At 69.8% G+C, this 439,561-nt stretch carries 376 protein-coding genes, 12 tRNA genes, 10 pseudogenes and 1 riboswitch; of the genes and pseudogenes, 161 read left to right on the plus strand and 237 right to left on the minus strand.

Features of this window, described 5'->3' with window-relative positions; genetic code table 11:
• Positions 1-166: 166 nt before the first annotated feature.
• The 3 genes from ACIP6N_RS18690 to ACIP6N_RS18700 form a co-directional block, all read right to left on the minus strand.
• Positions 167-421, minus strand: coding sequence for a DUF6243 family protein (locus tag ACIP6N_RS18690; RefSeq protein WP_401816903.1), 255 nt, complete (start codon positions 419-421; stop codon positions 167-169).
• Between the two features lie 176 nt (positions 422-597).
• Complete coding sequence (locus tag ACIP6N_RS18695) at positions 598-804, minus strand: hypothetical protein (RefSeq protein WP_401816904.1); 207 nt, start codon at positions 802-804, stop codon at positions 598-600.
• A gap of 95 nt (positions 805-899) precedes the next feature.
• Positions 900-2,282, minus strand: a complete 1,383-nt coding sequence (locus ACIP6N_RS18700; RefSeq protein ID WP_401816905.1) for a glycine--tRNA ligase — start codon at positions 2,280-2,282, stop codon at positions 900-902.
• A gap of 143 nt (positions 2,283-2,425) precedes the next feature.
• On the opposite strand from ACIP6N_RS18700, the gene ACIP6N_RS18705 reads away from it, so the two are divergent.
• The 4 genes from ACIP6N_RS18705 (at position 2,426) to ACIP6N_RS18720 (ending at position 5,855) form a co-directional block, all read left to right on the plus strand.
• Complete coding sequence (locus ACIP6N_RS18705; RefSeq protein WP_401816906.1) at positions 2,426-3,388, plus strand: metal ABC transporter substrate-binding protein; 963 nt, start codon at positions 2,426-2,428, stop codon at positions 3,386-3,388.
• 39 nt (positions 3,389-3,427) lie between these two features.
• Positions 3,428-4,369, plus strand: a complete 942-nt coding sequence (locus ACIP6N_RS18710; RefSeq protein WP_401816908.1) for a metal ABC transporter ATP-binding protein — start codon at positions 3,428-3,430, stop codon at positions 4,367-4,369.
• A gap of 2 nt (positions 4,370-4,371) precedes the next feature.
• A complete protein-coding gene (locus ACIP6N_RS18715) occupies positions 4,372-5,292 on the plus strand; it encodes a metal ABC transporter permease (protein ID WP_401816909.1) in 921 nt (306 codons plus the stop codon).
• A 113-nt stretch (positions 5,293-5,405) separates the two neighbouring features.
• The gene (locus ACIP6N_RS18720) at positions 5,406-5,855 is read left to right on the plus strand and encodes a Fur family transcriptional regulator (protein WP_401816911.1); all 450 of its coding nucleotides are present in this window, start codon (positions 5,406-5,408) and stop codon (positions 5,853-5,855) included.
• 58 nt (positions 5,856-5,913) lie between these two features.
• On the opposite strand, the gene ACIP6N_RS18725 is transcribed toward ACIP6N_RS18720, so the two are convergent.
• From ACIP6N_RS18725 to leuA, 4 genes are all read right to left on the minus strand, one after another.
• Positions 5,914-6,774, minus strand: a complete 861-nt coding sequence (locus tag ACIP6N_RS18725; RefSeq protein WP_401816912.1) for an isoprenyl transferase — start codon at positions 6,772-6,774, stop codon at positions 5,914-5,916.
• 32 nt (positions 6,775-6,806) lie between these two features.
• Positions 6,807-7,556, minus strand: coding sequence for a DNA repair protein RecO (recO, locus tag ACIP6N_RS18730; protein ID WP_401816913.1), 750 nt, complete (start codon positions 7,554-7,556; stop codon positions 6,807-6,809).
• Positions 7,557-7,693: 137 nt separating this feature from the next.
• Positions 7,694-8,341: a TerB family tellurite resistance protein gene (locus ACIP6N_RS18735; protein ID WP_401816914.1), complete on the minus strand. Its 648-nt coding sequence runs from the start codon at positions 8,339-8,341 to the stop codon at positions 7,694-7,696.
• Positions 8,342-8,566: 225 nt separating this feature from the next.
• Positions 8,567-10,327 carry a 2-isopropylmalate synthase gene (gene leuA / locus ACIP6N_RS18740; RefSeq protein WP_401816916.1) on the minus strand — a complete coding sequence of 587 codons (1,761 nt, stop codon included), beginning with the start codon at positions 10,325-10,327 and terminating at the stop codon, positions 8,567-8,569.
• Between the two features lie 298 nt (positions 10,328-10,625).
• On the opposite strand from leuA, the gene ACIP6N_RS18745 reads away from it, so the two are divergent.
• A complete protein-coding gene (locus ACIP6N_RS18745; RefSeq protein WP_401816918.1) occupies positions 10,626-11,714 on the plus strand; it encodes a M4 family metallopeptidase in 1,089 nt (362 codons plus the stop codon).
• Positions 11,715-11,764: 50 nt separating this feature from the next.
• On the plus strand, positions 11,765-12,040 hold the full coding sequence (locus ACIP6N_RS18750; RefSeq protein ID WP_401816919.1) for a protealysin inhibitor emfourin: 276 nt from the start codon (positions 11,765-11,767) through the stop codon (positions 12,038-12,040).
• A gap of 85 nt (positions 12,041-12,125) precedes the next feature.
• On the opposite strand, the gene era is transcribed toward ACIP6N_RS18750, so the two are convergent.
• The 13 genes from era to hrcA all read right to left on the minus strand — a co-directional run bounded on the left by era (position 12,126) and on the right by hrcA (position 24,001).
• Entirely contained in the window at positions 12,126-13,085 is a 960-nt protein-coding gene (gene era, locus ACIP6N_RS18755; protein ID WP_401816920.1) for a GTPase Era, read from the minus strand.
• A 121-nt stretch (positions 13,086-13,206) separates the two neighbouring features.
• Positions 13,207-13,575 carry a cytidine deaminase gene (locus ACIP6N_RS18760; RefSeq protein ID WP_401816921.1) on the minus strand — a complete coding sequence of 123 codons (369 nt, stop codon included), beginning with the start codon at positions 13,573-13,575 and terminating at the stop codon, positions 13,207-13,209.
• 155 nt (positions 13,576-13,730) lie between these two features.
• Entirely contained in the window at positions 13,731-14,090 is a 360-nt protein-coding gene (locus ACIP6N_RS18765) for an MmcQ/YjbR family DNA-binding protein (RefSeq protein WP_401816922.1), read from the minus strand.
• Complete coding sequence (locus ACIP6N_RS18770; protein WP_401816923.1) at positions 14,087-15,376, minus strand: hemolysin family protein; 1,290 nt, start codon at positions 15,374-15,376, stop codon at positions 14,087-14,089. Before ACIP6N_RS18770 ends, ACIP6N_RS18765 begins: the two co-directional genes overlap by 4 nt.
• On the minus strand, positions 15,373-15,870 hold the full coding sequence (gene ybeY / locus ACIP6N_RS18775) for an rRNA maturation RNase YbeY (RefSeq protein ID WP_401816924.1): 498 nt from the start codon (positions 15,868-15,870) through the stop codon (positions 15,373-15,375). The genes ACIP6N_RS18770 and ybeY overlap by 4 nt, the downstream gene beginning before the upstream one ends.
• A 60-nt stretch (positions 15,871-15,930) precedes the next feature.
• On the minus strand, positions 15,931-16,962 hold the full coding sequence (locus tag ACIP6N_RS18780) for a PhoH family protein (RefSeq protein ID WP_401816925.1): 1,032 nt from the start codon (positions 16,960-16,962) through the stop codon (positions 15,931-15,933).
• Between the two features lie 201 nt (positions 16,963-17,163).
• A complete protein-coding gene (locus tag ACIP6N_RS18785) occupies positions 17,164-18,276 on the minus strand; it encodes a carbohydrate kinase family protein (RefSeq protein WP_401816926.1) in 1,113 nt (370 codons plus the stop codon).
• A gap of 87 nt (positions 18,277-18,363) precedes the next feature.
• Entirely contained in the window at positions 18,364-19,275 is a 912-nt protein-coding gene (locus ACIP6N_RS18790) for a ribonuclease Z (RefSeq protein ID WP_401816927.1), read from the minus strand.
• Positions 19,276-19,280: 5 nt separating this feature from the next.
• Positions 19,281-19,640: a histidine triad nucleotide-binding protein gene (locus ACIP6N_RS18795; RefSeq protein ID WP_401816929.1), complete on the minus strand. Its 360-nt coding sequence runs from the start codon at positions 19,638-19,640 to the stop codon at positions 19,281-19,283.
• A 234-nt stretch (positions 19,641-19,874) separates the two neighbouring features.
• Positions 19,875-20,633: a 16S rRNA (uracil(1498)-N(3))-methyltransferase gene (locus tag ACIP6N_RS18800; protein ID WP_401816930.1), complete on the minus strand. Its 759-nt coding sequence runs from the start codon at positions 20,631-20,633 to the stop codon at positions 19,875-19,877.
• Positions 20,630-21,703, minus strand: coding sequence for a nitronate monooxygenase (locus ACIP6N_RS18805; protein WP_401816931.1), 1,074 nt, complete (start codon positions 21,701-21,703; stop codon positions 20,630-20,632). The genes ACIP6N_RS18800 and ACIP6N_RS18805 overlap by 4 nt, the downstream gene beginning before the upstream one ends.
• A gap of 141 nt (positions 21,704-21,844) precedes the next feature.
• Positions 21,845-22,984 carry a molecular chaperone DnaJ gene (gene dnaJ / locus ACIP6N_RS18810; RefSeq protein ID WP_401816933.1) on the minus strand — a complete coding sequence of 380 codons (1,140 nt, stop codon included), beginning with the start codon at positions 22,982-22,984 and terminating at the stop codon, positions 21,845-21,847.
• Positions 22,985-24,001 carry a heat-inducible transcriptional repressor HrcA gene (gene hrcA / locus ACIP6N_RS18815; RefSeq protein ID WP_401816934.1) on the minus strand — a complete coding sequence of 339 codons (1,017 nt, stop codon included), beginning with the start codon at positions 23,999-24,001 and terminating at the stop codon, positions 22,985-22,987. It abuts the gene before it with no gap.
• Between the two features lie 161 nt (positions 24,002-24,162).
• Between hrcA and ACIP6N_RS18820 the strand changes: the two genes are divergently transcribed.
• Both ACIP6N_RS18820 and ACIP6N_RS18825 read left to right on the plus strand, forming a co-directional pair.
• Entirely contained in the window at positions 24,163-24,882 is a 720-nt protein-coding gene (locus ACIP6N_RS18820; protein ID WP_401816935.1) for an MBL fold metallo-hydrolase, read from the plus strand.
• Positions 24,883-24,899: 17 nt separating this feature from the next.
• Entirely contained in the window at positions 24,900-25,718 is an 819-nt protein-coding gene (locus ACIP6N_RS18825; protein WP_401816936.1) for a DUF3097 domain-containing protein, read from the plus strand.
• A gap of 386 nt (positions 25,719-26,104) precedes the next feature.
• On the opposite strand, the gene hemW is transcribed toward ACIP6N_RS18825, so the two are convergent.
• The 4 genes from hemW to lepA form a co-directional block, all read right to left on the minus strand.
• Positions 26,105-27,337: a radical SAM family heme chaperone HemW gene (gene hemW, locus ACIP6N_RS18830; RefSeq protein WP_401816938.1), complete on the minus strand. Its 1,233-nt coding sequence runs from the start codon at positions 27,335-27,337 to the stop codon at positions 26,105-26,107.
• A gap of 98 nt (positions 27,338-27,435) precedes the next feature.
• A complete protein-coding gene (locus ACIP6N_RS18835) occupies positions 27,436-29,514 on the minus strand; it encodes a SpoIIE family protein phosphatase (RefSeq protein ID WP_401816940.1) in 2,079 nt (692 codons plus the stop codon).
• A gap of 239 nt (positions 29,515-29,753) precedes the next feature.
• Complete coding sequence (locus ACIP6N_RS18840; RefSeq protein WP_401816942.1) at positions 29,754-31,643, minus strand: AMP-dependent synthetase/ligase; 1,890 nt, start codon at positions 31,641-31,643, stop codon at positions 29,754-29,756.
• A gap of 296 nt (positions 31,644-31,939) precedes the next feature.
• Positions 31,940-33,808 carry a translation elongation factor 4 gene (lepA, locus tag ACIP6N_RS18845; RefSeq protein WP_401816943.1) on the minus strand — a complete coding sequence of 623 codons (1,869 nt, stop codon included), beginning with the start codon at positions 33,806-33,808 and terminating at the stop codon, positions 31,940-31,942.
• A gap of 282 nt (positions 33,809-34,090) precedes the next feature.
• Here lepA and rpsT point away from each other — a divergent pair, with 282 nt between their 5' ends.
• On the plus strand, positions 34,091-34,357 hold the full coding sequence (gene rpsT / locus ACIP6N_RS18850; protein ID WP_401816944.1) for a 30S ribosomal protein S20: 267 nt from the start codon (positions 34,091-34,093) through the stop codon (positions 34,355-34,357).
• A gap of 345 nt (positions 34,358-34,702) precedes the next feature.
• On the opposite strand, the gene holA is transcribed toward rpsT, so the two are convergent.
• From holA to ACIP6N_RS18935, 17 genes are all read right to left on the minus strand, one after another.
• On the minus strand, positions 34,703-35,692 hold the full coding sequence (gene holA / locus ACIP6N_RS18855) for a DNA polymerase III subunit delta (RefSeq protein WP_401816945.1): 990 nt from the start codon (positions 35,690-35,692) through the stop codon (positions 34,703-34,705).
• Between the two features lie 84 nt (positions 35,693-35,776).
• Positions 35,777-36,022, minus strand: a complete 246-nt coding sequence (locus ACIP6N_RS18860) for a hypothetical protein (protein WP_401816947.1) — start codon at positions 36,020-36,022, stop codon at positions 35,777-35,779.
• A gap of 20 nt (positions 36,023-36,042) precedes the next feature.
• Positions 36,043-36,936, minus strand: a complete 894-nt coding sequence (locus ACIP6N_RS18865; RefSeq protein ID WP_401816948.1) for a YceI family protein — start codon at positions 36,934-36,936, stop codon at positions 36,043-36,045.
• Between the two features lie 279 nt (positions 36,937-37,215).
• Entirely contained in the window at positions 37,216-39,822 is a 2,607-nt protein-coding gene (locus ACIP6N_RS18870) for a ComEC/Rec2 family competence protein (protein ID WP_401816950.1), read from the minus strand.
• Entirely contained in the window at positions 39,819-40,682 is an 864-nt protein-coding gene (locus ACIP6N_RS18875; RefSeq protein WP_401816952.1) for a helix-hairpin-helix domain-containing protein, read from the minus strand. The genes ACIP6N_RS18870 and ACIP6N_RS18875 overlap by 4 nt, the downstream gene beginning before the upstream one ends.
• 446 nt (positions 40,683-41,128) lie before the next feature.
• Positions 41,129-41,974, minus strand: a complete 846-nt coding sequence (locus ACIP6N_RS18880) for a DegV family protein (protein WP_401816953.1) — start codon at positions 41,972-41,974, stop codon at positions 41,129-41,131.
• Positions 41,975-42,061: 87 nt separating this feature from the next.
• A complete protein-coding gene (locus tag ACIP6N_RS18885) occupies positions 42,062-42,865 on the minus strand; it encodes a hypothetical protein (protein WP_401816955.1) in 804 nt (267 codons plus the stop codon).
• A gap of 171 nt (positions 42,866-43,036) precedes the next feature.
• Positions 43,037-45,913, minus strand: coding sequence for a leucine--tRNA ligase (gene leuS, locus ACIP6N_RS18890; RefSeq protein WP_401816956.1), 2,877 nt, complete (start codon positions 45,911-45,913; stop codon positions 43,037-43,039).
• A gap of 317 nt (positions 45,914-46,230) precedes the next feature.
• Positions 46,231-46,303: transfer RNA gene (locus ACIP6N_RS18895), tRNA-Ala, on the minus strand.
• Between the two features lie 255 nt (positions 46,304-46,558).
• A complete protein-coding gene (locus ACIP6N_RS18900; protein WP_401816957.1) occupies positions 46,559-46,792 on the minus strand; it encodes a hypothetical protein in 234 nt (77 codons plus the stop codon).
• 238 nt (positions 46,793-47,030) lie between these two features.
• Positions 47,031-47,103: transfer RNA gene (locus ACIP6N_RS18905), tRNA-Ala, on the minus strand.
• Between the two features lie 95 nt (positions 47,104-47,198).
• On the minus strand, positions 47,199-47,852 hold the full coding sequence (locus ACIP6N_RS18910) for a histidine phosphatase family protein (protein ID WP_401817371.1): 654 nt from the start codon (positions 47,850-47,852) through the stop codon (positions 47,199-47,201).
• Positions 47,849-48,289, minus strand: a complete 441-nt coding sequence (gene rsfS, locus ACIP6N_RS18915) for a ribosome silencing factor (protein ID WP_401816958.1) — start codon at positions 48,287-48,289, stop codon at positions 47,849-47,851. Before rsfS ends, ACIP6N_RS18910 begins: the two co-directional genes overlap by 4 nt.
• Positions 48,290-48,402: 113 nt before the next feature.
• The gene (locus ACIP6N_RS18920) at positions 48,403-50,220 is read right to left on the minus strand and encodes an LCP family protein (protein ID WP_401816959.1); all 1,818 of its coding nucleotides are present in this window, start codon (positions 50,218-50,220) and stop codon (positions 48,403-48,405) included.
• A 23-nt stretch (positions 50,221-50,243) separates the two neighbouring features.
• Positions 50,244-50,873 (minus strand): nicotinate-nucleotide adenylyltransferase, encoded by a 630-nt coding sequence (nadD, locus tag ACIP6N_RS18925; protein ID WP_401816960.1) that lies wholly within the window; start codon positions 50,871-50,873, stop codon positions 50,244-50,246.
• 52 nt (positions 50,874-50,925) lie between these two features.
• On the minus strand, positions 50,926-51,087 hold the full coding sequence (locus tag ACIP6N_RS18930; RefSeq protein WP_401816961.1) for a hypothetical protein: 162 nt from the start codon (positions 51,085-51,087) through the stop codon (positions 50,926-50,928).
• 185 nt (positions 51,088-51,272) lie between these two features.
• Entirely contained in the window at positions 51,273-51,428 is a 156-nt protein-coding gene (locus tag ACIP6N_RS18935; protein WP_401816963.1) for a hypothetical protein, read from the minus strand.
• 175 nt (positions 51,429-51,603) lie between these two features.
• On the opposite strand from ACIP6N_RS18935, the gene ACIP6N_RS18940 reads away from it, so the two are divergent.
• A complete protein-coding gene (locus ACIP6N_RS18940) occupies positions 51,604-52,764 on the plus strand; it encodes a M48 family metallopeptidase (RefSeq protein ID WP_401816965.1) in 1,161 nt (386 codons plus the stop codon).
• Positions 52,765-52,803: 39 nt separating this feature from the next.
• Here the strand turns inward: ACIP6N_RS18940 and ACIP6N_RS18945 are convergent, their stop codons facing one another.
• The 5 genes from ACIP6N_RS18945 to proB all read right to left on the minus strand — a co-directional run bounded on the left by ACIP6N_RS18945 (position 52,804) and on the right by proB (position 57,913).
• Positions 52,804-53,901: a hypothetical protein gene (locus ACIP6N_RS18945; RefSeq protein ID WP_401816966.1), complete on the minus strand. Its 1,098-nt coding sequence runs from the start codon at positions 53,899-53,901 to the stop codon at positions 52,804-52,806.
• Positions 53,902-54,020: 119 nt separating this feature from the next.
• Positions 54,021-54,608, minus strand: coding sequence for a hypothetical protein (locus tag ACIP6N_RS18950; RefSeq protein ID WP_401816968.1), 588 nt, complete (start codon positions 54,606-54,608; stop codon positions 54,021-54,023).
• A gap of 88 nt (positions 54,609-54,696) precedes the next feature.
• Positions 54,697-55,980, minus strand: a complete 1,284-nt coding sequence (locus ACIP6N_RS18955; RefSeq protein WP_401816969.1) for a glutamate-5-semialdehyde dehydrogenase — start codon at positions 55,978-55,980, stop codon at positions 54,697-54,699.
• 83 nt (positions 55,981-56,063) lie between these two features.
• Positions 56,064-56,663 carry a hypothetical protein gene (locus tag ACIP6N_RS18960; RefSeq protein WP_401816970.1) on the minus strand — a complete coding sequence of 200 codons (600 nt, stop codon included), beginning with the start codon at positions 56,661-56,663 and terminating at the stop codon, positions 56,064-56,066.
• Positions 56,664-56,806: 143 nt separating this feature from the next.
• Positions 56,807-57,913 (minus strand): glutamate 5-kinase, encoded by a 1,107-nt coding sequence (gene proB / locus ACIP6N_RS18965; RefSeq protein WP_401817373.1) that lies wholly within the window; start codon positions 57,911-57,913, stop codon positions 56,807-56,809.
• 484 nt (positions 57,914-58,397) lie between these two features.
• On the opposite strand from proB, the gene ACIP6N_RS18970 reads away from it, so the two are divergent.
• Positions 58,398-60,425 (plus strand): glycosyltransferase family 2 protein, encoded by a 2,028-nt coding sequence (locus ACIP6N_RS18970; protein WP_401816971.1) that lies wholly within the window; start codon positions 58,398-58,400, stop codon positions 60,423-60,425.
• A gap of 72 nt (positions 60,426-60,497) precedes the next feature.
• Positions 60,498-61,094 (plus strand): dTDP-4-dehydrorhamnose 3,5-epimerase, encoded by a 597-nt coding sequence (gene rfbC / locus ACIP6N_RS18975; protein WP_401816973.1) that lies wholly within the window; start codon positions 60,498-60,500, stop codon positions 61,092-61,094.
• 67 nt (positions 61,095-61,161) lie between these two features.
• Here rfbC and ACIP6N_RS18980 read toward each other — a convergent pair whose 3' ends face one another.
• From ACIP6N_RS18980 to ACIP6N_RS19075, 20 genes are all read right to left on the minus strand, one after another.
• On the minus strand, positions 61,162-61,956 hold the full coding sequence (locus ACIP6N_RS18980) for a class I SAM-dependent methyltransferase (RefSeq protein WP_401816974.1): 795 nt from the start codon (positions 61,954-61,956) through the stop codon (positions 61,162-61,164).
• A gap of 86 nt (positions 61,957-62,042) precedes the next feature.
• Positions 62,043-62,942: a dTDP-4-dehydrorhamnose reductase gene (gene rfbD / locus ACIP6N_RS18985; protein ID WP_401816975.1), complete on the minus strand. Its 900-nt coding sequence runs from the start codon at positions 62,940-62,942 to the stop codon at positions 62,043-62,045.
• Positions 62,939-63,940, minus strand: coding sequence for a dTDP-glucose 4,6-dehydratase (rfbB, locus tag ACIP6N_RS18990; protein WP_401816976.1), 1,002 nt, complete (start codon positions 63,938-63,940; stop codon positions 62,939-62,941). Before rfbB ends, rfbD begins: the two co-directional genes overlap by 4 nt.
• Entirely contained in the window at positions 63,937-65,004 is a 1,068-nt protein-coding gene (locus ACIP6N_RS18995; RefSeq protein ID WP_401816977.1) for a glucose-1-phosphate thymidylyltransferase, read from the minus strand. Before ACIP6N_RS18995 ends, rfbB begins: the two co-directional genes overlap by 4 nt.
• A gap of 150 nt (positions 65,005-65,154) precedes the next feature.
• On the minus strand, positions 65,155-66,399 hold the full coding sequence (locus ACIP6N_RS19000; RefSeq protein ID WP_401816979.1) for a glycosyltransferase family 2 protein: 1,245 nt from the start codon (positions 66,397-66,399) through the stop codon (positions 65,155-65,157).
• Positions 66,400-66,575: 176 nt separating this feature from the next.
• Positions 66,576-68,735 (minus strand): hypothetical protein, encoded by a 2,160-nt coding sequence (locus ACIP6N_RS19005; RefSeq protein ID WP_401816980.1) that lies wholly within the window; start codon positions 68,733-68,735, stop codon positions 66,576-66,578.
• A gap of 84 nt (positions 68,736-68,819) precedes the next feature.
• Positions 68,820-70,325 (minus strand): SDR family NAD(P)-dependent oxidoreductase, encoded by a 1,506-nt coding sequence (locus tag ACIP6N_RS19010; RefSeq protein WP_401816981.1) that lies wholly within the window; start codon positions 70,323-70,325, stop codon positions 68,820-68,822.
• 343 nt (positions 70,326-70,668) lie between these two features.
• Positions 70,669-72,108: a GTPase ObgE gene (gene obgE, locus ACIP6N_RS19015; protein ID WP_401816983.1), complete on the minus strand. Its 1,440-nt coding sequence runs from the start codon at positions 72,106-72,108 to the stop codon at positions 70,669-70,671.
• Between the two features lie 121 nt (positions 72,109-72,229).
• Positions 72,230-72,487: a 50S ribosomal protein L27 gene (rpmA, locus tag ACIP6N_RS19020; protein WP_401816984.1), complete on the minus strand. Its 258-nt coding sequence runs from the start codon at positions 72,485-72,487 to the stop codon at positions 72,230-72,232.
• A 14-nt stretch (positions 72,488-72,501) separates the two neighbouring features.
• Positions 72,502-72,822: a 50S ribosomal protein L21 gene (gene rplU / locus ACIP6N_RS19025; RefSeq protein ID WP_401816986.1), complete on the minus strand. Its 321-nt coding sequence runs from the start codon at positions 72,820-72,822 to the stop codon at positions 72,502-72,504.
• Between the two features lie 323 nt (positions 72,823-73,145).
• On the minus strand, positions 73,146-77,240 hold the full coding sequence (locus tag ACIP6N_RS19030; protein ID WP_401816988.1) for a ribonuclease E/G: 4,095 nt from the start codon (positions 77,238-77,240) through the stop codon (positions 73,146-73,148).
• A gap of 237 nt (positions 77,241-77,477) precedes the next feature.
• Entirely contained in the window at positions 77,478-78,260 is a 783-nt protein-coding gene (locus tag ACIP6N_RS19035) for a TIGR03936 family radical SAM-associated protein (RefSeq protein WP_401816989.1), read from the minus strand.
• Positions 78,261-78,378: 118 nt separating this feature from the next.
• On the minus strand, positions 78,379-80,037 hold the full coding sequence (locus tag ACIP6N_RS19040) for a hypothetical protein (RefSeq protein ID WP_401816990.1): 1,659 nt from the start codon (positions 80,035-80,037) through the stop codon (positions 78,379-78,381).
• Positions 80,038-80,052: 15 nt separating this feature from the next.
• The gene (locus ACIP6N_RS19045) at positions 80,053-80,586 is read right to left on the minus strand and encodes a GNAT family N-acetyltransferase (RefSeq protein WP_401816991.1); all 534 of its coding nucleotides are present in this window, start codon (positions 80,584-80,586) and stop codon (positions 80,053-80,055) included.
• Between the two features lie 208 nt (positions 80,587-80,794).
• Positions 80,795-81,052, minus strand: a complete 258-nt coding sequence (locus ACIP6N_RS19050; protein ID WP_401816992.1) for a hypothetical protein — start codon at positions 81,050-81,052, stop codon at positions 80,795-80,797.
• Positions 81,053-81,147: 95 nt separating this feature from the next.
• Positions 81,148-81,936 carry a hypothetical protein gene (locus ACIP6N_RS19055; protein WP_401816993.1) on the minus strand — a complete coding sequence of 263 codons (789 nt, stop codon included), beginning with the start codon at positions 81,934-81,936 and terminating at the stop codon, positions 81,148-81,150.
• 35 nt (positions 81,937-81,971) lie between these two features.
• Positions 81,972-82,430, minus strand: a complete 459-nt coding sequence (locus tag ACIP6N_RS19060; RefSeq protein ID WP_401817375.1) for an NUDIX domain-containing protein — start codon at positions 82,428-82,430, stop codon at positions 81,972-81,974.
• Between the two features lie 428 nt (positions 82,431-82,858).
• Positions 82,859-83,710: a helix-turn-helix domain-containing protein gene (locus tag ACIP6N_RS19065; RefSeq protein WP_401816994.1), complete on the minus strand. Its 852-nt coding sequence runs from the start codon at positions 83,708-83,710 to the stop codon at positions 82,859-82,861.
• Positions 83,686-84,210, minus strand: coding sequence for a DUF6879 family protein (locus tag ACIP6N_RS19070; RefSeq protein WP_401816995.1), 525 nt, complete (start codon positions 84,208-84,210; stop codon positions 83,686-83,688). The genes ACIP6N_RS19065 and ACIP6N_RS19070 overlap by 25 nt, the downstream gene beginning before the upstream one ends.
• Positions 84,194-84,385, minus strand: coding sequence for a hypothetical protein (locus tag ACIP6N_RS19075; protein ID WP_401816996.1), 192 nt, complete (start codon positions 84,383-84,385; stop codon positions 84,194-84,196). Before ACIP6N_RS19075 ends, ACIP6N_RS19070 begins: the two co-directional genes overlap by 17 nt.
• 423 nt (positions 84,386-84,808) lie before the next feature.
• Here ACIP6N_RS19075 and ACIP6N_RS19080 point away from each other — a divergent pair, with 423 nt between their 5' ends.
• On the plus strand, positions 84,809-86,383 hold the full coding sequence (locus ACIP6N_RS19080) for a recombinase family protein (protein WP_401816997.1): 1,575 nt from the start codon (positions 84,809-84,811) through the stop codon (positions 86,381-86,383).
• A 407-nt stretch (positions 86,384-86,790) separates the two neighbouring features.
• A complete protein-coding gene (locus ACIP6N_RS19085) occupies positions 86,791-87,150 on the plus strand; it encodes a hypothetical protein (protein WP_401816998.1) in 360 nt (119 codons plus the stop codon).
• 582 nt (positions 87,151-87,732) lie between these two features.
• On the opposite strand, the gene ACIP6N_RS19090 is transcribed toward ACIP6N_RS19085, so the two are convergent.
• Positions 87,733-88,323: a hypothetical protein gene (locus ACIP6N_RS19090; RefSeq protein ID WP_401816999.1), complete on the minus strand. Its 591-nt coding sequence runs from the start codon at positions 88,321-88,323 to the stop codon at positions 87,733-87,735.
• A gap of 162 nt (positions 88,324-88,485) precedes the next feature.
• Here ACIP6N_RS19090 and ACIP6N_RS19095 point away from each other — a divergent pair, with 162 nt between their 5' ends.
• Positions 88,486-89,319 (plus strand): recombinase family protein, encoded by an 834-nt coding sequence (locus ACIP6N_RS19095; RefSeq protein ID WP_401817001.1) that lies wholly within the window; start codon positions 88,486-88,488, stop codon positions 89,317-89,319.
• A 62-nt stretch (positions 89,320-89,381) separates the two neighbouring features.
• Here the strand turns inward: ACIP6N_RS19095 and ACIP6N_RS19100 are convergent, their stop codons facing one another.
• From ACIP6N_RS19100 to ACIP6N_RS19175, 16 genes are all read right to left on the minus strand, one after another.
• Positions 89,382-89,846, minus strand: coding sequence for a hypothetical protein (locus ACIP6N_RS19100; protein WP_136230792.1), 465 nt, complete (start codon positions 89,844-89,846; stop codon positions 89,382-89,384).
• Positions 89,847-89,926: 80 nt separating this feature from the next.
• Positions 89,927-90,151, minus strand: a complete 225-nt coding sequence (locus ACIP6N_RS19105; RefSeq protein ID WP_401817002.1) for a DUF397 domain-containing protein — start codon at positions 90,149-90,151, stop codon at positions 89,927-89,929.
• A 271-nt stretch (positions 90,152-90,422) separates the two neighbouring features.
• Positions 90,423-90,635 carry a hypothetical protein gene (locus ACIP6N_RS19110; protein WP_401817004.1) on the minus strand — a complete coding sequence of 71 codons (213 nt, stop codon included), beginning with the start codon at positions 90,633-90,635 and terminating at the stop codon, positions 90,423-90,425.
• 303 nt (positions 90,636-90,938) lie between these two features.
• The gene (locus ACIP6N_RS19115) at positions 90,939-91,787 is read right to left on the minus strand and encodes a helix-turn-helix transcriptional regulator (protein ID WP_362193979.1); all 849 of its coding nucleotides are present in this window, start codon (positions 91,785-91,787) and stop codon (positions 90,939-90,941) included.
• 18 nt (positions 91,788-91,805) lie between these two features.
• Positions 91,806-92,330 (minus strand): DUF6879 family protein, encoded by a 525-nt coding sequence (locus ACIP6N_RS19120; RefSeq protein WP_401817005.1) that lies wholly within the window; start codon positions 92,328-92,330, stop codon positions 91,806-91,808.
• 569 nt (positions 92,331-92,899) lie between these two features.
• Positions 92,900-94,825, minus strand: coding sequence for a TIGR03960 family B12-binding radical SAM protein (locus ACIP6N_RS19125; RefSeq protein WP_401817376.1), 1,926 nt, complete (start codon positions 94,823-94,825; stop codon positions 92,900-92,902).
• 112 nt (positions 94,826-94,937) lie between these two features.
• Positions 94,938-96,596 (minus strand): CHAD domain-containing protein, encoded by a 1,659-nt coding sequence (locus ACIP6N_RS19130; protein WP_401817006.1) that lies wholly within the window; start codon positions 96,594-96,596, stop codon positions 94,938-94,940.
• A 149-nt stretch (positions 96,597-96,745) separates the two neighbouring features.
• Positions 96,746-97,942 carry a rod shape-determining protein RodA gene (gene rodA / locus ACIP6N_RS19135; protein ID WP_401817007.1) on the minus strand — a complete coding sequence of 399 codons (1,197 nt, stop codon included), beginning with the start codon at positions 97,940-97,942 and terminating at the stop codon, positions 96,746-96,748.
• 3 nt (positions 97,943-97,945) lie between these two features.
• A complete protein-coding gene (gene mrdA / locus ACIP6N_RS19140; RefSeq protein ID WP_401817009.1) occupies positions 97,946-100,120 on the minus strand; it encodes a penicillin-binding protein 2 in 2,175 nt (724 codons plus the stop codon).
• 34 nt (positions 100,121-100,154) lie between these two features.
• On the minus strand, positions 100,155-100,829 hold the full coding sequence (gene mreD / locus ACIP6N_RS19145; RefSeq protein WP_401817011.1) for a rod shape-determining protein MreD: 675 nt from the start codon (positions 100,827-100,829) through the stop codon (positions 100,155-100,157).
• Positions 100,830-100,840: 11 nt separating this feature from the next.
• Positions 100,841-101,884, minus strand: a complete 1,044-nt coding sequence (gene mreC, locus ACIP6N_RS19150) for a rod shape-determining protein MreC (protein WP_401817013.1) — start codon at positions 101,882-101,884, stop codon at positions 100,841-100,843.
• A gap of 56 nt (positions 101,885-101,940) precedes the next feature.
• Positions 101,941-102,960: a rod shape-determining protein gene (locus ACIP6N_RS19155; RefSeq protein WP_401817377.1), complete on the minus strand. Its 1,020-nt coding sequence runs from the start codon at positions 102,958-102,960 to the stop codon at positions 101,941-101,943.
• Between the two features lie 249 nt (positions 102,961-103,209).
• The gene (gene ndk / locus ACIP6N_RS19160; RefSeq protein WP_401817014.1) at positions 103,210-103,623 is read right to left on the minus strand and encodes a nucleoside-diphosphate kinase; all 414 of its coding nucleotides are present in this window, start codon (positions 103,621-103,623) and stop codon (positions 103,210-103,212) included.
• A 63-nt stretch (positions 103,624-103,686) separates the two neighbouring features.
• The gene (locus ACIP6N_RS19165) at positions 103,687-104,058 is read right to left on the minus strand and encodes a DUF4233 domain-containing protein (protein ID WP_401817016.1); all 372 of its coding nucleotides are present in this window, start codon (positions 104,056-104,058) and stop codon (positions 103,687-103,689) included.
• A 5-nt stretch (positions 104,059-104,063) separates the two neighbouring features.
• Positions 104,064-105,581, minus strand: coding sequence for a bifunctional folylpolyglutamate synthase/dihydrofolate synthase (locus ACIP6N_RS19170; RefSeq protein ID WP_401817017.1), 1,518 nt, complete (start codon positions 105,579-105,581; stop codon positions 104,064-104,066).
• 119 nt (positions 105,582-105,700) lie between these two features.
• Positions 105,701-108,322: a valine--tRNA ligase gene (locus tag ACIP6N_RS19175; RefSeq protein ID WP_401817018.1), complete on the minus strand. Its 2,622-nt coding sequence runs from the start codon at positions 108,320-108,322 to the stop codon at positions 105,701-105,703.
• A gap of 137 nt (positions 108,323-108,459) precedes the next feature.
• On the opposite strand from ACIP6N_RS19175, the gene ACIP6N_RS19180 reads away from it, so the two are divergent.
• Entirely contained in the window at positions 108,460-109,509 is a 1,050-nt protein-coding gene (locus ACIP6N_RS19180; protein ID WP_401817019.1) for a hypothetical protein, read from the plus strand.
• 87 nt (positions 109,510-109,596) lie between these two features.
• On the opposite strand, the gene clpX is transcribed toward ACIP6N_RS19180, so the two are convergent.
• From clpX to ACIP6N_RS19205, 5 genes are all read right to left on the minus strand, one after another.
• Positions 109,597-110,889 (minus strand): ATP-dependent Clp protease ATP-binding subunit ClpX, encoded by a 1,293-nt coding sequence (gene clpX / locus ACIP6N_RS19185; RefSeq protein WP_401817021.1) that lies wholly within the window; start codon positions 110,887-110,889, stop codon positions 109,597-109,599.
• Positions 110,890-111,054: 165 nt separating this feature from the next.
• A complete protein-coding gene (locus ACIP6N_RS19190; protein WP_401817023.1) occupies positions 111,055-111,729 on the minus strand; it encodes an ATP-dependent Clp protease proteolytic subunit in 675 nt (224 codons plus the stop codon).
• Positions 111,730-111,782: 53 nt separating this feature from the next.
• A complete protein-coding gene (locus ACIP6N_RS19195) occupies positions 111,783-112,388 on the minus strand; it encodes an ATP-dependent Clp protease proteolytic subunit (RefSeq protein WP_401817379.1) in 606 nt (201 codons plus the stop codon).
• Between the two features lie 288 nt (positions 112,389-112,676).
• Complete coding sequence (gene tig, locus ACIP6N_RS19200) at positions 112,677-114,125, minus strand: trigger factor (protein WP_401817025.1); 1,449 nt, start codon at positions 114,123-114,125, stop codon at positions 112,677-112,679.
• Positions 114,126-114,427: 302 nt separating this feature from the next.
• A tRNA-Pro gene (locus ACIP6N_RS19205) sits at positions 114,428-114,504 on the minus strand.
• 151 nt (positions 114,505-114,655) lie between these two features.
• Here ACIP6N_RS19205 and ACIP6N_RS19210 point away from each other — a divergent pair.
• Positions 114,656-114,729: transfer RNA gene (locus tag ACIP6N_RS19210), tRNA-Gly, on the plus strand.
• A 148-nt stretch (positions 114,730-114,877) separates the two neighbouring features.
• Here the strand turns inward: ACIP6N_RS19210 and ACIP6N_RS19215 are convergent.
• Complete coding sequence (locus ACIP6N_RS19215) at positions 114,878-115,072, minus strand: hypothetical protein (RefSeq protein ID WP_401817027.1); 195 nt, start codon at positions 115,070-115,072, stop codon at positions 114,878-114,880.
• 460 nt (positions 115,073-115,532) lie between these two features.
• Between ACIP6N_RS19215 and ACIP6N_RS19220 the strand changes: the two genes are divergently transcribed.
• A complete protein-coding gene (locus ACIP6N_RS19220; RefSeq protein ID WP_401817029.1) occupies positions 115,533-116,720 on the plus strand; it encodes an acyltransferase family protein in 1,188 nt (395 codons plus the stop codon).
• Here the strand turns inward: ACIP6N_RS19220 and ACIP6N_RS19225 are convergent.
• Positions 116,717-117,160, minus strand: a complete 444-nt coding sequence (locus ACIP6N_RS19225) for an HD domain-containing protein (protein WP_401817030.1) — start codon at positions 117,158-117,160, stop codon at positions 116,717-116,719. The two genes, ACIP6N_RS19220 and ACIP6N_RS19225, sit on opposite strands and share 4 nt — an antisense overlap.
• A gap of 249 nt (positions 117,161-117,409) precedes the next feature.
• Here ACIP6N_RS19225 and ACIP6N_RS19230 point away from each other — a divergent pair, with 249 nt between their 5' ends.
• Entirely contained in the window at positions 117,410-118,654 is a 1,245-nt protein-coding gene (locus ACIP6N_RS19230) for a cation:proton antiporter (RefSeq protein WP_401817032.1), read from the plus strand.
• Positions 118,655-118,766: 112 nt separating this feature from the next.
• Here ACIP6N_RS19230 and ACIP6N_RS19235 read toward each other — a convergent pair whose 3' ends face one another.
• Together ACIP6N_RS19235 and ACIP6N_RS19240 are read right to left on the minus strand one after the other, a co-directional pair.
• On the minus strand, positions 118,767-119,456 hold the full coding sequence (locus ACIP6N_RS19235) for a M24 family metallopeptidase (RefSeq protein WP_401817034.1): 690 nt from the start codon (positions 119,454-119,456) through the stop codon (positions 118,767-118,769).
• Positions 119,457-119,665: 209 nt separating this feature from the next.
• Positions 119,666-120,808: a PP2C family protein-serine/threonine phosphatase gene (locus tag ACIP6N_RS19240; RefSeq protein ID WP_401817035.1), complete on the minus strand. Its 1,143-nt coding sequence runs from the start codon at positions 120,806-120,808 to the stop codon at positions 119,666-119,668.
• A gap of 106 nt (positions 120,809-120,914) precedes the next feature.
• Between ACIP6N_RS19240 and ACIP6N_RS19245 the strand changes: the two are divergent.
• Positions 120,915-122,160: pseudogene (locus ACIP6N_RS19245) on the plus strand (GNAT family N-acetyltransferase).
• A 30-nt stretch (positions 122,161-122,190) separates the two neighbouring features.
• Here ACIP6N_RS19245 and ACIP6N_RS19250 read toward each other — a convergent pair.
• The 3 genes from ACIP6N_RS19250 to ACIP6N_RS19260 form a co-directional block, all read right to left on the minus strand.
• A complete protein-coding gene (locus tag ACIP6N_RS19250) occupies positions 122,191-123,765 on the minus strand; it encodes an alkaline phosphatase D family protein (protein ID WP_401817036.1) in 1,575 nt (524 codons plus the stop codon).
• Between the two features lie 91 nt (positions 123,766-123,856).
• Positions 123,857-124,783, minus strand: coding sequence for an Fpg/Nei family DNA glycosylase (locus ACIP6N_RS19255; RefSeq protein ID WP_401817037.1), 927 nt, complete (start codon positions 124,781-124,783; stop codon positions 123,857-123,859).
• 273 nt (positions 124,784-125,056) lie between these two features.
• On the minus strand, positions 125,057-125,545 hold the full coding sequence (locus ACIP6N_RS19260; protein ID WP_401817038.1) for a ribose-5-phosphate isomerase: 489 nt from the start codon (positions 125,543-125,545) through the stop codon (positions 125,057-125,059).
• 105 nt (positions 125,546-125,650) lie between these two features.
• On the opposite strand from ACIP6N_RS19260, the gene ACIP6N_RS19265 reads away from it, so the two are divergent.
• Positions 125,651-127,132, plus strand: a complete 1,482-nt coding sequence (locus ACIP6N_RS19265) for an amino acid permease (RefSeq protein ID WP_401817040.1) — start codon at positions 125,651-125,653, stop codon at positions 127,130-127,132.
• Positions 127,133-127,216: 84 nt separating this feature from the next.
• On the opposite strand, the gene ACIP6N_RS19270 is transcribed toward ACIP6N_RS19265, so the two are convergent.
• A complete protein-coding gene (locus tag ACIP6N_RS19270) occupies positions 127,217-127,801 on the minus strand; it encodes a biotin transporter BioY (RefSeq protein ID WP_401817042.1) in 585 nt (194 codons plus the stop codon).
• A gap of 142 nt (positions 127,802-127,943) precedes the next feature.
• Here ACIP6N_RS19270 and ACIP6N_RS19275 point away from each other — a divergent pair, with 142 nt between their 5' ends.
• A complete protein-coding gene (locus ACIP6N_RS19275) occupies positions 127,944-128,585 on the plus strand; it encodes a superoxide dismutase (protein WP_401817381.1) in 642 nt (213 codons plus the stop codon).
• 135 nt (positions 128,586-128,720) lie between these two features.
• Here the strand turns inward: ACIP6N_RS19275 and ACIP6N_RS19280 are convergent, their stop codons facing one another.
• Positions 128,721-129,353: a DsbA family protein gene (locus tag ACIP6N_RS19280; protein ID WP_401817043.1), complete on the minus strand. Its 633-nt coding sequence runs from the start codon at positions 129,351-129,353 to the stop codon at positions 128,721-128,723.
• A gap of 183 nt (positions 129,354-129,536) precedes the next feature.
• On the opposite strand from ACIP6N_RS19280, the gene pepN (ACIP6N_RS19285) reads away from it, so the two are divergent.
• The 5 genes from pepN (ACIP6N_RS19285) (at position 129,537) to pepN (ACIP6N_RS19305) (ending at position 140,969) form a co-directional block, all read left to right on the plus strand.
• Entirely contained in the window at positions 129,537-132,134 is a 2,598-nt protein-coding gene (gene pepN, locus ACIP6N_RS19285; protein ID WP_401817044.1) for an aminopeptidase N, read from the plus strand.
• Between the two features lie 177 nt (positions 132,135-132,311).
• A complete protein-coding gene (locus ACIP6N_RS19290; RefSeq protein ID WP_401817046.1) occupies positions 132,312-133,373 on the plus strand; it encodes a hypothetical protein in 1,062 nt (353 codons plus the stop codon).
• A gap of 243 nt (positions 133,374-133,616) precedes the next feature.
• A complete protein-coding gene (locus ACIP6N_RS19295) occupies positions 133,617-136,955 on the plus strand; it encodes a S8 family serine peptidase (protein ID WP_401817047.1) in 3,339 nt (1,112 codons plus the stop codon).
• Positions 136,956-137,188: 233 nt separating this feature from the next.
• Positions 137,189-138,217, plus strand: coding sequence for an aspartate-semialdehyde dehydrogenase (locus ACIP6N_RS19300; RefSeq protein ID WP_401817048.1), 1,029 nt, complete (start codon positions 137,189-137,191; stop codon positions 138,215-138,217).
• A 178-nt stretch (positions 138,218-138,395) separates the two neighbouring features.
• Entirely contained in the window at positions 138,396-140,969 is a 2,574-nt protein-coding gene (pepN, locus tag ACIP6N_RS19305; RefSeq protein WP_401817049.1) for an aminopeptidase N, read from the plus strand.
• Between the two features lie 166 nt (positions 140,970-141,135).
• Here the strand turns inward: pepN (ACIP6N_RS19305) and ACIP6N_RS19310 are convergent, their stop codons facing one another.
• From ACIP6N_RS19310 to ACIP6N_RS19320, 3 genes are read right to left on the minus strand one after another with little or no spacing between them, the layout of a single operon-like run.
• Complete coding sequence (locus ACIP6N_RS19310) at positions 141,136-141,366, minus strand: hypothetical protein (RefSeq protein WP_401817050.1); 231 nt, start codon at positions 141,364-141,366, stop codon at positions 141,136-141,138.
• A gap of 20 nt (positions 141,367-141,386) precedes the next feature.
• Positions 141,387-143,483 (minus strand): 4-alpha-glucanotransferase, encoded by a 2,097-nt coding sequence (gene malQ, locus ACIP6N_RS19315; protein ID WP_401817051.1) that lies wholly within the window; start codon positions 143,481-143,483, stop codon positions 141,387-141,389.
• Between the two features lies 1 nt (position 143,484).
• Entirely contained in the window at positions 143,485-143,760 is a 276-nt protein-coding gene (locus ACIP6N_RS19320; RefSeq protein WP_401817052.1) for a hypothetical protein, read from the minus strand.
• A gap of 298 nt (positions 143,761-144,058) precedes the next feature.
• Between ACIP6N_RS19320 and ACIP6N_RS19325 the strand changes: the two genes are divergently transcribed.
• Positions 144,059-147,049: a beta-N-acetylglucosaminidase domain-containing protein gene (locus ACIP6N_RS19325; protein ID WP_401817382.1), complete on the plus strand. Its 2,991-nt coding sequence runs from the start codon at positions 144,059-144,061 to the stop codon at positions 147,047-147,049.
• A 94-nt stretch (positions 147,050-147,143) separates the two neighbouring features.
• Here ACIP6N_RS19325 and ACIP6N_RS19330 read toward each other — a convergent pair whose 3' ends face one another.
• The gene (locus tag ACIP6N_RS19330) at positions 147,144-147,680 is read right to left on the minus strand and encodes an HNH endonuclease (RefSeq protein ID WP_401817054.1); all 537 of its coding nucleotides are present in this window, start codon (positions 147,678-147,680) and stop codon (positions 147,144-147,146) included.
• A 236-nt stretch (positions 147,681-147,916) separates the two neighbouring features.
• On the opposite strand from ACIP6N_RS19330, the gene ACIP6N_RS19335 reads away from it, so the two are divergent.
• Entirely contained in the window at positions 147,917-148,978 is a 1,062-nt protein-coding gene (locus tag ACIP6N_RS19335; RefSeq protein WP_401817056.1) for a mechanosensitive ion channel family protein, read from the plus strand.
• Between the two features lie 13 nt (positions 148,979-148,991).
• On the opposite strand, the gene ACIP6N_RS19340 is transcribed toward ACIP6N_RS19335, so the two are convergent.
• Complete coding sequence (locus tag ACIP6N_RS19340) at positions 148,992-149,573, minus strand: Uma2 family endonuclease (protein WP_401817057.1); 582 nt, start codon at positions 149,571-149,573, stop codon at positions 148,992-148,994.
• A gap of 283 nt (positions 149,574-149,856) precedes the next feature.
• On the opposite strand from ACIP6N_RS19340, the gene ACIP6N_RS19345 reads away from it, so the two are divergent.
• From ACIP6N_RS19345 to ACIP6N_RS19415, 15 genes are all read left to right on the plus strand, one after another.
• Positions 149,857-150,975: an ROK family transcriptional regulator gene (locus tag ACIP6N_RS19345; RefSeq protein ID WP_401817384.1), complete on the plus strand. Its 1,119-nt coding sequence runs from the start codon at positions 149,857-149,859 to the stop codon at positions 150,973-150,975.
• Positions 150,976-151,217: 242 nt separating this feature from the next.
• Positions 151,218-152,561 (plus strand): ABC transporter substrate-binding protein, encoded by a 1,344-nt coding sequence (locus ACIP6N_RS19350; RefSeq protein WP_401817058.1) that lies wholly within the window; start codon positions 151,218-151,220, stop codon positions 152,559-152,561.
• Positions 152,562-152,572: 11 nt separating this feature from the next.
• Positions 152,573-153,535 (plus strand): carbohydrate ABC transporter permease, encoded by a 963-nt coding sequence (locus tag ACIP6N_RS19355; protein WP_401817060.1) that lies wholly within the window; start codon positions 152,573-152,575, stop codon positions 153,533-153,535.
• Between the two features lies 1 nt (position 153,536).
• A complete protein-coding gene (locus tag ACIP6N_RS19360; RefSeq protein WP_401817061.1) occupies positions 153,537-154,439 on the plus strand; it encodes a carbohydrate ABC transporter permease in 903 nt (300 codons plus the stop codon).
• Between the two features lie 5 nt (positions 154,440-154,444).
• Positions 154,445-155,710, plus strand: a complete 1,266-nt coding sequence (locus ACIP6N_RS19365) for a 6-phospho-beta-glucosidase (protein ID WP_401817062.1) — start codon at positions 154,445-154,447, stop codon at positions 155,708-155,710.
• On the plus strand, positions 155,701-156,711 hold the full coding sequence (locus ACIP6N_RS19370) for an N-acetylglucosamine kinase (protein WP_401817063.1): 1,011 nt from the start codon (positions 155,701-155,703) through the stop codon (positions 156,709-156,711). Before ACIP6N_RS19365 ends, ACIP6N_RS19370 begins: the two co-directional genes overlap by 10 nt.
• Positions 156,712-157,034: 323 nt before the next feature.
• Positions 157,035-158,414 (plus strand): hypothetical protein, encoded by a 1,380-nt coding sequence (locus ACIP6N_RS19375; protein WP_401817385.1) that lies wholly within the window; start codon positions 157,035-157,037, stop codon positions 158,412-158,414.
• Positions 158,415-158,572: 158 nt separating this feature from the next.
• Positions 158,573-159,550, plus strand: a complete 978-nt coding sequence (locus ACIP6N_RS19380; protein ID WP_401817064.1) for a glutamate ABC transporter substrate-binding protein — start codon at positions 158,573-158,575, stop codon at positions 159,548-159,550.
• Positions 159,551-159,629: 79 nt separating this feature from the next.
• Positions 159,630-160,919, plus strand: a complete 1,290-nt coding sequence (locus ACIP6N_RS19385) for a hypothetical protein (protein WP_401817065.1) — start codon at positions 159,630-159,632, stop codon at positions 160,917-160,919.
• 100 nt (positions 160,920-161,019) lie between these two features.
• Positions 161,020-163,662, plus strand: a complete 2,643-nt coding sequence (locus ACIP6N_RS19390; RefSeq protein ID WP_401817066.1) for a tetratricopeptide repeat protein — start codon at positions 161,020-161,022, stop codon at positions 163,660-163,662.
• Positions 163,663-163,665: 3 nt separating this feature from the next.
• Entirely contained in the window at positions 163,666-164,988 is a 1,323-nt protein-coding gene (locus ACIP6N_RS19395) for a PP2C family serine/threonine-protein phosphatase (protein ID WP_401817067.1), read from the plus strand.
• A gap of 9 nt (positions 164,989-164,997) precedes the next feature.
• Positions 164,998-165,126, plus strand: a complete 129-nt coding sequence (locus ACIP6N_RS19400) for a hypothetical protein (RefSeq protein ID WP_401817068.1) — start codon at positions 164,998-165,000, stop codon at positions 165,124-165,126.
• Between the two features lie 117 nt (positions 165,127-165,243).
• Complete coding sequence (locus tag ACIP6N_RS19405) at positions 165,244-166,380, plus strand: FHA domain-containing protein (RefSeq protein WP_401817069.1); 1,137 nt, start codon at positions 165,244-165,246, stop codon at positions 166,378-166,380.
• A 199-nt stretch (positions 166,381-166,579) separates the two neighbouring features.
• Positions 166,580-167,314: a cupin domain-containing protein gene (locus ACIP6N_RS19410; protein WP_401817070.1), complete on the plus strand. Its 735-nt coding sequence runs from the start codon at positions 166,580-166,582 to the stop codon at positions 167,312-167,314.
• Between the two features lie 159 nt (positions 167,315-167,473).
• Positions 167,474-168,571 carry a Gfo/Idh/MocA family protein gene (locus ACIP6N_RS19415; RefSeq protein WP_401817072.1) on the plus strand — a complete coding sequence of 366 codons (1,098 nt, stop codon included), beginning with the start codon at positions 167,474-167,476 and terminating at the stop codon, positions 168,569-168,571.
• A 42-nt stretch (positions 168,572-168,613) separates the two neighbouring features.
• Here ACIP6N_RS19415 and ACIP6N_RS19420 read toward each other — a convergent pair whose 3' ends face one another.
• Entirely contained in the window at positions 168,614-169,612 is a 999-nt protein-coding gene (locus tag ACIP6N_RS19420) for a methyltransferase domain-containing protein (protein WP_401817074.1), read from the minus strand.
• Between the two features lie 131 nt (positions 169,613-169,743).
• Here ACIP6N_RS19420 and ACIP6N_RS19425 point away from each other — a divergent pair, with 131 nt between their 5' ends.
• Positions 169,744-170,148, plus strand: a complete 405-nt coding sequence (locus ACIP6N_RS19425) for a globin (RefSeq protein WP_401817076.1) — start codon at positions 169,744-169,746, stop codon at positions 170,146-170,148.
• 83 nt (positions 170,149-170,231) lie between these two features.
• Here the strand turns inward: ACIP6N_RS19425 and ACIP6N_RS19430 are convergent, their stop codons facing one another.
• The 7 genes from ACIP6N_RS19430 to ACIP6N_RS19460 all read right to left on the minus strand — a co-directional run bounded on the left by ACIP6N_RS19430 (position 170,232) and on the right by ACIP6N_RS19460 (position 179,481).
• Positions 170,232-170,948, minus strand: coding sequence for a hypothetical protein (locus ACIP6N_RS19430; protein ID WP_401817077.1), 717 nt, complete (start codon positions 170,946-170,948; stop codon positions 170,232-170,234).
• Positions 170,949-170,961: 13 nt separating this feature from the next.
• Positions 170,962-171,390 carry an acyl-CoA thioesterase gene (locus ACIP6N_RS19435; protein WP_401817078.1) on the minus strand — a complete coding sequence of 143 codons (429 nt, stop codon included), beginning with the start codon at positions 171,388-171,390 and terminating at the stop codon, positions 170,962-170,964.
• A gap of 1 nt (position 171,391) precedes the next feature.
• Positions 171,392-173,056, minus strand: a complete 1,665-nt coding sequence (ettA, locus tag ACIP6N_RS19440) for an energy-dependent translational throttle protein EttA (protein WP_401817079.1) — start codon at positions 173,054-173,056, stop codon at positions 171,392-171,394.
• Between the two features lie 244 nt (positions 173,057-173,300).
• A complete protein-coding gene (locus ACIP6N_RS19445) occupies positions 173,301-174,728 on the minus strand; it encodes an LAETG motif-containing sortase-dependent surface protein (RefSeq protein ID WP_401817080.1) in 1,428 nt (475 codons plus the stop codon).
• Positions 174,729-174,951: 223 nt separating this feature from the next.
• Positions 174,952-175,524: a single-stranded DNA-binding protein gene (locus tag ACIP6N_RS19450; protein ID WP_401817082.1), complete on the minus strand. Its 573-nt coding sequence runs from the start codon at positions 175,522-175,524 to the stop codon at positions 174,952-174,954.
• Positions 175,525-175,792: 268 nt separating this feature from the next.
• Positions 175,793-177,883: a GTPase gene (locus ACIP6N_RS19455; RefSeq protein ID WP_401817084.1), complete on the minus strand. Its 2,091-nt coding sequence runs from the start codon at positions 177,881-177,883 to the stop codon at positions 175,793-175,795.
• 5 nt (positions 177,884-177,888) lie between these two features.
• Complete coding sequence (locus ACIP6N_RS19460; protein WP_401817387.1) at positions 177,889-179,481, minus strand: dynamin family protein; 1,593 nt, start codon at positions 179,479-179,481, stop codon at positions 177,889-177,891.
• A 314-nt stretch (positions 179,482-179,795) separates the two neighbouring features.
• On the opposite strand from ACIP6N_RS19460, the gene ACIP6N_RS19465 reads away from it, so the two are divergent.
• The 3 genes from ACIP6N_RS19465 (at position 179,796) to ACIP6N_RS19475 (ending at position 181,102) form a co-directional block, all read left to right on the plus strand.
• Positions 179,796-179,871, plus strand: a tRNA-Arg gene (locus ACIP6N_RS19465).
• A gap of 410 nt (positions 179,872-180,281) precedes the next feature.
• On the plus strand, positions 180,282-180,554 hold the full coding sequence (locus ACIP6N_RS19470; RefSeq protein WP_401817389.1) for an integrase core domain-containing protein: 273 nt from the start codon (positions 180,282-180,284) through the stop codon (positions 180,552-180,554).
• Positions 180,555-180,799: 245 nt separating this feature from the next.
• On the plus strand, positions 180,800-181,102 hold the full coding sequence (locus ACIP6N_RS19475; protein ID WP_401817085.1) for an anthrone oxygenase family protein: 303 nt from the start codon (positions 180,800-180,802) through the stop codon (positions 181,100-181,102).
• A gap of 39 nt (positions 181,103-181,141) precedes the next feature.
• On the opposite strand, the gene ACIP6N_RS19480 is transcribed toward ACIP6N_RS19475, so the two are convergent.
• Positions 181,142-181,738: a DUF6624 domain-containing protein gene (locus ACIP6N_RS19480; protein ID WP_401817086.1), complete on the minus strand. Its 597-nt coding sequence runs from the start codon at positions 181,736-181,738 to the stop codon at positions 181,142-181,144.
• 79 nt (positions 181,739-181,817) lie between these two features.
• Positions 181,818-182,405 (minus strand): ATP-binding protein, encoded by a 588-nt coding sequence (locus tag ACIP6N_RS19485; protein ID WP_401817087.1) that lies wholly within the window; start codon positions 182,403-182,405, stop codon positions 181,818-181,820.
• A gap of 137 nt (positions 182,406-182,542) precedes the next feature.
• Between ACIP6N_RS19485 and ACIP6N_RS19490 the strand changes: the two genes are divergently transcribed.
• The 3 genes from ACIP6N_RS19490 to ACIP6N_RS19500 are packed head-to-tail and all read left to right on the plus strand — an operon-like array spanning position 182,543 to position 184,515.
• Positions 182,543-183,403 (plus strand): helix-turn-helix domain-containing protein, encoded by an 861-nt coding sequence (locus tag ACIP6N_RS19490; RefSeq protein ID WP_401817088.1) that lies wholly within the window; start codon positions 182,543-182,545, stop codon positions 183,401-183,403.
• Positions 183,403-183,639 (plus strand): DUF397 domain-containing protein, encoded by a 237-nt coding sequence (locus ACIP6N_RS19495; protein ID WP_401817090.1) that lies wholly within the window; start codon positions 183,403-183,405, stop codon positions 183,637-183,639. The genes ACIP6N_RS19490 and ACIP6N_RS19495 overlap by 1 nt, the downstream gene beginning before the upstream one ends.
• A gap of 57 nt (positions 183,640-183,696) precedes the next feature.
• Complete coding sequence (locus tag ACIP6N_RS19500) at positions 183,697-184,515, plus strand: SAM-dependent methyltransferase (protein WP_401817091.1); 819 nt, start codon at positions 183,697-183,699, stop codon at positions 184,513-184,515.
• 124 nt (positions 184,516-184,639) lie between these two features.
• Here ACIP6N_RS19500 and ACIP6N_RS19505 read toward each other — a convergent pair whose 3' ends face one another.
• Positions 184,640-184,810, minus strand: a complete 171-nt coding sequence (locus ACIP6N_RS19505) for a hydrophobic protein (protein WP_401817093.1) — start codon at positions 184,808-184,810, stop codon at positions 184,640-184,642.
• Between the two features lie 166 nt (positions 184,811-184,976).
• The gene (locus tag ACIP6N_RS19510; protein WP_401817095.1) at positions 184,977-185,225 is read right to left on the minus strand and encodes a hypothetical protein; all 249 of its coding nucleotides are present in this window, start codon (positions 185,223-185,225) and stop codon (positions 184,977-184,979) included.
• 251 nt (positions 185,226-185,476) lie between these two features.
• On the opposite strand from ACIP6N_RS19510, the gene ACIP6N_RS19515 reads away from it, so the two are divergent.
• On the plus strand, positions 185,477-186,751 hold the full coding sequence (locus ACIP6N_RS19515; protein WP_401817390.1) for a hypothetical protein: 1,275 nt from the start codon (positions 185,477-185,479) through the stop codon (positions 186,749-186,751).
• A 68-nt stretch (positions 186,752-186,819) separates the two neighbouring features.
• On the opposite strand, the gene ACIP6N_RS19520 is transcribed toward ACIP6N_RS19515, so the two are convergent.
• Positions 186,820-186,893: transfer RNA gene (locus ACIP6N_RS19520), tRNA-Met, on the minus strand.
• A 487-nt stretch (positions 186,894-187,380) separates the two neighbouring features.
• Here ACIP6N_RS19520 and ACIP6N_RS19525 point away from each other — a divergent pair.
• Positions 187,381-188,793 (plus strand): hypothetical protein, encoded by a 1,413-nt coding sequence (locus ACIP6N_RS19525; protein WP_401817096.1) that lies wholly within the window; start codon positions 187,381-187,383, stop codon positions 188,791-188,793.
• Positions 188,794-188,963: 170 nt separating this feature from the next.
• Positions 188,964-189,995: a TauD/TfdA family dioxygenase gene (locus ACIP6N_RS19530; protein ID WP_401817098.1), complete on the plus strand. Its 1,032-nt coding sequence runs from the start codon at positions 188,964-188,966 to the stop codon at positions 189,993-189,995.
• A 589-nt stretch (positions 189,996-190,584) separates the two neighbouring features.
• Here the strand turns inward: ACIP6N_RS19530 and ACIP6N_RS19535 are convergent.
• Positions 190,585-191,127, minus strand: coding sequence for a transposase (locus ACIP6N_RS19535; protein WP_401817100.1), 543 nt, complete (start codon positions 191,125-191,127; stop codon positions 190,585-190,587).
• Between the two features lie 92 nt (positions 191,128-191,219).
• Between ACIP6N_RS19535 and ACIP6N_RS19540 the strand changes: the two genes are divergently transcribed.
• A complete protein-coding gene (locus ACIP6N_RS19540) occupies positions 191,220-192,353 on the plus strand; it encodes an IS630 family transposase (RefSeq protein ID WP_401817102.1) in 1,134 nt (377 codons plus the stop codon).
• A 6-nt stretch (positions 192,354-192,359) separates the two neighbouring features.
• Here the strand turns inward: ACIP6N_RS19540 and ACIP6N_RS19545 are convergent, their stop codons facing one another.
• The gene (locus tag ACIP6N_RS19545; RefSeq protein WP_401817104.1) at positions 192,360-192,872 is read right to left on the minus strand and encodes a DinB family protein; all 513 of its coding nucleotides are present in this window, start codon (positions 192,870-192,872) and stop codon (positions 192,360-192,362) included.
• A gap of 75 nt (positions 192,873-192,947) precedes the next feature.
• Positions 192,948-193,376 (minus strand): hypothetical protein, encoded by a 429-nt coding sequence (locus tag ACIP6N_RS19550; RefSeq protein WP_401817391.1) that lies wholly within the window; start codon positions 193,374-193,376, stop codon positions 192,948-192,950.
• Between ACIP6N_RS19550 and ACIP6N_RS19555 the strand changes: the two are divergent.
• Positions 193,375-194,232: pseudogene (locus ACIP6N_RS19555) on the plus strand (DUF234 domain-containing protein); the annotation flags it as partial. The gene ACIP6N_RS19550 and the pseudogene ACIP6N_RS19555 sit on opposite strands and share 2 nt — an antisense overlap.
• A 214-nt stretch (positions 194,233-194,446) precedes the next feature.
• On the opposite strand, the gene ACIP6N_RS19560 reads toward ACIP6N_RS19555, so the two are convergent.
• The 5 genes from ACIP6N_RS19560 to ACIP6N_RS19580 all read right to left on the minus strand — a co-directional run bounded on the left by ACIP6N_RS19560 (position 194,447) and on the right by ACIP6N_RS19580 (position 198,304).
• Positions 194,447-195,037: a hypothetical protein gene (locus ACIP6N_RS19560; RefSeq protein WP_401817105.1), complete on the minus strand. Its 591-nt coding sequence runs from the start codon at positions 195,035-195,037 to the stop codon at positions 194,447-194,449.
• 4 nt (positions 195,038-195,041) lie between these two features.
• Positions 195,042-196,358 carry a hypothetical protein gene (locus ACIP6N_RS19565; RefSeq protein WP_401817106.1) on the minus strand — a complete coding sequence of 439 codons (1,317 nt, stop codon included), beginning with the start codon at positions 196,356-196,358 and terminating at the stop codon, positions 195,042-195,044.
• The gene (locus ACIP6N_RS19570; protein WP_401817107.1) at positions 196,349-197,098 is read right to left on the minus strand and encodes an ABC transporter ATP-binding protein; all 750 of its coding nucleotides are present in this window, start codon (positions 197,096-197,098) and stop codon (positions 196,349-196,351) included. The genes ACIP6N_RS19565 and ACIP6N_RS19570 overlap by 10 nt, the downstream gene beginning before the upstream one ends.
• A gap of 69 nt (positions 197,099-197,167) precedes the next feature.
• Positions 197,168-197,599 (minus strand): hypothetical protein, encoded by a 432-nt coding sequence (locus ACIP6N_RS19575; RefSeq protein ID WP_401817108.1) that lies wholly within the window; start codon positions 197,597-197,599, stop codon positions 197,168-197,170.
• Positions 197,600-197,794: 195 nt separating this feature from the next.
• Positions 197,795-198,304: a hypothetical protein gene (locus ACIP6N_RS19580; RefSeq protein ID WP_401817109.1), complete on the minus strand. Its 510-nt coding sequence runs from the start codon at positions 198,302-198,304 to the stop codon at positions 197,795-197,797.
• On the opposite strand from ACIP6N_RS19580, the gene ACIP6N_RS19585 reads away from it, so the two are divergent.
• Positions 198,305-198,820: a DDE-type integrase/transposase/recombinase gene (locus tag ACIP6N_RS19585; RefSeq protein ID WP_401817110.1), complete on the plus strand. Its 516-nt coding sequence runs from the start codon at positions 198,305-198,307 to the stop codon at positions 198,818-198,820.
• Between the two features lie 26 nt (positions 198,821-198,846).
• Entirely contained in the window at positions 198,847-199,026 is a 180-nt protein-coding gene (locus tag ACIP6N_RS19590) for a helix-turn-helix domain-containing protein (RefSeq protein WP_401817393.1), read from the plus strand.
• Between the two features lie 571 nt (positions 199,027-199,597).
• Here ACIP6N_RS19590 and ACIP6N_RS19595 read toward each other — a convergent pair.
• Positions 199,598-199,981: a hypothetical protein gene (locus ACIP6N_RS19595; RefSeq protein WP_401817111.1), complete on the minus strand. Its 384-nt coding sequence runs from the start codon at positions 199,979-199,981 to the stop codon at positions 199,598-199,600.
• Positions 199,982-200,332: 351 nt separating this feature from the next.
• Positions 200,333-200,515: pseudogene (locus ACIP6N_RS19600) on the minus strand (DUF1772 domain-containing protein); the annotation flags it as partial.
• 304 nt (positions 200,516-200,819) lie between these two features.
• On the opposite strand from ACIP6N_RS19600, the gene ACIP6N_RS19605 reads away from it, so the two are divergent.
• Positions 200,820-201,434 carry a DNA-binding response regulator gene (locus ACIP6N_RS19605; protein WP_401817394.1) on the plus strand — a complete coding sequence of 205 codons (615 nt, stop codon included), beginning with the start codon at positions 200,820-200,822 and terminating at the stop codon, positions 201,432-201,434.
• Positions 201,435-201,533: 99 nt separating this feature from the next.
• Here the strand turns inward: ACIP6N_RS19605 and ACIP6N_RS19610 are convergent, their stop codons facing one another.
• The 7 genes from ACIP6N_RS19610 to iolC all read right to left on the minus strand — a co-directional run bounded on the left by ACIP6N_RS19610 (position 201,534) and on the right by iolC (position 211,923).
• On the minus strand, positions 201,534-202,388 hold the full coding sequence (locus tag ACIP6N_RS19610; RefSeq protein WP_401817113.1) for an ABC transporter permease: 855 nt from the start codon (positions 202,386-202,388) through the stop codon (positions 201,534-201,536).
• Positions 202,385-205,018, minus strand: coding sequence for an alpha/beta fold hydrolase (locus tag ACIP6N_RS19615; protein ID WP_401817114.1), 2,634 nt, complete (start codon positions 205,016-205,018; stop codon positions 202,385-202,387). The genes ACIP6N_RS19610 and ACIP6N_RS19615 overlap by 4 nt, the downstream gene beginning before the upstream one ends.
• A gap of 557 nt (positions 205,019-205,575) precedes the next feature.
• Positions 205,576-207,075, minus strand: a complete 1,500-nt coding sequence (locus ACIP6N_RS19620; protein WP_401817116.1) for a CoA-acylating methylmalonate-semialdehyde dehydrogenase — start codon at positions 207,073-207,075, stop codon at positions 205,576-205,578.
• 11 nt (positions 207,076-207,086) lie between these two features.
• Positions 207,087-208,991: a 3D-(3,5/4)-trihydroxycyclohexane-1,2-dione acylhydrolase (decyclizing) gene (gene iolD, locus ACIP6N_RS19625; protein WP_401817117.1), complete on the minus strand. Its 1,905-nt coding sequence runs from the start codon at positions 208,989-208,991 to the stop codon at positions 207,087-207,089.
• Positions 208,988-209,890 (minus strand): 5-deoxy-glucuronate isomerase, encoded by a 903-nt coding sequence (iolB, locus tag ACIP6N_RS19630; RefSeq protein ID WP_401817119.1) that lies wholly within the window; start codon positions 209,888-209,890, stop codon positions 208,988-208,990. The genes iolD and iolB overlap by 4 nt, the downstream gene beginning before the upstream one ends.
• A gap of 57 nt (positions 209,891-209,947) precedes the next feature.
• Positions 209,948-210,829, minus strand: coding sequence for a deoxyribose-phosphate aldolase (locus ACIP6N_RS19635; protein ID WP_401817120.1), 882 nt, complete (start codon positions 210,827-210,829; stop codon positions 209,948-209,950).
• Positions 210,826-211,923 (minus strand): 5-dehydro-2-deoxygluconokinase, encoded by a 1,098-nt coding sequence (gene iolC / locus ACIP6N_RS19640; RefSeq protein WP_401817122.1) that lies wholly within the window; start codon positions 211,921-211,923, stop codon positions 210,826-210,828. Before iolC ends, ACIP6N_RS19635 begins: the two co-directional genes overlap by 4 nt.
• A 131-nt stretch (positions 211,924-212,054) precedes the next feature.
• Here iolC and ACIP6N_RS19645 point away from each other — a divergent pair, with 131 nt between their 5' ends.
• The 4 genes from ACIP6N_RS19645 to ACIP6N_RS19660 all read left to right on the plus strand — a co-directional run bounded on the left by ACIP6N_RS19645 (position 212,055) and on the right by ACIP6N_RS19660 (position 216,534).
• A complete protein-coding gene (locus ACIP6N_RS19645; protein ID WP_401817124.1) occupies positions 212,055-212,966 on the plus strand; it encodes a sugar phosphate isomerase/epimerase family protein in 912 nt (303 codons plus the stop codon).
• A 406-nt stretch (positions 212,967-213,372) separates the two neighbouring features.
• On the plus strand, positions 213,373-213,570 hold the full coding sequence (locus ACIP6N_RS19650) for a helix-turn-helix transcriptional regulator (RefSeq protein WP_401817125.1): 198 nt from the start codon (positions 213,373-213,375) through the stop codon (positions 213,568-213,570).
• A gap of 182 nt (positions 213,571-213,752) precedes the next feature.
• Positions 213,753-214,004 carry a heavy-metal-associated domain-containing protein gene (locus tag ACIP6N_RS19655; protein ID WP_401817126.1) on the plus strand — a complete coding sequence of 84 codons (252 nt, stop codon included), beginning with the start codon at positions 213,753-213,755 and terminating at the stop codon, positions 214,002-214,004.
• A 73-nt stretch (positions 214,005-214,077) separates the two neighbouring features.
• Positions 214,078-216,534 (plus strand): heavy metal translocating P-type ATPase, encoded by a 2,457-nt coding sequence (locus ACIP6N_RS19660; RefSeq protein WP_401817127.1) that lies wholly within the window; start codon positions 214,078-214,080, stop codon positions 216,532-216,534.
• 416 nt (positions 216,535-216,950) lie between these two features.
• On the opposite strand, the gene ACIP6N_RS19665 is transcribed toward ACIP6N_RS19660, so the two are convergent.
• Positions 216,951-218,264, minus strand: coding sequence for a citrate synthase (locus ACIP6N_RS19665; protein ID WP_401817128.1), 1,314 nt, complete (start codon positions 218,262-218,264; stop codon positions 216,951-216,953).
• A 121-nt stretch (positions 218,265-218,385) separates the two neighbouring features.
• The gene (locus tag ACIP6N_RS19670) at positions 218,386-220,623 is read right to left on the minus strand and encodes an ATP-dependent RecD-like DNA helicase (RefSeq protein WP_401817130.1); all 2,238 of its coding nucleotides are present in this window, start codon (positions 220,621-220,623) and stop codon (positions 218,386-218,388) included.
• A gap of 245 nt (positions 220,624-220,868) precedes the next feature.
• Here ACIP6N_RS19670 and ACIP6N_RS19675 point away from each other — a divergent pair, with 245 nt between their 5' ends.
• A complete protein-coding gene (locus ACIP6N_RS19675) occupies positions 220,869-221,927 on the plus strand; it encodes a protein kinase family protein (protein ID WP_401817131.1) in 1,059 nt (352 codons plus the stop codon).
• 166 nt (positions 221,928-222,093) lie between these two features.
• On the opposite strand, the gene ACIP6N_RS19680 is transcribed toward ACIP6N_RS19675, so the two are convergent.
• On the minus strand, positions 222,094-223,446 hold the full coding sequence (locus ACIP6N_RS19680) for an MFS transporter (protein WP_401817132.1): 1,353 nt from the start codon (positions 223,444-223,446) through the stop codon (positions 222,094-222,096).
• 70 nt (positions 223,447-223,516) lie between these two features.
• Between ACIP6N_RS19680 and ACIP6N_RS19685 the strand changes: the two genes are divergently transcribed.
• Entirely contained in the window at positions 223,517-224,569 is a 1,053-nt protein-coding gene (locus tag ACIP6N_RS19685; RefSeq protein ID WP_401817133.1) for a GlxA family transcriptional regulator, read from the plus strand.
• Positions 224,570-224,651: 82 nt separating this feature from the next.
• Here ACIP6N_RS19685 and ACIP6N_RS19690 read toward each other — a convergent pair whose 3' ends face one another.
• From ACIP6N_RS19690 to ACIP6N_RS19700, 3 genes are read right to left on the minus strand one after another with little or no spacing between them, the layout of a single operon-like run.
• On the minus strand, positions 224,652-225,506 hold the full coding sequence (locus ACIP6N_RS19690) for a sugar phosphate isomerase/epimerase family protein (RefSeq protein ID WP_401817396.1): 855 nt from the start codon (positions 225,504-225,506) through the stop codon (positions 224,652-224,654).
• A gap of 14 nt (positions 225,507-225,520) precedes the next feature.
• Positions 225,521-226,681: a dihydrodipicolinate synthase family protein gene (locus ACIP6N_RS19695; protein ID WP_401817134.1), complete on the minus strand. Its 1,161-nt coding sequence runs from the start codon at positions 226,679-226,681 to the stop codon at positions 225,521-225,523.
• On the minus strand, positions 226,678-227,829 hold the full coding sequence (locus ACIP6N_RS19700) for a Gfo/Idh/MocA family protein (RefSeq protein WP_401817135.1): 1,152 nt from the start codon (positions 227,827-227,829) through the stop codon (positions 226,678-226,680). The genes ACIP6N_RS19695 and ACIP6N_RS19700 overlap by 4 nt, the downstream gene beginning before the upstream one ends.
• A gap of 160 nt (positions 227,830-227,989) precedes the next feature.
• Here ACIP6N_RS19700 and ACIP6N_RS19705 point away from each other — a divergent pair, with 160 nt between their 5' ends.
• The 3 genes from ACIP6N_RS19705 to ACIP6N_RS19715 all read left to right on the plus strand — a co-directional run bounded on the left by ACIP6N_RS19705 (position 227,990) and on the right by ACIP6N_RS19715 (position 230,498).
• Positions 227,990-229,066, plus strand: coding sequence for a LacI family DNA-binding transcriptional regulator (locus ACIP6N_RS19705; RefSeq protein WP_401817136.1), 1,077 nt, complete (start codon positions 227,990-227,992; stop codon positions 229,064-229,066).
• Positions 229,067-229,369: 303 nt separating this feature from the next.
• Positions 229,370-230,161 carry a sugar phosphate isomerase/epimerase family protein gene (locus ACIP6N_RS19710; RefSeq protein ID WP_401817137.1) on the plus strand — a complete coding sequence of 264 codons (792 nt, stop codon included), beginning with the start codon at positions 229,370-229,372 and terminating at the stop codon, positions 230,159-230,161.
• 97 nt (positions 230,162-230,258) lie between these two features.
• The gene (locus ACIP6N_RS19715; RefSeq protein WP_401817139.1) at positions 230,259-230,498 is read left to right on the plus strand and encodes a hypothetical protein; all 240 of its coding nucleotides are present in this window, start codon (positions 230,259-230,261) and stop codon (positions 230,496-230,498) included.
• A gap of 504 nt (positions 230,499-231,002) precedes the next feature.
• Here ACIP6N_RS19715 and ACIP6N_RS19720 read toward each other — a convergent pair.
• The 4 genes from ACIP6N_RS19720 to ACIP6N_RS19735 all read right to left on the minus strand — a co-directional run bounded on the left by ACIP6N_RS19720 (position 231,003) and on the right by ACIP6N_RS19735 (position 233,938).
• Positions 231,003-232,328: an MFS transporter gene (locus tag ACIP6N_RS19720; protein WP_401817140.1), complete on the minus strand. Its 1,326-nt coding sequence runs from the start codon at positions 232,326-232,328 to the stop codon at positions 231,003-231,005.
• 276 nt (positions 232,329-232,604) lie between these two features.
• Positions 232,605-232,808, minus strand: coding sequence for a DUF397 domain-containing protein (locus ACIP6N_RS19725; RefSeq protein ID WP_401817141.1), 204 nt, complete (start codon positions 232,806-232,808; stop codon positions 232,605-232,607).
• 93 nt (positions 232,809-232,901) lie between these two features.
• Positions 232,902-233,111 carry a DUF397 domain-containing protein gene (locus tag ACIP6N_RS19730; protein ID WP_401817142.1) on the minus strand — a complete coding sequence of 70 codons (210 nt, stop codon included), beginning with the start codon at positions 233,109-233,111 and terminating at the stop codon, positions 232,902-232,904.
• The gene (locus ACIP6N_RS19735; RefSeq protein WP_401817144.1) at positions 233,108-233,938 is read right to left on the minus strand and encodes a helix-turn-helix transcriptional regulator; all 831 of its coding nucleotides are present in this window, start codon (positions 233,936-233,938) and stop codon (positions 233,108-233,110) included. The genes ACIP6N_RS19730 and ACIP6N_RS19735 overlap by 4 nt, the downstream gene beginning before the upstream one ends.
• A gap of 303 nt (positions 233,939-234,241) precedes the next feature.
• Here ACIP6N_RS19735 and ACIP6N_RS19740 point away from each other — a divergent pair, with 303 nt between their 5' ends.
• Positions 234,242-234,562: a hypothetical protein gene (locus ACIP6N_RS19740; RefSeq protein WP_401817146.1), complete on the plus strand. Its 321-nt coding sequence runs from the start codon at positions 234,242-234,244 to the stop codon at positions 234,560-234,562.
• Entirely contained in the window at positions 234,559-234,912 is a 354-nt protein-coding gene (locus ACIP6N_RS19745) for a hypothetical protein (RefSeq protein WP_401817148.1), read from the plus strand. The genes ACIP6N_RS19740 and ACIP6N_RS19745 overlap by 4 nt, the downstream gene beginning before the upstream one ends.
• Here the strand turns inward: ACIP6N_RS19745 and ACIP6N_RS19750 are convergent.
• Both ACIP6N_RS19750 and ACIP6N_RS19755 read right to left on the minus strand, forming a co-directional pair.
• Positions 234,876-235,562: a pyridoxal 5'-phosphate synthase gene (locus ACIP6N_RS19750; RefSeq protein ID WP_401817150.1), complete on the minus strand. Its 687-nt coding sequence runs from the start codon at positions 235,560-235,562 to the stop codon at positions 234,876-234,878. The two genes, ACIP6N_RS19745 and ACIP6N_RS19750, sit on opposite strands and share 37 nt — an antisense overlap.
• Before the next feature lie 67 nt (positions 235,563-235,629).
• The gene (locus ACIP6N_RS19755) at positions 235,630-236,007 is read right to left on the minus strand and encodes a DUF1330 domain-containing protein (RefSeq protein WP_401817151.1); all 378 of its coding nucleotides are present in this window, start codon (positions 236,005-236,007) and stop codon (positions 235,630-235,632) included.
• A 394-nt stretch (positions 236,008-236,401) separates the two neighbouring features.
• Between ACIP6N_RS19755 and ACIP6N_RS19760 the strand changes: the two genes are divergently transcribed.
• A complete protein-coding gene (locus tag ACIP6N_RS19760; RefSeq protein WP_401817152.1) occupies positions 236,402-238,207 on the plus strand; it encodes a glycoside hydrolase family 3 protein in 1,806 nt (601 codons plus the stop codon).
• A gap of 89 nt (positions 238,208-238,296) precedes the next feature.
• Here the strand turns inward: ACIP6N_RS19760 and ACIP6N_RS19765 are convergent, their stop codons facing one another.
• From ACIP6N_RS19765 to ACIP6N_RS19775, 3 genes are all read right to left on the minus strand, one after another.
• A complete protein-coding gene (locus ACIP6N_RS19765) occupies positions 238,297-239,760 on the minus strand; it encodes an aminopeptidase (protein ID WP_401817153.1) in 1,464 nt (487 codons plus the stop codon).
• Positions 239,761-239,829: 69 nt separating this feature from the next.
• Positions 239,830-243,558 (minus strand): ABC transporter ATP-binding protein, encoded by a 3,729-nt coding sequence (locus ACIP6N_RS19770; RefSeq protein WP_401817397.1) that lies wholly within the window; start codon positions 243,556-243,558, stop codon positions 239,830-239,832.
• Between the two features lie 537 nt (positions 243,559-244,095).
• Complete coding sequence (locus ACIP6N_RS19775; protein ID WP_401817154.1) at positions 244,096-244,857, minus strand: GntR family transcriptional regulator; 762 nt, start codon at positions 244,855-244,857, stop codon at positions 244,096-244,098.
• Positions 244,858-245,056: 199 nt separating this feature from the next.
• On the opposite strand from ACIP6N_RS19775, the gene ACIP6N_RS19780 reads away from it, so the two are divergent.
• The 3 genes from ACIP6N_RS19780 to ACIP6N_RS19790 all read left to right on the plus strand — a co-directional run bounded on the left by ACIP6N_RS19780 (position 245,057) and on the right by ACIP6N_RS19790 (position 252,872).
• Entirely contained in the window at positions 245,057-245,524 is a 468-nt protein-coding gene (locus ACIP6N_RS19780) for an ATP-binding protein (RefSeq protein ID WP_401817155.1), read from the plus strand.
• 450 nt (positions 245,525-245,974) lie between these two features.
• Positions 245,975-252,271, plus strand: a complete 6,297-nt coding sequence (locus ACIP6N_RS19785) for a DNRLRE domain-containing protein (protein ID WP_401817157.1) — start codon at positions 245,975-245,977, stop codon at positions 252,269-252,271.
• 70 nt (positions 252,272-252,341) lie between these two features.
• Positions 252,342-252,872 (plus strand): hypothetical protein, encoded by a 531-nt coding sequence (locus ACIP6N_RS19790; RefSeq protein WP_401817158.1) that lies wholly within the window; start codon positions 252,342-252,344, stop codon positions 252,870-252,872.
• 364 nt (positions 252,873-253,236) lie between these two features.
• Here the strand turns inward: ACIP6N_RS19790 and ACIP6N_RS19795 are convergent, their stop codons facing one another.
• Together ACIP6N_RS19795 and ACIP6N_RS19800 are read right to left on the minus strand one after the other, a co-directional pair.
• The gene (locus tag ACIP6N_RS19795; RefSeq protein WP_401817160.1) at positions 253,237-253,599 is read right to left on the minus strand and encodes a hypothetical protein; all 363 of its coding nucleotides are present in this window, start codon (positions 253,597-253,599) and stop codon (positions 253,237-253,239) included.
• 2,004 nt (positions 253,600-255,603) lie between these two features.
• A pseudogene (locus ACIP6N_RS19800) lies at positions 255,604-256,014 on the minus strand (NPP1 family protein); the annotation flags it as partial.
• 217 nt (positions 256,015-256,231) lie between these two features.
• Here ACIP6N_RS19800 and ACIP6N_RS19805 point away from each other — a divergent pair.
• On the plus strand, positions 256,232-256,879 hold the full coding sequence (locus tag ACIP6N_RS19805; protein ID WP_401817162.1) for a hypothetical protein: 648 nt from the start codon (positions 256,232-256,234) through the stop codon (positions 256,877-256,879).
• 51 nt (positions 256,880-256,930) lie between these two features.
• Here the strand turns inward: ACIP6N_RS19805 and ACIP6N_RS19810 are convergent, their stop codons facing one another.
• The 3 genes from ACIP6N_RS19810 to ACIP6N_RS19820 form a co-directional block, all read right to left on the minus strand.
• Positions 256,931-258,604, minus strand: coding sequence for a thiamine pyrophosphate-binding protein (locus tag ACIP6N_RS19810; protein ID WP_401817163.1), 1,674 nt, complete (start codon positions 258,602-258,604; stop codon positions 256,931-256,933).
• The gene (gene speB, locus ACIP6N_RS19815) at positions 258,601-259,644 is read right to left on the minus strand and encodes an agmatinase (protein ID WP_401817164.1); all 1,044 of its coding nucleotides are present in this window, start codon (positions 259,642-259,644) and stop codon (positions 258,601-258,603) included. The genes ACIP6N_RS19810 and speB overlap by 4 nt, the downstream gene beginning before the upstream one ends.
• Before the next feature lie 167 nt (positions 259,645-259,811).
• Positions 259,812-261,284, minus strand: a complete 1,473-nt coding sequence (locus ACIP6N_RS19820) for a sodium:solute symporter (RefSeq protein ID WP_401817165.1) — start codon at positions 261,282-261,284, stop codon at positions 259,812-259,814.
• A gap of 140 nt (positions 261,285-261,424) precedes the next feature.
• Here ACIP6N_RS19820 and ACIP6N_RS19825 point away from each other — a divergent pair, with 140 nt between their 5' ends.
• The 3 genes from ACIP6N_RS19825 (at position 261,425) to tesB (ending at position 265,183) form a co-directional block, all read left to right on the plus strand.
• The gene (locus ACIP6N_RS19825; RefSeq protein WP_401817166.1) at positions 261,425-262,894 is read left to right on the plus strand and encodes a PucR family transcriptional regulator ligand-binding domain-containing protein; all 1,470 of its coding nucleotides are present in this window, start codon (positions 261,425-261,427) and stop codon (positions 262,892-262,894) included.
• Between the two features lie 181 nt (positions 262,895-263,075).
• Positions 263,076-264,233 carry an acyl-CoA dehydrogenase family protein gene (locus ACIP6N_RS19830; protein ID WP_401817167.1) on the plus strand — a complete coding sequence of 386 codons (1,158 nt, stop codon included), beginning with the start codon at positions 263,076-263,078 and terminating at the stop codon, positions 264,231-264,233.
• Positions 264,234-264,307: 74 nt separating this feature from the next.
• A complete protein-coding gene (gene tesB, locus ACIP6N_RS19835) occupies positions 264,308-265,183 on the plus strand; it encodes an acyl-CoA thioesterase II (protein WP_401817168.1) in 876 nt (291 codons plus the stop codon).
• A 158-nt stretch (positions 265,184-265,341) separates the two neighbouring features.
• On the opposite strand, the gene ACIP6N_RS19840 is transcribed toward tesB, so the two are convergent.
• Complete coding sequence (locus tag ACIP6N_RS19840) at positions 265,342-266,130, minus strand: phosphatase (RefSeq protein WP_401817170.1); 789 nt, start codon at positions 266,128-266,130, stop codon at positions 265,342-265,344.
• A 363-nt stretch (positions 266,131-266,493) separates the two neighbouring features.
• Here ACIP6N_RS19840 and ACIP6N_RS19845 point away from each other — a divergent pair, with 363 nt between their 5' ends.
• Positions 266,494-266,979 carry a peroxiredoxin gene (locus tag ACIP6N_RS19845; protein ID WP_401817172.1) on the plus strand — a complete coding sequence of 162 codons (486 nt, stop codon included), beginning with the start codon at positions 266,494-266,496 and terminating at the stop codon, positions 266,977-266,979.
• On the opposite strand, the gene ACIP6N_RS19850 is transcribed toward ACIP6N_RS19845, so the two are convergent.
• Positions 266,966-267,589, minus strand: coding sequence for a TetR/AcrR family transcriptional regulator (locus ACIP6N_RS19850; RefSeq protein ID WP_401817173.1), 624 nt, complete (start codon positions 267,587-267,589; stop codon positions 266,966-266,968). The genes ACIP6N_RS19845 and ACIP6N_RS19850 overlap by 14 nt on opposite strands.
• A 146-nt stretch (positions 267,590-267,735) precedes the next feature.
• On the opposite strand from ACIP6N_RS19850, the gene ACIP6N_RS19855 reads away from it, so the two are divergent.
• The 5 genes and pseudogenes from ACIP6N_RS19855 (at position 267,736) to ACIP6N_RS19875 (ending at position 274,603) form a co-directional block, all read left to right on the plus strand.
• Positions 267,736-269,352: a carboxyl transferase domain-containing protein gene (locus tag ACIP6N_RS19855; protein ID WP_401817174.1), complete on the plus strand. Its 1,617-nt coding sequence runs from the start codon at positions 267,736-267,738 to the stop codon at positions 269,350-269,352.
• Positions 269,353-269,360: 8 nt separating this feature from the next.
• Positions 269,361-271,517, plus strand: coding sequence for a biotin carboxylase N-terminal domain-containing protein (locus tag ACIP6N_RS19860; RefSeq protein WP_401817175.1), 2,157 nt, complete (start codon positions 269,361-269,363; stop codon positions 271,515-271,517).
• Positions 271,514-272,452 carry a hydroxymethylglutaryl-CoA lyase gene (locus tag ACIP6N_RS19865; protein WP_401817176.1) on the plus strand — a complete coding sequence of 313 codons (939 nt, stop codon included), beginning with the start codon at positions 271,514-271,516 and terminating at the stop codon, positions 272,450-272,452. Before ACIP6N_RS19860 ends, ACIP6N_RS19865 begins: the two co-directional genes overlap by 4 nt.
• 6 nt (positions 272,453-272,458) lie before the next feature.
• Complete coding sequence (locus ACIP6N_RS19870) at positions 272,459-273,619, plus strand: acyl-CoA dehydrogenase family protein (RefSeq protein WP_401817177.1); 1,161 nt, start codon at positions 272,459-272,461, stop codon at positions 273,617-273,619.
• A gap of 248 nt (positions 273,620-273,867) precedes the next feature.
• Positions 273,868-274,603: pseudogene (locus tag ACIP6N_RS19875) on the plus strand (class I SAM-dependent methyltransferase).
• Between the two features lie 11 nt (positions 274,604-274,614).
• Here ACIP6N_RS19875 and ACIP6N_RS19880 read toward each other — a convergent pair.
• The 3 genes from ACIP6N_RS19880 to ACIP6N_RS19890 form a co-directional block, all read right to left on the minus strand.
• Positions 274,615-274,824, minus strand: coding sequence for a hypothetical protein (locus tag ACIP6N_RS19880; RefSeq protein WP_401817179.1), 210 nt, complete (start codon positions 274,822-274,824; stop codon positions 274,615-274,617).
• Between the two features lie 35 nt (positions 274,825-274,859).
• Positions 274,860-275,117: a hypothetical protein gene (locus ACIP6N_RS19885; protein ID WP_401817181.1), complete on the minus strand. Its 258-nt coding sequence runs from the start codon at positions 275,115-275,117 to the stop codon at positions 274,860-274,862.
• A 221-nt stretch (positions 275,118-275,338) separates the two neighbouring features.
• The gene (locus ACIP6N_RS19890) at positions 275,339-276,118 is read right to left on the minus strand and encodes a GntR family transcriptional regulator (RefSeq protein WP_401817183.1); all 780 of its coding nucleotides are present in this window, start codon (positions 276,116-276,118) and stop codon (positions 275,339-275,341) included.
• A 17-nt stretch (positions 276,119-276,135) separates the two neighbouring features.
• On the opposite strand from ACIP6N_RS19890, the gene ACIP6N_RS19895 reads away from it, so the two are divergent.
• The 7 genes and pseudogenes from ACIP6N_RS19895 (at position 276,136) to glmS (ending at position 282,074) form a co-directional block, all read left to right on the plus strand.
• Positions 276,136-276,597 carry an NUDIX hydrolase gene (locus ACIP6N_RS19895; protein ID WP_401817185.1) on the plus strand — a complete coding sequence of 154 codons (462 nt, stop codon included), beginning with the start codon at positions 276,136-276,138 and terminating at the stop codon, positions 276,595-276,597.
• Positions 276,598-276,635: 38 nt separating this feature from the next.
• A pseudogene (locus ACIP6N_RS19900) lies at positions 276,636-277,656 on the plus strand (transcriptional regulator).
• Positions 277,657-277,670: 14 nt separating this feature from the next.
• Entirely contained in the window at positions 277,671-278,330 is a 660-nt protein-coding gene (locus tag ACIP6N_RS19905; protein ID WP_401817187.1) for a YdcF family protein, read from the plus strand.
• Complete coding sequence (locus tag ACIP6N_RS19910; protein WP_401817188.1) at positions 278,327-278,584, plus strand: hypothetical protein; 258 nt, start codon at positions 278,327-278,329, stop codon at positions 278,582-278,584. Before ACIP6N_RS19905 ends, ACIP6N_RS19910 begins: the two co-directional genes overlap by 4 nt.
• Before the next feature lie 96 nt (positions 278,585-278,680).
• Positions 278,681-279,712 (plus strand): ABC transporter substrate-binding protein, encoded by a 1,032-nt coding sequence (locus ACIP6N_RS19915; RefSeq protein WP_401817189.1) that lies wholly within the window; start codon positions 278,681-278,683, stop codon positions 279,710-279,712.
• 203 nt (positions 279,713-279,915) lie between these two features.
• Complete coding sequence (locus ACIP6N_RS19920) at positions 279,916-280,191, plus strand: hypothetical protein (protein ID WP_401817190.1); 276 nt, start codon at positions 279,916-279,918, stop codon at positions 280,189-280,191.
• Positions 280,192-280,244: 53 nt separating this feature from the next.
• Positions 280,245-282,074, plus strand: a complete 1,830-nt coding sequence (glmS, locus tag ACIP6N_RS19925; RefSeq protein WP_401817192.1) for a glutamine--fructose-6-phosphate transaminase (isomerizing) — start codon at positions 280,245-280,247, stop codon at positions 282,072-282,074.
• 229 nt (positions 282,075-282,303) lie between these two features.
• On the opposite strand, the gene ACIP6N_RS19930 is transcribed toward glmS, so the two are convergent.
• Both ACIP6N_RS19930 and ACIP6N_RS19935 read right to left on the minus strand, forming a co-directional pair.
• Positions 282,304-282,879: an acetate uptake transporter gene (locus ACIP6N_RS19930; protein ID WP_401817193.1), complete on the minus strand. Its 576-nt coding sequence runs from the start codon at positions 282,877-282,879 to the stop codon at positions 282,304-282,306.
• Positions 282,880-283,124: 245 nt separating this feature from the next.
• Entirely contained in the window at positions 283,125-283,646 is a 522-nt protein-coding gene (locus tag ACIP6N_RS19935; RefSeq protein ID WP_401817194.1) for a universal stress protein, read from the minus strand.
• 303 nt (positions 283,647-283,949) lie between these two features.
• Between ACIP6N_RS19935 and ACIP6N_RS19940 the strand changes: the two genes are divergently transcribed.
• The 5 genes from ACIP6N_RS19940 to ACIP6N_RS19960 all read left to right on the plus strand — a co-directional run bounded on the left by ACIP6N_RS19940 (position 283,950) and on the right by ACIP6N_RS19960 (position 288,856).
• Positions 283,950-284,549: a hypothetical protein gene (locus ACIP6N_RS19940; protein WP_401817195.1), complete on the plus strand. Its 600-nt coding sequence runs from the start codon at positions 283,950-283,952 to the stop codon at positions 284,547-284,549.
• A 386-nt stretch (positions 284,550-284,935) separates the two neighbouring features.
• Complete coding sequence (locus ACIP6N_RS19945; protein WP_401817197.1) at positions 284,936-286,147, plus strand: GlxA family transcriptional regulator; 1,212 nt, start codon at positions 284,936-284,938, stop codon at positions 286,145-286,147.
• 10 nt (positions 286,148-286,157) lie between these two features.
• A complete protein-coding gene (orn, locus tag ACIP6N_RS19950; protein WP_401817199.1) occupies positions 286,158-286,760 on the plus strand; it encodes an oligoribonuclease in 603 nt (200 codons plus the stop codon).
• 105 nt (positions 286,761-286,865) lie between these two features.
• Positions 286,866-286,938 (plus strand) — tRNA-His (locus ACIP6N_RS19955).
• 481 nt (positions 286,939-287,419) lie between these two features.
• Entirely contained in the window at positions 287,420-288,856 is a 1,437-nt protein-coding gene (locus ACIP6N_RS19960; RefSeq protein WP_401817200.1) for a GH1 family beta-glucosidase, read from the plus strand.
• Positions 288,857-289,114: 258 nt separating this feature from the next.
• Here the strand turns inward: ACIP6N_RS19960 and ACIP6N_RS19965 are convergent, their stop codons facing one another.
• From ACIP6N_RS19965 to ACIP6N_RS19975, 3 genes are all read right to left on the minus strand, one after another.
• A complete protein-coding gene (locus ACIP6N_RS19965) occupies positions 289,115-290,584 on the minus strand; it encodes a cellulose binding domain-containing protein (RefSeq protein ID WP_401817202.1) in 1,470 nt (489 codons plus the stop codon).
• Between the two features lie 147 nt (positions 290,585-290,731).
• Positions 290,732-292,135, minus strand: coding sequence for a sensor histidine kinase (locus tag ACIP6N_RS19970; protein ID WP_401817204.1), 1,404 nt, complete (start codon positions 292,133-292,135; stop codon positions 290,732-290,734).
• Positions 292,132-292,890, minus strand: a complete 759-nt coding sequence (locus ACIP6N_RS19975) for a response regulator transcription factor (RefSeq protein WP_401817205.1) — start codon at positions 292,888-292,890, stop codon at positions 292,132-292,134. Before ACIP6N_RS19975 ends, ACIP6N_RS19970 begins: the two co-directional genes overlap by 4 nt.
• A 122-nt stretch (positions 292,891-293,012) precedes the next feature.
• Here ACIP6N_RS19975 and ACIP6N_RS19980 point away from each other — a divergent pair, with 122 nt between their 5' ends.
• Positions 293,013-293,582, plus strand: coding sequence for a hypothetical protein (locus ACIP6N_RS19980; protein ID WP_401817206.1), 570 nt, complete (start codon positions 293,013-293,015; stop codon positions 293,580-293,582).
• A gap of 100 nt (positions 293,583-293,682) precedes the next feature.
• Positions 293,683-294,282 (plus strand): annotated as a pseudogene (locus ACIP6N_RS19985) (MFS transporter); the annotation flags it as partial.
• A gap of 77 nt (positions 294,283-294,359) precedes the next feature.
• Here ACIP6N_RS19985 and ACIP6N_RS19990 read toward each other — a convergent pair.
• Together ACIP6N_RS19990 and ACIP6N_RS19995 are read right to left on the minus strand one after the other, a co-directional pair.
• Positions 294,360-295,226, minus strand: a complete 867-nt coding sequence (locus tag ACIP6N_RS19990; RefSeq protein WP_401817207.1) for a spermidine synthase — start codon at positions 295,224-295,226, stop codon at positions 294,360-294,362.
• Positions 295,227-295,380: 154 nt separating this feature from the next.
• On the minus strand, positions 295,381-295,758 hold the full coding sequence (locus tag ACIP6N_RS19995) for a hypothetical protein (protein ID WP_401817399.1): 378 nt from the start codon (positions 295,756-295,758) through the stop codon (positions 295,381-295,383).
• 251 nt (positions 295,759-296,009) lie between these two features.
• Between ACIP6N_RS19995 and ACIP6N_RS20000 the strand changes: the two genes are divergently transcribed.
• Positions 296,010-297,479 carry a tetratricopeptide repeat protein gene (locus ACIP6N_RS20000; RefSeq protein WP_401817208.1) on the plus strand — a complete coding sequence of 490 codons (1,470 nt, stop codon included), beginning with the start codon at positions 296,010-296,012 and terminating at the stop codon, positions 297,477-297,479.
• Positions 297,480-297,644: 165 nt separating this feature from the next.
• Here ACIP6N_RS20000 and ACIP6N_RS20005 read toward each other — a convergent pair whose 3' ends face one another.
• The gene (locus tag ACIP6N_RS20005) at positions 297,645-298,241 is read right to left on the minus strand and encodes a histidine phosphatase family protein (protein ID WP_401817210.1); all 597 of its coding nucleotides are present in this window, start codon (positions 298,239-298,241) and stop codon (positions 297,645-297,647) included.
• A gap of 198 nt (positions 298,242-298,439) precedes the next feature.
• Between ACIP6N_RS20005 and ACIP6N_RS20010 the strand changes: the two genes are divergently transcribed.
• The 7 genes from ACIP6N_RS20010 (at position 298,440) to ACIP6N_RS20040 (ending at position 305,322) form a co-directional block, all read left to right on the plus strand.
• Complete coding sequence (locus ACIP6N_RS20010) at positions 298,440-299,390, plus strand: phosphatase PAP2 family protein (RefSeq protein WP_401817400.1); 951 nt, start codon at positions 298,440-298,442, stop codon at positions 299,388-299,390.
• Positions 299,308-300,483, plus strand: coding sequence for a hypothetical protein (locus ACIP6N_RS20015; protein ID WP_401817212.1), 1,176 nt, complete (start codon positions 299,308-299,310; stop codon positions 300,481-300,483). The genes ACIP6N_RS20010 and ACIP6N_RS20015 overlap by 83 nt, the downstream gene beginning before the upstream one ends.
• Positions 300,483-302,072: a hypothetical protein gene (locus ACIP6N_RS20020; protein WP_401817213.1), complete on the plus strand. Its 1,590-nt coding sequence runs from the start codon at positions 300,483-300,485 to the stop codon at positions 302,070-302,072. The genes ACIP6N_RS20015 and ACIP6N_RS20020 overlap by 1 nt, the downstream gene beginning before the upstream one ends.
• A 139-nt stretch (positions 302,073-302,211) precedes the next feature.
• Positions 302,212-303,585: an AAA domain-containing protein gene (locus ACIP6N_RS20025; RefSeq protein ID WP_401817214.1), complete on the plus strand. Its 1,374-nt coding sequence runs from the start codon at positions 302,212-302,214 to the stop codon at positions 303,583-303,585.
• Positions 303,586-303,783: 198 nt separating this feature from the next.
• Positions 303,784-304,131: a hypothetical protein gene (locus ACIP6N_RS20030; protein ID WP_401817215.1), complete on the plus strand. Its 348-nt coding sequence runs from the start codon at positions 303,784-303,786 to the stop codon at positions 304,129-304,131.
• Between the two features lie 192 nt (positions 304,132-304,323).
• The gene (locus ACIP6N_RS20035; RefSeq protein ID WP_401817216.1) at positions 304,324-305,133 is read left to right on the plus strand and encodes a hypothetical protein; all 810 of its coding nucleotides are present in this window, start codon (positions 304,324-304,326) and stop codon (positions 305,131-305,133) included.
• 115 nt (positions 305,134-305,248) lie between these two features.
• Positions 305,249-305,322, plus strand: a tRNA-Lys gene (locus ACIP6N_RS20040).
• 98 nt (positions 305,323-305,420) lie between these two features.
• Here the strand turns inward: ACIP6N_RS20040 and ACIP6N_RS20045 are convergent.
• A complete protein-coding gene (locus tag ACIP6N_RS20045) occupies positions 305,421-306,668 on the minus strand; it encodes a M6 family metalloprotease domain-containing protein (protein WP_401817217.1) in 1,248 nt (415 codons plus the stop codon).
• Positions 306,669-306,989: 321 nt separating this feature from the next.
• On the opposite strand from ACIP6N_RS20045, the gene ACIP6N_RS20050 reads away from it, so the two are divergent.
• Entirely contained in the window at positions 306,990-308,867 is a 1,878-nt protein-coding gene (locus ACIP6N_RS20050) for a putative bifunctional diguanylate cyclase/phosphodiesterase (protein WP_401817218.1), read from the plus strand.
• Here ACIP6N_RS20050 and ACIP6N_RS20055 read toward each other — a convergent pair.
• Positions 308,848-309,291 carry a LysR substrate-binding domain-containing protein gene (locus ACIP6N_RS20055; RefSeq protein ID WP_401817219.1) on the minus strand — a complete coding sequence of 148 codons (444 nt, stop codon included), beginning with the start codon at positions 309,289-309,291 and terminating at the stop codon, positions 308,848-308,850. The two genes, ACIP6N_RS20050 and ACIP6N_RS20055, sit on opposite strands and share 20 nt — an antisense overlap.
• Before the next feature lie 17 nt (positions 309,292-309,308).
• On the opposite strand from ACIP6N_RS20055, the gene ACIP6N_RS20060 reads away from it, so the two are divergent.
• Positions 309,309-310,130, plus strand: a complete 822-nt coding sequence (locus tag ACIP6N_RS20060; protein ID WP_401817402.1) for an FAD-dependent monooxygenase — start codon at positions 309,309-309,311, stop codon at positions 310,128-310,130.
• 1 nt (position 310,131) lies between these two features.
• On the opposite strand, the gene ACIP6N_RS20065 is transcribed toward ACIP6N_RS20060, so the two are convergent.
• Positions 310,132-311,046, minus strand: a complete 915-nt coding sequence (locus ACIP6N_RS20065) for an aminoglycoside phosphotransferase family protein (protein ID WP_401817220.1) — start codon at positions 311,044-311,046, stop codon at positions 310,132-310,134.
• A gap of 137 nt (positions 311,047-311,183) precedes the next feature.
• Here ACIP6N_RS20065 and ACIP6N_RS20070 point away from each other — a divergent pair, with 137 nt between their 5' ends.
• A complete protein-coding gene (locus ACIP6N_RS20070) occupies positions 311,184-312,140 on the plus strand; it encodes a phosphotransferase family protein (RefSeq protein ID WP_401817221.1) in 957 nt (318 codons plus the stop codon).
• Between the two features lie 4 nt (positions 312,141-312,144).
• Here the strand turns inward: ACIP6N_RS20070 and ACIP6N_RS20075 are convergent, their stop codons facing one another.
• Positions 312,145-312,426, minus strand: coding sequence for a Scr1 family TA system antitoxin-like transcriptional regulator (locus ACIP6N_RS20075; protein ID WP_401817222.1), 282 nt, complete (start codon positions 312,424-312,426; stop codon positions 312,145-312,147).
• On the opposite strand from ACIP6N_RS20075, the gene ACIP6N_RS20080 reads away from it, so the two are divergent.
• Positions 312,425-313,339, plus strand: a complete 915-nt coding sequence (locus tag ACIP6N_RS20080) for a methyltransferase (RefSeq protein WP_401817223.1) — start codon at positions 312,425-312,427, stop codon at positions 313,337-313,339. The genes ACIP6N_RS20075 and ACIP6N_RS20080 overlap by 2 nt on opposite strands.
• Here ACIP6N_RS20080 and ACIP6N_RS20085 read toward each other — a convergent pair.
• On the minus strand, positions 313,333-313,917 hold the full coding sequence (locus tag ACIP6N_RS20085; protein WP_401817224.1) for a hypothetical protein: 585 nt from the start codon (positions 313,915-313,917) through the stop codon (positions 313,333-313,335). The genes ACIP6N_RS20080 and ACIP6N_RS20085 overlap by 7 nt on opposite strands.
• A gap of 65 nt (positions 313,918-313,982) precedes the next feature.
• The gene (locus ACIP6N_RS20090; RefSeq protein ID WP_401817225.1) at positions 313,983-315,425 is read right to left on the minus strand and encodes a WGR domain-containing protein; all 1,443 of its coding nucleotides are present in this window, start codon (positions 315,423-315,425) and stop codon (positions 313,983-313,985) included.
• Positions 315,426-315,756: 331 nt separating this feature from the next.
• On the opposite strand from ACIP6N_RS20090, the gene ACIP6N_RS20095 reads away from it, so the two are divergent.
• From ACIP6N_RS20095 to ACIP6N_RS20105, 3 genes are all read left to right on the plus strand, one after another.
• The gene (locus ACIP6N_RS20095; RefSeq protein WP_401817226.1) at positions 315,757-316,620 is read left to right on the plus strand and encodes an oxaloacetate decarboxylase; all 864 of its coding nucleotides are present in this window, start codon (positions 315,757-315,759) and stop codon (positions 316,618-316,620) included.
• A 167-nt stretch (positions 316,621-316,787) separates the two neighbouring features.
• Positions 316,788-317,306 (plus strand): hypothetical protein, encoded by a 519-nt coding sequence (locus tag ACIP6N_RS20100; protein WP_401817227.1) that lies wholly within the window; start codon positions 316,788-316,790, stop codon positions 317,304-317,306.
• 49 nt (positions 317,307-317,355) lie between these two features.
• Positions 317,356-318,363 (plus strand): bile acid:sodium symporter family protein, encoded by a 1,008-nt coding sequence (locus tag ACIP6N_RS20105; RefSeq protein ID WP_401817228.1) that lies wholly within the window; start codon positions 317,356-317,358, stop codon positions 318,361-318,363.
• Between the two features lie 117 nt (positions 318,364-318,480).
• On the opposite strand, the gene ACIP6N_RS20110 is transcribed toward ACIP6N_RS20105, so the two are convergent.
• From ACIP6N_RS20110 to ACIP6N_RS20120, 3 genes are all read right to left on the minus strand, one after another.
• Positions 318,481-319,596 (minus strand): LLM class flavin-dependent oxidoreductase, encoded by a 1,116-nt coding sequence (locus tag ACIP6N_RS20110; protein ID WP_401817229.1) that lies wholly within the window; start codon positions 319,594-319,596, stop codon positions 318,481-318,483.
• A gap of 184 nt (positions 319,597-319,780) precedes the next feature.
• Positions 319,781-320,500, minus strand: coding sequence for a decarboxylase (locus tag ACIP6N_RS20115; protein WP_401817230.1), 720 nt, complete (start codon positions 320,498-320,500; stop codon positions 319,781-319,783).
• Complete coding sequence (locus ACIP6N_RS20120; protein WP_401817231.1) at positions 320,497-321,399, minus strand: decarboxylase; 903 nt, start codon at positions 321,397-321,399, stop codon at positions 320,497-320,499. Before ACIP6N_RS20120 ends, ACIP6N_RS20115 begins: the two co-directional genes overlap by 4 nt.
• 227 nt (positions 321,400-321,626) lie before the next feature.
• On the opposite strand from ACIP6N_RS20120, the gene ACIP6N_RS20125 reads away from it, so the two are divergent.
• Both ACIP6N_RS20125 and ACIP6N_RS20130 read left to right on the plus strand, forming a co-directional pair.
• The gene (locus tag ACIP6N_RS20125; RefSeq protein WP_401817232.1) at positions 321,627-322,577 is read left to right on the plus strand and encodes a D-2-hydroxyacid dehydrogenase; all 951 of its coding nucleotides are present in this window, start codon (positions 321,627-321,629) and stop codon (positions 322,575-322,577) included.
• A 34-nt stretch (positions 322,578-322,611) separates the two neighbouring features.
• Positions 322,612-324,039: an amidase gene (locus ACIP6N_RS20130; protein ID WP_401817233.1), complete on the plus strand. Its 1,428-nt coding sequence runs from the start codon at positions 322,612-322,614 to the stop codon at positions 324,037-324,039.
• Between the two features lie 52 nt (positions 324,040-324,091).
• Here ACIP6N_RS20130 and ACIP6N_RS20135 read toward each other — a convergent pair whose 3' ends face one another.
• A complete protein-coding gene (locus ACIP6N_RS20135) occupies positions 324,092-324,589 on the minus strand; it encodes a DUF3830 family protein (protein ID WP_401817234.1) in 498 nt (165 codons plus the stop codon).
• Positions 324,590-324,788: 199 nt separating this feature from the next.
• Between ACIP6N_RS20135 and ehuB the strand changes: the two genes are divergently transcribed.
• The 6 genes from ehuB (at position 324,789) to ACIP6N_RS20165 (ending at position 329,123) form a co-directional block, all read left to right on the plus strand.
• Positions 324,789-325,691, plus strand: a complete 903-nt coding sequence (gene ehuB / locus ACIP6N_RS20140; protein ID WP_401817235.1) for an ectoine/hydroxyectoine ABC transporter substrate-binding protein EhuB — start codon at positions 324,789-324,791, stop codon at positions 325,689-325,691.
• Between the two features lie 16 nt (positions 325,692-325,707).
• Positions 325,708-326,445, plus strand: coding sequence for an ectoine/hydroxyectoine ABC transporter permease subunit EhuC (gene ehuC, locus ACIP6N_RS20145; RefSeq protein WP_401817236.1), 738 nt, complete (start codon positions 325,708-325,710; stop codon positions 326,443-326,445).
• The gene (ehuD, locus tag ACIP6N_RS20150; RefSeq protein WP_401817237.1) at positions 326,442-327,083 is read left to right on the plus strand and encodes an ectoine/hydroxyectoine ABC transporter permease subunit EhuD; all 642 of its coding nucleotides are present in this window, start codon (positions 326,442-326,444) and stop codon (positions 327,081-327,083) included. The genes ehuC and ehuD overlap by 4 nt, the downstream gene beginning before the upstream one ends.
• On the plus strand, positions 327,073-327,900 hold the full coding sequence (gene ehuA / locus ACIP6N_RS20155) for an ectoine/hydroxyectoine ABC transporter ATP-binding protein EhuA (protein WP_401817238.1): 828 nt from the start codon (positions 327,073-327,075) through the stop codon (positions 327,898-327,900). The genes ehuD and ehuA overlap by 11 nt, the downstream gene beginning before the upstream one ends.
• Positions 327,901-328,124: 224 nt before the next feature.
• On the plus strand, positions 328,125-328,883 hold the full coding sequence (locus ACIP6N_RS20160; protein WP_401817239.1) for an IclR family transcriptional regulator: 759 nt from the start codon (positions 328,125-328,127) through the stop codon (positions 328,881-328,883).
• 166 nt (positions 328,884-329,049) lie between these two features.
• Positions 329,050-329,123, plus strand: a tRNA-Lys gene (locus ACIP6N_RS20165).
• 80 nt (positions 329,124-329,203) lie between these two features.
• On the opposite strand, the gene ACIP6N_RS20170 is transcribed toward ACIP6N_RS20165, so the two are convergent.
• The 4 genes from ACIP6N_RS20170 to ACIP6N_RS20185 form a co-directional block, all read right to left on the minus strand.
• Positions 329,204-329,686 carry a phospholipase gene (locus tag ACIP6N_RS20170; RefSeq protein ID WP_401817241.1) on the minus strand — a complete coding sequence of 161 codons (483 nt, stop codon included), beginning with the start codon at positions 329,684-329,686 and terminating at the stop codon, positions 329,204-329,206.
• A 385-nt stretch (positions 329,687-330,071) separates the two neighbouring features.
• The gene (locus tag ACIP6N_RS20175) at positions 330,072-330,662 is read right to left on the minus strand and encodes a lytic polysaccharide monooxygenase (protein ID WP_401817243.1); all 591 of its coding nucleotides are present in this window, start codon (positions 330,660-330,662) and stop codon (positions 330,072-330,074) included.
• A 348-nt stretch (positions 330,663-331,010) separates the two neighbouring features.
• The gene (locus tag ACIP6N_RS20180; protein WP_401817245.1) at positions 331,011-333,608 is read right to left on the minus strand and encodes an SPFH domain-containing protein; all 2,598 of its coding nucleotides are present in this window, start codon (positions 333,606-333,608) and stop codon (positions 331,011-331,013) included.
• An 11-nt stretch (positions 333,609-333,619) separates the two neighbouring features.
• Positions 333,620-335,059, minus strand: a complete 1,440-nt coding sequence (locus tag ACIP6N_RS20185; protein ID WP_401817246.1) for a peptidoglycan-binding protein — start codon at positions 335,057-335,059, stop codon at positions 333,620-333,622.
• A 182-nt stretch (positions 335,060-335,241) separates the two neighbouring features.
• Here ACIP6N_RS20185 and ACIP6N_RS20190 point away from each other — a divergent pair.
• A tRNA-Lys gene (locus ACIP6N_RS20190) sits at positions 335,242-335,315 on the plus strand.
• Positions 335,316-335,478: 163 nt separating this feature from the next.
• Here ACIP6N_RS20190 and ACIP6N_RS20195 read toward each other — a convergent pair.
• From ACIP6N_RS20195 to ACIP6N_RS20215, 5 genes are all read right to left on the minus strand, one after another.
• Positions 335,479-336,159: a class F sortase gene (locus ACIP6N_RS20195; RefSeq protein WP_401817247.1), complete on the minus strand. Its 681-nt coding sequence runs from the start codon at positions 336,157-336,159 to the stop codon at positions 335,479-335,481.
• Between the two features lies 1 nt (position 336,160).
• Positions 336,161-337,201 carry a hypothetical protein gene (locus tag ACIP6N_RS20200; protein ID WP_401817249.1) on the minus strand — a complete coding sequence of 347 codons (1,041 nt, stop codon included), beginning with the start codon at positions 337,199-337,201 and terminating at the stop codon, positions 336,161-336,163.
• Positions 337,202-337,291: 90 nt separating this feature from the next.
• A complete protein-coding gene (locus tag ACIP6N_RS20205; RefSeq protein WP_401817250.1) occupies positions 337,292-338,071 on the minus strand; it encodes an HAD-IIA family hydrolase in 780 nt (259 codons plus the stop codon).
• Between the two features lie 114 nt (positions 338,072-338,185).
• A complete protein-coding gene (locus ACIP6N_RS20210; protein ID WP_401817252.1) occupies positions 338,186-339,295 on the minus strand; it encodes a hypothetical protein in 1,110 nt (369 codons plus the stop codon).
• Between the two features lie 129 nt (positions 339,296-339,424).
• Positions 339,425-340,585: an ROK family protein gene (locus tag ACIP6N_RS20215; protein WP_401817253.1), complete on the minus strand. Its 1,161-nt coding sequence runs from the start codon at positions 340,583-340,585 to the stop codon at positions 339,425-339,427.
• A gap of 51 nt (positions 340,586-340,636) precedes the next feature.
• On the opposite strand from ACIP6N_RS20215, the gene ACIP6N_RS20220 reads away from it, so the two are divergent.
• Both ACIP6N_RS20220 and ACIP6N_RS20225 read left to right on the plus strand, forming a co-directional pair.
• A complete protein-coding gene (locus ACIP6N_RS20220; protein WP_401817404.1) occupies positions 340,637-341,794 on the plus strand; it encodes a Gfo/Idh/MocA family oxidoreductase in 1,158 nt (385 codons plus the stop codon).
• Positions 341,791-342,312: a heme-degrading domain-containing protein gene (locus ACIP6N_RS20225; RefSeq protein WP_401817255.1), complete on the plus strand. Its 522-nt coding sequence runs from the start codon at positions 341,791-341,793 to the stop codon at positions 342,310-342,312. Before ACIP6N_RS20220 ends, ACIP6N_RS20225 begins: the two co-directional genes overlap by 4 nt.
• 137 nt (positions 342,313-342,449) lie before the next feature.
• Here the strand turns inward: ACIP6N_RS20225 and ACIP6N_RS20230 are convergent, their stop codons facing one another.
• The 5 genes and pseudogenes from ACIP6N_RS20230 to ACIP6N_RS20250 form a co-directional block, all read right to left on the minus strand.
• Complete coding sequence (locus tag ACIP6N_RS20230) at positions 342,450-343,310, minus strand: fumarylacetoacetate hydrolase family protein (RefSeq protein WP_401817257.1); 861 nt, start codon at positions 343,308-343,310, stop codon at positions 342,450-342,452.
• A gap of 586 nt (positions 343,311-343,896) precedes the next feature.
• A pseudogene (locus tag ACIP6N_RS20235) lies at positions 343,897-344,661 on the minus strand (YidC/Oxa1 family membrane protein insertase); the annotation flags it as partial.
• 99 nt (positions 344,662-344,760) lie between these two features.
• The gene (locus ACIP6N_RS20240) at positions 344,761-345,087 is read right to left on the minus strand and encodes a DUF6412 domain-containing protein (protein WP_401817258.1); all 327 of its coding nucleotides are present in this window, start codon (positions 345,085-345,087) and stop codon (positions 344,761-344,763) included.
• A 229-nt stretch (positions 345,088-345,316) separates the two neighbouring features.
• Positions 345,317-346,831 (minus strand): sodium:solute symporter, encoded by a 1,515-nt coding sequence (locus tag ACIP6N_RS20245; protein ID WP_401817405.1) that lies wholly within the window; start codon positions 346,829-346,831, stop codon positions 345,317-345,319.
• Positions 346,832-346,875: 44 nt separating this feature from the next.
• The gene (locus ACIP6N_RS20250) at positions 346,876-347,118 is read right to left on the minus strand and encodes a DUF3311 domain-containing protein (protein WP_401817259.1); all 243 of its coding nucleotides are present in this window, start codon (positions 347,116-347,118) and stop codon (positions 346,876-346,878) included.
• Between the two features lie 344 nt (positions 347,119-347,462).
• Between ACIP6N_RS20250 and ACIP6N_RS20255 the strand changes: the two genes are divergently transcribed.
• Positions 347,463-348,461: an SEC-C metal-binding domain-containing protein gene (locus ACIP6N_RS20255; protein WP_401817260.1), complete on the plus strand. Its 999-nt coding sequence runs from the start codon at positions 347,463-347,465 to the stop codon at positions 348,459-348,461.
• Positions 348,462-348,551: 90 nt separating this feature from the next.
• The gene (locus ACIP6N_RS20260; RefSeq protein WP_401817261.1) at positions 348,552-351,695 is read left to right on the plus strand and encodes a DUF3427 domain-containing protein; all 3,144 of its coding nucleotides are present in this window, start codon (positions 348,552-348,554) and stop codon (positions 351,693-351,695) included.
• Between the two features lie 39 nt (positions 351,696-351,734).
• On the opposite strand, the gene ACIP6N_RS20265 is transcribed toward ACIP6N_RS20260, so the two are convergent.
• Entirely contained in the window at positions 351,735-352,670 is a 936-nt protein-coding gene (locus tag ACIP6N_RS20265; protein WP_401817263.1) for a YDG/SRA domain-containing protein, read from the minus strand.
• Between the two features lie 234 nt (positions 352,671-352,904).
• Here ACIP6N_RS20265 and ACIP6N_RS20270 point away from each other — a divergent pair, with 234 nt between their 5' ends.
• From ACIP6N_RS20270 to ACIP6N_RS20285, 4 genes are all read left to right on the plus strand, one after another.
• Positions 352,905-353,075 carry a hypothetical protein gene (locus ACIP6N_RS20270; RefSeq protein ID WP_401817265.1) on the plus strand — a complete coding sequence of 57 codons (171 nt, stop codon included), beginning with the start codon at positions 352,905-352,907 and terminating at the stop codon, positions 353,073-353,075.
• An 87-nt stretch (positions 353,076-353,162) separates the two neighbouring features.
• The gene (locus tag ACIP6N_RS20275; protein WP_401817267.1) at positions 353,163-353,765 is read left to right on the plus strand and encodes an SUKH-4 family immunity protein; all 603 of its coding nucleotides are present in this window, start codon (positions 353,163-353,165) and stop codon (positions 353,763-353,765) included.
• Between the two features lie 224 nt (positions 353,766-353,989).
• Entirely contained in the window at positions 353,990-354,511 is a 522-nt protein-coding gene (locus ACIP6N_RS20280; protein WP_401817268.1) for a DUF6083 domain-containing protein, read from the plus strand.
• Between the two features lie 154 nt (positions 354,512-354,665).
• Entirely contained in the window at positions 354,666-354,971 is a 306-nt protein-coding gene (locus ACIP6N_RS20285) for a hypothetical protein (RefSeq protein ID WP_401817270.1), read from the plus strand.
• A gap of 144 nt (positions 354,972-355,115) precedes the next feature.
• On the opposite strand, the gene ACIP6N_RS20290 is transcribed toward ACIP6N_RS20285, so the two are convergent.
• Positions 355,116-356,387, minus strand: coding sequence for a DUF445 domain-containing protein (locus tag ACIP6N_RS20290; RefSeq protein WP_401817406.1), 1,272 nt, complete (start codon positions 356,385-356,387; stop codon positions 355,116-355,118).
• A gap of 520 nt (positions 356,388-356,907) precedes the next feature.
• Here ACIP6N_RS20290 and ACIP6N_RS20295 point away from each other — a divergent pair.
• Entirely contained in the window at positions 356,908-358,266 is a 1,359-nt protein-coding gene (locus ACIP6N_RS20295) for an SGNH/GDSL hydrolase family protein (protein ID WP_401817272.1), read from the plus strand.
• A gap of 219 nt (positions 358,267-358,485) precedes the next feature.
• On the opposite strand, the gene ACIP6N_RS20300 is transcribed toward ACIP6N_RS20295, so the two are convergent.
• From ACIP6N_RS20300 to ACIP6N_RS20310, 3 genes are read right to left on the minus strand one after another with little or no spacing between them, the layout of a single operon-like run.
• Positions 358,486-359,547, minus strand: coding sequence for an ATP-binding cassette domain-containing protein (locus ACIP6N_RS20300; RefSeq protein WP_401817273.1), 1,062 nt, complete (start codon positions 359,545-359,547; stop codon positions 358,486-358,488).
• Positions 359,548-359,564: 17 nt separating this feature from the next.
• Positions 359,565-360,479, minus strand: coding sequence for an ABC transporter permease (locus ACIP6N_RS20305; protein ID WP_401817274.1), 915 nt, complete (start codon positions 360,477-360,479; stop codon positions 359,565-359,567).
• A complete protein-coding gene (locus tag ACIP6N_RS20310; protein ID WP_401817275.1) occupies positions 360,472-361,272 on the minus strand; it encodes an ABC transporter permease in 801 nt (266 codons plus the stop codon). The genes ACIP6N_RS20305 and ACIP6N_RS20310 overlap by 8 nt, the downstream gene beginning before the upstream one ends.
• Positions 361,273-361,488: 216 nt before the next feature.
• Here ACIP6N_RS20310 and ACIP6N_RS20315 point away from each other — a divergent pair, with 216 nt between their 5' ends.
• The gene (locus tag ACIP6N_RS20315) at positions 361,489-363,924 is read left to right on the plus strand and encodes a transglycosylase domain-containing protein (RefSeq protein ID WP_401817277.1); all 2,436 of its coding nucleotides are present in this window, start codon (positions 361,489-361,491) and stop codon (positions 363,922-363,924) included.
• Positions 363,925-364,088: 164 nt separating this feature from the next.
• Here the strand turns inward: ACIP6N_RS20315 and ACIP6N_RS20320 are convergent, their stop codons facing one another.
• Together ACIP6N_RS20320 and ACIP6N_RS20325 are read right to left on the minus strand one after the other, a co-directional pair.
• Positions 364,089-364,427, minus strand: a complete 339-nt coding sequence (locus ACIP6N_RS20320; protein ID WP_401817278.1) for a GroES family chaperonin — start codon at positions 364,425-364,427, stop codon at positions 364,089-364,091.
• Between the two features lie 74 nt (positions 364,428-364,501).
• Positions 364,502-364,822, minus strand: a complete 321-nt coding sequence (locus ACIP6N_RS20325) for a DUF3618 domain-containing protein (RefSeq protein WP_401817279.1) — start codon at positions 364,820-364,822, stop codon at positions 364,502-364,504.
• Between the two features lie 145 nt (positions 364,823-364,967).
• Here ACIP6N_RS20325 and bcp point away from each other — a divergent pair, with 145 nt between their 5' ends.
• The 5 genes from bcp to ACIP6N_RS20350 all read left to right on the plus strand — a co-directional run bounded on the left by bcp (position 364,968) and on the right by ACIP6N_RS20350 (position 368,738).
• Positions 364,968-365,435, plus strand: coding sequence for a thioredoxin-dependent thiol peroxidase (bcp, locus tag ACIP6N_RS20330; RefSeq protein WP_401817281.1), 468 nt, complete (start codon positions 364,968-364,970; stop codon positions 365,433-365,435).
• A gap of 124 nt (positions 365,436-365,559) precedes the next feature.
• Entirely contained in the window at positions 365,560-367,056 is a 1,497-nt protein-coding gene (proP, locus tag ACIP6N_RS20335; RefSeq protein WP_401817283.1) for a glycine betaine/L-proline transporter ProP, read from the plus strand.
• A 239-nt stretch (positions 367,057-367,295) separates the two neighbouring features.
• Entirely contained in the window at positions 367,296-367,913 is a 618-nt protein-coding gene (locus ACIP6N_RS20340; RefSeq protein ID WP_401817285.1) for an HNH endonuclease signature motif containing protein, read from the plus strand.
• Positions 367,914-367,925: 12 nt separating this feature from the next.
• Positions 367,926-368,621 (plus strand): HNH endonuclease signature motif containing protein, encoded by a 696-nt coding sequence (locus ACIP6N_RS20345; RefSeq protein ID WP_401817287.1) that lies wholly within the window; start codon positions 367,926-367,928, stop codon positions 368,619-368,621.
• A 33-nt stretch (positions 368,622-368,654) separates the two neighbouring features.
• Positions 368,655-368,738 (plus strand) — tRNA-Leu (locus ACIP6N_RS20350).
• A 90-nt stretch (positions 368,739-368,828) separates the two neighbouring features.
• On the opposite strand, the gene rdgB is transcribed toward ACIP6N_RS20350, so the two are convergent.
• The 3 genes from rdgB to ACIP6N_RS20365 form a co-directional block, all read right to left on the minus strand.
• Positions 368,829-369,431, minus strand: coding sequence for an RdgB/HAM1 family non-canonical purine NTP pyrophosphatase (gene rdgB / locus ACIP6N_RS20355; protein ID WP_401817288.1), 603 nt, complete (start codon positions 369,429-369,431; stop codon positions 368,829-368,831).
• Positions 369,432-369,725: 294 nt separating this feature from the next.
• Positions 369,726-370,457, minus strand: coding sequence for a ribonuclease PH (gene rph, locus ACIP6N_RS20360; RefSeq protein ID WP_401817290.1), 732 nt, complete (start codon positions 370,455-370,457; stop codon positions 369,726-369,728).
• A 129-nt stretch (positions 370,458-370,586) separates the two neighbouring features.
• Positions 370,587-370,820: a PTS glucose/sucrose transporter subunit IIB gene (locus ACIP6N_RS20365; RefSeq protein ID WP_326015591.1), complete on the minus strand. Its 234-nt coding sequence runs from the start codon at positions 370,818-370,820 to the stop codon at positions 370,587-370,589.
• A 248-nt stretch (positions 370,821-371,068) separates the two neighbouring features.
• On the opposite strand from ACIP6N_RS20365, the gene ACIP6N_RS20370 reads away from it, so the two are divergent.
• A complete protein-coding gene (locus ACIP6N_RS20370) occupies positions 371,069-372,397 on the plus strand; it encodes a PTS transporter subunit EIIC (protein WP_401817291.1) in 1,329 nt (442 codons plus the stop codon).
• Between the two features lie 265 nt (positions 372,398-372,662).
• Positions 372,663-373,913, plus strand: coding sequence for a PTS transporter subunit EIIC (locus ACIP6N_RS20375; RefSeq protein ID WP_401817292.1), 1,251 nt, complete (start codon positions 372,663-372,665; stop codon positions 373,911-373,913).
• A gap of 68 nt (positions 373,914-373,981) precedes the next feature.
• On the opposite strand, the gene ACIP6N_RS20380 is transcribed toward ACIP6N_RS20375, so the two are convergent.
• Entirely contained in the window at positions 373,982-374,734 is a 753-nt protein-coding gene (locus ACIP6N_RS20380) for an MBL fold metallo-hydrolase (RefSeq protein WP_401817293.1), read from the minus strand.
• Between the two features lie 178 nt (positions 374,735-374,912).
• Here ACIP6N_RS20380 and ACIP6N_RS20385 point away from each other — a divergent pair, with 178 nt between their 5' ends.
• The gene (locus ACIP6N_RS20385) at positions 374,913-375,338 is read left to right on the plus strand and encodes a type II toxin-antitoxin system PemK/MazF family toxin (RefSeq protein ID WP_401817295.1); all 426 of its coding nucleotides are present in this window, start codon (positions 374,913-374,915) and stop codon (positions 375,336-375,338) included.
• A gap of 697 nt (positions 375,339-376,035) precedes the next feature.
• On the opposite strand, the gene ACIP6N_RS20390 is transcribed toward ACIP6N_RS20385, so the two are convergent.
• The 11 genes from ACIP6N_RS20390 to clpS form a co-directional block, all read right to left on the minus strand.
• A complete protein-coding gene (locus tag ACIP6N_RS20390) occupies positions 376,036-376,986 on the minus strand; it encodes a PLP-dependent cysteine synthase family protein (protein WP_401817296.1) in 951 nt (316 codons plus the stop codon).
• The gene (locus ACIP6N_RS20395) at positions 376,986-377,288 is read right to left on the minus strand and encodes a MoaD/ThiS family protein (protein WP_401817297.1); all 303 of its coding nucleotides are present in this window, start codon (positions 377,286-377,288) and stop codon (positions 376,986-376,988) included. The genes ACIP6N_RS20390 and ACIP6N_RS20395 overlap by 1 nt, the downstream gene beginning before the upstream one ends.
• 99 nt (positions 377,289-377,387) lie before the next feature.
• Complete coding sequence (locus ACIP6N_RS20400; protein WP_401817298.1) at positions 377,388-377,501, minus strand: putative leader peptide; 114 nt, start codon at positions 377,499-377,501, stop codon at positions 377,388-377,390.
• Between the two features lie 89 nt (positions 377,502-377,590).
• On the minus strand, positions 377,591-378,358 hold the full coding sequence (locus tag ACIP6N_RS20405; RefSeq protein WP_401817300.1) for an ABC transporter ATP-binding protein: 768 nt from the start codon (positions 378,356-378,358) through the stop codon (positions 377,591-377,593).
• The gene (locus ACIP6N_RS20410) at positions 378,355-379,395 is read right to left on the minus strand and encodes a FecCD family ABC transporter permease (protein ID WP_401817302.1); all 1,041 of its coding nucleotides are present in this window, start codon (positions 379,393-379,395) and stop codon (positions 378,355-378,357) included. The genes ACIP6N_RS20405 and ACIP6N_RS20410 overlap by 4 nt, the downstream gene beginning before the upstream one ends.
• Before the next feature lie 7 nt (positions 379,396-379,402).
• Positions 379,403-380,422: an ABC transporter substrate-binding protein gene (locus ACIP6N_RS20415; RefSeq protein WP_401817304.1), complete on the minus strand. Its 1,020-nt coding sequence runs from the start codon at positions 380,420-380,422 to the stop codon at positions 379,403-379,405.
• 61 nt (positions 380,423-380,483) lie between these two features.
• Positions 380,484-380,554, minus strand: a riboswitch (cobalamin riboswitch).
• Positions 380,555-380,586: 32 nt separating this feature from the next.
• A complete protein-coding gene (locus ACIP6N_RS20420) occupies positions 380,587-381,000 on the minus strand; it encodes a Mov34/MPN/PAD-1 family protein (protein ID WP_401817305.1) in 414 nt (137 codons plus the stop codon).
• A 30-nt stretch (positions 381,001-381,030) separates the two neighbouring features.
• Entirely contained in the window at positions 381,031-381,456 is a 426-nt protein-coding gene (locus ACIP6N_RS20425) for a PPOX class F420-dependent oxidoreductase (RefSeq protein ID WP_401817307.1), read from the minus strand.
• Between the two features lie 621 nt (positions 381,457-382,077).
• Positions 382,078-383,538: an amino acid permease gene (locus ACIP6N_RS20430; RefSeq protein ID WP_401817309.1), complete on the minus strand. Its 1,461-nt coding sequence runs from the start codon at positions 383,536-383,538 to the stop codon at positions 382,078-382,080.
• Positions 383,539-383,853: 315 nt separating this feature from the next.
• Entirely contained in the window at positions 383,854-384,438 is a 585-nt protein-coding gene (locus ACIP6N_RS20435) for a DUF2017 domain-containing protein (RefSeq protein ID WP_401817311.1), read from the minus strand.
• The gene (clpS, locus tag ACIP6N_RS20440) at positions 384,438-384,743 is read right to left on the minus strand and encodes an ATP-dependent Clp protease adapter ClpS (RefSeq protein ID WP_401817312.1); all 306 of its coding nucleotides are present in this window, start codon (positions 384,741-384,743) and stop codon (positions 384,438-384,440) included. Before clpS ends, ACIP6N_RS20435 begins: the two co-directional genes overlap by 1 nt.
• A 155-nt stretch (positions 384,744-384,898) precedes the next feature.
• Here clpS and ACIP6N_RS20445 point away from each other — a divergent pair, with 155 nt between their 5' ends.
• Together ACIP6N_RS20445 and ACIP6N_RS20450 are read left to right on the plus strand one after the other, a co-directional pair.
• Positions 384,899-386,227, plus strand: a complete 1,329-nt coding sequence (locus ACIP6N_RS20445) for a nicotinate phosphoribosyltransferase (protein WP_401817314.1) — start codon at positions 384,899-384,901, stop codon at positions 386,225-386,227.
• A gap of 73 nt (positions 386,228-386,300) precedes the next feature.
• Complete coding sequence (locus tag ACIP6N_RS20450) at positions 386,301-386,906, plus strand: isochorismatase family protein (protein WP_401817407.1); 606 nt, start codon at positions 386,301-386,303, stop codon at positions 386,904-386,906.
• Positions 386,907-386,954: 48 nt separating this feature from the next.
• Here the strand turns inward: ACIP6N_RS20450 and ACIP6N_RS20455 are convergent, their stop codons facing one another.
• Both ACIP6N_RS20455 and ACIP6N_RS20460 read right to left on the minus strand, forming a co-directional pair.
• Positions 386,955-387,287: a hypothetical protein gene (locus ACIP6N_RS20455; RefSeq protein ID WP_401817316.1), complete on the minus strand. Its 333-nt coding sequence runs from the start codon at positions 387,285-387,287 to the stop codon at positions 386,955-386,957.
• Positions 387,288-387,412: 125 nt separating this feature from the next.
• Positions 387,413-389,821 carry an immune inhibitor A domain-containing protein gene (locus ACIP6N_RS20460; protein ID WP_401817317.1) on the minus strand — a complete coding sequence of 803 codons (2,409 nt, stop codon included), beginning with the start codon at positions 389,819-389,821 and terminating at the stop codon, positions 387,413-387,415.
• Positions 389,822-390,205: 384 nt separating this feature from the next.
• Here ACIP6N_RS20460 and ACIP6N_RS20465 point away from each other — a divergent pair, with 384 nt between their 5' ends.
• On the plus strand, positions 390,206-390,472 hold the full coding sequence (locus ACIP6N_RS20465) for a hypothetical protein (RefSeq protein WP_401817319.1): 267 nt from the start codon (positions 390,206-390,208) through the stop codon (positions 390,470-390,472).
• Here the strand turns inward: ACIP6N_RS20465 and ACIP6N_RS20470 are convergent.
• On the minus strand, positions 390,456-391,199 hold the full coding sequence (locus ACIP6N_RS20470) for an RDD family protein (protein WP_401817321.1): 744 nt from the start codon (positions 391,197-391,199) through the stop codon (positions 390,456-390,458). The two genes, ACIP6N_RS20465 and ACIP6N_RS20470, sit on opposite strands and share 17 nt — an antisense overlap.
• 129 nt (positions 391,200-391,328) lie before the next feature.
• Complete coding sequence (locus ACIP6N_RS20475; protein ID WP_401817323.1) at positions 391,329-392,960, minus strand: RDD family protein; 1,632 nt, start codon at positions 392,958-392,960, stop codon at positions 391,329-391,331.
• 449 nt (positions 392,961-393,409) lie between these two features.
• On the opposite strand from ACIP6N_RS20475, the gene ACIP6N_RS20480 reads away from it, so the two are divergent.
• The 3 genes from ACIP6N_RS20480 to ACIP6N_RS20490 all read left to right on the plus strand — a co-directional run bounded on the left by ACIP6N_RS20480 (position 393,410) and on the right by ACIP6N_RS20490 (position 395,991).
• Complete coding sequence (locus ACIP6N_RS20480; protein WP_401817324.1) at positions 393,410-394,396, plus strand: glycoside hydrolase family 16 protein; 987 nt, start codon at positions 393,410-393,412, stop codon at positions 394,394-394,396.
• A gap of 159 nt (positions 394,397-394,555) precedes the next feature.
• Positions 394,556-395,323: a CDP-alcohol phosphatidyltransferase family protein gene (locus ACIP6N_RS20485; RefSeq protein ID WP_401817326.1), complete on the plus strand. Its 768-nt coding sequence runs from the start codon at positions 394,556-394,558 to the stop codon at positions 395,321-395,323.
• A 158-nt stretch (positions 395,324-395,481) separates the two neighbouring features.
• Complete coding sequence (locus ACIP6N_RS20490) at positions 395,482-395,991, plus strand: SsgA family sporulation/cell division regulator (RefSeq protein ID WP_401817327.1); 510 nt, start codon at positions 395,482-395,484, stop codon at positions 395,989-395,991.
• Between the two features lie 36 nt (positions 395,992-396,027).
• On the opposite strand, the gene ACIP6N_RS20495 is transcribed toward ACIP6N_RS20490, so the two are convergent.
• Positions 396,028-397,395, minus strand: a complete 1,368-nt coding sequence (locus tag ACIP6N_RS20495) for an FAD-binding oxidoreductase (protein WP_401817329.1) — start codon at positions 397,393-397,395, stop codon at positions 396,028-396,030.
• A gap of 98 nt (positions 397,396-397,493) precedes the next feature.
• Between ACIP6N_RS20495 and ACIP6N_RS20500 the strand changes: the two genes are divergently transcribed.
• From ACIP6N_RS20500 to ACIP6N_RS20530, 7 genes are all read left to right on the plus strand, one after another.
• The gene (locus ACIP6N_RS20500) at positions 397,494-398,891 is read left to right on the plus strand and encodes a hypothetical protein (protein ID WP_401817330.1); all 1,398 of its coding nucleotides are present in this window, start codon (positions 397,494-397,496) and stop codon (positions 398,889-398,891) included.
• Positions 398,892-399,257: 366 nt separating this feature from the next.
• Positions 399,258-400,808 carry an ATP-binding protein gene (locus tag ACIP6N_RS20505; RefSeq protein ID WP_401817331.1) on the plus strand — a complete coding sequence of 517 codons (1,551 nt, stop codon included), beginning with the start codon at positions 399,258-399,260 and terminating at the stop codon, positions 400,806-400,808.
• A gap of 78 nt (positions 400,809-400,886) precedes the next feature.
• A complete protein-coding gene (locus ACIP6N_RS20510) occupies positions 400,887-401,297 on the plus strand; it encodes a roadblock/LC7 domain-containing protein (protein WP_401817333.1) in 411 nt (136 codons plus the stop codon).
• Positions 401,294-401,671, plus strand: a complete 378-nt coding sequence (locus ACIP6N_RS20515) for a DUF742 domain-containing protein (RefSeq protein ID WP_401817334.1) — start codon at positions 401,294-401,296, stop codon at positions 401,669-401,671. Before ACIP6N_RS20510 ends, ACIP6N_RS20515 begins: the two co-directional genes overlap by 4 nt.
• A complete protein-coding gene (locus tag ACIP6N_RS20520; RefSeq protein ID WP_401817335.1) occupies positions 401,649-402,257 on the plus strand; it encodes a GTP-binding protein in 609 nt (202 codons plus the stop codon). The genes ACIP6N_RS20515 and ACIP6N_RS20520 overlap by 23 nt, the downstream gene beginning before the upstream one ends.
• Positions 402,254-403,555 carry a cytochrome P450 gene (locus ACIP6N_RS20525; protein WP_401817336.1) on the plus strand — a complete coding sequence of 434 codons (1,302 nt, stop codon included), beginning with the start codon at positions 402,254-402,256 and terminating at the stop codon, positions 403,553-403,555. The genes ACIP6N_RS20520 and ACIP6N_RS20525 overlap by 4 nt, the downstream gene beginning before the upstream one ends.
• Positions 403,556-403,698: 143 nt before the next feature.
• Complete coding sequence (locus ACIP6N_RS20530) at positions 403,699-404,952, plus strand: cytochrome P450 (RefSeq protein WP_401817338.1); 1,254 nt, start codon at positions 403,699-403,701, stop codon at positions 404,950-404,952.
• Between the two features lie 121 nt (positions 404,953-405,073).
• On the opposite strand, the gene hppD is transcribed toward ACIP6N_RS20530, so the two are convergent.
• The gene (hppD, locus tag ACIP6N_RS20535) at positions 405,074-406,231 is read right to left on the minus strand and encodes a 4-hydroxyphenylpyruvate dioxygenase (RefSeq protein WP_401817340.1); all 1,158 of its coding nucleotides are present in this window, start codon (positions 406,229-406,231) and stop codon (positions 405,074-405,076) included.
• A 161-nt stretch (positions 406,232-406,392) separates the two neighbouring features.
• Here hppD and ACIP6N_RS20540 point away from each other — a divergent pair, with 161 nt between their 5' ends.
• From ACIP6N_RS20540 to ACIP6N_RS20560, 5 genes are read left to right on the plus strand one after another with little or no spacing between them, the layout of a single operon-like run.
• Positions 406,393-406,872 (plus strand): Lrp/AsnC family transcriptional regulator, encoded by a 480-nt coding sequence (locus ACIP6N_RS20540; protein ID WP_401817408.1) that lies wholly within the window; start codon positions 406,393-406,395, stop codon positions 406,870-406,872.
• A gap of 26 nt (positions 406,873-406,898) precedes the next feature.
• Positions 406,899-407,546, plus strand: a complete 648-nt coding sequence (locus tag ACIP6N_RS20545) for an ABC transporter permease (RefSeq protein ID WP_401817342.1) — start codon at positions 406,899-406,901, stop codon at positions 407,544-407,546.
• Between the two features lie 7 nt (positions 407,547-407,553).
• A complete protein-coding gene (locus ACIP6N_RS20550; RefSeq protein WP_401817410.1) occupies positions 407,554-408,834 on the plus strand; it encodes a betaine/proline/choline family ABC transporter ATP-binding protein in 1,281 nt (426 codons plus the stop codon).
• Entirely contained in the window at positions 408,831-409,643 is an 813-nt protein-coding gene (locus ACIP6N_RS20555; RefSeq protein WP_401817343.1) for an ABC transporter permease, read from the plus strand. The genes ACIP6N_RS20550 and ACIP6N_RS20555 overlap by 4 nt, the downstream gene beginning before the upstream one ends.
• A 41-nt stretch (positions 409,644-409,684) precedes the next feature.
• The gene (locus ACIP6N_RS20560) at positions 409,685-410,626 is read left to right on the plus strand and encodes a glycine betaine ABC transporter substrate-binding protein (RefSeq protein WP_401817411.1); all 942 of its coding nucleotides are present in this window, start codon (positions 409,685-409,687) and stop codon (positions 410,624-410,626) included.
• Between the two features lie 525 nt (positions 410,627-411,151).
• Here the strand turns inward: ACIP6N_RS20560 and ACIP6N_RS20565 are convergent.
• From ACIP6N_RS20565 to ACIP6N_RS20580, 4 genes are all read right to left on the minus strand, one after another.
• On the minus strand, positions 411,152-411,940 hold the full coding sequence (locus ACIP6N_RS20565; protein WP_401817344.1) for a S16 family serine protease: 789 nt from the start codon (positions 411,938-411,940) through the stop codon (positions 411,152-411,154).
• A 67-nt stretch (positions 411,941-412,007) separates the two neighbouring features.
• A complete protein-coding gene (locus tag ACIP6N_RS20570) occupies positions 412,008-412,649 on the minus strand; it encodes an IclR family transcriptional regulator (protein ID WP_401817345.1) in 642 nt (213 codons plus the stop codon).
• Between the two features lie 319 nt (positions 412,650-412,968).
• Positions 412,969-414,747, minus strand: coding sequence for a DEAD/DEAH box helicase (locus ACIP6N_RS20575; protein ID WP_401817347.1), 1,779 nt, complete (start codon positions 414,745-414,747; stop codon positions 412,969-412,971).
• 285 nt (positions 414,748-415,032) lie between these two features.
• Entirely contained in the window at positions 415,033-416,574 is a 1,542-nt protein-coding gene (locus tag ACIP6N_RS20580; protein WP_401817349.1) for an MFS transporter, read from the minus strand.
• Positions 416,575-416,799: 225 nt separating this feature from the next.
• Between ACIP6N_RS20580 and ACIP6N_RS20585 the strand changes: the two genes are divergently transcribed.
• A tRNA-Cys gene (locus tag ACIP6N_RS20585) sits at positions 416,800-416,874 on the plus strand.
• A gap of 136 nt (positions 416,875-417,010) precedes the next feature.
• Here ACIP6N_RS20585 and ACIP6N_RS20590 read toward each other — a convergent pair.
• From ACIP6N_RS20590 to ACIP6N_RS20640, 11 genes and pseudogenes are all read right to left on the minus strand, one after another.
• Positions 417,011-419,341: a xanthine dehydrogenase family protein molybdopterin-binding subunit gene (locus ACIP6N_RS20590; RefSeq protein WP_401817351.1), complete on the minus strand. Its 2,331-nt coding sequence runs from the start codon at positions 419,339-419,341 to the stop codon at positions 417,011-417,013.
• Positions 419,338-421,173, minus strand: coding sequence for a 2Fe-2S iron-sulfur cluster-binding protein (locus ACIP6N_RS20595; protein ID WP_401817352.1), 1,836 nt, complete (start codon positions 421,171-421,173; stop codon positions 419,338-419,340). Before ACIP6N_RS20595 ends, ACIP6N_RS20590 begins: the two co-directional genes overlap by 4 nt.
• Positions 421,170-422,066 (minus strand): FAD binding domain-containing protein, encoded by an 897-nt coding sequence (locus tag ACIP6N_RS20600; RefSeq protein WP_401817354.1) that lies wholly within the window; start codon positions 422,064-422,066, stop codon positions 421,170-421,172. The genes ACIP6N_RS20595 and ACIP6N_RS20600 overlap by 4 nt, the downstream gene beginning before the upstream one ends.
• Before the next feature lie 275 nt (positions 422,067-422,341).
• Positions 422,342-424,078, minus strand: coding sequence for a beta-N-acetylhexosaminidase (locus ACIP6N_RS20605; protein WP_401817355.1), 1,737 nt, complete (start codon positions 424,076-424,078; stop codon positions 422,342-422,344).
• A gap of 28 nt (positions 424,079-424,106) precedes the next feature.
• Positions 424,107-424,955, minus strand: coding sequence for a carbohydrate ABC transporter permease (locus tag ACIP6N_RS20610; protein WP_401817356.1), 849 nt, complete (start codon positions 424,953-424,955; stop codon positions 424,107-424,109).
• Positions 424,952-425,872 (minus strand): annotated as a pseudogene (locus tag ACIP6N_RS20615) (carbohydrate ABC transporter permease); the annotation flags it as partial. The pseudogene ACIP6N_RS20615 and the gene ACIP6N_RS20610, both read right to left, overlap by 4 nt.
• Before the next feature lie 24 nt (positions 425,873-425,896).
• A pseudogene (locus ACIP6N_RS20620) lies at positions 425,897-426,415 on the minus strand (extracellular solute-binding protein); the annotation flags it as partial.
• Positions 426,416-426,646: 231 nt separating this feature from the next.
• Positions 426,647-427,258 (minus strand): hypothetical protein, encoded by a 612-nt coding sequence (locus ACIP6N_RS20625; RefSeq protein ID WP_401817358.1) that lies wholly within the window; start codon positions 427,256-427,258, stop codon positions 426,647-426,649.
• Between the two features lie 64 nt (positions 427,259-427,322).
• Positions 427,323-428,438, minus strand: coding sequence for an extracellular solute-binding protein (locus tag ACIP6N_RS20630; protein WP_401817359.1), 1,116 nt, complete (start codon positions 428,436-428,438; stop codon positions 427,323-427,325).
• A gap of 242 nt (positions 428,439-428,680) precedes the next feature.
• Positions 428,681-428,974, minus strand: coding sequence for a DUF3039 domain-containing protein (locus ACIP6N_RS20635; RefSeq protein WP_401817361.1), 294 nt, complete (start codon positions 428,972-428,974; stop codon positions 428,681-428,683).
• 133 nt (positions 428,975-429,107) lie between these two features.
• Positions 429,108-429,668 (minus strand): YqgE/AlgH family protein, encoded by a 561-nt coding sequence (locus ACIP6N_RS20640; protein WP_401817362.1) that lies wholly within the window; start codon positions 429,666-429,668, stop codon positions 429,108-429,110.
• 285 nt (positions 429,669-429,953) lie between these two features.
• Here ACIP6N_RS20640 and murA point away from each other — a divergent pair, with 285 nt between their 5' ends.
• Positions 429,954-431,294, plus strand: coding sequence for a UDP-N-acetylglucosamine 1-carboxyvinyltransferase (gene murA, locus ACIP6N_RS20645; protein WP_401817364.1), 1,341 nt, complete (start codon positions 429,954-429,956; stop codon positions 431,292-431,294).
• Between the two features lie 384 nt (positions 431,295-431,678).
• Here murA and ACIP6N_RS20650 read toward each other — a convergent pair whose 3' ends face one another.
• The 5 genes from ACIP6N_RS20650 to ACIP6N_RS20670 form a co-directional block, all read right to left on the minus strand.
• Positions 431,679-431,960 carry an HU family DNA-binding protein gene (locus tag ACIP6N_RS20650; protein WP_003954777.1) on the minus strand — a complete coding sequence of 94 codons (282 nt, stop codon included), beginning with the start codon at positions 431,958-431,960 and terminating at the stop codon, positions 431,679-431,681.
• A 348-nt stretch (positions 431,961-432,308) separates the two neighbouring features.
• Positions 432,309-433,742, minus strand: coding sequence for an NAD-dependent malic enzyme (locus tag ACIP6N_RS20655; RefSeq protein ID WP_401817365.1), 1,434 nt, complete (start codon positions 433,740-433,742; stop codon positions 432,309-432,311).
• A 418-nt stretch (positions 433,743-434,160) separates the two neighbouring features.
• On the minus strand, positions 434,161-436,683 hold the full coding sequence (locus ACIP6N_RS20660; RefSeq protein ID WP_401817412.1) for a HelD family protein: 2,523 nt from the start codon (positions 436,681-436,683) through the stop codon (positions 434,161-434,163).
• 136 nt (positions 436,684-436,819) lie between these two features.
• Entirely contained in the window at positions 436,820-437,350 is a 531-nt protein-coding gene (locus tag ACIP6N_RS20665) for a GNAT family N-acetyltransferase (protein ID WP_401817367.1), read from the minus strand.
• A 58-nt stretch (positions 437,351-437,408) separates the two neighbouring features.
• Positions 437,409-438,587, minus strand: a complete 1,179-nt coding sequence (locus ACIP6N_RS20670; protein WP_401817368.1) for a uroporphyrinogen-III synthase — start codon at positions 438,585-438,587, stop codon at positions 437,409-437,411.
• Between the two features lie 386 nt (positions 438,588-438,973).
• On the opposite strand from ACIP6N_RS20670, the gene ACIP6N_RS20675 reads away from it, so the two are divergent.
• Positions 438,974-439,432, plus strand: a complete 459-nt coding sequence (locus ACIP6N_RS20675; RefSeq protein ID WP_401817370.1) for a hypothetical protein — start codon at positions 438,974-438,976, stop codon at positions 439,430-439,432.
• Positions 439,433-439,561 lie beyond the last annotated feature (129 nt).

Below are 439,561 nucleotides of genomic sequence, written 5' to 3' on the forward strand. Positions count from 1 at the left end.
GCCAGGTCATCGACTTCTACACCCAGACCGTCGGCCACACCGTCACCAACCACGGCAAGAAGTAACACCCCCGCCCCCGCCAGGGCGCAGGCACGCGAAAACGAGCGGGCTTCCTCGTCTCAGACGGGGAAGCCCGCTCGCGTCGTTACTCCATGCCCGCGCGTCGTTACTTCTTGCCGGACTTCTTTCCGGCCGATCCGCCGTCCGCCGCCGGGGCGTCCGGAGCGGAGGACGCCGGGGTCGCTTCGCCCTCGCTCCTGCCCGCCGCGCGCTCGCGCATCTTGCGCGCCAGTTCCTGCTTCTGGTCGGCTGCCGCCTTGCGGTCGGCGTTGCCTGCGGGGCCCTGGCCCTGCTGATCGCCGCGGGCCAGCTTTTTGCGCTGACCGCCCACGCCGAGAAGGTTGTTGCGGCTCTTTGCCACGGGGTTCTCCCGAAGTGATGAGAAGTGATCTGCGGATTTTTCGGTGGGGGGCGAGCTGTGGCCGCCGCGCGCTCACTCGTAGATCTGGAAGAACATGCCCGTGACGCTACCACCGGGCGGAGGCGGGCCGACACCGATTTCCCGGCGGCCGGGCCGCGCCTCCCTCCCGCACGCCGTCATTCCGCCGTCGGGTCCACCGTCGCCTGGTGTGCCTCGGCGAGGTGCTCCTCGGCCTTCAGCCACGGCAGGAACTGCGCGCTCTTGCGCCAGTCACAGGTGTCACATATCAGTGACCGCTGCATTCCGGCCTTCTGGACGCGTACGACATGCTCACGTCCGTGCTGATCCCATCTGCTGACTTTGCTCGTGGTCGGGGCCGGCATCCATGCCTCCTGTAGACGCACTCGATCTGTCTGCGGCGAAGCCCCCGGTCCGTATCGGCACCGGGGGCTTCGGATCACGACCGTATTCGACCGGGTCAGCAGCCGAGCAGGCGGCCACCCAGGTAGGCCTGGATCTGGTCGAGCGAGACGCGCTCCTGGCGCATGGTGTCGCGCTCGCGGACCGTCACGGCGTTGTCATCGAGGGTGTCGAAGTCGACCGTGACGCAGAACGGCGTGCCGATCTCGTCCTGGCGGCGGTAACGGCGGCCGATGGCGCCCGCGTCGTCGAACTCGATGTTCCAGTTGCGCCGCAGGTCCTCGGCGAGGCCCTTGGCCTTCGGCGAGAGCTGCGGGTTGCGGGAGAGCGGCAGGACGGCGACCTTGACCGGCGCGAGGCGCGGGTCGAGACGCATCACGGTGCGCTTCTCCAGCACGCCCTTCGCGTTGGGCGCCTCGTCCTCGTTGTACGCGTCCAGCATGAAGGCGAGCATCGCGCGGCCGACACCGGCGGCCGGCTCGATGACGTACGGGGTCCAGCGCTCGCCGGCCTCCTGGTCGAAGAACGTGAGGTCATGGCCGGACGCCTTCGCGTGCGCGCCGAGGTCGTAGTCCGTGCGGTTGGCCACACCCTCCAGCTCGCCCCACTCGCTGCCGCCGAACGAGAAGCGGTACTCGATGTCGGCGGTGCGCTTCGAGTAGTGGGAGAGCTTCTCCTTCGGGTGCTCGAACCAGCGCATGTTCTCCTCGCGCATGCCCAGGTCCCGGTACCAGTTCCAGCGCTGCTCCATCCAGTATTCCTGCCACTGCTCGTCCTCGCCCGGCTTGACGAAGAACTCCATCTCCATCTGCTCGAACTCGCGGGTCCGGAAGATGAAGTTGCCGGGCGTGATCTCGTTGCGGAAGGACTTGCCCATCTGGGCGATACCGAACGGGGGCTTCTTGCGCGAGGTCTGCTGGACCTGGGCGAAGTTGGTGAAGATGCCCTGCGCGGTCTCGGGACGCAGGTAGGCGACGGAGCCGCTGTCCTGGGTCGGGCCGAGGTGCGTGGAGAGGAGGCCCGAGAAGGACTTGGGCTCGGTGAAGGTGCCCTTGTTGCCACAGTTGGGGCAGTTGAGGTCGGCGAGCCCGTTCACGGGCGGCTTGCCGTGCTTCTCCTCGTACGCCTCTTCCAGGTGGTCGGCGCGGTAACGCTTGTGACAGGAGGTGCACTCGGTCAGCGGGTCGGTGAAGGTCGCGACGTGACCCGAGGCCTCCCAGGTCTCGGTGGCCAGGATCACCGACGAGTCGAGACCGACGACGTCCTCGCGCGAGGTGACCATATAGCGCCACCACTGACGCTTGAGGTTCTCCTTCAGCTCGACTCCGAGCGGCCCGTAGTCCCAGGCGGCCCGCTGGCCTCCGTAGATCTCACTGGACGGGTAGACGAAGCCACGGCGCTTGCTCAGGTTGACGATGGTGTCGATCTTGTCGGCGGCCACGGTGCTCTCTTCATTACGACGGCGACGAACGGCGAACGCCCAAGGTTAGCGGCGGCCACACCCTTTGAATCAAATCGGTGTGCGGTACTACGACAGACCGCCCTTGTTGACAATCGTTTCCAGTTTTGTTGAAAATGACTGTCATGAACGTACGACGCCTCATCACCAGCGCCGGTCTCGCCGGAGCGGTCTCGCTCAGCCTGGTCGCGCTCGCCGCGTGCTCCTCCTCCGACGAATCCGCCGGCGGGAAGAACGACGGCAAACTGGCGGTGACCGCGTCGTTCTACCCCATGCAGTACCTCGCGGAGCGAATAGGCGGCGACCACGTCTCCGTCACCACGCTCACCAAGCCCGGCGTCGAGCCGCACGACCTGGAGCTGAAGCCGCGCCAGGTGGCCTGGCTCGGGGAGTCCGACGTCGTCCTCTATCTCAAGGGCATCCAGCCGGCGGTCGACGAGGCCATCAGCCAGTCCGGCGTGAAGAACGTCGTCGACGCGGCCTCGCTCACCACGCTGGAGAAGCACGGCACCGAGGCGGGCGCGCACGAGCACGCCGAGCACTCCGAAGAGGCCGGCGGAGCAGGCGGGACCGACCCGCACATCTGGCTGGATCCGGTGCGTTACACCGAGATCGCCAAGGGCGTCGGCGCCTCCCTGGAGAAGGCGGACCCGGTCCACGCGGGCGCCTACCGCACGAACACCGCCGCCGTGGTCAAGGACCTGGCCGCCCTGGACACCTCGTACCGCCAGGGCCTCGCGCACACCGCCACCAGGACGTTCATCACCACCCACGCGGCCTTCGCCTACCTCGCCGAGCGCTACGGGCTCGAACAGGAGGCCATCAGCGGCGTCGACCCCGACTCGGAGCCGAGCCCCGCCCGGATCAAGGCGCTGGGGACCATCGCGAAGCGGGACAAGGTGACCACCGTATTCTTCGAAACGCTGGTCAGCGACAAGACCGCCAAGACCGTCGCCGGGGACGCGGGACTGAAGACCGACGTCCTCGATCCCCTTGAGGGAATTACGGACAAGTCCCGGGGCGATGACTACATCGGGGTCATGCGGTCCAACCTCGCCTCGCTGCGGAACGCACTCGGCGCGAAGTGAACGGTCACGGCTGACAGCAGCGAGGGAGAGGCGCCGGACATGGCGACAGCGAACACGGAACAGCCCGGGAAACCCGGACAGGCGAGGGACACAGTGCCGGACAGCACACGGGACACAGCGGAAGACGCGCAGGCGGGGCCGGTGGTCATATCCGTGCGCGCCGCCACGGCCGAGCTGGGCTCGCGTCCCGTGCTGCGGGGCCTCGACCTGACCGTGCGCCGGGGCGAGGTGGTCGCACTGCTCGGCGCCAACGGCTCGGGCAAGTCCACGGCCGTACGCTCCGTGATCGGCCAGGTGCCGTTGAGCGGTGGCGAGATCTCGCTCTTCTCGACCCCGCTGCGCCGCTTCCGCGACTGGGCGCGCGTCGGATACGTACCGCAGCGCACCACCGCGGCGAGCGGAGTGCCCGCGACGGTCCGCGAGGTCGTCTCGTCGGGCCGGCTGTCCCGCAGGAAGCTGCGCAGGCCCGGGAAGGCCGACCGGGAGGCCGTACAGCGGGCCATCGAGCTGGTCGGGCTCGCGGACCGGGCCAGGGACTCCGTGGGCGCGCTCTCCGGCGGCCAGCACCAGCGTGTGCTGATAGCCAGGGCCCTCGCGGCGGCTCCGGAGCTGCTGATCATGGACGAACCGATGGCGGGCGTCGACCTGGCCAGCCAGGAGATCCTCGCGGCGACCCTGCGCGACCAGGTCGCGGCCGGGACGACCGTCCTGCTGGTCCTGCACGAGCTGGGCCCGCTGGAGCCGCTGATCGACCGTACGGTCGTGCTGCGGGACGGCGGAGTCGTATACGACGGGCCGCCTGTCGCGCACGGCCACAGCGCCGCTCAGGGCGACGCACAGGGCCATGAGCACGGCTACGGCTACGCGCACGACGACGCCGGCATCGACCACGGCCCCGGCCGCTCGTGCGAACTCCCCACCGACCGCAGCTGCCACCCCCACGAGGCCGGCGAGCCCCTTCGTACAGGACTGCTGACCTGATCATGGAAATACTCCAGACCGCCTTCATGCAGCGGGCGCTGCTCGCCGCCGTGCTGGTCGGCATCACCGCGCCCGCCATCGGCATCTACCTCGTCCAGCGCCGCCAGGCCCTCATGGGCGACGGCATCGGCCATGTCGCGCTGACCGGGGTCGGCCTCGGCTTCCTGCTCTCCACGAGCCCCGTGTGGATGGCGACGCTGGTGTCGGTCCTGGGCGCCGTCACGATGGAGCTGATCAGGGCGTACGGCCGCACCCGCGGCGACATCGCGCTCGCCATGCTCTTCTACGGCGGTATGTCGGGCGGTGTGCTGCTGATCAATCTCGCGCCGAACGGCTCGAACGCCAACCTCAGTTCGTACCTCTTCGGCTCGCTGTCGACCGTCTCACCGACCGATGTGATCACCATCTCGGTGCTCGCCGCCTTCGTCGTGCTGGTCACGGTGGGGCTGCGCAGGCAGCTCTTCGCGATCAGCCAGGACGAGGAGTTCGCCCGGGTCACCGGGCTGCCCGTGCGCACCTTCAACCTGCTGATCGCGGTCACCGCGGCGGTGACGGTCACCGTGGCCATGCGGGTCGTGGGGCTGCTGCTGGTCAGCGCGCTGATGGTGGTACCGGTGGCGGCGGCGCAGCAGATCACCCGGTCCTTCGCGGTCACGTTCGTGCTGTCGGTCGCGATCGGTACGGCGGTGACGCTGGCCGGCACGATCACCTCGTACTACCAGGACGTACCGCCGGGCGCGACGATCGTGCTGCTGGCCATCGGCCTGTTCGTGGTGCTCACCGTCGCCGCCACGCCGCTGGCCCGGCGCCGGGCACGGGCGCTGAAATCGGCGGAGGCGGAAGCGGAGGTGGAAGCCCGGACCGCGGAAGCCGCTGTGCCCGCCGCGCGGCGGCTGGCGGACGACATCGCGGTCCGACACTGAACGGACCCACCGCGAACGGACCCACCGCGAACTGACCGCGAACTGGCAGAATGACGCGCGACGACGGATGCGCGCAACGCCCGGTGGGTACGGGCAGAAGCAAGGAGGCACCTGTGACGACTGCGCCCAGCAGTGGACCGAGTACGGCCACGGTGCGCGGCCGGTCGACCCGTCAGCGTGCCGCGGTGGCGGCCGCGCTGGACGAGGTGGACGAGTTCCGCAGCGCGCAGGAGCTTCACGACATGCTCAGACACCGCGGCGACTCGGTGGGACTGACCACCGTCTACCGCACTCTGCAGACCCTCGCCGACTCGGGCGAGGTCGATGTACTGCGGACGAACGACGGCGAGTCCGTGTACCGGCGCTGCTCGACCGGTGACCACCACCACCATCTGGTGTGCCGGATGTGCGGGAAGGCCGTGGAGGTGGAGGGTCCCGCCGTGGAGCAGTGGGCGGAGACGATCGCGGCGCAGCACGGCTATGTGAGCGTCGCGCACACGGTGGAGGTCTTCGGTACGTGCGCGGAGTGCGCCGACTGCGCGGAGGCACCGGCGGAGAACTGAGCCGGGCCCGCGCGGCGGTGGGCGGCGGCCGAGCCCGCCACCACCCACCGCGTGCGGCTCAGCTCTCCCGCTGCTCGCCCGGCTGCTCGTCCTGCTCCTGGATGTCCTGGGCTGCCTCCTCGTTGGGCAGGGCACCGCCGAAGCGGCGGTCCCTGGACGCGTACTCCAGGCAGGCCCGCCACAGGTCACGGCGGTCGAAGTCCGGCCACAGCACGTCCTGGAAGACCATCTCGGCGTAACTGCTCTGCCAGATGAGGTAGTTGGACGTACGCTGCTCACCGCTCGGGCGCAGGAAGACGTCCACGTCCGGCATGTCCGGGTAGTACAGGTACTTGGCGAAGGTCTTCTCGTTGACCTTGGACGGGTCGAGCTTCCCGGACGCCACGTCGACGGCGAGCGCGCGCGCCGCGTCCGCGATCTCCGCGCGGCCGCCGTAATTGACGCAGAAGTACAGCGTCATGGCGTCGTTGTCCACGGTCTGCTCCTGCGCGACCTGGAGCTCCTGGACGACCGACTTCCACATCTTGGGCATACGGCCGACCCAGCGGATCCGGATGCCCAGCTCGTTCATCTCGTCGCGGCGGCGGCGGATGACGTCACGGTTGAAGTTCATCAGGAACCGCACCTCGTCGGGGGTGCGCTTCCAGTTCTCGGTGGAGAAGGCGTAGAGGGAGAGGTTCTTGACGCCCATCTCCAGACAGCCCTTGAGTACGTCGAGGACGACGCCCTCGCCGACCTTGTGGCCCTCGGTACGCGGCAGCCCGCGCTCCTTGGCCCAGCGGCCGTTGCCGTCCATGACCACGGCCACGTGCTTCGGTACCAGCTCGCCGGGGATCTTCGGCGGCCGCGCCCCGGACGGGTGCGGCTCCGGCGTCTTGTACTCGCGGCGGGAAAGGCCCAGGATTCCGCGTCGTGCCATGCGCTCTTGTCTCCTCAATCCTTCTCTACGTATCAATTCTTCTCTACGTACCTGAGTGAGCGCAGACCGCGCTCCAGATGCCAGTGCAGGTAGGCGGAGACCAGCCCGCTGCCCTCCCTGACATGCCGCGCCTCACACGCGTCGGCCGTCTCCCAGTCACCGGTCAGCAGCGCGCTGAGCAGTCCGACGGCCTCCGCCGAGGGTACGACGCTGCCGGGCACCCGGCAGTCGCCGCATATGACTCCTCCCGCCGCGACCGAAAAGAAACGGTTCGGCCCGCCCAGGCCGCATTTGGCGCAGTCCACGAAGCTCGGCGCGTAGCCGTTCACCGCGAGCGAGCGCAGCAGGAACGCGTCGAGGATCAGATGGGGCGCGTGTTCTCCCCGGGCGAGCGTCCGCAGCCCGCCGACGAGCAGCAGATACTGCTGCACGGCGGGCTCGCCCTCGTGGTCGGTGAACCGCTCTGCGGTCTCCAGCATGGCCGTGCCCGCGGTGTAGCGCGCGTAGTCGGTGACGATGCCGCCGCCGTACGGAGCGATGATCTCGCCCTGGGTGCAGAGCGGCAGTCCGCGTCCGATCAGTTCGCTGCCGCGCGCGAAGAACTGCACGTCGACATGGGAGAACGGCTCCAGGCGCGCCCCGAACTTCGACTTGGTGCGCCGCACTCCCCGCGCGACGGCACGGACGCGGCCGTGGCCGCGGGTCAGAAGCGTGATGATGCGGTCGGCCTCACCGAGCTTCTGGGTGCGCAGCACGATGCCGTCGTCCCGGAACAGACTCATGGCCCCATTGTCCCGTACCCCCGCGCCTCACCTCCCGGCCGCCCGCCCCCGGCGTACGGGAGGGACGCCTCAGGCGCGGTGTGGCGGCCCGGGAGGCGTGCGAGTGCCCAGGAGAGTGCGCGGGAGCGCGCGAGGGCTCAGGAGGGCGTACGGGAGGCCGCCAGCAGGAGCCTGGCCGTGTCGTCCGCGCACAGGTGGAGCGCGCCGCCGACAGTGACCAGGACCTCGCGCTCCGCCGGGCTGTAGGGGCCGTCGGCCAGGGCGATCCTGGCCGCTTGGAGCACGATCGACTCGCGGCCCGCCGGGGCCAGATGCGGGGCCAGCGGTCCCAGCGATTCGTGCAGTTCGATGGCGAGCGCGGCGCCGCAGGGTCCGGGGCCGGCGAGGAACCGGCCGGTGTCGGCGGCCAGCGCCGCCACCAGGTCCGTCAGCTGGGTTTCGGTGCACTCCTCGAATCCGGCCGCCCTGACGGCGACGGCCGCGGTCTCCACGACCGTACGGGAGGACGTGCCGCCGGCCGCGAGGACGGCGAGCGCGACGGTCTGGACGGCGTCGCGCAGCATCGCCGAGAAGCGTGCGGTGGTGGGGTGGTCGAGGACGCCGGTCGAGAAGTGGCCGTGGCAGGCGGCGCATTCGATCACGGGGCCCGCGGATCCGCGCGGCAGCAGCGGCACCCCGAGAACGGTGAAACGGCGACGGCCCGTGCGGCGGCGGTAGTTGCGGTCGCCACCGCAGCCGGGGCAGAAGAACTCCCCGTCGCCTACGGTGTTCCACGACGTGCGCATGCCACAGATGCGCACTTTTCGGCCGCTTGGTTCGTGAGTGGGCAGCACGTCGCGCACCTCCGTAACGCTCCGGCAACATTGCCGCGTTGAGTGATGTTAGCCACATAGTCGGGGCGTCGTCAGTACCCTGGCGTGAGATCGCCATGACATGGCCGAACCCCGCCCACCGTTTCCGGTGGACGGGGTCCGTGAACGCTCAGGTCAGCGCGGCGGCCGGGGGCTCGTTCAGCGGGTCGCGCGGTTCACCGCGGAGATGACCGCTTTGAGTGACGCCCGGGTGGTGTTCGCGTCGATCCCGATGCCCCACAGCACCTTTCCGTCGATCGCGCACTCGATGTACGAGGCGGCCTGCGCCCGCGCGCCCTCGCTCATCGTGTGTTCCTGGTAGTCGAGCAGGCGGGCGTCGATGCCGACGGCGGCCAGCGCCTCGAAGAACGCGGAGATCGGGCCGTTGCCGGTACCGGTCAGCTCGGCCTCCACCCCGTCCACCACGGCCTCGATGGTCAGGGTGTCCTGACCGTCCTTGTCGGTCGTGGACTGGCCGCTGCGCAGCTGGATGCGGCCCCAGGCGTCGTCCGGGTTGGGCAGGTACTCGTCCTGGAAGACCGCCCAGATCTCGGCGGGGGTGATCTCGCCGCCGTCGGCGTCGGTCTTGGCCTGAATCGTGCGGGAGAACTCGATCTGCATCCGGCGGGGCAGGTCCAGCTGGTGGTCGTTCTTCAGGACGTACGCGATACCGCCCTTGCCGGACTGCGAGTTGACGCGGATGACCGCCTCGTACGAACGGCCCACGTCCTTGGGGTCGATCGGCAGGTACGGCACGGCCCACTCGATCTCGTCGACCGTCTTGCCCCGTGCGGTGGCGTCGGCGGCCATCGCGTCGAAGCCCTTCTTGATGGCGTCCTGGTGGGAGCCGGAGAAGGAGGTGTAGACGAGGTCGCCCGCGTAGGGGTGGCGCGGGTGGATCTCCATCTGGTTGCAGTACTCGCTCGTGCGGCGGATCTCGTCGATCTGCGAGAAGTCGATCTGCGGGTCGACGCCCTGCGAGAACAGGTTCATGCCCAGCGTCACCAGGTCGACGTTGCCGGTGCGCTCGCCCTGGCCGAACAGACAGCCCTCGATACGGTCGGCGCCCGCCATGATCGCCAGTTCGGCGGCGGCGACGGCCGTGCCGCGGTCGTTGTGCGGGTGGACGGACAGGCAGACGTGCTCACGGCGTGACAGGTTGCGCGACATCCACTCGAAGCGGTCCGCGTGCGTGGAGGGCGTCGAACGCTCCACGGTGGCGGGCAGGTTGAGGATGATCTCGCGTCCGGTCTCGGGCTGCCAGACGTCCATGACGGCCTCGCAGACCTCCAGCGCGAAGTCCAGCTCGGTGTCGGTGAAGATCTCCGGGCTGTACTGGTAGCCGAAGATGGTCTCCGGGCCCAGGATCTTCTCCGCGTACTCCATGACGAGCCGGGTGCCGTCCACGGCGATCTGCTTGACCTGGTCCTTCGTGCCGCGGAAGACGACGCGGCGGAAGGTGGGGGCGGTCGCGTTGTAGAGGTGGACGGTGGCGCGGTGGGCGCCGCGCAGCGATTCCACCGTGCGCTCGATCAGTTCTTCACGGGCCTGGGTCAGGACGGAGATCGTCACGTCCTCGGGGATCGCGCCCTCTTCGATGATCGAGCGCACGAAGGCGAAGTCCGTGTCGCCCGACGACGGGAAGCCGACCTCGATCTCCTTGTAGCCCATGCGTACCAGGAGATCGAACATCTCCCGCTTGCGCGCGGGGGACATCGGGTCGATCAGGGCCTGGTTGCCGTCGCGCAGGTCCGTCGAGAGCCAGCGGGGAGCGGTCGTGACGCGGTTCTCGGGCCAGGTGCGGTCGGGGATGTGGACGGCCTCGTAGCGGCCGTACTTGTGGATCGGCATCCCGGACGGCTTCTGGGTGTGGGTCGCGTTGGTGATGGGCGTGGGGCGACCGACAGACATGTCAGACATTGCGCAGGGCTCCTCGTGTGTCCACTGGGACGGCCGACGGGACGTGATCACCGCAACGCCAGACTCCGCGGGGAGGGGGTCGGCCTACGACTACAGACCCTCGCCGCGGCAGCTAAGGAGAAGCAGCCCGTAACGCATGATGCTCCACACCATAGCCGAGGGCATGCCGGTCCGTGAACGCGCGTATCAGTATGCGGGATCCACCGGATCTAACCGCCGAACAGCGGCGAATCACTCTATTTCATCAATTATGGTTGCAACTAGTGACAGCACGATCACGCAGTGCCACATTGCTTCCATGGACGTCACCGACACCTCGATCACCCACCCCGTCTTCTGCACCATCGTGCCGCCGCACGTGCTGGACAAGCTGGCGGGCTCCGACAACCCCGCGCTCTCTGGGCCCGCCCGCCGCACGCTGGACGCGGACGCCGCCCAGCGCACCCGCCGCCTGACCGCGGTCGCGGATCTCCGCGCGGCGACCGCGTCGCCGGCGGACGCGCCGGAGGAGCCGCCCGCCGACCACCCCGAGCGCACCATCCACGACTGCGGGCACCGCACGAAGCTGCCCGGCAAGAAGGTGCGCGCCGAGGGCGAGGAGCCCGGCAGCGATGCCACCGTCAACCGCGCGTACAACGGCCTCGGGGCGACCTTCGAGCTGTTCCTGAAGGCGTACGGACGGCATTCGCTCGACGGCGCCGGGCTGCCGCTCGTCGCCAGCGTGCACTACGACGAGGACTACAACAACGCCTTCTGGGACGGCAAGCAGATGGTCTTCGGTGACGGCGACGGGGAGGTCTTCCTCGACTTCACCCTCCCCGTCGACGTCATCGGACACGAACTGACCCACGGCATCACGCAGTACACCGCCAACCTCAACTACTTCGGCCAGCCCGGCGCGCTGAACGAGTCGATCTCCGACGTCTTCGGCTCGCTGGTCAAGCAGTACACGCTGGACCAGACCGCGGCCGACGCCGACTGGCTGATCGGCGCGGGCCTGCTGGGGCCGAACGTCAAGGGCGTCGCCCTGCGTTCGATGAAGGCGCCGGGCACGGCGTACGACGACAAGGTCCTCGGCAAGGACCCGCAGCCCGCCTCGATGGACGACTTCGTCCACACGAGCAGCGACGAGGGCGGGGTTCACATCAACTCCGGCATCCCCAACCACGCGTTCTACCTGCTCGCCGACCAACTCGGCGGCAAGGCCTGGGAGCGCGCGGGACAGGTCTGGTTCGACGTACTGACCGGCGGCAAGCTGACGGTCGACGCGAGCTTCGAGGACTTCGCGAAGCTCACCGTGGCGGCGGCGCAGACCCGCTTCGGCGACGGCGCGGAGCACGAGGCCGTCGTCAAGGCGTGGTCCGAGGTCGGGGTTCCCACCGCGTGAGCGGCGGACCACGGCTGTCGCGGCTGTCCGGCACGTACTAGACAGGGACCATGCGTATCCAGGTACGGCGTACGGGCGGCTTCGCGGGCATCGAGCGGCGGGCCGAGGTGGACACCTCGGCCCTGCCCGACGCGGCGGAAGCGGACGCCTGGCAGCGGCTCGCGGAACAGGCACTGGCCGACAGCGGGGACAGCCCGCCCAGCGGGGTGCCCGACGGCTTCCGCTACCGGATCACCGTCGACGGCCGCACGGTCCAGTGGGCGGACCCGCGGCTCTCCGACGCACAGCGCGCGCTGATCTCGCGGCTCCTGAAGGAGGGCGCGTAGACCGTGGCGCGGGGCGGTGCGGTCCCGTCGTGGTCAGCAGCCGGTCCGGTCGTGGCGGCCGGTCCGGTCGTGGCGAACGGTCCGGTCAGAAGCCGAGCTTGCGGAGCTGCTTGGGGTCGCGCTGCCAGTCCTTGGCGACCTTCACATGCAGGTCGAGGAAGACCGGCGTGCCGAGCAGCGCCTCGATGTGCTTGCGGGACTTCGTCCCGACCTCCTTGAGGCGCTGGCCCTTCGGGCCGATGATGATGCCCTTCTGGCTGGGGCGCTCGATGTAGACGTTCGCGTGGATGTCGAGCAGCGGCTTGTCGGCCGGGCGGTCCTCGCGCGGCAGCATCTCCTCGACCACGACCGCGATCGAGTGCGGCAGCTCGTCCCGTACGCCTTCCAGCGCGGCCTCGCGGATCAGCTCGGCGACCATGACCATCTCGGGCTCGTCGGTGAGGTCGCCCTCCGGGTAGAGCGGCGGGCTCTCCGGGAGGAGGGGCACCAGCAGGTCCGCCAGCAGGCCGACCTGCTGGTCGCCGACGGCGGAGACCGGGACGATCTCGGCCCACTCGAAGCCGAGTTCCTTGCCGAGCTGGTCGATCGCGATGAGCTGTTCCGCGAGGGTCTTGGAGTCGACCAGGTCCGTCTTCGTGACGACCGCGACCTTCGGGGTCTTCTTGATCCCGGCCAGCTCCTTGGCGATGAAGCGGTCTCCGGGGCCGAGCTTCTGGTCGGCGGGCAGGCAGAAGCCGATGACGTCGACCTCGGACCAGGTGGTGCGCACGACATCGTTCAGCCGCTCGCCGAGCAGCGTGCGCGGCTTGTGCAGGCCGGGGGTGTCCACGAGGATCAGCTGCGCCTCCGGCCGGTGCACGATGCCGCGGACGGTGTGACGCGTGGTCTGCGGCCGGTTCGAGGTGATGGCCACCTTCTGACCGACCAGAGCGTTCGTGAGGGTGGACTTGCCTGCGTTGGGACGGCCGACGAAGCAGGCGAAGCCGGCCCTGTGGGGTGCTTCTGCTGTCTCGGGGGAGGAGGTACGAGCGCTCATGGCGCCCATTCTCCCCGATCGTTTCGCCGCTGCCGACCAGATGTGCCCCGCGCCGGGTCCGGTACGGGGCCGGCTGCGGGACCGGACGCCGGATCGGGCAGGCGATACGGCGCGCGATCCGACGCCGCCGTCACCCCGCTGTGACGACCGCGCGCAGCGTTCCGTCGGGGCCCGCCACCAGGACCGGCGTCCCGGCGCCGCCCAGGTCCCGCACGGCCGCGCGGTCCTCGTCCGTCGCGGTTTCCGCCGCCGTGACGACCGCGGCCGCCTCCAGCGAGGTCGCGCCGCTGGCGACGGCCATCGCCACCGCCGTACGCAGCGCGCTCAGCTTGAGGGAGTCGAGGTCCACGGTGCCGGCGACGTAGGTGCGCCCCGTCTCGTCCCGTACCGCCGCGCCCTCGGGCACGCCGTTGCGGGCGCGGGCGCTGCGGGCCAGCGTGATGATCTTGCGGTCCTCTGGGTCGAGGTCGGTGGAACCGGAGTCGGCGCTCTGAGTCATGTGCCGAGCATAGGGAAAGTCCGAGGTGCGGTCTCGGGCCGGTAGGGACGCGGCCACGGCCCGTGGCACCGGCTCAGGGCCGGTAGGGACGCGGCCACGGCCCGTGGCACCGGCTCAGGGCCGGTCGGGACGCGCTCACAGCCCGTGGCACCGGCTCAGGACCGGTCGAGACGCAGCCGTTCCGCCTTGGGCAGGCCGGCCACCACCAGGTCGTACGAGTCCTCGATCAGCTCACGCACCATGCGCGCGGGCAGCGCGCCGACCGTCACGGTGTTCCAGTGCCGCTTGTTGAGGTGCCAGCCGGGGACGATCTCCGGGTGCGCCTCGCGGAGCCGGATCGCCTCCTCGGGATCGCATTTGAGCGAGACCTTCAGGGGCCGTTCGTCCAGCGCGCAGAACGCGAAGATCTTCCCGCCCACCTTGTAGACCGTGAGCCCGGGGTACCGCGAGAACGGGACGTCCTCGGACGCCCCGTTCAGCCCCAGGCAGTACGCCGTGAGCCCCCGCGGGTTCATACGGCGGAGGCCTCCTCGCGCACCGGCTCCGCGAGCACCGTGACGATCTTGTTGCGGCGGCCGGCCGGGGACTCGGCCGTCAGCTTCAGCGTGCGGCCGTCCGGCAGGGTGATCTCGGCGCTCGCGCCCGCGATCGGGACCCGGCCCAGCGCCTTGGCCAGCAGGCCGCCGACCGTCTCGACGTCCTCGTCGTCGTACTCGTCGAGCCCGAACAGCTCGCCGAGGTCGCCGATGTCCAGCCGCGCGGTGACCCGGTAGGAGCCGTCACCGATCTCCTCGACGGGCGGCAGCTCACGGTCGTACTCATCGGTGATCTCACCGACGATCTCCTCCAGGATGTCCTCGATCGTGACGATGCCGGCCGTGCCGCCGTACTCGTCGATGACGACCGCGACATGGCTGCGGTCCTGCTGCATCTCACGCAGCAGGTCCCCCGCGTTCTTCGTGTCGGGGACGAAGGCGGCGGGCCGCATCGCCGTGGAGACCGGATCGGACTCCGACTCACGGTTGATGTGCGTCTTCCTGACCAGGTCCTTGAGGTAGACGATGCCGACCACGTCGTCCTCGTTCTCCCCGGTCACCGGGATACGGGAGAAGCCGGAGCGCAGCGCCAGCGTCAGCGCCTGCCGGATCGTCTTGTACCGCTCGATGCAGACGAGGTCCGTGCGCGGGACCATGACCTCCCGTACGAGGGTGTCGCCCAGCTCGAAGACGCTGTGCACCATCCGGCGCTCGTCGTCCTCGATCAGCGACTCCTGCTCGGCGAGGTCGACCATCGCGCGCAGCTCCGCCTCGCTGGCGAACGGTCCCTTGCGGAAGCCCTTGCCCGGTGTCAGCGCGTTGCCCAGCAGGATCAGCAGCTGCGGAATGGGCCCCATGACGCGGGCCAGCGGCACCAGGACGTACGCCGAGGCCGTGGCCGTGTTCAGCGGGTGCTGGCGGCCGATGGTGCGCGGCGAGACACCCACCGCGACGTACGAGACGAGGACCATCACGCAGATCGCGACGAGCAGCGCCTCCCACGTCTCCTGGAAGCCCTCCAGGCAGACGTACGTGACGAGCACGCCCGCCGCCATCTCGCAGGCGACCCGGACCAGCAGCGCCACGTTCAGATAGCGCGTCGGGTCGGAGGCGATCCGCGCCAGCTTGTCCGCGCCCCTGCGGCCCGACCTGACGGCCTCGGCGGCCCGGAAGCTGGTGACGCGGGCGAGGCCCGCCTCGGCGGACGCCGCGAGCCAGGCCACGACGACCAGCGCGACCGCGCCGAAGATCAGCTGCCCGTTCACAAGACAGTGGGCGCCGGGGACGGACCCGTCAGGCCCTGCTCGGCCCGCCAGCCGTCCACGATCGCGGCCTGGAGACCGAACATCTCGGCCTTCTCGTCCGGCACTTCGTGGTCGTAGCCGAGGAGGTGCAGCACACCATGGACGGTCAGGAGCTGAAGCTCCTCGTCCATGGTGTGCCGCGTCGGCGCGTCCTCGCCCTGCTGCTTGGCGACCTCCGGGCAGAGCACGATGTCACCGAGGAGTCCCTGCGGGGGCTCGTCGTCGTCCTTGGCCGGCGGACGCAGTTCGTCCATCGGGAAGGACATGACATCGGTCGGACCCGGGAGGTCCATCCACTGGATGTGCAGCTGCTCCATGGCGGCGGCGTCCACCACGATCACCGACAGTTCGGAGAGCGGGTGGATGCGCATCCTGGCCAGTGCGTAGCGGGCGATGTCGAGGATCGCCTGCTCGCCGACCTCGGTGCCTGACTCGTTGTTGACGTCGATCGACATGGTGCGGTGTGACTCTCCCGTTCAATGCCGCGACGGTCCCGGCCGGCGCCGCCGTTCGTCTCAGCGGTGCTGTTCGTTGCCGTTGCGGCTGTCGTACTGCTCGTAGGCCTCGACGATACGGCCGACGAGCTTGTGCCGTACGACATCCTCCGAGGTGAGCCGGGAGAAGTGCACGTCGTCGACGCCTTCCAGAATGCTCTGGACCTGGCGCAGACCGCTCTTCGTGCCGCCGGGGAGGTCGACCTGCGTCACGTCGCCCGTGATGACGATCTTCGAGTCGAAGCCAAGCCTCGTCAGGAACATCTTCATCTGCTCGGGGCTGGTGTTCTGCGCCTCGTCGAGAATGATGAACGCGTCATTGAGCGTCCGGCCGCGCATGTACGCCAGCGGCGCGACCTCGATCGTGCCCGCGGCCATCAGGCGCGGGATGGACTCGGGGTCGAGCATGTCGTGCAGCGCGTCGTAGAGCGGGCGCAGATACGGGTCGATCTTCTCGTAGAGCGTGCCGGGCAGGAAGCCCAGGCGCTCGCCCGCCTCGACGGCGGGCCTGGTCAGGATGATGCGGGTGACCTGCTTGGACAGCAGGGCCTGCACGGCCTTGGCCATGGCGAGATAGGTCTTGCCGGTACCGGCGGGACCGATGCCGAAGATGATCGTGTTCTTGTCGATCGCGTCGACATAGCGCTTCTGGTTGAGCGTCTTGGGGCGGATGGTGCGGCCGCGGTTGGAGACGATGTTCTGCGTCAGCACCTCGGCGGGCGTCTCGGGACCGTCCGCGCCGCCGCTCTCGGTCGCTCTGAGCATGGCAATCGAACGTTCCACTGCGTCCTCCGTCATCGGCTGACCGGTGCGGAGCACCAGCATCATTTCATCGAACAGGCGCTGGATCATGGCGACGTCCGGCGCGCTGCCGGTCGCGCTGATCTCATTGCCGCGGACGTGGATGTCGGCGCCCTTGAAGGCTTTCTCGATCACCCGCAGAAGGGAATCCCCGGAACCCAGGACCGTCACCATCGGATGGGACGCCGGAACGGTGATCCGGGCACGCGCCTGCCCCGGAGCGGGGGTGTTGGCTGTAGGTGTCTGAGTCATGGGCCGGCACTGTGGCCTGCGCATACCTCCCGTTGCAGGGTTCTCGCCGCTCGACAACCTCTGGCTAACAGCCTACGACTCCACGCGGACATCGCCGTAGGACTTTTCCGCTGTTGTTCAGGGGGACCCCGGCCGTTCACCACGCCGTTCCCGCGGGACCCGCACGACCGGTGCCGGGGCCGCCGGCACCTCAGCCGCCGCTCAGCTCGCGCGGCCGAACCCGATCGTCGGCACGGCCCTGCGCAGCGGCCACGGCCTGTCCGGCGCGGGAAGCAGGCCGGTCAGGAATCCGTAGCGGCGCAGCGCCGCCGGGTCCTGGTCGGACTCCCGCTGGACGCGCTGCCACCAGGACGCGATCTCCGACCAGCCGGGTGCGGAGAGCGAACCGCCGAACTCCTGCACCGAGAGCGCCGCCGTGAGCCCGGCGAACGCCAGCCGGTCGGCGAGCGGCCAGCCCGCGAGCGTACTGGTCACGAACCCGGCGACGAAGACATCGCCGGCGCCCGTCGGGTCCAGGGCCTCCACCTCGATCGCCGGGACCTCGGCGCTCTCGCCGGTCGCGCCGTCCACGGCGTACGCGCCCTCGGCGCCCAGAGTGACGACGGCGAGCGGCACCAGCTCGGCGAGCCGGTGCGCGGCCGCCCTGGGGCTGTCGGTGCGGGTGTAGCGCATCGCCTCTTCGGCGTTGGGCAGGAACGCCTCGCAGTGCTCCAGATCGGGCAGCCCCTTCAGATCCCAGCGGCCGGTGTCGTCCCAGCCGACATCGGCGAAGATCCGTGCGCCATGGGCCGCCGCGCCCGCGATCCACTCCTCGCGGCGGCCGGGCGTGAGCGCGGCGACGGCGGCACGCGCGCGCGGCGGGCACTCGGGCAGGGCGCCTTCCGGCGGCGGGGCCTCATGGCCGTGCGAGACCATCGTGCGCTCGCCCTCGTACGCCATGGAGACGGTGACCGGTGAGTGCCAGCCGGGGACCGTACGGGACCGGGACAGGTCGATGCCCTCGCCCTGTTCCAGCGCGTCCCAGCAGTACTCGCCGTAGTGGTCGTCGCCGAAGGCTGCGGCGAGCGAGGTGCGCAGACCGAGGCGGGACAGCGCGGTCGCCATGTTGGCGATGCCGCCCGGGCTCGACCCCATCCCCCGCGCCCAGGACTCGGTGCCGCGCACCGGCGCGCTCGCCAGACCGGTGAAGATGATGTCGAGGAAGACCGTGCCGGTGAGGTACACGTCGCACGGCGGGTCGTCCGGGGCGCGCAGCGAGCCCAGCGGATCGACATCGGCGGTGTGGTCCTGCGGCTTTCCGTCTGAGGTGATCACGGTCGGGCTCCCGGATAGCGGTACGGACCCGTCAGTCTGCACGATCCGCCACGCCGGGGCCGGTACGCGACGGGATGCGGCGCCGTCTCAGCCGCTCCTCCTGGGCAGCGGGACACGGGTGAGATCGGCGGCGATGGTCAGTTCTCCCTCGAACCCGGCCGCGCGGGCCTGCCGCCGGAACTCCTCCGGGTCGCTGTAGCGCTGCGAGAAATGGGTCAGCACGAGATGCCGTACGCCCGCGTCCCGCGCGACCCGGGCGGCCTGTCCGGCGGTGAGATGGCCGTGGTCGGTGGCGAGTTGTTCGTCCGCGTCCAGGAAGGTCGACTCGATGACGAGCATGTCGCACCCTTGGGCCAGCGCGTACACGCCGTCGCAGAGCCGGGTGTCCATGACGAACGCGAACCGCTGTCCTGGCCGCGCCTCGCTGACCTGTTCGAGACTGACCCCGTTCAGCGTGCCCTCGCGCTGGAGGCGGCCCACGTCCGGGCCCGCGATGCCGTGCTCGGCGAGCAGCGCGGGCAGCATCCGGCGTCCGCCGGGCTCGGTGAGGCGGTAGCCGTACGACTCGACGGGGTGCGAGAGCCGGTGGGCGTCCAGGGTGTACGCGGGTGTCACGGCGAGCACGCCGCTCTCGCCGGCGACCGGCGCCGTGGCCAGCTGGACGGTCTCCCGGTAGGCGGTCGCGTACCGCAGCCGCTCGAAGAAGCGCTGTCCGCTCGCCGGGTAGTGCGCGGTGACGGGATGCGGCACCCGGTCGAGGTTGACACGCTGGATCACCCCGGCGAGACCGAGCGAGTGGTCGCCGTGGAAGTGCGTGACCAGGATGCGGTTGATGTCGTGCGCGGCGACGCCCGCGCGCAGCATCTGGCGCTGGGTGCCCTCGCCCGGGTCGAAGAGCAGCCCTTCGGCGTCCCAGCGCAGCAGGTAGCCGTTGTGGTTGCGGTGGCGGGTGGGCACCTGGCTCGCGGTGCCCAGCACCACCAGTTCTCGTACGGACAACGCGCCTACCCGGGAGGCCAGTTGAGACCACGGCCACCCAGGACGTGGGCGTGCGCGTGGAAGACCGTCTGACCCGCGCCCGCGCCGGTGTTGAAGACGACGCGGTAGCCGCTGTCGTCGGCCTTCTCCTGGGCCGCGATCTTCCCCGCCTCACGCAGCACGTCGGCGGCGATCAGCGGTTCGGCGCCGGCCAGCGCGGCGGCGTCCGGGTAGTGCACCCGGGGAATCACCAGGACGTGGGTGGGTGCCTGCGGGTGGATGTCCCGGAAGGCGACGGTGGTGTCCGTCTCCCGGACGACGGTGGCCGGCACCTCTCCCGCGACAATCTTGCAGAACAGGCAGTCGGCCTGCGGTTCTCCCGCCATGGTCCGGGCCTCCTCGAATCAGACGGTTCCTGCGGACGATCACGACACCCGCATGCTATCGGCCACGGGCGACCGGGTCGGGACCGGCGGCCGTGCGCGGCAGTGCCCCGGACCCGGCCGCCGTGACGCCGGGCGCCGCGAGGCGCAGGCCGGGACCGGCGGCCGTACATCACCGCGACCTGTGCGGCCGTACGCCAGGACCGGCGGCCGGTGCGCCCGGCCTGCGGCGAGGCGTCAGGACCAGCGGCCCGTGCGTCCCAGGAGCAGCGCCGTGGCGGCCGTACCGGCCGTGGAGGTGCGCAGCACGCTGGGGCCCAGCCGGTACGGCTGCGCGCCCGCCTGGGCGAACACCGCCAACTCCTCGGGCGACACGCCCCCTTCGGGCCCGACGACCAGCACGATCGTTCCCTGGTCCGGCAGTTCGGCCGTGGCGAGCGCGGCGCTGCCCGCGTCCCTGTCCTCGTGCAGTACGGCCGCGAAGTCCGCGGCGGCCAGCAGCGCGGCGACCTGCTTCGTGCTCATCGCATCCGCGATCTCGGGGAATCGCACCCGTCGCGACTGCTTGCCCGCCTCACGCGCCGTGGCCCGCCACTTCGCGAGCGCCTTGGCGCCGCGCTCGCCCTTCCACTGCGTGATGCAGCGCGCGGCGGCCCACGGGACGACGGCGTCGACGCCGGTCTCCGTCATGGTCTCGACGGCCAGTTCGCCCCGGTCGCCCTTGGGCAGTGCCTGGACGACGGTGATTCGCGGTGCCTGCGCGGCCTCTTCGGTCACCGGCCCGAGCCGGACCGTCAACCGGTCCTTGCCCTCGGCCGCGACCACCACACCGTCCGCCCACAGCCCGGCGCCGTCGGTCAGGACGACGTCCTCGCCGGACCGCAGCCGCTTCACGGAGACGGCGTGCCGCCCCTCGGGACCGTCCAGTACGAACGTCCCGCCCTGCTCTCCGGCCGTGGCGCCGAAACCGTCCACGACGAAGACGGGAGCGGTCACAGGGTGTTCCCGGCGGCCAACGAGGCGCGGGTCGCTTCGAGTTCGCTCGCGAGGACGCCGACCAGCTGCCCGGCGGGCAGATCACGCGCCATCCGGTGGCCCTGTCCCGCCCAGAGCGCCATGCCCTGCGCGTCGCCGATCTTCGCCGCGGCCTTGCGCAGTGCGGAGGTCAGGTGATGCACCTCCGGGTAGGCGGCGGGCGCGTACGGGCCGTGCTCGCGCATGAAGCGGTTGACGAGACCGCGGGCGGGCCGGCCCGAGAAGGCCCGGGTCAGTTCGGTCCTGGTGAACAGCGGGTTGGTCATGGCCTGTTTGTGATGCTGGTTGGCACCCGATTCCGGGCAGACGAGGAACGCCGTGCCGAGCTGCGCCGCGTCCGCGCCCGCCGCGAGCACCGCCGCGATCTGCGCGCCGCGCATGAGGCCGCCGGCCGCGACGATCGGCAGCTGGACGGTCTCCCTGATCTGGGTCACCAGCGAGAGCAGCCCGATCCCCGCGCCGTCGGTGGCCGGATCGTCGCGGTGCGTGCCCTGGTGTCCGCCGGCCTCGATGCCCTGGACACAGATGGCGTCGGCGCCCGCCCACTGCGCGGCCGTGGCCTCTTCCGGGGTGGTGACCGTGACGATGGTGAAGGTACCGGCGCGGGCGAAGGCGTCCAGGGTCGTACGGGTCGGGCAGCCGAAGGTGAAGGACACGACGGGCACCGGGTCGTCGAGCAGTATCGCCAGCTTGGCCTCGTACCCGTCGTCCCAGCCGGTCTCCGGGTCACCGAGGGGGGTGTCGTACCAGCTCGTCTCGCCGGCGAGCTGGTTGCGGTAGACGTCGACGGCCGCCCGGTCGGCGTGGTTCGGCTGCGGCATGAAGAGATTGATGCCGAAGGGCTGCCCAGTGAGCCCGCGCAGCTGTTTGACCTCTTCGTACATGCCGTCCGCGGTCTTGTAACCGGCGGCGAGGAACCCGAGGCCACCGGCCTCGGCGACGGCTGCGGCCAGTTGCGGGCAGGAGGCGCCGCCCGCCATGGGCGCCTGCACGATCGGATACCGGCAGAGATCGGTCAGTGCGGAGGACATGCAGGCATGGTGCCACGGTCGCCCGCACAGCTCCGAATCCGGGCCCGGCCCGGCCGGTGCGGGCACACAAGCCGATGCCCCGGGCCCGGCCGGAAGAATCCGACTATGCCCGGGGCATATGCCCGCACTTGCTGCTGTGGCCTATCGGCCGTTGAACGCGTCCTTGAGGCGCGAGAACAGCCCCTGCTGCCCCGGCTGGAACTGGCCCGTGGGCCGGTCCTCGCCGCGCAGCAGCGCCAGCTCGCGCAGCAGCCGTTCCTGTTCCTGGTCCAGCTTCGACGGGGTCATGACCTCGACGTGCACGATCAGATCGCCGCGCCCGCCGCCGCGCAGGTGCGTGACGCCGCGCCCGTGCAGCGGAATCGACTGCCCCGACTGCGTGCCGGGCCGTACGTCGATGTCCTCCATCCCGTCCAGCGTCTCCAGCGGGCACTTCGTGCCCAGCGCGGCCGCTGTCATGGGGACCGTGACCGTGCAGTGCAGATCGTCTCCGCGCCGCTGGAAGACCGCGTGCGGCAGCTCGTGGATCTCGACGTACAGGTCTCCGGCGGGGCCGCCGCCGGGGCCGACCTCACCCTCGCCCGCGAGCTGGATGCGGGTGCCGTTGTCGACACCTGCCGGGATCTTGACCGTGAGCGTGCGGCGCGAACGGATGCGTCCGTCGCCGGCGCACTCCGGGCACGGCGTCGGCACGACCGTGCCGAAGCCCTGGCACTGCGGGCACGGCCGCGAGGTCATGACCTGGCCCAGGAAGGACCGGGTGACCTGCGAGACCTCGCCACGGCCGCGGCACATGTCGCAGGTCTGCGCCGAGGTGCCGGGTGCGGCGCCTTCGCCGGAACACGTCGTACAGACGACGGCCGTGTCGACCTGGATGTCCTTGGTCGTGCCGAAGGCCGACTCGTTGAGGTTGATCTCCAGCCGGATCATCGCGTCCTGGCCGCGTCGCGTACGCGACCTCGGGCCACGCTGCGACGCCGTGCCGAAGAAGGCGTCCATGATGTCGGAGAAGTTGCCGAAGCCGCCGGCTCCGAAGCCGCCCGCGCCACCGCCTCCGCCATTGTTGGAGAGGGGGTCGCCGCCGAGGTCGTAGACCTGCTTCTTCTGCGGGTCCGACAACACCTCGTACGCGGCGTTGATCTCCTTGAAGCGCTCTTGCGTCTTGGGATCAGGATTGACGTCCGGGTGCAGCTCGCGCGCGAGCCTCCGGAACGCCTTCTTGATCTCGTCCTGCCCTGCGTCGCGGCGCACGCCGAGTACGGCGTAGTAGTCCGTGGCCACTTACGACTCCGCCAGGATCTGTCCGACGTAACGTGCCACTGCGCGTACCGCTCCCATCGTTCCGGGGTAGTCCATGCGGGTCGGTCCGACCACGCCGAGTTTTGCGACTGCCTCGTCGCCAGAACCGTAGCCGACCGCGACGACGGAGGTGGAGTTGAGGCCCTCGTGGGCATTCTCATGTCCGATACGTACGGTCATGCCCGAGTCCTTGGCCTCGCCCAGCAGCTTGAGCAGTACTACCTGCTCCTCAAGCGCTTCCAGCACCGGCCTGATGGTCAGGGGGAAATCACTTCCGAAGCGGGTGATGTTGGCGGTTCCGCCGATCATCAGCCGTTCTTCCGTCTCCTCGACCAGGGTTTCGAGCAGCGTCGCGAGCACCGTGGAAACAGTTCCGCGGTCCTCCTGCTCGAAGGATTCGGGAAGATCCTGCACCAGCTGCGGGACGTCCGCGAAGCGGCGCCCCACGACCCGGCTGTTCAGCCGGGCCCGCAGATCCGCGAGCGAGGTCTCGCTGAACGGCAGCGGGCAGTCGATCATGCGCTGTTCGACCCGTCCGGTGTCCGTGATCAGGACGAGCATCAGCCGGGCCGACGCCAGCGACAGCAGCTCCACATGCCGCACCGTGGAACGCGTCAGCGAGGGGTACTGGACCACCGCGACCTGCCGGGTCAGCTGCGCGAGCAGCCGCACCGTACGCCCCACGACATCGTCCAGATCGACCGCGCCCACCAGGAAGTTCTGAATCGCGCGGCGCTCGGGCGACGACAGGGGCTTGACGCCCGCGAGCTTGTCCACGAAGAGGCGGTAGCCCTTGTCCGTGGGGATACGCCCGGCGCTGGTGTGCGGCTGGGCGATGAAGCCCTCGTCCTCCAGCACCGCCATGTCGTTGCGGACGGTGGCCGGAGAGACACCCAGCTGGTGCCGCTCGGTCAGCGCCTTGGAGCCGACCGGCTCCTCGGTGCCGACATAGTCCTGGACGATGGCGCGCAGCACTTCGAGTCTGCGTTCACTGAGCATCGCGCACACCTCCAGATGTCGTCCGTCGGGCCGTTTGGCACTCCGTCCCCGCGAGTGCCAGCTTTCCCGAGCCAGTGTACGGCGGTGGGGTGCACCCGTAGCAAGGGCAGCCGACCACGGTACCCGGCGATTGTTCCGCCCGATGCCGGTAGCGTCCCGGTATGGACGTCCACTGGGAAGAATTCGGTTGGGAACGGCTGGCCCCGGGGGTGGGCCGGCGACGGCTGCCGGGCTGGGACGCGACGGTCGGCCTCGTGGCCGGTGAGGACGGCGTCCTGCTGTTCGACACGGGCTCCTCGGTACGTGAGGGCGCCCTGCTGCGGGCCGGGGTGGAGGCGCTGCTCGGCGGGCGCCGAGTGACACATGTCGCACTGAGCCACCCGCACTTCGACCATGTCCTGGGAACGGCCGCCTTCGCCGGCGCCGAGGTGTACGGCGCGGTCGGCCTGGCGGAGCTGCCCGGCATCGACCGGGCGCTGTACGAGGACGCCGTACGCGAAGGCCTCGACCCCGCGGAGGCGGCGGAGGCGGCAGACCTCCTGATGCTTCCCGCACACCCGGTCTCCGGTCAGCTGACCCTCGAACTGGGCGGACGGCAGGCGTTGTTGGCGAACATCGGCCCCGGTCACACCGCCCACGACCTCGCACTGCTGGTCCCCGGCTCGCCCGAGGTGGTGTTCTGCGGTGATCTGGTCGAGGAGTCGGGCGATCCACAGGCGGGCCCGGACGCGATCCCGGGCCGCTGGCCCGCCGCGCTCGACCGGCTGCTCACGCTGGGCGGCCCGGACGCCCTCTACGTACCGGGCCACGGAGCGGCTGTGGACGCGGCCTTCGTACGCGCACAACGCGCCACGCTGGCCGCCCGGTTCGACACGGCGTAGCCGATATCGTCGTGCGCATGCGCAGCTACAGCCCTGATCTGACACCGCCGTGGAAGAAGCCCACGCCCGCGCCGGAGGTCCCCGCGGAACCGGACCTGGTGGTCGAGGAGGTGTCGACGGGCTTCTGCGGGGCGGTGATCCGCTGCGAGAAGACCGCACAGGGCCCGACGGTCACCCTGGAGGACCGCTTCGGCAAGCACCGCGTGTTCCCGCTGGCGCCCCGGGGCTTCCTGCTGGAGGGCCGTGTCGTCACCCTGATCCGCCCCGCACAGGCCGCGCAGGGCCGCCCGGCCCGCACGGCCTCGGGCTCGATCGCGGTCCCCGGCGCACGCGCCCGGGTGGCCAGGGCGGGCCGCATCTACGTCGAGGGGCGGCACGACGCGGAACTGGTCGAAAAGGTGTGGGGAGACGACCTCCGCATCGAGGGCGTGGTGGTCGAATACCTGGGCGGCATCGACGATCTCCCGGCCATCATCGACGAGTTCGCCCCCGCGCCGGACGCCCGGCTGGGCGTCCTGGTCGACCACTTGGTGCCCGGTTCGAAGGAGTCCCGCATCGCCGCGCGGGTCACGGGCCCGGACGTCCTGGTGGTCGGCCACCCGTACATCGATGTATGGGAAGCGGTGAAACCGCGCTCGGTGGGCATCGACGCGTGGCCGTCGGTACCGCGAGGCGAGGACTGGAAAACGGGCGTGTGCCAAGCGCTGGGCTGGCCGGAGAACACAGGCAGGGCCTGGCAGCACATCCTGTCGCACGTCCACACGTACAAAGACCTGGAACCAACCCTGCTGGGCTCAGTGGAACACCTGATCGACTTCGTAACGGCCCCCGAATAAGCCCACCCGGACACGGACGCGAGGGGGACAAGGCCGCGACGCGACGCCATGGGGATGGCAGGCCTGCACGCGGACAACGCAAGGGGGCGCACACCCCAACCCGCAGCAGGAGAACGACGCGAGGGGGGCGGGGGCGGAGGAGACAGGTGTCCGGGACACTTGCGCGTGATTTGTGGCGCGTTCACCGGCCCGCGCCCGAAGAACAACCCGCACGCGCCGTAAATCATGCGTCCCGGATGCCTGCCTCCGGAGTCCTCGCACCCCGCCCCGCAACCCCGCACCGGCACGAGCCCGCACCCATGCGCCCCGCCCACGCCCACGCCCCGCCAACACTCACGCCCGCCCCCGCCCACACGCCCACGCCAAGCGCAGCGAAACGCGCCGACTCAATCCACCAGGTCCCGAACCACCGCGTCCGCCAGCAACCGCCCCCGCAACGTCAGCACCGCGAACCCCGCCTCGAACGCCTCCCCCTCCAGCAGCCCGTCCCCCACCGCGCGCCGCGCCGCCGCAAGACCCGCCGGAGCCAGCAGCGTCAGGTCGCAGCCCGAGGACAGCCGCAGCTCCAGTAGGATCCGTTCCACCCGCCGGTCCTCCGCCGCGAGGAGTTCGCGGCCCGCGCCCGGCGACCGGCCCTCCGCCAGGGCCGCCGCGTACGCGCCCGGGTGCTTCACGTTCCACCAGCGCACGCCGCCCACATGGCTGTGCGCGCCCGGCCCCGCGCCCCACCAGTCAGCGCCGCGCCAGTACAGCTCGTTGTGCAGGCAGCGCGCCGCTTCCGACGTCGCCCAGTTCGACACCTCGTACCAGGCGAAGCCGGCCTTCCCCAGCACCTCGTCCGCGATCAGGTACCGGTCCGCGTGTTCGTCGTCGTCCGTCATCGGGACCTCGCCGCGCCGGATCCGCCGCGCCAGCTGCGTACCCTCCTCGACGATCAGGGCATACGCCGACACGTGGTCGGGACCCGCTCCGACCGCCGCCGCCAGCGACTCACGCCAGTCGTTGTCCGTCTCGCCGGGGGTGCCGTAGATGAGGTCGAGGTTGACGTGCTCGAAACCGGCCGCGCGGGCCTCCGCGACGCATTCCTCGGGCCTGCCCGGGGTGTGCGTGCGGTCCAGGACCTTCAGCACGTGCTGCTTCGCGCTCTGCATCCCGAAGGAGACGCGGTTGAAGCCACCCTCCCGCAACGCCGCGAGATACGCCGGGTCCACCGATTCCGGATTCGCCTCGGTGGTGATCTCGGCGTCGTCCGCGAGCCCGAACTCGTCCCGGATCGCGCCGAGCATCCGTACGAGATCCCCGGCGGCCAGCAGCGTCGGAGTGCCGCCGCCGATGAAGACGGTACGGACGGGACGCGGGTCGTCGCCCAGGACCTTCCGCGCGAGCCGTACTTCGTCGATCAGGGTGTCCGCGTAGTTGTCACGGGAGGCGAGCACACCTCCGGAACCGCGCAGCTCGGTCGCCGTGTACGTGTTGAAGTCGCAGTAGCCGCAGCGCGTCGCGCAGTACGGAACGTGCAGGTAGAAGCCGAGCGGCCGGTCCGCCGCGCCCTCAAGGGCGTGCGGGGGCAGCGCGCCGGTCTCGGGCATGGGCTCACCGTCGGGCAGTGCGGAAGGCATGGACCCAGTGTCCCGCACGCCACCGACAACCCGACGACGGCCGGTCCCGTCCCCCGCTCACCGCCCCTGCCGGCCCACCGTCCGCCGGCCGCCGCCCCTCACTCCGCCTGGAACACCAGCAGCGCCAGATCGTCCCCCGGCGGCGTCCCGTCGAATTCGTGCACCGCACGCCGTATGCGCTCGGCGACACCTTCCGCCGTCAGCCCCGTGCACCCGGCCAGAAGCCGGGCCAGGCCGTCGCTGTCGTCCAGCATCTGCTTGCCCGAGCGCCGCTCGGTGATGCCGTCGGTGACGCACAGGAGGGTGTCGCCGGGCTCCAGGTCGAAGGTGCGGCTCTCGTACGCGACGTTCTCGACCAGCCCGAGCAGCAGCTGCGGTTCCGCCGCGGCCCGGACCGTCCCGTCCGGGCGCAGCAGCAACGGCAGCGGATGGCCCGCGCTGGCCAGCGTGCACCGTACGCCGCCCGGTCTTCCCGCGGTGCCCGGCAGCGGCATCAGCTCCCCGTACAGCAGCGAGAGGAACCGGGATCCGCCGCTCTCCGTACCGGGACCGCCCTCCGGCAGCCCCCGCGTACCACCGGGAAGCGCGGGAAGCCCGGGAACCGCGGGGCCGCCCGGCGCCGGGACCATCAGGGACGCGGACTCCGCCGCCTCGCTCGCGTCGTCGAGGAGCAGCCGGTTGAGGCGGTCGAGTACTTCGCCCACGCGGTATCCCTCGCGGGCCAGCAGCCGCAGCCAGGGTCTGGCCAGGCCGGTGACGACGGCCGCCTCCGGGCCGCTGCCCTGGACGTCGCCGAGCATGAAGCACCAGCGGCCGCCGGGCGGACACGGGAAGACATCGTAGAAGTCGCCGCCCGCAAGACCCTCCTCGCTGGGCTCGTACACCAGCGAACTCGCGACGCCGGGAATCCTCGCCACCTGGGTGGGGAGCAGTCCGCGCTGGAGGACCCGGCTGATGGTGGCCTGCCTGGCGTACCGGCGGGCGGCGCCGACCGCGAGCGCGACCCGGCGGGCGAAGTCCTCGATGAGAGTGGTCACGTCGCCGGGAACTTCGGACTGGCCGAGGCGGCCGAGGAGCAGCACCCCGACCGGACGGCCGTTCGCGATCAGCCGGCAGGCGACGGCGCTCCCCTCACCGGCGCCGGGAAAGACACCCGGCAACGCGTCCACGCCCCCGTCCGCGCCCCCGGTCCCGTCCCCATGAGCGCCCGGCCACGCCACCGGTACGACTCCCGGCCGCGCCACTTCCCCCAGCCACGGGGGCTCCTGCTCCAGCGCCGTACGCAACTGATCCGTAAGGGACTCGTCGGCGTGCCAGACCCGGGTCAGCCGGGGCGCGGCGCCCGCGCGGCCGCCCTTGCCGTCCAGCCAGACCGCACACCAGTCGGCCAGCCGCGGCACCAGCAGCTGGCAGGCGAGCGCGGCGACCAGTTCCTCATCGAGCTGTCCGGCGAGCAGATCGGACGCCTCGGCGAGGAACGACAGCGCGCCCCTGCCGGCCCAGTCCGGGTCGTCGCTCACCAGGCGCCGGGGCGTGGGCGCGAGGATTTCCGCCGCGCGCAGTCCGCGCCGGAGCGCGGGCTCCGTCGCCACCGGCGGACCTGCCTCGCGCCCGTCGAGCGGGAGGCGGGCCCAGACGGTCTTGAGACCGCTGCGGTACGTGATGCCCCAGCACGCGGCGAGCGAGGCGACGACCTGGAGGCCGCGGCCGTACTCGAAGGGGGCCGAGTCCGCCTCCGACGGGGTGTCGCTCCGCACGGCTCGCGCGGGGTGGTGGTCGGAGACTTCGAGGACCAGCGCCGCCGGTTCGTCGTCCGGCTCCGCGGGGTCTTCCAGCCGGCACAGCAGTTCGACGGTGGTACCGGCGTGCACCACGGCGTTGGTGACGAGTTCGTTGACTATCAGCACGGCGTCGTCGGCGAGCAGGTCGGTGCTGTGCCGGCCCGGCGGGCAGCCCGCGCCCCGGCAGAACGTACAGGTGGCGAGCAGCCCGAGGCCGGTCCAGTCGGCCAGCGCCGCGCGGGCGAACCTGCGGGCGGCGGCGGGGGCCAGCGGATTTCCGGGCAGGCTCGTGCGTGAGGTGGACCGCGCGTCTCTCCGTAGAGGCACCTGGCGCCGTAACGGCACCTGGGGCATGGGGTGGTGGACGGTCTCCCGCGGGATCGGAATGGTGCCCACTGCGGCTCCTGGTCGAGTTGTGTCGTTGCGCCGCTTACGTACGTTCCCGTCAGAGTGACATATCCGGCTCGTCCGTGTGCACCGAGTCGGCCAACCAGTCGCAGATATACGGAAGTCGCGGTGCTGGGACGGACCCCGGCCCCACCCTGACCCGAACAGGCTTGTGGGCGGGGCCAGTAGACCTGACCCCGCCCACCTCGCGGATCCGCGGCCCGCCGAAGGGCCGCCGCCGTCTCTGCTCAGGCCTCCCGGGAGCCCGCGTACATCTCCTCGATCAGACCCTTGTACTCCCGCTCCACGACCGGCCTCTTGAGCTTCAGACTCGGCGTCAACTCACCGTGCTCGATGTCCAGATCGCGCGGCAGCAGCCGGAACTTCTTGATGGTCTGCCAGCGTTGCAGGCCCTCGTTGAGCCGCTGGACGTATCCGTCGATGAGCCGCTGGGTCTGCGGGGACGCGACGACCTGGGCGTATGACTTCCCCGAAAGGCCGTGCTCGGCGGCCCAGTTGAGGATCGAAGGCTCGTCGAGCGAGATCAGGGCCGTGCAGAAGTTGCGGTCCGCGCCGTGCACCAGGATGTTGGAGACGAACGGACACACCGCCTTGAACTGGCCCTCGACCTCGGCCGGCGCGATGTACTTGCCGCCCGACGTCTTGATCAGGTCCTTCTTGCGGTCGGTGATCTTCAGATAGCCGTCCGGGGACAGCTCACCAATGTCACCCGTGTGGAACCAGCCGTCGGACTCCAGCACTTCGGCCGTCTTCTCCGGCAGCCCGTGATAGCCCGACATGATGCCGGGACCGCGCAGCATGATCTCGCCGTCGTCCGCGATCCGCACCTCGGTGCCGGGCAGCGGCTTGCCGACCGTGCCAGTGCGGTACGCGTCCCCCGGGTTGACGAAGCTCGCGGCGCTGGACTCGGTGAGACCGTAGCCCTCCAGGATGTTGATCCCGGCGCCGGAGAAGAAGTAGCCGATGTCGGGCGCGAGCGAGGCGGAACCGGAGACGGCGGCGCGCAGCCTCCCGCCGAAGGCCTCGCGGAGCTTCGTGTAGACGAGCGCGTCGGCGACCTTGTGCTGCGCGGCGAGGGCGAGCGGCAGGCTCGCCGTGCCCGTACGGCGGAAGTTGTCCTGCGAGACCCTGGCCGACTCGCGGGCGACCTGGGCCGCCCACTTGAAGATCCTGTACTGGGCCGCGCCACCGGCCCGCGCCTTGCCCGCGACGCCGTTGTAGACCTTCTCGAAGATGCGCGGCACGGCGGCCATGTACGTCGGCCTGACCACCGGCAGGTTCTCGATGATCTTGTCGACGCGGCCGTCCACGGCCGTGACGTGCCCGACCTCGATCTGCCCGGAGGTCAGCATCTTGCCGAAGACATGGGCGAGCGGCAGCCACAGGTACTGGACGTCGTCCTTGTCGATGAGGCCCGTCGCCACGGTGGCCTTGGCCATGTAGGCCCAGCTGTCGTGCGTGAGCCGTACGCCCTTGGGGCGGCCCGTGGTGCCCGAGGTGTAGATCAGGGTGGCGAGCTGGCCGGAGGTGATGGCCGTGACGCGCTCCTTGACCGCCTCCGGATGCTCCGTCAGGTACGCGGCTCCGCGCGCCTCCAGGTCGGCGAGGGAGAGCACCCAGCCCTCCGGGTCCAGCTCGTCGGGCTCCACGCCGGAGGTGTCGATCACCACGACGTGGCTGAGGCGGGGCAGTTCTTCCCGGCGTTCGCGCGCCTTGGCGAGCTGGGCGGCGTCCTCGGCGATCAGCACCCGGCTCTCCGAGTCGGCGAGGATGAACGCCGACTCGTCCACGTTGGTGGAGGGGTAGACCGTGGTGGTCGCGGCGCCCGCGCACATGACCCCGAGGTCGGCGAGGATCCACTCGATACGTGTGGAGCAGGCGAGCGCGACGCGCTCCTCCGGCTCGACACCCAGCTCGATCAGACCCGCGGCCACGGCGTACACCCGCTCACCGGCCTGACCCCAGGTCAGCGACCGCCAGTCGTCGGGGCCCCGGCCCGAGGCCGGGGGCACCGGATAGCGGTAGGCCTCCGCGTCCGGCGTGGCCGCCACGCGCTCAATGAAGAGGGGCGCCACGGAGGGCGGCCGGTTCTCGATCAAGTTCTGTGTGTCGTTCACGACATCCTCCGGGCCAGCGGCATGGCGCGTGACTGACCGATTGGCTGACTGAATGGATTACCACTAAGTAACTAACTGACGAGTAACTACCAGTAGCTGATCAGACTAGAGGCCGCCCGGCAACTCCGTAAGAGGCAGTGGCGCGCCGCTTCACGACAAAGAAGCGCCCCGTCCGGCACGGCGGGCCCCCACGCTGTCACATGGGGACCCGTCATGCCGGACGGGGCGCTTCCGCTTCGCCGTCTTCCGGTGTTTCCTCCGGTACGGTTTCGCGGTTTCTTCGGCCGCGAGCGCTGCTACTTCTTCGCCTTGCCGCCGGAATCGTCGCTCGACAGCACCGCGATGAAGGCCTCCTGCGGGACCTCCACGCTGCCGACCATCTTCATCCGCTTCTTGCCTTCCTTCTGCTTCTCCAGCAGCTTCCGCTTACGGGAGATGTCACCGCCGTAGCACTTGGCGAGGACGTCCTTGCGGATGGCGCGGATGGTCTCGCGGGCGATCACCCGGGAGCCGATCGCCGCCTGGATCGGCACCTCGAACGCCTGGCGCGGAATCAGCTCACGCAGCTTGGCGACGAGCCGCACCCCGTAGGCGTACGCCTGGTCCCGGTGGGTGATCGCGGAGAAGGCGTCGACCTTGTCGCCGTGCAGCAGGATGTCGACCTTGACGAGCTGCGCGGACTGCTCGCCGGTGGGCTCGTAGTCGAGCGACGCGTACCCGCGGGTCTTGGACTTCAGCTGGTCGAAGAAGTCGAAGACGATCTCCGCGAGCGGCAGCGTGTAGCGGATCTCCACCCGGTCGGCGGACAGGTAGTCCATGCCGAGCAGCGTGCCGCGGCGGGTCTGGCACAGCTCCATGATCGAGCCGATGAACTCGCTCGGCGCCAGGATGGTGGCCCGTACGACCGGCTCGTGCACCGCGTCGATCTTGCCCTCGGGGAACTCGCTCGGGTTGGTGACCGTGTGCTCGCTGCCGTCCTCCATGGACACGCGGTAGACCACGTTGGGGGCGGTGGCGATCAGTTCGAGGTTGAACTCGCGCTCCAGCCGCTCCCGGATCACATCGAGGTGCAGCAGTCCGAGGAAGCCCACGCGGAAGCCGAAGCCGAGCGCCGCGGAGGTCTCCGGCTCATAGACCAGCGCCGCGTCGTTGAGCTGGAGCTTGTCCAGCGCGTCGCGCAGCTCGGGGTAGTCGGAGCCGTCCAGCGGGTAGAGGCCGGAGAACACCATCGGCCTGGGGTCCTTGTACCCGCCGAGCGCCTCGGTCGCGCCCTTGTTGAGCGTGGTGATCGTGTCACCGACCTTGGACTGGCGAACGTCCTTCACGCCGGTGATGAGGTAGCCCACCTCGCCGACGCCGAGGCCGTCGGACGGCGTCATCTCGGGCGAGGAGACACCGATCTCCAGCAGCTCGTGGGTGGCGCCGGTGGACATCATCCGGATCCGCTCACGCTTGTTGAGGCTGCCGTCGATGACACGTACGTACGTCACGACACCCCGGTAGGAGTCGTAGACGGAGTCGAAGATCATCGCGCGGGCCGGCGCGTCCTTGACGCCGACCGGCGGCGGCACGTCCTTGACGACCCGGTCGAGCAGCGCCTCGACGCCCATACCGGTCTTCGCCGAGACCCTGAGGACGTCCTCCGGCTGGCAGCCGATGAGGTTCGCCAGCTCCTCGGAGAACTTCTCGGGCTGGGCGGCCGGAAGGTCGATCTTGTTGAGCACCGGGACGATGGTGAGGTCGTTCTCCATCGCCAGGTAGAGGTTGGCGAGGGTCTGCGCCTCGATGCCCTGGGCGGCGTCGACCAGCAGGATCGTGCCTTCGCAGGCCGCGAGCGAACGCGACACCTCATAGGTGAAGTCCACGTGGCCCGGGGTGTCGATCATGTTGAGGATGTGGGTCCTGCCCGTGTCCTCGCCCGTGTGGGGTGCCCAGGGCAGCCGGACCGCCTGGGACTTGATCGTGATGCCGCGCTCGCGCTCGATGTCCATCCGGTCGAGGTACTGAGCGCGCATCTGCCGCTGGTCGACCACTCCGGTCAGCTGGAGCATCCGGTCGGCAAGGGTCGACTTGCCGTGGTCGATGTGCGCGATGATGCAGAAGTTGCGGAGCAGCGCCGGGTCCGTACGGCTGGGCTCGGGCACGTTGACAGGGGTCGCGGGCACGCAGGGTCCTGATTCTTGAGACGCGCGGCGTCTCGTCTCGGGTCGACATCGGATCGATACGTAGCTTCCATCGTCCCACGGGCGCGGGACTGCGACCGGTTTGGGCCGGTCGGACGGCGGCTGGTAACCTGAACAGCTGTGTCTCTCGCCGTCCGGTACTCACCGTCCGGCGCCTGCCGTCCGGCTTTCATCGTCTGACTTTCACTGTCCGGCGTTCGCTGTCCGGCACAGAGGCACTTTCACTGAACACCCAGGATTCACCGAACCTGAAAAGGCTCTTTCGTGGCGAACATCAAGTCCCAGATCAAGCGGAACAAGACGAACGAGAAGGCGCGCCTGCGCAACAAGGCCGTCAAGTCGTCGCTCAAGACCGCGATCCGCAAGGCCCGTGAGGCGGCCGTCGAGGGTGACGTCGAGAAGGCCACCGTGGCCGCTCGTGAGGCGTCGCGCAAGCTCGACAAGGCTGCCTCGAAGGGTGTCATCCACAAGAACGCCGCCGCCAACAAGAAGTCGGCGCTGGCTTCCCAGGTTGCCTCCCTCCAGGGCTGAGCATCAATCTGCTCTCTCTTGATCTGACTGCCGGAACGGACTCAGCGGGCCCTCTCTACCGCTCCTGACCGGCGTCTCCCGGACTCGCGCACGACTGCGTTCGCCACGCGGGTGCGAGTCCAGCGCGATACATACCGAGGCCCCGGCCTCCGTCCTTCCCCAGGACGGAACCGGGGCCTTCGGCATGGTGGCGTGCGTACGGGTCCGGAGCGGGGGCGTGCGTTCGGGTCCGGCGACCGGTGCGTGCGCCGGCGTGCCGTGCAGTGATGCGGCGAGGGTACGCGCGTACTGTGCCGGCCGGCCGCGTACGGGGGTGGTTCCGTACGGGTCGGCGGGTGCGCGGTCTCAGCGGCCGCCGGAGCGGGCCGCCGCCGCGATGGCGACGACCGCCTTCTCCAGCGCGTACTCCGGGTCGTCCCCGCCGCCCTTGACGCCCGCGTCGGCCGCGGCCACCGCCCGCAGGGCCATCGCGACACCGTCCGGCGTCCAGCCGCGCATCTGCTGGCGCACGCGGTCGATCTTCCACGGCGGCATGCCCAGCTCACGCGCGAGATCCGCGGGCCGGCCACCGCGCGCCGAGGAGAGCTTGCCGATGGCCCGGACGCCCTGGGCGAGGGCGCTGGTGATCAGCACCGGCGCCACGCCCGTCGACAGCGACCAGCGCAGCGCCTCGAGCGCGTCCGCGGCCCGGCCCTCCACGGCACGGTCGGCGACGGTGAAGCTGGAGGCCTCGGCGCGGCCCGTGTAGTAGCGGCCGACGACGGCCTCGTCGATCGTGCCCTCGATGTCGGAGACGAGCTGCGAGACGGCACTCGCCAGCTCACGCAGATCGCTGCCGATCGCGTCGACCAGCGACTGGCACGCCTCGGCGGTGGCGGAACGCCCCAGCGCGCGGAATTCCGACCGTACGAAGCTGAGCCGCTCCGCCGGCTTGGTGGTCTTGGCGCAGGCGACCTCGCGGGCCCCCGCCTTGCGGGCCGCGTCCAGCAGCCCCTTCCCCTTGGCGCCGCCCGCGTGCAGGAGGACGAGGGTGATCTCCTCGGCGGGCGCGCTGAGATACGCCCTGATGTCCTTGATCGTGTCGGCGGCCAGATCCTGCGCGTTCCGCACGACGACGACCTTGCGCTCGGCGAAGAGCGACGGGCTCGTCAGCTCGGCGAGGGTGCCGGGCTGGAGCTGGTCGGAGGTGAGGTCCCGCACGTCCGTGTCGGCGTCGGAGGCACGGGCTGCCGCCACGACCTGCTGCACGGCGCGGTCGAGCAGCAGATCCTCCTGGCCCACGGCGAGCGTGAGAGGAGCGAGCGGATCGTCGGGGGAAGTCTTCCTGGTGGCCATCGCGCCCAGCATCCCACGGCCCACTGACAGCGAGCCGTACGGCCGGTCGTACCGGCTGATACGGCGGTGCCGCCGGAGCGGCCGCTACGGTGCTTCCCGCCAGCCTTCCCACTCGGCGACGAACGCGTCCAGCGCCCCGGCGTCCATCCGGGACCCGGGGTCCTCCACGATCACCAGCCACTGGGCGTCCTCGGCGTCGTCCTCGCCTGCCAGGGCGTCCCGTACCAGCTGTGGTTCCTCGGTCACGCCGAAGCGGTCACCGAGCGCCTGTGCCACCTCTTCCGCCGCGTCGCGGTCGGGCAGCACCAGCACGTGTCTCTGATCGTTCACGGAGGCATTCTTCCAAACGCTCAGCTGTTCGTGCCCGTGGGGACGATCTGGATGTCGAGGTCGATCCTGATGTTGGAGCCGACCACCGCGATGCCCCGGGCCAGCATCGACTGCCAGTTGACGGTGTAGTCCTCGCGGTGCAGCTCGGTGGTGGCGCGGATGGCCGCGCGGGTCTCGCCGTCCATGCCCTTGCCGAGGCCGAGGTACTGGCTGTCGAGAATGACCGTACGGGTCACGCCGTGCAGCGAGAGCGCCCCGGTGATCGCCCAGTTGTTGCCGCCCCGGTGGGCGAAGCGGTCGCTGTAGAACTCCAGCGTCGGGTAGTTCTCCACGTCCAGGAAGTCGGCGGAGCGCAGGTGGTCGTCGCGCATCCGCACGTTCGTGTCGATCGTCGCGGCGTCGATGACGACGTGCATCGCCGACTGCTCCATCGACTCACCGAGCCGGATCGCCCCGGCGAAGTTGTCGAAGCGGCCGTGGACCCGGGCCAGACCGATGTGCCGGGCGACGAAGCCGATCCTGGAGTGGGACGGCTCGATCTCCCACTCACCGGCGGGCGGCAGCGGGAACGACGGCGCCACCTGAAGCGTCACGTCCCCGAGGCCGCAGTGCTGGCCGCTGTCCGCCACGGACGCGCTGCCCCGGTACGAGGTGAAGCTGTCGGCGGAGATCGCGAGCCGGTACTCCCCGAGAGGGACCATCGCCGCCATCGTGCCGAACGGGTCGGTCTCGCCGCTCACGACCTTGCGGCCGTTGTGATCGCTCACCGTGAACTCGGCCTGCCCGACGGGCTGTCCGACAGGATCCAGCACACGGCAGGTGAGCAGTCCGGCGCCGGGCGGTACGGACAGTCCGGCGAAGGGGTTGTTTCTCTGCTTCGCGGCCGTCCGTCGGCCGAGCAGGCGGCTGATCATGGTCTGCGTACCCCAGTGCGATCGAATCTGCGGGCCGCGTGAGGACACGACATCGACGTCGGAGCGGCCGCCATTGACGAATAGGCATTCGATCACTCTCGTGCTGTTCGAGGCAAACGCACCGACAGGTAGCGAACTATGCGCTCTTCGGCCCCCGTCCGCGCAACCGGGCCCCCGCCCAGGCGACTCGGCCACCGCCCGTGCGACTCGGCCCGGCTCACGCCGGACGGCCCGGCTGACTCCACACGACCAGGCTGGCTCCGCACGGCTGAGTGCCTGTCATATTCGGGAACCGCTCCGCCCCCGCGCCACCGCCCGCAGGTCCGCTCCGGTCCCGGTCACGGCGATGGCACCGTCCCGGTCCGTACGCAGGACCACCGCGCCACCGGCCTCGAGGGCGTCGACCGTCCTGGCCGACGGATGCCCGTACGTGTTGTCCCGGCCACAGCTGATCAGCGCCAGCCGGGGCCGGACCGCGCGGAGCAGCCCGGGGTCCTGATACGCCGACCCGTGATGGGCGACCTTGAGGATGTCGGCGCGGGGCAGCCCGGGATGGTCACGCAACAGGGCCTGCTGGGCCGGTGGTTCGAGGTCGCCGGGCAACAGCAGGGTCGGCCCGCCCGCGATCCGCAGGAACAGGGTGACGCTGGAGTCGTTCGGCCCACCGGCACTCACCCGCGCCCCTGCCGGGGCCGCGCGCGGCCACAGCACCCGCCACGCGAGCGGCCCGACCCGGCGCAGCTCCCCCGCCCGCGCCGGAACGACGGGCACCCGCGCGTCGGCCGCCGTCCGCCGGACGAACGGCGCCTGCTCCCCGGAGTCCGGCAGACTCGTCGTCTCGATCGCACCGACCGATCTGCCGCGCAGCACACCGGGCAGCCCTATGACATGGTCGGCGTGGAAATGGGTGAGCACCAGGAGCGGGATACGGGTGATCCCGAGGTCCCGCAGACAGCGGTCGGCCGATTCGGGGTCGGGCCCCGCGTCCACGACCACCGCCGTACCGTCACCCGCCGCCAGCACCGCGGCATCGCCCTGACCGACGTCACACATCGCGAACCTCCAGCCGGGCGGCGGCCAGCCGCTGACGAGCCGGGTGTACGGCGGCGGCCGTACGACCACCAGAAGCAGAAGCACCGCACAGGACGCGGCGATCCAGGGATGCCGGGCCAGACGGCGCGCGCCGAGCAGGACCAGGGCCGTCAGGGCGGCGAGCAGCAGTCCGCCCGTCCAGCCGCCCGGCCAGTCGGCCTCCGCGCCGGGGAGTGCCGCGCCGGACCTGGCGACGGAGGCGATCCAGCCCGCGGGCCATCCCGCGCAGTGGGCCAGCGCTTTGGCCACGGGCATCGCGAACGGCGCCACGGCGAGCGTCGCGAACCCGAGGACGGTGGCCGGGGCGACGGCCGGCTCTGCGAACAGGTTGCACGGGACCGCCACGAGGCTGACCCTGGCCGCGAACACGGCCACCACGGGAGCGCACACCGCCTGCGCGGCCCCGGCCGCCGCCAGGGTCTCGGCGAGCCGGGGCGGCACCCCGCGCGCCCGCAGCGCCGCGCTCCACCCCGGGCCGATGGTGAGGAGCGCGCCGGTGGCCAGGACGGAGAGCAGGAAGCCGTAACTGCGGGCGAGCCAGGGGTCGTGGAGCACCAGCAGCAGTACGGACGCGGCCAGGGCCGGGATCAGCGTTCTGTGCCGTCCTGTGCCGATGGCAAGGAGCGTGATCAGCCCGCAGGCGGCGGCCCGCAGCACACTCGGATCCGGCCGGCAGACGACCACGAAGGCGAGCGTGAGCACCCCGCCGAGCAGCGCGGTCACCCGCAGCGGAAGCCCCAGGCGCGCGGCGAGCCCGCGCCGCTCGGCTTTGAGGGCCAGCCCCGGCGGCCCGATCAGCAGAGCGAGCACAAGGGTGAGGTTGCTTCCCGAGACGGCGAGCACATGCGTCAGGTCGGTCGCCTTGAAGGCGTCGTGCAGCTCGGGCGTGATCCGCGAGGTGTCCCCGACCACCAGCCCGGGCAGCAGGGCGCGGGCGTCGGGGTCGAGTCCGCCGGTCGCCTCGTGCAGCCCGGCGCGCAGGCCACCCGCTCTGCGCTGGAGGTCACTTGGCTGCCCGATGACCTGCGGTGGCCCGCCGCCCTCCGCTCTCAGGGCTGCCGCGTAACGGTCGTCCTCGTGCATCGGCGGCGCGAGCCCGCCCGTCAGCCGCAGCCGGGTGGAAGGCAGCAGCCGCTGCCACTCACCGGCGTGGCCGCCCGGCGACGCGATCACGAGGACGGGTGTCCTCACCCGGGTGGCGACCCCGCCGGGCGCCGTCACCCGGGTGACCTCCGCGTCGAGGACGAGCGCCCCGTCGGACAGTTGATTCCCCTTGACCCTCGGCCGGGTGGGCCTGGGGTCGGAGGTGACGGTCAATTCCGCCGTGACGCGCGCGTACCGCCCGGCGAGAGCCGGCACGGGCCCGCGCCGTGAGTCGGCACCATGCAGACCGGCGGCTGCCGCCCCCGCCGCCGCGCAGAGCAGCGCCCCGGCGACGGCCACCCGGCTGAGTCCCCGCCCGAGTCGCCGCGCCTCCCCTCGGCCCCGCCCACGCCCGAGCCGCCACGACTCCCCTTGACCCCGCGCACGCCCGCGCCCGAGCCCCGCGCCTGTTCCGCCGGGGCCGCCGCTCCCGGTACGCATCAGGAGCGATGCGAGAAGCAGTCCCGCGGCGACCAGGCACACCAGCACTCCGGTGACGGCCCAGCGACCCGGCGCACCGATCGTGAGGGCTGCCGCGGCCCAGGCCGCCAGTGCCGGAGGGACCAGCCGCAGGTCGGGCGGGGCCTGTTGCCGGGGATCGGCGGCTCCCAGGCGGTGACCGGACTCGGCGTGCACCGTGGCGCGCGTCATGGCCGCACCAGAGGCCGGAGGTCCGCGAACCGGCGGTCGCCGATCCCGCTCACCTCGCGCAGCTGGTCAACGGACCGGAAGCCGCCGTTCTCGGCGCGGTAATCCATGATGTGCCGCGCGAGTACCGGCCCGACTCCGGGAAGCGTCTCCAACTGCTCCGCCGTGGCGCTGTTGAGGCCCACCGGCCCCGGAGGCCCCGCACCGCCACCGCCACCACCGCCGTCCGCCACCCCGGCCGCGGCTCCGGCCGGGACCGGAACGCCCACCAGCACCTGTTCGCCGTCCGTCAGCACCCGCGCCCGGTTGAGCCCGGTGATGTCCGCGCCCGCGCTGACACCACCGGCGGCGCGCAGCGCGTCGGCGACCCTCGAACCGGCCGGCAGCCGCAGAACTCCGGGCCGCCCCACCTTGCCGCTCACGTCCACCACGATCCGGGCGCCGCCGACCACCCCCGGCAGTCCTTCCGGCGAAGGCAACACGCCGTCAGGCTCCGGCTCCGGCACCGACTTCGGAGAGTGACCGGGAACGACCGACCGGCCCAGGCCGACCGGCTCCTCCCGGACCGTCTCCGGCACGCCCACCGACTGCGGTCGCGCGGTCCAGAAATGCTGAGCGGCGAGGATCACCGCGACCACCAGGACCACGGCCAGCGCCCCCAGCGTCTTCGGCTCAAGGCCGTATCGGAGCTGGACCCACATCGGCAGCCGCTCCCGCAACGCCGTCAGCACCCGCTCGCGCCGGCCGCCCGGCGCGTCGTCGGCCACGTACGGCCCGACCAGCGCCCCCTGCTCATGCGACGCCTCAGGACCGACCGGATCGGCCGGCTCGATCCGCCCGGCCGGCCTCAAGCTCGGCGGCATCGGCTCCGTCGCACCCGTGACACCTAAGACACCTGAGACACCTGAGACACCGGCAAAAAGCACGTCAGCGCGGGAACGCGGAGAGACCGGCGCTGTCGCCGAACCCGATGGCGGCAACACAGCAGAGGGCGGAGCCGGCGGCGGGAGCCCCCGCGACGCCCTCACACGCGGGCGGCCTCGGGCGCGCCCATGGCGGGCGCGGACGCGGCGGTCGGATCCCGGGGCGCGACCCGGGCCGCTGGTTGCGGAACGTGTTCGGAGAGCCATGCCACGGGACGGTAGACAGGTCTGCCGGATCCCGCTGATCACGCTCAATTCCGGTGGAAAACCGCCCAGTTGTGGATAACTTCGCCACCCGTACGGGTGTCAGCAGCGCGCGAAACAGAGCAAGATCAGCCGGGATCCCAGCCAGAAGGCCGGCCGGGATCAGCCGGAACCACCCCGCCTCAGCGCGGCGAGATCACGGCCCCCAGCAGTCCCGGCCCGGTGTGCGCACCGATCACCGCGCCCACCTCGCTCACATGCAGCTCGACCAGACCGGGCACCCGCTCACGGAGCCGCTCCGCCAGCGCCGCCGCCCGCTCGGGAGCCGCCAGATGGTGCACGGCGATGTCCACCTCGCTCACCCCCGCGCGCTCGGCGACGATCTCCTCCAGGCGCGCGATCGCCTTCGACGCCGTACGCACCTTCTCCAGCAGTTCGATGCGCCCGCCGTCCAGTTGGAGCAGCGGTTTCACCGCGAGCGCGGAGCCCAGCAGCGCCTGCGCCGCCCCGATCCGGCCGCCCCTGCGCAGGTAGTCCAGCGTGTCGACGTAGAAATACGCGGAGGTCCCCGCCGCGCGTTTCTCCGCCGCCGCCACCGCCTCTTCCAGCGTGCCGTCCGCCTCCGCCGTCGTGGCCGCCGCCAGCGCGCAGAAGCCCAGCGCCATCGCCACCATGCCCGTGTCCACCACCCGGACCGGTACGGGCGCGTCCTTCGCGGCGAGCACGGCCGCGTCGTACGTCCCGGAGAACTCGGCCGACAGGTGCAGGGAGATGATCCCCGTCGCTCCCGCTTCCGCCGCCGCGCGGTACGCGGCCGCGAACATGTCGGGGCTCGGCCGCGACGTCGTCACCGAGCTGCGCTTCTGGAGCGCCAGGGCCAGCGAACGGGCCGAGATCTCGGTCCCCTCTTCCAGCGCGCGGTCACCGAGCACCACGGTCAGCGGCACCGCGGTGATGCCGTGCCGCTCCATCGCCTGCGGCGGCAAATAGGCCGTTGAATCAGTGACGACAGCGACATGGCAGGACATGAGCGGGAGATTACCCGCCGTCGCCCCGGATCGGACCTCCGGGCCCGGCTCAATGATCATTCGCGGCACGGCCCATGTCTCATCCCGTCAGTTCGTGGTTTCCGGACGTTTCCTGGATCCCGGACGGGTGGCCCCGGGGGACTTCTGCCAGGGATAACCGCCCTGCCGCCCGGAGTCCGGCGGCCCGATCGGCTGTGGTCCCTCCGCGGCTGTGCCCTCCGCCGACGGCCACTCCGCCTGCGTCGCCCCTGCCCGCGTTCCCTCGGCCGGTGAAGGCTCTGGCCACGTCGGAGCTGCCCCCGGCTGGTCCGCCCGGGGACCGGCCGCCGGTGCGTCCGCCGCTGACCAATGCCGCAGCGCGCCCGACTCCACGTCGATCTCCGCGCTCAGCGCCGACAGGTCGTCCTCTGCGAATTTGAGCGCGCGGTCGCGCGCCGCCCAGCGCAGCGAGTCGGCCGAATGCGTGATCTTCTCCGTACGCTCGCGCAGTTCCGTGAGGCGCCGGGCCACCCTCGCCCGGTCCGGCTCACGCTCCATCAGCTTCAACTCGTCGTCCAGCTCCCGGCCGTGCACGCTCAGCCGCTCGAAGAGGCCGACCGACTCCGACAGGGACGCGTCCTCGGCGGCGCCCGCGTGCAGCGCGTCCTGCGTGGCGCGCATCGACGTACGCAGTCGGACCCGCAACTGGGCCAGCTCCCCGGGGATGCCGGGCTGCCCGAGGCTCCTGGCTCGCAGCGTGGTGTCCTCGACATTGCGCCGCGCCTGCGTGATCCCGCGTTCGACGCTGAGTTTGGCCGACCTCGCCGCGCCGATCGTCTTGACGCCCACGTACACGCCCAGCGCCACGAAGGCGGCGAAGATCAGTACCAGGATCAGGATCACGACTTCCATCAACGGTCCTTCCGAGTCGGGGGCGCACGTTGTGTACCCCTCCACCGTAAACGCAAAGGGCGGGCCGGTGGTTCCGTCGGAACCACCGGCCCGCCCCGGGAAAAACCCCTGGCGGGAAGCCGCACGCGCGGAAACCGCACGCACGGAGGCCGCACGCCCCGCGCGCCGAAGCTACGCGGGAACGATGTTCACCAGCTTCGGCGCCCGCACGATCACCTTGCGGATACCGGCCCCGTCCAGCGCCGCGACAACCGCCGCGTCACCCAGTGCCAGCGCCTCCAGCTCCGCGTCCGAGATCGACGGCGGAACCTCCAGCCGCGCCTTGACCTTGCCCTTGATCTGCACCACGCAGGTCACGGAATCCTCGACGAGGTACGCGGGATCCGCGACCGGGAAGTCCTGGTGCACGACCGAGTCGGTGTGCCCCAGCTTGCGCCACAGCTCCTCCGAGATGTGCGGCGCCAGCGGCGCGACCAGCAGCACCAGCCGCTCGGCGACCGACCGCGTGAGGGGGCCGCCCGCCTTGGTCAGCTGGTTGTTCAGCTCGGTGATCTTGGCGATGGCGGTGTTGAAGCGCAGCCCGGCCATGTCCTGCGCGACCCCGTCGATCGCCTTGTGCAGCGCGCGCAGGGTGCTCTCGCCGGCGTCCCCGTCCACCACCGTGGCCTCGCCCGTCGCCTCGTCGACGACATTGCGCCACAGCCGCTGGAGCAGCCGGTACTGGCCGACCACGGCGCGCGTGTCCCAGGGACGCGAGACGTCCAGCGGGCCCATCGCCATCTCGTACAGCCGCAGCGTGTCCGCGCCGTACTCGGCGAAGATCTCGTCCGGCGTGACGGCGTTCTTCAGGGACTTGCCCATCTTGCCCAGTACGCGGCTGACCTGCTCGCCCTCGTACCAGTAGGCGCCGTCCCGCTCCTCGACCTCGGCGGCGGGCACCGCGATCCCGCGCGCGTCGCGGTAGACGAACGCCTGGATCATGCCCTGGTTGTACAGCTTGTGGAACGGCTCGACCGACGAGACGACTCCCAGGTCGAACAGGATCTTGGACCAGAAGCGCGCGTACAGCAGGTGCAGCACGGCGTGCTCGGCGCCGCCGACGTACAGGTCGACTCCGCCGTGCGGCCGGCCCTCGCCCGGGCCCATCCAGTACTGCTCGATGGCCGGGTCGACCAGCTTCTCGCTGTTGTGGGGATCCAGGTAGCGCATCTCGTACCAGCACGAACCGGCCCAGTTCGGCATGGTGTTGGTCTCGCGGCGGTAGCGCTTGACGCCCTCGCCCCGGCCGAGGTCCAGCTCGACGTCGACCCAGGCCTCGTTGCGCGACAGCGGCGTCTCGGGCTTGGTGTCCGCGTCGTCCGGATCAAACGTCCGTGGCGAGTAGTCGTCAACCTCCGGCAGTTCCAGCGGCAGCATCGACTCGGGCAGACTGTGGGCGATGCCGTCCTCGTCGTAGACGATCGGGAAGGGCTCGCCCCAGTAGCGCTGCCGGCTGAACAGCCAGTCGCGCAGCCGGAAGTTGACCGTGCCCTCGCCGATCCCGTGCGCGACCAGCCAGTCGGTGATCCGCGCCTTGGCGTCGGCCACGCCCAGACCGTCCAGCGTGATGCCCTCACCGGTCGAGTTGACGATCTTCGCGTCGTACGAGACGAACGCGTCGTCCCACTCCGCGGTGTTCGTCGACCGGCCGTCCGTCGGCTCGACCACACAGCGCACCGGCAGCTCGAAGGCGCGCGCGAACGCGAAGTCGCGGCTGTCGTGCGCCGGTACGGCCATGATCGCGCCGGTGCCGTACCCCATCAGGACGTAGTCCGCGATGAAGACGGGCACCTGCTCGCCGCTGACCGGGTTGGTGGCGTACGCGCCGGTGAAGACACCGGTCTTGTCCTTGGCCTCGGCCTGCCGCTCGACGTCGGACTTCGAGGCGGCCTGCTTGCGGTAGGCGTCGACGGCCTCGGCGGGTGTCGCGTGACCGCCCGTCCACACGTCGTGCGTGCTCTCGGGCCAGGCAGCCGGGACGATCTTCCCGACCAGCTCGTGCTCGGGCGCCAGCACCATGTACGTGGCGCCGAACAGGGTGTCCTGACGGGTGGTGAACACGGTGATGGCGCCCGCGTCCCCGACCTGGAAATCGACACGCGCGCCTTCACTGCGGCCGATCCAGTTGCGCTGCTGCTGCTTGATGGCCTCCGGCCAGTCCAGCTCGTCCAGATCGTTCAGCAGCCGGTCGGCGTACGCGGTGATGCGCATGTTCCACTGCCGCAGCTTCGACTTGAACACCGGGAAGTTGCCGCGCTCGGAACGGCCCTCGGCGGTGACCTCCTCGTTGGCCAGGACGGTGCCCAGACCCGGTGCCCAGTTGACGGGCGCGTCCGAGGCGTAGGCCAGCCGGTAGCCGCCCAGGATGTCGGCGCGCTCGCGGGCGGTCAGCTCACTCCACGCACGGCCGTCCGGCGTGGCACGCCGTCCGCTCTCGAACTGCGCCACCAGCTCGCTGATGGGACGGGCCTTGTCCGCCTCCTTGTCGTACCAGGAGTTGAAGATCTGGACGAAGATCCACTGGGTCCACTTGTAGAAGTCCGGGTCCATCGTGGCGACGGCCCTGCGCTTGTCGTGGCCCAGGCCCAGCCGGCGCAGCTGGGCCGTCATCGTCACCATGTTGGCCTCGGTGGACGTCCTGGGGTGCGTGCCCGTCTGCACGGCGTACTGCTCGGCCGGCAGGCCGAAGGCGTCGAAGCCCAGCGTGTGCAGGACGTTGTAGCCGCTCATGCGCTGGTGGCGGGCGAAGACGTCGGTGGCGATGTAGCCCAGCGGGTGACCGACGTGCAGACCGGCACCCGAGGGGTACGGGAACATGTCCATGACGTACTTCTTGGGCCTGGCGGTCAGCGCCGGGTCACCGGCCAGCTCCCCGGACGGGTTGGGCGCCTCGTACGTGCCCTCGGTGGCCCAGAAGTCCTGCCAGCGTGCCTCGATGTCAGCGGCCATGGCAGCCGTGTAGCGGTGGGGCGCGGCCGACTCTGCGGCAGCGGGGTTCGTCTCGCTCATGGTCCTCTGAAACTCCATCGATCGTCTCTGCCAGCGGATTCGGCTGCGTCTCGGCAAATGAAAAAGCCCCTCGCACAGGAGGGGGCCGCCGCGCTGATTCCGACCGGATCGTTCATCCGTCGGGACTGATCAGCGCGGCTCACTAAGCAGAAGGCGTACGGCACGCATGGCCTCAGGCTACCGCAGGGCCCGGACGGCACGCACGGCAGTTCGCTGCGCCCGCACGCCGCTCCGACGCCGCCCGGACGACGAACAAGAAGAAGCGGGCCACCCGATCCGGATGACCCGCTTCTTCCTGCTTACTTTTCGATCCACTGTGGAGCTAAGGAGAATTGAACTCCTGACCTCCTGCATGCCATGCAGGCGCTCTACCAACTGAGCTATAGCCCCGTGTTGTGTACCGCTCCGGGGTATCCCTTGCGGCATCGACAACATTAACGGCACCGGCGCCCACTGCCAAATCGCTTACCGCGCGGACGTGTGGGCGGCGGAACGAGACTCGCGAACGGGGGCCGGACGCGGCCCGGATCAGGCCTGTGGGCCAGGCTCGTTGACGAGACCTGTGGACCGAGCCCGTGGACCGAGCCCGTGGACCGAGCCCGTGGACCGAGCCCGTGGTTCAGACCGGTGGACCGAGCCCGTGGTTCAGGCGGTGGCGAACGAGTAGAAGCGCTTCAGCGTGCAGTGATCGTCCAGGAGACGGCCGTAGATCGGCTCGCCCTCGAGTTCGCGGTAGGTCTCGATGGGGTCGCCTTTTATGATCAGCGCCCGCGCGCACTCCTCGCACCAGTACTGGAAGTCGGGGTTGAGCGGATCCATGTCCCGGACGATGGGCGTACCGCTGCCGCACCAGTCGCATGTACGCCTGTGCGCACCCATCACTCAGCTCCAGCCGCGGCCGCAGGCCGCGCACACACAGGACACACAGGACATGCGGAACACCCGGGCACGCAGGTCATCAGCTCCTCGACGCCGCTGGCGGACATGGTGCTCTTCCTCCTGGTCCGGGCACTCGTCCCCTCCCGGCCGTCCGATTCTGCCATGAGCGGCCGCGCCGCCGGTACAGCCTCCGGTACAGAAAAATCCCGCCCCCTGCCGGGGACGGGATTCTTGATTGTGGAGCTAAGGAGAATTGAACTCCTGACCTCCTGCATGCCATGCAGGCGCTCTACCAACTGAGCTATAGCCCCGCGTGTTCTTCGCGCTCCGCGCTGCGAACAAGAAGAACTTTAGCCTGCGACCTGCCGGAAAGTGAAATCCGCCCGGTCCAGCCCGGGGAGAGCGTTCAGTCGTCGTCGCCGAGCACCGGCTCCGGGAGCGTTCCCGCGTTGTGCTCCAGCAGGCGCCAACCTCGCGCGCCTTCGCCGAGGACCGACCAGCAGCAGTTCGAGAGGCCGCCGAGGCCCTCCCAGTGGTGCGATTCGAGGCCCAGCATCCGGCCGATCGTGGTGCGGATCGCGCCGCCGTGGCTGACCACGACGAGTGTGCCGTCGTCGGGCAGCTTCTCGGCGTGCTCGATCACCACGGGGGCCGCGCGGTCCGCGACCTCCGTCTCCAGCTCGCCGCCACCGCGCCGTATGGGCTCGCCGCGCTTCCAGGCCGCGTACTCCTCGCCGTACCTGGCGATGATCTCGTCGTTGGTCAGGCCCTGCCAGACCCCCGCGTACGTCTCACGGAGTCCCGCGTCGTACGTGATGTCGAGGCCGGTGACGGCGGACAGCTCGGCGGCCGTGGCGGCGGCCCGCCGAAGGTCGGAGGCGATGATCGCGTCCGGCTTCAGCGAGGCCAGCAGCCGGGCAGCGCGGTGCGCCTGGGCGACGCCCTCGGAGGTCAGCTCGATGTCGGTGGAACCCTGGAAACGGTTCTCCAGATTCCAGGCCGTCTGGCCGTGCCGCCACAGGACGATGCGGCGGCCCCTGCCGCGTCTGCTGCCGTTCAGCTCTGCTCACCGTCCGCGTCACCGGCGGAACCGGTGAGTTCGGCGTGCTCCTGGGCCTTGCCGCGGGTCTTCACGGCGTCCTCGGGCAGGGGCAGCTCGGGGCAGTCCTTCCACAGGCGCTCGAGCGCGTAGAAGACACGCTCCTCGCTGTGCTGGACGTGCACGACGATGTCGACGTAGTCCAGGAGGATCCAGCGGGCGTCCCGGTCGCCTTCGCGGCGCACCGGCTTGACGCCCAGCTCCTTCTGAAGCCGCTCTTCGATCTCGTCGACGATCGACTTGACCTGGCGGTCGTTGGGCGCGGAGGCGAGCACGAAGGCGTCCGTGATGGACAGCACATCGCTGACGTCGTACGCGATGATGTCGTGTCCGAGCCGGTCGGCTGCCGCCTGGGCGGCGGTGTTGACCAGTTCGATGGAGCGATCAGTAGCGGTCACTGGCAGGCTTTCGTCGACGGTGGTGGAGTTACCCAGGATCTCACGGACCACCGACAGCCCGGACAAGAGCGGGCCGGGCCGGGGGCAGCACCCCGGCCCGGCCGGTCCCCGCCCTAGTCGGCCTTGTAGTCCCCGCCCAGGACCACGGAGACGTCGGCCTTCGCGTCGGCCTTGCCCGTCTTGACCGCGCTCGCCGGCAGACCCAGCGTCTTTGCGATCTCCTCCGCCTGCGCCTTGTTCTCCTGCGTGGCGTAGGTGACCTGCGAAGACGTCACCGCCGCCGCCGTTCCCGCGTCCACGAAGCTGTAGCCGGCGTTGACCAGCGAGATACGCGCGGACTCCGCCGCGTCCTTGTCGCCGCTGGCGTTCTTCACCCCGATACGGACGGCCGCGCCCTCCTCCGGAGCGCTGACCGAGCCGCCCAGGATGTCCTTCACCACACTCTCCGAAGCCTGCTCGCTGAGCGTGCCGTCCGGCTGGACGGGCAGGACGGCGGACTTGTAGTCGCCCTCCTTGGCGTGCTCGGCGAGCTTGGCGAGCGAGGCGCCGAGATCCGCCTCCGTCAGGGACGGGTCGAGGATCTGCGCCAGGGTCTCGACGGTGGTCGTCGCGGCCTTCGGGTCGTCCGACATCTTCCGCAGGACGGCCTGGAGGACCTGGCCGAAGCGCTGGAGCTGCCTGGCCTCGGGTTCGCCGGGGGCCAGGTAGGTCGCGTAGGCGACGGCCATGTTCCCGCTGAGCGTCTGGTTCTCGCCCTTCTTCACCAGCGGAGTCGCGCCCTTCTTGGCGTCGGGGACGTCGACGTCGGTGGTCACGTCGACATTGCCGACCAGCTCGACCAGGTTGTCGAGGTACGGGGTGTCGAGCCGCCAGGTGCCGGTGACCTTGGTACCGAGGAGGGTGCCGATGGCCTCGCGGGTGCCGTCGGAGCCGTCCTCGTCCACGGACTTGCCGAGCGTGGTGGTCGTGCCGTCGTCGTTGGCGACGGAGAGGGAGTTCGGCAGCAGGACGGTGGTGCCCTGGCCGGTCGTCTCGTTGTTGACCAGCAGCGCCGTGGACGTGCCCTTCTTCTTGGTGTTGTGCAGGTGGACCACGATCACATCGCGCTTCTGCGGTCCCGCCGCCGCGCTCCCCTTCGCGTCCGCCGCGCCGGTACCGGGCAGCTTGCCCGCGTACCAGAGGTAGCCGACGCCACCGACGAGCACCAGCGCCAGGACGACGACGAGCGCCACGACGCGGCTGCGGCCCCGACGCCTGGCTTCCTCACGGCGCTCCGAGCGGCTCTCGGTGAAGGCGAGCCAGTCGATGACGTCTTCGGACTCGGCGTCGGGCTCTTCTATGAACGCGAACTGTTCGGTCCGGTAGTCGCGGTCCTGCGGCGCGCGGTCCTGCGGGGCGCGGCGCTGCTCGGGCACGACGGGCTGCTCGGGCTCGTCCTGACGCTCTTCCTGCCGGTTGTCCTGACGCTCGTCGTAGCGTTCCTCGGCCCGGACGGAACCGGAACCGGGAGCGGGAGCGGGACCGGAAACTGACGAGGGGCCGGCCTGCTGGTGCGGGATGTTCCACTGCTGGGTGGTGTCGACGACCGCGGGCTGCTGACCGGTGTCGTACGCCGGCTGCTGACCGGTGTCGTAGGCCGGCTGCCGGCCTGTGTCGTAGCCGTAGTCGTTCTGGTAGCCGTAGCCCTGTTGCTGCTGGGGCTGGGCGTACGGGTCGTACTGCTGCGGCTGTTGCGGCTGGGCGTACGGGTCGTACCCCTGCGTCTGCCCCTGGCCCTGCGCCTGCCCCTGCTGCGGCTGCCCGTAGGCGTCGTACTGCTGCTGGGCCTGCTGCTGATACACCGGCTGCCCGTACTCGTCGTACCCGACGATCTGCGGCTGCTGCTGCGCGTAATACGGGTCGTAGGGATCGTACGGCTGCTGATCGTTCACCGGTGGGTGCCCCTCTCCGTGGCTCACTCGCCGCGGTACAACTGGCGCTTGTCGATGTAGCGCACCACACCGTCCGGCACCAGGTACCAGACCGGATCGCCCTTGGCGACCCGTCCCCGGCAGCCGGTCGACGAGATGGCCAGGGCGGGAACCTCCATCAGGGACACCCCGCCCTTGGGCAGTCCGTCGGCCGTCAGGTCGTGACCGGGACGGGTGACTCCGATGAAGTGGGCGAGCGAGAACAGCTCTTCGTGGTCGCGCCAGCTCAGAATCTGCGAGAGCGCGTCGGCGCCGGTGATGAAGAAGAGGTCGGCGTCGTCGTTGAGCGCGCGCAGATCCCGCAGGGTGTCGATCGTGTACGTCGGACCGCCGCGGTCGATGTCGATACGGCTGACCGAGAACTGCGGGTTGGACGCTGTCGCGATGACCGTCATCAGGTAACGGTCCTCGGCGAGAGAGACCGCCCGCTCGCTCTTCTGCCACGGCTGCCCGGTCGGTACGAACATCACCTCGTCGAGATGGAACAGGGCCGCCACTTCGCTGGCCGCCACGAGGTGTCCATGGTGGATCGGATCGAACGTCCCACCCATCACGCCGAGTCGGCGCTTGCCGCCACCGGAACCGGAGCCGGTAGGCACTTGCTGCTCTCCCATGCGTCCAGAGCCTACTGGCACAGACTTACGCCCCTGTCCCGGTGGTCCGGGCTCAGCGGTCCCGGTTGAAGCGCGTGGTGATCCACAGCAGCAGCAGGAGGATGAACAGCGCGCCGCCTCCGGTGAGGTAGGGGCTCAGGCTTTCGTGGTTGCCGCCGTGCTCGGCGCCCTCGGCGAGAGTGACCAGATGGGCGGCGGTGCCGTTGAGGCTCATCTTCAGCAGGACCTATTCGTCAAGGAGTCGGAAGAGTCAGAGGGTCGGAGGAGTCGGAACGAGAATTCCCGGGGAGCATTTTGCCGGAGTCGCTGGAGATCCCGGCGCGAGGACTCCGGGCGGCGACTCCGAGCCGGGACTTCGGGCACATCGTATGCGGGCACCCTCCGCCCGCTCACGCCGACTCAGTCGTTCTTGTCGTTGTCGCTGTATCCGCGCAGCAGGAACCAGGCGAGGAAGACGGCCCCGACCATCGAGACGATCAGGACGATCCGCAGCGTGGCACCGGGCCCCTGCTGATCGGACGCCGCTGCGGCGAGCCATGTGGCGGATTCCGGCATGTCAGGTGCGCTCCTCGGTTCAGTTCGGCCCTGCGCTCCGGAGGGCCGTTCCGGAACGTACGGGGAGTGTCCCCGGAGAAACCCGGCCGCGGTCCCCCGCCACACGGTAGACCCAGCACCTACGCTGATCCCTTCAGGGGGACGAGCCTTGGACTCGTACGAACAGGGGATTTCCATGAGCGAAGACAGTCGCGAAGCCGCCGGTGACAGAGACGTGCCAATGCGCAAGCGCAGGCGTTTCCCCGGCATCTCTTCACGGACGTACGAACATCCCGCGGACCGTTCCGCGCTGGTCGCGCTGCGCAGACTCAGCGGTTTCGACACGGTCTTCAAGGCCCTGAGCGGGCTGCTGCCCGAGCGCAGTCTGCGGTTGCTCTTCCTCTCCGACTCCGTCCGGGTGAGTGAGGCTCAGTTCGCCCATCTGCACGGGATACTCCGGGACGCCTGTTACATCCTGGACCTCCAGAAGATCCCGGTGATGTACGTCGCGCAGGATCCGCGGCCCAACGCCATGTGCGTCGGCCTGGACGAGCCGCTCATCGTGGTCACCACGGGCCTGGTGGAGCTGCTCGACGAGGAGGAGATGCGGGCGGTCGTGGGCCACGAGGTGGGTCACGCCCTCTCCGGTCACTCCGTCTACCGGACGATCCTGCTCTTCCTCACCGACCTCGCGCTGAAGGTCGCCTGGATCCCGCTCGGCAATGTCGCGATCATGGCGATCGTGACGGCGCTGCGCGAGTGGTTCCGCAAGTCGGAGCTGTCGGCGGACCGGGCCGGGCTGCTGGTCGGCCAGGACCTGCGGGCGTCGATGCGCGGTCTGATGAAGATCGCGGGCGGCAATCATCTGCACGAGATGAACGTGGACGCGTTCCTGGAGCAGGCCGAGGAGTACGAGTCGAGCGGCGACCTGCGCGATTCGGTGCTGAAGATCATGAACGTGCTGCCGCGCTCGCACCCGTTCGCCACGGTGCGCGCCGCCGAGCTGAAGAAGTGGGCGGAGAGCCGCGACTACCAGCGGATCATGGACGGCCACTACCCCCGGCGCGACGAGGACAAGGACGCCTCGGTCAGGGACTCGTTCCGTGAGTCGGCCGCCCACTACGCCGACACGGTGCGGGGCAGCAAGGATCCGCTGATGAAGCTGGTCGGCGACATCACGGGCGGGGCCGGCGACCTGGGCGGCAAGCTGCGCGACCGGTTCACGGGCGGCGGCGGTCCCGGTACCAAGCCGGGCGACGGAACCGCGCCGGGCGACAGCAACGCGGCGGGCGACGGAAACACGCCCGGCGACACGGACGGGCCGGGCTCCGGCGGCCCCGCCGCCGGGACCGAGTAGTCGGGACCGAGCAGGACGGGCGAGCCGAGGCCCGGCGTCTCAGCCGCCGGGCCTCGGCTCCGCCGCCGGGTCCAGAGCGCCGCAGAGCGCGGCTCCCGCCGTTCCCAGGGCGTACGGGTTGGTGTCGGCCGGTCCCGTGCTCGCGGCCCGCTGACCGGCCAGCAGTGGCCGCAGCGTGTCCGGCACGGTGGCCGTGCAGGCCTGCGGACCGGCCTTGACCTCGCTGCCGAGCACCTCCGTACGGTGCTGCTGCAGCGCGTCGGCGTCGAAGCGGAAGCGCACCTCGCGCCGGACGACGTAGAGCGAGGCGTCCCTGACGGGCAGCTTGTCCGACTTCGCGGGCCGCAGCGCGTAGACGAACGTGTGGTCGGCGACGACCTCCAGGGCTCCGGGGCCCCGGTCCAGGACGGTGAGCGTGCCGCGTACCCGTACCTGCGCGTCGGCGGGCGCCACCTGCGCCGGGTCGAAGCGCACCAGCCAGCCGGCCAGGGCGTGCCGGCCGCCCGGATCCCCCGCTGCCAGACTCCGGTCGAACTGGCTGAGCTGATCGGGGTCGATCAGCGTCCGTACGGGCTGGACCGTCCGGCCGGCGAGGACGTCGGGATCCAGCGAGGACGCCACGAGATAGTCCTTGACGGTGATCAGCGCCGCCACGACCTGGCTCTCCGTGAAGTTCTTCGTGTTCCGGACGGTGGGCAGCGTGATGCCGGAGGCGCCGGAGCGGAACCGCGCGGCCGGGCTGTGCGCGAACAGGTCGGCGGGTCTGCCGCCGGGCACGGGGCCGCGCGGAGCCAGCGGCATGACGGTCATCCGCGGCTGCTCGGCGCCCGGGTCGCCGCCCGGTGGGCGGTACGGGTGACGCACCCCGAGGTAGATCGCGGCGCCGAAGGCGAGCGTGACCACGAGGACGAGCATCAGCAGCTGCCTCGACGCGCTGCGCAGGCCCCTCTTCGACACCCGGGGAGGCATGGTCCGCACGGCGGGTGTGTGGTCGCCCATCCGCTCCCGCGCGGAGAACTCCTGGAGGCGGGCAGCACGAATGAACGATTCGTCGAAGACGACGGACCGGTACTCGTCATCACTGCCGCCGGGGAGCCCTTCGGACGGCCCCTGAGGTGGGTCTCCGCGCTCTGCCATACCTTCAGGGTAGGTCGGAATCGGACACCATAAACGCCCTGCCAGGGGGCAAGTTCGGACGAGACCGGACAGGACCGTTCGAGTGAAGTGTGAAGATCCTGCGGCGATCCGGGGGCGAATCAGGGTCTGTGGGGCACGACGGGAATGAACGGGGCGGGAAACGCCGCCGAGGCCGAGGGAAGGCTCATCCTCGGTACGTCGATCCCGGTGCTGGTGGGCTGCGGCACCGGGTCCCTGCGGTCGTCCGAGGAGCCGCGGTAGACCGCCGTGAAGGCGAGGGCGATCATGCCGACGCCCATCACCAGAGCGAGCAGCCACGCAACCGGACGGTGCCACCGGGCGCTGCCGCGATACGGGCGGAGTGCGCCGCCGTGCTGTCCGTAGGGGCCGGAGAGGATGTCGGGATCGTCGGAGTCGTATCCGTCGAAGGAACGCCCGTACTCGGCGGCGCCGCCCGGCCCGTACAGCTCGTCGAACAGGTCGTCGTCGCTCGGTCCACCGCCGGAGCGCGCGCGGGCCGCCTCCGCTTCGGCACGTGCCTGGGCGGCGGCCAGCAGCCGCTCGACGGCGGTGGGTTCGTGGATGGTCGCTGCCCTGATGAAGGACTCGTCGAACACCACGGCGGCGAAGTCCTCGCTCGCGCCTCCGCGGTCGTCGTCGGGCTCCCAGCCGTCCGGGAACGGCCTGCCCCCCACGTCGTCCGGCATCCTCTCAGGGTAGTCCGGGGTGCTCGTTCCGGGCAGGGAGAGGCCGAACTCTCCCCGCCTTATGCGCCACCCGTCCGGACCTCACTGCTCATCTCGTATGACCGTCACCGGTCACGATGTACTTGGTCGAGGTCAGCTCCGGCAGGCCCATCGGGCCCCGGGCGTGCAGCTTCTGGGTGGAGATCCCGATCTCCGCGCCGAAGCCGAACTGGCCGCCGTCCGTGAAGCGCGTGGACGCGTTCACAGCGACGGCCGCCGAGTCCACCAGCTGGGTGAAACGGCGGGCCGCGGCCTGCGAGGTGGTGACGATCGCCTCCGTGTGGCCCGAGGACCAGAGCCGGATGTGGGCCACGGCCGCGTCCAGCGAGTCCACCACGGCGGCGGCGATGTCGTACGAGAGGTACTCGGTCTCCCAGTCGTCGGCGGTGGCCGCCACGAGCGTGGCCTTGGTCCCGCCCTCGTACGCGAGCACCCGCTCGTCGGCGTGCACCGTGACCCCCGCGCCGGCCAGCGCGTCGAGCGCGCGCGGCAGGAACGCGTCGGCGATGTCCTGGTGGACGAGCAGGGTCTCCGCGGAGTTGCAGACACTGGGGCGCTGCGCCTTGGAGTTGATGAGGATGCCGACGGCCAGGTCGAGGTCGGCGTCGGCGTCCACGTACACATGGCAGTTGCCGGTGCCGGTCTCGATGACGGGGACGGTGGACTCCTCGACCACCGTCCTGATCAGGGAGGCGCCGCCGCGCGGGATCAGTACGTCGACCAGCCCGCGGGCGCGCATCAGCTCCCGTACGGCGTCCCGGCCCTCGCCGGGCACGAGCTGTACGGCGTCGGCGGGCAGACCCGCGCCGCCCACGGCGTCCCGCAGCACGCGTACGAGCGCGGTGTTCGAGGCGATCGCCGAGGACGAGCCGCGCAGCAGCACGGCGTTGCCCGACTTCAGGCAGAGCGCGGTGGCGTCCACGGTGACGTTCGGGCGGGCCTCGTAGATGATGCCGACGACACCGAGCGGCACCCGGACCTGGCGCAGGTCGATGCCGTTGGGCAGCGTCGAGCCGCGCACGATCTCGCCGACCGGGTCGGGCAGCGCGGCCACGTCCCGTACGTCGGCGGCGATGGCCCGTACCCGCTCGGGGGTGAGGGTCAGCCGGTCGATGACCGTCTCGCTGGTGCCCGCCTCCCTGGCACGCGCGACGTCCTCGGCGTTGGCCGTGACGATGTCGTGCGTGCGGACCTCCAGCGCGTCGGCGATCGCGAGCAGCGCGTCGTCCTTGACCGCGCGCGGCAGTGGCGCGATGTCGGCGGCGGCCGCCTTCGACCGGTAGGCCGCGCGGGCGACCGGAGAGAGATTGTCGTACGGAGAAAGCGAGGTCATGCCCGCAGGGTAGTGCGACTCCTGCGGGCATTCCGCTCGTATTCCGCACTCCGAGACAACCGCGACGCACGCGGGAGCGACGGTCAGAACGGGTGTACGCCGACCGGAGCCGCGGGCGGTGGTCCGTAGCCCTCGGCGACGCGCTGGTGGTACGTCTCGCGGTCGATGACCTCCAGGCCCACGATGTCCCAGGGCGGCAGCTTCGCGCTGGAGCGGTGCTCTCCCCACAGCCGCAGGGCGACGGCTGCCGCGTCGTGCAGGTCGCGGGCCTCCTCCCAGTAGCGGATCTCCGCGTGGTCGTTGGCGTACCGGCTGGTCAGCAGGAACGGGTGGTCGTGGGCGAGCTGTTCGAGGCCGCGTCTGACCTCGGCCAGGGGAGCTTCGGTGCCCGAGACGCTGAGCGTGATGTGCCACAGCTTGGACACCGGGCGCTTCTCCCCGGCGGTGTCCGGGGCCCCCGCTCGCGCCGGGCACTCCCCGGCGCCGGAGTCCGCGGAGCCGCCGAAGACGCCGGAGCCGCCCGGTCCTTCCGAACCGTTCAGGTTCTCGGGGCCGTCCCCCGCGCTCTCGAAGTCTTCCCCCGCTTCGACACTGGTCAGGGCCCGTTCCTCCCCCGCCGCCCGCCTGGCGTGGGCACTTCTGCCGGTACCTCGGGGCACCGCCCCCGGGCGCGCTCGTCTCACCAGCGGCCTCCTGTTGTTGCGTCGTGGTGCTGTCCCCCGCATGTACCCCTGCGACAAAGTTGACCAGCCTTGGGCGGGACGTGGGGCGGTTTTGGTGAAGGTCCCCGCCCGAAGGCGGGACTTTCAGCCGTTCAGGAGCGGAGTCAGGGGCGCAGGACGACCAAGTCGTCCCTGTGTACGACCTCGCGTTCGTACGCGGGTCCCAGCTCCCGCGCCAGTTCGCGGGTGGAACGGCCGAGCAGCTGGGGGATCTCCTTCGCGTCGAAGTTGACGAGCCCGCGCGCGACGGCGTGCCCCGCCGCGTCCCGCAGCTCGACCGGGTCACCGGCGCTGAACTCGCCCTCGACAGCGGCGATTCCGGCCGGCAGCAGCGAGGTGCGGCGCTCCACGACGGCCCGTACGGCGCCGTCGTCCAGGGTGAGCGAGCCCTGCGGGGTGGAGGCGTGGGCGAGCCAGAGCAGCCGGTCGGCGGAGCGGCGTCCCGTGCTGTGGAAGTACGTACCGGTGTCGCGGCCCGCGAGTGCGTCGGCGGCGCGGCTCGCCGAGGTCAGGACGACCGGGATGCCCGCGGCCGCCGCGATCCCGGCGGCCTCGACCTTGGTGACCATGCCTCCGGTGCCGACGCCCGCCTTGCCCGTACTGCCGATGGAGATCCCGGCCAGCTCGGCGGGGCCGCGCACCTCGGCGACCCGGGAGGTGCCGGGGCGTGCCGGATCACCGTCGTACAGACCGTCCACGTCGGAAAGGAGAAGCAGCAGGTCCGCACGTACGAGGTGGGCGACGAGCGCCGCGAGCCTGTCGTTGTCACCGAAGCGGATCTCGTCGGTCGCGACGGTGTCGTTCTCGTTGACGACGGGAAGGGCGCCCATGCTGATCAACTGGTCGAGCGTGCGGTAGGCGTTGCGGTAGTGGACGCGGCGGCTGGTGTCGACCGTGGTGAGGAGCACCTGTCCGACCCGTACGCCGTAGCGGGCGAAGGACGCGGTGTAGCGGGCGACGAGCAGCCCCTGTCCGACGCTGGCGGCGGCCTGCTGGCGGGCCAGGTCCCTGGGCCGGCGGGTGAGGCCGAGCGGGGCGAGTCCGGCGGCGATGGCGCCGCTGGAGACGAGGACGATCTCCTTCGCGCCGCCACCGCGGACCGCGGCGAGTACGTCGACCAGCGCGTCGACCCGGTCGGCGTCGAGCCCTCCCGAGGCGGTGGTGAGTGAGGAGGAGCCGACCTTGACGACGATTCTGCGGGCCGCGGTCACGACGTCCTGACGTGTGCCCGCTCCGGGTTCCTGTGCCGCTGCCACGTGCTCTGCCTCTGCTCTCGCTCGCCCCTCGGCCCACCGGGCTCACCGCCGGGCCGCCCGCCGGCTGAGCAGCGTACGCGAGCACGCGCGGGCGCGGCCGGGTCTTTCACTGGCCAAGACACCGGCGCTTCCGAGGTGATCCGAAGGCAAACGGACGCTCTCGACAATCTCCGCGTTGTACAAAGTTTCCTTCGTACGCGCGTTCCCTCTACGTACCATGAGCCGTCTGGCCCGGCGTCCACCGTGTTCGTCAAGCCTCCGCAACGTGCACAACCGGATGTCGATGACAACTGTCCGTCAGGTGTAACAACGGCTGGGAAACCTGTCGCTGCCCGAGGCAGAGCCCGGCCGGCCGCGGTGGCGCCTGTGCGCGCCGTCGCGGCGGCTCCCCCACGCGCGGAACCCTGGGCCAACACGAACGAGATGGACGATTTCAGCAATGCCAGCAAAAGTGAGCGTCGTCATTCCTGTGTACAACCCGGGTAAGTACATCGACCCCTGTGTCGATTCCCTGCTGGGCCAGACGCTCCCCGCCGAGGACTTCGAAGTTCTCTTCATCGACGACGGTTCGACGGATGACAGCCCCGCCCGCCTCGACAAACTGGCCGAGGAACACCCGCATTTCCGGGTGATTCACATTCCGAACTCCGGCTGGCCGGGCAAGCCGAGGAACATCGGCGTGTCGGAGGCCGAGGGCGAGTACGTCCAGTTCGTCGACCAGGACGACTACCTGGCGTCCGACGCCCTGCGTCGGCTGTACGAGATGGGCCACCGCAACGGGTCCGACATCGTCATCGGTAAGGTCGCGAGCAACTTCCGCGGTGTGCCGCACGGCGTCTTCCGGGCGAACCGTGAGAAATGCGACCTGTCCAACGCCCCCCTCTACGACAGCCTCACCCCGCACAAGATGTTCCGTACGGAATTCCTCCGCGACAACAAGATCGCCTACCCCGAGGGAAAGCGCCGCCTGGAGGACCAGCTGTACATGATGCAGGCGTATTTCCCCGCCAAAGTCGTTTCGATCCTGGGTAATTACACGTGTTATTACTACTCCAGGCGGGACGACGGACAGAACGCGGGATCGGCGCGGATCGTGCCGTCCGGCTACTACGGCAACCTCCGCGAAGTGCTGGATGTCGTCGTGGAGAACACCGAACCGGGTGAATTCCGGGACCGGCTGCTGCGCCGCTTCTACCGCGTGGAGATGCTGGGCCGGCTGAGCGAACCGAGCGTTCTCGGTTACACCCCCGAATACCTGGACGAGATGTGTGACGCCATCCGTCCACTGGCCCTGGACTTCATGCACGACGGCGTGCACGACGGGCTCGGCGGCCTCACCCGGCTGCGTTCCACGCTGCTGCGGCGCGACGACCGCCAGGGCCTGCTGCGGATCGCCCGGTTCGCCAAGTCGGTGAAGGCCACGGCCCGCCTGGAGGAGCTGGACTGGCAGTACGACGGCAGGATCGCGCTCACCGTCACCGGCCGTTTCACGCACGGCGAGGACCGGCAGCCGCTGCGTCTCGTCCACCGCGACGGGCGCTTCCTCCTTCATGAGGAGTACACGAAAGGGTTGTTGTCCGACGGCGAACTCCTCGACGTCACGGACGAGATGGACGGCTTCAAGGGCGAGCTGTCCCTGCGCAACCGGGAGACCGCGGTCGAATGGCCCTGTCCCGCCGAGTTCACCCACGAGGTCGTGGAACTGGCGGACGGCAGCTGCGAGGTCGTGCTGCGCGGTTCCGGCACGGTCACCAGCGAGGCGGTCAAGGGACGCGGCCGGGTCTCCCGGGGCTTCTGGGACATCTGGGTGCCGATGCGCGGGCTCGGACTCGTACGCAAAGCGCGGCTCGGCGCCGACCGCGCGCCGCAGGTCGACGCCAAGTGCCTGCCCGCGATGCTCGGTTCACCGGCCCGCCCGGTCATCCCGTACTTCACCGACCCGCACGGCAATCTGACCCTCGATGTCGCGGGCCGCGCCAAGAAGCTGGCCGTTTACCTCGCGGACCGTCCCGTGCTCCGGATGCCCAGCGGCAAGCCGGAGCTGCGCCTCGACCTGTACACCGCCACCACGACGAGCCCGAGGACCGTCGAGCTGACCCTGACATCGGCCGACGGACAGTGCAGGACCGCGCCGGCCACGCTGCGCCCCGATCACTCGCGCGCCCACCTCACGATCCCCGCGCAGGTGACAGGCGCGCCCGAGGGTACGGCGCAGCTCGCGGTGCTGCTCGACGGGCCGAAGAGTCCCGCGTTCCCGCTCTGCGACGTGAGCGTCGGCAGCGGCGGCCGGATCCGTCTGGAGCGGACCGGCCTCGCGGCGGTGGACCCCCTGCTCGTCAGGGTATTGACGGTTCAGCGGCGCCGGGCGGCAGCGCTGAACGTGCTGCGCTCGATCGGCGGGCCGCTCGTGCGCCGGCTGCCACCGAAGGCGCGCAAGAAGGTACGCCGGCTCGCGGCCCGGCTCTGAATGTCCCCGAACCCGCACTCACCACCGGTCGTACCGCAACCCCCCACATCTCCAACAGAAGGGCACGATCACATGCGACAGCTCTCCGTCGAAGGCTCCTGGGTACATGAGCCGACCGTCCTGGAGGACAGCCGTGGCAGCTTCCACGAGTGGTTCAGAGCCGAGGACTTCGCCAAGGCCGCCGGCCACCCGCTGTCGCTCGCGCAGACCAACTGCTCCGTCTCCCAGCGCGGGACGCTGCGCGGTATCCACTTCGCCGACGTACCGCCCAGCCAGGCCAAGTACGTGAAGTGCGTGCGGGGCGCGGTGCTCGACGTGGTCGTGGACATCCGGACCGGCTCCCCGACGTACCGGCAGTGGGAGGCCGTGCGGCTGGACGACGCGAACCACCGCTCCCTCTATGTCGCGGAGGGCCTGGGGCACGCCTTCATGGCGCTGACCGACGACGCGACCGTGGTCTATCTCTGCTCCGAGGGCTACGCCCCGGGGCGCGAGCACGGCATCAATCCGCTGGACCCGGCGCTCGGCATCGAATGGCCCGGGGACATCGCGCCCCTGCTGTCCGACAAGGACGCCGCGGCCCCGACCCTCGCCCAGGCCGAGGAGCAGGGCCTGCTTCCGTCGTACGAGAAGTGCCGTGCGTACTACGAGGAGTTGGCGCGCCCGTAGGACGCGGGCAGCGCATGGGCCCGCGCGATCCTCTCCGGGATCGCGCGGGCCTTGTCCGTGGCCCCCGTCAGCCGGTGATGTCCTCGATCCGCTTGCGGATGGGCATGAAGGCCGACCGGCCCCGGCGCAGGTTCCGCGCGCGGACCAGGGCGGGCCAGAAGCCGGCCCGCATCAGCGCCTCCGGCCGGACGGCGTTCTTGCGGACCAGCACCTCTTCCGGCACGTCCTGCGGGTCGGGTACGACGAACTCGTCGATGATCCTGTCGTACGCGTTCTTCAGCACCGTGGACTCGGGGTTGGCGCCGAAGACGGCGACCACACCGGTCGGAGCGGTGTCGACGTCGACCACGAGCAGATCGGGCCGGTAGCGCCGCAGCACGGTGGCGACCTTGTAGACGTCACCGGCCCAGAACCTGGTGTGCCGGCTGCGCGCCGCCTCGTCGACATCGCGCGGCAGCATGTCGTCGAGGACGATCACGCTGGACCAGCGTGAGTGCTTCTCGACGTTCATGAAGTCCCGCAACGCGAACTCAAACAGATGCAGCCCGTCAATGAACGAAAGTTCGAGTTTCGGGGCGCCGCCGAGCAGGTTGGCCGGATCCCGGCGAGCCAGCGCGCGGAACGGGTTCCGGCCGTTGCGCAGGTGGATCAGGGGATCCTTGCGGGCGAAGAAGTCGTCGCTGGTGGCCTTGACCAGATGGACATCGCAGCTGATGTCCGTGACGACCTTGAAGGCCGGGTCGATGGCGACCGACGGAACGCGGGACAGTGCCAGGCTGCGGCCGTCGTTGACCCCGATCTCCAGGTAGGTGCGGGGCTTGTACAAGCGGTGCAGCTGGCGCAGGAAGCCGTGGCGATCCACGTTTGTGGCCCTTCGCTGAGAATCAAACGGAACGAGGTCATTGATTCTCAGTGAATTTAGCCGGTTTCCGGCCAATGAGTACGCATTTACGCCCCGCTGGTCGCCACTCCCCGTTCGGCCTCCAGCAGGGCCGGGAAAGCTTCCGCGAGGGCTTCCCGCCAGTCACGGATCGGCTCCACCGGTGTCTCGTTCCAGCGGTCGTGACCGAGCACGCTGTACGCGGGCCGCGGGGCCGGACGTACGAAGGCCGCACTGGTCGTCGGACGGACCCGCTCCGGGTCCGCGCCGAGCAGCCGGAAAATCTCCCGGGTGAAGGCGAACCACGTCGTCCGACCGCCGCTGGTCCCGTGGTAGACGCCGGCCGGAGCGGTTCCCGCCAGAGCCGCCGTACCGAGCCGCACCAGCCGGTCGGCGAGATCACCCGTCCATGTGGGCTGTCCCTGCTGGTCGTTCACCACATCGAGGGTTTCCTTGACGGACTCCAGCTTGATCATCGTGCGGACGAAGTTGCCGCCGCCGGCGCCGTACAGCCACGCCGTACGGATCACGTAACCGGTGTCGGGCAGGGTGTCGAGCACCGCGCGCTCCCCGGCCAGCTTCGTACGGCCGTACGCGCTGCGCGGATCCGCGGGCGCGTCCTCGCCGTACGGCGCCTGCGCGTCGCCGGCGAAGACGTAGTCCGTGGAGACCTGGAGCAGGACGGCGCCCGCTTGCCGGCAGGCCTCCGCGAGGACGCGCGGCCCCGTGCCGTTGACGGCGAGCGCGTCGCTCTCCTTGGCCTCCGCGTCGTCAACGGCCGTCCAGGCGGCGCAGTTGACGACGACGGCGGGCGCGTGGGCGGCCAGGGCCGCGCGGACGGCGGCAGGGTCCGTGATGTCCAGCGCGGCTCTGCCGAGGCCCACGGCGCTCTCGTCCGCCGCGGCCAGGCGGGCCAGCAAGTCCTGGCCCAGCATGCCGCGCGCACCGGTGACGAGCCAGGTGCTCACAGCGCGGCCAGCTTCTTCAGCGGCTCCCACCACGAGCGGTTCTCGCGGTACCACGTCACCGTCTCGGCGAGCCCGGCGGCGAAGTCCTTGCGGGGCTCGTAGCCCAGCTCGGTGCGGATCTTGGCGCAGTCGACGGAGTACCGGCGGTCGTGGCCCTTGCGGTCCTCGACGTACTCGACGCTGGTGTCCCAGTCCGCTCCGCAGGCTTCCAGGAGCAGCCCGGTCAGTTCCTTGTTGGACAGCTCCGTGCCGCCGCCGATGTTGTAGACCTCGCCGGCGCGGCCGCGCGTGCGGACCAGCTCGATGCCCTGGACGTGGTCGTCGATGTGCAGCCAGTCGCGGACATTGCCCCCGTCGCCGTACAGCGGGACCTTCAGGCCGTCCAGCAGGTTCGTGATGAACAGCGGGATGACCTTCTCCGGGAAGTGGTGGTGCCCGTAGTTGTTGGAGCAGCGGGTCACCCGCACGTCGAGCCCGTGGGTGCGGTGGTAGGAGAGGGCGATCAGATCGCTGGACGCCTTCGCCGACGAGTAGGGCGAGTTGGGCTCCAGCGGATGCGTCTCGGGCCAGGAGCCCTCGTCGATCGAGCCGTAGACCTCGTCGGTGGAGATGTGCACGAACGTCTTGATGCCCGCGCGGTGGGCGGCGTCGATCAGCGTGTGGGTGCCGACCACGTTCGTACGGACGAACTCGGCGCCGCCGTCGATGGAGCGGTCCACGTGTGACTCCGCGGCGAAGTGCACCACCTGGTCGTGCTCGGCCATCAGCTTGGCGACCAGCTCCGGATCGCAGATGTCGCCCTGGACGAAGGCGAAGCCCGGGTGGTCACGGACCTCGTCGAGGTTGGCGGGGTTGCCCGCGTACGTGAGCTTGTCGAGGACCGTGATCTCGACCTGACCCGGACCCGTCGGGCCGAGCACCGTACGGACGTAGTGGGAGCCGATGAAGCCGGCACCCCCCGTCACCAGGATGCGGGTGGGACTCGTGGAAGTCGTCATGACGAGATCTGGACCTTGCTGTGGTCACCGAGGACGAGCCGGTGGGCGGACGGGTTACGGGGAGCGGGGGTGACTTCGACGTCACGGCCGATCAGTGACGCCTCGACCCGGCGTACACCGGCGAGGGAAGCGCCCCGCAGAACGATGGAGTACTCGACCTCGCAGTCCTGGATCCGGCATCCCTCGGACACCGAGGTCGAAGGACCGATGTAGGAGTCGCTGATCACCGTGGAGGCTCCGATGATCGCGGGGCCGACGATGCGGCTGCCGGTGATCTGCGCGCCCTTCTCGATCCTGACCCGCCCGATGATCTCCGTGTGCTCGTCGACCGTGCCCTCGCAGCACGCCTCGATCGTCTCCAGCACCGAGCGGTTGACCTCCAGCATGTCGGTGACGTTGCCGGTGTCCTTCCAGTAGCCGGAGATCGTCGTGGACCGCACGTCGTGGCTCTGGTCGATCAGCCACTGGATGGCGTGCGTGATCTCCAACTCGCCGCGCCAGGAAGGCGTGATGGAACGCACCGCTTCATGGATCGCGGCGGTGAAGAGGTAGACGCCGACCAGCGCGAGATCACTCTTCGGCTCGGCCGGCTTCTCCTCCAGGGCCACCACCATGCCGTTGACGTCGAGTTCGGCCACGCCGAAGGACGTCGGGTTCGGCACCTTCGTCAGCAGGATCTGCGCGTCGGGCCGGTCTTCGCGGAAACCGTCCACCAGCGTGGTGATACCGCCCACGATGAAGTTGTCACCGAGATACATCACGAAGTCGTCGTCGCCCAGGAACTCACGGGCGATCAGGACCGCGTGCGCGAGACCGAGCGGCGCGTCCTGGCGCAGGTAGGTGACGTCGAGCCCGAAGCGCGAGCCGTCGCCGACCGCTTCACGGATCTCCCCCTCGGTGTCACCGACGATGACCCCGACCTCGGTGATGCCCGCGTCCGCGATGGCCTCCAGGCCATAGAAGAGCACTGGCTTGTTCGCCACGGGAACGAGTTGCTTGGCCGATGTGTGTGTGATGGGGCGCAGGCGGGTACCAGCCCCGCCGGACAGAACAAGAGCCTTCACGGTCTTTAGTCCCAGCTTGAGAATCAGCACTGTCCGGGCGGCAGCCCGACAGGGGGGACCTTACCTACGATTTCTCCCGAAATTTACTAATCTCTGTTGCTACCCGGCGGTACGTTCCACTGACCGCCCCCGGCGCCGGGGGCGGTCTCCCTACCCGGCGGCGGCAGCTGCCTTGACCCGCGTCAGCGCCCGCACACGCGTACGCATCCTGCGGGCGACCCGGCGCGCCAGCGACCTGCGCCGCCTGACCACCTTCGGTGCCACTATCCGTTCCAGGCCCGGCTTGCCGAGCCAGTCCGGCACGGTGACTTCGTACATCGCGTCCGGGATGCCCGCCGCCTTGTCCCGGAAGTGCGGGAAGGCGAGATAAAGCGTACGGGCGCGGCCCCTGTGTACCACGTCCGGCTTAATACCGGACTTGACGAAGGCGAGGATGTCGGCGAGCAGATCGAGCCGCCCCATCGCCACGCAGTGCAGCCGCAGCCGCTCGGAGACCTTGATACGGCGGGCCACTCCCGGGTTCCAGTAACGCTCCATCAGCGGCGCCGCCAGCTCCAGCTTGTGCTGCCTGATCTGCTCCGGCTGCTTCAGGACACCGTGCGAGAACTGCTGGATCAGACCGATCGTGAAGGGTCTGACCATCAGCCGGTCGCGCTTGGGCCCCGCCGGCACCAGTTCGGTGATCAGCGCCATCAGGGCGGCCGCCGAATCGAACCTCAGTGTGTAGCTGCCGCTCTTGGTCACGTGCTTGCCGTCGTCGCGGCCGACCAGGTAGTAGCAGGTGTAGTCGGAGATCACCGAGACGCCGTTGCCCCGGAGATACGCCTCCATCGTGAAGAGCGCGTCCTCCCCGGTCTTCAGCCCCTCGTCGAACCGCAGACCGATCCTTTCCAGCAGGTCGCGCCGGAAGAGCTTCTGCGCGCTCAGCGTGAAAATCACCTGCGAGTCGTACACATCGACACGCTCCTGCGTCCGGGTCCACATGGAACGCGGAGCGCCTCGGTTCACCCCCTCCACCTTGCCGAGCACCACGTCCGTACCGGCACGGTCGGCCATGGCCACCATGCGTTCGAGCGCTTCTTCGGCGAAATAGTCATCAGCGTCCAGAAAGAACACGTACCGTCCCCTGGCCAGGCCGATCCCCGTATTGCGCGGGCCGCTCGGCCCGCCGGAGTTGGCCTGGCGTACCACCCTGGTCGGGATGGCGGTCGCGGCGGCGAACTTCTCCAGATACTCCCCCGTGCCATCGGTCGAGCCGTCGTCTATGGCGACGATCTCGATGCGGTCGGCGCCCAGCGTCTGCGCCTCCACAGATTCCAGGCAGCGGACCAGATAGGGCATGGCCTCATATGCCCCGACGATCACACTCACGTCAGGAATAGTCTTCTCGTTCATCAGAACTCAAGACAATTGACACCGATTGTTGGTTGCCCTGCGGACTGCGGCAGGGCGTGTGACGCCCGTCACGACATGGTTCCGGCGACCCGTCCCCCCGCTCGTTTCCGGGCATGAAAAAGCCCGGCAGGGCGCCCGAAGGCGCCCTGCCGGGCTCTGGATGACCGGTGCCGGAATCAGCCCCGAACGGGTGAATCCAGATCGTTGTTCTCCGGTTCACTCTCCGCGTCGCCCTCGGTCTCCAGACCTTCCTCCGCGAGGCTCCCCACAGGTGCGGAGTCGTCGGGCGCGGCGGCCTCCTCGGAAGCGGCGAGCCGCTGCTCCACCGTGGTGTTGCGCAGCTGCGCCTTCGCGGAGAGCGCGTTGACCGCGCCGTTGAACTGCTCGATCGACGACGGCTCGTCGGGCCCGAGCAGGTACTGCTTCAGCTCGCGCCGCCCCTCCGCCAGTCCATCGGACGACGGGTCGGTGACGGCGGCGAGCAACTGGGGGAGCTCCTCGGCGCTGTTGGACAGGATCACCGCGGCGCGCACCGCCGTGTTCTGCCGCTTGAACTCCTCCACGCCCAGCACCGCGGAGTCGGTCACCGCGTACGGCTTGCCGCTCGCGATGAAGTCCGAGACCACGCTGGAGATGTCGGAGACCATGGCGTCCGACTCGTTGAAGCAGTCGTAGAGCCGCGGCTGCGCGCCGCTGATCACCCGGTGCTCCCACCAGCCGAAGCTGCGCCAGTACGTGCTGTTCCAGTCGTCCCTGAGCTGCGCCAGCTCCGCCTGCCGCGCCGGGTCGGCCTGGGAGTCGCGCGACTCCTCGGCCTCGTCCTTGCGTACGGCCGACACTCCGGACAGCTCGGTGATCCGTGCCTCTATGCGGGTCAGCTCGGCCCGCGCCGCGCTCTGCTCCTGCCGCAGTTCCGCGTTCTCCTTGGCCCAGCGGGCGTCGGACGTACGGGAGTTCGCGGCGTTCTCCACCATCGCGACGATCCGCGCGTGGACCGCCTTCGCCTGCGCGCTGCGGGTGCCGGTGAAGGGGTGCGGCTTGTAGAGCAGCCGGACCGGCGGCTCGGCCTCCAGCAGACCGCGCACGATGTTCTCGCCCGCGAGCAGCAGGGAGGTGTTGCCGGGGTTGTCGTCCCAGCCCTCCCAGGTCGGGGCGTACAGCACGGTCGGGATGGGGTTCTTCGTACCGCCGGCCGACGGCAGGATCGGCGCCAGCTGCGGACGGCCCACCTCGACGATGTCGTCGTCGCGGACGCCGACCTCGGCCAGCGCGTAGCGGTCGCGGCCGGCCCGCCCGGCGGTCCACACCTCGTCGTACGCCTTGCTGTACGGGTTGACGCTGGCGAGCTTGTCGCTGTCGCCGTGTCCGATGAAGACGTGCTTCATCGTCGGGACACGCAGCATGTGGATGTTCTTGCCGACGTTGGCCGCGTACAGCGCGACCCGGACCGTGGACAGGTCCAGGTTCATCAGGTGCACACCGCCCGGCACGCACAGCACCGGCACGGCCGTCGGGCCAAGCTGGTTGGCGATGGCCCGCTCGCGCAGGATGATCAGCGGGCGCCCTTCCAGCTGCGCCATCGTCTCCAGCCACATGTTGGCCTGGTACGCCGACTCCTTGGAGCCGGAGAAGTACAGAATGACCGTCGGCTTGTAGTCGCCCAGCCAGACGTCCACGGCTTCAAGGACCTTCTGCGCCTTGGGCACGATGCGGCTCGGCCGCAGGTTCGGCACCAGCGCGAGGAGGTAGCCCACGGCGAGCAGCAGGGTGAGGCCGATGCCCAGGTACCCGTAGAGGTCGTCGCCGCTCTGCACCGCGACGAGCACGCCGGCGACGGCGAAGATGTCGAGGTGGAGCATCTTCTCGGCTGAACGGTTCAGCAGCAGACGCGGCGGGGCGTCGGGGATGCGGATCGACGCGAGGTCGATGTTGCGGGTCACCACGGGGAGCCTGCGGCGCAGCCGGAGCAGGGTGACGATCGCGCCGTGCGGTGCCTGGAGTGCGTAGAACACCAGCACGGCCACGACGGTCGTGTAGAAGAGCCGGTCCGCGCCGAGTCCCATCCGGGCGATGAGCAGCACGAGCAGCAGCTGCCTGATCAGGAAGCGGATCGAAAGACCTGCCCGCACCTTCGCGAGCCGGTTGACCAGGTAACTGCCGCGCTTGTGCAGATAGGTGTCCGCGAGGTACGTCACGGCTGCGGCAGCCGCGAAGAACCAGAGGTTGGGAATTATCGCGGCAACCATGACGCACGGGAAACTCAAGCCCAGAAGAAGTGCGGCTGCCAGCTCTGATCCGCTGCCCACCCGGGCGAGGCGAATGGCTGTCGAAATCACGAAGTACCTGCTCCAGACCGTGCCGGACCGTTGACTGTAGAAAGGACGTGTGAAGAGGAGGAAGAAGACGTCACCGGGAGCTGTTTACACATCTTCCTGGCGATCCAGCACGGACGCGAGGACCTGGTCGAAGCCCGACACCCCGGAGGTGCCGCGCGTCGGGTCCTGCTGCCGTACGTCGATGACATGGCCGGTCAGCTCGGACAGCAGCACGTCCAGCGAGGTCCTGGCGACGGCCTCGGAGGAGAGCAGCGATCCGGCGGGCTCGTCACCGAAAGCCTTGGTGCGCATGGGTGTGGCGGTGCGCTCGGGGTTCACGCAGTTCACCCGGATGCCTTCGCCCGCCCATTCGTCGGAGAGAGCCTGGGTGAGGTTCACCATGGCCGCCTTCGTCGACGAGTAGAGGCTGTACTCGGCGCGGCCGCGGGTGTAGCTGCTGGAGGTGTAGAGCAGCAGCTGACCCTTGGTCTCCACCAGGTACTTGTACGCGGCGCGCGCGATCTGCACCGGCGCCAGGTAGTTGACGTTCAGTGCTTCCTGGATGGTGGTGGTGTCCGTCTCGGCCAGCTTGCCGATCCGCAGCACACCCGCCGTGTTGATCACATAGTCGATGCGGCCGGTCTCGCTGTAGGCACGCGAGAGCGCGTCGTCGACATGCTCCGGATTCTCCACGTGGGTGCCCGTGGTGGAGCGGCCCAGCGCGTAGACCTTCGCGCCGAAGGACTCGGCGAGCGCCGAGATGTCCGCGCCGATGCCGTACGAGCCTCCGAAGACGACCATGGTCTTGTCGGTCAGCAGCTCGCGGTACGCGCTGTCGGACGCCTGCGCGGGAGCGGAGGAGGAGGCCAGCTGGAAGAGCTTGTCGGCGAGGAAGACGTCGACCGGCTGAGTGACCTTCATGTTGTACTCGTCGCCGGCGACCACGTAGATCGGCACGTCGGGCAGGTACTTCAGCACGACGGAACAGTCGTCGGTGGCCTGGAAGTTGGGGTCACCGGCGGCGACTTCGTACGCCCTGCGGATCGTGGAGAGCTTGAACGCCTGCGGGGTCTGGCCACGGCGCAGCCGGGACCTGTCCGGCACGTCGGTGATGAACTCGCCGTCCCCGCCGTGCGTGCGGGTCACGATGATCGTGTCGGCGGACGGAATCGCCACGTCCACCGCCTGGTAGCGGTCCAGCGCGTCCACGCAGTCCTGGATCACACGCTGCGACAGGAGCGGACGTACGGCGTCGTGGAAGAGGACGTTGCGGTCCTCGCCCTCGGCCAGGCCCTCGCCCAGCGCGGAAATGGCGCGCTCGGTGGTCTCGTTGCGCGTCGTGCCGCCTTCGATGACCTTCGTGACCTTGGTGAAGCCGGCCTTCGCGATGATCTTCTCGATGTCGGGCACATAGCCGGGGGCCATCAGCACGATCACGTCGTCGATGGAGTCGGCCTGCTGGAAGATCGACAGGGTGTGCTCGATCACCGCCTTGCCCGCGATCTTCAGCAGCTGCTTCGGGATCGACAGGCCCACACGCTGACCGGTGCCACCCGCCAGGACGACGGCGGTGGTGCGGGGCTTGGGAGTGGACGCGGAAGTTGCAGACACAGACTGACCTACCTTGCGGGCTCAGAGGATGTAGGGATGGTCCCACCCGTGGCAATCGTCTTGCAAGGTGGACCACGGCCGCTGGCCACCGGCCCGCAACCCCTGGTTCACCTGCGGAGTCTAGAGCACCGGTGGTTACCGCCCAGCCGTCGCGGGTGAAGGACACCACACAAGATCCACTCCGGAGCACCAGGGTTCCCGGATCAGAGCATACGGAGCGCGCCCGCCCCGCTACCGGCCGCCACAACGAGCCGGGCGGCCACGGGAAACCCGTGACCGCCCGGACCGGCGAAATGCCGTGTACCCCCATCGGCCCGCGTGATTCAGCGTTGCCGGGGGGAGCCTAGAAGGGGTTGAACTCGTCGTACTCCCGGTCCACGTCGTCCCGTTCGGCTTCGCGGTCCCTGCGGCGCTGCGACGCGGGGCGCGGGGCCTCCAGGCGGTGGTCCTCACCACGGCGGCCCAGCATCTCGGCGCCCGCCATCATCGTGGGCTCCCAGTCGAAGACGACCGCGTCCTCCTCGGGGCCGATCGCCACGCCGTCGCCCGCCCTGGCACCGGCCTTCATCAGCTTCTCCTCGACACCGAGGCGGCTGAGCCGGTCCGCGAGGTAGCCCACGGCCTCGTCGTTGCTGAAGTCGGTCTGGCGCACCCAGCGCTCCGGCTTCTCGCCGCGCACCCGGTAGATGCCGTCCTCTTCCAGCACGACGGTGAAGCCCGCGTCGTCGACGGCCTTCGGACGGATGACGACCCGGGTCGCCTCCTCCACCGGCTTGTCCGCGCGCGCCTTGGCGACGATCTCGGCGAGTGCGAACGAGACCTCTTTGAGGCCGAGATGAGCCACGGCCGAGACCTCGAAGACCCGGTATCCGCGCTTTTCCAGGTCCGGACGGATGATGTCGGCGAGATCCTGGCCGTCCGGGATGTCGACCTTGTTGAGGACGACGATCCGCGGCCGGTTCTCCAGACCGCCGCCGTACAGCTTCAGCTCCTCCTCGATGACATCGAGGTCGCTGAGCGGGTCGCGCTCGGACTCCAGCGTCGCCGTGTCCAGTACGTGCACGAGCACGGAACAGCGCTCGACGTGACGCAGGAACTCCAGGCCCAGGCCGCGGCCCTGGCTCGCGCCCGGGATGAGACCGGGTACGTCCGCGATGGTGTAGACCGTCGAACCGGCCGTGACGACACCCAGGTTGGGGACGAGCGTGGTGAACGGGTAGTCCGCGATCTTCGGACGCGCCGCGGACAGCACGGAGATCAGCGAGGACTTGCCGGCGCTCGGGTATCCGACGAGCGCGACATCGGCGACCGTCTTCAGCTCCAGGACGATGTCACCGCCGCCGCCGGGCACGCCGAGCAGCGCGAAGCCGGGCGCCTTGCGGCGCGCGGAGGACAGCGCGGCGTTACCGAGGCCGCCACGGCCGCCTTCGGCTGCCACGTAGGTGGTGCCCTGGCCCACCAGGTCGGCGAGGACGTTGCCCTGCTTGTCCTGGACGACCGTGCCGTCGGGGACCGGCAGGATCAGGTCCTGGCCGTCCTTGCCGGAGCGGTTGCCCCCCTCGCCCGGCTTGCCGCTGGTGGCCTTGCGGTGCGGCGAGTGGTGGTAGTCGAGCAGCGTGGTCACGTCCTGGTCGACGACCAGGATGACGTCGCCGCCACGGCCGCCGTTACCGCCGTCGGGCCCGCCCAGCGGCTTGAACTTCTCACGGTGTACGGAGGCGCAGCCGTGGCCTCCGCTACCCGCGGCGACATGCAGCTCGACGCGGTCCACGAAGGTGGTCATGGGGATTGCCTCCAGTACATACGGAATGTCTTACCTGCAACACGCGAAAGGCGGACCCGCTTCCCCTCCGGGGAAGTGAGGTCCGCCTCGCGAAGAAAACCGTTCTGCGACTGCCTGGTGATCAGGCGGCGACCGGAACGATGTTCACAACCCTGCGACCACGCGCGGTGCCGAACTCGACCTCGCCCGGGTTCAGCGCGAACAGCGTGTCGTCCTTGCCACGACCGACGCCGGCGCCGGGGTGGAAGTGGGTGCCACGCTGGCGGACGATGATCTCACCGGCGTTGACGAGCTGACCGCCGAAGCGCTTCACGCCGAGCCGCTGAGCATTGGAATCGCGCCCGTTCCGAGTGGACGATGCGCCCTTCTTATGTGCCATGTCTCCTCAGTCCCTTACTTCGCAACCGCGGGGATACCGGTGACCTTGATCGCCGTGTACTGCTGGCGGTGACCCTGGCGACGGCGGTAGCCGGTCTTGTTCTTGTAACGAAGGATGTCGATCTTCACACCCTTGTGGTGGTCCACGATTTCGGCCGTGACCTTGAGGCCGTCCAGCACCCACGGGTCGCTGGTGACGGTGTCGCCGTCGACCACGAGCAGGGCCGAGAGCTCGATGGTGTCGCCAACCTTGGCGGTGGGAATCTTGTCAACCTCAACGATGTCGTCGACAGCAACCTTGTGCTGGCGACCACCGCTGCGCACGATGGCGTACACGCAGATCTCACTCTCGTTCGGAACGGAACTCCTGATGCCAGCCGTTCGCACGGGCCGGGGCCCGTGACGGTCCTGAAGGACGAGCGGCCTCCCCCGACGATCCGGGAGGTGGGTGCTCAGGAGTGGGCGCGCATACAAACACGCCGAAGGTTTAGAGTACGGGCCCGCTGTACAAGGGGTCAAACCAGCCCGGGGCGGCACACCCGTACCGCGTGGGAGAGCGACGGACGTACGACGGCCGCCGGCCGGTTCCGGAGTCCCGGGACCGGCCGGCGGCCGCTGTCGTACACGTGCTGTCACGGGCCTCCGCGGAGGCCCGCCGGTCAGTCCTCCGTGGAGGCCGTGACCGTGGACGGGTCCTGCTGCTCCGCCGCGACGGTCTTCTTCGCCGACTTGACCGCCTTCTTGGCCGTCGTCTTCTTCGCCGCGGTCTTCTTGGCGGTGGTCGTCTTCTTCGCCGCGGCCTTCTTCGCCGGGGCCTTCTTGGCGACCTTGCGCACCGCCTTCTTGGCCGGTGCGGCGTCCGTCTCCACGTCGCTGCCCGCGTCGTCCCGGGCGGCCTCAGTGGCCTCCTGAGCCTTCGCCGCCGCGACCACGACGACCGCCGTGTCCTCGGTGCCCGAGGGCGAGCCCGCGGGCGCGGTGACCTTACGGGTCGCCCTGCGGCGCGCACGCGGCGGCGCCGCGACGGGTGCCTCCTCGGCCACCGGGGCCTCGGCCGGCTCGGGCACGGCCACCGGCTCCGCCGCCACGGGGACGACGACCTCGGCCGCCGCCTCCGTGTCGGCCGCCTTCGGCGAACCGGCGGGCGCCGTCGCCTTGCGCGTGGCCCGACGGCGGGTACGGCCCTTGGGGGCCGCCTCCTCGACGGGAGCCTCGACGGGCTCAGCCGCTGCGGGGGCCTCCGTCACCGGGGCCTCGGCCTGCGGCTCGGCGACGGGCGCCACCACCACGGCCTCCGCCTCGGCTGCCCCGGGCTCGACGGCCTTCGGCGTACCGGCCGGTGCCGACGCCTTGCGCGACGCCCTGCGGCGGCCACGGCCCCGTACGGACGCCTCGGCCTCCGCGACGCTGCTGTACAGCTCCTCGTCCGGCTCGAACTCCGGCTCGGCCAGCGCGACGGGCGCGGCCACCTCGGCGGCGAGTTCGTCCTCGGACTCGGACTCGGCCTCGGACTCCGTCACCTCGGTGTCGGCGTACTCGTGCTCGTGGTCATGCGTGTGGTCCGTGCCGGACGCGCCACGGCCGCGCTTCTTCGCGCGCTTGCCGTTGCCACCGCCACCGGATGCCGTGGGCATCTCCATGTGGACGATCACACCACGCCCGTTGCAGTGCACACAGGATTCGGAGAAGGACTCCAACAGCCCCTGCCCGACCCGCTTCCTGGTCATCTGGACCAGACCCAGCGACGTGACCTCGGCGACCTGGTGCTTCGTACGGTCGCGGCCCAGGCACTCCAGCAGACGCCGCAGCACCAGGTCCCGGTTGGACTCCAGCACCATGTCGATGAAGTCGATGACGACGATGCCGCCCAGGTCGCGCAGCCGCAGCTGACGCACGATCTCCTCGGCCGCCTCCAGGTTGTTCCTGGTGACGGTCTCTTCGAGGTTGCCGCCCTGGCCGGTGAACTTCCCGGTGTTGACGTCGACCACGATCATGGCCTCGGTCTTGTCGATGACCAGCGAACCGCCGCTCGGCAGCCAGACCTTGCGGTCGAGCGCCTTCATCAGCTGCTCGTCGATGCGGTACGTCGCGAAGACGTCCACCTCGCTGGTCCAGCGCGTCAGCCGGTCCTTGAGGTCGGGCGCGACGTTCGCGACGTAGCTGTGAATGGTCTCCCACGCCTCGTCGCCGCTGACGATGACCTTCGTGAAGTCCTCGTTGAAGATGTCGCGGACCACCCGGACCGTCATGTCGGGCTCACCGTAGAGAAGCGTCGGGGCGTTGCCGCCGCCCTTCGTCTTCTTCTTGATGTCCTCCCACTGACCCTGCAACCGCTCGACGTCGCGGCGCAGCTCGTCCTCGCTGGCGCCCTCCGCGGCGGTACGGACGATCACGCCCGCGTCCTCGGGGACGATCTTCTTGAGGATCGTCTTCAGCCGGGCACGCTCGGTGTCGGGCAGCTTGCGGCTGATGCCGGTCATCGAGCCCTCGGGCACGTAGACCAGGTAGCGGCCGGGCAGCGACACCTGACTGGTCAGGCGCGCGCCCTTGTGGCCGATCGGGTCCTTCGTGACCTGGACGAGCACCGACTGGCCGGACTTGAGCGCGGTCTCGATACGGCGGGGGCCGTTGGCCATGCCCAGCGCCTCGAAGTTGACCTCACCGGCGTACAGGACCGCGTTGCGGCCCTTGCCGATGTCGACGAACGCGGCCTCCATGGACGGCAGTACGTTCTGCACCTTGCCGAGGTAGACGTTGCCGACGTAGCTGGTGGCCTGTTCCTTGTTGACGTAGTGCTCGACGAGCACGTTGTCCTCGAGGACGCCGATCTGGGTGCGCTCGCCGTTCTGACGGACGATCATCACGCGCTCGACGGCCTCACGGCGGGCCAGGAACTCGGCCTCGGTGATGATCGGCACGCGGCGGCGGCCCTGCTCGCGGCCCTCACGGCGCCGCTGCTTCTTGGCCTCCAGGCGCGTCGAGCCCTTGATGGACTGCACCTCGTCGGAGCTGGTGCTCTGGTGCTCGCGCTCCGCGCGCACTTCCTTCTTGCGCGGCTCACGGACCTTGACGACCGTACGCTCCGGGTCGTCCCCGCCGTTCTCGGCCTCGGAACCGCCGTCACCACTGCGACGGCGACGGCGCCTGCGGCGGCGGCTGCTCGCGGAACCGGCGCCGGAGGAACTGTCGGCGTGGCCGTGCTCCTCGTCGTCGCCGTCCTCTTCGTCGGCCTGCTCCGCGTCCTCGGCGGCGCTGTCGGCCCGGTCCGACCGCTCGGACCGCTCGTCCGACTGCTCGTCCGTGGAGTCGTCCGACTCCGCGGACTCGCCACGGCGACGGCGGCGGCCGCCACGGCGGCGGCGGCGCGAAGGACGGTCCTCGTACTCGTCGGAGTCGTCGTCCCCGCTCTGCTCGGCCTCGGAGGCGGACTCGACCTCGGGCTCGTCGGCGGGTGTCTGCGGCACCGTCTCCGCCGGAGCGGCCACGGCCTCGGCCGGCTCGGCGGCCGGCTCACCGCGACGGCGGCGCCTGCTGCGGCGGCCGGTGGGCTCGGGGGCGGCGGCCGGCTCGGGCGCGGCCGCGCTCTCCTGCTCGTCCTCGGCGTCGACGTCGTCGTACGTGTCGTCCACGGGTCCGGCGGCGGCTGCCATCGCGGCGGCCGTCTCCGGGGTCTGGAACATCGGCTCGGTGAAGACCGGCGCCTGGAAGACGGCGACGGCGGGCCTGCCACCACGGCGGCGCGAGCGCTCGGGCGCCTCGGCGGCCTTGGCGGCGGCGGGCTCGGGAGCGGCCTTGGTGGCGGGCTCGGGAGCGGCCTTGGCGGCGGGCTCGGGAGCGGCCTTGGCGGCGGGCTCGGCCTTCGTCGTGCCGGCGGCGAATTCGGGGGAAGTCGCCCTGCGGCGGGTGCGACCGCGGGTGGCGGCCTTCTCGGCGGCCTCGACCTCGGGGGCGTCGGCCGCGATCTGCGCGACGGAGTCCTGCGGCAGGCTCTCACCGGCCGTGCTCACGCTGTCGGCCTGCGGCGCACCGGCGGGCGCGGTGGCCCTGCGGGTGGCGCGGCGACGCGGACGCGCGGCGGGCGCGGCCTCCTCGGCGACGGGGGCGGCGGCCTCGACCGGCGCGGCGGCCGGCTCCGCGACCGTCTCGGTGGCGGTCTCGGCGCCCGTCTCCGGCGCGGCGACGGGCTCGGGGGCTGCGGTCTTACGGGTCGCACGGCGCCGCGTACGCGGCGGCGCGGGCTCCTCGGACGCGGCTGCCCCGGGCGCCACGGCCTCGGGAACCACGGTCGCGGGCGCCTCCACGACGCTCCGCGCGATCTCCTCGGCCTCCGGCGCACCGGCGGGCGCGGTGGCCCTGCGGGTCGCACGGCGGCGCGGACGGGCGGCGGGCGCCGCTTCCTCGGCAGCCGGGGCCGCTGCGGCCTGGACCGGCTCGGCCACGGGCTCCACGACCGTCTCAGGAGCGGCGACGGGCTCGGGAGCCGCGGTCTTTCGGGTCGCACGGCGGCGCGCACGCGGCGGCGCGGGCTCTTCCGTCGCCGCTGTCGCCCCGATGCTCTCGGCCGGCGCGGCCTTGACGGTGCTCTGGGTGAGGCTCCCGGCGTCCGGGGCCTCGCCGCCCGTGGCCGCCACGGGCGGACCCGCGGGGCGGGACGCGGCGCGGCGCCTGCGGCGCGGCGGCAGCGTATCGCTGGGTGAGTTGTTGTCTTCGCTGTTCGTCTGCCCGGTCGTACCGGGTTCGTTGGGCTCGCTCATGCGGGCGGTTCTCCCGTCACGCTCCCGGGCGCCACGCCTGATTCCGGTCCGGTTGCGGCCGCGCGATGCGCGAATGCCGCCGTCCGGGGCGCGGGCGCCGCACGGGAGCTGTTATGTCTGGCTCGCCGGTTCCCTACGCGTTGTACGTACGGCCTGGCGAAAGTCTTGTGGAGTCGGTCAGCGCGCCGCCCGACCCAGGTGGCTCCCGCGTACCAGGGCTGCGCTGCGACGACCGTCCTACGCGGGACCTGCACCTTCCGGCGCCTTCGCGGCGGCGGGTCCTGCGGCCTTGGTCAGGCCGGCCTGGACTGCCTCGCGGTCGGGCGCGAGCGGGTCGGTCACACTGCCGGACTCTTCGTCGAAAAGCCCCTGCGCCAGCCTGGTCACCGCTGCGGGGACCGGCGGCGCCAGGTCGGCCACGGCTTGGAGACCGGACAGGACGTCGTCGGGTCGAACGGCGGGTGTTACGTGCCGCACAACCAATCGCAGTATCGCACAGGGCCCGTCTCCGGGCCTATCAGCCTGTGGATGAGACACCTGGAGGTCCGTGACCGCGGCGCGGGCGTCGAAACTCCGCATCCCGTTCTTGGTACGGCGCTGGACCTCCACGGTCTCCGCCGAGAGGAACGCCGACACCGCGTGTCGCGTTTCCTCGACCTCGACGCCCTCCAGCCGCAGCTCCCACACGGAAGCGGTCAGCCGGTCGGCGAGTCCTGACGTGTGCGCCTCGACGGCGTCGATGATGTCGAGGCCCGTGGGCAGCGACTCGTCGAGCAGCAGGCGCAGCTTGTCGGGGTCGCACACTTCCGCGAGGCCGATCTCCAGGAACTCGGCCTCACTGCCCGTGCCGGTGGGGGCGGCATTGGCGTACGACACCTTCGGATGCGGTGTGAAACCGGCCGAGTAGGCCATGGGCACCTCGGCTCGGCGCAGCGCCCGCTCGAAAGCGCGCTGGAAGTCGCGGTGACTGGTGAACCGGAGGCGGCCGCGCTTGGTGTAGCGCAGCCTGATGCGCTGCACCGTGGGTGCGGGCGGCGGGCCTTCGGGCTGTCGCTTGCCCAGTGGTTCTTCTCCTCCGTGCGGAGCGGTACGCGGTGACGCGCCGCCCTCGACGTTCTGGTGGGGCCCCGGGCCCGGTTCAGCCCTGCTTCCGCAGGGAGATCTCGGATGCGGAGACCGCATCGGGGACAGTCGTTGTACTACCCAGAGTACGCGCCAGGTCATCCTGAGGTTCCCGAGGCTCCGGAACGTGGGGTTCCCGGGGCTCCGGAATACGCGGAGCCCCGATCAGCGCGCGCCATGCCTCCTTGCGCGCCTGCCTGACCGTGGCCCGTGCGGCGCGCATCGCCTCGCGCGCCGCACGTCCGGCCTCGGCGGCGGCTTCCTTGACCGGCCTCCAGCCGCCGTCGCGCAGCACGTGCCCCATAGGCGTGAGAACGCTCAGATAAACCCGGCGAGCGGGACGGCCGATCAGATTCCGGCCGACCCGGCGGAGCGCACGTCCTACAGCTCGGCCGAACCGGGTGAACGCGCTTCCGACGGCACGGCCGAACCGGCTGAACGCGCGTCCGACGGCTCCGAGCACACGGCCGGCCGCACGGCGGAGCGCGCCCCACCCACGCCCCACACCACGGCCGAGCCGGCCCAGTCCGCGCCCCACAGCGCGGCCCACAGCTCCGAGCGCACGGCCGGCAGCCCGTGAGAGGTAGCCCGCGATACGCCAGCCGAAGCCGACCGCGGCGCCGATCTCGCGCCCGACCGGTACCAGAATCCGCCGCCACATCCAGCGGACCGGCACCACCAGCACAACGGTCACCAGCACGGCCACGGCGGCGAGAAGCGCGCGGACGGCAGCCGACACACCGCGCGCGACACCGGTCACCAGCCACGCGATGCCATGGCCCAGCGGTGTGAGGAGTGTTCGGTAGACCCACAGCAGTGGCATCACCAGCCCGTACCGCACCACGGGCACCACGACGTACCGCCACAACACCACCCACGGCCACACGAAAACAGCCGCTCCCAGCCACAGCAGAAGGCGTCCCACCGGCGTGAGCACCGTCGTGTACAGCCGGCCGAAAAGGTGCCCGACAGCCCTGCCGAGCCGGGCGGCGCAGCGACCGATCCAGGCAGCGCCGTGCCCGAGAGCGCGGCCGGCCCAGGCGAAAAAGCCGCCGACAGTGCGGCCGAACAAGAGAAAGCCGCGACCAATGACCCGGCCCAGCCACGCGATGCCGTGACCGACGGCCCGTGCGATCCACACGGAAAAACCACCGACAGCCCGGCCCAGCCACACGATGCCGTGACCCACGGGGGTGAACACACTGCGGTACACCCACACCACCGGCACCACGAGGCCGTACCGCACCACGGGCACCACCACGTACCGCCACAACGCCACCCACGGCCACACGAAAACAGCCGCTCCCAGCCACACCAGGGCATGACCGAGCGGAGTGAGCAGCGCCGCGTACGCCCAGACCAGCGGAATGACGAACAGCACCCGGCCGAGCCAGGTCAGCGCACGACCGAGCGGCCGCAGCGCCACTCTGTCGAGCGCCCTGGCGGCCGCGACGAGTACGTCCCACGCCATGCGCACGGGCAGCACAACAAGGACCACGACGATCCGCACCGGAATCCTGACGGCCGTGGTCAGACAACCGTCACCGGCTTCGTACCCCGAAGGCGCCTGATGATTCCCGTACGGACGATCCCCGTCCCACCGATCCCCGGCCCCTTGATACCCGTATGGCCGGGGCGGCTTCTCCTGCTCCTCTTCGAGGTTTTCGAGGTCCATGTCTGCCAGGACGCCTCAGACGTCCGTTCGGATCCAGAAACGGAGCTTGCCGCCCCGCTGATCCTCAAGTACCCCGCCGGCCGCCTCGATCACCTTCCGTGAAGGTGTGTTGGTGGTGTCACACGTAACGAGGACGGACTCGATCCCGAGCCCGCGCGCGACCGGCAGGGACGCGCCGAGCATGGCAGTCGCGTGGCCCTGCCTGCGGGCGGTGGGACGTACGGCGTAACCGATGTGACCGCCCAGCTCACGCAGGAACGGGGTGAGCCGGTGCCGGATCGTCAGGCGCCCGAGGAACGTGTCGTCTTCGACGTACCAGAGCGTGGTCCCCGGCACCCAGCCCTCCACCCGCGGCGTCTCCTCCAGGCTCTCGGCACGCAGCCTGGCCACGTACGCGGAGAAGACCTCGGGCTTGTGCCAGGTATCGGCGTACATCGCCATCTCATGGGCGAGCAGCGACCGGTTGTCCATGTCCTCGCCCACGAACTCCTCCATCGCGGCAAGAAAGGAGGGATGAACCCGGACGTCAGGGACGGTCAGTTGCGGCATCGCCCCATTGTGCCGCGCCCCACCGGCCCCAGCCACCGCAATCACACGTCGGCCCGGGGCTCTCTTTCCTTGCGCCTACGCCTTGAGCCGGGCCACTTCCCGCGTTGCCCGAGCGTAGGAAGCAACCAAAAGTGGCCACGAGAGGAACCGCGTGATGCCGTGCTCCCTCTTCGCAATGCCACCGCCTGACGCCGCCCTCATCGAGACCTCAACCCCTTGTGGCGTGTGCGGTGCAGAGCACCGATCGCTCGCAGTTGGCGCTTCTCGTATTCGGTCCCTGCCGGACGGACGCCCAACGGCTCTGCCAGGTGAGACCGGTGGGACGCGACAGACTGACGAGCGGCCCGACGAAGTTGTCCACGACCCCGACCATGTCGTACGTACGGTCGTAGACGACCATCCCCGCGCACAGCCCGCCCGGACCCGCCTGGGGTGCCCGGCGCCGGCCGCCTGCTGGGGAGTTCATCCTGCCGCCTTCGGGCGGTAGTCGGTCGCCCGTTTGTGCCGGCAGTTGCCGAGTCCGTACGAGCAGCCAGCACATGCCGCCGACTCCGGAGGCTGCTACGAGGTCGTTTCCTGCCGCCTTGGCGTCTTCGATGGCACCGCGCGCTGCCACGTGGGCAAGGTCGAACGCGTTGGCGCGCTCCTCACCGGAGTCGTAGTAGGCCACCGCGTCGTTCGCTGCCCGAATGAGGCGTACCCCTCAGGCCCCTCGGTGCAGTGCGTGCCGAGCAGTGTGGCGATGTGCCCAGTCAGGCGGCGAGCTTCACGGTCACAGGCACCCTCCATGACGACGCCCAGGTTCCGCGTTTCGGCGGTGTCCGGGCGGTCGGCGGATGAGTAGGTCCGGCCGGGACGGCGGTAGTTGATGCCGTACTGGCTGCGGTAGATCTGGCCGTCGCGCAGGGCGTATCTGCGGTACGAGCCGTAGTGCAGGCAGTCGTGAGCATAGGCGCGCAGGAGGTCGAGGAGCGCCAGATCGGGGGTGGTCGGCAGCGCTTCGGTCATGTCGCCGAACACGGTGATGACGGAGACCATCTGAAGGTGCCGGTAGCCCTGGTTGGGGTGATGGAAGCCGCCGAAGGCCCCCGGCCGCGCGGAGCGGGCGCCGATCAGAACGCGGTCCAGAGGGAGAAGACGGCGCAGGCCGAGGGCCGCGTACCGGGGCCGCAGAAGATCGAGGCCCCGGTGAAAGGCGGTGATGTCGATGCCGGCGGTGCACCAGCTCCCGAGGACCAGCGGCAGAGGCCGGAAGCAGTGCTCGGGGTGGTGCTCAGAAGTGACCGCGCCGGGTGCGGTGCGGAGTTCCACGAGGGCGTCGAGCAGCCGGTGGCCCCCGTCTCCTTCCACCAGCGTCTCATTGGGGGCGAGAAGCGTGGTGTCTGTCAGGCGGGTTCCTTGCCGTGGATCAAGAGCAGATGCGATTCCTGTACCCCTTGGGGTAGGGAGTCCGGGGAGAACCACTGTGCCTCCAGGATCTCGAACGTATCGATCTTGAGAGTGCCTCCGACGTGCGTGACCTCGTAGGCCACTTCCACCCGGAGTTTGTAGCCGCTCTTGAGGCCCACGAGCCGACCGGGTTCGACGTCCAGTCCCGTTTCCTCTTTGACTTCGCGGACGATGGTGAGCGGTAATTCTTCGCCCTTGACGGCATAGCCGGTGGGCAGTCCCCAGGGGCGGTCCTGGGGCCACATCCGGTGTCGGAGAAGCAGTACACGACCGTCGCCGTCTCTGACGACCCCGGTCACACCAACCATGAATTTGGCATGCGCGAACCACAGGACACGCCACTGCATCGGCCCGCGGATGACGCGCCAAAGGCAGGCGATGAGGCGATTGAGCATGGACATCCTGCTTTCTGATGGTGTGTCACGTGCGGTTCACAATGGCTCACCTTCCAGGCTTGCCCAAATGCGCCGTCAGCGCCGTCGGCGACATCCGCCCGTCACGCCAGGGTCCGGGTGCCGGTGATCCGGTGCTTCACGAACCGCATCACCGACCGTGTCACCTCGACCGCCGGGTCTTGTGCGGGTGGTTCCTGATCTCCACGTCGGCATCCGTCGCGGCCGAAAGATCGCCCCTGTCCCGTGCGGCCTGTCGCTGTATCGCCAGGGCATCGCAGACACCACATCCCACCGCCGGTTTCGGCGGCGGATGGGGAAGGGGCAGGTGTTCCGGTCCGGTCATGGCCGTCTGTTTTTCGCTCACGCCGAGCGCCTTCCCGTTCCGCTGTCTTCCGGAAGGCAATGGTGTCGCGTGGCGCTGGCGCGATCTAGCCGGTTTCCCGTTCGCGCAAGAATCCATCCCGGAGGTCCGTCAGCACCGATCGCATGCTGTCACCGGTAAGCGATGCGGACGCGAAGCGATCGAACTTGTCGATGTAGAGAGAAACGTCCCGGGAATCGGTAACGATTACCTCGGCGTGAGTTGTCTCAATGGTGACCATGCGATCGTCTCGAATAACAAAAGAGTGCCCGGGCACATCCTGCTGCGGACAACGCAGAGGAACAACACGAACATCAATGTTCGGCAGGCGAGAGACAGAAACGATCCGGTCCAACTGTCCAGCCATCATGAGGGGCGGAAGAATACGCCAGTGCAGTACCGGTTCCGTGATGACGAACCGCATGGTCTTGCTCATGTCATACAGGACCGCCTGACGCTCGATCCTCGCACCCGCAGTTCGCGACAGCTGATCCTCACTCAGCCCCTTTCTGCCCAGAATCGCACGCATGTACTCGGGAGTCTGCAAGAGGCCAGGGACCAGGGAAGGCTGGAAAAGCCGAAGGAGTTTCATCGATTCTTCAAGCGCCCGGATCTGTTCCTGTTTCCGATGAAGTCCCATGCGCCTGAACAGTCGCCAAGCAGTCGCTTCCGTGGCCTGCGCGCGGGCCGCAGCCATGTACTCAGCCTTGACCTCCGGCGACACCTCCAGGGCAGTCAGAATGTGTTCCACATCCACCACCGTCGGGGCCACACGGCCGTTCTCGATCTTCGACAGCTTGGGATTGGACATGACAGCACTACGGGCTATAGCCTTGGCCTCCTTGCCGGATGCCAACCGAAGCGCCCGCAGCGCCGCACCGAGTTCCGTCCTGTTCACCCGCCGTGCTTTGCCCACCATGCGGCGAACGGCTCGGCATGAGCCAGCGCCGTATCCCGATAGCGGACGAACTCCGAAGCCGTTTCGGTCGGCCGAAAATCAGGCCCGCGGAAAGTACCGTTCTCGTCATAGTCCATTACGACAGGCGCAGCCTCATCGAACAGCCAGAAGTCCGGCGCTTCACTCAACGGGTTGGGGCTCTCCGTGACATCGAGGATGAAAAACTCCTCCCCTCCGGCCATGTTCTTGGTGTACCCCCAACCAAGTTCATACCGGAGATAGTCCGTCAGTGGACGAGTCACGATGTGCACTCGGTACATGCGCTTCCCCGCCTGGGTAGCGGTGCGCACTGTCTCTACCCACCCGGCGTTGTAGTCCGCCGGCTGCGGCTCACCCGCCAGGAAAGCACGCAGGCTCTCGGCACTCGACGGGATGTTGTAATTGTCGAGGATCTCCAGCCGGAAAGCTTCCCTCTCGAAAGTCTTGAAGCGCTCTGCCAGGTTGCTAGATGAGCTGATCACGAATCGCCTTCCGCACAAGTTCCATAGGGATCTCGACCAGGGTTTCGTGTGCCGGAATATCCAGGCCGTGGTCGGCCGGCACGTCCCCCTGCACCAGGAACGTGCCCCTGTCCGTCGCATAAAGCGTCGGGCAGTCTCCGTGCTCACAGGTCGTGACCAGCTTTCGAACCTTCACGCCTTACCCCCTGGTCGCGGTCGTCAGGTGTTGCGCCCCCATGCTCCCGACCATCACGAGGGCAGGGCAAGGGGTTCGGTTTTCCAGAACAGGAAACCGCCCTGCGCTCTCAGACTGCCGTGCGTCGGAAACCTTCGCGGCCACCGAGCCATGCCAAGGGGCCCCGGGACTCGGACCGGACCGCATACCAACCGCAGTTGCGGGACACGCAGAAGGCGTCCGGGACCGGCCCGGACGCCTTCTTGCACTACACCCGCTCCACAAGCGTCTCTGCCGTCCGCCGGACGGCATCTCCGCTTGTCGCTGCGCCTACTTGACGACCGTCAGCGGCAGAAGCTTCTTTCCCGTCGGGCCGATCTGGATCTCCGTGTCCATCTGCGGGCAGATGGACACATGGGTATATCCACACATACGCTCCGGCCCATGAAGACGTATGCCGCCGAGACCGAGTGGACTGCCTCAGACCTGGCCCTCTTGGAGGAGCTGAAGAAGGCGGAGGCCCTTCTCCCTGCGGACGCTCCGCGCGCCCTGCTGTCCATCCGCCTGTCCGTTCTTACAGAGGACACCACGTCGCCGGTACGGCAGGAGCTTGACCTCCGCCTCCTGGCCAGAGAGAAGGGGTGCCGCGTGGTCGGCGTCGCCTCTGACCTCAACGTGTCGGCAACGAAGGTTCCGCCGTGGAAGCGGAAGGAGCTTGGCGAGTGGCTCAACAACCGAGCCCCGGAGTTCGATGTCCTTCTCTTCTGGAAGCTCGACCGGTTCATCCGCCGTATGTCGGACCTCTCGACCATGATCGAGTGGTGCGAGCGGTACGGGAAGAACCTCGTCTCGAAGAACGACAGCATCGACCTCGAATCGACGGTGGGCCGGATGATGGTCACTCTCATCGGAGGCATCGCCGAGATCGAGGCGGCGAATACGTCGACCCGGGTCGCGTCGCTGTGGGACTACACGCGGACTCAGGACGCGTGGTTCGTCGGCAAGCCTGCGTACGGCTTCGTCACCACGAAGAAGAACGGCAAGCCGTCCCTCGCCATCGAGCCGAACGCATACAAGGCGCTGCACTGGGCTCGCCGCATGGCCCTTCGCGGCGTATCCGCCCGGCGCATGGCTCTGTGCCTTGTCCGCTCCGGGCTCATGTCCCCAGGGCTCACTACCTCGACTCTCCTCCGGCGCCTTCGTAACCCGGCGCTCATGGGCTACCGGGTGGAGGAGAACAAGAACGGCGGCGTACGCCGCTCGAAGCTGATACTCGGGCACGACGGCAAGCCGATCAGGGTGGCCGAACCCATCTTCACCAAGGAGGAGTACGACGAACTCCAGGAGGCCATCGACCGGCGCGGCAAGTACCAACCCCAGCGCCAGACGCACGGCGCGACGCAGTTCCTGGGAGTCCTCACCTGTGTCGACTGCACGTCGAACATGACCGTGCATGTCACGACCAACAAGTTCGGCCAGTACCAGTACCTCCGGTGCCAGAAGTGCAAGAGCGGAGGGTTCGGCGCACCCGATCCACAGGGTGTGTACGACGTGCTCGTGAACGACGTGCTCAGAGTCCTCGGCGACTTCCCCGTACAGGTTCGGGAGTACGCGCAGGGGGCGGAGGCTCGGGCCGAGGTGAAGCGGCTCGAAGAGGCCATCGCCTACTACATGACGGGCCTTGAACCGGGAGGTCGGTACACGAAGACGCGGTTCACTCAGGAGCAGGCGGAGAAGACGCTCGACAAGCTGACCGACGAGCTGAGCACGATCGACCCCGAGACCACGCAGGACCGTTGGACGCTCGTCCACAACGGGAAGACGTTCCGCGAAGTGTGGGAGTCCGGCGGCATGGAAGCCATGGCCGAGGATCTGCGCCGCGTGGGCGTCACATGCGAGGTGACTCGGACCAGGGTCAAGGGCATGCGCGCTCCGTCCGTGCACCTGAGGCTGAAGATCCCTCGTGACGTGCAAGAGCGTCTCGTCATCAAGAGCGACGAGTTCGCCGCCAAGCTCTGACGCAGTCATGCCCCCGCCCTGACTCCCCTACTGGGACGCGAGGGGCGGGGGCTCTGCCGGCACGGTTGACGACCGAGCCACCGGCCGTGTAAGAAGATCCTCCCGTTCCTTCGAGGAGCGGACACCGTAGCTCCCGTCGTGTGACGCCGGTAGAGCTGGCCACTCCGTGAGGGGCCGCCATCCCAAGGGGCTGGCAGGGGAAGCCGAGGGCGCCCCGAAGCGCAGGACGGTACTGCGCGACTTCCACTCACCCGCCGAGGTACAGCTACGCGCTGCCCTCGGCCGCCGCCGGGAGGTCGCCACCCCTTGAACATCACGATCGAAATCGTCTGGACCTGTGAGGCGTGCGAATCGCCTCTCGCTGACGGAGAGACTCACGACTGTGGCGGCACGGAGGTTCCGAGCCGATGAGCACGAGCACCATCAACTTCGGCCCCGGCCGCCCGTGGGGCGGGGTCTCTCAGCGCGAGTACCAGCGCATGGCCCAAGACCCCCGACACCAACTCGCCTACCGCATCCACTTCGCGGCCCTCGGTTGGGCCGACCGCCACGGACACGCAAGCTTCGGCCCCGGCAAGCTCGCCGCACTGCTGGGCAAGGAGGGCAAGCCCCTGTCCGACCAAAGTACGAACAACGCCCTGACCCGCGCCAGGGAGCTGGAGCTTGTCTCGCCCCGATCGGGGGCCGCATGTCTTGTCCTCCCCTCTCACATCTTCCAGAAGAGGAAGGGCGCACCCGTGCCGTGCCGCGTGCACCTCGATCGGTGAATACATCCCTCGCGTGTAGCCAGCACACGCCCCGCGTGTACCGAGACGGCATCTCACCTGCGAAAACGTTCGCGCCTTCTCTTGTCTTTTTGGCCTCACAGCTTTTGGCCTCACAGCGCGGCCCCGTAGGGGCCGACAGAAGGAAGCCACGTACGTCAGCGGCAAGGAGAAGTAGGGCGCGCAGCGCCCCCAGTCACAAGGGCAGCGGCGAAGAGAACCAAGCGACAGGCGCGGCCTCCGGCCGCACAACCGGAAGGCACTTCGCAGAGCGGCCCCGAAGGGACCGACATCAGGAAGACCAGGGAGCTGGCCACGTGGGGGCGCTACCGCGCCCCACTCCCAAGGCCCAAGGCAAGGCGCTCGGCAAGGGCCGCTACGCGGCCACAACGGGAAGCAACAAACGGCAAGCCCCGAAAAAGCCTCACTCTTGTGCAGTCCCTGAGCGCCGGCTAAGCCGGGCGCAGCCCTCCTACCTGCGACTTCTTCGCCGTTGCCTCACTCCGCCACTGCCTGACGGGGTCTGAAACCGTGGCGCGATCTTGGCCGCCAAGACATGGCGGTCCGGACTTGCCCGCCAAGGGGTCATACCCCACCCCCGTTCGCCTCCTCGGGGGGCTCGGTTGCCTGCTCTCTCCTCAGTTGCACAAGAAGAGAGCGGCAGATCCAGTCGAAGACTCCGGAGCCTGCCCGATTCAACTCGTAGGCCAAGGTTTCCGCTTCTTCGTAGGAGATCTCGATGGAGGCCGCGGCCGTGCGCCTCTTGCTGACAAGCGCCCACGCCGCGCTGGGTAGCGGCTCAGTCTCCGGCACACGCTCAGGCGACCACATGCCGTGGACCAAGTGGTTTCGTCGGGCGAGCAAGGGCTTGAGGGTCGCGAGTCTGGAGCGGCACTCGGTGCGCTGCGCTTCCGTGATCTCCCGGTTGATCTTCACGAGTGCCGTACACGTATCGATCAGCTCATGTGCTCCAAGCCCCGCAGCCACAACCTCGGCGTACTTGCTGTCGATGAGGCAGGTCATGAGTTTGCGCAGGTAGTACTCCAGCGCAGCACTCTCCCGGGCCACCTCGCCCACCAGGAGAGACATGCGTTGTTGCACCTCCTCCATCTCCTCGTCCGATCGGAGGATCGGAAGCCCATCGAGATGGCTTGGCAGGACCGCTTCGTCAGACATGCCGAAGAGCGTACCGGGGCGTCTCACAAACCTTCGTTTTCGGGACGGGCGGGCCAGACTCTGGGCGTGTCCGTTTCGCCCAAGCTCGAATGTCTCGTAACCCGTCCCGAAACATCTCCTTCAGGACTGGCTTTCGGGACACGTTTGTGAGACGGTCTCGTCGTGACCACGAATACCCCGGCCGCACAGGTCGAACGCCACTCCTGCCCGAAGTGCGAAGCCCCCGCCGGTAGCCCCTGCCGCACGACCACGGGCAAGGTGGCAGCGAACTACCACACGGGCCGTTTCGCCCTGGTGCCCGCGCTCAAGGCGGAACTGACCGTGAGGACTCCGGCCGACCGCAACCCGGGGAAGGTCTGGACGCAGGGCGCTCCCGTCACACAGGTGTCTGACGCGATACCGGGCGCAGCGATCCGGCTGGGCTACGCCCGTTGCTCAACCGTTGGACAGGAGCTTCAGTCTCAGTTGGACATGCTTGCCCGTGCCGACTGCACCCGCGTGTTCTCCGAGAAGATCAGTACCCGGGTGAAGGAGCGGCCGGAGCTTGAGAAGGCGCTCACGCTGGCACGGGAGATCAAGGCAGCCGCACCGAATCAGCCGGTCATCCTGACCGTGGTCGAGATGAAGCGTCTTGCCCGCAGTGCGGCAGAGCTGATGACACTGTCCTCCACCCTTCAGGCGGACGGCATCCAACTGGAACTCCTGTCCGGTCCCCTTCAGGGTGTGTACGACCCGAACGGGGCAGGTGCCATCGTGTTCGCCGTGCTCGCCGTCAGTGCAGAGGTCGAGCGGGAAGGCATCCGAGAGAAGACGTTGGAGGGGTTGGAGGCTGCGGCACGTAAGGGCAACGTCGGTGGGCGTCCGTCGGTCCTGGATGACGACAAGCTCGCCGTAGCCCGTGCCCGGCACGCCAAGGGAGACAGCGTCACAGCCATCGCCAAGGCCCTGGGAATCGGCCGCGCCACGTTGTACCGCCACCTCGAACAGGGCGCCTGAGACAGGCGCACACGGACGCAGACAGGCCCTCAGCATACGTCGGGGCCGCTGTCATGCGTGGCCTACCGGGCGGGACAGGACAGGTCGGGAGCAGCGCGGTTCGGCGAGCACGTCACAAGGGCGACCGAGTGGAAGACCGTGCCCTTCAGGTAGTGGCCGAGGGACACATCTCCTCCCCATGTGAGCCGCTCGACTGCACCCTTCACCAGGAGAACCAACCTGGTCACTTCCCGATCCTCTTCAGACGCGAATCGGGGGGCGAACTCTGCGAGCTGAAGGCCGAGCCACTCACCGGCTTCCTTGGGTTCCTCCCACGTCCCTCGGATCATCGAGGGCGGTTTCATGAGCCAGTGCGCCGTTTGGATCGGGGGCACGTCGGTGGTCGGGAACACGGCCACGGCTTCTCGGTACCGGTCATGTACCTCCATCTCGCTGCTTGCGGTCGGGGCCTGTCCGGCCGGTCTGCGGACGCTCTCCCTGTCGAACGTCTTCTTCTCCCCCACCCATGCGTAACCGTGGTGGTGCACCGCTGCTCCGTTCCGAGGGATGACGACGGCCCCGCCCGTCGGCGTGAGGGCGGGGCCGTCAGTTCAGGTGGTGCCGTGAATCAGGCGGAAAGGTCGAAGCGGGCGAGGTCGATACCCGCCGCGTCCAGCTCGGCCGTGGTGAAGCGCAGCGGCTCGGCGTTCGGGCGCTTGCTGTCGCCCATGGCCCATGCGTCCGGCCCGATCTTCGCGAGGGTCACGCACGCCTCGCCGTCCGGGTGGGTACTGCCGCCGCATGCCTTCGAGAACTCGGCTCCCTCCATGGGGAGCCCGTACAGGTCGGTCATCGTTGTGCCCTTCCTGATCTGCTTCACAGCCGGGCGAGTGCCGGCTGCACCCCGCCCGTGATGGGCGGGAGTCGATGGGTGCTTCGGTTTCCCGGGGCCCGAAGCGGTTACCCTCACCGCCCAGGGCGGCACTCCAGTCAAGGAGCGGACTGGGCCGGAACCTGGGCACGTCCACCCAGACGAGGCACGTCTGCCTCTGCTCGACGGCTTGTCAATCGGGGGACTACCTGCCTCCCGCCGGAGGGCAGCGGTGACAGGATTCTGTGATGGCTCAGTAAGCCGAGGGCACCCGCAGTGCCTCGGCGATCTGCTCGACCGCATCAGCGCGGATCATCCCGAGATGGACGTACGCCTGCCCGGTGTGCGTCACCACGGGCCGGACGCTGCTCCACGCGGACTCGGGAACTCCGAGCGCGGCGAGTGCCGCACGTATGGACTCCGTCGCGTCCGTCGCCTGAGTCCTGGCGTCCCTCCACGTCTGCATGTCCATCAGTGACCGGTCCCGTGCATCCGAAGCAGGATGTTGCAGTCAGCGACCGTGGTGCTGTCGCGCTCCATTCCGGCTGCCTTACGGAGCTGACCGAGCCGCGCGCACTCCGGGCAGCCGGGCACAGGACGGGGCGCAGGGCGCTCCTCCCGAATCGGCAGCTCTACCGGTGCTTCCTGCCACCGCGTGGGTTCCGTCGTCGTCACCGTCGCGCCCTCCCTGTCGCTTCCGAGGTCGATGAACAGACCGTAGGGAGCGGGGTTGTGAGGGGTCCACGCTGTTGCACGCGGTTGCACGGATTCACCCGAGGGCAGCGAGCGCCTTCGTGATCAAGGCGCGGGCTTCGGCTCCGCGAACGGCGGATCGGGACAGCTCGGAGAAGGCTCGAAGGTATGTACGGATCTCGCCGGGCGTGGTCAGGTTGATCTCTGCGGTGAGGGTCTCCACCGCCACCTGTCGGTCGTCGAAGGCGTAGAAGGCTTCGAGCGGCCAGACGGTACGGCGGGCCCGTGCGGGGATGATGCCGAGGGATACGTTCGGCTGCCCCATCACCGAGAGCACGTGTTCAAGCTGGGCCGCCATCGCGGCATCGTCGCTCACCCGGTAGTAGAGAACCGTCTCTTCGAGCACCAGGGCGAACCGATGATCTCCTTCCCGGATCACGCGGGACCGTTGGGTCCGAGCCTGCACGGCGTCGGCCACGTCGTCCGGGGTTCCCTGGAAGGCTGTGATGGACCGGAGAAGCCCTGTCGCGTAGCCGGGGGTCTGGAGCATCCCCGGCATGACGTTCGAGGCGTACACGCGAAAGGAGCGGGTCCGCTGGTACAGCGGGACAGTCTGCTCATGAACTCGCCGCATCCCGTCACGGTGGATCTGTCGCCACTCGACGTACATCGACTCTGCGTTTCGGGACGCAGCGATCAGATCGGCCGCGTGATCGTCGGCTCCGCAGGCAGCGCACCAGGCACGGATGTCTGCGTCCGAGGGTGGCGTCTTGCCCCGCGCGATCCGGGATGACTTCGACTTGTGCCAGCCGCACCGAGCGGCCAGCTCATGCCCCGTCAGGCCAGCGTCTTGCATGAGGCCCTGCAAGCGGGCAGCCACAGCGGCTCGTGCCGCTTGGGCGCTGGAAAGTGGAGAGGAAGGCATGAGCTGACCGGTCAGGAATCAGACGGCGAACTTCTCGTGCGGGATGGCTCGCTCCCACACCGCTTCGAACGCCGACGCGCACCGCGCAACTACGGCAGGGTCTTCCGTCTGGTCAGTGTGGACCCACCGGCCGACCCCATCGAAGACGTTGAACTGGACAAGGCGTCCGTCGAACAACCAGAAGTCGTTGCCCGGTAGGGCGAGGTCCGAGGCGTCGCGACGGGGCAGCCAACGGATCTGCTCCCCGGCAGCCACGTTCGTGAAGGTGCCCGAGTGCTCGAAGGCGATGTAATCGCTGACCGGCTCCGAGACGATGCGGGCACGTCGGATGACCACACCCTTGGCCGTGACCTCCTGAACGAGGTCGAGCCACGGACGCCACCACGAACCCTGGTCCTCCGGGTCGAGCCGGCGTCCTTGCTTCCATGCAGCGAATCCTTCGATCTCGTTCTCGACTCCGTACGTGTCGCGCATCTCAAGATGCACGGCTGACTCCCGCACTGACCTGATGAGGTCAGAGAAGTCAGTCAGACTCTGCGACACGGAGCGCCTCCCTGAGAAGCGGGATCATCCGCTTCGGAACCCTGATCACCGACTCATGCCTGGGGATCGACACATCCCGCGAGCTCTCGCCCGTGGTCCGCTCGTCTGCCGTCCACCCCTGGATCACAAGATCCTTCGACTCCTGATCCACCCACACAGCGGGTGATCCGTGATCTCCGGACTCGGGATCTTTACCGACGAACCGTAAGGCCATGGCGTCCCTCCCTGTCGAGCGCGTTGCGCCTGGTTGCACGACCTTCACTCTGTCGGAACCTGCGGGTCAAGAGGGCATGTTCACCCCGATCCGACCCGATGCTGTCCATCGGCGCCACGCAGAAGGCGCCCGGACCTTTACGGCCCGGGCGCCTCTCTCGTCAGCTACACCCACTCGACTGCCGAGACGATGCCCGGATCTTGCCGAGGAGCAGGAAGCGGCGTGCGCCGCACAGGGCGGGAAGCCTGCTCGCGCTCCTTCGTCCCGAGCCCTCGAAGGATCTCGGTACGCTCCGCCTCGCTCATGCCAGCGAGCGTCTCAGCCATCCACTGGACGGCATCGCCGCTGGTCACGGCTACTTCTTGACCTCAAGCGGAAGTAGCTTCTTGCCCGTCGGTCCTACTTGTGGCCATGTGTCGAACTGCGGGCAGACCCCACAGTCGAAGCACGGCGTCCAGCGGCAGTCGTCGACCTCTGTCTCGTCCAGCGAGTCCTGCCAGTCCTCCCAGAGCCAGTCCTTGTCCAGACCGGAGTCCAGGTGGTCCCAGGGCAGGACCTCCTCGTACGTGCGCTCGCGCGTCGTGTACCAGGCGACGTCCACGCCCATCTCGGGCAGCGTCTTCTCGGCGCACGCCATCCAGCGGTCGTAGCTGAAGTGCTCGCGCCAGCCGTCGAAGCGGCCGCCGTCCTCGTAGACCGCGCGGATGACCGCGCCGATGCGGCGGTCGCCGCGCGAGAGCAGGCCTTCGACGATGCCGGGCTTGCCGTCGTGGTAGCGGAAGCCGATCGAGCGGCCGTACTTCTTGTCGCCGCGGAGCTTGTCGCGGAGCTTCAGGAGCCTCGCGTCGGTCTCCTCGGCGCTCAGCTGCGGCGCCCACTGGAACGGGGTGTGCGGCTTGGGGACGAAGCCGCCGATCGACACCGTGCAGCGGATGTCGTTCTGGCCCGAGACCCTGCGGCCCTCGGCGATGACGTTGACCGCCATGTCGCCGATCTGGAGGACGTCCTCGTCGGTCTCGGTCGGCAGGCCGCACATGAAGTAGAGCTTCACCTGCCGCCAGCCGTTGCCGTACGCCGTGGAGACCGTACGGATCAGGTCCTCTTCCGAGACCATCTTGTTGATGACCTTGCGCAGGCGCTCGGAGCCGCCCTCGGGCGCGAAGGTGAGACCCGACCGGCGGCCGTTCCTCGTCAGCTCGTTGGCGAGGTCGACGTTGAACGCGTCGACCCGGGTGGACGGCAGCGACAGGCCGACCTTGTCCTCCTCGTACCGGTCCGCGAGCCCCTTGGCGACGTCGGCGATCTCGGTGTGGTCGGCGGAGGACAGCGAGAGCAGCCCGACCTCCTCGAATCCGGTCGCCTTCAGACCGCGCTCGACCATCTCGCCGATGCCGGTGATGCTGCGCTCGCGCACCGGGCGCGTGATCATGCCCGCCTGGCAGAAGCGGCAGCCGCGCGTGCAGCCGCGGAAGATCTCCACGGACATCCGCTCGTGGACGGTCTCGGCGAGCGGTACGAGCGGCTGCTTCGGGTACGGCCACTCGTCCAGGTCCATGACGGTGTGCTTGGACACGCGCCACGGCACGCCCGAGCGGTTCGGTACGACGCGGGCGATGCGCCCGTCGGCCAGGTACTCGACGTCGTAGAAGCCGGGGACGTACACCCCGCCGGTCTTCGCGAGCCGGAAGAGGACCTCCTCGCGGCCGCCGGGGCGGCCCTCGGCCTTCCAGGTCCGGATGATCTCGGTGATCTCCAGGACGGCCTGCTCGCCGTCACCGATGACCACGCAGTCCACGAACTCCGCGATGGGCTCGGGGTTGAAGGCCGCGTGGCCGCCGGCGAGGACGATCGGGTCGTCGAGCGTGCGGTTCCTGGCCTCCAGCGGGATGCCCGCGAGGTCCAGGGCCGTGAGCATGTTGGTGTAGCCCAGCTCGGTGGAGAAGCTGAGGCCGAAGACATCGAACGCCTTCACGGGCCGGTGCGCGTCCACCGTGAACTGCGGGACCTTGTGCTCGCGCATCAGCGCTTCGAGGTCGGGCCACACGCTGTACGTGCGCTCCGCGAGGACGCCCTCGCGCTCGTTGAGTACTTCGTACAGGATCATGACGCCCTGGTTGGGCAGCCCGACCTCGTACGCGTCGGGGTACATGAGCGCCCAGTGGACATCGCAGGCGTCCCAGTCCTTCACGGTGGAGTTGAGTTCACCACCGACGTATTGGATCGGCTTCTGCACATGCGGGAGCAGGGCTTCGAGCTGCGGGAAGACCGATTCAGCAGGCATCACGGTGCGACTTTCCTGGGCTGGCGAAGGCTGACGGACAGCCTGACGGACAGGCTCACGGGGCGCCGGCATGGTCAGCCGGCAAGGATGACCATCCAGCGTACCCCGGCCGTCAGCGTGTCAGTGCCGACAGCAAACGGGGGTCCGACGCCTCGGCCCACACCTGGGGCAGTTCGCGTTCGCGCTCGTCCGCCCGCGCCTCCTCCTGCCCGTACAGCAGGCCCCAGGTGAACGCGGTCTCACCCGCCGCGTGCGCGTGGACGGCGAGGGTCCGCAGGGTCTCGCGGGCCACCACGCTGTCCTGGTGGTCGCCGAGCACGGTCTGGAGCGCCTTCATCCGCCGCGCGAGACGCTTCGCGGACCCGCCCAGCGCCGGTCGCGCCGCGTCGGCCGCGTACCGCGCGCGCTTGGCGGCCTTGCGGGCGTCGTGCAGGGCGAGGTCCCGCGTCTCACCGGGCGCGAGCGTCTGCGCGTGCTCGATTCGGCCCGCCAGCCGGTGGTAGTCCTTCAGGACCGCCCTGGGCAGCACACCGGCCGCGTCGCGGTCCGCGGCCTTGCGCAGCGGCGGGTTCGCGAGCAGCGCGTCGATGGTGTCCAGCAGCGCCAGATACCGCGGGCTGTCGAGCAGGGCGAGCGTCCTGTTGCGGGAGTCGACGCGCTCGGTCAGCGTCCAGATCTGGAGGCGGGCGCGGACGGGGCCGAGGAGCAGGGTCCCGGGCACCGCGTCGGTGGCGGCCGTGAGCCGGTGTTCGAGGACTTCCTGGTCGCGGTCGACGCCCAGCTCACCGGCGAGCCACTTCAGCTCCTCGCCGATCGGATCCGTGACCGTCCGGTCGAGGACCGCGCGGTACGAACGGAACGCGGAGCGCATCCGGCGCGTGGCGACGCGCATCTGGTGGACCGCGTCGGGCAGGTCGCGGCGGACGGCGGGGTCGTGCGCGACGATCGCGTCCGCCTGCTTGCGCAGATACGCGAGCACGTGGTCACCGGCGGTCACGGGCTCGTGCCGGACGGTGGACGCGGAGGCCTTCTTCGCGGCGTGCTTCTTGTGGGCGTTCTTCTTGCCGACGTTCGCCTTGCCGGCGCTCTTCTTGCCGGCGCGTACCTTCCCGGCAGCCTTCTTCCCGGGGCCCTTCCCGTCCCGCCGCCTCTTCGGCGCCGTCTCCTCCAGCGCCCTGGCCAGCTTGGACGCGGCGGCCGCCGGGCGCAGGCCCGCCTTGCGGAACTTCTTCTCGACGGTGTCCAGCAGCGCCGGATCGCCGCCCTCGGCCAGCTCCACCTCGACCTCGGTCCAGGTCGCCAGGCGTACGGAACCGCCGGTGAGCCGCTGGGCGTGGACGGTGTCGACGCTCACCTCGGCGAGGAGTTCCCCCTCGGTGTCGGCGAGGTGGCTCACGTCGCGGGAGGTCAGCAGGCGTATGACGGGCGCCAGCTCGGCGCCGCGGACCCGGGAGCGCAGCAGTGCGGCCAGCTCGTCCGGCACGGCGTCGGCGAGCGGTGCCTGGATCTCGTCGCGGATGCCCGCGGCGACCGGGAGCTTGAGGTGCCAGCCCTCGTCGCCGCCGCCCGTTCTGCGCCGCAGGGTCAGGGAATCGGAGGCCAGCCGCAGGTCAGGGGTGTCGTAGTAGACGGCATCGAGCTCCACCACGCCCTTGTCGCAGATGGACGCGACCCCACCGACGCGGGTCAGATCAGGCAGCCCGTGCTGGTTGGCGTCCGGCCACTCGGGGAGTTCGTACTTTCGCTCGATCTCTCGTTTGGTGTTCGCCATATAACGAATCTAACCGCCATGGCCAGGTCTATTCGCGCCGAAGCCGCCGTGCAAGGCCCGAAGACGCCGTACAAAGCCCGAGGCCGCCGTCCCCGGAGCCGCCGTATCCGTACGGCGGGGGGACGACGGCCTCGAAGGCCCCAGCGGCGTCAGGCGGACATCGGGCGCTGCACCCGGATCGACTGGAGCAGCCCCACCGCGATCCAGACCGCGAACATCGACGTACCGCCGTACGACACGAACGGCAGCGGAAGGCCGGCCACCGGCATGATGCCGAGCGTCATGCCGATGTTCTCGAACGCCTGGAACGCGAACCAGGCGATGATCCCGGCCGCGACGATCGTCCCGTACAGCTCCGTCGTCTCGCGGGCGATCCGGCAGGCGCGCCACAGGACCACGCCGAGCAGGAGCAGTATCAGTCCGGCTCCGACGAAGCCCAGCTCCTCGCCGGCGACCGTGAAGACGAAGTCCGTCTGCTGCTCGGGCACGAACTGCCCGGTGGTCTGCGAGCCGTGGAAGAGCCCGGTGCCGGTCAGGCCGCCGGAGCCGATGGCGATGCGCGCCTGGTTGGTGTTGTAGCCGACGCCCGCCGGGTCGAGGTTCGGGTTGGCGAAGGCCGCGAAGCGGTTGATCTGGTACTCGTCGAGCACACCGAGCGCGGCGACCAGGAACGCGCCGAGCACGCCCGCGCCGATCAGCCCGATGATCCAGCGGTTGGAGGCGCCCGAGGCGAGCAGCACTCCGAGCACGATGACGGCCATGACCATGACCGAGCCGAGGTCCGGCATCAGCATGGTGATCGCCATCGGGATGACGGCGAGACCGAGCGCCTTCGCGACGGTGCGGTGATCGGGATGCTGCTGGTCCCCCGCGTCGACGCGGGACGCCAGGATCATCGCCATGCCCAGGATGATCGTGACCTTGACGAACTCGGACGGCTGGAGCGAGAAGCCGGAGATCACGATCCAGGCGTGCGCTCCGTTGATGGTGGAGCCGAGCGGGGTGAGGACCAGCAGGACGAGGACGACGGAGAGCCCGTAGAGCACCGGGACCGCGCCGCGCAGGGTGCGGTGGCCCAGCCAGATCGTCCCGATCATCAGGGCGAACCCGATGCCGGTGTTGGTGATGTGACGGAAGAGGAAGGAGTACGGGTCGCCGCCGTTGAGCGAGGTGCGGTTGCGGGTCGCCGACCACACCAGCAGCGAGCCGATGGCGGAGAGCGCGAGGGCCGAGAGGAGCAGCGGCCAGTCGAGTCTGCGCAGCACCGAGTCGCGGGACGCGAGCCTGGCCCACGTACCGCGCTCCGGACCATATCCGGAGACCGAGAAGCCACTTGTGCCGGCCATGGCTCAGTCCCTCCGACCCGGCACGGCGGGCGCTTCAGCGACCACCTGGGTGCCGTCAGGGTTCGTCTTCTTCGGCAGGTACGGCTTGACGGTCGGGGCGTCGATCGAGCCGTCCGACTGGATCTTGGGCAGCGAGACCTGCGGCTGGGGCATCATCGCCTTCTTCAGGTCCTGCTTGCCGTCCGGGGAGAGCCCGTACATGGCCTCGTAGATCTTGCGCACGGCGGGTCCGGAGGCTCCGGAGCCCGTACCACCCTGGGAGATCGTCATGACGATCGTGTAGTCCTTGGTGTACGAGGCGAACCATGAGGTCGTCTGCTTGCCGTAGACCTCGGCGGTACCGGTCTTGGCGTGCATCGGGATCTTGTCCTGCGGCCAGCCGACGAAGCGCCAGGCGGCCGAGCCTACGGTGGCGACCGCCGCGAGGGCCTTGTCGATGTTGTCCCTGGTGTCTCCGTGCATCGGCAGCTTGCCGTGCGACTTCGGTGTGATCTCCTCGACGTTCTTGCCGTCGGCGCTGATGATCGCCTTGCCGACGGTGGGGTCGTAGAGGGTGCCGCCGTTGGAGATGGCGGAGTAGATCGTCGCCATCTGTATCGGCGTGACGAGGGTGTCGCCCTGTCCGATGGAGTAGTTCACGGAGTCACCGGCGCGCATCCTGTTGCCTTCGAGGCAGCCTTCGTAGGCGATGCGCTCGACGTAACTGCCGTTCTTCTTGCCCTGCTTGCACCAGGAGGCCTTGTTGGCCTTCCAGAAGTTCTCTTTCCACTGGCGGTCGGGGACGCGGCCCGAGACCTCGTTGGGGAGGTCGATGCCGGTCTCCTTGCCGAGGCCGAACTGGTGGGCGGTCTTGTAGAACCAGTCGTTCGGGTTCTTCTTCGGCTTGTTGCCGCCGTCCTTCTGCCACTCCTTGTGCGCGATCCCGTAGAACACGGTGTCGCAGGAGACCTCCAGGGCCTTGCCGAGGTTGATGTCGCCGTAGCCCTTGGACTCGTAGTTCAGGAAGACCTGACCGCCGATGGAGTACGAACTGGAGCAGGGGTAGCTGCCGTTGAAGTCGTATCCGGCGTTGACCGCGGCGGTCGACGAGATGACCTTGAAGATGGAGCCCGGGGCCGCCTGGCTCTGGATGGCGCGGTTCAGCAGCGGGTAGTTGGACTTCTTGTCGGTGAGCTGCGCGTAGTCCTTGCCCGAGATCCCGCCGACCCAGGAGTTCGGGTCGTACGTCGGCTGGGAGGCCATCGCGACGACGCGTCCGGTCTTGGCCTCCATGACGACGACGGAGCCCGCGTCGGCCTTGTACTTCGTGTGGGTGACGGGGTCGATCTCCGTACGGGCCGTCTTCATCGCCTGGTTGAGCTCGTACTCGGCGACGCCCTGGACGCGGGCGTCGATCGACGTGACGACGTTGGCGCCGGGCTTGGCGTCGTCGCTCTGCGCCTCGCCGATGACGCGGCCGAGGTTGTCGACCTCGTAGCGCGTGACACCGGCCTTGCCGCGCAGCGCGGCGTCGTACGTACGCTCAAGGCCGGAGCGGCCGACCTGGTCGGAGCGCAGGAACGGCGAGTCGGTGTCCTGCGCCTTGGTGATCTCCTCGTCGGTGACGGGCGAGAGATAGCCCAGCACCTGCGCGGTGTTGGCCTTGGCGGGCTCGGCGTAGCGGCGTACGGCGGTGGGCTCGGCGGTGATGCCGGGGAAGTCCTCGGTGCGCTCGCGGATCTGCAGCGCCTGCTGGGTCGTCGCCTCGTCGGTGACCGGGATCGGCTGATAGGGCGAACCGTTCCAGCAGGGCTGGGGGGTCTTCGCGTCGCAGAGCCTGACCTTGTCGATGACGTCCTGGGGCTTCATGTCGAGGACGCCGGCGAGGCGGGTGAGGACGGCCTTGCCGTCGTCCTTCATCTTGATCAGGTCGGTACGGCTGGCGGAGACGACGAGACGGGTCTCGTTGTCGGCCAGCGGCACCCCGTGGGTGTCGAGGATCGAACCGCGCACGGCCGGCTGGACCACCTGCTGCACGTGGTTGTTCTTGGCCTCGTTCGTGTACTCCTCGCCGTTGCGCACCTGGAGGTACCAGAGGCGGCCGCCGAGCGTGAGGAGGAGGGAGAAGACGAGCACCTGGATGATGATCAGCCGGATCTGGACCCGGGGAGTCCTGCCGGTCTCCGGGATGTTGCTCACTTCGACCCCCCGCGGGTGTTCGGGTAACGCGCGCTCACAGTCGCTTGACTCCCTTGATCCGTCCGGCCCGCGCGGCGCGGTTGCGCGCGGCCTTCAGACGCAGTCCGCCGCGCTGGCCGCCGATGCGCAGACCCGTGCCGGTGGCGAGCCACCCGGAGGCGACGTCGCTGCCCGAGACGCCGCTGCTCTGGCTCTCGGAGAGCGGGTCGTTCTCGGCGCGTCTGGCGAGCCACATGACCAGCGGTACGCAGAACGGCGCGAGCAGCAGGTCGTAGAGGGCGGCGGTGAACAGCAGCCCTCCGAGGCCCACATGGCGCGCGGCCGTGTCGCCGACGAGGGCGCCCACCGCCGCGTAGAGCAGCGTCGAGCCGATCGCGGCGCCGACGACGACGGCCATCGGGCCGAGCGCCGTTCTGATCTGTCCCTTGTCGGGGCGGGCGAGCCCGGCCAGGTAGCCGATCACGCAGAGCACCAGGGCGTAGCGCCCGGCGGCGTGATCGGCGGGCGGGGACAGGTCGGCGAGCAGTCCGGCGCCGAAGCCGATGAGCGCGCCGCTGACATGCCCGTACACGAAGGCGAGTGCGAGGACGACGAGCAGCGTGAGGTCGGGGACGGCGCCGGGGAGCTGGAGGCGGGCGAGGACGGAGACCTGGAGGACCAGAGCGACCACGACGAGCGCGGCGGAGAGCAGAATCCGGTTGATGCGCATGGGAATCAGCTCTACTCCTGGTTGTCGTTCTTGGCGTTGTCGATTCCGTTGCCGATGTCCTCGGGCGGTACGGCGGCCTCCTGGGGGGCGAGGCCGTTCTCGGTCATGCCGCCGCCGTCCTGGACTCCGCCGCCGTCGTTCGCGTTCGGCTTCGGGGTGACCGTGACGGTGACGGTGGGTGTCGGGCGGACCTTGGACTTGGGCGGCAGGACGGTGTCACGGGGGGCGGTGCGCGGTGCTTCGACGACGACGCCCACGAGGTCGAGCTTCGTGAAGCCGGCGAAGGGGCGTACGTAGACGGTCCTGGTCAGATCGCCGCCCGACGGGTCGACGCGGACGACTTCGCCGACCGGGACCCCGGGCACGAACGGCTTGTCCTGGCTGGAGCCGAAGGTGACGAGCCGGTCGCCCGGCTTGATCTTGGCCTTGCCGTTGAGGAACTGGACGGCGAGCGGGCGGTCGCCCTGGCCGGTGGCGAAGCCCAGTTCGTCGGTCTTCTCCATCCGGGTGCCGACCGTGAAGTCCGGGTCGTTGGCGAGCAGTACGGTCGCCGTGCCCGGCCCGACGGTGGTGACGCGGCCGACGAGTCCGTCGCCGTTCAGGACGGTCATGTCCCGCTTGATGCCGTCCCTGGCGCCCGCGTCGATGGTGACCGTCCAGGAGAAGCCCTGGGCCGCTCCTATGCCGATGACCTGGGCGCCCTTGATGCCGTACTGTCCGGCACCGGCCTGCTTGAGCATGTTGTCCAGCTCGCGGACCCGGCTGCGGTTGCGGTCGTCGCTGCCGAGCTTCTGCTTGAGCGCGGTGTTCTCCTGCTGCAGCGCGGTGATGCGGTCCTGTCTGCGACCCGAATCCTTGATGGCGCCGATGGCGTTGCCCACCGGGTCGACCCCGGTCGCCACGCCCTTCTCGACCGGGCCGAGGACGGTGGCGGCGGCCTGCCGCGCACCGTCCACCGGAGAACTCTCACCGCCTCGGATGTCCACCGTGATCAGAGCGAACGCGATGGCGATCAGCAGCACCAGGAGCAGACGGCTCTCCTTTGTGTCCCTCACGTGCGGCGGCCGTGCCTTCCTCGTAGGAATTGCTGTGCCTGCATATCAACGAACCGTCAACGACGAGGTGACGCGTCAAGAACCTGCTGAAGCGCTTCGAATTCCTCGACGCACTTGCCGGAACCGAGCGCGACGGAATCGAGCGGATTCTCGGCGATATGGATGGGCATACCGGTCTCCCGGCGCAGCCGCTCGTCAAGGCCCCGCAGCAGTGCGCCGCCACCGGTGAGGACGATCCCGCGGTCCATGACATCGCCGGAAAGCTCGGGCGGGCACTTGTCGAGCGTCGTCTTCACGGCGTCGACAATCGCGTTGACCGGTTCCTCGATGGCCTTGCGGACCTCGGCGGCGGAGACGACGACGGTCTTCGGGAGTCCGGAGACGAGGTCACGCCCGCGGATCTCGGTGTGCTCGTCCTTTTCCAGCTCGTATGCCGAACCGATGGTGATTTTGATGCTCTCCGCGGTCCGCTCACCGAGCAGGAGCGAGTACTCCTTCTTGATGTGCTGGATGATCGCGTTGTCCAGCTCGTCCCCGGCGACCCGGATGGACTGGGCCGTCACGATGCCGCCGAGCGAGATGACGGCGACCTCCGTGGTGCCGCCGCCGATGTCCACGACCATGTTGCCGGTGGCCTCGTGGACGGGGAGGCCGGAGCCGATGGCCGCGGCCATGGGCTCCTCGATGATGTGCACCTGGCGCGCGCCGGCCTGCGTCGACGCCTCGATGACGGCGCGGCGCTCGACCCCGGTGATGCCCGAGGGTACGCACACGACGACGCGCGGGCGGGCCAGGTAGCGGCGCTTGTGGATCTTCAGGATGAAGTACCTGAGCATGCGCTCGGTGATCTCGAAGTCGGCGATCACGCCGTCTTTCAGCGGCCGGACGGCAACGATGTTGCCCGGTGTCCGGCCGATCATCTTCTTCGCTTCGGCGCCGACGGCGAGAATTCCGCCCGTGTTGGTGTTGATCGCGACGACTGACGGCTCGTTGAGAACGATCCCCCGCCCTCTGACGTACACCAGCGTGTTGGCGGTCCCGAGGTCGACAGCCATGTCACGGCCGATGAACGACATGTTGTTCCCCATGAGGATGCGTCTGGCCTTCCCTATCGAGCGTTGATGGCTTTTCAGGATGGCGAGGTGGGTGGTGAGGCTTGGAGGCTCATCGTAGTCCCGCCAGCACGTCCACGGCGCGGTGGCCCACCTCGGTAAAGGTGACGATGTGTTGGTGCGATGCGTTCCCAAAAACGGCCCGCACATGTCCATAGGCGACCGAATTCCTCCGGTCGCCGCAGGCCAACAGGCTATTTGGATGACACCCGGTCAGGAAAGACCAGGGAAGAAAATCTTCAGTTCCCGAATGGCGGACTCTTCCGAGTCCGAGGCGTGGATGAGATTTTCTCGGACGATTGTGCCGAAGTCCCCCCGGATGGATCCCGGCGCGGCGGCGATCGGGTCGGTCGGGCCGGCGAGCGCGCGGACGCCCTCGATGACCCGCTCGCCGTCCACGACGAGTGCGACGACGGGACCGGAGGCCATGAAGTCGACCAGCGGCTCGTAGAAGGGCTTGCCCTTGTGCTCGCCGTAGTGCTGCTCCAGCGTGTCCTGGTCGAGCGTGCGCAGTTCGAGCGCGCTGATGGTCCAGCCGGCCTTGCGCTCGATACGGCCGATGACCTCGCCGATCAGGCCGCGGCGAACGGCGTCGGGCTTGAGGAGGACGAGAGTGCGCTGGGTCACGGACAGGCTCCTTGAGTGCGGGATGCAGGTGCACAGAGGCTACAGGGCCCCTCACGCCTGCGATTACGCAGCGTCAGCCTCTGCGGAGCCCTGTGCGGCTGCGGCAGCCTGTGCGGCCCACCGGGCCTTCGCCTCGTCGATCGTGCGGCCGTAGTGGACCGACGCCCACCACAGCGCCGCGAACACCGCGCCGAGGAAGAACATCACCGGCACCACGAAACCGCTCGCGACCAGCGCGATCTGGAGCACCCAGCCGAGCTGTACGCCACCGGGGCGGCCGAGCATCCCGCAGAGCAGCACGGAGAGCAGCATGCCGATGCCGCAGACCGTCCACACCGTCCCCATGGACAGATCGTCCGATTTCATGGCGACGAGACCGGCGAATCCGATGACGAAGAACTCGCCGATCAGCGTCGAGGCACAGAGAGTTCGCATGGCGTTCAGCCCCTCCCGAGCAGCAGCCGGGCCTCGCCGACCGTGAGGACCGAACCCGTCACCAGCACACCGGCCCCGGCGAACTCGCTCTCCTCCTCGGCGAGCGTGATCGCCGCCTCGATGGCGTCGTCGAGCCGGGGCTCTACCTGGACGCGGTCGTCGCCGAAGACCTCGACGGCCACAGCGGCCAGTTCGTCCGCGTCCATCGCGCGGTCGTCGGAGTTCTGCGTGACCACCACATCCACACAGATCGGTTCCAGCGCCTCCAGGATTCCGCGTACGTCCTTGCCCGCGCTGGCGCCGACCACGGCGATCAGCCGGCTGAAGCCGAAGGACTCGGTGATGCCGTCGGCCGCCGCGCGGGCACCCGCCGGATTGTGCGCCGCGTCCAGCACGACGGTCGGCGAGCGGCGTACGACCTCCAGGCGGCCCGGCGACGTGACGGACGCGAACGCCTTGCGGACCGTGTCCATGTCCAACTGCCGTGCGTGCTCGGCGCCGACGCCGAAGAACGCCTCGACCGCCGCGAGCGCCACCGCCGCGTTGTGCGCCTGGTGTGCCCCGTACAGCGGCAGGAAGACCTGCTCGTACTCGCCGCCGAGCCCGCGCAGGGTCATCAGCTGGCCGCCGACCGCGATCTCGCGGGCCACCACGCCGAATTCCATGCCCTCGCGGGCGACTGTGGCGTCCACGTCGACGGCCTTCTTGAGCATCACCTGCGCGGCGTCCACCGGCTGCTGCGCCAGGATGACGGTCGCGGCCTGCTTGATGATCCCGGCCTTCTCGACCGCGATCTCACCGGGGGTCGAGCCGAGCCGGTCCGTGTGGTCCAGATCAATGGGGGTGACGACGGCGACGGCCGCGTCGATGACATTCGTCGCGTCCCAGGTCCCGCCCATGCCGACCTCGACGACGCCCGCGTCGACCGGGGCGTCGGCGAAAGCCGCGTACGCCATGGCCGTGAGCACTTCGAAGAACGAGAGGCGGTGCTCCTGCTTGCCGTCCACCAGGTCGACGAACGCCTTGATGTCGTCGTACGTCTCGACGAAACGCTCGGCGGAGATCGGGGCGCCGTCGAGGCTGATCCGCTCGGTGACCGACTGGACGTGCGGGCTGGTGTACCGGCCGGTGCGCAGGTCGAACGCGCTGAGCAGCGCCTCGATCATGCGGGCGGTGGAGGTCTTGCCGTTGGTACCGGTGATGTGGATGGTCGGATAGGCCCGCTGCGGGTCGCCCAGCACATCCATCAGCGCCTGGATCCTGGCCAGGGACGGATCGAGTCTGGTCTCGCCCCAGCGGCCGGCCAGCTCCTGCTCCACGGCGCGCAGCGCCTTGTCCACCTCGGGGTCCTCGGGACGGGCCGGCACGTCGTCGCCCTGCCGCTGCCCGGCTTGGGCACGCAGGGTACGGCTGCCGGCCTCGATCACCGCGAGGTCGGGGTCACGGTCGGTCTCGGCGTGGACGATCTCTTCGAAATCGTCGTCGTACTCGCCGGGCTGGTCGGAAGGACGGTGCTCGCTCACACGCCCAGTCTACGGAGCGCCGCGGACACCGGACGCCGGGCCGGGCCGCGGGGCCGGTTCCGGAGGTGGTACGCGCCGTGCGCGGCTCCCGGACCGGCCGGTCCGGGAGCCTGCTCGCGTCAGCTCTGCGGAAGGCCCGCGATCTGCGCCGAGATGCGCTCGATGTCCGCCTCCGCCTTGGCCAGGCGGGTACGGATCTTGTCCACCACGTTGTCCGGAGCTTTCGCCAGGAACGCCTCGTTGCCCAGCTTCGCGGTCGACTGCGCCTTCTCCTTCTCGGCGGCGCCGAGGTCCTTGGTCAGGCGCTTGCGCTCGGCCTCGACGTCGATCGTGCCGGAGAGGTCCAGCGCGACCGTGGCGCCCGCGACCGGGAGGGTCGCCGTCGCCTGGAAGCCCTCCTCGGCCGGCTGAAGGCGCAGCAGCTGGCGGATCGCCGCCTCGTGCGCCGCCAGTGACGTACCGGTCAGGTCCAGCCTGGCCGGGACCTTCTGACCCGGCTGGAGGCCCTGGTCGGCGCGGAAGCGGCGGACCTCCGTGGTCACCTCCTGGAGGTGTTCGATCTCCCGCTCGGCCGCCGCGTCACGGAACCCGCTGTCCTTCGGCCAGTCGGCGATGACAACCGATTCCTTGCCGGTGAGCGTGGTCCACAGCGTCTCGGTGACGAACGGGACGATCGGGTGCAGGAGACGCAGCGTGACGTCCAGGACCTCGCCGAGGACCCGGCCCGAGACCTTGGCCTGCTCGCCGCCCGCGAAGAACGTCGTCTTGGACAGCTCGACGTACCAGTCGAAGACCTCGTCCCACGCGAAGTGGTAGAGCGCGTCGGTGAGTTTCGCGAACTGGAAGTCGTCGTAGTACGCGTCGACCTGCGCGACCGTCGCGTTGAGCCGGGACAGGATCCAGCGGTCCGTGGCGGACAGCTCGGCGGCGTCGGGCAGTTCGCCCTCGACCGTCGCGCCGTTCATCAGCGCGAAGCGCGTGGCGTTCCAGATCTTGTTGGCGAAGTTGCGGGACGCCTGGACCCAGTCCTCGCCGATCGGCACGTCCGCACCGGGGTTGGCGCCGCGGGCCAGGGTGAAGCGGACTGCGTCGGAGCCGTACGCGTCCATCCAGTCCAGCGGGTCGACCGCGTTCGGGTTGGACTTCGACATCTTCTTGCCGAACTCGTCGCGGACCAGACCGGTCAGCGCGATGGTGCGGAACGGCGGGGTGCCGTCCATCGCGTAGAGACCGAACATCATCATCCGGGCGACCCAGAAGAAGATGATGTCGTGGCCGGTGAGCAGGACGTCGGTGGCGTAGAACTTCTCCAGGTCCGGCGTCCGCTCCGGCCAGCCGAGCGTCGAGAACGGCCACAGGCCGGACGAGAACCACGTGTCCAGGACGTCCGGGTCCTGCGTCCAGCCCTCGCCCGTCGGCGGCTCGTCGTCGGGGCCGAGGCAGACGACCTCGCCCTCGGGGCCGTACCAGACCGGGATGCGGTGGCCCCACCACAGCTGACGCGAGATGCACCAGTCGTGCATGTTGTCGACCCAGTCGAAGTAGCGCTTCGACATGTCCTGCGGGTGGATCGTGACCTGGCCGTCGCGGACCGCGTCACCGGCCGCCTTGGCGAGCGGCGAGACGTTGACCCACCACTGGAGCGACAGACGCGGCTCGACGGTCGTCCGGCAGCGGGAGCAGTGACCCACGGAGTGGGTGTACGGGCGCTTCTCGGCGACGATCCTGCCCTGCTCGCGCAGTGCTTCGACGATCGCGGAGCGCGCCTCGAACCGGTCGAGGCCCTGGAAGGGACCCGGGACGGTGATGACGGCACGCTCGTCCATGATCGTCAGGTTTTCCAGGCCGTGACGCCGGCCGATCGCGAAGTCGTTCGGGTCGTGCGCCGGGGTCACCTTGACCGCGCCGGTGCCGAACTCCGGGTCGACGTGCTCGTCCGCGACGACCGGGATCGTGCGGTCGGTGAGCGGAAGCTTGATCCGCTTGCCGATGAGGTGCGCGTACCGCGCGTCGTCGGGGTGGACGGCGACGGCGGTGTCACCGAGCATCGTCTCGACCCGGGTGGTCGCGACGACGACGGTCTCGTCGCCCTCGCCGTACTTGAGCGAGACCAGCTCGCCGTCGTCGTCCTGGTACTCGACCTCGATGTCGGAGATCGCCGTGAGACAGCGCGGGCACCAGTTGATGATGCGCTCGGCGCGGTAGATCAGCTCGTCGTCGTACAGCTTCTTGAAGATCGTCTGGACGGCCTTGGACAGGCCCTCGTCCATGGTGAAGCGCTCACGCGACCAGTCGACGCCGTCGCCGAGGCGGCGCATCTGGCCGAGGATCTTCCCGCCGTACTCTTCCTTCCACTTCCAGACGCGGTCGGTGAACTCCGCGCGCCCCAGGTCCTGGCGGGACTTGCCCTCCTCGGCCAGCTGCTGCTCGACCTTGTTCTGGGTGGCGATGCCCGCGTGGTCCATGCCCGGCAGCCACAGCGACTCGTAGCCCTGCATCCGCTTGCGGCGGGTGAGAGCGTCCATCAGCGTGTGCTGGAAGGCGTGGCCCAGATGGAGCGAACCGGTCACGTTCGGCGGCGGGATGACGATGGTGAACGGCGGCTTCTCGCTCGTCGCGTGGGCTTCGAAATAACCGCGTTCCACCCAGCGCGCGTACAGCTGACCCTCCACCTCGGCCGGCGCGTACTGGGTCGGCAATTCCGGAGTGCTGGCTGGCTGCGCTTGAGAGTTCTCGGTCACGGAGCCCAGTTTAGAGGTGTCACGGCTCCGCACTGAAACGCGTTGTTCCGTGACGGATCAGGCCCCGGTGCGTCCCCTCACCGCCGGCTCCGCCAGGATGTTCGGAACGGATAAATATCTGAAGGGGACAGATCAAAATGAGCAGCAACCAGCCGGGACCGTACGGTGACCAGCCGCCGCAGCCGGGACCGTACGGTCACCAGCCGCCGCCAGGACCGTACGGTCAGCCGGGCCCGTACGGCGGGCAGCCGCCGCAGGGGCAGCCGCAGCCCGGTTACGGTTTCCCGCAGCAGCCCCCGCAGGGTTATCCGCAGCAGCAGCCGCAGCAGCCGGGACCGTACGGCTACCCGGGGCAGCCGGGGCCCCACGGACCGGGCCGGCCCGGACAGCCGGGGCCCTACGGTCAGCCCGGACAGGCCAACCCCTACGGTCAGCAGCCTCCTTACGGAGGCGGCCAGTTCCCGCCTCCTCCCGGTCCCGCGACCAAGAAGAAGACCGGCCTGATCATCGCCGCGGTCGTGGTGGCGCTCGCGGTGATCGGCGGTGGCGCCTACCTGTTGACCACGGGCGCGGGTGACTCGATCGCCGACGACGGGCCGCACAAGCTGACCACGCCGGCAGCGGTGATCGACGGCCAGTACAAGAAGAACGATGCCAAGGGCGGCAGCCGCTTCATGACCGACGAGGACCTCAAGGACGCCGAGAGCTGGGGTGTGAAGGGCGCCCAGGACGTCGGCGCCACCTACACCGCGGGGGACGGGTCCAACCCGCTCGCCCAGAAGTACCTGACCTTCGGCGGCGTCTACGGGCGGATCGACGACCCCGAGAAGACCGTGGACGCGATGTTCGCGTACCTGGCGGAAAAGACCGCGGAAAGCGCGAAGGAAGACGGGGGCGAGGCCGCGGGCGCGCTGGCGGGCAGCCCCGAGGCGTTCGAGCCGGCGGGTCTGGACGGCGCCGTTCTGAAGTGCCAGGCGATGAAGGTCCCGAACGACCAGCCGGCGGCGGGCGACACCCCCGCGGGACCGGAGGAACTCGCCGTCTCGATCTGCGTCTGGGGCGACCACAGCACCCTCGGTTTCAACGTGCCCGTCGACACGGCGGACCTGATGGCCGGCAAGGACCCGCTGGAGGACGGCGCTGCCACCACCGCCAAACTCCGGAACGACGTACGCGTGAAGTCCTGACAGCGGCTCACGCAAGACACAGGGGCGCCCGGCCAGTTGGACTGGCCGGGCGCCCCTGTCACGTCGTACGGCGGAAACCGCCGCGCGTCACGCGGACTTCTCGTGCCGCCCGTCGTTCTTGACGATGCGCGGCTCACGCGGGACCAGCGTCGGGTTGACGTGCGAGTGGACGACTTCCTCCGTGATGACCACGCGGGCCACGTCCTTGCGGGACGGCACCTCGTACATCACCGACTGGAGGACTTCCTCCATGATCGCCCGCAGCCCGCGCGCGCCGGTGCCGCGCAGGATCGCCTGGTCGGCGATGGCCTCCAGCGCCGGCCGGTCGAACTCCAGCTCCACACCGTCGAGTTCGAACAGGCGCTGGTACTGCTTCATCAGCGCGTTGCGCGGCTCCACGAGGATCTGGAGCAGCGCCTCGCGGTCCAGGTTGTGAACCGAGGTCAGCACCGGGAGACGGCCGATGAATTCGGGGATCATCCCGAACTTCACCAGGTCCTCCGGCATGACCTCCTGGAACTGGTCGCTCTCCTCGATCTCGCGCTTGGAGCGGATCGTGGCACCGAAGCCGATGCCCTTCGCTCCCGCGCGCGACTCGATGATCTTCTCCAGACCGGAGAAGGCACCGCCCACGATGAACAGCACGTTCGTCGTGTCGATCTGGATGAACTCCTGGTGCGGGTGCTTCCGTCCGCCCTGCGGCGGGACGGAGGCGGTGGTGCCTTCCAGGATCTTCAACAGGGCCTGCTGGACGCCCTCGCCCGAGACATCGCGGGTGATCGACGGGTTCTCGCTCTTGCGCGCGACCTTGTCGATCTCATCGATGTAGATGATCCCGGTCTCGGCCTTCTTGACGTCGTAGTCAGCGGCCTGGATCAGCTTGAGCAGAATGTTCTCGACGTCCTCGCCGACATAGCCGGCCTCCGTCAGCGCCGTGGCGTCCGCGATCGCGAACGGCACGTTCAGCATGCGCGCCAGCGTCTGGGCGAGAAGCGTCTTGCCCGAGCCCGTGGGACCCAGCAACAGGATGTTGGACTTGGCGAGTTCGATCGCGTCGTCCCGGCCCGTCCCGCCGCCGTTCTCACCGGCCTGGACACGCTTGTAGTGGTTGTACACAGCTACGGAGAGGGCCTTCTTCGCGGGCTCCTGCCCGACGACGTAGCCCTCGAGGAACTCGTAGATCTCGCGCGGCTTGGGCAGTTCCTCCCAGCGCACCTCGGAGGTCTCCGCCAACTCCTCTTCGATGATCTCGTTGCAGAGATCGATGCACTCGTCGCAGATGTACACACCGGGCCCTGCGATGAGCTTCTTCACCTGCTTCTGGCTCTTCCCGCAGAACGAGCACTTGAGCAGGTCGCCGCCATCACCGATGCGTGCCACGAGGTGCTTCCCCTTCGCCTGGGAGCAGCTTGGTTCAGCGGCTCCTGTGCCTCATATCCGACCGTACCTTGCCCGGAGCCCCGTTCGGGCCCCCCTTGGCACGGTTCACATGGTCGAGCGACTTCACGTCGACCCGTATGCCCCGTGCCAAGGGCGCCGGAGGCGTCAGGCGTTCGCGCCGGCCGTGGTCTTGCGGGTCGACACGATCTGGTCGACCAGACCGTACGCCAGCGCGTCGTCGGCGGTCAGGATCTTGTCACGCTCGATGTCGTCGCGGATCTTCTCGATCGGGGTCGTCGAGTGCTTGGCCAGCATGTCTTCGAGCTGGGCACGCATCCGCAGGATCTCGTTGGCCGCGATCTCCAGGTCGGACAGCTGCTCGCGTCCGGTCTGGCTGGACGGCTGGTGGATGAGCACGCGCGCGTTCGGCAGGGCGAGTCGCTTGCCGGGGGTGCCGGCGGCGAGCAGGATCGCGGCCGCGGAAGCGGCCTGGCCCATGCACACCGTCTGGATGTCCGGCTTCACGAACTGCATCGTGTCGTAGATGGCGGTCAGCGCCGTCATCGAGCCGCCGGGGCTGTTGATGTAGATCGAGATGTCACGGTCGGGGTCCATCGACTCCAGGCAGAGCAGCTGCGCCATGACGTCGTTGGCGGAGGCGTCGTCGATCTGCACGCCGAGGAAGATCACGCGCTCTTCGAAGAGCTTCGCGTACGGGTCGTACTCGCGCACGCCCTGCGAGGTGCGCTCCACGAAGCGCGGGACGACATAACGGTTGTCCACCTGCGGGCCGGTGTAGAGGCCGCTCGCGGCGTAGTTGTTCATGTGGGTGTTCACCATCCTGATGGCGTTCGCTGGGAGGGGGCTGGGCCGGCTGGTCGGGACTGTGACGCTCAGGCCCCGGTGCCGCCGCCGCCCGGAACACCCGAAGCAGCGGAGATGATCTCGTCGATGATGCCGTACGACACGGCTTCCTCGGCAGTGAACCAGCGGTCGCGGTCACCGTCGCGGATGATCGTCTCTTCGGTCTGGCCGGTGTGGAGCGCGGTGATCTCGGCCATGCGCTTCTTCGTGCGGAGAAGCTGCTGGGCCTGGATCTTGATGTCGGAGGCGGTGCCGCCGAGGCCCGCCGAGCCCTGGTGCATGAGGATGTCGGTGTTCGGCAGCGCGAAGCGCTTGCCCGCGGTGCCGCCGGTGAGCAGGAACTGGCCCATGGAGGCCGCCATGCCCATACCGATGGTGACGACGTCGTTCGGGATGTACTGCATGGTGTCGTAGACGGCCATGCCGGCCGTCACGGAACCACCGGGGCTGTTGATGTAGAGGTAGATGTCCTTCTCGGGCTCGGCCGCGAGGAGGAGGAGCTGCGCCGTGATCTTGTTGGCGATGTCATCGTCGACCTGCTGGCCGAGGAAGATGATCCGCTCTCCGAGCAGTCGGCTGTAGACCTGGTCGCCGAGGCCACCACCGAGGGACGGCTCACCGGCGGCGTAAGGCATCAGATTCGTCACGTATACACCTGCTCGTCTCTGACGGCTGCGGCCGTCTCAGCGTCTTCGTTCCTGAGTGGGGAACTGCCCCACCCCGGTATTCATGGACCCTAACGCGCTGGTCGGCGGGCGCCATCCCGCTTCCTTGACTGTTCGCTGGGAGCGCAAGGTAGTTGAGGCGCCGTGCGGCCGTGTACGGGCCCCGGGGGCGGACGGAGCGGGCCCCGGGCGCTTGTCGCGTCCGGGGCCCGTCCTGACAGTTCAGAGCGCTGTCAGAGCGCTGCCAGAGCGAGGCTGTCAGGCCTCGGTCTTCTCTGCCGAGTCGCCCTTGTCGTCGCCCTTGTCGGCGTCGGCGGCGGCCTCGGTGGCCTCCGGGGCGTCGGCCGGAGCGGCCTCGGCGTCGGCGGCCTGGACCGTCTCGCCGGTCTCGTCCTCTTCGTCGTCCAGCTCGACGACCTCACCGTTGGTGTCGATGACCTTGGCGGCCTCGACGACCACCGCGAGCGCCTTGCCGCGGGCGACCTCGCCGACGAGCATCGGCACCTGGCCGCCTTCGACGACGGCCTGGGCGAACTGGTCGGGGGACATGCCGGAGGACTGCGCGCGGCGCACGAGGTGCTCGGTCAGCTCCTCCTGGCTCACGTTCAGCTTCTCCTTGTTGACCAGTTCGTCGAGGATGAACTGGGTCTTGATGCCCTTGACCGCCTGCTCCTCGGTCTCGGCGTCGAACTCTTCCTCGGTCTTGCCCTGGATCTCCAGGTACTTCGCGAGGTCGAGGCCCATCTGGCCGAGCTGGTGGTGCTCGAGGTTGTGCTTGCGGGTGTTGATCTCCTCCGCGAGAAGCTTCTCGGGGATCGGCACCTCGGTCAGCTTCAGCAGCTCGTCGAGGACGCGCTCCTGGGCCTGGGTGGCCTGGTCGTACTGCTTCGAGGTCTCAAGGCGCTTGCGGCTGTCCGCCTTCAGCTCCTCCAGCGTGTCGAACTCGCTCGCCATCTGCGCGAACTCGTCGTCCAGCGCGGGAAGCTCACGGGCGGCGACGGCCGTCACCTTGACGGTGACCTCGGCCGGCTTGCCCTCGGCGGAGCCGCCCTTCAGCTCGGAGGTGAAGGTGGCCTCGCCACCGGCCTCCAGGCCGGTCACGGCCTCGTCGATGCCGTCGAGCAGCTCGCCGGAACCGATGGTGTACGACACGTCGCTGGCGACGCCGTCCTCCAGCACCTCGCCGTCGACCTTCGCCTCCAGGTCGATCGTGACGACGTCACCGTCGGCGGCGGCGCGCTCGACGGGGTTGGTCGAGGCGAAGCGGTCGCGCAGCTGCTCGACCGACTTCTCGACGTCCTCGTCGGTGACCTCGATGGAGTCGACGGTGACCTCGATGCCGGAGTAGTCCGGGATCTCGATGACCGGGCGGATGTCCACCTCGGCGGTGAAGGACAGCAGCTCGCCGTCCTTCAGCTCCGTGATGTCGACATCGGGCTGTCCGAGGACGTTCAGCTCACCCTCGTTGACGGCGTCGGTGTAGAACTTCGGGAGGGCGTCGTTGACGGCCTCCTCCAGCACAGCACCGCGACCGAACCGCTGGTCGATGACGCGGGCCGGGATCTTGCCCTTCCGGAAGCCCTTCACCGTGACCTGCTGGTTGATCTTCTTGTACGCCGCGTCGAGGCTGTCCTTGAGCTCCTCGAAGGGCACCTCGACAGTGAGCCGAACCCGAGTCGGGTTCAGGGTCTCCACGGCGCTCTTCACGGTTTCGGTCTCCTTGGTGGCTGATTCTGGGGTTCTGCTGCGTCCGCCGCAGTGCGGTGGTTCAGCGGATCGGCCCGGCTCTTCAGAGACTCGTCAGACACTCGGGCACGCAACCTGCATAGTAACCGCAAGCAGGAAGCGCCCCACAACGCGATCTTGATCAGGCGTGATCGGGCGCGGTGCGCGATCGGGACCGTCGCGCTGGATATCCGGATCGCTCACGCGGGACAGAAGGGTCGTACGCACGCGGATGTTCAGATGCCGTACGCGATCTGCCGTGCGTGGTCGGGCATCGTGCGTGATGGTCGGGGTGGCCGGATTCGAACCGACGACCTTCCGCTCCCAAAGCGGACGCGCTACCAAGCTGCGCCACACCCCGTCGGTGCGACACGTAGGGTACATGCCCGGGGACGCCTCGGCGGCATGTTTGCGCGAGTGCGCGGCGTGCGGCCACGCGGGTGTGCGGCAGGGCCCGGAGACCCGCTAAGATGCTCTTCGTGCCGAGGTCGCACTGACCTGCGGCGCGGTGTGCGGGCGTAGCTCAATGGTAGAGCCCTAGTCTTCCAAACTAGCTACGCGGGTTCGATTCCCGTCGCCCGCTCCATGCTTCACGACGAACGGCCCGGCCGGTGATGGATCACCGGCCGGGCCGTTCGCGTACACGCGGGAGCGGCTGCTGCCCGAGGAGCCCGCGTCCACGCAGGAGCCGCAGGGGTCTCGCGGACTACGGCGGTCGCGTGGGGCAGCGGGATTCAGAAGCTTATTTTGCTGATCATCTCGGCCAGTGAGTTCAGGAAGTTGTTCACCGTCGGAGCGATGTCGGTCGACGCCAGGAAGAAGCCGAAGAGGATGGCGACCACCGCCGGTCCCGGCTTGATGGAGCCGCCGCGGAAGAGCACCACAAGGATGATTGCCAACAGCACCACCACAGACAGTGAAAGAGCCACAACTGATCACATCCTCGGTCGGTCCGCCTTGCCGGCCGCGTAAGTGCACACCACCCCGCGCGTCCGCTGCGCACCATCGTGCCATCAACGCCCCTGCGTTTGGGGCCCGGTGACCGAATCGTCGCCATCAGGATCGCGCCATTCGCACGCCCCGCGCGCCGTGCCCGTACCAACTGCCGCGCGTGCGGCGGCCGATCGGCGTGTCGCGAAGTCGGACAGGAATTCGGTTCGATCATTTCCCCATGCACACAGGTCATTCACAGCGCATTCCAAGCTTCACCAAGAACCGCCTCAACGGTAATTCACGTGCCGTCACATCGCTCGACATACGCCGTCGTTATGACCGGGTTTAGGGTGATTAATTGGCGCATAACACCCGGGCGTCATGGCTGTCGGATTCGAATGCCCTTCTGGGCAGGAGGTTTTACGAATTGGTTTGCGCGCCGCTAAGGTGCATCGAATGGTTCAGGCTCCGCATGGATATGAGAGGACTCCGCTCCCCCTGGCCAGGGAACCGGAGTCCGCCCCCCACACTGCCCCGGTGGCCATGGCCGACACGCCGACACCGGCTGTCGAACTGCCCGCAGGACCGGTGGCCACCACCCGGCCGGGCGCGTCCACGAAGCGAGACGCGTTCTTCGACAACGCCAAGTACCTGGCCATCGTGCTCGTCGCGGTGGCGCACTTCTGGGAACCCGTCATGGACGGCAGCCGGGCGACCAAAGCTCTCTATCTGATCGTCTACAGCTTCCACATGCCGGCCTTCATCATCATCTCCGGCTACTTCTCGCGGAGTTTCACCGCCAAGCCGTACCAGATCAAGCGGCTGGTGACCGGGGTGGCCGTACCGTACTTCGTCTTCGAGGGCGGCTACTCGCTCTTCAAGTGGGTCGCGGACGACCCCCACCAGCTGGACTTCAGCTTCCAGGACCCGTGGTTCCTCACCTGGTTCCTGATCGCGCTGTTCATCTGGCGTCTCACCACCCCGCTCTGGCGGATGGTGCGCTACCCCCTGCCCGTGGCACTCACCATCGCCGCGCTCGCGTCGTTCACGCCGAGCATGGGTTCGGATCTCGACCTCCAGCGAGTGCTCCAGTTCCTTCCGTACTTCGTGCTCGGCCTCTGCCTCAAGCCGGAGCACTTCCAGTTGGTACGCCGGCGCGAGGTCCGCATGCTGGCCATTCCGCTCTTCGCGGCCGCGGTGGCCTTCGCTTACTGGGTGGCCCCCCGCTTCCAGACGGACTGGCTTTACCACAACATGAGCGCTCAGCAGTTGGATCACGTGTGGTGGGCGGGGCCGGTGATGACGCTCGCCGTCTTCGGCTGCTCGCTGCTGCTCACGGCCGGCTTCCTGTCCTGGGTACCGCGCAGGCACATGTGGTTCACGGCGCTCGGCGCGGGCACGATCTGCGGCTACCTGCTGCACGGCTTCCTCATCAAGGGTGCCGGTTTCGCGGGCCTCTTCGAGACCTACAGCTGGCTGAGCGACCCGGCCGGCGAGGTACTGCTGTCGGTCGTGGCGGCGGTCACGGTAACGCTGCTGTGCACACCCCCGGTCCGCCGCGCGTTCCGCTTCGCGACGGAACCGGAGATGAACTGGGCCTTCCGCGAGGAGCCCGCCGGTGCCTCAGGTGCCCGCAAGTCCTAGCAGAGTCCCAACAGGGCACGCGTCTTCGCGTACTTCTCCACAAGACGGATCCGGGTCGCTTCACCGAGTACGGCGAGGCGGCCCGGATCTGCGTTGTGGGCGAGGTCCGATTCCTTCACCAGACGCGCGCCCGGGACGGACAGGATCCGCCGGGCGTAGGCCTCAAGCCCCTCTCCCGGCACCTTCGTGAGGGCGAGAACCATGTCCTTGACCGGCTGCGACAGCGCGGCCGCGTCGAGCCATTCCCTGCTGAGGGCGTTGTCCTCGATGGCGTCGTGCAGCCAGCCGGCCGCGATCTGCTCGTCGGAGCCGCCCCGGGTTCGTACGCCCTGCGCTACCGCTTCAAGGTGCTCGGCGTACGGGCGTCCCGCCTTGTCGGTCTGGGGCGCGTGGGCCGCGCGGGCGATGGCTTCGACCTCGGCGAGCGTGAGATACGGCATGCGGCCGACAGTACGGCCCTTCGCGCGGGGGCTCCAGAGGCGGTCGCTCCGAGAGCGGAGACGCTTCCGGCGCGGTCGGCTCCGTGCGTCCCGTGCGGTGGCGAGGTTTGCTTAGTAAAACCTTTGGTAAAGTAAGTAAAGACAATCCTTGACGCTTGCTTTACTCGGACGCTGCCGCGTTCGCCCGGCGCACGCTTGCCGCACTTACAGGAGGACAGGCCCATCGGACACGCAGAGACCCTCATCGCCATGGGCGGCGCCTTCCTGGCCGCCGCCCTCCTCGCCAGACTCGGCAGACGCATCGAGCTGCCCACCATCCCGCTGTTCATCCTGGCCGGGATCCTCCTCGGCCCGCACACGCCGGGCATCGTGCTGGTGTCCGACCCGCACGACCTGGACATGCTCTCGGCCCTGGGCCTGGTGCTGCTGCTCTTCTACCTCGGCCTCGAATTCCACCTGGACGACCTCAAGACCGGCGGCCGCAAAATGGCCCTGGCCGGAGGTACGTACCTCGCGCTGAACGTCGGGGCGGGGCTCGGCTTCGGCTTCGCACTGGGCTGGGGCACGTCGGAAGCGCTGGTGCTGGCGGGTGTGCTCGGCATCTCCTCGTCCGCGATCGTCACGAAGGTCCTGGTCGACCTCCACCGCATCGGCAATCCCGAGACCAAGCCGATCCTCGGCATCATCGTGGTCGAGGACATATTCCTGGCCCTGTACCTGGCGGCGCTCCAGCCGATCCTGTCCGGCGCCGACAGCCTGTCCGCGGCGCTGGTGGACGGCGGGAAGGCCTTCGGCTTCCTGCTGCTGCTCGCCCTCGCGGCCCGCTTCGGCACCAAGGTCGTCGGGCGCCTGGTGAACACGAAGGACGACGAACTGCTCGTCATCTCCTTCCTCGGCGCGGCGGTGTTCGTGGCCGGTGTCTCCGAGTGGTTCGGAGTCGCGGACGCCATCGGTGCGTTCATGGTCGGACTGATGCTCGGCAGCACCACATCAGGCGAGCGGATACGCAAGCTCGTACATCCGCTGCGGGACGCCTTCGGCGCGATCTTCTTCTTCGGCTTCGGGCTGTCGATCAACCCGGGCGACCTGCCGACCGTGCTGTGGCCGGTACTCGCCGCGGTCGCGGTGACCCTGCTGATGAACGTGGTCGCGGGCCTCTCCGCGGCCAGGATCTACGGCTTCGGCGCCGGACCGGCGGCGAACATCTCGACCACCTTGCTGGCCCGGGGCGAATTCGCCCTGATTCTCGCGACGATGGCGGCGGGTGCGGGCCTGGACAGACGTCTGGCGCCGTTCATCGCGGGCTACGTCTTGGTGCTGGCGGTCCTCGGCCCCCTGGCGGCGGGCAGATCGCACTGGCTGGCGCGGATCCTGCCGGGCGGTGACGGGCCGGGCCGGGGCGCCGACGGCCCTCCGGACGTTGGCTCGTTGGCCGGTGGCTCGTTGGCCGGTGTGCCGGACGGGCCGTCCCTGGAGAAAGCGTCAGCCGGCTGACTCCGCGCCTGCCGACAGGCGCGCCAAGGGGGCAAGCGCGTGTCCCGTCGTCGCGTCGGCATGATCCGGGATCTCGTCGTGGCGGTCGCCGAGGGCGCGCCACCTCAGCCACCTAGCCCAGGTCCAGAAGCTCCTCGAAGAAGCCGCCGAACTCGCCTGCCCGGTCCACCAGGTGGATCTCCAGGATCCAGTGGCAGCGGCGGCCCGCGCGGTCCGTGCGGCGCAGGGGGGTGTCGTTGTCCGGAGTGATGTAGGACTCGACCTTGGCGCCGTCGATCGTCTCGTGGGGGAATTCGCCCACCAAGTGGCCGGCGTGCCAGCCGCCCAGTTCCCAGCCGCCTTCGGCGGCCAGCCTCTTCACTTCGGCGTGCAGTTGCCTGCCGGTGATGTCCGGCGTGGTCTCGAACGCGTGGCGACCGGCCGCGAAGGTCGGTGGCAGGGCGTCGCGCAGGCGGTGTTTCGCCGGGTCGTCGCCCAGGACGAATGTGCGGCCGAAGTCCGCCTCCCACTCCTCGAAGAGCGGGCCGAAGTCGGCGAAGACGATGTCGTCCTCGCCGATGATCCGGTCCGGCGGGTTCTCCCGGTAGGGCTTGAGGGTGTTCGGCCCGGACCTGACGATGCGCTTGTGCCAGTGGCGGGTCGTGCCGAACATCTCGTTCGCCAGGTCACGGATACGGTCGCTGACCGCCCGTTCCACCTCCCCCGGCGCGATCAGTCCCCGGCTCTCGATCTCGGCGAACAGCTTCGCCGCCTTCGCCTGTGCCTCCAGCAACCGCGCCGCGCGCCCGGATTCATCCGTCATACGGTCGAGCGTACAGAGCCGTACGGCCATGGAGACAGAACCGGACAGGGCAATCGCCGGTCACTCGCGGAGCGTATGTACGTCAGGTGCCGTACGTGCGTCAGGTGGCTTACGTACGTGGAGACCGTACGTACGTGGGGGCCGTACGTACGTGGGGGCCGTACGCACGTCGGGGCCGTACGTATGTCACGGTCCGTACGCTCCGCGGGTCAGCTTTCCCGGCGGATCAGCAGCAGCGCGCGGTCGTCGTTCACGTCCTTCGCGACCGCTTCGATCAGGTGCCAGGCCGCGCCCTCGAATCCGGTGCCGACATAGCGGTCGGCCTCGCCCGTCAGCCGGTCGATGCCTTCGCCGAGGTCGCGCCCCGGGGCCTCGACCAGGCCGTCCGTGAAGAGCATCAGGACGTCGCCGGGCGCCAGGGCCCCCTTGGCCGGGTCGAATTGGGCGCCGTCGTAGACCCCGAGCAGCGGGCCCGTGCCCGATTTCTCTTCCCAGCGGCCCGTGCCCGCGTGCAGTTGCAGAGCCGGCAGGTGGCCCGCGGACAGCAACTCGTAGTCGCCGGAGTCGAGATCGAGGACCAGGTGGATGGAGGTGGCGAAGCCCTCCTCCCAGTTCTGCCGGAGCAGGTAGCCGTTGGCCGCGGGGAGGAAGCCGTGCGGGGGCAGCGAGCCGAGGAGGCCGCCGAAGGCGCCGGACAGCAGCAGGGCGCGGGAGCCCGCGTCCATCCCCTTGCCGGAGACGTCCGTGAGGACGACTTCGAGCGTGTGGTCGTCCGTACGGGCCGCGACCACGAAGTCGCCGGAGAAGGACTGTCCGCCCGCCGGGCGCAGCGCCATCTCGTGGTGCCAGCCCGTGGGCAGGTACGGCAGGGCGCTCTGCACCCGGATGCGCTCGCGCAGGTCGAAGAGCATCGTGCCGCCGCGCCGCCAGGGCACTCCGACCCGCGCCCTGAACTGGGCGATCAGCAGGCCGAAGAGACCGCAGGCGGCCACCACGAGCACGACTCCCGGCGTGACGTGGCCCACACCTTCGGTGTACGGGCCGAGCACCAGCGATTCGATGATGAGCGCGACGGCGGCCGTCGCGTACAGGCCGAGCAGACTCGCCGGGCGCAGCAGGAGGCCGCCCGCCACGATCGGCAGGACGAGGGAGGACGGGGCGCACCAGACGGGCACCACGACGGTGGTGAGGGTGAGGGCCGGGACCGTGAGCAGCAGCCCGACGAGCGCGATCCAGTCTGAGCCGTCGCCCCGGAAGTAGTCGACGGCGGATTTGCGCACGCCGTTGCGCACCCGGTGCAGGAATCTGCGCACCCGGGCCGAATACGAGTCCACTCCTGCGACGCTGGTCATTGGAACGGACCCTATCCATCCCCCTGCCCCTCGCGCAGCGGGACCCCTATGACATGTCGTTCGAAATCGGGTCGCCACGGCTCCGGGCCGCTGGTAGTCATGGCATATGACAACAGATCTGCGGGTGCTGCGCCAGCGAGAATGGGACAGCTGGTTCGGTGCGGCCGAACTGGCCTTCGGTGGCGCCGGACGGCTGGCCGAATCGCACGAGGAGCGGGAGTTGCTCCGGACGCTGACCGAGTTCGACCGCGCGATCGGGATCTGGGACGGGGACGAGTGTGTCGGGACGGCGGCGGCGTACACCTTCCGTCTCTCGGTACCCGGCGGCGCGCGCGTGCCCTCGGCGGGTGTGACGGTCGTCAGCGTCGCCGCGACCCACCGGCGGCGCGGGCTGCTCACGTCCATGATGCGGCGGCAGTTGGACGACGTCCGGTCCCGGAACGAGCCGCTGGCCCTGCTGACCGCGTCCGAACCGGCCATTTACGGACGGTTCGGATACGGCGCCGCCACCACGCAATTGTCCGTGGAGATCGACACGGCCCGGGTGGGTCTCACGGTGCCCGCCGGTACGGACGACGTACGGCTGCGCCGGGTGCGACCCGAGGACCCGGCCGCGCGGAAGGCGTGCGAGGCGCTGTACGCGGCCGACGTCGCCGCACGCCCCGGCATGCTCACGCGCATGCCCGGCTGGGAGGACATGCCGGTGGTGAACGGTGCCGCCGAGCAGCACGGCGCCTCCGCACTCCAGTGCGTCCTGGCCGAACAGGACGGTGACGTCACCGGGTTCACGCTCTTCCGCATCAGGCCCAAGATGGAGGTCCCAGGGCCCAGCGGCACGGTCGAGCTGAAGCATCTGCACGCACGGCAGCCCGCGGCCCACGCGGCGCTCTGGCGCTTCCTCTTCGGCATCGATCTGACGTCGACGCTGACGGCGCTCAACAGGCCGGTGGACGACCCGTTCCAGCACCTGGTCTCCGACATGAGGCGCTGCCTCCCGCGGCTGCGGGACTCGCTGTACGTGCGGCTCGTGGAAGTCGGAGCCGCAGCTGGCGGCCCGTACGTACCAGGCCCCCGTGGACGTGGTGTTCGAGGTGGAGGACCCCTTCTGCCCCTGGAACGAGGGACGTTGGCGGCTGGTCGGCAGCGCCAAGGGCGCCTCCTGCGAACGGACCGACGACGAGGCCGATCTGGCGCTGTCCGTGAAGGAGTTGGGGTCGGTCTATCTGGGCGGGGTGTCCCTTTCCTCGCTGGCGGGCGCCGGGCGGGTACGGGAGCTGCGCCAGGGCGCGTTGACGGAGGCGTCCGTGGCCTTCGCCTCCGAGGTCGCGCCCTGGCTGCCGCACGGCTTCTGACGAACGGCGGCAAACGCCCGGCAGGTTGGCTCAGACCACGTGGACGCCCGGCCGCCCCGAGTCGACGCGCAGGGTGGCCAGCGTGGTGGAGGCGGACTGCGGTTGAAGCACCGTCCCGGCCACGCGCACCTGTGCGTCGATGCCGCGCTCCCCGATGTCGAAGAGGTGGTAGCCGCGGTGGTGGTCGATGACCTTCCAGTGCGGGTTGTCGGCGCGGCGCGGGTCCCACTCGGCGTTGAAGGCGGCCGCGTCCTGGTCGCCGCCCGAGCTGATGGAGGTCCCGACGAACTCGGCGCCGACGACGGCGGAGGCCGGGTCGGCGAAGTCCGCCTTCAGGTCGCTGATCATCGTCAGGTGGCGGTCGCCACTGAGCACGACCGGGTTGCGCACCTGCGAGAAGCGGGTCAGGAGTTCGTTGCGCTCGCTCTGGTAGCCGTCCCAGGCGTCGTAGTACCACTCCTTGCCCGGGCCCGCGAGCAGGTCGGTCTCGGCCATCATGATCTGCGAGGCCATGACGTTCCAGCGGGCCGGTGATTGCGAGAGTCCGTCCAGCAGCCAGGCCTTCTGCGACGCGCCCAGCATGGTGAGCGACGGATCCTGGGCGCCCTGCTGGGTGGTGGCCTGGTCGCTGCGGAACTGGCGGGTGTCGAGCACGTTGAGCCGGGCGAGGCGGCCGAAGTCGAAGCGCCGGCAGAGCTGGATGTGCGGACCGTCGGGGATCGCTGCGGCCCTGACCGGCATGTGCTCGTAGTACGCCCGGTAGGCGGCGGTCAGCCTGCTGACGAATGCGTCGTGGGTCTGCTTGTCGGGGTCCTGCGGGACCTCTCCGGCGTAGTCGTTGTCGACCTCGTGGTCGTCGAACGTCACGATCCAGGGCGCGGCGGCGTGCATCGCGCGCAGGTCGGGGTCGGACCTGTACTGCGCGTACCGGTTGCGGTATCCGGCGAGGTCGAGCGGCTCGCCCGTACCCTCGTGGACCCGTACGGAGGCGGCGGACGGCGCGCTCTCGTAGATGTAGTCGCCGACGAAGAGCACGATGTCGGGGTCCTGCGCCAGCATGTCGGCGTACGGGGTGAAGTAACCGTTCTGCCAGTTCTGGCAGGAGGCCAGCGCGACCCGCAGCTTCGAGGGATCCCTCGGGGTGGTGTGGGTGCGGCCGGCGGGCGAGTACGAGGCGCCGCTGCGGAAGCGGTACCAGTACTCCCTGCCGGGCTCCAGGCCCCGTACGTCCACGTGGACGCTGTGTCCCAGGGACGGTTCGGCGAGGGCGGTGCCCTGGCGGACCACCTTCCTGAACCGCTCGTCCTGGGCCACCTGCCACTGGACCTCGATGGCCCGGTCCGGCATGCCGCCGCCGTGCAGCGGGTCGGGGGCCAGCCGGGTCCAGATGACGACGGCCGTCGTCAGCGGGTCGCCCGAGGCGACACCGAGGGTGAACAGGTCGCCGGAGACCGGTCTGTCGTCCGCACGGGCCTCCTGCACGGTCAGGAACTGGCTTCCCGTGACAACGCTCGCGGCGGCGGCGCCGGCGATCAGGAATCGGCGGCGTGCGAACTCGGACATGGTCATGTTCCCTTCGCAATGCGGCATGGCCGCCGAGAACATGTCAGGCCCACCCACCCGGACGCCCCAATTCCATCCGTCAGGAACATGACAGGTGGGCGACCATCAATGGCGCAGCGGTCGGCGCCGGACTTCAGCGCCGCTGGCAGCCGGGGCACCAGAAGAGGTTGCGGGCCGCGAGCGGGGCGGTGCGGATGTCCGTACCGCACAGCAGGCAGGGCAGGTTCGCCCTGCGGTAGACGTACACCTCACCGCCGTGGTCGTCGACGCGCGGCGGGCGGCCCATCGCCTCCGGGGTGTGCTCGGGGCGGACCGTGTCGATGCGGTTGTGCCGCACGCCCTCGCGCATCAGCATCACCAAGTCGGCCCAGATCGCGTCCCATTCGGAGCGGGTCAGGTCCTTGCCCGCGCGGTACGGGTCGATGCCCTGCCGGAACAGGACCTCGGCGCGGTAGACGTTGCCGACGCCACCGATGACCTTCTGGTCCATCAGCAGGGCGGCCACGGTGGTGCGGGAGCGGGAGATCCGGGCCCACGCCTTCTCGCCGTCGTTGCCCGCGCCGTCTCCTCTCGCGTCACCTCGGACCGCGTCGCCGTCGCATACGCGCAGGGGGTCCGGGCCGAGACGGTCGTGTATCGCCCGCTTCTCGGGCGCGGTGATCAGGGCACACGTGGTCGGGCCGCGCAGGTCCATGTACGCCGTGTCGTTGACGAGGCGCAGTCTGACGGTGTCGGTGGGCGGCGGCGCCGGGGTGTCGCCGAGGGCGACCTTACCGAAGAGGCCGAGGTGGACATGGACCCAGCCGAGGGCGCCGGAGCCGGAGCCGGCGTCGGCATCACCATCGGCACCGGCACCGGCTTTCTCCTCGTCCGATCCGGCGTCACCGAAGCCGAGGAAGAGGTGCTTGCCGTGGGCGTCGACGGTGGTCAGCACCTGGCCGTCGAGCAGCGCGGCACTGTCGGTGAACTTGCCCTGCGGGCTGCTGACCCGTACGGGCCGGCCTCCGAACAGACGCAGATGGTCCTCGGCGAGGCGGTGAATCGTATGCCCCTCGGGCACGGTGTTCTCCTCGTGTGGCGCGCTCCCGAGGTGCCGCCGGCCTCGCCTGTCCCCCCGGGGGGACGGGACGCGGGTCCGGCGGCACGGAGCAGTTCCGGGCCGGTCGGGCCTTACTGGCGGCCGGTCAGGCCTGCCGCCGGTGGCACGGCTGCGGAGTGTCGGTCTGCCGCGGCCGACCAACCCGGCTGCGAGTGATCAGTCCGGGGCAGCGGACTGTCAGCCCTGCCGCGGCCGACCAACCCGGCTGCGGCTGGTCGGTCCGGGCTGCGGCTGTCAGTCCTGCTGCGGGTGGTGCGCCGGGATCGGCGGCAGCTTGCCGGACGCCTCGTACTCCGTCAGCATCTCGATGCGGCGTGCGTGGCGCTCCGCGCCGGAGTGCGGGGTCTTGAGGAAGATGTCGACGAACGACGTGGCCTCTTCCTGTGTGTGCATCCGGCACCCGATGGAGATCACGTTCGCGTTGTTGTGCTCGCGGCCCAGCTCCGCCGTCTCCTCGCTCCAGGCGAGGACGGCCCGCACGCCCTTGACCTTGTTCGCGGCGATCTGCTCGCCGTTGCCCGAGCCGCCGATCACGATGCCGAGGCTTCCCGGGTCCGCGACCGTCCGCTCCGCCGTGCGCAGGCAGAACGGCGGGTAGTCGTCCTGGACGTCATAGACATGGGGTCCGCAGTCGACCGGCTCATGGCCCTGAGCCGTGAGCCACTCGACGAGGTGGTTCTTGAGTTCGTAACCGGCATGGTCGGATCCGAGGTATACGCGCATGACCTGAAGTGTGGCACGTGAGAACTAGGGGTAACGGCTAGGGGCCTTGGGTCTACCCTGGCGCCGCTGATCATTTCCGCCCCCTCCTCTCCTAAGGAACAGCGAATGGCTTCCCTCCCCACCCCCACGAAGGAAGGCGGCGAGCCCAGCGAGTCTGGGAATCCGCAATCCCCGAACGGCCCAGCCGGCTCCGGCGGTCTTCAGGCCGGTCTCAAGAACCGCCATCTGTCGATGATCGCCATCGGCGGTGTCATCGGCGCCGGCCTCTTCGTCGGCTCCGCCTCCGGCATCGCGGCCGCAGGACCGGCCATTCTCCTGTCGTACGCCCTGGTCGGCGTGATGGTCGTGTTCGTCATGCGGATGCTCGGCGAGATGGCCGCCGCCCAGCCCACCTCCGGCTCCTTCTCCGCCTACGCGGACCGCGCGCTCGGCCGCTGGGCGGGCTTCTCGATCGGGTGGCTCTACTGGTTCTTCTGGGTCGTGGTGCTCGCGGTCGAGGCGACGGCCGGCGCGCAGATCCTGGAAAGCTGGATACCGGCCGTGCCGCAGTGGGCGTGGGCGCTGATCGTGATGGTCGTCCTGACCGCCGCGAACCTCGCGTCCGTCGCGTCGTACGGCGAGTTCGAGTTCTGGTTCGCCGGGATCAAGGTGGTGGCGATCGGCGTGTTCGTCATCATCGGGCTGCTCGCCGTCTTCGGCGCGCTGCCGGGCTCCGACAACGCGGGCAGCGGCTTCGCGCATCTCACGGACACCGGCGGATTCCTGCCGAAGGGACCGGGCGCGATCCTGACGGGCGTGCTGCTGGTCGTGTTCTCGTTCATGGGCAGCGAGATCGTCACGCTCGCGGCGGGCGAGTCGTCCGACCCCGAGCGCGCCGTCTCCAAGGCGACGAACAGCGTGATCTGGCGCATCGCCATCTTCTACCTCGGTTCGATCTTCGTCGTGCTGGCGCTGATCCCGTGGAACGACCCGTCGATCGAGAAGGACGGCTCGTACGTCGCCGCGCTGAACTCGATCGGCATCCCGCACGCCGGGCAGATCATGGACGTCATCGTGCTGACGGCCGTCCTGTCCTGCCTGAACTCCGGTCTCTACACGGCCTCCCGGATGGCCTTCTCGCTGGGCAAGCGCGGCGACGCGCCCGCCTCATTCGCCCGGACGAACGCGCGCGGTGTGCCGCAGGTCGCGATCCTGTCGTCCGTCGTCTTCGGCTTCGTCGCCGTCTTCTTCAACTACCAGTGGCCGGACACGGTGTTCGCGTTCCTGCTGAACTCGTCGGGCGCCGTGGCGCTCTTCGTCTGGCTGGTCATCTGCTTCACGCAGCTGAAGATGCGCGGGATCATCCTGCGTGAGGCGCCGGAGAAGCTGGTCGTACGGATGTGGCTGTTCCCGTATCTGACCTGGGCGACGATCGCGATGATCTCGTTCGTGCTGGTGTACATGCTGACCGACGACGCGGGACGCGACCAGGTGCTGCTCTCGCTGCTGGTGGCGGCGATCGTGGTCGTGATCTCGCTGGTCAAGGAGTCCGTCCGGAAGAAGTCCGGTGACCGCGTGGAGGGCGACGTGAAGGGCGCCGTGGAGTAACCGCCCGGCCCCGTATACGCGTAAGGCGCTCCGTACACCTCATGGGTACGGGGCGCCTTATGCGTTTTACAGAGCCGTACGGCGTCAGCCCCGGCGGCCGAGGAGCTTCCAGGTGGTGGGCAGCGCACCCATCGCGAGGGCGGCCTTCAGCGCGTCGCCGAGCAGGAAGGGGACGAGCCCGGCCGCGATGGCGGCGCTCGCCGACATGCCGGTCGACAGGGCGAGGTACGGCACACCGACCGCGTAGGTCACGGCCGAGCCGACCACCATCGTCCCCGCCGTGCGCAGCACCGAGCGGTCGCCGCCCCGGCGGGCCAGCGCGCCCACCACGGTGGCGGCGAGCAGCATGCCGAGGACGTAACCGAAGGACGCGCCGCCCGGACCCGAGGTGCCGCCGGAGAACCACGGCATGCCCATCATGCCGACCAGCGTGTAGACCGCGAGGGAGAGGAAGCCGCGGCGGGCACCGAGCGCCGTGCCGACGAGCAGCGCCGCGAAGGTCTGTCCGGTGACCGGGACCGGGGAGCCGGGGACGGGTATGGCGATCTGCGCCGCGAGGCCGGTGAGCACGGCGCCGCCGAGGACCAGGGCGATGTCGCGGGTCCGGGTGGCGGGGAGCAGATCGGCGAGGACCGCTCCGGTACGGGGGGCCGCTGCAGCAGTACTCATGGGGACTCCGCGGGAGGTGGTGACAGATCAAATCGGAACAGAAAGACGTTAGCCCACGGCGGTTCGGGGACCGACAGGGGATTCTGTTGCTGCTAGCCTGCACTTGCACATGATGCGCAATAATAAGTCGAAGGGCTTTGGCATGGCCGTATACACGCTTCCTGAACTTCCTTACGACTACGCGGCGCTCGAACCGGTCATCAATCCGCAGATCATCGAGCTGCACCACGACAAGCACCACGCGGCGTACGTCAAGGGCGCCAATGACACGCTCGACCAGTTGGCGGAGGCGCGCGAGAAGAACGCGTGGGGAGCGGTCAACGGTCTGGAGAAGAACCTCGCGTTCCATCTCTCCGGCCACATCCTGCACTCGATCTACTGGCACAACATGACCGGCGACGGCGGCGGCGAACCGCTGGCCGCGGACGGCGTGGGCGAGCTGGCCGACGCCATCGCCGCGTCCTTCGGCTCCTTCGCCGGCTTCAAGGCGCAGCTGACGAAGGCCGCCGCGACGACCCAGGGCTCAGGCTGGGGTGTTCTCGCGTACGAGCCGGTCAGCGGGCGGCTGATCGTCGAGCAGATCTACGACCACCAGGGCAACGCCGGGCAGGGCTCGGTGCCGATCCTGGTCTTCGACGCCTGGGAGCACGCCTTCTACCTCCAGTACAAGAATCAGAAGGTGGACTTCATCGAGGCGATGTGGAAGGTCGTCAACTGGCAGGACGTGGCGAAGCGCTACGCGGCGGCCGCGCTGCGCGGCGACACGTCGCTGCTCGCTCCGTAACACGGAGCCGGATGCGTCCTGCCCGTGATCGTCTTCTCAGCCTTCACGCGCGGACGGAACGACGAAGGGCCCTCGCGAGGACGTGACTCGCGGGGGCCCTTCTCTGCCGGAGGACAAGCGCCGGACGGACGGACGTCAGTCGAAGACCGGGCCCTGCGTGCGGGACCGCTTGATCTCGTAGAAGCCGGGAACGGACGCGACCAGCAGCGTGCCGTCCCAGAGCTTCGCGGCCTCCTCGCCCTTGGGCGCGGGCGTGACGACCGGGCCGAAGAAGGCGATCTGCTCGCCGTCGGCGCCGGGCACGGCGATGACGGGGGTGCCGACGTCCTGGCCGACCTTGTCGATGCCTTCCTTGTGCGACGCGCGCAGCTCGGTGTCGTACTCGTCCGAGTCGGCGTAGTCGATCAGGTCGGCGGGCAGCCCGGTGTCGGCGAGCGCGGCGGCGATCGCCTCCCGCGTCGGGCCCTCACCCAGGTTGTGGATGTGGGTGCCGAGCGCCGTGTAGAGCTTGCCGACGACCTCGTCGCCGTGCTTCTGCTGGGCGGCGACGGCCACGCGGACCGGGGCCCACGCCTTCGTCCGCATCATGTCCTGGTATTCCTCGGGCATCTCGTCGATGCGCGGCTCGTTGAGCACGGCCAGGCTCATGACGTGCCAGCGCACCTCGATGTCGCGGACCTTCTCCACCTCAAGGACCCAGCGGGAGGTCATCCAGGCCCACGGGCACAAGGGGTCGAACCAGAAGTCGACGGGGGTCTTGTCAGACATGTCTCTCCTCATGAGGGCTGTGGATATACCTCTTGTCGGCAACGTACTCCGCGGCCACGGGCATTCCCGCCGCGGGCTCCCCCGAGCGATCTTGCCGCCGCACCTGTCGGCGTTCCCCTGATGCCGCCGGTCAGGGGTGCGTGCGAGGATCGGTCATATTCGAACGAATAGAAGGAGTCGCCCGTGCCCGGTGAGAATCTGTCCCGTGACGAGGCCCGCGTGCGGGCAGGTCTGCTGTCCGTCGACGGGTACGAGATCGCCCTCGACCTGCGTTCCGCCGTCGGGAGCGCCGCAGAGGCTGCCGGGGAGGAGACGGAGGGTCCGCGGACCTTCCGTTCGGTGACCACGATCCGCTTCCGCTGCGCGGAGCCCGGCGCGGCCACGTTCGCCGACCTGATCGCGCCGGCCGTGTCCGCGGTGTCCCTGAACGGACGCGCTCTCGACCCCGCCACCGTCTTCGACGACTCACGGATCGCGCTGGACGGTCTCCAGGCCGAGAACGTGCTGGTGGTGGACGCGCAGTGCGCGTACAGCAGGACCGGCGAGGGCATGCACCGCTTCGTCGACCCGGAGGACGGCGAGGTCTACCTCTACACGCAGTACGAGCCCGCCGACGCGCGCCGCGTCTTCGCCAACTTCGAGCAGCCCGACCTCAAGGCTCCGTACCGCTTCGAGGTGGCCGCGCCCGAGGGCTGGCAGGTGCTGAGCAACGGTGAGGGCACGCTGAAGGACGGCGTGTGGCACTTCGCGGAGACGAAGCCGATCTCGACGTACATCACCTGCGTGATCGCGGGCCCGTACCACCACGTCACGGACACCTACCGGCGCGAGCTGCCGGACGGCTCGACGCTGGAGATCCCGCTCGGCGCGCTCTGCCGCAAGGGCCTGGCCAGGCACTTCGACGCGGACGACATCTTCCTGCTCACCAAGCAGGGCCTGGACTTCTTCCACGAGAACTTCGACTTCCCGTACCCCTTCGGGAAGTACGACCAGGCGTTCGTGCCCGAGTACAACCTCGGCGCGATGGAGAACCCCGGTCTGGTGACCTTCCGCGAGGAGTACATCTACCGCGGCAAGGTCACGCAGGCGTCGTACGAGCGCCGGGCAAACGTCATCCTGCACGAGATGGCGCACATGTGGTTCGGTGACCTGGTCACCATGCGCTGGTGGGACGACCTGTGGCTGAAGGAGTCGTTCGCGGACTTCATGGGCGTGTTCGCGATGGTGGAGGCGACCCGCTTCACCGACGGCTGGATCACCTTCGCCAACAACCGCAAGGCGTGGGCGTACCGCGCCGACCAGCTGCCCTCCACGCACCCGGTCACGGCCGACATCCGTGACCTGGAGGACGCCAAGCTGAACTTCGACGGCATCACGTACGCCAAGGGCGCGTCGGTGCTCAAGCAGCTCGTCGCGTACGTCGGCAGGGACGCGTTCCTGGAAGGCGCCCGGCGCTACTTCAAGCGGCACGCGTACGGGAACACCGAGCTGGGCGACCTGCTGACCGTGCTGACCGAGACGTCGGGCCGGGACATGACCCGGTGGTCGCAGTCGTGGCTCCAGACCGCCGGCGTCAACTCCCTGACCCCACAGGTCATTTACGACGCGGAGGACCGGATCACGGAGCTGGCCGTGATCCAGGACGCGGCGGAGTCGCATCCCGAGCTGCGCCCGCACCGGGTGGCCGTCGGGCTGTACCGGCGCACGCCCGACGGGGATCTCGTACGGTACGCGCGCACCGAGACGGACGTCGCGGGGCCGCGTACGGTCGTCACGGAGCTGGCCGGGGCCGAGCGGCCCGAGCTGATCCTCGTCAACGACGACGACCTGACGTACTGCAAGATCCGCTTCGACACCGGCTCGCTGGAGACGCTGCGGGCGCATCTCAGCGATCTCACCGACCCGCTCGCACGGGCGCTGTGCTGGTCGGCGCTGTGGAACCTGACGCGGGACGCGCTCATGCCGGCGCGGGACTTCATCGGTCTGGTCCTCACCCACGCGGGCCGTGAGAGCGACATCGGCGTACTCCAGATGCTGCACTCCTGGACGCGCTCGGCGCTCACGCACTACGCGGCGCCGGAGTGGCGCGAGGAGGGCGCGCGGCAGCTGGCCGGGGGCGCGCTCAGCGAGCTGCGGATCGCGGCGCCGGGCAGCCAGCACCAGTTGACGTGGGCGCGGTTCTTCGCCGCGGTCGCGACCTCGGAGTCGGACCTCCAGCTGCTCCAGGGGCTGCTGGACGGTACGGCGAAGATCGACGGCGTGGACGTCGACCAGGAGCTGCGCTGGACCTTCCTGGAGCCGCTGGCCGCGAACGGCCTGGCGAACGAGGCGGCCATCGCGGCCGAACTGGCCCGCGACGACACGGCGTCGGGCAAGCGCCACGAGGTGCGCTGCCTCGCGGCCCGGCCCTCCGCCGCCGTCAAGGCGCAGGCCTGGGCGCAGGTCGTGGAGTCGGACACGCTGTCGAACGCGCTGGTGGGCGCCACGATCGCGGGCTTCTCGCAGCCGGATCAGCGGGAGCTGCTCGCGCCGTACGCGGCGAAGTACTTCGAGGCGATCGAGCGGGTGTGGTCGGAGCGTTCGATCCAGATCGGCATGGACGTGGTGAAGGGCCTGTACCCGGGGCTGCTCGGTGACCGTTCGACCGTGGAGGCGACGGAGGCCTGGCTCGCCTCGCACGCGGACGCGGCTCCGGCGCTGCGCAGGCTGGTGCTGGAGGCCGGGGACGATCTGGCACGCACGCTGCGCGGGCAGGAGTGCGACGCGGTGGCGGCGGGCTGAGGTTACGGGGGCGGGCCCCCCGGGGCGCGGGGGCGCGTACCGGGGGCGTGGACCGGGCGGGGACCGCCGCCTGATCGGCAGAAGGATGCCCGCACTTTAGAGCTGAGTTGTCCAGATTTGGCGGCGATCTTGTAACAGTGGTTAGGAGGCGGTGGGCACAGGGGGAGATCCCGGGGCATGAACAACAACACCTCGCCCACCGCCTGCCACCTCGGTCCCCTCGACCGTCTCAGCCACCTCACCGGGGCCACCCAGCGCCGCGTGCTCTCCGCGGCCCAGCTGCGCGCGCACGGGGTCTCGGCGGCCAGTGCCGGCAGCCAGTGCCGTCCCGGCGGGCCGTGGCAACTGCTGCTGCCGGGGGTCTACCTGCTCCGCCAGGGGCCGCCGACCAGCGAGGAGCGGCTGCACGCCGCGCTGTTGTACGCCGGGCGGCCGGGCCAGGAGGGCGGCGGCGGGCTGCCGGAGCAGGCGGTCGCTCCGTACGGCGCGGTGATGATCACCGGTCTGGCCGCGCTCGCGCTGTACGGGTTCACCTCCGCGCCCTCGCTGCTCTCCCTCGGCACGATCGACGTGCTGGTGCCGCGCACCCGGCGGCTGCGGTCCACCGGCTGCGCGCGGCTGATCCGCGCGCACGCGCTGCCGAGACCGGAGCAGGTCACCGGGGTGCCGGTGGCGCCCGTGGCACGCGCGCTGGCCGACGCCGTGTCCGAGCTGCCGGACGCGGCCGCGGTGCGCCGGCTGCTGACCGAGGCCGTACGGGCCGGGCACTGCGAACCGTCGGCGCTGGTCAACGAGTTGCGCCAGGCGCGGCTGCTGGAACGGCCGCAGGTGGCGGACGCGGTGGACGCGCTTCTGGCCGAGGGAAGGGCGCTCGCCGAGGACCGGCTGTACGAGATGGTGCGCGCGCACGGTCTCCCGGAGCCCGTCTGGAACGTCGAACTGCGGCTGCCCGGCGCCCCGTCGCTGGGCGGCGTCGACGCGTACTGGCCGGAACAGGCGGTCGCCGTCGAGCTGTACGTCAGGGCGCCGCACCAGGGCGGCAAAGCCGCCGGGGACCCGCTGTGGTCGGAGCACGCCCGCAAGCGCGAGCACCTGGAACGGCTCGGCGTCACCGTCGTCCACCTCACCCCGGAGAAGCTGCGGGACTCCCCCGGGCAGCAGGCGTCGGTGGTCCGTACAGCGCTGACGGCGGCGGACGACCGGGATCCGGCGGCGTACGTGCTCGTGCTGCCGAGGTGACCTGTGCACCCGCTTCCCCTCTGACAAGCCGCCTCCCCCGACAGCCACCTCTCCGGACCACCGCCGCTCCGGAGAGGCCCAACACCCACACGAAATCAGCACGGTGGCGGATGTCCCGCAGTGGCGGATGTCCGCCATGAGCACATCACATCCCTGACAGGTCTCCACAAAACCCTGTCGCCTGGACGAAGCTGAGCGATCATCCGGTATCGAAATCCGGACTCTCTCTTTCACACCCCAGGGATGCTGATGACCTCCGAATCCGACAGATCCATACCCGGGCCGAGACGTGTGGCCCGGGTCGTGGCTGCCGCGGGAGTGGCGGCCGCGCTGATCACCTCCGGCGCGGTGCCCGCGTTCTCCGCGGCGCGCGCCGACGGCCCGGCCGCCACCGCATCCGGCAAGTCCGCGAAGCCGTCCTCCGACAAACTGGGCACGACCGACGCCCAGTTGCTCGCCAGGGCGAAGGCCGCGGGTGACAAGAGCGTCACGCTGATGATCGCCACCGCCCCCGGCGCGACCGAGCAGGTCGCCGGCCAACTGGACGCGATTCAGGGCGCGTCGGTGGGCCGGACGTACGACGAGCTCGGATACGTACGGGCCACCGTGCCGACCTCCGCGGCGAGCGCCGCGATCAAGGCGGCCCAGAAGCTGTCGTCCGTCCACGGCATCGATCTCAAGCAGGAGATCAAGCTGGACGACCCGTCGCCGGACCCGTCGCCCGAAGGCGCGGCGGCCAGTGGCAAGAAGGCCGCCACGGGCAGGAGTTCGGCGGCCAAGACGTACCCGGGCCCCGACAAGAAGACCCCCGCGAAGAACCCGTACAACCCGTCCTTCGAGACAGGCGCGGTCGACTTCGTCAAGCAGCACCCCAAGGCCGACGGCCGCGGCATCACCATCGGCATCCTGGACTCCGGCGTCGACCTGGGCCACCCCGCGCTCCAGAAGACCACCACCGGCGAGCGCAAGATCGTCGACTGGGTGACCGCCACCGACCCGGTGTCCGACGGCGACGGCACCTGGCGCCGGATGAACACGGCCGTGAGCGGCCCGGAGTTCACCGCCGCGGGCCGTACGTGGAAGGCGCCGAAGGGCTCGTTCAGGTTCAACACCTTCGCCGAGTCGGCCACCTTCGGCGGCGACATGGCGGGCGACCTCAACCGCGACGGTGACACCACCGACGTGTGGGGCGTGCTGTACGACCCGGCCAAGGGCACGGTGCGCGTCGACCTCGACAACGACGGCGACTTCACCGACGAGACGGCGATGAAGCCGTACAAGGACAAGTTCCAGATCGGGTACTTCGGCAAGGACGACCCGCGCACGGCCGTCGTCGAGCAGATCCCCTTCGTGGTCGAGGTCCGCAAGAACGTCGTGATCGACGGGGCCGGCACCACGTCCGACTACGTGAACATCGGCCTCATCCAGGGCGAGCACGGCACGCACGTCGCCGGTATCACCTCCGCCAACGGGCTGTTCGGCGGCAAGATGAACGGCGCCGCCCCCGGCGCCAAGCTCGTCTCGTCGCGCGCCTGCACCTGGAGCGGCGGCTGCACCAACATCGCGCTGACCGAGGGCATGATCGACCTCGTCGCCAACCGCGGTGTGGACATCGTCAACATGTCCATCGGCGGTCTGCCCGCGCTCAACGACGGCAACAACGCCCGGTCCGAGCTGTACACCCGGCTCATCGACACCTACGGCGTGCAGCTGGTGATCTCGGCGGGCAACGACGGCCCCGGCACCAACACCATCGGCGACCCCGGCCTCGCCGACAAGGTCATCTCGGTGGGCGCGTCGATCTCCAAGGAGACCTGGGCCGCCAACTACGGCTCCGGCGTGACGAAGAAGAACGACATGATGCCGTTCTCCTCCCGGGGTCCGCGCGAGGACGGCGGCTTCACGCCGACCATCACCGCGCCCGGCGCGGCCATCAACAGCACCCAGACCTGGCTCGCGGGCTCGCCCGTCGCCGAGTCCGGCTACCAGCTGCCGCCCGGCTACTCGATGCTCCAGGGCACCTCGATGGCCTCCCCGCAGGCCGCGGGCGCGAGCGCGCTGCTGCTGTCCGCCGCGAAGCAGAAGCACATCGACCTCACCCCGGCCCGGCTGCGCACGGCACTCACCAGCAGCGCCAAGAAGATCCCCGGTGAGCAGGCGCACGAGCAGGGCGCGGGTCTCATCGACATCGTCGGGGCCTGGAAGTCGATCCAGCACGGCGTCGACGCCCACGAGTACACGGTCAAGGCGCCGGTCGACACCGCGATCGACGAGCTGCTGAAGACCCCGGGCTTCGGCACCGGCCTGTACGACCGCGAGGGCGGCCTCAAGGCCGGCAAGAGCAGGACGTACGACGTGACCGTCACCCGCACCACGGGCAAGAAGGGCGCCCTGGAGCACCGGCTGAGCTGGAAGTACAACGACGGTACGTTCAAGCTGCTGGGCGGGGCCAAGGTCAAGCTGCCGCTGAACCAGCCGGTCACCGTGACCGTGCAGGCCAAGCCGTCGGCCGCCGGTGTGCACAGCGCGATCCTGGAGGTGGACGACAAGGGCACGGAGGGCGTGGACAAGCAGATCCTCGCCACCGTGATCGCCTCGAAGGACCTGGCGAAGCCGTCGTACGCCTTCTCGGCGTCGGGTTCGGTGCAGCGCAACAGCACGAAGTCGTACTTCATCACCGTGCCGGAGGGTGCCAGGACCCTGGAGGTGGCGCTCGGCGGACTCGCCAAGAACAGCCAGACCAGGTTCATCACCATCCACCCGTACGGTGCGGCGATGGAGGACAGCTCGACGACGTTCTGCTACCCGAACTACGTGAGCCCCACCAACACCTGCCGCCCGGACCTGCGTTCGTACGCGGACCCGATGCCCGGTGTCTGGGAGATCGAGGTCGAGGCACGCCGTACGTCGCCGCTGCTCGACAACCCGTACACGCTGGACGCGACGGTCCTGGGCGCGGCCTTCGACCCGGCGGTCACCACGATCCCCGAGGCGAAGATCGGCACCCCGGCGCCGGTCGAGTGGAAGGTCACCAACGGCTTCGCCGCGATCGACGGCACGCTCGGCGGCGGCTCGCTCGGTTCGGCGAAGGTCGAACGGCCGACGATCGCGGACGGTGAGTCGCGGGAGACGCAGGTCACGGTCGGTGCGGGCGTCGACAAGCTCGACGTCGCCATCGGCGCGACGTCCGACGCGAGCGCCGACCTGGACCTCTCGGTCTACAACCAGGCAGGCGCGCTGGTCGCCCAGTCGGCGGACGGGGACTCGGAGGAGGCGGTCAGCCTCACCGCGCCCGCGGCCGGTACGTACACCATCGTGGTCGACGCCTACTCGGTCCCGGCGGGGACCACGGAGTTCGACTACCGGGATGTGTACTACTCGCCCTCGCTCGGTTCGATCCAGGTCGACGCCTCGAAGCCGGTGAAGCTCGCGAACGGCGCCTCGACGAAGGTCTCCGCCAGTGTGCTGGTGGGCAGCGCGGCCCCCGAGGGCCGGCAGTTCTTCGGCGAGGTCGCCCTGCTGGACGCGCGCGGCACCGTCGCGGGCACGGGCAGCGTCGTGATCGGGAACGTCACCCCGTAGCCCTCGCGGCCACCGTGCGGTGAAAGGGAAGCGGGCGTCCTGGCGGGCGCCCGCTTTCCGGTTCGTGGACACGGCCACACAATGGAATGGATTGGACAGGGCCGTCCTGGTCAGAAGCATCATGGGGCGAGCCCTCCGGGGTTCACCGCTGCCCGGACCGGTCCGCCGGTCCCCGCACCCAGAGCACGTACAGCCCGCACACGCGTACAGCACGCACATACGGAGGAGCGCCCGTGAAGGTCGGAATCGTCGGAGCCACCGGTCAGGTCGGCACAGTCATGCGCAGCATCCTGGCTGAGCGGAGCTTCCCGGTCACCGAGCTGCGGCTCTTCGCCTCGGCGCGCTCCGCGGGCTCCACGATCGAGTGGCAGTCCACCGAGATCACGGTCGAGGACGCGTCCACGGCCGACTACACCGGGCTCGACATCGTGCTCTTCTCCGCGGGCGGCTCGACCTCCCGGGCGCTCGCCGAGAAGGTCGCGGGTCAGGGCGCGGTCGTGATCGACAACTCCTCCGCCTGGCGCCGTGACCCCGAGGTGCCGCTGGTGGTCTCCGAGGTCAACCCGCACGCGATCAAGGACCGTCCCAAGGGCATCATCGCCAACCCGAACTGCACGACGATGGCGGCCATGCCCGTACTGCGTCCGCTGCACGAAGAGGCCGGTCTGACCGCCATGATCGCCACGACCTACCAGGCGGTCTCGGGCTCCGGCCTCGCGGGCGTTGCCGAGCTGCACGGCCAGGCGCAGAAGGTGGTCGCGGAGGCCGACAAGCTGACGCACGACGGCGGCGCGGTCGACTTTCCGGAACCCGCCGTCTACGAACGTCCCATCGCGTTCAACGTGGTGCCGCTGGCGGGCTCCGTCGTCGACGACGGCTCGTTCGAGACGGACGAGGAGCAGAAGCTGCGCAACGAGTCGCGCAAGATCCTGGAGATCCCGGAGCTGAAGGTCTCGGGGACCTGCGTACGCGTGCCGGTCTTCTCGGGCCACTCCCTCCAGGTCAACGCGCGCTTCGCGAACCCGCTGAGCGTCGAGCGCGCGTACGAGCTGCTGAAGGACGCGCCGGGCGTGGCGCTGTCCGAGATCCCGACCCCGCTGGAGGCGGCGGGCCGGGACGCGTCCTACGTGGGGCGCATCCGCGACGACGAGACGGCGGTGAACGGCCTGGCGCTGTTCCTGTCCAACGACAACCTCCGCAAGGGCGCCGCGCTGAACGCCGTGCAGATCGCGGAGCTGGTGGCGGCGGAGCTGCGCGGCTGAGCTGCCCGGCTGATCCGCGTCACTGATCCGCGCGGCTGATCCGGTCGGCTGTACGCGCCCGACCCTCGGTTTTCGGACCTCTTCGCCCCGGCCCGCGCCCGGCGTTTCTCCGCCGGGCCGCGGGCCGGGGCGGCGTGGAAGGATGGGGCCAAACGTCACGAACCGAGGAGATGACCGGGTGCCTGGCACAAATCTGACCCGCGAAGAGGCGCAGCAGCGGGCGCGCCTTCTCACCGTGGACTCGTACGGGATCGACCTCGATCTCAGCGGCGCGAAGGAGGGCGGCACCTACCGGTCCGTGACCACCGTGCGCTTCCAGAGCGCGGAGGACGGGGCGGAGACCTTCATCGATCTGGTGGCGCCCACCGTTCACGAGGTCGTCCTCAACGGCACGCCGCTCGACGCCGCAGCCGTCTTCAAGGACTCGCGGATCGCGCTCTCGCCGCTGCGCGAGGGAGCCAACGAGCTGACGGTCGTCGCGGACTGCGCGTACACCAACACCGGTGAGGGCCTGCACCGCTTCGTCGACCCGGTCGACGAACAGGTCTATCTCTACACGCAGTTCGAGGTCCCGGACGCCCGCAGGGTGTTCGCCAACTTCGAGCAGCCCGACCTCAAGGCCGCCTTCCGGTTCACCGTGAAGGCGCCCGAGGGCTGGACCGTCGTGTCCAACTCCCCGACGCCCGAGCCCGCGGACCAGGTCTGGCGCTTCGAGCCGACGCCGCGGATCTCGTCGTACATCACCGCGCTGATCGCCGGTCCGTACCACGCGGTGCACAGCTCGTACGAGAAGGACGGGCAGTCGGTGCCGCTGGGCATCTACTGCCGTCCCTCGCTCGCCGAGTTCCTGGACGCGGACGCGATCTTCGCGGTCACCCGGCAGGGCTTCGAGTGGTTCCAGGAGAAGTTCGACTACGACTACCCGTTCGCCAAGTACGACCAGCTGTTCGTGCCGGAGTTCAACGCGGGCGCGATGGAGAACGCGGGCGCGGTGACCATCCGCGACCAGTACGTCTTCCGCTCGAAGGTGACGGACGCGGCGTACGAGACGCGTGCCGAGACGATCCTGCACGAGCTGGCGCACATGTGGTTCGGCGACCTCGTCACCATGGAGTGGTGGAACGACCTCTGGCTGAACGAGTCGTTCGCCACCTACACGTCCATCGCCTGCCAGGCCGACGCGCCGGGTTCGCGGTGGCCGCACTCCTGGACGACGTTCGCCAACTCCATGAAGACGTGGGCGTACCGGCAGGACCAGCTGCCCTCCACGCACCCGATCATGGCCGAGATCCGTGACCTCGACGACGTGCTCGTCAACTTCGACGGCATCACCTACGCCAAGGGCGCCTCGGTGCTCAAGCAGCTCGTCGCGTACGTCGGGAAGGACGAGTTCTTCCGGGGCGTGCAGGCGTACTTCAAGGCGCACGCGTTCGGCAACACCCGGCTCTCCGACCTCCTCGGCGCGCTGGAGGAGACGTCGGGCCGCGACCTGAAGACCTGGTCGAAGGCGTGGCTGGAGACGGCCGGCATCAACATCCTGCGCCCGGAGATCGAGCTGGACGAGGCGGGGCACGTCTCGTCCTTCTTCGTACGGCAGGAGGCGCCGGCGCTGCCGGCCGGCGCGAAGGGCGAGCCGGTGCTGCGGCCGCACCGCATCGCGATCGGCTGCTACGACCTCACGGCGGACGGCGCGCTGGTCCGAACGAACAGGATCGAGCTGGACGTCGAGGGCGAGCGCACGCGGGTGCCGTTCCCCGAAGGCACGCCCCGGCCCGCCGTCGTGCTGCTCAACGACGACGACCTGTCGTACGCGAAGGTCCGCCTCGACGAGGAGTCGCTGCGGGTCGTCACGGCGCACCTCGGCGACTTCACCGAATCGCTGCCGCGCGCGCTGAGCTGGGCGTCCGCCTGGGACATGACGCGCGACGGCGAGCTGGCGACGCGCGAGTACCTGGCGCTGGTGCTGTCCGGCATCACGAAGGAGTCGGACATCGGCGTCGTGCAGTCGCTGCACCGCCAGGTGAAGCTGGCGCTCGACCTGTACGCGGCGCCCGCGTGGCGCGAGGCCGGTCTGACGCAGTGGACCGATGCCACGCTGGCGCACCTGCGGGCGGCCGAGCCGGGCAGCGACCACCAGCTGGCCTGGGCACGCGCCTTCGCGGCGACCGCCCGTACGCCGCAGCAGCTGGACCTGCTCCAGGGGCTGCTGGAGGGTACGGAGGAGATTCCGGGCCTGGACGTGGACACGGAGCTGCGCTGGGCGTTCGTGGCGCGGCTCGCGGCGGTCGGTCTGCACGACGAGGACGACATCGCGGCGGAGTACGCGCGTGACAGGACGGCGGCGGGCGAGCGGCACGCGGCCGCCGCGCGCGCGGCACGGCCCACCGAGGAGGCCAAGGCGGAGGCGTGGGCGTCCGTCGTGGAGAGCGACAAGCTGCCGAACGCCGTGCAGGAAGCGGTGATCGGCGGCTTCGTCCAGACCGACCAGCGTGAGCTGCTCGCCCCGTACGCGGAGAAGTACTTCGCGGCGGTGGGCGAGGTCTGGGAGTCGCGGTCGCACGAGATGGCGCAGCAGGTCGCGCTCGGGCTCTACCCGGCGATCCACGTCTCCCAGGAGACGCTGGACGCGACGGAGGCCTGGCTGTCGTCGGCGGGTCCGAACGCGGCGCTGCGGCGGCTGATGTCGGAGTCGAAGTCGGGCGTGGAGCGCGCGCTGCGGGCTCAGGCGGCGGACGCGGCGGCTTCCGCGTAACGAGTGAGCCTGCCGGGGTGCGCGCGGGGCGCGCGTACTCCGGCGGGGACACCGCCGTTCGTACCGGCGGCGACACCGCCGTTCGTACTGAGCGCACACAGAAGCGCCGCACGGCACCGGGTGCCGTGCGGCGCTCTCAGCGCGACTTCGCGGGACTCGCCCCGCGTCAGGCTTGCTTCCTGGACTTGTCCAGGACCATCACCAGACCCGTGATCACCGCGAAAAGGGCCAGCGGAATGAGTACGTACAGACCCACGGTCTGGATGACACTCAGACCTGATCCCGGGTCGTCGCCGTCGTCGCGGGTGAGCGCGAGCGCCGGGGACGACATGAGCAGCATCATCAGCGTCGTACCGGCTGCGACGGCGCCGGCGCGCAGAGCGTTCTTCTTGTCCACGGTGCAAACGTAGCGAACGCCTAGGCGGGCCGCTCGCGCGGGGGTGCCGTACGGGCGCCGAACACATCCATCAGGCGGTGCAGGCGGGGTGAGGCGGCCAGCTCCTCCAGGGTCGTCGGGCGGCCTCCGGCGTCCGCGAGGGGAAGCCGCCAGTTGGGGTACTGGTCCCAGGTCCCGGGCAGATTCTGCGGTCTGCGGTCCCCGAGCGCGTCCGGCAGCCAGACGCCGACCATCCGCGCGGGGGTGCGCAGCAGGAAGCGGTAGACCGCGCGGATCTCCTCCTCCTCGTCGCCGGGCCCGCCGGGCAGCAGGCCGAGACGGGTCAGCTCGTCGAGCCATTGCGCGACCTCGGTGCGGTCGTCGGCCTGCTCCTGTTCCAGGGGGCGGGTGAGGAGGCCGAGCCGGTGGCGCAGCTCCACGTGTTCGCCGGTGAGGCGGGCGGCCGTCGACGGCAGGTCGTGGGTCGTCGCGGTGGCGACACAGCCCGCGCGCCAGCTCCCGGGCGCGAGCGGCAGGCCCGTGCCCTCCCAGTCGCGTTCGAACCAGAGCACCGACGTACCGAGCACGCCGCGCCGCTCCAGGGCCTCCCGTACACCGGGCTCGACCGTGCCCAGGTCCTCCCCTATGACCACGGCGCCCGCGCGGTGCGCCTCCAGGGCGAGGACGGCGAGCATGGCCTCGGCGTCGTACCTGACGTACGTGCCCCGGGTGGGGTCGTGGCCCTCGGGCACCCACCAGAGCCGGAAGAGACCCATCACATGGTCGATGCGCAGCGCTCCCGCGTTCCGCAGGAGGCCCGTGAGCAGGCCGCGGTACGGGGCGTACCCGGACTCCGCGAGGACGTCGGGGCGCCAGGGCGGCAGGCCCCAGTCCTGGCCGAGCGCGTTGAAGGCGTCCGGTGGCGCGCCGACGGACATGCCGCGGGCGAAGGCGTCCTGCTGGGCCCAGGCGTCCGCGCCGCCCGGATGCACGCCGACCGCGAGGTCGTGGACGATGCCCACCGTCATACCGGCGTCCCGCGCGGCCTGTCCGGCGGCGGCCAGTTGCTGATCCGTCAGCCAGGCGAGCCAGGTGTGGAAACCGACGCGGCTCGCCGGCTCGCGCCGCGCCGCGGCCGTCCCGGCGGAGCGGGGGTCGCGCAGTTCCTCGGGCCAGTCGTGCCACTGCGGCCCGTGTACCTCGGCGAGCGCGTACCAGGTGGCGTGGTCCTCCAGGGCCCGGCCCTGGCCCGCCACGAAGGCGCGGTAGGCGGCTTCCCGCCCGGGGCCGAGCGGCACCGTGTACAGGATCTCCAGGGCCTCGCGCTTGAGCGCCCACACCGCGTCGCGGTCGATCAGCGCGTCCTGCGTGAGGACGGACGCACGCAGCTCGGCGGCCTTCTCCACGAGTCCGTCGAGCTGCTCGCGCTCGGGCCCGGTGACGTACGCGTATTCCGCGACGGCCTCGATCCGCAGATGGACGGGGTCGGGGAAGCGTCGCGAGGACGGGCGGTACGGGGAGGGGTCGGTCGGCGCGCCGGGCACGGCGGCGTGCAGCGGGTTGATCTGGACGAAGTCGGCTCCGAGGGCCCGTCCCGACCAGCCGGCCAGCTCGGCCAGATCGCCCAGGTCACCCATGCCCCAGGAGCGGGCGGACAGGAGGGAGTAGAGCTGTACGAGGAAACCGTGCGTACGGCCCTCGGGCTGCGGGACCCCGGCGGGCGCGACCACGAGCGCCGCGGTGGCCGTACGGCCGTCGGGGGCGCGGGCGGTCAGCCGGTGCACCCCGAGCGGAAGCGCGTCGCCGGGTCCGGCGAGCGGGAACTCCGCGAGCGCGCCCTCTTCCGTCTCCAGCCGGAGGGCCGTACCGGCGGGCAGGGCGGTCAGCGCCGGCGGATGCACGGGCGCGGCGCCGTCCGGGGCGCTCCAGAGCACCACGGTCGGGGGGAGGAGCCTGCGCGCGGCGTCCGTCTCCGCGCGGGCGAGTGCTTCGTCCAGGGCCGCAGGGGTGGACGCGTCGACACCGAGCGCGGCGAGGACCGCGACGACCGTGTCGTCGGCGACCGGTACGCGGACGTCCGGCGAGGGTGAGTAGGAGGTGGCGACACCGTGTAACTCAGCGAGCCTGGCGAGGCTCATCTCAGACTCCCGGGAACTCCGTGCCGCCCGCCGTACCCGGCGCGGTCGGCTCGCTGGTGAGGGGTGCGGTGTCGGCGAGCGGGGGCTCGCTGGTGAGGGGGGCCGCGTCGGCGAGCGGGGGCTCGCTCGTCAGGGGGCCCTGGCTGAGGTCGTCGAGCGGGAGCCCGCTGATCATGGGGGCGGACCGTCCGGCGCGCGGGGCGCGCCTGCCGATCATGGGGGCAGGCAGGATGCGTTTGGAGAGAGCGGGACGCGGAAGCTGTGCGGATGCGGCCATGACGGCGCCTCCCAGAATTCGAGAACAGTACGCAACAGCCCTACCCAGTCGGCGCAATAGCAGGCGTGCCCTCCGGGTAAACGTAAGCACCGTCACCGTCTGTTCCTCTCCGAGGCGGTTGAAGTCCGGACCTTCACCACCTTCACTCTCTGATTACCACAAGGGGCAATTAACGCATAACTGCCACACGCATTGACACCTTCGCCACGGGGGTGGTGGGCTCACCGTCACGGGCCGGACCGTGACGGTGAGCATGTGCGTGGCCAGAAGCGGGACCAGCAGCGTGAGGGGAGCCAGGGTGCAGCTCGGGCGCAGGAAACGGACCGCTACCGCGATGGCGGTGGCGGTGATCGGCGGACTTCTCGGCACCGCGCCCAACGCGCTCGCCGCACCCGCGGAGCCGGGCTCGCCGGCGCTCACCACGCCCGACCGCGAGGGCGGCGCGGCCGTGCCCGCGGTCTGGCCGAGGCCGCAGACGATCAAGGCCGCGGGCGCGCAGGTGACACTCGGTGACACGGTCACGGTGGTCGCCGCCAAGGACACGGACCCGTACGCAGTGCGCGCGCTGACCGACCTGCTGCGCCAGGCGGGCGTCCGTAGCGTGCGCGAGGCGCCGACGGCGGCCGACGCGCCCGGAGGACCGGTCGTCCTGGCGGGCGGCGCCGCCGCCATGGACGCGCTGCGCGCCCTGCGCGCGCCGGAGCGCGCCGATCTCCCGCTCGGCGGCTACCGCGTCGGGGTGGGCTCCGTCGCGGGCCGGGACACGATCGCCCTCGACGGCCTCGGCGACGACGGCCTCTTCCACGCGGCCCAGACGCTGCGCCAGCTCGTCGTGGCGAAGCCGGACGCCGCGCCCACCGTCCCCGGCGTCGTCGTACGGGACTGGCCGGGCACGGCCGTACGCGGCATGACCGAGGGGTTCTACGGAACGCCGTGGGACCAGGCGCAGCGCCTCGCCCAGATCGACTTCATGGGGCGCACGAAGCAGAACCGCTACCTCTACGCGCCGGGTGACGACGCGTACAGACAGACGCGCTGGCGCGATCCGTACCCCGCGGAGCAGCGCGCCGGCTTCCGCGAGCTGGCCGAACGCGCCCGCGCCAATCATGTGACGCTGGCGTGGGCGGTCGCACCGGCCCAGGCGATGTGCATGGCCTCGGACGGCGACGTCAAGGCGCTCAACCGCAAGATCGACGCGATGTGGGCGCTCGGAGTGCGCGCCTTCCAGCTCCAGTTCCAGGACGTCAGCTACAGCGAATGGCACTGCGGCAAGGACGCGGACACCTACGGTTCCGGGCCCGGGGCCGCGGCCAGGGCGCAGGCCCATGTGGCGAACGCGGTGGCGAGGCACCTCGCGGAGCGGCACCCCGGCGGCGAACCGCTGACCGTCATGCCCACGGAGTACTACCAGGACGGCGCCACGGCGTACCGGGAAGCGCTCGGAGGGGCGCTCGACGGGGGCGTACAGGTGGCGTGGACGGGTGTGGGGGTCGTCCCGCGCACCATCACGGGCGGCGAGCTGGACGACGCCAGGAACGCGTTCCGGCACCCGCTGGTCACGATGGACAACTATCCGGTCAACGACTACGAACAGGGCCGGATCTTCCTCGGCCCGTACACGGGCAGGGAACCGGCCGTCGCGGGCGGTTCCGCCGCGCTGCTCGCCAACGCCATGGAGCAGGCGTCGGCGTCCCGTATCCCGCTGTTCACGGCCGCCGACTACGCGTGGAATCCCCGTGGCTACCAGCCCCAGGAGTCCTGGCAGGCCGCGATAAACGATCTCGCGGGTCCGGACGTCAAGGCGCGTGAGGCGCTGTCGGCGCTCGCGGGCAATGACGCGTCGTCCATTCTCAGCTCGTCCGAGTCCAGCTACCTGAAGCCGCTGTTCACGGACTTCTGGGAGGCCCGTTCGACGGCGGACGCGAAGACCAGGGACGAGGCGGCGCGCAGGCTCAGGTCGGCGTTCACGGTCATGCGCGAGGCGCCGCAGCGGCTGGCGGGGACGGCGGGCGGCCGGCTGGACGACGAGGTACGGCCGTGGATCGACCAGCTGTCGCACTACGGCGCGGCGGGCGAGCTGGCCGTCGACATGCTCCAGGACCAGTCGCGCGGCGACGGCGCGGCGGCCTGGCGGGCGTCCCTGGACCTGGTGCGGCAGCGTGACGCCATAGGCGCGGGTGAGGTGAAGGTCGGCAAGGGAGTGCTCGATCCGTTCCTGGACAAGGCCGCCAAGGAGGCGTCCGTCTGGACGGGTGTGAACCGCGGTGAGGACAAGGACGCCACGCGCGGCGCGCAGGACTACACCGTCGAGGTCGGCAGGGCGCGTCCGCTCGACGCGGTGAACACGATGACCGAGCCGGGCACCGGTGCGGGCGCGGTGGTGCAGGCGCATGTCGTGGGCGAGGGCTGGCGCGATCTCGGCCCGGTCTCCACGGACGGCTGGACCCAGACGGACGGCAGGGGCCTGCTCGCCGACGCCGTACGGATCGTCTGGCCGGGCGCGGGTCCCGGCTTCGGCGTCGCGGGCCCCGGTGGCGCCGCGCCCTCGGTGCACCACCTCGTGCCGTGGTTCGCCGACGAGCCGCAGGCCAGCCTCGACCTGGTGCGCGGCGAGGCGGACGCGGAGATCGGCGGGAAGCCGTCGACGGTCGAGGCGAGGCTCGCGGCGCGGCGCCCCGGCGAGGTACGGGGCTCGATCACCGCGAAGGCGCCCTCCGGCATCCGTGTGACGGTCCCCAAGGAGACGACGGTGCCCCGGGGCGTACGGACGACCGTGCCGGTGGAGGTCAGTGTCCCCAAGGGCACACCGGCGGGGACGTACGAGGTGCCGCTCGCCTTCCACGGCGAGGAGCGCACGCTGACGGTCCGCGCCTCGCCGCCCATCGGCGGCCCCGACCTGGCACGCGGTGTCACGGCCTCCGCGACCTCGTCCGGCGCCGAGACGGACGACTTTCCCGCGAGCGCGGCGACCGACGGGGATCCGACGACCCGCTGGTCCTCGCCCGTCCAGGACAACGCCTGGTGGCAGGTGGACCTGGGGCAGTCGGCACACGTCGGCCAGACCGTCCTGACCTGGCAGGACGCCTACGCGAGCCGTTACCGCGTACAGGTCTCCTCCGACGGCCGCACCTGGCGCACCGCCGCCACCGTCAGCGACGGCAAGGGCGGCCGGGAGGCGATCGGGATGGACGCGAAGGACACCAGGTACGTACGGGTGCAGGGCGACGCGCGCGGCACGCGCTTCGGGTACTCGCTCTTCTCCGTCGAGGTGTACGCGGTGGCGGAGTAGCGACCGCGTACACCTCGGCACTGGAACGGGCCGGGGCACGCCGAAGCGCCCCCCGGCCCGGCCGCCGGCGCGGGGACGACAGAGGCCCGGACCGTCAGGCAGAAATGCCGTCGATCCGGGCCACCGCGTCCTCCGCGCCATACGGTTGCAGGTACGGCATCCAGCGCGGATCCCGGTGCCCGGTCCCGATGATCCGCCAGGCGAGGCCGGACGGCGGGGCGGGTGGTTGATGCAGCCGCCATCCCAGCTCACGCAGGTGCCGGTCGGCCTTGACATGGTTGCAGCGGCGGCAGGCGGCCACCACGTTGTCCCACGCGTGCTGCCCGCCACGGCTGCGCGGAATGACGTGGTCGACGCTGGTCGCGGCGCTGCCGCAGTACATACAGCGCCCGCCGTCACGGGCGAACAGCGCCCGGCGGGTCAGTGGGACGGGCCCCCGGTAGGGAACCCGTACAAAGCGCTTCAGCCGTACGACGCTGGGTGCGGGGATGACACGGCTGGCACTGTGCATGAAGGCGCCGGATTCCTCGAGGGAGACCGCTTTGTTCTCCAGGACGAGGACGAGCGCGCGACGGAGCGGTACGACCCCGAGGGGCTCGTACGACGCGTTGAGGACCAGGACATGCGGCACGGATGCCTCCTATTACGCCGGCGGCACGTGGCTCGCGCCGGGACGATCTGCTCTCAGTCTCTCCTCATGCCTGGTCGAAACGCCACCACGACCAGGTAACGGGCGTGGAGTGTTTTCTCTCCGATGTCCCTTCTCGCCGCGTGAGGGATGTCTCTCCCTCACGCGGGGCATCGGAGCCGCGCCACTGCCCCGTTAGTGTGGTTTGGTTCCGCCGCCCATGCCTGGAGGTTTCTGCAGTGTCCTGGTCCGTGCTGTCGGTCGCCGGTCCGCCGTCCGACGACTCAGGTGCCCTCGACGACGCCACCGACCGGGCCAACGAGGCGGCCGGCTGGGTGCAGGAGAACTGGTCGACCTGGCTGAGCGTCGGCCTGCGCATCGTGCTGATCATGGTGATCGCGCTCGTCCTGCGTACGCTCATCCGCCGCGCGCTGATCAGGCTCATAGCCAGGATGAACCGCAGCGTCCAGGCGGTCGAGGGCACCGCGCTCGGCGGTCTGCTGGTGAACGCGGAGCGGCGCCGCCAGCGCTCGGAGGCGATCGGTTCCGTCCTGCGTTCCGTCGCCTCGTTCCTGATCCTGGGCACGGCGGCGCTGATGGTGCTGGGCGCGCTGAACATCAACCTGGCGCCGCTGCTGGCCTCCGCCGGGGTCGCGGGCGTCGCGCTGGGCTTCGGCGCGCGCAATCTCGTCACCGACTTCCTCTCCGGCGTGTTCATGATCCTGGAGGACCAGTACGGCGTCGGCGACACCATCGACGCGGGGGTCGCCTCCGGCGAGGTGATCGAGGTCGGCCTGCGCGTGACGAAGCTGCGCGGCGACGGCGGCGAGATCTGGTACGTGCGCAACGGCGAGGTGAAGCGGATCGGCAACCTCAGCCAGGGCTGGGCGACGGCGGGCGTGGACGTGCTGGTCAGGCCGTCCGAGGACCTGGACACGATCCGCTCCGTCATCACCCAGGTCGCGGAGGGCATGGCCAAGGAGGACCCGTGGAACGAACGGCTGTGGGGTCCGGTTGAGGTCCTGGGCCTGGAGTCCGTGCTGCTGGACTCGATGACGATACGGCTCTCCGCGAAGACGATGCCCGGTCAGGCCCTGCGCGTGGAGCGCGAGCTGCGCTGGCGCGTGAAGCGCGCCCTGGACGAGGCGGGCATCCAGATCATCGGCGGCGCGCTGCCCCCGGCGGACGAGCCCGCGGCCGACCCCTCGGCCGGTGTGTCGGCCCCGTCGGCCCTGGCCAACCCGGCGTCGGCCCAGTCCATCGCGGCGTCCCCGCTGCCCTCGCAGAACCTGTCGAAGTGACGCGCGGTCCGGGTCAGCGCACCCAGCCCTTCAACACCTCGGTGTCCAGCACGATCCCGACGGGCCCGGGAAGCTCGACGCGCTTTCCGAACGGAATCCGCGCGGACCGCTCGTAGCGGACTCCGTCGGGTTCGCTGTGAACGATGACCTCGCAGGCGTCCCGGTCGATCAGAAGATGGACGGGGATGCCGGACTCGGCGTAGGCGCGCGGCTTCTCGACCCGGTCACGCCGGTCGGTGTCGGAGTCGTACGAGGTGACTTCGACGGCCATCAGTACGGCACTCGCGTCGGCCCATTCGCCGGCCCCGACGAAGGCGTCCGCAGGCGCCAGGACACCGTCCGGGCGCGCGCGTCCCGCGCGGTAGGTCTCGACGCGGAGTCCTTGGTCGTGGAGCCACAGCTCGGGGCGGGCCTGGATGCAGATCCGGGTCAGCCACTGAATGATGCGCCCGTGATCGCCGTCTGGCACCGGCTTGACCCCCAGCCTTCCGTAAATGAACTCCGGCCTCAGCTCCTCGGCCTCGCGCGAGAGAGACCGGGCGACGGCTTCGAACTGCTCTGACAGCAGGTGCGGCCGGTCTGCGATCGCGGTCACGACGTGCCTCCTTCGTCCAGATACCGGGCCTTGCGCTTCCAGAATACGGAGTCTCACCCCGCCGCGTTGCCCGGCGGTAACGCTTTGGTTGCCGGACGTGGCCGACGCTGACGGGGTATTGACGCGCCGCTGACGTGCGACTTACGTTCCTCCCACCGAACAGGAAAGTTTCCTAACAGTGCCCCTCGGGGCACGCCCGGGAAAGCGCGGCCGGAGGGCAGGTGTGCACGACGTGAGCGGATCATCCACACCGTCGCCCGGTACACCGCGCGTCCTGCGGGCCATGAACGACCGCGCCGCGCTCGATCTGCTGGTCGCCCACGGCCCCCTCACCAGGACCAGGATCGGCGAGCTGACCGGGCTCTCCAAGCCCACCGCCTCGCAGTTGCTGAACCGGCTGGAGAGCGCGGGCCTGGTCCGTACGACGGGCAGTCAGGGCGGCCGGCCCGGGCCCAACGCCGTGCTGTACGAGATCGAGCCCGGCGCCGCCCATGTCGCCGCGCTCGCGGTCGGGCACTCCGGCATCAGCGCCGCCGTCTGCGACATCACCGGCGCGGTGCTCGGCGCGTGCCGCGTGGAGGCCGAGGCGGTCGCCGAGGACGTACGGCACCGGACCGCGCAACTCGTCGCCGAGGCCGTCGACGGCGCCCTGCACCGGGCGGGACTCGGCCGCGACGACCTGCACAGCGTGGTGATCGGCACGCCGGGCGCGCTCGACCGGCAGACCGGCGAGCTGCGGTACGCGCCGCATCTGCCCGGCTGGCACTCCCGCACACTGCTCGCGGACCTGGCCGACGTGCTCGGCACGCCGGTCGTCATCGAGAACGACGTGAACCTCGCCGCCATCGCCGAGCAGTACGAGGGCGCGGCGCAGGATCACGACGACTACGTGCTCACCTGGCTCGACGAGGGGGTCGGCGCCGCGATCGTGCTCGGCGGCCGGCTGCTGCGCGGCGCCACCGGCGGCGCCGGGGAGATCGGCTACATGCCGCTGCCCGGTGCGCCGCTGGCCCGTGGCGGCGTGCGCGACTGGGCGGGGGCGGACGCCGGCGGCGGATTCCAGAGCCTGGTCTCCGCCCCGGCCGTACGGGACCTGGCGGGCGGCCTGCCGCTCACCGAGGCCCTGGCCGACGCTGCCGTACGCGACGAGACCGCCCGCAGGCTCGCCACCGGCCTCGCGGCCGTGGTCGCCGTGGTCGATCCGGAACTGGTCGTCCTCTCCGGCTCGGTCGCCCAGGCCGGCGGAGAGGCACTGCGCGAGCGGGTCGAGGCGGAGCTGACCGGGCTCGCACTGCCGAGGCCACTGCTGCGCGTCAGCGACATCGACGGCGATCCGATCCTGACGGGGGCGCTGCGCACCGCCCTCACCCAGGCACGGGACACCGTCTTCGACACCACCTGATTCGCCGCCCGAGTCACCACCGCCCGCACCACAATCGCCTGCGTCACCACCGGCCGAACCCGTGGCCCCCGGGCCGCCCCCCGGCCGCACCACACCCCGATCCGCACACCTCGATCCCGTAGACCCCGTTCCCCCACCCCGATCCCATCCGTCCCGTACCACTCCCAGACGAGCAGCACCCCTTTTGTCACCTTTACCCCCCTCGGCCCGCTCCCCTCCTCCTCCCGTAAAGGAAGTCCGACATGGCGCGATGGCGTATACGCACCTGCGTGCCTGTGGCGCTCGGCGCGACCGCTGCCCTGCTCTTGTCCGGCTGTGCCAATCCGAGCACCGGCAGCGACACAGACGACCCCACCCAACCGGTCACGCTGAAGTTCTGGCACGGCTGGTCCGCCCCCAGCGAGGTCAAGGCGATCAACGAGAACATCGCCGGCTTCGAGAAGCTCCACCCGAACATCAAGGTCGTCTCCACCGGCAACGTCAGCGACGAGACCATCAACCAGGCGCTGCGCGCGGGCGGCGACGCCGCGCCGGATGTCGTCACGTCGTTCACCACCAACAACGTCGGGCAGTACTGCTCGTCCGGCATGTGGGCGGACCTCGATCCGTTCCTCAAGAAGAACGGCATCGACAAGGCGAAGGTCTTCCCCAAGACCCTGCTGGACTACACCCGGTACGAAGGCGTCCAGTGCGCGTCGCCGCTGCTCGCCGACGCGTTCGGCATGTACTACAACAAGGACGCCTTCAAGGACGCCGGGATCAGCAGGCCGCCGCGCACCATGTCCGAGATGAAGGCGGACGCGGCCAAGTTGACCGTGAAGAAGAAGGACGGCTCGCTCACCCGCGCCGGCTTCATGCCGAACTTCCAGCTCTACCAGAACTCCCCGGACCGGATGTTCGCGCAGTGGGGCCCGGAGTACTTCGACAGCGACGGCAAGGCGCGGCTCGCCGAGGAGCCGAAGACCGCCGACTTCTTCGCCACCATGCGCGACATCAGCGACGCGCAGGGCGGTTACGCAGCCATGGAGAAGCTGCGCGCCACCTTCGGCGAGGAGATGTCGTCCCAGAACGGTTTCCTGACCGGCAAGCTCGCCATGCATCTGGACGGTGAGTGGCGCGGGCTGATGCTGGACGAGGCCAAGGCGACGTTCGACTGGGGTGTGGCGCCCCTGCCGGTCCCGGACGACCAGGCCGACACGTACGGGCGCGGCTACCTGACGGGCACCGTCGCCGGAATCGGCCACAGCAGCCGGCACCAGAACGCGGCGTTCGAACTGCTGAAATACCTGACGATCGACACCGGTCCCGTGGTGAGTTTCGCCAACGCGATCCACAACGTGCCGTCGACGTTCGACGCGCTCAAGTCGCCCGATCTGGACGCCGATCCGTCGTTCCGGGCCTTCCTCAAGATCGCCGAGAACCCGCACAGCCAGGCCGTACCGCCGTCCAACAACGGCGGCCAGTACATCAATTCGTTCGGCGACTTCTCGCAGTCCGTCGAATCGGGCAGGACCAAGGACCTGCACAAGGCCCTCCAGGAACTCGACAAACAGATCGACGCCGACAACCTCCAGTCGGAAAACTGAGGAGCCGAGTCATGGCACTGTCAGAAAGAATCCCCGTCAGCGCCCAGCTCCGGCGGAAGCGCAACCGCCGGCGGCTGCACACGCTCGGTTTCCTCTCGCCCTGGCTGATCGGCTTCACGGTCTTCTTCGGTTATCCGCTGATCGCGACCGTCTACTTCTCGTTCATGCACTACAACCAGATCCAGGCGCCCACGTTCGTGGGGCTGAAGAACTGGAAGTACGTACTGACGCAGATGCCGCTGTTCGGGCCCGCGCTGTGGAACACCGTGTGGCTGGTCGTCGTGATGGTCGCGCTGCGTGTGGTGTTCGGCCTCGGGGTCGGGCTGCTGATCACCAAGATCAAGACGGGCGTCGGCCTGTTCCGTACGGCCTTCTACATCCCTTACCTGGCGCCGCCGGTCGCCGCGACCGTCGCCTTCGTCTTCCTCCTCAACCCGTCCACGGGACCCGTCAACGAGATGCTGTCGTGGGTCGGCATCCATGGTCCGAACTGGTTCAACGACCCCTCCTGGTCGAAGCCTTCGCTGGTGCTGCTCTCGCTGTGGGGCATCGGCGACCTGATGGTCATCTTCATGGCCTCGCTGCTCGACGTGCCGAAGGACCAGTACGAGGCGGCCGATCTGGACGGCGCGGGCGCCGTGGCGAAGTTCCGCTTCGTCACCTGGCCGGCGATCACCCCGATCGTGCTGTTCGCCGTGGTCACGGGTGTCGTCCAGACGATGCAGTACTACACACAGGCCCTGGTCGCCGGGAAGCTCGCCTCCGGTGTCTCCATCGGCCCCGGCACGGTCATCACGCCCGGATACCCGGACCACTCCACCCTGACCGTCCCGCAGCTCGTCTACTCGCTCGGTTTCCAGAACTTCAACACCGGTGCGGCCTGCGTTCTCTCGCTCGTGCTCTTCGCCATCGCCATGGCCGTCACCCTTCTGCTGATGCGCAAGAGCGTCGGCCTCATCCCGGCGGAGGACTGAGATGACCACCACGACCCTGAACCCGCCGGCGACCGCCGCGCCGAGCCGCCCGTCAGGGGCCGACGCCAGCCGGTTCCGCCGCAAGCGCGCTCTGCACTGGATCGCGGTGCACGCCGTGGCACTCGCGCTGGCCCTGTTCTTCGTCCTGCCGTTCGTCTTCGTCTTCCTGACGTCGGTGATGAGCGACGGACAGGCGCTGAGCGGCGATCTGTGGCCCGGCTCCTGGCACTGGTCGAACTACGCGACCGTCTTCAACACGCCTGGTTTCCTCGGCTGGTGGCGCAATTCGCTGATGTACGCGGTGCTCGGCACCGTCTTCACGGTGTGTTCGTCCGTGCCGGTCGCCTACGCACTCGCCAAGTTCCGCTTCCGGGGCCGCAGGACCGCGATGATCCTCGTCATCTCCACGATGATGCTGCCGCCGCAGGTCATCATCATCCCGATGTACCTGGTGTGGGCGCAGCAGTTCCACCTCTCGGGCTCGCTGTGGCCGCTGATCATCCCGATGGCGTTCGGTGACGCGTACTCGATATTCCTGATGCGGCAGTTCCTGCTCACCATTCCGCAGGAGTACATCGAGTCGGCGAAGGTGGACGGCTGCGGGGAATTCCGTACCCTCCTCAAGATCGTCGTACCGATGGCCAAGCCCGGTATCGCGGCCGTCGCGCTCTTCCAGTTCTTCTACTGCTGGAACGACTACTTCGGCCCGCAGATCTACGCCGCACAGAACCCCGGCGCCTGGACGCTCAGTTACGGTCTTGAGTCGTTCAAGAGCGCCCACGTCGTCAACTGGAACCTGACCATGGCCGCGACGCTGCTCGTCATGGCGCCGGTCATCGTCGTGTTCTTCTTCGCACAGAAGGCCTTCGTAGAAGGCGTCACCCTCACCGGAGTAAAGGGCTGAGATTCATGAAGCTCGCAGTGGTAGGCGGAGGATCCACCTACACACCCGAACTCATCGACGGATTCGCACGGTTGAGGGACACCCTGCCGATCGGAGAACTCGTGCTGGTCGACCCCTCGGCCGACCGCCTCGCACTCGTCGGAGGGCTGGCCGGGCGGATCTTCGCCAAGCTCGGCCACCCCGGCCGTATCACCACCACCTCCGACCTGGACGCGGGTGTGGCCGGCGCCGACGCGGTGCTGCTCCAGCTGCGCGTCGGTGGGCAGGCCGCCCGCCACCAGGACGAGACCTGGCCGCTGGAATGCGGCTGCGTCGGACAGGAGACGACCGGCGCGGGCGGCCTCGCCAAGGCGCTGCGCACGGTGCCGGTCGTCCTCGACATCGCCGACCGCGTCCGCCGCAGCAACCCGGACGCCTGGATCATCGACTTCACCAACCCGGTGGGGATCGTGACACGGGCGCTGCTGGAGGCCGGACACAAGGCCGTGGGCCTGTGCAATGTGGCCATCGGCTTCCAGCGGAAGTTCGCGAACCTGCTCGATGTGGCGCCCTCGGACGTCTACTTGGAGCATGTCGGCCTCAACCACCTGACGTGGGAACGCGGGGTACGGATCGGCGGACCGGAGGGCGAGGACGTCCTTCCGAAGCTCCTGGCCGAGCACGGCGACGCGCTCGCGGACGACCTGCGTCTGCCGCGCTCGGTGCTCGACCGCCTCGGCGTCGTCCCGTCGTACTACCTGCGCTACTTCTACGCGCACGACGAGGTCGTGCGGGAGCAGCGGACCAAGCCCTCGCGTGCCTCCGAAGTGGCCGCGATGGAGAAGGAGTTGCTGGAGATGTACGGAGACCCCGCGCTGGACGAGAAGCCCGCGCTGCTCGCCAGGCGCGGCGGCGCGTTCTACTCCGAGGCCGCGGTGGACCTGGCCGCCTCGCTGCTGCGCGGCGGCGGCTCGCCGGTGCAGGTGGTGAACACGTACAACAACGGCACGCTGCCGTTCCTGCCCGACAACGCGGTGATCGAGGTCCAGGCACGGGTGGGCACGGACGGCGCGGTGCCGCTCGCGGTGCCCGCGCTGGACCCGCTGTACGCGGGGCTGATCGCGAACGTCACGGCGTACGAGGACCTGGCGCTGGACGCCGCGCTGCGAGGTGGCCGCGACCGGGTGTTCAAGGCGCTGCTCGCCAACCCGCTGATCGGCCAGTACGCGTACGCCGACCAGCTCACCGACGAGCTGATCGCACACAACCGGGAGCACCTGGCGTGGGCGTAGGCACCACCGGCCCGGCGGCCGGACGCGGCAGCGTCCTGGCCGTCGACGCCGGGAACAGCAAGACCGACGTGGCCGTGATCGGCGCCGACGGTACCGTGCTCGGCGCGGCGCGCGGCGGCGGATTCCAGCCGCCGATCGTCGGGATCGAGGCGGCGGTCGACTCGCTGGCGCTGGCGGTCGAGGAGGCCGCCGGCGCTGCGGGGCTGCCGCCGCGGGACCTCGTCAGCCATGTGTCCGCGTGCCTCGCCAACGCCGACCTTCCCGTCGAAGAGCGGGAGTTGGCGGCGGCGGTCCAGGCGCGTGGCTGGGGCCTGACGACCGACGTGCGCAACGACACCTTCGCGATACTGCGGGCCGGGCTGCCGAGCGGCGCGGAGCCGCGGGGTGTCGCCGTGGTGTGCGGCGCGGGCATCAACTGCGTGGGCATGCTGCCGGACGGCCGTACCGCGCGCTTTCCGGCGATCGGCAGGCTCTCCGGTGACTGGGGCGGCGGCGCGGGGCTCGCGGCGGAGGCGCTGTGGTTCGCGGCGCGCGCCGAGGACGGCCGGGGCGAGGCGACGGAGCTGGCGCGGGCGCTGCCCGCCTACTTCGGCCTGGGGTCGATGTACGAGCTGATCGAGGCGCTGCACCTCGGGCACATCCCGTACGCGCGCACGCACGAGCTGACGCCGGTGCTGTTCGCGACGGGTGCGGCGGGCGATCCGGTCGCCCGCGCGCTCGTGGACCGGCTGGCCGAGGAGGTCGTGGTGATGGCGACGGTCGCGCTCGGCCGGCTCGATCTGCTGGACACGGAGGCGCCGGTACTGCTCGGCGGCGGCGTTCTGGCCGCCCGGCATCCGCAACTGGACTACCGCATGGCGGAGTTGCTGGCGGCGAAGGCGCCCAAGGCCGTCATCGACGTCGTCACGGCGCCGCCGGTGCTCGGTTCGGCGCTGCTGGGGCTCGACCACGTCGGGGCGAGCCCGGAGGCGCACGTGCGTCTCCACGCGCACTACGCCTGAACGTTCCTGACGGCTGAATGTTCCTGACGGCTGATCCGGCCGCCGCTCGCCCTCCCCCGGCGCGCGGCGGCCGCGGACGTGCCGCGGGCGTGCCACGAAAGGGGAACCGGTCGTGGCCCTGCGGCGTGTTTATGGTGTGGGTCGCGTACAAGATCCAGTCAACCGTTGCGCGGATACCCTGGCCTGCCGCCATACTGCTGGCCGGGAGTGGTCCCCCGACACACCGGGGCGGGACGCCGTCGCCAACTGACCGAGGGGGAGGTCACGTGACATACCCGCCGAACGTGCGCACAGCGCCGCCGCCGGCTCCGGCGCGCACGCCTGTGACACCGCCGGCCGGGACGTCCTCAGGACCGCCGGATCCGCCGCCCGAGCCGCCGCGTGGGGCTCGCTCCGTTTTGCTACGCGCCTGGACGCAGGCGAGGGACCAACTGCGCTCGGCGAGGACGACCGAGCCGGGACGGCTGCGGCTCATCGGCGCGGCGCTCGTCGTACTGATCGTCGCGTTCGGCACGCTCTCGGCGGGGGAGATCTCCGCCCGTTCCGACGCGGCGGGCGACGTGGTGCACCACACCCAGCCGCTGAGCGCGGACGCGGCGGATATCTACCGCTCGCTGGCCGACGCGGACACGGCGGCGGCGAGCGGCTTCCTGGCGGGTGCGCAGGATCCGCCCGAGGTACGGGAGCGCTACCGGGACGACATCGGTACCGCCTCGCGGCTGCTGGTCAAGGCCGCGACCAACACGAACAGTTCGAGCGAGTCGGGCCGTCAGATCGCCGCGCTCAACGAAGGACTCCCCCGCTACACCGGTCTGATCGAGCGGGCCCGCGCCAACAACCGCCAGGGGCTGCCGCTGGGCGGCGCCTATCTGCGGTACGCGAACCAGCAGATGACCAAGGAACTCCTGCCGGCGGCCGAGAAGCTCTACCAGGCGGAGACCGGCCGGCTCAGCCAGGACAACGACGCCGCACGGATGTGGCCGCTCGCCTCGCTCGCCCTGGGGGTGCTCACGCTCGGAGGGCTCTTCTGGACCCAGCGGCGCGACTACCACCGGACGAACAGGATCCTCAACCACGGACTGCTCGGCGCCACCGTCGCGGCCACGGCCGTGCTGCTCTGGCTGGCCGTCGGGCACGCCGTCGCGCGCGCCGATCTGGGCGACGCCGCGCACGGGCAGAAGTCCCTCGCGGTCCTCAACAACGCGAGGATCAACTCCCTGAAGGCCAGGGCCAACGAGAACCTGACAATGGTCTCGCGCGGCGCGGTCCTCACCGAGGACGGCAGGACCGACAAGTACGAGGCGGACTTCGCCAGGAGCATGTCGAACCTCGCCTCCGCGCTGGACGAGGCGAAGGCGCTGGCCCACGACGACGTCAGCCGCGAGCCCGTGGACACGGCGATCAGCGCTGTCGCGCGGTGGAAGAAGCTCCACACGTCGGCCGGCGACGCCGCCAACAACGGTGACTACAAAGGCGCGCTGGACCGGATCATCGGCGAGAGCGAGACGACGGGCCAGTCGTTCGACCAGGTGGACGCTGCTCTGAAGACGGCGCTCGGACACGAGCAGGCGGAGTTCACCCGGTCCGCCTCGGCCGGTGGGAACGCGCTGACCGGACTGGCCGCCGGCGCCGGTGTGCTGGCCCTCGCGGGCGCGGCGGGCATCCTCCTGGGAATCGGCCGCAGGCTTTCGGAGTACCGGTGAAAGGCGAAGCGATGACATCGATGGACACGCCCCGCCCGTCGGACGGCGGGACTCGGCCGTCCGCGGGCCAGACTCGTCCGTCCGACCGCAGGGCTCGTCCGTCCCGCAACGGGACCGGTCCGTTCACCCGGCTCCGGGGCTGGGGCGGTGTCAGTGCCATGGGCGCCGCGTGCGTACTGACGGCGGCGCTCACGCTCCTCCCGCTGTCCCACTCGGACTCGGAGGATCTGGCGCATGCGGCCCGGCACATCACGGCCGCGGTTCCCGCGAAGGCCGGCGGATGCGTCAACCCCGAGGCCAGCCTGCCGCCTTCGCACGCCGACGGCCCGGCGATCCGGAGGATCAAGGAGCGCAAGCGGCTGATCGTCGGCGTCGACCAGAACAGTTACCGCTGGGGCTACCGCGACCCCGCCTCGCCCGGGGGCAGCATCGAGGGCTTCGACATCGACCTCGCTCATGCCATCGCGGCGAACATACTGGGCGATCCCGACGCCATCACGTTCCGCGCCATACCCACCAACCTCCGGGTCCAGTCGCTGGCGAACGGCTCCGTGGACCTCGTCGTCAGGACGATGACGATCAACTGCGAGCGGCTTCAGCAAGTCGCTTTCTCCACCGCCTACTTCCAGGCGGGCCAGCAGGTGCTCGTGCCCAGGGACTCGCACATCACGGGGTACGACAACTCGCTGGCCGGCGCGCGGGTCTGCACGGCCGAGGGATCGACGGCGTACGACAAGCTGCTGGTGAACTCGTACGGCGCGCACTTCAAGGACGCCCACGACGACACCCCTCTGGACGAGGACCGCGTGACGGTGCCCAACCAGCTCGACTGCCTCGTCAGGCTCCAGTTGGGCGAGGTCGACGCGGTCGTCACGGACAACGCGCTGGCGGCCGGCCAGGCCGCCCAGGACCCGGCGGTCGAGCTGCGCGGCGATCCGTTCACCACCGAGTACTACGGTGTGGCGGCCAGGCTCGGCAACGACGACCTGGTACGCAGGGTGAACGAGGTGCTGGTCGGGTATCGGGCAGGCGGGTCGAACAGCCCCTGGATGAAGTCGTACAGGAAGTGGCTGGAGGACGGACTGCCCGGCATCACGGGGCCGCCCGAGCCCACGTACCGGTCGGACCAGTCCTGACCGGCCCGGCACGGCCGGCCGCCTGGACGGCCCGGCGAACCGGCAACGAGTCCTGAGGACAAGAGCGGAGAGGTCAGCGATGGGCGCCACGGGCTCCTTTCCCGGTCAGGTCATGGACCAGGACGAGGTGGACCGTACTCTGGCGCGCCTGGAGGCGGAGCGCGAGGCGATCGAGACCTCGCTGCTCGCCCTGCGGGACCACAAGGGGCACAGGCTGCTCGAAGACGCCGAACTGTCCGGGGTCACCAGGGACCGCTGGTCCGACACCGAGCGGTCGATCGCGCTGCTGTGGGCGTGCTTCGAGAGCTACAGCGAGGCGCTGAGCGCCGCCCGCGAGCTGCGCGACAGGCGACGCCGGCCGAGTCACGAGGAGCTGACGGAGCTGACCGGGACCCTGCGCGGGCAGAGCGTCGCCGTCGCGGGCGCCCCGGGACACGCACAGAGCGCCGCGGGCCGGTTCACGCTCGCCGGGCTGGTGGACAGGATGAACGAGCTGTACGCCCGCTCCCTGGACACCGTCGTGGCGGCGGCCACCGTGTGGTCCGCGCTGCCCGCCAGGATCGATCTGCTCACCGCGGAACTGCGGCGCACCCGTTCGCTGGCGCACTCGGCCGGGGTACGTCCCGGCGAGCATCCGGCCGCCGGTGAACTGGAGACGATCACCGCCGAGTTGGCGGCGCTGCACAGTCAGGTGATGTCCGACCCGCTGGCGTTCTGGCGTGCCGGGCAGGGCAGTTCGGCGCCCGGCGGCGGCCGCCCGGACACCGGGCGGTACGACAGCGCGGCACGCGCGCTGGAGGACGTACGGCGGGAGGTCGAGGCGGTCCTCACGGTCCGCCAGGGCTCGGAGGAGCGCCTGATGCGGCTGCGCGACGTACTGTCGCGCGCGGAACGCACCCTTGAGGAGGCGCGTTCGGCCCGGGGCGAAGTGCTCGCGAAGATCGCCGTGTCGGAGGTGCCCGCCGTCAGCGGGCCGCCGACCGCGCTCCGGGAGCTGCTTTCGAACGCCGCCGAGTACCGCAGGCGCGCCCAGTGGCATCGTCTCTCGCCGCTCCTGGAGTCGCTCGAGCGCGATGCCGAGGACGAACTGCTGCGGGCCCGGGCCTCGTTGACCGCCGTCACCGCGCCGCTCGCGGTGCGCGCCGAACTGCGGGGCAGGCTGGACGCGTGCCGGGCGAGGGCGGCGGGACACGGCGTGGCCGAGGACCGGGCGCTGAAGGAGCGGTACGACGCGGCGCGCCGGATGCTCTGGAGCGCGCCCTGCGATCTGCGCATGGCCGAGCGGGCGGTACTGCGCTACCAGCAGGCCGCGGCGGACCTCCTGGCGACACGGCAGCAGGGGCACGCCGAGCCAGGGGGAGACACTTGAGCGGGACAACGGTCCGTCGCGCGAAGGCACTTACGACGCGGACAGCGCATACCGCGACCGGACACCGGGCAACGAGAGCAGAAGGCGAACGGGGGGAACGATGAGCGGGACGGACGCATGCCGGCGCCCCAACTGCGAGGGTGTGTACGCGGACAGGGGCGACGGGGAGCCGTCCTGCGACACCTGCGGGCCGGCCCCGGCGGCCGCCGCCAGTGGCGCGCTGTTCTCACCGCCCACCGGCATCACGTTCACGGGCCGGGCCGACGGTGCGAGCCGCGCCCCCGGGGCGCGCGGTTCGCAGCCCTCCTCGCGCGTCTCCCAGCCGTCGTCACGGGCCTCAGCCGGCTCGTCGCGTTCCTCGTCCTCACGCCGTTCGGTTTCGGGGCGGCTCTCGCGGGCGGCGTCCGGCGAGCTGTCCGGCCGGGCGGTGTCGGTCCGCGGTTCGGGCTCCGCCTCCGGCGCGACCCGCCGCAACGGTCTGGGCGCGGGGCTGGTCTCCGTACCCGACGTACCGCGTCACGAGCCGGCGTCCGCGGTGATGGCCAACCCCGAGGTGCCCGAGCGGAAGCGATTCTGCTCGCGCTCCGGCTGCGGCGCCGAGGTCGGCCGGGCGCGCGGCGGCAGGCCGGGTCGGACGAAAGGGTTCTGCACGAAGTGCGGGCACCCGTACTCCTTCGTGCCGAAGCTGGCCGCCGGCGATGTCGTGCACGGCCAGTACGAGGTCAAGGGCTGCCTGGCGCACGGCGGTTTCGGCTGGATCTATCTCGCGACGGACCGCGCCGTGTCGAACCGCTGGGTGGTCCTCAAGGGGCTGCTCGACACGGGCGACGCGGAGGCGATGGAGGTGGCGATCTCCGAGCGCCGCTTCCTCGCGGAGATCGAGCACTCCAACATCGTCCGCATCTACAACTTCGTGGAACATCTCGACCGGCAGACGATGACCATGGACGGCTACATCGTCATGGAGTACGTCGGAGGCAAGTCGCTCAAGGAGATCGCCAACGAGCGGCGCGGCCCCGACGGCAGGCGCGACCCGCTGCCGGTCGAGCAGGCCTGCGCGTACGGGATAGAGGCGCTGGACGCGCTGAGCCATCTGCACAGCCGCAATCTGCTGTACTGCGACTTCAAGGTCGACAACGCCATTCAGACCGAGGACCGGCTCAAGCTGATCGACATGGGCGCGGTCCGCAGGATGGACGACGACGAGTCGCCGATCTACGGAACCGCCGGATATCAGGCGCCCGAAGTCGCCGAGACGGGCCCGTCGGTCGCGTCCGACCTCTACATGGTGGCCCGCACGCTGGCGGTGCTGACGTTCGACTTCCAGGGCTACACGAATGTGTTCGTGGACTCGCTCCCCGCCCCGGACAGCATCGATGTCTTCCGGACGTACGAATCCTTCTACCGGCTGCTGGTCAGGGCGACGGACCCGGACCCCGCGCGCCGGTTCGGCTCCGCGCAGGAGATGGCCGAGCAGCTGACAGGCGTGCTGCGCGAGGTCGTCGCGCTCCGGACAGGAAGGCAGCGGCCCGCGCTGTCCACGCTGTTCGGCCCCGAACCGCGGGTCACGGACACGGAGCTGTTCGCACCGCTGACGGAGGACGTGTCCAGGCTCGGGGCACGGCAACAGCCCACCGGCAGCGGCCTGTTCGGCCGTCTCGGCAGGGCGCGGGCGGCGAAGCCCCCGGTGGCCGGCGAGACGACGCAGGCGGTCACGCCGTACGGTATCCCCGCGCCACGCGTCGGCGGGAGCGGTGCGGCGCTGCCGCCGCACGGCGACCGGGGTCCGCGGCTCGTGCCCGTCGACGCGCGGGCCACGGCGCTGGCGCTGCCGGTACCGCGCGTCGATCCGAATGACCCGAACGCGGGTTTCCTGGCGGGCCTGATCGCGGCCGCCCCCTCCGAACTGATCTCCGCGCTGGCCGCCGCGCCCGCGCAATCGGTGGAGCGCGGACTGCGCGAGCTGCGCGCCCGTCTGGAGATGGGCGAACCGACCGCCGCCGCCCGGACTCTGAGCGAACTGGAGGCGCGTCAGCCGGACGACTGGCGGGTCGTCTGGTACCGCGGCGTCGCCTCGCTGGCCTCCGGCGACCACGAGACGGCCGCGCTCTCCTTCGACGCGATATACGACGCGTTCCCGGGCGAGCCGGCGCCGAAGCTGGCGCTCGGCGTCTGCGCGGAAGTACTGGCCCAGCTGGACAACGCCGCCGAGTTCTACGGTCTGGTCTGGTCGGCCGACCAGAGCTACGTCAGCGCCGCGTTCGGCCTGGCCCGCGTGCGGCTCGCCACCGGTGACCGGGCGGGCGCGGTGCGGACCCTGGAGTCGGTGCCCGCCACGTCGATCCACTACACGGCGGCCAGGGTCGCCGCCGTACGGGCCAGACTGCGGCAGCGCGACGCGCGGGCGCCCGGGCCGGGCTCCGGTACGGAGCAGCCGCTGATGGACGACCTGGCGGCGGCCGCGCGGCAGGTGTCGGAGCTGCGGCGGTTCGATCTGGACGCGGTGCGCCGTGAACAGTTGTCGACAGAGGTACTGGGTGCCGCCCTGGACTGGGTACTCTCCGGTAGTCCCGGGAGCCGTCCCGCACAGACCGTGCTGCTCGGCAGCGAACTTGACGAGCAGGGCCTGCGTTTCGGGCTCGAACGCTCGTACCGGGTGCTCGCCCGGCTCGCTCAGCGCGGCGAGGAGAGGATCGAACTGGTGGAGCGGGCCAACCGTTTCCGCCCCCGGACGTGGGTGTAATTGATGGCGCAGAACCACCAGTCGGCTGCTTGGCCGGCATGTCCCAACTGCGACGAACCGATGGAGACGGGCGACCTCTTCTGCGGTGCGTGCGGATACGACCTGTCGGCCGTGTCGCGAACACCGGCACCCGAGGACACCCCCACCGTCTCGCTGAACGTCGCGGACCAGGCGGGGCAGCCCGGGCAGACAGGACAGGCGGGGCAGGCCGGATCGGCAGGCCAGACCGGGCCGGCAGGAGCTGCCGGCTCCGGCGGGCCGCTGCCGGATCCGGCTCAGGGCGGCTTCCCGCCCGCCGGAGGCTCCGGAACCCCCGGGGGCCCCGCGGCCGGCGAGTCCGCCCCGTACGCGGGTGACTTCGAACTGCCGGCACCGGACCGGAACGCCGGACCCGCCGGGCCCGGGCTCTGCGTGGCCTGCCGCGCGGGCCGCGTCGACGCGGACGGGTTCTGCGAGCACTGCGGGCACGCCCAGCCGCGCGAGCGGGACCACATGGAGCAGGAACTCGGCCCGGTGGCCGCCGTCAGCGACCGCGGACTGCGGCATCACCGCAACGAGGACGCGTTCGGCGTCTCCGTCACCGCGCTGCCGGACGGTTCTCCCGCCGTGGTCGCGATCGTCTGCGACGGCGTGTCGTCCGCGACCCGTCCCGACGAGGCGTCCGCGGCCGCGGCCGCGGCCGCCAACACGTCGCTGTCCGCCGCTCTGGGGCGCGGTACGCACCCTCAGCCGGCCATGCACGACGCGATCGTCGCCGCTTCCGAGGCCGTCAACGCGCTCGGCCGGAACCCGGAGGACCAGGACACCGACCACGACTCGCACCGCCGGCTGAACTCACCGGCCTGCACGATCGTCGGCTCGGTGGTGGCGAACGGGCTGCTGATCGTCGGCTGGGTCGGCGACAGCCGCGTCTACTGGGTCCCGGACGACCGGGCGGGCGCGCCCGCCCGGCTCACCGAGGACGACTCGTGGGCCGCGCAGATGGTCGCGGCGGGCCTGATGAACGAGGCCCAGGCATACGCGGACGAGCGCGCGCACGCCATCACGGGCTGGCTCGGCCCCGACGCGTACGAACTGGAGCCGCACACCGCGTCCTTCAAGCCGGACACCCCCGGTGTCGTGGTCGTCTGCACGGACGGCCTGTGGAACTACGCGGAGAGCCCCGAGGAGATGGCGCGGGTGCTGCCCTCCGACGCCTCGGAGCGGCCGCTGCACGCCGCGCAGATGCTGGTGGGCCACGCGCTTGACGGCGGGGGCCACGACAACGTGACCGTGGCCCTGCTGCCGTTCGCGGTGCCGGGCCACGAGACGGCGTCCGCCCGCTGACCGGACCGTGTGCGGGAAGTCTCACCCGAGAACGCCGATAATGCGAAAATGCTCTCGAACGTGGTTTACGTGCCCGATGTGGCGGCAGGTACTGTGCGACTGCGAGAGAGTCACGGTCGGGACGAGGTGACGCGTTAGACACGTTCCACCGCACCCGTACGCGTCAAGAAGTACCGGCCGCGCAGCTGCGTGGCAGCAGCGCAGCAGAAGAAGGCACGGCCCGCGGGCCGGACAGAGAAGAGGGGAAGCGCCGACATGCCGACCTGCCCGAACGGACATCAGTCGGGTTCCGACGACTGGTGCGAGGTCTGCGGCCGCCGCATGGCCGGACCAGGCGCTCCCGCGAACGAGGTCCCGGGGTTCCCCCCGCCGCCGCCCGTACCCGGATACGGCTATCCGCCGGCGCCCGGCCAGGGGCGGAGCCCCGCCGCCGGTGCCCAGCCGGAGACATGCCCGCAGTGCCGCACCCCGCGCGAGCCGATGGCTCCGTACTGCGAGGAGTGCCGCTGGAACTTCCTCACGAACACGGCGACCTCCTACACCCCGCTGGCCCCGCAGCCGGGCGGTGCCGGTGGCAGGCCCGGTACGGGCCGGGGCGACTCCGCCGCGGGCGGTTCGGGTCCCGCGCTCAACCTGCCGCCCGGTTTCCAGCCGCAGCAGTCTTCGGAGCCGCCGTTCCAGCGGCAGTCTCCCGAGCCGCCGTTCCAGCAGCAATCTCCGGAACCGCCGTACCAGCGGCAGGCTCCGGAACCGCCGTTCCAGCGGCAGGCTCCCGGTCAGCAGAGCGCGCGGCCCCCCTTCCCGCAGCAGTCCGCTCCGCCGTCGTTCCCGCAGCAGTCGGCTCCGCCCGCCGCGCCGTCCCAGCCGCAGGCACCGCAGGGGCGCCAGGCCGAGGACGACTGGCAGTTGCGTCCGCCGTCGCTGGTCCCGCCGCAGCAGGCCGCACCGCAGCAGACGCCTCCGCAGCAGTACGAGCCCTCGCCTCCCGCGAACTGGACCGCGGTCATCGGTCCCGACCGTGAGTACTTCATGGCGATGATGCAGCGCAGCGGCCCCGAGGCCACCGGTCTCAACCTGCCCGCGTACGCCCCCGAGCAGCGTCTGCCGCTGGTCGGGAAGCAGCTGACCATCGGCCGCCGCAGGCACTCCACGGGTGAGTCCCCGGACGTCGACCTGTCGGTGCCGCCGGAGGACCCGGGCGTCTCGCACCAGCACGCGGTGCTGATCCACCAGCCGGACGGCAACTGGGCGGTGGTGGACCAGAATTCCACCAACGGCACCACGGTCAACAACGCCGAGGACCCGATACAGCCGTACGTCCCCGTCACGCTCCAGGACGGTGACCGCGTCCATGTCGGCGCCTGGACGACGATCACGATCCGCCGAGGCTGAACGCCCCTGCCCGGCCCCGGGATTACGGATACCGGCCCCGCCGTTCACACGGCGGGGCCGGGCCTGTCGTACGAGCCGCTGTGCGCCGGGCTCTACGGGCCGCTGCACGCCGGGCTCACGCCGGCGGCGGGCGCGGTCGCCGTTCTCGTACGTTTCACATGGACCCACCGTCGTATTTACTCTGGTGATGGAGGTTCATATGACTGACGCACCACTGCTCCCCGCCGGAGTGGGCACCTCCCGGCTGCGGGCCTACCCGTGGGCCACCGAGGACAACCTGCACGGCGGCTCTCCCCACATGCACCTCACCTGCACCGAGTGCTACATGGTGCTCTCGGGCCGGGGCGAGCTGCACACCCTCACCTCCGAGGGGCTCCGCCGCGTCCCACTGGAGGCGGGCGACGCCGTCTGGTTCACTCCGGGAACCATCCACCGCGCCGTCAACATCGACAGCCTCGAAGTGCAAGTCATCATGCAGAACGACGGGTTGCCCGAGGCGGGCGACGCGGTGATGACCCTGCCGGAAGAACACCTGACCACACCGGAGGCGTACGCGGCCGCCGTGTCCCTGGGAGACGGCTCTCCCGAGGAACGCCGGGAACGGGCGCGGGCCCGGCGGGACGTGGCGATCAGCGGCTTCCGGCAACTGGCCGACGACGTGGAGAACGGCCGGGGTGAGGCGCTCCAGCGTTTCTACCGCACCGCGACGGAACTGGTCACCGGCCGGCTCGACACGTGGGAGACCGCCTGGCGCGCCAAGGCGCTGAAGGCCGCCGAGACCACCGGCGAGCAGATCGCCGCACTGCGGCGCGGCGATTTCGCCCACCTGAACGAGGCGAAGGTCGCGAAGGTACCGGCGCCCCCGCAGGACGTACTGGGCATGTGCGGCTTCCTCGCCCCGTATCCACGCGATCGCGCGGATACGCGTATCTGAATCCGGACGCCCCGCCGTACCCGTCCGCTCCCTCACCGATTCACTTGCCGGGCCACAGGGTCAGCCCTATGGTGTCCGGAGAAAGCGCTTACCGTCCGCCGCGTCAGCGAAATCCGCGGCGGACGGTCCGCAGCCGACCCCTTCGAGCGGGAGTGTTCGTTGTCCGTCAAGCCCCTCCGCGTCGCCATCGCCGGCGCCGGGAACGTCGCGCGTGACCACGCGTCATCACTGCGCCAGATCGCCGAGGAGACCGGCGAGGTGGAGCTGGTCGCCACCGCCGACACCAATCCGGCCCGACTCGCCGCGTTCAACGAGGAGTTCTCCGTCGGGGCCGGCTACCCGGACGTGACCGCGCTCCTCGCCGCCGAGCAGGTGGACCTCGTCCACATCTGCACCCCACCGGGCGCCCACCTGCCGGTGGCGCTGGCCGTGCTGAGGGCCGGAGCCAACGTCGTCGTGGAGAAGCCCGCGACGCTGACGCTCGCCGAGTTCGACCAGCTGGTGGAGGCGGAGAAGGCGACCGGCAAGTTCGTCGCCACCGTCTCCCAGCACCGCTTCGGCTCCGGCGCCCGCAAGCTTCGCCGGCTGGTCGAGTCCGGCGAGGCCGGCCGGCCGCTGCTGGCCCTCTGCGACACCACGTGGTACCGCGACCAGGCGTACTTCGACGTGGAGTGGCGCGGCCGCTGGGACACCGAGGGCGGCGGCCCCACCATGGGCCACGGCATCCACCAGATCGACTTGACGCTCTCGGTGCTCGGCGCGTGGAACTCCGTGAGCGCGGTGGCCACGCGGCAGGCACGTACGACGGAGACCGAGGACGTGTCGCTGGCACACGTCGTCTTCGACAACCGCGCGGTCGCCTCGATCGTCAACAGCGTCGTCTCGCCCCGCGAAGAGAGCTATCTCCGCTTCGACTTCGAGTTCGCCACCGTCGAGGTCCGCCACCTGTACGGCTACACCGACGACAACTGGACCGTCACCGCTGCCCCCGGCTACGAGGAGCAGGTCAAGGCGGCCTGGGAGGCGGCCGGGCCCACGCACGTACGCAGCGGGCACATCGCCCAGTTCCGCGAGGTCGTCAGGGCGCTGCGGGAGGACACCGCACCGCCCGTCACGACCACGGACGCCCGTCAGACCCTCCAACTGGTCGCCGGTATCTACGCGTCGGCGTTCAGCCGCACCCCGGTCGACGCGAAGGACCTGGGCCCGGGATCGCCGCACTACACCCTCATGCAGGGCGACGGCCCGGCCTGGTGACCGGCCGTTCGTGTCGGGTCATGACGCCGCCTCCACGAGGCGTCAGCTTTCCATCGGCCATACGTACGGCCCCGCCGGGTCGTCCAGCCAGGCCCACTCCCGTCCCCCGCCGACCGTGATGCCGAACCGCTCGCGCTCCGGACGGCCCTCGCGCTCCCAGAGCGAGAACGCCTCGTGGGGGTCCAGGCTGCTCGCGGTGAGCGTGAGCATGAAGCGGAACAGTTCGTTCTCGGCCGCGCGCCTCGGCAGCCCGCCGAGACGCCGCTGCGCGCCCGGATCGTGTACGGGGACCCCGCGCAGCGGTACGAAGTACGCCGGGGTGTGCAGGAAGCGGCCCTCCGCGTACCGGCCGTCCGGCTCCTCCCCCACCGTGAGCGCGATCAGCCCGGTGCCCAGCGGAGCCAGGATCCGGGCTCCGGGCGCGCACTGTGCCAGCCAGGCCACCGGCACGGACGGCAGGGTGCAGGTCGCGATGATGCGGTCGAAGGGCGCGTGTTCCAGGGATCCGCGCGCGCCGTCGCCCGTCACGACGGCGGGCCGGTAACCGGCGTCCGCCAGATGCGTGCGGGCCGACTCCGTGATCTCCGGGTCCAGATCGACGGTGGTGACCCGCTCCTCGCCGAGCCGGTGCGCGAGCAGCGCCGCGTTGTAGCCGGTGCCCGCGCCGATCTCCAGGACGCGGTCACCGTCGCGTACGTCCAGCTCGGCCAGCATCTGCGCCATCAGCGAGGGCTGGCTGCTGGATGAGATCAGCTCGCCGTCACGCACCCGGGTCGCGAGGGCGCCGTCGCCGTACGCCCCCGTCAGCCAGCGCAGCCGCCGCGCGGGGTCGGGGTCGCCGCGCCACAGCCGGTCGTAGCCGCCGGGGCGCGCGACGAAGTAGTACGGCACGAAGAGATGGCGCGGCACCTCCTCGAACGCGGCGCGCCAGACCGGATCGCCGAGTCCGCCCTTCGTCTCGATCACCCGCACCAGCGCGGCGCGCGCGTCGGCAGCCGTCCGGTCGTCCGGTCCGTACGCGTCGTCCCCGTGTGCGCCCATGCCTCCACTGTCGCGGTTGGCGGGGCCGGAAGCGAGTAGGCCTCGGCACCGGATCTCCCGGCACCGGGCCCCGGCCGTCAGCCGGTCCTACGCCGGAAGTCCTCCGCCGGGCAGTCTGCGACGATGGAGGAGTGAACGAGATTCCCCGAGGCACGCTTCCCGAGCAGACCTTCTACGAGCAGGTCGGCGGCGAGGAGACCTTCCGGCGCCTGGTCCACCGCTTCTACCAGGGGATCGCGGAGGACCCGCTGCTGCGCCCGATGTACCCGGAAGAGGATCTGGGACCCGCCGAGGAGCGCTTCACGCTGTTCCTGATGCAGTACTGGGGTGGTCCCCGCACCTACAGCGACGAGCGCGGCCACCCGCGGCTGCGGATGCGGCACGCTCCGTTCCCGGTCGACAGCGCCGCGCACGACGCGTGGCTGAAGCACATGCGGGTGGCGGTCGACGAACTGGGGCTTTCGGAGGAGCACGAGCGGCAGCTGTGGGACTACCTGACGTACGCGGCGGCCTCGATGGTCAACACCGCGGGCTGAACCGACCGAGCCCGACGCGATCCGCACCAGGTGCGGGCCGCATCGGGCCAGTCAGACGAGTCAGGCAGGGCAGTTCAAGCAGGTCAGGCCGGCGTGACGCTGAGTCCCGCGAGGGAGTTCAGCCCGCCGGCTCCCGCCGTGCGCAGAGCGATGGAGCCGAACGGCGTACGCAGCCGCAGCCACGAACCGGCCCGCAGCAGCGCCACCGGCGCGTCGTCGGGCATCGGACGCAGGAAGCCCACCGACTGCGCGGCGTGCGCGGCCCGCAGCGGCAGTTCCGTGTCGCCGAGCGTCCTGGACCAGATCTCGTGGCCGATCCTGTCCCGCTCGGTGCGCGTACGGTGCTGCGCGGGCAGCGCCTCGTCCCGGCTGCGGAACTCCGCGACGGCCGCGGCGACGGCGCCGCGCATCCGGGCGACCCCGGGCAGTCCGGGCAGCGGCCGCCAGCCGCCGCGCGGCGGGAGCAGACCGGCCCACGGCGGGCCCGTCACCGCGGTGGGGACGGCGAGCGTGCCCGCCTCCTCCGCGAGACCTTCCAGCAGCTCACCGGCCGACACCGTGACGTCGAGTTCGACGGCCCCGGCGAGCCGTACCGTCCGGATCGCGATGACCTCGAACGACGGCGGACGCCCGAAGACGGCGACCGCCCCGCGGTCCGCCTGAAGACGGACCGCGGCGGCGCGGTCGTAATGGATCAGGCGGCCGAGGAACGCGCCGAGACCGGCCGCCTCCCGCGCGTCGGCGAACTCCAGTGCCGCTGCCCGCGTTTCCCGGTCCGCGCTGTCTGCCATGCCTGCCATACCCGTCATGCCTTCATGCCGCGAGGGCATCCTTGTCGTCGTCCAGATACGTCAGGAGGTAGGACTTCTCCTCGGCGGTGATCCGCCGCGGGCGCCCGGCCTCCAGGTTGTACGGCACGACGACCGTCGAGGCCCGTACGTACACCCGGTCCTCGTCCTTGATCTCGTACGCGATCGTCAGCGAGGCGGCGGAGATCTTCGTCACCCACGACTCGACCGTCACCGGCTCGTGGCGGTGCACCAGAGGCAGCTTGTAGTCGATCTCGTGCCGCGCCACGACGGACCCGCCGGAGAACGACGTCGAACCGTCCCCCGGCGCCAGCCGGAACATGAAGTCGATGCGGGCCTCCTCCAGATAGCGGAGGAAGACCACATTGTTGACGTGCCCGAAGGCGTCCATGTCCGACCAGCGCAGCGGGCAGCTGTACGTATGGCGCACCATCTCAGCCCCGGGTGAGCTTCTTGTAGGTGGCACGGGTCGGCCGGGCGGCGTCGGCGCCGAGCCGCTCGACCTTGTTCTTCTCGTACGAGTCGAAGTTGCCCTCGAACCAGAACCACTTGGATTCGCCCTCGTACGCCAGGATGTGCGTGGCGACGCGGTCGAGGAACCACCGGTCGTGGGAGACGACCACGGCCGCGCCCGGGAACTCCAGCAGCGCGTTCTCCAGCGACGACAGGGTCTCGACGTCGAGGTCGTTGGTCGGTTCGTCGAGGAGCAGCAGGTTGCCGCCCTGCTTGAGGGTCAGCGCGAGGTTGAGGCGGTTGCGCTCACCACCGGAGAGGACACCGGCCGGCTTCTGCTGGTCGGGACCCTTGAAGCCGAAGGCGGAGACGTACGCCCGCGAGGGCATCTCGACCTGGCCGACGTTGATGTAGTCCAGTTCGTCGGAGACGACGGCCCACAGCGTTTTCTTGGGGTCGATGTTGCCGCGGCCCTGGTCGACGTAGCTGATCTTGACGGTCTCGCCGACCTTGATGGTGCCGGAGTCCGGCTCCTCGAAGCCCTGGATCATCTTGAACAGCGTGGTCTTGCCGGCGCCGTTCGGACCGATGACGCCGACGATGCCGTTGCGCGGCAGCGTGAACGAGAGATCGTCGATCAGCACCTTGTCGCCGAACGCCTTGGAGAGGTTCTCGACCTCGACGACGACACTGCCCAGACGCGGGCCCGGCGGGATCTGGATCTCCTCGAAGTCCAGCTTCCGCATCTTGTCGGCCTCGGCCGCCATCTCCTCGTAACGGGCCAGGCGGGCCTTGGACTTGGCCTGCCGCCCCTTCGCGTTGGAGCGGACCCACTCCAGCTCTTCCTTGAGCCGCTTGGCGCGCTTGGCGTCCTTCTGGCCCTCGACCTTCAGACGGGCCTGCTTGCTCTCCAGGTACGTGGAGTAGTTGCCCTCGTAACCGATGGCGCGGCCGCGGTCCAGCTCCAGGATCCAGCCGGCGACGTTGTCGAGGAAGTACCGGTCGTGGGTGACGGCGACGACGGTGCCGGGGTACTTCGCGAGGTGCTGCTCCAGCCACTGCACGGACTCGGCGTCCAGGTGGTTGGTGGGCTCGTCGAGGAGGAGCAGGTCGGGCGCTTCGAGCAGCAGCTTGCAGAGCGCGACGCGGCGGCGCTCACCACCGGAGAGGTTGGTGACGGGCCAGTCGCCGGGCGGGCAGCCCAGCGCTTCCATGGCCTGCTCCAGCTGGGCGTCCAGGTCCCACGCGTTGGCGTGGTCGAGGTCTTCCTGGAGCTTGCCCATCTCGTCCATCAGCGCGTCGGAGTAGTCCGTCGCCATGGCCTCGGCCACTTCGTTGAAGCGGTGCAGCTTGCCCATGATCTCGGCGGCGCCCTGCTGCACGTTCTCCAGGACGGTCTTGGACTCGTCGAGCGGCGGCTCCTGGAGGAGCATGCCGACCGTGTAACCGGGCGACAGGAAGGCGTCACCGTTGGACGGCTGCTCAAGACCCGCCATGATCTTCAGCACGGTGGACTTACCCGCGCCATTGGGTCCCACCACACCGATCTTCGCTCCGGGCAGGAAGCTCAGCGTCACGTCATCGAGGATGACCTTGTCGCCGTGCGCCTTACGCGTTTTGCGCATCGTGTAGATGTACTCAGCCAAGAGAAACCGTCCGGCAATCGAGAAGGGCCAATGTGCGGCTCCGCCGCGTGAGGGCAGATAGACCCATCTTGCCGCACGCCCACGGATCGGCGAAAACGAGTACCACTCCTTGGCCACCACCGACAGCGGTGGCCCCCGGCGCGCTGTGCGTGCCGGGGGCCACCTGGTCCTGCCTGGGTCGCGCCGTATCACTCAGCGCCGACCTTTGTTCACTCTGTGGTGACAGCTCTGCGGTGTTACCCGCTTACTCCGCGCTGTTCGCCGCGCTCTTCCTGCGGAGGAAGAACACCGCGCCGCCGCCGATGACGACGAGCGCGATCGCGATGCCCGCGATCATCGGGGTGGCGCTGGAGGAACCGGTCTCCGCCAGGTCACCGCCCGTGCTGCCCGAGGAGCTGCCGCCGGCCGAGGCCGGGCTGGGCTGGGAGGACGGCTGGTCCGCGGAGGGCGCGGGGGACGGGGCGCTCGCGGTCTTGCAGTCGAGGACGCCCTTGAAGTTCTGCGAGAAGCCGCCGGTGCCGGTGACGGAGATGTCGTACGCCTCGTCCTCGCCGACCGGGACCGTGATGGTCTGGGACGCGCCGGCCTCTACCGAGTGCTTGGCGCCCGCCAGCTCGAAGTCGAACGCCTCGTCGCCCTGGTTGGCGACCGTCACGTCCACGCCGCCCTTCTCGCAGTTCTTCTGCGCGGACACGGCGGGGATCGGTCCGGTCTTGGCCCACGTGGCGGTGGCCGCCGCGGTGACCGTGCTGTCGCTGGAGCCCGCCAGGATCTGGGTCTGGCTCTTGCTCTCACTGGCGAACGCGCGGCCGACCGAAACCGAGGTCGTGGCCTGCACGCCGAGCGAGGCCGAGCCGTCGGACGTGCCGGCCGGCACGTCGAAGTACAGCTCCGTGCCGTTGGCCGCCGTGGTGACGGGCTCGCCGTCCTTGTCCGTGATCTTGACACCGCTGGCCACCGCGTCGGCGGGCGGCGTCACCGCGACGTTCGCCGCGTTAGTGTTGACCGTGACGGGACCGAGCTTCTCGCCCGCCTTGCCGGAGACCGCGGCCGGAGACAGGGTCAGCGACGCCTTCGGCTCCTCTCCGACCTGAGCGCTCTTCTCCAGCCAGTCCGCGAGCTTCTCCGCCTGGGCGTCCTTCGCCTCGACGTCGACGCCGTCCGAGTAGCGCCAGATCGCGACCTGGGTACCGGCCGCGGCGGTCTTCTCGGTGAGCGGACCGGTGCCCGCGTCGCCCGCGAGCTTCGACAGGTCGTCGATCTGCGGGTAGGAGTGCTCGAGGATCCAGCGGATCTTGCCCGCGTTCTGGTTGGCGCCCAGCGAGGTCTGGTCCCAGGGGGTCTCCTGGTACTTCGCCTTCTCCTGGGTGTGGTTGTGGATGTCGATGCAGTACGTCTTGAGCTTGCCGCCGCCGTCGACGGTCATCTCGAACAGACCGGCGGGAACCGCCTGGTCCTGACCGTCCGCGTGGACGACGGCGTTGTCGAAGGTGGTCAGCCCGTCGAGCGTGGCGGACGCGCCGCCCTGGAGGTGAGGGGTCTCGTCGTCGGCGGCGGCCGCACCGGCGCCGGCCATGGTGCCCATGGCCATCAGGCCGGAAACGAGAGCCGCGGCTGCGAGGCGCGAGACGCCTCGCTTGCGTACGGATGACGCAGATATCGCTGAAAACACAGAATTCCCCTTCGGGCGAGGGCCTTTGCGGGAGCCGCGTGGGGGTGTGTACCTCGCCAGCAGACTCAAGTGCCCCGTGAGTACTCGGGAATCCTATGGATCGAATATGCCCGACTGCCCTCTGATGCCATCAGACAACCGTTCCGACTCGGAATCGTTATCGATGACCCTCCATATCTTCGGAATACGGCCGCCTTTATCGACAAGTCTCCTCAAGGCATGCTCAGGGAAGGGCCGTTGAGGCCGCGGTCCCGTGTCCGGGCGGCGCCTCGACCGGTGCTGCCGGGGGCGCCGCGAGTGGTGCTCCCCGGGGCGCTGCGGGTGGCACCTTCGGTGGTGCTCCTCGCGGCGCTCCGGACGGCGCCGGGCCATCTGTACGGGGCTCCGCCCGCGCCGCCGATCGCGCTCCCGCCCGGGGCTCCGTCAAAAAAGGTGTGGCCTTCACTACGCGTCTGAACGCCGATGTACCGCGCGTCAGATCGTGTCCCGCAGCCACCGCGTCGATATCCACGGACGTTCTGCGCTGCCCTTCCCACTCCTCTTCACGCACCCTCAAACGCCCGTGCACCACGAGCGGTTCGCCCACGGAGACGGACGCGGCCAGATTCGCCCCGAGGCTCCGCCGTGCCCACACCGTGTAGAAGCTGGTCGGGCCGTCGACCCAGACCTCGTTCTGCCGGTCCCAGCGGCGCACGCTCGCCGCCAATCTGAAGCGCGCGACCCCGCCGCCGGGTGTATCCCTGAATTCCACGCCCGTCGCGACATTCCCCACCACCGTCACCACCGTGTCGTACATAGCGGTCCCTCTCCGTTCCGTTCCGTCCGGCTTCACTGAATCCACTGTGAACCGGATGGAAAGAACGTGCCGCCGCCTGTGGATTACCGAGCAGTTGTGGAAAACATCGTCACCCTGGAACCGGGCGTCGGCGTGTGCTCCGGCACCGTCGCCTCACCACCGGCACGAGCATCACCGGCAGCGGCACGGGCACCGTCACCGGCACCGGACCATCGGCAGCGGCGCCCAGCGGCATCCCGCGGCGCCCCGCACCCGCGCCCCGCACCCGTCAGCCCCCGCCCACCGCCCCCGTGACCGTCGCGTACTGCTCCCGTACCTCCCGGTAGCGCATCAGCTCCGCCGAGATCGGATCGAGCACCCGCACCCGGCCGCATCCCGCCGCCGCCTCACGCAGCCGCCGCTCCGCGTCCTGCCCGTAGCGCCGTGCCGGTCCACGGGCGGCGGCGCCGCAGGCCCATTCCACGAACGGTCCGCCGACGATCCCGGCCGCCATCACCAACACCGGCGGCATCAGCCCCGGTTCCAGGACCCCGAAGATCTGTCCCAGCAGCCAGAGCGCGCCGAAGATCTGGAGCAGTGTCATGGACGCCTGCGCCAGCACCGCCGCCGGCCACCACGCCGGACGCGGCGGTCGGCCGCCCTGCGCCCACGCGCCACCCGTCCCCGCGGCCCCGGCCTCGCCGCCGGCCGCCGCCGTCCCCGGCGCACCGGTGGCCCCGGCCGTACCGCTCGTCCTCGCCGCGCCGCTCGTCCCCGCCGTCCCCGCGATCTCGTCCAGCGCTTCCGGCAGCCCTTCCGCGCCCCGTACCGCCGCCTCGCGCACCGCGAGCGCCCAGGGCGCGGGAAGGCCCGCGGACGCCTCCTCGGCGACCGTGCGTACCGCCTGCTCGACCCGTTGGCGCGCCGTCAGCTCCTCCTCCACGACAACCGGCGCCTGCGGTTCCTCGCCGCCGGACGTCCTCTGCTGCTCGTACCACCGCCACAGCCGCAGCCACGGCGTCCCGCACGCGCGTCCCGCGTTCCTGCGCCACGCGCGCTCCGCCGCCTCACCCGCTGCCACCGCGCCGACCGCCCCGGCCAGCCGGTCGGCGAACTCTTCGCGGGAGCGCTCGCCGAGCCCCGGCCGCCCGTCCGCGACATACGCGTTGCGAAGCCGTCCGGCCGCCGCGTCCACGTCGGCCGAGAGCCGGCGCGCGGCGGCGTTCCGCTCCTGCACGAAACGGCCCAGCAGCTCCCGCAGTTCGCCCACGCCCTGCCCGCTGAGCGCGGAGAGCGCGAGCACGGTGGCTCCCGGCTCCCCGTGCTCGCCGAGGGCCATACCGTCCTCGTCCAGCAGCCGGCGCAGATCGTCGAGCACCTGATCGGCGGCGTCGCCGGGCAGCCGGTCGATCTGGTTGAGCACCACGAACGTGACCTCCGCGTGGCCCGCGAGCGGCCGCAGATAGCGTTCGTGCAGCGCTGCGTCCGCGTACTTCTCCGGATCGACCACCCAGATGACCGCGTCCACAAGTCCGATCACCCGGTCCACCTGGTCACGGTGGCGGACGACGGCCGAGTCGTGGTCCGGCAGATCCACCAGGACGAGGCCGTGCAGTTCCTCGTCGCCGTCACCGCCCGCGAGCGGCCTGCGCCGCAGCCGTCCGGGGATGGCGAGCCGGTCGAGCAGCCCGGCGGCGCCGTCGGACCAGGAACAGGCGATGGGCGCCGAGGTGGTGGGCCTGCGCAGCCCGGTCTCCGAAATGGGCACCTCGGCAAGGGCGTTGAACAGCGTCGACTTGCCGCTGCCCGTCGCTCCCGCGATGGCGACGACGGTGTGGTGCGAGGAGAGCCGCTGGCGCGCGGACGCCTCGTCCAGGACCCGTCCCGCCTCGGCGAGGATGGTCCCTTCGAGGCGGGTACGGGAGAGCCCGACCAGCTCGCCGAGCGCGTCGAGCCGCACCCGCAGGGAGCCCCCGTACGAACCGCCGATGGGCGTGTGGGTCTCCCCTGGGGCGCTCGCGGGCCCCTCCGGCGCACCAGTCAGTCCGTCGACCCCGTTCAGACCGCCCAGATCGCGCGCGTCGCCCAGGCCGTCCAGCTCCTCCAGGACGCCCTTCTCGGCGACGCGCCGGGCGATGAACCCGTCGTCCCAGCCGCCGGAACGACCGGAGCCGCTGGGGCTGCCGGGGCCGCCGGGGCCTCCAGTGCCGCTGGGGCCGCCGGGGCCGCCTGATTCGAGCCCCTTGCGCGACCTTCCGTACCGGCCGGTCCCCTCGGCCGCCCTGCCGGTCCTGCCGGCCCCGGTCCTGCCGGACCCACCGGCCCCGTCCGTCCTGCCGGACCCACCGGCCCCGTCCGTCTTGTCCGTCACAGCAGTCACGTCGGTCACTTCTCCTTCTGCAGTACGGACAGCGCGGCGATCAGCTCGGCCTGCGGCTCCGGGGTCACCTCAAGGGCGTCGAGGGGCGCCAGCCGCCGGTCACGCTCGCCGTGCAGTACGCGGTCGATGTACGTCGTCACCAGCTCGGCGCCCCGTTCGCGCAGGCGCAGCGCGCTCTGCGTCCCGACGCGCTCCGCCAGCCGTTCCCCCGCGATCAGCGCCCGCCTGCCTCCGAGCAGAGCGGTCGCCAGCAGGGCGGCCACGGTCTCGGGTTCGGGCGCGGGCGTCCCTTCCAGTTGCCCGACCTCGTCCTCGGCCAGTTCCTCCAGGACGCGGCACCAACGGCGTACGGCCACACCGATACGGTCCGTCACTTCCCTGTCCGGGCCCGCCGCTTCGACGGCCCCGGCCGCGGGCTCGCGCCGCCACGCCCCTTCCACCCGTTCGTCGGCGGCGGCCACGGCGCACTGCAACAGCGCGCCCAGGCTCTCGACCAGCGAGTCGAGCAGTTCGCGCGCCGAACTGTCCCTCGGGAAGCCCCGCCAGCGGGTCCGCGCGTCCCCGGCCAGCACCGCGCCACGCCTGAGCTGCCCGCGCACCCGCTCGCCCTCGGCCGCGTACGCCTCCTCCACCGCGCCCATCAGCCGCACGCTCGCGGCGTACTGCGCGGCCACCGCCCCGGCCAGCTCGGGCATACGTACGTTCAGCGAGCCGATCACACCGGCCGCCGTCCGTACGACGGCCTGCTGACGTGCGGCGGGATCGCGGACCCGGTGCGTCAGCCAGTCGAGCAGCGGCGCGACGGCGGTGGTGGGCAGCAGCCCGCGCCCGCCACCGGCCGACTCGGGCAGCTCCGGGATGGTGAACCGGGGCACGTCCCCGAGCCCGGCCCTGGCCAGCAGCGCCCCGTACTGCCGCGACACCTCGTTCAGCACCTGATGCGGCACCCGATCGAGGACGGTGACCAGCGACGCGTCGTACTCCTTCGCGGTACGAAGCAGATGCCACGGCACGGCGTCCGCGTACCGGGAGGCGGTGGTCACCATCACCCATACATCGGCCGCGCAGATCAACTCGGCGGCGAGAACCCGGTTCTCCACCACGAGCGAGTCGATGTCCGGCGCGTCGAGCAGTGCGAGCCCGCGGGGCAGGGTGGGGGCGGTGTCGATCCGGAGCGCGTTCTCCTCCGTGTCCTCGCCGCCGGGCCCCGGTCCGCCGTCCTCGTGCTGGGGCAGCCAGACGCGTGTCAGGTGCGGCAGCACCCGGGCCCCCGCGAACCAGTGATGATCCTCGGGATGACATACGAGCACGGGGGTACGCGTAGTGGGACGGAGCACCCCCGCCTCACTGACCCGCCGTCCCACGAGGGAGTTGACGAGCGTGGACTTCCCGGCCCCGGTGGAGCCGCCGATGACCGCGAGCAGCGGAGCCTCGGGATCCTTGAGCCGCGGCAGCAGATAGTCGTCGAGCTGCGCCAGCAGCTCGGCCCTCGTCTGCGAGGCCCGCGGAGCCCCGGGAAGGGGCAGTGGAAGACGCACAGCCGCGACACGGTCGCGCAGTGCGGAAAGTGCGTCGAGCAGCTGAGGGCGTACATCCAAGGTCACCACATGCGAAGAATGCCCAATTTTGCAGCGTTTTTGAAGCGTATGGCCATCCCCTGCGCGCCGGTCGAACAGACAGGACACAAGGGATGAGTGGGACGCAGGCATAACGACTGCACAACACCCGAGCCGAAGGAGCCCAAAATCGCTGCACGAATCGCCCGTGCCTGCGATTATCGGTTCGCTTCACTGAACCTCCACAACGTGCCACGCACGTGAAGCAACCGGGTCAAGGCGTTCGGAGCCCTATCCTTGTCCCGGCAAGGCCACGGACCCACCACCGGGCTCCAGGCCGCCGAGGCCACCATCCGGCCCCCGTAGCTCAGTGGATAGAGCAGGTGCCTTCTAAGCACTTGGCCGCAGGTTCGAGTCCTGCCGGGGGCACCACTGACGTCCCGTCATTTTGGCGACGTTTTCGCAGGTCAGACCACCTTCGCATGGTCCACCGGATGAATCGGAATCCCCCCTCCACCAGGGGCGGAGTCCGGCTGACACCGGCTGAAACCGGGCTTCTACGGGTGGTCGTCCAAAATGCGTCCAACGGGATCGTGCACTGAAAACCCCTCGCAGCGCCCTCTGAGTGCACGAGAAGTGGCCTTGGGGGCCCTCAGGAATGAGCTCCGAGGTCGCTCATGCCGTCACCGCTGGAAGGTCTTGGGCGGCCTGAACGCCTTCCAGGTATCGGTCTTTCTGGCCGTCAATGCAGCGAGCGTAGATGGCGTTGAGAACCGGGACACTGTTGCCGCGGGTCGCAGTACACGAGCTTCCGCCTCGCCGAGCACCTGGACGCCGCCGGCATCGCGGCGAGCATCGGATCCGTCGGTGACGCGTACGACAACGCCCTGATGGAGTCCACGATCGGCCTGTTCAAAACCGAGCTGATCAAGCCTCAGCGGCCCTGGAAGACGCTCTCCCAGGTCGAGCTGGCCACCGCCGAGCGGATCGACTGGTACAACCATCGCCGACTCCACGGTGAGATAGGACACATCTCGCCCGTCGAATACGAAACCAACTACTACACCGAACTCACGAAACCCCAGGTCGTCACCACAATCAGAGACCTCTACTGAACCCGGGGCGGTTCACCGCGAGTGACACCGGATCGGCGATCGGGTGGGAGTTGCCCGCTGAGCGGTGGGAGAGGGTCCGCGCGCGGCTACGGCACCGAGGCATCGATCCCGACACCGCAACACAAAGTGCTACACGAGGCCGCCCCTGACGGATACTCACAGAATTCGGAGGCAGTGCGAGCGCTCAATCTCAGGTCACCTGATCACAGACTCCTACCAGTATCAACCCCCTGTTCCTCGCCGAGGTGGCCTTTCCGGCTGCGGCGCTCGCCCTACCCGCCGAAGGGCGTTCGGACGCGCAGCGGTGGCTCGTCGTCGCCGCTCTGGTCTGCGCGTTGCTCAATCACCTGGTGACGATCGCGGGCAACGTCCCGCTCAACAACGCCCTGGCGGCCGCAGAGACGCCACTCAACAGCCCCGGGGGAGAAGGCAGTTCCGACAGCGCGGCCCGTGCCGCCTTCGAGGCCCGCTGGAACCGCTTCCACCGCGCCCGTACCCTGCTCGCGGTCGCGGCCTTCGCCCTTGTGGTCAGCGCCGTCCCCGCGTAACCGTCCGTCCCGCCACAGCCGTACGGCGGACTCCGGATCTCACGCCGAGGCGCGGCTGGTCAGATGGCGCAGTTGCATCTCGCGCAGCGCCTGCTGCTCGGCCGCCATCGTCCGCAGACCGATCGCCAGCCGCCGCGCGTCGACGCCCTCCGGGTCGAGAACCGGGTAAGGGCGCCCCAGAGGCGTGTACTTGGTCCCGTACGACTGCGGCTGACCCAGCGCCACGGCGCAGTGGTCGGTCAGATAGGCGCCGTGGATCGGCGAGCAGAGGCCCAGGCCGACCGCTTCCGTGACCAGGGCCCGGCAGGTGAGCTGGAACGGCAGGTCGTCCGAGTGCAGCAGGATCATCAGGGCCGCGGTCGACGCGTCGGGCCCGACCAGGTCGGCCGTGGGCCAGCCGTACGCGCCGACCGCCGCGCGCAGCGCCTCGGCGTTCTCCGTACGGCAGTTCGCCAGGCTCCGGCGCAGGTGGGCCGCGGGCAGCCGCTGTGCCGTCGCCGTCAGCCGGTTGTCCTCGGCGACCAGCCGCAGCAGTTCGTCGGCCAGCTCCTCCGCCGACGCGGGAGCGTGCTCGCGCACGTCCTCCGCCGGCCCGGGGGCCCACTCGCGGCCGGTCGTCTCGTCCGTCTCGCTCATCGAGCCCCCTCTGCCGCTTTTCTGTCCGCTTCCGTGGCGCGTCTGTCCGCTTCCATGACGCGCGTGGTCATGGCACGAATCATGCCTGGCGGCAGCGCAGCATCGCCCATACGGTGCGGCCCGCGCCGTGTTGGTTGGCCCTGACGCCCCACGCCTCGGCCATCCGGTCCACCAGGAGGAGTCCGCGGCCGCCCTCCGCCTGGTGGTCGGGGCAGTGAGCGGCGAGTGGCCGGCCCGTGGAGTGGCCGCCCCGTACGGCGGATTCACCACCCTGGTCGTTCACTTCGAGTCGGACCCGGCCGGGCAGGACGTGCATCTCGCAGCTGATCTTCGAGCTCGCGGTGTGCAGGACGGCATTGGTGACCAGTTCGGAGACCACCAGTTCGGCTGTGTCGCACAAATTTTCGGACACACGTCGTCCACGCAGCCGGAGACGGATCCGCCGCCGCGCCGCGGCGACGGATTCCGGGCGGCACGGCAGCGTGAACACGCAGCCGTATCCGCGGAGGCGGTCGCGAGACGCGGTGAGTTCGGGGCGGCGGGGCGCTGCGACCAGTTCGAGCCGCCGGGGCGCGGCGACCTGAGCGATATGTCTCGCTCGGTCCTGTAACTCCCCCAGGGACAACTGGATTTTCTCGTGTGCGCGGTGATCCGTGATATGAGCCACACGCTCACTATGTCGTTGTCGCTCTCAGCTCGCAACTGCTCCATCTGATAATTTCAGAAAGCGCCGCATCTCTCTGGATGGAAGCACCAACTACCTGCCAGACTTGCTGATGTGAGACGACGTCAGGAGGTGAGCACATGAGCGAAACTCGTACAGGAACTGCCCCCACGGTCCTGCGTATCGTGCTGGGCAAGCGACTCGGCGCGCTGCGCGAGAAAGCGCGGGTGACACGCGAGGACGCGGCGAAAGTCCTGGATGTCGCTCCCCTGACGATTCGCCGGATGGAGAATTCCGAAGTCGGTTTCAAGATCCCCTACGTCCAGCTTCTCCTCCAGGCCTATGGAGTGGGCGAACGGGAGACCGAAGAGTTCATCGGCCTGGTGAAGGTCGCCAACAGGCCGGGCTGGTGGCACCGTTATCGCGACGCGCTTCCCGGCTGGTTCAGTGCCTGCATCAGCCTTGAGGACGAAGCGAGCCTGATCAGAACCTATGAACCGCACTACGTCCCGGGGCTGTTACAGACCGAGGATTACGTACGCGGGGTGCTGTGCGCGGGTGCTCACCGCGACTCGGACGAGCTGGAGCGGCGCGTCGCCCTGCGGGTCAAGCGTCAGCAGCTGCTCACGAAGCGGGACGCGCCGATCCTGTGGATCCTCATGGAGGAAGCGGTCCTGCGCAGGCCCGTCGGGGACGCGGGCGTCATGCGGGCGCAGATCGACCAGCTGCTCGAAACCACCCACATGCCGAACGTGACCTTGCAGATCATGCCGTTCCAAGTCGGCCCACACCTCGGCGCGTTCGGTCCGTTCCACCTGTTCCGGTTCGACGTCACCGAGCTGCCGGACATCGTCTACGCCGAGAACCTGACCGGCGCGGTCTATCTGGACCAACGCCCCGACATCGCCGCCTATCTCGAAGTTCTGGACAATATGTCCGCCAGGGCGGCGTCCGTGGAAGAGACGAGAGCTTTTCTCCGAGAGATACGCAAGGAGCTCTAATGCGTGACATTTACAACGGCATGCCGGCTGACGACCTGGGCATCGACGGCTGGGAGAAGCCCTGGAGCGGCCCCAACGGCGGCAGTTGCGTCGAGGCCAAGAAGCTGGACGGCGAGCACGTGGCGGTCAGGCAGTCGACCGATCCGACAGGACCGGCGCTGATCTGTAGCTCCGAGGCCATGGCCAGCTTCGTCGAAGGCGCGAAGAATGGCCTCGCCGACTTCCTCCTGCACTAACGGCCGCCGGCCCATGCCCCGGGCCTTCGGTGGCCTCCGAGAAACGGACGGATCAGTATGACGGACCTCGACCAGCGGTCGTTCGACGACATCGACACCTCAAAACCACACCCTGCGCGTATGTACGACTTCTACTTGCAGGGCAAGGACTACTACGAAGCTGACGAGTTGGCGGCCGCCAACGTCGAGGTGGTCTTCCCGACCATCAAGATCACCGCGCGCACCAACCGCCAGTTCATGCACCGTGCGACACGCTGGCTGGCCTCCGAGGCGGGCATAAGGCAGTTCCTGGACATAGGTACGGGCATACCAACTCGCCCCAACCTTCACCAGGTCGCCCAGGAGATCGCCCCGGACGCACATGTCGTCTACGCCGACTACGACCCGATCGTGCTGCGGCACGCCGAGGCCCTGATGCGCAGTACGCCCGAGGGCCGCACCGCGTACATCCAGGCCGACGTCAGGCAGCCGGAGACGATTCTCTCGGCCGGGAAACTGCACGAGACCCTCGACCTGACACGTCCGGTCGCGCTGTCTCTCAACGCGCTCCTGCACTTCGTACCCGACGAGAGCGATCCGTACGGGATCGTCGAACGCCTCATGGACGCTCTGCCTTCGGGCAGTTACCTGGCGCTCTCCCACTGCACGCCGGACTTCGCTCCGGAGATGTGGGAGAAGGTCGCACAGGTGTACCGCGCGGGCGGCATTCCTCTTCAGGTGCGTTCCAAGGAAGACGTGCGGCGCTTCTTCGACGGCTACGAGCTGGTCGAGCCGGGTCTGACCGTGCCCCATCTCTGGCGGCCGGACGGGGAGTCGGTGGAAGGCGCCACGGACGCGGCGGTCTCCATATACGCGGCGGTGGCGCGCAAGCTCTGACCGGTATGTACGCGCAAGCCGTGACCGGCGGGTAGCGGAGAGAGCGCACATGGCTGAGGCCCGGACGTTGTCGTCCGGGCCTCAGCCATGTGCGCTTACAGCTGTCATATAGTCCGCTGATTATTTACCAGCGGTACCAGCGGCCGCGCTTACCACCGCTTGCGGTCGGGCGTACCAGGAATCCGAGCAACCAGACAACCAGCACGATTACGGCGATCCACCAGAGTGCCTTGAGTGCGAAACCGGCACCGAAGAGGATCAGGGCGAGCAGAAGAACCAGTAGCAGGGGAACCATTGTTATCAACCTCCGAGCAGCCGTCTGCCCGGAGTCGTTCCCGGCATGCGCGGATAATTCGGCTGTTTTTTCATGGATTCCCGGGGAAGAAGAAAACGTTTCGAAAAGGAGGTGTGGCGGGTGAAGGGGTGTGGCGTGTTGACCTGATGCGCTGCCGACAGGCGCGTCAGGAGTCGGCCGGCGGTGCGGTGGTATTGAGCGCGGGGGTGGCGGGGGTCGCCGTCGCGGCCTGAGTGTCGTCGAAGATCGCCCGGTGGGTCGCTGGGGCGCTGGTCGCCGGTGTGGCGCTCATGAGGGTGGCGGGACTGGTGGGGGCGGCGGGAAGGCTGGCGCGAGCCGGGAAGCCCGCGGCGACGAGGCCGAGGGTCGCCGCGACCGCGGCTATGAGACTGCGAGCCTGCGTAGACCTGGGCATCTGTCAACCTCCGTGTGGGGATGGAGTGATGGGGCGATGCGCGATGTGGTGATGTGTGGCGCGTAGTGCGTGTCGAGTATGCGTACTGGAGGCGGTCTGCGCGCGTAGACAATAGGCCGCACAATAGGTGCGCTACGGACAAGTGAACGTTATCCGGCGTCCGGGCCGACCCGCCAGAGGGCCTGACCGCCGGTGGAAGGGGGCGGGCCCGTCTTCCGTGCGGACCGAGGGGTTACCGTGCTGCTGTGGTGATCGGACGGCAGGACCCAGCACCGCGGGACACGGCACCGCGGGGTGCGGCACAGCAGGACGCCGTGCCGGGCACGGCGCTGCTGCTCGCGGCCGCACCGGCGGGCAAGGGCTGTCTGATCGACGCGGCGTCCGTGCTCCCCTCGCTCGCGGCGGTGTCCCCGAGCGTGCTGACGGGCACGGCGGCCGCGACCGTGATCGAACTCGCCGACCCGCTGGACCCGCAGACCGTCCTCACCCGTATCCGCGCGGCGGCGGCGACGACCGGCCCGCTGTCCCTCTATCTCACCGGCCAGCTCCACCTGGACAGCAAGCAGCACCTGATCCACCTCGCGCTGGCCCGTACGACCGCGGCGACGATGCGCTACACCGGTCTGCCGTGGCACTGGCTGGTCAGCGAGCTGAAACTGCGCCGTCCCGGCACTACGACAGTGGTCGTGGACCTGGTGGCCGACGAGGAGGCGTGGCGCCGGCTGGGCGCCGAAGGGCTCGGCCTCGGATACGGCACCCGCGTGTACGGGCGTGTCACGCCGCCCCCGCCGCGCCGGACGATCCTTGCACCCGAGTACCTGAAGGCATGCGCGGCGATCTGGCGGAGCGGGGCGCGGCCACCGCTCGTCCAGCTGCACGAGCAGGCGGCGGCGCGTGCCGGTTCCGGCGGCGTGCTGTTCCTGGCCGTGGCCGCGCCGCCGCTGGGAACGGCTCCGGGGGCGGCTCCCGGATCCGGCCCCGTACCGCCGCCGGAGGACTCCGTACCCCTGCCGGAGGCCCCCGTGTCCCCGCAGGGGCGCCCCGAAGCCTCCGTGACTCCCGCGGCGGAGAGGGAAACGGCCGTTGAGGGTGCCGAGGATCCGCATCCGGCGATCCTCGGGGCCGCCAGGGCCGGGCGGCACAGCGAGGCCGCGACCATCGCGGCGATGTGGGAGAGCGAGGCGCTGCGCACGCACGGACCGGGTTCGACGCAGGCGATCCACTGGCTGGAGGTCCGGGCAGACCTGGCACGTCTCGCCCGGGAAGGGGCCCGCAGCTGCGAGTTGTGGATGGCGGCGGCCGAAGCCCGGCTGGCCCGCCGCCAGTCGCCGGCCGACGAGGACGTCGTGGCCGCAGTCGACCGCGCCCACCACCAGTGGGAGACCCTGCGCGATCGGGCGGCCGCCCTCGCGCTGGCCCCGGCGCTCGTCGCGCTGCGCCGGGAGGTGCCCGGCCGCAGGCCGGGGGCGCTCGCGGCGATGGAGCGCCGGGTGGAGAACCTGGACACGGCTCCCGCCGCGCCGTGAACCGGGGAAGCGGGACGTGTGGCCGGAAAAGCAGTAGGCCCGGCGCGAACGCCGGGCCTACTGAGAAGTAGCGGGGACAGGATTTGAACCTGCGACCTCTGGGTTATGAGCCCAGCGAGCTACCGAGCTGCTCCACCCCGCGTCGGTAAGACCACTCTACGGCACTCCGGGGGCTCTCCCGGCCAGAGGCGGTCCGGGCTCGTCCGGGAGCCAGGATCCGTCCCGGAAGCGATCAACGCGGGCGTGACGGTGACGTCCGGGTCCGCGACGGGGCGGCCGTACTCCGTGAAGTCCCGAAGTTCTTTGTTTCAGAGGCCGGTTGGCGCCTGCGGCGGTGTCCACCGGACGGAGACCGGTGTCGTAGCCGTGCCGGCGCTTCGCAGGGTGGACGTCCCTCAACTCCTTGGCCCGGTGGGCCTACGTCGGATGCGGTCGTACATCCGAGCCGATCCGTGAGCATGGGCACGCCAAGTGCGGGCAGAGTCCCACTGCGCCGCCCCAGGGACGTGGTGGTCAGGAAGTCCCGGGGTACACGCGCACTGTCCTCCGGCGCGCCCGTGCGCGCCTTTTTCAGGCCGCGTCCCGGTGCGGCGATCCGCACCGGGGCCGTTTCGTGAAGTGAGGGTTGAATGAAGCTGGCTCTGGTTTCGGGCGACGGACTCCCCGTGAGCGGACTGCTCACCATTTTCCGGAATGTGATCGAAGCCGAACTCGACTCGGGTGAGCTGGAGTTGCCCATGGCGGCCGATCTCGGCTTCTCGTGGCGGCCCGACAAGGAGCATTTCTTCCCCCGGGGACGCCCGGACAGCGGCTATCCCGAGTGGATGTCGGTCAGTGACGCGGTGCCCGTGGATCTGGACGGTGCCGAGTTGATGCGCCAACTCACCGACATCCGGGCGGGGGTGGCCCGCGCGGACTCCCTGGACGACGCGGAGCGAGCGGAGTTGCACCGTGCGGTCGAGTCGCTTGCCGGGCCGTACGAGGAGTACTTCACCCGCTGGTTCGAGGAGCACGACGTCGACTGGGTGTGCGCGGTCAACATGACGCTCTCGGACGCCGTTCCGGTCACCCTCGGCCTGCACCGGGCTGCGGCGAAGCGATGGTCCGACGGCCGGCCGGGAGGCGTCCTCTTCTGGGACCACGACCTCTTCGGCAGCTGCGCGGTCTTCGAGGACGGCCTGCGCCTCTACCCGACGGAGCCGAACGAGTTCACCCCCGTACCGGGCTCCCACCCGTGCCACCGCTGGGCCGTCGTCTCTCCGGCGCTCGCGCAGGAGGTCAGCAGCTATCCGACGGAGCTCGTGCCGGTCATTCTCCCCAACGTGCTGCCGACCGTACGGGACGGGCAACTGGACGACCGGCACACGGAGTTCCTCACGCAGCGCGGGCTGGATCCGGACCGCCCGCTGCTGCTCGACCCGGTACGGGTGTTCCGGGTCAAGGGCGTCGAGATATCGGTCTCGCTCCTGGCCGAGGTCAAGAAGATCTGCGAGAGCCGTGGCACCCCCGTTCCGTACCTGGTGGTCTTCGGCAGTCTGGACGAGGATCCGCCCTATGCCCGCGAAGTGGTAGCGCGAGCGCAGGAGTTGGGCGTGGAGAAGGACGTCATCTTCCTGAACGGCGTTCCGCTGGCCAGCAACCGGGACGCCGAAGGGCAGTGGCGTCTCGACGAGGTCGACCTGCTGCGGCTCTGCCGCTCCGGCCCGGGCGCGGTGCTGTTCACGCCCAACACCGCGGACGTGGAGAGCGTCGGCCTCGGCCCCGCGCTGGCCGCCATCGCCGGAGTCCCCTGCGCCATCACGGACTTCGACTGCTTCAAGGACTTCTACGGAGCGGAAAGCAGCTGCGTCGTCATCAAGGGCCAAGAGGGGATGGCGGAGGCGGCGCAAGCACTCCAGGACCTCATGGACCGCAACGCGGACGCCGATCCGCGGGTGCGCGAGCGGCTTGAGCGTGACCGGACGCACGTGCTGCGGACCTTCGACCCGGAGCCGTGGCAGGGCGAAGTCCGCGCGCTGGTGGAGAGCGTGGCGTCACGGTGAGCATCGAGCAGGCCGAGCGGGAGCGTCCGGCCGAGCGGTCACGGCCGGTCGAGGAGGAGCGTCGGACCCGTCCGGGATCGGGGGAGAGGAGCGGTCTGCGGGACGGGATCGGTTCACGGGAGAGGAGCGGTCTGCGGGACGGGAACGGTTCACGGGAGAGGAGCGGAGAAGTGCCCGAAGTCACCGACGCGGTGCGGGCCGCGGACCCGGGGATCCGGGAGGTGACGCTCACCGAACAGGCCGCGCGGGAGTGTTCGGCCGTACTGGACGCCGTGAGCGCGGAGTTCGAGCGGGCGGACGACCCGCGATTCCTGCGCAGGGCAGGCGCGTTCGCGTCCGCCCTGCCGGCCGAGGTGTGGCGGGCCGTCCAGGAGATGCGGTATGAGGAGACGGCGGCGGCGCTGGTGATCCGCGGCGGACCGGTGGGCGGCGCGGACGGCCCGACCCCGGCCCACTGGAAGGAACGCGACCCGGCGGCCACCGTCAGGCAGGACTTCTGGCTCGCGCTGGTCACGGCCCAACTGGGCGATCCCGTGGGCTGGTCGAGCCTTCAGGACGGACGCCTGTTCAACGACATCCTGCCGATCGCGGGCGAGGAGCGGGAACAGACAGGACACAGCAGCGAGGCCGACCTCGCACTGCACATCGAGGACTGCTTCAGCACCGAGCGGTGCGACGCGCTGGCGCTGCTCTGTCTCAGGAACCACGACCGGGTGCCCAACTCGCTGGTCAGCGCGGCGGCGCTGGACCTCGCGAGCCTGGACCTCGACACGCTGTTCGCGCCCCGCTTCCTGATCATGCCCGACTCGGAGCACCTGCGCAGGGTGGCCGGCACCCCGGAGGCGTCGGGACGGCTCAGCCCGCTGATGTTCGGCTCCCGGGACGCGCCGTACCTGTGCGTGGACCTCCCGTACACCCGCCCTCTGCCGGGCGACGAGCGCGCGGCGAAGGCCCTGGAGGGTCTGGCCGGACAACTCGACGGCAGTGCCACGACGCTGACCCTGGCCGAGGGAGACCTGCTGCTGGTGGACAACTACCGCGCGCTCCACGGCCGCGGCACGTTCCGGCCCCGCTACGACGGCACGGACCGCTGGATGCGCAAACTCACCGCAGTACGGGACCTCCGCCGCAGCCGCGCCTTGCGCACGGGCCCGGACGACCGGGTCATCGACCCCTTCGCCACCCTCACAGCAACAGGCTGACCCCGCCCCACACCACTCGCGGCGGCCGCCCCGTCACCCCAGGACGACCGGCCGCCGCGAGTTCCGCGCGCTCTGTGCTACCCATGGCAACGACGGCCGAGTGTCGGGCAACCTCCGCTTTCAGTCCCGGGCTCGGCGCGCCGGCTTGCGTTTCTACCACTCGCCGAGATCGGCCTCGGGCTTCTCCTTCGTCGGGCGCACCAGGGGCGCAGCGAGCCGTGCGGATCCGGGAGGCTCCCCGCGGCAGAGCGGCCATCGTCTCGTCCAAGGCAGTCCCGTGAGTCCAAGTCGTTGCTGTAGGCGCTGACGGGATAGAAACGCTCACTCGACCAGCCCGGCTCCATCCGACGCACCACACGCTCCAGGATGCGAACCGGTGCGACACTGAGCCCGGATCCACCGGCCGATGTTTCCGAGGCCCGATTTCTCGCCGAGGGCTGATGGTGGTGTGGGGCACGGGTTCGAGGGCGTGCAGCGTCCGCCGCGCTCGAGTCTCGGCCTGTCCGAGGTGTCTTTCGAGTCGGGGCTGGGGTGGTGGCGGTGGCCGGTGGCCGGTGCGGCCGTCAGGGTGCGGTGTCGATGGAGGCCGTCAGGGTGTCGACGGCGAGTGATGGACGGCTTCGAACAAGTCCTGGTAGGCGCCCTGCCACGGCCAGTTGGCGGACAGGTGGGCGGTCAGCTTGATCCTCGCGGTGCGGGCGAGTCGGGCGGGGACGTGGACCAGGTGGGCGCGGAGTGTGGCGGTGGTGTCCTTGGCGTGGAAAGCCGAGGCCAAGGCGCCGGCGGCCCGCAGCAGGTTGTGCGACATGGCCCACAGGGCCAGCCAGGCGGCGTTCGCCTGGAAGTTTCCCGAGGGCAGGTGGGCGAGCGCGGAGGACTTCCCGTCCACGATCGCCTGTTCCACGACAGCGTGTTGCCGGTGGTGCAGTTCGGCCTGAAGCATGCCGAAGGGGCTGTTGGTGAAGACGGGGTGGTAGCGCCAGGAGTCGAACAACTCGCCCTGCCCGGTGGCTGCTTGCGGGTTCAGGCGTCGCACCCGGCGCGCGATCAGACGGGCGGTGACCTGCTCGGCCTTCTTGCGTCCGGTGAACGCGGTGTACTCGGTCTCGGCGACCTCGGCGTCGGAGACCATCTAGTGCCGTATCAGGCAACGTTTGCCCTGTTGTGATGTGACGCGCCGTTCTGGTGCTGTGCCGGGCGGCGCGTGGCCGTCACCCTGTCCGGATGGCAGAACGAGTACGTGTACGCGAGATCGACGATGACGAAGGCAGATGGCTGCTACGGATCATCCGCCGGGGAACCGGGTCGGTGGTGACCTGGCGGCGGGCCCAGATGGTCCTGCTGTCTGCCCAGGGCATGCCGGTGGCGAAGATCGCCGAGGTGACCTTCACCAGCGATGACCGGGTCCGGGATGTGATCCACAACTTCAACGCCGACGGCTTCGACTCCCTGTATCCGAAGTACAAGGGCGGACGGCCCAAGAGCTTCACACTGCCCGAGCGGCGCGAGATCAAGAAGATCGCCAAGTCCAAGCCGACCGAGCACGACCTGCCGTTCTCGACCTGGAGCCTGACCAAGCTGGCGGACTTCCTGGTCGCCGAGGGGGTGGTCGACGACATCAGCCACGAGGGCCTGCGCATCCTGCTCCGCGAGGAAGGCGTCTCCTTTCAACGCCTGAAGACCTGGAAAACCTCACGCGACCCCGACTACGCAGCCAAGAAGGCCCGCGTCGAACACCTCTACGCGATCGCTGACGGCGAGGTCATACCCGAGGAAGGCGAACCTGAAGTCGTCTTCTGCATGGACGAGTTCGGGCCGCTCAACCTGATACCCCACCCGGGCCGACAGTGGGCCGAGTGCGGCGGCAAGCACAAGGACCCCGACCGCGAACCACGCCGCAGACAGCGCGCCACCTACAACCGCTACGGCGGAGTACGGCACCTGTTCGCCGCCCTGGACCTGGCCAAGGACAAGCTCCACGGCCACATCAAGCCGGTCAAGAGGCGCACCCAGTTCCTGGAGTTCTGCCGCTACCTGCGCAGCCTCTACCCGCCCGGCGTCCGGATCGCGATCGTCTGCGACAACTTCTCCCCGCACCTGACCACGAGAAAGTGCCAGCGCGTCGGCACCTGGGCCGCAGCGAACAACGTCGAGATCGCCTACACGCCGACCAACAGCTCCTGGCTGAACCGCATCGAGGCCCAGTTCACAGCCCTGCGCTACTTCACCCTCGACGGCACCGACCACGCCGACCACAGGGAACAGGGCAGCATGATCCGCCGCTACATCATCTGGCGAAACCGCCACGCCGACGACCGGCGCCTACGCGCCGTCGTCGACAGGGTCAACGTTGCCTGACCCGCGCTATACGCCAGTGATCCCGTCGATGCGTTCCCGGAGCAGATCCGCGTGGCCGTTATGGCGGGCGTACTCCTCGATCATGTGAACGTAGATCCAGCGGAGACTGACGTCCTGCTCCATGAAGCGACCGGTGTCGGCGAGCGCGCGGTCGGCGCAGTGCTCCTGGGCGCTGGCGATCTCCGCGTGCCAAGTGGCGAGGGCGTCGCTCAGGGTGGCGCCCGTTGCGAGTTCGAAGCCGCCGTCGGGGGCATCCGGGTCGGCCTGGGGATCGTAGATCGGCGGGGCCTGTTCTCCGGCGAACACGCGACGGAACCAGTTCCGTTCCACCTCTGCCATGTGCTGAACGAGGCCGGTCAACGTGAAGTCGGATGGTGGCACTGACGCGACGGCGGCCTGCTCGTCGTCCAGGCCCTCGCACTTCATAGCGAGGGTGGTCCGGTGAAAATCGAGCCAGCTTTCGAGCGTGGTGCGCTCGTCGGCGTTCAGCGGCGGCATGGGGCGTTCGATGGCGCTCATCAGTCGATTATCGCCATCGGCCGAAGCTGCCGACGGACAGAGCCGACAACAGGGCGAACGTTGCCTGATGCGGCACTAGCCGGTGTCGGGATCCAAGAACGCGTCGGGGTAGCGGATCGGGGCCCAGGTGTCCTCGGCGATGCGGCCGATCGCGGCGGCGATGGAGGGGTTCATGCCCGTGGTCAGGGAGAAGTGGGCACCGGCCCTGTGGCAGGCGGCGGCCACGTCGGCGGTGTAGAACTTGCTGTCCGCCCACACCATCCGGATTCCGGTTCCGCCCGCGTCCTTCGCGACGGCCAGGGCCTGGGCGACGAAGCTTTTCGCGCCGCGGACATCGGCGGCCTTGCCGCGGCGCAGGCGGACCGCACCGATCACCGGCCGGGCGAGCTGGGTGGACAGGGTGGCCACGATCGGGTGCAGGGTGCGCTGCCCCTTCAGGCGCCCTTGCTCGGCGCCTTGCTTGGCCCGTCCGTAGACCCGGCGGTGGGTGGGGTCGATATCGATGAACGCGGCGGAGGCGGTGGACGCTCAATTGATCACCGGCGGATTCCCGGAGATTGTGCAGTCATGGCGCCCGGGAATGAGCCGTACCGACTTCCTTCGGGCTTCGTTCGCCAATCCTCTGGCACCTCTGCTGGTGGCCGGTGAACTCTCTCTCCTGGGCGAGTTCCCCGAAGCGTCGCGCTCACGGGCGGTGCTGGAAGCAGTCGGCAGCGGTGAGCGGACGTTCGGCACGATCGCGACCCGGGCGGGGGGCGCCGACGTACTGCCCTCCGGCACGCTCTCTCCTCTGCTCACCACGCTGCTGGCCAAGCGAGTCGTGGCTGCTGATCTCCCTCTGTCCGTGAAGCCGGACAGCAAGAACAAGCGCTATCGGATCGCCGACCCGTATCTGCGCTTCTGGCTGGCCTTCCTGCAGCGCGCGATCCCGCTCATCGAGCGTGGTCGCGGCGATCTGGCGCTGGAACGGGTCGAGCGGTCCTGGACCACCTGGCGCGGTCGGGCGGTCGAGCCACTGATCCGCGAGTCCTTGCTGCGTCTGCTGCCCAGTGAGGAGTGGCCGGAGACCGAGGTGGTCGGCGGCTGGTGGAACCGGCAGAACAACCCCGAGGTGGACCTCATCGGGGCCGGCCGCGAGCCGGTGGCCCGGCGGGTGCACTTCATCGGATCGGTTAAGTGGCTGGAGACCCAGCCGTTCGGTCGTCACGAGTACGACACTCTGGTGCGCGACATGCTCGCCGTTCCCGGTGCCACACCTGGCACTCCGTTGGTCGCGGTCTCCCGCTCCGGGGTGGTCGACGGGCTGCCGCTGGCCGCGCACTGGGGGCCGGAAGAGCTGGTACAGGCGTGGCGATCCTGATAGCCCCGCAAAGGCGAGAGGCGTACCTGAAGTGCTTTCCGGTCTCCTTGTCGTCCTGGGCTCCGCGGGTCTCTCGGGCTCTCGTACGCACATGGCCCCTCCGGTGACAGTGAAGCGATCATTGACGCCTGGATGATGGCCAGGTACTCGACAGTCCTCAGCCCGTACATAGTCGGGAGGAGAGTGGCCCGCTTCCCCGGAGGCCGTTTCTGACTCAGCTCGCGTCGCGGATCATCGGGGCAGCCGGGGCCGAGACCGTGCCGAGGGCCAGCATCGCGGTGGCCGCGAGTGCGGCGAGTGTGTGGTCCGGGGGCATGAGGATGACCGTCCACGGATGAGCCTGACCATTGCCGCCCGTGTTGCCGATGAGCATCATCGTGATCACCCAGGCGACGGGAACGACGGCGGCCACCTGATGACCCGCTATCCGTCGGGCGCACAGCATCAGCCCGACCAGAAAGGCAGTGTTGCGGCCGGCGATGTTCGCGCTCTGGGTGTCGAGGAGCACAGTGACGGCATACGCCACGGCGACTGTGGTCAGGACCGTGGTCAGGACGAGTGCCTGGTCCAAGCGGGCTACGGGACGACTGCCCGAACTCTCGGCGGCGGGGAGCCTGCTGTCAAGGGTGAGAGCGAGTCCCGCACAGGCCAGGAGCGGGGCGAAGAGAACCAGGGGGCGGGCAGAGTCGCTGCCCAGGGAAGGAAGATCGACCAGCGTGTCGCCGGCTGTCGCGGTCAGTGCGGCGTAAGCCACGAGTGTGGCGGCGAGGACCGAGATCCGTCGTGTTTTCAGCCACAGACGCATCGGATCACGCTCCCGTCTTGGCGGCGGTCGGCATGGTCTCCGGAGCGGGTTCGCACTGCTGGAGCAACGTGACATTGCGCGTGAACCACGACAGTTGCTCGTCAGAAGACAGCTTCGTCTCCCTCTCCACCACCGGCATGATTTGAGGGTCGGCGGCCAACTTCTCGCTGTACTGACTCTGTATCTCGTCAACGCCCATGCCGGCCTTGACCATGAGCCAGGCCACGAGCGTGCCCACATGGCCGCTTCGGACATCGGACGTCGTGGGACACGGCGGGATGGGTGGCAGCGCCGATGCCGCGATGCTTGCCTTCACATCCTCGCCGCGCATGTCCCGGTAGAGGAACAGCCTCCACGTCCGCGCATCGATGTCAGCTGCCTCGGAGACGAACGCGAGTTCCTTCGGCGGCTCTATGCCCGCGTCGACGAGGCGCGGCACGACCTCCGTCGCGGCGTCGGCCAGCAGCTTCAGTTCGTCGGCCGCCTCTACGGGGACGCAGATCCTGGGGGAGACGCCGGCGCACACGGGCGGGTCAGTGCGGGCGCGCAGCGGCGGGTCACCGTTCCAGTCGCGGACGGGCAGGATGGCGGAGACGGCGAAGACGCTCAGGCAGACCAGGGACGCGGCAGCTGCGGCGCCGACGCGTACGACGCGGCGGCGACGCCAGCGGGCGATCTCCGCACTGACCAGGACAGCGGCGAGGACGCCTGTGGCCAGGATCATCGGTACGGCGAGCGCCATCGGGTGCACGGTGATGGTGAGGTCCCCGTACGGGGCGTCGAGCCATCCGGTGAGTTCCCGCAGCCACATCGGGTCGACGATCGTGACGGGCATCACCAGGCACAGATAGTCGAGAACGAGAATCAGAGGTGCGGCCAGAATGCGCGGCAGCAGCATGCCGAGTCCGTAGCCGAGGGCGGTGTGGACGGTGATGAGGTAAGCGGCCATGGCCAGCACACCCAGGTGCGGCCAGTCATGTGCCGGGCCGGTCGACAGGCGCACGGTCAACAGGCAGACGACGACCGCCGCCACTCCGAGGAGCACCACGGGCCACAGTGAGCTGATCGCGATCGCGTATCTGCCTCGCACGGGAGCCAGCCGGAAGACCCCCGCCCTCCTCAGCCGCCCGGCTTCCCAGGCCGCGAATGCCGCGCAAGCGGGGGCGTAAAAGGGGAGAGCGTGTCCGACCAGAGCGGTGTTGCCGGCCCAGTAGGCCGGCTCGTTCGCCGCCTCATGGCTGGTGACCAGCCACACCCACGCGAAGACCAGAGGGGTGACCCAGACGATACCGGCGGTGCGCAGTGCTGTTGCTATGCGCATGCGGCCTCCTCCTCCTGGACAGTGGCGTAGTAGGCGGCTTCCGCGAGGCGGCCCGCCGCGGTGCCGGGCGGGGCCAGGGCATGGAACTCGCTTACCGCACCGGCGAAGCGGATGGTCCCGCCGTTGAGCACGACGACGTGGTCGTAGGCGTCCTCCAGATCCGCGACATCGTGTGTGGAGAGCACTACATGCTGGTCGAGTCCGCCGAGGATCTCGTGGAAGACGCGTCGCTGGCGCGGGTCCATGCCGGCTGTCGGCTCGTCGAGCAGAAGGACTTCGGCTTCGTGCACGAGCGACTGGGCAACGCCGACCCGGCGCTGCTGCCCGCCTGACATCTGGCGAACCTTCCGGTCGGCGAAGTCGGCGAGTTCGACTCGCTGGAGTGCACCGAGAGAGGCGTCCCAGGCGTCTCGGCGATTCATGCCTTTCAACCAGCCGACATAAGCCACCTGTTCGCGGGCGGTCAGCCGGGGAACCGACTCGATCTGCTGCGGCAGCCAGGCGATGCGGCGGCGGTATTCGGCAAGACCGCCACGTCGGGCGGTCGTCCGTCTGCCGTACGCAACGGTGCCGGCCTGTGGCTGTAATACGGAAGCCGCCAGCGACAGGACCGTCGACTTCCCGGCACCGTTGGGACCGAGGAACACGGTCCGGCCGGACGGGAAGCTGAAGGTGAAGTGCTTGATGACAGAACTGCGGCGGCGATAGCCGAACGCGGCCGAGTGGAAGCCGATGGGCATGGTGCGCACTCTCTGACGAGGGGGTGGTAAGCCCGCACCGGTACGGTGCGGGCTCTGGCGTGCCTCAGATCACCACATGTGGACGCGCGTAGCGGTCAATGCGGGTCCGCTGGAACCAGTGGTCCCGTTCACCGATTTGATCTGGAGGAAGAGGTCATCGCCCTTGCGCCCGGCCCACTCTCCGTGGGACTGGCCTCCGCTGAAACAGGCGGTGAAGGTCTTCGTCTCCCAATTCTCGTTCGGAGTCGTGTAGTTGTAGTTGATCAGCTGGACTGCGGTCGACTCGTTGACGTACCCGTGATCGGTGGTTCTGCAGTTGTAGAAGTCGATGATCGTCGGGGCTGTCCCGATGTCGGACTTGCTGGACTGGAAGCCGGGCCGCACGGCCGTGAGGTAGCTGTCAATGGCTTGTGTCGATATACCCCCTTCCTTGCCCCCGAGGGCATCCTCGGCAGACGCGGCAGGTGCGGCGACGAGCGGCAGCGCGGCGGCGCAGGCCACGACCGCTGCAATCTTGCACAGGTTGAGAGACGGACGCGTGGATCACTCCTGGTGCGATGGTGTTCGCGGGGTCCGATTGGCCTCGCTGCCCCCTCCGGGAGCATGGCCCCGGACTGGATGGCAAGTTTCACCTGTGGTTCAGACCAAGTTAAGGTAAATTTCGATTTATGTTATCCGCTTGTAATCAACTTCGCGTCAAACGCGCTCAGTTGTGTAGTTCCTTCGAGAGGATTTGTTGATTAAGTGCTGAGTGTGTAGTTGTTCTGATGTTCGGCCTGGTAGCGCGTCGGCGTCCCTGCTAGAGGTGGAGTGTCCAGTGCGCGCCGATGTCGACATTGCTGTGCAGGGAGCGGAGTTCGCGGAGGGCTTCGGTTTGGGTGAGGTCCCATCAGGCATCGGTGATGCGAGGCGGTCGTCGATGAGGTGACGGCAGGCGCCTTCGGTGACGTCGGTGGTGATCGGCCGGTCGACGTCGAGCGTGGTGCTGTGGGCGAGGAACTCGGCTTTCGCGGTGCGGCGGTTGATGCACGTGTCGGCGCCCTTGCGCTGCCCGGGGGTGAGCCCGGCGGCGGTGCTCTGGGTGTCGATCTCGGCAGGGGCTTTCTGGTTGAACCGCCCCGGGGCAGATGGAGGCTCGATTCCATGTAAGACCGCGACTTCGTCGCCGGCGCCCCGAACCGCTGCTGGGTAGCCGACTTCACGCACGTGAAGACCTTCGCCGGCGTCGTCTACGTCGCATTCGTCGTGGACACCTTCTCGCGCCGGATCGTGGGCTGGTCGGCGGCCGCGGTGAAGGAGACGGTGTTCGTGCTGGACGCCCTGGAGATGGCGATCTGGCAGCGCGACCGCGACCAACACCCCATTCAGCCAGGCGAATTGATACACCATTCGGACGCCGGGTCGCAGTACACGAGCTTCCGCCTCGCCGAGCACCTGGACGCCGCCGGCATCGCGGCGAGCATCGGATCCGTCGGTGACGCGTACGACAACGCCCTGATGGAGTCCACGATCGGCCTGTTCAAAACCGAGCTGATCAAGCCTCAGCGGCCCTGGAAGACGCTCTCCCAGGTCGAGCTGGCCACCGCCGAGCGGATCGACTGGTACAACCATCGCCGACTCCACGGTGAGATAGGACACATCCCGCCCGTCGAATACGAAACCAACTACTACACCGAACTCACGAAACCCCAGGTCATCACCACAATCAGAGACCTCTACTGAACCCGGGGCGGTTCACCCCGGAACGCCTGTCGTTGCAGGTCATGGCCGCGCTCTGCGACATTCTCTCGTGCACCCCGGCCGACCTGGTGGCCACCACCGCCGAGAACGCCGGCGTCCGCAAGACCGCCACCGGCGACCTGCCCACCCCGCCCGCGAACGTCGCCAACCTCCGCCCCCGCGCCGCCCGCATCCTGCCCGACGCATGACCCGCCCCTACGCCACCGACGAACAGTACGAACGCTGCTTCACGGCCGAGTGCTGCCGCTGCGGCCGCCGCAGGCACAAGGCCGGCACCTGGCCGGACGGATACGACTGCGGACCTGCTCGCACCGCGCCATCCGAACACGGGGCACCTGCCCCGGAAGCGGCCTGGCCTGGCTGGACATGCGCCGCAGACAGCTGGGCAGCGCCTCGCAGCTGCTTCGCCGGCTCGGCCTCGGCGAGATCCCGCTCACCCACGACGCGTTCCACGAACTCCAGCCCTGGCGGACAGCCTCCCACCTGGAAGAACTCCTCATGGCCTGCGGAGCCCTGCCCGCGGCCGACAAGCACCTCTGTTCCTTCCAGCGCTGGCTTCCCGACCACCTGGCCGATATCCCTGACCCCGAGCACGCCAAGACGATCAGGCTCTTCGCGACCTGGCACGTCCTTCCCGGGCTGCGAGCCCGCGCCGAGCGGAACCACATCACCCCCAGCATCCACCGCTTCGCCAGCGAACAGATCAAGTACGCGACCGCCTTCCCGCACTGGCTCGGTGAGCGGAACTCCACCCTCTCGTCATGCGGCCAGGTCAACATCGACGCCTGGTTCGCCGAGAACCCCGAGCACGCCCGCACCCGCCTGAGAGGCTTCCTCAACTGGGCCATACAGGGCCGTCATTGCCCACGTTCCCTGGCCGTCCCCGCGATGAAGATTTCCCGCCGGCCCACACTGAGCGAGAACGAACGCCTCGCCGCCCTTGGGCGCCTGCTGACCGACGCGGAGACACCGATGCGACTCCGCGTCGCCGGCGTCATCGTTCTCCTCTACGCGCAGCCTCTGAGCCGCGTCGTCCGGCTCACCGTGGACGACGTCGTCTACGACGGCGACGCCGTGCCACTCCGTCTCGGCGAGCCGCCCTCGCCCGTTCCCGCACCGGTCGCCGCCCTGCTGCGGGAGCACATCGCTACCCGCGCCAACATGAACACCGCCACCAACCCGGCCTCGCGCTGGCTCTTCCCCGACCGCCGCACCGGCCAGCCGCTCGGCTCAAACCACCCGTCCGCGCTCCTGAACAAGGCCAGAATTCCGATCGCCGCCGCCCGGGGCGCCGCCATCCGGCAGCAGCTCCTCGAACTCCCCGCACCCGTCGTCGCGGACGCTCCCGGCCACCACGACAAGACCACCAGCCGACTCCGCAACGAGACCGGCAGAACCTGGAGCCGATACGCCCCTGGGGATCACACAAGGTCACCAGCGGGCTGGGTTCCTCGGGGACCAGCGACAGTTGAATACGAGAGCGCACCAGTATCAACCCCCGAACACCACCAGGAAGACCGCGCGCGGCACGTGCTCGTTGATCCTGCGCATGACCACGACGAACTGTTCGTCCGTCAGCCGCGCCAGCGCCGGCATGACCCCGGTCAGAAAGATCAGCATGAAGCCGGCGTACAGACCGGTGGAAACCACGGCGAGCGCAAGCAGCAGAGTGGCCATGCCACACATCATGTCGTACGAACATCCTGGCTTCGCCTGCTTTTTGCAGCCACTGGCGGACAGGCGCCACTCTCTGAACTGGCACTTGTCACGGTACGCAATCATGTGCGTACATGGAGTGGCAGCGGCTTCGAGGGGATGGCGGGGGTGGTCAGCCGTGGCAGACATGTCAGGTTCCGTGCTCATCAGGTCGGCACTGCCGAAGTCGTGGTTCGGGGTGCGGGAAGGCGGGGTGGTGTGGGAGGACGGGGACAGGTTGGGCGCGGCCCATCCACCGGGGCGGCCGATCCACGGACTACAGCAGGTGACGGCCACGCTGATTGCGCTGATCCATTCGGCCGAGAGTGAGGTTCTGACCTTCGACGACCCGGGCGACTGCCTGGGTCAGGGCATTCCGGAGTCGTTTCTCGAATTCGCCGGCTCGAGCGTGCCCGGGGCGGGCGATCCGGGAGTCATCGTCCGCCGGATCGTGCCCAGGGACGGGCTGGCCGGGCTCCCGTGCCCCTTGCCGCGGCAGCTCACCGACCGCGCGAGACAGACGGAAGCCATCCCGTTCAAAATGATCGTCGTGGACCGCCTGGTCGCGGCGGTCCCGATCGATCTCCAGTTGCATGACAACGGGCTGCTGCTGATCCGCGACCCGGTGGTCGTCCGGGCCCTGGTCCGCACGCACGAGACCTGGTGGGAGAGCGGAGAGGAGCTTCCCACGGTGGCGGTCCGCTCCCCCGGCGCCGTTCCCGAGCACTTACGGCTGGTGCTGGAGGCTCTGGTGGCCGGGCTCACCGACGACGCGGCAGCGACCCGGCTGGGCATGTCGAGCCGCACGTACAGCCGCCGCGTGGGTGACCTGCTCGCCGCTCTCGGCACGACGAGCCGCTTCCGGGCGGGCGCGGAAGCGGCTCGTCGGGGCTGGGTGTAGGCGGTGTCCCGGGCCGTGGCCGCGTCGTGGGCCGTCCGGACGGTGCCCCTTGTGAGACGCGTCCTGCTGCTCCTCGCGTTCCTGGTACGCCTCCCGGTACTAGGAAACGATGTCCTTGCGCGAGAAGCCCCGGAAGGCCAGGGCGAACAGGACCAGGGCGTACGCCACCGAGACCGCGGAGCCCTTCAGCATGCCGCCCCACTCCAACTGCGGCTGAAGCGCGTCCGCCCAGGCGAACTGCCAGTGCGCGGGCAGGAGATCGCGCCAGTTTCCCAGCGCCTCCACCTGATCCAGCACATTGCCGATGATCGTGAGCCCGACCGCGCCGCCGACGGCGCCCAGTGGGGCGTCCGTCGTGGTGGACAGCCAGAAGGCGAGCGCAGCGGTGACCAGTTGGGAGACGAAGATGAACGCGACCACGACGGCCAGCCGGGGCAGGGAGTCCGCGGCGGCCAGCGAGCCTCCCGTCGGCAGCTCCAGCGGCCCCCAGCCATAGGCCGCGGTGCCCGCCGCCAGCGCGACCAGCGGGAGCAGCGCCATCGCCGCCGCGCTCATCCCGAGCGCCACCGTCAGCTTGCTCAGCAGCAGCCGGCCGCGCGGTACGGGAGCGGCGAGCAGATAGCGCAGCGAGGACCAGCTCGCCTCCGACGCGACGGTATCGCCGCAGAACAGCGCGACCGGCACCACGAGCAGGAAGCCCGCCGAGACGAAGAGGGAGGTGGCGGCGAAGTTGGCGGCGGAGGCGGTCGCCGTGTCCATCAGGGTCACCCGGCCGCTCCTGGAGCCCGGCGTACCGCCGACGGCGAACGCCACGATCAGCACGAAGGGAAGGACAGCCAGGACAAGCCCCATGGCCAGCGTCCGCCTGCGCTTCAACTGACGTACGAACTCGACCCGCAGCGGCAGGGTGTGCCGCGCCCGGTAGCCGGGGGCCGATTCGATCAGCGCGCTCATGCGGAGCCTCCTGCGATGAGGGTGAGGAACGCGTCCTCGAGGCGGTGGTGCGGTCCGACACCTGTCACCGGCACGTCCAGCCGGATCAGCTCGGCGATCAGGCTGTGGGCACTGGCTCCGTCGAGCCGGACGAGCAGTCCGTCCTCCGCGCGGGCGGCCGAGCCGATACCCGGCAGTGCGCCGATCTTCTCGACCAGCGGCTCGGGCACGGGCTCGGCGGTGGTGACGAGCAAGCTGTCTCCCGAGCCGGTGATCTCCGTGACCGGTCCTGCCTGGACGAGCTGGCCGCGGTGCATGACCACCAGATGCGTACACGTCTGTTCGACCTCGGAAAGGAGGTGACTGGAGACGATGACAGTCCTGCCTGCCGCCGCGTACCTGATCATCACGTCCCTCATCTCGCGGATCTGGGGCGGGTCGAGGCCATTGGTCGGCTCGTCGAGGATCAGCAGATCCGGCATGCCGAGCATCGCCTGTGCGATGGCGAGCCGCTGCCGCATGCCCTGCGAGTAGGTGCGTACGGCCCGGGCGAGCGCGTCGCCCAGACCGGCGATCTCCAGGGCGTTCTCGATCTGGGAGTCCTCGGCGGGGCGCCCGGTGGCCTGCCAGTAGAGCTCCAGATTTTCCCGGCCCGACAGATGCGGGAGGAAGCCGGCGCCTTCCACGAACGAACCGACGCGCGAAAGGACCGGCGCGCCCGGCCTGATGGCGTGACCGAAGACCCGGATCTCACCGGCATCGGGGGTGATCAGTCCCATCAGCATGCGCAGGGTGGTGGTCTTGCCCGCGCCGTTCGGCCCCAGCAGGCCGAGCACCTGTCCCTTCTCGACCCGGAAGGAGAGATCACGGACGGCATACCGGTCGGCGGACTTGGCGTACCGCTTCGACAACCCGGTGATCTGCAGCGGTACGTCCGCGAGCCCGGCATCCGGCGCGGGTGCGCTCGTCCGGCGGCGGGCGGTGAGCAGCAGTGCGGCGGCGACCAGCAGGCCGACGGCGGGCAGCCCCCACACCCACCAGGGCAGTGTGGTGGCGCCGGTGGTCAGCGCGGGCACGGTCGGCACCGTCAGCGCCCCGGGGCCGTCCAGGGCGACCCGGTAGGTCGCGGGCGCGAGCGGCGAGGCGTGAGCGAGGTCGGTGGCCGCGAACACGACCCGGAGGCGGTGTCCGGCCTGCACCTGGTGGTCGATGGCCGGCATGGCCAGCTCGACGGTCTTGCCCTGCCGCGCTTTCTCCACCCTCACGGGCGAGACGAGTTGGGAGGGCAGCACCATCTGCTTCCCGTCGCGGCCCACGTCGTAGACCTTGCCGAAGAGCACCGCGTCATCGGTGTCGGAGGTGACCTTGACCCGGACGGTCGGCGATCCCGTGATGGTCATCGCCCGGTCGAACGGAGCGGAATCGAAGTGCGCGTTCTGCCCCGGGAAGTCCACGGAGAGGCCGAGCCCGGCCGACGACAGCTGCGAAAGCCCGCCGCCGACACCGGGCACGGCGGAGATGGCGGGCGGGGTGCCGCCGGCCGGGTTGCCGAAGGTCTGTTCGCCGCCCGTGAGCGGAATCGTCGTACCGCCGCTCCTCAGCCCCGGGTAGCGGTCGCTGCTCGCGCCCCGCAACTGGGCCTGGCCGTCGGTCGAGTCGACACCGCCGGTCCGGCTGACGCGGAACGCGGGCCCGGTGTCCGCGCTCTTGTCCTCCTTGAGATAGCGGTCGAACCAGGACGAGATCCGGGTCTGCACCCGGTCCGTCTCCTGGTCCCCGCCGTCATGCCCGCCGGCCGTCCAGTCGACGTCAACGGGCGCGCCGTTGCCGCTGATCGTCCTTGCCATGACGTCGGCCTGGCCGAGCGGGAAGAGCGAGTCGTTCTGCCCCTGCACGATCAGAGTGGGCACATCGATGCGGTCGCCGACCGCCGACGGGCTGCGTTCCGCCAGCAGGTGGCGGGCGTTGGCGTCCAGCACGCCGGAGACGGCGGCCCGCTGGTACATGTCACACAGCTGCTTCTCGAAGTTCGCGCAGCCACCGGTGGAGAAGAAGATCCCCGCCCAGAGCTTCTTGAAGACGCCGTTGGGGTACAACGCGTCGGCGAGGTTCCAGTACGTGACCTGCGGGGCGATCGCGTCGACCCGCTTGTCGTAGCCGGCCGCCAGCAGCGAGATGGCCCCGCCGTACGACCTGCCCGTGACGCCCACGCGCGGGTCGCCGGCCTTGTCGAGCTGGACCTCCGGGCGTTTCGCCAGCCAGTCGATCATCCGGGACACATCATTGACCTCGGCGTCACGGGAGTTGAGCCCGATCTTGCCGGTCGACTTCCCGAAGCCGCGCGCGGACCAGGTCAGCACCGCGTAGCCGTCGCGCGCGAGTTGCTGCGCCTGGGCCCGCGCGTCTTCCTTGCTGCCGCCGAGGCCGTGGCCGATCAGCACGGCGGGTCTGCGCTTGGTGTTGTCGGGACCGGCGGTGAAGTACGACGTGTCGATCCGGGCGCCCGGCATCTGGAGCACCTGATCCTTCTGACGCACGGTCGCCGTGCCGTCCGAGGCGACGGCGGTCCAGGTACCGGCGCCGACAAGCACGGCGCCGGCAGCCGCGGCCGCGAGCCATCGCTTGCGCGGCCAGGGGGTTCGGTTCTCCATGCTCGAACCCTAAACGCCTGATGCGGGTCGCCGTCCGGCGCGGGGTCGCCGTCCGGCGCGGGGTCGCCGTCCGGCGCGGGCTCCGTGGGTTTGTTGCGCGTTGCGGTTGCGTTGTCGCGTGCGGGCCGCCGTCCGCTGAGGTGTCGTGCGTTGCGCTTGGTGCCGGGTTCCGCGCAGGGGAAGTGCCCGCCACTGCATGATTTACGGCGTGTACAGGCACAGTGGACACCGAGCCAGTGGTGTCCACGCCGCAAAGTCACGCTCTGCGTTCTGGACACCACCCCTCCACGGCCCCCTTCCACCCGCGGACCGCCGGTCGCTCCGGTGATCGCCGGGGTGTTGGCGTTGGCCGGGTGTTGTGCGTGACGGGTGTGCTGTTCAGTGCGGGTCCGGCAGGGTGTCCGCCACTGCATGGATGGACACCACCCCTCCACGCGCCAGCCGTCAGTTGCTCAGGTGGCCGGAAGGGGGAGGGGCCGTGGCCCCCTCCCCCGCGGGCCGTCTGTCTCCGCGCGCCTTGACCGCGCGAGCAGGATGACGGACGGCCCGACGCGCCGTCAGTTGTTCCGGGGGAAGCCCAGGTCTACGCCTGCCGGGGTGTCCGACGGGTCCGGCCAGCGGGTGGTTACCACCTTGCCCCTCGTGTAGAAGTGCACGCCGTCGTTGCCGTAGATGTGGTGGTCGCCGAAGAGGGAGTCCTTCCAGCCGCCGAAGGAGTGGTATCCCACCGGCACCGGAATCGGCACGTTCACCCCGACCATGCCTGCCTGGACCTCCAGTTGGAAGCGCCGCGCCGCGCCGCCGTCGCGGGTGAAGATCGCGGTGCCGTTGCCGAACGGTGAGGCGTTGATCAGGTTCACGCCCTGTTCGTAGGTGTCCGCGCGCAGGACGACCAGTACCGGGCCGAAGATCTCGTCGCGGTAGGCGTCCGAGTCGGTGGAGACCTTGTCCAGGAGGGAAAGGCCGATCCAGTGGCCGTCCTCGAAGCCCTCGACCGTGTGGCCGGTGCCGTCCAGGACGACGTCGGCGCCCTGGGCGGCCGCGCCCGTGACGTACGTGGCGACCTTGTCGCGGTGGGCCCTGGTGATGAGCGGGCCCATCTCGGACGTCGGATCGTTGCCGGGGCCGATGGTGATCTTCTCGGCGCGTTCGCGGATCTTCGCGACCAGTTCGTCACCGATGGCGCCCACCGCGACCACCGCGGAGATCGCCATGCAGCGTTCGCCCGCGGAACCGTACGCCGCGGAGACCGCCGCGTCCGCGGCCGCGTCGAGGTCGGCGTCCGGGAGGACCAGCATGTGGTTCTTGGCGCCGCCGAGCGCCTGGACGCGCTTGCCGTTGGCGGAGGCCGTCGCGTGGATGTGGCGGGCGATCGGCGTGGAGCCGACGAAGGAGACGGCGGCCACGTCCGGGTGGGCGAGGAGCGAGTCCACGGCGACCTTGTCGCCGTGCACGACGTTCAGCACGCCGTCCGGCAGGCCCGCCTGAGAGGCCAGCTCGGCCAGCAGGTTGGCGGCCGAGGGGTCCTTCTCGCTCGGCTTCAGGACGAAGGTGTTGCCGCAGGCCACGGCCAGCGGGAACATCCACATCGGCACCATCGCCGGGAAGTTGAACGGCGTGATGCCCGCGACCACACCCAGCGGCTGGCGGATCGAGGAGACGTCGACCCGGCCGGAGACCTCGGTGGACAGCTCGCCCTTGAGCTGCGTGGTGATTCCGCAGGCCAGTTCGACGATCTCCAGGCCGCGCGCGACCTCGCCGAGCGCGTCCGCGTGCACCTTGCCGTGCTCGGCGGTGATCAACGCGGCGAGGTCGTCGCGGTGTGCGTCGAGGAGCGCGCGGTACTGGAAGAGGACGCCGGTGCGCTGGGCGAGGGACGACGTGCCCCACGTCGCGTACGCGGCCTTCGCGGCGGCGACCGCCGCCTCGACCTCGTCCGGGGAGGCCAGCGCGACCTGGGTGGTGACGGCGCCGGTGGCGGGGTCGGTGACCGGGCCCCAGTTGCCGGAAGCGCCTTCGACGGTCTTGCCACCGATCCAGTGGTTGACGGTCTTCAATGCGTGCTCCTTCACAGATGACGTCGGCGGGCCCTGACGTGCCGTTCGTACTCCTCACGGGCCTTGACCGCGGGCGTGCGGGTCGCGATCTCGGCCACGGGCACATCCCACCACGCCTGGGCCGGAGGGATGCCTGACATTGTGGCTGCCGTTTCGGTCTCCACATAGACGCAGGTGGGCCCCTCGGCCGAACGCGCCTGCGCGCAGGCTTCCTTGAGGTCACGGAAGGTCTTGGCGCGGATCACCCGCATTCCGAGGGACGCCGCGTTGGCCGCGAGGTCGACGGGGAGCGGGGCGCCGGTGTACGTGCCGTCGTCTGCCCGGAAACGGTAGGCGGTGCCGAAGCCCTCCGAGCCGACCGACGCGGAGAGGCCGCCGATGGAGGCGTAGCCGTGGTTCTGGAGGAGCACGATCTTCAGCGGCAGCCGCTCCTGGACGGCGGTGACGATTTCGGTGGGGTTCATGAGGTACGTCCCGTCACCGACCAGCGCCCAGACCGGCCGTCCCGGGGCCGCGAGCATGACGCCGATCGCGGCGGGGATCTCGTAGCCCATGCACGAGTAGCCGTATTCGACGTGGTACTGGTCGCGGGAGCGCGTCCGCCACAGTTTGTGCAGGTCGCCGGGGAGCGATCCGGCCGCGTTGATGACGATGTCCTCGTCGGTGACGAGCGCGTCGAGTACACCGAGGACCTGGGCCTGGGTGGGGTGGAGCAGTTCCTCGTCAGTGCCGAAGGCGGCCTCCACGCGGTCTTCCCAACGCTCCTTGTCGTCCCGGTACTCGGTCGCGTACGCGGCTGCCACGCGGTGGTCTCCGACGCCCGCGGCCAGGCCTTCCAGGGCGGTACGGGCGTCCGCGACCAACGGGTCGGCGGCGAGCTTGTGGGCGTCGAAGCCGGTGATGTTGATGTTCAGGAAGTGGACGGACGGGTGGGTGAACAGCGTGGCCGACGCGGTGGAGAAGTCCGACCAGCGGGTGCCGACGCCGATCACCAGGTCGGCGGTGCGGGCCAGTTCGTCGGCGGTGGCGGTGCCGGTGTGGCCGATGCCGCCGACGTCGCAGGGGTGGTCGTGCGGCAGCGAGCCCTTGCCCGCCTGCGTGGAGGCGACCGGGATACCCGTCGTCTCCGCGAACGCGGCGAGCACGTCCTCGGCCGCGCTGTGGTGCACACCGCCGCCCGCGACGAGCAGGGGGCGGCGGGCTTCGCGTACGAGCCTGACCGCTTCGGCCAGTTCGTACGGATCGGGCGTCTGACGGCGGATCCGCCAGACGCGCTCGGCGAAGAACTCCTCCGGCCAGTCGAACGCTTCCGTCTGTACGTCCTGGGGCAGCGCGAGCGTGACGGCCCCGGTCTCCGCGGGATCGCTGAGTACCCGCATCGCGGCCAGCGCGGCGGGGATCAGCGCCTCGGGGCGCGTGACGCGGTCGAAATACCTGGAGACCGGCCGCAGCGCGTCGTTGACCGAGACGTCGCCCGCGGAAGGGACTTCGAGCTGTTGGAGGACGGGGTCGGCGGGGCGGGTGGCAAAGATGTCGCCGGGGAGCAGCAACACCGGCAGGCGGTTGATGGTGGCAAGAGCCGCGCCGGTCACGAGATTGGTGGCGCCGGGGCCGATGGAGCTGGTCACGGCGTGCGTGGAGAGGCGGTTGCTCTGGCGGGCGTAGCCGACGGCGGCATGCACCATGGCCTGTTCGTTGCGTCCCTGCAAGTACCTCATGTCGGAACCGGATTCGACAAGGGCTTGTCCGATGCCCGCCACGTTTCCGTGGCCGAAGATGCCCCACGTGGCGTTGATCAAACGCTGCCTGTGGCCGTCCCGCTCGGTGTACTGGCGGGAGAGGAACGTGATCAGCGCCTGAGCGACGGTAAGACGCCGCGTGGACGTACCCGTACCGGTACCCGTACTCGTGCTCATCGGGGGCCCTCCTCGGCTCCGTACAACGGCAGTCGGGGATCCACGGACTGTCCGGGCCAGGTGTCCCTGATCCAGCCGTGGTCGGGGTGGTCCCGGATCAGCCACTCCCGCGTCTCCCCCGGTCCCGCCATTACATTGAGGTAGTACATGTCACGGCCGGGCGCAGCGATGGACGGGCCGTGCCAGCCGTCGGGGATCAGGACCGTGTCACCCGTACGGACCTCCGCGAGTACGTCCGTACCACCGGGGCGTGACGGCGAGACCCGGTGGTAGCCGAGGCCGCCGCCGTCGATCTCGAAGTAGTAGATCTCCTCCAGCTCGGCTTCCACGCCCGGTTCGTGCTCGTCGTGTTTGTGCGGCGGGTACGAGGACCAGTTGCCGCCCGGGGTCAGTACCTCGACCGCGATCAGCCGGTCGCAGTCGAAGACCCCGGCGGCGGCGAAGTTGTTGACCTGGCGCGAGCAGCCCCCCGCGCCGCGCAGTTCGACCGGTACCTCCGGCGCGGGACCGTAGCGAGCGGGGAGTCGTCGCTCGCACTTCGCTCCTGCCAGGGCGAAGCGGCCCCCCGCGCCGGAGGCGATCTGGGCATGGACGTCGCGCGGGAGGTACGCGAAGTCCGTGACTCCGCTGAACACGCTTTCCCTGCCCAGCAGTTCAAAGAAATTACCCTGCGTCCGCACCGTGCAACCGCCGTTCAGCGGAAGCACGATCCACTCGCTGTCCCCGGTGTCCAGTACATGACTTCCACCGGCCGGCAGCTCCAGCACGCGCAGCGCGCTGTGCGTCCAGCCGGCCTGTTCCGGATCGATGTCGAGGGCGTACGGGCCGTTCGCGGCGCTGCCCGCCGGGACGTACCGCCGGGCGCTCGTGCCGTCACTGGTGTCGTGGTCGGTGGTCATGAGGATTCCGTACCCCCTGGAGCAGTCCTACGCGGTCTGGAGCAGTCCTACGGCGGTCTAGAGCAGCCCTACGGCGGTGTCCACGGCCCCGGCCACGTCTCCGTCGACCGGGTACAGCAGCGAGCGCCCCACCACGAGCCCCTGCACGGTGGGCAGGTGCAGCGCCTTGCGCCATTTCTCGTACGCCCCCTCCTGGTCGTCCCCGATCTCACCGCCGAGCAGCACGGCCGGGAGGGTCGAGGCCTCCATGACCCGCGCCATGTCGTCGGGGTTCTGGGTGACGGGGACTTTCAGCCAGGTGTAGGCGGAGGTGCCGGCCAGTCCCGAGGCTATGGCGATGGAACGTGTCACGGCCTCCGCGCTGAGGTCGGTGCCGAGCCGTCCGCCGACGCGGTGGCAGATGAACGGCTCCACGAACACCGGGAGCCGGCGCTCGGCCATCGCGTCGATGGCGCGGGCGGCGGAGTGCAGGGTGGCGAGCGAACCGGGGTCCTCGTAGTCGATACGGAGCAGCAGCTTGCCCGCGTCGAACCCGAGCCTGGCCAGGTCCTGGGGGCGGTGGCCCGTGAAGCGGTCGTCCATCTCGAAGGTGGCGCCCGCGAGGCCGCCGCGGTTCATCGAGCCCATGACGACGCGGTCTTCGAGGGCGCCGAGCAGGAGGAGGTCGTCGAGGATGTCGGCGGTGGCCAGTACGCCGTCCACGCCGGGGCGCGAGAGGGCGAGGCAGAGCCGTTCCAGCAGATCGAGGCGGTTGGCCATGGCGAGGCGCCGGTCGCCGACGGCGAGCGAGCCGCGGGCCGGGTGGTCGGCCGCGATGATCATCAGCCGGCCGGTGGGGCGCAGCAGCGGCCTGCGGGCGCGGCGGGCGGCCGCCTCTGCGACGGCTTCGGGGTGGCGCGTACGCAGCCGGACCAGCTCGGTGATGTCGACGCGGCTCACCGGACGGCTCCGGGGGCGGGTGGCGCGTTCTCGGCCGCCACGGAGACCTGGTCGTGCGCCGGGGCGGGGTCCTGTGCGGGGACGGGGTCCTGTGCGGGGACGGGCCCGCCCGCCAGCACCTGGCCGACCTCGCCGTCGTACGGCATCGCGGAGGAGCAGGCCAGGCGCGCCGCGACGATGGCCCCCGCCGCGTTCGCGTACCGCATCGCGCGCTTCAGGTCCCAGCCGGAGAGCAGGGCGTGGCAGAGGGCGCCGCCGAACGCGTCCCCCGCGCCGAGTCCGTTGACGACCTCGACGGGGACGGGCGGCACCTCGGCGCGGGTGCCGTCGCGGTGGACGGCGAGGACGCCCTTGGGACCCTGTTTGACGACGGCCAGCTCGACCCCGGCCGCGAGCAGCGCCCGTGCCGCCGCGTCGGGGTCGCGCTCGCCGACGGCGACCTCGCATTCGTCGAGATTGCCGACGGCGACGGTCGCGTGCCGCAGGGCTCGCGCGTACTGCTCGCGCGGGTCCGTCTCCTCACGCGCGTCCGGGCTGTCCGTGCCTTTGCTGCTGTCCGTGCCGTCAGGCCAGAACATCGGCCGCCAGTCGAGGTCGAAGACCGTGATACCGGAGCGGTCGCGCGCCTCCAGCGCCGCGTGCGTCGCCGAGCGGCTGGGCTCCGCGCACAGTCCCGTGCCGGTCATCCAGAAGATCCGCGCGGCCCTGATCGCGTCCAGGTCCAGTTCGTGCGGGTGGATCTCCAGGTCGGGGGCCTTGGGGCGGCGGTAGAAGTACAGCGGGAAGTTGTCGGGCGGGAAGACCTCGCAGAAGGTGACCGGCGTGGGGTACCGCTCGACGGCCGTCACCCAGCGGTCGTCCACCTCGAACGCGCGCAGCGCCTGGTGCAGATAGTCCCCGAAGGGGTCCTGCCCCGTACGGGTGATGACCGCGGTGCGGTGGCCGAGCCTGGCGGAGGCCACCGCCACGTTGGTGGCCGAGCCGCCGAGGAACTTGCCGAACGTGTCGGCCTGCGCGAGCGGGACGCCGGTCCGCAGCGGATAGAGGTCCACGCCGATCCGGCCCATGGTGATCACGTCGTACGGCTCAGGCATACGTGTCCCCTTCGCTTCTCGCGCGGCCAACCTCAGGTCTAATGCTCCCGCCGGAACCCTGTCAATGTTTTGTCCTGACATTCGGACGAACCCCTTGACACTGTTTCCGCGCGGCCGGAAGGCTGACCGGTATGACCTCTTCCGTACCCACACTGAACCGCATCCGGGTCGGGTCGGCCCCTGATTCCTGGGGCGTCTGGTTCCCCGACGACCCGCAGCAGGTCCCCTGGCGGCGCTTCCTCGACGAGGTGGCGGAGGCCGGATACGAGTGGATCGAGCTGGGCCCGTACGGCTACCTCCCGTCCGATCCGGCCGTGCTGGGCGAGGAGACCGCGAGGCGCGGGCTGAAGGTCTCCGCCGGGACGGTCTTCACCGGGCTGCATCACGGACCGGCCGTCTGGGAGGAGACCTGGGCGCACGTGGCCCGCATCGCCGCGCTCACCCAGGCCATGGGGGCGGATCAACTGGTCGTCATCCCGTCGTTCTGGCGCGACGACAAGACGGGCGAGGTGCTGGAGGACCGTACGCTCACGCCCGCCCAGTGGCGCGATCTGACCAGCCAGACCGAGCGGCTGGGCCGCGAGGTGCGGGACAGGTTCGGGCTGCGCATCGTCGTCCATCCGCACGCCGACACACATGTGGACACCGAGGCGAACGTCAGCCGCTTCCTCGACGCCACCGACCCCGAACTGGTCTCGCTGTGCCTGGACACCGGCCATTACGCCTATTGCGGCGGCGACAGCGTCAAGCTGATCGAGACGTACGGGGAACGGATCGGCTACCTCCACCTCAAGCAGGTGGATCCGGAGATCCTGGCCGGGGTCATCGCCGAAGAGGTGCCGTTCGGGCCCGCGGTGGGGCGCGGCGTGATGTGCGAGCCGCCGGGCGGGATCCCGGCGCTGGGGCCCGTCCTGGAGGCGGCGGGGCGGCTGGATGTGGATCTTTTCGCCATCGTGGAGCAGGACATGTATCCGTGTCCGCCCGACAAGCCATTCCCGATCGCGGAACGCACGCGTCGCTTCCTGCGGAGCTGCGGGGCCTGACCGCTGCGGCGCCCGCCCTCTGCGGCGCCTGACCTCGCGGGGCCTGACCTCGCGGGGCCTGACCTCGCGGGGCCTGACCTCGCGGAGCCTTGCTCAGCGGCGCCCGACCTCGCGGAGCCTTGCTCAGCGGCGCCCGACCTGCGGCGCCGGAACTCGACGTCGTCATAGGGACGCGTACAACTGGCGCGGTGGCGCCACACGTGGCACATCCGCGACAGAAGTTCCCTTTCCGTTACACATATCTCCATTACGCGGGTTTTCCGTCACAAGGGAGCGACAGGCGCACCCAGTTGCTCACTCCGCGTCGTTCAACGGGCACGGGCTGAACGATCGCCGGCATCCCGCCGCAGCTCCACCGACGGCCAACGGGCCGACGCTGCGGCGGGCGCGAGGAGGTGCGCCACTTATGACGGACACAGGACTCTGGTCCTACAAGGAGATCGCGGCACACATCAGGGTGCAGCCGGACACCGTCCGCTCCTATCGCAAACACGGACTGCTTCCGCAGCCCGATCACGTGGAGAACGGCAAGCCCTATTGGTACGCGGACACCGTCCGTACCTGGGTGGCCAACCGGCCGGGCAACAGAGGCAACAGGAACTGACCCCTCGCCTCGCCCCTCCACGTATTCACACAGACCACTCCCGTTCGCGCGGCATGCTCCTGCGCGCGCGAACCGCCCCTGTTCACACGGATCGGGGGGCGAGGCCCCCAGGGCTACGTTTTCATACCCCCTAGGGGTAAGGTTTCCGGTGAAGCTCACAGACCGCCGAACAGGAGACCGCCATGACCGCAGAGACGAAGAGCGAGACCGCGCAGTCCACGCAGACCACCACCGTCTACCAGGTCACCGGTATGACGTGCGGCCACTGCGAAGGCGCCGTCTCCGGCGAGATCTCCGGGATCGCGGGTGTCACCTCGGTGCGCGCGGTGGCCGGCACCGGCCAGGTGACGGTCGTCTCCGCGGCTCCGCTGGACGACGCGGCCGTACGCGCCGCCGTGGACGAGGCGGGGTACGAGCTGGTCGGGCAGGCCTGATCGCCACCCCTCCGAGAGAAATCCGCACGATCGACACGCTGCCGATCGATCGACACCCCCTCCGGAGCGAGACATGACCAGCAGCACCGCGACCGACGACCCGGCGACCGACGTGCCGCCGATGGAGATCTCCCAGGTGGAGCTGACCATCGGCGGGATGACGTGCGCTTCCTGCGCCGCCCGGGTCGAGAAGAAGCTCAACCGCATGGAAGGGGTCAGCGCCACCGTCAACTACGCGACGGAGAAGGCGAAGGTCTCGTACCCGGAGGGGGTGCGGGTCGCGGATCTGATCGAGACCGTGACCCGGACCGGCTACACCGCCACAGAACCGCCGCCGCCCGCCCCCGAACCACCGGCCGGCGGCTCGGAGACCCCCGGACAGGGCCAGGAGGGCCGACCGGGCGACCAAGCCCCCGATCCGGAACTGGCCTCGCTGCGGCAGCGACTGTACGTCTCGGCCGTACTCGCGGCGCCCGTGGTGCTGCTGGCCATGGTTCCCGCGTGGCAGTTCAATAACTGGCAGTGGCTCTCCCTGACGCTCGCCGCGCCCGTGGTCATCTGGGGCGGACTCCCCTTCCACCGCGCCACCTGGACCAATCTCCGGCACGGCGCCGCCACGATGGACACGCTCGTCTCCGTCGGCACACTCGCCGCCTTCGGCTGGTCCCTGTGGGCGCTGTTCTTCGGCGACGCCGGCATGGCGGGAATGCGCCACGGCTTCGACTTCGTCACACCGGGCACGGGCGGCTCCTCGACCATCTACCTCGAAGTCGCCGCCGGCGTCGTGACCTTCCTCCTGCTCGGGCGCTACCTGGAAGCGCGGGCGAAACGGAAGGCGGGCACCGCCCTGCGGGCGCTGCTCCAGCTCGGCGCCAAGGACGTGGCCGTTCTGCGCGGCGGTACGGAGACCCGTATCCCGATCGGCCAACTCGCCGCCGGGGACCGCTTCGTCGTACGCCCCGGGGAGAAGATCGCCACGGACGGCACCGTGACCGAGGGCTCCTCCGCCGTCGACGCGTCGATGCTCACCGGCGAGTCCGTGCCGGTGGAGGTGACCGCGGGCGACCAGGTCACGGGCGCCACGCTCAACACGTCCGGCCGGCTCGTCGTGGAGGCCACGCGCGTCGGCTCGGACACCCAGCTCGCCCGCATGGCGCGCATGGTGGAGGACGCCCAGAACGGCAAGGCCGAGGCGCAGCGCCTCGCCGACCGGATCTCGGCGGTCTTCGTACCGGCCGTGCTGATCATCGCCGTGGGGACGCTGCTCGGCTGGCTGTTGGTGACCGGTGTGCCGATCGCCGCCTTCACGGCCGCCGTCGCCGTACTGATCATCGCCTGCCCGTGCGCCCTGGGGCTGGCCACACCCACCGCCCTCATGGTCGGCACCGGGCGCGGCGCGCAGCTGGGCATTCTGATCAAGGGGCCCGGGGTCCTGGAGTCCACCCGGCGCGTCGACACGATCGTCCTCGACAAGACGGGCACGGTCACCACGGGCCGGATGACGCTCCAGGCCGTACGTGCGGCCGAGGGGACCGGCGAACGGCAGCTGCTGCGTCTCGCGGGCGCCCTGGAGCACGCCTCCGAGCACCCCGTCGCCCGCGCCATCGCCGAGGGCGCCACCGAGCGGGTCGGCGCGCTTCCCGTACCGGAGAGCTTCGAGAACGTACCCGGGCTCGGGGTCCGGGGCGTCGTGGACGGGCACACCGTGCTCGTCGGCCGGACACCGCTGCTCCTGGCCGCGGGCGTGGCCGCCGCCGGCCCCGGAGGCGGCGAGGATCCGGTTGCCGGTACTGCGGCCGAAGCGACCGGCAACGTGGCCGCCAACGCGACCGCCCACGGGACCTCCAACGTGAGCGCCGACGTGACGAGCGGTGCCACTACGGGCGCACAGGCCCTCAGCGGGCCCTCTGGGGCCCTCGCGGACGCCGGGGCACCGCGGGGCCGGACAGCCGTCTCCGTGGCCTGGGACGGGCGGATGCGGGGCGTCCTGGAAGTCGCCGACGCGGTGAAGGACAGCAGCCCCGAGGCGATCGGTCGGCTGCGGGCCCTCGGGCTCACTCCGATCCTGCTCACCGGCGACAACGAGGCCGTCGCCGCGTCCGTCGCCGCCGCCGTCGGGATCCATGAGGTCATCGCCGAGGTCATGCCCGAGGACAAGATCGCCGTCATCAGGCGTCTCCAGGCGGAAGGCCGGACGGTCGCCATGGTCGGAGACGGCGTCAACGACGCGGGAGCGCTCGCCCAGGCCGACCTCGGCCTCGCCATGGGCACCGGCACCGACGCCGCCATCGAGGCCGCCGATCTCACGCTGGTGAGCGGCGACCTCAACACCGCCGCGGACGCCATCCGCCTCGCCCGCCGCACCCTCGCGATCATCAAGGGAAATCTTTTCTGGGCCTTCGGCTACAACGTGGCGGCCCTGCCGCTCGCGGCGGCCGGATTGCTCAACCCCATGATCGCAGGCGCCGCTATGGCGTTCTCCTCTGTTTTCGTGGTAACAAACTCTCTGCGCCTACGTTCCTTCACATGACGCACAAGTCCTTCACAAAGAGACCTAGATCACATAGATTTAGGGGTAACCATTAGGACAGTGCGTGTGTCTAAGTGGACGATGCAGGAGGACGTCTTGGGGGACGTTCGACGGCATGTCGCGGGATGTCTTGGGGGACATCTCAGACAAGCGAATTGACCGGGGCACGTGCATCGGGGAGCTTTGAGCGGCCCTCCCGTGCGTACGTACCCCGGTCAGACCGCACGAAGACCTCTGCTGGCAACAGCAGATGCCCGGCCCGGATCCCGTGGGGGGAATCCGCTCCGGGGAAATGGAAAGCGCCCCGTTCGTCAACCCGTGGGGGGATTGGCGGCGGGGCGCTTTTCCGCTTCTCAGGACCTTGATCCTGTACGGAGCACTGCGCGTGTGAAGACCAGCGAGCCTCGGCCGAGAGCTCAGCGGCCCTCGACCGGTACGAAGTCACGCAGGACCTCGCCGGTGTAGATCTGCCGGGGGCGGCCGATGCGGGAGCCGGGCTCCTTGATCATCTCGTGCCACTGCGCGATCCAGCCGGGCAGCCGGCCGAGCGCAAAGAGCACGGTGAACATCTCGGTCGGGAAGCCCATGGCGCGGTAGATCAGGCCGGTGTAGAAGTCGACGTTCGGGTAGAGCTTGCGCTCCACGAAGTAGTCGTCGGCCAGCGCGTGCTCTTCGAGCTTGAGCGCGATGTCCAGCAGCTCGTCGGACTTGCCGAGGGCCGAGAGGACGTCGTGCGCGGCGGCCTTGATGATCTTCGCCCGGGGGTCGAAGTTCTTGTAGACGCGGTGCCCGAAGCCCATGAGCTTCACGCCGTCTTCCTTGTTCTTCACCTTGCGGATGAAGGAGTCGACGTCGCCGCCGGAAGCCTGGATGCCTTCCAGCATCTCCAGCACCGACTGGTTGGCACCACCGTGCAGCGGGCCCCAGAGGGCGCTGATACCGGCGGAGATCGAAGCGAACATGTTCGCCTGCGAGGAACCGACCAGGCGCACGGTGGACGTCGAGCAGTTCTGCTCGTGGTCCGCGTGCAGGATGAACAGCTTGTCGAGAGCGGACACCACGACGGGGTCGGGCTCGTACTCCTGCGCGGGGACCGAGAAGGTCATCCGCAGGAAGTTCTCCACGTACCCGAGGTCGTTGCGCGGGTAGACGAAGGGGTGGCCGATCGACTTCTTGTACGCGTACGCCGCGATCGTCGGCAGCTTGGCGAGCAGCCGGATCGTGGAGAGGTTGCGCTGCTTCTCGTCGAACGGGTTGTGGCTGTCCTGGTAGAACGTGGACAGCGCGCTGACCACGGACGACAGCATCGCCATCGGGTGCGCGTCACGCGGGAAGCCGTCGTAGAACCGCTTGACGTCCTCGTGCAGCAGCGTGTGCTGAGTCATCTCGTTCTTGAACGAGGCCAGCTCGTCGACGGTCGGAAGCTCACCGTTGATCAGCAGGTACGCCACCTCGACGAAGCTGGACCCTTCGGCCAGCTGCTCGATGGGGTAACCGCGGTAGCGGAGGATGCCCTCTTCGCCGTCGAGGTAGGTGATCCCGGACTTGTAGGCGGCCGTGTTGCCGTACCCGCTGTCCAGCGTCACCAGGCCGGTCTGAGCTCGGAGCTTCCCGATGTCGAAGCCCATGTCGCCGACGGTGCTGTTGATCACCGGATAGGTGTACTCGCCGTCGCCGTACCGCAGTACTACCGCGTCGTTGTCGCGTTTCTCGCTCACGTCATCCCTCACCGACGTAGTGCCTCTTCTTCGAGGTGCCCTGACTGTCTCTACCATCCCCCATTTGGCTCAGGAGAGTGCACTCGGGGTCGGCCATTAGGCCTTTTGGCGGCACTCAGTGCCGCCAACCCGCTCATCCTGCCCCCTTCGCCCCGGTTCCGGAAGTCCCGGACAGCCGGTGATCGAGCGCGGTGAAGCGCCTGCCCGCCGAGACGGTGCGGACCGCCTGTCCGATCGCCCTGCGCGAGCCCACCAGTACGACGAGCTTCTTGGCGCGGGTGACGGCCGTGTACAGCAGGTTGCGCTGAAGCATCATCCAGGCTCCCGTGGTCACCGGAATGACCACGGCGGGGTACTCGCTGCCCTGGGAGCGGTGGATCGTCACGGCGTACGCGTGCGTCAGCTCGTCCAGCTCGTCGAAGTCGTACGGCACCTCCTCGTCCTCGTCCGTCAGCACCGTCAGCTGCTGGTCGTCCAGGCTGAGCGCGGTGACCACGCCGACCGTGCCATTGAAGACCCCGTTGGCCCCTTTGTCATAATTGTTCCTGATCTGAGTCACTTTATCCCCGACGCGGAAGACCCGGCCGCCGAGCCGCTTCTCGGGAAGCTCGGGTCTCGCCGGGGTGATCGCCTGCTGGAGCAGGCCGTTGAGCGTGCCGGCGCCCGCCGGGCCGCGGTGCATCGGCGCCAGGACCTGGACGTCACGGCGGGGATCCAGGCCGAATTTGGCGGGGATCCGCCGCGCCGCGACATCGACGGCCAGCAGCCCCGCGTCCTCCGTCTCGTCCTCCACGAAGAGGAAGAAGTCGGAGAGGCCCTGGGTGATGGGGTGCACTCCGGAGTTGATGCGGTGCGCGTTGGTGACCACGCCGGACTGCTGGGCCTGCCGGAAGATCCGGGTGAGCCTGACGCGCGGCACGGGTCCTTGCTCAGCGAGCAGATCACGCAGCACCTCGCCGGCCCCGACCGAGGGCAGTTGGTCGACATCGCCGACCAGCAGCAGATGCGCGCCCGGCGCGACCGCCTTGGCCAGTTTGTTGGCCAGCAGCAGGTCCAGCATCGACGCCTCGTCCACCACCACCAGATCCGCGTCGAGCGGCCGGTCCTTGTCGTACGCCGCGTCCCCGCCCGGTTTCAGCTCCAGCAGCCGGTGCACCGTAGACGCCTCGGCGCCCGTCAGCTCGGCGAGCCGCTTGGCCGCCCGCCCGGTGGGCGCGGCCAGCACCACCTTGGCCTTCCTGGCCCGCGCCAGCTCCACGATCGAGCGGACCGTGAAGGACTTCCCGCAGCCGGGTCCGCCGGTCAGGACCGCGACCTTCTCGGTGAGCGCGAGCCGGACCGCCTGCTCCTGCTCGGGCGCCAGCTCCGCGCCCGTACGGTCCGCGAGCCAGGCCAGCGCCTTGTCCCAGGCCACGTCCTGGAAGACCGGCATCCTGTCCTCGTCCGCCCGCAGCAGCCTCCGCACCTGCCCGGCCAGGGACAGCTCCGCACGGTGGAAGGGCACCAGATAGATCGCCGTGACGGCCTCCCCGCCGTCCGGCCCCGGCACCGTCTCCCGTACGACCCCCTCCTCTTCCGCGGCCAGCTCGGCCAGGCACTCGATGACCAGCCCCGTGTCCACCTGGAGGAGCTTCACGGAGTCCGAGATCAGCTGCTCCTCCGGCAGGAAGCAGTGGCCCTGGTCGGTGGACTGGGAGAGGGCGTACTGGAGGCCCGCCTTGACCCGCTCCGGGCTGTCGTGCGGAATGCCGACCGCCTGGGCGATCCGGTCGGCGGTGAGGAACCCGATGCCCCAGACGTCGGCCGCCAGGCGATACGGCTCGTTCCTGACCACCGAGATCGAGGCATCGCCGTACTTCTTGTAGATCCGCACGGCGATGGAGGTGGAGACGCCCACGCCCTGGAGGAAGATCATCACTTCCTTGATGACCTTCTGCTCCTCCCAGGCGGTGGCGATCATCTTCGTCCGCTTGGGCCCGAGCCCCGCCACCTCCACCAGGCGCTTGGGCTCCTCCTCGATGATGTCGAGGGTGTCCAGCCCGAAATGCTCCACGATCCGGTCGGCCATCACCGGACCGATGCCCTTGATCAGACCGGAACCGAGATAGCGCCGGATGCCCTGGATCGTGGCGGGCAGAATCGTCGTGTAATTGTCCACCGTGAACTGCTTGCCGAACTGGGGATGCGTGCCCCAGCGGCCCTCCATGCGCAGCGACTCCCCGGGCTGCGCGCCGAGCAACGCACCGACCACGGTGAGGAGATCGCCACCGCGGCCCGTGTCGACGCGCGCGACCGTGTAGCCGTTCTCCTCATTGGCGTACGTGATGCGCTCGAGAACGGCTTCGAGCACCGCGGGAGTTGGATTGGACATGATCCGACGCTACCGCCCGGCTCCGACAGCGCGAGCAGCCTGTGGACAACGGCCTCTCCACAGCACCAGCCCTGTGGACAACCACCGAATGACGCCGGCCCGTGGCGTAGCGTGCCCGGCGCCGACTCCGCCGCTCTCCTCGTCGCGCTTCATCTACAGTGCGGAGGCAGCGGCAGGTGGACACTCGCGGGCATGGCGGAAACGAGGTCGGCATTCCCATGCAGGTAGCGGTCGAGCACCCGGACATGTCAGAAGACGCACGCCTGGCTGCCTACAGCGCTGTCTCCACAGCACTCGCCCTGCGAAGTGATCTCCAACTGGGCGAGCTTGTGGACGCCGCCGTCCCGCTCGACTCCGGTATCGGCGGGAAGTCCGCGCTGCTGGAGGTCGACGGGAAGCCGGTCTTCGTGAAGCGGGTGCCGCTCACGGACATGGAGCGGCTGCCGGAGCACGTACGGTCCACTGCCAACCTGTTCGGGCTTCCCACCCACTGCCAGTACGGCGTCGGTGGGCCCGGTTTCGGGACGTGGCGGGAGCTGGCCGTTCACACCATGACGACGAACTGGGTGCTCGCGGGGCAGTACCAAGGTTTTCCGATGATGTACCACTGGCGCGTGCTGCCGGACACGACCCCGCTTCCCGTAGAACTCGCGGACGTGGAGCGGGCCGTGGCCTATTGGGGAGGCAGGCCCGAGGTACGCCGTCGTATCGAGGCCGTTCAGCAGTCCTCCGCGAGCCTGGCGCTGTTCCTGGAGTACATCCCCCAGACGCTCCACGAGTGGTTCACCGAGCAGGTACGGACTGATGAAGAATCCGCCGACCGGGCTTGTTCCCTGGTGGAGTGCGAGCTGGAGACGGGCACGTCCTTCATGAACGCGCGCGGGCTCCTGCACTTCGACGCCCATTTCCAGAACATCCTGACCGACGGCCGACGCCTCTACTTCACCGACTACGGCCTCGCACTCTCCTCCCGCTTCGAGCTGTCACCGTCCGAGGCCGGCTTCTTCGAACGGCACAGGACCTACGATCGCTGCTACACACGCAGTTGGCTGGTGAACTGGCTGATCACGGCTCTCTACGGATACGAGCGGAAAGAACGCGAGGCACTGATTCGCGCGTGTGCGGAAGGCGCGGAGCCGCCGGACGGACCGCGAGAGGCCAGGGCGATCCTCTCCCGCCACGCACTGCTCGCCACGGTGATGACGGACTTCTACGGCAAGATCCAGGACGAGGACAGGGAGACCCCGTACCCGCTGAAGGCGCTGCGCCGGGCCCTCGATGCGGACAGGTCACGCCGTAGCTGAGCAGGGGACCGCAGGACGGCTGAACGCAACGCCCAACGACCGCGTCGCGAGCCGACAGGGGGCCCGGTCCGCCGGACCGGGCCCCACGTACTCCCCTCCCCATGTCAAAGCTCTCCGATCCCCCCGGACCCCTCCCCGAGAGCTTTGATGACATGTACGACACACATCACCCCCGGATGGTTGCACGGCCCCGGTGAGTAATCTCGTCCCCGCCGGTTCGCGCCGGCCGGCGGACGGCCAGGGAGAGCAGCGCGGCCGTCGCGCACAGCGCTCCCGAGCCCGCCCACACCGGGTCGTACGTTCCCAGGGTGTCCCGTACGACTCCGCCCAGGACCGCCATCAGCCCGGCCCCCACCTGGTGGGCGGTGTTGACCCAGCCGAAGACGATGGCGCTGTCCGCGCCGTAGAACTCCCGGCTGAGCGCGATCACCGGCGGCACGGTCGCCACGTCCAGCAGTCCGAAGACGGCGGCGAACACCACAAGTGGCGTGTCCGGCGCGGCCGTCAGCAGCGACGGCAGGGCGAGAAGGGAACCACCGCGCAGGACGAAGTAACCCGCGAGCAACCGCCTCGGGTCGTAACGGTCGGTGAGCCAGCCGGAGGCGATGGTGCCCGCGACGTTGAAGATCCCGATCAGCGCGAGCAGCGAGGACGCGGCCGTCGCGGGCATGCCGTGGTCGTGGGCGGCGGGCGTGAAGTGGCTCCACATCACGCCGTTGGTCGAGGCTCCGCAGACCGCGAAGACCCCGGCGAGCAGCCAGAAGGGCCCGGTACGCGCGGTGTCGAGCAGCACCCGGACGGCACGTGCCCCCGCTCCGGGCACGGGTGCCGGACGCGGCACGAACCGCGCGCCACCGTACGGCCTCAGCCCGGCGTCCGCCGGATGATCCCGCAGCAACAGGCCCACCAGCGGTACGAGTACGAGTCCGGCGAGCGCCACGGTCACCAACGCGGGGCGCCAGCCGTGCCGTTCGGTCAGCCAGGAGAGCGCGGGCAGGACGGCGAACTGCCCGAAGACCCCGGCGGCGGTCAGGATGCCCGTGACCAGCCCGCGCCTGCGCACGAACCAGCGTTGCGCGACGGTCGCGGCGAAGGTCATAGCGGTGGCACCGCTGCCGAGGCCGACGAGCAGCCCCCAGCAGAGGACGAACTGCCAGGCGGCGGTCATGACGGTGGTGAGCAACGAGCCGGCCGCGACGGCCGTCAGGGCGGCGGCCGCGATCCGGCGGATGCCGAAACGGTCCATGAGCGCCGCCGCGAACGGGGCGGTCACGCCGTACAGCACCATGTTGGCCGAGACAGCGACGCCGATCGTGGAGCGCGACCAGCCGAAGGTGCCGTGCAGCGGGTCGGTCAGCACTCCGGAGAGGGTCGTGACGGTGCCGGCCGCGACGATCGCCAGTGCGGCCACGGTGACGACCCACCAGGCGCGGTGTATGCGAGTTGGCCCTGCTTCGGAGCAGGTTGGCCCTGCTTCGGGGTGGGTTGGCTGTCCGCTCGGGTGAGGTATCCGGTCCATGGGTCGACCGTGCGCCGATCGTGCGCGTCGATCGAGTTGCCCGATGGCCAGGAGCGGAAAGGTTCGGGCCATGACCGCTTCTGCCGAAACCGGCGCTCCCTGCGCTCCCGTCGATTCACCGCGCGGCTTTCCCGATGCCTCTCCCCACCGCCACCGGGTCGCCGTGCTGGTGCGTCCCGGGCTGCTTCAGATGGAACTCGGCATCGTGCACCAGCTGTTCGGGCAGGCCGCGTCCATGTCGGGCGATCCGCTCTACTCCGTACTGACCTGCACGCCCGCGCCCGGAGCCGTACGGACGGACGGCGATGTCACCGTGAACGTGCGCCACGGAACGGAGTTGCTCGGCGAAGCGGACACCGTGATCGTCCCGACCTCCGACGAGGACTACACCCCGGAGGACGGGCGGCTCAGCCCGCCCCTCGCCGCCGCCCTCGCCCGGATCAGACCCGGCACCCGGATCGCGTCCATCTGTACGGGCGCGTTCGTGCTCGCGGCGGCCGGGGTGCTCAAGGGGAAGAGGGCGACCACGCATTGGAAGTCCTGCGACCGGTTCCGCGAGCTGCATCCTGACGTACGGCTCGATCCCGATGTCCTCTACACGGAGGACGGAGACGTGCTCACCTCGGCGGGTGTCGCCTCCGGCATCGACCTGTGCCTGCACATGATCCGCGGCGATCACGGAGTGGCGGTGGCGAACGCCGTTGCCCGTACGACCGTCGTACCGCCCCACCGCGACGGCGGCCAGGCACAGTACATCCGCCGCCCCGTCCCCGAACCGACGGTCTCCTCGACCGGCGCGGCGCGCGCCTGGGCGCTCGACCACCTGGAACGGCCCATACAGCTGAGGGAGTTGGCAGAATTGGAGTCGATGAGCGTACGAACGTTCACCCGCCGCTTCCGCGAAGAGGTCGGCCTCTCCCCCGCCCAGTGGCTGATCCGGCAGCGTGTGGAGCGGGCCCGGCAGTTGCTGGAGGAGAGCGACCTGCCCATCGACCGGGTCGCCGCCAACGCGGGCTTCGGCACGGCCGTTTCGCTGCGCCATCACCTCCAGGCGGCGACCGGGGTGACGCCGACGGCGTACCGCAGAACGTTCCGGGGCGGGGAGGGCGGCCGCACCGCATGACGCGCGTGGCCGGGCCGTCCGCAGGGCTGTGCTCTGCGGACGGCCCGGCCACGGCCCCCGAATGCTCCCCAAGCCCGCGCTTTCAGAGCGCGTGCGTCACGTAGCGCCGCGCCACCTCGGTGAGCAGTTCCACGCCGTCGCGCGCCCACAACTCGTCGTTGAACAGCTCGACCTCGATCGGCCCCGTGAAGCCGGTCGCGTCCACCCGCTCCCGCCACTCCCGCACGTCGACCGCCCCGTCGCCGATCAGGCCGCGACCGTTCAGCACTCCGGCCGGCAACGGCGTGATCCAGTCGGCCAGTTGGAAGGAGTGGATCCGGCCGCCCGCGCCCGCCCGCGCGACGGCCGCCGGAGCCCGGTCGTCCCACCAGATGTGGTACGTGTCCACGACCACGCCGACCTGCTCGGCCGGGAAACGCTCCGCCAGTTCGAGCGCCTGGTCGAGGGTGGAGACGACACAGCGGTCGGACGCGAACATCGGGTGCAGCGGCTCGATCGCGAGGCGCACGCCCCGCTCGCCCGCGTACGGGGCGAGTTCGGCCAGCGCGTCGGCGATCCGCTCGCGGGCGGCGGGCAGGTCCTTGCTGCCCGCCGGGAGGCCGCCGGAGACCAGCACCAGCGTGTCCGTGCCCAGCGTCACGGCCTCGTCGATCGCCGCCCGGTTGTCGGCCAGCGCCACCGCCCGCTGATCCTTGTCGATCGCGGTCAGGAACCCGCCGCGGCAGAGCGTCGTGACGGCGAGCCCGGCCTCGCGTACGAGCTTGGCCGCGGCCTCCACTCCGTACGCCCGCACCGGCTCGCGCCACAGTCCGATGCCCGGTACGCCGAGCCGCACGCACGCCTCGGTCAGTTCGGGCAGGGACAGCTGCTTGACCGTCATCTGGTTGATGCTGAACCGGTTCAGCCTGCCGGTGAGTTCGCTCCGGTCGCTGTTCATTTCACCGCGTTCGCTCACGAGTTCACTCCGTACACGTCGAGCAGGGACGCCATCCTGGCCTCGGCGACCGCCGGATCCGGGAACAGGCCGAGACCGTCCGCCAGTTCGTACGCCCGGGCCAGATGCGGCAGCGAACGCGCCGACTGGAGACCGCCGACCATCGCGAAGTGGTCCTGGTGTCCGGCCAGCCAGGCGAGGAAGACGACGCCCGTCTTGTAGAAGCGGGTGGGCGTCTGGAAGAGGTGGCGGGACAACTCGACGGTCGGGTCGAGGAGTTGCCTGAAGCCCTTCTGATCGCCGGTGTCCAGCACCCGCACGGCCTCCGCGGCCAGCGGACCCAGCGGGTCGAAGATGCCGAGCAGCGCGTGGCTGAAGCCGCGCTCGTCCCCGGCGATCAACTCTGGGTAGTTGAAGTCGTCGCCGGTGTAACAGCGCACGCCCTTGGGCAGTCGGCGGCGCAGATCGATCTCGCGCTGGGCGTCCAACAGCGAGATCTTGATGCCGTCGATCTTGTCCGGGTGCTCGGAGATGACCTGGAGGAACGTCTCGGTGGCCGCGTCGAGGTCCGCGCTGCCCCAGTAACCGCCGAGCGCCGGGTCGAACATCGGTCCCAGCCAGTGCAGGACGACCGGTTCGCTCGCCTGCCGCAACAGGTGGGCGTAGACGGCGAGATAGTCGTCGGGCGTGGTGGCGGCAGCGGCCAGGGCGCGGGAGGCCATCAGGATGGCCTGCGATCCCGTCTCCTCGACGAGCGCCAGCTGCTCCTCGTACGCGGCGCGCACCTCGGCCAAGGTGTGTGTTCCGGGTGCCAGTTGGTCGGTGCCGACGCCGCACGCGATCCGGCCGCCGACGGCCTTCGCCTCCGCCGCCGAGCGCCGGATCAGCTCTGCCGCGCCCGTCCAGTCCAGGCCCATGCCGCGCTGCGCGGTGTCCATGGCCTCCGCCACGCCGAGGCCGTGCGACCAGAGGTGACGGCGGAAGGCGAGCGTGGCGTCCCAGTCGATCGCGGCGGGCGCGTCGGGGCTGGTGTCGGCGTACGGATCGGCGACGACATGCGCCGCGGAGAAGACCGTGCGGGAAGCGAGCGGCGCGTTGCCGGCGGTGAACCGCGCGGGTTCGGCGCGTGGGGTGTACGTCCTCAACACGCCTCCGGGAGAAGGGAGTCGCAGGGTCACAGGCTCAGCTCCGGTACGTCGAAACGGCGGCCCTCCGCCGACGAGCGCAGGCCCAGCTCGGCCAGCTGAACCCCGCGCGCGCCCGCGAGCAGATCCCACTGGTAGGGCTCACCGAGGGCGACATGGCGCAGGAACAGCTCCCACTGCGCCTTGAAACCGTTGTCGAACTCGGCGTTGTCGGGAACTTCCTGCCACTGGTCGCGGAAGGACTCGGTGGCGGGCAGGTCAGGGTTCCACACCGGCTTGGGTGTGGCGCTGCGGTGCTGGACGCGGCAGCGGCGCAGCCCGGCGACGGCGGAGCCGTGCGTACCGTCGACCTGGAACTCGACCAGCTCGTCGCGGTTGACCCGTACGGCCCAGGAGGAGTTGATCTGGGCGACCGCGCCGCCGTCCAGTTGGAAGATGCCGTACGCTGCGTCGTCGGCGGTGGCGGCGTACGGCTTGCCCTGCTCGTCCCAGCGCTGCGGGATGTGCGTGGTGATGTGCGCCTGGACGCTGGTGACACGGCCGAACAGCTCGTGCAGGACGTACTCCCAGTGCGGGAACATGTCGACGGTGATGCCGCCGCCGTCCTCGTTCCGGTAGTTCCAGGAGGGGCGTTGGGCGTCCTGCCAGTCGCCCTCGAAGACCCAGTACCCGAACTCCCCGCGTACGGAGAGGATTTCACCGAAGAAGCCGCCGTCGATGAGCCGTTTCAGCTTGAGCAGGCCCGGCAGGAAGATCTTGTCCTGGACCACGCCGTGCTTGATGCCGGCGCTCTCGGCGAGCCGCGCCAGTCCGAGGGCGCCTTCGAGGTCGGTCGCGGTGGGCTTCTCGGTGTAGATGTGTTTGCCCGCGGCGATCGCTTTCCTGATCGCCTCGACGCGGGCCGAGGTGACCTGGGCGTCGAAGTAGACCTCGACGGTCTCGTCCGCGAGTACGGCGTCGAGGTCCGTGGACCACTCGCTGAGGCCGTGGCGTTCGGCGATCTCTCTGAGGGCATGTTCACGGCGGCCGACGAGCACGGGCTCCGGCCACAGCACCTCTCCGCCGCCGAGGGCCAGTCCGCCCTGGTCACGGATCGCGAGGACGGAGCGCAGCAGGTGCTGTCGGTATCCCATCCGGCCCGTGACGCCATTCATGGCGATCCGCACTGTCCTGCGTGTCACGAAGTTCCCTCCACACAACCTCAGCAAGCGCTTTCTATAGGGTATGAAGCTAGCCTGCGACGGCGGCCGGGACAAGTACCGGGTCCCGATCCGCTCGGCTCCCACTCATCTCTCGGCCGAGACGCACCTCTCGTCTCTCACGCATCTCCGGAGGAAAGCAATGACAGTCACCCTGGCGGATGTGGCGGCCCGCGCCCGGGTGTCGCCCGCCACCGTCTCCCGCGTACTGAACGGCAACTATCCGGTCGCCGCCGCCACCCGGGCACGCGTGCTGCGGGCGGTGGACGACCTCGACTACGTACTCAACGGCCCCGCCAGCTCGCTCGCCGCCGCCACCTCCGACCTGGTGGGCATCCTCGTCAACGACATCGCCGACCCCTTCTTCGGGATCATGGCGGGCGCGGCCCAGACCGAGATCGGCGGTCACGAGGGCAGCGGCAGGGCGGGCGGCGAGAAGCTCGCCGTCGTCTGCAACACGGGCGGCTCGCCCGAGCGTGAGCTGACCTACCTGACGCTGCTCCAGCGTCAGCGGGCGGCGGCCGTGGTGCTCACCGGCGGGGCGCTCGAAGACCCGGAGCACATCGAGGCGATGGCCACGAAGCTGGCGAAACTCGCCGACGCGGGTACCCGGGTGGTGCTCTGCGGCCGGCCGCCGCTGCCGGACAGCGACGCCGTCGTGGCCTCGCTGGCGTTCGACAACCGGGGCGGCGGCAAACGCCTGACGGAGCACCTGCTCGCGCTCGGCCACCGCAGGATCGGTTACGTGGCGGGCCCGATGGAACGTACGACGACGCGCCACCGCCTCGAAGGGCACCGGGCCGCGCTGAAGGCGGCGGACGCCGGCGTGGACCTGACCGCCGACCAGGACCTGCTGACCGTCCACGGCCCGTACACCCGCCGCTCCGGATACGAGGCGACGCTGGAGCTGCTGCGCCGCGCGCCCGACCTGACGGCGGTGGTCGCGGCGAACGACACGGTGGCGCTGGGCGCGTGCGCGGCGGTACGCGACCAGGGGCTGCGGATCCCGCAGGACATCTCGGTGGCGGGCTTCGACGACCTGCCGTTCTCGGTGGACGCGGTACCGGCCCTGACGACGGTACGGCTGCCCCTGCACGAGGCGGGCGCCCGGGCGGGACGCCTGGCGATGGGTACGGAGGCGGCGCCACCCGGCGGGATCGCGACGATCGCGGCGGAGCTGATGGCACGGGCGTCGACGGCGCCGCCACGGGTGGGGTGAGGCAGGTGGGGTGAGGCAGGTGGGGTGAGGCAGGTGGGCAAGGCGGGTGCCGGTGACGGGCTCGTTCGGCCGGGGTGGGTTTCGTACGCGCTGCGGGGTACCGGAAGGTGATGTGGTGGGTGCTGGGCGACGCGGCAGCCGGAGGTCACGGTCGCTCGACGCTGAGGCCCGGCGGGGTTTCCCGGCATGACCGTGAGGACCGTCCGGCACCGTTCAACACCGCCGCCCGCACTGTTCAGCACCGCCCAACACCGTTCAGCACCGTTCAGCACCGTTCAGCACCGTTCAGGAAGGAAGCATCACGTGAAGTTCGCCTTCTCGACCCTCGGAGTACCCGGCCTGCCGATCCCCGAGGTCATCGAACTCGCCGTCGCCAACGGCTACCAGGGGGTGGAGCTGCGCGGCCACCCCGAGGAGCCCGTGCACCCCGGCATCGGGCAGCGCGAACGGGCGGCGGTCGTCGACGAGTTCAAGCGCGCGGGCATCGAGATCCTGACGGTGGCCGGGTACGCGCGGGTGGCGGACGCGAGCGTGGACGACGACGCGCTGCGCGAGGAGATGGACGGCCTGCTCTGGCTGGCGCGGGACCTGGGCGCCTCGTACATCCGCGTGTTCCCGGGCGGCGGCGGCCAGGACCGGGCGGAGTCGGACGCGACGGCCGCGCGTCGGCTGGCGGCGGCGGGAGAGGTGGCGGCGGACTTCGGCGTACGGATCCTGCTGGAGACCCACGACTCGCACCGTACGGGCGCGGACGCGGCGCGTGTCCTGGGCCCGGTGGGACACCCGCAGGTGGGCGCGCTCTGGGACGTGATGCACACCTGGCTGGGCGGCGAGGACGCGCTCACGACCCACGCGGCGCTGGGCCCGTACCTCGGCTACGTCCAGGTCAAGGACATCGCCTCGGCGGAGGACACCACGCCGCTGGCCCTGGGCGCGGGGGTGCTGCCGCTGGCGGAGTACCTGGCGCTGCTGGACGACGACAGCTGGGTGTGCTGGGAGTACGAGAAGCGCTGGTACCCGAAGGCGGCGGAACTGCCGGGACTGCTGCTGGCGGGACGGGAGTACCTGGAGGGGCTGAGCGGGAAGGTCGGGTGACGGAGCTGGGACCGGTGCGTGGGTCGGAGCGTTGCTCGGCTCGGACCTTGGCCGACAGTGCGGGTTCGGGCTGAGGGTGTCGGGGTGGGCCGGTGGGGTGGAGGGTGAACGCGGGGGCCGCCCCTCTGCCGGCTCCCAACGGCGAAGGCGCCAAGCCGTCCAGCAGGGCGGCGCCGAACTCGGCGCGGCCATGCTGGACTGCGCCGAACTCGGCAAGGCCCTCGCCGCGCACCCCGGCGACATCGAGACGGCGCTCGCCGCGTACGAGCAGGCGCTGTCCACCGCAGCGCCGGGGCGGCCGACGTCGACATCCCCGACAACACGGCCCGGCACGTGATCGACTTCTTCTCCTGAGCCGGGCAGGTCCCGGCGAACCATTGACCAGAGGCAACGCGAGACGACCTGCGGACGACATCCAGGTGAACCGGCAACCCGGACAAACCCACCTCCCTCCACAGCCGCGTAACAGCGGCAGCGCAGGGGACAACTCCCGGCCCACTCCACCGGTCAAGCCTGGTGCGTCGCACACCGATGAGGCCGCCGCCCAGTTCACTGTGGTGCCCGCGGCGGTGATCGCGGCCAGGCCCCCGGGACTCGGCCACGACCGCACCTCCGCTCTCCCGCTGGCCGGACTGACCGCCTGGCAGGCGCTGGTGCGCCAGGCGGCGACTGGCCCCCTCGGTCGCCGCTGTCCTCCCTCTCGCCGAAACCCCGGCCGCCTACGTCTCCCTCACCCGCCCGCACCGGCGCGGCAAGGTCGTCCTGCACGTGGCCTGACGGTGCGAACGGCACGACCCTGCAGGGCAGTTCGAGGCGTCGGCCGCCGGGCCCCCTTCCCTGCTCAGGGCTCGACACCGGCCGACTGAGCCTCCGACGAACGCTGTCCGGAGGCCGCGGTGGCCGCGGTCAGGGCGTGACGGCCGAACCAGGTCAGGACCGTCGTCGCGGTCAGGACGAGGACGGGGACGGTGAACCCGGCGCGCGCGCCGCCAGGACCGTCGACGAGTCGGCCGACGACGGCGGCAGAGACGGCGATGCCCGCAGCGCTCGCGGAGTTCGCCCAGGTGAACGCCTGGGTCAGGACCGACCGGTCCACGACCGACTCGATGAGCGTCGAGGAGACGATGACGCACGGAGCGACTCCCGCACCGGAGAGCATGAGAGCGAGGCCGAGTTGCCAGGGGGCGTCGGCCAGCAGCGGCAGCAGCGAGGCGCAGGCCAAGAAGGCCAGGATCAGACGGAGTTGAGCCGCAGGCGAGGTGCGTCGGCGGTGTCGGCCGTAGGCCAGACCGGCCAACAGGCTCGCGCAGCTCATCAGTCCGTACAACAGCCCGGCTTCCGCAGCGGCGTGGTGAACGTGGGCGAAGGCGCTCACCGAGACCTGCGTCGAGCCGAAGAAGACGCCCAGGGCCAGATTGGCGGCCAGCAGCGTGGCGAAGTTCCGGGTGAACAAAGCCCCCGGGCCCCGGGCAGTCCTGCGGTCCGGAGCGGACGCCGTGGCGGCCGCCGGGGCCGGGGCGGTACGACGCGACGCCGCGAACGCCAGTCCGGCACCGACGACGAGCGTTCCCGCCAGCACCGTACCTGCGGCCGGGTGCACCTGGGTCGCCATCAGCACCGCGAGCGCGGGACCGAGGAGGAAGGCGACCTCGTTGCTGATCGTTTCGAGCCCGAAGGCCGGGGTGAGTTCGGCCCTGCCGTGCAGCAGGACCGACCAGCGGGCCGCGGTGAGCGCCCCGAACTGCGGGATGGTCGCTCCGGCCGCGAGACCGGCCGCCATCAGCGGCATCGCGGAGGCTTTCGTCACGGCCAGCGCGACCAGGACGGAAATCGCTCCGGCGTGGCCGCACAGGAGCGGTACGAGGACGCGCGGCTGCCCGAAACGGTCCATGAGGCGGGCCGTCTGCGGGCCGACCAGGGTCTCCGCCACGGCGAACGAGCCCGTGACCAGCCCGGCCGCTCCGAAGGAGCCGGTCTCGGCATGGATCAGCCAGACGATGCCGAGACCGGCCATGGCCACGCCGAGCCGGGCAGGAGCCGCGGCCAGGAAGAAGGCCGCCGCGCCCGGGGTCCGCAGAGCTGAACGGTAAGAAGCGGTTCCCGCCCGAGCCCGTACGGCTCGGTGGAACTCCGGTGCGGTACGACGGAACCAGTGCCGTGCTGTCACGGCGGAACCTTCCGCTGCACGGTGGGACGGTCCGGGAGAACAACGCCTGCGTTGCGGGCGCTGCCTCCCACCGCCAGGAGTCGTCCATGGTGACGCGGACGGGACGGAACCGAAGTCCGCGTCGGCGTCGGCTCCAGCGCCAGCAGAAACGTTGAGTGCTGAGATCGAGAAATCAGGAGCGGGCAGAGAACGACACTAGCGGCGACGGCGGGCGCGGAGAAGACAGCCCGCCGACCCGAACTCAGCGAATATGAGGCTCTTTTGGGAACAGATGCGCTACACGTCGGCGCACCGGGCGAAGGCGACCAGGCCGACAAAGGCTTCGCGCGTGAGCATGAGGACGGGACCGTCGACGCTCTTGCTGTCACGGACAGGAACGACGCTGTGAGCCGCCACGAACGACGGCGACCACTCGACACAGTTGCCCTCGCCGCTGTGCGTGCTCTTGACCCAACGGGTGAGCTTCGGGGTGTGGCTCATCTGGCGTACTCCTTGGTAATCGACGTTTCCGATACGACGAAGCCCCGCCGACCCGAACTCAACGGCGGCGGGGCTCACTTAGAGACGGACGCGCTACGCGTCGGTGCTTCGAGCGAAGTCGACCAGACCTGCGAAGGCTTCGCGCGTGAGCATGAGGACAGGGCCGTCGGCGCACTTGCTGTCACGAACAGGAACGACACTGTGAGCCGCCGCGAACGACGGCAACCACTCAACGCAGTTGCCCCCCTGCCCCCCGCTGTACGTGCTCTTGACCCAACCTACCGGGTCCGGGGTGCGGCTCATCTGACGTGCTCCTTGGCAATCGTGCGGATCAGGTCGAGGGAACGTTCTTCGGACAAAGCTGCGGCGCGTAGGCGGTCGTAGACGGCAGTTGCGTTGGCCACTTCCGTAATCGAGTCTGTCACGTGTCCCCTCTCCATCGTCTCTGTGTAGAGGACAGCGGGTCCATCGTCCTGGGTTAGCAGGACGAACGCCACGTTGGTTGCCGGGGCACCTGCGTCGTAAGGCAGAACTTGCAGTGTCACGTGCGGGCTTGTGCCTGCATCCGCCAGGTGCTCAAGCTGGCCGGCCATGACAGCAGGGCCGCCGACAACCGTCCGCAGTACGGCCTCATGCAGGATCACCCACATCAACGGCGGATTCTCGCCCTCTAGGACGTCACGCCGTCGCATGCGGGCATCCACAAGCGTCTTGATCTGAGCTGCGTCCTTGCGCGGGTGCGCCGCACGGAAAATCGCCTGTGCGTACTCCGGCGTCTGGAACATTCCCATGATGAAGACGTTCGAGTAGTCGCTCACGGTGGCCGCTTCGCGCTCCAGCTTCACGAACGGCACGAACCAGCCGGGATGCCCACGCTCACTGATCCGAAGCCGCAGGCGGGCGAAGCTTCCGGGTGTGCCAAAGACGTTGTCACACGCGTCGGCGAACCTCGGAGACGCCAAGCGCGTGCCACCTTCGACGCGGGTCACGTAAGTACGTTCGAAGCCCGCCGCATCGGCTAGCTCCTGCTGCGACATCTCCTTGTGTTTACGGGCGTGCATGACCTCCTTGCCGAAGAATTCCGCCCCGCCTTCCGGCTCTTCCGATTCCTCTGGGTTCAGTGCGGTCATGTTTCACAGCCTTCCTGTGCCAGTTCTGTTGGCACGTCATTTTGCCTGTTCCAAAGGCGCCTTGGGACCGAAAGTAGAACCAAGTGCAAAGCGATCAGGAAGCGAACGGAACGCAACCCATGGCGGACCTTAGACCCTCCACCAAGCCGACAGAGGCGGCCCGGTGTCAGTTCACCCCTGTGAGGACGGTGCGGCACGTGGGCGTCCTGTTCATACCGCCCAGGCCTCAACCCCCGGGCACATACGCCCCACTGACACACGGACTGATGGAACGGGTCCTCAATGGATTGCGGAGGTTGTCTGATGACCAGTGAAGCGCGCCGGATTCTGTCCGGACTGAGTGACACGTTCGGAACCGATGGCCGGCTCCGGGTCCCGAAGTCGGGGCCCGGGATCGAAGGAAGAGACATCGTGAGCTGGACGACCCTCGACTGGCCTCCCTGCGAATGCGGCCGACCGGTGTGCCCCGACGCCAAAGGCAACCGGGAGGACCAGGGCGACCAAGTTGAACAGGATGACGCGGAGTCCGAACAGGAGAGCGAACAAATGAGCCCGACCATGCGGCGAATTCGCGCGCAGATGCAGCTGGAAAAGGAGCTGAAGCGCAAGGGTGGTTATAGGTGAGACCGAAGCGCCAACTCGCGCGACCGGTGAGGGAGATCCGGATTCCCCGTACCTTTGCCGAGCCCCGCGAAATCGCGATCGGAGCCGTCGTATTCGACGGCGACGCGGAAATGCCGGGCACCGTACGAGACATCGTCGGCGACTACGTGGATCTGGAGCGCCCCACCGGGCGTGCGTGGCGGGCCAGATTCAGACGGCTCCGGCCCGCCACGGACTGGGAACGGCGGCAGTTGGCCGCCGTGGGCGCGCTGCACAGGCAGCAGCAGAAGGGGCTGCCCGACCGCTCACCTCGGCTTGTCGCGCCCCCTGCCCGTTACGGCCACAGCAGGTGGCGCGTCCAAGGGCCGTGAGGGTCGGGGCGTTCATAGCGCAGGCGGTCGTGGACGCGGTCCTTGTCCGCCTGCCAGAACTCGGTCTCGGTCGGCACCAGCGTGTACAACGTCCATTCGGCGCTGACCAGTTCGGGTTCCGACTCGATCCGGGCCAGGGCCGCCCGTAGCGCACCGTCCCGCTCCTCGGGGCTGTCCAGGTGGGAGCTCTGGCGGCCCAGCAGTACCTCCGCGCGGGCGGACGGTGCTCGGGCCAGCAGGTCGGCGGCGCTCCGCTCGGGCGGCTCCGGTTTCACCGTGCCCCGGACGCGCACCTGGCGGCCTTGCAGGGGCCAGTAGAAGGTGAGCGCCGCGCGGGGGCGGTCGGCCAGTTGGCGGCCCTTGGGGCTGTTGGCGTGTGCGGCGAACTGCCAGCCTTCGCTGTCCACGTTCTTGAGGATGAGGACGCGGGCGTCGGGGCCTGCGTCCTCACCGACAGTGGAGAGCGTCATGGCGTGCGCGTCCGGCACACCCGCCGCGACCGCCTCACTCAGCCAGTCGAGGAACAGGCCGACCGGTTCGGCCGGGGCACCGGCGGGATCGAATTGCGCCAGTGGCCCCGCGAACACCTCCAGGCCCCGCAGCCACTCCCGTACGCTCCCGGCCTTCCGCGCGCCGTTGTCCGCGCCCATCACGCCCCCCTGACCGTCGCCGTCCGGATTCCCCTCGACCCTATCCAGGGACCGCGGCCCGGGGCAGCTACTCGGGGCTGTCGGCAGGCGAGGGCTGCTGCCGGCCGGCCAGCGCGTCCCGCATGCCCTGCGCGGCAACAGCCGGTTCGTAGCCCTCGGGCACGCCTTCGAGCAGGATGACGTCGGCCCTGGAATGCCGTTGGCGCAGGGGGACGATCTCCCGGTATGCGGGGGACTCCCACCAGGCCCGCGCCTCGGCTGTCCCGGGAAAGCCGATCATCACGATCTGCCCGGCCCAGTCGCCCTCTTTCACCTCGGGCCGCGGGGAGTGGACGAGAGTGCGTCCGCCGTACGGCTCGAAGGTGGCGGCGATGCGCTCGATGTACTCGGCGATGTCTGTGTGCGGGACGGCTTCCCGCAGGTGGGCTATGACGTAGGCGGACATGGCGTCCCTCCGAATTGATCATGTTTCAGGGGCAGGTGATGTCCCGGATTCCGTTGGAAGCGGGGCGGCTTGGGCACCGTCCCGTCCTCGCGCCTCGACGGTAGAACTCCCCGCCATTAACAACAAGTGCATGCCTGTCACTCATGGAGTTACTGTCACGCAATTAGATTGGGGGGGCGGCCACGGCGTCGGTGTATTCACCGGTCCGCCAACACGTCCGACCGCCCGCGAACACCTCCAGGCCCCGCAGTCACTCCCGTACGATCCCGGCTCCCCCCGCAACCCCATCGAGGGACTTGGCGGCGCCCTCTTGACTTGGCGGTAATTTTCCAGATAAGCGTGATCCATTGGCAGTTTCCTTCATCCCCCCGCAGTGCACGCCGGAAGGACACCAGTGAAAGACCGAACCATCTCCAGACGCGCACTCCTCGGCGCGACTGCCGCAACCGCCATAACGGCCGCGGGAGTTGCCGGTGGAAGTCCCGCTGCCGCAGCGCCGCGCGAGCGGCTGCGGCGGATCGTTTCCCGGATGAGCCTGGAGGAGAAGGTCGGCCAGCTCTTCGTGATGCGGGTGTACGGGCACTCCGCGACCGAGCCCGACCAGGAAGACATCGATCTCAACCTCGCGGAGATCGGCGTCCGCACCGCCGCCGAACTGATCGACACGTACCACGTCGGCGGAATCATCTACTTCGCCTGGGCGCACAACGTGCGCGACCCGCACCAGATCGCCGGTCTGTCCAACGGACTTCAGAAGGCCGCGCTCGCCCAGAAAACACCCGTACCGCTGCTGATCTCCACCGATCAGGAGCACGGCATCGTCACCCGCATCGGCAAGCCGGTGACGCTCCTGCCCAGCGCGATGGCGCTCGGCGCGGGCCGTTCCCACGACGGCGCTCGGGAGGCCGCGCGAATCGCCGGGGCCGAGCTGTCCGCCATGGGAATCAACCAGGACTACGCGCCCGACGCCGACGTCAACGTCAATCCGGCCAACCCGGTCATCGGCGTACGCTCCTTCGGCGCCGACCCGCAGGCCGTCGCCGGTCTCGTCGCCGACCAGATCAAGGGCTATCAGCGCGCGGGCATCACCGCCACGGCCAAGCACTTCCCCGGCCACGGCGACACGACGACCGACAGCCATTACGCCCTGCCCACCATCAGCCACACCGTGGAGCAGTGGCAGGAGCTGGACGCGCCGCCGTTCCGGGCCGCGATCGACGCGGGGGCCGGCTCGATCATGACCGCGCACATCGTGGTCCCCGCCCTCGACCCGAGCGGAGATCCGGCGACGCTGTCGCATCCCATCGTCACCGGCATCCTGCGCGAACAGCTGGGCTACGAGGGTGTCGTGATCACCGACGCGCTCGACATGGCGGGTGTGCGGGAGAAGTACGGCGACGACCGCGTGCCGGTCCTCGCGATCAAGGCGGGCATCGATCAGCTGCTCAACCCGCCGGACCTGCGGCTCGCCTGGAACGCGGTCCTGGAGGCCGTCAAGAGCGGCGAGATCACTGAGCAGCGCGTCGAGGAATCCGTCCTGCGCATCCTTCAACTGAAGGAACGCACAGGCCTGTTCCGCGATCCGTTTGTGCCGGGCGCCGAGGTGGACGATGTCGTGGGCACCCCCGCGCATCTGGCCGGTGCCGACCGGATCGCCGAGGCGACGACCACGCTGCTCGTCAACGACGGGCTGCTGCCTCTGGACCCCCGCGCGACGACGGACCTCCTGGTCGTCGGTCCCGACCCGGCCTCGCCCTCCCTGAGCGACGGTCCGCCCACGAAGGTCCTCGCCGACACGCTGACCGGTCTGGGCTTCACCACCACCGCGCTGTCCACCGCAACGGATCCGGCGGCGGAGGCGATCGACGCGGCGGTGGCCGCCGCGCAGGGCAAGGACGCGGTCGTCGTCACGACGTACAACGTCTCCGCCACCAGCGCGCAGCGCACACTGGTCCACCGGCTGGTCGAGAGCGGGGTGCCGGTCGTCACGGTCTCGCTCCGTAATCCTTACGACATCGCGCAGTTGACGGGGGCCAGGGCCTCCCTCGCGATGTACACCTGGACGGATGTCGAGGTCCGGGCCGCCGCACGGGTGATCGCTGGAGCGGTACGGCCGCAGGGCCGGCTGCCGGTCGCGGTGCCCAGCGCGGACGATCCGGAGCAGGCGCTGTTCCCGATCGGCCACGGTCTGAAGTACTGATTCACCGCTGGTGAAAACTGTGGGCTGTGTCCGCCGGCCGGAAACGGGACGGCGGACACAGCCCACACGTACGTTGCTGAGCAGTGGAGTTACGGGCGCAGGCCCGGCTCCCGCTCCAGCTTCCGCTGGTCGAGCCCGGCGTCGAACGCCGACAGCGGCTTCGCCTTCGACTCGTCGCTCTGAACGGCGGCCGGTGCGACGCCCGCCCAGTCCAGGATCCTGGCCGTGGCCTTCGCCTTCTCGTCCGCGACCAACCCGGCCACGTTCGCGCCGTGGTTGGCGCCCGGCGCGGTGAACACGTAGCTGTCACGCGCCCCGTGACCGAAGCGGTAGCGCTCGGAGCCCCACGGGTCGTTCTGCCCGTAGACGTACAGCATGTGATCCGCGTGGTGCCGGACCCAGTTGTCGACGTCCGGCATCACCTTCGGGTCGAACGACATCGGGATGGAGCGCGGCACGAAGTTGCGCGGCGGCTGGTAGCCGTAGCGGCTCAGGTCACCGAGGTACGGCTGCGTGATGTCGGGCGAGCCGAGCTGGGTCCCTGCCTGGTAGTAGTACGGCGTGTACTGCTCCAGGCCCTGGTCCGTGTAGGCGGAGAAGCCGGATATCGCGTCGATGGAGTCGTAGATCTGTTGGTCGGAGGCGGTGTCCGCGACCGGAATGGACGCGCAGTCCGCCACCAGGCTGTACTGCCAGAACGCCCAGACGTAGTCGAGGACGACGGCCTCGTACGCCTTGTCGAGAGTGCCGACCGTGGTGAAGGTGGAGCCGGACTCGGCCGCCCACGCCGCGTACTTCTCCTCCAGCGGCTCGCGGCGGATCAGCGCCTCGCGCTGCACCGCGTCGAGCCTGTCGCGGCACTCCTCGGTGCCGACCTGCGTGAAGAACCGGTCGTACGCCGAATCCTCGTCGTTCACCACGTCGTTGGGCGTGACGTACGCGACGACGCCGTCCATGTCGCGCGGGTAGTAGCGCTCGAAGTACGTCGCCGTCATGCCGCCCTTGGAACCGCCCGTGGCGAGCCAGTTCCCGGGGTAGATCTTCTTCAGTGCCGTGAAGATCCGGTGCTGGTCGCTCGCGCCCTGCCAGATGTCCAGCTTCGACCAGTCGGCCGGCTCGGCGGGACGCGAGGGCGTGAAGTAGCGGTATTCCATCGAGACTTGGTTGCCGTCGACAATCTGCGTCGGCTCACTGCGGCTCGGGTTGGTGGAGACGTTGTAGCCGCCGGTGAAGAAGACCGTGGGACGGCTGGTGTCCTTGTGCAGCAGCGTGACGCGCTGCTGGAAGGTGCCCTTGCCCGGGTGCCGGTGGTCGATCGGCTGGGTGTAGTTGAGGACGAAGAAGCGGTAACCGTCGTACGGTTTCTCCTCGATCAGGCTCATCCCGGGGATCGCGAGAACGCGGTCCTTGATGTCCTTGGCAGGTTTCGTCTTCGTCGTGGACGTCGCGGTCCGGTGGTCCGCACTCCGGTCGGCGGCCGTGGCCGCACCGGCCGCGCCCACCGCGCCTATGACGAGTACGAGCGACAGCAGCCATCTCAGCGCCTTGCGCATTCACACTCCCTGTGTTCATGACAGACGCCGAGAACCTAGCACCCACCCCCTCGGCGGCAGGCCGGTCCGTCACACGGCGGCGGGCTCCTCCTCTCCGATGAAGCTGCGCCACAGCCGCGCGTACCGGCCGTCCAGCGCGAGCAGTTCGTCGTGCGTGCCGTCCTCCACCACCCGGCCGTGGTCCATCACGACCACCCGGTCCGCGCGGGCCGCCGTCGTCAGCCGGTGCGCCACCACGAGGGTCGTACGGCGGCCGGTGAGACGTTCGGTGGCCTGGTTGACCAGGGCCTCGCTCGCGAGGTCGAGGGAAGCGGTCGCCTCGTCGAGGAGCAGGATGTCCGGGTCGACCAGCTCGGCGCGCGCCAGCGCGATCAACTGCCGCTGACCGGCGGAGAGATTGCGGCCGCGCTCGGCGACCTCGTACAGATAGCCGCCGTCCAGCGTGGCGATCATCCCGTGCGCGCCGACCGCCCGGGACGCGGCTTCCACCTCGGCGTCGGTCGCCTCGGGACGGCCGTACGCGATGGAGTCGCGCAGCGTACCGGCGAACAGATACGGCTCCTGCGGTACGACACCGAGCCGGTGCCGGTACGCCGTCATGTCCAGCTGCCGCAGGTCCGAACCGTCGGCGGTGACCCGGCCCGAGGTCGGGTCGTAGAACCGCGCGACCAGCTTGACCAGCGTCGACTTCCCCGCGCCCGTCTCGCCGACGAACGCCACGGTCTGTCCCGCCCCGATCCGCAGATCGACACCGCTCAGCGCGGCCTCCTCCGCCTTGCCCGAGGCGCTCTCGCCGTCGGCCGCGTACGCGAAGTGCACGTCCTCGAAGGCGATTTCGCCGCGCAGGGACGGTACGTCGAGCGGTTCGTCCGGGGCCTCCGTGGACGTCGGCTCGCGCAGCAGCTCCTGGATGCGGCCGAGGGACACGGTCGCCTGCTGGTAGCCGTCGAAGACCTGGGAGAGCTGCTGGACGGGAGCGAAGAACAGGTCGATGTAGAGGAGATACGCGACCAGCGCGCCGGTCGTCAGCGTGCCCGCCTCGATCCGGCCCGCGCCGACGATCATCACGGACGCGGCGGCCACCGAGGACAGCAGCTGGACGAAGGGGAAGTAGACAGAGATCAGCCACTGGCCCCGCACGCGGGCGGAGCGGTAGTGGTCGCTGCGCTCCGCGAAGCGCCGCGAACCGTCCCTCTCGCGGCCGAACGCCTGGACGATCCGCAGCCCGGACATCGTCTCCTGGAGATCGGCGTTGACGACGCTGATGCGCTCGCGCGCCAGCTCGTACGCCTTGACGCTCTTGCGGCGGAAGAAGAACGTACCGGCGAAGAGCAGCGGCAGGGTCGCGAAGACCACCAGCGCCAGCTGTACGTCGATGACCAGCAGCACACCGAGAATGCCGAAGAAAGTGACGACGGAGACGAACGCGGTGACCAGTCCGGTCTGGAGGAAGCTGGACAACGCGTCGACATCGGTTGTCATGCGCGTCATGATGCGGCCGGTCAACTCGCGCTCGTAGTAGTCGAGTCCGAGCCGCTGGAGCTGCGCGAAGATCTTCAACCGCAGGGAGTACAGGACACGTTCGCCGGTGCGGCCCGTCCTGCGCGTCTCGCCGATCTGCGCCGCCCACTGGACGAGTACGACCAGCAGCCCCAGCCCCGAGGCCGTCCACACCGCGCCGAGCGCGAGCTGTTCGACCCCCTGGTCGATGCCGTGCCTGATGAGGATCGGGAGCAGCAGGCCCATGCCCGCGTCGACGGCGACGAGCAGAAGGCTGACCAGCAGCGCAAGCCCGAAGCCGCGCAGCAGGCGGCGCAGTCCGTACGACTCCTCCGCCGCGGCGGCGCGCGCCTCGTCGATCTGTGGCAGGTCGGTGGCGGGCGGCAACGCCTCTACCTGGGCGAGGAGTTCGGGGGTGGCGCCGGGGGCGGCGGACTCGTCGGCGATCTCGTCGCGCACCCAGAGGGCGGGGGTGACGCCGCGCTCGGCGTCGAACTCCGCGTCGATCTCCTCCTGGACGCCGTGGACGGTGTGGCCGTCGCGGTCGTCCTCCGCGGCTTCCACCGGACCGCTCGCAGCCGGGACGTGTCCCGGCGAGACCTCGCCCAGCTCGTCCGGGTCGGTCAGCAGCTTCCGGTAGAGGGCGGAACGCAGCTGGAGTTCGTCATGGGTGCCGATGTCGGCGAGCCGTCCGCCGTCGAGTACGGCGATGCGGTCGGCGAGGTTGAGGGTGGAGCGGCGGTGCGCGATGAGCAGCGTGGTGCGCCCGGCCATCACGTGCCTGAGCGCTTCGTGGATCTCGTGCTCGACGCGGGCGTCGACGGCGGAGGTGGCGTCGTCGAGGAGCAGCAGCCGGGGGTCGGTGAGGATCGCGCGCGCCAGGGCGATGCGCTGGCGCTGACCGCCGGAGAGCGTGAGGCCCTGCTCGCCGACCTTGGTGTCGTACCCGTCGGGCAGTGCGCTGATGAAGCCGTGCGCCTGGGCGGCGCGGGTGGCGCGGAGGATGTCCTCCTCGGTGGCGTCCGGCTTGCCGAAGGCTATGTTGGCGCGGACGGAGTCGGAGAAGAGGAAGCTGTCCTCCGGTACGAGCCCGATCGCGGCGCGCAGCGAGTCGAAGGTCAGCTCGCGGACGTCGTGGCCGCCGACGAGGACCGCGCCGTGGGTCACGTCGTAGAAGCGCGGCAGCAGCAGCGAGACGGTGGACTTGCCGCTGCCGGACGAACCGACGACGGCGACGGTCTCGCCGGGCCGCATCTCCAGCGAGAAGCGGTCGAGGACGGGCCGCCCGTCCTCGTACGCGAACGACACGTTGTCGAACTCGACGGACGCCTCGGCGTCCGCGGGCAGTTCCTTCGTGCCTTCTTCCATGGTCGGCTCGGTGTCGATCAGTTCGAGCACGCGCTCGACGCCGGCCCGCGCCTGCTGCCCGATGGTCAGCACGACGGCGAGGCTCCTGACCGGCCCGACGAGCTGGGAGAGGTACGTGGAGAACGCGACGAACGTGCCGAGGCTGATCTGCCCCCGGGTGGCGAGCCAGCCGCCGAGCGCCAGCATGGCGACCTGCCCGAGGGCGGGCACGGCCTGGAGCGCGGGCGTGTAGCGGGCGTTGAGCCTGATCGTGCGCAGCCGGCCCGCGAACAGCTTCCTGCCGACCTCGCGGAGCTTGCCCGCCTCCTGCTCCTCCTGCCCGAACCCCTTGACGACCCGGACCCCGGAGACGGCCCCTTCGACCACTCCGGCGACAGCGGCGGCCTGCGACTGCGCGTACCAGGTGGCGGGGTGCAGCCGGGTGCGGCTGCGGCGGGCGATGAACCAGATGGCGGGGGCGACGGCGAGCGCGATGAAGGTCAGCGGCAGCGAGAGCCACGCCATGATCACGAGCGAGACGATGAACAGCAGGAAGTTGCCGATGGTCATCGGCAGCATGAAGAGCAGGCCCTGGATGAGCTGGAGGTCGCTGGTGGCACGGCCGATGACCTGGCCGGTGGACAGCTTGTCCTGGCGCCGCCCGTCGAGCCGGGAGATCGTTCCGTACATCTCGTTGCGGAGGTCGTGCTGTACGTCGAGGGCGAGCCGTCCGCCGTAGTAGCGGCGGACGAAGGTGGACGCGTAGATGACGAGCGCGGCACCGAGGAGCAGCCCGGTCCAGACGGCGAGCGAGCGGCTGCCGTCGCCGATGACGTCGTCGATGACGACCTTGGTGATCAGCGGGACGAGGGCGGTGACGCCCATGCCGACGAGGGACGAGACGAGCGCGAGGATGACGTTGCGCCGGAACCGCCAGGCGTATCCGGTCAGCCGTCGCGCCCAGGTCTGCGGTTCCGGCGCCTGTTCTGTCGCCGGTGCTGTCCCCGCCGGTTCCGCTGCCGGTCCCGCCGTCCCCTCCGCCGTCCGTACTGCCGCCACTGATGCCGCCCTCCGTCGCCCTGCCGTACCCAGCGTCGCCCGGCCGCGGGTGTCCCGCTTCCTGCCGCGGATGTCCCGCCCGGGACGCTCCGTCCCTGCTCACGACCCGGACCTGGTGCCGAGGTCACCAACGTCCGGGCGTGCGGATTTCATCCCACCGCAACAATGGCGGCGGAAGAAGGGACTTTGGCCCTGGGCCGAAAGACTGACGCCGCCGGATGGGGGCGAACGGACCGGAACCGCTCCTCGCGCGCCCTCCGCGCGCCTCGCACGGGTCTCACTCACCTTCAGGCGCGGTCCCGCGTCTCCCGCGCGCCTCCGCGCACGCTCCGCACGCCTGCACAGCTGTCACACCACTCCCGAGCGCCGCCGCACACCTTCGCGCGCCGCCCCGCACCTCCGTGCGCCGCCGCACCACTCCGTGCGCTCTCACGCGTCGAAGTCGTACTCCAGGATGTACGCGGACGCGTCCATGACCATGTCGTTGACCTCGACCGCGCGTCCCGGCTCCGCGAAGGCCGTACGGCAGACGAGGACGACCGGGGTGCCGGGCGCCAGACCGAGTTGGCCGGTCTCCTCCGCGCTGGGCATGCGCGAACGGACCTCCTCGCGGAAGCGGACGGGCTTGGAGCCGATCTCGGCGAGGCGGGCGTAGATGCCGCCGGGTCCGGTGTCGCGCCGGGTGATCGGCGTCCCGGCCACCAGCTCGGCGTCGAGGTAGGAGGTGGCGAGCAGGACCGGCCGGCCGTCGAGCACGAACCTGCGGCGGCGCACGCACACGGGCGCGCCGGTCTCCAGGCCGAGGACTTCCGCGATGCCTTCCGGCGCCTGGGTCTCGGTCGTTATGGAGAGGAGGTCGACCACCAGGTCGCGCCCCTCCGCGTCGGCCGCCCAGACCGACTGGCCGCCTCCCCACAGTTCGAAGGAGAGCCGCTGCACTCCCCGGCGCCGGATCGGCTTGAACTCCCGTACGAAGACCCCGGCCCCCTTGCGCGCCTCGACCAGCCCTTCGGCCTGGAGGACGCCGATCGCCTGTCTGGCGGTCATGCGCGCGACCTCGTACGTGACCATGAGGTCGTTCTCCCCCGGCAGCCGCTCGCCGGGGCCGTAGTCGCCCGCCGCGATGGCGGCCTTCAGCTCGGCGGCGATGCGCTGGTACTTGGGCTGTCGGCCGGCACCCTGGCTGCCCATGAACAGACCTCCCTGATCATCTCTAGACATCTTAGGCTCGTCGTCCCGCCCAACAGTCGCCACTCCCGGGCGCAGGCGAGCAGTGTCGACCAGTCGCGAACATCTCTAGAGAAGCAATTGACCGGATGTGCCGCGTCAGGCTTCAATCAGTACATCTCTAGACATGTGATCCAGCCGCTGCGACCACACAGAGGTTCCTGTGTCGACGTACCGTACGACCGGACAGCCCGCCGGCGCCAAAGAGCCCGGCCCCTCCTTCGAAGTGACCTGGCATCTCCCCGGCGGCCCGCACAGCGCGTCACTCGCGCGCGCCCTGCTGCGCGAACAGCTCACCAGCTGGCACATAGAAGGCGAAGTGGCCGACAACGCCGAGCTGTTGACCTCCGAACTGGTCACCAACGCAAGCCGTCACGCACATGTCCCCGCCGACCGCCGGATAGGCATACGCCTCGCCCGCCAGGGCGCGCTGCTCCGGCTGGAGGTCAGCGACGCGGACAGCACCCCTCCCCCGTGGCCGCGCGAGGCATCCCCGGACGACGAACACGGCCGGGGCCTGGCCATCGTGGACACGCTGGCGCACCGCTGGGGCTGCGACCCGCGCCTCCACGGCATCGGCAAAGCGGTCTGGGCGGAACTCGTCATCCAGGATCCGCCCGGGCGGACTTGAGAGGTGCGGGAGGAGCGTGGACGCGCCGGCGCGCTGCCGCTGACCGGCGTGACCGCGATGGCGGCGGGCCGCCGCGCGGGCGGTAAGCGGCAGGGCAGCGGCACGTCCTGAGGAGGCGCCCGTGCGTGATTCGCCGGACGGGTCCGCGCCACTCGGCTCCGCGCTCTGACGATCCGCCAGATAAAGGTTCCGCATCGTCACCTTGCGTAGCCTTCCGTGGGCGGCGAGGGCACCTGGGCGCAGATTGCCCTGCTTTCGACAGGAATCCACCAGACAGGAGCCACCTGCCGCTCACATACCGATCACTGAAGGTGACAGGCGCACGAGCAACCAGATCAGGCCATGGCCAGTTATCGCGCCCAGCAGTCTGATCTTGGTCACCTTGGTGGGATATGACTCCTCCTCACGCCCCAAGGCGTAAAGCCTTTCAGGTTTTTTTGAGGAGTTTCCGTGAGTTTTCGTGGGGGTGGGGCGGCGGCGAGCGTGACCCGTCCGTCGTCGTCGCGATGGCTGCGCCGGATTTCAGGCGTGGTGTTGCTGGCGTTGGCGGTGGAAACCGCGACGGTGGCAGGGAATTCCGGGCAGGTCGTGGCGGTCGGCTTGAAACCTTCCGCCGTCTCGGCCGTCGAACCGGCGAAGGGTCCCGCCGAAGCCGCCGACGTGGCGTCCGCGCGGCTGGCCGCACGGTTGCAGGACCGTCGGATCGAGGCGCTGTCGGAGCGGACGGAGGATTCGACGACCTATGTGAATCCGGACGGTTCGCTGACCACGGAGGCGTTCGCGGGGCCGGTCCGGGTGCGTCAGGACGACGGGTCGTGGCGAGTCGTCGACACGACTCTGTCCGATCTGGGCGAGGGCCTGAAGCCGGCCACGACGGTGGCGGATCTGTCGTTCTCGGACGGCGGAGACCGGCACCTGGCCGCGGTCCGGCACGAAGGACGCACCTTCGGCATGGACTGGCCGGCTCAGTTGCCCGCCCCGAAGGTGAAGGACAGCACCGCGTCCTATCCCCTGGGCGGTGGAACCACGCTGAATGTCACGGCGCTGGCTCAGGGCTTCGAGCAGACCATCGTGCTGGACAAGGCGCCCGCGACGGCGCCGTCCTACCGCATTCCGATGCGGCTGGAGGGTCTTGAGCTGTCGAAGGACAGCGACAGCGGTCATCTGCTGCTGAAGGACCCGAAGGGCAAACTGGTCGCCGAGGCCCCGGCCCCGCGCCTCTGGGACTCCTCGCTGAACCCGGCTTCCGGAGAGCCGGCCCATCAGGGCCCGGTCGCCACCCGGATCGAGAAGTCCGACGACGGCGCCACCACCCTGGTCCTCACACCGGACCCGGCGTTCTTCGACCAGGATCTGACCTACCCGGTCACCGTGGACCCCACCTCCACGCTCGCGGTGACGACCGACACCTGGGTGCAGAAGCCGGACTATCCGGACTCGCAGGTCTCCTCGGACGAGCTGAAGTCCGGTACGTACGACTCCGGATCCCATGTGGCGCGCTCGTACCTGAAGTTCGACGTGGCGAAGTTCAAGGACGCACACATCGCCTCGGCGACGATGTCGCTCTACTCGTACTACTCCGCCACCTGCACCACCACAGGCCCGCCCACCGAGGTCCGCCGGATCACCGGCACATGGGACTCGCACCAGATCACCTGGGGCGCCCAGCCCGCCACCACGGCGACGAACCTGGCCAGCAACACCGGTCACTGGGGCTACAACTCCTCCTGCCCCGCCAACTGGTCCAACTGGACCCTGACCAAAATGGTGCAGGACTGGGCCGACGGCGCCACCAACTACGGCGTCCAGCTGCGCAGCGCCGACGAAACCGACCTGACCACCTGGCGCCGCTTCCGCTCCGCCAACTACAAGGACACCAGCTACGCACCGAAGCTGGTGGTGAACTACAACTCCAGGCCCGGCACGCCCACCCTCGTGGCGCCCGCCTCCGGAACGTCGACAAGCAATACCAAGCCGGTCCTGCAGGCGAAGGCCACCGACGCCGACGGCGACAAGGTCCGTCTGACCTTCGAGATCTGGAACGCCGCCGGCACCACCCGTATCACCTCCGGCACGTCCGCGGCGGCGTCCTCGGGCGCGGCTGTGTCCTGGAACCCCACCGCCGCGCTCGCGCAGGGCGGCTACAAGTGGCGGGTACAGGCCTCGGACGGCGCGGACAACAGCACGAACTGGTCGGTGTGGAACACGCTCACCGTGGACACCACCGCGCCGGGCACCACCACTGTCTCCTCCACGGCGTTCCCGGCGGCCACGTGGTCGGGCACGCCGGACGAGAACGGCAACTTCTCCGGGTCGTTCACGTTCACGCCGCCCGCCACCGATGTCGCCGACGTCCAGTACAAGCTCGACTCCGGTGCGTGGAGCACGGCGGCCACGACCGGCAAGCCCGTCACCAAGACCCTCACCTTCCGCTCCGGCACACGCACCGTGACCACCCACACCCGTGACGCGGCCGGCAACACCTCACCGGATACCACCTACGTCTTCTACGCCGGTTCGGGCGCGGCCCTCAACACGCCGCAGCAGGGCGACCGGCCCGCCCGCCGGGCGACCCTGTCCGCCGAAGGCAAATCCACCTACACCGGGGTCCGTTACCAGTACCGGCGCGGCGAGAACGACACCTGGACCGACATCCCGGTCAAGAACGTCCACCGCGCCGCCGACGGAGCCACGATCACCGGGTGGCCGATGACCGCGCCCAGCGGCAAGCCGGACGCCCTGACGTGGAACGTCACCGACACTCTCTCCCAGGACGGGCCCGTCGACGTCCGGGCAGTCTTCAACGGCACCATCACCACTGACCCCTCAGAGCCGAACACGGTCACCGTGGACCGCAACGCCGGAACCGCACCGTCCCAGCCGGCCGGTCCCGGCTCGGTGAACCTGCTGACCGGTGACCTCACTCTGTCGGACACGGACGCCTCCGCCTTCGACATGAGCGTGGCCCGTACGTATTCCTCGCGGCGGCCGAACGCCGGTGCGGAGCAGGAGGGCCAGGCCCCGGTCTTCGGGCCGCAGTGGACCTCGGGCACCGTGGCGGAGCTGACCGAGTCCGACTGGGCGTACGTGAAGAAGTCCTCCACTTCGTCGGTCGCGCTCGTCGATGTCGACGGTGAGGAGACCGGCTTCACCGCCACGGCGAAGGATGGCTGGAAGCCCGAGCCCGGATCCGAGGACCTGACGCTGACGGCCAAGGGCAAGGACGGCAAGGCCACCACGAAGATCGCGGACGTCACCGGGTTCACACTGACGGACACCGAGGGCACGCAGACGACGTTCTCCCGGCCGGACACGGCGCTGCCGACATGGACGGTGTCCTCGACCTACCTGCCGACGGACAACTCCACCACGAAGATCGTCTCCCAGAAGGTCGACGGGAAGAACCTGGTCCGTCCCCGGTACGTGATCGCCCCGACCAGTGCCGTCACGGCCGCGACGTGCGAGAGCGCGCCGTCGACGCGCGGCTGCCGGGTCGTGGAGTTCGTGTACGCGACCACGACCACCGCGACCTCGTCGGCCTTCGGCAACATCGCAGGACAGGTACAGCAGCTTCGGCTGTGGTCGACCGAGCCCGGAGCCTCGGCCTCGACCGCGATTTCACTGGAGCAGTACCTGTACGACGATGCCGGGCGGCTGCGACACGCGTGGGACCCCCGCATCAACCCCAACCTCAAGACCGTCTACACCTACGACAGCGCAGGGCGCGTCGCCACCCAGGCCGCACCCGGCGAACTGCCGTGGACGTTCACCTACGGCAAGGCCGGCAAGGCCGACACCGCCGGTGACGGCATGCTCCTGAAGGCATCACGCCCGACACTGAGGCAGGGCAGCCAAGACGCCACCGACGGCGGCACGGCGGCGACGAGCTTCGTCTACGACGTGCCCCTGACCGGCGCCAAGGCCCCTTACCCGATGGGGCAGAAGGATGTCGCGGCCTGGGGCCAGAACGCCCAGGTGCCCACCGACGCGACCGCGGTCTTCCCGGCCGACGCCGTACCGGCTTCGCACGACGGCTCCGGCCTCACACCGACCAAGGACCCGAAGACCAACCCCTACCACCGGGCCACCCTCACGTACATCGATGCCTCCGGACGCCAGGTCAACACCGCGTCCCCGGGCGGCGGTATCACCACCACGCAGTTCGACCGCTTCGGCAACACCGTCCAGGAACTCACCGCCGCCAACCATCAACTCGCCCTCGCCACCGGCGGAAACGACCTGGACCGCCTCGCCGAACTGGGCCTGGACAACGCCACCTCGGCCGAACGCGCCGAAAAGCTCTCCACCACCACCGTCTACGAGCCGAAGAACGGCCTGCGGAAACTGGAGGAATCCGGCCCGCTCCACCTGGTCACCCTCCAGAGCGGCCTACCCGCCGCCGGTGACCTGCCTGCTCTGCCGGCGGGCACCCGAATAGCGGCGCGCGCTCACACGGTGACGGCCTACGACGAGGGACGGCCCGCCAACGCCGCGGTCTCCGACCAGCCGACCACCGTCACCACCGGGGCGGCGGTGGAGGACTACCCGTCCGATGCCGACACCCGTACGTCCACCACCGCCTACGACTGGGCCAAGGGCCTGCCGGTCAAAACGGTCGACGACCCGAACGGCCTGAAGATCACCAAGACCACCGCCTACGACACACAGGGACGCGTCACCCAGAGCACCCTGCCGAAGTCGAACGGCACCGACGCGGGCACCACCAAGACCCTCTACTGGTCCGCGACCGGCACCGGCGCATGCCAGGGACGCCCCGAATGGGCCGACCTTCTCTGCTCGACCGGCCCGGCCGGCGCGATCACCGGTGGCGGCAGCAATCCGACCCAACTGCCCACCAGCACCACCGAGTACGACCGATGGGGCAGCACGGCCAAGGTCACCGATTCCGCCAACGGCGTCACCCGCACCACCACCAGCACCTACGACGCTGCCGGACGTCCGACCACCACAGCCGTCACCGGCGGTGTGGGCACCGCGGTGGCGAACACCAGCACCACGTACGACAAGACCACCGGCAAGACGGCCACCGTCACCAACGGCACCGGCACCATCACCCACACCTACGACGTGCTGGGCCGTGAGATCTCCTACGCCGACGGCAGCGGCAACACCACGACCACGGCGTTCGACCTCCTCGACCGCCCGGTCACCGTCACCGACTCCGCCCCGTCCAGCACCACATACACCTACAACGCCCAGAGCGCACCGCAGGGCCAGGCCACCGCACTGGCCGACTCGGTCGCCGGCACCTTCACCCCGGCCTACGACATCGAGGGCAACCCGACCACCGAAAAGCTCCCCGGCGGCATCACCCTCGCCCTCACCCGCGACACCACCGGCACGGTCACCGACCGTACTTACACCCGCGACACCGACCGCGAGGTGATCACCTCCGACGCCACCGAGGAAAGCATCCACGGCCAGGTCGTGAACGACACCACACTCGCCGGCGGCACCCGCGAACAGACGTACACCTACGACGCCACCGGCCGCCTCACCCGCGCCGACGACACCACCGCCGACGGCACCTGCACCCGCCGCGGCTACACCTTCGACAACAACACCAACCGCACCGCACTGGCCAACAGCAGCACGGACACCAGCGATCCCTGCACCAGCACCGGCGCGGTCACGACCAGCTCCACCTACGACAGTGCCGACCGGCTGATCGCCACCGGCGTCGTCTATGACGCCTTCGGCCGCACCACCAGCCAGCCCGGCACCACGATCGGCTACTACACCAACGACCTGGTCCGCACTCAGACCGCCGGCGAACAACGCCAGACCTGGCTCCTCGACCCGGGCGGCCGCCTCGGCGCCTGGACCACCGAACAGCGTGACGGCGACGGCTCCTGGAACCTCCAGGACCGCAAGTCCAACCACTACGGATCCGACTCCGACAGCCCGGACTGGATCCTGGAGAACTCCACCACCCGCACCGTCACCCGCAACATCCAGGACCTCACCGGCGATCTCGCCGCCACCACCACCGACACCGGCGGCACGGTCCTGCAACTCACCAACATCCACGGCGACGTCGCGGTCCAGTACCCCCTCGACACCGCCAAGAACCCGACCGTCCTCCAGAGCGACGAATACGGCAACCCCCTCACCGACACCACCCGCACACGCTACGGATGGCTCGGCGCCAAACAACGCTCCACCGAAACCCTCACCGGCCTCACCCTCATGGGCGTCCGCCTCTACAACCCCACCACGGGACGCTTCCTCTCCATCGACCCAGTACCCGGGGGTGGGGACAACGCGTACGGCTACCCCGGCGACCCGGTCAATCAGTACGACCTTGACGGCAAGAGCTGGTGGAAGAAGGCACGCCGCAACGTCCGCAGGAACTGGAGGACCTACGCCGGCTACGGCGCCACCGCCGCCTGCATCATCGCCTCCGCCGGAACTTGCGCCGTCGCCAGCGTCGCCGTGTTCGCCGCGACGTCGTACGCAGACGTCAGAAGGCATGGCTGGCGAAAGTCGCGAGGATCCATTGCCAGGAATGCGGCGTGGACCGCGTTCGGCGTCGGCGCGGGACGATTCGCTGCCGGCTCGTGGTGGAAGTCGAGCCGAGGCTACTCCAGAGGCGGCAGGCATGCCGCTGGACGGAGTCCTCACGCGAAGCGCACCTCTTACCGACGGACCGCTCACGGCTACGCCGCCAACGTCTACACCGGAACGATCACCTGCGGTATGAGCTGGAAGATGCGTTACTGCTAGACATTCATCTGACACAAGAGGTGCCGCGCGGGCCGCGCGGCACCCCTACCCAGAACACATGGAGGCATAAGTGCACTACAGAAACAGAATGGTCTTCCTTGCGTCAATTGTGGGTATCGCCACTCAACCTGCAATTGTGGCGTACCTGGTATTGATTGACAACATGGCCTCTGGCGAACTACTGGACCTCGTCGCCCTGCTGTCGATGGCCTCACTGTTCGCTTGGTGCTTCGTACGGGTGGGTGTCCAACCGCTGGTCATGTGTGAGGGGGGAATAATTGTCGTACACAACCCCTTCCTCTCCTATCGGGCACCCCTTTCGCAGGTTCAGTTCCTCGCTGGAGGCGGAAAATACTCCCTTCTAATTGACGGCATCGGCAATGTACAGCCCTGGTCCCTCTCCCGGTCCGTCTTCGACGGAGCTCAAGCTCGATCAGCCAGACGTGCGATCAGGGAACAGATCCAGACTGCCCGAGCTGTTCAGTCTGAAGAAAATAGGGGCGCCCGACGATGGATCCGCATCGGCGCGCCGGATCTCCTACTGTTGCTCCCTTTTGCTTTTATCGTCTGGAACGTCATCGACATGGCTTCAGGAAATTAGCACATCACCTCACCATAAAACCCGACTCGCCTTAATTTTGGAAATCTAATACAGAACTGGATTCACTTTTCCGTGTCCGTCGCGATGGTCCGGGCGGCGCCCACCGCTCGTCGCCGCCGAGAGCTTGTTCACCTGATAGCCGACCGGTTAGGGGGCCGGTCTGAACATGGGGACATTTTAATTCTATCTCGCGTTTACCGGAGTTATAGGTGACCTTCAGCAAGAACGGCGAGATGCCCTCGGCACACCTGGCGCCCCTTGTGCAGGAGCGACGGATCACTCTGGCCAGGCACTACATGCACCTTTTCCTCAGCCAGGCCGAGCGGGACACCGGCCTTCCCCTCGAAGCAGGGCTGATGCGTTCTCAGCAGGTGGCCTTGAGGAGCGCGGTGGCGTGGTCGGGGGGTGACCGGTAGTGGTCGGCTGCGGCGGCGATGTTGGTCCAGCCGGCCTGGCGCATCAGGCCGATGGCGAGGTTGCGCAGGGTGGCCATGGTGTGGGGCGCGCTGCCGGTGCGGATCTTGGAGGCGTCCTCCGCGTAGGTCACGTCTCTCACGTGGTGCAGCGCTTCCACGGACCAGTGGCCCTGGAGGAGTGCGGCCAGCCGTGCTGGGCCGGCTTGGCCGGGGGCGAGGCTGGTGACGGCGTCGACCGTCTTCGTCTGGACCTTGCCGGTCTTGGAGTTGACGCGGCGTCGCTTGATCTCGATGGCCTGGACGGCGTGCAACCGAGATCGATGAAGCGGAGCGAAAAACAGCGCAACTACATACCCATTTCTCACCGATGGCTCATTACCGTAACTGCCGTAGCGCTACTGGTCCCGACCTGGCTTGCAATCCTCTTTACCCTGCGAATTGGGTGCGCAAGAACAGCGCCTGCGCGGCCTGTAGGAGGCAAATTCCCACGTAGAGTAATTATCATCGCGACTGCGGGATTGCAACCCCAGCGCGATTATCCTCACATTCGGAGGCGCCATGCGCTACAGAAACAGAGCTATATATTTCGCTTCGCTGGTAATGGTCCTGGCCATGCTGGCGGTCGCCGTCTACTTCTTGTTCTTCGATTCAGGAGCGCCCCGCAAGTTCTCGGACGTGTGCCTAGCCCTTGCGGTGCCCGGCGTAGTTACATGGACACTGATTCGCGTTGGCCTGACTCCGTACGTCGAATGGGCGACAGGACCCTGTTGTGCAGCAGGTGATCGTCGGTACACAGCAGTCCATTCCTCGGGCGGGCACTTGCGCTTCGTCGGTGACTGATTCCTGAACAGGCGACAGCAGGGTTCTCAACGGATACTGATTCCGTTCGTTGCCCGCGAGGGCATTTCCCTCGTTGGGAAATTTGGCTATGGAGTGGACACTGGTGACTCAGAGGAAAAAGTCTCATCTCAGTGAGGCGTCGGCCCTGTGGTTCATCGTCGTCTTCTATTCCGTCTTTAATGAACATCACGGGATTATGGAGTGGATCGCTTTCGTGATCCTCACTGCAAGTACGATCGGACTATGTCTCGAAATTGCACGGTTCATTCTCTCGTGGAGAAGACGTAAGGTAGACGAGAGGTCGGGCGGCAGGGCTGGAAGATAATAACGCTGCCGCGTTGGACACCGCCCTTTGGTTGCATGTCTACGATTCGGCTAACCAGTTGCTGGACGCTCTCGAGTTGACTCTCCTCGATGACATTGTGGCGGCATTTGATGGTTTGGTGCTCCCACTGCGGCTTGTGGGCATAGACAGGACGGGTAGCGTTCAGGTGGAGCCAGCTGACGCTGAACCCATAACAGGCGGGCGAAATTAGACCGCCCGCCTCTGACCTTGGGGCAAAAATGCGCGAATCCAAAAGAAATTCTCTAATCTACTTCCTCCTCGGAATTGGCACATTCATATCCGGAGCGATTTTTTCGCTATCCGGATACAGCATCATCGGCCGCAACACGTTCGCCTTCTCTGCGGCAATATTTGCGTCTTCCTGGATTTTCGAGAGGACGTCAAAATGTCAGCGGAATCCGTAAACCCGATCCAAGTCCTGTTGGCGATGCCCCACGGGCAGGCATCATGAAATACAGGCTGACATATCTCCTCTTCTTCGTCCCGTTCATGTTTTCCAGCGGGATGGACCGCCTTTGACAATCGGGAGGGCAGCCAATACATGGAGGGCTCGAGATCCTTCTGGGAATTTCCATCGCGTTGGATGCAACAAAAGAAATCAGAGACAGCATAAGGCAGCGAAAATGTGACTAGCCCAACGAACCAACGTCGGAATTTGAAATGAAAGGGAAACCGGGGCGGGCGGTGCGAGCCATAGCATGCGTGTACGTTCTGACCGTGGCCGTACTGGCTGTCGCTGATGCACTGTGGACACCCGGCGATGGCATGGTCACCACGCTGGTGATGGGCCTGACGTCTCCGATTTCAGGGCTATACGTCGTGGGTTCGGAACTAGCACTGTCTCAACAAGATATTGACTCAGCGACCGACGCCAGTAGCGGCGGTTACCACGCGTACACTTGGGCGGCAATATCGATATGCTCCGCCATAGCGCAAGCACTGCTGGTGCGATTCGGAATACGGATATGCCGAAATCTCCGCTAGACAAACGCGGACGGCCGAGTCGTCCGTGACGAAGTTCAAGGGACCGGATCGATACAGGTATCAATGGGTCGATCCGGTCCCACCGGTCGTGTCAGGCCGAGATTTTGCCCGCGAAGAACCGTTCCATGGCCTGTGGACTCCGCGGTCACGGGTCGAAGGGGATTCCAGCCGGCTTGCTGTCGTTGAGAAGGTTCCGGAAGCGGTCGTCCGTGTCTGACGTCTTGATCGTCGCCGATCCGAAGTCGGCGTTGTTCAGGCGGTCCCGCAGCGCGGTGTCGGGGAAGCCGTTCCAGTCGACCAACGGAGGCTGGCGCCAGTCGTGGTAGTGGTTCTCCGGCGGCTCGTCGTTGTCATTGGCCAGCCGGAAGAAGTGCGTGGACGCTCCGTCCTTGTGGAAGACGACCTTCGGGTGCGCCCCGTCGAAGCGGACCTCCGACCTCGCATAGGTCTTCACCGTGCTGTGCTGAGTCGTCGACACGTACTCCACCTGGTTGGACGCCTGGTCGACCCAGGAGATGACGTGCTCCCAGTCATGCCGGTGACCGTTGATGCCGGTGTCCCCCAGATCGGTTCACCGCGGGCGGCCTGCTCGGAGTCTTCGCGGTGCGCACCGCCCTGTCCCGCACCACTGGTGTCCCCCTGAGCCGGGCCCGCGTCACCGTGACGCCGGTCCTGCTGTGAGCGCCGGAACGTTCACCTCGTGCTTCTTGTGTTCGGTTAGAGCGGAGTGGTGGAATCCGATCACTGCTCCGGCCCACCGAAAAGGAAGAAAGATGAAGCCAATCGATCTGCTCATTCTCGCCGGATCCCTTGCCGCAGGGGCAGTACTTGCTTTCCTGCTCGGGGGCGGGATGAAGAGCCAGGCGGCACTTGCACTGGCCGCGTGCGGCGGGGGTGCGCTCGCAGGAGCCAGGATCAGGAATCGGAAGGACTCCGCGAAGAGCAGCGGAACCCATCAAGAGAGATCACGCTTCCGATATATCGAAACGGCGAGCCCTCGCGACATGGAGGCCTTTATCGCCGAACTCGCCCCGGAACTGCTGTCGATGGGAGCGACAGTCTTCATTGATCTCTACATCGACGAACCGATCGACAGCGAGCGTACCAAGACTTCCCTTGCGGCGATGAAGGAGATCGTGACTCATGAGTCACTCCCCAACACGCGGTGGAAATTCTTTCGCGGAGACCCATTCATGGGAATTGTAGTAGACCTAAGACACAAGAATCAGGTCACGCATTTTTCTCGCCTGGCACATCAAGTGATCAACGCCGAGGCATGGTGTCACCATCGTCAGGTATTCGGCACGGTCGAATCGCCCGTAAAGGTTTGGGTGGACATGCCTGTTGAAGTAACCGAAAGAATTATCGCTTCCGCGTCTGCTGCTGGAGCGATAATGACGGCGGCATCCGGCATTTCGTGATTCCGTTCGGCTACTCGGTCTCGTGCATCACCTTGCTGCGCGGTCAGGGTGCTAAAGATGCGTCGGGGCGAACATTTTCAGCAGAGCCGGGAGTACGACCACCGAAGGGCCCGGTGTCGCCAGGGACTTCGTCAGGTCTTCGCGCAGAGTTTCCGGCGTCGTGCGGAGGGCCGGGACGCCGAAGGACTCCGCCAGGGCCACGAAGTCCGGGCGGGAGAGTTCTGTGGCGGTTGTTTCGCCGAAGGCGTCCGTCATGTACTCGCGCAGGATGCCGTAGCCGCCGTCGTCCACGATCAGCCAGGTGACCGGGAGGCCGTACTGCCGGGCCGTGGCCAGTTCCGCGATCGAGTACATCGCTCCGCCGTCGCCGGAGACCGCGAGGACCGGCGTCGTGCTGTCCGCCGCCGCCGCGCCGATCGCGGCGGGGAACGCGTAGCCGAGGCCGCCCGCGCCCTGGCCCGAGTGCAGCGGGCCCGGCCAGGCGGACCAGGCCCAGTACGCCAGGATCGTCATGTCCCAGAAGCTGGGCGAGCCAGCCGGCAGGGCGTCCCGGACCGAACTGAGGATCTGCTGCTCGGCCTTGAGGTCCTGGGAGTCGATGCGCTCCCGCACCTTCCGCAGCACCGTACGGACGGACTCCGCCGCGTCCGCGTCCTCGCGGGCGCTCACCGCGTCCAGCAGTGCCGACAGGGCGTTCCTGGCGTCGGCGTGGATGCCGAGCGCCGGGTAGTTGGACTCCAGCTTTCCGGGGTCCGCCTCGATCTGGACGATCCGGCCGCGCGGCCTGAACGTCCCGTAGTTGGAGGACAGTTCGCCGAGACCGGAGCCGACCACCAGCAGGACGTCCGCGTCCTCCAGGTAGTCCGTGGTGTGCCGGTCCTCCAGCCAGGACTGGAGCGAGAGCGGGTGTTCCCACGGGAACGCACCCTTGCCCCCGAAGGTCGTGACGACCGGTGCCGTCAGCTTCTCGGCCAGCGCGCGCAGTTTGCCCGAGGCGTCCGCGCGTACGACTCCGCCGCCCGCGATGATCACGGGCCTGACCGCGTTCGACAGCAAGTGGGCTGCCACCGCCGTCAGTTCGGGACGCGGCCACAGCTCGCGCGGGGTGGCGTCCAGCGCCGTGACGACCGGCAGGACCGTCTCCGCGAGCAGGACGTCCTGCGGGATCTCCACCCAGACAGGACCGTGCGGAGCGGTCAGGGCCGACTCCCAGGCCGCCGCGATCGCCGACGGGATCTGCGACGCCGTACGCACCGGGTGGACGGACTTCACGACGTCCCGGAACGACGCCTGCTGGTCGCGCAGTTCGTGCAGATAGCCGTGCCGCCCGCCGCCAAGACCGGCCACCGGCACCTGACTTGAGATGGCGAGCACCGGCGCCGAGGCGGCCGCCGCCTCCTGGAGCGCGGCGAGGGAGGTCAGCGCGCCGGGTCCGGTGGAGAGCAGCAGCGGCGCGACCTCGCCGGTGACCCTGCCGTACGCGTCGGCCGCGAAGCCGGCGTTGTTCTCCACGCGCAGGCCGATGTAGGTCAGGTCCGACCGGCGCAGCGCGTCGAACATGCCCAGCGCGTGCTGGCCGGGCAGGCCGAAGACGGTGGTGGCGCCCAGGCCGTGCAGCGTCTCGACGACGAGGTCACCGCCGTTGCGCCCGGCGGGCGGCGCGAGCGCGGCGGCCGTCTGTTCCGGCGTGAGGCGCGGGGTCTCGTGGTCGTGGTCGTGGCTCACTTGGCCCTCTCCTGGCCGGCCTGCCTCGACTCACTGGTCTGCCTCGACTCACTGGTCTGCCGCGACTCACTGGTCTGCCGCGACTCGCTGATCTGCCGCGACATGATCGTGGTCAGTTCGTACGCGGTGTGCGACGCGGCGACCGACGTGATCTCCGCGTGGTCATACGCGGGCGCCACCTCGACCACATCGGCGGAGACCAGTCGGCAGGACGCCAACCCACGCACGATTTCCAGGAGTTCGCGCGAGGTGAGGCCACCGGCCTCCGGGGTGCCGGTGCCCGGCGCGTGCGCCGGGTCGAGCACGTCGATGTCGATCGAGATGTACAGCGGCCGGTCGCCGATGCGCTGCCGCAGTTGGTCCGTGATCTCGTCCACGCCCCGGCGCATGACATCCGCCGAGGTGACGATCCCGAAGCCCATCTTCGCGTCGTCGTCCAGGTCCCGCTTGCCGTACAGCGGGCCGCGCGTACCGACGTGCGACAGCGCCTCCGTGTCGAGGATGCCCTCCTCGACGGCCCGGCGGAACGGCGTGCCGTGGGTGTACGCGGCGCCGAAGTACGTGTCCCACGTGTCCAGATGGGCGTCGAAGTGGAGCAGCGCCACCGGGCCGTGCAGCTTCGCGACGGAACGCAGCAGCGGCAGCGCGATGGTGTGATCGCCGCCCAGCGTCATCAGCCGCGTACCGCCGGCCAGCAGATCGTCGGCCGCGGCCTCGATCGTGTCGACGGCCTCGTTGATGTCGAACGGGTTCGCCGCGATGTCACCCGCGTCCGCGACCTGCGCGAGCGCGAACGGCGACGCGTCCTGGGCCGGGTTGTACGGGCGCAGCAGCCGCGACGCCTCGCGGATCGCGTTGCCGCCGAAGCGGGCGCCGGGACGGTAGGACACCCCGGAGTCGAAGGGGACTCCGACGACGGCGATGTCGGTCCGGCCGCCGACCTCGTCCAGCCTGGGCAGCCGGGCGAACGTGGCGGGTCCCGCGTAACGCGGAACGCGGGAAGCGTCGACGGGGCCTCGCGGCTGTTCGGTGCTGCTCATGCTGGAATGCCTTCTTTTCTGCTCTGGCGATGAACTTCTGGCGATGAACTTCTGGCAGTGAACTTCTGACGATCTTCAGCGCCGCGATTTCTTCCCATTCCGGCGCACTGCGTCGCTCTTCACCGATTTTGCACTATTGAACGTGTTTCGAACTCCGGTGCCGGATCTCAGGCCCGTACCGGAACGTCCCCGCGGGGCTCCGCCTCCGCCTCCCGGCCCGCGAGCCGTTCGCGCCAGGTGGCGAGCACCGCCGCGTCCGTGGGCTCGGTGGCCAGGCTGACGACGAGATACGCGGCCAGCGAGGACAGCAGCCCGTAGTAGACCGGCTGGTCGGCGAGGATGCCGTACGCCGCCATCAGCCCGATGACCGCGACTCCGCCGACGATCACGGCCGCCAGCGCGCCGGACGCCGTACCGCGCCGCCACAGCAGTCCGCCGAGGATCGGTACGAGCAGGCCGCCGACGAGCAGGTTGTACGCGACGGTCAGCGCCTCGACCACGTTGTTGAGCATGATCGAGACGACGATCACACCGACGCCCATGATGAGGATGAACGCCCGGTTCCCCCTGACCTCGTCCCGTACCTCGCCGTCACCACCGCCGCGCCGTCCGCGCAGGCGCAGCCGCGACCAGATGTCGTTGTTCGCGACGGTCGCGCACGCGATCAGCGCGCCCGAGGACGTCGACATCACCGCCGCGAGGGCCGCCGCCAGCACAAGTCCCCTGACACCCATGGGAAGTTCGTCCTTGACGATGGTCGCGAACGCGTCGTCCGGGCTGCCCAGATCCGGGTAGAGCACCTTCGCCGCCGTCCCGATGACCGCCCCGGCCAGCGCGTAGACCAGGCAGTACGTACCGGCCACGGTGCCGCCGTACCGCGCGACCTTGTCGCCGCGCGCGGTGAACACCCGCTGCCAGATGTCCTGGCCGATCAGCATGCCGAAGGTGTAGATCAGGACGTACGTGAAGATCGTGCTGCCGCCGATGCCGAACGGTGTGAAGTACTCGTGCGGCAGCCGCGCCTTCATCTCCGCGAAGCCGCCCGCCTTCACCACCGCGATGGGCAGCAGGAGCAGCAGCACGCCGATGGTCTTGACGACGAACTGCACCATGTCCGTGAGCGTGATGGACCACATGCCGCCGAGCGTCGAGTAGGCGACGACGATCGTGCCGCCCAGGATGATCGCGACCGTGCGGTTCAGGTCGAAGAGGACGTCGAAGATCGTGGCGTACGCGATGGTCGAGGTGACCGCGAGCATCAGCGTGTACGCCCACATCACCACGCCCGAGATGACGCCCGCCTTTCCGCCGTACCGCAGGTCGAGCATCTCGGAGACGGTGTAGACCTTCAGCCGGGCTATGCGCGCGGAGAAGAAGACGGAGAGCCCGAGCAGCCCGAGACCGATGGTGAAGACCATCCACGCGCCCGACAGACCGTGCGTGTAGCCGAGGCCGACACCGCCGATGGTCGAGGCGCCGCCGAGGACGATGGCGGCCATCGTGCCCGAGTACATCCACGGTCCGAGCCTGCGCCCCGCCACCAGGAAGTCGCTCTTGGACCTGGCGCGGCGCATGCCCCACCAGCCCATCGCGAGCATCCCGGCCAGATACGCGACGATCACCGCGTAATCGACAGCCATGGGGCTCCTCCTTCTCGCGTCCGGGGTCTTGAGGGGTCTGAGGGGTCTGAGGCTTGTGGGAATCGACGGTAGGTGGCCGGAAAGAAACGCTGAAGTGTACGTTTCATCCATTCACGCCACCGTCGATGGATGGACTGTCCATGCCGGACCTCAGCGCTTCCCCGCCTACCCCGCCGATCCCGCTGTCCGCGCTGCTGGCGGACGGTGATCTCGGGCTGCGCCGGGTGACCGGGCCGCGCGGCGAGGAACACTCGGGGCAGCGTGAGGACGAATCCGTCGACGTGCACTGGGTGCACACCTCGGAGATGACGGACCCGTACCCGTACCTGCTCGGCGGCGAGCTGCTGCTGACGGCCGGCGTCCAGCTCACGGACGCGCACGCGGACACGTACGTGGCGCGGGCGGTCGAGGCGGGCGCGGCGGGGCTCGGCTTCGGGGTGACGCCGGTGTACGACGCGGTGCCGCCCGCGCTCGTCGCGGCCTGCGAGCGGCACGGTCTGCCGCTGCTCGAAGTACCGGCGCGCACGTCGTTCACGGCGGTGGCGCGCACGGTGTGGCGGCTGATGGCGGAGGCGCGCCACCGCGAGCTGCGCCGGACGACGCAGGCCCAGCAGGGCCTGGCCGCGGCAGCGGCGCGGCCCGACCCGGTGCCCGCGGTCCTGCGTCAGCTGGCGGTCAGGCTCGGCGGCCGGGCGGTCCTGTTCGCGCCGGACGGTACGGAGTTGCACGCCACGAGCCGCGCCCCCTCACGCGCCGCGCGCGCCGGGCTCGCACGGCTCGCGCAGGTGGTGCGTACGGGCCCGGCCGCCCCCACGTCCGCGACCGACACGACCGACACCGCCGACGGCGGCCATCTCGCGGCCTACGCGCTGGGTGGCAGCGACGGGCTGGTCCTGGGCGTGGCCACGGACCGCCGGGAGGCCGGTGACCACACCGTCGCCGGGGTCGCCGTCGTCCTGCTGTCCCTGCTCACCGCGCCGCACCAGGGCGCGGGCGAGGCGGGCCGCTCGGCCGCGCTCGTCCGTCTGCTCCTCGGCGGGACACCGGTGGAGGCCGCCCCGCTGCTGGGCCCGGGGCCGTGGACGGTGGTGCACGCGCGCGGCGGCGACACGCCCTTCGCGGCGGGCGCGCTCGCGGCGGACCTCGGCAGCGCACTGGTCGAGTCGGACGGCTCGGTGGTCCGTATCGTCACCGATCGAGAGGTGAGCGCGCGGCCCGGCTGGGTCCTCGGGGTCAGCGGTCCCGCGGAGCCCGCGGATCTGGCGCTCGCCGACGCACGGGCCGGGCGGGCGCTGCGCCGCGCGGAGGCCACCCGCACCCCGCTCGTACGGCACCGGGAGGCCGGGTTCGCCGGTCTGGTCGCCGAGGACGAGGCGGCCGCTCACGCCCGTACCCGCCTCGCACCGCTCGCGGCCGGCCCGCCCGCTCTGGTGGAGACGCTACGCACCTGGCTCTCGCTGCACGGGAGTTGGGACCGTACGGCGGTGGCGCTGGCCGTCCACCGCAACACGGTCAGGCAGCGGATCGGCCGCTGCGCCGCACTGCTGGACGCGGACCTGGACGACGCCGACGTACGGATGGAGCTGTGGTTCGCGCTGCGCTGGCTGTGATGCGCGCGGCGATTCGCGCCGCACCGGCTGTGATGTGCGCGACCGTTGCGGCGGCCCCATGGACACCCCCGCGAACCGCCGAGTAACTTACTGTCTGAGCGATCGCTTAGCCGGGCTGGCCGATGCCGACGGAAGTCGGCGGGAGCAGGCGGAACCGAAGCTGACAGAAGGGGGCCACTCCGTGCGCCGTACGGTTTACAACGAGGACCACGAGGCTTTCCGGGAGACCATCCGGGCCTTCATCGAGGCCGAGGTCGTCCCCGTCCACGAGCAGTGGTACGCGGAGGGCAAGGCACCTCGCGACTTCTACTACAAGCTCGGTGAGCTTGGCATCTTCGGCATCGAGGTGCCCGAGGAGTACGGCGGCGCCGGCGAGGAGTCGTTCAAGTTCCAGGCCGTCATCTCCGAGGAGACGGCCCGCGCGGGCGTCTCGTTCGGCGGCTCGGGCGTCCATGTCGCGCTCTGCCTGCCCTACTTGAAGGCTTACGCCACCGACGAGCAGAAGAAGCGCTGGCTCCCGGACTTCGTCAGCGGCCGGACCATGTACGCGATCGCCATGACCGAGCCGGGCACCGGATCCGACCTGGCCGGCATGAAGACGACGGCCAGGCTCTCGGACGACGGCACGCACTACGTCCTCAACGGCGCCAAGACCTTCATCACCGGCGGCGTCCACGCGGACCGCGTCATCGTCTGCGCCCGCACCGCGCCCGCCACCCCCGAGGACCGCCGCTTCGGCATCTCCCTGCTCGTCGTGGACACCACGTCCGAGGGATACACGGTCGGCCGCAAGCTCGACAAGCTGGGCCTGCGCACCTCGGACACCGCCGAACTCTCCTTCACCGACGTCAAGGTGCCGGTCGGGGATCTGCTCGGCGAGGAGAACAAGGGCTTCTCGTACCTCGGTCAGAACCTTCCGCAGGAGCGGCTCGGCATCGCCGTCGGCGCCTACGCGCAGGCCGCCGCTGCCGTCCGCTTCGCGCAGCAGTACGTCCAGGACAGGACCGTCTTCGGCAAGACCGTCGCGTCGTTCCAGAACACCAAGTTCGAACTGGCCGCCTGCAAGGCGGAGGTGGACGCGGCCGAAGCCGTCGTCGACCGCGCGCTCGAAGCCCACGACCTGGGTGAGCTGACGGCCGCGGAGGCAGCGTCTGCGAAGCTCTTCACCACCGAGGTCGCGCACCGCGTGATCGACAAGTGCCTCCAGCTGCACGGTGGTTACGGCTACATGAACGAGTACCCGATCGCCCGGCTCTACGCGGACAACCGGGTGAACCGCATCTACGGTGGCACCAGCGAGGTCATGAAGATGATCATCGCGAAGTCCATGGGGCTGTAGGCCGCGGACCCGCAGGGCAGGGACCCGCGGGCCACGGAGTCGCAGGTCCCGCCTCACCTCTGACAGTCGGATCTATGAACTCAGCACTGGAGTCCCTGCTCGATCTGCTCGATCTGGAGCGGATCGAGCGGGACATCTTCCGCGGTACGAGCCAACCCTCGGTCGTACCGCGCGTCTTCGGCGGCCAGGTCGCGGCCCAGGCCCTGGTCGCCGCGGGCCGTACGGTCCCGGACGACCGTACGGCCCACTCCCTGCACGCGTACTTCCTGCGCCCCGGAGACCCGGGCGCGCCGATCGTCTACACCGTCGACCGCATCCGCGACGGGCGCTCCTTCACCACGCGCCGGGTCGTCGCGGTCCAGCACGGCCAGCCGATCTTCCACCTCTCGGCGTCCTTCCAGCTGTACGAGGAGGGCCTGGACCACCAGGCCGCGATGCCGGCGGCGCCGGACCCGGAGACGCTGCCCACGGCCGCCGAGCAACTGCCGCGCTACGCGTCCCGGTTCGTCGACCCGCGCGTCGTGGACCGGCTGCTGGAGACCAGGGCCGCGATCGATCTGCGGTACGTCGACGCGCCGCCGTACGGCACGGTCGGACAGCCCCGCGAGCCGCGCTCGCAGGTGTGGTTCCGCACGGCGGGCAAGCTGGCGGACGATCCGCTGCTGCACGTCTGCCTGGCCACGTACGTCTCCGACATGACCCTGCTGGACTCGATCCTGCTCGCCCACGGGCGGGGCGGCTGGGCCGTGGGGGACGTGGTGGGCGCGAGCCTGGACCACGCGATGTGGTTCCACCGGCCCTTCCGGGCGGACGAATGGCTGCTGTACGACCAGGAATCACCGTCGGCGGCGGGCGGCCGGGGGCTCGGCCAGGCACGGATCTACACGCGGGACGGGCAGTTGGCGATCTCGGTGATCCAGGAGGGTGTCGTGCGGGTTCCGCGCGACTGAGCGGCGGGCGACGCGCCGGCGGCCCTGATCGTCTGATCGCCGCGTCGACTTCCGGTGGCGTCTGGCCGGCCGCGGGAGCCGTTCCCCGCGGTCCGCCGGGTGTACCTGATCCGTGATCCGACGCCGGGCGCGCGCGGCCGGTCGGTCGCTCGATGCCGTCAGCCGAGGCGGTCGAGGCCGGCCGCGTTCAGCAGGTAGGCCGTCATCGGGTCGTAGAAGCGCGGGTCGGTGACGTGGTCGTCCAGCGGGACGGTCACCTGGAGCGTGCCCTCCGCCTCGCCGATGAAGAGCGCGGGGTCGTTGCAGTCCGCGTAGCCGATCGAGTCGAGCCCGCGCTGCCCCGCGCAGCCCGCCCAGCCGTGGTCGGCCACCACCAGATCCGGCTGTGGTCTGCCGACGCGCTCAAGACCGTCCAGGATCGCCCGCATCGGTTCCGGCGAGTGGGTGTGCCAGAGGGTGGCGTGGCGCTCCAGCATCGCGACGTCGGCGAACTGGAAGACCATGCCTTCGTCGGCGGTGAGCCCGCCGGGGATCTGCACGATCTCGCAGCCGGCCTTCCGCATGGCGTCCGCGGTCTTGCGGTGCACGTCGAGCAGCCCGCCGGGGTGGCCGGTCGCGAACAGCACGCGCTCCCGCGCGGTGACCGCCTTGCGCAGCCGGGCCGCCATCCGCTCCAGGGCGTCGACGGTCAGCTCGGGGTCGATGGTGTCCTGGCCCACGCGGTGCTGGGGGTCGTCGCTGACCCCGCACCGCTCTGCCATCACGGCGAGCACGTCCTGCTCGTCGGTCCAGCGGTCACCGAGTTCCAGACCGAGCCAGAAGTGGCGGTCGCCGTTGGCGAGCTGGCGGTAATGGGAGAGGTTGTTGTCGCGGGGTGTGGCGACGTTCCCGGCGATATGGGTACGGACCAGTTGGTCGACGAGAGCGGGGCGGCTGGGTATCGGCATGGGGCCATTGTGCCGTCAGGCGCGGGGCTCGCGCCGCTCGTCCCCGTTTCGGCACGCCGCCGTACGGCAGACGGGAGGGGCGCGCGGTTTCCGCGTGCGGTTCGCGGCCAGTCCACGGCGGACCCGGCTACGAACCCTGGGCGGGCAGGTGGTGCACTGGCTCCTGCCCGCAGTCCGGTCCACGGCCTCCGGTCGCGGTCCCGGCCACGATCTCCGGTCTCGGTCGCGGGCCGCGGCCTCCGGTCTCGGTCGCGGGCCGCGGCCTCCGGTCCACGGTCTCCGGCCGGCGGTCGGTTTTTGCGGCCGCGCGGTCAGCGGCCATGGACCACAGCCTCGAATTCCTTCGCAGCAAGGGAGTACGCAATGGCAACATCACCCGACCTCGGCAGCACGGTGGAGAATTTCACCCTTCCGGGCGGTCTTCTCGACGGTGACACCTTCGTACGGCGCGACTACCACCTCGAAGAGGGACGCGGACACCCTCTCGTCCTCGCCTTCTACCCGGGCGACGACACGAGCGTCTGCACGAAGCAGATGTGCTCGTACTCCAGCGGCCTGGAGTCCTTCACGAAGCTGGGGGCGGAGGTCTGGGGCATCAGCCCGCAGGACGTGGACAGCCATGAGGCGTTCGCCCGCAAGTACGACCTGCGCTTCCCGCTGCTGGCCGACACCGAGCGTACGGTCGCGAAGGCCTTCGGGATCGCCGCGCCCGGGATCGGGCTGCGCAGGTCGGTCTTCCTGATCGCGCCGGACGGCACGCTGCACTGGAAGCACGTCGCGCTGCTCGGGGCGACGTTCAAGTCCGTCGACACGCTGACCCAGGAGCTGGCCGGGCTCACGACCGGCTGACGCTTTCCGGGTAGTCCGCGAGGGCGGCGAAGGCGCCGTGTGCCAGCCGGCGCAGCAGTGCCTCCGTCGCCGCTCGCCCCGGCAGGCTGCCGCTGTGCGCGCCGAGGTGCGGCGTGGAGTTGAGCAGCCCGAAGACGGCGTGGACGGCGCCGCGCGCCTGCACCTCCAACACGTTCGGGTGAACGCGCCGCACCACGCCGACCCACAGCTCCACGTACTGCCGCTGGAGCTGGCGCACGAGCTTGCGGTCGCTGTCCCTGAGGCGGTCCAGCTCGCGGTCGTGCAGGGTGATCAGCGGGCGGTCGTCGAGGGCGAAATCGATGTGCCCGTCGATGAGCGAGGCGAGCACAGCGGCGGGGTCGCCGTTCTCCCCGTACGCTCCCATCCGCCGTTTTCCACCGTCCAGCAGCCGGCCGCTGATGCCGACGAGCAGCTCGGCGAGCATGGCGTCCTTGCCCGCGAAGTGCCGGTACAGGCCGGGACCGCTGATGCCGACGGCGGCGCCTATCTCGTCCACGCCGACGCCGTGGAAGCCCCGTTCGGCAAAGAGGCGCGCCGCCTCACTGAGGATCTGCTCCCTGCGGGTCGTGGCCGCTGTCCTGGTGCTCATGAACATTCATTCTAGACAGAGCTGTTAGCGGTCGTTAACCTGAGGGAGTGCGTTAACGCTCATTAACCGGCGGTGCGCGCACCTGCGGGCGGACGTTCGAAGCCGGCAGCCATCAGGCACACCGCACCAGCGAGGGAGCGCGAGGGATGCAGCAGGCACCAGTGCTGGCGAGCGCCGGGGACCCGGCGTCGGAGGGCTGGCGGGCCAACGAGGCGGCACACGCCGAGCTGATCGGCGAGCTGCGCGGCAAGCTCGCCGCGGCCCGTCTCGGCGGCGGCGAGAAGTCCCGCGCGCGGCACACGGCGCGCGGGAAGCTCCTGCCGCGCGACCGCGTGGACACCCTTCTCGATCCGGGCTCGCCCTTCCTCGAAGTGGCACCGCTCGCAGCGGAGGGGCTGTACGGCGGAGCCGCTCCGGCCGCCGGGGTGATCGCCGGAGTGGGCCGGGTCAGTGGCCGCGAGGTCGTGGTGGTCGCCAATGACGCCACGGTCAAGGGCGGCACCTACTACCCGATGACGGTGAAGAAGCACCTCCGCGCCCAGGAGATCGCGCTGGAGAACCGCCTCCCGTGCCTCTATCTGGTCGACTCGGGAGGCGCCTTCCTGCCCATGCAGGACGAGGTCTTCCCGGACCGCGACCACTTCGGGCGGATCTTCTACAACCAGGCGCGGATGTCGGCGGCCGGCATCCCGCAGATCGCGGCGGTGCTCGGTTCGTGCACGGCGGGCGGCGCCTATGTCCCGGCGATGAGTGACGAGGCCGTGATCGTGCGCGGGCAGGGCACGATCTTCCTGGGCGGGCCCCCGCTGGTGAAGGCGGCCACGGGCGAGGTCGTCACGGCCGAGGAGCTGGGCGGCGGCGAGGTCCACTCCCGTACGTCAGGTGTCACGGACCACCTCGCGGAAGACGACGCGCACGCGCTGCGGATCGTACGGACCATCGTCTCCACGCTCCCGGCCAGGGGCGCGCTCCCCTGGTCCGTCGAGCCGGTCGAAGAACCGAAGGTGGACCCCGCCGGGCTGTACGGCGCGGTGCCGGTCGATTCGCGTACGCCGTACGACGTGCGCGAGGTGATCGCGAGGCTGGTCGACGGCTCGCGGTTCGCCGAGTTCAAGGCGGAGTTCGGTACGACGCTGGTCACGGGCTTCGCCCGGATCCACGGCCATCCGGTCGGGATCGTCGCCAACAACGGCATCCTGTTCTCCGAATCGGCCCAGAAGGGCGCGCATTTCATCGAGTTGTGCGATCAGCGGGGCATCCCGCTGCTCTTCCTCCAGAACATCTCGGGGTTCATGGTCGGCCGCGCGTACGAGGCGGGCGGCATCGCCAAGCACGGCGCCAAGATGGTCACGGCGGTCGCGAGTACGCGCGTACCGAAGCTGACGGTCGTCATAGGCGGTTCGTACGGCGCGGGCAACTACTCGATGTGCGGCCGGGCCTACTCCCCCCGCTTCCTGTGGATGTGGCCCAACGCCAAGATCTCGGTCATGGGCGGCGAGCAGGCCGCGTCGGTGCTCGCGACGGTCAAGCGCGACCAGATCGAGGGACGCGGTGAGGAGTGGCCGGCGACGGAGGAAGAGGCGTTCAAGGATCCGATCCGCTCGCAGTACGAGACCCAGGGCAGCGCTTATTACGCGACGGCGCGCCTCTGGGACGACGGCGTGATCGATCCGCTGGAGACCCGCCAGGTGGTGGGTCTGGCCCTGACCGCGTGTGCCAACGCCCCGCTGGGTGAGCCCGGCTTCGGCGTCTTCCGGATGTGAGGGTGGGAATGTTCGACACGGTTCTGGTCGCCAATCGCGGCGAGATCGCGGTGCGCGTGATCCGCACACTGCGGCAGTTGGGCGTGCGCTCGGTCGCGGTCTTCAGCGACGCCGACGCGGACGCGCGGCATGTGCGGGAGGCGGACACGGCGGTACGGATCGGCCCGGCGGCGGCCGCGGAGAGCTACCTCTCCATCGACCGCCTGCTGGACGCGGCGGCCCGTACGGGCGCGCAGGCGGTGCACCCCGGTTACGGCTTCCTCGCGGAGAACGGCGCGTTCGCGCGGGCCTGTGCGGACGCGGGGCTGGTCTTCATCGGCCCGCCGGCCCAGGCGATCGAGCTGATGGGCGACAAGATCCGCGCGAAGGAGACGGTGGCGGCGGCCGGGGTCCCCGTCGTCCCTGGCTCCTCGGGCAGCGGTCTGACGGACGCGCAACTGGCCGACGCGGCGCGGGAGATCGGCATGCCGGTGCTGCTGAAGCCCTCGGCGGGCGGCGGCGGCAAGGGCATGCGGCTGGTGCGGTCGGCCGCCCTCCTCGCGGAGGAGATCGCGGCGGCGCGGCGCGAGGCGCGGGCGTCCTTCGGTGACGACACGCTCTTGGTGGAGCGCTGGGTTGAGCGCCCGCGCCACATCGAGATCCAGGTCCTGGCGGACGCCCACGGGAACGTGGTGCATCTGGGAGAGCGCGAGTGCTCGCTCCAGCGCCGCCACCAGAAGCTCATCGAGGAGGCGCCGTCGGTCCTGCTGGACGAGGCGACGCGCGCGGCGATGGGCGAGGCGGCGGTCCAGGCGGCCCGTTCCTGCGGCTACACGGGCGCGGGGACGGTGGAGTTCATCGTCCCGGGCGCCGACCCGGCGGCGTACTGCTTCATGGAGATGAACACCCGCCTCCAGGTGGAACATCCGGTGACGGAGCTGATCACCGGCCTCGACCTGGTGGAGTGGCAGTTGCGGGTCGCCTCGGGCGAGAAGCTTCCCTTCACGCAGGAGGACATCACCCTGACGGGCCACGCGGTGGAGGCCCGCATCTGCGCGGAGGACGCGTCGAGGGGCTTCCTGCCCACCGGCGGCCGGATCCTGGCCCTGCACGAACCGGAGGGCGACGGCGTACGGACCGACTCGGGCCTGAGCGAGGGCGCGGAGGTGGGCAGCGCGTACGACCCGATGCTCGCGAAGGTCATCGCGTACGGCCAGGACCGCGCCACCGCCCTGCGCAAGCTGCGCGCGGCCCTGGCGGCGACGGTCACCCTGGGCGTCCCGACGAACGCCGGCTTCCTGCGCCGTCTGCTGGGTCATCCGGCGGTGGTGGCGGGGGACTTGGACACGGGTCTGGTCGAACGCGAGGTAGACGGCCTGCTGGCGGACGGAGTCCCGCCGGAGGTGTACGCGACGGCGGCGCTGCTGCGGCAGGACGCACTGTCGCGCGGGGATGCCCTGTCGCTTCAGGATGCTCTGTCCCACGGGGACGCGCTGTCGCGGCGGGTGCCGGAGGCGGGCGCTGCGGAAGGTGCCGCCAGGGCCTGGACCGATCCGTTCTCTGTGCCCAGCGGCTGGCGGCTCGGCGGTGCGGCCGCGTGGACGGCGCACCATCTGCGCGTCCCCGCCCAGGACCCGGTGACCGTCCGCGTACGCGGGACCGCCGGGGGCGCCGAGGTACTGACGGACACCGCCGTCGACGCCCGTATCGCGGTCCTCTCCCCCACCCGCGTGACGGTCGAGTACGACGGCGTCACCCACGCCTTTACCCATGCCACCGGCCCGGAGGGCACCTGGCTCGGCCGCGACGGCGACAGCTGGCACGTCCAGGATCACGACCCGGTCGAGGCCGCCCTGCGCGGCGCCGCCGGAGCGGGCGGCCAGGAATCGCTGACGGCTCCCATGCCGGGGACCGTCACGGTGGTGAAGGTCGCCGTCGGGGACGAGGTCGTCAGCGGGCAGAGCCTGCTGGTGGTGGAGGCGATGAAGATGGAGCACGTCATTGCGGCCCCGCACGACGGCACGGTGACCGAGCTGGACGTGACGCCCGGCTCCACCGTCGCCATGGACCAGGTCCTGGCTGTCATCGCCCCGCAGGGGACAGCGCCGGAGCCCGCTCCGGAACCACAGTCCGGGCAAGCTCCGCACACCCCGCAGACCCAGCAGACCCCGCAGGAGGCGTCATGACGGACGGGCTTCCGATGGCCGTGGCCGAACAGGGGCTGCCGTCCAGGATCCGTATCCATGAAGTCGGCGCCCGCGACGGCCTCCAGAACGAGAAGACCGTCGTACCGACGGCGCTCAAGGCCGAGTTCATCCACCGCCTCGCCGACGCCGGGCTCACCACCATCGAGGCGACCAGCTTCGTGCACCCCAAGTGGGTTCCTCAACTGGCCGACGCCGAGGAGCTGTTCCCCGCGCTCGGAGACATCAGCGGTGTCGCCCTGCCGGTCCTCGTCCCGAACGACCGCGGCCTCGACCGCGCCATCGCCCTCGGCGCCCGCCGTATCGCCGTCTTCGGCAGCGCCACGGAGTTGTTCGCCAAGGCCAACCTCAACCGGACGGTGGACGAATCGCTCGCCATGTTCGCCCCTGTCGTCGCGAGGGCCCGCGCGGAGGAGATCCATGTCCGCGGCTATCTCTCCATGTGCTTCGGCGACCCCTGGGAGGGTTCGGTCCCGATCGACCAGGTGGTCAGGGTCGCCAAGTCCCTCATGGACCTCGGCTGCGACGAACTGAGCCTCGGCGACACCATCGGCGTCGCCACGCCGGGCCACGTACGGAGTCTGCTCGCGCGGCTCAACGAGGCGGGCGTGCCGACCGCCGCCGTCGGTGTGCACTTCCACGACACCTACGGCCAGGCGCTCTCCAACACGCTCGCCGCGCTCCAGCACGGCGTGACCACCGTGGACGCGTCCGCCGGAGGTCTCGGCGGCTGCCCGTTCGCGAAGAGCGCCACCGGCAATCTCGCCACCGAAGACCTCGTGTGGATGCTGACCGGGCTCGGCATCGAAACCGGCGTCGATCTCCCCAAGCTCACCGCCACCAGCGTCTGGATGGCGGAGCGGCTGGGCCGCCCCAGCCCGTCCCGTACCGTCCGCGCCCTCTCCCACCAGGAGTGACTTCCGATGTCTCTGGACCACCGGCTCTCCACCGAGCACGAAGAACTGCGCCGTACCGTCGAGGAGTTCGCGCACGAGGTCGTCGCGCCCAAGATCGGCGACTTCTACGAGCGGCATGAGTTCCCGTACGAGATCGTGCGCGAGATGGGCCGGATGGGCCTGTTCGGGCTGCCGTTCCCGGAGGAGTACGGCGGCATGGGCGGCGACTACCTCGCGCTCGGCATCGCCCTGGAGGAGCTGGCCCGCGTCGATTCCTCCGTGGCCATCACGCTGGAGGCGGGGGTGTCCCTGGGCGCCATGCCCGTCTTCCGCTTCGGTACGGAGGAGCAGAAGCAGGAGTGGCTGCCCCGGCTCTGCTCCGGTGAACTCCTCGGCGGATTCGGCCTGACCGAGCCGGACTGCGGCTCCGACGCGGGCGGCACGCGCACGACCGCCGTGCGCGACGGCGACGACTGGGTGATCAACGGCACGAAGTGCTTCATCACCAACTCGGGCACGGACATCACGGGCCTGGTCACGGTCACGGCCGTGACCGGCCGCAAGGACGACGGCCGCCCGGAGATCTCCGCGATCATCGTCCCCTCGGGCACCCCCGGCTTCACGGTGGCGGCGCCGTACTCGAAGGTCGGCTGGAACGCGTCGGACACCCGCGAGCTGTCCTTCGCCGACGTCAGGGTCCCGCTGGCGAATCTGCTCGGCGAGGAGGGCCGGGGCTACGCCCAGTTCCTCCGCATCCTGGACGAGGGCCGGATCGCGATCTCCGCGCTGGCCACGGGACTTGCCCAGGGCTGCGTGGACGAATCGGTGACGTACGCCAAGGAGCGGCACGCCTTCGGCCGCCCGATCGGCGCCAACCAGGCCATCCAGTTCAAGATCGCCGACATGGAGATGCGCGCCCACATGGCCCGCGTCGGCTGGCGCGACGCGGCCTCCCGCCTCACCCACGGCGAGCCGTTCAAGAAGGAAGCGGCGCTGGCGAAGCTCTACTCCTCGACGGTCGCGGTCGACAACGCCCGCGAGGCGACGCAGATCCACGGCGGATACGGCTTCATGAACGAGTATCCGGTGGCCAGGATGTGGCGCGACTCCAAGATCCTGGAAATCGGCGAGGGCACGAGCGAGGTCCAGCGCATGTTGATCGCAAGGGAGTTGGGGCTGCCGAACTAGGGCGCGCCACCGCCGCCCGCACGACCGGCCGGGGCCGGCCGGAAACCCGGACCGGCGCGGCCGGGATTGGCCACGTACGGGCCTTCGGCGGGGCGCGGGCGGCGACTCGCGGTCACGCACAGATGGCGTGACCACCCCGCCCGCGACCGCGCCTCCACGAGCCCCACACGCCCTCCGCTCACCCCGTCTGACCTGCACTTTCGTAGAGCACAGATCTACAATTGCCGGACTGACAAGGGGGGGTTCGGATGGACCGGAACATACGCTCGGTGGACGACGTACTCAGGCTGCTGGACGGCCTGTTCGCACCGGAGGCCGACCGGTGGACAGCGGAAGCGGCGTCGTGGTGGGACGGCTTCTACGCGGACCGCTCCAAGCCGGTGCCGTTCTTCGTGGCGAAGCCGGACGAGAGCCTGGTCTCGTACCTGGACGACGGCCTGATCCCCGTGGGCCGCGCCCTCGACCTGGGCTGCGGACCGGGCCGCAACGCGCTCCATCTCGCCTCGCGGGGCTTCGAGGTGGACGCCGTCGACCTCTCTCCGGAGGCCATCACCTGGGCCGAGGACCGCGCGCGAGGCGGAGGCCGAGATCAAGTTCCACCGCGGCGATGCGTTCGCCCTCGCCGACACCGCACTGAGCGGCCCGTACGACCTGGTCTACGACTCCGGCTGCTTCCACCACCTGCCGCCGCACCGCCGCATCAGCTACCTGGCCCTCCTCGACCAAGCCCTCGCGCCCGGAGGTTACTTCGGCCTGTCCTGCTTCGCGTCCGGCGCGATGGGATCCGAACTCCCCGACGCGGACCTCTACACCGAGGCCCGCCTCCACGGCGGCCTCGCGTACACCCCGGAATCGCTGCGCTGGATCTTCTCGGACCTGACGGAAGTCGCTCTGCGCCGCATGCGAGACGAACCACCCGAGTCCGCCAGCTTCGGCGAACCCTTCCTCTGGACGGCCCTGTTCCAGCGCCGGCCGCTGCGGTAGCCGTGAAGCGGTCATGAGGGCGGACTGCCCAGCCCCTTGTGCCGCTGCCGATGCAGCCGCGCAATCGCCCGCAGCTGCCGCCGCTCGTACTCCGTACCCGGGCGTACGGAAGCCCAACGACTCTGCCAGGTAAGGCCGGTGGGACGCGAGAGGCAGACCAGCGGCCCGACGAAGTCGTCCACCACACCAACCATGTCGTACGCACGGTCATAGACCACCATGCCGACGCACAACCCCGGCGGCATCGGCCGAGCCCTCACAGCCCGCTCTTCCGGCTCCGGCCGTCGCACTCGGCCACGAGCGCGCCGAGTTTGCCTGCGGCCTGCTCGGGCGGCACGTAGTCCGGGCACCGCGGATGCCCGCATTCACACGGAGGCCACCGAAGCGCCGAGCCGGGCACCAGGTCGGCGCCTTCAACTCCCGGCTCGGACTTCGGAACGACGAGCACCCGGTCCGCCCCGGACTCCTCCGCCAACCGGGAGAGATACCGCCGCGCCTTGCTCTGACCTGTCATTACGCCAGTCCTTTCAGTGCCGGGAGCGCCCGCGCCACGAACGTCGTCACAGTCGGGCACGCAGCCGAGGAACGGCTCCGGGCCGCCCTCAGCCAACTCATTCACTCATGCACTCATGCACTCATGCACATGAGTGGCATGGGAAGAATGCCCAACTTATACACAGGAGTCAACTCACTCGCCGCGATTGGCCCATCGCAGCACGTGAAATCGACGGCCCGTCAGTCCCGTGCAGGGATGCGGTAGTCGAGAACGAACTGCTCAGCGGCCATGATCGTGTCGCACACCTCTATGACGCGGCCCGACTCAGTCCTCGCACCTCGGGTGAGATGGAAGACGGGCGAACCAGGACTGAGACTCAGCGCAACGGTCTCCTGCTTGGTGGCAAGCCGTGCACGAACCGTCTCCGTGAACTCCGCGAGGGTGTGTCCGTTGTCCTCCAGGCGTGCGTAGATGCCGCCGCCACCCGGGTTTTCCGCGAACAGCTCCGGAATATCCTTCGCGATGTCCCAGGGCAGATAAGAAGTCGCCTCCTCCGTGGGAATGCCATTGCTGAAATACAAACGGCGGCGCGCGAGGACCTGACTGCCCGTGGGCACGCCCAGCCGTTCCGCGATGTCGCTCGGCGCCTCAACAGGCCCGACGTAGAGGACCGTCACGGCAGGCGTCTTGCCTGCCTCCTCGGTCTCGGCGATGTACGCGGCCTTTCCTGCCCTACGGTGCGACCGGCGGAACCGGTCCGAAGACTTGCGAAGCACAGGAGGCTGCGTCTTCACGAACGAGCCCCTGCCGTGGTGCGTATCAATGAGTCCCATCGGCCTCATCTCCGCGACAGCCTTGCGGGCCGTGCCCTGCGAAACCGCGTAGCGAACCATCAACTCTGACTCGCTGGGCACCTTCTCGCCCGGCATCAGAACCCCGGCCCTGATCTGCTGCGCCAAGTCTTCAGCGATCTGTAGATACCGTGGCTTGCCCGAGTCTCTGGGAGCTGTGGTCGCCATGTCCTTCTGTCCCTCCTATGCTCCTATACATGAGCAAGGCTATCCAGGAAGGCGCATCGATGTCGCTTCACTCGGTCTCCGTCGCCGGGGTCGTCGTCCGTGAGGACGGTCGTGTGCTGGTGATCCGCCGGGCCGACAACGGAGCCTGGGAGGCGCCGGGCGGCGTACTGGAGCTTGACGAGCGACCGGAGGACGGGGCCTGCCGCGAGGTTCTGGAAGAGACCGGCATCAAGGTCAACGCAGTGCGCCTGAGCGGCGTTTACAAGAACATGGCGCGCGGGATCGTCGCCCTGGTGTTCCTGTGCCGACCGATTGGCGGCGAGGAACGGACATCCGCCGAGTCGGCCGACGTCCAGTGGTTCACCCGCGAAGAGGTACAGGCACGAATGCTTGAGGCCTACTCGATACGCGTACTCGACGCGCTCGACAGCGACACGCCGCAGGTACGCGCACATGACGGTCACCGATTGATCGACTGAGCCGTCACGGGTCAACCCCCCAGCCGAGAAGGAGCGATATGGATCCGTCCCGCCGGGGCGTGCTCGGGGCCGGGCTGTTCTCCGTTGCCTTGACCGTGCCGGGGTGGCCCGATGTGGTCGGACGCATGGATGCCGTACGGAGTCGGCGGGGCGCGCGCACAGGTATGGCCGATGTGCGGGTGTGTCGGCCATGACCGAGCGGATCTCGGAACTGGACGACCAGTTCGGCGGGCGGCACGCGCGTCCCATGGCGGCGGCGTTCATGGTGAATACCGTGGCCGGTTATCTGAGCGCGGACGCCACGGACGAGGTGCGGAAGGCGATGATGGCCGCCGCCTCGGACCTCTGTTACCTGACCGGGTACATGGCTGTGGACGAAGGCCTGCACGGGCTCGCCCAGCGCTACTACGTCAAGGCCCTCGAACTCGCCGGGGCAGCGGAGGACCATCTGACGTACTGCACCACGCTGCGCGGCATGAGCGGGCAGGCCGTCGATCTGGGGCACGGCGCCGCCGCGATGCGGCTCGCCGACGCCGCCGCGGCCGCCTCGCCGCAGGCGGGCCCCGGATGAGGGCGTTCCTTGCGGGACAGCAGGCGCATGCCGCCGCGCTTGTCGGAGACCGCGCGGCGTCACTGCGGTACATCCGCGAAGCCGAAACGGCCATGGAGCGCGCCGAGTCCCGGAGCCGGCCCTTCGGCTCGTACGATCCCTCGTCGCTGAACTACCACGTGAGCCAGGTGCGTTACGAGCTGCGGGACATCGCGGGATCGGTCGAGGCGATGGAGCGCTCCGACCAACTGCGCTCCGGTGTCTACCGTCGCGCACGTGTACGTCACCGAGCCACGCTCGCCGAGAGGCAGTTGGAACTGAGGCGTCTCGAAGCGGCTTGCGCCAGCTGGGGGTTGGCGCTGGACGAATGGCCCATGATCCAGTCGGGGCGCGCGGACGACCGGATGCGCGCCATGGTCCGGCTGATACGCGCGCACCCGAAGAACGCGCACGCTCGCGCGCTCCACGAACGGGCGAGGACGGAACTTCCCGCGACAATGCACGCATGAGGTGAGGAACAACAGTGATCTCGGCGCAATCCTGGTCGGACGCCCGGCAGTTGTGGGAGTACCACCTGATGCACCACGAGCCACGCCCGTGCGACGTCGCGGTCGGGCTCGGGAGTCATGATCTCGGCGTGGCCGATACCGCCGTCGATCTCTACCGGCGCGGCATGATGCCCCTCATCGTCTTCACCGGCGCGACGAGTCCCACGACCCGCGAGCGCATGCCGCGCGGGGAAGCCGTTCACTACCGTGAGCGGGCGCTTGAGCTGGGGGTTCCCGAGGATGCCGTGCTGGTGGAGCCGTGCGCGCGCAACACGGGCGACAACATCCGCCTCTCGCGCGCCCTGCTCGAAGAGGCCGGCGTCGAGGTGTCGTCCGTCCTCCTGATCAGCAAGCCGTACGAGGAACGGCGCGCGTACGCCACCGCGCGCAAGCTGTGGCCCGGTATCGCGTTCGTCAGCGCGTCGACGCCGATGACGTTCGAGGAGTACGTGGCCTCCATCCAGGACGACCGCCTGGTGATCGACATGCTCGTCGGAGCGCTGCAGCGGCTGCTGATCTACCCGGCGCAGGGATTCATGATCCCGCAGACCGTGCCCGACGACGTGACGGCGGCGTACGAGCGGCTGTACGGCGCGGGCTTCACGAGCCGGATCGTCGCACCGAGTGGCCGTTGACCTCGGACCACGCGGAAGACCCGCCGAACCACCTTCACTCGGTCTCCGTCGCCGGCGTCGTCGCCCTGGTGTTCCTGTGCCGACCTACGGGCGGGGAAGAACGGACGTCCGCCGGGTCCACCGACGTCCGGCGGTTCACCCGCGAAGAGGTCCGGTCCCGGATGCCGGAGGCGTACTCGGTGCGCGTGCTCGACGCGCTCGACGGCGACGTCCAGCAGGTACGTACCCATGACGGGCGCCGTCTGACCGGCTGAAGCGAAAGGTAAGGTTAGGCTAACCTGCCTCACCTTGCTTCGCCCTGCCCCGGGCCCCGGCCCTCGGCTCCGGCCCGTACGAAAGCGGATATCGCCATGCCCCACGCCCTCACCTCGCCTCTCACCCGTCGCGGCCTGCTCGCCGCGGGCGGCGCCGTCGGACTCGGGGTCGCGCTCGCCGCCTGCGGTGGCGGTGACACGAAGGACGGCGGGGCGAAGCAGGGCGGCGGCGCGGGCGGGGACTGGTCGTTCAAGGACGACCGCGGCGTGGTCGCCAAGGCCGACCGCGTGCCGCGGAACATCGTCGCCTTCACCGGTACGGCCGCCGCCCTGCATGACTACGGCGTCGAGGTGAAGGGCGTCTTCGGGCCGACGAAGGCCAAGGACGGCAAGCCCGACGTGCAGGCCGGAGATCTCGACATCGACAAGGTAGAGATCCTCGGCAACACCTACGGCGAGTTCAACGTCGAGAAGTACGCGGCGCTCAACCCGGAACTGCTCGTCAGTGCGCAGTGGCTGAAGGGCGAACTCTGGTACGTGCCAGAGCAGTCGAAGGACAAGATCCTGGGGCTCGCGCCCAGCGTGGGCCTGTGGGCGGCGGAGACCACTCTCCCCAAGGCGATCCGGCGCCACGCGGAGCTGGCCGAGTCGCTGGGCGCCGATCTCGGCGCGCCGAAGGTCGCGGACGCCAAGGCCCGGTTCGAGAAGGCCGCCGAACGGCTGCGCCAGGCCGCCAAGTCGAGGCCGGAGATCAAGGTGCTGATCGGCTCGGCGAGCCAGGACCTCTTCTACGTCTCGCTCCCGAAGATGTCCGCGGACACCCGCTACTTCCAGGACCTCGGCGTACGGTTCATCCAGCCGGAGAAGGTGAACGCACAGGGCTTCTTCGAGGAGTTGAGCTGGGAGAACGTCGGCAAGTACGACGCCGACATCATCATGACGGACAACCGTTCGTCGGCCCTCCAGCCCGCGGCGCTCTCCTCGAAGCCGACCTGGCGGAAGCTGCCGGCCGTCGAGGCGGACCAGGTCATTCCGCGCGTCACCGAGCCGGTCTTCTCGTACGCCAAGTGCGCGCCGATCCTGGACGATCTGGCCGCGGCGATCGAGAACGCGAAGAAGGCCGCCTGACCGGGGTGCCCGGATCCCTTCCGCGCGGACAGCGAGCTGGACGGCCGGGGTGAGTCCCGCGCCACCCCACGGGGGCGCCCCGGTCCAGGCACAGACCCATCCACGGAGGCTCCCCGGTCATTTATGTAAGGGTTTCGCGCCAGCCCTGCCCGAATTCGGGCAGAAATCTTGCGAACGCACTCCTCTGGCAGCAGTATCAACGGGTGCTTGAACGTCGCGCGTCGTACGACGACCTCATCGACCACCTGGTCCGCAGCACCGCGCTCCAGCGCGGTGAGGCCGCCCGGGTGGTGCTCGACGTGCTGGCGTACTTCGACGAGACGACGGAGGAGTTCGTACGGCGCCGCCACCGCGAGATGCAGTCGGGCGGCTCCACCAACGCGGACATCTTCGAGCGGATCGCGGCCGAACTGCCGCACCGCGCGGTGGCGCCGCCCGAGCTGTCGCTCCGGCAGCTGCGCCGCATCGTCTACGGCTGAGGACTGCGGCCGAGGACCTGAACCACCCGTAAACCAGGAGGAGCAGAGACTGTATGTGCGGAATCGTCGGTTATATCGGAAAGCGTGACGTCGCCCCCCTCCTGCTCGAAGGGCTCCAGCGGCTGGAGTACCGGGGGTACGACTCCGCCGGCCTCGTCATCACCGGAAAGCCGGCCGCGGGCAAGGCGGCCACGCTGAAGATGGTCAAGGCGAAGGGACGCGTCCGCGAGCTGGAGGCGCGCGTACCGAAGCGTTTCGCCGGTACCACCGGCATCGCCCACACCCGCTGGGCCACGCACGGCACCCCGAGCGACGAGAACGCGCATCCGCACATGGACGCCGAGGGCAAGGTCGCCCTCGTCCACAACGGCATCATCGACAACGCCTCGGAGTTGCGCGCGAAGCTGGAGGCCGACGGTGTCGTCTTCGCCTCCGAGACCGACACCGAGGTACTGACGCACCTCATCGGCCGCTCGGCTGCGCCGACCCTGGAGGAGAAGGTCCGCCAGGCGCTCCAGCTGATCGAGGGGACGTACGGCATCGCCGTACTGCACGCCGACTTCGCGGACCGCATCGTCGTCGCCCGCAACGGCTCGCCCGTCGTCCTCGGCATCGGCGAGAAGGAGATGTTCGTCGCCTCCGACGTCGCCGCGCTCGTCTCCCACACCCGTCAGGTCGTCACCCTCGACGACGGCGAGATGGCCACCATCAAGGCCGACGACTTCCGTACGTACACGACCGAGGGTTCCCGTACCTCCGCGACGCCGACCACCGTGGAGTGGGAGGCCGAGTCGTACGACATGGGCGGCCACGACACGTACATGCACAAGGAGATCTCCGAGCAGCCCGAGGCGGTGGACCGGGTGCTGCGCGGCCGGATCGACGACCGTTTCTCGACCGTGCACCTCGGCGGCCTCAACCTCGACGCCCGCGAGGCGCGCGGGGTGCGCCGGATCAAGATCCTCGGCTGTGGCACCTCGTACCACGCGGGTCTGATCGGCGCGCAGTTGATCGAGGAGCTGGCGCGGATCCCGGCGGACGCGGAGCCCGCGTCCGAGTTCCGCTACCGCAACCCGGTCGTGGACCCCGACACGCTGTACGTCGCGGTGTCCCAGTCCGGTGAGACGTATGACGTGCTGGCCGCCGTGCAGGAGCTGAAGCGCAAGGGCGCGCGCGTGCTCGGCATCGTCAACGTCGTGGGCTCGGCCATCGCCCGGGAGACGGACGGCGGGGTGTACGTGCACGCGGGCCCCGAGGTCTGCGTCGTCTCCACCAAGTGCTTCACCAACACGGTGGTCTCCTTCGCGCTGCTCGCGCTGCACCTGGGCCGGATCCGCGACCTCTCGGTGGCCGACGGCAAGCGGATCATCGCGGGGCTGCGCAGGCTGCCCGCCCAGATCGCCGAGATCCTGGAGACCGAGGGCGACATCCAGAAGCTGGCCGGTGACTACGCGCAGGCCAAGTCGATGATGTTCATCGGGCGGGTACGGGGGTACCCCGTGGCCCGCGAGGCGTCGCTGAAGCTCAAGGAGGTCTCGTACATCCACGCGGAGGCGTATCCGGCGTCCGAGCTGAAGCACGGGCCGCTGGCACTGATCGAGCCGGCGCTGCCGACGGTCGCGATCGTCCCCGACGACGATCTGCTGGAGAAGAACCGCGCCGCCCTGGAGGAGATCAAGGCCCGCAGCGGGCCGATCCTCGCAGTGGCGCACCAGCCGCAGGAGAAGGCCGACCACACGATCGTCGTACCGAAGAACGAGACGGAGCTCGACCCGATCCTGCTCGGCATCCCACTCCAACTACTGGCGTACCACACGGCGCTGGCGCTGGGCCGGGACATCGACAAGCCCAGGAACCTGGCGAAGTCGGTCACCGTCGAGTAGGACGGGCGGTCACCCTCGCGCCCCGGGCAGCCACAGTCGAGCAGGATGAGCGGTCACCCTCGCGCCGGCCGAGCGGCCACCGTCGAGCAGGACGGGCGGATCCGCCCGCACGGGCGGAAACCCGGAACGCGGCCACGTGGCGAGGGCGCCTCCGGTACGGGCCACCCGGCCGTACTGGAGACGCCCTCCGGAAGGGCCGGCACTGCCCAAGTGCCGGCCCGCGGCTGACTCAGCCGGCGGCCGTCACCCGCCGGTCGGCAGCGCGGCGCGGCACCGCCGTCGGCCAGTTGGCCAGCGCGGCCGTCGCTCCGTACCAGGCGGCGAGGCCCGCCACGGCCGCGACCCAGCCGCCGACCTTGGTGAGCCCGTCGGAACCGGCGAACTGTGCGATGCCGAGCAGGACCAGGGCCAGGCAGAACAGGCCGTACGTGCCCTGAACGATGGGGCCCGAGCCCGCCGCGCCTATCGCCAGACTCAGCGTGAGCAGCGCCCACAGGATCAGGAAGAATCCCGCCGCGTCCGCCGAGACCTGATTGCCGACGCCGGTGCCCCAGGTGAACCAGAAGGCGCCGAGGCCCGCGAAGGCCGTACCGGTGAAGGTGCTGCCCGCCCGGAACGCGAGCAGGCCGGCGACGAAGAGCCCGATACCGCCCACGTACAGCGCGAGCGAGACGGCGCCGGCCGCCGTCACCCCGTCGATGACCCGGGTGGTACCGATGCCGAACGCGAGCAGGGTGAGTCCGAGAGCGAGATGACCGAGAACCGAAGTTGAGCTTGCGCTTCCCGCAGAGACGTCGTTGTCCACGGCGGGGCTCCCTTCATGATGTGCGCGTGTGCTGGGTCCCAGCGACCGTTATGTACCCTTCGCAGGCACGTAATTCACCTCTGGGGGTGACCAAATTCACTCCGCAGTGGAGGTAGTTGGCGCTGCCTCAGGGAAGCCCGCCCACGGGAGGCCGACGCACGGGAACGGGCAGGAGGCGGGCTCGCGGGAAGCCGGCCCGTGCGAACGGACGGGCCGGCCGAGGAACGACACCTACGGAACGCCGGCTACGGAATGACGACGACGGGCCGCTGCGCGCGCCGCGCGAGCCGCCCCGCCACCGAGCCGAAGATCCGCCCGACGACGCCGTGGGTGGAACCGACGACGATCGCGTCGGCGGAGTACTCCTCGCCGACCTCTTCGAGTTCGTGGCAGATGTCGCCGCCGCGCTCGACGAGGATCCACGGCACCTCTGCGAGGTAGTCGGCACAGGCCAGTTCGAGGCCGAGCACTTCGGTGCGGTGGTCCGGGACGTCCACGAAGACAGGGGGCTCGCAGCCCGCCCAGACCGTGGTCGGGAGCCTGTTGGCGACATGGACGATGATCAGGCCGGAACCGAGCCGTCTCGCCATGCCGATGGCGTAGGCGAGGGCCCTCTCGCTGGAGGTCGAGCCGTCGAAGCCGACGACCACTCCGTGCCGGAAGGCCGGATCGCAGGATGCGCGCGTCTGTTCCGCCGCTTGCAGGTCCGACACGGGGTCGGCCACCTGCTTGCGGTCGGCGGGTTCAGGGATTTCGTGAGCGGCCATTGGTGTCTCGGCGAAGAACGTCCTCTTGAGAAGGAACGGCAATGGGTGTGACGAGCATGGCTGCGTCCGGGTATCCAGGCGGTCGGGTGTCCGGGAAAGGTCTTCCCAACCCGAGCCCCGAAGGGTACGGCGACACTCCTCCTATGCCCAGAGTCCGCCGCTCCAACCGCAGCGTTGCAGGGAGCATGCACGAGCAGGCCCAGGATCGCAATGCCGGTGACAGCGCCCGTCGACCGGCCGAGTGACCGGACGGCGCCGCTTCTCGTTGGCCATCGGTCACGCCGCCGCCTCCAGGGAGCTCTCGTGCCCGCATCACCGAACGGCCAGGCCGCCCCCGGCAATCGGCGCCACGGACGCCGGCGCAGCCCGGACGGGCGTGGCCCCGACCGGCGCGCTCCGGACAGGCGTCTACCGGACAGGCGTCCGGCGGGCAGGCGCCTCTCCGAGCGGCGCGTCCCGGACAGAAGCACGGAACCCGGTGGTGTTCCCGGTGGGGATCCCGCGGGCGATGTGGTCCGCTGGGCGGCGTTCAGCTGCCTGCTGGTGCCGGTGGTCCTGACGGTCTACGGCACGTCACTCGGCGGGGCGATGGCGGCGGCGGCCGGTCTCGCCGCCGTGACGGCCGTCTGCCGGCTGCTGCTGCGCCAGTCCGAACGCTCCGCCGCCCGGCAGCGGGCGGCGGAGGCGAAGCCGTACGGCCGTCACCGGGAGAGTCCGGCCGGAGCGCCGGACGGCCCGTCAGACGGCCCGTCGAGCGATAACCCCTCCGGGCCTTCGGGCGTCCCCTCCGGGAGGCTTCCCGGTTTCCCCGGCGGGCCCTCGGGACGGCGTCGCGCCCGGAGCGGCGGCCAGGGGGCGCACAGGGGCTCACGCGCGCGAGGCGAAAGTGCGCCGGAGGACTGAGCGCGTCACACCAGCCTGCCCATCGGTTTTCGGCCAACTTCACCCCGGTGACCAATCCTTGGCGAAATGGCCAGTCAACCCCCTTGCCACCAGGCAAGAAAGGACCGCATCGGTCGTCTGCACCCTACGGGGACGGGCCATGCGCGTGACGCCCACTTCCCTGTACGGCTTTGGAGTGGAACGCTTCGTGATCGAATGCTTCGCGCCAAAGCGCCTTGTCGACATAGCGCCGGTTGCAGAACATGTCACGCCGGCACCACGGAACACAGTAGATTCGATCATGAGTATCGAAGGCTGGGGACCCGTGCAAAACCGAGGGGAATCGTGCAGGAGCGAGAGGCCCGACAAGAACGGGGAGACGCGAACACCGAGGGGGGCTTAGCGCCATGAGCCAGGACTCCACTGCCGCACCGGAGTCAGTACGGAAGCTTGCCGGGCGTCGCCGCCGGGAGGTTGTCGCCGTGCTGCTCTTCAGCGGTGGCCCCATCTTCGAGAGCTCCATCCCGCTCTCCGTGTTCGGAATCGACCGCCAGGACGCCGGCGTTCCCCGCTACCGACTGCTCGTCTGCGGCGGCGAGGCGGGACCGCTGCGTACCACCGGCGGGCTCGAACTCACCACGCCGTACGGCCTGGAGGCGATCAGCAGGGCCGGCACCGTGGTCGTGCCCGCCTGGCGGTCGATCACCGCGCCGCCGCCGCCCGAAGCGCTCGACGCCCTGCGCCGGGCGCACGAAGAGGGCGCGCGGATCGTCGGTCTGTGCACCGGCGCGTTCGTGCTGGCCGCCGCAGGTCTGCTGGACGGCCGCCCGGCCACCACACACTGGATGTACGCGCCGACGCTCGCCAAGCGTTACCCGTCCGTCCATGTGGATCCGCGCGAGCTGTTCGTCGACGACGGCGACGTACTGACGTCCGCCGGCACGGCGGCCGGAATCGACTTGTGCCTCCACATAGTCCGTACGGACCACGGCACGGAAGCCGCCGGAGCGCTCGCCAGGCGCCTGGTCGTGGCGCCCCGGCGCAGCGGCGGTCAGGAGCGCTATCTCGACAGGTCTTTACCCGAGGAGATCGGGTCCGACCCGCTCGCCGAGGTCGTCTCCTGGGCGCTGGAGCATCTGCACGAGCAGTTCGACGTGGAGACGCTCGCGGCGCGCGCGTACATGAGCCGCCGTACCTTCGACCGGCGGTTCCGTTCGCTGACCGGCAGCGCCCCGCTCCAGTGGCTGATCACGCAGCGGGTGCTCCAGGCGCAGCGGCTGCTGGAGACCTCCGACTACTCGGTGGACGAGGTCGCGGGCCGCTGCGGCTTCCGCTCCCCGGTGGCGCTGCGCGGTCACTTCCGGCGGCAGCTGGGCTCCTCCCCTGCGGCGTACAGGTCCGCCTACCGGGCCCGCCGCCCGCAGGGTGAGCCCGTGCCGTCGGGGGCCATGGAGCCGATCGTGCCCGCACAGGCCTCCGCGCAGTCCAGGCGGACGGCCGCGGCGAGCACGGCGGGGTCCGCCGCGTCGTCGTCCGTGTCCGACCCGAAGCCCGGGTCGGATGTGTACGCGACAGGTCCGGGACGGCCGACTCTCCCGGGCCAGCGGAGCGCCCCGTAGGCTAAGACGCATGAATGATCGAATGGTGTGGATCGACTGCGAGATGACCGGGCTCTCGCTGAAGGAAGACGCACTCATCGAGGTGGCGGCGCTGGTCACCGACTCCGAGCTGAACGTGCTCGGCGAAGGGGTGGACATCGTCGTGCGCCCGCCGGACGCGGCGCTGGAGACCATGCCCGAGGTGGTGCGGCAGATGCACACCTCCTCGGGCCTCCTGGACGAGCTGGCGGGCGGTACGACACTGGCCGACGCCGAGGAGCAGGTCCTGACGTACGTCCGTGAACACGTCAAGGACCCCGGCAAGGCGCCGCTCTGCGGCAACACGGTCGGCACCGACCGCGGCTTCCTGCTGCGGGACATGCCGACGCTGGAGAGCTACCTCCACTACCGGATCGTGGATGTCTCCTCGGTGAAGGAGCTGGCGCGCCGCTGGTACCCCCGGGCGTACTTCAACAGTCCGGAGAAGAACGGCAACCACCGGGCGCTTGCCGACATCCGCGAGTCCATCGCCGAGCTGCGCTACTACCGCGAGGCGGTCTTCGTACCCCAGCCTGGACCGGACTCGGACACGGCGAAGACGATCGCGGCGAAGCACGTACTGCACGCGAAGTGAGGCCTCCGCGGGGCCGGGGTCGGCGCCCGCATCAATGCGGGCGCGAGCACCCTCCTGGACCCTGTACACTTTTTCTCGGCCGGTAGGGAGAAAAACCCGGTCATGGTGGGTATAGCTCAGCTGGTAGAGCACCTGGTTGTGGTCCAGGATGTCGCGGGTTCAAGTCCCGTTACTCACCCTAGAACGATGAAGGGCCGATCTGTTCCGACAGGTCGGCCCTTCATCGTGTCCGGGCTCGGTCGCGTCCGGGATCACGTGTCGGGGCTCACGTGTCCGGGCGCGGTCTCGGGGCCTCCCGCGACCCGGCCGGGTCCCCTCGCATCCGGCTCCCCGCGTCGGCCGGCCTCCTCGTATCTGAGCGCCTCGTATCTGAGCGCCTCGTATCTGAGCGCCTCGTATCTGAGCGCCTCGTATCTGAGCGCCTCGTATCTGAGCGCCTCGTATCCGGCTCCCGCGACCCGCCGGCCTCCTGCGGCTCGCCTCCGGCCGTGTCCCGTCCCCCGGTCTCCTGGTATCCGGAATCACCCGGTCACCGCCCCCGCCGTGCGGGTACTCTTCCGAAAAAGCGCCTGGGAGCGCTCCCAGACCGCTTCCCGACCGTCTCTGCCCGACCCGCCCCTCTGCCCGGCCCGCCTCTCTCCACCCCCGGGAGCAGCACCGTGTCCGTCAGTTTTCCGCCCGGCTTCCTGTGGGGCACCGCCACGGCCGCGTACCAGATCGAGGGCGCGGCGCGGGAGCACGGCCGTACGCCGTCCATGTGGGACACCTTCAGTCATACGCCCGGGAAGATCGAGCACGGCCATACCGGTGACATCGCGACCGATCACGTGAACCGCAGATCCGAGGACGTGCGGCTGATGGCGTACCTCGGGATCGGCGCGTACCGCTTCTCGGTGTCCTGGTCGCGGGTCCAGCCCACCGGCCGGGGGCCCGCCGTCCAGCGCGGTCTCGACTTCTACCGCGGGCTCGTCGACGATCTGCTCGACCGCGGCATCACGCCCGTCCTCACGCTCTACCACTGGGACCTCCCGCAGGACCTGGAGTCCGCGGGCGGCTGGCCCCGGCGTGAGACCGCGTACCGCTTCGCGGAGTACGCGCGGATCGTCGCCGAGGCGCTCGGGGACCGTGTGAAGCACTGGATCACGCTGAACGAGCCCTGGTGCAGCGCCTTCCTCGGATACGGCTCCGGCGTGCACGCCCCCGGGCAGACGAACCCCGTGTCGGCCCTGCGCGCGGCCCACCACCTCAACCTCGGCCACGGACTGGCGGTCGACGCGCTGCGCGGCGCGCTGCCGCCCCGCGCCCAGATATCCGTGAGCCTCAACCTGGCGGCCGTCAGGGCCCGTACGCACGCGCCCGCGGACCTCGACGCGCGGCGCAGGATCGACGCCCTGGCCAACCGGATCTTCACCGGGCCGATGCTGTCCGGCGCGTATCCGGAGGACCTCTTCAAGGACACCGCGCGGCTGACCGACTGGTCCTTCGTCCACGACGGCGACCCGGCCGCGATCCGCCGCCCGCTGGACTGGCTGGGCGTCAACTACTACACGCCGACGCTGGTTTCGGCGCCCAAGGACCCCGAGGCCGACCGGCGCGACGGTCATCCCGACAGCGGGCACTCCCCCTGGCCCTGCGCCGATTCCGTCGCCTTCCACCAACCGCCGGGCGAGCAGACGGAGATGGGCTGGTCGGTCGATCCGAGCGGACTGTACGACGTGCTGATGCGCTACAGCCGCGAGGCGCCCCGGCTGCCGCTGGTGGTCACCGAGAACGGCGCCGCGTACGCCGACAAGATGGCCGCGGACGGCACGGTCGACGATCCCGACCGCATCAGCTATCTGCACGGCCACCTGGCGGCGGTACACCGCGCGCTCGCCGAGGGCGCGGATGTCCGCGGCTACTTCCTCTGGTCGCTGCTGGACAACTTCGAGTGGGCGCACGGCTATACGAAGCGGTTCGGCGCGGTGCACGTGGACTACGAGACGCAGCTGCGCACGCCGAAGGCCAGTGCGCGGTGGTACGCGCGGCTGGCGAGCACCGGCGTGCTGCCGGACGTGCGGGACGTTCCGGCCCTGTCGGACCTCCCGCTCGCCTGACCCTCCCCGCCTCTCCTCCGGCTCTCCTCCGGCTCTTCCGGGCCCGTGTGCGGGCGCGAAGGCGCGCCCCGGCCGGGTGGGGGGTGGGGGGAAGGTCCGGCCGGGACGCGTCTGGGGTGGCGGCCGGTGGGGGACGGCCGCCCGGGGGGTGGTGGTCAGGGGTGGTTCTCAGCGGTGCTCAGGAGGGGGGGCGGGGCTCCTCGTACGGGCTCGCACGGGTTCCTCGTGCGGGCTGCTCGTACGGCCTCCTCGTCCGCGCTACTGGTTGGCGCCGAACGCCTTCGTGAAGGCCAGCGGGTCCTGGTCGATCGAGCTGCACGACGCGTCGGCGGTGTCCTTCGGTCCGCCCGGGCAGGCCTTGTCCCGGGTCGCCGACCACATCGACAGCCGGCCCAGTCCCTTGGACTTCGCGAAGTCCGCCAGCCGGTTCGCGTTGTCGACCGTGAAGATCTCGGTGTTGACGTCGTTGACGCCGATCATCGGTGTGACGGCGACGGCCTGCCAGGCGGCCGCGTCCGAGAGCCCGAGCACCTCCTTGATCTGCGCCTGGGTCGCGGTCGCGGCCTGGGTGGCGTACTCGCCCATGTCGCCGCGGTACGAGGCTCCGTAGTCCATCGCCATGATGTTGACCGCGCCGATCTTCACGCCGTTCTCCCTGGCGTCCGCGAGCAGACCGATGCCCGGCTGGGTCAGGCCTTCCGGCATCACCGGCAGGGTGAACGAGACGTCCAGGTCCGGGTGGGACTTCTGGAGCTGCGCGACGGCTTGCGCGCGGCGGGTGTTGACCGCCGCGTCGGGCAGCGCGGCGCCCTCGATGTCGAAGTCCGCCTTGGTCAGCCCGTACCCGTCGATGACCTTGCCGTAGGCCTCCGCGAGCGCGGACGCCGATGTGCAACCGGCCGCCAGTTCCGTACCGGACGCGCCGCCGAAGGAGACCCGTACGTCACCGCCCTCGGCGCGCAGGTCACCGATCTGGGCGGCCACCGCGTCGCTCCCGACGGCGGTCACCCCGCCCCAGAGCGGTTCGCAGCTGCCGCCCGAGGTGATGAAGGCGAGGGTGAACTCCTTGACGCCGGTCTTGGTGGCGGTGTCCAGCAGGTCGTAGGCCGGGTAGAGCGAGGTGTCGACGTACGGTGCGAACCCGGCGCTCGCCTTGGTGCCGTTGCCGGTGTCCGGCGGTGTGGTGGGGACATAGGTCGGGCCACCGGTCGGCTCGGACGTCGGCTCCGATGCCGGCTCCTCGGTGGGGCGGCCGGTGGGCTCCGGCGTCGCGCCCTCGTCCACCGAGCAGGTGGCCCCGTCGATGACACAGCCGGTCGGCGCGGCGGCCATCTCGTCGTCCCCCGAGGCGGCGGTCACGAAGCCGATGGTGACCGACTGGCCGGGCGCCAGCTCCTTGTTCCAGCTCTGCGGCGTCACCGTGACGTGCTGCCCGTCGACGGTGTGTTCGCCGTTCCAGAGGGAGCTGATCTCCGTGCCGGCGGGCAGATCGAAGGTGAGCGTCCAGTCCGAGCGGGCCTTGTCGGTGTCGTTGGTGACGACGTACTGGCCGGTGTACCCGCCCTGCCAGGAGCTGGTCTCGGTGTACGCGGCGCCGACCGAGGCCGCCTGTGCCGTACCCGTGAGCGCGAACGCCGCGCCGCCGATCACCGCGGCGGCGACGACCGCCCCGATGGCCTTGGTCCTGCCGTTCGCCCTGCGCCGGTGCTGGGTACCACTGCTGCCCATCGCGTGCCTGCCTCTGGTTTGCCCGGGACCACTGATGTGGGGTCAGAGCAGCACGCTAGCGGCCCTGATTCCGACAAACGGCCTGTACAGGACGGCTGTTGACGTTCTTAGGGTCCGCTTAAGGAACGCATCGGAATGCCGAAAGGTTCAGGCCCCGGCACTCTTGCGGCCGAACACGCCGCGCCCGCGCCGGCGCAGTCTGTGGCCGTGTGCTTCGTCCGGCGAGCCCCAGCCGCGGAGGCCGATCCAGATCCGCACCTCGGTGCCGCCGAGCACCGAGCGGCCGATCCGTACGTCGCCGCCGGTCGACTCCGCGACCCGGCGCACGATGTCCAGGCCGAGGCCCGTGGAGCCCTCCTTGGCACCGCTGTTGCCGCGTACGAGTGCGGCCCGCGGGTCGGCGATGCCCGGGCCCGCGTCCGAGACCAGCACGATCACGGCGTCGTCGCCGTTGTGCACGTCGACGGAGAAGGCGGTGCCCTCCGGCGTGTGGCGGAAGACGTTGCCGAGCAACGCGTCGAGTGCGGCGGCCATTTCGCCTCTGCCGACCGGGATACGGACCGGACTGCCGACGCCCGCGAGCCGTACCTCACGGCCCTCGTCCTCGGCCAGCGCCGACCAGAAGTCCATGCGCTCCCTGACGACTTCGGAGACGTCGGAGCCCGCGGCGGGTCCCGCCGTGCCGGTCTGCGGCCTGGACTCGCGCGCGGTGCGGATGATCGTGTCGACCTCGCGCTCCAACTGGGCTACCGCCGCGCGTGTTTGGTCGGCGGTGGGCCCCTCCCCGAGCGAGGCCGCGTTGAGGCGCAGCACGGTGAGCGGAGTGCGCAGCCGGTGCGAGAGGTCGGCGGCGAGTTCCCTCTCGTTGGTGAGGAGTTGGACGACCTGGTCGGCCATCGAGTTGAAGGCCGCTGCGGCGGACCGGAGTTCGGCGGGCCCCGCCTCGGGAACGCGTACGCCGAGCTTGCCCTCGCCCAACGCCTGGGCCGCGCAGGCGAGTCCACGGGCCGGCTGGACCATCCGTACACCGAGACGGTCGGCGACGGCGACCGAGCCGATGATGAGCGCCGCGCCCACCCCGGCGAGCACCAGCCAGGCGGTGGTCACCCCGTTGGAGACCTCGCTCTCCGGGACGTACACCTCGACGACCGCGATCCGTCCCGAGCCGAGCGCGGTCGGCTGAAGCAGCACGGAGCCGCCGGACACCTCGGCGATGGACGCGCGGCCGAGCCGCTGGACAGTCCGCAGGTCCTTCTGGGCCGCCCGGCGCGTACCGATCACCAGGGGCAGGCTGTCCGCTTCGCCGGAGGCCGGTACGTGCACGGCCATCTTCCCGTCGGAGCCCGCCTGGGTGGAGGCGACCGCGCGGTTCAACTGGCCGTGGTCGGTGGTGATGGAGAGGGTGGGTCCGATGGCCGCGGCCTGGCGCTCCGCGTTGGTGAAGGCCCGGTCCCTGGCCATCTCCTTGATGACCATCCCCAGCGGCACGGCGAAGGCCAGTACGACCATGACGGTGACGGCCAGGGCGACCTTGACCAGGGCCCATCTCATCCGGTCGGCCACCGCGGGTCCGGGAAGGGCGGTGCGGGCAGGGGCTGTTCCGCGAGGGGCTGTCGCGGCGCCGGGGGCTCCAGCTTCACGCCGACGCCCCGCAGGGTGTGCAGATAGCGCGGCTTGGCCGCCTTCTCGCCGAGTTTGCGGCGCAGCCAGGACAGATGGACGTCGATGGTCTGGTCGTCGCCGTACGACTGCTGCCAGACCTCGGCGAGCAGTTCCCTGCGCGAGACGACCACCCCGGGACGCCCGGCGAGGAAGGCCAGGAGGTCGAACTCGCGCCGGGTCAGGTCCAGTCGCGTGCCGTCCAACTCCGCCTGGCGGCGCAGCGGATCGATGGCGAGGCCGCCGACCCGGATGACACGCGAGGGCGGGCTCTCGTCGGTGGCGGCCCGCGAACGGCGCAGTACGGCCGCCATCCTGGCCGACAGGACCTCCACGGAGAACGGTTTGGTGAGGTAGTCGTCCGCGCCGTCGTTGAGGAGCCGGATGATCTCCGCCTCGTCGTCGCGGGCGGTCGCGATGATCACCGGTACGCCGGTGATGCCGCGCAGCATCTTCAGCGCTTCGGCGCCGTCAAGATCCGGCAGTCCGAGATCGAGAATGACCACGTCGAAGCGGAAATGGGCCACTTCGCGCAGCGCCTCCAGGGCCGTGCCGACGCTCCTCACGGTGTGGGACGCCTCGGTCAAGTGCCTGATGAGGGCGGAGCGCACGAACTGGTCGTCCTCGACCACGAGCACACTTGCCATGGGCCGCACCGTACGCCAAATGGGGGACGGCGGGAGGGAAGTCCGCCGGGTCCGTGCCAAGGTCCCGGTTCCGCCAGGACCGTTGACCGCCCGCGGGACAGGCGTGGTGGGGGTGGTGCAGTATGACCCCGATGCGAAGAGGACTCGTCCATGTCTTGGCGTGGTTGCTCGCCACAGGCGCGGCGGTCACGCTGTCCTGGTGGGGCGTCCACACGGTCATGGCCGGCACGGCGTACGACCCGCCCCGCGCGCTGCCGATCCCCGCGGACGGCGTGAGGGCGGGCGACGCGCCCCCGCTCTCGTCCTCGACGCGGCGCCCGGAGAGCCCGGCGGAGAAGCCCGCACCGTCCCCGACGAAGGAGCAGGACGGAGCGGACGACCGGCACACTGCCACGCCGCCTCCGGCCCAGCCGCCGCGGACCGCGAGCCCGAGCGGCGGCGCACCGGATCCGTCACCTCCGGACACGGTGAGGAGTTATACGGTCGACGGCGGCCGGGTCGTCTTCGACCTCGGCGAACAGTCGGCCGAACTGGTCTCGGCGACGCCAGACGCCGGATGGCGGATGCAGGTGTGGACGGAACCGGCCTGGATCCGGGTCACGTTCACCCGCGACGGCCGCGAGGTCTCGGTCTTCTGCACCTGGAACGGCCACGCGCCGACAGTCGAGTTCGACGACAGCCAGGGCAGGTGAAGAAGGCCCCTGAACCAGTTGGCGTCCAGATGGCAGAACAGGTGGAATGAATGATGAAGGATCCTCGTTCAGTCGAGGATCCATCAACTATGTCGCCGAAAGACTGCTCTTCACGCCTCCGGCCCTCCTGGCTCTGACCATCGGCACATTCGGGATAGACCTCGCGTCGATCACCACCAAGGTCATGGGGCTCGACGAGTCGTCCGTGACGCTGATCCTGCTGCTCTGCGGCGTCGGCATGACCATCGGCGTACTGCTGGCGGGCCCGCTGACCGACCTGGCGGCGCGCCCCACGGCGTACGCGGCACTCGGCGGCCTCGCCGCGGTGCTCGTCGTCTTCTCCTTCGTCGCGCACGTGGCCTGGGCCGCGATGATCATGGTCGTACTGCTCGGCGCCGTCGGCTTCCTGATGACAGCGCCGCTCCAGGTAATGGTCATCCGGGCCGCCTCGGACGCGCCGACGCTCGCCTCCGCCTCCAACCACTCGGCCTTCAACCTGGCCAACGCGGGCGGTGTCTGGCTCGGCGGCGCCGTGATCGCGGCCGGCTGGGGCTGGATGTCGACGGCGCTGGCCGGCGCGGTGCTCGCGGCGATCGGCCTGGCGATCGCGCTGGTGGCGGGCTTCCTGGCCCGGGGCACCGGTGGTGACTCCGGCGACCTGAAGCAGACCGCCGGGGACGCCGCCTCCGTGAACGCGTAACCGGCCTCGCGCAGTCGGGGCTCAGCCACCCCTGCCGCGGCTTCCGGAGCGCGAACCGGAAGCGGCGGCGGGGACCGCTAGGTGAACGTATTGGGCGGCGGCAGCGGTGAGGGCTTGGCGCTCGCGTCGGTCACCACGGCCGCGCCGCCCGTGAAGTCGGCCAGCGCGCGGCCGTGTTCCACCCGGCCCGGGTGCGGATCGCTCGCGACCCGGCGGGTCAGCTCGGCGACCGGCAGCTCACGGTCGGAGGCCAGCAGTACGGCGTTGCCGAAGCGCCGGCCGCGGAAGACGGTCGGGTCGGCGGCGAGGGCGAGCCGTTCGAAGGCCGAGGCCGCGGTGGCGACCTGGCCGCGCAGATGCGTCAGCGGCGGACCGTCGGCGAGGTTGGCCGCGTACCAGCCGTCCGGCTTCAGGACCCGGCGTACATCGGCCAGGAACTCGGCGCTGGTCAGATGCGCCGGGGTGCGCGCGCCGCTGAACACATCGGCTATCACCAGATCCGCCCAGCCGTCCTGCACCTTGGCGAGCCCGGCGCGCGCGTCGGTGGACCGGACCCTGATCCGCGCGTTCGGATCCAGGGGGAGGTGCGTGCGGACCAGTTGGACGAGTGCCGCGTCCAACTCCACGATCTGCTGCGTGGAACGGGGACGGGTGGCGGCGGTGTACCGGGCGAGGGTGAAGGCGCCGCCGCCGAGGTGCACGACGTGCAGGGGCTGGTTGGCGGGGGCCACGAGATCGATGACGTGGCCGAGTCTGCGCTGGTACTCGAAGGACAGGTACGCGGGGTCGGCGAGGTCGACGTGGGACTGCGGCGCCCCGTCGAGCGTCAGCGTCCAGGCCCGGGGCCGCTCCCGGTCGGGCACCAGCTCGGCGAAGCCGCCGTCGACGGCCTCGCCCGTGCTCTCGGCGGTCGCACCGCGCGTATGACGTCTGTTCCTGGCCACCTGACCATTATCGGCCCACCCGGATCACGGGCAGGTCGCGGGCGGTCGGCGACGGAGATCTCCCCGGCGACAGGGGGCCGTGCGCCATCGGCGACCGGGGGCGTGCCGCTCGGCGACAGCGGGTCGTGCCCTTCGGCGACCGGGCTCGCGCCCCTCAGCGACAGCGGTCCGCGGCCTCGATGAGGCGGGCGGCTTCTCCCAGCGCCTTGCGCAGCACCTCCGGGTCCGTGACAGGTCCTCCGGCGTCCGGCGGCAGCAGCCAGCCCGTACCCACGACCGGCGGCTCCGCGGGGGTCCGCAGACCGCGCCCGTTCGTCTGCGTACAGGCGCTGCCCGGCAGGTCCCAGCCCTCCGCCGTGCCCGGCGGCACCAGGAAGCCGAGGGTGTCGCAGGTCCCGTCATGGAGCACGGGCCCCACCGCGGGCGTCGCACCACGCCGCAGGATGTCCACCGCTTCGAGCCCCTGACGGGCCGGGACCGTTACCAGATCGCAGGGCTCCCCCATGTCCGTCGAGCCACTGCTGGTGTCCATACCGGCCTCCAACTCCACCACGGGAACCCCTCCTCGCCGAGGAGAGACACAGTGCGCGCCTCCACCGGGTTCAACGCTGCGCAGCGTCAACAGCTACGGCGGCGCGCCGCCGCAAAGGATGGCAGTTCATGGCAGATCGCGGGCGAGATATCCGATTTGTTGGCAAACACTGCGTATAGGTACCGTCACGGACGGTACGTTCGGTGCCGGGAGGGGCACCCGCCCCGGCTGCACCAGGAGAGGGCTCGACCATGGCGTCGTCGCGGGCAGTTACCAACCTGGCCTTCCGCGGGCTGCGGGGCCATCACTCTCCGGGGGAGTTCGCCGCCTCCGTAAGGAGGGCGGCCCGGGAGATCGGCGAGCAGGTCGCCTGCGACGCACGGTACATCGGCCGGGTGGAGGCGGGCGAAATCCGCTGCCCCAACTACGCCTACGAACGGGTCTTCCTGCACATGTTTCCCGGCCTGACCCTGTCCGACCTGGGCTTCGCGGCCCGCGAGGCGGTCCGCGGCCGGGCGGCCCGTACGACCGCCCCGACCGTTCCGAAGCCCGCACCACCCGCCTCCACGGCCCCGGCGACCCCGCCCGCCACACCCCCCACACCGTTCGCGACACCGATCACGCACCACGGCGACACCGGCGGGATCAGCGAGGAGAGCGACGTGCTGCGTCGCGCGTTCATGGCAGGCGGCGCCCTCGTGGCGGCCGCGATCCTCCGGCCCGGCGCCGCGCCCGCCGCGGCCGCACCCGCAGGCCAGGCGCTGCCCCTCACCGCCGTACCCCGGCCCAGACGGGTCGGCGAGACCGAGGTGCGCGCCGTGGAGGCAGCGGTACGGCGGATCCGGCTGCTGGACGACCGGCACGGCGCCGACGGGCTCTTCCAGCAGGCCGCGCAGCCGCTGCGCAAGGCGTACGCGCTGCTCGACACCGGCAGGGCCGCCCGCAGGACCATCGCCGAGCGGCTGCGCTCGGGCGCGGGCGAGCTGGCGATCTCGGTGGGCTGGCTGGCGCACGACTCCGGCCGGCCGGACGAGGCGCGCTCGCACTACGCGGAGGCGCTGGCGACCGCGCGGGTGGCGGACGACCCCGCCCTGGAGGCGCACGCGTTCTCCAACATGTCGTTCCTCGCCAAGGACACCGGCCGGTACCGCGAGGCGGTGCGCGCCGCCGAGGCCGGCAGGCGCGCGGCCAGGCAACTGTCGTCCGCGCGCCTGCTGTCGCTGCTCACCCTGCGGGAAGCGTGCGGCTGGGCCCAGCTCGGCGACCGTAGGAACTGCGAGCAGGCGCTGAAGCAGGCGCACGCCCTCTTCGAGCGCGGCCCGTCGGACGCCGATCCGGAGTGGATGTCCTTCTTCGGCGAACCCGAGCTGGAGATCCTGGAGGCGCAGTGCCACGCGGCGCTCGGCGACTGGTCGCGCGCGGCCGGGCACGCGTACCGCGCGACAGTGGTGCAGGACCCGCACTTCGCCCGCAACCTGGCCCTCTACCGCGCGGAGCTGGCCACCGGCCTGGCCCGTGCCGGATCGCTCGACGAAGCCGCGTCCGCGGGGCACGGGGTGCTCGATCTGCTGGACCAGGTGCGGTCGTCGCGCATCCAGGCGAAGCTGGCGGCGGCCGCCAGGATGCTGCTGCCGCAGCGGCGGGTGCCCGAGGTGGGCGCGTTCCTGGAGCGTCACGCCCTGACGGAACGCCACGCCCTGACGGTGCGCCACTCGCTCTGACGCGGCCACGGCGGGACGGCGGGCATGCCTCCGCCGAGACGCGGACGGACCGGGCAGGCGCGGCCGCGCGTGGACGCCGGCCCGGCGCGCGGTTGAACACCGGGAGGACGGACCGGGCGGGCGCGGCCGCGTGGTCGGACGCCCGCGTGCCGTCCCCGCAGGCCGTCAGGACACGAGATGCGCCGTGTCGTTCCAGACCTCGATCGCGGGGGCTCCGTAAGCCCAGCCGAGGACCGAGACGGACGTCGGCGCCAGCCGGATCCGGGACGCGAACGACACGTCCTCGCCGAGCCAGCGCGCGCCGATCGCGCGCAGGATGTGGCCGTGCGCGAAGACGAGGACGTCGCGGTCGGCCGAGCGCGCCCAGTCGACCACCTCGTCCGCGCGGGCCGAGACCTCCGCCAGCGTCTCGCCGTCCGGTACGCCGTCCCGCCAGATGAACCAGCCGGGCCTGTCGGCCTTGATCTGCTCCGGCGTCCGGCCCTCGTACGCGCCGTAGTCGAACTCCATCAGCGCGTCCCAGTTCCGCGCGCGGTCCCCGAAGCCCGCGAGGTCGCAGGTCTCCCGGGCGCGTGCGAGCGGGCTGGTACGGATCTCGGCGTCCGGCAGGCCGGACCAGGGCGCGCGGCGCAGCCGCTCCCCCAGCAGCCCGGCGCCTCTGCGGCCCTCTTCGAGCAGGGGGATGTCCGTCCTGCCGGTGTGCTGGCCGGACAGCGACCAGGCCGTCTGCCCGTGCCGGGCGAGGAGGATGCGCGGTGCCATGGAGGCTCTCCTGAGGTTCACAAACGGGGCCGTTCCATCATCGCTCACCTGAACACGGAGCAACCGCCCGGGTGATCCCGGCGTCCTTCCAGTCGCGTGGGTGACGTTTCGAACAGATAACCGGTGGACACCCGCTGTAAGTGAACGATTGCGTACACCGTACGGTTGAACGTCGGCCGAAAGACATATGAAAACATGATGGGGACCCTCCGGATGGCGTACAGCACCAGTGAGCCGCACCCGCGCCGCCCCAGGCCACGCTGGTGGGCAGAGCTGTTGATGCTCGCCGTGGTGTACCCCGCGTATTCGGCCGGCCGCCTGCTCGCGGGCGGCGACGTGCCCGCCGCCGTCGACCACGGTCTCGCGATCCTGCGCATGGAGAAGGCGCTCTTCCTCAACGCGGAGCACCCGCTCAACCGTCTCTTCACGAGCACACCGGCCCTCGGCATACCCGCCGACTTCGCCTACGCGTCACTCCATTACCTCGTCACACCGCTCGTCCTCATCTGGCTCTTCCGCCGCCGCCCCGCCCGTTACCGGGCCGCGCGCACGTGGCTGATGCTCGCCACCTTCCTCGGCCTGGCCGGCTTCGTCCTCCTCCCCACCTCGCCGCCCAGGCTGCTCGGCGCCGGGAACGGCTTCGTGGACACCATGGCGCAGTACAGCTCGTACGGCTGGTGGGGCGCGGATGCGAGCGCGCCGCGCGGCATGGGCGGGCTGACCAATCAGTACGCCGCGATGCCCAGCCTGCATGTCGGCTGGGCCCTGTGGTGCGGGCTGATGCTGTGGCGGCACGCCCGTACCCCGCTGGTGAAGTGGCTGGGCGCCGCCTATCCGGTTGTCATCACCCTGATCGTCATGGGTACCGCCAACCACTACTTCCTGGACGCCGTCGGGGGCGTCGTGGTGATCGTGGCCGGTGCGCTGCTGACCCGTCCCGCGCTGCGCGCCGTGGACGGGGCGACGGCGGCGGCCGCGCGCTTCGGAGCCGGCCGGCCGTCTGCCGTGACGGCTCCCCGGCGCCGGCCGTCCCCGATTGTCAGTGGTGGGTGCGAGACTTCGGCGGGTGAGCGATTCCCTGGGCAGCGGACCCGTACCCGTACCTCCTCCGCGAGTCCTGCCGACGACTCTCCGGCAGCGGCTCGCTGAGCTGCGCGGCCCCACGGTCGCGCCGCATCCGCTCGACGCCCGCGCGCTGGCCGCCCTCGCGGCGAACCCCGGCTGCCGCAGACGCGCGCTGCTGGACGGCGCGGGGGTCGACAAGGCGGCGCTCGCCACCGCTCTCGGCTCGCCCGCTCCCTTCGGCCAGTCGCAGTTCGCCTTCATGCGGGGGAACGCGTTCGAGGCGAAGGTCAAGGCCGACGGCGGTACGGAGCTGATGGCGCTGCTGACGGACCTCATCGACAGCTCCGCGCCCTCTCCGCTGCCCGGCGAGGTGCTGGTCCCCGACCTCTCGGCGGCCGGACCCGAGGGCCGCACGGCCCGCACGGCGCTGGCGCTGCGGGAGGCCACGGCGGCGGGCACCTGGGCGCTGCTCGACCACCCGCTGTTCGCCCTGGAGGTGGCCGGCTCGCCCGCGTATCTGGAGCCGGACGCGGTGGTGGTGCGTCCGGACGGCCGGTGGACGGTCGTGGAGATCAAGTCCTTCCCGATGATCGACGGTTCGGCGGACGCGGCGAAGGTGGGCGCGGCGGCCCGCCAGTCGGCGGTGTACGTCCTCGCGCTGGAACGGGTCGCCGTCCTTACGGAGGGCGCGGAGGTGGACCACCGCGTCCTGCTGGTCTGCCCCAAGGACTTCTCGAACCTGCCCACGGCGTCCGTCGTGGACGTACGCAAGCAAAGGGCGGTGACGCGCAGGCAGCTGGCGAGGCTGACCCGGATCGAGGACATCGCGGCCGCCCTGCCCGAGGGCACGACCTTCGACGTGGAGCGCCGCTCGGGGGAGGAACTGACCACGGCGGTCGAGTCGGTGGACGCGGCCTACGCTCCCGAGTGCCTGGCCGCCTGCGAGTTGGCGTTCCACTGCCGCGGCCGGGCCCGTGCGGACGGCGCGGTGGAAGCGCTCGGCCGCAGCGTACGCGGCGAGTTGGGCGGTCTGACGACGGTGGAGGACGTGCTCGCGGCGGCTCGCGGCGAGGCGGGGGACCCGTCGGATCCGACGGTCGCGGCCCTGCGGAGAGCGGCGGCGCTGCGCGCGGAGGCCCTGGCGGGCGCTGCGGCCGTCCGGGACGGAGGCGCCTGATGTCGCTGATCAGCACGCTCGCGCGGCTCGAAGCCGTGCAGAGCGGACAGGCGCGGACGCTGGCCACGGTCCGCCACCGGCGGGTGTCGGAACGGCCGCTGGTGCTCGTGCCGCTGACGACCGCCGGCGAGGCCGGGGCTCCGCTCGGCGCGCTCGTGGGGACGGACCGCGACGCGCCCCGGCTCCTGGTGGTCGCGCAGCCGCGCGACCGCGACCTGCGGTTCGCGTTCCTCGGCGAACTGGCCGAGGCGGTCCTGCCGTATCTGGACGCGTACGCGGACGACATCGAGCCCGCCGAGCGCAATGAGACGGACCCGGAGACCGGCAAGCGCGTCAAGGTCGCGGTCGAGCTGTGCGCGGACGCACCGCAGTTGATCGTGCCGAGCCGGCCCGGCGTCGACTTCGTACGGCTGCTCGGCCGGTCCATGCGCTTCCGGCGTACGGCGGAGGACGACCCGGACGTGCCGTACCCCGCGCCGCCGCGCGTGCCGCTGCTCGGTCGGTGGCTGACGCATTACGGCGAGCGCGCGCGGGTGCCGGGCTCCTCGCTGCTGGTCTCGATGACCGATCTGCTCAACCGCCACTGGGCGACGGGCCAGTCCGGCCTGGAGGACCAGCATCTCGGCGCGCTGCTCGCCTGGATCGATCCACCGGACGGCCTGCGCGGCGCCGAGGCGGCGCTGCGGGCCGAGACGGAGCGGGACGGGGAGGGGCAGTTGGTGTGCCCGCCGGCCGGACCCGCGACGGACCCGGCGTTCGACAACAGGCTGCTGTCGCCCGCGATCGACCGCTACGACGCGGCGCGCAAGGCGCTGTCCGCCGCCGAGGACGGCCATGGGGCCGACGAGCAACTGGCCCGCCTCACGGCGGCGGAGCGGGAGATCCGCGATCTGCTGGCAGGGGTCATGCGGCCGACCTGGGACGCGGTCTGGCACGGCCTCGACCTGCTGCGGGAGCTGCCGGAGGGCGCGCGGGTCACCGACCGCTGGACGCGTGACCGCTGGTCGTTCACCGGCCACCGTGACCGCGTCCTCGCCGGGGAGCCGCCGCAGCCGCGCCTGGACGACGCGGTGACGGCGGCGCAGAAGCTCGCCTCGCGCGAGAGCGCCCAGGCCCAGCTGGAGGCGCAGGAAGCGCTGGACGACCCGCTGGTGCTGGCGGGCCGCAGGCTGTCCGGCGAGGCGTTCCTCGGCGAGGTGACGGAGGTGGTGATGGCGTACAGCGAGAGCAAACGGCCTTCCCCGCGCCCGCTGTTGACGATCCGTACGGACGACCGGCCGCATCTGGGCGAGCGTACGAAGGTGTACCGCTCGCTGGACGGCAAGCCGCAGTCGGCGGAGTTCGTGCGGTACGAGGCCGACGGGACGCTGGTGCTGCGGCTGACGGACCGTATGGGCCGGAGCAAGGAGCCCGCGCCGGGTTCCGTACCGGACAAGGGCGAACGGCTCGCCTGGACGCTGTTCGAGCACGATCAGCGGGGCGGCCCGAAGCTCCCGGACCGCGACGAGACCCCGTGGACCCACGGCGGACCGCCGGGCGCGGAGGTCCATCAGGCGCCCGACCGGGTGACCGGGGAGGACTTCCTGTGACCGCGTCCCGCCGTGCCGGGCACGCGCCGTACGCGGCTCCCTCCCCCGGCAGTCGCCCCGGCCGGGCGGGCCGCTCCTCAGCGCCCGGCAGCCGTCGCCGCACCCGCCCTCGCCCCCGTACAGGACCCGGAGACTCCCGATGACCGTGCCCATCGAGCGACCGGAGACCGTTCCCGCGCCGGAGGCCGCCCTCGGTCCCGGCGCCCAGGCAACCCGCGCCACGGACGCGATCCTGCGCGACACCCTGCACGGCGCCGCTCGCGGTGTCGTGGTGGACTCCCCGCCCGGCGCGGGCAAGTCCACGCTCGTCGTGCGTGCCGCGCTGGAACTGGCCGCCGCCGGGCGGCCGTTGATGGTCGTCGCGCAGACGAACGCCCAGGTGGACGACCTGGTGGCCCGGCTCGCCGAGAAGGAGCCCGACCTGCCCGTCGGCCGGCTGCACAGCAACGACCCCGATCCGTACGACAAGGCGCTGGACGAGCTGGCGAACGTCCGCAAGTCGGCCAAGGCCGCCGACCTCGCGGGCCTCGACATCGTGATCTCCACGGCCGCCAAGTGGGCGCATGTGCAGGGCGTCGAGCCCTGGCGGCACGCCATCGTGGACGAGGCGTACCAGATGCGGTCGGACGCGCTGCTCGCCGTCGCCGGACTCTTCGAGCGCGCCCTGTTCGTCGGCGATCCCGGCCAGCTCGACCCGTTCAGCATCGTCGGCGCCGACCAGTGGGCCGGGCTCTCGTACGACCCGTCGGCCAGCGCCGTCTCGACGCTCCTCGCGCACAACCCGGAGCTGCCCCAGCACCGGCTGCCGGTCTCGTGGCGGCTGCCCGCGTCGGCCGCGCCGCTGGTGTCGGACGCGTTCTACCCGTACACCCGCTTCCGCAGCGGCACGGGCCCCGGCGACCGGCGGCTCTCGTTCGGTGTCCCGTCCGACGGCTCGGGGCCGGACCGGGTGCTGGACGAGGCGGCCGAGGCGGGCTGGGGGCTGCTGGAGCTGCCGGCCCGGCGCACCCCCCGCACGGACCCGGAAGCGGTGCGGGCCGTGGCGCTGGTCGTCCGCCGGCTGCTGGATCGCGGCGGCGCGGCCACCAGCGAGCGTTCCCCGGAGCCCGTGCCGGTGACGGCCGACCGGATCGCGGTCGGTACGGCCCACCGCGACCAGGCGGCGGCGGTGCGCGCGGCCCTCGCGGAGCTGGGGGTGAGCGGGGTGGCGGTGGACACCGCGAACCGTCTCCAGGGGCGGGAGTTCGACGTCACGGTCGTGCTCCACCCGCTCTCGGGACGGCCCGACGCCACGGCGTTCCACCTGGAGACCGGCCGGCTCTGCGTGCTCGCGTCCCGGCACCGGCACGCGTGCGTCGTGGTGTGCCGCGCGGGCGTCGCCGAACTACTGGACGAGCATCCCTCGACGGAGCCCGTTCAGCTGGGGGTGACGGTCAAATTCCCGGACGGCTGGGAGGCGAACCACGCGGTCCTGGCGCATCTGTCGGAGCACCGCGTGCCCTGGCGGCCGTAAAAGACGTACGCGCGACGACGGGCGTACGCGCGGCAGTGGGCGCGCGCGGGCCGACAGCGTGCGGGAGCCAGGGGGCGCACGCCTCAGCAGTGTGCGGGCGTGCGCCCCTTTCTCGCGAGCCCCCTGAGGCCCACTTGCGGAGGGCGGGAGAATAGTCGGTGGCCCATGGCCGCACACGCACCAGCAGGAGGCACAGCAATGGCGGATCCCGAGCGGAGTGAACGGCGGCTGCGGCCCGCGCCGCTGCTCTTCGAGCCCTCGGAGGCGGTCACCGACCCCGAGCACTTCTTCGACCTGGAATCGATCGACGACCCCGCCACACTGCTGGCCAGGTCCACGGAGCTGACCCTCGCGTTCCGCGTCGCGGCCGACCGCGCGATGGAGTTCCAGGCGATCGCGGCCGCCCAGCTCGCGGACCCGCGGCGGTTCGACATGCTGACGGCGGCGGACATCGCGGAGCGCGCGGAGTGGACCGAGGACTATGCGAAGAAGATGGTCGAATTCGGCCGGAACCTGCTCCGCGGCGAAGGCCCGGACGGCGAATGAGACGCTCCGGGGAGCGGTGAAACGGGCCGCGAACGAGCCGGGCAGGCCCGCGAACGCGCGACCGGCGCGCGCCCTCCGCGGCAACGCACGGGGCATATGCCGGGGCGGCATGCTACTCCGCCGGTCCCGCACCGTCCCGATTTTCACGAACTCAGCGGAACGGGCCCATTACTCCCGGTAGACCTGAGTTCCATGAGTGCATGGGTAAGAGACGAATCCCCGCTGAGCCCCGGTACGAGTGACGACGAGCGCCGCCGCGGCATCTTCGGCCCTCTCCGCGAAGAAGGCACGGACCACACCTCACAGCTCACCGCCGCCGGTGCCGACTGGCTCGCCTCGGCGGGGCCGTATCCCCGCTCCACACTCTCCCTCTGGGCCACGCGTCCGACCGCTCCCGGCGTGGTGCCCTGCGGCTCCGCCTTCGACGTGGTGAACGCGCCCGCGGTCTTCGGCCGCCGCATGCTGGACCGCCTGTGGGCCGACGGCCCCGGCTCCGGCCCTGTCTCGGCGTACCGCGGCCGGATGCTGCTGTTCGCCGCGCCGGGCACCGCGCAGCGACTGCCCGCGCTGCTCGCCTGGGAGGAGTGGGGGCGCGCGGGCATACCGGTCGCCGACCAGCGCCGGAGCTGCGGGGAAGGCGGGCGCGACGGAGTGGGCACCGGTGAGGCCGCGATACCGCCGCTGCTCTTTCACGGCCCGGGCGACGCCGTGACCGTGCCGCCCCTGACGCCGGGAACCGCGCCGGGCCCGCGCTGGGTCGTCGCGCCGGACACCCGCCACCCGTGGCTGCCGGGTCCCGACGTACTGCTCTGGGCCTGCGTACGGGCGGCCAGGGCCGCGCTGCGGACCTCCGGGCCCGCCGGCCACCCGTCCGCCTCCCGCCCCCAGGGCGTACCGCCGCGCAAGGCGCCGCACGGGACGCGGGGAGCGGCGGGCGGGACGGGTGCGGCGGTGGGCACCGCCGCACCGGGAAACGCGGCGGGCGCCCGGCTCCCCCGGTAGCCCTCTGACCACCGGATACGGCCCGGAACCCGGCCCCACAAGCCCTCCGGGCGCACCTCGCTATATCGATTTTTCATCGCGCCGATCCGGGTGCTATCGTCTACGACGTCAGCAGGCGCCGCTAGCTCAGTTGGTTAGAGCAGCTGACTCTTAATCAGCGGGTCCGGGGTTCGAGTCCCTGGCGGCGCACAGACGGAAAAGGCCCCTCGCGCGAGCGGGGGGCCTTTTCGTGCACGCTAAAGCGCTTCGTGCGGGCTGAAGCGCCTCGTGCGGGCGGGTGTGCGAGGTCACTCGGGAAGCCCCGTGGTGATCTTGACCGTCCACCCCCCGGTCGCCGTACGGTCCGCCACCTCCACCCGGGTGTGACCGCCCGGGACCGTGAACGTCTCGCCCACCCCCAGCGGCGCGTCGGCCAGCGGCGGATAGACGGAGTTCTCCCCGCACGCCGAGGTGCGCGGATGTGTGTCCACCACCTCGACCGGGCCGCCGCCCGACGCCGTCCCGTTGCGCACCCGGTAGAGCAGCACGCCCTCCTCGCAGGTCCTGTCGTCGTTGCCCATCGCGCCACGCGCCTCGATGGCGAGGACCGAGTCCGGGCCGGTCCTGACGACCGCGAGCCGCGTCCCCGCGCTCCCGCCGACGGACCGCGCCTCGGCGATCGGCTCCAGCGTGAGCATGCTGGTGCCCGTCGGCGCCACGCACCGCACCTGCTGCCGGCCCAGCCAGCCGAGCTTCCACTTGTGCCAGCCGAAGAAGTCGGGGGCGAGCCCGAACTGGCTTCCCATGACGTCCCAGTCACCGACGTACGTGTCCCAGTCGCCCTTGCCGTCCGCGGGCCGGTGGTAGAGGTCGGCGAGGTCGAAGGCGTGCCCGGTCTCGTGGGCCAGCACATTGCGGTCCGGGGGGTGCCGCTCGAAGACGGTGACGACGCGCCTGATGTCCGTGCCGTCCGCCTTCAGCGGCCGGTCGAAGTTGACCACCTTCGTGGCGTCGGAGTCGACGCCCGGCGCGTCGGGATCGGCGACCAGGTAGACCACGTCGTACCGCGAGAAGTCCACGACCGGATCGGCGACGCGCAGCGCGTCGCGCAGATAGTCCGTACGCCGCTCCGGGTCCCAGTCGCGCTTTATGCCGTACGCCGTGGACGGGCGCGGCATCTTCAGCCACTGGAGCCTGGGGTGCGCCCGCAGCCTGAACTTCCCGTACGACGCCCGCTCGTAGAACCGGCTGGTGGCCGGGAAGTGGTCGGCGGCCAGCTCGGCGGGGGCGGTGTGCGGTACCGCGTCGGGGAAGGACAGGAAGATCATGACCGCGTCGAGCGTGCGGTCGGGCCGCGGGTAGTCGCCGTTCCAGGTGTCCAGGCCGAGGGAGTGGTGGGCCGAGGTACGGGGCAGAGCGCACGGGTCCCGCGGACTCGCGGCCACGGTGGGACCCGCGACGAGGGAGACCGCGGCGAACGCCATGAGGGACGTGAAGGCGGCGATGCCCGCGCGCAGCCGCCGGTCCACTCCCCCGGGTGTCTGCTGACGCACCACATGGACCTCCGGGTGGGAATGCGGGACACGTCACCCACCCTCTGTTGATTTGTGGTGGTACGCCCTGTTCCGCTGCCCCACACGAGTGAGAAGCCCGACACCCCGGCGGATCACGGAAAGTCACATCCAGTCATGAGGACGTCGTTCGAGGTCACAGCCGTGCAGAAACGATCGTCCCTCGACACTCCGTCAGCCCCTGGCATCCCGTTCCCGGCGACAGAGCTGGAACGGTCACCCGGCCAGCCTCTATGATCGGCACACTTTCCCTGGCCGACCGTCCCGATCACCCCTGTACGACACGACTGCACGCGGGAGCGAGCCGTGAGCGGAACCTCCGAAGGACCGCGGCCTGCGGCAGTCGCCGCGTCCGGCAGCACCCCGCAGCCGATCACGGAACGTAATGCCATCGGCAGAACCGGCGGACCGCGCACGCCGGCCGCCAGAACCGACGCCGAGGTGCGCGACTACAGCGCCGCGTTCCGGGTGGCGCAGCTCGCGATGGCCGTCCTCGACCACGAGGGCTCCGTCATCACCGCCAACGAGGCACTGGCCGAACTGCTCGGCACCGAGCCGTCCGCCCTGCGCGACCAGCGCGCGGCCGACCTCATCGGCCTCGGCTCCGACACCCGCACCTGGCGCGCCTACCGCGAGGTGCTGCGCGGCAGCCGCGCACGCTTCCGCTGCACCCGCCGGCTCAAGCACTCCGACGGACGCGCGGTGTGGACGCAGGTCACCGTCTCGCCCGTACCGGAGAGCGAGAACATGCTGCTCTCGATCGCGGACATCAGCGACCGGCGCGAGCTCCAGGCCAGGCTGCGCCACCTCCAGATGCACGATCCGGTGACCCTGCTGCCCAACCGCACGCTGTTCTTCGAGCGGCTCTCCTCGGCGCTGGAGAACTCCGCGTACGAGCCGTACGACCAGCCGTACGACGAGACGTACAGCGGCAGAACAGGGCGGATCGGTCTCTGCTACCTGGATCTGGACGGCTTCAAGGCCGTGAACGACACCCTCGGCCACCGCGTCGGCGACCGGCTGCTCACCGCCGTGGCTGGAAGGCTCACCGAATGCGCCGACCACGCCGGGCACACGGGCGGCGGGCATCTGGTGGCCAGGCTCGGCGGCGACGAGTTCGCGATCCTCGTCGAGGACTCCGTCGGCACGGACCAGCTCACCGACCTCGCGCGCTCCGTACTCGCCGCGCTCCAGCTCCCCTTCGACCTCGGCGGGCAGCGGCTGTCCGTCTCGGCGTCCATCGGTGTCGTGGAGCGTACGGCGGACGGGACCACGCCGACCGAGCTGATGCAGGCCGCCGACACCACGCTGTACTGGGCCAAGGCCGACGGCAAGGCCCGCTGGACCCTCTTCGACCCGGAGCGCAACGCGCACCGGATGACCCGGCAGGCGCTGTCGTCCACGCTGCGCCCGGCGGTCGAGCGCGGCGAGTTCGTCCTCCAGTACCAGCCGCTCGTGGGGATGGCCGACGGGACCGTACAGGGTGTGGAGGCGCTGGTCCGCTGGGAACACCCGCAGTTCGGCATGCTCGCGCCGAACCGGTTCATCGGGATCGCCGAGGAGGACGGCTCGATCGTGCAGCTCGGCCGCTGGGTCCTGCGTACGGCCTGCCTCCAGGCCGGCCGGTGGCAGCGCGAACACCCGGACGAGCCGCCCCTGTTCGTCAGCGTCAATGTCGCCGTGCGGCAGGTCTGGGACTCCGACCTGGTGGCCGACGTCGCCGAAATCCTCACCGAGACCGGCCTCGCACCGCACCTGCTGCAACTGGAACTGACGGAATCCGCGGTGATGGGCTCGGCGGGCCGCCCGCTCCAGGCGCTCCAGGCGCTGAGCGACATGGGCGTACGGATCGCCATCGACGACTTCGGAACGGGCTACTCGAACCTCGCGTATCTCAGCAGGCTGCCGGTGTCCGTGCTGAAACTCGACGGCTCGTTCGTACGGGGCTTCCGGTACGACGAGGGCACGCACCCGAGCCCGGCGGACGAGATGATCGTCGAGGCACTGGTCCAACTCGCCCACCGGCTGGGCCTCACGGTCACGGCGGAGTGCGTGGAAACGCCGGGGCAGGCGGAGCGGCTGGGCAGGATCGGCTGCGACACGGGCCAGGGCTGGCTGTACTCGCGGCCGGTGGCGCCGGAACGGATCGCGGAGATGATCGCGGTCAGTCGGCTGCGGGTGTGACGACGGGGGGAGTTGGCGGGGCGGCCGGGGCCGGTGCGGCGACCGGGACGGCTGTCGCTGGTGCGGCGACCGGGGCGGCTGTCGCTGGTGCGGCGGCCGGGGCGGCTGTCGCTGGTGCGGCGGCCGGGGCGGCTGTCGCTGGTGCGGCGGCCGGGGTGGCCGCCTGCCGCGCTCGTACCGCGAGGCAGCTGCGTACGAAGTCCTGTACGGCGTCCGCCACTTGGCCCGCTCTGGGCCAGACCACTCCGACCTGCGAGGGACCGACACCGGTCACCGGCCGGTAGACGACATCGGGGCGCCGGTAGAAGCGGGCCGAGGCCTCGGGGGTGAGGCTGATGCCGAAGCCGTTGGCGATGGCGTTCAGCCACTCGTCGGGGTTGTGCGCCGTGTCCCGCCCCGCGGGGCGGACCGATATGTGCGGCACAACCCCCACCGATCGAGCTGTCCAGGGAAAGCTTTCAACGGCTCTTCGACCGACATGCCCGCCGCCCCGGCGTCCAGCTGGCGTCCGCCACACTCCTGTCCGTCTACCGGGTCAACTCCCGCATGGCGAAACGGTATCGCGTGGGCCGCGCCTTCCTGGCCGGCGACGCGGCGCACGTCCACCCGGTCGCGGGCGGTCTCGGGATGAACAGCGGCATCCAGGACGCCTTCAACCTGGGCTGGAAGCTCGCGATGGCGCTGACAGGATCGGCGGGAGACGGTCTGCTCGACACGTATGAGGAGGAGCGGCTGGCGGTCGCCGCCCGGACCCTGGGCCTCGCCTCGGATCGGCTGAGCAGCACCATGGAAGCGATCAAACAGCCGGGCGGCGGCCTGGATTCCGCCGTCACCGCGGAGACGTCGACTCTGGGCCTGGGTTACCGCTGGAGTTCGCTGACGCGCGGCGGCGAGGTACCGGAGGTACGTACGGGCCCGCCGCACCCGGGCGACCGCGCCCCGGACGCGCCGTGTCGCCATCCCGGAACCGGCGCCCCCGCCCGCCTCTTCGAGGTCTTCGCAGGCCCTCACTTCACCCTGCTGGGCTTCGGCGCGGACACGGCCGGGGCACTGCGCGAGGTGGCCGCCGCGGCAGGCGGCAGCGTACGGCCGCTCCACGTACTCGGCGACGAGGGCGAGTTCGCCCGAACGGCGTACGGAGTGACCGGCGCCGAGGGCGCGCTCGTACTGATCCGGCCGGACAACCACCTGGCACTGACCGCCCGGGCCGACGACTCCCGGGCGGTACTCGACTACCTCAACGTCACTCAGGCACTGGCATAGTTCAGAGGTCGGCGATGAGCGCGTCGAGCTGGGACAGGGCCGTGCGCACGCGCGCGGGGTCGGCGTAGTAGGGATCGTCGGGCACGGGCAGCGACCCGGCCAGTGCCCAGCCGCGCCCGCGCGCCCAGGTCGCGTCATCGACGTCGAGCACCGTACGGAAGACGCCCCGCGCCTCGGCGGGCAGGAGCTGCCACGCGGGCATCAGGTCGACGGCCGGATCACCCACCGCGAGCGTCCCGAAGTCGATGACGGCGCTCAAGTGGCCTTCTACCGCGAGGAGATTGCCGGTTCCGAGGTCCCCGTGAATCCAGACCGGCGGCCTGTCCCACGCGGGCGCCGCCAACGCCGCCTCCCACACGGCCGTCACCGCGTCGACATCGATCAGCCCCTTCAGCGCGGCGATCTTGGGACGGACGCGCGCCTCGACGGCCAGGGAGTCGCGCGCGTCGCCCATGGGCACACCACGGAACGCGTTACTGGCCTCGGGCCCCGGGCCTCCGGTCGGGTCGATCTCCTGGAGAGCGAGGATGAACCCCGCCAGCTCCGTCGCCGTCCGCACCGGATCCGCCAGACCGCCGACGGTCACGGTCTCGCCCTCCAGCCACCGGTAGACCGACCAGGGAAAGGGGTAGCCGGCACCGGCCGCGCCCTTCGCGAGCGGTTCGGAGACCGGGAGCGGCAACCGTGGCGCGAGCAGCGGCAGCCACCGGTGCTCCCGCTCCACCTGCCCGGCCCACCGGGGATAACGGGGCAGCCGTACGGACATGTCGTCGCCCAGCCGGAACGTCGCGTTGTCCATCCCGGCCACGGGTACGGGTGCGAGAGGCAGTTCCGCCCACCGGGGGAACTGCGCGGCGAGCAGCCGGCGCACCAGCGCCACGTCGACGAACACCTCACCGGAACCATCAGCCGACACGCGCGCCTCCTCGCCATGGGCCCTGACGGACACGGCCTCATCCCACCGCCGGGAACGCCCCGCGTCCACCGGTTTTCCGGCGGTGCCCCGCTCCATGACGGTTTGCGCACGACCCCCGCACCAACCACACTCACCGCATGAGCGCAGCCGGAACCCCCGCATTCACGTCCATTCAGGATCACGTCTCGCGCCTCGGCGACACGGATTTCTGGTGGCCGTACGTCGCCGAGATCCTCGACCGGCACGGCCTGAGGGATCCTGCTTCCGGCCCCGGACCCGGCCGGAAGCTGACGGCGGGGACCAACGGCACGTACCCGACGTTCCTCTACGGCGACCTCGTGGTGAAGCTGTTCGGTTACTCCCGGGCCTGGCGCGAGAGCCACACGGCCGAACGGGCCGCCCAGACCCTGATCGCCACCGACCCGGAGATCGCCGCGCCCAGGCTGCTCGGCGAGGGACGGCTGTACGAGGACGACAGCGCGCCGTGGCCGTACCTGATCACCACCCGGATGCCCGGCATCCCCTGGCGGGAGGCTGAACTGTCACGCGCCCAACAGATTGTGGTCGCGGCAGACTTGGGCCGCCAGGTACACCGCGTACACGCGCTGCGCCCGTCGGCCGGCTCCGCACCGAACCCCACCCGCGAGGCGGTGACGGCGGCCGCCGAACAGAGTTCGCTGCCACCGCACTTGACCGCGCAGGTCGACACCTACCTGGCGCAACTCGGCCCGTACGACCCCGCCTTCGTCCACGGCGACCTGACCGCCCAGCACGTGTTCGTCGAGAACGGCCGCCTGACCGGGATCATCGACTGGGGCGACGCGACGGTGACCGACCGGCACTACGAGATCGGTCAGTTGCACCGCGCCCTGTTCAACTGCGACAAGACGCTGCTGCGCGCGTTCCTGGAGGCCGCCGAGTGGCCGGCGTCCGGGGACTTCCCCCGCCAGTGCCTGGGTCTCGCACTGCACCGCCAGGCGGCGGGCATCGCACAGCACCACTCCTTCGACCTCTTCGAGCCCATCGCGGCCCTGTTCCCACTCCAGGACCTCGCCACGCTGGACGCCCTGGCCGCCGAACTCTTCGCCGTCTGACCACTCACAAGGCTTCTATGGCGGAAGTGATCAACGCCCGCGCGTCGGCCCCGTAGACGGCCAGTTCCGAGGCCCGGGCGAAAGCCCTGACGTACTGCTGGATCTCGGACGGCGCGGTCACCGTGACCGCCGCGGTGAGGAGCTCTACGCAAACCCGCTCGTTGTCGAACATCGAGAAGGTCTCAAGCGGCCACATGGTCACGCAGATCAACGACGGCCGCGAGCCCGGCAACGCCCCACGCTGGCCGTCGAGTTCGGCGTCAGCCCCGTCGATCGTCTTCCGCATGCTGCACATGCTGGACGTACGGGAAGGCCATCGCGTGCTGGAAATCGGCACCGGCACCGGCTGGAACGCCGGGCTCCTGGCTCACCGGCTGGGCGGCGATCGTGTGACGACGATGGAGGTGGACCCGGCGCTCACCCTGCGGGCCGCGTCCAGCCTCGGAAACGCCGGCCTCGGCCCCCGGGTGATCACCGGAAACGGTGCGGGCGGGTACGCGGCCGACGCGCCGTACGACCGGATCGTCGCCACCTGTTCCGTGCGGGAGGTGCCGCCCGCCTGGGTGGCGCAGACGCGGCCCGGCGGGGTGATCCTGACCCCGGGGGCGTCGCCGTGGTGCTGCTTCGGGCTGCTGCGACTGACCGTGGACAGCGACAGTGACAGCGACGGCGGCAAAAGCGACGGCACCCACACCGCCTCCGGCAGGTTCTCGCCGCACGCGTCGTTCATGCTCATGCGCGAGCAGCGCACGGACCTGCGGATCTACCGTGACGTGGTGCGCGACGAGCACGTACCGGAGGAGTCCGGTACCGAGCTGAACCCGGAGGCGGTCGCGGGCGACGACTGGGCGGCGCGGTTCGCCGTCGGCCCGCAACTCACCGATGTATGGCACACCTGGCACGACAACCCCGACGTACCCGGCGTGGCGTCCCGCCTCTGGATCGCCGCGACGGACGCGGGATCCTGGGCCGCCATCGACAAGGACGGCCGGAGCGACGGCCGTTTCACGGTGTGGCAGTACGGCCCGCGCCGCCTCTGGGACGAGATGACGGCGGCATACCTCTGGTGGCAGCGGCACGGCAGTCCGGGCCCGGAGCGCTTCGGCCTGACCGTACCCCCGTCCGGCCGCCAGACCGCTTGGCTGGACTCCCCCACGCACCCGGTCCCCCGCCAGCCCGGCCACCCGCGCCGTCAGTGAGCGCCGTGGCCGGTCGGGCGGCCTATCGGCAGGCTGGTGATTCCCAGGTCGTTCCGCATTGTCTGACGCACCTCGTACAGGCTCTCCGACGCGCGCAGCAACCGCTCGTGCAGCGCGTCCAGGTCCTCGTCGGCCTCCTCTTCTTCCGCGAGATGGCGGGCCACGACATTGGAGATGTGCCGGAGACGGTGGGTGAGGTCGGCCACGACCACCAGCACGTCGTCGGACACGATCATCTGCGCCTCGGCATACGCCTCCCCCATCGCCTGCCGCGCCTCAGCCGCGCGCTCCCGCTGCGCGGCGGTGACCGGTCGGCCGACGCGTAGTTCGCGGACGATGTCCCACAACGCGTCGTGGTGGTTGCGCAGGCGTTGGTTGACCGTGACGTACGACATCCTGCGAGCCGCCAGGTTCTCCCGGCGGGCCAGCTCCTGCCATTCCTCCCGCTTCTGCCGCTCGGAGCGGTCGAGTTCGAGCTGCTTTGTCCTCAGCGCGCTGCGATGGGCGAGCAGACCGGAGGCGAGGGTGCCGGCCACACCGACGATGCCGATGACGAGGGCAGTGATCGAAGCGCTCATAGGGGCGAAACCTACGACGAGTTGAGAGGGAGGCAAAGGGCCCCCAGGACATTCGGGTTCTCTTCTCAGACCAGGCGCTTGATCTCGCCGCGCACCCGGTAGAAGCCCGCCGGCGTCGGGTGCAGCGCCTCGACCACGTAGCGCGTGCCCGGTTGGCGTATCCCGCGCGGGAACTGGACGTTCCACGAAGGCTCGTAGCCGTTCGAGACCACATGCACGCGTATCCGGCCGCCCTCCTGGACGCACTCCACGACCACTCCGCCGCCGGACACCGCCACGTCCGTCGAGGCGACCGTCCGGACCGTCGCCGACGGGGTGTACGTGGGCAGCGCGGCCGCCTGCTTCACGTCCATCGCCACCGGGACCGTGCCCTCCCGGGCGGCCGCTATCGCGGCGTCGCTCGCGTCCACGCAGACGAGCGAGCCGTCCGTGGTGACCATGTACAGCTTCTCGTTCAAGTACTGCATGGACAGGGCCGAACCGCCGCCCGTGCGCAGCTTCCACAGCCGCGTGCCGTCCGCGTCGAAGCAGTACACCGAGGAGGAACTGTCACCCGCGAAGACGAACCGGCCGCCGCGCGCCGTCGCGCACGAGTACACCGCCGTGTCGCAGCAGTACACCGCCTCGACCGTGCCCGTCGTCTTGGACAGCCGCTGGACGACACAGCGCGCGGTGCCCGCGTACACCGACTCGTCCTCCTGCCAGCCGAACAGCACCCCGCCCGTGGTCGGTGTGTGCCACAACTCGCCCGCGCCGCCCGGCTCGTACGCCGTCACCCCATTCTGGTGGCCGTGATAGACGGCACGCCCGTCGGCGCGCACCATCCAGCCCTGACCGCCGGCCGACTTGCGCGACCACTGGTACTCGTCCTCGTGGTCGATGACCGTCAGACCGCCGTCACGGTCCGACACATTCAGCACGCCCTCACGGATGTCCAGCCAGAAGATGTCGACGTCGGAGGCGATGTCGTACGCGGCGAACGGCAGCTTCGAGGACAGGTCGTACACCTTGCCGTCGTCGCACCCCGCGTAGATCCAGAAGTCGTCCGCGACCAGGCACTTGACGCCGTCGGGCAGGGCGTAACGGGCCAGCACCTCGCCGCCGTGGCTGAGCGTGTACACATCCCCCGCCTGATTGCCCACCCAGCAGCGGTCGCCGTCCACGTGGATCCCGAACGCCGACGAGCCCGTACGGAACCGCCACAGCACCGGCGCGACGGCGCGCGCCGTGGACGGCGCGGACGTGACCTCCCTGCGCGTCACCGCCCGCGCCGCCCGCTGCCCCTGAACCGCCGTGGCGTACCCCTTGCGGACCTTCTCGCCGATCTTCTTCGCGGCCGCCGCCCGCGCCTTCTCGGCGGTGGGGAAGGTCGAGGTCTGCGACTGGCCGCCAGCGCCGATCCGGCCGTAGCGCACCGAGACGACCGTCCCCTCCACGGCCACCTCGTAGAACTTGTGCGCCCCGCCGCCGTCCTGCGACAGCTCCAGATACGTCCTGGTACGCGACATGGCAGACCCCTCCCCACGACGGGAGCGGCATCCGTTTCGTGTGCGCCGCTCTCCACTACGAGAACGCTACGAGGGGGCACTGACAACGCGCTTGAAACGGCGCCAGACGCCCCGCGTCCCAGGCGACGCGACGCCCGCACGACGTCCACGCGACGCCCGTGCGGCGCCTGACGGCACCCGTCCACGCCTGTCGGCTTGGTGCAAACATTGCCAGGAATGGACGAGATCCGGTGTGTCGCATTACCAAATCTTGGTTTTCTGCAAATCTGTGCGCAGCACGACTTCGACAGAACTCGTGACAGCGCGAGTTCCGGAATCAGGGAGACAATCCATGCGCTACGGCGACGCCTTGCGAGAGGCTGTTGAATCACCCCGCACCACACCGCTCATCGGAATCTATGACATGTACTCCGCGTCCATCGCGGCGCAGCACTACAACGGCTTCTTCGTTTCCGGGTTCGGGTTTGCCGCCTCCCACTACGGCCTTCCGGACATCGGCTTCATCGCCTGGCCCGACATGCTGGCCTTCGTGGAGCGACTGCGCCTCGCATTCCCCCGCCATCACCTGCTCGTGGACATCGACGACGGTTATGTGGATCCCGAAGTCGCCTGCCATGTGGTGCAGCGGCTGGAACACACCGGCGCCTCCGGGGTGATTCTGGAGGACCAGAAGCGCCCGCGCAGGTGCGGGCACGCGGACGGCAAGCTGATTCTCCCTCTTGAGGAGTACCTGGAGAAGCTGAACCTGGTGCTCAGCAGCAGGCAGGACCTGCTCGTGGTGGCGCGTACGGACGCCACGGAAGAGTCCGAAATCATGCGGCGGGCGCAGGCTCTGGCGGAAACGGACGCGGATGTCGTCCTCGTCGACGGGGTTCGGAGCGTGGAATGGATTCGCAAGATCCGTTCGGTCACCGGCGACAAGCCGCTGCTGTTCAACCAGATCGCGGGCGGAAAGTCACCGAGGCTTTCCCTGACCGAACTCTCTGATCTGGGCGTCAATATCGCCATCTACAGCACACCGTGCCTCTTCGCCGCGCACGGCGCGATCGACGGCGCACTGGCGGATCTGAAACTGGCGGACGGCCGGCTGCCCGACACCGCGGAGACCGGGGCCGTCGGAGTCGCGGGCTCGACGAAACTGCTGGAGAAGAACATCAGCAGGCACCACGGAATTCCCCAGCCGGTGTCGGTGTGATCACGGATCCACCCTCGCTCATGTCACCTCTCGCACCGCGCAATCCGGGCCCGCGGCCTCTCGCGCCACAGCCTCCTCCGCGGGCCGGTACCGGCCGGCATCGCGGGCCCCGGAAAGCGCTCCCTTTCACCCGGGCTTCCGCGACGGTCGCCGGCGTAGCGGCGACCGTGAGCGTGCTCTGCGGCAGCGCCGTCGCACAGGCCGCGCAGCCGCCGGCCCCCGTGGGCACGGCGGACAACCAGCCCCGGGCCGACGAGACCCAGGTCAACGGAACTCCGGCCAAGGAGACTCGGGGCCACGACAGCCCGGACCACGCCGACTCCTCGCAGAGCGAGACCCCCTCGCAGAGCGAAACCTCGTCCCCCAACGCGCCGTCGCAGACCGGTGCCCCGCACGGCGAGGCCTCGCACAGCCGTCCGCCGGCCTTCGAACGACGCGACGACGATCTGCTGGACGACGACGAGCCGGAGGACGAGTCGCCGGTGCCCGAGCCGATCTCCTCCTGGCATGTCGGGCTGATCGTCATCGACAACTCCTACGCGGACTCGTGGCTTGAGGTCGACAGGACGCTCAACACCCTGTTCGCGAGCAACGGCACAGCGGGCAGCGATCACGACGGCGACGGCGACGACGTCCACGTGCAACAGCACAACCGCACGCCGCCACAGCACGAGTGCGGTGATTGATGTGGTGCCGACGTCCGGGCCGGTCGCGTGGCCGGGCCGGCTGAGGAGGGTGGTCGATCCGTACGTGGCCGCCCTCCTCAGCACGGTCGCGATCGCCGCGCTGCTGCCGGCGACCGGCCGGGGAGCGGCCGTGGCGGGGGGCGCGGCCGATGTCGCCATCGGCCTGCTCTTCTTCCTCTACGGCACACGGCTCTCCACCGCGGAGGCGCTGGCCGGCCTGCGTCAGTGGAAGCTCCATCTCGTCGTGGTGGCAAGCACGTTCGTACTCTTCCCCGTCCTGAGCCTGGCCGCGAGCGGCCTCGTTCCCGTCCTCCTCACCGACCAGCTCTACACAGGTCTGCTCTTCCTGTGCATCGTCCCCTCGACCGTTCAGTCGTCGATCGCCCTCACCTCCACGGCCCGGGGCAACGTTCCGGCCGCGATCTGCGCGGGGACGTACTCCAGCCTCCTCGGGATGGCGGCCACACCGCTGCTCGCCGCCTGGCTGATCGGCACCACCACCGGCTTCTCGGCCGACGGGTTGCTGACGATCGCCACGCAGCTGCTTCTGCCCTTCGTCGCCGGGCAGTTGCTCCGCCGCTGGATCGCCCCCTTCATCGGCCGTCACAAGAAGAAACTCGGCCTCCTGGACCGTCTCTCCATCCTTCTCGTGGTCTACACGGCGTTCAGCAGGGGCGTTCGGGAGGGCATCTGGCAACAGGTCACACCTGTGCGGCTGTTCGCGCTGCTGAGCCTGTGCGCCGCCCTGCTCGCGCTGGCGCTCTGGACGACGTCGTTCGCAGCGACGCGGATGGGGTTCAGCCGCGAGGACCGCGTCACCATCGTCTTCTGCGGCTCCAACAAGAGCCTGGCCACGGGACTTCCGATGGCGGCGGTGCTGTTCGGCGGCGCGGCGGGTCCCGTCATCCTCCCGCTCATGCTGTACCACCAGATGCAGTTGATGGTGTGCGCGATCATCGCGGGCCGGTGGTCACGCCGACCGGTGGCACCCGCGCCCACGCACGCGGCACCCCACCCGGTACGAGACCTGCGAGACGTACGAGAAGTGACGGGCTGACCCACCACGCGTGAACCCACGCGCGTGAACCCACAGCACAGGAAACACCGCATGTGAAACGGCCACCGCCCGGTCCGAGGACCGAGCGGTGGCCGGGTGCGTGACGCGTGGTCCGCGTCAGGCCGTCGTGGCCGGCAGGCCGTACGCGTCCGCGATCAGGTCGTAGCTGCGCAGCCGCGCCTCGCCGCCGTGCGCGTTGGCCGTGATCATCAACTCGTCGGCGCCGGTGCGCTTCTGGAGGTCGTCCAGGCCCGAGCGGACCGCGTCCGGGGTGCCGTAGACGATGTTCGTGAGCCAGCCGTCCACGAACTCCCTCTCCACCGGGCTGAATTCGTACGCCTCCGCCTCCTCTGGCGTCGGTACGAGTCCCGGGCGGCCCGTGCGCAGACGGACCATCGAGAGTGCGCCGGACAGCACTTGGCGGTGCGCTTCTGACTCCTTCTCGGCGGCCAGGGCCGACACACCGATCACGGCGTACGGGGCGTCCAGTGTCCCGGAGGGGCGGAAGGACTGTCGGTACAAGTCCAGTGCGGGGACGGTGTTCTGGGCGGAGAAGTGGTGCGCGAAGGCGAAAGGCAGACCGAGCACGCCCGCCAGCCTCGCGCTGAAGCCGGAGGACCCGAGCAGCCAGATGGGCGGGCGGCCGACCGGGCCCTGGACGGGACCGGGGACCGCGTGGATGCGGGAGTACGGGTGCCCGTCGGGGAAGTCGTCGTCAAGGAAGCGGGTCAACTCGGCGAGCTGCTGCGGGAAGTCGTCCGCGCCTTCGTTCAACCGGTCGGAGCGGCGCAGCGCGGCGGCCGTCGCGCCGTCCGTGCCCGGCGCGCGGCCGAGACCGAGGTCGACGCGGCCCGGCGCCAGCGCCTCCAGCGTGCCGAACTGCTCAGCGATGACCAGCGCCGCGTGGTTGGGCAGCATGACGCCGCCCGAGCCGAGCCTGATGCGCTCGGTGTGGGCGGCGAGATGGGAAAGGATCACCGCGGGCGACGAGGAGGCCACGCCCGGCATGGAGTGGTGCTCGGCGACCCAGTGCCGGTGGTAGCCGCGGCGTTCGGCGAGCTGCGCGATCTCGACGCTGGTCCGCAGCGCCCCGGTCGCGGTGGAACCACTGCCCACCGTGACCAGGTCGAGTACCGACAGGGGGACGGGCGCGGTACCGAGCGCCGTACCCCGGATCGCGTCTCCCGACTTCGCGCCGCTCGAATTCGCGTCGCCTCGAATCGCGTCTACCACCGGTCAGACCCTCCTGCGTTCGGAAATCTTCCTTCAGCCCCTGCGTCAGGGGCTGGAACAGGAGGGGCTCTCCGGTTATTCCCGGCCGGTCGGGCCGGTCCCGGCGGGGACGTCAAGGCGCCTTGCTCGCAGCCCCGTTCCGGGCGGCCTCGTTCACCGCCCCGTCCGGGCCTTGCTCAGCACCTCATTCCCGCGACGCGAACAGTGTTCCCAGCTTCGGAGCCCAGACCTTGCGCTCCACCAGCCGCAGTCCTTCCCAGACCGTGACCTGATTCGCCGTGAGGACCGGCTTGCCGAGCGCCTTCTCCAGGTCCGGCAGGTAGGCCGCCGTATGCAGGGCCGTGTCCGGCATCAGGACGACCTGGGCATCCGGATGATCACCCGCGAGGGCCAGTTCGAGAACCTGCTCGTACTCCCAGGTCCCGACCTCGGCCGCCGTGATGATCCCGCTGCCCCGGTCCGCCACCACCTCGATCCCCGCCGCCTTGAGGAAGGCGGTGAAGTACTCGGTGACGTCCTCCGGGTACGTGGCCGCCACGGCGACCCGCTCGGCGCCGAGCGCCTGCACCGCGTGGGCGAAGGCGAACGACGTACTGGACGCGGGGAGGCCCGCGGCGGCCGCGAGGGCGCGCGTCTGATCCTGCGCGCCGTCCCAGCCGTACACGAAGCTCCCGCTCGTGCAGGCCCAGACCACGGACTCCGCACCGGCGTGGCGCAGCTCCTCCACACCGTCCGCGAGCCGCTGATCCGCACCCATCTGGAGCAGCGCGTCGACGCGGTGGGCGTCCTCGCCGATGTCGGTGTGGACGACCGGCAGTCTGATGTCGCTGTCGAGCAGCATCTCGATGCGCGGGTAGTCGTCCTCCGCGGAGTGCCCGGGATAGAGGAATCCGACGGTCGTCATGTCCACCCTTCCTGTTCGTCCGGCTGCGGTTCCGGCGGCGGCAGCATGTGTACCGGCTCCACCGACGACACCGGCAGCGCCGGCATGATCGGTTGCACAGGTACCACCGGAAAGACCGGTTGAACCGGAAGAACCTGATCCACCGGCCGCACCGGGCGCACCTGCGCCGTGTCGAGCAGCAGCCGCTGGTACGGGCCGACGGCCTCCGCGCCCAGCTTGCGCAGCGCCGACCACATGGTGACCTGGTTCGCGGACAGCACCGGCATCTGCAGCTCGGCCTCCAGCTGCGGAATGGCGTCGTATGTCGCCAGATTCGTGCAGCTGATGAAGAGCGCGTCGGCCGCCCCTGCGACGGCCTGCCGCGCCATATCCATGACCGACCGGTAAGGAACCTTCCAGATGTCCCTGGTCAGCCCCAGAAAAGCGCGGCCAGTGACGGATACCCCTGACTCACCCAGATACTCCTCGAGTGACTGGGTAACGGACTCCGTGTAGGGCGTCACCAGCGCGAGCCGGCCTATGCCCAGTGCTTCGAGCGCTTCCACAAGAGCGCCCGAGGTGGTGAGCGAGGGCACGGCACCGGCCCTGGTCATCGCCTCGCACATGGCGCGCTCGCCGGCCGGGCCGCCGACGAAGCTGCCGGAGGTGCAGGCATAGGCGATGACCTCGGGTTCGGACGCGCCGAGCGCCCGTACCGCCTCGCCGAGAGTTTCGTGCTCGCTGACCAACCGGGCGAGGTCCAGGGAGACCTCGACAGGCACAAAAGGAGTTCTGGTCACGCGCAGTGAAATTTCATCGGGCACCCAGCGCCACAGTTCGCGGTCGAGTGCGAAATCGAAGGGAGCTACCACGCCGATACCACGCTGCGGCTGCGGTCCACCCAGAAAGGAGACTTCCAACGCTGGCCCCCTACAAAATGCTCTACACGGCCCGACGCTCTCACGTCTTGTTGACGAAGGTAAGAGCACAATGCGAGCGTGGTCAATCCGTACAAGTAAGACGTTGCATCGAGTTTTCGCGCACGAAACGCGGGACCCCACCCACAACCCTTTGTGCGCCCCGCCTCGTGCCTACCTTGCGCCCCACTTGTGCGCCCCCTCACACTGTCCACAGAAGGGCTCTTCTCATGGCCGTACCAACCCTGCTCGTACTGGAAGCCGACCCGCCTCCGCGACTCGGTCAACTGACGGGACGCGCCACGATCCGTTATGCCAATGAGGAGAACTTCGCAGCTCAGCTGCCTTCTGCCGACGCTTTGCTGGTCTGGGACTTCCTTTCGGACGCCGTACGGCTCGCCTGGCCGGGCGACGGTCCGCGCCCGCGCTGGGTGCATACGGCGAGCGCCGGAGTGGACCGGCTGCTCTGTCCTGAGTTGATCAACTCGGACACGGTGGTGACCAACGCCCGCGGTATTTTCGAGAAACCCATCGCCGAATACGTGACGGGGCTCATGATCGCCATGGCGAAAGATTTGCCTGGCACGCTCGAATTGCAGCGTCAGCACCGCTGGCGTCACCGCGAGGGGCTCCAGGTCGGCGGCAGCCGCGCGGTCGTCGTCGGGGCCGGACCGATCGGCCGGGCCATCGCCGACATGCTCAAGGCGCTGGGGGTCGAGGTCGCCGTCACGGGGCGGACGGCACGGCCCGGCGTGCACGGCGCGGATCAGCTGGACCGGCTCGTTACCGGCGCCGACTGGGTGATCTCCGCGGCCCCGCTCACGGACGCGACGCGCCACATGTTCGACGCGCGCCTCTTCGGCCTGATGCAGCCTTCCGCCCGGTTCATCAACGTGGGACGCGGGCAGCTCGTGGTCGAGGACGACCTCCTCGCCGCCGTGTCCAAGGGGTGGATCGCGGGCGCGGCCCTGGACGTCTTCGAGCACGAGCCGCTGGATCCGGCGAACCCGCTGTGGGACGTACCCGGTCTGATCGTCTCCCCGCACATGAGCGGTGACACGATCGGCTGGCGCGACCGGCTCGGAACCCAGTTCCTGGACTTGTACGAACTTTGGGCCGATGGGAAGCCCCTGCCGAACGTGGTCGACAAGAAACGTGGGTACGTCCCCATGCATGACTGATCCAGAGACGAATCATCCAGGTATAGGTGCAAGCATGAGCGATGACGGTTTCCTGAGCGGTCTGACCGCGCGGCAGCTCCTGGCGGGCTACGAGAAGGGCGATTTCTCGCCCGTCGACGCGACCCGGGCCGCGCTGGAGCGAATCGAAGCGGTCCAGCCGCTGGTCAACGCCTTCGTCAGGGTGGACCCCGAGTCGGCGCTCGCCCAGGCGGAGGCGTCCGCGGAGCGGTGGCGCGCGAAGGAGCCGCAGGGGCTGCTGGACGGCGTGCCGGTCACGGTGAAGGACCTCATCCTGCAGCGTGGCACCCCCACACTGCGCGGATCGCGGACGGTCCGGGCCGACGGCCCCTGGGACGAGGACGCGCCGTCCGTGGCCCGGCTGCGGGAGAACGGCGCGGTCTTCGTCGGCAAGACGACCTCGCCGGAGTTCGGCTGGAAGGGCGTCACGGATTCACCGCTGCACGGCGTGACCCGTAACCCGTACGACCTGTCCCGGACGTCCGGCGGGTCGAGCGGCGGCAGCGCGGCGGCGGTGGCGCTGGGCGCGGGCCCGCTGTCGGTCGGTACGGACGGCGGCGGCTCCGTCCGGATCCCCGCGTCGTTCTGCGGCATCTTCGGCCTCAAGCCGACGTACGGCCGGATCCCGCTCTACCCCTCCAGCCCCTTCGGCACCCTCGCGCACGCGGGCCCCATGACGCGCGACGCGGCCGACGCGGCGCTGATGCTGGACGTCCTCAGCGGCGCCGACTGGCGGGACTGGTCGCAGCTGGCCCCGGCCCAGAGCGTGAGCGGGGCGCTGGAGGAGGGCGTGCGGGGGCTGCGCGTCGCGTACTCCCCGACGTTCGGCGGTCAGGTCGAGGTCCAGCCCGCGGTGGCCTCCGCCGTACGCGGCGCGGTGCAGCGGCTGGCCGAGCTGGGCGCGCGTGTCGAGGAGGCCGATCCGGACATCACGGATCCCGTGGAGGCCTTCCACACCCTGTGGTTCAGCGGCGCGGCGCGCGTGGTGCAGCCCCTCGGCGCGGAGCAGCGGGAACTGCTCGATCCGGGGCTGCGGGAGGTCGTCGAGGAGGGGGAGCGCATGAGCGCGCTCGACTACCTGGCGGCCGTGGACGCGCGCATGGCGCTGGGGCGCCGGCTCGGTCGCTTCCACGAGACGTACGACCTGCTGGTCACGCCCACGATGCCCCTCACCGCCTTCGAAGCGGGCGTGGAGGCACCGGAGGGCGCGCGCGGGCGGCGCTGGACGGGGTGGACGCCGTTCACCTACCCGTTCAATCTGACGCAGCAGCCCGCCGCGACCGTGCCGTGCGGGGTTGACGAGAACGGGCTGCCGATCGGAGTCCAGCTGGTCGCCGCCCGCCACGCGGACGTACTGGTGATGCGCGCGGCGCACGCGCTGTACGAGTCGGGCGCGGCGCGGATTCCCGCGCCTTCGGGGAATCTCGCGCCCTTCGGTGGTTAGGCCCGCGAACGGCGATGTCCACCCGACCGGGTGAACGTCGCCGGGAGGGGCGCTACGCCCGCCGGAAGCTGAGCGTCTCGCCGATCGCTCCGGCCCGCCACAGGTCCTGGCAGGCCTCGGCCATCTGGTCGAGGCCGTCGACCACCGTGCCCCAGACGATGCCGGGGATCCAGCCCATGTCCCCGTTGATCAGCAGGTTGTTCCGCTCGTAGAACAGGGCGAGGTCCACCACCGTCCGCCGGCCGCTGATGGCCTTCTCCTCGTAGCCGTACGAGGTGTTCGCCAGCTCGGTCTCGGGGAATGTGAAGTAACAGAGGTCGCCCGGGATGGGCGTGATGGTGGGGTTCTCCAGCGGGGGTTCCTTCTCCGCGAAGGCGGGGAAGAGCGCGTAGATCTCGTTGCGCGCGTACTTCGCGTGGTAGACGTCGGAGCCGAGCGGCAGCGCGTCCCACACGGCCGCGCATGTGACCGGAGCCCGGTCGTCCAGGAGCTTCGCGGTGCAGTGCACGCCGCGCTTGTCGAGTGATACCTGCACATAACGGTCTGTCATTCTCGCAGCTTGCCCGGCATGGGCCCGCGACACACCCCACCTCGGCCCACTATCGAAACAGGCCACGGGAAGGTCACCTTCCGGACACTGTTTGATTACACCCCTCCGCTGACCGGCATAGACCATCCGGATCGGGAAGGCGCGTCCCGTTGTCCGCGGCTGCGCGGCGCTCCAAGCCCACCGAGGAGATTGCGAATCCATGGCTGACTTCCCGAATCTGTCCCGCCGGGGCTTCCTCAGCCGCTCCGCGGCCGTCGGCGGCCTGCTCGTCGTGCCAGGCCTCCTCTCCGCGTGCAGCAAGACCGACAGCGGCACGGAAAGCGGAGCGGGAACGCTGGACAAGCTGCGCAAGCAGGGCTTCGTCCGGGTCGCGTACGCGAACGAGGCCCCCTACGGCTACACCGAGGGCAGCACGCTCAAGGGCGAGGCCCCCACCCTGCACGCGGAGATATTCAAGGCGCTCGGCGTCGCCCAACTGAAGCCGACGCTGGCCGACTTCGACGGATTGATCCCCGGGCTCCAGGCCGGCAAGTACGACGTGGTCAGCGCGGGCATGGCGATCACACCCGAGCGCTGCGAGAACGCCCTGTTCTCCGAACCCGAGTTCATCTCGCCGACCGCCCTGATGGTGCGCAAGGGCAACCCGAAGAAGGTCACCGACCTCGCCTCCGCGAAGGCCGCGGGGATCACCATCGGCGTGCTGTCAGGCGCTGTTGAGGCTTCGTACGCCGAGGGCGCGGGCATCTCCAAGGACAAGCTCAAGACGTTCCAGAAGCCGCAGGACGGCGCCGACGCCGTCAAGGGCGGCCGTATCGACGCCTTCCTCCTCACCGGCATCTCCCTGCGCTGGCTCACCAAGACCAACCCGCAGACCGAGGTCGCGCCGCCCTTCGTCCCGGAGTTGAAGGGCAAGCCGCAGTACAGCCCAGGCGCCGCGGTCTTCAAGAAGGGCAACGAAGCGCTGCGTGACGCCTTCAACACCGAGCTGAAGAAGATCACTTCGGACAAGGCGCGCTACACGAGCCTGCTTCAGCCGTACGGCTTCGGCGCGAGCGAGCTGCCGCCGGCCACGCTGAAGACCGCCGATCTCTGCAAGGGCTGACGGGGACACCACCGGTATGGGTGACTTCTTCTCCACCTTCTTTGACGAACTGCCCCAGATCACTTCGGGGTTGCTGGTGACCGTCGAGGCCACGGCCCTCGGCGCGGCGCTCGCTCTCGTCCTGTCCTTCGTCCTCGGCCTGATGGCCGGCAGCCAACTCCTCGCGGTGCGCGGAGTGTCCAGGGTCGTCGTGGAGTTCTTCCGCGGGACCTCGCTGTATGTCCAACTGTTCTGGCTCTACTACGCCATGCCCACGCTGACCGGCTACGAACTGACCCCGCTGCTCTGCGGCGTGGTGGCCTTCGGCCTCAACTTCGGTGCGTACGGCGCCGAAGTCGTGCGCGGCGGAGTCAACGCCGTACCGCGCGCCCAGTGGGAGGCGGCGATCGCACTGAACATGTCGCCGTTCCAGCGGATGCGCCGGGTCATCCTGCCGCAGGCCACCGTCCAGATGATCCCGTCCTTCACCAACCTGCTGATCCAGCTGCTGAAGGCGACCCCGCTGCTGTGGCTGATCTCGGCGGCCGACCTGATGACCGTGATCCAGCAGATCAGGGACCGTACCGGTGAATCCCTCACCGCCTATGTGACCCTGCTCGTCTGCTACTTCGTCCTGGCCTACCTGCTGACCCTGCTGATGAATCTTCTCGAACGGACCGCGAAGGCCAGGCTCGGCCAGAGCACGGACAGGCGCAGCCTGCTGCGCAGCCGCAGCGCCGTCAGCGCGACGGTCACCGGAGGTGCCGCTCAGTGAAAACCTTCGACTGGGACGCCGCCGGGGACGTACTGCCCCTGTTGCTCAACGGGTTCAAGGTCACCCTGCTCGCGACCGTGCTGGGCATCCTGCTCGCCGCCGTGCTCGGTCTCGCGGTCGCGGTCGCGGGCCGGGCGCCTTCGCGGCTGCTGACCGTACCGGTGCGCGCCGTCACGGAGTTCGTACGGTCGACTCCGCTGCTGGTGCAACTGGTCGGCGCGAACGCGGTGTTCAGCAGCGTCGAACCGCTGACCATCGGCATTGTCGTGCTGGGCATCCACTACGCCGCGTACACCTCCGAGGTGTACCGCGCCGGGATCGACGGCGTGCCGAAGGGCCAGTGGGAGGCTTGCCGCGCGCTCTCGATGTCTCCCCGGCGGACCTGGCAGGCGGTGATCCTGCCGCAGGCGGTGCGCAACGTACTGCCCGCCCTGGGCAATTACGCGATCTCGATGTTCAAGGAGACCCCGTTCCTCGCCGTGATCACGGTCCAGGAAATGGTCTTCGAGGCCCGGCAGTACGGGACCGACCACTTCGCCTACACCGAGGCGTTCACACTCGCGGGACTGATCTTCCTGGTCGCGAGCTACCCGACCTCGCTGCTGATGAGAAAGCTGGAGAAGCGCCTTGGCCACTGAACCTGTAGAGAAGACGGCCCCCGAGGACGCCGTCCCGCCGACCGGGCAGGGACAGCCCCTGGTCCACTTCGACCGGGTCGTGAAGCGGTACGGCGACCATGTGGTGCTCGATCAGCTGGACTTCGCCGTGCGGCGGGGCGAGCACGTCACCCTCATCGGTCCCAGTGGCTCGGGCAAGACCACGATCCTGCGGCTGCTGATGACGCTGGAGAAGGTCAGCGACGGTGTGATCTGGGTCGACGGCAAGCCGCTGTCCCACATGCGCACGGCGAACGGCGGCCTGAAGCCGGCCGGCGAGAAGCAGCTGCGGGAGTCCCGGAAGAAGATCGGGATGGTGTTCCAGCAGTTCAACCTCTTCCCGAACATGAAGGTGCTCCAGAACATCACCGAGGCACCCGTCAACGTCCTCGGCGTGGAGCGCGAGGAGGCCGAGACACGCGCACGCGAGCTGCTGGAGCTGGTCGGGCTCGCCGACAAGATCGACGCGCATCCCTCCCAGCTCTCCGGCGGGCAGCAGCAGCGCGTGGCGATCGCCCGCGCGCTGGCGATGCGGCCGGAGATCCTGCTGCTGGACGAGGTGACATCGGCGCTGGACCCGGAGCTGGTGGCGGGCGTGCTCGATCTGCTGCGCGAGATCGCGTCGACCACGAACATCACCATGCTCTGCGTCACCCACGAGATGAGTTTCGCCCGGGATGTCTCCGACCAGGTACTGATGTTCGATTCGGGTCGGATCGTGGAGACCGGATCCCCCGAGAAAATTTTCTCGGCGCCGGAGAACGAGCGCACCCGGGCCTTCCTGAGCGCGGTCCTCTGACCTCGGGCTCTCCTCGGCAATAGTGACTCTGGCATATGCCATGGGTGGTGCGGCGCAGCTCGAGACCCGGCGCCGCACCACTCGTCCCGTCAACAGACTCTCCACGAACCGGCCTTGACAGCTATCGTGAGGTGAGCTTGCGGTCACCGGCCGCTACGGCGTGTCTTCGCGGGGGCGTCCGGCCGCGAGCAGGACACTCCCGCGAAGGCTCGTTTAGGGGAACCGTGACGCTGAAGCCCGAGCCGACCGCATCGTTCCACTCCGTGCACTACGTGCTGCGGGTCCTGGAAGCCGTCGCCGGACACAGCGGCGGCGTGACCGAACTCCAGCTCTCCCGCGAGACCGGCCTGCCCGCCGGACATCTGGCACCCCTGCTCGTCATGCTGCGGCGCGAGGGATACGTGGAACAGATCGCGGCCGGCGCGTACGCCGCCGGCGACTCGATGATCCTGCTCGGCTCGGGCGCCGCCCGGCAGGCCGCTCTGGAGACCGAGCTCGGGAACACCCTGCGTGAGCTGCGCGACTCCGTCGGCGCGGCCGTCTACCTCAGCCGGTACGTCGACGGCGAGGTCAAGGTCACACAGATCGCCGACGGGCCGACGACGCCCGCGGTGAAGGAATGGGTGGACTTCCGCTCGTCGGCCCACGCCAGCGCGATCGGCAAGTGCCTGCTGACCCAGCTGGACCACAACGCCCGCAAGGACCACCTGTCCCGGCACAAGATCGCCCGTTTCACGTCGCGGACCATCACCAGCGAGCAGCAGCTGTTCTCCCGGCTGGACAGCCAGCCGCCCACGGTCCCGGTGCTCGACCTCCAGGAGTACGCGATCGGCACGGTCTGCGCGGCGGTTCCGCTGACGGCGGGCTCGACGGTGGGCTGCCTCGCCCTGTCGCTCCCGGTCGAGCACGCCCACCGGCTGCGCGCGGCGGCGGCCGCCCTGAACCGGAGGGCGGCTCCGATGGCACTCTCGCTGGCGCTGTAAGGCTGCGCATGGGGACGCGGCAGGGCGCGCGGCGGCGCTGTGCGCCCCGGCCGGCCGGGGCCCGGCCAGACCGGGGCCCGGCTGGGCTGCGGGCCTGGGCGTGTGGGCCGATCAGGCCGTGGTCCTGAGCACCCCCGAGCACCGGGTATTATTTTTGAGTCAGCAGGCGCCGCTAGCTCAGTTGGTTAGAGCAGCTGACTCTTAATCAGCGGGTCCGGGGTTCGAGTCCCTGGCGGCGCACAGACAGGGAAGGGCCTCTCGCTCAGGCGAGGGGCCCTTCTTCGTGGGTTCTGCCCGTCCCCGGAAACCGGAGAGGTGGGTCAGACCACGGACCTCTCGCCGTCCACCGCCGGGGTGAAGCCGAAGATGTCGACCGCCTGGTAGTACGTCCAGGCCAGCGCGTCACAGGACGTCTTCGTCGCGCCCGAGTACCCGGTGCACACGCGCTTCAGGTCCTCGTAGAGCGCCGAGTCCAGCCGGGCCTTGTTGGCGTCGAACGTGCCTTCGGCCTTGTAGTTGCGGTAGCCGAAGTCATGGCGGGCGCAGGCCGTCTGGAAGGGGAAGCCGAAGGGGTTGTCGGGTGAGCTGGAGCAGTAGTCCGTCGACCAGTCGAAGCCGTAGGCGGCCCAGGCACCCTGGTCGTTGTTGGCAGCGACCCAGCTGTTGTAGCTGGCCGCGCTGGTCTGGGTGAGGTTGCTGAGCACCTGCGGCTTGTCGGCCGGAGCCGCGCTGGCCTGGCCTGCCGTCAGCAGGGGAAGGGCGAGCAGTGCCGCGACGAGCGGGAGAGCCAGAAGTCTGCGCATGGGGGGAACCTCCGGATGGGGGGTGGGGGGACGGCTCCGTACCCGGCGGCACGGAGTTCCATCAGGTTGGCGGCCGTCGCTGACGTACGGGTCTACGCGCGATGACTGTCGGCGGAATAGTCCCCCAAGTTCTGGCCGAAACGCACCCTTCCGCGCCGAACGCGCACGTGAAAAGACGTAGTTGACCACAAGCGGAGGGCCAGGTTCACAGGTTGCCCTGGCTGGGGCGCACGAAACCGCGCCCTCGAAAGGTCAGTTCAGCGCGGGAAGCTCTCAAGTACGCGCTTCAGCAGGCCTCTCGGCGGAGCCCCGGCCGGTCGGACCGGACGCGCCCCGGGGAGCGGGATCCACACTCCCCGGGGCGCGAGCGATCACGGTCGTGACGTCAGAACTGCACGTCGGAGCACGCGTAGAAGGCATTCGCCGTGTCGGCGATCGTCCAGACGGCGAGGATCATGTGCCGGCCGGTCCGCTGAGGCATGACGCCCGTGTGTTCGAGCGTCTCCGGGGGCTGCTGGTTGTTGAACGGCACCGTCAGGAACGGCTGGGTGTCCAGGGCCGCACGGGTGAGCGGCTGGGACGGATTCCAACCGTCCTTGGTGATGTAGTACTTGAAGTCGGTTGTCGCATGTCTGGCCGTGAACTGCCAGCGGAACGTGTAATTCTGTCCTGCCGTGACCTTGGTGGCGGGCCAACCGGTCCCGCCACGCTGGTCGTTGAGTTCGGCGAACTGACTGAGTCCGCCCGAGCAGAGCGTGCCGTCAGCGGGGCCGGCCGCCGGGAAGCCCTTGGGGCCCTCGACGCTCTGCGGCTCCCATTGGATGTTGCCGCAGTTGGTCACGGTGCCGTTGGCACAGAGCTTCTGACGGCTGATGGGCGAGTCGGTGTAGCCATGACTGCTCGCGCTGCCACTGCCGAGCACGGTGACGCCGGCGATCGCGAGGCCGACCACGGCCGCGGCTATTTTCTTTCGCATGCTTCGCTCCAGAGAACGTGGGGAGTTCGGTGAGCTGTGCTGCACGCGTGCGGGTGGTGCGGTGGTGCGGGTGATGCGCAGGAGGTGCGGGAGGTGCGGGAGCAGGCGTACGGATACGACGATCACGCACGATCACGCACTGCGGTCTAGACCAGGCCACAGAGTATTGACAGAACTTGACCGTGTCCATATCAAACACGGTATGGACCAGCCGGAGTCCCGAGCGGAATCCCGAGCAGGCCGAATCCTGACCCTCCGGACTGAGACCGGCCCGAGCCGGACCACTCACGGCAGATTCCTCTCGCGATCGGACCCTCCACGATCAACCTCGCTCTCCGACAAGGAAGTTCAGCGCTGCTCCCCGCCCCCGTGCCGAGCCGCGTAGAACGCCACCGTGAGGTCCTTGACCAGCGTCTTGCGCTCGTCGTCGTCCAGTTCGACAAGTCCCCGGTGCGTGAGCCTCCGTACGGTCTCGTCCACCGCGTCCACCACCGCGGTCAGCACACCGTCCCGGTGCCTGACGTCGAGCGCGGCGACCCGGCTGCGCTGCATCGCGTCCGCGATCTCCGGTGCGTACTCGATCCGCGTCGGCTGCGCCGAGAAGACGTCGAGCCCGATGGGCCTGCACTCCGCCGCGAGCCTCCGGGTCAGCGCGTCGCCGACCGCCACCGCGTCACGCAGCGTCGGCTCGTTCTCGTGGAACGCGTCGGCCGGCAGCTGCGAAAGCACCCGCGCCACCGCCGCCTCCACCTGCTCGCGCAGGTACTCCTCGTGGTCCCGCACGCCAAGCACCGCGCGCACGGTGTCCCGGACACGCCACACCACCAGGATCACGACCCGCAGCGCGGTCCCGTTCGCGTCGACGGCGGGCAGCGGCTCACTGCGCCAGTGCCGCAGCCGTACGTCCACCCGGTGGCGCAGCAGCAGCGGGCTCACCCAGAGCAGTCCCGTACGGCGCACCGTCCCGCGGTAATCACCGCAGAGCGTCAGCACCCAGCCGTGCCCGACCCGGCCGCGGCCGAGCCCGCCGAAGGTGAACAGCACGACGGTCACACCGATCGCGAGCAGAGCCCACTGCCCGAACGCGACGCCGTGGTACGGGTACGACGGCAGCCGGAGCATCTCCTCGACGGCACCGGGCACAGCGCCCGCCCACCACAGCACCGCCGCACAGGCCACCAGCGCGCAGATCCCGACGAACACGGCGGCCCGCCCCGGCAGCGAAGGACCGGGCCGCTCGGTGAGCTTGGGATCGATGTACGGAGCGGGCCTCACCGGAGCGGGTCCGCGAGCGGGCACGGGCACGCGCCCCGTACGCGGCGGTACGGCGCCGCTCCCGGCCGCGGTGGTCACGGCGTCGGCCTCGATCTCGTCCCGGAAGAGCAGGTGCGCGGGGATCTCCGGTGCGGTCTCGCCCGTGGTGTCGGGGCCGCGACGCGGAAGGCCGGGGGCGAGAGTGTCCCGGTCGCCACTCGGGGACGCGGCGCCGGAGACGGACACGTCCGCGAGAGACGAGTACTCGACGCGGGAGAGAGCCCCCGCCAACTCATCACCGCGCCGGGCCGCCCCGGACACACCGTGCTCGCCGGACGCGTCGCCGCCCGCCGCTGCCGCGTCGGAGAAACCGGTGTCGGAGGACCGGGCGGCGGAGGACCGGGCGGCGGAGGATCCGGCTTCGGAGGTTCCGGCACCGGACGCCGGGGCACCGGGCGATACGGCGTGGGAGAGTCTGGCGGGCGACACCCCGGCGCGGGGCACCCCGACGTAGGAGAGTCCGCCGTATGTCTCGACGCCAGACGACGGCGTGCCGGCCGGCCCGGCAGGAGACGCCTCGTTCTCGGCCGGCTCGCTGGGGGGCACCTCAGCTTCGGACGCTTCGGCTTCGGCTTCGAGAGCCACGGCGTCGGGCTCTTGGGCTGCGGGGTCCCCTGCTTCGGACGGTCCAGCCCCGGAGGCCCCGGTCGGCAGATACGAGCCCTCGCCCCCGTCCGCCTCAGTCGCCTGCGGACGCCCGTCAGGGGCAGCGGCCAGGGATGCGAAACCCGAGTGCGCCGGCGACGGCACAAAAGCGTCCCGCTCGGCCCCAGAGGTCATACGCCCGGACCGGCCGACCGCCTCACCCGAGGCCGGTTCGTCCTCCGGCTCCTCGGGACGTGCGCCAGAAGCGGCTCCCCCGGAGCGAGAACCCGACTGCACCAGCGGCCGCGCGAACGCCGGACCGTGCGGGCCCGGCACGAAACCCGAGTGCGCCGACGGCCAGGTGGACGCCTCCCATTCGCCCGCCGCATCCCACTCGCCCGGCGTTTCCGGCTGCCCGGGCGTCTCCGACTCCCCGGACGCCGACTGCCCGATCGTCTCCGACTCGTCGGACACCGACTGCCCGAGCGCTTCCGACTCCCCGGACGCCACCCGCTCCCCGGTGGCCGCTTCGCTCGCTCCTGCTCCCGCGCCCAGCGGCCTGCGGTCATACGCGGCCGGACGCGGCGGCCGGTTCTCGGACCGTTCCTCCGGCTCGTCCACCGTGTCGTTCCTGTGCGTACCACCCACATGCGCCGCGTCGCGCACCCCGGAACCGGAGCCCCAACCCATCATCCGGAATACGGCGCTCTCCTCCACGACCGCCTCCGATGCCCTGGCACCGGCCGCCCCCGGTCCTCCGTCCGCGCCCGCCACCCCGGCCGCCCCGGCCGCGTAAGCCGGCGGCTCAACGTCGTGCTCCGCGCCACGCTCCACCTCGCGCTGCGCACCCGGTTCCACCTCGTCGGCTCCCGGCTCATGCCGGCGGCTGTCCGGCCGCACCGTCAGCGCCGCCGCCCAGGGCCACTCGGGACCGGCGTCCGTACGCGCGTGCCCGTCCGCGCCGGCCGCGCCGTCCTCACAGCCGTACGTCTCGCTCTCAGGCGGACCCTGGTCTCCGGGGGGCGGGGTCGGGGTCGTCGTCGTCATCCTTGCCTCCGTCATGCGAAGAGTCGCCGCCAGGTCTCCCGACCCGGGTAACCGTCGGCCGCGCTGCCGCGCCAGCCCTGGGCCTGCTGAAACGCCTCGACATTGCGTCGGTCCGACTCGCTCCAGCTCGGTCCGGGGCCGGTGGCGTAGTACGTGCCGAAGTCCTTCTTCACCAGTTGCCTGCCGAGCTGCCCGACATATGTGTTGGACTGGCCCGGCCCGAAGTACCGCTCGCCCGGGAACGCCGGTGCGCCCGCCGTCGCGCTCACGGACGCCCCGGCGGCCGGGGCGGTCGCGGCACTCGCCGCCGGACCGGCGGCCCCGGCCCTGCCCGCCGGCGGGATGTCCTTGCCCTGACCGGTCACCAGGTACTGCCAGGTGCCGGGCCCCGGCAGCCCGTCCGCCGCCGCACCGCGCCAGCCCTGCGCCAGCTGGAACGCCTCGGTGGCCCGCTGATCCGCCTGGCCCCAGCGCGGGCCGGGACCGTCGCTGTAGAAACGCTTGCCGCCGCGCTGGACGAGCATCCGGCCGAGCTGCGTGACGTACTTGTTGTTGGCACCGGGCCCGAACGACTTGGCGCCCGGGTACGCCGTCGTCGCACTCGGCGTGCTGCCACGGCCGCTCTCGTCGCGGAGACCCTTGTAGCGGTAGGCCACATAGCGGTCGGAGTTGTTCCAGTACGCCATCGGCGTGGACTGCGCGCGTGTGTTCGGCGGGGTCTGCTCGTACGCCAGGTAGTTGTCGTGCGAGTCGTCGGCCCAGCCGCCGAAGATCGTGACGTGGGATCCCTTGTTGGGGTCCGAGGGATTGTGGAAGAGCAGAATGTCACCGGGCTCCAGCTCGTCCCGGGTGATCTTCACGCCGTACTCCGCGAGGCTGCCCGTCCACTCATTGCCCTCGAGGTTCCAGGCCATCGACACGTAGCCGGAACAGTCCTGGCGGTATCCGTCGGGCCAGTACTTGGTCATGCTGTACGGCACCTTCGCCGAAACCCACAGCTTCGCGCGGCTGATGATCTCGGAGCGAGTGGTCTCGCGCAGCGCACCGGCGGACGGCGCCGATCCGGGGGCCGGGGAGCCGCCGTGCAGCGGACCACTGGTGCCCTGCGGGGTCTCAGGATCGGGCTTGGCCAACGGGGTCGAGCCGGGCGTGGTGCCCGGCGTCGTATGCCTCGCCCTGCCCGGGGCTGCGGCCGGAGCCGGGACCCCGGCCGCCGACAGGGCCGGTGCCGACACCGGCGACACGGATTCAGCGGCCACCGCCACGCCGGCCCCGCCGAGCGCGACGCCCGCCGCGGCGAACAGGACCAGCGCACGGCGGGCGCCGTACGCCGCCGCTCTGCCACCTCCGCGCGGTGGCAGACCCCGGACCGGAACACGCCGTGGTACGGCGCATCCGGCGCGGGGGCGGTCGAGAGCGGGCTCGTACTCCTCGAAGACCGGGATGGACATGCGAATCCCTCCACACTCATCAAGATCCATCGACGCGATGTGCGAACGCCAATGTCTCAACTGTCCGGACATGTCATATTTTGACGGATCAAGAGCCAGAAAAAGTCATCCGACAGGCCACAGCGCCGATCAAATGGGCAGGATCACCCCGGACGATCGGGTAAAGTTGTCGGAGTCCGCAGGCGCCGCTAGCTCAGTTGGTTAGAGCAGCTGACTCTTAATCAGCGGGTCCGGGGTTCGAGTCCCTGGCGGCGCACAGACAGACGAAGCCCCCTCACGTGATGTGAGGGGGCTTCGTTCGTTCTGCCGGGAGAGCCGCCGTTGCCGCGGGGTGCCGGTGATGGGTGAGTGGCGGGAACGGAGCGCCCGGGAAGCTTCCTACGAGCTGGGGCCCGCCCCCGGAGCGGCGGGCCGGCCTCTCATCCCGCCCGCGGTTCCGCCACGCCCGTCAGGTAGGCCGACACCACGACGTTCGCCGTGTATCCGCGCGTCTTGCGGTCGAATGCCCCGCCGCAGGTGATCAGGCGCAGCTCGGCGCGGGATTTGTCGCGGGGGCCGTAGGCCTTCTGCGCGTCGAAGCGGTCACGTTTGAAGACCTGGACGTCATCGATGGTGAAGACGGCGATCGTGCCGTCGGCCCTCGTCACACGGATCCTCTCGCCCGGCTTCGCCGCGCTCAGCCCGTAGAAGACGGCCGGTTTGGTCTCGGTGTCGACGTGGCCGACGAAGAGAGCCGTGCCCGGTGCACCCGGCTCGATGCCGTTGCCGTACCAGCCCACCGTGTGCGGCGTCTCGTACGGCGGCGGCTCGATCGCGCCCTGCGTATCGAGGCCTCGCGCGACGACGGGCGCGGTGACGCCGATCGACGGGACGTCCACGCGCTGCGGCTTCGCGGGCTTCAGCGGCTTGTGGGCCGCCGGCAGCGCCACCCCCGGCGGGCGGCCGACAGCGGCCACGTCGCCGGTGGTGGGGGCCGAACTGCCCGATTCGGAGCCGTCGGTGATCTCACGGCCCCAGAGCCACAGCCCCAGCAGCAGAACGGCCCAGGCCAAACCGGTCAGCAGTCGGCCACTGCCAGCTGTGCGGTTCTCGCTGGACATCTCAGTCCGATTCCCGCACAGCCGTACGCCGTCGCCGCACACTCCTGAAAGTCACGGCGATCGCGGCGACCGCCGTGAGGAGAAGGCCGACCATGGCGTGCGGGGCGCCGGGGCCCGAACGATCGGCGGCCGCCTGGCCGTCCGCGGCCAGCACGGCCGTACCACCGCCGCCCGCCCGTACGGGTGCGATCGGCGACTGAGCCGGGTTCGGATGGTCGGAGTGGTCGGAATGATCACCTGCGTGATCACCTGCGTGATCGCCGGAATGATCGCCCGAGTGGTCTCCGGGGTGCTCCCCTTCATGCTCAGGGTGGTTCGCCCCCTGCTCGGGATGGTCCGAGTTGTGCTCGGGAAGTCCTGAATCGTGGTCCTGACGACCCGAGTCGTGCTCGGGACGTCCCTGGTCGTGCTCGGGACGACCCGCTTCGCGATCCGGGCGATCCGCCTCGCCATCCGGCCGATCTGCCTCATGATCCGGACGCGCGCCCTCGTGGTCCGGACGATCCGCCTCGCGCTCCGGACGATCCGGATCCTCTTCCCGGCGAACCGAGTTGTGGTCCGGCTGGGCCACCTTGCGCTCGGGGCGGGCTTCCTCGCGCTCCGGACGTGCCGGCTCGCCCTTCGGGCGGCCCGCTTCGTGGGCCGGGCGGCCTGACTTGTGCACGACCTGGAAACTGCCGGCGCCGGCGTGGTCGCGACCACCGCACCGGACGTTTATCTCGTAACCGCCGGGCTTGGCCGACGACTTGACCGTCGTCTCGCCGAAGATCGGCACCTTCGAGCGGCCGCCGCGGCCCCCCTCGCCGCCGGACAGCTCCGCCTTCGCGACGAAGGCGTCGGACGCGGCCTGGCCCGAGAAGCTGTCGCAGCCCTCGACCTTGATCGCGACTTCACCACCGGGGGCGATGGTGGACGGGGTGACCGTGACCTGAACAGAGTCGCGTGCCTCGGCGGCGGTGGCGGTCGTGACGCCGACGGCAGGGGCCGCCACCAGCACGGTGACGGCTCCGGCCGCACGGAAAGCGAGCAATGATGAACGCATCGTGAACCTCCTGAGAGGAAGACTCACTCGCGCGGACTGTTCTCGCATCCGCAGCGGCCGACCGCCGTCAGCCCCGCCCCTCTGACCTGCTCAGACGCGATCGACGAGGTCGGCGATCGAGTCAACGACCGTCGAAGGCCGGTACGGGTAGCGGTCGATGTCCGCGGGGGTCGTCACCCCGGTCATCACGAGGAACGTCTCCATCCCCGCCTCCAGCCCCGCGAGCACGTCGGTGTCCATCCGGTCGCCGATCATCGCGCTGGTCTCGGAGTGCGCGCCGATGGCGTTGAGCCCGGTCCGCATCATCAGCGGGTTCGGCTTGCCCGCGAAGTACGGGTCCTTGCCCGTCGCCTTCGTGATCAGCGCGGCGACCGCGCCGGTCGCGGGCAGCGGGCCCTCGGTCGAGGGGCCGGTCTCGTCGGGGTTGGTGCAGATGAACCGCGCTCCGCCGTTGATCAGCCGGATCGCCCTGGTCAGGGCCTCGAAGCTGTACGTACGGGTCTCGCCGAGCACCACGTAGTCCGGCTCGTGGTCGGTCAGGACGTACCCGATGTCATGCAGCGCCGTGGTGAGGCCCGCCTCGCCGATGACGTACGCCGTGCCGTCCGGGCGCTGGTCCTCCAGGAACTTGGCGGTGGCGAGCGCGGAGGTCCAGATGTTCTGCGCGGGGACGTGCAGCCCCATCCGCGCGAGCCTGGCCTGGAGGTCGCGCGGGGTGTAGATGGAGTTGTTCGTGAGGACGAGGAACGGTTTCCCCGACTCGCGCAGTCGCTTGATGAACTCGGCGGCGCCCGGGATCGGAACTCCTTCGTGAATGAGGACACCGTCCATGTCGGTGAGCCAGGATTCGACCGGCTTGCGCTCTGCCACTGGATTGTTCTCCGCTCTGCGGTGGGCCAATAGTCGTGGCCGGTACTCGCTGTCCGACACGCCGACGTGTCCGACACGCCCTCGGACACGTCCACGTCCAGCCTAACCAGGCCGTCAGATCCGCAGCCGTCGGAACCACAAGGTGAGTGCGGACCCGGCAGCGAGCAGCGCGGCGACCGCGGCCGTCCACTCAAGGAGATGGCCGGACCCGGTGCCGGCGAGTTCCGGCGACATGGGATCGGCAGACGGCGAAGTGGGCGCCTCAGCCGACGAATCGGGGGAGGGCGAGGCCACGCCCGGGGTCTCTCCGTGGCCTGCGGCGTCGCGGCTCCCGGCAGGGCGCGGGGCGAGCGGGACGCGCGGGTCCTTGTCACGTCCGCCGGGGCGCAGGCCGGTCGTGCCACCGTCGGCCCCACCGGTACGGCTGCCGCCCGTACCACCGCCCGTACCGCCACCACCCGTACCACCGCCGCCCGAATCTCGGCCGTGATCGCCGCGTTCGACGTCACCGCTTCCGACGCGGCCGCTTCCGGTCTCCCAGTTCTCCACGTCTCCCTGGTCGGCGTCTCCGCTGTCGCGCTCCCGTACGGCCCCCTTCCCGAGCACGGCGAACCGGTAGGCGTTGGACTCGCCCACCCAGTCCCCGTCCTTCCCGCGCCGCTGTACGGTCGCGGCCCGGATCACGATCGTGCCGGGATGCGCGGCGGCGGTGAAGTGAAGGCGCGCGCGAACGGTCACCTTCTTGCCCGCCGGTACGGAGAAGCCGGGAGAGCCGTCGTCGAGGACGCCGATGATCTCGCTCTCTTCGGACGTCTCCAGCGGCAGGGTCCGCCAGCGGCCGTTGGAGTCGGCCAGTTCCAGCCGGACCCGGGCCGCGGCCAGCGTCCGATCGCTGTCGGTGAGGACGAGGACGGGGTGGATGTCGCGGCAGGCGTGGCGGGTGGTGTTGGTGAGGTCCAGGTACCAACTGTGTGCGCCGCCTCCGGCCCGGTACGCGGCGGGACCGCCGTGGATGCGGGCCTTGAGGGGAAAATCGGGGTCGGACTGCTTGCCGCAGCTCGGCGCCCGGCCGGCCCGAGCGGCGGACTGGGCCGCGTAAGCGGCACGTGGACGTGCTGAGTGCGCGGGACTTACGGCGTACGCGGGCGCCGCGAGCCCCGTCGCCGCCGACGCGATCGTCGTGGCCGCGGTCAGTCCGGCGGCGAGGGCATGGGGCAGTCGCATAGGGAAGGTTGCCTTTGCTGCTCGCGGGCGTTCGGGGAAGCGTCAGGACACATCCAGACGCTGCCACGCGCGAGCGCGAGGACCGGGCACCACGACGCCACCCTCCACCGAAAGTCATACAAATACCCTCTACTGGCCCAGCTTCCGCGCCCGCCGGTGCCCGAACACCGGCGCGAGCACCAGTTGCGCCGCGCCCTCCGCGACGGTGTGCGCGCCTCCTTCGGCAGCCGCCACCGGGATCACCGCGCCCCGCGTTCGCTCCGCGACGACGGCCCCCACTCCCCGCACGAAACGCTCCTCGTCGGCCACGATCGTCCGGCCACCGAGCAGCACCCGGTCGATGTCGAGCAGCCCGACGAGATTCGCCGCCCCGACGCCGAGCACCCGCGCCGCCTCTGCCAGGTCGCCACGAGCGACCGCCGCCAGGCACAGCACCTCGATACAGCCGCGGTTCCCGCAGCCGCAGGCCGGACCGTCGAGCTGAAGGACCTGATGGCCGAACTCGCCCGCCCCCGTACGCTCACCGCGGTGCAGCGCACCGCCCAGGACAAGCCCCGCGCCGAGCCCCGTACCGAGGTGGAGGTACGCGAACGACTCACCCGCCCCGCGCAGCGCGAGACCGAGCGCGGCGGCGTTGGTGTCCTTGTCGAGCACGACGGGGAGGCCGAGGCGTTCCGCGAGGGCGTCGCGGAGCGGGAAGCCGTCCCACTCCGGGAAGCCGGTGACCCGCCGCGTCACACCGGCGGCGTGGTCCAGCGGCCCGGGCATGGCGATGCCGACGCCCAGCAGGCCCTGCGGATCCGCGAGATCAGCCGCCCCATCCGCCGCATCCGCCCCGTCCGCGCCTCCGCCCACCTGCTCACGTACGTCCTCCACCGCCCGCGCCGCAGCCTCGACCACCCGCTTTGCGCCCGCGCCGAGGTCAAGCGGGACCGTGCGTACCGCGACGGGTGTGCCGGCCAGGTCGACCAGGACGGCTGTCAGTTCGTCACGGTCGAGATGCAGGCCGACGGCGTGCGCGGCCGACGGGACGAGGCGCAGCACCGTCCTCGGTTTGCCGCCCGTGGAGGCGAGCCTGCCCGCTTCCGCCATCAGGCCCTCCGCGCGCAGCCTGGCCGTGATCTTGCTGACCGCCTGCGGGGTGAGGCCGGTGTGCCCGGCCAGTTCGAGTCTGCTGATGCCGGCCTCGCCCGCCGTGCGCAGCAGGTCGAGCACCAGTGCCGCGTTATGACCGCGCAGCACCGGCAGGTTGGCCCCCGTATTCCGTACGTTCCCTTGGTCCACAGGCATCATTGTGGCGCGTGCTTGCACTTTGGCAACACCGTTGCTTAAGTGGCTGACATGACTCACCCCGGCACTCCTGGCGCTCCCGGCACTTCCGGCCCTCCTGGCAACCATGGCCCCGACGGCCACACGGACCGGCGTCCGCTGCGCGTCGGGCTCGTGGGCTACGGCCTCGCGGGCTCCGTCTTCCACGCCCCGCTGATCTCCGCGACCGAGGGCCTTGTCCTCGATACGGTCGTCACCGCCGACCCCGAGCGCCGGGAGCAGGCGCGCACCGAGTTCCCCGATGTCCGCTTCGTGGACACACCGGACGAGCTGTGGACGCGGGCGGACGAACTCGATCTGATCGTCATCGCCTCCCCCAACAAGACGCACGTCCCGATCGCGACTGCCGCTCTCCACGCGGGACTTGCGGTGGTCGTGGACAAGCCGATCGCCGGTACGGCCGCCGAGGCCCGGACCCTGGCCTCCCTCGCGGAGGAGCGCGGTCTGCTGCTCTCCGTCTTCCAGAACCGCCGCTGGGACAACGACTTCCTCACTCTCAGCCGCCTCGTCGCGAACGGCGATCTCGGCGACGTTCAGCGCTTCGAGTCCCGTTTCGAGCGGTGGCGTCCCCAACTCAAGGGTGGCTGGCGCGAGTCGGGTGCCCCCGAGGAGATCGGCGGGCTGCTGTACGACCTCGGAAGCCATGTGGTCGACCAGGCTCTGACGCTGTTCGGCCCGGCGGTACGGGTGTACGCGGAGTCCGACGTACGCCGGCCGGGCGCCGAGGCGGACGACGACACGTTCATCGCGATCACGCACGCGAACGGTGTCCGCTCGCACCTGTATGTGAGCGCCACCACCGCCCAACTCGGCCCGCGTTTCCGCGTGCTGGGGTCCGCCGCCGGCTACGTGAAGTACGGCCTCGACCCCCAGGAGGCGGATCTGCGCAAGGGCAGGCGGCCACGGGCGGGAACACCGTGGGGCGTCGAACCCGACGCGCTGCGGGGCCGGTTGGGCGCGGGTGAGTCTCCGGTGACAGGCGGCGGGGACCCGGTGGAGACCACGCCCGGCGACTACCCGGCGTTCTACGAGGCGATCGCCACGGCCCTGCGCGACGGCACGAAGCCGCCGGTCACCGCGCACGAGGCCGCGGCGACACTCGACGTACTGGAAGCGGCACGCCGCTCGGCGCGCGAAGGCGTCACGATCACACTGGAGGAAAGGTCATGACCAAGGCCGCCGTTTCGTCCCCGGCTCCCGCGACTTCCACTGCTCCCACAACTCCCGTCGCTCCCACGGTCGCTGAGCTGGAGTCGCAGGAAGCGCGCCTGATTTTCCGGCACTTCACTTACGACGACGCCTGGGCGCTCGGCGGCCTGCTGGTGGAGCTGGCGCGCGAGCGCGAACTGCCGGTGGCGATCGACATCCACCGGGGCACTCAACAGCTGTTCCACTGCGCGCTGCCGGGCTCGTCGGCGGACAACGACGCCTGGATCAACCGCAAGCGCCGGGTGGTCGAACGCTACGGCGCCAGCTCTCTCCTGGTCGGCACCCGATTCCGTGCCAAGGGGTCGACGTTCGAGGAGTCCTCACGGCTGGACCAGGACACCTACGCGGCCCACGGAGGTTCGTTCCCGATCACGGTCGAGGGTGCGGGCATCATCGGCACGGTGACGGTCTCCGGCCTGCCCCAGGTGGCGGACCACGCTCTGGTGGTGGAGGCGCTGGAGCGCGTGCTCACCGTCTGATCCGGACAGCCGAGCGACGTGCGAACGGCGTGCGAGCGACGTGCGAGCGGGTGTTGTGCTCAGGGTGCGCATCCGTACCCGGCCACGCACCCACTCGCACGCCGCTGCCGATACGGTCGGCCGCCGCGCGGAACGCGTTACGCGTCCTTGAACTCCTGGCGCTGCGCGCCCAGTCCCTCGATGGACAGCTCGACCACATCACCGGCGCGCAGGTACGGCTTGGGCTCCGGCTGCCCCAGCGCCACACCGGCCGGCGTACCGGTGTTGATGACGTCGCCCGGGTACAGGGTCATGAACTGGCTGACGTAGCGCACGACTTCAGCGACCGGGAAGATCTGGTCCGCCGTCGAACCGTCCTGCTTCAGCTCGCCGTTGACGCTCAGCCTCATGGCGAGGGCCTGCGGGTCGGGCACCTCGTCCGCCGTCACCAGCCACGGCCCGAGCGGGTTGAACGTCTCGCAGTTCTTGCCCTTGTCCCACTGCCCGCCGCGCTCGATCTGGAACTCACGCTCCGAGACGTCGTTCGAAATGGCGTATCCGCCGACGTGTGCGAGAGCTTCCTCGGCGGACTCCAGGTACCGGGCGGTGCGCCCGATGACGACCGCCAGCTCGACCTCCCAGTCCGTCTTGACGCTCTTGCGGGGGACGAGAACGGTGTCATCAGGTCCGACCACTGTGTCCGGCGCCTTGAAGAAGATGATCGGCTCGCCCGGTATGGCCGCGCCGGTCTCGGTGGCGTGGTCGTGGTAGTTCAGACCGATACATACGATCTTCCCGATCCGGGCGAGCGGCGGCCCTGTCCGCAGGCCGTCCGCATCGATGACGGGCAGTTCGCCGGAGGCGGCGGCCGCCCGGATCCGGTCCAGCGCGGCATCGTCGGCGAGCAGTGCTCCGTCGACGTCTGTGACCAGGCCGGACAGATCCCTGAGGGTTGTCCCGTCCTGGTCGAGCAGCGCCGGGCGTTCTGCCCCGGCCGTACCGACACGCAGCAGCTTCATCGTCTGACTCCCTCTGGTCGAGCGTGACCCTGCCGATGGGAGCGGCCACCGGTGGGATGGCCCGATCGTCCAAGACATCCGATCACTGTGCAAGTCCCCGTTCACACCCTGGACCGTGGGGACCCGTCGCCGGGCCCCCACTCGTCCTGCCTCGTCGTGGCGGTCCTGCCTCGTCGTGGCGGCCGGTGCGCGATCGCGTCGCCGCACCGTTGCGCGGCTACACCCTTACGGCGCGACGGCGCTTGCCGGACGCACGGGTCTTGGGCGTGGCGGCGGATGCCCGGGGCGAGCCACCGGACGCGGCGGGCGCTGCGGATGCTGCGGGCGCTTCCTGTGTGGCCGGTGCGGCAGGGGCCGCACCCACTGCGCGCGGCTTGGATCCGGCGCGGGCCTTGGCCCCGGCGCCGGCCTTCGATCCCGCGTTGGCCTTGGACCCGGCGCCGGCCTTCGATCCCGCGCGGGCCGGAGATCCGGCGCGGCCCGAACGTGCGGCAGGCACCGAAGCGGCAGCCGGTGCCGGGGACACGGCGGCCGCCGCCTTCGCAGCCGGTGCGGTCTTCGTGGTGGGCGCCGTCTTCGCGGCCGTTGCGGTCTTCGCGGCCGACGTGCTCGTCGACGCGTCCCGGTAGAGGAAGTAACGCTCAGCAGCCGACCACGCGGTGGTCGTCACCACGTAGAGCCCGGCCGCCAGCGGCACGAAACCCACCGTGAGGAGCGTCGCGAACGACATCAGCGGCATCAGCTTCGCGATCCCGCCCATGCCGGGCACCTGCTGACCGTCGGCCCCGGTCGGCATCGGCGTCGGAGAAGCCGCCATCTGCCGCTTCGTCCGTACGTAATTGAAGGTGGCGACACCGGCGACGATCACGAAGAGCGCCACGTACACCAGGCCCGCTCCCCCGAACACCCCGCCGTGCGAGAGCGCGTCCGCCCAGCGCTTGCCGAGCGGCGCGGCGAACAGGGAGTGGCTCAGCAGCCCGTTGGGCTCGCCGCCGATCGTGCCTCGGGAGAAGAGGTGGAACATGAGGAAGAACGCGGGCAGCTGCAACAGGCTCGGCAGAATGCCGGAGAGCGGGGAGACCTTCTCGGCCGCGTGCAGTTCCATGAGCGCTTTCCGCATGCGCTCGGGGTTCTTGGCGTGCTTCTTGCGCAGCTCGGCGATCTGCGGCGCGAGCTTCGTACGGGCCTTCTGGCCGCGGGCCGCCGCCCGGGACAGCGGGTGGATCGCGAGCCGTACCAGAGCGGTGAAGAGGATGATCGCCGCGGCGGTCGCCGTGGTGTGGAAAAGCGGCTGGAGCAGGTCGGCGAAGCCGCCGACCAAGTGGGCGAACGCAGACATGATTGCGGACATGGAGAGCCCTCCGTGGGTCTCGTCGTGCCGGATGGAAGCAGCTGCGGTGCAGCTTCGGCAGGACGACCCGCGCGGGGTCCGGGAAAAGCCGGAGATTCCCTACGCGGCCGTCGGGAGACGGCGCCCGGGCGCTCGTGGCCGTATACGGCCCGAGGCGTCCGGGTCTCGCTGTGGGAGGAAGGCGGTGCGTTGCGCGCGGTCACGCATGGCCGTCCGTACCCGGTGGTGCGGTACGGCGGGCACGGTGCGCGCGCTCATGCCGATGCAGAGGGCGACGGCGGAACTCGCCGCTGCGGTGGCGGCAAGGGCGACGGCGGCGGAGAGGCTGCCGGCGTCGACGAGCAGGACTTCGGTGAGGATGAAGAGCAGCAGCCCGGCGGGGCGCAGCAGCCGCAGCATGGTGCGGGTAACTGATCCGTTACGCATGGCTTGCCCCTCTCGGCTGCTCGTTCTCGGCCCTTTGGGCGACCTCAGCGCTCTTCGCGCTTTCGATCCACAACGCCACTGCCGGGCGATTAGTTCCTCGGGTAGTTCCTCGGGCTGCCTCACGGGCCGCCTCTCGGCTGTTATACACGCCCGGTCTCGGCCAACGAAAGTGGCCCTCGGCACCTGAACGCGGCGGAGGGCCCACTCGGGACAGGGCCTGGGTCAGCAGCTAGCTGCTCCGGCCGCCCACGTTCCCGCCCGCGACCCCGCTGCCGAACTCGTCGCCGGCCAGCACGTCCGTATCCGGCCGTACCGGTCCGTCCTTCGCACCAACCCCGGAGCCGGCCCTCTCCATCCGGCCGGCGGGAGTCGCGTACGTCACAGCCAGCGCCACGAACACGTTCGCGACGAGCGCCACTATCCCGGCGTTCGTCCCCCACACCGGATCGTGTCCGCTGAAGACGAGCGCGCACACCACCGAGACCCCCACCGCGAGCCCGCTCACCCCGCCGAGCCACGTCAGCCGCCGCCACACCAGTCCCAGCAGCAGCATCGGCACCAGCTGCGCCATCCCTTCATACGAGATGAGCGACAGTCGTACGAGAGTGTTCGGCGCCACGTACGTCAGCAGCAGCGCGATCGCGCCCGCGAGCACGACGACGACCTGGGCCGCGCCCTTCTGCCTGTTCTGCCAGCGCGGCACGAGCGAGAGCACGCTGCGTCCCCACATCGTTCCGATCACCAGCATGAAGACCGCCATCGGCACGACGGAGGAGAGCGCCGCCGCGACCCCGATGATCCCGACCGACCAGGCGGGCAGGGAGTCGACGACCAGCTTGAAGAGCGCGAGGTTCGAATCCGCGCCGACCAGCCCGGGCACGACGAAGAGCGCGGCGAGGCCGAGGAGCATCGGTACGAAGAGCAGCACGTTGTACGCGGGCAGCCAGATCGCGTTGCGGCGCAGCGCGTCCGCGCTGCGCGCGCCCAGATAGCCGGCGACGGTCGTCGGGAAGATGACGACCGTGAGCGCGTTCAGCAGCGAGGTGGTGATGAACCACGCCGTCCCCATCCCGCTGTCGCCGTGACCCGGCAGCGTCAGCCACTCGCGCTTGTGCGTGACGATCCGGTCGAGCAGCGGTCCGTACCCGTCGAAGTAGTGCAGCGGCACGTAGACCGCCAGGAAGCCGAGCGTCCCGATCACCAGAACGTCCTTGAGCACCGACACCCAGGCGCTGCCCCGCAGCCCGCTGACCACGACAAACCCGGTGGTCACCGCGAAGCCGATGAAGTAGCCCCAGTTGAGGCTGACGGCACCGTACGAGATCGTCGAGACGACCACTCCCATGCCGGTGATCTGGAGCTGGATGTACGGCAGCAGGAAGACGGTCGCGAGGACCGCCATCAGGGCGCCGAGCCAGGGACGGCCGTAGCGGTGGGCGATCATGTCCGTGATGCTCACGAGGTTGTGCTGCCTGGCGTATCGCCACAGCATGGGCCCGACGACGTAGCCGACCGCGTAACCGCAGGACATGTACGCCACGACGTAGAGCACGGGCGCGCCGAAGTTGTAGCCCCAGCCCGCGGCGCCGAGGTAACTGAAGCTGGTATAGCCCTCGCCTGCCATCAGCACCCAGATGAAGACGGCTCCGAGGCTGCGCCCGCCGACGGACCACTCGGCGAGGCCGCCGCCTCTGTCGCCCCGGCCCCGGACGGCGAGGAGCCCGAGCACCACGGTGCCCGCCATGAAGACGCCGAAGATCGAGGTGGCCACGGCGGCGCTGTTCCCGCTCACCGCGCTTCCGCTCCTGTTCCGGTTCCCGCTGCCGCTTCCCGTCGTCTCAGCAGCCGCTGATCACCGCGGTAGGCGAGCCATACGGCGACGGGGGTCAGAAGCGTCGACGCGAGCAGCCAGAAGGCGAGGAACGGCAGCCCGAGGACCAGGGGGTCAACCCGGTTCACCCAGGGCGGGGCCACGAGGAACAGGACGAAGGGGATCAGCAGCCAGAGCAGATGGGGACGTTGTCGGAACACGTCAGGACCTTAGACGAACAGTCCACCGCGCCCCCGGGCGCCGCCACCCGCCTGCCTGCCCACGCACGACCGCGCCCATGCTTTCCGCCGCCTGTACGTGACCCGGACGTAGCCCGCGCGTACATGGCCAGGAGGCCGCCCGGACGGCCTCCGGCCGAAGCGGCCGTGCCCCGGAGGTGCCACGAACGTGACCCAGAGGTCGCCAGGGGATCGCCCGGGCGTCACCCGGCGGCCACCGCCCGGCAGCCGGAGCGAGCCGGCCGGTTCGTCCCGCGCCACCCGTCCCGGTCCGTCCTGCTCCACCCCTCCCTCCGCACCCCCCGTACAGCAGTACGGTGTGGACCATGCGTCCCGACATGCCTGCCGACCACACGACAGAAGCCGAGCGCCTGCTGCGCACCGCGGCCACCTATCCCGAGGATCAGGAGCCGCTGCTCCTCCAGGCGGCGGCCCATCTGGAGCTGGCCGGCGCCCGCGACCGCGCCACCGTCCTCTACGACACCCTCCTCGCGGCCTCGCCGGACCAATCCCAGACGGTGAAGGCGCTCAAGGCGGCGAACCTGTGGGAGTACGGCCACGAGGCGGAGGCCCGCGCGATCATCGACGGCCTGCGCGCGGCAGCCCCCCTGGACCCGGCGCCGTGGGAGATCGTGGCGGAAACGCTGGAGGCCCACGACGAGCTGACCCCGGCCCACGACGCCTTCACCGAGGCGCTGAACCTCCTCCTCACCCCGGGCGAGGAAGTCCCGTACCCGACCCACGCCCTGCTGATCGGCCGCCACCGCGTCCGCAGGATGCTGGGCCTGGACCACGACGACTGGGACGGCCTGGCCGACCGCGTGAACCCGGCCCCCGTCACCCTGGACGAACTGCACGACCCCAAACGCCTATGGGCCCTCGGCTCCGACAACCCGGCGGAACTCCAGGCCGAAATCGACCGCCTCCGCGCCGAACTGGGCTCGTTCCGCACGGCCTTGTCACGCCCCTTCCCCGTGGCGGTCCTCCACTGGCGCGAACAGGAGCTGACCGAACTCCTCGCCGCCTACCCGGCCCTCAGCACCGAGTACCCCTCCCACGAAGCCCACTTGGCCCAACTGGAAACGTCCCTGCGCGAACTGGCCGCCACGGGCACCCCGAACCTGGGCATCGTGACGGGCACGATCCCCTCCTACGAAGCCTTCGCCGCCTCGGAAGCCACCACCCCCGAGGACCCGTCCCTGCTCCCCCTCTACGCCACCACCCTGGCCGCCCGAGGCCGAGCCACCCCGTGGCCCCCGCCCCGCACGTCCCCTTGCTGGTGCGACTCGGGCGTCCAGTACGGCACTTGCCACGGCCGCGGGTAGGGAAGAGTCAGGGGGTCCCTTCATCGACCAGTTGTCAGTGGGAGCTGATAAAAATCGAGCGACCATAGGGCTTCGTTGAAGGGACCTTGTATGACGGACGCGTGGGATGACGGCTCTCCGACCGTAGGACTCTACGAACAGTTGATCACCTTGCGGCTCGCCGAGCGCCTCAAAGCGCTGGAGGGCACGGAAGTTCGACCCCTCACCATTGAGGTCGGTGCAGAATCCGCTCCCCACATCTTGGCTCGTCATGTAGCGGCGACAGTGCGACAAGTTCTGCAACGCTTGCCCGCTGCTGAACGCGTCCACGCCGCAAACCACATCTTGGAGTCGGTCAGTACACTGCCCGGCGCTCGTGAGTGGGTCGACTTGGTCGCCGCCGGTCCTCGACAGCTCATGGCTCTTGCACAGCAAGAGGCACCGGGTGTCTACGCCATCCGCCCGGCCACTCCGCTGTCCGACACCGCTCTCCTTACCAACTCCCCCGAAGATCCCAATCTCGGCTTTGAACTTCGCGCCGAGCTGGCAACGGCGGACCGGGTTGACTTGTTGTGCGCTTTCGTCAAGTGGCATGGTCTCCGCGTCCTTGAGGGTGCACTCAGAGCAGCCCGAGAACGGAAAGTACCCATCCGCGTCATCACGACGACCTACATGGGCGCCACGGAGCGACGAGCGTTGGATCGTCTGGTCCATGAGTTCAACGCGGAAGTGAAAATCAACTACGAGATCCGCTCAACGCGTCTCCATGCAAAGGCCTGGCTCTTCCGCCGAGATTCTGAATACGACACCGCTTACGTAGGAAGCTCGAACCTCTCCAAAGCAGCGCTCCTAGACGGGCTTGAATGGAACGTCCGGCTGTCGTCCATCGCCACCCCTGACGTCTTGAAGAAGTTCGAGGCCACCTTCGACTCTTACTGGAGTGAGGCAGCCTTCGAAACGTACGACCCGGCAACACACGGGGATCGCCTCACGGAAGCTCTTCGAGAAGCAAGCAATGGTGACACCACCGTCAGCCAACGCAGGATTACCCTGTCCGGATTAGAAGTACGCCCCTATCCCCACCAGCAAGACATGTTGGAGCGGCTTGAGGTGGAGCGGGATGTCTACGACAAACACCGCAATCTCCTGGTAGCGGCCACCGGAACGGGCAAGACAGTCATGGCCGCGCTCGACTACAAAAGGCTACGCAACAAGCTGGGCCGAGATCTGCGGCTCCTCTTTGTCGCTCACCGCGAGGAGATCCTGACACAGTCACTGCTCGTGTATCAAAGCGTTCTCGACGACGCGAACTTCGGAGAGAAGCTGGTTGGAGGTGAAATCCCCTCGGATTGGAAGCATGTCTTCGCCAGCGTCCAGTCACTGACCGACCGCGCCTTGGACCAGCTCGCCAGGGACCACTTTGATGTTGTAGTCATCGATGAGTTCCACCACGGCACAGCTCCAACCTATCGAAGGGTTGTTGATCACTTCACACCCGTTGAGCTTCTAGGATTGACTGCCACACCGGAGCGCACGGACGGCAAAAACATCCAAGATGAGTTCTTTGATGGCCGAATTGCCGCAGAGATGCGGCTTTGGGAAGCACTCGAGAACGATCTCCTCTCGCCTTTCCATTACTTCGGGATCACCGACACTACGAATCTGACGACAGTGCAGTGGAAGCGGACGTCCCACTCATACGATGCCGTTGAACTCAGTAATCTTTTCACAGGCAATCATGCTCGCGCTCGGCTCATCGTCAAAGCGGTCGAAGAAAAGGTCACAGACCCCGGCAGCATGCGAGCCCTAGGATTCTGTGTATCCATCGCACACGCCCATTTCATGGCCGACTTCTTCCGCAAGGCCGGACTCAATGCCGTTGCCCTATCGGGCGAAACGCCACGCACGCAGCGAAGGGTGGCCCTTGATGCTCTGAAGGCCGGTGAAGTTCAAGTGATCTTCTCCGTTGACCTTTTGAACGAAGGGCTCGACATCCCTAACGTCGATACCCTGCTTCTCCTACGTCCGACCTCAAGCGCTACGGTTTTTTTGCAACAGCTGGGACGCGGTCTACGTCGCTGCGAAGGAAAAGCCGTCCTCACCGTGCTGGACTTCATCGGCCAGCACCGCAAGGAATTCCGCTTCGAGGAGCAGTTCCGCTCCCTTACCAACCTCACTCGAACCCGACTAGTCTCGGCCATGGAGCAGGACTTCCCCCAACTCCCTTCCGGGTGTCAGATCATCCTTGAGCCAAAAGCCAAGGACTTGATCATCGAAAACATCCGCAACCAGATCAGTGTGAACGTCAGCCAACTCGCGGCTGAGGTGCGCCAGTTCGCGGAACCACGCCTGTCCCCCTATCTGGCAGAGAGTGGGCGCGACATCAAGGAGATCTATCGCGGAAGCACTCACTCATGGACGGGTCTGCTGCGACGTGCCAATCTCCTCAAAGATCCAAGTCCAGAAGGAGAAGCAGCCCTACTCAAGCGCGCTTCGGCCTTCCTTCACGTAGACGACACACCTCGAGCAGCCGCGTACACGCGCCTCCTCGAGGACGACGCCCCGCCATACGCGGACCTAACTGAGTCAGATCAAGCCTACGCACGCATGCTGTTCTTCACGCTCTGGCCGCTAGGCGGATTCGAAAGCTACCAAGCCGGCTTCACCTCACTGCGAGACCAGCGGGCGGTCCGCGACGAGTTGCGACAAGTAATCGCCCACGTTCAAGGCCGCCTTGAGCACGTCACACCGGCGTTTACAGGCGCGCAGAGCCGGCTACCGCTGAGAATCCACGCCTCATACAGCCGAGAGGAAATCCTCTCGGCGCTCGACGAGTCGACGATCAACGGCTTTATGCCAGGCCACTTCCGCGAGGGCGTCCGCTGGTGCGCTCAAGCCAAGACCGACGCCCTGCTGGTCACGCTGGAAAAAGACGAGCGAGATTTCTCGCCACAGACCCGCTACAAGGACTACGCAATAAGCGAAACTTGTTTCCACTGGGAGTCTCAAAACCAAACATCAGAATCTTCCCCCACGGGAATCCGCTACCAGACCCACCGGGTCAACGGCACACACATCCTACTCTTCGTCCGCCGTTACAAAAAGACAGACATCGGCAGCCCTCAGCCTTGGATGCTGCTAGGCCCAGCGGACTACGAGTCCCACGAGGGCAATAAACCCATGGGCATCACCTGGCAACTCGACACCCCGCTCCCCGCCGACGTCTGGACCTACTCCGCTATCGCCGCAAGCTAGTGCCCTTCCCATCAGGCTTGCCTAGCGGCAGAAGTAACGCTAGATCAGGACGCGCCAGAGGCGGCGGTGAGCTCGTGCAAACCTCGCTTCTATGCGGTGCTGCACCACCGTCCGCAACGGGACCGCGCTATCGGCGGGGTCCTTTGCGTATCGGTCAACCACATATAGGTCATCGGTGAGGTAAAGGGCTCCCCGGTCCAATCTCACATGACAGTTGGGGCACAGACACAAGACGTTCCCCTCGACGTCGGGGCCACCATCTTTCCCACCAAGAGCCTGTATGTGTGCCCCCTCTGCGTAGCCCTCGCGATCAGGGCCCACCGCCAATGCCAACGCACAGATTTGGCAGGTGTAATCATGCCAGCGCTTTACTCTCTGGACAACCGCGGTGTTGCGAACTACGCGTACAACCGTCGCCGATTTCCTGGGGGGACGGCGATCAATGAGGTCCTGCACCTGCTCCTCAAGCGACGTACGCTCCTGCGCATCGTCCGGAAGGCGGTGCAGTTTAAATCGACAGATCTGGAATCCCAACTTGCCCTTTTCCATCCAGGCTTCCCGGATCCCATAAAGCCCGTCGTATCGATACCCAGCGGCGGGCGCGTAAGGCTTCTCCCCATTAGACCCACGAATGACCCGAACGCAGTGACCTCTTTCCTGACTCCGCACGAGTGCAGCATTGGCCGTCTTGTCCCACGTCTGGTCTTCTACCTGCCGGTTATTCTCGTCCTGGCCACCAGCACCCGTGTAGAGAATTTCATTCCACTGGTCAACATCGTCTTCATAGCCCTTACTCAGGACGATCGCGTCGGCCACGACCTGCCCGTCACTGTCACGCCCCCACGAAATCCCATCCTGGATCGCCTTGTGTAGTCCGGCGTTCGCGACCTCTCGCCGGGACCCAAAGAGAGCTCCCGGGGCAATCTCGCCCACGTGCCCGATAACGGCCTGATAAACCTTCTTTGCCGCAGCCATGCGAACATGTTAACGAACTGTTGATCGATTTCAACTGCGTTACGTGCGTGGGGTGTTATGCCTCAAAGATCTTGGTTGGGTTTCTTTGAGGCAAAGATGCACCTTTGGTATTGGTCGAGGGCGTCGGGAAGTTATTCGTTTCCGGCGGGCGTGTGGCGCGGGCGCTGGACGGGGTCTCGTTCAGGATGAGGGAGGGGAGTTCGTGCCGGACTCCCCCCAGGAAACCTCGCTGTTATGGCCAAGGCCACCGGCCAGGAAATCGACGTCCTGCGCAAGACACCTCCCTATCAGTGGGATCCGGGGCTCAAAGCCGACAGCACCCAGTTGTCGAGACAGCAAGCCGCCCACCGAGCGGCAGGGCTGCTGAGCGGAGAGGCCGTGGTGATCGGAGATCTCGTGACCTGAACGCGCCTGCCGGGCCTGCTCCGTGACCCGCGTCGCGTATATGCGATCGTCTACCTCCGCCAACAGATCACGGGGGTTCGCACCGCGATGACCACGCACAACGACGTTCCACGGATACCGGACAGCGACTGGCTGGAAGCACGGTTCGGCAAGGGCTCGCTCTGGCGGCCGGCCGACGCCGAACTCCCGGAGAAATTGACCGACCATGGCTCCCGGACCTTCCTCACCACCGTGGGATACCCCAGCGTCCAGATCGATGTCATCAACTTCGATTCCTCCGATCTGCGCGACGACACCGACTGCGGCGCGATGCAGCCCTTCGACGCCGATGAGCTGTACGGGCGCCGGCACCACGACGACGAGTCGCCGCCCGTGAACTTCTGCTTCGCGGTCGGGACCTTTTACGACCAGCAGTTGATGCTCGACGCGGCAGGCGGCCGGGTCGACCATTACGATCCCAACGGCTGGGACCACGCGGACGGTTATCAGGGCGCGGCCGCCTCGTCACTCGCCACGCTCGCCCTGCTCCTCGGGCTCGTCGCCGAGCGGCGCGAGGCGCTCGAAGCCGCTACCGGTGACGCCCGTACCGCCGTCGCCACCGAGTTGCGCGACCGCATGATCGAGACCGAACCGCTCGTGGCCGACTCCGACTTCTGGTTGGAGGTCTTCGAGTACCTGCTGGATCAATGACAGCCGGGTCGCACAAACAGACCGTCACGGCGGCCGTCACGGCGGCTGTCGTGACGACAGCGGCCGGAACGAGGAGATCGCGCTCGCACCTCCCACCTCGATGGTTGACCATTCGTGACCAGATTGCCACGCACGGTAGTGGCGGTTTAGCGTGCGAGGAGACGTAAACGGCGTCTGCCCGGTACCGCTGATGCCGGCGAAGGCCTGACCCACGGGTGGGAGTTATGACCTCGGGCTACCGGTGCGATGCCTGCGAAGGGCCGAACGCGGGATGGATCGCGAGCCGTAGCAGGACGCTCTGCCCGACGTGCGAACGAGCGGGCCCGGGACATCGCGACCGCGAGCCGGTGCTCGTGGGGGATGTCCTGGCCGCCGCGAACGCGGTCACGGCGCATGCCGGCCGTACCGCCACCGCCGTTCCTGAGGCTCCTGGGGTTCCTGGGGTTCCCGAGCAACGGAGTTCGGGCACAACGTCCTGCAAGTCGTGCGGCAGGGTAGTCATATGGCATCGCACCGTGAACGGACGCTGGATCATGATCGAGCCCGGCGACTGGCTCGTCGGCTCCATTCCGGCCGGCAAGAGGTGGCGCATCGCCGGTGACGGAACCGCGGTGAGTCTCGGCCGGGCCTCGCCCTCGGACACCTGTCGCATCTGCCATTTCGACGTCTGCCCCTCGGGGCCGGCACCGGCGAACTCGCCCTCTCTCCTTCTTCTGTGGCGCGGCCTCGCCCAGCGCGGAGCCTGAGCCGCCGCGCGCCGTCGGGACGGGGCCTGAGTGATGGCGGGAGGCGGCGCCGTCGTGACGCGCGGTCCTCGGTAGGCTCGGGATTCTCCGGGCCGCCCAGAACAGACATCCGGGGCAGGCACACGTCGAACGGCACACAGCAGAGGTGACAGCGATGGCTCAGATTCCAGCAGCGGCCGTGGCGGCGGGCGGGATCGTCGGCGGTTACGCGATCGCCCGGTGGACCAAGAAGCGTCCCCTCGGCGGAGTCGCGCTCGCGGCCGCCGGCGCCGTCGCCGCACGGCAGTGGCAGCAGACCGGCGGTACGAAGGCCACGGTCGGGCTGAGCGCCGCGTACGTCGCCGCCTTCGCCGGGTCGCATCCCCTCGCGAAGAAGCTCGGCGCCTGGCCCGCCGTCTTCACCGTCGCGGGCGGGGTCGCCGTCGCCTCCTGGGCTGTCACACGACGGTCGGCGGTCTGACCCGGCCGGCTGACCAGGGCGTCTGACCAGGGCGTCTGACCAGGGCGTCTGACCGTCCGCTGACGAGGACGGCGTCTGCCCGGCCCGACGCCGGCACCACCCCGCCGCCAAAGCAGCACCACCACCCCGCCCCGGACCCGCCCGTCACCCGCCCAGCGCACGCGAGACCGTGTAGATCAGCAGCCCCGCCAGCGCCCCCACCACCGTGCCGTTGATCCGGATGAACTGCAGGTCACGACCGATGTTCGCCTCGATCTTCTTCGACGTGTCACCGGCGTCCCAGCCCTTGACCGTGTCCGAGATCAAGGACGTGATCTCACCGCGGTACGTGGACACCACGTACGTCGCCGCGTCCTCGACCCACCCCTCCAGCTTCCGCTGAAGCGCGCTGTCCGTCGCCAGCCGCGCGCCCAGGGACATCAGCGACGCCCGGGCCCGCAACCGCAGCTCACTGTGGTCGTCCTCCGCCGCCGAGATCATCATCGCGCGCACGGACGACCAGGCGGAGGCGATGATGTCCTGCACCTCGGGGCGCGCCAGCAGCTCCGACTTGAGGCGTTCGGTCCGCGCCCTGGTCTCCGTGTCCGACTGGAGGTCGGAGGCGAAATCCGTCAGGAAGCGGTCAATGGCCCCGCGCGCCGGATGGGACGGCATGTCGCGCATCTCCGTGATGAAACGCAGCAGCTCCCGGTAGACGCGGTCACCGATCCTGCGGTCCACGAACCGCGGCGTCCAGCCGGGCGCGCCGCCCTGCACGGCGTCCATCACCGAGTCCCCGTGCTCCACCAGCCAGTCGTGCGCGCGGGCGCAGATCAGGTCGACGGCACGGTGATGCGCGCCGTCGGTGACGATCTTGTCGAGGGTCTTGCCGAGGCCGGGCGCGATCTCCGCCGCGTTGGCGCGGCGGGTGATGGCCTCGCCGACGATCGCCTGGACATCGGCGTCCCGCAGGACCGTCAGCGCACCACGCAGCGCCGTGGACAGCTCGGCCGTGACGCGGTCGGCGTGCGCGGGTTCCGCGAGCCAGGCGCCGAGCCGGGCGCCGATGCCCAGGGCGCGGAGCCGGGCGCGTACGACGTCCGCCGACAGGAAGTTCTCCCCGACGAACGACCCCAGCGAGGTCCCCAGCTGGTCCTTCTTGTTCGGAATGATCGCGGTGTGCGGAATGCGCAGGCCCAGGGGATGCTTGAAGAGTGCCGTCACCGCGAACCAGTCGGCCAGCGCGCCCACCATGCCCGCCTCCGCCCCCGCAGCGACATAACCCGCCCAGGCCCCGGCCCCGGAATTCCTCGCCCAGGTGGCGAGGGCGTAGATCACGGCGACCAGCAGCAGAAGACCCGTGGCCGTCGCCTTCATGCGCCGCACGCCGCGCCGCTTCTGCTCGTCGGCGGCCGTGTACGAGAAGGACGGCAGCAGCGACGGCCTGCCCGGAGCACCGGCCGGATCCGAAGCCTGATCCGAAGCCGAAGCCGACACGGGAGCCGACACGGAAGCCCCGTCAGAGCCCGGCGCGGAGGCCCCCTCGGAACGCGACTCGGAGGCCCCCACAGAACCCGTTCCGGAAGCAGTTCCGGAACCCCCCTCAGAATCCGCTCCAGAACCCGTCCCGGAAGCCCCGTCAGACGCGGACGCGCCGGCCGGACCCGACTCGTCCGAAGAATCTTGCGCGTTTGCGGAACCGAATGCCCCCGCAAACGCGTCCTGTTCCTCGGAGGGGCCAGGTTCGTTCGAACCGCCGGCCTCTGCCGGCTCTTCCGGATTCCTGCGTTCCATCCGCTCCACCCGTCCGCGTACGTAGCGTGCACCCGATTCCGTCGTACGCATTGTGCCTACCTGACCGGTTGTGGCCACCAGACCGACTCCTGGGGTGCGCGTCGAGTTCCCGAACGATGCCGGATGATGTGTTCTGTACGTACGGGTAAGGAGACACGGGGCCATGACCAGACATCGCGTATTTGCCCTGCTGGGAGCACTTGTAGGCGTGGTGGTGCTGGTGTGCGCCGCCATCTTCACCACCTTCGGCTCCCTGGGCGGCTCCGGCGGCTTCTGGGGCTCGGACGGCGGACCGCGGTCCGACTCGGCGGCCGTCCGGGACAGCGACGGCTCACGCGGGCCCAGCGCCCAGGCCCGGGTGCCCGTCGGAGCGGCGGAGCCGGCCTCCGCCGACACCTGGACCGGCACCTGGGCCACCGCGCCCGTCGGTGCCGAACAGGAGGCGCCCACCGGATACCCCGGGCGTTCCATCCGCAACGTCGTTCACCTCAGCATCGGCGGCACCAGCGCCCGTGTGACGTTCTCGAATCTCTACAGCCCCAAGGCGCTGTTCATCGGCCACGCCTCGGTCGCCGTCCACGCGGGCGGCGCGGCCGCCGCACCCGGGACCATGCGGCGTCTGACCTTCGCCCACCGCGAGAACGTGACCGTGCCGCCCGGCGGACAGGTCATCAGCGACCCGGTACGGCTGCGCGTGGCGGACAACAGCGATCTGCTCGTGTCGCTCTACACGCCCGTACCCGGCGGACCCGCGACGTATCACACGCACGCTCAGCAGACCTCGTACTTCGCCGAAGGCGACCGTACGGAGGAGCTGGGGAGCACCGCGTACACCGAGCCGACCACGGCCTGGCGCTACGTCACCGCCGTCGACGTGCTCAATCAGAAGGCGAAGGGGACGGTCGTCGCGTTCGGCGACTCCATCACCGACGGCGTCGGCTCCACCAAGGACAAGGACAACCGCTGGCCCGACGTGTTCGCCCGCCGGGTCGCCGGCCTCCAGTACGGCGTCGTCAACGAGGGCATCGGCGGGAACCAGGTCCTGGTGGACGCGGTCGACACCAAGAACGGCGCGAGCGGCATCAACCGCTTCCGGCGTGACGTCCTCGACCGTGCCGGCGCGAAGACCGTCGTCATCGACCTCGGAGTCAACGACATCCTGCGGGGGCGCCAGACGGACCCGTCCAGGATCACCGCCGGGCTGAAGGCGCTCACCCGCCAGGCACACGCGCGCGGACTGCGCGTCATCGGCTCGACGCTGACGCCGTTCGGCGCGCACCGCGGCTACACCGGCGTCCAGGAGTCCGTACGCGAGCAGGTCAACGCGCAGATCAGGGCGGGCGGGATCTACGACGCCGTCGTCGACTTCGACAAGGCGCTGCGCGACCCGTACGCACCCACCCGGCTCCGGCCGGTGTACGACTCCGGGGACGGACTGCACCCGAGTGACGCCGGCTACACGGCGATGGCCCGCACCCTCAACCTCAACCTGCTGGGTGACAGGACGCCGGCCACCCTGTGAGCCGGCCCGGGCCGGTCTGACACGCCAACCGGCCCGCCCCTTCCGTAGTTCACCACCACGTGGAGCGAACTCGCGGAAGAGACGGGCCCGTTGAAGGACCGGAACCGCCCAGACGGGGGGGACGGAAGACCGCAGTTGAGGACAGCAGCTGAAGACAGCGGACGACCGGACCGCATCACGCGGCCGGCCGGACCGCATCACGCAGCCGACCGGACCGCATCACGCAGCCGGCCGGTCCGCGTACATCTTGGCGATCACCGCTTCGATGTCCGGCTCCCGCACCGAGAGATCCACCAGCGGATACGCCGCCGCCACCTGCGCGACCAGCGGCGCGGCCGACTCCGTGGCGGGGAACGCCAGCCACTGCCTCGGCCCCTCCACCCGCACCACCCGCACCGCCGACGATCCCGCGTCCGGCAGCTCGATCGGCGGGAGTTCACGCTCCAGGTCGACCACGAGCATCCGCTCGCTCTCCCCCACCTCGTGCAGACCGGCCGGCGCGCCGTCGTACAGCAGCCGCCCGTGGTCGATCACCATCACGCGCTTGCACAGCTGCTCGATATCGGTCAGATCGTGCGTCGTCAGCAGCACCGTCGTACCGCGCTCCACGTTCAAGTCCCGTAGAAACGAACGGACTCCGGCCTTCGACACCACATCGAGGCCGATGGTCGGCTCGTCCAGATACAGCACCTCGGGATCGTGCAGCAGCGCCGCAGCGATATCGCCGCGCATCCGCTGCCCCAGGGACAGCTGGCGTACGGGTACGTTCAACAGCTCACCCAGCGAGAGCAGTTCGACGCACCGCTCAAGGTTCTCCCGGTACCGCGCGTCCGGAATCCGGTACATGCGGTGCATCAGACGGTACGAGTCGATCAGCGGCAGGTCCCACCACAGTGTGGTCCGCTGGCCGAACACGACACCGATGCGCTGCGCCAGCCTCGTACGCTCCCGGGACGGGTCGATGCCCGCGACCCGCAGCCGTCCGCCGCTCGGGGTCAGGATGCCGGTGAGCATCTTGATGGTGGTGGACTTGCCGGCTCCGTTCGGACCGATGTAGCCGACCATCTCACCGCGCGGCACCTGGAAGCTGATGCCGTCGACCGCGCGCACCTGATGCTTCTCACGACGCATCCTGCCCACCTTGCGCCGCACGTCGAAGACCTTCTCGACGCCGTCCAGCACGATGAAGTCCGCGTCCGTCGCGGTGCCCCCGCCACCGGCGCGGACCGTCACGTCCGCCTCGTCGGCCGCGCCCGCAACTCCTCTGGTTTCCAAGCTCATTGGATATCTCCCATCCTCTAGCTCCCGGTGCTCCGGTACGCCCGCAGCGCCAGCCGCCACGCCCACCCCGCCAGCGCGCAGCACGCGACTCCCACCACCGGCGGCAGGAACGCCACCCAGTCCGGCAGCCCCAACGGGCTCTCGCGGCCCAGGACATACAGCGCGGGCAGCCAGTTCACGAAGGCCAGCGGCACCACGAACGTCACCCCGCGCACCAGGTCCTCGGCGAAAATGGACGGCGGGTACTGCAGCAGCGTCACTCCGCCGAACGTGAATGAGTTCTGCACCTCCGACGCATCCTGCGCCCAGAACTGGAACGCCCCGCCCGCCACGAACACCGCCGCGAAGATCACCGCCCCGCTGATCACCATCATCGGCACCATCAGCACCCGTACGACGGTCCAGTCGATGTCCACCGACACCAGGCCGTAACTCAGCACCAGCAGCCCCTGCGTGATCCGCCCGAGCCGCCGCAACGCGAACCGGTCCCCCGCCACCTGCGCGAGCACCGGCGCGGGGCGCAGCAGGAGCGCGTCGAGTGTGCCGTCGCGCACCCGGCTGCCGAGCCGGCCCATCGACCCCACCGTCAGGTCGGCGAGGCCGAAGGCCGTGCCCGCGGTCCCGTACAGGAACGCGATCTCGGGGAGCGCGTAGCCGCCCAGCGAGTCCACATGAGCGAACATCAGCAGGATCGCCACGAAGTCGAAGGCGGTCGCCATGAAGTTCCCGACGGCCGTCATCAGGAAGGACGCACGGTACGTCATCGTGGATCTGATCCACATCGCCACGATCAGCCGGTAGACCCGAAGCCCGTTGCGCAGGCTCTCCCACCGGGTCGCCCGTTCGCCCCACCGCGCCTCGGGAAGAGCCTCGGGAGAAGCCTCGGGAACCGCCCCGCCCAAGGCACCGCCGGCACCAGCCACGTCAGCCACCCTGAACCACCACCCTCCGTGTCGCGCCGGACTGCAACGCCCGCCCGGCCGCGAGCAGCGCCAGTGCCCAGCCCGCCTGGAACGCGTACGTCCCCACCAGCCCCCAGCCGGTGTGCTTGCCGAGGAAGACGTCCGCGGGGATCTGCAGCATCGAGGACCACGGCAGCGCCCGCGCGACGTCCCCCAGCAGGCCGGGGAAGAGCGTCAGCGGAAGCAGCATGCCGGAGAAGAACGTCCCTGCCAGCATGACCATTTGAGCCATTCCCGCGCCGTCCATCAGCCAGAACGCGGACAGCGCGACCAGGTATCGGATCCCGAAGCTGACCACCACCCCGAGCGCCACGGAGAACAGGAACGCCAGCCACATCAGCGGATTCGACGGCAGCGCCAGCTCGAAGGCGAACGATCCGAGCACCATCGGCGCGATCCCGCGCCCCAGCAGATGGAACGCGGCCCGGCCCAGATCCCCCGCCAGCCACCACAACTGGAGGTCTGCGGGCCGGTAAAGATCGACGGCGATGTCACCCGAACGGATTCGATCGATAAGCTCTTCCTGGAAACTGCCGCCCATCATCGCGCAGGTCATCAGCAGCGCCTGGCCGAGCCACACATACGTGAGCGCCTGTGGCAGGTCGTAGCCGCCGAGCCGCGGCCGTTCGTCCCAGAGAGCTATATAGGTGTACGCCAGGATGAAGCCGAAAACGGTGTTGGTGAAAATTCCCGCGAAGGTGGCCACGCGATACGTCGCATAGCGCCGGAACCCACCCGCGGCCACCACGGCATACAGCCGCACAGCATCCCCTTCCACCCGTCATGTACCAAAGCGCCCGACCGTAGTCCAACGGAGTCGGGCGGCGCGACCCAATATCCGACCGGAGCCGCTTCCGCGATCTGACCGTGTTTCATGGAGCTGGACAGCGTTTCACGAGGCTGCACAGCGAATCGCCTGATACGACACCGTTATGCCGGGGAGCGAACCACCGGCGGCGGCTGAGGAGTCTTCCCACATATGAGCGACGAGCCACAGCAGCAGGGCGAACCCGAGGACGCGCCGCAGCAGCAGGGCAAACCCGAGGACGAGCAGCGCAAACGCCCCAAGCGCACCGGCTGGCGCCGCCTCTTCCCCACCTGGCGGATAATGCTCGGCGGATTCGTACTCCTGGCGGTCATCGTCGTCGGCGGGTTCATCGCGGGCTACAAGCTCGTCGACATCCCGGCCGCCAACGCCGCCGCCACCGCCCAGTCCAATGTGTACCTCTACAAGGACGGCACTCCGATCGCCCGCGACGGCGAGACCAACCGGGAGAACATCCGGCTCGCCCAGGTCCCCAAGACCGTACAGCGGGCCGTGCTCGCCGCCGAGGACCGCGGCTTCTACGGCGAACCGGCCATCGACCCGCAGGGCATGGCGCGCGCCGGCTGGAACACCCTCACGGGCAAGGGCACCCAGGGCGGTTCGACCATCACCCAGCAGTACGTGAAGAATTACTACCTCGGCCAGGAACAGACCGTCCTGCGCAAGGGCAAGGAATTCTTCATCGCGATCAAACTCAATCGCGAGCAGAGCAAGTCGCAGATCCTCGAAGGCTACCTCAACACCAGCTATTTCGGCCGCAACGCCTACGGCATCCAGGCGGCGGCCCAGGCCTACTACGGCAAGAACATCGAGGACGTCAACACGGCCGAGGGCGCCTATCTGGCCTCGCTGCTCAACGCGCCCAGCGAGTACGACGTCGTCGTCCACCCCGAGAACAGGACCGCCGCCGTCGCCCGCTGGAATTACGTACTCGACGGCATGGTCAAGGAAGGCTGGCTCTCCGCCGGCACCCGGAAGACGACCGCCTTCCCCGTGCCCGACACCATCAAGCCCAACACCACCGGGCTCTCGGGGCAGCGCGGCTACCTCGTCCAGGCCGTCAAGGACTACCTCACCGGCAACAAGATCATCGACGAGAACACCCTCGCCACCGGCGGCTACCGGATCACCACCACCATCGACAGGAAAAAACAGGACGCCCTGGTCAAGGCCGTGAAGGACCAGGTCACTTCCAAGCTCGACCCCGACCGCAAGGCCGACAAGAACGTCCGCGTCGGCGGCGCGTCCATCGACCCCGCGAGCAGCGAGGTCGTCGCGATGTACGGCGGCATCGACTACACGAAGCAGTACGTCAACAACGCGACCCGCCGCGACTTCCAGGTCGGCTCCACCTTCAAACCGTTCGTCTTCGCCTCCGCCGTCGAGAACGAGTCCGAGACCCAGGACGGCGAACGCATCACCCCGAACACCGTCTACGACGGCAGTAACGGGCGCATGGTCCAGGGCCCCTCGGGACCGACCGGCTACTCCCCCTCGAACGAGGACGACATCGACTACGGCGACATCACCGTACGGACCGCCACCAACAAGTCCGTCAACGCCGTCTACGCGCAGATGGCCGAGGACGTGGGCCCCGCCACCGTCAGGGCCACCGCGGTCGCCCTCGGCATCCCGAAGAACACGCCCGACCTGAGCCCCACCCCGTCCATCGCGCTCGGCCCGTCCACCGCGAGCATCGTCGACATGACCCAGGCGTACGCGACCCTCGCCAACCACGGCAAACACGCGCCGTACAGCCTGGTCGGCAAGATCAGCAAGAACGGGCAGCAGGTCAAGCTCTCCCCGCACGAGAACTCGCAGGCCATCAGCCGCGAAGCCGCCGACACCACCACGTCCATGCTCCGCAGCGTCGTCGAGAGCGACGCGGGCACCGGCGCGGCCGCACGCTCGGCGGGACGCCCCGCAGCGGGCAAGACGGGCACCGCGGAGAGCGACAAGGCCGCCTGGTTCGCCGGCTACACCCCGAACCTCGCCACGGTCATCTCGGTCATGGGCGCCGACCCCGTCACCGCCCAGCAGAAGCCGCTCTACGGAGCGCTCGGCCTGGCCCGTATCAACGGCGGCGGACCCCCGGCCCAGATCTGGGGCCAGTACACCGCCGCCGCGCTCAAGGGCGCCGCCGTCAAGGACTTCGACCTGGAGCTGGCGGAAGGCGCCGACGTGGCGGCCTCCCCGGACCCCGACCCCTCTTCCGGCGACTCCGACGAGTCCGAAGAACCCGACGAGCCGGACGAGCCCTCCGGCCAGGCGCAGAACGGCGGCCAGAACGGCGGCCAGAGCGGCGGCAGGACGGGCGGCGGTCAGACCGGCGGACAGTCACAGGGCCAGACGGGCGGCGACAACGGCGCCGGAGGCCAGAGCCAGAGCCCCACGCAGGGCCAGACCGGCGGCCAGACCGAAGGATCCGACCAGGGCCAGAACGGCGGCGACACCGGCGGAGGAACGACCGACGGATCCACCGGCGGCGCGAACGGCACCGGAGGCGGCGGGGACAGCGGCGCCGGCGGGACCGACACGGGCGGCGAGGGCACCACCGCCGGCGGCGCGCCTCCGGCCTTCGGCCCCTGACGCACGGGCCGGCCGGCCGCCTCCGAAGACAGACGAAAGCGCCGGGATCCGGTGACCGCGGTCACCGGATCCCGGCGCTTCTCCGTGCTTTTCGGTACTACCGGTCCGCCATCACCGCGTCCGGCGCCGCTCCGTAAGGTCCGACGCCCCGCAGCCCACAGGCCCTACAGGTACAGCCCCGTGGAGTCCTCCGACCCCTCGAAACGGTCCGCGGCCACCGCGTGCAGGTCGCGCTCCCGCATCAGCACGTACGTCGCTCCGCGCACCTCGACCTCGGCGCGGTCCTCGGGGTCGTACAGCGCCCGGTCTCCCGGCTCCACCGTCCGTACGTTCTGCCCCACGGCCACCACCTCGGCCCAGGCAAGACGGCGGCCGACCGCCGCCGTCGCGGGAATGACGATGCCGCCGGACGAACGCCGCTCGCCCTCCGCGCTGTCCGTACTGACCAGCACGCGGTCATGAAGCATCCGGATGGGCAGCTTGTCGTGGGTGTTCTCGCTCACGCCCCAGAACCTACCTGCCCACGGCCACGCCCCGCGCCACAGGGGTCGTCTGTTCGAGCCGCCGGCCGCGCCCGTCAGCCCCGGCGCCGCCGCGTCGTCAGCACGAGCAGCCCGACGACACCGACCGCGACCAGCGCCACCGGCACCACCCGCCCGAGCCGCGGCGAGCCGTCGTCACCGACGAACTGCGCCCGCACGTCCGACACCGTCCTGTTCACAGCGACAAACGCGCGCCCGGCCGTCTGATCCACCGTCGAAGCCACCTTGGCCTTCGCGTCGCCGACGATCGTCCTGGGATGCACCCGCACCCCGATCTCGTCCAGCGTCACCGCGAGCTGCCCGCGCCTGCGGATGATGTCCGCCTCGATCTGCGCTGGGGTCCTGGAATCCGACACCTCGCCGCCTCCGTCGTCGTATCGGGTCAACCTTCGTCGACAGTCTGTCAGCTCCGCCGCTCCCGCACCCGGCGGCACCCCCTATTACGCTCGGCGTCATACACCCCGACACCATGTCGTACACCCCGACAACCTACGGAGAACCATGAGCGAGCGACTTGAGCCCGGCGACACCGCCCCCGCATTCACCCTGCCCGACGCGGACGGCAAGGACGTGTCGCTCTCGGACCACAAGGGCCGCAAGGTCATCGTCTACTTCTACCCGGCGGCACTCACCCCCGGCTGCACCAAGCAGGCCTGCGACTTCACCGACAACCTGGAACTGCTCGCCGGAGCCGGATACGACGTCATCGGCGTGTCCCCCGACAAGCCGGAGAAGCTGGCGAAGTTCCGCGACCAGGAGAGCCTGAAGGTCACCCTCGTCGCCGACCCCTCGAAGGCCGTCCTGGAGGCGTACGGAGCGTTCGGCGAGAAGCAGATGTACGGGAAGACCGTCACCGGCGTCATCCGCTCGACCTTCGTCGTCGACGAGGAGGGCCGCATCGAGCGCGCGTTCTACAACGTGCGTGCCACCGGCCACGTCGCCAAGATCATCAAAGACCTCGGCATCTGACCGCGCGGGAACCGGGTCTGTGACCGAAGTCCCACTTACTTATGGGGTGGGACTTCGGTTTGCGATCGCCACGGCTGCACAGAAGGTCCCTCTGGACTGTTCTCCGCCGAGGAAAGGAACCCGCATGGCCGGCCACGGAAACGAAGAGGCGGCCGACCCCGCAGCGGTCAGGCGACATCCCACCCTCTTCCGCACCATCCGACAGCGGAAGAACCCCAAACTGCGCCGGTCGGACATCACCGTCACGGACGAACCCGCCGTCAAACGCGCGACCAGGGCCGCCGCCCTCGGCAATGCCATGGAATGGTTCGACTTCGGCATCTACGCCTACCTCGCCGGAACCATCGGGCGCGTCTTCTTCCCGTCGGACAACCCCACGATCGAACTGCTCTCCTCCTTCGCGACCTTCGCCGTGGCCTTCCTCGTACGGCCCATCGGCGGCATGGTCCTCGGGCCCCTGGGCGACAAGGTCGGCCGCAAGAAGGTCCTCGCGCTGACGATGATCATGATGGCGATCGGCACCTTCGCCATCGGGCTCATCCCCTCGTACGACACGATCGGTTTCTGGGCGCCCGTCCTGCTGATCCTGCTGCGCCTGGTCCAGGGCTTCTCCACCGGCGGCGAGTACGGCGGAGCCTCCACCTTCATAGCGGAGTACGCGCCCGACAAACGCCGTGGCTACTACGGCAGCTTCCTCGAATTCGGCACGCTCGCCGGCTACGTCGGCGCGGCCGGCCTGGTCACCGCGCTGACCGCGTGGCTGGGCACCAGCGGCATGGACAGCTGGGGCTGGCGCGTCCCCTACCTGGTCGCGGGCCCGCTCGGCCTCGTCGGCCTCTACCTGCGGCTGAAGCTCGACGAGACCCCCGCCTTCCAGAAACTGGAGTCGGAGAACGTCCGCGCCTCCGACGCCGCCGACCCCGTGGAGACCTCGCCGGCCGGCGAGGTCGGCCGGATCTTCCGGGACTACTGGCCGACGCTGATCCTGTGCATCGCACTCGTCGGCGCGTACAACATCACGGACTACATGCTGCTGTCGTACATGCCGACGTACCTCTCCGACGAACTCGGCTACACCGAGACACACGGCCTGCTCATCCTGCTCGGCGTGATGGTCGCCCAGATGCTGGTCATCACCCACGTCGGCAAACTGAGCGACCACTTCGGCCGCAAACCCCTGCTGATGACCGGCATGCTCGGCTTCCTCATCCTGTCCCTGCCGGCCTTCCTCCTGGTCAGGCAGGGCGGTGTGTGGGCGGTCATCCTCGGCCTGCTGATGCTCGGTGTCTCCCTGGTCTGCCTCCTCGGCACGATGTCCGCCGCGCTGCCCGCGCTGTTCCCGACACAGGTGCGCTACGGCTCGCTCTCGATCGGCTACAACCTCTCGGCGTCGATATTCGGCGGCACGACCCCGCTGGTGATCACGGCGCTGATCAGCTTCGCGGGTACGAACCTGATGCCGGCGTACTACGCGATGGCGGCGGCGCTGGTGGGTGTGATCTCGGTGGCGTGCATGAAGGAAACGGCACGCAAGCCGCTGGACGGCTCGCCCCCGTCGGTCGAGACCGAGGAAGAAGCCGCGGAACTGGCCCACTCCCAGACCCCGGAACCCCGCTTCTGACCCTCCCCGCGAACCACGGAACGCCCCGGAACCCGTCCGCGCGGGTGGGTTCCGGGGCGTTCTGGTGTTCTGTGTTCCGCGTGCCGTGTTCCGCGTTTCGTACGTGACTGTCCGCCATCCGGTTCGTTACTCCGTACGAGGCTGCGAACGGGCGGCCGGATCGGAGGGGACGGACCATGCGCGTGGTGAGCCCGTACACGCGAGAGCGCCTGGCGGAGGCGGTGCGCTCGTCGCGGACCATGTCCGAAGCGCTGACCAGGCTGGGAGCCGATCCGGGGAACTCGCCCCAACGCAATTACGTTGTCGGGCGGTTGAGGAAACTGGGTATCAGCATCTCGCACTTCGAGCGCGAAGGGGTCCGGTGGACCAAGGAGATACTCCAGTCCGCCGTCACCGCGTCGACAAGCATGAACGAGGTACTGCGGCGTCTGGGCGTTGAACTGGTGGGCGGTCAGCACACGCACATCAGCCGGCGCGTCAGAGCCCTGGGCATCGACACCTCGCACTTCTCGCCACAGGCACGCACGGACAGCCCGTTGAGCAATCCGCGGCGCCGTTCGCCCGAAGAAATCCTGGTGGAGAACGACTCGCCACACGCCCGCCGTACGCCCAGCTCACGGCTCAAGCGAGCACTGCTCGAACTGGGGCTGCCGGATCAATGCGCGCTCTGCGGATGTGAGTCGGTGTGGCGCGGCCGTCCCCTCCCCCTGGAGGTGGACCACATCGATGGCAACTGGCGCGACACCCAGCGAGAGAACCTCCGTCTTCTGTGCCCCAACTGCCATGCCACAACCGACTCTTACCGCAGAAGCGGCAGGAGCGTCAGGTCAACCGATCTTTCGCGCGGCCCGTGTTGAGGCGGGCGACCCATGAGCAACGGCCAGCGGTACACACGCGAGCGGCTGGCGGAGGCCGCGGAACGGTGCGGTGACATCGACGCGGTGATCGCGTTCTTGGGCACCCCGCCCTACGGCGGCCTGCGACGTCATCTCTCCAGGCGGTTCGAGCACTTCGGCATCGACATCTCACACTTCCGCCGCCGCGGTGGGAGCAGGACGGGGCAACCCACCAGGGCCGAACCGCAGCGCGCGGTCACTCAGTCCTGCTCCATCGCCGCCACGCTGCGCGCCCTGCACAGACCGGACAACACCCAGCAGCGCGCCCTGCTGCGCCGGTGGACCGCCGCGTACGGAATCGACACGGCGCACTTCCTGGGCCAGGCACACCACCGCGGCAAGCCGGGTACGAGGCCACAGAAGAGCGCGGATGAGGTACTCGTCAAGAATGACGGCACGCGACGGACCAAGAGCGCGCAATTACGCCGCGCACTGAAGGAGACCGGCGTCCCCGAACGGTGCGCGGAGTGCGGTACGGGGCCCGTCTGGCAGGGCAGACCCATGACACTGGAAATCGATCACATCAACGGCGACTGGAGCGACAACCGGCCTGCGAACCTGCGGTTGCTGTGCCCCAACTGTCATGCGGTCACCAGTACCTGGTGCCGGGGCGGCGATAGCCGTAGATCGCGTCGAGTGCCCGTCCAGCAGTTACCCGGGCGACCCTGAAGCCGCGTGCCCGCTACCATAATCAGCGGGCACGCGGCCGTAGCCAAATTGGTATCGGCGGGAGCTTTAGGTGCTTCTGGGAGAAATCCTGTGTGGGTTCGAGTCCCACCGGCCGCACACCTTTGAATCGAAGGCCCGAATCGCTGACAGGCGGTTCGGGCCTTCGGCTTCCCGGTGCCAGGACATCAGGCCATCAGGGGCCAGGGCTCAGCCGGCCAGTTCGCTGATCGCCGGGACCAGGGCGCGGAACGCCTTGCCGCGGTGGCTGATCGCGTTCTTCTCCGCCGGGGACAGCTCCGCGCAGGTGCGGGTTTCGCCGTTCGGCTGGAGGATCGGGTCGTAGCCGAAGCCGTTCGTGCCGGACGGTTCGTGGCGCAGGATGCCCGGCATCCGGCCTTCGACCACCGTTTCCGTGCCGTCCGGGAGCGCGAGCGCGGCCGCGCAGGCGAAGTGGGCGCTCCTGTACTCGGGTGCGATGTCGGCGAGTTGGGCGAGGAGCAGGTCCAGGTTGGCCCGGTCGTCGCCGTGGGTGCCTGACCAGCGGGCCGAGAAGATGCCGGGGGCGCCGCCCAGGACGTCCACGCAGAGGCCGGAGTCGTCGGCGATGGCGGGGTGGCCGGTGGCCTGGGCGAGGGCGTGGGCTTTGAGCAGGGCGTTCTCGGCGAAGGTGACGCCGGTTTCCTTGACGTCGGGGACGTCGGGGTAGGCCTCCGCGCCGACGAGGTCGTGGGGCAGGCCTGCCTCGGCGAGGATGGCCTTGAGTTCGGTGATTTTCCCGGCGTTGCGGGTGGCGAGGATCAGGCGGGTCATGGCCCCAGTATCGGCCCCGGCGCCTGCGCGCTCCGGCGCGGGGCACGCGGACTCCGGCACGGGGCGGGGGGCACGCGGGCCGCAGGTCGTCGGCCGCTCGTGGCGCTCCTGCCGGACGGACGACGGACCTGCGGCGGAGGCAGGGACGGGCGCGCACGATTCGGTGCGTGCGCGCCCGTCCGTCCCTCCGGGACGCCCGTGACCTCCGGAGGGGATGCCCGAGGGGATTCGGTTCCGCCCGCACCCCCTGCCGGAGGAGCAGGTGTCGGAGGGCCAGGTGTCGGAGGGCCGGTGTCAGAGGGTCTGGCCGAGCGCCGCCCGCTGGATTTCCGCGAGGTCGACGCAGCCCGCGGTGGCGAGGTCGAGCAGGACGTTGAGTTCCTTGCGGTCGAAGGGTTCGGCCTCGGCCGTGCCCTGGACCTCGACGAAGCGGCCGTCGCCGGTGCAGACGACGTTCATGTCCGTGTCGGCGCGCACGTCTTCCTCGTAGCAGAGGTCGAGGAGGGGCGCGCCGTCGACGATGCCGACGCTGACGGCGGCGACCGTACCGGTGAGCGGCTTGCGGCCGGCCCTGATGATCTTCTTGCCCTGGGCCCAGGTGACGGCGTCGGCGAGAGCCACGTACGCGCCGGTGATGGCGGCGGTGCGGGTGCCGCCGTCGGCCTGGAGTACGTCGCAGTCGAGCACGATGGTGTTCTCGCCGAGGGCCTTGTAGTCGATGACGGCGCGCAGGGACCGGCCGATGAGGCGGCTGATCTCGTGGGTGCGGCCACCGATCTTGCCGCGTACGGACTCGCGGTCGCCTCGGGTGTTGGTGGCGCGGGGCAGCATCGAGTATTCGGCGGTGACCCAGCCTTCGCCGCTGCCCTTGCGCCAGCGGGGGACGCCTTCGGTGACGGAGGCGGTGCAGAAGACCTTGGTGTCACCGAAGGAGATGAGGACGGAGCCCTCGGCGTGCTTGCTCCATCCGCGTTCGATGGTGACCGGGCGGAGCTGTTCGGGGGTGCGGCCGTCGATTCGTGACATGCGTATGAGCTTATCGGGCGCGCGTGAGGGGCCCGTCCGGTTGCCGGATCGGGCCCCTCACGGGTGATGAAGTCGGCGGTGCGCCCCTGCGGTGTGTCCGGGCGCGCCCGCTTCGCGGCGGCGTGTGCCTTACATCATGTCTTCGATGTCGGCGGCGATCGGGTCGGCGTCGGTGCCGATGACGACCTGGATCGCGGTGCCCATTTTGACGACGCCGTGCGCTCCGGCGGCCTTGAGGGCCGCCTCGTCGACGAGGGAGGGGTCGATGACCTCGGTGCGAAGGCGGGTGATGCAGCCTTCGACCTCTTCGATGTTGTCGAGCCCGCCGAGCCCGGCGACGATCTTCTCAGCCTTGGTGGCCATGTCTTTCTCCCACTCTCAAATCGCTCTGTCTCGGCCCAGCACTGGCCCGTTTCGCCACGGTAACGCACGGTTGGCCCAGCTTCACGGGCGGTGGATCGCCACCTGTCGAATGATGACGATCACCGGTCAACGCGCCCCCGGGACCGGGCCCGGGGAGCGTATCGCAACTGGTCTACACCAGTATCCGAACGATCGCCAGGGCCGCCTTGTTCCGGGACGGCCGCCCCGCTCCGGGACGGAGGACGCCGATGAGTTCCGTGAGCGCGGCAGCGCCGAGGCACAGGGCGCCGAAGCAGTGGTGGAACGTGGTGTTCCAGGGCCTCCAGAAGATGGGGCGCAGCCTCCAGCTGCCGATCGCGGTCCTGCCGGCCGCCGGCATCCTGAACCGGCTCGGGCAGCCCGACGTCTTCGGCTCCGACGGTCTCGGCTGGGACAAGGTGGCCAAGGTGTTCGCGTCGTCGGGCGGGGCGCTGCTCGATTCCTCCCTCGGCCTTCCCCTTCTCTTCTGTGTCGGTGTCGCGATCGGTATGGCGAAGAAGTCCGACGGTTCGACGGCGCTCGCGGCGGTCACGGGTTTCCTCGTCTACTACGCGGTTCTGCACGCCTTCCCGGTCGACTGCCTGGGCGGGGCCACGTTCACCGGCGCCGGTGTCTGGTCCGGCGTGTGCGTGACGCCGGACGGTACGACCGTCACGCAGGCCGCCTATCAGAATCCCGGGGTCTTCGGGGGGATCGTGATGGGCCTGCTGACCGCGCTGCTGTGGCGGCGTTTCCACCGCACGAAGCTGGTCGACTGGCTGGGCTTCTTCAACGGCCGCCGTCTCGTCCCCATCATCATGGCGTTCGTCGGCCTTCTGCTGGCCTCGCTCGCCGTCTGGGCCTGGGAGCCGGTGGGCGACGGGCTGACCGGTTTCTCGAAGTGGCTGGCGGATCTCGGCGCGTGGGGTTCGGGCATCTTCGGTGTCGCCAACCGCGCGCTGCTGGTGTTCGGGCTGCACCAGTTCCTGAACACCTTTGTCTGGTTCCAGTTCGGCGACTTCACCAAGCCGGACGGCACGGTCGTCCACGGTGACATCAACCGTTTCCTCGCGGGCGACCCGACGGCGGGCCAGTTCACCACGGGCTTCTTCCCGATCATGATGTTCGCGCTGCCCGCGGCGGCGCTGGCGATCTACCACTGCGCGAAGCCGGGCCGCCGCAAGGCGGTGGGCGGCATGATGCTCTCGGTGGGGCTGACGTCGTTCGTCACGGGGATCACCGAGCCGATCGAGTACTCGTTCCTCTTCATCGCCCCTGTTCTGTACGGGATTCACGCGGTGCTGACCGGCGTATCGATGTTCGTGAGCTGGGAGCTGGGCGCGAAGGACGGCTTCAGTTTCTCGGCGGGGCTGATCGACTACGTCCTCAACTGGAGCCTGGCGACGAAGCCGTGGCTGCTGATTCCGATCGGTCTCGTCTTCGCGGCGGTCTACTACGCGCTCTTCCGATTCGTGATCACCCGGTTCGATCTCTCCACACCCGGACGCGAACCGGAGGACGTCGAGGCCGACATCGAGGAGCGGAACACCCAGGCGTAGCCTCGGCGTCAACTTTCAGCCGGAGCGTAAGCGGAGTCACACCGGCGGGCCTTTCGGATCCCCGATCTGGGGCTTTAGTCACGATTTTGGCGCAATCGGAAAAAATAGGTTTACGATATTCCTTATCTCGTCCACACCGTGCTACAACTGGTCTACACCAGTGACTGGTGTAGACCACGCGGCTGTGCGCCGCGTTCCGCTCTGATGACGGCGTCGTCTCCCTCGCTTCCTGCCCTGGCGACGCCGTGCCTACTGGAGGAAGTTGATGAGTACGGCCACCGCTCAGGCGGCACCCGCGAAAAAGCGGGGCTCCGGCCTGTTCCAGGGTCTCCAGAAGGTGGGTCGCAGCCTGCAGCTGCCGATCGCCGTCCTGCCGGCCGCGGGAATTCTGCTCCGCCTCGGCCAGCCCGACGTCTTCGGGGCCGACGGTCTCGGCTGGGACAAGGTCGCGTCGGTCTTCGCCACCGCCGGCGGCGCTGTCTTCGACAACCTGCCGCTGCTGTTCTGTATAGGCGTGGCCATCGGCTTCGCGAAGAAGGCCGACGGCTCCACCGCTCTCGCCGCCCTGGTCGGCTTCCTGGTCTACAGCAACGTGCTGAAGGCGTTCCCCGTCACCGACGCCGTCATCTCCGCCGGCGCCGACACTCCGGCGACGTACAACAACCCCGGTGTCCTCGGCGGCATCATCATGGGTCTGCTCTCCGCGGTCCTGTGGCAGCGCTACCACCGCAAGAAGCTGGTCGACTGGCTCGGCTTCTTCAACGGCCGCCGTCTCGTGCCGATCATCATGGCCTTCGTCGGTACCGCGATGGGCGTCATCTTCGGTCTCGTCTGGGGCCCGATCGGCGATGTCATCAGCAACTTCGGTGAATGGATGACCGGTCTCGGCGCCTTCGGTGCCGGCCTGTTCGGTCTGATCAACCGCGGCCTGATACCCATCGGCATGCACCAGTTCGTGAACTCCGTCGCCTGGTTCCAGATCGGCGACTTCAAGAACAGCAGCGGCGCGCTCGTCCACGGCGACCTGACCCGCTTCTTCGCCGGTGACCCGTCCGCCGGACAGTTCATGTCGGGCTTCTTCCCGATCATGATGTTCGGCCTCCCGGCCGCCGCCCTCGCCATGGCGCACACCGCACGCCCGAGCCGCCGCAAGGCCGTGATGGGCATGATGATCTCGCTGGCCCTGACGTCCTTCGTCACCGGTGTCACCGAGCCCATCGAGTTCTCCTTCATGTTCATCGCCCCGGTGCTGTACGCGATCCACGCGCTGCTCACCGCCGTGTCCATGGCCCTGACCTGGGCGCTCGGCGTCCATACCGGATTCACGTTCTCCGCCGGTCTGATCGACTACGCGCTGAACTGGAACCTCTCGACCAAGCCCTGGCTGATCATTCCGCTGGGTCTCGCCTTCGCGGTCGTCTACTACGTGGTCTTCCGCTTCGCCATCGTCAAGTTCGACCTCAAGACCCCGGGCCGCGAACCCGAGGAAGAGGTCGAGGACATCACCAAGGCGTAGTACCGAACACGAAGCCCCCGCTCTCTTCCAGCAGAGAGCGGGGGCTTCGTCGCGCGGGTGGCGCGGCGTCAGATCTGGTAGACCGCGCCGGGCACGGCGAGTTCCGTGCGACCCGGATAGGTCCGACGGGCATCGGCCAGGTTCCGCTGGGCGTCCGTCCACGGCGGGATGTGCGTGAGGACGAGTCTGCCCACCTTGGCGCGGGCGGCGTGTGCGCCTGCCTCGCGGCCGTTGAGGTGGAGGCCGGGGATGTCTTCCTTGCCGTACGTGAAAGCGGCCTCGCACAGAAAGAGGTCAGTGCCCTCCGCCAGCTCGACCAGCGGCTCGCACACACCGGTGTCCCCGGAGTACGTGACGGAACGGCCACCGTGCTCGACCCGGATGGCGAAGGTGTCGACGGGGTGCGCGACCTTCTCCGTACGGACCGAGAAGGGGCCGATGTCGAACGAACCCGGCTTGAGCGTGTGGAAGTCGAAGACCTCGCTCATGGACTTGTCCGTCGGGGTGTCCGCGTAGGCGGTGGTGAGCCGCTGCTCGGTGCCTTCCGGGCCGTAGACCGGGATCGGGTCACAGCGGCCGCCTTCGAACCGGTAGTACCGGGCGACGAAGTAGGCACACATGTCAATGCAGTGGTCGGCGTGCAGATGACTGAGGAAGATGGCGTCGAGGTCGTAAAGACCAATATGGCGCTGCAGCTCGCCCAGGGCACCATTGCCCATGTCGAGGAGCAGCCTGAAGCCGTCGGCCTCTACGAGGTAGCTCGAGCAGGCGGATCCCGCGGCGGGGAAGGAGCCCGAGCAGCCGACGACGGTGAGCTTCATGGAGCGTGAACCTCCGTGGCGGGGATAGGGGGCGACGGGGGTCGTACCGGTTTGTCGAGCCTAAGGCGGGAACCAGCCGGTCGCTCCTCCACGGAGGCCCGTTGTGTGCGAACTCACCTGCCTCTTCACTGGTTCGGATGGCCCCGGCCCTTGCCGGCGGGCCGGTACCGTCAGTCGCATGAATACGTGGTGGTGGATCGCGCTCGTCCTCGTCGTCCTCGTGGCACTGATCGCGACACTCGTCGACGGCCGGGGCCGAAGCCCCCGCCCACCGAAGCCTCACCGGCCCGGGGACCCGCAGCCGGGCGAGATCTGGTGGGCGAACGTCCCCTTCGAAGACACCCCTGGGGCGAAGGACCGCCCCTGCCTGGTGCTCTCGGTACGCGGCGGAAAGGTCCGGGTAGCGAAGATCACGACCAAGCAGCACGACGGCCGCCCGGGAGTGATCCCGCTGCCCGCGGACGCGGTGGGCGACGCGCAGGGCAGGTCGAGCTACCTGGAGACGAACGAACTGCGAGACGTCCGGCTACGGGAGTTCCGCCGCCGGGTGGGTCCGGTGGACGCGACGCTGTGGGCCAAACTCCAACACCTGCCCGAGAGCTGACGCCGCGCCACACACCGGAAGAACCGCCCGCAGGCGGAAGGGGACCGTACCGGAGCAACCGGCTGCCCACAGGTGAAGGGGGCCGTGGAGGGGTGGTGTCCAGAACGTAGAGCGTGACTTTGCGGCGTGGACACCACCGGCCCGGTGTCCACTACACCGCACGCCGAAAATCACGCAACGGACACCCTGCCGAACCCCACCAAACGGCGCCCCCACACTGAACAGCGCGGCACAACGCACCACACCCGGCCCACGCCAACACCCCGGCGACCACCGGAGCAACCGCTCGTCTGCGGATAGAAGGGGGCCGTGGAGGGGTGGTGTCCAGAACGTAGAGCGTGACTTTGCGGCGTGGACACCACCGGCCCGGTGTCCACTGTGCCTGTACACGCCGTAAATCATGCAGTGGCGGACACTTCCCCTGCACGGAACCCGGCACCAACAGCGCCCCCGACGCCCCGGCCACGACGGCGGCGCGGAAACGGCACCGGCCCGTACCCCCAAGACGCCCAGCCCACAACGCCCCGCACGGAACCGGCACCGACCGCACCGCCCCGGCCCGGGCCGCCCCGGCCCACGACGGCGCGCCGGGCTCAACGGCAACCGCAACCGCAACCACGACAAGGCGGCGGCACGGCGGCACGGCGACAACCGCACCCCACAACGACCCGCCCCGCCCGACGCCGGCTCCGCCGGCCTACGCCCAGAGCTGACCGTGCAGCGTCTCGATCGCCGCCTCCGTGGTCGGCGCCGTGTACACCCCCGTGGACAGGTACTTCCAGCCCCCGTCGGCCACGACGAACACGATGTCCGCGCTCTCGCCCGCCTTGACCGCCTTCTGCCCCACCCCGATCGCCGCGTGCAGCGCCGCCCCGGTCGAGACGCCCGCGAAGATGCCTTCCTGCTGCAGGAGTTCGCGCGTACGCGCGACCGCGTCCGCCGAGCCCACGGAGAAGCGTGTGGTCAGGACGGACTCGTCGTACAGCTCAGGGACGAAGCCCTCGTCCAGGTTGCGCAGGCCGTAGACGACGTCGTCGTAGCGGGGCTCCGCCGCGACGATTTTGATGCCGGGCTTCTGCTCACGCAGGTAGCGGCCGACCCCCATCAGCGTGCCCGTCGTGCCGAGGCCCGCCACGAAGTGGGTGACGGACGGGAGGTCCGCGTAGATCTCCGGGCCTGTGGTGGCGTAGTGCGCACCCGCGTTGTCGGGGTTGCCGTACTGGTAGAGCATCACCCAGGAGGGGTTCTCCGCGGCCAGTTCCTTGGCGACGCGCACGGCGGTGTTGGAGCCGCCGGCCGCGGGCGACGAGATGATCTTCGCGCCCCACATGGCGAGCAGGTCGCGGCGTTCCTGGGAGGTGTTCTCCGGCATGACGCAGACGATGTGGTAGCCCTTGAGCCTGGCCGCCATGGCGAGCGAGATGCCGGTGTTGCCGCTGGTGGGCTCCAGGATGGTGCAGCCGGGCGTGAGCCTGCCGTCCTTCTCGGCCTGTTCGACCATGTGCAGGGCGGGGCGGTCCTTGACCGAGCCGGTCGGGTTGCGGTCCTCCAGCTTGGCCCAGATGCGTACGTCGTCGGACGGGGACAGCCGGGGCAGGCGGACGAGAGGGGTGTTCCCGACCGCCGCCAGCGGGGAGTCGTACCGCATCAGGCCGTGTGCTGTTCGAGCGCGCCGCCGGCCACGGCCGGGAGGATCGTGACGCTGTCGCCGTCGGCGAGCTTCGTGGTGACGCCGTCGAGGAAGCGGACGTCCTCGTCGTTGAGGTAGACGTTGACGAAGCGGCGCAGCTGGTTGTCCTTGGCGGGGTCGACGAGTCGTTCCTGGATGCCGGCGTGGCGGGTTTCGAGATCGGCGAAGAGGGCGGCGATGGTGTCGCCGCTGCCCTCGACGGCCTTCGCGCCGTCGGTGTAGGTGCGGAGGATGGTCGGGATGCGGACCTCGATGGCCATGGCGTGGGCTCCTGTCGTGAAGGTGGCTGGACTGGCGGGCTGGGCGCACTGCTGTGGCCCCCGCGTGACGGGGTGGTGCCGGGGTGGCGGGGGCGTCGGTCAGCCGACGTCGTACGGACACATCGCACTGGCGAGGCGGCACAGGTCGACGTGAAGCCGCGCAACGAGCAGCGGGGTGCTCGGCGTCTTCTCGCTCACGTCGTGGAAAACCATGCGGTCATCGTAACGATTCCCGGTTGGCGTCCCGGTATGCGGTCTCGGCTGCCGGACGGATTGCGTTCGCCAGCTGGACCAGCGTCGGCCTAGGGCAGGTAGACGACCGTGGGCGCGCCGGTCACGGGGTGCGGGCTGACCTCGGCGTTCACCTCGTAGACGGCGGCGAGCAGGTCGCGGGTGAGGACGTCGCGCGGGGTGCCCGAGGTGATGATCCGGCCGGCTTGGAGGACGTAGAGGCGGTCGCAGTAGTACGCGGCGAGGTTCAAATCATGCAGGGCGAGGAGGTTGGTGGTGGGTGCTTCGCTGATGAGGGTGAGGACGTCGAGCTGGTAGCGGATGTCCAGGTGGTTGGTCGGTTCGTCCAGGACAAGGAGCGCCGGCTGCTGTACGAGGGCGCGGGCGACGAGCGCGCGCTGGCGTTCGCCGCCGGAGAGCGACGGGAAGGCGCGGTCGGCGAGTGCGGTGATGCCGACCTGGTCGAGGGCGGCGTCGGCGAGTGCGGTGTCGGCGGCGGTGTCGGCTTCCCAGAAGTGTTTGTGCGGGGAGCGGCCCATGGCGACGACTTCACGGACGGTCAGTTCGAAGTCGGTGCCGCCGTCCTGGGGGACGGTGGCGACGCGCTGCGCGCGGGTTCTGGCGGTCATGGCGTGCAGGTCGTCGCCGTCGAGGAGGGCGCGTCCGGCGGTGGGGCGGAGGGTGCCGTACACGCAGCGCAGCAGGGTGGTTTTGCCGCTGCCGTTGGGGCCGACGAGCCCGACGGTCTCGCCGGGGGCGGCGCTGAGGCAGGCGTTCTCGACCAGGTGGCGGCCCGCCGCGGTGTAGGTGAGTCCTTCGACGTGGAGGGTGGCCGTCATACCGGGGCTCCTTCGGGGCGGCGGCGCATCAGCCACAGGAAGAACGGGCCGCCGGTGAGGGCGGTGAGGACGCCGACGGGGATGTCCTGCGGGGCCGCGACGGTCCTGGCCGCGAGGTCGGCGGCGACGAGGACGACGGCGCCGCCGAGCGCGGCGACCGGCAGCAGGGTGCGGTGGGTGGCGCCGACGGCCATCCGCGCGGCGTGCGGGACGAGCAGTCCGATGAAGCCGACGGCGCCGCTGGCGGCCACCATCACGCCGGTGACCAGGGAGGCGAGGACGAAGACGGCGGCGCGGAAGCGTGAGGTGTCCAGGCCGAGTACGGTCGCGCCCTCCTCTCCGACCAGCAGCAGGTCGAGTGGCCGGGCGAGGGTCATGAGGAGGGCGATGCCGGCGGTGAGGACGGCGGCGGGCAGGACGAGCGAGCCCCAGCGGGCGCTGCCGAGGCCGCCGAGGGTCCAGAACAGCGCTTCCTGGAAGTGTTCGGGCCTGGCGGAGACGACCAGGACGAGGGTGGTGAGCGCGGAGAGGATGTACGAGACGGCGACGCCTGCGAGGAGCAGACGTCCACCGGTCATCGAGCCGCCGCGTCTGGCCAGCCCGTACACCAGCGCCAGGGCGACGAGTGAGCCGAGGAAGGCGGCGGCCGGCATGGCGACGGTGGTGGTGAGGCCGCCGCCGATGCCAAGGACGAGGACGAGGACGGCGCCGGTGGACGCTCCCGAGGAGATGCCGAGGAGGAAGGGGTCGGCGAGCCGGTTGCGTACGAGTGCCTGCAGGACGGTGCCGACGACGGCGAGCCCGGCGCCGACGATCGCGCCGAGCAGGACGCGGGGCAGCCGTACGTCGAGCACGATGGTGCGGAAGGGGCTGGGGTCGGCGCGACCGGTGAGGATGGTGATCACCTCGCCGGGCGCGATCCTTACGGAGCCCAGGGCCAGCCCCGCCACCACGGCGACGGCCAGCGCCGCGGTGAGGGAGCCGAGCACGAGGGTGTGGCGCAGGCGCCCGTGGACGGGCGGGGTGTCGCGGCGCACGGCGGGCTTACTTCACGGTCTCTGGGTGAAGCTGCGCGGCGAGTTCCTCGATGGCGTCGGGGGCGCGTACACCGAGGACGACGGTGGAGAGCGGCATGGCGGCGAATCGTTTGTTCTTGATCGCCGGAACGTCCTTGAGCACCGGGTCATCCAGGAGTCGCTTCTCCTTCTGCGCGACCGTGGTGGACCCGTAGTCGTAGATCACGACGGCGTCCGGCTTGCGGTCGACGACCTGTTCCCAGGTCGCGTCGCCGAAGGCCTTGTCGAGGTCGGCGAAGACGTTGTGGCCGCCCGCGCGGGTGATCAGCTCGTTGCCGATGCCTTTGCCGCCCGCGGTGAAGGCGGTCTTGTCGCCGCTGTCATAGACGAAGACGGAGACCGGTCCGGCTCCCTTGATCCGGTCCGCGGTGTCGGCGACGGTCCTGCGTGCCTGGGCGATCCACCGGTCGGCGCGGTCGGTGACACCGAAGATACGGCCGACCTCCGCGATCTCCTGGTAGACGTCGTCCATGGTGGTTCTGCCGTCCGTGCAGTTCTCCAGGTTGAGCCGGGTGTTGATGCCGGAGCGCTGGAGGTCGTCGCGGGCGAGGCCGTCCTTGGCGGCGAAGGCGCTGGAGTAGCCGCCGTAGACGAAGTCGGGGTTGGCGGCGAGCAGCTTCTCCTTGGAGGGGTACTCCTCGGCGAGCACCGGAACGCTGTCGTACGCCTTCTCGTACGCCGGGAGGACCTTGTCGTCGAGGTAGGCGGTGCCGACGAGGGACTTCTCCAGGCCGAGCGCGAGCATGACCTCGGTGACGTGCTGGTTCATGGTGACCACGCGCTTCGGCGGGGCCTGATAGGTGGTTCTCACACCGCAGTTGGTGACGGTGTACGGGAAACCGGTGGCCGCCGCGGCTTTTGTGGCGCCGTTCGCGCCGGCGGGCGTGGGCGTGGTGCCGCAGGCGGTGAGGGTGAGCGCGGCGAGAGCGGGCAGCGCGGCGGTGGCTATGAGCGCACGGCGGCGGGACTGTCCGGGCAGGACTGGCACGGCTGGGGCCTCCTCCGGGGGATTTCCGCGTCCCCTGGCTGGTGGGAGAAGGGCGGCAGGTCAGTTCCTGGCTGCCAAGCGGAACGCTTGGTCACAGTGGCGGGACCGCGCCGGATTCGCACCGGCTTCCTGGGGCCTGCCGCCTCGGGTCGGGCGTCAGTCTCTCAGACGACCCTGACCTCCTCCTCGGTGACCTCGCCCGAGACGATGCGGTATGAGCGGAACTGGAAGGGGCCGGCGTCGTCGGTGTCGGCGGTCGAGACCAGGACGTAGTGGGCGCCGGGCTCGTTGGCGTAGGTGATGTCCGTGCGCGACGGGTACGCCTCGGTGGCGGTGTGCGAGTGGTAGACGATCACCGGCTCTTCGTCGCGGTCGTCCATCTCGCGGTAGAGCTTCAGCAGGTCGCCGGAGTCGAACTCGTAGAAGGTGGGCGACCGCGCGGCGTTGAGCATGGGGATGAACCGCTCGGGCCTGCCGGTGCCCTCCGGGCCGGCGACCACGCCACAGGCCTCGTCGGGGTGGTCGGCTCGGGCGTGCGCGACGATCTGGTCGTGCAGGGCCTGGGAGATGGTCAGCATGCCTGCAATATAAAACGCCGTCGGCCGGCCCTACGGAGCGAGGCCCCAGCCGTAGGCGCGGGTCAGCGGCAGCCGGATGAGCAGGCGCCGTTCGCCGACCATCGCCTCGCGGAACGCCGCCCAGTCCGGATGCTCGCCGCGCAGCGCGCGGTAGTGCGCGACGAGTTGACCGGTCGCGTCGTCCTGGGGGTCCTCGGCGACGGCACCGAGTTCGGCGAGCCCTTCGCCCACGGCGTAGGCGTCGAGGTTCGCGGTGGTGACGTAGAAACTCGCCCGGGGGTCGCGGCGGAGGTTGCGGGTCTTGGCGCGGTCGTCGGTCACGGAGATCAGCGCGACTCGGGTGGCCGGGTCGTACAGATACGCGACGTTGGACAGCTGAGGCCGTCCGTCGCGCTTCAGCGTGGTGAGCACGCCGGTGGGGGTGGTGCCGAACAGGGTCCACGGGTCCGTTGCCATGCGGCCGACGCTAGCGGCTCGCGGCGGGGCACGCTGTGCGTTTCGCCGTGCGGGTCGCCGTGCGGCACGCGGCGGGCGGTGGGTTTCGCCGTGCGTTTCGCCGTGCGGGTCGCCGTGCTGCGGGCGGGTGGTGTCCGCTGTCCGGTGCGGGTCGTCGTGCTGCGGGCGGCGGGGTCCGCTGTCCGGTGCGGGTCGTCGTGAGCCGGGGCGGCGGGGTCCGCTGTCCGGTGCGGGTCGTCGTGAGCCGGGGCGGCGGGGTCCGCTGTCCGGTGCGGGTCGCCGCGAGCCGGGGCGTTGTGGTTTCGGTTGGTGCCGGGTTCCGTGGAGGGGTCATGTCCGCCACTGCATTATTTTCGGCGCGTGGACGCGTAGTGGACACCGGGCCGGTGGTTTCCGCGCCGCAAAGTAACGCTTTACGTTCTGGACATCACCCCTCCACGGCCCCCTTCCACCCTGCGGGCAGGCTCGCGCTCGGGTCGCGAGGACGGCGTGGCCGTCCACCGGCACTCTGGGCCGCGCCGGGCGGCGACCCGGGCAACACGAAACGCCGCCCGGAGTCGGACGGCGTTTCGCGATGCGGTTCCGCCCCACCGCCGTGGGGCGGAACCGCACGATCACTGCCTATTCGGCGGCGGAGGCGTACTCCGGCTTTTCGGCCAGTTCCGGGTTGCGCTTCTTCAGGATCTGCCAGCCGATCGCCAGGCCGACGCCCCAGATGGCACCCACGTACAGGCTGACGCGGGCGTCCGGGTCGATGGCGATCATGACCGCCACGCCGATCAGGAAGACCAGGGCGATCCAGCTGCACACCGAGCCGCCCGGGGCCGGGAAGGAGGACTTGCGCAGGCGGCCCTCGTCGACGCCCTTGCGGTAGCGGATGTGGCTGGCGAGGATCATCATCCAGGTCCAGATACCGGCTGCCGTGGCCACCGAGGTGACGTAGCCGAATGCTTTCTCCGGGACGAAGTAGTTGAGGATCACGCCCACGCCCATCAGCGCGACCGAGACGGTGATGCCTATCGCCGGGGTCTTGCGCGAGTTGAGCTTGCCGAAGGCGGCGGGGGCTTCCTTGTTGGCGGCGAGGCCGCGCAGCATGCGGCCGGTGGAGTACATGCCGGAGTTGCAGGAGGAGAGCGCCGCCGTCAGGACGACGAAGTTGACGATGCCCGCGGCGAGCGGAATGCCCATCTTCTCGAAGGCGTAGACGAACGGGCTGGTCCCGGCGGAGAACTCGGTCCACTTGACCACCGCGAGGATGACCGTCAGTGCGCCGACGTAGAAGATGATGATGCGCCAGGGCAGCGTGTTGATGGCCTTGGGGAGGGTCTTCTCGGGGTTCTCGGACTCGCCCGCCGTGACACCGACCAGCTCGACGGCGAGGTAGGCGAACATGACGCCCTGGAGCGTCATCAGGCTGGAGCCGATGCCCTTCGGGAAGAGACCGTCGTGCGCCCAGAGGTTGCTCGCGCTCGCCGTGTCACCCGCGTCGGAGAAGCCCAGGGTGAGGACACCGAGGCCGATGACGATCATGCCGATGATCGCGGTGACCTTGACCATGGAGAACCAGAACTCGACCTCGCCGAAGATCTTCACCGAAATCAGGTTGACACTGAACAGCACCACGAGGAAGACCAGTGCGCTGAGCCACTGGGGAATCTGCGGAAACCAGAAATTGATATAGATCGCTGCTGCGGTCAGCTCGGCCATGCCGGTGACGACCCAGTTCAGCCAATAGGTCCAACCGGTGACATAACCGAAGAAGGGACCGAGGAATTCACGGGCGTACTCCGCGAAAGAGCCGGAGATGGGCCGGTAGAGAAGCAACTCGCCGAGTGCCCGCATGATGAAGAAGATGACGACGCCGGCGAGAGCGTACATGAGGATGATGCTGGGCCCGGCCTTGGCGATGTTCGCCCCGGCGCCCATGAAGAGGCCTACACCGATCGCGCCACCGATCGCGATCATCTGGATTTGGCGGCTGCCGAGCCCCCGCTCGTACCCCTCCTCCGTGGTTCCGGCTCCGGCCTTGCTCTCCAAGGCTCCGTCGTCCGCTGGGTATTGGTCGACCCGTGGAGTCGTCATGGTGGTACGCCCTTTCTCCATGCCCGTCCGCACGTTCTCGACGGCGGACCGATGTCCGAATCCCCCCGGATATGAATGGAGTGCTGTCGGCGATCAGCCGGCGTTTGCCGTTCGGGGAACAGGGGTGGCGCCCCCGATCGGTGTGGAAGATCTAACACGGAACCGGGGGTCTCGCTCGGACAGAGATGTGACGCACGACACAGGGAGAGGCGGACAAAACGTGCCGCGAATCACAAAGGTCGCCGGTGGTTTGACGTGATCGTTATCTCGAATTGAGGCTCTATTGAGCGGGCGTACAGGGGCCGGAGAGGCCGGTCAGGGCAGCAGGGTCTCCACGAGGGATTCCTGGAGAGCGCCCAGCCAGAGGTACGCCATGACCATGGGTTTACGCGGGTCGGAGTCGGGCAGCCGGTACAGTTCGCCGCTCTCGTCCTCGTCGGAGACCTCCAGGCGCGTGCCGATCGTCAGCCGCAGGTCGTTGAGCGCGCCGAGCCAGTGCCGGCAGTCGTCCGCCGTCAGAGTGAGTACGGCCCCGCCCGCGCCGGGCGCGGAGAGGCTGTCGAGGGTGCGGACGACGGCGATACCGTCCTCGCGCTTGCGGCTGCGCAGGTCGTTCTCCGTGAAGCGCCTGAATTCGGAGGAGTACGCGCGCAGCTTGTCGTCGCTGTCGTCGTCGCCGTACGCGTTCGGGAAGAGCCGGGCGAGCGCCGGGTCGGTGGGGGGCTCGGTCGGCCCGTCGGAGAAGATCGAGGCGAACAGGTCGTCATCTGCGGCCGGTTCGTCGCCGGGGCCGATCAGTTCGAGGAGCTGGACGGCGAGCGAGCGCAGGATGGAGACCTCGACCTCGTCGAGCGCGACGGCGGCCCCGCCGCCGGGTGCGGGCTCGAACTGCCCGGCCATCAGTTGCGGTCCTGCGAGAGGGTCGCCCAGAGCCCGAAGCCGTGCATCGCCTGCACGTCGCGCTCCATCTCCTCACGGCTGCCGCTCGACACCACGGCACGGCCCTTCTGGTGGACGTCGAGCATCAGCTTGTTCGCCTTGTCCTTCGGGTAGCCGAAGTAGGTCTGGAAGACGTACTCCACGTAACTCATGAGGTTCACCGGGTCGTTGTGCACGATCGTCACCCAGGGCACGTCGGGTTCGGGGACGAGATACGTCTCCTCGGCCGATTCCGGGCGTTCGACTTCAGTCGGAGCGACACTCACGGTTCGGGACGACCTTCTTCTCTGCGGGGGCCGGGGGCTCTGTGCGCCGCGGTTTCACAGCCTCACGGGTCCATGCTGCCACCCGGGAGGGGGTGTCGCACAAACGGCCTCATAGAAATCGTCACTCTGACGAGTAGGGCGGGTAGCATTCTCATATGAACACTCCGGACCTCGGGCTCCCGGTGGACGTGCCGTCGACCGCGCTCTTCACCGACCAGTACGAGCTGACCATGCTCCAGGCGGCACTTCAGGCCGGTACGGCCGATCGCCACTGTGTTTTCGAAGCATTCACCCGGCGGCTGCCCGAGGGGCGGCGTTATGGAGTTGTCGCGGGCACCGGGCGGGTCCTGGACGCCGTGGAGAACTACCGGTTCGACGCGGATGTGCTGGGCTTCCTCGAAGAGCGCTCGATCGTCGACGGGCCGACGCTCGAATGGCTCGCCTCCTACCGCTTCCGCGGGGACATCTGGGGCTACCCCGAGGGCGAGATGTACTTCCCGGGATCGCCGATCCTGCGGGTCGAGGGCTCCTTCGCGGAGTGCGTCCTGCTGGAGACCGTGATCCTGTCGATCCTCAACCACGACTCGGCGATCGCCGCCGCCGCGTCCCGGATGTCGGCGGCCGCGGCCGGGCGCGGGCTGATCGAGATGGGCGCGCGGCGTACGCACGAGCTGTCCGCGGTCGCCGCCGCGCGCGCCGCGTACATCGGGGGCTTCGACACGACCTCCGACCTGGCCGCCGGTTTCCGTTACGGCATCCCGACCGTGGGTACGAGCGCGCACGCCTTCACCCTGCTGCACGACAGCGAGCGCGACGCCTTCCGCGCGCAGGTCGACTCGCTCGGCCGCGGTACGACGCTGCTGGTCGACACGTACGACGTGGCCGAGGCCGTGAAGACCGCCGTGGAGATCACCGGTCCCGGCCTCGGCGCCGTCCGTATCGACTCCGGCGACCTGCTGCTGGTCGCGCACCGGGTGCGTCAGCAGCTCGACATCCTCGGCGCGGTCGACACCAAGATCGTGGTCACCTCCGATCTGGACGAGTACGCCATCGCCTCGCTGGCGGCCGCGCCGGTGGACGCGTACGGCGTCGGCACGCAGCTGGTCACCGGCAGCGGGCAGCCCACCTGCTCCATGGTCTACAAGGTCGTCGCCCGCGCGCGGTCCGCCGATCCGAAGGCGCCGCTCCACCCGGTGGCGAAGAAGTCGACGGGCGGCAAGACGTCGATCGGCGGCCGCAAGTGGGCGGCCCGGCGCCTCGACGCGGAGGGCCGCGCGGCGGCCGAGGTGATCGGTACGGGCGCGGTGCCGGCCGACCTGGTGGACAGGCAGCTCCAGGTGGAACTGGTCAGGGGCGGCGAGGTCGTCGCCCGCGAGCCTCTGAACACCGTGCGTGAGCGCCATTTCGCGGCGCGTTCGGGGCTGCCGATGTCGGCGATCCAGCTGTCGCGGGGCGAGCCCGTGATTCCGACCGAGTACGTGTGAGCCGCTCGCACGTGTGCAAGGTAATAACCACGCGGACCGTATCCGGCACACACATCCGATGAAGGGCCTCGTCATGCACCGCGCCTTGATCGTCGTCGACGTACAGAACGACTTCTGTGAGGGCGGCAGCCTCGCGGTGACCGGCGGCGCCGGTGTCGCGGCCGCGATCACCGATCTGATCGGGCAGTCGACCGCCGGCTACCGCCATGTCGTCGCCACCCGCGATCATCACGTCGATCCCGGCGACCACTTCAGCGCGGACCCGGACTATGTCCACAGCTGGCCGGTCCACTGTGTCGCCGGTACGGAGGGCGCGGGCTTCCACCCGAATTTCGCGCCGGCCGTCGCCTCGGGCGCCATCGACGCGGTCTTCGACAAGGGCGCCTACGCGGCCGCGTACAGCGGTTTCGAGGGCGCTGACGAGAACGGCGTCACGCTGGCGGACTGGCTGCGGTCGCGTGAGGTCGCCGAGGTCGACGTCGTCGGCATCGCGACGGATCACTGCGTACGGGCGACGGCGCTGGACGCGATCCGTGCGGGGTTCGTCACGCGCGTGCTGCTCGACCTGACCGCCGGGGTCGCGCCCGTCACCACGGAGCGGGCGCTCGCCGAGCTGCGTACGGCGGGCGCGGAGCTGACCGGCGCGCCGGTGGTACGGACGCCGGCCGAGGGCGCGTGAGGCGCTCCGAGGGGGCTCCTCAGGGGCGCTGGGACCGCATCCCCCGCCTCACCCCGCGCCCGCGTGCGCCGGCGGGCGCGGAGGGCGCAGGAGCGCGCGTATGGGCATCCACAGCTCCTCCAGGCACTCCGGAGTGGTCCGCCAGAGGAGGCCGTCCGGATGGTGCAGGACGGCCGTGATCTCGTCCGGTGTCGGCGGTTCCGCGTTCCCGCGCAGATAGACCGCCCGTAGTCCGAGGTTCCGCAGCCTGGTCAGGGCGCGGGCGCGGTTGCCGGCGAGGACCAGGACGCGGACCGTTCCGCTCCCTGTCACCGGTCTCGGCAGGGTCAGTGCGACCACTACCTTGCCGTTCGGGAGCTTGCTGAAGCCTCCACCTGCCATGTCGTTCATCTCCCCCGCGAGACATCGTGTCAATAAGAGAGTCGTAGAACGCACTCAAACACGATCGGCCGCCGCCCGCTAGAGGGGCGACGGCCGATCATGCTCTGACCTGCGGCGATGCTCGATTACTTGTGAGAGGGAGCCACCTGGACCGTCAGCGTCGAGCCGTCGAGCGGCTGGCTGACGATCGTGATCTTGGTGTTCGTGTCAGGAACGATGACACTTCCCTGGGGGTTCGCCTTGTCGTAGTAGGTGCCCTTGTGGTCGTCGAAGACCGGGACGCCGAGCTTCGGGGCGATCTTGGTCGCCACGCCCGCGCTGTGCAGCGTGACGCCCGGGGTCGGCCACCAGCTGAACGTGGAGTCGAACGCCTGGATCCTGTTGCGCATCAGGGTCCCGTTCTTCCACTTCAGCGCGCCCGGGTGGGCGTCGACCGGAAGGATCAGGCCCTCGCCCGGGTGGACGCTGGTGTTGTTGTCCTTCTGCGAGGTGTCCCACAGCCAGACCAGCAGACCGGTCTGGTACGCGTAGTGCTCGACCCAGGCGTCCTTGGGAGCCGGGTAGCCGAAGTTGTACGGACCCGTCTTCAGCGTCGTGTCGTACGAGACGTACTGGCGGTTCTCGGCGATGTAGTACTGGGCGTAGTCCTTGGTGAAGGACTCACCGATGCGCGAGAACCCCTTCGCGGTCCACGCCGCGTCGTCGGCCTCGGCGTTGTCGGTGAACAGCGGGGTGCCGTCGGCGATCACGCTGATGGCGTCCGCCGCGAAGCCCTTGCCGCCCGCGCCGCCGTCCGTCTGGTAGCGGAAGCGGATGTCGATCTTCTGACCGGCGTACGCGTCCAGCGGGTAGGACAGCTTCTTGTACGCGCCGGAAGCACCGGTGAGCGCCGGCTTGTCGCTGCCGTCACGGGTGATGGCGGCGCCGTCCGCGGTGCCTTCGAGCGGCGTCCAGTTGCTGCCGTCCGTCGACGCCTCTGCGTACAGGTAGTCGTAGTCCGCCTCGATGTCCCACCAGCCCTGGAGGTCGAGCGAGGCCGCCGACTTGCCGGTCAGGTCGACCGACCGGGTGAGGGTGTTCTTGAGGTCGTCACCCATGTCGCTCCACCACTGTCCCGAGCCCTCGGCGGGCTTCACGACCGTGGTGGTCTGCGTCTTCTCCGGCAGGTCGACGACGAGCGCCTGCGGGTTCTTGGTGTTGTACGCCGCGACACCCAGCTTGGTGGTGGACTTCGTCGCGGCCTTGCCCTGGGCGTAGTTGAGCCAGCCGAGCTGGAGCTTGTCCCAGGCCGTCATGTCGCCGGGCAGGTCGCCGATCGCGTTCTTGCCGGTGCCGAGCCAGGAGCCCGAGGACATCAGGTCCCAGAAGGACGTGGAGTTCTCGCCACCCGCGGTGTCGTAGTTGTCCGGCAGGCCCAGGTCGTGGCCGTACTCGTGCGCGAAGACACCGAGGCCGCCGTTCTCCGGCTGCATCGTGTAGTCGCCGACCCAGATGCCGGAGTCACCGATCTGCGTGCCGCCGGACTTGTTGTCCGCCGGACCCGTGCTGCCCGCGTCCGTGCCGTACGCGTACCAGCGGTGCGCCCACAGGGCGTTCTCGCCCTCGACGCCGCCGCCGGCCGACTCGTCCTCGCCCGCGTGGACGATCTGGAAGTGGTCGATGTAGCCGTCGGGCTCGTTGAAGTCGCCGTCGCCGTCGAAGTCGTAGCGGTCCCACTGGTCGTACTGGGCGAGGTCGGCCTTGATGTCGGCGTCCGACTTGCCCGCGGCCTTCTGCTGCGCGGCGTAGGCGGCGACCCCGTCGCGCACGGTGTCCCACACGTTGGCGCAGTTGGTGCTGCCGCAGTAGTTGGAGCCGTAACGGGCCTCGTTGTTCGGGACCTTGACCCAGGCGGTGACTTCACCGTCGACCGAGTAGCGTCCGGAGGACGTCTTCTCGTAGTAGGTCTTCAGCGAGTCCTTCTGCTTGCCGTTCTTGTCCTTGCCGGTACCGAAGTACAGGTCCTGGAAGTGCTGCTGGTTGTAGTCGGCCTGCCAGGCGGTGGAGTTGTCCACCTTGCGGTCGGGCTCGGCTATCTCGTTGTGCTGCGGTCCCGGCGTGCCGCCGTACTTCTTGATGGGCGCCTCCGGACCGCTGCCGTCCGGGTCGTACATCGTGGTGTCGTCGACCTGGTCGCCGAACTCCACGAGGATCGTGAAAATCTTGTCGGTCTTCTCCCGGCCCAGCTCGACGTACTTCTTGTTGCCGAGCTTCACCACCTGGGAGCCGCCGCGCTTCTCCAGCTTGGCGTGACCGGAGAGGACCTGCTCCAGCGCCGCCTTGCGCTCTGCGGCCTGCTTCTTGCTGAACGGGCCGTCCAGATCGTGGTCGACCTGGCCCTTCTGGGAGTCCGGGTCGCGGTGCTCGATGACCGCGCGACCGGATCCGGGGCCGTCCTCGGCCTGTGCCGTGGTGAAGGCCGAGGCGGTGGCGGCGGTCGCGGCGAGAGCCACGACCACCGCGGACACTCTCTTGGCCCGTCGGTTCTTGATCACTTGATGTTGTCCTCCCCCGCGCTCGCGCTCCACGGATCGGGGGTATAGGGATCCGTGCGCGTATGCGCGACATAAGTGGCGCTATTTGAACGGAGTTGAAGAAGAAAAGACAGTCTTGACTTGAGTAGGTGAACTGCTCTATGCAGGAGCCGACTTCCGGTATACGGACACCGATATGTCGGACAACGGCGCACCGAATCGTCATCTACGGGAAACACGTGCCCGGTGCGCCCCTCCCTGCGACGCCTCTGCGAGCGGGATGACGCTTGCCGGGAGTCCCGCTCGGGCATCCCCCGTCATAGGGCGGGCCGGAGGCGGCGCGCGTAGGAGGCATCCCGCTTCCCTGCCCTGAACAGCCGAGCTCCGAGGGACGGAAAAACCGCCATGCCGCGTCCGACCGCCGCACAACTCGCCTACGGCTCCGCCACGGTCGTCTGCTCGACACTCGTCATGCTTCTGCTCTCCGGGGTGACCGGGGGTATCGGTATCGCGGTGATCGCGCTCGCCGCGCTCGTGCTCGGGGTACTGGTCTCCCTGACGGTGAGGACGCGGGAGTCGGCGTCGGAATCGGTCACGTCGGAATCGGTCACGTCGCATGAGAACGCCGCCTCGGACGAGGCAGCCACGTCGGCGTTCACTGCGGGGCCGTGACGACGACCGTCCTGGCCGCCTTGTCGTGCAGGCCCTGTTTGTACGGCCGGCTGGCCGCGATCGACACGATGAGGATGAGCCACCAGACGCAGTAGCAGCAGATCAGCGCGGGTACCCAGAGGACCGCCGCGCGCAGCAGCGAGGCGCCGGTGTCGGGTACGGAGCCGTCGTTGACCATCGCGACCCGCAGTTTCGTCCAGCGCTTGCCGAGGGTCTGGCCGTTCCTGGCGACCATCACGGTGTCGTAGCCGACGTACGCGATGACCGCGATGACCGTCCACAGCCACTGCCTGCCCGTGTTCACCTGATCGGAGAAGGTGTTCCACTCGCTGTTGCCGTTCGACGACGAGTGGATGCTGCCGGTGGCCAGGGACAGGACGGCGAGCGGGATGAACACGATCAGGGCGTCGATCACCCGGGCCAGGAGCCGCCTGCCGAAGGTCGGGAGCGGCGGCATTCCCGCGTACGGATCAGGACCGCCGCGCTGTCCGCCGCCGAACCGGCCGCCACCGCCACCGCCGAACCGGCCTCCGCCGCCGAAGGGGCCGCCGCCCTGCTGGTCGCCCCCGTACGGGCCGCCGCCGTAGGGACCACCGCCGTACGGATTGCCGCCGGGAGGCGGGTTGTCACCGCCGTACGGGACACCCGGAGGAGGTTCCTGCGGCGGCTTCTTGAAGAACGGGTCGTCCTCGGGCGGCTGACCTGGCGGCGGCTGATCGTTGCTCATGGGGGCAGTGCACCGCGCGCGCCGGGGGCGCGCAACGGGATCGACCGCCGTTCGGCCGAACGCCGTCGCGCCCGGTCGTCGTCAGTCCGCCGGGCGGGCCGACCAGCGGCCCGCCGGCCGGTCCGCTCGTCAGCCCGCCACGAACGTACGCGCCGCCTTGTCGTGCCAGCACTGGCGCCACGGCTTGTCGACCAGGCACCACAGCACGTTGACGACGCCCACCACGACCAGCCCGAGCACCCCGTACACCAGCCAGCGGCGCAGAGCGGCGCCGAAGGACGGCGGCTGGTGGGACTCGATGTCGCGCACTTCGAGACCACAGAGCTTCTTGCCCAGCGTGCGCCCCCACTTGGCGGTCGGCAGCGCCTCGTACAGCACACCGAGGATCAGGAGCGCGGCGAGGACGGCGCCGAGGCAGCCGGCGGTGGTGGAGTCGAGCAGCCAGACGGTGACGGTCCTGCCGGACTGCTTCGCCGCGTCGATCTTGGCGTCGACATGGGTCTGGGCCTTGGACACGAGCGGTACGGCGACCGCGCCGACGACCGCGCCGAGGACGACGGTGTCGATGAGCCGGGCCGCGAACCGCTTGCCGAGGCCGGCGGGCCTGGCGGCCGTCTGGGCCTGGGCCATCGCGAGGAACGGGTCGTCGGCCGGGGGCTTCCACGGCATGACGGGCTGATCGGCCTGCCCGCCGGAACCGAAGGGCCGGCTCGGCTGCTGCTGCTGGAACTGTTGCGGCTGGAAGGGCTGCTGCTGAGGGGCCTGCTGAGCCTGGCCCTGTCCGGGGATCTGCGGCTGCCCGGCCGCCGCACCCGTACCCGAGCCCTTGCGCGAGCCCGAGCGGGATCCGCCGGGCTTGGTGGCGCGGATCGTCATCGTGCCCTCGGCCCGGTCCTGCCGCACCGGCTCCGCGGCCTCCTCGTCCTTGGCGCGGCGGGCGGCGTTCAGGGCGCGGAGGGTGACGGTGCTGTCGACGGGCGGGGCCGGCTCGTGCGGGGCGGAGCGCTGGGGCGTACCGGCTCCGGGGCGCCGGCTCGCGTCGGGCCCGTCGGTACCCGGGGTGAGTCCGGAGCCGAGGCCGGCTCCGCGGCCCGGGGTGACGCCCCGTCTCATGGCGCGGATCGCGACGGTGCCGTCCGACAGCGGCCGGCCGTCGTCCGGGCCGGGTCCGAGCATGCGTGCGTCGGCCGGAGCGGCGCCCGCCGGATCGGCGTGCGGGCCGGTCGCGTCGGACGCGTTGGCTGACGGCTGCGACTGGTTGGGCACGCGGGGATCCTGGCGCGGGTCATGGCCCGGTCCCTGGCGCGGGTCGTGAGCCGGTCCCTGCCGCGGGTCGTGAACCGGACCCTGCCGCGGGTCGTGAACCGGACCCTGGCGCGGGTCATGGCCCGGTCCCTGGCGCGGGTCCTGACCGGGCGCGCCCCAGGAGACGCGGTGGGCGTGCTCACCGCCGAATCCGGTCTGGCGGGAAGTGTCGGCCTGCCACGCGGTGGCCGGTTCCTGCCGGATGCCCTCGGGCGGCACCTCGTCCAGGAACATCGGGCCCGTCTCCTCGACGGACTGCGGCGCGGTGCCCTGCCCGGCGGCCACGTCGGGCTCGGCGGGGCCGAAGGGCATCACCTCACCGCCCTGGGGCGCGGGCCGGCTCGTACCGGGCACCCAGGCGGTGCCGTTCCAGTACCTGACGTATCCGGGGATGGACGGGTCCGGGTAGAACCCTTCCCCGGGTACGTTCCCGCCGTCGGCTGGAGGAGTAGCCACTGACCCCAACTCCGTTCACTCACCACATGTTTGGCCGGACATCCGGGCGGGCCGTGCCGCACACGCCCCCGCGGCGACCGGGCGCGCGCCTCCGCCTGTCCAAGGGAGACAGTAACGAAGAACGAAGAGTCCGGAAGAAAGTGATGGCCACAAAGGCCGCATTCGGGCCGCACGAACGCCGGAAGGGTGAGGCGTCGCACGGAAATCTGGACACCAGTGCCCAGAGTGGTTCGGGAAGTGAACCGCGAAACCCCTTGACCGTTCATGAACAGTGCATGACAGTCGTTGAGTGAGAGCGCTCTCAAACGGCCCGCACACGCCGTACGAAGCGCTCGTTCCGCCGCGTCCCCCCACTGCCGTACGCGTCACCGCTGTCATCCCGCTGTACGCACCACCGTCGCCGTACGCGTCACCGTCGCGGTTCCTCCGGAAGAAGGAAGTCACCCCCCATGTACGGAATTTCCTCCCGGGTCGGCCCGGCCCCGGACCGCCGGCCCCGCCGCCGTCTGCTGACCCTGCTGACCGCGCTGTCGCTTCCGCTGACCGGCCTGCTGGGGCTGACCGCCGCCTCGGCCACGGCCTCCGCGTCCGACGCCACGACCGCGTCCGCCAACACCGCGGCCGACTGGACCACGGTGTTCAGGGACGACTTCGACGGAGCGGCCGGTACCGGTCTGAACCGCGCCGACTGGCTGTACGACCTCGGCACCGGCTACCCGGGAGGCGCCGGGAACTGGGGCACCGGCGAGATAGAGACCTCCACCGACTCCACCGACAACGTCTACCAGGACGGCGACGGTCACATGGTGATCAAGCCGATCCGGGACGCCTCCGGCCACTGGACGTCGGGCCGGGTGGAGACCCAGCGCACCGACTTCGGCGCGCCGGCCGGCGGCCAGGTCGAGATCAGCGCGTCCCTCAAGCAGCCCGACCCCGCGAGCGGCCTCGGCTACTGGCCGGCCTTCTGGGCCATGGGCGCCGACGCCCGCCCGACGGGCGCCACCAACTGGCCGGGCATCGGTGAGCTGGACATCATGGAGGACGTCAACGCGCTGAGCCAGCACTCCACGACGTTCCACTGCGGCGAATGGGCCGGGGAGTGCCACGACCCCGACGGCATCAGCAGCGACCTCCAGCCGTGCGACGGCTGCCAGACGGGCTACCACACGTACTCCGTGATCGTGGACCGTACGGACGCGGCCGCCGAGCAGCTGCGCTTCTACCTCGACGGCGCCCAGACCTTCGCCGTGAACCAGAGCGAGGTCTCCACCGCCACCTGGCAGGCGGCCGTGGACCACGGCTTCTTCGCCATCTTCGACGTCGCGATCGGCGGCTCGTACCCGGACAAGGTCTGCGGCTGCACGTCGCCTTCGGCGGACATCAGCTCGGGCGCGGGAATGAGCGTGGACTGGTTCCAGGTCAACGTGAGCCAGTGACACCGAGTCGATGTGAGCGAGTGACAGCGGGCCGGCGTGAGCCTGTGACACTCGCCGCATCCTGAAAGCCCAGGCCCGGAACGCGTGCCAACACCCCGCGTTCCGGGCCTGATTTCCGTCTTCTAGCCTGTGACGATTCCCAGAGCGAGAGGACACACCATGGCGAGTGCGCCCGCATTGGCAGAACTGCGCGAGGTCTGCCAGCCCCACGCGAAGCTGGAGAGCCGTAACGGCGAGCACTGGGCGGGCCGGCTGTACATGCGCAGAATCTCGCTGCACACCACTCGCCAGCTCGTCCGTACACGCGTGACGCCCGATGCCCTGACCTGGACGATGGTCGTCTGCGGGATCGCCTCCGGGTTCGCCCTGCTCATACCGGGGCTGACGGGCGCTCTGCTCGCGGCCGTGCTCTTCCAGTTGTTCCTGCTGTTCGACTGCGTGGACGGCGAAGTGGCCCGCTGGAAGGGCCAGAACAGCGCGACGGGCATCTACGTCGACCGGCTGGGCGCGTATCTTGCCGATGCCGCGCTGATGATCGGGGCGGGCTGGCGCGCGGCGAACGGCGGATCGGACCTGTGGGTGAGCGCCGGGCTCGCCGCCGCGCTCGGGATCGTCCTGCTGAAGGCGTCCACCGACCTGGTCGACGTGGCACGCGCGCGGCGCGGCCTGCCGGTGGCGGACGACGAGTCGACCAGGCCGCGTTCCACCGGCCTCGCCTCGGCCCGCCGACTGGCCTCCGCGCTCAAGATCCACCGCATCACGAACGGCATCGAGGCCTCGCTCGTGCTCCTGGCGGTCGCGGTCGCCGACGCGGCCGTGGGCAGTCTGGAACCGACGCGCATCGCGGTGCTGGCCATCATGGTGATCACCTGGGCCATGGTCGTCGCCCACCTGACCTCGATCCTCTCCTCGTCCCGGCTCCGCTGAGACCGTCGCGGCGCGGCGGGTGGTGACCGCGGGGCTCGGGGCCTGCGAGAGGTTCCCGGGAGAAACGTCGCCGGAGTCGCGTCATGGTTCGCCGGGTGTGCGCTCTCTCCTGGTGAGGCCCCGCCGCCGGGCCCTTCCCAGGAGAGGAAGTACCCCTCATGCACACCGTGGTGGAACGCGAGCTGGAACTCAATCTGGTGCTCTCTCCCGAGCGCAGCATTCCCGTCCCGGCCCGGCTCTCGTACCGTACGGACGACCCGTACGCCGTGCACATCGCCTTCCACATCTGCTCGGATACGCCGGTGGACTGGACGTTCGCGCGCGATCTGATCATCGAGGGCGTGTTCAGGCCGTGCGGGCACGGCGACGTACGGATCTGGCCGACGAAGGTCGGCGGGCGCAATGTGCTGTGTGTGGCGCTCAGTTCCCCGGAGGGGGACGCGCTGCTCGAGATGTCCTCGGCCATCGTCTCCGCGTGGGTGGAGCGGACGCTGCGGATCGTGCCACCGGGTACGGAGACGGAGCGGCTGGGTCTCGACGACGCGCTGGACGGGCTGTTGGCACCGGCACCGGCCGGTGAGCGGCGGCCGCTCACCGGCCCGTGGGCTCCGGACGCGTGCGGGTACGAGTCCGCGCCGGAGCCCGAGTCGGCCGAGGAGGACGCGTGAGCGCGCCCTCAGGACCGGTCGCTCAGGACCGCGTGCTCAGAAAAGCTTGCCCGGGTTCAACAGGCCCAGCGGGTCGAAGGTCTGCTTGATGCCCCGCTGCAACTCCACTCCCACCGGCCCGAGTTCGCGGGACAGCCATTCCTTCTTCAGTACGCCCACGCCGTGTTCGCCGGTGATGGTGCCGCCCAGTTCCAGGCCGAGGGCCATGATCTCGTCGAAGGACTCACGGGCGCGCCGCGATTCGTCCGGGTCCGACGCGTCGAAGCAGACCGTGGGGTGGGTGTTGCCGTCGCCCGCGTGCGCGCAGACGCCGATCGTCAGGTCGTGCTTCTCGGCGATGGTCTCGACGCCGACGAGCATGTCGCCGAGGCGCGAGCGCGGCACGCACACGTCGTCGATCATCGTCGTGCCCTTCACCGCTTCCAGCGCGGCGATCGCCAACCGCCGTGCCTGGAGCAGCATTTCGGACTCGGCGGCGTCGTCGGCCGGGACCACTTCGGTGGCGCCCGCAGCCGTGCACAGCTCTCCCACGGCGGCCAGGTCGGCGGCCGGGTCGGCGGTGTCGAAGGCTGCGAGCAGCAGCGCTTCCGTGGTCTCCGGCAGGCCCATGTTCGCCATCGCGTTGACGGCGCGGACGGTCGTGCGGTCCATCAGTTCCAGCAGGGACGGCGTGTGGCCGGCCTCCATGATCGTGCAGACGGCGTCGCAGGCGGCGGCCGCCGAGCCGAACTCGGCGGCCAGGACGAGTTGCGCGGGCGGCGCCGGCTTCAGTGCCAGTACGGCCTTGACGACGATGCCGAGGCTGCCTTCCGAACCGACGAAGAGCCGGGTGAGGTCGTACCCGGCGACTCCCTTGGCGGTACGGCGTCCTGTGGTGAGGAGGCGGCCGTCGGCGAGGACGACGTCCAGGCCGAGAACGTACTCCGCCGTGACGCCGTACTTCACGCAGCACAGGCCGCCGGAGGCGGTGCCGATGTTGCCGCCGATGGTGCACGTCTCCCAGCTGGAGGGGTCCGGCGGGTAGTACAGGCCCTGCTCCTCGACCGCGCGGGACAGGACCGCGTTGATCACGCCGGGCTCGACCACGGCGATCCGGTCGACCGGATTGATCTCCAGGATCCGGTCCATCTTGATCAGCGACAGGACGATGCAGCCGTCCGAGGCGTTCGCGGCGCCCGACAGACCCGTACGCGCGCCCTGCGGGACGACCGGGACCTGGAGCGCGGTCGCGGTGCGCATCACGTGCTGCACCTGCTCGACCGTGCGGGGCAGGACGACCACCGCCGGGCTGCCCGCCTCGCAGAAGCTCGCCATGTCGTGGGCGTACGACGCCGTCACATCCGGGTCGGTGATGAGGGCTTCGGCGGGCAGCGCTGCCCTGAGCTGTTCGAGAAGATCGTCCATGGTGTCAAGACTCGCATTCGGGGCCATCGGTGTGAACCCGTATGGGATCCACGACACACCAACGGATGTGTTCTTCATATAGACGCACAGTATTCAGCATGAACGCCATGAAGCCGGAGCAAGTCACGCAGGTCAGACGCGCGGCACTCGCAGCCGCGGTGGGCGCGGTGCTGGTGGCGGGCGTTCTCGTGTTCGTGCCCGACAAGGAGCCGAGCCGGAGCGCGCCTGCCCCGGAGGCCCGCGCGATGGCCGCCGTCGGCGCGGGGGCGCCCGCGTCGCTGCCGGATCTGGCCGCGCTCATCCGCGACCGGGAGGCGTGGGTGCGCCGGCACCCGAAGGACGCGCAGGCGTGGGCGGTGCTCGGTTCGGCGTACGTGGACCGTGGTGTGCGGCAGGCGGACTGGGCGTCGTACCCGAAGGCCGAGCAGGCGCTGCGGCGTTCACTGGGTTTGTTGCCCGCGAACCGGGACGGTGACAAAGGCCGCGGTGAGAAGGGCCGGAGCGGTCAGGCGGCGCTGGTCGGGATGGCCGCGCTCGCCAACGCCCGGCACGACTTCGCCGCCGCCAGGAATTGGGGCGAGCGGGCACGCGCCCAGCAGGCGTCGGGCTGGACGGCGTACCCGGTGCTGATCGACGCGTACACCGGCCTCGGGGAGTACGCGGCGGCCGGCAAGGCCCTCGACGCGTACCGGAAGCTGCGCTCGGACGCGTCGGCGCTGACGCGGTCCGCCGGGGTGTACAGCGACCGCGGGTGGCGCGAGGACGCGGCGGCGAAGGCCGACGAGGCGGCGGAGCGCGCCGGCTCGCCCGCCGAGAAGGCGGCCGCGCTGGCCGAACTGGGCGCGCTGGCCTGGGATCGCGGTGAGCCGAAGGAAGCCCTCGGCCACTACGACGCGGCACTCCTCGCCGCGCCGGACCACCACCCGGCGCTGGCGGGCCGGGCGAGAGCGCTGGCCGCGCTGGGCAGGAAGGACGAGGCGTACGGGGCCTACCAGGCCGCGATGGAACGGCAGCCGCTTCCCGAATACTCCCTGGAAATGGGCGAGTTGTACGAGTCGCAGGGTCTCGACGGTGACGCCCGCACCCAGTACGCGCTGCTCGGGCAGAAGGCCGCCACAGCCCAAGGGCAGGGCGTCGACGAGGAGTTGGTGCTCGGCCGGTTCGAGACCGACCACGGCAATCCGCAGGCGGCCGTCGCGCGGCTGAGAGCGGAGTGGGGGCGGGGGCGCAGGAGCGTGGACGTAGCGGACGCGCTGGGCTGGGCGCTGCACCGCGCGGGTGCCGCGAATGAGGCGCTGCGGTACGCGAAGAGGGCGACGGATCAGGGACGGAGAAGCGCGCTGTTCTCGTACCACCGGGGCGAGATCGAGCGGGCGTTGGGGATGAACGGCCCCGCGCGCCGCCATGTCGAGGAGGCACTCCGCACCAACCCGCGCTTCTCGCCGCTGCTGGAGCCCCGGGCGCGGGAGGCGCTGGAAGCGCTGGGACAACCCTGACGCTTCGACGTTTCCTCGAAGCTCCCTCGGAGATCTCCCGGAGATGCCCGAACGGGTGAGTGGCCCGAGGGGGGCGTTTCATGGCCGAGAAGTATCGTCGTGGCGCGATGCGAAGATATGATCTTCCAACAGCGTCCGCCAAAAAGGCAGTTCAGACCATGAACGCGCGGTGTGGCCGTAGCCGGCCAGGCGGAGCACAAGGCCCCGGCCACCCCAGGTCAGGGTCGGACCACCCCTGCCCTCTCGGCTCCCCCAGGCAATGGCCGAGCGGTCCAGCCGTACGACGCCCCTCGGCCCACGCGAAGGTTTTTCATGGCCCGTTCTTCCGCACCCGGTTCTCAGCCCCGCACGGCGCGGCTTCTCTGGGTGACAGCACTGGTCTGCGCGTTCGTCGCTCTGGCGGCGTCCGTGGTCCCGATCGCGCTCCTCGACGGGGCCTTCGCCATCGGTTACGGCGTCTTCGCCCTGCTGCTGCTCGTCCTGCTCGAACGACTGCGCAGGTACTACGGCGCCGCCGTTTCAGAAACGTTTCTGCTCCGCGCCGACCTGCGGAAGCGCGAATCGGAAGCCGCCCGCCGCGACGCCGTCTGGCACACCCGGGTCAGGGACCGGTCCCAAGCCGTGCGCGCGGAGATCGAGTTCACGATCAACAAGCGGCTGCCCGCCGCGCTCGGCCGTACGGAGGTGCCCGCGCCGCTGCACGACAGTGAGCAGCTGGGCGACGGCGTGACCGAGTGGTTCGAACGGCTGCTGAAGGAGGTCGCCGAGGCCATCGGCAACCGTGAGGAGTCCCAGCGCCTCTCGCTCGTCGAACTGGCGAACCGGGTCCAGACGTCCGCGCACCGCATCCAGGCCTCCGTGACGGACCTGGCCAACAGCTATCCGATGGACGCCGATCTGCTGGAGGCCACCATGCAGGTGGACCACGCGGCGACCCAGCAGGCCAGGCACGCGCAGAGCCTGAAGGTCCTGTGCGGTGAGTGGCCGGGGCAGCAGTGGCAGAAGCCGCTGGCGCTGGTCGACGTCGTACGCGCCGCGTCCGGGCGGATCGTGTCGTTCAAGCGCGTCGAGGTCAGCGGCGAGCCGGACGTCGGGGTCATCTCGTCGGTGGTGGAACCGCTGATCCACCTGATCGCCGAACTGCTCGCCAACGCGACGGAGTACTCGCCGCCGAAGACGACCGTGCCGGTGACCGTCCGTACGGTGCAGCGCGGCGCGGTCATCGAGGTGGACGACGGCGGCCTCGGGCTTGACGAGTACCGGCTCGCCGAGGCGCGCGAGATCGTCTCGGGCCGCCGGCTGCTCGGCGTCGGCGAGGTCGGGGAGATCCCGCAGACCGGTTTCGCGGTCGTGGGCCGGTTCGCCGACCGGCACGGGTTCGGCGTCGACCTGGGGCCCTCACCGTACGGTGGCGTCCGCGCGGTCGTCCTGGTGCCCGTCGAGGTGCTGGAGACGCTGGCCCCGGCGGGCACACATGGTGGCATCTCCCTGCCGGCGCTTCCGGCGGCTCCGCCCACCAGGACACCGGCTGCCACAGCCGCCGACGCGCCCGATGTCACGCACGCCACGACACCCGCTGTCACACCCGCCGACGGGCCCGCGAAGCCGTCCGGACCGACGAAGCCGTCCGGGCCCGCGTCCGGTGAGACCCGCGGAAACGCTCCGGCCGAACCGGCGCCCCCGGCCGCCGCGCCCGAATCGCCCGCGGCCAAGTCCGGCGCGGACGGACCGGCCGGCGACGCCCCGCGCACCGGCCGCAGCCTTCCCCAGCGCCGCTCGCGGCGCGCCGAATACACGCCCCCGGTCGAGGCGGCCCCCGCTGCCGTGACTCCCCCGGGCACGCCGGAGGAAGCAGGTGACTGGATGGAGCAGTTCTTCGAAGGTGGCCGGTCCCTGCCGCCGTCGGACACGCCTTAGCGCCACGACCGGCTCTCCCCGAGGGCCGCGACGGCTCTGCCCCACCACCCCCCATTTCACAGAAAGACAGATGTGAGCATGAGTTACGTGGAGAACCCGGAGCAGCGCGGCTGGATGATAGCCGAGGTCACAGCGGTACCGGGCGTACGGCAGGCGATCGTCTTCAGCGCGGACGGACTGCTGCTCGCCAGCTCCGAGGGCATGGACCGGGACTCCGCCGACCGGCTGTCGGCGAACTGTTCGGGCCTTCAGTCCCTCGGCCGCAGCCTCGGCAAGGAGTTCGGCGAGGACGGCGGCACCGTGCACCAGCAGATGGTCGAGTTCAACGGCGGCTTCCTGTTCATGCGCAGCGCGGGCGGCGCCCACCTGGCGGTCATCACGGGCCCGGTGGTCGACCCGAAGCTGGTCGCCCGGCAGATGCAGTCGCAGGTGCTGAAAATCGGTGCGGCCAACCTGAGCAGCCCGCCCCGGCAGGATTCCGCTTCGTGAGTGAGCCGGGAGGCGGGCCGGGCCGCGGATACGCGGACAGCGCCTTACGTCCGTACGTGATCACCAAAGGACGCTCCCGGCCGACCCGTAACACCATCGGCGTCGAGACCCTTCTCGTGGCGGCCGACCCTTCGCCCGCGCTGCCCGTCTCCGCGACCAGGGAGGAGGTGGCCCTGGTGCGGATGTGCGAGCGGCTGCTGTCCCTTGTGGAGGCGGCCGCCCATCTCCAACTCCCCGTGAGCGTGGTGAAGGTGCTGGCTTCCGATCTGGTCGACAGCGGCCATCTCTCCGCGCGCACGGGTGTCCCGCAGGCCACCGCGCCCGACTCGCAATTGCTTCAGGAGGTACTGGATGGTCTCCGTCGGCTCCGCTGACCGCTACTTGCCCGACAGTGTCCAGCAGGCCGTCAAGATCCTCGTCGTGGGCGCCTTCGGTGTCGGCAAGACGACGCTGGTCGGTTCCGTCAGCGAGATCGAACCGCTGCGTACCGAGGAGGTGATGACCAAGGCCAGTGTCGGCGTGGACGACCTGGCCGGGATGGACACGAAGACGACCACCACGGTCGCCATGGACTTCGGCCGGGTCACCCTCAACTCCCGCCTGGTCCTGTACCTGTTCGGCACACCGGGGCAGCGGCGGTTCTGGGACCTGTGGGAGGGGCTGGCCGAGGGCGCGCTCGGGGTGCTGGTCATCGTCGACACCCGCAGGCTGGCGGACAGTTTCGACGTCCTGGAGCAACTGGAGCTTCGGGGGCTGCCGTTCGCGGTCGCCATCAACCGGTTCCCGGACAGCGAGGCGTACAGCGCGGACGAACTGCGGCGCGCCCTCGACCTGTTGCCCGAGACGCCGGTCGTGGAATGCGACGCGCGGGAGTCCACTCCCTCGGTGGACGCTCTCATCGCCCTGGTCGAGTACGTGTCGGGCCTCGACCCCGCCCGTATTCCGCAGGCGGCCTCATGAGTTCCGCCACGCCTCCGCCGGAGTGCCCGGCCCACGCGTCCCCGGGCGTGCGTACGGGTACCGGTCTGCTGCCGCTGTCCTCGGCGGTGGGTTCCGCCGATCCGCGCGCGGCCTACCGCAAGCTCCGTGAGGAATGGGGCAATGTCGCGAAGGTGGAGCTGGAGCCGGGCGTGCCCGCCTGGCTCGTCATGGGCTACCGCGAACTGCTGACCATCACGCGGCAGGAGCAGCTCTTCTCCCGCGACGGGCGCAAGTGGCGGCACATGTACGACGGTGTCGTCTCGCCCGACTCGGGGCTGCTGCCGATGATGGGCTGGCGCGCCAGTGTCATCGGCAGTGACGGAGCCGAACACCGGCGCCTGCGGGCGCCGTTGGACGACGGCGTCGCGAAGATGGACCAGCGCAAGGTACGCCGTCAGGTCGAGGCACTGTGCACGGATCTGATCGCGCGGTTCTCCGAGCGCGGCCGGGCCGACCTGGTCACGGAGTATGCCACGATCGTGCCGATGCTGTCCCTGGCCTCGCTGTTCGGCCTGGACAGCACCGAGGGCGAGGAGTTGCTGAACGCGCTGATCGCGCTGTTCGGCAGCGCCGACGACTCGCAGGCGGGCAACAGGCAGTTCGAGGAGATCCTGCTCGACACCGTGCGCGAGCGGCAGAAGAACCCGGCCGACGACATGACGACGGTCTTCATCAACCACCCGAATCTGCGCAACGAGGCCGAACGCCTCCAGTCGATCGTGGTGATGATCTCCGCGGGCAACGAGACGGTCACCGCCTGGATCGCGCACACCCTGCGTCTGATGCTCACCGACCCGCGTTTCGCCGCCCAGTTGCACGGCGGCAGGCTCGGAGTGGACGACGCCCTCGACCTGGCGCTGTGGCGCGAGCCGCCGATGAACAACATGCCCGCCAGGTACGCCCTGCGGGACACCGAACTCGGCGGCCAGTTCATCCGGGCCGGCGACTGCCTGATACTCGGACACGCCGCCGCCAACGACGACCCGGCGATCCGGACCGACGACGGCCAGGAGGAGTGGGGCAACCGCGCGCATCTCGCCTTCTCGGCGGGACCGCACGTATGCCCGGCGCAGGTTCCCGCACGGCTCATCACCCGTACCGCGGTGAACACCGCCCTGCACCTGCTGCCCGGCATGAAGCTCAGCATCCCCCTGGAGGAGGTGGCGTGGCGGCCCTCTCCGTGGACGCGGGTCCCCGTCTCGCTACCCGCCGAGTTCTCGGCGTCCCGGATCCCGGCCGGGAAACCGGCCAGGAAGCCGGCCGGTTCCGGCCGGTGACCCACCCGGTCCATGGCAGTGAGGAGGTCAGCACGGCCGGTCCCGTACGGGCCTTCTCACGGGCGGCAGCGCAGACGGCGGTACCCCCGCCGCACGGCTCTTCCCAGATATCCGCACACCCCAGCCCGACTCTGGAGAAGCACATGACCTCGCACCCGGCGCCCTCCTCGGAGGCGCGCGTCCCCGTCATCGCTCTTGACCCGCACGGCACGGACCACCACGGCGAGGCGGCCCGGCTCCGCGAACTCGGCCCGGTGGTACGGGTCCGGCTCCCCGGAAACGTGATGGCGTGGTCGGTGACCAGCCATGCCCTGCTGAACGACATGATCGCCGACCCCCGGTTCAGCAAGGACTGGCGCAACTGGAACGCGATCCTGCGCGGGGACATCTCCGACGGATGGCCGCTGATCGGCATGGTGAAGGTGACCAACATGGTCACCTCGGACGGCCAGGAGCACCGCAGGCTGCGCAAGCTGGTCACCCAGACGTTCACCCCGCGCCGGGTGCAGGAACTGCGCCCGCGTATCGAGCAGATCGTCAGCGACCTGCTCGACGCGCTGCCGTCGCACGCGGACGCCGACGGCAGCGTCGACCTCCGGCTGCACTTCGCCCACCCCGTACCCATGCAGGTCATCTGTGAGTTGTTCGGTGTCCCCGAGCACGAGCGGCCCCGGCTGCGGGAGTTGATGGACAACATCTTCCGCTCGGACCTGGGGCCGGAAGAGGTCACCGCCAGCCAGATCGAGCAGTACGAGCTGCTGGCGCGCGTGGTGGAGAACTGCCGGAAGCACCCCGGCGACGACCTGACCAGCGCGCTGATCGCCGCCCGTGACGCGGACCCGGACTCCCTCAGCGAGGAGGAGCTGGTCGGCACGCTGCTGCTGATGCTCTCCGCCGGGCAGGAGACCACGCTCAGCCTCATCACCAACGCGATCCGCGCCCTGCTCACCCACCCCGGCCAGCGCGCTCTGGCCGAGCAGGGGGACGAGACCGTCTGGGCGAACGTGGTCGAGGAGACCCTGCGCTGGGACGCGCCGATCGGCAACTTCCCGTTCCGCTACCCGTTGGAGGACGTCGAGATCGCGGGCGTCCAGATCCCCATGGGCGAGGCGATCATGGCCCCGTACAGCGCGGTGGGCCGGGACGCCGCGCAGCACGGCGAGGACGCCGACCGCTTCGACATCACCCGCGAGCAGCGCAAGCACCTGGCCTTCAGCCACGGTCCGCACTTCTGCCTGGGCGCGCCGCTGGCGCGGATGGAGGCGGCCCTGGCGATACCGGCGGTGTTCGAGAGGTATCCGGGGCTGTCGCTGGCGGTGGACCCGCAGGCCCTGATCCCGGTGCCGTCGCTGTTCTCGAACAGCTCGTCCACGCTGCCCGTACGGCTGGGGAACTGACGGCGGGTCTCCCGCGCGTCCGCCGCGAACGCGGCGCGGCCCCCACGGGTCAGTTTCCGTGGGGGCCGTCCGGCTGCCGTTCGCGAGCGGAAGCAGCGCGTCGGGAACTGCCGCCTGGGCGTCAGAGATTGCCGCGCTTCTCCTGCTCGCGCTCGATCGCCTCGAAGAGCGCCTTGAAGTTGCCCTTGCCGAAGCCCATCGAACCGTGTCGCTCGATCATTTCAAAGAAAACGGTCGGGCGGTCCTGGACGGGCTTGGTGAAGATCTGCAGCAGGTAGCCGTCCTCGTCCCGGTCCACGAGGATCTTCAGCTCGCGCAGGGTGTCGACGGGCACCCGGGTCTCGCCCGCCCACTCGCCCAGCGTCTCGTAGTACGAGTCCGGAGTGTCCAGGAACTGGACGCCCGCCGCCCGCATCGCCCGTACGGAACCGACGATGTCGTTCGTGGCGAGCGCGATGTGCTGGACGCCGGCTCCGCCGTAGAACTCCAGGTACTCGTCGATCTGCGACTTCTTCTTGGCGACCGCGGGTTCGTTGATCGGGAACTTCACCTTGAGGTGGCCGTCGGCCACGACCTTCGACATGAGCGCGGAGTACTCGGTGGCGATGTCGTCGCCCACGAACTCCTTCATGTTGGTGAAGCCCATGACCTTGTTGTAGAAGCCGACCCACTCGTTCATCCGGCCGAGTTCGACGTTGCCGACGCAGTGGTCGATCGCCTGGAACGTGCGCTTGGCGGCGGGCTCCACGATCGGCTCGGCCGCGGCGAAGCCCGGCAGGTACGGGCCGTCGTATCCGGAGCGCTCGACGAGCGTGTGGCGGGTCTTGCCGTAGGTGGCGATCGCGGCGCGTACGACCGTGCCGTGCTCGTCCTTGGTCTCGTACGGCTCCTGGAGGCCGCGGGCGCCCTGCTCGGTGGCGTACGCGTACGCGGCGCGTACGTCGGGCACCTCGATGGCCAGGTCCACCACACCGTCACCGTGCTCGGCGACATGGCTCGTGAGGAAGTGGCCCCACTCGGAGGACGGCTTGATGACGGACGTGAAGACGAAGCGTGCCGAGCCGTTGGTGAGGACGTAACTCGCGGTCTCGCGGCTGCCGTTCTCCGGTCCGGAGTAGGCGACCAGCTTCATGCCGAAGGCCGTGGAGTAGTAATGCGCGGCCTGCTTGGCATTGCCGACGGCGAAGACGACTGCGTCCATGCCCTTGACCGGGAAGGGATCGGCCTCGCGCGCGGTGTCGGGGGCGGCGGTAACGGTGTCCATCGAGGTGTCTGCCATGGGCTCAGGCTGACGTGGTTCCACAAGGTGCGCAATACTTTGCGTTTTTGCTGGGCAATCTGTACAGCGGATCAGCAGAATGGCGGTGCTATCTGCACAGCTTGACTAGGCCGCGTGGGTGCATGACGGCGGCATATGAGGCGAAGGGCGGGCGGGAAGCCATGGCGATCGACGGACTGGACGGCAAACTCATCGTGTTGCTGGCGCGGGAGCCGCGTATCGGGGTGCTGGAGGCCTCCCGCCGGCTCGGCGTGGCGCGCGGGACCGTACAGGCGCGGCTGGACCGGCTTCAATCGAATGGAGTCATCCGGGGCTTCGGCCCGACCGTCGATCCCGCCGCCCTCGGCTATCCGGTCACGGCGTTCGCCACGCTGGAGATCAAGCAGGGGCAAGGCGCCGACGTGCGGGCGCATTTGGACACCGTTCCCGAGGTCCTGGAGCTGCACACCACGACCGGCCAGGGAGACATGCTCTGCCGCCTTGTCGCCCGCTCCAACGCCGACCTTCAGCGGGTGATCGACCTGGTTGTCGGATTTGATGGCATTGTGCGGGCCTCCACGGCGATCGTCATGGAGAACCCCGTACCGCTGCGGATCATCCCGCTGGTCGAGCAGGCCTCGCAGGACACGGACCACGACTGACCGGAGAACCGACCGAGGGAGCAGGCGTGAGCTTCTGGGAATTCGTGGCCACCAGCCGGCGTCAGCTCCTCACCGACGCCGTTCAGCACGTCAGCGCCGTCTTCCAGTGCGTACTGATCGCCACCGCCGTCGGCGTGCTCATCGGTGTCCTCTCGTACCGCACCCCCTGGGCGGGGAATCTCGCGATCCTCTCCACGTCCTCCCTGCTGACCATCCCCTCGCTGGCCGCCATCGGCCTGCTGATCCCGGTGGTCGGGCTCGGCGTGGAGCCCACGGTCATCGTGCTGACGCTGTACGGGCTGCTGCCCATCGTCCGCAACGCGATCATCGGGCTGCGCGGTGTCGATCCGGCCCTGGTGGACGCGGCGAAGGGCATCGGGATGTCCAGGGCCGCGCGGATGCTGCGGGTGGAACTGCCGCTCGCGTGGCCACCGATCCTCGCCGGGATCAGGGTCTCCACCCAGATGCTGATGGGGATCGCCGCGATCGCCGCGTACGCGTCGGGCCCCGGCCTCGGGAACGAGATCTTCCGCGGGATCGCCTCACTGGGCAGCGCCAACGCCATCAATCAGGTGCTCGCGGGCACCGTCGGCATCGTCGTGCTCGCTCTGCTCTTCGACGCGGCCTACATCCTGCTCGGCCGGCTGACCATCGCGAGGGGGATCCGTGCTTGATTCACCGCTGGACACGACCGGCAGCCGGGCGTCCGGTGTCTCCGGGACCTCTCGGACCTCCGGGACCTCGGGGGCCGGGATCCGGCTGGAGGCGCTGACGAAGCACTATCCGGGCACAGCGCAGCCGGTCGTGGACAACGTCGACATGGAGATCAGGCCCGGCGAGACGGTGATCCTCGTCGGCCCTTCCGGCTGCGGGAAGTCGACCACGCTCAAGATGATCAACCGGCTGATCGAGCCGACCTCGGGCCGGATCAGGATCGCCGACGAGGACGTCACGGACATCGACCCGGTGAAACTGCGCCGCACCATCGGCTACGCGATCCAGTCGTCCGGTCTTTTCCCTCATATGACGGTGGGAGAGAACATCGCGCTGGTCCCCAGGATGGCCGGCTGGCCGAAGTCCCGGGTGAAGGACCGCGTCGAGGAGATGCTCGATCTCGTCGGGCTCGACCCGCGGGAGTTCCACGGCCGCTATCCGCGCCGCCTCTCGGGCGGCCAGCAGCAACGGGTGGGCGTGGCGCGGGCGCTGGCGGCGGACCCGCCCGTCCTGCTGATGGACGAGCCGTTCGGCGCGGTCGACCCGATCACCCGCGACCACCTTCAGGACGAACTGATCAGGCTCCAGCACGAGTTGCACAAGACGATCGTGTTCGTCACGCACGACTTCGACGAGGCGATCAAGCTCGGCGACCGGATCGCGGTCCTGCGCGACCGCTCGCACATCGCGCAGTTCGACACGCCGGAGGCGATCCTCACCAATCCGGCGGACGACTTCGTCTCGGGGTTCGTGGGCGCGGGCGCGGCGCTGAAGCGGCTCAACCTCACGCGCGTACGGGAGGTCGAGATCGCGGAGTTCCCGACCGTGACCGTCGAGGACCCGCTCCAGTCGGTGTTCGACAAGCTGCGCGGCGGCTCGCACAACGAACTGCTGATGCTGGACCGCGCGAACCGCCCGTACAAATGGCTGCGGCGCGGCGACCTGATGCGCGCCAAGGGCTCGCTGGCACGGGCGGGACAGCTGGTGCAGGACACCGTGACCAGGGACGCCACACTGCGGGACGCGCTGGAGGCCGTACTGACCGACAACGGCGGGCGGGTGGCGGTGACCGGACGGCGCGGGGAGTTCATCGGGGTCGTGGACATGGCCACGCTGATGAACTCGGTGCACGAGATGCTGGAGGCCGACCGGCTCATCGCCTTCGAGCACCAGCGTGACCAGCAGGTGCAGCAGGAACAGCGCGAGCGGCGCGAGCTGAAGAAGCTGGAGGGGGGCGCGGGCGTATGAACTCCGTCGTGCCCGTCTTCCAGGACGAGGAGGAGCAGCGCACCGCCGCGCCACCGCGGGCCGGGACCGAGCGCCGGATCGGCTGGCAGAAGCTGGTGACGCTGCCCGCCGTGGTGGCCGTCATGCTCATCGCGACGGCGCTGTGGATCAGCAGCATCCCGCTGGACTCGATCGCCGCGAACTCCCTGTCGGGCGGCAATGTGCAACTGCGGCTGTGGCAGCACATCCAGCTCACCGCGGTCTCCACCTTCTGGGTGCTCGTCATCGCCCTCCCGCTGGGTACGGCGCTGACCCGGCGCGGGCTGAGCAGGGCCTCGCCGCTGGTGACCGCGCTGGCCAACATCGGGCAGGCCACACCGGCGATCGGACTGCTGGCGCTGCTGGTGGTCCGGCTGGGCATCGGCCCGGGTACGGCCGTCCTCGGCATGGTGATCTACGCCGTGCTGCCGGTGCTCTCCAACACGGTGGCCGGTCTGCGAGCCATCGATCCGGATCTGGTGGAGGCGTCGCGCGGCATCGGCATGTCGGCGATGGGGACGCTGCGCAGGGTCGAACTGCCGCTGGCCGTACCGCTGATCCTCGCGGGCGTACGGACGGCTCTCGTGCTCAACGTCGGTACCGCGACGCTGGCGACCTTCGGCGGGGGCGGCGGCCTGGGCGATCTGATCACGTCGGGCATCCAGACCCAGCGCATGCCGGTGCTGATTCTCGGGTCCGTGCTCACCGTGGCGCTGGCTCTGATGGTCGACTGGCTGGCGTCGCTGGTCGAAGTCGTCCTGACGCCGCGCGGGTTGGAGGAGGAGGGGTGAGGCGCTACGCGAGGACCGCGCTCCTCGGGGCTTCGGCTCTCCTGCTTGCCGGGGCGAGTCTGACCGGCTGCGGTCTGAAAAGCGGCTCGCCGATGGTGGACCACGTGGTCCCGGGCCGGCTGGGCTCCGGCCGGGCGCTCAAGGGCGCCTCGCTGACGGTCACGTCGAAGAGCTTCAGCGAGAACATCGTCCTCGGCGAACTGCTCGGCCTGATCCTCAAGGCGGCGGGCGCGGACGTCCTCGACCGGACGAACCTGCCCGGCTCGATCAGCGCGCGCGAGGCGATCATGAAGGGGGACGCGGATGTGATGTACGAGTACACCGGCACGGCCTGGATCACCTATCTGGGGCATACGAAGCCGGTGCCGCACTCGCAGAAGCAGTGGCAGGCGGTACGGGACGCGGACGTCGAGAACGGTGTGACCTGGCTGCCGAAGTCGACGCTGAACAACACCTATTCGCTCGCGATCAACCGGATCAACAACAAGAAGTACGGGCTGCGGACGGTCTCGGACGTGGCGGCCCTGGCGCGGAAGAACCCGTCGGCGGTGACGATCTGCGTGGAGAACGAGTTCGCCTCACGGGACGACGGGCTGCCCGGCCTGGAGAAGGCGTACGGGATGCGGCTGCCTGCCGGGAACATCAAGAAGATGGACGCCGGGATCATCTACACCCAGGTGGCGAAGGGCGGCGGCTGCCTGCTGGGCGAGGTGTACACGACGGACGGCAGGATCACGTCGATGCGCCTGGACGTCATGGAGGACGACAGGCGCTTCTTCCCGGTCTACGACGCCGCGCCGGAGCTGCACACCGCGACGTACGAGAAGTACCCGGTGATCGCGAAGCTCCTCGACCCTCTCTCGAAGCGGCTGACCACCGCGCGGGCGCGGGAGCTGAACGCGAAGGTGGATGTGGAGGGGCGGGATCCGCACGAGGTGGCGAAGGAGTGGCTGGTGCGGGAGGGGTTCATCGAGCGGGGGTAGGGCGCCGTGACCCGAAGACTGCGTGACGATGCCGCTCGGCGGGCTCGCAGCGGGCTTCCTGGCCGACCGGGCGGGCCTCGGCCACGCGGCGCCGGCTTTCGGCGGCGTCTACCTGCTGGCGACTCCGGCTTTCCGGCATCGACCCGCCGGCGACGCTGAGCAGGCTGGTTTTTCCGGTCCGGCGGGACATGGAGCGGGCGCCGGTACCGACGCAGGCACCGGTGCGGGCCAGCACCGGTGCGGGCCGGGTCGGGGTCCGGGCCGGGGCCGGGGTCCGGGCCGGGGCCGGGGTCCGGGCCGGGGTCGGGGCCGGGGCCGGGGTCGGGGTCGGGGTCGGGGTCGGGGTCGGGCAAGGAGACCGGCCTTGCTCCGGCGCGCGAACACGACGCACGCAAGCGCAACGGGCGCAAGCACGACGGACGCAAGCGCACCGGTCAGGCGCGAGAGCACCGGTCAGGGGCAAGCACGCAGGTCAGGCGAACGCCGGCCGCGAGATCAGCGACCGTGGGAGCGGCGAGCCGGACGTCAGCAGCTCGGGACCGCGCCGCCCTTCGCCAGCGACCGGAGTGCCGACACCGCGCCCTTGAGGGTGGAGACGGGAATCAGCCGCATCCCCTTCGGCAGCTCGGCCTTGGCGTCGGCGCACTCGTCCTTCGGTACGACGAAGACCGTCGCCCCGTCGCGGCCGGCGGCCTGGGTCTTCAGGGCCACCCCGCCGACGGCGCCGACCTTGCCACCGGCCGTGATCGTCCCCGTACCGGCGATGGTGCGGCCGCCGGTCAGGTCGCCGCCCGAGCCGTCACCGTCGAGTTTGTCCACGATGCCGAGGGCGAAGAGCAGCCCGGCGCTCGGTCCTCCGACATCGGCGAGATGGAGGCTGATGTCGACCGACTTCGGGTCCCTGTGCAGATAACCGAGAGCCGCCTGGATCGCCTCGTTCTGCGACTTCAGCATGTCGTCGGTGTTGTGCTTCGCGATCTCCTTGTCGGACTTGTCCGTCGGATAGACCGCCTCGCGCGGCAGCACGGCCTGGTCCGTACGGAACCACCCGTCGATCACCTCGCCGAAGTCCACGTCGTCGGAGGGCCCGGTCGCCATGATCGTCGTCATCCGCAGCTGCCCCTCGGTCTTCCTGGTGGGCGCCTTCTTGATGGTGATGACCGGCTGCCCCTGGTCGGAGCCGAGGACATCGGCGGTCAGTCCTGGCTGCGCGATGGTGTACGGCAGCGGCGCGGCACCGACCACGACGAGCAGCACGACGATCGGCAGGGCGCAGAAGGAGAGGCCGAGAGGGCGCGAGAGACGAGAGAACACGGAGCCAATCTATCGGCCGTGCCGGGGTGGGCCGGACGGGCGCTCCGCCCCGGCGGCCGGGGCCGGGTCAGCGCAGTGCGTCCGACACTTCGCGGGCCGCGTCCACGACGCGCGGGCCGACCCGTTCCGGTACGGCGTCCGCGAGCATCACCACTCCCACACTGCCCTCTATCCCCGTCACACCGACCAGCGCGGCGGCCGCGCCGCTGGCACCGGCCTCCAGCTCTCCATGGGTGAGGGTGCAGCGCGGCTCGGTGAAGGCGCCGGTGCGGGCGGCCAGGATCGCCTTGCCCGCGGCGCCCCGGTCGAGCGGATGGCGGAAGCCGGCCCGGTAGGCGACGTGGTAGTCGGTCCAGGTCGGCTCGACCACCGCGACCGCCAGCGCTTCCGTGCCGTCGACCAGCGTCAGATGCGCCGTGGCGCCTATGTCCTCGGCGAGCGCCCGCAGCGCGGGCAGCGCCGCCTCCCGTACGAGCGGGTGCACCTGGCGGCCCAGGCGCAGCACCCCGAGGCCGACCCGGGCGCGGCCGCCCAGATCACGGCGGACCAGGGCGTGCTGTTCGAGGGTGGCGAGGAGGCGGTAGACGACGGTCCGGTTGACTCCGAGTCTGCTGGACAGCTCGGTGACGGTCAGGCCGTGGTCGGTGTCGGCGAGCAGTCGGAGGACGCGCAGTCCCCTGTCGAGCGTCTGGGAGGTCTCCGCGGTCACGACGCCCTCTCCTTCGGAGTGTGAGGACGGCTCTCCCCCGTTGGTCGTGCGCGGTACCGGTCCGCCGACGCCGCGTGGAGAGTCCGCCGGCTGGCCCTGGCACCGGCTGCGCTACGCGGCGGCGGTGCCACGTCGCGTGTTCTATTTCCGGGGACAGTAGCGAGCGGCACCGCTGAGCGGAAGACCTGGTCCAGAATCCGGTACCAGAAAGGGAGTTGTCACTGGTTCGGCAGCGAACACCCGGTGCCCCGGGCGGACGTACGCGGCCGCCCGCCACCCGGACACGCGTGACGTGAACGGCGAAGAAGCCCCGGTCACGTCACCGCATCCGGGTGGCCCACTCCTGGACCTTCTTGATCCGTTCCCTGAGCTGCCCCGCCGTCGCCTCCGCGCTCGGCGGCCCGCCGCACACCCGGCGCAGCTCCGTGTGGAGCACACCGTGCGGCTTGCCGCTCTGGTGGACGTACGCGCCGACCATCGTGTTGAGCTGCTTGCGCAGTTCGAGCAGTTCCTTGTGGGAGACGACCGGTCGCCGGTCGGCCGGCATCTCCAGGAGGTCCGCCTCCTCGTCCGGTTTCTTGCGGCTGTGCGCGATCTGCCGGGCCTGCCGCTTCTGGAGCAGCATCTGCACCTGGTCGGGTTCGAGGAGCCCCGGGATGCCCAGGTAGTCCTGCTCCTCCTCGCTGCCCGGGTGCGCCTGCATGCCGAACTCGGCGCCGTCGTAGAGGACGCGGTCGAAGACGGCGTTGGATTCCAGGGCCTCGAAGGGGAGCATGTCCTCCTCGGTGTCCTCGTCCAGTTCCCGTTCGGCCTCCGCCATCTCCTTTTCGGACTCGGTGTACGGGTCGTCGTCGGCCTTCTTCGGCTTGTCGAGTACGTGGTCGCGCTCGACCTCCATCTCGTTCGCGAAGCCGAGGAGGTTCGGGATGGTGGGCAGGAAGACGGACGCGGTCTCGCCGCGCCGGCGTGAACGTACGAAACGTCCGACGGCCTGCGCGAAGAACAGCGGTGTGGAGATCGTCGTCGCGTACACGCCGACGGCCAGGCGCGGTACGTCGACACCTTCCGACACCATGCGGACCGCGACCATCCAGCGGTCCTGGCTCGCGCTGAACTCGTCGATGCGCTTCGACGCGGTGGCCTCGTCGGAGAGGACGACGGTCGCCTTCGTGCCGGTGATCTCGCGGATGAGCTTGGCGTACGCGCGCGCCGAGTCCTGGTCGGTCGCGATGACCAGGCCACCCGCGTCCGGGATGCCCTTGCGCACTTCGGTGAGCCGCTGGTCGGCGGCGCGCAGCACGTTGGGCATCCAGTCGCCGCGCGGGTCGAGCGCGGTGCGCCAGGCCTGCGAGACGGCGTCCTTGGTCATGGGCTCGCCGAGTCTGGCCTCCAGCTCGTCCCCGGCCTTGGTGCGCCAGCGCATGTTGCCGCTGTAGCTGAGGAAGATGACGGGCCGCACGACGCCGTCGCCGAGCGCGTTGCCGTATCCGTAGGTGTAGTCGGCGGAGGAGCGGCGGATGCCGTCGTTGCCCTCCTCGTACGCCACGAACGGGATCGGGTTGGTGTCGGACCTGAAGGGCGTGCCGGTGAGCGCGAGCCGGCGGGTGGCCGGTTCGAACGCCTCCAGGCAGGCTTCGCCCCAGGACTTGGAGTCACCGGCGTGGTGGATCTCGTCGAGGATGACGAGCGTCTTGCGCTGCTCGCACTTGTTGCGGTGGAGCATGGGCCGCACGCCGACACCCGCGTAGGTGATGGCGACGCCGTCGTACTCCTTGCTGAGCGGGCCCGCGCTGTAGTCGGGGTCCAGCTTGATCCCGATCCGCGCGGCCGCGTCCGACCACTGCTTCTTCAGGTGCTCGGTGGGCGCGACGACGGTGATCTGCTGGACGACATGGTGGTGCAGCAGCCAGGACGCGAGCGTCAGGGCGAAGGTCGTCTTGCCTGCGCCCGGGGTCGCCACGGCCAGGAAGTCGCGGGGCTGCTCCTGGAGATACCGCTCCAGGGCCTGTTCCTGCCAGGCGCGCAGCTTGTTGGCGGTACCCCAGGGGGCCCGGCCGGGGAAGGCGGGTGACAGGTGGTGGGAGGCGGAAGTAGTCACGGTCTCCGGTTCGGACGAGGGGTGACGCGGGTGGCGACGCGCGGGTTCACGCGGGCGGCTGCGCCTGGGTTACGTACGACAACCGGGCCACCCTACCGGGGGCGCGGCGGGTTCCTCGTACGAACCGGCTCGCGGTGGCGCGGGTGCGGCAGGGGTCACATGCGGCGCGGGTCCCGGGCTCGTGAGGCGCGAACGCGGCTCCACCGCGCGGGACATTTCATCCCGAATCGGCGCGTATCGCGCGCCCGTTCAGGTACAGAACCGCCCTCATCCCCGGCCACCGCGTCAGGCCGGCTTCCCGCCCGGCCCCCACACCCGCGTCGTCACCCACGCGCCGGCCAGCGCCACCACCGACATCGGCAGGAACACCGCCGCGAAGGCCGCCGGGTGCGAGCCCGTGACGGCCGAGGCGTCGGCCGCCGCGTGACCCACGCCGCCGCCACCGAGCGCCGCGAAGGCCGCGCCGCCCGCCGCGAGCAGCAGTACGTTCGACAGACCGTCGGAGATCTGGAGCGCGGCGGAGTTCAGGCCCGCCTCCTCCGGGGCCGAGAGCTTCAGCAGCATCACGCTCGTCGAGGCGAGCACCAGGCCCATGCCGAGACAGCCGAAGGCCCACGCGACCGCGACGATCCACACCGGGACGGACTGGATCAGCACGCTCGGCGCGGTCGCGACGGCCAGCGCGACCAGCACCATCCCGCCGGTCAGCAGCTGCTGGCGGTACGGCTCGGCGCGCGGCCTCGACTGGACGTACGAACCGAGCGCCCAGGTCGCGCCGCCGACCGCCAGCGAGAGGCCCGCCATCGTCGGCGACAGACCGCGCTCGGTGACCAGCATCAGCGGTACGAAGCTCTCGGCCGCGACGAAGGACCCGGCGGAGATCCCGCGCAGCAGCACCACGGACGGCAGCCCGCGCGCCGCACGCCAGGTCCCCGCGGGGAGCAGCCCGAGGACGGCGGGCACGAGGAGAGCGACCCCGGCCGCCGCCGGAAGCAGCGACAGCCAGCGCAGGTCCTGACCGGCGTACTGGAGCAGCCCCGCGCCCGCCGAGATCGCGAACGCGAGCCGGATCCTGCGCCGGTCGAACGCCGCAGGGGGCGCGGTCGGGTCGGCAGGCCCCGCCGCCATGCGCCGGATCGCGGGCAGGGCGAGCGCGAGCGGCGCGACGATGAGGACCGGGATCCCGACGAACACCCAGCGCCACCCCAGATGTTCGGTGACGGCCCCGGACGCGAGCGGTCCGACGACGGACGGCACGACCCAGCTCGCGGCGAACGCGGCCATGATCGCGGGCCGCAGCCGCTCCGGATAGGCGCGGCTGACCACGACGTACAACGCCACGATCACGAGCCCGCCGCCGAGGCCCTGGACGGCCCGGCCGAGGATGAACATCCACATGGACCCGGCGGTCCCGGCGACCAGGAGCCCGACCGCGAAGGCGCTGATCCCGGCGGCGAGCGGCGCGAGCGGCCCGGACCTGTCGGCCCACTGCCCGGAGAGCACCATGGCGAAGAGGCTGGTGGTGAAGTACGCGGAGAAGGCAAACGCGTACAGCGAGATCCCGTGCAGTTCCCGCGCGGCGACCGGCATGGCCGTACCGACGGCGGTCGCCTCGAAGGCGATCAGCAGGACGACGGAGACGATGCCGATGCTGAGAGCGCGGTGGACGGGCCCGAGGATGCCGCCCTGGACGGTGTCGGCCTCGACGGCGCCGGTCTCGACGGGCGACGGGGAGGTCGCGGATATGCCGGCCACGGCGGGCAGCGGTGAGACGGCGGACATATCCGCGGGAGCGACATCGGCGTCGCCGGGTTCCAGGACGGTCATAGCCCCAGGGTAAGGGGCATAGCACCCCATGAGCCCTGTCGCACGGACGAAGCGCCCTGGTCCCTTGGCCCTACGCCCGGCGCACCTCGGCTCCCCACTGAGGCCAGCCGCTCCGTCCGCCGTCCGCCGGACCGTGAACGGCGTGTGGCAGTCGCGTTGCGGCCCCCGAGGCACCCTTGAGCGGGCCGGGACGGGCCCGTACGGTCAAGAGCGTCACCAAGCAACGGCCGTGTGCCCGAGTGGCTTAGGGGCTCGCCTGCAAAGCGAGTTACGTGGGTTCGATTCCCGCCACGGCCTCCACTTCCCGGGAGCCCTCTCACATCACGTGAGGGGGCTTCTCAGGTTTTCGCCCGGGACACGGCAATCGTGGCGGGTGCGCACCCGGACCGTCAGTCGGATGCCTCGGCGCCGTACAGGGGCTTCCACCAAGGCCCGCCTACGCGTTCGGCGAAGGCGCAGCCGGAGGCGCCGCCGCCACCGCCGCCTGGGGGCGGATCGGGAGGCGGGCGATGGGGCGGCCGGTGGCCGCGCGGACCGCTGAGGCCACGGCCGCCGGGGCCGTCACCACCGGGACCGCGCTCGCCGGCTTGGCGCCGAAGGGGGCCACCACGTCGCGTTCTTCGACCAGCTTGACGATCCGGATGTCCGGGGCGTCCAGGGACGTCGGCAGCGCGTAGCCCGTGAAGTCGGGGTGGCGTACCAGGCCGCGGGTCGTGCGGAGGTTTTCGGTCAGGGCCGTGCCGATGCCCTGCGTGACGCCCGCCTCGATACGGGTGGCCAGCTGCGCCGGATTCAGTACGCGGCCCACGTCCTGCGCGACGGCCATCTCGACGACGCGGATCGAGCCCAGTTCGATGTCGACGTCCACGACCGCGCGGATCGCGCAGAACGCCAGTCCCACGAACGCGTCGCCCTGGCCCGAGTCGTCCAGCGGCTCGGTGGGATGCGGGCGGCACTGCGCCGTCGCCCACAGTTCCTTGCCGTCCATCGCTTCCGTGACGGTGGTGGACAGCACGCCGTCGTACGAGGTGATCTTGCCGTCCGTGATCTGAAGCAGCTCGGTGGACATCCCGAACTTGTGGGCCAGCGGCTGCAGCAGCTGCGTACGGACCATCTTCGCGGCCCGCTCGACCGCGCCGCCGGAGACCCACGTGTGCCGGCCGTGCGCGGCCGGGCCCGCCGGGGGCTGGTCGGTGTCGATCGAGGCCACGTGGACCTCTTCGATACCGAGCGTCTCCTGCACGATCTGGCGGGCCAGCGTGGAGAAGCCCTGGCCGGTCTCCACTGCCGCGCAGATGACGGTGGCCACGCCGTCGTGGACCTTGACGGTGGCCGTGGAGACCTCGTCCGCGCCCTCCGCGCCGAGCATGTGGACCATGCCGATCCCGTAGCCGACACCGCGCCGTACCGCGCCGGGCTCGCCCGCGCCCTCGATGCCTCCCGGCAGCAGCCAGGCCGCCTCCGGGGTGTCCTTGGGCAGCGCGGGCAACGGGAAGTCCCGTACGGAGCGAAGCAGTTCGGCCACGGGCGCCGGGCAGGTGACCGTCTGGCTGGTGGGCAGGATGTCGCCGGTGGACAGGACGTTGCGCAGGCGCAGTTCGGCCGGGTCGAGGCCGAGCTTGCCCGCCAGCTTGTCCATCTGGCCTTCGTACGCGGCGCAGACCTGCATCGCGCCCTCGCCCCTGACGTGTCCCGAGGGCGGGTTGTTGGTGCGGACGGCCCAGCCTTCGATGAAGGCGTGCGGGACGACGTACGGGCCGCACGCGAACGCGACCGCGGCGGCCAGGGATTCGGACGACGCGTCGGCGTACGCGCCCGCGTCGAGCAGGATTTGGGCCTCGACCTTGACCAACCGGCCTTCGCCGTCCGCGTGATGGCGGTAACGCAGCAGGGTGGGGTGACGATGGGCGTGGCCGAGGAAGGACTCTTCGCGCGTAGCCGCCAGTTTGACGGGGCAGCCGGTGCGCATCGCGAGCAGGCCGAGCGGGATCTGGAATCCGGGGTCCTCGCGGTCACCGGTGGCTCCGGGGACGCCCGTCACGACGATCTTCACGCGCTCGGGGTCGAGCCCGAAGCAGGCGGCGGCCAGGTCGCGGTCGGTGTGCGGGTCGGTGGAGGCGGTGTAGATCTCCACGCCGCCGTCCGGCCTCGGCACGGCGAGTCCGGCCTCGGCGCCGATGGGTGCGGGGTCCTGGCGGCCGATACGGTACAGGCCCTCCACGACGATCTCGCCCTGGATCTCCGGGTCGCCGTACCGCAGCGGGATGTGCCGGATCAGATTGCCGTCGGGGTGCAGCGGCTCGGCGGCGAAGGCCTTCTCCGGGTCCGTGACCGGGTCGAGGATCTCGTACTCGACGGCGATCGCGGCCGCGGCCATGCGCGCCGTGTCGGGGTGGTCGGCGGCGACCGCGGCGATCGCCTCTCCGTGGTGGCGTACGACGTCGGAGGCGAAGACGGGACGGTCCACCACGCGGCGGCCGTACGAGGGGTCGCCGAGGACGTCCTCGTGCGTGACGACGGCCCGTACGCCCAGCATCTCGGCGGCCGCCTCGGTGTCGATCGAGACGATACGGGCGTGCGGGTGCGGGGAGCGCAGGATCGCGGCCCACAGCAGGCCCTCGGCCCACAGGTCGGCGGCGTACGGGAACGTGCCCTCGGTCTTCGCGCGCGCGTCGGCCGGGGGGAGCGAAGCGCCGAGGCCGTGCGCCGGCGGCTCCTGCTGGGGGCCTTCGAGCGTCGGGGCCTCGGTGGCCGCGTCGTTGCTCACGCCATGCCTCCGTCGTGCGAGTGCTGCGAGTGCGGATGCGAGGGCTGGGCGCCGCCGGCGCCGGGGGGTGCCTGGTGCGGGATCCGGGCCTCTTCGGAGGCGGCGGCGGCGGCCTCGGCGCTCGCCGCGCGCTGGGCGGCGACCTCGTTGACCGCGTCGACCACGCCCCGGTAGCCGGAGCAGCGGCAGAGGTTGCCGCACAGGGCCTGGCGGGTCTCCAGTTCGCTGGGGGCGTGGTTGCCCTCCAGCAGGTCATGGACGGTCATGGCCATGCCGGGGATGCAGAAACCGCACTGCACCGCACCGCATGTGGCCAACGCCCGCTGGACGTCGGAAGGTTCGCCGTCGGACGCGAGTCCTTCGACGGTACGGACCTCGGAACCGGCCGCGGTGGCGGCGGGCACGAGACAGGAAGCGACGAGCCTGCCGTCGACCTGGACGTTGCACGCGCCGCACTCGCCCTGCGAGCAGCCGTCCTTGGCTCCGGCGAGACCGAGGCGCTCGCGCAGTACGTACAGGAGGGATTCGCCGATCCAGGCGTCGGTGACGGGACGGTCCGCGCCGTTGACGCGCAACACGAAGGAGTTGACGGGGTGTTCGGCGCTGTCGCTGCTGCTGGTGAGCGGGGCGGGTGCGGGCGCCGCTTCGGGCACCGGCTCGGAGTCGGGTGCAGGCTCCGCCTCGGGCGCGAAGTCCGGTGCGAAATCCTGCTCGGACGCGGGGTCTTGCTCCGCCGCGAGGTCCTGCTCGGCCACGAGGCCCGGCGCGTCCGGCGCGAGGTCCTGTGCCGCGTCCTGCTCGGGCTCCGGTACGCCGGCTGCCTCGGGCAGCGCCTCGGAGACCGGCTGATCGGCAGCCGGCTGATCGTTGAACGGCCGTTCGGAGACGGCCTGTTCGGGCGCAGGCTGCTCGGGGCCGACCTGCTCGGACAGAGGCAGCGCCTCGGCGACAGCTTCGACCGGCGGCCCGGCCTCGAACTCGGCGTCGGGCGCCGACTGGAACTCGGGCGCGAACGCCGCTTCCTGCTCGGCGTACGGCTCCGGCGCCGCCGCCTCGCCGGCCTCGGCGGGAGCACCCTCGGCGGGCGGCGCCTCGGCGGGAGCCGGAGCCGACGCCGGTGCCGCCGCGATCGGTTGCCCGTAGGACGGCGCCGACTCACCGTAAGGGGACGGCTGTTCCCCGTAAGAGGGCGCCGATTCGCCGTACGAGGGCTCCTCGTACGGGGCTGCCGGTTCCGGCTGTGTCGCCCACGGCGCGGCCGCGCCGCCCGGGAGCGTCGCGGGCGGCGTGCCGCCGTGCCAGGGGGCGGCCGGCATGGTGGCGATGTACTCGCCCGACTCCTCCGGCAGGTCCCCCCGCGCGACCGGGATCGTCCACTGGCCGGTCAGCTCGGAGTGCTGCTCGTTGCCCGCCCCGGGTGCTCCCGCGGAGCCCTCGGCGCCCGTGTCGCCCGCGCTGTTCGCCTCGGTGCCGTAGTGCCACGCCTGTGCCCCGTACGCGTCGTAGTAGGGCTGTTCCTGGCCGTATGCACCGGAGTGGCCCGGCTGGTCGTACTGCGGTTCCGGCCACCGCACCGCACCCGACTCCTGCGACGGCTCATGCTGCACCGCGCCCCAGCTGCCCGCGCCCGGATCGGCGGCGGGAGTCAGCGGCACGATCTGCGGCGGCACGTAGCCGTGGCCGGGCGCCGCGAGGGGCGCGTCCCTCTCGTCCTCGGGGGGCAACTGCACGAACGCGGTCGCCTCCGCGTCGTACTCACCGCCCTGCGGAATCGGCTGCCAGCCCCGCTGTTCCTCCGGGATCCCGGAACCGGAGTTCTCGTTGTTGGTCACGACAGCGCCCTCCCCAGTGCCCTCCGGGCCAGCGCGGCGACGGTCCGCCGCAGATGCAGTACGGCGGGCGCCGGCACAGGAGCCTCTCCCCCGTCGGCCGGCGGCGCGGGGTCCGGGATGCAGGCGGCGGCGACGTACTCGCCGAAGGCGGCGAGCGCCTCCTGGGTGAGCCCTCGCGCGCCGTCCCAGTCGATCAGCGAGGCGATCCAGCGCTCCGCCTCCAGCGGGCGCAGCGGCATCGGCGCGATCGCGCCGACCGCGCAGCGCACGCCACGGCGTGCCGGGTCGAGGACGACGGCGACGGACGCGGAGGCGCGGCCCGGTCCCGTCCTGCCCGTCGCCTTGAGGAAGACCTGCGGGGCGTGCAGCAGGGGCACCCGTACGAAACCGATGAGTTCGGCGGGCGCCAGCATCTCGCGGCCGGCCAGCAGGTGCGTGACGGGGATCTCGCGGCGCGCGCCTTCGGGTCCCGCGACCACGAGGTCGGCTTCGAGCGCCGCGAGCACGGGCAGCGCGTCGCCGGTCGGCGCCGCGGTGGCGATGTTGCCGCCGAGCGTGCCCGCGTTGCGGATCTGGGGCGGGCCCGCGGCGCGCGCGGACGCGGCGAGCGCGGGGATGAGGGCCGCGAAGTCGGGCCTGCCCATACGCGCGTGGGTGAGGCCGGCGCCGAGGAGGGCGTGACCGTCCTGGTAGCGCCAGCCCCGCAGTTCACTGATCCGGCCGAGACCGACGAGTCCCGCAGGGCGCAGCAGGCCTCTGTTGACGGCCGCCATCAGATCCGTACCGCCTGCGACGGGCACGGCGGCAGGCATGGCGACGAGCGCCGCGACAGCCTCGTTCAGCGAGGTCGGCAGCGTCACGGAATGCGCCGTCTGCGGTGCGTGCGTGGTCAACCCAGCTGCCCCTTTCCGGAGTCCCGGCTGTCCCGCCTGTGAGCCGTACCGTACGTGCTCACCGCCCGGACGTGGCAACTCTGGCACATCTTCGGGGTCGGCCGACGCGAGGGTCCACGAAGGACTGTTCCGTCCCCGCCCAGGCGTAAGGCCCTGTTTCTCACGACTTCACCGTCACGTAAGGAATACAACTCTTCGGCGCCTCTTGGGTGACTTGTCCTCACGGCTCGACAGTCTCAGGAACGCGCGCCCGGGGTCCTCGCCTCGCGCCGGGCTCACACGTTCGGGGGTGGTCCCTCGATCGGGCGTCCGAGCGTCGCGGAGTTGCCGTCCGGGTCCGTGCGCCGCTGCCAGGGCAACGGCCCGCCGATCGGCCGGTATTCGACCCCCAGGGCGTCGAGCCGGCGGTAATGCTCCGTCATGCGCTGTTCGAAATCCTCGAAGTCCCGTTCCGCGGGCGGGGGCAGGGGCGACCAGGCGACCTCCGCGAACGCGGCGAGGCGCGGAAAGACCTGGTAGTCGACGCGGGAACGATCCTGCATGACCTCGGTCCAGACGTTGGCCTGGGTGCCCAGTACGTGGGCCGCCTCGGCCTCCGTGAGCTCCGGCGGCACCGGTTCGAAGCGGTAGACGTCCTCCAGGGTCCTGACGTATCCGATGGGCATCGGCTCGTCCTCGCCGGCCGCCTGCCGGTGGTCCAGGTAGACCTGCTGCTCGGGGCACATGACCACGTCGTGGCCGGCTTTCGCGGCCGCTGTGCCGCCGCCGTAGCCGCGCCACGACGACACGGCGGCGCCGGGCGGGAGGCCGCCTTCGAGGATCTCGTCCCAGCCGATGAGACGCCGGCCGCGGGCGGCGAGCCAGCTGTCGAAGTGCCGGATGAACCAGGACTGGAGTTCGTCCTCGTCCGCCAGGCCCAGTTCGGCGATACGGGCCTGCGCCGCCGGGGACCGTTTCCACTGGTCTTTCGGGCACTCGTCGCCGCCGACGTGAATGAAGGGCGACGTGGCGGCCGGGAAGAGTTCGAGCAGTTCTTCGAAGACGTCCTCGTAGAAGCGCAGGGTGTTGTCAGTGGGGGCGAGTACGTTCGGATTGATGCCCCAGGTGTCCCAGACGGTGAGGGAGGACGTGTCGATGACATCGGTGTTGCCGAGTTCCGGGTACGCGGCGATGGCGGCCTGCGAATGGCCCGGGATATCGATTTCGGGGACGACGGTGATATGCCGCTCCGCCGCGTACGCGACGATCTCCCGGATGTCGTCCCGCGTGTAGTAACCGCCGTGCGGCTTCTCGTCCCACAACTCCGAGGCGCGGTGGCCCCATTTGGTGCGCGCACGCCATGCGCCGACCTCGGTCAGTCTCGGGTGCCGTTCGATCTCGACACGCCAGCCCTGGTCGTCGGTGAGGTGGAAGTGGAAAACGTTGAGTTTGTGCGCGGCGAGCAGATCGAGATAGCGCAGGACGCCGTCCTTGGGCATGAAGTGGCGTGCCACGTCGAGCATCATCCCGCGCCAGGCGAAGCGCGGGGCGTCCTCGATGACGAGCATCGGCACGCTCCACTCGCGCCCGGGGGCGACGGGCGCGCCCCGGTAGGCGTCGGGGCCGAGCAGCTGCCGGAGGGTCTGTGCTCCCCAGAAGACACCGGCCGCGCCGCCGCCCTCGATACGGATCGCCGATCCGTCGACGGTCAGCCGGTAACCCTCGGGGCCCAAGTCGCGCGCCAGGCTCCGGCTGATCTCCAGGACGATGCGGTTGTCGTCACCGCCCACGACGGCGCCAACACCAGCCTCGTCGACCGTGGTCGCGCCCGCGCCGTCCGTGCCGCCCTCAGTCGCGCCCGCGCCCTCCGCGGGCGGGAACGGCAGCCCCGTCGCGGCTCCGACCGCCGTACGGATCCACCGCGCGACGCCCTCCGTGCCCGTGCCCGCCTCGATCAGCGTCTCGCCGTCGAGCGGATACGCGGCCGCACCCTGCGCCGGCCAGGCGCGCCTGGGGTCCGGAATCAAGTCCATCTCGTCAGCCTTCCTTGGCTCTTTGTTCTTAATCCTTGACGGCGCCGCCGAGTCCGGAGACCAGGCGCCGCTGAACGAGCACGAAGAAGACCAGGACGGGAACGGTCATCACGGTGGAGGCCGCCATGATCCCTCCCCAGTCGTTGTCGTCGGGTTTGAAGAAGACCAGCAGCGCCATGGGAAGCGTCGACAGAGAGGTGTCGCTGATGATGAAGGACTTCGCGAAGAGGAAGTCGTTCCAGGTCGAAATGAACGAGAAGACGCTCGTCGCGACAAGCCCCGGGAGGACCAGCGGAAAGAGGATCTGCCACAGGAAGCGCGTACGGCTCGCGCCGTCGATGTACGCGGCCTCTTCGAGCGCTTCGGGTACCGCTCCGACGAATCCGCGCAGCATCCAGATCGCGAACGGCAGCGAGAAGGCCAGATGCGGCAGGATCAGCGAGCCGAGCGTATTGAGCTGCCCGAAGTCCCGCATCAGGAAGAACAGCGGAATCGTCAGCGCCTCGACGGGCACCATCTGCGCGACGAGGAACATGATCAGCAGCGTCGTACGGAACCGGAAGCGGAAACGGGTCACGGCGGTCGCCGCGAGAAACGCGATCAGCGCGGAGACGACCACCACCGTGCAGGCGACGGTCAGGCTGTTGAGGAAGTACCTTCCGAATTCCCGCTGTTCGAAGACGCGGCGGTACGAGTCGAGCGACAGCGCGAGCGTCCAGGGACGGGGCCGGGTCGATTGGATCTCGTCCGCGGGTTTGAATGCGGAAAGCACCATCCAATAGAGCGGGAACGCCACGATCAGGGCGATGACGAGGGCCGACGCCTCGGCTGCGAGGCGCCGCGGACGGCGGATCCGGGGGGTCCTGAGCAGGGTCACAGCGCTTCTCCCTGCCGTCGCAGCAGCCGCAGATAACCGAGTGTCACGGCGAGCAGAATCAGCAGCATGACGACGCCGATCGCGGAGCCCAGGCTGTACTGGGAGGAGGCGAAAGCCTTCTGATAGGCGTACACATTGAGCGTGAGATTCTGCCCGGCGATTCCGCCGCCATTGGTCATCACATAGATCTGGGTGAACACCTTGAAGTCCCAGATGACCGACTGGATCGTGACGACGAGCAGGATCGGCCGCAGCATCGGCGCGGTCACCGACCGCCAGATCCGCCACTGCGAGGCGCCGTCCAGCGAGGCCGCCTCGAGCACCTCACCCGGAATCGCCCGGATGCCCGCGTACACCGTCACCATCACGAACGGGAAGGAGCACCAAACGACTTCGAGCAGGACGAGCGTGAAAGCGCTGTAGCGGCCGTACGTCCAGGAGTGGTCGCCGAGGCCCAGCAGCCGGTTGACCGGGCTGTAGTCGGGGTCGAAGAGGAAGACCCAGACGGTGGATCCGGTGACGGCCGGGGTGGCCCAGGCGCCGAGCGCGGCGCCCATCAGCGCCAGGCGCGGCACCGCCCGTGCCCGCGTAAGCAGGACCGCCAGCGCGCAGCCCACGCCGAGTGTCGTGACGACGCAGGCCGCGGCGAAGACGACGGTCGCCAGCAGCACCCGCCAGAACTGGCCGTCGCCGAAGAGCGCCGCGTAGTTGCCGAACCCCCGGAAGGTGGTCGGCTCTCCGCCGCTGACCTGTGCCTGGGTGTACTCCAGGAACGAGATCAAGCCGAGTTGGTAGATCGGGTAGACCAGCAGCGCCGCGAGGACGACCAGCGCGGGCGCCAGACAGAGCCAGGGCGTCCAGCCGCCCCGTCCGGCGGCCCCCGGCCCGCCCCGACGCCCGCGGGGCCGCGCGGGCGGCCGTCAGGAGGTTCGTCATGGCGCTCAGCCCTCGGACGTGAACGCCGCGTCCATCTTCGCCGCCGCGTCGTCCGAGGCCGCCGCGACTCCCTTACGGCCGCTGACGATCTCCTGGAACATCGTCGGCAGCACGAGTGACGAGTCGATCTGCGCCCAGCCGGGCGAGGCGGGCACGAACTTGGCGCCCGCGCCGAGCGTCCGTACGAACGGCTCGATGAACGGTTCCTTCTTCGCGGAGGCCGCCAGTACGTCCGTGTACGTGGGCAGGAAGCCCATCGCGTCGAACAGCTTGGCCTGGGTGTCCTTGCCGGCGAGCGCCTTCATCAGGGCGACGGCGAGGGTGCGGTGGCCGCTGCTCCTCAGGACTCCGATGTTGTTGCCGCCCGCGAAGGCCGGCGCGACCGAGCCCGCCTTGGCCCCGGGCAGCGGCACGACCGCGTACGCGCCCTTGACCGAACCGGCCTCGACGGCCTGGTGGTTGAAGTCACCGCCGATCGCCATGGCGGCCTTGCCGGACGCGAAGGCCGTGACGGTCGCCTGCCCCGCGTCATGGCCAGCCTGCGCAACCTCGCCATCGGCATCCACCGCCAGGATGGCCACACCAACTTTTCAGCCACGCTCCGCCGCACCGCCCGAGACCACCTGTGCCCCTCACGCCCTCGGCCGGTACGACGAACCCAGACACAAGATCACTTCTCAAAGACCTTGAGGGTTTGCGATCGCCGTGCCCGGGGCGGTCACGGCCGGTCCGCCTGTGCACCGGCGCGGCGAAGTTCACGGACGGTCGTGCCAGGGCCGTACCCGACCGACCACCCACCCGTGTTCGTCGGGTGCCGCTGAGGCCGCCGGGGCGCGTGCGGCGGACAGCACTCCGTCGCTGATCTCGTGATGGGTGAGCCAACGGGGGCCGGCCGGTCCGTCCGTGAAGCCCAGCACGACAGGGCGGTAGTCACGCGGGGATGCGGCCAGGGCCGACGGAGGGAGCGGCTTGTTTCGGGTGGGGTCGGCCACCACGCTGCCCCGGACGTCGACCACCACCGCGTCCTCGGTCAGGGCACCGGCGACCACGGGCAGGGCGTCGTCACGGCTGGGCGTGTGGACCCACAGCACGGCCAGCTGAAAACGACCCACCTCACCTACAGCCTGCTCGAGCGCCGAACGGAACCCCCCGGGATCGGAGTAGTCGGCGGGAAGAGTCATCACGCGGTCGCGGCCGGTGGTCCGGTCAGCGAGCGTTCCCAGGGACCTCTCGCCCCTGGCCACGACGGTGGTCCGCCAGCCGTCGGCGACCAGCCCGTGGACGACGCCGGCAAGCATGCCGGTGCCGCCGATCACGAGGGCCGATCGCGTCGGCGTCCTGGAAGGGTGTGCGGAGGGGACGGACAAGGGTTCTCCAAGGCGACGCGGTCCGTACCGGACGGGGGTGAGGAGGAGACATCGGTGGGGCAGCTCAGCGAGGCTGCGACAGTACCCATTCATGGCCCACGCCCGGCAGTTCGGACCGCGCCGTCTCCGGGCCGACCGCCGTGCAGCGGCCCGCCTCCGGGGACAGTGCTTGCCGGGCGACATCCACTATCTCGTCGGCCGTCAGCGTGTCCAGCAGGGCCGACTCGGTGCGCTGACCAGTGAAGCGGTCACGGCGGAACAGTTCGAGCGCCAGCAGCCGCGCGTGGGAGGCCGAGTCCTCGCGTTCGCGGGCGTGGATGCCCTTGGTCATGGCGCGAGCCCGCGCCACCTCCCGCTCGGTGATGCCGTCGGTGAGTATCTCGTCCAGTACGCCTCCCATGGAGGCGCACTTGGCGGCCGGGCAGTTGTCGTCCCCGAAGAGCGAGGTGTACGCCGCTATGCCGGCGCGGGCCGCGGGGCTGTTCACGGCGGCCTTATACGTACCGCCGCTCTCCTCGGCGAGTTCGCCGCCGTTCGCCCAGACGAAGGGCAGGGCGCCGTACGTGTACGCGCCGCCGACCGCGAGCCCGTAGAGGTCCGGCTTCGCCCGGTGGATCTTCCTGGCCGTGGAGATCAGCTCCGCCTGGGACCTGGGGGCGGCGATCCCCAACTCCTTGAAGACGTCCGTGCGGTAGTACAGCGCGCGTACGCCGACGAAGAGCGGCGCCCCGTAGATCCCGCCGCCCACGGTGACGGACCGCCTGGCGGCCGGGTCGGTGTCCTTGGCCTCGTCCCAGGCATCGAACTCCGCGCCGATCTCGGCGAGTCCGCCGTCCTTGACGTAGCCGGCCGTGTCGGTGTTGCCGTACTCGATGAGATCCGGCGCGCTCCTCGGATCGTTGAACGCCGCCTTCACGCGCTGGGCGCGCGTCTCGACCGGGATGTACTCGGTCGCCACCTTCGTGCCCTTGTGCTCCGCGCGGAAGGCGGCGACGACAGCGTCGACGACCTGCTCCTTGGGCTTGTTGTCGACCTCCTGGAAGAGCCACACGCGCAGGGTGCCGCTCTGCTCGTCCTTCGTCGCGCCGGTGTCCGAGGTCCCCGGGGCGCAGCCCGTGAGGGTGAGCCAGGCGAGCACGAGCGCCGCGGCCGGGGTGGCTGTTCGGGCAGAAAGCTTCATCCGGGATCCCTGCGGTCGGCGTTGCGGCATGCGCAACGGACGCTTCGCGCTGCGCGCGCCGCCCAACTCGCAGGAGATTAAGGGTGTCAGGAACACGGCGACAAGTGGTCTGAACCAATTAGTGGCGCCCCGAAGCGCCCGCCACCGTACGAACCCCAGCGCGAACACCCACGCGAACGGCCCCCGGGGCACGCGCCTGAACGCGTGCCCCGGGGGCCGTCACCGGCAGAAAGATCCAGCGGTTACTTCTTGCCGCCGTCCTTGCCGCCCTTGTCCTTGTCCCCACCGGGGCCCATGGACTCGTAGATCTCCTTGCACATCGGACAGACCGGATACTTCTTGGGATCGCGCCCCGGTACCCAGACCTTGCCGCACAGTGCCACCACGGGAGTGCCCTCGAGGGCGCTCGCCATGATCTTGTCCTTCTGGACGTAGTGGGCGAAGCGCTCGTGGTCGCCATCGCCGTGCGACACCTGCGGTGTCGGCTCCACGAGGGTGCCCGTCCCTGCCCCGCGCTCGGGCTCAAGAGTGCTCATAAGCGTCTAGGGTACCCACGCGCGGCGCGGAACGGCGGCTCCGGGTCCGTGCACTCCGCAGCCGTTCGCTCACGCATCCGCGCCACGGCCCCGGCCGAAGCGCCGCGAAAGCCCCGGCCCGGCCCGGCGGGAATCAGTTGAGCAAGGGATCGTCCGGGTATGTCGCGACCATCGCCAGCTGGCCGCGCTGCCTGCGCAGGACCGCCCGCCACAGCCCCTCGGGCCGGGGCGACGACACATCACCGGGCTCCGACTCGACCACGTACCAGGCGTCCTCACTCAGCTCGTCCTCCAGCTGCCCGGGGCCCCAGCCCGCGTAGCCGGCGAAGATCCGCAGCGAGCCGAGCGCCTTCGCCAGCAGTTCGGGCGGGGCCTCCAGATCGACGAGTCCGATCGCCCCGTGCACCCTCCGCCAGCCGAGGGGACCTTCGCCTCCGGGGATGACGGCGATGCCGAGCGCGGAATCGAGCGAGACGGGGCCGCCCTGGAACACGACGCCCGGGTCTCCCGCGAGCCCGGCCCAGGGTTCGAGGATGTCCCCGACATCCACAGGAGTGGGCCGGTTGAGCACCACACCGAGCGAGCCCTCCTCGTCGTGATCGAGCAGAAGGACGACCGCGCGGTCGAAATTCGGGTCCGTGAGAGCGGGTGCGGCCACGAGCAACCGCCCTGTGAGCGAGGACACCTCCGTCATGAGACACATGATCCCGCACTTTCGTCTCCGGCGGGGCCCGCGCGGCACGGTGGGCACGGACGGCCGTCCGGGGCGCACCGCGTCAGGCGGGAGCGCACACGGCGCGTGGATCCGGGCGGCGGGAGGCCCGGATCGGCCGGTGACTTTGCGCCACACGTACCGAACAGAACGTGTTGTACCGAATTCATTACACGCTTCACCCCCTCGCGGCCATGCGGGACAGGGGCCAAAGCCCCTTACCCTTTTGTTTGGCCACCTGCCCGCCCACTCCGGAACGCGAGATTCATGACCGTCAAAGACGATGTAATGCTTGTCCACGGTGGAACCCCGCTGGAGGGTGAGATCCGCGTCCGCGGCGCGAAGAACCTCGTGCCCAAGGCCATGGTCGCCGCGCTCCTCGGCAGTGGACCGAGCCGGCTGCGCAATGTGCCCGACATCCGCGACGTACGCGTCGTACGGGGATTGCTCCAGCTGCACGGCGTGACCGTGCGGCCCGGGGACGAGCCCGGCGAGCTGATCCTCGACCCCACCCACGTCGAGAGCGCGAACGTCGCCGACATCGACGCCCACGCCGGTTCGTCGCGCATCCCGATCCTGTTCTGCGGTCCGCTGCTGCACCGGCTCGGCCACGCCTTCATCCCGGGCCTCGGCGGCTGTGACATCGGCGGCCGGCCCATCGACTTCCACTTCGACGTGCTGCGCCAGTTCGGCGCGACGATCGAGAAGCGGGCCGACGGCCAGTACCTGGAGGCTCCGCAGCGCCTGCGGGGCACGAAGATCCGGCTGCCGTACCCGTCGGTCGGCTCGACGGAACAGGTGCTGCTGACGGCCGTGCTGGCCGAGGGCGTCACCGAGCTGTCGAACGCGGCGGTGGAGCCGGAGATCGAGGACCTCATCTGCGTCCTGCAGAAGATGGGCGCGATCATCTCCATGGACACGGACCGGACGATCCGGATCACCGGTGTCGACCGGCTCGACGGCTACAACCACCGGGCCATCCCGGACCGCCTGGAGGCCGCCTCCTGGGCGTCCGCGGCGCTCGCCACCGAGGGCAACATCTACGTACACGGCGCGCAGCAGCGTTCGATGATGACGTTCCTCAACACCTACCGCAAGGTGGGCGGCGCCTTCGAGATCGACGACAAGGGCATCCGCTTCTGGCACCCGGGCGGCTCGCTCAACGCGATCGCGCTGGAGACGGACGTACACCCCGGTTTCCAGACCGACTGGCAGCAGCCGCTGGTGGTGGCCCTGACGCAGGCGTCAGGCCTGTCCATCGTCCACGAGACGGTGTACGAGTCACGGCTGGGCTTCACCTCGGCGCTCAACCAGATGGGCGCGCACATCCAGCTCTACCGGGAGTGCCTGGGCGGCTCCGACTGCCGCTTCGGCCAGCGCAACTTCCTGCACTCCGCGGTGGTGTCCGGCCCCACCAAGCTCCAGGGCGCCGACCTCGTCATCCCCGACCTGCGGGGCGGCTTCTCGTACCTGATCGCGGCGCTGGCGGCGCAGGGCACGTCCCGCGTGCACGGCATCGACCTGATCAACCGCGGCTACGAGAACTTCATGGAGAAGCTGATCGAGCTGGGCGCGAACGTCGAACTGCCCAACGGCGAACTGGTCTGACAGCACGCGTCCGCACGCCTGACCAGTGCGCGCCCGGTGGCCCCCCTCCTCGGAGCGGGGGCCACCGCCGTATGCCACGTAGGCCACGTAGGCCACGTAGGCCACCGACACCAGCCCCCACCCGGCAGGGGGTCCGGGGGTCGCCCCCGGGACAGCACAGCATGGAGAAGCTGATCGAGCCGGGCACGAACGCCGAACCGCCCAACGGCGAACTCGTCCGACCAGCACACACCCGCACGCCTGACCAGCACGCACCTGGTGGCCCCGCTCCCCGGAGCGGGGCCACCAGCGCGTTGTGCGGCCCTGTGCGGGCCTGCGGGGCGCGAACCACACAGGGGCGGCCACCCGGTCCGGGTGGCCGCCCCTGCGCTGTGCTTGTGGGTGTTACTTGCCCTTGGCGGCTTCCTTGAGCTTGGAGCCCGCGGAGACCTTCACGCTGTAACCGGCCGGGATCTGGATCGGGTCGCCGGTCTGCGGGTTACGAGCGGTGCGAGCGGCACGGTGGGTGCGCTCGAAGGTCAGGAAGCCGGGGATGGTGACCTTCTCGTCGCCCTTGGCGACGATCTCGCCGACGGTCTCGGCGAGAGCGGCCAGCACGGCGTCGGCGTCCTTGCGAGTCACCTCGGCACGGTCGGCCAGGGCGGCCACCAGCTCACTGCGGTTCATGTTGTTACTCCCGTGTTCTTCTTGCCTGTAAGGCGTGAGATCGAAGCCGATGCTGCCAGGGCCCTCGGACAGTCCCCGGACCCGGGTCTGCTGACACAGACCCTCGCGCCCGAATACGCATCCTGCCCCCACCAGCGGCGGGAAAGCCAATCCGGCACCCTCCGGAGTCACACGAAAAGCGCCACTGCCTCGTCGTCGTGACGTTCCGTCGACTCTGTGGAGACTCCTTGGAGCCTGGGAGCCCTGAACCCCCCGGAGGCCCTGAATTACCTCCCTGGAGCGGCGGGGCTCATGGTCCGCCACCCTAGAGGGGGGCTCAGGGCCCCGCGAATCGCGACGCGCCGTACGTCATGCGGACGTGGGGGCCGTCACAGTCACGCCGGCCGCCTTCGCGGCCTCGCGCACGGCACCCGCGACCGCTCCCGCGACCTTGTCGTTGAACACGGAGGGCACGATGTAGTTCGGATTCAGCTCGTCCTTGGTGACGACGTCCGCGAGCGCTTCCGCCGCGGCGAGCATCATCTCCGTGTTGACGGTTCGTGACTGCGCGTCGAGCAGACCGCGGAAGACACCGGGGAAAACGAGCACGTTGTTGATCTGGTTCGGGAAGTCGGAACGTCCCGTCGCCACAACCGCCGCCGTCTCACGGGCGATCGCCGGGTCGACCTCGGGATCGGGGTTGGCGAGCGCGAAGACGATCGCGTCGTCCGCCATGGCCGCGACGTCGGCGCCGTCCAGGACGTTCGGGGCCGAGACGCCGATGAAGACGTCCGCGCCGACCACGGCCTCCTTCAGGGTGCCGGTGATGCCCTCGGGGTTGGTGTTGTCGGCGATCCAGCGCAGCGGCGACTCCGGAGTGGCGTCGACGAGGTCCTCGCGGCCCGCGTGCACCACACCGTGGATGTCCGCGACGACGGCGTGCTTGACGCCGGACGCGATGAGCAGCTTCAGGATGGCCGTACCGGCCGCGCCCGCGCCGGACATGACGACCCGTACGTCACCGACGGACTTGTCGACCACCCGCAGCGCGTTGGTCAGCGCGGCGAGGACGACGATCGCCGTGCCGTGCTGGTCGTCGTGGAAGACCGGGATGTCCAGGGCCTCGCGCAGCCGCGCCTCGATCTCGAAGCAGCGGGGCGCCGAGATGTCCTCCAGGTTGATGCCCGCGAAGCCGGGGGCGATGGCCTTGACGATCTCGACGATCGCGTCGCTGTCCTGGGTGTCCAGGCAGATCGGCCACGCGTCGATGCCGGCGAACCGCTTGAAGAGCGCGGCCTTGCCCTCCATGACGGGCAGCGCGGCCTTGGGGCCGATGTTGCCGAGGCCCAGCACGGCGGAGCCGTCCGTCACGACGGCGACGGAGTTGCGCTTGATGGTGAGGCGGCGCGCGTCCTCGGGGTTCTTGGCGATCGCCAGGCAGACCCGCGCCACGCCCGGGGTGTAGATCATCGAGAGGTCGTCACGGTTGCGGATCGGATGCTTGGACTGCATCTCGATCTTGCCGCCGAGGTGCATCAGGAACGTACGGTCGGACACCTTGTCGATGTCGACACCGACGATGTCGCGCAGTTGGGCGACGATCTGATCCGCGTGCGCGGTGGACGTCGCGGCGATCGTGACGTCGATCCGCAGCTTCTCGTGACCGGACGCCGTGACGTCCAGGCCGATCACCGAGCCGCCTGAAGACTCCACAGCCGTGGTCAGCTGGGACACCGCGGTACCGCTCGCGGGCACCTCCAGCCTGACCGTCATCGAGTACGAGACGCTTGGCGCCGTTGCCATGACCTGGTTCCTCTGCTTTCGCTGAGCCGCATTGCCGCCCCGGCGGGGACAACAGCCCCGGCGGCGCTGTCCGATGGTCGCACCTACCAGCGAGTAGCAGGTAAAGGCCCACCTTTTCGGAAAGTGAGTTCCGTCATACGAGAGCGAGCCCGTACGGCGGCCTCCCCAACGACAGCAGGCCTCCACCAACTGCTGGTGAAGGCCTGCTGACATGCCCCTGAAGACATGAGCCGCAATGACGTACGGCAGAAGCGAAAAGGTGGCACCGACCCGCCATGCTCGCCTCGCGGCAAGTGGTCGCTCGAAGCGACGAAGGTTGGGCCCGGGGGCTTGGATCGAGCCGGTGCCGATACCAGGCTAACAAACCACTCCGGAAAGTGATCCCCCGGCGCCCGTTGACCCGAGGTCAATCGGGAAGTCAATCCCGGAGCAGGTCGGGTACTCCCTCCGCGTCCGGCTCGTCCCGGGTCCCGGAGACCACCGTGAGCTGTTGCGTCGCGCGCGTGAGCGCCACGTACAGCACCCGCAGCCCGGCGGGCGACTCGTCGGCGATCTCCGCCGGGGAGACCACGACCGTCGCGTCGTACTCCAGCCCCTTGGCCTCCAGGCTGCCCAGCGCGACGACCCGGTCGCCGAGCCCGGCCAGCCAGCGCGCCGCCTGTTCGCGCCGGTTCATCGCGACCACCACACCGACCGTGCCGTCCACCCGGTCCAGCAGGCGCTGCGCCTCCGCCCGTACGGTCGCGGCCTGATCGCCGTTCTGTACGACGCTGAAGCGCGGGCGTACGCCGGTGGAACGGACCGCGCGCGGCGATTCCATTCCCGGCATGGCGATGGCCAGGACCTTCGCCGCGAGATCGGCGATCTCCGCCGGGTTGCGGTAGTTGACCGTCAGGGTGAAACGGCGGCGCGGGCGGTTGCCCAGCGCCTCGTCACGCGCCTCCGCCGCCTCGTCCGGATCCGTCCAGGACGACTGCGCGGCGTCGCCGACCACCGTCCAGGTGGCGTGCCTGCCCCGGCGGCCGACCATCCGCCACTGCATGGGCGTGAGGTCCTGCGCCTCGTCGACGATGACGTGCGCGTACTCCGTACGCTCCGCCGCCAGCCGCTCGGCACGCTCGCGCTGGGACTCCTCGCGCTGCGGCATCAGCTCATCGAGGCCCGTGAGGTGGTCGAGCGGGTCCAGCTCCCGGCGCTTGCGCTGGCGCGGCGGTGAGCCGAGCAGTGTCTCCAGCTCGTCCAGGAGAGCCACGTCGTGCACGGACAGCGGTCCGGTGCCGTCGGCGCCCAGACGGGCCAGGGAACGCGCCAGCCTGCGCGTCTCGCCCTGATTGAGGATGCGGCGGCTCCAGCGGCCGAGACGGCGCTCGTCGGCCATCGCGGCGAGCACACCGCGCGGCGTCAGCTCGGGCCACCAGGCGTCCAGGAACGCGATGAAGCTGTCCTCGGTCGTGACGTCGTCGTCGAAACCGCTGCGCAGCTCGGCGGCCAGCTCCGCGTCACCGCGCGACGCGTACTCACCGGCCCGCGACGCCGCGCCCGACTGCTCCCAGAGCGCGTCGAGGAGAAGCCTGCGGGCACGGGGGCGCAGCAGGTTGACGGGGGCGGTGCCGCTGAGCGCCGACTGCCGGATGCGGTGCAGTTCGTCGGCTTCCAGCTCCAGCCTGCGGCCGAGGGCGACGACCCGCAGCCGGTCGGTTCTCACGGTGACGGCGGACGCGTCCTCGCCGGCCTGCCCGCCCTTACCGCGTTCATCAGCGGTTTCGGGGTTTTCCTGGCCGAAGGAGAGCTGGCCCGCGCCGTCCGCCTGCGCGCCGCCACGGCGCCTGTTACGCCGTCCGGATGATCCGGGGGCACCGGAGCCGGAAGAGGGCTCCAGGGCGCCCCTGGCGGCGTTGCGCAGCACCTTCAGCATGCGCGCCGAGCCCTTGACGCGGGACACGGCCGGTTCGTCGTACGCCGTCGCCTCCGCGCCGTCCACCAGCGAGCCGACCGCGCGGATCGCGACCTGCCCCTCCTCGCCGAGCGACGGCAGCACGCCCTCGGTGTACGCGACGAGCAGCGGTGTCGGCGAGACGACGAGAATGCCGCCCGCGTAGCGCCGCCTGTCCTGGTAGAGCAGGTACGCGGCCCGGTGCAGCGCCACGGCGGTCTTGCCCGTGCCGGGGCCGCCCGCCACTTCGGTGACCGAGGCGGCGGGGGCACGGATCACCAGGTCCTGCTCGGCCTGGATGGAGGAGACGATGTCCCGCATGGTGTGGCTGCGGGCCTGCCCGAGCGCCGCCATCAGCGCGCCGTCACCGATGACGGGCAGCGCGGCGCCGTCCAGCGTGGCGGTCAGCTCGGGGCGCATCAGGTCGTCCTCGACCCCGAGGACCCGGCGGCCCTTGGAGCGGATCACGCGCCGGCGCACGACCCGTCCCGGGTCCACCGGCGTGGAGCGGTAGAACGGCGCGGCGGCCGGTGCGCGCCAGTCGATGACCAGTGGCGCGTAGTCGGAGTCCAGCACCCCGATCCGGCCGATGTGCAGGGTCTCCGCGATGTCGGCGGTGTTGTCGTCGCGTACCGCTTCGTCGGCCGGTTCGACCGAGGTGTACGCGCCGTCCGGGCCCTTTTTGCCGTCCTTGCCGCGCAGGAGGTCGATCCTGCCGAAGAGGAAGTCCTCGAACTCGTTGTTGAGGCGGCTGAGGTGGATACCGGCCCTGAAGACCTGGGCGTCCCGCTCGGCCAGTGCTCCCGGCGTGCCGACCTGCCCCCTTTTGGCGGCGTCGTTCATCAGGAACTCCGCCTCGTGGATCTTCTCCTCGAGGCGGCGGTACACCTGGTCCAGATGGCGCTGTTCGACTCCGATCTCGCGGTCGCGTACGGAGTCGTTCCCCGTGTCGCGTCCGGGATCGACGGCGGGTCCAGCAGATTCAACAGCGGCATCCTGCGCGGCCACCGAGGCCCCCTTCGTGACGTGCATCGGGCAGCCGTCAACCGTACGCGAAGGGGGCGGGTATGTCAGGCGTCGACTTTTTCCGGTGCATTACCGTCGAACGTTCACTCGAATACGTGGCCGGCGGCGGGCCCCGTCGTCAGGCCGTGGTGTTCGGCGGGCCGTCGTGCAGGATGCGCTGGAACAAGAGGTGATCACGCCACCCGCCGTTGATGTGGAGATAGCGCGGCGCTGTTCCGATCCGCTCGAATCCGCACTTGTCCAGGACACGCTGCGAAGCCGCGTTCGCGAGGAGCGTCGCGGCTTCGATCCGGTGCAGCCCCAGCCCGTCCCTGGCGGCACGGCAGACCTCGTTGACGGCCTGCGTCGCGAGGCCGCGGCCCGTGTGCTCGGCGTCGATCCAGTAGCCGACATGAGCGCTGCGGAAGGCCCCGAGCGAAATGCCGGAGAGGGTGATCTCGCCGACGATCCGCGTTCCGTCCATGAAGTGCCAGCGGCGGGCCGCGGGGTCGGCGAGCCGGTGGGCCTGGGTCCGGGCGGTGAAGAAGTCGGCGGGCCGGTCCGGCTCCCAGGGACTCATGTAGTCACGGTTGCGGACAAGCGCCTCCGCGACGGCTTCGGCGTGTTCCGGTCCGGAGGGCCTCAGGATGACGGCCGGGTCGTGTGACATCTCCGTACGGTACCGATGATCAGCGCACCCGCCGGGCCGTCCCCCCAGTTCCTCGCCCTCAACTCCCCTGCGCCCCGACGCACTTCGAGTCAGCCGCCGGGTCCGGCGCCAGCCGGTAGCCGCGCTTGACGACGGTCTGGATCAGTCCCGGAGCGCCGAGCGCGGTGCGCAGCCTGGCGATGGCGGTCTCGACCGCGTGCTCGTCGTGGCCCGCGCCCGGCAGTACCCGCAGCAGCTCCGCCCGCGACACCACCCAGCCAGGACGCCGGGCCAGCGCGCGCAGCAGCGTCATCCCGGCCGGCGGTACGGGGCGCAGCCCGTCGTCCACCAGGACCGCGTGTCCGCGGATCTCGATCCTGCTGCCCGCGACCGGGAGCGTACGGGCGCGCCCGGGAAGCTCCGTACAGAGGACCTGGACCAGCGGCCCGAGTCTGAAACGTTCCGGCTGCACGGTGTCGATGCCGCGCTCCTGGAGGGGCAGGGCGGTGACGGGTCCCACGCAGGCCGCCAGCACGTCGTGGTGGAGTGCGGCGAGGAGGTCGAGCAGCCGGCCGCGTTCCTCCGCGCGGGAGAACAGCGAGGTGGCGGCGGGCGCGCTGGTGAAGCTGATGGCATCGACGGCGCGCGCGACGGCCGCGTCGATGAGGCGGTCGACGGGGGCGAGGTCCTCCGGGGGCATCCAGCGGTAGACCGGTACGACCACCACATCGGCGCCCCCGGCCTCCAGCGCCTCCACGAAACCGGGCAGAGGAACGCCGTGGAGTTGCAGCGCGATCCTGCGGCCCTCGACACCTTCGCCCAGCAGCCGCTCGAGTACTCCGGCCATCGACTCGGAGGCGGGCGACCACGCCTCGGTCAGCCCGGCGGCGCGGATCGAGCCCTTGACCTTGGGCCCGCGCGCGAGCAGTTCGACCCCGCGGAGGCAGTCGAGCAGCGCGTCGCCGTTTCCCCATCCCGCGGCGGCTTCCAGCCAGCCGCGAAAGCCGATCGCCGTGGTGGCCACCACCACATCGGGCGGGCGCGCGATCAACTCGCCGGTGGCGGTACGCAGTTCCGTGTCGTCTGCGAGCGGCAGGATCCGCAGGGCCGGCGCGTGGACGACCGTGGCGCCTCGCCGCTGAAGCAGCGCGCCCAGTTCGTCGGCACGCCGGGCCGCGGTGACCCCGACGGTGAACCCCGCGAGCGGGCCGGGCTGTTGGTCGTGCATGGGCTGTTCCGTCCCGACTCTGCTGTCCATTCACCGTGTGTGGATCAGGCGAGCGTGCCAAGGCTGGGTGACGAACATGATTCAGCGAAATGTCATCGCGGTTACGCGCTCCCCCTGCGGCCGGTCGGCTCGCCCACAGGAAATGGCGCTTACGGGCGCCCCGGCCCGGTCCCGGCGCGGCTGCGTTCCCACCGGTCACGCCGACGCGGGATGCCCGGTCCTCGGCGCCGTGACACCACACGGGGCGATCCGGCGGCCGACGGGCCCGTATGCTCGTTGCACAACTCCCAACCGGCTTGGCAGCGCTGCGTCTTGGGCATTTTCGCCGCGCGAGAAGACGCAGGCATCGGAGGGCTCCGACGGGGTACCCGGTGCGCGGCGGCGCGTGCGGGCGCGGCCTTGGTCCGGGGAGTGACATGGTGGCGGAAAAGGCGTCGAGGGAGCGGGCACGGGATCGCTGGTGGGTGATTCCGTCGCTGGCTCTCGTGCTGTGGATCGGGTTCCGGCTCGTGTTCTCGGGCGCGGACGCCTGGCCCGCCGTGCTCGCGGGTGGCCTGATCTATGGGGTGTTCATGGTGTGCACGATCGTCCGGCGGCAACGGGAGACGCCCGGCGGCGCCTCGGATCCGCGGGTCCTGCCGCGCCCGGTTGTACGCCGGCGCCGGCCGACGCTGAACCGGCATCACTGGTGGGCGTTCCCTCTGGTCGCGGCGGTCTTCCTCGGAACGGCCGCGCTCTGGCTCGCCACCGGCGAATACGCCGTGGGCGGTGCGTTCGTGGTGTGCGCGGTGGTGTTCCTCAGCTGCATGGCGTGGATGAACCTGCGTACGCCCCAGCAGCGGCAGGTCCCGGTGGAACGGAGCCTGCGCGCCTGACCCGCGGACGACGCGACCCCCGCCCCCCCCCGGGGGGGGGGGGGCGGGGGGGCGGGGCCCGGGGCGCCGGGCCCGGGGGGGGCCGGGGGGGCCCCCCCCCGGGCGGGCCCGGGCGGGCCCCCAAACCCC

This window comes from Streptomyces sp. NPDC088725 (assembly GCF_044751305.1).
Classification (GTDB): Bacteria; Actinomycetota; Actinomycetes; order Streptomycetales; family Streptomycetaceae; genus Streptomyces.

What these genes read in the sequence shown, in the direction of transcription:
- ACIP6N_RS18695 (WP_401816904.1), bottom strand. Translation starts at nt 804, where the DNA reads ATGCCGGCCCCGACCACGAGCAAAGTCAGCAGATGGGATCAGCACGGA.
- ACIP6N_RS18705 (WP_401816906.1), top strand. Translation starts at nt 2,426, where the DNA reads ATGAACGTACGACGCCTCATCACCAGCGCCGGTCTCGCCGGAGCGGTC.
- ACIP6N_RS18710 (WP_401816908.1), top strand. Translation starts at nt 3,428, where the DNA reads ATGGCGACAGCGAACACGGAACAGCCCGGGAAACCCGGACAGGCGAGG.
- ACIP6N_RS18715 (WP_401816909.1), top strand. Translation starts at nt 4,372, where the DNA reads ATGGAAATACTCCAGACCGCCTTCATGCAGCGGGCGCTGCTCGCCGCC.
- ACIP6N_RS18725 (WP_401816912.1), bottom strand. Translation starts at nt 6,774, where the DNA reads ATGGCACGACGCGGAATCCTGGGCCTTTCCCGCCGCGAGTACAAGACG.
- recO (WP_401816913.1), bottom strand. Translation starts at nt 7,556, where the DNA reads ATGAGTCTGTTCCGGGACGACGGCATCGTGCTGCGCACCCAGAAGCTC.
- ACIP6N_RS18735 (WP_401816914.1), bottom strand. Translation starts at nt 8,341, where the DNA reads ATGCGCACGTCGTGGAACACCGTAGGCGACGGGGAGTTCTTCTGCCCC.
- leuA (WP_401816916.1), bottom strand. Translation starts at nt 10,327, where the DNA reads ATGTCTGACATGTCTGTCGGTCGCCCCACGCCCATCACCAACGCGACC.
- ACIP6N_RS18745 (WP_401816918.1), top strand. Translation starts at nt 10,626, where the DNA reads ATGGACGTCACCGACACCTCGATCACCCACCCCGTCTTCTGCACCATC.
- ACIP6N_RS18750 (WP_401816919.1), top strand. Translation starts at nt 11,765, where the DNA reads ATGCGTATCCAGGTACGGCGTACGGGCGGCTTCGCGGGCATCGAGCGG.
- era (WP_401816920.1), bottom strand. Translation starts at nt 13,085, where the DNA reads ATGGGCGCCATGAGCGCTCGTACCTCCTCCCCCGAGACAGCAGAAGCA.
- ACIP6N_RS18760 (WP_401816921.1), bottom strand. Translation starts at nt 13,575, where the DNA reads ATGACTCAGAGCGCCGACTCCGGTTCCACCGACCTCGACCCAGAGGAC.
- ACIP6N_RS18765 (WP_401816922.1), bottom strand. Translation starts at nt 14,090, where the DNA reads ATGAACCCGCGGGGGCTCACGGCGTACTGCCTGGGGCTGAACGGGGCG.
- ybeY (WP_401816924.1), bottom strand. Translation starts at nt 15,870, where the DNA reads ATGTCGATCGACGTCAACAACGAGTCAGGCACCGAGGTCGGCGAGCAG.
- ACIP6N_RS18780 (WP_401816925.1), bottom strand. Translation starts at nt 16,962, where the DNA reads ATGACTCAGACACCTACAGCCAACACCCCCGCTCCGGGGCAGGCGCGT.
- ACIP6N_RS18795 (WP_401816929.1), bottom strand. Translation starts at nt 19,640, where the DNA reads ATGGCGGGAGAACCGCAGGCCGACTGCCTGTTCTGCAAGATTGTCGCG.
- ACIP6N_RS18805 (WP_401816931.1), bottom strand. Translation starts at nt 21,703, where the DNA reads ATGTCCTCCGCACTGACCGATCTCTGCCGGTATCCGATCGTGCAGGCG.
- hrcA (WP_401816934.1), bottom strand. Translation starts at nt 24,001, where the DNA reads ATGCTCAGTGAACGCAGACTCGAAGTGCTGCGCGCCATCGTCCAGGAC.
- ACIP6N_RS18820 (WP_401816935.1), top strand. Translation starts at nt 24,163, where the DNA reads ATGGACGTCCACTGGGAAGAATTCGGTTGGGAACGGCTGGCCCCGGGG.
- ACIP6N_RS18825 (WP_401816936.1), top strand. Translation starts at nt 24,900, where the DNA reads ATGCGCAGCTACAGCCCTGATCTGACACCGCCGTGGAAGAAGCCCACG.
- hemW (WP_401816938.1), bottom strand. Translation starts at nt 27,337, where the DNA reads ATGCCTTCCGCACTGCCCGACGGTGAGCCCATGCCCGAGACCGGCGCG.
- holA (WP_401816945.1), bottom strand. Translation starts at nt 35,692, where the DNA reads ATGGCCACCAGGAAGACTTCCCCCGACGATCCGCTCGCTCCTCTCACG.
- ACIP6N_RS18865 (WP_401816948.1), bottom strand. Translation starts at nt 36,936, where the DNA reads ATGATCAGCCGCCTGCTCGGCCGACGGACGGCCGCGAAGCAGAGAAAC.
- ACIP6N_RS18870 (WP_401816950.1), bottom strand. Translation starts at nt 39,822, where the DNA reads ATGACGCGCGCCACGGTGCACGCCGAGTCCGGTCACCGCCTGGGAGCC.
- ACIP6N_RS18875 (WP_401816952.1), bottom strand. Translation starts at nt 40,682, where the DNA reads ATGCCGCCGAGCTTGAGGCCGGCCGGGCGGATCGAGCCGGCCGATCCG.
- ACIP6N_RS18880 (WP_401816953.1), bottom strand. Translation starts at nt 41,974, where the DNA reads ATGTCCTGCCATGTCGCTGTCGTCACTGATTCAACGGCCTATTTGCCG.
- ACIP6N_RS18885 (WP_401816955.1), bottom strand. Translation starts at nt 42,865, where the DNA reads ATGGAAGTCGTGATCCTGATCCTGGTACTGATCTTCGCCGCCTTCGTG.
- leuS (WP_401816956.1), bottom strand. Translation starts at nt 45,913, where the DNA reads ATGAGCGAGACGAACCCCGCTGCCGCAGAGTCGGCCGCGCCCCACCGC.
- ACIP6N_RS18900 (WP_401816957.1), bottom strand. Translation starts at nt 46,792, where the DNA reads ATGGGTGCGCACAGGCGTACATGCGACTGGTGCGGCAGCGGTACGCCC.
- nadD (WP_401816960.1), bottom strand. Translation starts at nt 50,873, where the DNA reads ATGGGAGAGCAGCAAGTGCCTACCGGCTCCGGTTCCGGTGGCGGCAAG.
- ACIP6N_RS18930 (WP_401816961.1), bottom strand. Translation starts at nt 51,087, where the DNA reads ATGAGCCTCAACGGCACCGCCGCCCATCTGGTCACTCTCGCCGAGGGC.
- ACIP6N_RS18935 (WP_401816963.1), bottom strand. Translation starts at nt 51,428, where the DNA reads ATGCCGGAATCCGCCACATGGCTCGCCGCAGCGGCGTCCGATCAGCAG.
- ACIP6N_RS18940 (WP_401816965.1), top strand. Translation starts at nt 51,604, where the DNA reads ATGAGCGAAGACAGTCGCGAAGCCGCCGGTGACAGAGACGTGCCAATG.
- ACIP6N_RS18945 (WP_401816966.1), bottom strand. Translation starts at nt 53,901, where the DNA reads ATGGCAGAGCGCGGAGACCCACCTCAGGGGCCGTCCGAAGGGCTCCCC.
- ACIP6N_RS18950 (WP_401816968.1), bottom strand. Translation starts at nt 54,608, where the DNA reads ATGCCGGACGACGTGGGGGGCAGGCCGTTCCCGGACGGCTGGGAGCCC.
- ACIP6N_RS18955 (WP_401816969.1), bottom strand. Translation starts at nt 55,980, where the DNA reads ATGACCTCGCTTTCTCCGTACGACAATCTCTCTCCGGTCGCCCGCGCG.
- ACIP6N_RS18970 (WP_401816971.1), top strand. Translation starts at nt 58,398, where the DNA reads ATGCCAGCAAAAGTGAGCGTCGTCATTCCTGTGTACAACCCGGGTAAG.
- rfbC (WP_401816973.1), top strand. Translation starts at nt 60,498, where the DNA reads ATGCGACAGCTCTCCGTCGAAGGCTCCTGGGTACATGAGCCGACCGTC.
- rfbB (WP_401816976.1), bottom strand. Translation starts at nt 63,940, where the DNA reads ATGACGACTTCCACGAGTCCCACCCGCATCCTGGTGACGGGGGGTGCC.
- ACIP6N_RS19000 (WP_401816979.1), bottom strand. Translation starts at nt 66,399, where the DNA reads ATGAACGAGAAGACTATTCCTGACGTGAGTGTGATCGTCGGGGCATAT.
- obgE (WP_401816983.1), bottom strand. Translation starts at nt 72,108, where the DNA reads ATGACCACCTTCGTGGACCGCGTCGAGCTGCATGTCGCCGCGGGTAGC.
- rpmA (WP_401816984.1), bottom strand. Translation starts at nt 72,487, where the DNA reads ATGGCACATAAGAAGGGCGCATCGTCCACTCGGAACGGGCGCGATTCC.
- ACIP6N_RS19030 (WP_401816988.1), bottom strand. Translation starts at nt 77,240, where the DNA reads ATGAGCGAGCCCAACGAACCCGGTACGACCGGGCAGACGAACAGCGAA.
- ACIP6N_RS19040 (WP_401816990.1), bottom strand. Translation starts at nt 80,037, where the DNA reads ATGGACCTCGAAAACCTCGAAGAGGAGCAGGAGAAGCCGCCCCGGCCA.
- ACIP6N_RS19045 (WP_401816991.1), bottom strand. Translation starts at nt 80,586, where the DNA reads ATGCCGCAACTGACCGTCCCTGACGTCCGGGTTCATCCCTCCTTTCTT.
- ACIP6N_RS19050 (WP_401816992.1), bottom strand. Translation starts at nt 81,052, where the DNA reads ATGAACTCCCCAGCAGGCGGCCGGCGCCGGGCACCCCAGGCGGGTCCG.
- ACIP6N_RS19060 (WP_401817375.1), bottom strand. Translation starts at nt 82,430, where the DNA reads ATGCTCAATCGCCTCATCGCCTGCCTTTGGCGCGTCATCCGCGGGCCG.
- ACIP6N_RS19065 (WP_401816994.1), bottom strand. Translation starts at nt 83,710, where the DNA reads ATGGTGGGCAAAGCACGGCGGGTGAACAGGACGGAACTCGGTGCGGCG.
- ACIP6N_RS19080 (WP_401816997.1), top strand. Translation starts at nt 84,809, where the DNA reads ATGAAGACGTATGCCGCCGAGACCGAGTGGACTGCCTCAGACCTGGCC.
- ACIP6N_RS19085 (WP_401816998.1), top strand. Translation starts at nt 86,791, where the DNA reads ATGAGCACGAGCACCATCAACTTCGGCCCCGGCCGCCCGTGGGGCGGG.
- ACIP6N_RS19090 (WP_401816999.1), bottom strand. Translation starts at nt 88,323, where the DNA reads ATGTCTGACGAAGCGGTCCTGCCAAGCCATCTCGATGGGCTTCCGATC.
- ACIP6N_RS19105 (WP_401817002.1), bottom strand. Translation starts at nt 90,151, where the DNA reads ATGACCGACCTGTACGGGCTCCCCATGGAGGGAGCCGAGTTCTCGAAG.
- ACIP6N_RS19110 (WP_401817004.1), bottom strand. Translation starts at nt 90,635, where the DNA reads ATGCAGACGTGGAGGGACGCCAGGACTCAGGCGACGGACGCGACGGAG.
- ACIP6N_RS19115 (WP_362193979.1), bottom strand. Translation starts at nt 91,787, where the DNA reads ATGCCTTCCTCTCCACTTTCCAGCGCCCAAGCGGCACGAGCCGCTGTG.
- ACIP6N_RS19125 (WP_401817376.1), bottom strand. Translation starts at nt 94,825, where the DNA reads ATGCCTGCTGAATCGGTCTTCCCGCAGCTCGAAGCCCTGCTCCCGCAT.
- ACIP6N_RS19130 (WP_401817006.1), bottom strand. Translation starts at nt 96,596, where the DNA reads ATGGCGAACACCAAACGAGAGATCGAGCGAAAGTACGAACTCCCCGAG.
- rodA (WP_401817007.1), bottom strand. Translation starts at nt 97,942, where the DNA reads ATGGCCGGCACAAGTGGCTTCTCGGTCTCCGGATATGGTCCGGAGCGC.
- mreD (WP_401817011.1), bottom strand. Translation starts at nt 100,829, where the DNA reads ATGCGCATCAACCGGATTCTGCTCTCCGCCGCGCTCGTCGTGGTCGCT.
- ACIP6N_RS19155 (WP_401817377.1), bottom strand. Translation starts at nt 102,960, where the DNA reads ATGTCGTTCATCGGCCGTGACATGGCTGTCGACCTCGGGACCGCCAAC.
- ACIP6N_RS19165 (WP_401817016.1), bottom strand. Translation starts at nt 104,058, where the DNA reads ATGCGAACTCTCTGTGCCTCGACGCTGATCGGCGAGTTCTTCGTCATC.
- ACIP6N_RS19180 (WP_401817019.1), top strand. Translation starts at nt 108,460, where the DNA reads ATGAGCAGCAACCAGCCGGGACCGTACGGTGACCAGCCGCCGCAGCCG.
- ACIP6N_RS19190 (WP_401817023.1), bottom strand. Translation starts at nt 111,729, where the DNA reads ATGGTGAACACCCACATGAACAACTACGCCGCGAGCGGCCTCTACACC.
- ACIP6N_RS19195 (WP_401817379.1), bottom strand. Translation starts at nt 112,388, where the DNA reads ATGCCTTACGCCGCCGGTGAGCCGTCCCTCGGTGGTGGCCTCGGCGAC.
- ACIP6N_RS19220 (WP_401817029.1), top strand. Translation starts at nt 115,533, where the DNA reads ATGGTTCAGGCTCCGCATGGATATGAGAGGACTCCGCTCCCCCTGGCC.
- ACIP6N_RS19225 (WP_401817030.1), bottom strand. Translation starts at nt 117,160, where the DNA reads ATGCCGTATCTCACGCTCGCCGAGGTCGAAGCCATCGCCCGCGCGGCC.
- ACIP6N_RS19230 (WP_401817032.1), top strand. Translation starts at nt 117,410, where the DNA reads ATGGGCGGCGCCTTCCTGGCCGCCGCCCTCCTCGCCAGACTCGGCAGA.
- ACIP6N_RS19235 (WP_401817034.1), bottom strand. Translation starts at nt 119,456, where the DNA reads ATGACGGATGAATCCGGGCGCGCGGCGCGGTTGCTGGAGGCACAGGCG.
- ACIP6N_RS19240 (WP_401817035.1), bottom strand. Translation starts at nt 120,808, where the DNA reads ATGACCAGCGTCGCAGGAGTGGACTCGTATTCGGCCCGGGTGCGCAGA.
- ACIP6N_RS19250 (WP_401817036.1), bottom strand. Translation starts at nt 123,765, where the DNA reads ATGTTCTCGGCGGCCATGCCGCATTGCGAAGGGAACATGACCATGTCC.
- ACIP6N_RS19260 (WP_401817038.1), bottom strand. Translation starts at nt 125,545, where the DNA reads ATGCGCGTATACCTCGGATCCGACCATGCCGGTTACGAACTCAAGAAC.
- ACIP6N_RS19265 (WP_401817040.1), top strand. Translation starts at nt 125,651, where the DNA reads ATGGCTTCCCTCCCCACCCCCACGAAGGAAGGCGGCGAGCCCAGCGAG.
- ACIP6N_RS19270 (WP_401817042.1), bottom strand. Translation starts at nt 127,801, where the DNA reads ATGAGTACTGCTGCAGCGGCCCCCCGTACCGGAGCGGTCCTCGCCGAT.
- ACIP6N_RS19275 (WP_401817381.1), top strand. Translation starts at nt 127,944, where the DNA reads ATGGCCGTATACACGCTTCCTGAACTTCCTTACGACTACGCGGCGCTC.
- ACIP6N_RS19280 (WP_401817043.1), bottom strand. Translation starts at nt 129,353, where the DNA reads ATGTCTGACAAGACCCCCGTCGACTTCTGGTTCGACCCCTTGTGCCCG.
- ACIP6N_RS19290 (WP_401817046.1), top strand. Translation starts at nt 132,312, where the DNA reads ATGAACAACAACACCTCGCCCACCGCCTGCCACCTCGGTCCCCTCGAC.
- ACIP6N_RS19295 (WP_401817047.1), top strand. Translation starts at nt 133,617, where the DNA reads ATGCTGATGACCTCCGAATCCGACAGATCCATACCCGGGCCGAGACGT.
- malQ (WP_401817051.1), bottom strand. Translation starts at nt 143,483, where the DNA reads ATGAGCCTCGCCAGGCTCGCTGAGTTACACGGTGTCGCCACCTCCTAC.
- ACIP6N_RS19320 (WP_401817052.1), bottom strand. Translation starts at nt 143,760, where the DNA reads ATGGCCGCATCCGCACAGCTTCCGCGTCCCGCTCTCTCCAAACGCATC.
- ACIP6N_RS19345 (WP_401817384.1), top strand. Translation starts at nt 149,857, where the DNA reads ATGAACGACCGCGCCGCGCTCGATCTGCTGGTCGCCCACGGCCCCCTC.
- ACIP6N_RS19350 (WP_401817058.1), top strand. Translation starts at nt 151,218, where the DNA reads ATGGCGCGATGGCGTATACGCACCTGCGTGCCTGTGGCGCTCGGCGCG.
- ACIP6N_RS19355 (WP_401817060.1), top strand. Translation starts at nt 152,573, where the DNA reads ATGGCACTGTCAGAAAGAATCCCCGTCAGCGCCCAGCTCCGGCGGAAG.
- ACIP6N_RS19360 (WP_401817061.1), top strand. Translation starts at nt 153,537, where the DNA reads ATGACCACCACGACCCTGAACCCGCCGGCGACCGCCGCGCCGAGCCGC.
- ACIP6N_RS19365 (WP_401817062.1), top strand. Translation starts at nt 154,445, where the DNA reads ATGAAGCTCGCAGTGGTAGGCGGAGGATCCACCTACACACCCGAACTC.
- ACIP6N_RS19380 (WP_401817064.1), top strand. Translation starts at nt 158,573, where the DNA reads ATGGGCGCCGCGTGCGTACTGACGGCGGCGCTCACGCTCCTCCCGCTG.
- ACIP6N_RS19385 (WP_401817065.1), top strand. Translation starts at nt 159,630, where the DNA reads ATGGGCGCCACGGGCTCCTTTCCCGGTCAGGTCATGGACCAGGACGAG.
- ACIP6N_RS19390 (WP_401817066.1), top strand. Translation starts at nt 161,020, where the DNA reads ATGAGCGGGACGGACGCATGCCGGCGCCCCAACTGCGAGGGTGTGTAC.
- ACIP6N_RS19395 (WP_401817067.1), top strand. Translation starts at nt 163,666, where the DNA reads ATGGCGCAGAACCACCAGTCGGCTGCTTGGCCGGCATGTCCCAACTGC.
- ACIP6N_RS19405 (WP_401817069.1), top strand. Translation starts at nt 165,244, where the DNA reads ATGCCGACCTGCCCGAACGGACATCAGTCGGGTTCCGACGACTGGTGC.
- ACIP6N_RS19410 (WP_401817070.1), top strand. Translation starts at nt 166,580, where the DNA reads ATGACTGACGCACCACTGCTCCCCGCCGGAGTGGGCACCTCCCGGCTG.
- ACIP6N_RS19420 (WP_401817074.1), bottom strand. Translation starts at nt 169,612, where the DNA reads ATGGGCGCACACGGGGACGACGCGTACGGACCGGACGACCGGACGGCT.
- ACIP6N_RS19430 (WP_401817077.1), bottom strand. Translation starts at nt 170,948, where the DNA reads ATGGCAGGCATGGCAGACAGCGCGGACCGGGAAACGCGGGCAGCGGCA.
- ACIP6N_RS19435 (WP_401817078.1), bottom strand. Translation starts at nt 171,390, where the DNA reads ATGGTGCGCCATACGTACAGCTGCCCGCTGCGCTGGTCGGACATGGAC.
- ACIP6N_RS19450 (WP_401817082.1), bottom strand. Translation starts at nt 175,524, where the DNA reads ATGTACGACACGGTGGTGACGGTGGTGGGGAATGTCGCGACGGGCGTG.
- ACIP6N_RS19480 (WP_401817086.1), bottom strand. Translation starts at nt 181,738, where the DNA reads ATGAGCGAGACGGACGAGACGACCGGCCGCGAGTGGGCCCCCGGGCCG.
- ACIP6N_RS19490 (WP_401817088.1), top strand. Translation starts at nt 182,543, where the DNA reads ATGAGCGAAACTCGTACAGGAACTGCCCCCACGGTCCTGCGTATCGTG.
- ACIP6N_RS19495 (WP_401817090.1), top strand. Translation starts at nt 183,403, where the DNA reads ATGCGTGACATTTACAACGGCATGCCGGCTGACGACCTGGGCATCGAC.
- ACIP6N_RS19500 (WP_401817091.1), top strand. Translation starts at nt 183,697, where the DNA reads ATGACGGACCTCGACCAGCGGTCGTTCGACGACATCGACACCTCAAAA.
- ACIP6N_RS19505 (WP_401817093.1), bottom strand. Translation starts at nt 184,810, where the DNA reads ATGGTTCCCCTGCTACTGGTTCTTCTGCTCGCCCTGATCCTCTTCGGT.
- ACIP6N_RS19510 (WP_401817095.1), bottom strand. Translation starts at nt 185,225, where the DNA reads ATGCCCAGGTCTACGCAGGCTCGCAGTCTCATAGCCGCGGTCGCGGCG.
- ACIP6N_RS19525 (WP_401817096.1), top strand. Translation starts at nt 187,381, where the DNA reads ATGAAGCTGGCTCTGGTTTCGGGCGACGGACTCCCCGTGAGCGGACTG.
- ACIP6N_RS19535 (WP_401817100.1), bottom strand. Translation starts at nt 191,127, where the DNA reads ATGGTCTCCGACGCCGAGGTCGCCGAGACCGAGTACACCGCGTTCACC.
- ACIP6N_RS19540 (WP_401817102.1), top strand. Translation starts at nt 191,220, where the DNA reads ATGGCAGAACGAGTACGTGTACGCGAGATCGACGATGACGAAGGCAGA.
- ACIP6N_RS19545 (WP_401817104.1), bottom strand. Translation starts at nt 192,872, where the DNA reads ATGAGCGCCATCGAACGCCCCATGCCGCCGCTGAACGCCGACGAGCGC.
- ACIP6N_RS19560 (WP_401817105.1), bottom strand. Translation starts at nt 195,037, where the DNA reads ATGCGTCTGTGGCTGAAAACACGACGGATCTCGGTCCTCGCCGCCACA.
- ACIP6N_RS19565 (WP_401817106.1), bottom strand. Translation starts at nt 196,358, where the DNA reads ATGCGCATAGCAACAGCACTGCGCACCGCCGGTATCGTCTGGGTCACC.
- ACIP6N_RS19570 (WP_401817107.1), bottom strand. Translation starts at nt 197,098, where the DNA reads ATGCCCATCGGCTTCCACTCGGCCGCGTTCGGCTATCGCCGCCGCAGT.
- ACIP6N_RS19610 (WP_401817113.1), bottom strand. Translation starts at nt 202,388, where the DNA reads ATGAGCGCGCTGATCGAATCGGCCCCCGGCTACCGGGCGCGGCACACC.
- ACIP6N_RS19615 (WP_401817114.1), bottom strand. Translation starts at nt 205,018, where the DNA reads ATGGAGAACCGAACCCCCTGGCCGCGCAAGCGATGGCTCGCGGCCGCG.
- iolD (WP_401817117.1), bottom strand. Translation starts at nt 208,991, where the DNA reads ATGAGCACGAGTACGGGTACCGGTACGGGTACGTCCACGCGGCGTCTT.
- iolB (WP_401817119.1), bottom strand. Translation starts at nt 209,890, where the DNA reads ATGACCACCGACCACGACACCAGTGACGGCACGAGCGCCCGGCGGTAC.
- iolC (WP_401817122.1), bottom strand. Translation starts at nt 211,923, where the DNA reads ATGCCTGAGCCGTACGACGTGATCACCATGGGCCGGATCGGCGTGGAC.
- ACIP6N_RS19645 (WP_401817124.1), top strand. Translation starts at nt 212,055, where the DNA reads ATGACCTCTTCCGTACCCACACTGAACCGCATCCGGGTCGGGTCGGCC.
- ACIP6N_RS19650 (WP_401817125.1), top strand. Translation starts at nt 213,373, where the DNA reads ATGACGGACACAGGACTCTGGTCCTACAAGGAGATCGCGGCACACATC.
- ACIP6N_RS19655 (WP_401817126.1), top strand. Translation starts at nt 213,753, where the DNA reads ATGACCGCAGAGACGAAGAGCGAGACCGCGCAGTCCACGCAGACCACC.
- ACIP6N_RS19660 (WP_401817127.1), top strand. Translation starts at nt 214,078, where the DNA reads ATGACCAGCAGCACCGCGACCGACGACCCGGCGACCGACGTGCCGCCG.
- ACIP6N_RS19670 (WP_401817130.1), bottom strand. Translation starts at nt 220,623, where the DNA reads ATGTCCAATCCAACTCCCGCGGTGCTCGAAGCCGTTCTCGAGCGCATC.
- ACIP6N_RS19675 (WP_401817131.1), top strand. Translation starts at nt 220,869, where the DNA reads ATGTCAGAAGACGCACGCCTGGCTGCCTACAGCGCTGTCTCCACAGCA.
- ACIP6N_RS19680 (WP_401817132.1), bottom strand. Translation starts at nt 223,446, where the DNA reads ATGGACCGGATACCTCACCCGAGCGGACAGCCAACCCACCCCGAAGCA.
- ACIP6N_RS19685 (WP_401817133.1), top strand. Translation starts at nt 223,517, where the DNA reads ATGACCGCTTCTGCCGAAACCGGCGCTCCCTGCGCTCCCGTCGATTCA.
- ACIP6N_RS19690 (WP_401817396.1), bottom strand. Translation starts at nt 225,506, where the DNA reads ATGAACAGCGACCGGAGCGAACTCACCGGCAGGCTGAACCGGTTCAGC.
- ACIP6N_RS19705 (WP_401817136.1), top strand. Translation starts at nt 227,990, where the DNA reads ATGACAGTCACCCTGGCGGATGTGGCGGCCCGCGCCCGGGTGTCGCCC.
- ACIP6N_RS19725 (WP_401817141.1), bottom strand. Translation starts at nt 232,808, where the DNA reads ATGAGCCACACCCCGAAGCTCACCCGTTGGGTCAAGAGCACGCACAGC.
- ACIP6N_RS19730 (WP_401817142.1), bottom strand. Translation starts at nt 233,111, where the DNA reads ATGAGCCGCACCCCGGACCCGGTAGGTTGGGTCAAGAGCACGTACAGC.
- ACIP6N_RS19735 (WP_401817144.1), bottom strand. Translation starts at nt 233,938, where the DNA reads ATGACCGCACTGAACCCAGAGGAATCGGAAGAGCCGGAAGGCGGGGCG.
- ACIP6N_RS19740 (WP_401817146.1), top strand. Translation starts at nt 234,242, where the DNA reads ATGACCAGTGAAGCGCGCCGGATTCTGTCCGGACTGAGTGACACGTTC.
- ACIP6N_RS19750 (WP_401817150.1), bottom strand. Translation starts at nt 235,562, where the DNA reads ATGGGCGCGGACAACGGCGCGCGGAAGGCCGGGAGCGTACGGGAGTGG.
- ACIP6N_RS19755 (WP_401817151.1), bottom strand. Translation starts at nt 236,007, where the DNA reads ATGTCCGCCTACGTCATAGCCCACCTGCGGGAAGCCGTCCCGCACACA.
- ACIP6N_RS19765 (WP_401817153.1), bottom strand. Translation starts at nt 239,760, where the DNA reads ATGCGCAAGGCGCTGAGATGGCTGCTGTCGCTCGTACTCGTCATAGGC.
- ACIP6N_RS19775 (WP_401817154.1), bottom strand. Translation starts at nt 244,857, where the DNA reads ATGGGCAGCCAGGGTGCCGGCCGACAGCCCAAGTACCAGCGCATCGCC.
- ACIP6N_RS19805 (WP_401817162.1), top strand. Translation starts at nt 256,232, where the DNA reads ATGAAGCCAATCGATCTGCTCATTCTCGCCGGATCCCTTGCCGCAGGG.
- speB (WP_401817164.1), bottom strand. Translation starts at nt 259,644, where the DNA reads ATGAGCAGCACCGAACAGCCGCGAGGCCCCGTCGACGCTTCCCGCGTT.
- ACIP6N_RS19820 (WP_401817165.1), bottom strand. Translation starts at nt 261,284, where the DNA reads ATGGCTGTCGATTACGCGGTGATCGTCGCGTATCTGGCCGGGATGCTC.
- ACIP6N_RS19825 (WP_401817166.1), top strand. Translation starts at nt 261,425, where the DNA reads ATGCCGGACCTCAGCGCTTCCCCGCCTACCCCGCCGATCCCGCTGTCC.
- tesB (WP_401817168.1), top strand. Translation starts at nt 264,308, where the DNA reads ATGAACTCAGCACTGGAGTCCCTGCTCGATCTGCTCGATCTGGAGCGG.
- ACIP6N_RS19840 (WP_401817170.1), bottom strand. Translation starts at nt 266,130, where the DNA reads ATGCCGATACCCAGCCGCCCCGCTCTCGTCGACCAACTGGTCCGTACC.
- ACIP6N_RS19845 (WP_401817172.1), top strand. Translation starts at nt 266,494, where the DNA reads ATGGCAACATCACCCGACCTCGGCAGCACGGTGGAGAATTTCACCCTT.
- ACIP6N_RS19850 (WP_401817173.1), bottom strand. Translation starts at nt 267,589, where the DNA reads ATGAGCACCAGGACAGCGGCCACGACCCGCAGGGAGCAGATCCTCAGT.
- ACIP6N_RS19855 (WP_401817174.1), top strand. Translation starts at nt 267,736, where the DNA reads ATGCAGCAGGCACCAGTGCTGGCGAGCGCCGGGGACCCGGCGTCGGAG.
- ACIP6N_RS19860 (WP_401817175.1), top strand. Translation starts at nt 269,361, where the DNA reads ATGTTCGACACGGTTCTGGTCGCCAATCGCGGCGAGATCGCGGTGCGC.
- ACIP6N_RS19865 (WP_401817176.1), top strand. Translation starts at nt 271,514, where the DNA reads ATGACGGACGGGCTTCCGATGGCCGTGGCCGAACAGGGGCTGCCGTCC.
- ACIP6N_RS19870 (WP_401817177.1), top strand. Translation starts at nt 272,459, where the DNA reads ATGTCTCTGGACCACCGGCTCTCCACCGAGCACGAAGAACTGCGCCGT.
- ACIP6N_RS19880 (WP_401817179.1), bottom strand. Translation starts at nt 274,824, where the DNA reads ATGGTGGTCTATGACCGTGCGTACGACATGGTTGGTGTGGTGGACGAC.
- ACIP6N_RS19885 (WP_401817181.1), bottom strand. Translation starts at nt 275,117, where the DNA reads ATGACAGGTCAGAGCAAGGCGCGGCGGTATCTCTCCCGGTTGGCGGAG.
- ACIP6N_RS19890 (WP_401817183.1), bottom strand. Translation starts at nt 276,118, where the DNA reads ATGGCGACCACAGCTCCCAGAGACTCGGGCAAGCCACGGTATCTACAG.
- ACIP6N_RS19895 (WP_401817185.1), top strand. Translation starts at nt 276,136, where the DNA reads ATGCTCCTATACATGAGCAAGGCTATCCAGGAAGGCGCATCGATGTCG.
- ACIP6N_RS19915 (WP_401817189.1), top strand. Translation starts at nt 278,681, where the DNA reads ATGCCCCACGCCCTCACCTCGCCTCTCACCCGTCGCGGCCTGCTCGCC.
- glmS (WP_401817192.1), top strand. Translation starts at nt 280,245, where the DNA reads ATGTGCGGAATCGTCGGTTATATCGGAAAGCGTGACGTCGCCCCCCTC.
- ACIP6N_RS19935 (WP_401817194.1), bottom strand. Translation starts at nt 283,646, where the DNA reads ATGGCCGCTCACGAAATCCCTGAACCCGCCGACCGCAAGCAGGTGGCC.
- ACIP6N_RS19945 (WP_401817197.1), top strand. Translation starts at nt 284,936, where the DNA reads ATGAGCCAGGACTCCACTGCCGCACCGGAGTCAGTACGGAAGCTTGCC.
- orn (WP_401817199.1), top strand. Translation starts at nt 286,158, where the DNA reads ATGAATGATCGAATGGTGTGGATCGACTGCGAGATGACCGGGCTCTCG.
- ACIP6N_RS19965 (WP_401817202.1), bottom strand. Translation starts at nt 290,584, where the DNA reads ATGGGCAGCAGTGGTACCCAGCACCGGCGCAGGGCGAACGGCAGGACC.
- ACIP6N_RS19970 (WP_401817204.1), bottom strand. Translation starts at nt 292,135, where the DNA reads ATGAGATGGGCCCTGGTCAAGGTCGCCCTGGCCGTCACCGTCATGGTC.
- ACIP6N_RS19975 (WP_401817205.1), bottom strand. Translation starts at nt 292,890, where the DNA reads ATGGCAAGTGTGCTCGTGGTCGAGGACGACCAGTTCGTGCGCTCCGCC.
- ACIP6N_RS19980 (WP_401817206.1), top strand. Translation starts at nt 293,013, where the DNA reads ATGACCCCGATGCGAAGAGGACTCGTCCATGTCTTGGCGTGGTTGCTC.
- ACIP6N_RS19995 (WP_401817399.1), bottom strand. Translation starts at nt 295,758, where the DNA reads ATGGACACCAGCAGTGGCTCGACGGACATGGGGGAGCCCTGCGATCTG.
- ACIP6N_RS20000 (WP_401817208.1), top strand. Translation starts at nt 296,010, where the DNA reads ATGGCGTCGTCGCGGGCAGTTACCAACCTGGCCTTCCGCGGGCTGCGG.
- ACIP6N_RS20005 (WP_401817210.1), bottom strand. Translation starts at nt 298,241, where the DNA reads ATGGCACCGCGCATCCTCCTCGCCCGGCACGGGCAGACGGCCTGGTCG.
- ACIP6N_RS20010 (WP_401817400.1), top strand. Translation starts at nt 298,440, where the DNA reads ATGGGGACCCTCCGGATGGCGTACAGCACCAGTGAGCCGCACCCGCGC.
- ACIP6N_RS20020 (WP_401817213.1), top strand. Translation starts at nt 300,483, where the DNA reads ATGTCGCTGATCAGCACGCTCGCGCGGCTCGAAGCCGTGCAGAGCGGA.
- ACIP6N_RS20025 (WP_401817214.1), top strand. Translation starts at nt 302,212, where the DNA reads ATGACCGTGCCCATCGAGCGACCGGAGACCGTTCCCGCGCCGGAGGCC.
- ACIP6N_RS20030 (WP_401817215.1), top strand. Translation starts at nt 303,784, where the DNA reads ATGGCGGATCCCGAGCGGAGTGAACGGCGGCTGCGGCCCGCGCCGCTG.
- ACIP6N_RS20035 (WP_401817216.1), top strand. Translation starts at nt 304,324, where the DNA reads ATGAGTGCATGGGTAAGAGACGAATCCCCGCTGAGCCCCGGTACGAGT.
- ACIP6N_RS20070 (WP_401817221.1), top strand. Translation starts at nt 311,184, where the DNA reads ATGAGCGCAGCCGGAACCCCCGCATTCACGTCCATTCAGGATCACGTC.
- ACIP6N_RS20080 (WP_401817223.1), top strand. Translation starts at nt 312,425, where the DNA reads ATGCTGCACATGCTGGACGTACGGGAAGGCCATCGCGTGCTGGAAATC.
- ACIP6N_RS20075 (WP_401817222.1), bottom strand. Translation starts at nt 312,426, where the DNA reads ATGCGGAAGACGATCGACGGGGCTGACGCCGAACTCGACGGCCAGCGT.
- ACIP6N_RS20085 (WP_401817224.1), bottom strand. Translation starts at nt 313,917, where the DNA reads ATGAGCGCTTCGATCACTGCCCTCGTCATCGGCATCGTCGGTGTGGCC.
- ACIP6N_RS20090 (WP_401817225.1), bottom strand. Translation starts at nt 315,425, where the DNA reads ATGTCGCGTACCAGGACGTATCTGGAGCTGTCGCAGGACGGCGGCGGG.
- ACIP6N_RS20095 (WP_401817226.1), top strand. Translation starts at nt 315,757, where the DNA reads ATGCGCTACGGCGACGCCTTGCGAGAGGCTGTTGAATCACCCCGCACC.
- ACIP6N_RS20115 (WP_401817230.1), bottom strand. Translation starts at nt 320,500, where the DNA reads ATGACGACCGTCGGATTCCTCTATCCCGGGCACTCCGCGGAGGACGAC.
- ACIP6N_RS20125 (WP_401817232.1), top strand. Translation starts at nt 321,627, where the DNA reads ATGGCCGTACCAACCCTGCTCGTACTGGAAGCCGACCCGCCTCCGCGA.
- ACIP6N_RS20130 (WP_401817233.1), top strand. Translation starts at nt 322,612, where the DNA reads ATGAGCGATGACGGTTTCCTGAGCGGTCTGACCGCGCGGCAGCTCCTG.
- ACIP6N_RS20135 (WP_401817234.1), bottom strand. Translation starts at nt 324,589, where the DNA reads ATGACAGACCGTTATGTGCAGGTATCACTCGACAAGCGCGGCGTGCAC.
- ehuB (WP_401817235.1), top strand. Translation starts at nt 324,789, where the DNA reads ATGGCTGACTTCCCGAATCTGTCCCGCCGGGGCTTCCTCAGCCGCTCC.
- ehuC (WP_401817236.1), top strand. Translation starts at nt 325,708, where the DNA reads ATGGGTGACTTCTTCTCCACCTTCTTTGACGAACTGCCCCAGATCACT.
- ACIP6N_RS20170 (WP_401817241.1), bottom strand. Translation starts at nt 329,686, where the DNA reads ATGCGCAGACTTCTGGCTCTCCCGCTCGTCGCGGCACTGCTCGCCCTT.
- ACIP6N_RS20175 (WP_401817243.1), bottom strand. Translation starts at nt 330,662, where the DNA reads ATGCGAAAGAAAATAGCCGCGGCCGTGGTCGGCCTCGCGATCGCCGGC.
- ACIP6N_RS20180 (WP_401817245.1), bottom strand. Translation starts at nt 333,608, where the DNA reads ATGACGACGACGACCCCGACCCCGCCCCCCGGAGACCAGGGTCCGCCT.
- ACIP6N_RS20185 (WP_401817246.1), bottom strand. Translation starts at nt 335,059, where the DNA reads ATGTCCATCCCGGTCTTCGAGGAGTACGAGCCCGCTCTCGACCGCCCC.
- ACIP6N_RS20195 (WP_401817247.1), bottom strand. Translation starts at nt 336,159, where the DNA reads ATGTCCAGCGAGAACCGCACAGCTGGCAGTGGCCGACTGCTGACCGGT.
- ACIP6N_RS20200 (WP_401817249.1), bottom strand. Translation starts at nt 337,201, where the DNA reads ATGCGTTCATCATTGCTCGCTTTCCGTGCGGCCGGAGCCGTCACCGTG.
- ACIP6N_RS20210 (WP_401817252.1), bottom strand. Translation starts at nt 339,295, where the DNA reads ATGCGACTGCCCCATGCCCTCGCCGCCGGACTGACCGCGGCCACGACG.
- ACIP6N_RS20215 (WP_401817253.1), bottom strand. Translation starts at nt 340,585, where the DNA reads ATGCCTGTGGACCAAGGGAACGTACGGAATACGGGGGCCAACCTGCCG.
- ACIP6N_RS20220 (WP_401817404.1), top strand. Translation starts at nt 340,637, where the DNA reads ATGACTCACCCCGGCACTCCTGGCGCTCCCGGCACTTCCGGCCCTCCT.
- ACIP6N_RS20225 (WP_401817255.1), top strand. Translation starts at nt 341,791, where the DNA reads ATGACCAAGGCCGCCGTTTCGTCCCCGGCTCCCGCGACTTCCACTGCT.
- ACIP6N_RS20230 (WP_401817257.1), bottom strand. Translation starts at nt 343,310, where the DNA reads ATGAAGCTGCTGCGTGTCGGTACGGCCGGGGCAGAACGCCCGGCGCTG.
- ACIP6N_RS20240 (WP_401817258.1), bottom strand. Translation starts at nt 345,087, where the DNA reads ATGCGTAACGGATCAGTTACCCGCACCATGCTGCGGCTGCTGCGCCCC.
- ACIP6N_RS20245 (WP_401817405.1), bottom strand. Translation starts at nt 346,831, where the DNA reads ATGGCGGGCACCGTGGTGCTCGGGCTCCTCGCCGTCCGGGGCCGGGGC.
- ACIP6N_RS20255 (WP_401817260.1), top strand. Translation starts at nt 347,463, where the DNA reads ATGCGTCCCGACATGCCTGCCGACCACACGACAGAAGCCGAGCGCCTG.
- ACIP6N_RS20260 (WP_401817261.1), top strand. Translation starts at nt 348,552, where the DNA reads ATGACGGACGCGTGGGATGACGGCTCTCCGACCGTAGGACTCTACGAA.
- ACIP6N_RS20265 (WP_401817263.1), bottom strand. Translation starts at nt 352,670, where the DNA reads ATGGCTGCGGCAAAGAAGGTTTATCAGGCCGTTATCGGGCACGTGGGC.
- ACIP6N_RS20270 (WP_401817265.1), top strand. Translation starts at nt 352,905, where the DNA reads ATGGCCAAGGCCACCGGCCAGGAAATCGACGTCCTGCGCAAGACACCT.
- ACIP6N_RS20275 (WP_401817267.1), top strand. Translation starts at nt 353,163, where the DNA reads ATGACCACGCACAACGACGTTCCACGGATACCGGACAGCGACTGGCTG.
- ACIP6N_RS20280 (WP_401817268.1), top strand. Translation starts at nt 353,990, where the DNA reads ATGACCTCGGGCTACCGGTGCGATGCCTGCGAAGGGCCGAACGCGGGA.
- ACIP6N_RS20285 (WP_401817270.1), top strand. Translation starts at nt 354,666, where the DNA reads ATGGCTCAGATTCCAGCAGCGGCCGTGGCGGCGGGCGGGATCGTCGGC.
- ACIP6N_RS20295 (WP_401817272.1), top strand. Translation starts at nt 356,908, where the DNA reads ATGACCAGACATCGCGTATTTGCCCTGCTGGGAGCACTTGTAGGCGTG.
- ACIP6N_RS20300 (WP_401817273.1), bottom strand. Translation starts at nt 359,547, where the DNA reads ATGAGCTTGGAAACCAGAGGAGTTGCGGGCGCGGCCGACGAGGCGGAC.
- ACIP6N_RS20315 (WP_401817277.1), top strand. Translation starts at nt 361,489, where the DNA reads ATGAGCGACGAGCCACAGCAGCAGGGCGAACCCGAGGACGCGCCGCAG.
- bcp (WP_401817281.1), top strand. Translation starts at nt 364,968, where the DNA reads ATGAGCGAGCGACTTGAGCCCGGCGACACCGCCCCCGCATTCACCCTG.
- proP (WP_401817283.1), top strand. Translation starts at nt 365,560, where the DNA reads ATGGCCGGCCACGGAAACGAAGAGGCGGCCGACCCCGCAGCGGTCAGG.
- ACIP6N_RS20340 (WP_401817285.1), top strand. Translation starts at nt 367,296, where the DNA reads ATGTCCGAAGCGCTGACCAGGCTGGGAGCCGATCCGGGGAACTCGCCC.
- ACIP6N_RS20345 (WP_401817287.1), top strand. Translation starts at nt 367,926, where the DNA reads ATGAGCAACGGCCAGCGGTACACACGCGAGCGGCTGGCGGAGGCCGCG.
- rdgB (WP_401817288.1), bottom strand. Translation starts at nt 369,431, where the DNA reads ATGACCCGCCTGATCCTCGCCACCCGCAACGCCGGGAAAATCACCGAA.
- rph (WP_401817290.1), bottom strand. Translation starts at nt 370,457, where the DNA reads ATGTCACGAATCGACGGCCGCACCCCCGAACAGCTCCGCCCGGTCACC.
- ACIP6N_RS20365 (WP_326015591.1), bottom strand. Translation starts at nt 370,820, where the DNA reads ATGGCCACCAAGGCTGAGAAGATCGTCGCCGGGCTCGGCGGGCTCGAC.
- ACIP6N_RS20370 (WP_401817291.1), top strand. Translation starts at nt 371,069, where the DNA reads ATGAGTTCCGTGAGCGCGGCAGCGCCGAGGCACAGGGCGCCGAAGCAG.
- ACIP6N_RS20375 (WP_401817292.1), top strand. Translation starts at nt 372,663, where the DNA reads ATGAGTACGGCCACCGCTCAGGCGGCACCCGCGAAAAAGCGGGGCTCC.
- ACIP6N_RS20380 (WP_401817293.1), bottom strand. Translation starts at nt 374,734, where the DNA reads ATGAAGCTCACCGTCGTCGGCTGCTCGGGCTCCTTCCCCGCCGCGGGA.
- ACIP6N_RS20385 (WP_401817295.1), top strand. Translation starts at nt 374,913, where the DNA reads ATGAATACGTGGTGGTGGATCGCGCTCGTCCTCGTCGTCCTCGTGGCA.
- ACIP6N_RS20390 (WP_401817296.1), bottom strand. Translation starts at nt 376,986, where the DNA reads ATGCGGTACGACTCCCCGCTGGCGGCGGTCGGGAACACCCCTCTCGTC.
- ACIP6N_RS20395 (WP_401817297.1), bottom strand. Translation starts at nt 377,288, where the DNA reads ATGGCCATCGAGGTCCGCATCCCGACCATCCTCCGCACCTACACCGAC.
- ACIP6N_RS20400 (WP_401817298.1), bottom strand. Translation starts at nt 377,501, where the DNA reads ATGGTTTTCCACGACGTGAGCGAGAAGACGCCGAGCACCCCGCTGCTC.
- ACIP6N_RS20405 (WP_401817300.1), bottom strand. Translation starts at nt 378,358, where the DNA reads ATGACGGCCACCCTCCACGTCGAAGGACTCACCTACACCGCGGCGGGC.
- ACIP6N_RS20420 (WP_401817305.1), bottom strand. Translation starts at nt 381,000, where the DNA reads ATGCTGACCATCTCCCAGGCCCTGCACGACCAGATCGTCGCGCACGCC.
- ACIP6N_RS20425 (WP_401817307.1), bottom strand. Translation starts at nt 381,456, where the DNA reads ATGGCAACGGACCCGTGGACCCTGTTCGGCACCACCCCCACCGGCGTG.
- ACIP6N_RS20430 (WP_401817309.1), bottom strand. Translation starts at nt 383,538, where the DNA reads ATGACGACTCCACGGGTCGACCAATACCCAGCGGACGACGGAGCCTTG.
- ACIP6N_RS20435 (WP_401817311.1), bottom strand. Translation starts at nt 384,438, where the DNA reads ATGGCCGGGCAGTTCGAGCCCGCACCCGGCGGCGGGGCCGCCGTCGCG.
- ACIP6N_RS20445 (WP_401817314.1), top strand. Translation starts at nt 384,899, where the DNA reads ATGAACACTCCGGACCTCGGGCTCCCGGTGGACGTGCCGTCGACCGCG.
- ACIP6N_RS20450 (WP_401817407.1), top strand. Translation starts at nt 386,301, where the DNA reads ATGCACCGCGCCTTGATCGTCGTCGACGTACAGAACGACTTCTGTGAG.
- ACIP6N_RS20455 (WP_401817316.1), bottom strand. Translation starts at nt 387,287, where the DNA reads ATGGCAGGTGGAGGCTTCAGCAAGCTCCCGAACGGCAAGGTAGTGGTC.
- ACIP6N_RS20465 (WP_401817319.1), top strand. Translation starts at nt 390,206, where the DNA reads ATGCCGCGTCCGACCGCCGCACAACTCGCCTACGGCTCCGCCACGGTC.
- ACIP6N_RS20470 (WP_401817321.1), bottom strand. Translation starts at nt 391,199, where the DNA reads ATGAGCAACGATCAGCCGCCGCCAGGTCAGCCGCCCGAGGACGACCCG.
- ACIP6N_RS20480 (WP_401817324.1), top strand. Translation starts at nt 393,410, where the DNA reads ATGTACGGAATTTCCTCCCGGGTCGGCCCGGCCCCGGACCGCCGGCCC.
- ACIP6N_RS20485 (WP_401817326.1), top strand. Translation starts at nt 394,556, where the DNA reads ATGGCGAGTGCGCCCGCATTGGCAGAACTGCGCGAGGTCTGCCAGCCC.
- ACIP6N_RS20490 (WP_401817327.1), top strand. Translation starts at nt 395,482, where the DNA reads ATGCACACCGTGGTGGAACGCGAGCTGGAACTCAATCTGGTGCTCTCT.
- ACIP6N_RS20495 (WP_401817329.1), bottom strand. Translation starts at nt 397,395, where the DNA reads ATGGACGATCTTCTCGAACAGCTCAGGGCAGCGCTGCCCGCCGAAGCC.
- ACIP6N_RS20500 (WP_401817330.1), top strand. Translation starts at nt 397,494, where the DNA reads ATGAACGCCATGAAGCCGGAGCAAGTCACGCAGGTCAGACGCGCGGCA.
- ACIP6N_RS20510 (WP_401817333.1), top strand. Translation starts at nt 400,887, where the DNA reads ATGAGTTACGTGGAGAACCCGGAGCAGCGCGGCTGGATGATAGCCGAG.
- ACIP6N_RS20520 (WP_401817335.1), top strand. Translation starts at nt 401,649, where the DNA reads ATGGTCTCCGTCGGCTCCGCTGACCGCTACTTGCCCGACAGTGTCCAG.
- ACIP6N_RS20525 (WP_401817336.1), top strand. Translation starts at nt 402,254, where the DNA reads ATGAGTTCCGCCACGCCTCCGCCGGAGTGCCCGGCCCACGCGTCCCCG.
- ACIP6N_RS20530 (WP_401817338.1), top strand. Translation starts at nt 403,699, where the DNA reads ATGACCTCGCACCCGGCGCCCTCCTCGGAGGCGCGCGTCCCCGTCATC.
- hppD (WP_401817340.1), bottom strand. Translation starts at nt 406,231, where the DNA reads ATGGCAGACACCTCGATGGACACCGTTACCGCCGCCCCCGACACCGCG.
- ACIP6N_RS20540 (WP_401817408.1), top strand. Translation starts at nt 406,393, where the DNA reads ATGGCGATCGACGGACTGGACGGCAAACTCATCGTGTTGCTGGCGCGG.
- ACIP6N_RS20555 (WP_401817343.1), top strand. Translation starts at nt 408,831, where the DNA reads ATGAACTCCGTCGTGCCCGTCTTCCAGGACGAGGAGGAGCAGCGCACC.
- ACIP6N_RS20580 (WP_401817349.1), bottom strand. Translation starts at nt 416,574, where the DNA reads ATGACCGTCCTGGAACCCGGCGACGCCGATGTCGCTCCCGCGGATATG.
- ACIP6N_RS20605 (WP_401817355.1), bottom strand. Translation starts at nt 424,078, where the DNA reads ATGGACTTGATTCCGGACCCCAGGCGCGCCTGGCCGGCGCAGGGTGCG.
- ACIP6N_RS20630 (WP_401817359.1), bottom strand. Translation starts at nt 428,438, where the DNA reads ATGAAGCTTTCTGCCCGAACAGCCACCCCGGCCGCGGCGCTCGTGCTC.
- ACIP6N_RS20635 (WP_401817361.1), bottom strand. Translation starts at nt 428,974, where the DNA reads ATGAGCACTCTTGAGCCCGAGCGCGGGGCAGGGACGGGCACCCTCGTG.
- ACIP6N_RS20640 (WP_401817362.1), bottom strand. Translation starts at nt 429,668, where the DNA reads ATGACGGAGGTGTCCTCGCTCACAGGGCGGTTGCTCGTGGCCGCACCC.
- murA (WP_401817364.1), top strand. Translation starts at nt 429,954, where the DNA reads ATGACCGTCAAAGACGATGTAATGCTTGTCCACGGTGGAACCCCGCTG.
- ACIP6N_RS20650 (WP_003954777.1), bottom strand. Translation starts at nt 431,960, where the DNA reads ATGAACCGCAGTGAGCTGGTGGCCGCCCTGGCCGACCGTGCCGAGGTG.
- ACIP6N_RS20655 (WP_401817365.1), bottom strand. Translation starts at nt 433,742, where the DNA reads ATGGCAACGGCGCCAAGCGTCTCGTACTCGATGACGGTCAGGCTGGAG.
- ACIP6N_RS20665 (WP_401817367.1), bottom strand. Translation starts at nt 437,350, where the DNA reads ATGTCACACGACCCGGCCGTCATCCTGAGGCCCTCCGGACCGGAACAC.
- ACIP6N_RS20670 (WP_401817368.1), bottom strand. Translation starts at nt 438,587, where the DNA reads ATGGACAGCAGAGTCGGGACGGAACAGCCCATGCACGACCAACAGCCC.
- ACIP6N_RS20675 (WP_401817370.1), top strand. Translation starts at nt 438,974, where the DNA reads ATGGTGGCGGAAAAGGCGTCGAGGGAGCGGGCACGGGATCGCTGGTGG.